This is a genomic window from Corynebacterium sp. Z-1 (assembly GCF_031844665.1).
Lineage (GTDB): Bacteria > Actinomycetota > Actinomycetes > Mycobacteriales > Mycobacteriaceae > Corynebacterium > Corynebacterium sanguinis.
The window spans coordinates 1,076,389-1,531,142 of sequence record NZ_CP134621.1; the positions used below are offsets into that span (position 1 = coordinate 1,076,389).

Genomic DNA, 454,754 nt, shown 5'->3' on the forward strand with positions numbered 1-454,754 from the left:
CAAACGGGCACTGCTGCTCGACGACAAACACGTCAACGCGCAGCTTGAACAGAGCGTGGGCTTGCAGGGCAGTCAGGTCCGCCAAGGGGGAGATCGCGATCATGGTTTCTAAGCTTAGGCGCGGGAGAGGTAGCCGGTCCTAATCTGGGTAAAGCGCACGATGGCCGAGGTCAGCGCCAGGGTGGCGAGTACGAGCAGGGGGATTGTCGGCCCGGCTAGCGGCTCGAGCCACTGCAACAGCGGGGGCAGGGCGAAGCCGATGTAGGTGCCCACGTAGTAGATTCCCAGGACGCGGCCGCGCGCGTGCAGGGGTGCGTAGGTGTCGACGTCGAGAAGCCCATCGCGCAGGCACAAGCCGTAGGCGGCGCCGAGGGCAATGGTGGCGACGGCGAAAGCGAGAAGCGACGGGTTGGCCCCGGAGAATCCGGTGATCGCCAGGCCAATTGCGGAGCAGAGCGCCCCGATGACGCCGGCGCGCGGGCCCCACTCGAAGCGCCTGCCCAGCGCCTGGAGCACCAGCGCGGTACCGAAGCCAAGCCCTGCCGCGATTCCGGGCATGAACACGCCGGTGGGGAAATAGTGGGAGACGCGCGCGGCGAGCCCGATGACCGCGGTGGTGATGGAGGCGAAGACCCACACCGCAACCGGCAGTGACGTGGCCAGGGCCTTTGCGGAGGAGCGCTCCACCGGCGCCGCGGCGGGCGCAGGTGCCGGAGTCGCGGTGTGGTGCGGCGTGTCGCCGACGAACAGGGAGACCACGATGGCGGCTAGTGACAGCGCGATGGTGACCGCGTACGTCTCCCACATCCGTGGCTGGGCGTAGGCGATGATGCCGGAAAAGATTGGGCCGAGGGCGAATCCGGAGGTGAGGAAGATGCCGGCGAGGGTCGCGCCGGGCGCGCCGCGCAGCCGGGCCGCCCACGCCGTGCCCGCGCTGACGACGAGGCCGACGCCGAGGCCGACGACGAAGCGCCCCGACAGTAGGGCGGCGGCGCTGTGGGACAGCGCCAGGCCCAAATTCCCGATCGCAGAGATGATCGTGCCAGTAATGACGATCGGGCGGCCGCCGAAACGGTCGGCAAGGATGCCACCGACCAAGAGGCACGGAAACAGGCCGGCTGCGTAGATGCCGTAGGCGCCGTTGACCAGCAGCGTCTCGAGGTTCGCGCGCTCCTTAAGCACCACGAGGACGGCCGCGAAGTGGTTCGCGGCCCATCCCGCTGTGACGAGGAAGAAGATGACGCTGAGGAAAACTTTGCGGCTGGACATGGGGACTAATGTAGTGCGCCGCGTTCGAACTCGGAGATCACGCGCGCGACATACGCTTGCGTATCGGTGGCGTTCATGATGCCGCGGACCAAAGCGAGGCCGTCGACGCCGGTGGAGGCGAGCTCGGCGGCGTCGTCGACGGTGACGTCGCCAATGGCGACCACAGGCACGAGCGATTCCGCGACCAGCGGGCGGTAGCCGTCGACACCGAGCAGTGGCCGGCCCGAGTTCTTCGTCGGGGTGGCACGAAACGGGCCGGCCCCGACGTAGTCGATGTAGTCGGCGAGGTCGTTTGCACCGCGCACGAGCTCGAGCGTCCCCGTGGTCAGCCCGATGACGGCGTCGGGGCCGAGCAGGCGCCGGGCAACGCGCACGTCGAGGTCGTCTTGGCCGAGGTGGACGCCGCTGACCCCCGCGTCGCGCAGGGCGAGGGCGACGTCGACGCGGTCGTCGATAAGCACGCGCGTGGCGGGGTTGGCGTGGTGCACCTCGCGCGCCACGTGGAGGCCGAGGTTGTAGAGGTCGCGCGCTGAGATGGGCTTGCTGCGTACCTGGATCACGCCAGCTCCGGCGCGCGCGGCGTCGCGGGCGCGGGCGACGATGTCGCGCTCGCTACCGCTGCCGGTGACGAAGTAGCAGCGCAGGTCGAGGTCGGGTTTAGGCATTGACGGGCCTCGGCTCGATCGCGCCCGTGCGCCCGTAGGCGAGGTGGCGGTGCGCCCACTCGAACGGGCCCGGGGCGCGCGTGGCCTCGAGGACGGAGGCAAAAAGCAGCGTGATCAGCCAGACCAGGAGGCCCACTCCAAGCTTGCCGGTGACGGTCGCGTCAAGGCCGAGCCCGAACCCGAAGGGCGAGACGAGGACAATAAACAGCAGCGACTGTGCGAGGTAGCCGGACATGGAGCGCTTACCCAGCGCGATCAGTGGGTAGGCCCAGCCAGGCGCGGCCTGCGCCTCGGCGGCGCGCTTTTGCATCCCGTTGGTGGCCAGCGCGAACGCGGCGAGGATGCCGGGGCCGGTGAACGGCCCCCAGGACTGGTTGAGGATCCAGAAGAACTCCTCGAGGCCCGGGTCGATCACCCCGATCGCCGCGAGACCCCACGGAAGCCCGAGCAGCAGGGTGATCGCCACGGCGACATAGACCCATTGCCGCAGAATAGCGCGATGCTTATCGACGTTCACCAGGTAACCCTCCGTCGCCCAGACGTAGCCGATGATGCTCAGCCCGGCGAGAGAAGCGACCGCGAAGGGGATCGAAGTGAGCATCAGCATCGCCGCGGAAAAGTTGGCGCTGAAGTAGTCACCCACGGTTAACAGCTCCGTGGTGGGGGCGCGCATATCGGGCAGGGCCCCGGGCTCGAAGAAGTACACAGCAAAAGCGCCGGCGGTGCCGGTAACGGCGAAAAATCCCAGCAAGATGTAGGCGATCAGGCGCAGCCACTTCGCGCTGACGGTGAACAGTAGAGCCATGAGCACGCCGATGAGCCCATAGGTGAGCATGATGTCGCCGTAGAAGATCGCGAGCATGTGGATTAGCCCCAGCGCAGCGAGGGTGCCGTAGCGGCGCAGAAGCACCCGGCGCGCGTCGCGCAGCGGGTAGTGCTTGCGGTACAGGCTGGCCACCACTAGCCCGAAGCCGAAGCCGAGCAGCGTGGAAAACATCGGCAGGCCGCGTACGTGGACGAACATCGCGGAAAACACGGCGAAGAAGGCATCCACCCCGCTCGAAGGGTCGACGCCGCCGAGGGTGTCGCCCGGCGCGCCGGCACCGGATGAGCCAGTGGTGATCCAGGCTTGGACCGAGTTGGCTGCGGCGATGCCCAGCAGGGAGACGCCGCGGGCGATGTCGGGGAGGAGCAGTCTTTGCTTCGCGGGTGTTTTGTCCATGCCCACAACCTACTCGGGTGGCTTACTCGGGGAGGTAGACCTGCGAGCCGTGTTCGCGGAAAACATGCGCCATGTGCTGCTCGCCGAGGACGGCGTCGACGGTGGGCATGCCCAGGGATTCGATGGTGTCGCCGAACTCGTCCCGGATGTCCTGGGAGATCCGCATCGAGCAGAACTTCGGACCGCACATGGAGCAGAAATGCGCGGTCTTGGCCGGTTCGGCGGGCAGGGTCTCGTCGTGGTAGGCGCGCGCGGTGTCCGGGTCGAGGGAGAGCGCGAACTGGTCCTCCCAGCGGAACTCGAAGCGGGCCTTGCTCATCGCGTCGTCCCAGTCCCGGGCGCCCGGATGCCCCTTCGCCACGTCGGCGGCGTGCGCGGCGATCTTGTAGGTGATCACGCCCGTCTTCACGTCGTCCTTGTTTGGCAGCCCGAGGTGCTCCTTCGGGGTGACGTAGCACAGCATCGCGGTGCCGCCCGCGGCGATGTTGGCCGCGCCGATCGCGGAGGTGATGTGGTCATACCCCGGAGCGATGTCGGTGACCAGGGGGCCAAGCGTGTAGAAGGGCGCCCCGCCGCACCACTCCTCTTCCTTGTCGTTGTTGATCTGGATCATGTCCAGCGGCACGTGGCCGGGGCCCTCGATCATCACCTGGACGTCGAAATCCCAGGCGCGGTGGCACAGCTCGCCGATGGTCTTTAGCTCGGCGAATTGGGCGGCGTCGTTGGCGTCGGCCACGGAGCCGGGGCGCAGGCCGTCACCGAGCGAGAAGGAGACGTCGTAGGCCGCGAAGATCTCGCAGAGCTCGTCGAAGTTCTCGTAGAGGAAGGACTCCTTGTGGTGGGCGAGGCACCAGCCGGCCATGATCGAGCCGCCGCGGGAGACGATGCCCGTGACGCGCCGGGTGGTCAGCGGCACGAACGGCAGGCGAACTCCGGCGTGGATGGTCATGTAGTCCACGCCCTGCTCGCACTGTTCGATGACGGTGTCGCGGAAGATTTCCCAGGTCAAATCCTCGGCAATGCCGCCGACCTTCTCCAGGGCCTGGTAGATGGGCACGGTGCCGATCGGGACGGGGGAGTTGCGGATGATCCACTCGCGGGTGGTGTGGATGTCGTTGCCGGTGGACAGATCCATCACGGTGTCGGCACCCCAGCGGGTTGCCCAGCGTAGCTTGTCCACCTCCTCGCGGATTGACGAGGTCACGGCGGAGTTGCCGATATTGGCGTTGATCTTGGTCAAAAACGCATTGCCGATGATCATCGGCTCGCTCTCGGGGTGGTTGACGTTGTTCGGGATGATTGCGCGGCCTGCGGCGACTTGCGAGCGCACCTTCTCTACGTCGCAGTGCTCGCGCAGGGCGACGAACTCCATCTCGGGGCTGATTTCGCCGCGGCGGGCGTAGTGCATCTGGGTCACGCGCTTGCCGGGGTGGGCGCGCAACGGGTTTCGCCTGGCTCCCCGCCACTCCTCGGAGGCGGAGCCGCGCTTGGCGGCCCGTGTGCCGTCGTCAAGCAGGTTGCGTTGGCGCCCAGTGTACTCCTCGACGTCGCCGCGCTCGGCGATCCACGTGCTGCGCAGCGCCGGTAGTCCTTCCTCGGGCTGAGCCCATGGCCCGCGGGTGCGGTAGGTCCGGAAGGGCTCGTTTGGACCGCTTGGCGAGTCATCGAGTGAGATGGCGGTTTCGGGCACTTCCAGGCCGCCTGCGCGGATCGGCGCGTAGCTGTGCTTGGGGTGGATTTCTTGCGCGTACGAATCGGTCACGAAATGGCTCCTTACTTCCTTCGCCGGTGCTAACCAGGCAGGTTCGAACGGTGCCCGCGCGGCTGCTTCGGCGCGGTCTCAGCCCCTAACCAGTGGGGCGCCCGTGTGAGGTCGTGCGCACCAACCTAGTCGTGGTGGCGCGGAAATGCTATATTGCTGTTACAGAAGTTACGCAAGAGAAAGTGTCATCACATGGTCCGCCGCCTGCTCGCCCCTCTTTTCGCCCTTATCGTCGTCATGGCGGGGGCGCCGCTCGCCCACGCGCAGGAGGACCCGAATTACATCTGGCGCACCGATCCGGTGTCCAAGGTGCTGGCCGGAAAGCCCGCGGCTGATCGCGTGCTTCACCGCGTGCCGGGGTCGTTTCACGATGCCGCCCCGATCGCCCCGGAGGCGTGGGACGCGCAGGTCAACCGCGGTAAAGCTCTGTACGGGCCGGGCACTCCGGTCTACATCAATGGCTCAGCAATGTGCACCATCGCCGCGGCCGGCTACGACGCCGCCGGCCGCATGGTCGCCGTCACCGCCGGCCACTGTGGCTCGGAGGGCCAGTCAGTGATCTCTGCCGACGCGCTCGGCGTGGGTGAATCCGGCCGCATCGCCGCGGTCAACCGCGCACTGGATTACGCCGTCATCGAGCTTTACCCCAACGCGGAGGTTAGCCGCACCTACAACGGCGTGACGGTCAACCACCTCGGCGCCGCGCCGCGCGCGTTCGGCCAGGTCGTGTGCAAGTCCGGCTACGCCTCGGCGCAGACCTGCGGCGTGACCTGGATCGACGATGGGGTCACCAACCTCAACCAGGTGTGCGCAATGCAGGGCGACTCTGGCGCGCCCCTGCTCGCCGGGGATTCCCTCGTCGGCATTATCAACGGCGGCATCATCAACGCGCCGTGCTACTCGCCGCTGCAGGGCCCGATCTTCTCCCCGACGTCCTCGGCGAGATTCGAGACGATCCTCGGCGCGATGAACAGCGGATCCGCCCCGGGCAGCGGGTTTAGGCTCCCGTAACTTCCTTCAGCACTGCCTCGTGGAGGGCCCCATTGGTCGCGACAGCGTCGCCGCCGTGCGGGCCCTCTTCGCCGCTTAACGACGTAAACGTGCCCCCAGCCTCAGTCACCAGCACCGCCAGCGCGGCCAAGTCCCACAGCGACACCTCGGGCTCCAAGGCGATGTCGACCGCGCCCTCAGCGACGAAGCAGTAGCTCAGGAAATCGCCGTAGCCACGCAGCCGCCAGGCCTTCTCGGTCAGAGCGATGAAGTTGTCGCGCAGGCCGCGCTCCTGCCAGCCCTCCAGCGAGGACATGGAGATAGAGGCGTCAGACAGCTCGGCGACCTTGGACACGTTCAGGCGCTTCAGCGCGCCCGTGCTGAAGGTGCGCCACGCCCCGGTTCCGGCGGAGGCGTACCAGCGGCGCGCCAGGGCGGGGGCGGAGATGACGCCGACGACCGGCTGGCCGTCGACAAGCAGCGCGATGAGCGTCGCCCACACGGGCACGCCGCGCACGAAGTTTTTGGTGCCGTCGATCGGGTCGATCACCCACTGGCGGCCCTCGATGACCGCCTCGCCGCCGAACTCCTCGCCGAGCACGGCGTCGGCCGGGCGCGCGGTCGCAAGCTCTGCGCGCAGCGCTTCCTCGACGGCCAGATCGGCGTCGGAGACGGGGGTCATATCGGGCTTGGATTCGACGTTTAGGTCGGCCGCTTCGAAGCGCTCGATGGTGATCCCGTCCGCGAGATCCGCGAGTTTGAGGGCGAGGGCGAGGTCGTCAGCGTAGTTAGACATGCTCAGAGAGTTTACCCGCCACCTCATCGACGATGAGCGGGTTGCCGGCCACGCACCACGCGACACCGCCGGCCTGAACCTTGATCGCGCGCCCGCCGACGGCTTCGACGAGCGCCTTGCCGGGCAGCCAGTCCCAGTCCGCCACGGAGTGCTGCAGCCAGCCGCCGATGCCGCCGGAGGCAACGGTGGCCAGGTCGACGGAACCCGCGCCCCACATGCGGATAGTGGCGGCGTCTTTAACGGCCGAGACCCAGGCCTGGCGAATCGACTCGTGACTCATCGAGCGCGGGTGCAGGTAGGTCGCCAGCGCGAGCTGGTCCAGCCCCGCGCTTTCAAGCTGTGGCAGTCGCTCGCCGTTGCGCGTCGCCACGCCGCCCGCCGCGAGCCAGGTCGTGGCAAACGCGGGTCGGTGCACCGCGCCGAGAATAAGCTCATCGGGCTCGCTGACATCGCCCGCAACGAGCGCGAGCGCGGAGCAGAAGTAGTCGGAGCCGTGGGAGAAGTTGTAGGTCCCGTCGACCGGGTCGATCACCCAGGTCCGCCCGCTTGTCGACGCCCGGGCAGCGCCCTCCTCGCCCACGACGCCATCGTCGGGGCACAGCGCCAAAAGCGCGTCGGCGACGAACTGCTCTGCGGCGCGGTCGGCGTCGGTGACCACGTCGGAGACGGAGGTTTTCTGCTGCGTGGACAGGCCGTCGTCACGCATGCGCAACGCGAGGCGGCCAGCGTGCTCGACGAGTGCCGCGGCGAGCGTGGCGTCGTCGGAATCGGCATGGGCGGAGATGAAGGCAGCAGTCATGCAGACCATTATGGCGCGTTAGCCAACCAGCTTCAGCCCGGCGATGCCGCCGACGACCATGAGTAGGAACGTGACCTTCAGGGGCGTGATCGCTTCTTGCCCCGTTGCAAAGGAGTACACAACCGCGAGCGAGGCGCCGACGCCGACCCACACCGCGTAACCGGTGCCGAGCGGGACGGTGCGCAGCGCCCAGGCCAGTCCCCCCATGGAAATCGCCAGGGCAACGAAGAAGACAACCGAGGGCACCGGGCGGGTCAGGGCCTGCGAGCGGTCCAGAGCGATTGCCCACACCGCCTCGAAAGCGCCGGAAAGGAGCAGAATGATCCATGCCATGGTGCGTACTTTCTGGCCGTCTTGTCGCGCTCCCGGGTACGGCTCCCTCGTCCGGGGCCCGCGCGAACGCGCAGGCTAGACTTACATGTTATGCAACCGGAGACCTCGACACGCATCCAGAACCTCGATTCGACGCTGACCACCATTGAAAAGGTGATCGACTTAGACGAGCTTGCGGCGCGCGCGAGGGAGCTCGAGCAGCAGGCCAACGACCCCTCGCTGTGGGACGACCCGGCGCACGCGCAGAAGGTGACCACGGAGTTGTCGAACGTGCAGGCGCGGCTGAAGAAGGTCGCGTCGCTGCGCGAGCGTATCGACGACCTTCCGGTGATGTACGAGCTCGCCGAGGAAGAGGGTGAGCCGGCACTGGTTGACGACGAGCTTTCCGCGCTGGAGGAGTCGATCGGCTCGCTCGAGGTGCAGACGATGCTCTCCGGCGAGTACGACGAGCGCGAGGCCGTGGTCAACATCCGTTCCGGCGCCGGCGGCGTCGACGCCGCGGACTGGGCGGAGATGCTGATGCGCATGTACACGCGGTGGGCGGAGAAGAACGGCCACAAGGTCGAGGTCTACGACATCTCCTACGCGGAGGAGGCCGGCATCAAGTCCGCCACTTTCGTGGTGCGCGGGGAGTACATGTACGGCCAGCTTTCGGTGGAGCAGGGTGCGCACCGGTTGGTGCGTATCTCGCCGTTTGATAACCAGGGCCGGCGGCAGACCTCGTTCGCCGAAGTCGAGGTGCTGCCGGTGGTTGAGCAGACGGACCACATCGACATTCCTGATTCCGACATCCGCGTCGACGTGTACCGCTCCTCGGGCCCCGGCGGGCAGTCGGTCAACACCACGGACTCGGCGGTGCGCATCACGCACCTGCCGACCGGAATCGTGGTCACGTGCCAGAACGAGAAGTCGCAGATCCAGAACAAGGCCTCCGCGCTGGGGGTCCTGCAGTCGAAGCTGCTTGAGCGCAAGCGCCAGGAGGAAAAGGCCGAGATGGACGCCCTCGGCGCCGGGGGTAACGCGTCCTGGGGCAACCAGATGCGTTCCTATGTGCTGCACCCCTACCAAATGGTGAAGGATTTGCGGACAAACTACGAGGTAGGCGACCCGCAGAAGGTGCTCGACGGCGACATCGACGGCTTTTTGGAGTCCGGCATCAGGTGGAGGATGGCTGAAGCCAAAGGGTAGGGTGTGACGGGTGATTACATTCACCAACGTCACCAAGGTCTACCCGACCTCGACGAGGCCCGCGCTTGACGACGTCTCCTTCACCATCGACAAAGGAGAATTCGTCTTCCTCATCGGCCCGTCCGGATCGGGAAAGTCAACGTTTCTGCAGCTGATGATCCGCGAGGAAAACGTCACCTCAGGCGATATCCGCTTCGACGATTTCCACGTCAACGCGCTCAAAGGCAAGGAGATCAACCGGCTGCGGCAGTCCATCGGCTACGTCTTCCAGGACTTCCGCCTGCTGCCCAAGCTCAACGTCTACGACAACGTGGCGTTCGCCCTGCAGGTCACGGGCAAGCCGAAGGCGGAGATTGCCAAGCTGGTGCCCGACGCGCTTGGGCTCGTCGGCCTCGACGCGAAGGCGAACCGTTACCCCCACGAGCTCTCGGGCGGTGAGCAGCAGAGGGTGGCGATCGCGCGTGCGTTCGTCGATAAGCCCCCGCTCGTGCTTGCCGACGAGCCCACGGGCAACCTTGACCCGAAAACAGCAGACGAGATCATGGCGCTTCTCACGCGCATCAACCGGCTGGGGTCCACCGTGGTGATGTCCACCCACAACGCGCGCGCCGTCAACGACCTGCGCCAGCGCGTCCTCGAACTCAACCTGGGCAAGCTGGTCCGCGACGAAAAGCACGGCGTGTACGGCGTATCGGGATCGGAGGCGCGCTAATGAACTTCAGTTTTGTGCTGCGCGAAGCGATCCGCGGGCTCGGCCGCAACCTCACCATGACCGTGGCGCTGGTGATCACCACCGCGCTGTCGCTTATGCTCGTGGGCGCGGGCATCCTGATCTCGCAGGCCACCTCCGAGACCAAGGCCCTCTACCTCGACCGCGTCGAGGTGATGATCGAATTGGACGAGGAGATTTCCGCCAACGACACCGACTGCTCCTCGCCCGCCTGCCGCGAAGTGCGTGATCGCCTGCAGGAGAGCAACGGGGTGGAGCAGGTTACCTTCCGCTCGCGCCAGCAGTCCTACGACCGATTCGTCGAACTGTTCCAGGACACCGATCCTGATCTCGTGCGCGAAACCACGCCCGACGCGCTTCCCGCGGCGTTGCACGTACGACTGACCGATCCGGCGGACACCCGCCCGGTGCAGCAGGTCGCCGACATGCCGCAGGTGACCGTCATCACCGACCAGGCCGACACCGTTCGCGAGGCCGCCGGCACGATGGACACCTTCCGCAACGTCACCTTCGTCGTCGCGGCGGCGCAGGCGGTGGCGGCACTGTTCCTGATCTCCAACATGGTGCAGCTCGCCGCATTCAATCGCCGCGAGCAGATCGGCATCATGCGCATGGTCGGCGCCTCGCGCTGGTTCACCCAGGCCCCGTTCGTCCTTGAGGCGGTGGTCTCCGTGCTGATCGGCGGGGTGATCGCCACCGTCGGCGCGTGGCTGGCAAAGCGCTTCCTCGTCGACCCGATGCTGGGCGACCTCTACGCCTCCCAGCTCATCGCGCGCGTGCCGGACTCCGCAGTCTGGGTAACCATGCCGCTTGTCACCCTCGCGGCGATGGTGCTCGGAGGTGTCGCAGCACAGGTGGCACTGCGTTCCTACGTGAGGAAGTAAACGGGTAAACTTAACCCGACTATGGCGAAGAAGAAGAAAAAATCACCCTCCGGAAACGTCGTTGCGACGAACCGGAAAGCTCGCCACGACTACACCATCCTGGATACCTGGGAGACCGGCATCGTGCTTGTGGGCACGGAGATCAAGTCGCTGCGCGACGGCAAGGCCAGCCTCGTCGAGGCCTTTGCCACCATCGACAACGGGGAAGTGTGGCTGCGCAACCTGCACATCCCCGAGTACGCGATGGGATCGTGGACGAACCACTCGCCGCGACGCACCCGCAAGCTGCTCATGCACCGTAGCGAGATCGATTCCATCGAAGGCAAGGTCCGCGACGGCAACCGCACGCTCGTGCCATTGTCCATTTACCTGAAAGAGGGCAAGGCCAAGGTGGAACTCGGGCTGGCGCAAGGTAAGCAGGATTACGACAAGCGCCAGGCGATTAAGAAGCGCACCGAGGACCGCGAGATCGCGCGCGACCTGGGCAAGAAGTTCAAGGGGATCAAGGCGTGAAGAAGGCACTTATCACAGGGGCGTCCCGCGGCATCGGCCGCGCGATTGCCCAGGAGCTCTCCACCGACCACCACATCTACGTCGGTGCTTCCCGCGATGCTGCGGCGGTCGTCGAGACGCTGCCCAGCGCCGAACCTTTCGAGGTTGACCTGCGCGACCCTGCCGCCATTTCCGCTGCCTGCGCCCGCATCGGGGAGCTTGACGTGCTTGTCCACGCCGCCGGGGTTTACCCGAAGGGGCCGTTCGATCAGCTTGACGACGCCCACTGGCGCGACGGCTTTGAGGTGAACTTCTTCGCCGCGGTCCAGCTCGTGCGCGAGCTTGTGCCCGCTTTACGACGCTCGCGTGGACTGATCATCACCATCAACTCCGGCGCCGGCTTCCACGGCGTCGACCAGGGCAGCGTGTACTGCTCGACAAAGTACGCGCTGAAAGGGTTCACCGACGTGCTGCGGTTGGAGGAGCAGGGGCGCGTGGGCGTGACCTCCCTGCACCCCGGGCCAACTGACACGGACATGATTGCCGCCGATGACCGGGTAAAGATGGACCCGGTAGACGTTGCACGCGCGGCCCGTCTGGCCGTGGACTTGAGCCCGGAAACGGTGATCGACTTCCTGCGTGTGACCCCCTTGCGCAAATCCTGAGTGAGGCGTAGGGTTAACCCTCCTACGGTTCCCGTAGTTAATGGGGTTGATTTTTGGTTTCGACTTCATTGACCAAGCCAGGGGAAGCGTGCCGGTGCAGGCTGGAGACCACCGTGAGCGTCGCAGCAAACAATAAACGCAGAGAAGACCTCTCAGCGTGACTACGCCCTCGCTGCCTAAGAGCTAGCGACTAGCGTGTCTGTCAGGCCGGGCCCGTTCCCAGCCCGGTACCTGGCATCGACTTAGGGAACTTGCCCAAGGGCCGTGCCAGTGCGGCCCGCGGGGACTTTTCACACTGGCTGGGCCCGTCAACCGGACATGTTCGCCTGATCCGGTGGGTCGAGCAGAGACGATGCGCGAACTGCGCACGGAGAAGCCCTGGCGAGGTGATGAAGGACCCGGGTTCGATTCCCGGCAGCTCCACCGGTAGCAAACCCCCTGATCGGAAATGATCGGGGGGTTTGTTCTATTTCTCCTGGTCAACAGTGTGATGGCCTTGTGGAACTTGCGCGTAGTTAGCAACTCCACACGGCACCGGTGGGGCAGCGTCCACCGCCACGCCGACATTGCGAACCCATGTCACTCTTGCGGATTTCGGGGTGGGTGAAGCGACGCGAGAGGCGGTCAAGGCGAATGCAACGGCACCTGCAAACCCGCACCAGACAGAACTAATCTCTGCTGCAACGTGCGGGGTGCGTTCACTCTAGTAGCGTACAGCGCCAAAAACGGCCGTCTGCACAATCTGATCCACGTCAGCGGCTGGGTACCGAACCGGCGCCTCGCCGTCCCGCAACGCCTCCGCTAACGCACCAGTCGCCCACTTAGCCCACTCGCCGGCCGCTCGAGCGACCTGATCTACGTCGGCGATACGGTTCACCCCGGATTCGTCGGTGAAAGCTACCTTCGACGGCTTACCGGATGCAGCGTCGGTTTCCGCCACGACAGGACGCGACCAATACGAACACGCACCGGTTGCTACCCACAGAATCTCCAATGCGACATCGCGTGGTACCGACAAGACATACCTCCAAAGTGTGTCAGTAGCGGCCGAAAAGTAGCCCAGAATTGTGTGCTGATTATTATGCCTGACGCGCTGTGGCGAGTCGCGGCAACGAAATTCGGGAAGTGGAGGCCACCTTCCCACTTACCTTTTTCCGTACTCGCCGTGCGGTGGCGTGATTGCACACCTATTCTTGAGCCTGAAACCCGCCACACCAGCGAAAAAGGACCCAACCATGCGCATTGAAGCAATCGAGATTTCCCAGCACGAAGGCGACACCCTCTACTTCCGCACCGAGCACCCGGAGACGGGTGAAGACCGCGTGGCGCAACTGCGCGAGGCCATCGAGAACGGGACTGAGTTCACCGCCGAGGACCTCCTCGGTCGTATCCAGACGATTCATCCGGACAATATCGAGACCTGGGAAAAGCGCCGCGTGGAGGACACCGCGCTTTAGTCGGAGGTAGACGACTTCCATGGCTCGGCCCAACGACGATTTCTCGCACGTTCTAAGGGTCTTGGGTCCACCGGAGGATGCAGCGTCCACCGAGATCGTCTGGGGGCAAACGGAGACTTTCCGCCCCGAGTGGTGGGTTAAAAGCTGGCCGAGTAATCTACCGCTGCCTGATTTCCTGGCCAGGGATGACCGTTTCCTTTCTGTGTCCCGGCAGCGGTTGTTCGAACTCGGGGAGTCCGTAGAGACCGAGGCTGAGGCCGTAAGCTTCTACGTTGCCGTGTGCTCGTGGGGCGCTGGGATGAGCGCGCAGCAAACACAGCGGTGTCTTCGGCCTTTACACCAGCCCGATGCGCCGGCGAAGTTACTCCAGGGTTTGAAGGCCGCAGCGCTCAACTCAGCCGATGACGCTTACTTTGAGTTCAGGAATTACAGCAGGTCCAGGATTAAACACCTGGGGCCGGCATTCTTTACCAAACTGCTCTACTTTGCCTCGGGCCGTCCTTCACCAGCGCAGAATCGTCACCCCCTGATCCTCGATCGCAGGGTCGCGGACGCGATTGGATGGGCAAACACCTCAGGATGGCTAACCGCCGAATACTCGCGCTACCTCGACATCATCAAGCAAGTTCACGGGCAGTGGCGCCCGGACTTGCCCACCGACGTTATCGAGTACACCCTTTTCCAAGCTGGACGCTCCATTCAGGCTCCCAGCATTTAGCTCCACCCTGCAATAGGCGGCGTCCCAAACAGGTGCGGGTACCGGCCTACACTCGGGCCCATGCCCGAGACAAACCCGCTATTCCAACTCTCACAGACCCCGCACACAGAACTGCCGGGGTTTGCCCGCACGTTTCGACGCGGCGAGCTGACGGTGGGCCTGAGCCTGCCGATCGAGGAAGGTGCGGAAGAAAGCCCCGAGGATTCGCTCGACAATCAAGTGCGCTTGATCCGCAAGGCGGAGGACGCCGGGTTCGCGGCCGTCTGGGTGCGCGACATCCCGCTGCGGGTGGAGACCTTCGGTGACGTCGGCCAGGTGTGGGACCCGTGGATGTACCTGTCCTACCTGGCCGCGCGGACGTCGACGATCGCGCTTGGCACAGCGGCGGTTGTCGTGCCTTTCCAGCACCCGCTGCTCATGGCTAAGCGTGCGGCAACGCTGGACAGGCTCTCGGGAGGGCGGTTCTTGTTCGGAATCGCTACGGGGGATCGGCCGGAGGAGTTTCCCGCCTTCGGCCAGGATCGCGGGACCAGGGGAGACGTGATGGCGGAGCACCTGCGCGTCTACCGCGAGGCCATGACCACCAGTTATTCGCCGATTCGGTGGTCCGGCGGGAAGATGGGTGGCGCTGATGTCGTCCCTAAACCGAGCGCGCGGGAGGTCCCGCTGTTAGCCACCGGTTCGCTCCAGCAGACAATGCAGTGGCGCGCCGAGCACACGCACGGGTGGCTGATGTACCACAAGGGCCTTGAGATGCAGAAGGTCAACGTGGACAACTGGAACGCCGCCGTCGATACGCTCGGCGGCGGGTGGAAGCCCTTCGCCGAGTCGCTGTGGCTTGACCTGCATCCGAACCCGGACGCCGAGGCGGAAGGGCACCACTTCGGCTACCGGCTGGGCCGCAACGCGCTGATTCGTTTGCTGCACAAGCAGCGCGAGATCGGGATCAGTCACGTGATGGTCAACTTCCGCATCTCGGAGCGCGATGCGGAAGAGCAGATCGACGAGTTCATTCAGTACGTGATGCCGGAAATTACCCCCGCCGACTGAATTAGAAAACACTAGTGTAGTGTAATTCTGCGTTGGGCCCGGGGGTGAGGGTTGGCTAACCTGGGCCGCCCCCTTACCATCTCCAAGGTAACCCTAACCTAAGTTTTGAGAGAGAAAGGACGCGGACCTTGTCCCGTTTCAATACCCGAACCGCCGTAGCAGCGCTCGTCGCAGCCGTTTCGCTGACCGTTGTGTCCTGCTCCGGCGCGCAGGAGCAGGCGTCTGATGCCACGGACACCACGGCGGCGCAGGCCGAGAACACGGTCACCGTCGAAGACAATTACGGCGTCAAGGAGGTCCCGAGCCCTGCGCAACGCGTCGTCGCGCTGGACAACCGCTCCTTCGAGCTCCTGGACACCTGGGGCATTGAGCCCGTCGCCGCGGCGCGCGCGCTCGTCCCGGTGACCATCCCGGGCATCGGCGACAACGACAACATCGTCGACATCGGCAACCATCGCGAGCCCAACCTCGAGGCCATCGTCGCAGCCGAGCCCGACGTCATCGTCTCCGGCCAGCGCTTCCAGACCCACGACGCCGACATTGAGAAGCTCGTCCCCGACGCCATCCTGGTCGACTTCGAGCCGCGCGACGGCGAGCCCTTCGACGCCGAGCTGATCCGCCACACCGAGTCCCTCGGCGAGATCTTCGGCAAGCAGGAGGAAGCCGCCCAGCTTGTCGACGACTTCCAAAACGCCCTCGAACGCGCCAAGGCCGCCTACGACCCCGAGCAGACCGTGATGGCTGTCAACATCTCCGGCGGCGAGATCGGCTACGTCGCGCCGGGCGTCGGCCGCACCTGGGGCCCGCTGTTCGACCTGATCGGCATGAAGCCCGCTCTCGAGGTCCAAAACGCCACCGACGACCATCAGGGCGACGACATCTCCGTCGAGGCCATCGCCTCCGCCAACCCGGACTGGATGCTCATCCTCGATCGCGACGCTGGCACGCGCGACGACGAAGGCTCCCCGGCCGCGCTGAGCGTGATCGAGGATTCTGCGCCGCTGCAAAACGCCACGGCAGTCAAGGAGGGCCAGCTCTACGTTGCGCCCGCGGACACCTACACCAACGAGTCCATCATCACCTACACCGAGATCCTCAACGACATCGCCGATCAGTTCGAGGCCGCCAAGTAATGTCCTCTGCCCCCACCGCCACCCGCCCGGCACTTCTCGACTGGAAGTTCCTGGCGGGTGCTGGTGTTGTCGTCGCCCTGCTTTTCGCCTCTTTGGCGGTGGGGCAGTACGACATCCTCGGTGCCGAGGACGGGTGGGCCATGTTCAACGCCACCCGCGTGCCGCGCACCATCGCCCTCATACTCGCCGGCGCGGCCATGGCGATGAGCGGGTTGATCATGCAGATGCTCACCCAAAACCGCTTCGTCGAACCCACCACCACCGGAACCACCGAGTGGGCTGGCCTGGGGCTCTTGGCCACAATGGTGTTCGCGCCGAACGCCTCCATCCTGGTGCGCATGATCGTGGCAGTGGCCTTCGCGTTCGTGGGCACCATGGTGTTCTTCGCCTTCCTGCGACGCGTGACGCTGCGCTCGAGCCTCATCGTGCCGATCGTCGGCATCATGCTGGGTGCGGTGGTCAGCTCCGTGTCAACCTTCTGGGCGCTGCAGACGCAACTTTTGCAGTCCTTGGGCGTGTGGTTCGCGGGCTCGTTCACCAGCGTCATTGCCGGACAGTACGAGGTCTTGTGGATCGTCCTATTCGTCGTCGCCGTGGTGTTCTTCTACGCAGATCGCCTCACCGCCGCCGGCCTGGGTGAGGACGTGGCCACCAACATCGGGCTGAACTACAACCGCATCGTGCTCGTGGGCACCTCGCTGGTGGCAATCGCCGCCGGTGTGGTCACCGTTGTGGTCGGCTACCTGCCATTTCTGGGCCTGATCGTCCCCAACATCGTTTCCATGATCCGCGGCGACGACCTGCGCTCCAACCTTCCGTGGGTGTGCCTCCTCGGCATCGGCATCGTCGCCGCCTGCGACCTCATCGGCCGCACCATCATCGCGCCGTTCGAGATGCCGGTCTCGGTGATTCTCGGTCTCGTTGGCGCGATCGTGTTCATCGCGCTGATTATCAGGCAGGCCCGCCATGGGTAGCGCGGTTCGTAACGTCGGCGCATTTCAGACGTCGAAAAGCAAGAGGCGCTATTTTGTCGCGCTCGGCGTGCTGGCTGTGCTCGCCGTGGTCTTCACCGCGGGGCTGATCGCGTGGGACAACCCCGTGGCTTTTGGTACTCGCGCGTATTGGCTGATCGCGGAGCGGCGCTTGAATGCGGTGATCGCGATGGCGGTGGTTGCTGTATGCCAAGGCGTTGCGACGGTCGCTTTCCAAACCGTGACCAACAACCGGATTCTTACCCCTTCCATCATGGGATTTGAGTCCCTCTATATCGCGATCAACACCGCCACAATTTACTTCCTCGGGGCCTCCGGCTTGCTGGCCTCGCGCACGCTCGAGACGTTCGTGCTGCAGCTCGTGCTCATGGTGGGCCTTTCCTTGGTGCTCTACTCCTGGCTGCTGACCGACAACGCCGCCAACTTGCACGCGATGCTGCTCGTCGGCATCGTCATCGGCGGGGGCCTGGGCAGTTTATCGACGTTCATGCAACGCATGCTCACGCCCAGCGAGTTCGACGTGCTCACCGCCCGGCTTTTCGGCTCCGTCAACAACGCGGACCCGGACTTTTACCCCGTGGCGATTCCGCTCGTGCTCATCGCCGTGACGTTGGTGTTGTTGAACTCCCGCCGGCTCAACGTCATCTCGCTCGGCCGCGACGTCACCGTCAACCTCGGGGTGGGATTCCGGAAAAACGCCATCTACACGCTGATCCTGGTGTCCATCCTGATGGCGGTGTCCACGGCGCTGGTCGGGCCGATGACCTTCCTCGGGTTCCTCGTGGCCACGCTTGCGTACCAGTTCACTAACACCTACGACCACCGTTATGTCTTCCCCATGGCGATCGTGGTCGGATACGTCGTGCTCACCGGGGCCTACTTCATCATGAACCACATCTTCTATGCTCAAGGCGTGGTTTCGATCATCATCGAGCTGGTGGGAGGAATCACCTTCCTGGTCGTGATCCTGAGAAAGGGACGCTTGTGATTACCCTGACCGATGTCCGCAAGGCCTACGGTGACGACGTCGCCATCGGCCCCGTCAACCTGCAAATCCCCGCAGGTGGAATCACCGCTTTGGTGGGGCCAAACGGCGCGGGCAAGTCGACTCTTCTGACAATGGTTGGAAGGCTTCTCTCGCTCGACGAGGGCACCGTGGAAATCGGTTCGATGGACGTGACGCAGACCAAGTCGAAGGACCTTGCGAAGACGATCTCGATCCTGCGCCAAGAAAACCACTTTGTCACCCGTCTCACCGTGCGCCAGCTTGTCGGCTTCGGACGCTTCCCGTACTCGCGCGGCCGGCTTACTGCGGAGGACGAGGACATTATTACCAAATACGTCGACTTTCTTGGCCTGAGCTCGCTGGAGAACCGGTATCTCGACCAGCTCTCTGGCGGCCAGCGCCAGCGTGCCTACGTCGCGATGGTGCTTTGCCAGGAGACGGATTACGTGCTTCTCGACGAGCCCCTGAACAACTTGGACATTGCCCATTCCGTTGACATGATGAAGCACCTCTACGATGCAGCGCACGAGCTGGGGCGCACGATCATCATCGTGCTGCACGACATCAATTTCGCGGCACGCTACGCCGACTTCATTTGCGCCGCCAAAGACGGGCAGATCGTGGCGTTCGGCACCCCGGCGGAAATCATGCGTGATGACCTTCTCACCGAGATCTTCAATACCGGGGTGAAAGTGATTGAAGGGCCCCACGGACCGCTCGCTACCTACCACTAAACACCCCGCTTGTGCTGGGGATTTGTGTTGTGTGTGGTGGGTTGGTTAGTGTGTTGTTCCGCTGCTTGTTGAGGTTGCTTTTGGGTTAACTTCTGGTGGCGGGTGAATTTCATGGCTGTTTGACTTTGTGTTGGGTGGTTGTGTAGATTCATTTTTCCGCGGTTGTTGTGTGGCCGTGGGTGTGTTGTGTGAGAACTCGATAGTGTGCCAATGTACTTTTTTTGTTTTTGTTTGTGGTTTGTTTTGGTGTGCATTGTGGCGTGTTCTGCCTGCGCTTTGTGGTGTGGGTGGGTGTGTGCTGGTGGTGGTGTCGTGAACCTTTGATGGCGGCGTCATCTCGTGGTGCGCATGTTGTGTGTCATGGTGTGCGGTTTGTTTGTTGAATGAATCGCGAATCACAGCTTCCTCTTTGTGGTGGGGGTTGTGGTGTTTTTGAATTGAAGGTTGTGCCAGTGCCATGTGTGCTGACCCTGCGCGTTTGTGTGTGGGGTTGGTGTGTGTGGTGTGGTTTGTTTTTGTTGGGTTTGGGCTTTTCACGAGTTCTGAATTTCTTCTTTTTGTGGAGAGTTTGATCCTGGCTCAGGATGAACGCTGGCGGCGTGCTTAACACATGCAAGTCGAACGGAAAGGCCACAGCTTGCTGTGGTACTCGAGTGGCGAACGGGTGAGTAACACGTGGGTGATCTGCCCTGTACTTCGGGATAAGCTTGGGAAACTGGGTCTAATACCGGATATGACCACTTTTTGGATGGGGTGGTGGAAAGCTTTTGCGGTATGGGATGAGCTCGCGGCCTATCAGCTTGTTGGTGGGGTAATGGCCTACCAAGGCGTCGACGGGTAGCCGGCCTGAGAGGGTGTACGGCCACATTGGGACTGAGATACGGCCCAGACTCCTACGGGAGGCAGCAGTGGGGAATATTGCACAATGGGCGCAAGCCTGATGCAGCGACGCCGCGTGGGGGATGACGGCCTTCGGGTTGTAAACTCCTTTCGCCAGGGACGAAGCGTAAGTGACGGTACCTGGATAAGAAGCACCGGCTAACTACGTGCCAGCAGCCGCGGTAATACGTAGGGTGCGAGCGTTGTCCGGAATTACTGGGCGTAAAGAGCTCGTAGGTGGTTTGTCGCGTCGTTTGTGTAAGTCCACGGCTTAACTGTGGGATGGCAGGCGATACGGGCATAACTTGAGTGCTGTAGGGGAGACTGGAATTCCTGGTGTAGCGGTGAAATGCGCAGATATCAGGAGGAACACCGATGGCGAAGGCAGGTCTCTGGGCAGTAACTGACGCTGAGGAGCGAAAGCATGGGTAGCGAACAGGATTAGATACCCTGGTAGTCCATGCCGTAAACGGTGGGCGCTAGGTGTGAGTCCCTTCCACGGGGTTCGTGCCGTAGCTAACGCATTAAGCGCCCCGCCTGGGGAGTACGGCCGCAAGGCTAAAACTCAAAGGAATTGACGGGGGCCCGCACAAGCGGCGGAGCATGTGGATTAATTCGATGCAACGCGAAGAACCTTACCTGGGCTTGACATACACCAGATCGGCGCAGAGATGCGTTTTCCCTTGTGGTTGGTGTACAGGTGGTGCATGGTTGTCGTCAGCTCGTGTCGTGAGATGTTGGGTTAAGTCCCGCAACGAGCGCAACCCTTGTCTTATGTTGCCAGCACGTGATGGTGGGGACTCATGAGAGACTGCCGGGGTTAACTCGGAGGAAGGTGGGGATGACGTCAAATCATCATGCCCCTTATGTCCAGGGCTTCACACATGCTACAATGGTCGGTACAACGCGTGTGCGACACTGTGAGGTGAAGCTAATCGCTCTAAAGCCGGTCGTAGTTCGGATTGGGGTCTGCAACTCGACCCCATGAAGTCGGAGTCGCTAGTAATCGCAGATCAGCAACGCTGCGGTGAATACGTTCCCGGGCCTTGTACACACCGCCCGTCACGTCATGAAAGTTGGTAACACCCGAAGCCAGTGGCCTAAACATGTTAGGGAGCTGTCGAAGGTGGGATCGGCGATTGGGACGAAGTCGTAACAAGGTAGCCGTACCGGAAGGTGCGGCTGGATCACCTCCTTTCTAAGGAGCTTATATTTTTTACACACCACACTTATTCTGACTGTGTTGGGGTGTGTGGTGTGGTAGTTGAGGTGCCGAGTGTGCGCCTGCTGCCGTGATGATTGGTTAATGAAATGTCCAGTTGTGGATGCACCCGTTGGGATGCGTTGTTGGTGCGTGCGTGAAGCGAACTGTTGTGCAAGCAAAAGTCTGTGGTGGTGTTGCGCGTGGGGTGGGGTGTTGTGCCTGTGCTTTGCGTGGTGTGCTGCCGGGGATGAAAGACAAAAAAGATATGTGTGTTGGTGCACTGTTGGGTGTCTGGGGCAGCATGTGTGTTGTTTCCTTGTGATCCTGGTTGTTCCTTATCTTCGTGCGTGTTTGTGTGCGGGTGTGGGGGGCTGGGGTGTGGTGTGTGAGAACTGTATAGTGGACGCGAGCATCTTTATTTTTTTGTGTGTGTGTGTGTGTGTTCTTAGTGTTTTTTAGTAAGGGCGTACGGTGGATGCCTTGGCATGCTGAGCCGATGAAGGACGTGTGAGGCTGCGTTATGCCTCGGGGAGTTGCCAACTAAGCGTTGATCCGAGGATGTCCGAATGGGGAAACCCAGCACCAGTTGTGTGGTGTTACCCGCAGGTGAATTCATAGCTTGTGTGGGGGTGTACGCGGGGAAGTGAAACATCTCAGTACCCGCAGGAGAGGAAAATAATAATGATTCTGCTAGTAGCGGCGAGCGAACGTGGATGAGGCTAAACCATGTGCGTGTGATACCTGGCAGGGGTTGCGTGTGTGGGGTTGTGGGATGTGATTGTTACCAGGGCTGTCGACTTGGTGCGTGTGTGTTGTGTGTTAGCGGAAGTCACTTGGGATGGTGCGCCGTAGTGGGTGAGAGCCCCTGTACGTGAAAACATGCAATGTGTGCGTTGATTGTGTCCCGAGTAGCAGCGGGCTCGTGGAATCTGCTGTGAATCTGCCGGGACCACCCGGTAAGCCTAAATACTCAGTGTGACCGATAGTGAATAGTACCGTGAGGGAATGGTGAAAAGTACCCCGGGAGGGGAGTGAAATAGTTCCTGAAACCGTGCGCTTACAATCCGTCAGAGCACCTCGTGTGTGTGATGGCGTGCCTTTTGAAGAATGAGCCTGCGAGTCAGCGGCATGTCGCGAGGTTAACCCGTTGTGTGGGGTAGCCGTAGCGAAAGCGAATCCTAATAAGGGTGTTGTCAGTGGCATGTCCTGGACCCGAAGCGGGGTGATCTACCCATGGCCAGTGTGAAGCAGCTGTAAGAGGTTGTGGAGGCGCGAACCCACTTAGGTTGAAAACTGAGGGGATGAGCTGTGGGTAGGGGTGAAAGGCCAATCAAACTCCGTGATAGCTGGTTCTCCCCGAAATGCATTTAGGTGCAGCGTTGCAGCAGCTTGCCGGAGGTAGAGCTACTGGTTGGTTGAGCGGGACTATCATCTTAGCAATGTCAGCCAAACTCCGAATGCCGGTTAGGTGGTCTGCAGCAGTGAGACTGTGGGGGATAAGCTTCATAGTCGAGAGGGAAACAGCCCAGATCGCCGGTTAAGGCCCCTAAGGGTGTACTAAGTGGAAAAGGATGTGGGATCGCGAAGACAGCCAGGAGGTTGGCTTAGAAGCAGCCATCCTTGAAAGAGTGCGTAATAGCTCACTGGTCGAGTGGTTTCGCGCCGACAATTCAGTGGGGCTCAAGTACACCGCCGAAGCCGCGGCATGTTCTTTGAAGAACATGGGTAGGGGAGCGTCGTGTATGGGGTGAAGCAGTACCGTAAGGGGTTGTGGACTGTACACGAGTGAGAATGCAGGCATGAGTAACGAGAGATAAGTGAGAATCTTATCCGCCGGATGACTAAGGGTTCCTGGGTCAAGTTCGTCTTCCCAGGGTGAGTCGGGTCCTAAGGCGAGGCCGACAGGCGTAGTCGATGGTTAACGGGTTGATATTCCCGTACCCGTGTATATGCGCCCAAGGGTGAATCGGTGATACTAACCACCCTGAGCACACCATATGATGATCCCTTCGGGGGTTGGTCGGTGGTGTGTGATGCGTGGGGCCTGAACCGTAGTAGCCCAGTGATGGGGTGACGCAGTGAGGTAGCCTAGCCACTTATTGGATTGTGGTGTAAGCGTGTGGCACGCCTGCGAGTGAAATGCTTGCGGGTTGTTGTGTGAGGCGTGATGCGTAGCCCCTTGTGGGGTGATGTAGGTGATCCTGTACTGCCGAGAAAAGCCTCTAGCGAGTGTGTACACGGCCCGTACCCGAAACCGACACAGGTAGTCAGGTAGAGAATACTAAGGCGGTCGGGTGAACTGTGGTTAAGGAACTCGGCAAAATACCCCCGTAACTTCGGGAGAAGGGGGACCATTACTGGTGTGCAGTCTTTGACGACTGTGGTGCTGGTGGTGGTCGCAGAGAATAGAGGGGAGCGACTGTTTATCAAAAACACAGGTCCGTGCGAAGACGTGATGTTGATGTATACGGACTGACGCCTGCCCGGTGCTGGAAGGTTAAGAGGACCTGTTAGATGGGTAACCATCGAAGCGGAGAATTTAAGCCCCAGTAAACGGCGGTGGTAACTATAACCATCCTAAGGTAGCGAAATTCCTTGTCGGGTAAGTTCCGACCTGCACGAATGGCGTAACGACTCCCCTGCTGTCTCAACCACAGGCCCGGTGAAATTGCAGTACGAGTAAAGATGCTCGTTTCGCGCGGCAGGACGAAAAGACCCCGGGACCTTCACTATAGCTTGGTATTGGTGTTCGGTGCGGTTTGTGTAGGATAGGTGGGAGACTGTGAAACCGTCACGCTAGTGGTGGTGGAGTCGTTGTTGAAATACCACTCTGACCGTAGTGGATACCTTAACCTTGGCCCATGATCTGGGTTGGGGACAGTGCCTGGTGGGTAGTTTAACTGGGGCGGTTGCCTCCCAAAGAGTAACGGAGGCGCCCAAAGGTTCCCTCAGCCTGGTTGGCAATCAGGTGTAAGAGTGTAAGTGCACAAGGGAGCTTGACTGTGAGACGTACATGTCGAACAGGGACGAAAGTCGGGACTAGTGATCCGGCACCAACGTGTGGAAGTGGTGTCGCTCAACGGATAAAAGGTACCCCGGGGATAACAGGCTGATCTTCCCCAAGAGTCCATATCGACGGGATGGTTTGGCACCTCGATGTCGGCTCGTCGCATCCTGGGGCTGGAGTAGGTCCCAAGGGTTGGGCTGTTCGCCCATTAAAGCGGCACGCGAGCTGGGTTCAGAACGTCGTGAGACAGTTCGGTCTCTATCCGCCGCGCGCGTTGAAACTTGAAGAAGGCTGTCCCTAGTACGAGAGGACCGGGACGGACGTACCTCTGGTGTGCCAGTTGTTCCGCCAGGAGCACGGCTGGTTGGCTACGTACGGAAGGGATAACCGCTGAAAGCATCTAAGCGGGAAGCCTGTTTTAAGATGAGGTTTCTTTTGAGGTTCCCCACAGACTATGGGGTTGATAGGCCGGATCTAGAAGACGGGCAACCGTTGAAGGTGACCGGTACTAATACACCAACAAAAAACACAACCAACACACCCACCAAAAAAGGTGTGTGCCCGCGTCCACTATGCAGTATCTGACACACCACAATCGTGTCACAACAACAACATAATGATTGATCCCACAAATGTGTCGGTGGTTGATGGCGGCGGGGAAACGCCCGGACCCATTCCGAACCCGGAAGCTAAGCCCGCCCGCGCTGATGGTACTGCCCCCGGGAGGGGGTGGGAGAGTAAGTTACCGCCGACCCAACAACTTAAAACAAAACAAAGCAGCCGCACCCCCCAAACAACACACAGGGGGGTGCGGCTGCTTTCTGCTTACCCCCACCCACTCCGCCACGACAGAGTCGAGTCCGCAATGCGGACACCACCCACTGCGCCACGACAGAGTCGAACGCGATCCGCGGGGCATCCAGAACAGCCCACTGCACCAGGTACCCGGCTCGCCATCTGACTCCGCCACGGCAGAGTGACCAATTTGTAGAGCCGGCCGCTAGAGCCGTGCACTCCGTATTGACATCGTCGAGTCCGCACTGCGGACTCCCCCCACTCCGCCACGGCAGAGTCGCACACAATCCGTCGGGCGCACAGATCGATGCGCCAGGAAAGGGACGCGCGAAGAATCCGCATTTCGGACCCCGCGGACACCACCAACTCCGCCACGGCAGAGTCTGGTTCGCCACGGCAGAGTTGAGTCCGCAATGCGGACTCCGCCACGGTGTCAGCGCTCTTTGAAAAGTAGCCCAAAACGCTCCTCGAAAAGTAGCCCACCCGGAAAAGATTGGATGGGTGATTTCATTGGAGGAATGGGCGCAGATCCGATACCTGCGTGGGCAGGGTCTGTCATTGAGGAAGATCGCGGCCGAAGTGGGCTGTGCGAAGAAGACGGTGGAGAAGGCTTTGGCTTCAGATTCGCCGCCTTGTTACAAGCCACGGGATGCCAAAGGAACGAGTTTCGATCCGTTTGAACCGCAGGTCAGGGAACTTCTCGCGGAAACACCGCAGCTTAATGCCAAGGTGTTGGCTCAGCGAGTGGGCTGGACAGGCTCGGATTCATGGTTTCGCAAACACGTTGCCAGGATCCGGCCTGAGTATATGCCCGCCGACCCAGTCGATACCCTTACTCACTCCCCGGGGCGTGAGATCCAATGTGATCTCACTTTTGCACCGGGTGGACTACCTGATGCTGATGGGGGCTACCGCGCGTTGCCGGTGTTGGTGATGGCAGCCTCGCATTCTCGTTTCGCTGCGGCGTGTGTGCTTCCCTCGCGCACGACTGATGACTTGATCGCCGGGATGTGGCAGTTGATAACACGTGATTTCCAAGCGGTACCAGATCGGCTCGTGTGGGATCACGAGTCCGGGATTGGCAAGGCGAAGCTGTGCGAGCCTGTTGCCGCATTCGGCGGGGCGCTGGGCTGCAGAATCGTTCAGACCCCACCGCGGGACCCGGAATCTAAAGGCATCGTCGAGCGCACCAACGGGTACATGAAGCGTTCCTTCTTCCCCGGGCGCCGGTTCAGCGACCCGGTGGATGTGCAAGCCCAACTTGATGAGTGGTTCACCACAATCGCCAACGCACGCGTTCACACCACGTTGAAGGCCACACCGGCGGACTTGTTCGCAGCTGATCAGCGAGCGATGCGCCCCTTGCCACCGTATCCGCCGGTGTTCGGTGTCAGGCCCGCGGTGCGCCTGCCGCGTAACTACTACGTCACCGTTGACACCAACCAGTACAGCGTGGATCCGACATTCATTGACCGACTAGTCACTGTGCGCAGCACGCTTGATGAAATCGCCGTGACCGGGCCACACGGTGAACCCGCCGCGGTGCACCCACGCCATTGGGGCCAGCACAAGGTCATCACCGACCCCGCCCACGCCCAAACTGCCCACGCCATGCGCCGCGACCTAGCTACGGCGGGCGAGAGATTCCAGCCAGATACCGCTGTTGACATCGCTGACCTATCCATCTACGACCACATCGCCTAACACGGCCTCAACGCCCCACAAACTTCAAGGAGAGCTCTTTCCTATGACCCGCACCAGCGCCCACGACACCGCGGCGGCAATTAGTCACCTCGCACGGGAGTTGAAAGCCCCACGCATCGACAACGTCTACTCAACCATCGCCAATCAAGCACGTAGCCAATCCTGGACATTCGAGGAGTACCTCGCCGCCGTGCTATCCGTCGAAGCGACCGCCCGCGCGGAATCCGGAGCATCATTACGCGTCAAACGCGCCGGCTTTCCGGCCGTGAAAACCATCGCCGACTTCGACTTCACCGCACAACCCAGTATTGACCGCACTGAAATCGCACGCCTTGAAACCGGGGCCTGGGTCGCCACAGCTGAAAACGTCGTCCTGCTCGGCCCACCCGGAACCGGCAAAACCCACCTCGCCACCGCACTTGGCATCACAGCAGCGCAGCAAGGCTATCGCGTCCTCTTCGACACCGCCGCCGGGTGGATAAACACCCTCACCGAAGCCCACAACACCGGCAAACTCGAAACGCTGCTGAAACGATTAAACCGCTACCACCTGCTCATCATCGACGAACTCGGCTACATTCCCGTCGAAGCTGACGCGGCGAACCTGTTTTTCCAACTCGTCTCCAGACGCTACGAACACGGCTCCATCATCGTGACCTCAAACCTAGCGTTTTCCCAATGGGCGCAATGCTTCGGCGACATCACAGTAGCCACCGCCATGGTCGACCGCATCGTCCACCACGCCAAAATCTTTCAACACCGAGGAGTAAGCCACCGCATCAAAGGACGCGAAATACCCGCACCAACAACCCCCTCACCAACCCCACATCAGGCACAATAACAACGACCACACTGGGCTACATTTCAAAGAGCGCCAGTGGGCTACATTTCGAAGAGCGCTCACACCGAGGCGTCCAACCGGGTATGGGTCGCCGATTTCACCTACGCCCGCACCGGTTCGGGCTGGGTCTATGTGGCCTTCATCGTTGACGTGTACTCGCAGCGCATCGTCGGCTGGCACGCGCAGACCTCCCGCGGAGTCGAACTGGTGCGTATCCCACGGTACCCAGCGCTGTGGGAGCGTGACCGCACCCAGCGTCCCGTTGTCCGTGGTGAGCTGACGCACCACTCGGATGCGGGCAGCAAGTCACACCGCGGTGAAATTCACTGAGAACCTGGCCCTGCAGGGCATCACCCCGTCGATCGGGAGTGTGGGTGATGCCTACGACAATGCGCTGATGGAGTCGAGCAACGGGCTGGACAAGACCGAGTGCATCGGCTCCCGGATCTTCACCGCACAGAACCTGGAGTCGATCGTCGACGTCGAACTCGCGACCATGGCGTGGGTGCAGTGGCACAACCACCACCGGCTGCATTCCACCCTGGGGATGGTCCCGCCGGCGGAGTACGAGGAGTCCTACTGGGCCAGAGAAGCTACAATTCCTGGGTCACCTGCGACGGCGGCTTACCCAATCTAACGGCGGCAACAAAGCCGTAGCGGTTCACGGCACCGCCCCAGAGTGTTGGCTGCTGGTCGAATGGCCCGCCGGAGAAGACGAACCCACCGATTACTGGTTGTCGACCCTGCCCGAGACCACCCCCATCGAGCAGTTGGTGCGCCTGGGAAAGATCCGGTGGCGGATCGAACACGACTACCGCGAACTCAAGCACGGCCTGGGACTCGACCACTTCGAGGGTCGACATTGGCTCGGCTGGCATCACCACACCACACCCGTCACCGCAGCACACCTGTTCATCACCATGAAACGACTGGCCGCCGGCCCAAAAGCACTACCGGCGGCCTGACTTTTTACACGGTGCTCACTGAACTCCAGACCGCCGTCATCCGGTTACTCGACCGCTGTCCCTACTGCCACCGCCCCAGAGACACCTAACAAAGCACTACTAGTGTCCTGCGCCGTTAATTCGTTGTAAGGATCGGGCGATGGAGTCGAGGATGTCCTCGGCCGTTTTAGTCCAGATGAACGGCTTCGGGTCCTCGTTCCACGCCCTCACCCAGTCGCGGAGGTCTTTCTCCAGTGCCTGCACGCTTCGGTGGTCGCTGCGCTGAAGGAGCTCTCGGGTCACCTCGGCAAACACCCGCTCCACCTGGTTGATCCAGGAGGAGTAGGTGGGCGTGAAGTGCATGTGGAACCGGGGGTGCTTGCCCAGCCAGGTCTGGATCGTCGGGTGTTTGTGGGTGGCGTAGTTGTCGCAGATGACGTGCACGTCCAGGCCCTCGGGGACGGTTTTGTCGATCTTGACCAGGAATTTTCTGAACTCCACCGAGCGGTGCTTGCGGTGGACCTGGGAGATCACCGTCCCATCGGCAACGTTGAGTGCGGCGAACAGACTCGTGGTGCCGTGGCGGACATAGTCGTGTGCGCGGCGCTCGGGTGTTCCCGGCATCATCGGAAAGGCCGGCTGGGACCGCTGTAGGGCTTGTACCTGGCTTTTCTCATCGAAACACAGCACGACCGCTGACTCCGGTGGGTTCAGATACAACCCGACGATGTCATAAATTTTCTCGGTGAAAAAGGGATCGTTGGAAAGCTTGAACCCCTCCTCCAGGTGGGGCTTGAGTCCGAAAGCCTTCCAGATCCGACCGACCGTGGACTTCGACAGGCCGGATTTCTCGGCCATGCTCGCCCGCGACCAATGGGTCGCATTCGCAGGGGTTGATTCCAGGGTGTCGATGATGACCTGCTCGACCCGGTCGATACCGATCGTCGCGGGCCGACCCGGCCGGGGCTCGTCGACCAGTCCGTCGAGGCGCTTGTCGATGAAGCGGGCCCGCCATTTACCCACCGTCGGCAATGAGATCCCCAACCGACGGGCGACCTCCGAGTTCGATGCCCCGGTTGCGCATTCCAGTACGATCCGGGAGCGGAGCGCGAGGTCCTGGGTGGTTTTGCGTCGCCGGACCCAGCGTTGCAGTTGGTCGCGTTCATCATCGGTCAAGGTCAGTGGGGCTAACGCCGGTCCTCGGTGTGCATACCCAATTTTACAATGATCCAGCAGCGAATTAACGGCGCAGGACACTAGGCGAGCTTCCCCCAGGGAACCAAACTCCCGGCGATCGTCTGACAGGCCGGAAGGAGTGTCCGGAAGTCGATGTTGATTCCAGTCCCGTCTGATATGACCCATACGGTGCCGCTGACGGGACAATCCATGAGTGAGTTCCTCTGGATAGCCCGGGGGTTGAGTGGGGGTAAGCGGTTCTCCGACAGATCGGACGGACTGTTCTCGCCACGGGCCCCACTGGTGACTCGCGGGGAGAAGCATCAGTGCGTGGGCTTTTCTTCGTGGTCGATGCCGGCGTGTTCCTGGCCCTTCTGGAAGTTGAGCAGGCGAAGCGCGTTCGCGACGACGATGAGGGTGGATCCCTCATGGATGAGCACGACGGCGCCGATATTAAGCCCAAGGAAGGTCGCGATGATGAGGAAAACGACGATGGCGAGGCTGGCGATGAGGTTCTGTCGGATGATCCGGCTGGCGGCCCGGCTCAGCCGGACAGCGAACGGGATGTGTCCGAGGTCGTCGCTCATCAGCGCGATGTCGCAGGTCTCTAACGCGACCGTCGACCCGGCAGCACCCATCGCAATGCCGACGTCAGCGCGGGCCATCGCGGGGGCGTCGTTGACGCCGTCGCCGATCATCGCGATCGGGCGGTATGTCTTGGCCAGGCTCGTGATGTGAATGACCTTGTCCTCGGGGAGGAGCTCTCCGATCGCCGTGTCGACGCCGACTTCCTGACCTACCGCGTCGGCGACCCGCTGATTGTCGCCGGAGATCATGACCAGATGGCCGACCCCTGTGTCCCGGAGCGCGTTGAGCACCTGGGCGGATTCGGCGCGGGAGGCGTCCATCACTCCCACGACCCCCAGGAAGCGGTCACCACGACGCACGATCATCAACGTCTGCCCAGAGTCGCGGGCTTCGGCGTAGGACTTGGCCAGCGAGGAGGGCAGTTCAAGCTGCTGTTCGTCGAACATGCGCAGGTTGCCGATTTCGACCCGCTCTCCGTCGATCGTCGCGGTGATGCCGCGGCCGGTGAGTGCCGAGAGGTCGGTGGCCACCAGCCGCCCGGTCTCGGGGACGCGGGGTGCAAGGTCGCGGACGATCGCGGCGGCGAGGGGGTGGTCGCTGAGAGATTCGACCGACACGAGTGTCGGGATCAGTTCCGATTCGGACGTGTCATCGGCGGGAACGAGCGAGGTCACTCGTGGTGTGCCCCACGTGAGGGTGCCGGTCTTGTCGAACGCTATCGCCTCTACTCGTCCGAGTGTCTCGAGCGGGGCACCGCCCTTGACGAGCACGCCGGCACGGGCGGCGCGGGCCACGCCCGCCAGGACTGCGGCTGGGGTGGCGATCGCGAGAGCGCACGGGCTCGCGGCGACGAGCACAGTCATGGCGAGGTAGAAGGCGTCGCGGAACGGCTGCGCGAACGCGAACATCGACACCAGCAGGGTGGCGATGACCCCGAGGATCACGGCGGGCACGTACCAGCGCTGGAACCGGTCGATGAACTGCTGTGTCGGGGACGCAGCCTGGTCGGCGGTGCGAACAAGCTCAACGACCTTGCTCAGTGTCGAGTCAGCGGCGGTCGCGGTGACCTCGATCTCGAGTAGGCCAGACCCGTTCACGGTGCCGGCAAACACTCGATTGGTGGCGGGGAGGGTGCCGACCGTGTGCATCGTCCGTGTGGGGTCGGACACCGGTTCCTTCTCCACGGGGATCGACTCGCCCGTGACTGCCGATTGATCAACGGCGGACATTCCGGAGATCACGAACCCGTCCGAGGGGATGCGGGAGTTCGGACGGATGACAACGATGTCTCCGACCACGAGCTCCTCCACCGGTACTTCCACGGGTTCGGTTTCGCCGCGGCGCACCAGGGCGCTGCGGGGGGCGAGCTCGGCGAGGGCCTCGATGGACTTGCTGGCACGGCTAAGGGCGTACTCTTCGAGCGCGTGGCCGAGGCTGAACAGAAACAGCAGCACCGCACCCTCCGCCCACCGGCCGATGAGAGCGGCGCCGACCGCGGCGACGAGCATGAGGAAGTCGACCTCGAACTTCCCTCGCAGCGTGGAGGAGATAGCGGTGCGGATGGTGAAGAACCCACCGAAGAAGTAGGTGGCGAGGAAGAACGCCAACGGCCATCCGACCATCGGCAGCCCCAACGCGAACTCCGCGATCATCCCACCGGTGTAAGTGACGCCGGCGGCGATCGCGAACCACAGCTCCCAGCGTGCGGAACCGTGGGCATGATCTTGGGTATGAGTGGCCGCCGATGTCGGTGGCAGGGTTGTGGGGGATCCGTTCGGGGCAGCGTAGTCGCCGGGGTCAGGGTCATGATCGTGCTCGCTCATGCCTGTAGTCTAACGGGGAAAACCCCTTATTGCAAGCTTATTGAAAATCCTTGAGGGCATCCCCTCCCGCACCCTCCGTATAGACATCGAGCGGGCCGCACCGTGTGGTGCGCAAGGCTGCGCTTAGAACCGCTCGCGCCGGCGGTTGGTGAATTTCCGGGAGTGATTCGGCTGGCTGTCGCCGTAACGGTCGTGCAACATGCGTGCACGGGCACCAGAGGATGCGGAAGTAGGAGCTTGGGCATGGGCGAGACCCTGGGTGTCATTTTCCGGGTGAGTGGTGCGGAGGGCGCCCACCGTGTCGGAATCTGTCTCTTCGTCCTGGGAGTCCCCGGTCTGCTGCGAGGATGTCGATCCGTCGGCCAGCTCGGCCTCCTCGCGGCGCACACGGCGGCGTTCCTTCAGCTCCGCCCAGATAAAATACCCCAGGCCGAGCGGGGCCATGATGCCGAAGGCGATCCACTGGAAGGCGTAGGACAGGTGCGAACCGCGGTCGAGCATGGGCACCGGGATGGCGTTGATCTCCCCGGCCTGCCCCTCGGCCAGCTGCACATAGTCCTCCGCCAGTTCCATGCCGGTCACCTCGGCGATCTGCGCGGTGTTGATGCCGTAGACCTGGCGGTAGCCCTGGTCCTCGATCGGGGGGGGACATCGGTGTCTGCTCGGTGAATCGGGCGTGGCCGACGATGGACTGCTCACCGGCTGGCGCAGTATCCATCGGTGGGACACCGCCCTCAAGCGGCGGGTTGAAACCCCGGTTGACCAGGATGACCTCACCGGAGTTCAGCTGGAAGGGAGTCAAGGCATGGAAGGCAGGGGAGGAGTCGACCGGACGGTTGCGCATCAGCACCTCATCCTCGGGCAGGTAGTGGCCCTGAAGGATCACCCGGGCCCATTCCTCCCCGGGCTCGATACTGCCCCGGGCGTCAAAGATCTCCTCGGCGGGGACGGGCTCGACCTCGAAGGCGGATTCGATCTGCTCGTTGCGCTCGACGATAGTGCTATCCCTGCTCAGCTGCCACGGCGCCAGAAAGGTAAAGGCGACGTAGGAGAAAGCGATGATGGCAAGGACACCGAACACCCAGCCGGGCCGGAGGAATGTCCGCCAGCCCTTCTTCTGCGGGGCCCGACCGTACCTGCGTTCACCTGTGCTGCTCACAGCCATGAAGTCTACTGCCCCGTCCGGTGAGAAAGTGCATCCTGTCGCCGGGTGCTCATGGGGAAAGCACTACGAGACCCGGGACCTTCCGTACGCATCCTCGTCGGCAGTGACCGTGGCCGCCTCGACGGGCTTCAGGTCAAGATGCTTGGTGCGGGCGGCCCGCAGGCCGTTGGCGATGACGATGACCTCGGCCACCTCGTGGACCAGCACGACAGCAGCCAGTCCCAGCACACCGGTGATCGCCAGCGGCAACAGGACGATGATGATCGCCAGGGACAGCACAATGTTCTGGTTGATGATCGCCCGGCCCCGGCGGGCGTGGCGCAGGGCCCGGGGGATCAGGCGCAGGTCATCGCCGGTAAACGCCACATCCGCGGACTCGATCGCCGCGTCCGAGCCTTTGGCACCCATGGCGATACCGATATCGGCTCGGGCCAGGGCGGGCGCGTCGTTGATGCCGTCACCGATCATCGCCACCGGGCCGCGGGTCCCCAGTCCGGCCACGGCGGTGGCCTTGTCCTCCGGGCGTAGCTCGGCCCGCACGTCCGTGATGCCGGCCTCCCGGGCCAGCGCAGCGGCGGTGCGGCTGTTGTCGCCGGTGAGCATGGTGACCTGGAAACCCTCATCGGTGAGCGTCCGGATGACCTCGGGGACCTCGGGGCGGAGTTCATCACGCACCCCGATCGCCCCCACGGGCTGGCCATCGCGGTGGATGACGACCACGGTCATGCCTTGTTTTTCCAGGTCCTCGACCTGACCGGCCAAGGGGCCGGGGGACAGCCAGCGGGGGCTGCCCACGGCGATCTGCGCTCCGTCAATAAGTCCGGTGATGCCCTGCCCGGCGGCTTCGTCGACCTGCTGGGCGGCCGGGGCCTGCGGTGTAGCGGCGGTAATGGCGGCAGCCAACGGGTGGGTGCTGTGAGCCTCCAGCGCCGCGGCCCAACCGAGGACATCCGCCCGGGCGGCTCCACCAGTGGTGAGCACATCTACGACGGTGGGCCGGTTGCGGGTCAGGGTGCCGGTCTTGTCCAGGGCCAGATGCCGGATACCGCCGAGGCGCTCGAAGGCGGCGCCGGACTTGATGACCACGCCGAATTTGCTGGCCGCCCCGATCGCGGAGACGACCGTGACCGGCACCGAGATCGCCAGGGCACACGGCGACGCCGCGACCAGGACGACCAGGGCACGTTCAATCCATACGCCCGGATCCCCCAGCCAGGACCCGATGACGGCGACGAGGATGGCGAGGATGAGGACACCGGGCACCAGGGGACGGGCCAGGCGGTCGGCGATCCGGGCCCGTTGGCCCTTATCGTGCTGGGCCTGTTCCACCAGGGCGACCACGGTGGTCAGGGAGTTGTCCGTCCCGCCGGCGGTGGCCTCGACCTCGAGCGCCCCGGTGGTGTTGATCGACCCGGCCAGCACCGCATCACCGGGGCCGACTTCGACGGGGATGGATTCTCCGGTGATCGCCGAAACATCCAGGCTGCTGTGCCCGGAGCGGATGATCCCGTCGGTGGCCAGGCGTTCCCCGGCAGCCAGGCGCAACACGTCCCCGGGGACCAGCTCCTCGACCGCCACACTGCGGGTCACCCCGTGGGAGATGATGGTCGCGGTGGAGGGGATGAGGGCCAGCAGGGCACGCAGGCCCGAACGCGCCTTGTCCATCGCCTTATCTTCCAGGGCCTCGGCAATCGAGTAGAGGAAGGCCAGGGCGGCGGCCTCCTCGATGAAGCCCAGCAGGACGGCACCGAGGGCGCTGATGGTCATCAGCAGCCCGATACCCAGTTTTCCCCGGGTGACCAGCCCCTTGAGGGCTCCGGGGACGAATTGGGAGGCGCCCAGCAGTAGGGCGAGCCAGAACAGGCCGGTGGCCACCAGTCCGGCCCCGGGGACGAACCACTCGAGGATCAGGCCGATGAGCAGGGACACGCCGGAAGCCACCGGGAGAAGGACGGCACGGTCACGCCACCACGGGGTGGGCTCCTCTTCGTCGGCCATCGGCACGGACGGTTCACAACCACAGGCAGACGTCATGACCGCTGGCCTCTTTCCTCATCGCAGCAACCAGCAACCGGACACTGCGGGTCCAGGCACTCGGCGTTCTCATCGACGGCCAGGGTGGTCTCCACCAGGACGGCAAGCGCCCGGGCGAGGTGGGCGCCGACGATCTCATAACGGGTGCGCCGGCCCTCCGGTTCCGCGACGACGATTCCGCAGTCACGCAGACACGCCAGGTGGTTGGAGACGTTCGAGCGCGTCAACTCCAGGTCCCGGGCCAACTGTGCTGGATAGCCAGGGGCCTGAAGCAGGGACAACAGGATTCGGGACCGGGTGGGATCGGCCATGGCGCGTCCCAGCCGGTTCATCACATCAAGACGGGAGGCAATAGTCAGCATGCACTGACCATACAGTGGGGGATGACTAGTTGGCAATTGTCTCCGCCTGCTCGTGTGACCCTTTCGCCCTGTGAAGCGGAGTGTTAGCAGACGACCTCGTTGTGTATGTGGTTATCCTGTTCGAGTTGGATGGTCGAGTGCTCGATACCGAAGTTCTGCAGGCAGGCCTGGGCGGCGTCGAGGATTCCGCAGCCGGCGTGGCCCATGTCCTCGAGGGCCAGGCGGGAGGTGGCCAGTGATTCGGTGCCAACGGTGTTCCAAGTCTGCAGGTCGCGCACGGAAGCGACCCGGGCAGGCCGAGCAGTGTTGCTTCTACGTCGCGGGCGTCGATGTTCTTCGGGGTGTGGTTCATCAGCACCGCGAGGGAGTCGACCATCAGGCGCAGTGGTCTCGGCAGCACCATCGCGGCGATGAACAACGAGGCGATGATGTCGGTGGGCAGCCGGCTGGTGAACCGGATGATCAGGACAGCGATGATCACCGCGACCGAGCCGAGCAAATCGGAGAGCACACGTAGGTAGACGCCGCGCATGTTCAGGCTCTCGTGCTGACGACGCCCGAGGATCAAGGCGGAGATTGCGTTGGCGGCCAGGCCGACCATCGCGACGATGAGCATCACGCCGGTGTCGAGGGGGACCTGTTCGCCGATCCGACCGAGCGCGCGCACGACGATCATCACCGAGATGGCGCTGACGATGGTCGCATTGATCAGCGCGGTGAACACCTCGACGCGGCGGTGGTTGTAGGTAGCGGTTGAGCGGCCGATGAGGATGGCGATCAGGGCGATCATCAGTCCCGTGAAATCCGCGAGCATGTGCATCGGATCCGACAACAGAACCAGCGAGCCAGAAATAACGCCACCGGCTACCTGGGCCAGGAAGATCGTGAACGTCAATCCCGGGGCCTTCAACGAGCCCGTCAGGCCATGACCACGACCATGGTCATGGTGGAAGGTTAACCCACATTCCGCTTTATTGAAAGACTAATGAAAAATCCAGAGCCCTTACCTGAAAATATGTGTCTCCGGGCGAGAAGATGACTCCCTGTGCTGGGTTTGCAGGAATCCCCTGGCTGGCTGCGCGGGGATCCTTTCCTAGGGCGACGTCAAGCCAGGAGCGGGCGAAACGAGCGGTAGCGGCGCCCTGAACGGCACCAATTTTTCCAACCATCGGGAGCAGACGAAGATGATCCGCCGCTACATCGCCTAGCACAGAACCCACGTCATCAACCCGCAGCTATGTAAGGTCATCAAACCAGCCAGCACCATCAAAAAGGCAAAGGTTGTCTGACGCGGTACTACTAGGGGCCTCGAAGGAGGAGTGAACCGATTCAGGTCATAGAGGGGTATTTCGGAACAGTTCAATGTCCTGTCTGATTAGGGAGATGCGTCACGTTCGTGGAACTTTCTCGTTGCCGGGCCGACAGCTCGTATGTACCTGAATTTAACTCGGGTGTCGGCAGGAACCGCGAGCCGGGAGTGAGTGAGGCTGGGTCGCAGCGCCTGCCGGAGCAGGAATCGTCGCAGTGGCGATGTGCCATCTGGACGGTTCGTCAACTGGGAAAGGCGCATTCTGTGGATCTTGTCGATGTCTCACGCTGGCAATTTGGCATCACGACTGTCTATCACTTCATATTCGTCCCCCTGACCATTGGGCTTGCCCCCCTGGTGGCCATGATGCAGACGGCCTGGCACCGGACCGGGAAGGACATGTGGTACCGCGCCACCAGGTTCTTCGGCACGCTCTTCCTGATCAACTTCGCCATGGGAGTGGTCACCGGCATCGTCCAGGAATTCCAGTTCGGTATGAACTGGAGTGAGTACTCCCGCTTCGTCGGTGACGTCTTCGGCGGGCCGCTCGCTCTCGAGGGGCTGGCCGCCTTTTTCTTCGAGTCCATCTTCTTGGGGGTCTGGATCTTCGGTTGGGAACGCGTGCCCCGCTGGATGCACCTGGCTTCGATTTGGATCGTGGCGGCCGCGACCAACGTCTCGGCCTACTTCATCATCGTGGCCAATTCCTTCATGCAGCATCCGGTAGGCGCGGCGATGAACTACGAGAACGGGCGCGCAGAACTGATCGATGTTTGGGAGCTGCTGACCAACCCGGTGGCACTGGTGGCCTTCCCGCACGCGGTGGCTGGTTCCGTGCTCGTGGCCGGTACCTTCGTCGCTGGCATCAGCGCCTGGTGGATGGTGCGGTCCCGCCGCCACGCAGCCAAGATGGACGGGAACTCCGAGGACGCCGGACAACTGTGGCGGCCGCTGCTGCGCATGGGATTGTGGGTCACATTATTGGGGATCGTATTCGTCTCGATCACCGGTGACTTGCAGGCGAAGGTGATGTTCGAGGTCCAGCCGATGAAGATGGCCTCCGCGGAGGCGCTGTGCCACACCGAGGAGGATCCGTGGTTCTCTATTTTGGCCATCAGCACGTTCAACGACTGTAACTCGGTCTCCGAGATCTTCAGTGTTCCCTGGGTCCTGTCCTTCCTGGCTGGCGGCCAGTTTGCCGGTGTGACGCTGCAGGGCGTCACGGATCTGCAGGCCCAGGCCGAGCAGCTCTACCGCCCGGGAAACTACTCGCCGAACCTGTTCGTCACCTACTGGTCCTTCCGCCTGATGATTGGCTTCATGACTGCCTCCATCCTGGTAGTCATCCTCGGCTTCTGGCTGACCCGCAGGAAGCGCACCACCGACAAGCGGTGGTTCGCCTGGCTCGGCCTCATCGCGATTCCGTTCCCCTTCCTGTCCAACTCCGCCGGCTGGATCTTCACCGAGATGGGACGCCAACCTTGGGTGGTGTACCCGAACCCCGACTTCGGGCCGGAGAACAGTCCGAATGGGGAAAATGACATCCACATGATCGTGGACTTCGGTGTGTCCAACCACTCGGTGACCACCGTTTGGATCTCCCTGATCGCCTTCACCCTGATCTATGGCGTTCTGGCCGTGGTCTGGTTCTGGCTCATGCGCCGCTTCGTGGTTGCCGGGGCGCTCGCCCCCGGTGCTTCCGAGAACATCGCTGAGGACACCTACGGTCCGGACGCCGAGGAACTGGAACCGCTGAGCTTCAGCGCCGACAGTGCTGAGAACACCGAGGGCGCCGAGGGCGTCGAGTCTACCGGCTGGAATTCCACAGCTGTCGCCACGAAACCGCGCCGGCAGCGCGGCGAGCGCACCGATGATGGGCAGGAGAGCTGACCATGGATCTGCAGACTCTGTGGTTCATCGTGATCGCCTTCTTGTTCGTGGGTTATTTCGTCCTGGAGGGCTTCGACTTCGGCGTGGGCATGCTCCTGCCGTTCCTGGGCGGTGATGACGATGAGCGCGCGCGGCGTCGCGACGCCGTGGCCACCAGCATCGGCCCGGTGTGGAACGGCAATGAGGTGTGGCTCATTGTGGCTGTAGGCGGCATGTTCGCCGCGTTCCCCGAGTGGTACGCCACATTGTTTTCCGGGCTCTATCTACCGTTGCTGCTCATCCTGATCTCCCTGATCCTGCGCGGTGTCGCGCTGGAGTGGCGCGTCAAGGTGGACACCCAGGTCTGGCGCGACCGCTGCGACATTGGGCTGGCGATCGGCAGCTGGGTGCCGGCGATTTTCTGGGGTGTGGCCTTCGCCAATATCGTCCAGGGCTTGGCGATCGATGCCAACCGGCAAATTGATTCCAGCCTGGGTGCCATGTTCGGCCTGTTCAACCCGTACGCTGTGCTGGGGGCGTTGGCCTTCGTCTTGCTGTTCATGGTGCACGGCGCCACCTTCCTGGGCATGAAGGTGCATGAACCGCTGCGCAGCCGTGCCCACTGGCTGGCCCGTCGGCTGACCATCCCCGCCGCGCTGGCCACCTTCGGCTTTGCGGCATGGACCCAGCTGGGGCACGGGGACCCGGTCCTCTGGATCGCCGTTGTTGTCCTCGCCCTGTGTGTGGTCGTCGGCTCGGTGGCCATCCTGCGCAACCGCGACGGCGTCGCATTCGCTGCCACCGCCGTGGCCGTGGCGACCCTGGTGGTGCAGATCTTCGCGACCTTGTTCCCGAACGTCCTGCCCACCTCACTGGCCGATGGGGTGTCGTTGAATATCTACAACGCCTCCAGCTCGGACTACACTTTGACCTTCCTGTCCTGGGGCGCCCTAATTCTGGTGCCGTTCGTCCTGGCATCGCAGGGTTGGACCTTCTGGTCCTTCGCCAAGCGGATCAAGGTGTGAGCCGGATGCAGGGGCCTATTGACCCTAGACTCCTCGCCCTGGTTCCGCCGGTGCGGGGCCTGATCCTGCGCACGGGCGTGCTGCAGGCGTTTATCACCGTGCTGGTGCTCGCCCGCGGCGTGCTCATCGGCTGGGTCGCCGCGCGCGTCATCCTGGACCGTGGTGCCGACTGGGAGGTGCTGACCTGGCCAGTGGTGGCCCTCTTCGCCGCCATCGCCGTCCACGGCGTCGTGGCTGCCCGCGCGCAACGCTCCTCCTCGGAGAGCGTCGGGCGGGTCGTCGACACCCTGCGTGCCAAGGCGTTGGCCGCGTTACGACGTCGCGATCCCCGCCGCGTGCAGGAGGAATCGGCCCACTGGCGCGAGGTCCTCACCGATGGCACCGAGAATTTTCGGCCCTACCTGAACGAATTCCTGCCCTCCCTGGTCGCTGCCGCGCTGGCGACTCCGGCCGCCCTGGTCGTGGTGCTGGTGGCTGACCCCGTCTCCGGGATCTTGGCGCTGGTGACAGTGCCATTGATTCCGGCCTTCATGGTGTTGATCGGTAAGCTGACCGCCGCCCATACACGACGTCGTCTGGAGGTGACTAGCGCTCTGGGCGGGCAGCTGGCGGACTTGTTGTCCGGCTCGCTGACACTGCGGGCACTGGGCGCCACCCACCAGCCGAGCAGACAGCTGCGGTCCACGGGGCGTCGCCACGAAAAGGCCACCATGTCGGTGCTGCGCCTGGCGTTCCTGTCGTCGTTTGCCCTGGAGTTCCTGGCCACCCTTGCGGTGGCGCTGGTGGCTGTGAGCATCGGGCTGCGCCTGGTGGACGGCAACATGGAGCTAACCGCAGGACTGATCGCACTGATTGTGGTGCCGGAGGTGTACAACCCGATCCGGCAGGTGGGCACGAACTTCCACGCCGCCGCCGACGGACTCACCGCCGCCGAGGAGATCCTGGAGCTGCTGGACGAAGATGAGACTCGCCCCGTGGGCCACCACGGCCGGAACTACCTGACCCACTGTGGCTCCCCCGCGGGCGTCCAGCTGACAGTCACCGACCTCAGCGTGGGCGGCCGCGACGGCACGAAGCCGGAGAACCTGAGCTTCACCGCCGAACCCGGGAAGATCACCGTCCTGTACGGCGACAACGGCTCCGGAAAGTCCACCGTGTTCCTCGCCGTCCTGGGCGCGCTGCCGGATGACCTGGTCACCGGAGAGATCACCGCCCCGCCGCCGGAACGCACGGCCTATCTGCCAGCCCGGCCGGTGCTGGTGCCCGGCAGCGTCGAGGACAACCTCGTGCTGCTGGGTGCGCAGCGCAAACCGGCCACCGAAACCGCCGGGAACCTGTGGTTCGACGTACCGTTGAAACGCCGTCTCGGCCCACAGGGCGAGGGCCTCTCGGCGGGCCAGAGCCAACGCCTGACCCTGGCCCGCACTCTGGCCCGCGGCAGCGGACCCACGCTGCACCTATTGGATGAACCCAGCGCGCACCTGAGCCCGGAGCTGGTAGATGCCCTCTCCACCGAGCTGCGCCGGCGGGTTGCGGCCGGACACACGGTGGTGCTGGCCACCCATGACGTTCGCCTGGCCGCAATCGCAGATGAGGTGGTGTACCTGTGAGAGCAGATATTCGATCACTTAACGGAATGCTCCGCCTGGCTGGGGTGCGGCACCGTGAGATTATCGCGGGCGTCGCGGCCGGCTCCATCACCCTGATCTCTGCGCTGACCCTGACCATCGTCTCCGGTTGGTTGATCACCAAGGCCTGGCAGATGCCACCGGTGATGGACCTGACGGTCGCGGTCACCGCCGTGCGGGCGCTGGGCATTTCTCGGGCGGTATTCCGTTACGTGGATCGGTTGCTCAGCCACCGCATCGCGCTGCGTGCCCTGACCACGTTGCGTTCTCGGGTCTTCGATGCGCTGGCCTTCGACCATACCGGTTCCGGGCGGGGGCATCTGTTCACCCGCGGCGACGGGCTGGTGCGCCTGGTTGCAGACACCGAACGCGTCACCGATGTCATCGTGCGCGCCGTCGTGCCCGCTGGGGTGGCGGTGGTACTCACCGTCTTTGCAGTGGCCGGGGCTACTTTGCTGCATCCCGTGGCGGGTCTGGTTCTGTCACTGGGCTTCGTGGTCACCGGAGTGCTTGCCCCCTGGCTGGCGGTGCGGGCAGCCAGGCGCTCACGTCGGATACTCGCCGAGGATAATTTCGAAGTGGCTCTGGATGAGCTGCTGGACCACCGCGTGGAGTTCGCCGCCGCCGGTCTGGAAGAGCAGCGCGAGGATCTGGCCGTCGCGGCGTCGCGATGCAGTAGCAACGCCACCGTCGCCGCCGAGAAACCCTTGGCAACGTCACAGGCGCTGATCCAGTGGTCCACCGGCCTGGCCGGGGCACTGACGGTGATCGTCGCCGCGCTGGCATACACTGGGGATCCCACTTGGCTGGGCATGGTGGTGTTGCTGCCGTTGGCGGCTTTCGAGTCCCACGCGCAGCTCTCGGAGGCCGCGATCCACGCCGACGAGGCTTCCCACAGCGCCCGCCGCCTCACCGACCTGGTCGAGGAGTCCGGTACCACTCCGACAACGGATGGTGGGGAGGTGACAGCGTGGGAGCTTGACAACTGCCATCTTAGAGCCACCGACCTACGCTGCCGTTTCGGTGACATCAGTTGGCAGGTGGATCTGCTACCCGGTGAGCGTATGGTCATCCGCGGCCCCAGCGGCTGCGGCAAGACCACGTTGCTGCAGACCCTGGGAGGCCTGGTGCCACCACGCAGTGGTTCTGCCACGCTGAGTGGGCACCCGGTCCCGGAGATCGACCAAGTCACGCTGCGAGAAACCCTGCGCGTGCACGCCGAGGACGAGTGGCTCTTTTCCACCACCATCCGGGAGAATCTCCTGGTAGCCAACCCCGATGCCAGCGACGGGGAACTCCGTGAGATCCTGCGCGCGGTGGGGCTGGCGGACTGGTTGCGGGAGACCGTCGGAGCGGGTGCTGATCCGCTGGACCTGCTGCTTGCCGACGGCGCGGGCTCCCTGTCGAGCGGTCAGCGTCGCCGTCTACTGCTGGCTCGGGCACTGTGTTCCACCGCGCCGGTGCTGCTGCTGGATGAGCCGACCGAACATATCGCGGCCACGGACGCGGCGGCGTTGCTAGACCTCCTGCTCCACCAACCGCTGCCGGGACCGCTGCCACGGCGCAGCGTCATCCTGGTCACCCACGCTAACGACACTGACTCGACAACCGGGCAGGTGGGCACGCAGACCTTCCCCGACCCGGTGCAGATCAGGACCTCACCCCCTTACCAGGACTAAAAAGATGGTCACACTCGAGACAGGAGCGACAATCAGCGATATTAAACGCAGGCTCCTTTAGTTCAGTCCGGCGTAGGAGTGCAGACCAGAGACGACCAGGTTGATGAAAAACAGATTGAAGATCATCGTGGCCAGGGCCAGGATATTGATCCACGCGGCCTTGTGATCGCGCCACCCGGCGGTGGCACGGGCATGCAGGTAGGCGGCATAGAGCACCCAGGAGATAAAGGATGCGGTCTCCTTCGGATCCCATCCCCAAAACCGGCCCCACGAGGCCTCCGCCCAGATCGCACCCAGAACAATGCCCAACCCCAGCACGGGCAACGTAATGATGGCGGACTTGTAGGCCAGGGCGTCGAGCTTTTTCGCACTCGGCAGCGGCTTGGCCACAGCACCGAAGAAGCCACGCTCTCTGCCCTTCGGCTGCCAGATACGCAGCAGGTAGAGCAGGGAAGCGATGCCCGAGACGATGCCAATCGCCGCGCCCAGGGACACAGTGGAGACATGGACGGGCAGCCAGTAGGACTGCAGGGCGGGCACGACTGGGGCGGAGTTGGAGTAGAGGCTGGTGCCACCGAAAAACAGCAGGACCAGGATCGGGACCAGCAGCCACGGCCACACGCTGCGCCACTCACGGCGCTGGATGACAATCGCTGCGGAGATGACCGCCAGGACGCAGATCATGGAGATGTACTCGTACATGTTGCCCAGCGGGAAGCGGTCGGTGGCCAGGCCGCGCAGAACCACCGACATCAGGTGGACCACTGCGCCCAACCAGGCCAGAGCCTGAGTCATGCCACCGAATTTATCGGCGGAGGCCTCCTGGGCAGCATATTGCTCATCGGTGAGCAGGGGGTCGGTGGCGTTAACGTCTCCGATTGACCTGTCAGTGAGGTCCCCAGTGCCGGTACCGGCGCCCACAGCGACATATTCGGGGTGGGCGATGTCTTCGCGTGCCCGTCGGGCGTCGATGACCCCTTGCATCTTGACGTAGAAGACCAGGGAGAGCACCAGGGCGAGCAGGTAGATCACGAAGGCGGTCTGGAAGGCGGTGTCGGAGAAGGTGGAAAGGGTCTGATTAACAGGCATCAATGGATAAAGTCCTTATGATTTAGGGGCGGGTGTTACTGACTGGGGCTTGTGACCAGAACAGGTGTGTTCTCCTCGGCCTGCTCATCGATGTCGTCTGGATCGGGCAGGCCGAGCAGTGCACGGTGGAGCTTGTCGAACTCCCCACCCCAGCCGGCGCTATCGGTGCGGGCCAGGCCACCCATCTCCACGAACGTGGAGCTCCCGTCGGCGGAAGGTCGCAGCCGGATCCAGATGGACAACCTGCTGACCAACGCGCTGCGCCACACCCCGCCCGGCGGTCAAGTCAGCATCCGCGTTGCCCGCCGAGGGGCCAACAGTGTCCTCATTGAGGTCGTCGACACCGGGGGCGGGATGACTGCGGAACAACTCGGGCACGTCTTCGAACGGTTCTACCGCGGGGACACCGCCCGCGACCGCGACCACGGCGGTTCCGGTATCGGCCTGACCATCTCCCGGGCCCTGATGGAAGCTCACGGCGGAACACTCACCGCCACCTCGCCCGGACCAGGCGAAGGCGCCGTATTCACCATCGGTCTTCCCCTACTCCCGAAGGGCACCCCCTGATGGCCAGCGACCCCCGCCCCCTGCCGGAAGGCACCCCTGGAGGGGCATGATGGCCGGGGAGTTTCCCCCACGATCCCACCGATCCAAAGGAGCGATCCGATGACCACCCCGACTCCCCCTCGGCTGCCACCGGCCTCCACCGGCTGCGGGTGCTGCGCGCCCGCTACGCTCTCCCGTCGGCGCAACACCGGACACACCTTCCCCCCTGCGAGGTGATCGGGAAGGAAGCATCATCAAGGCAGTCCGCCCTACGGCGGCTCAATGCCTCTGGGGAGCCCTGGGCCTGCGTCTGAGGCACTTCCTGGGGCAGAGGCCGAGGCTGTGCACCCGAGGAAGACCCGCACACCCGTGGCTCTTCTACCCCGTGGGCGTGTTCCGACCCCTAAGGATCAGCACGAGGACGGCAGCGATGACACCGATGAGGGCCAACCCCGCAAGAATCAGGACTATCGGATTACTGACTACGGAGGTGTCCTCCTCGGCGGTGCTCTCGGCGGCTGTGGTCTCCTCCCCAGGCCTGGCGTCGGCGCCCGTGGTGGTGGCGGCCGTTTGGGCGTCACCGGCGACGGTGAAGGTGGCCTCGCTGCGGGTGGCGTGGCCGTCGGAGGAGAGGATCTGGAAGCCGACGGTGTAGTCACCTGGCCCGCCGCTGACACCCGCAGGTAGATCAAGGGTCACCAGTCGGCCGTCGATGGTCGGCTCACCACTGAACAGGAGATCACCGGAGCCCTGGTCGGTGATGGCCACGGTGCTGAAACCCTCCTGGGGCAGCCCGGAAAACTCCAGCTCGATGCGGCGCGGAAATTCCTCGACCACTTCACCGTCCGCGGGATTGCCGCCGATCACGGAGTCATGCGCGAGGGCAACCGGGGTGGCTACGACCGTCAGGGCCCCGACCGCCACAACAGTAGCCAGCACACGACGAGGGAGCATGGGGGAGATGATCACGAAAGTCCTCCTGGACTGGGCCGGTTCTTCAACCGGATGTGAGCGACTACGACACCTGCCTGCGGGAGGTACCAAGAGAGTGGTCGGAACGGGCGGGAGGAAAGTTCCCGGCCACGCCGCCTTCACCGGGTGTTGTTCTTCCCAGGTCGGTGCCCCCTGCAGGGGGCGAACCGGAGGAAGAGACCGGTCCCTGGGCAATGTACAAGAACACCCGCAGGCCCCATTAGGGTGAACCTCACGCCCGCTTCCGAGCACACCATGAGAGCGGAGGCGGCATGGACGGCGAAATGGACACAGATGACCCACCCGGTAAATGACACCCCCACTGCCACGGATACGACCACAGGGACGACCCCCACCATCGGGAGCCGGCCTCAGGAGCGGGTACGCCCCACGTGGCCGTTGTACCTGCTCTTTTTCGCCGTCGCCGGTGCCATCGGCGGGACGGTGGCCTACAGCTTCCTCGGTGAATCCCTCGCGGCCCTGGGGATCCCCAACCCGGGCATCGCGACCACCTTCGGGTTGCCGTTTTTCCGTGCGGTCGGTTGGATGCTCGCTGCCCTGTCCGCCGGTTCTTTCCTGTTCGCTGCTTTCCTCATCTCCCCACGGTTGCCCGGCGGTGATCACGACCACCTGCACCAGGCCTCGTTGAGTGTGGACGGGCACCTGGCCTCGCGTACCGGTGCGGTCGCGGCCATCTGCTTCGGACTGATCGCGTTGTTGATGATCCCGCTGGTGCTCTCAGATGTCTCCGGCACCCCCCTGGCCCAGACACTGGGCCTGGAGACCCTGACGGTGGCCGTCGAGCAGGTGGCCATGGCCCAGGTGTGGCTGATCGTCGCCCTTATTGCCCTGGTCACCGGTTGTACGGGCCTGATGAGCCGGGCGTGGATCACCCAACCACTGTTGCTCCTCGGGTCAATCCTCATGATCATCCCCCTGGGCCTGACAGGGCATTCCTCCTCGGGCGGTAACCACGACCACGGCACCAACTCCTACCTGTGGCACCTGGTCTTCTTAGTCCTGTGGGTCGGCGGACTCATGGCCCTACTCGCCCACGGTCGTCGCCTGGGACCTGACCTGGATATTGCGCTGCGCCGCTACTCGACAATCGCCCTAGTCTCCATCATCGTCATGGCCGTGTCCGGGCTGGTCAACGCCGCCATCCGCATCGAGCTGACGGATCTGTTGACCACCCGTTACGGGTTAATCATCGTGGCCAAGACCATCGGCGTGATCATCCTCGGTGTCTTCGGGTGGATCCACCGGGCGTGGGTCATTCCGCAGGTGCAGGCCAACCCCGCTGATCGCCGCCTGTTCCGCCAGGTCGCCATCGTCGAGGTGCTTGTCATGGCGGCGGTCACCGGTATCGCCATCACCATGGGGCGCACCCCGCCGCCCCCACCGCGCATCCCGAACCTCTCGCAGATGGCCACCAAGCTCGGCTACGAGCTGTCCGAGAAGCCCACCATCCTCAACGTGTGGGGCATGTGGCGCTTTGACCTGCTGTTTGGTGCCCTCGCCCTGCTGCTGGCCGTCGGCTATCTGGCCGCTGTGTGGCGCACCCGCCAGGCAGGTCACACCTGGTCGAGTACCCCCACCGCCTGGTGGTTGGCCGGATGTGTGACCCTGCTGGTGACGATGAGCTCCGGGATCGGGCTGAATATGCCCGCGGTCTTCTCGGTGCACATGGTCGGCCACATCATCTTGTCGCTGGTCATCCCCATCTTCCTGGTGCTGGGTGCCCCGCTGACCCTGCTGATGACCGCCTTCGCCCCGGGGGCCCCGGGTAGGCCGAATATCCACGACTGGGTGCGCGCCTTCACCCGCAGCCGGTTGGTGGGGGTGATCACCCATCCGGTGGTCAACACCCTGCAGTTCCTGGTGTTCTTCTACGTCATGTACCTGTTCATCCCGCTTTATGAGCTGCTGATCTCCAAGTACGCGGGGCAGCTGATCATGAACACCGTGCTCCTGGTCTCCGGTTGCTTCTACGTCTGGGGGATGCTCGGACCCGACCCGATCCCGCGCCGGCGCCCAGCCACCGTCCGCCTGGGCTGGCTGGTTGCCTCCCTGCCCGTCCACCTGCTCGTCGGGGTCTATCTCCTGCGCCTGGACACGATCCTGGGCGAGGAGTTCTACCGCTCCCTGCTCCTGCCCTGGGAGCTCGATCTGCTCGCCGACCAACGCACCGCCGTCCTGGCCTGGGCCACAGGTGTGGTCCCACTGGCCGTCGTCGCCCTCCTGCTCATCGGCCATTGGCCGGGCACGGTCGGGAAAACCACGGGCAACGAGGAAAAGACCACCACCGGTAGCAACGCCGAGAACGAAAACCACACCACATTCCTCGGCCCCACCACGGACGGTAAGACCCCCACGTCCGACCACGGCACCCGGACAACCGACCAGCCTTAACCACCCCGGTCTCACCGCCGGCCCCTCACGGGGCCAGCGAGGAACTGGTCGCGTGACCTCCTCCCGGGCTCCCGCAGCCATGGCCCATGCCTCGACGAGGCCAGCGACAAGCCCGAGACAGGCCTTTCCCTTGGTGATCCCCCCGCCCATCACAGACACCTCCCCAACTAGGAGCCGAACTATGAAATAGATCACTAAATGGACTCCGGAGGTGACTTCGGTGGGGATGAGAAGTTAATGTCACCTCCATCAGGTAACGAAACAGTCACAATTTCGTCTCTAACGAGTACAACGGTGAGATCGAGTGTGGCGGAACAACGGACAACGACGGAAGAAGATTCATGCGACTGAAGGCTCAGCGATCAGCCGGAGGAAAACACCGCAAGATCCCCACCCCGCAAACCAAGAGCCGCGTAGCCCTGGTGGCCGTGGCCACGGGCGCGGTCTCGTCTGCGGGTCTCAGTGGTGCCGCCGTCGCCACGCTGCAGACCCAGGCTGAGGCCCCGATCTCCCCGCAGGACACTGTCGGTGGCGTGCAGTTGGCCACCAATGACACCGCGCTGCCCCCGGACACGACGGAGACGGCCCCGCAGATCCTGACGATCTCGGAGTATAAGCCGGTAACCAATATCAACGAGCAGTTGGACAAGGCGGTTGAGTACGCCGCCGAGCGCACCGAGGCCGCCCGCGCTGAGGCTGCACGTCTGGAAGCAGAACGCATTGAGGCAGAACGCCTGGCCAACGCCTCATCCGTGGTCAAACCCACTGAGGGCACCTTCACCTCCGGTTTCGGTATGCGCTGGGGCAGCCTCCACGCAGGACTAGACATCGCCAACGTCGTGGGCACCCCAATTCTTGCGGCCATGGGCGGCACCGTCATCGACTCCGGACCGGCTTCCGGTTTCGGCCAGTGGATCCGCATCCAGCACGATGACGGCTCCATTGCCGTCTACGGCCACATGGAAACCCTCGATGTCAGCGTGGGTGAGAAGGTCACCGCCGGCCAGAAGATCGCCGGCATGGGTAACCGAGGTTTCTCCACCGGTTCCCACCTGCATTTTGAGCTCTACCCGACCGGCAGCGGCGCCGTGGACCCGGCTCCCTGGTTCGCCGAGCACGGCATCACCTTCTAACCTTCCCCCCACCCGGGAGAAAACCCGGTCCTGACCCTCAGGCCAGCGCCTGTGGTCCGGATGTAAACATGCTCCCGGTCATCTCACACTCCTCCGCCGAGGGCACCGAGGAGTAGTACAGGGGATTGTGTACTCTCTACGATTATGAGCACGGTGACCGTCACTCACACCTCGGCGTTGTCCCGGGTGGGCAATGCCCTGTCCGATGACACCCGGACCGGGATCCTGTTGGCCTTGCGCCACGGGCCCGCCCGACCGTCCGTGCTGGCCCGGCAGTTGGGTGTCTCCAAACAGGTGATGTCGAATCAGTTGGCCTGTCTGCGCGGATGCGGGCTGGTGGCCTCCACCCCCCAGGGGCGCAACGTCTGGTATTCTCTGGCTGACCCCCAACTGGGTCACGCCCTCGGTGAGTTACTCGAGTTGGTGGTCACCATCGATCCGGCCTGTTGTTCGCCGGACGGTTGCACCTTCTCATGACCGCCTCGGTCCTGGAGGACTTCGTCGCCACCTTGCCGGGGCCCACGGCCTCGACACCCCTTAATTTCCACCAGAGATAGAACGGACCCCTCTTGAGCACCCCCACCACCCGCACCACCTCCACCCGGCCCTCCGGGAATTGGAGAAAAGCCCAGATCATTGTCTGGGCGTTATTGGCAATCGTCGTCATCGCCGGGATCGTCGCCTTTTTCCTCGGCCGATCCGACTCCGCTTCTGCGCCCGCCCCGGAAACCGTGGCCAGTGATGCGGGGCAGGTGGTCCGGGACAACAGTCGGGTGCTGTCCCAGGCGCCGAACGAGAAGGCCGTGCTGGTGGAGTTCCTCGACTTCGAGTGCGAGGCCTGCCGGGCGGCTTACCCCTTCGTGGAGGAACTACGTGCGGAGTACTCCGACACCGTCACCTTCGTCAACCGTTACTTCCCGCTGCCGGGTCACCGCAACTCCATGCCCGCTGCCGTGGCTGTGGAGGCTGCCGCCCAGCAGGGCCAGTACGAAGCGATGTACCAGCGGATGTTTGAGACCCAGTCTGAGTGGGGTGAGTCCGCCGAGGACAACAGTGCGGTCTTCCGCGGCTTCGCCGAGGACCTGGGTCTGGACATGGCCGCCTTTGACGCCGCTGTGGCCGATCCGGCCACCGAGGAACGGGTCCGACTCGATGTGGCTGACGGCACGGCCCTGGGTGTGCGCGGCACCCCGACCTTCTTCCTCGACGGCCAGCTCCTGACCCCGGACTCCCTGGAGCAGTTCCGGGCCGAGGTCGACGCGGCCGCCGCCGACTAACCCGAATCCATGACGCACCCAGCCACCGCCGACGACAATGAGGTTCTCGTGACCGAGCCGAACAACGACACCTTCCTGCCGGTCTTTGCCCGCCAGCGTCCTTTCGCCCTCATCCTGCTGGTCACCGGCGTGATCGGCTGGGTGGCCTCCGGCATCCTGGTGCTTGAACGCCTGGCCCTCTACGAGGACGCCGAGCATGTCACCACCTGTGACATCAACGCCCTGGTCTCCTGCGGAAAAGTGATGGGAACCTGGCAGTCCGAACTCTTCGGCTTCCCCAACCCGTTGATCGGCATCGTCGCCTTCGCCGTGGTCATCACCACCGCGATGGCCATGCTGTCGGGGGCACGCTTCGCCGACTGGTACTGGGGAGGTTTGCAGGCGGGTGTGACCGTGGGCCTGCTGTTCATCATCTGGCTGTGGTACCAGGCGCTGTTCGTCATCCATATTTTGTGCCTGTACTGCATGGTGGTGTGGGCGATGATGGTCCCGCTGTTTATCCTGCTCACAGTACGCAACCTCGCCCACGGCCTCTTCCCCGCCTCGCCTGCTGTGGTGCGGTTTGCCTCCCAGTGGGCAGGCACCCTGATCGCCGTGGTCTACGTCGCTGTGGCCGCCTCGGTGTTCCTCAGCTTCTACTCCGATTTCACTAACCTCTAACTCCCACGAGCTGTGGTTTCCTTTCCCACACCTCTACCGAAGGCCGGGTGGCCCAGGTCCCAGGAACTGGGCCACCCGTACCTGTATCAATGGATGGCTCGTGCAGCTGCCTTTGGGCAGCATTGACCAATCCCCACAACCGGACCTGGTTGTGGGTGTTTCGCTCTGATCCTGGGGTTGTGTCCAGTAAGGGATGAGGAGCTGCTGGGCTTCATCTTGGCTGAGTTCATTGATGACCTCAGGTGAAAGACGAAGATCATTTTCCAAGGCCTGGATAAGCCACGGTGGCAAGGGAGGAACCTGGGATGGCTCCAGGTGGGCATGAATCCCGCCGTAGAGCCGGCCCATCTCCTCGATGACCTCGGCCAAGGCACGGGTGTGCGGGTGGTCCGCCTGTTGTAGTTGCTTCACCCAGTGGCTCTGTCAGCGCTCTTTGAAAAGTAGCCCAAAACGCTCCTCGAAAAGTAGCCCACCCGGAAAAGATTGGATGGGTGATTTCATTGGAGGAATGGGCGCAGATCCGATACCTGCGTGGGCAGGGTCTGTCATTGAGGAAGATCGCGGCCGAAGTGGGCTGTGCGAAGAAGACGGTGGAGAAGGCTTTGGCTTCAGATTCGCCGCCTTGTTACAAGCCACGGGATGCCAAAGGAACGAGTTTCGATCCGTTTGAACCGCAGGTCAGGGAACTTCTCGCGGAAACACCGCAGCTTAATGCCAAGGTGTTGGCTCAGCGAGTGGGCTGGACAGGCTCGGATTCATGGTTTCGCAAACACGTTGCCAGGATCCGGCCTGAGTATATGCCCGCCGACCCAGTCGATACCCTTACTCACTCCCCGGGGCGTGAGATCCAATGTGATCTCACTTTTGCACCGGGTGGACTACCTGATGCTGATGGGGGCTACCGCGCGTTGCCGGTGTTGGTGATGGCAGCCTCGCATTCTCGTTTCGCTGCGGCGTGTGTGCTTCCCTCGCGCACGACTGATGACTTGATCGCCGGGATGTGGCAGTTGATAACACGTGATTTCCAAGCGGTACCAGATCGGCTCGTGTGGGATCACGAGTCCGGGATTGGCAAGGCGAAGCTGTGCGAGCCTGTTGCCGCATTCGGCGGGGCGCTGGGCTGCAGAATCGTTCAGACCCCACCGCGGGACCCGGAATCTAAAGGCATCGTCGAGCGCACCAACGGGTACATGAAGCGTTCCTTCTTCCCCGGGCGCCGGTTCAGCGACCCGGTGGATGTGCAAGCCCAACTTGATGAGTGGTTCACCACAATCGCCAACGCACGCGTTCACACCACGTTGAAGGCCACACCGGCGGACTTGTTCGCAGCTGATCAGCGAGCGATGCGCCCCTTGCCACCGTATCCGCCGGTGTTCGGTGTCAGGCCCGCGGTGCGCCTGCCGCGTAACTACTACGTCACCGTTGACACCAACCAGTACAGCGTGGATCCGACATTCATTGACCGACTAGTCACTGTGCGCAGCACGCTTGATGAAATCGCCGTGACCGGGCCACACGGTGAACCCGCCGCGGTGCACCCACGCCATTGGGGCCAGCACAAGGTCATCACCGACCCCGCCCACGCCCAAACTGCCCACGCCATGCGCCGCGACCTAGCTACGGCGGGCGAGAGATTCCAGCCAGATACCGCTGTTGACATCGCTGACCTATCCATCTACGACCACATCGCCTAACACGGCCTCAACGCCCCACAAACTTCAAGGAGAGCTCTTTCCTATGACCCGCACCAGCGCCCACGACACCGCGGCGGCAATTAGTCACCTCGCACGGGAGTTGAAAGCCCCACGCATCGACAACGTCTACTCAACCATCGCCAATCAAGCACGTAGCCAATCCTGGACATTCGAGGAGTACCTCGCCGCCGTGCTATCCGTCGAAGCGACCGCCCGCGCGGAATCCGGAGCATCATTACGCGTCAAACGCGCCGGCTTTCCGGCCGTGAAAACCATCGCCGACTTCGACTTCACCGCACAACCCAGTATTGACCGCACTGAAATCGCACGCCTTGAAACCGGGGCCTGGGTCGCCACAGCTGAAAACGTCGTCCTGCTCGGCCCACCCGGAACCGGCAAAACCCACCTCGCCACCGCACTTGGCATCACAGCAGCGCAGCAAGGCTATCGCGTCCTCTTCGACACCGCCGCCGGGTGGATAAACACCCTCACCGAAGCCCACAACACCGGCAAACTCGAAACGCTGCTGAAACGATTAAACCGCTACCACCTGCTCATCATCGACGAACTCGGCTACATTCCCGTCGAAGCTGACGCGGCGAACCTGTTTTTCCAACTCGTCTCCAGACGCTACGAACACGGCTCCATCATCGTGACCTCAAACCTAGCGTTTTCCGAATGGGCGCAATGCTTCGGCGACATCACAGTAGCCACCGCCATGGTCGACCGCATCGTCCACCACGCCAAAATCTTTCAACACCGAGGAGTAAGCCACCGCATCAAAGGACGCGAAATACCCACACCAACAACCCCCTCACCAACCCCACATCAGGCACAATAACAACGACCACACTGGGCTACATTTCAAAGAGCGCCAGTGGGCTACATTTCGAAGAGCGCTCACAGCCCGGCGATGAGGCCTAAGACGATTGTTCCACCCGAGGCGAAGCCGATGGATGACTTGATGAGACCGAACTCATGCCATTCCTTGGTTCCGCGGAGGATTCGCATAGAAATCAGTGCTATCGCGAAGCTGGCCTCCGAGGTCACGGGCTCCGTTCTCCGCAGCATGTCGTGCGTTTCCGGTGTTGTCCGGGCGATCTCGACAAGCAACGGCCGTCTGGCGGGAGTGGGAACTCTCGCAGGCATTACCTCCCAGTCATAGCGAATCGATACCCACAACTAGCAAAGTGGCCGACCCTCGTAAGGAACGGCCACTTTAGTGCGAGCTAATTAGCGGATGACTGGGTTCAGGGGTTCTTCGCCGACTCGACGGTCGGTGGTGGTGACAACCACTTCGTCCTCCTCGAGCGCCTGAGCGACGCCCTGGCGGCGGACGTTGTAGATGATGATGGACGCGATGGCCGCCAGCACCGTCACTGCCAGCAGGACCAGCAGGGAAGCCCAGTAACGTCCGTCGTAAAGCCCATCCGTTGCGCGAATGAACGCGTAGCGGGCGTAGCTCATCGGGTGCAGGTTGTGCATGAACTGCAGCGGTCCAGGGATGGTCGGCAGCGGCCAGACACCGCCGAAGACAAACAGGCCGAGAGCGAAGACGCCGATGGAGAACAGTCCACCAACCAGGCGGCCGAACAGGATGCGGAACAGCTGGAACATGGCGGCGCCGCTGGCGGCGATGAGGAGGATCACCGCACCCATCGACAGCCAGTTGTCGGGCCTCCAGCCGAGGACCACGGACAGGGCGGTGAAGATGCCCATGACCAGGAGGTTGATGCCGAAGATCATCGCCAGGGCACGCAGGACCGGACCGGCACCCGTGCGGCTCTCACTGCGGCGACCAACGACGTGCGGCAGCAGTGCGGACAGGATCGCCATGACCAGGTAGCCGAACACGAGCATGATGATGATGGAGAAGCCGCTTTCGATCGACTTCACGGTCGGGTTAGCCGGGTCCACGAGCTCCTGCGTCGGGTGCATGTTGGCTTCCTCGAAGATGATCGGGACAGCCATCTGCTGTGCGGAGCGGTCGACGTACGACACGACCGGGGCCTGGGCAGCGCCCTCGTCAAGCTTCGACTTCAGCTCGCCGGAGCCGTCCTTGAGCTGCTGGACGCCGTCGGCAAGCTGCGTGCCGCCGTCGGTAAGTTGGGTGGTGCCGTCCTTGAGACGCACGGTGCCGTCAGCGAGCTGGGTGGTGCCGTCCTTGAGGCGGCCCGTGCCCTCGAGGAGGCGATCGGTGCCGTCGCGCAGTTCGGTGGAGCCGGAGGCGAGCTGCTGGGAACCGTCGATGAGCTGGTTAACGCCGCTGATGTAGGGGGCGTCGGGGCTGTTGAGGTTGTAGCTCAGCTCGGCGGTGCCGGCGCGCAGACGGTTGAGGTCGTTGACGATGTTGGCCGGGTTCGCTGGGTCGATGCGCGATATCGCGGACTCAATCTGGGCTGCCTGGTCATTGAGGCCGAGGCTGCGCAGGGTGCCGATCACCGGAGTGACCTGGGTTACAATGCCCTGCGCCTGCTCGAGAATCGGGATCAGGGTGCCGGTCAGTTCCTGGACGCCGGCGTCGATTTGTGCGGCACCGTCGCCAAGCTGCGTCGTGCCGTCCTTGAGTGTGACAAGGCCGTCGCTGAGCTGGTACGCGCCGTCCTCGAGGCGGCGGGCGCCGTCGTTGAGTTCGCCAGCGCCACTGTTGAGCTCGGAGGCGCCGGCATCGAGCTGCACCGCACCGTCGTTCAGGTCGGTCGCGCCGCTATCGAGCTGGTTAATACCGTCGACGGCCCGTCCGGTGCCATCCTGGAGTTGGCCGAGTCCGTCGTCGATCTGGCCGGCGCCGTCTGCGGCGCGCTTGATGCCGTCGCCGAGCGAGTTAAGGCCGGTCAGGGTCTCGGTGGCGTACGTTTCCGAGATGGTGGAGGAGATCTCGGCCTGCAGCTGCGGAATCAGCGAGGAGGTGATGATCTTGCCGTTCGTGCCGCCGTAGTCGTTGTATTCCACGAGAACTTCGGACTGGCGGGGGTTGTCGGTGATCAGCGAGACCGTCCGCTCGGAGAAGTCCTCCGGGATGGTGACCACGAACAGGTAGTCGCCCTTGGTCAGGCCGAGCTGGGCCTCATCGGCGGGAAGTTCCTCAAAGTCGAGGTATTCGGTTTCCAGCAGCCCCTGGACCACCTGGTCGCCGACAACTTGGAACTCGCCGCCGTTTTCGGCGCCCTTGTCCTCGTTGACCACTGCGAGGGGAACGTTGGGGAGCGTCTTGGCGGGGTCCCACATGGACCACATGAACGTTGCTGCGAGAAGGAGCGGGATGACCAGGCACAGTACGATGACGATGCGGGCTAGGGCGCTTGCTGGTCGCCAGTCAAGGATGCGCGCTGCACGGGAGCGCTCCATCACGACGGTCTCCTCAGGGGACGGGGCCCCACCTGCGGAAATTGTGGAGGACACTAGGGACTTCCTTTCGGATCTCTTCCCGCCAAACGACGGCTCGTGTTTCGATGGGGAAACTAAGTGCTGAAATACTAACCCCTACCTAAGTGATTTTCATCATTTCCCTAGAAAATAGGTTACCCCCGTCACATATTGCCGAACTTAGAGAATCAGCAAATTATTTTTCGCGGCGCGCACTTCCGGAAGCCGGTCCTTCGCGCGCCTCAGGGTGTTCCATTGTTCTGCCGGGATGGCTGAGACAGCGTCGGAAAAAACGTCGCGCTCAGGCGTGCCCCACGCGATCGGCATCGGGGTGATCACCTGCCAGGTGCCCGCGTCGCCGGCGTTACGCTGCCCGCCAACTGCGACAACCGGGACCTTCGTGCCCACGGAGCCCTCCGTCAGTGGCACCGCCTGAACGTCGCGGCAGGTCAGCGCCCATCGTGCGGGCTGGGCTGGGTCGACCGTCGTGTTCACCAGCGCGAGCAGGGTGGTGCGGGTGCCGGGGAGGTCTGCGATGATCGCCGGGGCAAGCGGGTGGGCGTCGAAAAGCGATTGCGTGGAACCGACCGAGCGGGGAATGGCCAGGCCGACGATAAGCATCATCACGCCGAACAAAACAAGGCCCAGGCTCCCGAGCAGGCGCCACGGCGAGGCCGGGTCAACGAGCAGCCACACGGCGACCCCGCCGGCGAGACAGAGAACGAATAGCGCGATGGCGGAGATGACGAGGTAGCGCGTGTCGCGCAGCATCTCGTTATGCTTCTTTGCCCAGTCCTCGTCGACTTCAAACTGAAAACCGCTCATGCGCACTATGTTAAAGGTCGTCGGCGTCGACGAGGCGGTAGGCATAGCCTTGCTCGGCGAGGAAGCGCTGGCGGCGCATGGCGTATTCCGCGTCGAGGGTGTCGCGCGCGACGACCGTATAGAACAGTGCGCCGCCGCCGTCGGCCTTCGGGCGAAGCAGCCGCCCGAGGCGCTGCGCCTCTTCCTGGCGCGAACCGAACGTGCCGGACACCTGGATGCCGACTGCGGCCTCGGGAAGGTCGATGGAGAAATTCGCCACCTTGGACACCACGAGAGTGGAAATCTCACCGGACCGAAACGCGTCGAAGGCCTCCTCGCGCTTCTTCGTCGACGTCGTGCCGTGCACCAGCGGGGCATTTGTCCGCGCGGCGATACCTTCGAGCTGCTCGACGTAGGCACCGATGATCAGCACCTGCTCTCCCTGGTGCCGCGCAAGAAGCTTATCGACGACCGCGTCCTTGCCCCGCGACGTCGCCGCGATCCGGTAGCGCTGCTTGGTTTCGGCGGTGGCGTACGCCATCCGCTCGTCGGCGGAAAGTGAGGTGCGCACCTCAACGCACTCGGCTGTGGCGATGTAGCCGGCCATCTCGAGCTCTTTCCAGGGGGCATCGTAACGCTTCGGCCCGATCAGGGAGAACACGTCGTCCTCGCGTCCGTCCTCGCGCACGAGTGTGGCGGTGAGCCCGAGGCGGCGGCGCGACTGCAAGTCGGCGGCCATGCGAAACACCGGGGCGGGCAGCAGGTGGACCTCGTCGTAGATAATCAGGCCCCAGTCGCGCGAGTCGAACAACTCGAGCGCGCGGTACTCGCCCTTCGTTTTGCGGGTGACCACCTGGTAGGTGGCGATGGTGACCGGGCGGATCTCCTTGCGCTCGCCCGAGTACTCGCCGATTTCCTCCGGTTGAAGCGTCGTGCGGCGCAGCAGCTCGTCGCGCCACTGCCGCCCGGCGACCGTGTTCGTGACCAGGATCAGCGTGGTTGTCTTCGCCTGCGCCATCGATGCCGCGCCCACAATCGTCTTGCCGGCGCCGCACGGCAGCACCACCACACCGGAGCCTCCCTCCCAGAAGGACTCTGCGGCGTACGCCTGGTAGTCGCGCAGCTGCCAGCCGTCGTGGTTGAGCTCGATCGGGTGGGATTCGCCGTCGACGTAGCCGGCGAGGTCCTCGACCGGCCAGTTAATCTTGGTCAGTTCCTGCTTGATGCGGCCGCGCTCGGAGGGGAACACGGTGACGATGACATCGTCAATGGCTGCGCCGAACAGGCCCCAGATCGCCTTGTGGCGCGAGATCTCCGTCAAGATGGCGGGGTCGTCCGCCTCGAGCACGAGGCCGTGGGCCGGGCTGTTGACCAAGCGCACGCGGCCGTAGCGGGCCATCGTCTCGGCGACGTCGATAAGCAGCGGCTGCGGCACCGGAAAGCGGGAGAAGCGCTCGAGCGTATCAACGGCCTGTTCCGCGTCGAACCCCGCGGCGCGCGCATTCCACAACGCGAGCGGGGTGATGCGGTAGGTGTGGACGTGCTCGGGGGCGCGCTCCAGCTCAGCGAACGGGGCGAGCGCGGCGCGGGCGGCCCCCGCGTCGGGGTGGTTGACGTCGAGAAGCACCGTCCGATCAGATTGGACAATCAACGGGCCGTCTGGCTGTGCGGGCATGCGCCCACGCTATCAGGCGCGGATTGCCTGCACCCACGACCGCTTGCCGCCGTTGTACAAGATGGAGCTGCGGTAGATACGCCCTGCGAGCCAGATCGCCACCATCGTGGCCACGAGTGCGAGCGCGTAGGAACCGAGCAATTGCGCGACGGTGAAATCGCCGCCGGCGTAGGTGATCGGCGCGGTGAAGATGGAAAACGGCGGGATCCAGCTCAGCACCTGCATCCAGGTCGCGGACGTCTGCAACCAACCGAACATGGGCACGTACATCGAGCCCATCAGCAGGAACAAAATCGGTGCCTGGGTGGACTGCAGGTCCTCGGTGCGCTGCACGAGCGAGCCGGCCGCGGCGTAGAGCGCGCCGAAGAACAGCATGGCCAGGATCCACGACAGGAGCATGATCGGCAGGATGGAGTAGGAGAACTCGACGGCCTCGTCTAGCCCCGAGACCATCAGCGCCACCATGCCGGAGCCGATGATGAGCGCGGTCAGCGCCAGGCCCATCGCGACGTTGCCGAGGATCTTCCCGGCGAGAAAGTCCATCGGGCGCACGGCAGCCAGGATGAGCTCGATGACGCGCGAGGATTTTTCCGCGGTGACGCGGCTGCCGATGTTCGCAGCGAACAACACCACGGTGAACACGGTAATGATGAGAACGACGAAAGCGGTGATCAGTTTGGCAAAATCCGCCTCGGAGCGCTGCCCGTCTGGGGAGATATCCACCCCGGTTACCTCGGTGTTTGGCATCGCGGAGGCGTACTGCTCTGGGGTAAGGCCCAGCGAGCTCAGGGCCTCGGTACTTGCGTAGCGCGTCGCGATGGAACTGATTTGCCCGAGCGTGCTTATCGACGGCTCCCCGTCCTCCAACACCTCCCACCCCTGCTCGCTGGCCACGACGGCCGTATCTACGTCGCCATCACGCACGAGTTTCACTGCGTCCGCACGGCTGGACGCCTCGCTTACATCGAAGCCCGCGTCCGCGAACGCTGCTTCCGGCACCCCGACGACCGCAAGCGATACGGCCGGTTCTTCGCTGTCCTTATTTGCCTGCCAGGAGAAGAAGCCGATCATGCCGACGATGGACACGACAAGGATCGCCACCGTCACCCAGATCGACTTGGTGCGTGCGAGCACCTGGATCTCGCGGAGGGCAGTGGTAGCGATGGTTTCGGTGGGGGAATAGGTGTCTCGTGCCATTACTGCACTGCCTCCCTGAACAGGTCGGTGAGGTCAGGGACCACGCGGGTGAATTCGTGCACGTCGCCGGCGTCCATCGCGGCGCGGAGGATGCGCTGGTCGATCCCAGCTTCGGAGCCCGTGACTTCGAGCACGACCGTCTCGGCGTCCTCCTCGACGACCGTCGTGCCCGGCGGGTACCAGCCACGGGCGGACGTGCCGACGCGGTAGCGCACGGGGCCGCGGTTGCGCAGCTCGTCGACGCCTCCCTCGGCGACCATCCGGCCGTGGGCGACGATGCCGACCCGGTCGCACAAGCGTTGCACGAGGTCGAGCTGGTGGGATGAGAAGATCACGGGTACCCCGTGCCGTTTCGCGCGGTTGGTCAGCATCCGGCTCATCACGTCGACGGCCACGGGATCGAGGCCGGAAAACGGCTCATCGAGAATGAGCACGTCCGGGTCATGAATCAGGCTGGCCGCGAGCTGAACGCGTTGCTGGTTGCCTAGAGAAAGGTCGTCGAGTTTGTCGTTGGCTCGCTCGCTGAGGCCGAGTTCCTCGAGCAGAACCGTGGCGTTGTTCGTGGCCTTTTCTTTGTTTAAACCGTGCAGTTTGGCCAAAAACACCAGTTGGTCGAGAATTTTTTCTTTGCCGTAGAGCCCGCGTTCCTCGGGCATGTATCCGATGCGGCGGCGGGAGTCGTCGTCAAGCGGGCGGCCGTCGAAAAGTACTTCGCCCGAGTCGGTGGCGAGCACACCGAGCGCAATGCGCATGGTGGTTGATTTGCCGGCGCCGTTCGAGCCGACGAAACCGTAGATTTCTCCCTCGTGGACGGTCAGGCTCATGTCGTCGAGCGCCTGGTTGATGCCGAACCTCTTGCGGAGGTTGCGGATTTCTAAGGTGGGCACGCTTTTTAACTCCTCTGTGCAGCGGAAACAGCCGGGTAGGCACCTGCCACGCACCACCGTAACAGCAACTTCGGACCGCTACGGCGCCGGAGGCGTTTCGTCCACGCCGGTAATCCGCGACAGCTCGACGCGCACAACGCGTCCGGTGGACTCGTCGAGGGCGTCGATGAGCCCGGCGTTGACCGTGATCGGCGTGACGCTGCGCTGTGTGCGCTGGCCGCGCTTGTCGACGTACCCGATGGTGACCTGCCGACGCGCCCGGGCCGAGGCACGCAGGGTTTCGAGGAAGTCGCGCTCCTCGGTGTCGGGGGCTCCACCCGCCGCGCGGAGCGAACGGATGATCTCCTCGCGGCGCGCTTCGTCGAGGCCGCGCTCCCGTGGCACGGTCGAGGGGGTCGGTGCGACAAGCTGCGGGGCGTTGTGGAGCTGCAACAGCGCCTCACCGTCGTGGTCTGCGGCGGGCTGGAAACCGTGCCGGCGCAGAAGCGTTACAAGCTGGGATGCGGGCATCTGCGAAATCGCGACGGTGGGGGCGATGAGCTCCAATCCGTCAACGCGCGCCGCGGCCGAGGCAAGCAGAGCCTCGTCCTCGCAGCGCAGGTAGCTCGCTGCTGCGCCGACGCGGAGGCTGCCGTGGGTCGCGGCTGCGTCGTTGATGGCGAACAAGAGCCCCTGCGGGACCTCTCCGACGCAGTGCTTCTCCAACCAGCGCGTCAACTCCCCGCCAGTGCGCCCGGCGTTCAGGGCGCGCTGCACGGACGCGGGGGTGACCCGGTACACGCTGGCCATGCCAGGTGATTCGAGGTCGGCGAACGACTCCAACATCGCCGCCATATCCGGAGGCAAGGGGCCGGGGGCGAGGATGGTCAGATCCGCCTGGGCGATGACGTAGTCGATCTCCGCGGGCACGAGCTCACGCGTTGCCGCGGTAAGGTCCGCGCCTTCCACAACTGCGCGCCCTGGCGCGGCCGCGGTGTGTAGCGCGAGCACGCCGATCGCGTGGCCCTCTTTGACGATGCGCGTCAGCAGTGCCGGCGAGGTCCCGGAGGCCAGGATCGGGCTGTAGTGGTGCAGGTTGGCGCTCAGAGTCTCGCCATCCATCGCGCCCGCGCACAAGCGCTTGACGACGCTCAACTTCGCGAACCGAATCTCCGGTGCGCGCGAATCCTCGCCCAAAAGCTTTGTGTCGAGTTCGGTGCGCCACGGCGAGGCAAGCCAGCCGAGAATGAGCACCGCCCACTGCTCGGGTAGCGTGCTGTCGAGCCAGGTGACTCCGTCGCGGGTAGCGGCGAGGCAGTCCGCGTTGTCGATCTCGCCGCGGCCCACCAGCCCAGCGGCCTCCGCCACGGTGACGGAAAGGTCCGGGTCGAAGCCGAGTTCCTTTTCCAGCGCGGCGCGGGCGCGCACCCCGACACTGCCGTCCTTGAGCAGCTCAACCGGGGACTCGAGCAGGTGCATGATGGTGCGGCGGACCTGGCGCACGGACTCGAGCCCGGCGGCGGTGGAGGCGGCGTCGACGCGCGATTGCTCGACTGCGTTCGTCGGCGCAACCGGTTCCAGTGGGTAGGTACGCACGGGCGTGCCGCGCAGGGCTTCGCGCACCGGCCGTGGGAGCCGCACCGTGGAGGAGTTCACCCGCACGAGTAGCCCGAGTGAGAGCAGCCGCGGGACCGGCAGCGTCGGGTCGGCATCGGGGGCAGCGCCCCGTGTCGTGCCGATCGAGCCGGAGGCGGCGAGCGTGTCCAGCACCTGCCGCTCGCGGGGGCTGAGCTCTTCAAGCGCTTCGGTCAGGTTGTCGGGGGCCGGGTCGAGGATGCGCCAGCCTGCGGGAAGCGCAGAGAGGACACCGGGGGAGACACGTAACGCCTTATCGGGGCCGAAAACCAGGGCGTTGGTGCGCAGTCGCGCGAGCGGTTCTTGCGAGTCGAACGGCACGTTAACGGCATCGAGTGCAACCGGGTCGAGCTCGGCGCCGGCATCGCCGAGGGTTTCTAGCAGCGCGATGTCGGCGGCGGTGAGTCGGCGCAGGGAGCGGGCGATCGAGCCGGTCAAGGTCAATCGGGTCGCCAGTGAGGCCAGCGATGGGGGAGGGGGAAAGGCGGCGTCGGGGCGAGCGTCGAGAAGCGAGCGCAGCTGTTCATCGCTGAAGCGGGCAAGAGCCAAGTGGAGAGCGGACATATCGGGGGTGAGTTTACGTGCGTTCGGCGGGCGGACGTGAAAGAATAGACCCATGGCTTCCAACGTTGACAAGATCGGCCGCGCAAACCCGGCGTGGCCCGAGCACACTCCTGGCAATGGTCACCCGGTCACAGAGATCTCTTCCAAGCTCGCTGGCGCGTCCAGCCCGTTCGGCGATGACCTGATTCTCCCGCGTCCCTACGAGGAGACGGGCTACGTCCACCCGACGACCCGCATTAACCGCTAAGCGGTTCTCTTAACTCGGCCCCTTCCCCGTTTACGCGGGGAGGGGGTTCTTTCACGCCCCGCAGTACAGACAGAGCGGTATGCAGCAGCTAGACAAGGTGGCCGGAATCCGGTACGGTCCCGGGTGACCAATTCCGTATACATAAGGACACTCATGCTCGCTTCAGGTCTTGTCGTCGGCGCCGCCCTCGGCGCCATCATGCAGCGCGGCCGCTTCTGCGTCACCGGCATGCTGCGCGATGTCTTTCTGCAGAAAAAGGGCCGCGGACTCGTCGCCCTTTTCATCGTCATCGCCGTCCACGCCGTCGGCCTCGCCGCCTTGACGACGCTCGGCGTCATCGCACCGGACTACCGCACCTTCCAGCCCGTGGCCGTCATTACCGGCGGTTTCCTCTTCGGCATCTCCATCGTGCTCGCGGGCGGATGCGCCTCCGGCACGTGGTACCGCTCCGCCGAGGGCCTCGTCGGCTCCTGGTTCGCGCTGGTTTTCTACGCGCTGTCCGCCGCCGCGATGAAAAACGGCATGCTCTCCGGGTTCGAGGCCTGGATGAAGCAGTGGGACACCGGCTGGACAACGCTGCCGCAGACCTTCGGTGTTTCCCCCTGGTTTTTCGCCATCCCGCTCGCGCTAGCGACGGCCTGGGCCGCGCATTACTACCTGGCCAAGGACGCCGCGCGACCGAAGGTCACCTTGCAGCAACCCTGGTACAAGAAAGCGCTGCACCCCTACACCGCGGGCACGCTCATCGGCATCCTTGGTGTGATCGCGTGGCCGCTCTCCGCCGCCACCGGGCGCAACGACGGCCTCGGGATTACCACGCCGAGCGCGCACGCAGTCTCCTTCATCACCACGGGCGAGGAGAAGTTCTTGAACTGGGGCACCCTGCTGGTGATCGGCCTGTTCATCGGCGCGTTTATCGCCGCGAAGGCGTCCGGGGAATTTCGCGTGCGCGTGCCTGACGCCACCACGACCGTGCGCGCCATCGTCGGCGGGATCGGCATGGGCGTCGGTGCGGCGCTCGCCGGCGGCTGCACCGTGGGCAACGGCATGGTGCAGACCTCCCTGTTCAGCTACCAGGGGTGGGTCGCCCTCGGGTTCATCGCCCTGGGCGTCTTCGTCGGGTCCAAGATCTGGCTCAAGCCCTCGGTTGCTGCGCCGCAGGGCACCTACAGCACCGAGGACTCCATCCGGTCCGCGGAGGACGCGGTGATTGAATCCACCCCGCAGGGCGGCGGGTTCCAGGTGGCAACGGGACTGATCACCGTGCCCACAACGCAAAAACGCGCCACGAAGGCGCGTCCTATTGGGCCGGGGCGCTACAAGCTAGACACCCTCGGGGCGGTGTGCCCCTTTCCGCTGATCGAGGCCAAGGACGCCATCGCCGAGCTTGACGACGGCGAGAAGCTGGTCATCGACTTCGACTGCACGCAGGCAACCGAGTCCATCCCGCAGTGGGCCGCCGACAACGGCCACGGGATTGAGGACTTCGCTCAAAACCGTGACGCGGGATGGGAAATCACGGTGGTGAAGAACGCCGCTCGCTAGACTAGCTTGGCGATGACAGCGTTGACGTCGCCGGCGAGGACGGCGTCGATAAGCGCCTTGTTGGCGAGGTAGAAGTTGTTGTAGTTGTCGCGGTTCGCTGCGTACGCGGTGTGCAGCTCGGCCGGGACGGCGATGTTGTTCTCGTTCAGGCGGGCAACGATCGCGTGGTACAGAGCGTCAACCTGCGGCGCTGCGGCCGGAGCGGCTGCCGGGGCCGGAGCAGGTGCCGGAGCAGGTGCCGGAGCAGGCGCGGCCTGGGCGTCGCGGTTGGTCGGAGCGGAGTTCAGGCCAAGGCGAGCGGAGCAGGAAGGCCATGCGCCCCAGCCCTGGCCGGCGAGGGTGCGCTCGGCGACGATGATCTGCTGCTCGCGGGTTGCCTGGTGAGCATACGGTGCGAACTGGCCGCCACCGTAGGCGCGCCAGGTGGACGCGGAGAACTGCAGACCGCCGTAGTAGCCATTGCCGGTGTTGATGGACCAGTTGCCGCCGGCCTCGCACTGAGCCAAGCGGTCCCAATCGGAGTCCGGAGCAGCGTTGGCTGCCGGTGCGATGATACCGGTCAGTGCTGCCGCGGCAGCGGTGCCAGCGAGCGCCTTCTTAGCGAAGGATGCGTTCTGCTTAGAGTGACGTGCCATGAAGATTGTGTTTCCTCTCTTGTTAACCGCCTGCGAAGTTAGCTGTCGGGTTCTGGCGCAAGGTGCCAGGCCGCGGGTGCGGCTTCACCCCTAGGAGTGACCTCCGGCGCGTGGGTGACGCGCGTGTGGGTCCTCCGCTTCTGTCCACAATGTCAATGTTGGGGAAGAATTGATTCAGGCCGGACAGAATTCGGCGTGGCCAAAGGTATATGGTTATGCGCCCGGGTTCGGGCTTGCGGGCGACTATATCGGTTTATAACGATTGAGTCACGCGGACAGCACGGAACGGATTCACACGAGTTACATCCACTTTAGTAGATTGCGTGAGAACGCAGTTCAGGACGGTTTTCCTGGCCTATAGTGACGTGCATCACGTTAGTAGAATATTCGGAACCGGCGGCGGTTATCGCGAGTAGTACAATGGCGGTTCTCGAAAGGAAGGAAAAGGCATGCCCGTTGGAAAAGTGAAGTGGTACGACGCTGACAAGGGTTTCGGCTTCGCCTCAAACCCGGGCGATGAGGACGTGTTCGTGGGCAAGAACGTCCTACCCGAAGGCGTCGACGAGCTCGTCGCTGGCCAGCGCATCGAATTCGACTTCGCCGCTGGGCGCCGCGGCCCCCAGGCGCTGCGCGTCAAGGTCTTGGACACGCCGAAGCGGCGCCAGACGCACCGCTACAAGCCCGAGGAGCTCAACAAGCTGCTCGCCGACATGATGACGGTCCTTGAAACGCAGATCCAGCCGGCCCTCGAGGCGGGTCGCTACCCGGACCGAGCGCACGGCAAGCAGGTTGCCGAGATCCTGCGCGCTGTGGCCAAAGAGCTCGACGCTTAAGAGAACGCCACCGACCACGTCGCAATCACGGGGACTTCCTCGCCTGCGTCGTTGGTATCCACGGCCAGCGCTGAGACCTCCGCCACGACGAGCCGGGCGGAATCCTTCACCGCGGGCACCGAGGCCTGATTGGCCTGGCCGGATTGGAAGATTTGCTCCTCGTTGGCCGCTGGGTCGTCGTAAATGCTCAGCAGGCGCCAACTCGACGCCGCGAGATCCTCGGGAACGCTCACGCTCACCTCGGAGGCGGGATCGAGGTCAAACGACGGCGGCTCGCCCCCGACGCACTCCGCGTCCAGCTCGCACACCGTATAGGGAGCGACCTCGAGCTCGGTTCCGCCGTTGGACACCACCACGCGAATCTCGCCCACGGGGGCGGCGGGCTTGCTGCGCTGGTAGTCAACAATGAGGTAGAACCCGCCGACGAGCACCACCGCGGCGACGATGAGGAGAGCCAGAAGCTGCCACGCCTTGAGTTTCATGGATCTCTACCCTACGGCAGCGGGTTGAAAGCTCACCCTGTAGAGGTCCGGCCAGCGCTTGCCGGAGAGGTAGAACTCCTCGGTGCCCGGGATGTGCGCAATCCCGTTGAGCACGTTGTTCGGGTCGGGCGCGGCGTTGTTCGGCAGCGAGGAGGCGTCGATCACGGCGGTGACGTCGCCCGTGGTGGCGTCGATACGCACGATGTCGGTGGTGAGGAAGACGTTGGCGAAGATCTGGTCGCCCACGCACTCGAGTTCGTTGAGCCGCGGCACTTCCGTGCCGTTGAGGGTGACGTCGAAACGCTCGCGCTCGGCGAGGGTCTCTGGGTCCATGCGCCGCAGCTGCGAGGTGCCGTCGGAGAGGATCACCTCGCCGTCGCGGGCGCACACGCCCCAGCCCTCGCCCTCGTAGGTGGTGCGCCCCAGCTCGTCGAGCGTCTGCGCATCGCGCTTGATGGCGACACCGTCCTGCCAGGTCAGCTGCCACAGGTGGTCGTCGACGCGCGTTAACCCCTCGCCAAAAAATCCCGGGTCGATATCGCGGCTGGCCATGACTTGCCCGTCCGGGGTCGCGCGGTAGATCCGCGAGCTGCCCACCTGGCCGGTGCCGACGTACAGCGTGCCGTCGTCGGCGACCTCGAGGCCCTGGGTGAAGCTGGAGGGGTCGAAGTCATAGCGCTCTTCGACCACCGCCTTAAGCTTCTCGACGCCCTGTTCACGCGGCTGCTTTAATTCCTGCGAAGAACACGAAACCAGCGCAGGTGTCAACAACAATGCGGCAAGCGGCGCGGCGGCTTTGAGGCTTAAGCGGGGCATGCCCTTATACTAGGCCTCGTGTCTCAGTCCAGGAATCGCGCTCACCGGCGCGCTAACAGCCCTCTGCTCGGCGAGGCAGCCGTCGCGGCTGCGAGGCAGGCCCTGGAAGAAATCGCCGAGGGTGACATCGGCCCCCACATCGGCGTAGCGGCCGTGTCCCCGAACGTGGCCACCCACCGCTTCGAGGCAGACGTGCCCGGCTACCCGGGCTGGGAGTGGAACGCGGTCGTCGCCTGTGCGACCGGGGCGAGCCGTGTCACCATCAACGAAGTCGCCCTCGTCCCCGCCTCCGACGCCCTGCAGGCACCCGAGTGGGTGCCCTACTCCGATCGCCTGCGCCCCGGCGACCTCGGCCCCGGCGACGTCATGGAGCCCGCCCCGGACGACCACCGGCTGACCGACGACTCCTTTGACAAAAACGCCGTTACCTTTGTCGGGCGCGAAACCGCGAACTACCTCACGGTCAACGGGCTGGAGGAGGCGAAGCAGCGCTGGCGTACCGGCGATTTCGGGCCGACCAGCGAATTCGCCGAGCAGGCCGCGATGGCGTGTCGGACGTGCGCGTTTTACATCCCGATGGCCCCGCCTGTGGGGGAGAACTTCGGCGTGTGCGCCAACGAGTACGCCGCGGACGGGCGCCTCGTCGCCTCGAGCTACGGCTGCGGGGCACACTCGCAGACCAAGGTCGCCGCGCCCGAGCTGCTTGACTCGGCGGACGTGTACGACGACGAGCGGCCCGTCTTCTAGGCCTGGACTGCCCGGGCGCGGCGAATCTCGTTGACGGTGCGGTGGGTGGGCACACCGGCGCGGTTGATCGAGGTGCGCCCGCTGACGAGCGCGCCGTACTCGCGCCACGCGCTGACAAGCCGGGCCCCGTAGACGGGGTCGATCACCCACGTCTCCAGGCGCTTGAGCTCGTGGGCGGAGAACCCCGTGGGCGAGCGCTCGATGGAGCAGCCCAAATCCCCCAGGATGCTCAACACCCCGTCGAGCGCGATCGACGGGGTCGTGTCGGGGTGGGCGGAGACAGTGATTACTCCGTCGGCCACGGTGAGCAGGGGAGACGTGACGCACTGGACGACGCGGGAAGAGGCGTCGACAAGCAATGCTTCGTGCATGGGGAGCTCGACGAGCACGCTGCGCTGCCACCCCAGGTCCGGGCCGTAGTGGGCGGGGTGGAGGCGGTTGTCTTTGACGGGCAGCGCCTCGACGGTGATCTCCGTCGGCGCGGGGGCGAGGGGGCGCAGCGCCACCGACACCGTGGGGGAGGTGCCCTGCGAGACCTCCACCACGACGCGCCGCGTTCCGCTCAAGGTGGCCAGCCGCACCCGCAGGCGGTTCACCTCGGCCGCCGACACGCCAAGTTCGCGCAGCGCGCGGACGTAGGCGCGACCGTCGGTGACGAAGCCACCGACGATGACGAAGGTAAAGACGTGCACGATTTCGACCTTAAACTCTCTGTCATTTCGGTTTGGAATTTCCCCGCGGCGGTGTAAGGCTATGCACTGACAATTTCATCGCCGGGTCAGACCTGTGAGGCCCGTCAGACCCGTCAGACAAGGGGACAACACGTGAGCTCTAGCGGATCCACCGCCGTGACCGGCACCAGCACCGGCTGGCTTGACCGATACTTCCACATTTCCGAGCGCGGTTCGACAGTGGGTACCGAGATCCGCGGCGGCGTGGTCACCTTCTTCGCTATGGCGTACATCGTGCTGCTCAACCCGCTGATCATCGGCACGAGCCCCGACCGCGACGGCGTGGTCCTCGGCATCCCCCAGGTCGCTGCGGCCACCGCCCTGGCCGCCGGAGTGATGTCCATCCTGTTCGGCGTGGTGGCGAAGTACCCGTTCGGCATCGCAGCGGGCCTGGGCCTGAACACCCTGGTGGCGGTCACGCTCGTTGGCCAGGAGGGCCTGACCTGGCCGGAGGCCATGGGCCTGGTGGTCATCGACGGCATCATCATCTGCATCCTCGCGATCTCCGGGTTCCGTTCCGCCGTGTTCCGCGCCATCCCCGACTCGATGAAGGTGGCCATGAGCGTGGGCATCGGCATGTTCATCGCGCTCATTGGGCTTGTCGACGCCGGCTTCGTGCGCCGTGTCCCAGACGCCGCGATGACTACCGTGCCCGTCCAGCTGGGTATCGGCGGCTCGATCGCGTCGTGGCCCACCTTCGTCTTTGTCATCGGCCTGATCATCTGCGGGTTCATGGTGATCCGCAACATCCGCGGCGGGCTGTTCATCGGCATCGTGGCGACGACGATTATCGCGCTGATCGTCGAGGCGCTGACCGGCTCCGGCTCCTCGGCGGACAGCCCGCAGGGCTGGTCACTGGCCGTGCCCCAGATCCCGGAGTCCCTGGGCGGGGTGCCCGATCTGACTATCGTCGGCGACATCGACCTTGTCGGTGGCTTCGTCCACGCGGGTGTCGTCGCGGCCTCGCTGCTGGTGTTCACCCTGGTGCTGGCCAACTTCTTCGACGCGATGGGCACCATGACCGCGCTGGGCCGCCAGGCGGGCGTTGCCGACGCCGACGGTAACCTGCCGGGGATGAAGCGCGCCCTGGTCGTCGAGGGCCTCGGCGCGGTCGTCGGCGGCGCGGCCTCGGCGTCATCGAACACGGTCTACGTCGATTCCTCTGCCGGCATCGCCGACGGCGCGCGCACCGGCCTGGCCAACGTGGTCACCGGCCTTCTGTTCCTCGCCGCAATGTTCTTCACTCCGCTGTACGCGATCGTGCCCATCGAGGCCGCCGCCCCAGTACTCGTCGTCGTCGGCGCGCTGATGATGATGCAGGTGGGCCAGATTCAGTGGAACGAGTTCCACATCGCCCTGCCCGCATTTCTGACGATCGTGATCATGCCGTTTACCTTCTCCATCGCCCACGGCATTGGCGTCGGCTTCATCTCCTTTACCCTCATGGCGCTGTTTGCGGGCAAGAGCCGCGAGATCCACTGGATCATGTGGCTGATTTCCGCGCTGTTCATCGTCTTCTTTGCCCACGGCCCCGTCATGGCCGCGCTCGGCGCCTAGCATGCGCACGCGTATTGACGACCCCGCCGACGCCCGCCTTGACGACGTCCGCGACCTGAAGCACTCCGACACCCGCGGTGGCCTCGTTTACGCGGAGGGCCCGCTGATCTGCGGCCGCTTAGTGGAATCGCGCTTCCCGCTGCGCAGCGTGATCGGCTTTGGGGGACGCCTGGACAGCTTCCTCTCCGACTACGGCGGGCGCCTGCCCGAGTCGGTGGGGGTCTACGAGGTGACGCGCCCGCTTCTGGCCGAGGTCGCGGGCTACGACATGCACCGCGGGCTGATCGCGGTGGCCGAGCGCCCCGCGCCCTTGAGCGTCGCCGACGTTACCGAGGGAGCCCGCACGCTGGTGGTCCTCGAGGGCGTCGGCGACCACGAGAACATCGGCGCGATTTTCCGAAACGCCGCGGGCATGGACGTCGACGGGGTCCTCTTCGGCGCCGCGACCGCCGACCCGCTGTACCGCCGCAGCGTGCGCGTCTCCATGGGCCACGCGCTTCGCCTGCCGTTCGCGCACCTCGACGGTGCCGCAACCACCTGGCAGCGCTCGCTGGACGAGCTGCACGATACGGGGTGGCGGCTCGTGTCGCTAACCCCCGACGACGCCGCGGAGCATCTCGCCGAGGCGCTAGTCGACGCCACCGGGCGCCCCTGGGACAAAGTCGCGCTGCTCGTCGGCGGCGAGGGCCCAGGGCTGACCGAGCACGCGATGCGCGCCACCGACGTCCGCGCCCGCATCCCCATGGCCCCCGGCACGGACTCGCTCAACGTTGCGACCAGCGCCGCGATCGCCTTCTACGAGCGCCAGCGCAGCCTGCGCTAGCGGTCCGAGTGGCGGATGCGCTCCTGCACCTTCGCCGCCAGCGCCTTGGCGCGCCGGGAGAGTCCGCGCCCGATGCGCTTTGCCGCGGCCAGGGAGGCGTCGGCAAGCTCGGCGAACTCCCCGCCGTCACCTGGCTCGGCATCGGCGGCGACGTAGTCGTCGTAGCCTTTGTCCTTCTCCGCGAGGCGCGACGCGACCTCCGCGACGGTCTTGGTCCGCGGGGCGGGGGCCGCGATCTTCGGCTCGGGTCGGCCATCCACCGCGTAGCCCACGACGTTCAAGTCGGGGCCATCCGGGGAGACGTCGACGCCGATCCAGCTTGTCTGGGCCGCGGCGGCGAGTTCCTTGGGTACGAAGGGTAGCGAAATCCCGCCGATGGGCTCGGCGGTTTCGCCCGCCCAGAACGGGGCCTCGAACGGCTCGGGCAGGCCGGCGTCCTCGGCGACGACGTCGCGCGTGGCCGAAAATGCCCGGCGCAGCTCGGAACCGGCGAAGTGTGCGAACCCGGCAAAGTCCGAGTCGGTGCCCTCCACGAAAACGAACGTATCGGCGGCGGGCAAGGTCTCGCGCAGCGCAGACGCCGCCTCGGACGCGGTGGTCACGTCTTCGACGAAGGTTTGCACCACGGCCACGCCGGGGTAGCCGGCGATGTAGAACTCCGCCCGGCCCGGCTGCGAGGAGCGGTTGAGCGGGAAATCGCCGATCGCGGTGATCGGCCAGGCGGGGTTGAGCTGGGCGAGTAGCTTGCGGCCGAAACCGCGATCAGCCTTCGGCTCCCCGCTCAGCACGGCGCCGGGGTCGGGGGCGTTGACAAACCAGACTGTGACGACGCAGGGCAGCGACATGGCGGAGTAGTCCTTACTTCCGGGGGCGTTTCGTGTTCGTTCTCACTCCGAGCAGAACGTCTTCCCAGTGCGGGGTGACGGCCTTGCGCCGGCGCTGCTGGGGCTGCTCGTCGCCGTCGGGGTGGCGCAGGAAGTCGCCCTCCACCACCGGGGAATCGTCCGTCCCGGCCTCCGGCTCGAGCAGTTGCGGGGTGTCGGGCTCCACGGCCGTGAGCGAGCGAATCGGCTGCACGAAGTCGGGGTCGGTTAAGTCGGCGGCGACGGAGTTGCGTGGCTGCGTCGTGGCCTTGGCGCCCATGGCGCGCTTAAACGACCACAGCCCCTCGTTCTCGCTCAACCCCGACTTCCACCGCACGTGGACCACCCAATCGTCGCCGGGTTCGCGCGTTGCGTCCCACTCCGCGTGGCTGAGCGAATTGCCCCGCGCGGCAAACGCGGTGGCGAGGATCTCAAAGAGCGTGAGCTTGGCCGGCCCGCCCTCGCGCAGCGGGTGCGACTGCTTCGCGGCTTCGGCGACCTGGTAGCGCTCCAGCAGCACCGGGTGGGCGTAGGCCTCGATGCGGCTTTCGGCAACGCCCATTTCGTCGGCCAGTTCCTTTTGCGTCGCACCCGCGCGGATCTTCGCTTGGATCTCGCTCGGGCGCATCGACAGGGGAGTGGCGAACAGCGGGTCCGGGTCCGGCAAGGAGGGCACGCGCGGCAGCGAGTCGTAGGTCGGGGTGTCCGAAGGCTCTACCTCGGCTTCGACTACTTCAACATCGAGGGGTTCGGCGTCGTGCTCGGCAGGGCCGTGAAGCGAGTGCAGCTGCGCGCGCGCCAACTGGTAGCGCACACCGTCGGCATCGCGCATAACGAGGAACGTCTCGGTCGACTCCTCGGCGACCGCGTAGAGCTCACGCATCACAACTCCTTTATTTCTTCGACACCTTAAACCCTAACCGACGAATCCGGCCGCCACAGCAGGTTTAGCGCCCGACACCCTGCTCAAGGAGGAAATCAATCGCGCCAGTGAGCTTTTCGACATCCAAGGTGTCGATGGCGGGGAACATACCAATGCGCAGCTGGTTGCGCCCCAGCTTGCGGTAAGGCTCAGTGTCGACGACGCCGTTCGCGCGCAGCGCCTTGGCCAGCTCGGCGGCGTCGATCGCGTCGTCGAAGTCGACGGTTCCCACCACGAGGGAGCGCTTCGCCGGGTCCTTGACGTAGGGGGTGGCCAGCTCGTGATTCTCCGCCCACCCGTAGAGTGCCTCGGCGTTCGCGCTGGTGCGCTTGACCATGCCGTCGAGGCCACCGTTGTCGTTCATCCACTTCACCTGGTCGGCGAGCATGAGGAGGGTCCCCACGGCCGGGGTGTTGTAGGTCTGATTCTTGCGCGAGTTCTCCACGGCCGTCTGCAGGTCCAGGAAGGCGGGGATGAAGCGGCCCGAGGCGTGGATCGACTCGATGCGCTCGATCGCGGCGGGGCTCATCGCAGCCAGCCACAGGCCGCCGTCGGAGGCAAAGCTCTTCTGCGGCGAGAAGTAGTAGATGTCGGCTTGGGACATGTCGACCGGTAGGCCCCCGGCGCCGGAGGTGGCGTCGATAAGCACGAGCGCGTCCGTGTTGGCGGGCCGCACGACATCGATGCTCGCGCCTGTCGACGTCTCGTTGTGCGCCCAGGCGACGACGTCCGCGTCGACCCCGGAAAGCGCCTGCGGGTCGGGGGCGTCGCCCGGCTCGGCCTCGACCACGTGCGGGTCGTTCAGCCACGGGGCCTTCTTCGCAGCCTTTGCAAACTTGGAGGAAAACTCGCCGAAGCTCAAGTGCGCCGACGTGTTCTCAATCACGCCGAAGGTGGCCGCGTCCCAAAAGGCGGTTGCGCCGCCGAGGGAGAGGACAATCTCGTAGCCATCGGGGAGGCTGAAGAGCTCACTCAGACCCTCCCGAACCTCGCCCACGACGTCCTTGACCGCGAGCTGGCGGTGGGAGGTGCCGATGATGGAGGTGGCACCGCGAGTCAGCGCGTCAAGCTGGGCGGGGCGCACCTTCGACGGCCCACAGCCGAAACGGCCATCAGCTGGGAGAAGTTCGCTGGGGAGGGTGGGGTAGTTGCTCATTCGTGCCTCAATCTTTTCTGTGTGTTACGTGGTGTCGAATACTAGCACCCCGGCCACTTCACGACGCGCTCGAATTGTGCCGAGGAAGCATTTAACGCAAACCTGTCGCCCGCATCACAAGCTTTGCTAAGATTTACTGATAACGCTCCCACCGTCGCGCGTGCGGCTCGATGGGGTGCCCATCTACTCTTACGAGGAAAGGTTTGCAGTGGCTACTGAGAACAACGACAAGGTCGTGCTCCACTACCCGGGTGGCGAGTACGAGATGGAAATCAAGCGTGCCACCGAGGGAAACGACGGCTTTGAGCTGGGCAAGCTGCTCGGCGAGACCGGCCTGGTCACCTTCGACCCCGGCTACGTATCCACCGGTTCCACCGAGTCGAAGATCACCTACATCGACGGCGACGAGGGCATTCTGCGCCACCGCGGCTACGACATCGCTGATCTGGCCAACAACGCCACCTTCAACGAGGTGTCCTACCTGCTGATCAACGGTGAGCTGCCGACGACCGAGGAGCTGGACAAGTTCAACTCCGAGCTGCGCCACCACACCCTCCTGGACGAGGACTTCAAGGCCGCGTTCAACATCTTCCCGCGCAACGCCCACCCGATGGCCGTGCTGGCCTCCTCGGTGAACATCCTCTCCGCCTACTACCAGGATCAGCTTGACCCGCTGGACGAGGAGCAGCTGGACAAGGCCACCGTGCGCCTCATGGCGAAGGTGCCGATGCTCGCGGCGTACGCGTTCCGCGCGTCCAAGGGCAAGCCGTACATGTACCCGGACAATTCCCTGAACCCGCGAGAGAACTTCCTGCGCATGATGTTCGGCTACCCGACCGAGCCGTATGAGGTCGACCCTGTCCTGATCAAGGCGCTGGACAAGCTGCTCATCCTGCATGCTGACCACGAGCAGAACTGCTCCACCTCCACCGTCCGCATGATCGGCTCCGCGCAGGCGAACATGTTCGTCTCCATCGCCGGTGGCATTAACGCACTGGCTGGCCCGCTTCACGGCGGCGCTAACCAGGCCGTGCTCGAGATGCTCGAGGACATCAAGAACAACCACGACGGCGACGCCACCGACTTCATGGACCGCGTGAAGAACAAGGAAAAGGGCGTGCGCTTGATGGGCTTCGGCCACCGCGTGTACAAGAACTACGACCCGCGCGCCGCGATCGTGAAGGAGACCGCTCACGAGGTGCTCGAGCACTTCGGCGGCGACGAGCTGCTTGACCTCGCTATGAAGCTCGAGGAGATCGCTCTGAACGACGACTACTTCATCTCCCGCAAGCTCTACCCGAACGTTGACTTCTACACCGGCCTGATCTACCGCGCGATGGGCTTCCCGACGAACTTCTTCACGGTGCTCTTCGCCATCGGCCGCCTGCCGGGCTGGATCGCTCACTACCGCGAGCAGCTGGCAATGAACTCCAAGATCAACCGCCCGCGCCAGATCTACACCGGCGCCACCAAGCGCGAATTCGTACCGCGCGACCAGCGCTAGACAAGGAGCTGTCTCAACAATGGAAAAGCCCACGATTTCCCTCCCGACCGAACCGGCACCCGTCGACCTTGTTATCGAGGACCTCACCGTCGGTGAGGGCGCCGAAGCTGTTGAAGGAGGCTTCGTCCGAGTGCACTACTTGGGCGTCGACTACGAGACCGGCGAGGAGTTCGACTCCTCCTGGGACCGCGGCGAGGCCGCGGAGTTCCCGCTGGCAGGCCTCATCGAAGGCTGGCAGGAGGGCATCCCGGGCATGAAAGTCGGCGGCCGTCGCGAGCTGACCATCCCGCCGGAGAAGGCCTACGGGCCGGCCGGCGGCGGGCACCCGCTGTCCGGGCGCACGCTCGTGTTCGTCATCGATCTGCTCGACGCCAGCTAAATTTGGCACAATCGGGGTTATGCGAATTCCTGCGACAACCCTGAACAACGGAACTGAGCTTCCGCTCCTGGGCCTCGGCACCTACAAGTTGGTAGGCGCCGAGGCCGAAACCATTGTCCGCACCGCGATCGAGCTGGGCTACCGGCACATAGACACCGCGGCGCTCTACGGCAATGAAGAGGAAGTCGGCCGGGCGATCAACGATGCGATCGCGGCCGGCGACGTCACCCGCGACGAGCTGATCGTGACCACGAAGCTGTGGAACGACGACCAGGACCGCGTGGAGGAGGCCTTCGAGGAATCCTTGCGCCGTCTCGGGCTCGACTACATCGACATCTACCTCGTGCACTGGCCGTGGCCGCAGCGCGGCCTCTACGCCCAAGCCTTCGAGCGCGTCGCGCGGCTCAAGGAGGGCGGGGCGCTCAAGGCCGCCGGGGTAGCCAACTTCTACCCGGAGGTGCTCTCGGAGGTCATCGCCGCCACCGGGGTAACTCCGGTGCTCAATCAGGTTGAACTCCACGTGGGCTTTACGCAGCCCGAGTTGCGCGACTTCCACTCCAGCCATGGCATCTGCACCGAGGCGTGGGCGCCGCTGGCGCGCGGTGAGAACTTCTCCGAGCCCGAGATTGGAGCGATCGCCGACGCGCACGGCGCCACGCCGGCGCAGGTGGTGCTCGCGCACCTGATGCGGCATGGCTGCTCCGTGATCCCGAAGACGTCCAACCCGCAGCGCCTCGTGGAGAACCTCGGCGCCGTGGATGTGGCGCTGAGCGAGGCCGAGATCGCGGCGTTGGACGGGATCGCGGGAGAGAGGATGTCGGGGGATCCGCTGACGTTTCCCGGGGACGTCGATTAGCGAGCGCGGCGGGGGTAGCGGGGGGACAGTTAGTCTCCGCAGTAAAACTACCTTCTCGGGGGTAGCGGGCTGATCCAGCGAAGATTTTGATGTGCGAACTTGGCAAAAAAGCTTGGCGCTTCCGATAAATTTTGTGTGTCCAGTTATAACCAACGCATGTGAGAGCGTTAGTTTCCACACGTAGGCAGCACAGAAAGGATGGGTCAGTGTCGCAATCCCAAGGATCCACCGCATTTCCCACCCGAAGAGAACCGACTCCGGACGAGTTCGTCGCCATGCAAAACAGCGAGGAGTTCCAGGAGCTTCGGAAATCCTACCGCGGCTTCACCTTCCCGGTTTCCGTCGCCTTCTTCGTCTGGTACATCTTCTACGTCGTCGTGGCGACATTCTTCCCACAGACGATGGCACAGCCCTTCCTCGGGATGAACGTGGGCATCTGGCTGGGTATCGCCCAGTTCATCACCACGTTCATCATCACGTACGTTTACGTCAAGTACGCGAACAAAAACATTGAGCCGCGCGCGGCTCATATTCGCGAAGTAATGGAGGGCTAGGCACCATGAACACCACTTACCTGGCCCAGGAGGCCGCACAACCGCAAGGCGTGGGCAATCCGCTGCTTAACATTGCCATCTTCGCTGTCTTCATCATCGTCACGATGTTCATTGTGACCCGCGCTGGCAAGACCACCTCCGAGTCCGCGGACTTCTACACCGGTGGCGCCTCTTTTAGCGGCACGCAAAACGGCCTCGCCATCGCGGGCGACTACCTCTCGGCCGCGTCCTTCCTCGGCATCGTCGGCTCGATCGCGCTGACCGGCTACGACGGGTTCCTGTACTCGATCGGCTTCTTCGTCGCATGGCTCGTCGCCCTGCTGCTCGTCGCGGAGCCGCTGCGCAACGTGGGCCGCTTCACCATGGCCGACGTGCTGTCGTTCCGCCTGCGCCAGAAGCCCGTGCGCGTCGCGGCGGCCTTCGGCACGCTGTTCGTCTCGCTGTTCTACCTCATCGCGCAGATGGCGGGCGCAGGCTCCCTCGTCTCGGTACTGCTTGACCTGCACACCTTCTGGGCGCAGGCACTGTGCGTCTTCATCGTCGGCATCGTGATGATCGCCTACGTGCTCATCGGCGGCATGAAGGGCACCACCTACGTGCAGATGATCAAGGCCGTGCTGCTCATTAGCGGTGTCGCGATCATGACCGTGCTCGTCTTTATCGCAGTGCGCGGTGGTATGAACACCCTGTTCACCGACGCAATTGGTGCGCACGGCGCCTCGGAGTACATTCAGGAGAAGGGTTACGAGGCCACCGACATCATGGCCCCGGGCCTGAAGTACGGCGCCTCACTGACCAGCCAGATCGACTTCATCTCGCTCGGCCTGTCCTTGGTGCTCGGCACCGCCGGCCTGCCGCACGTCCTGATGCGCTTCTACACCGTGCCCACCGCTAAGGAGGCGCGCAAGTCCGTAACCTGGGCCATCGTGCTCATCGGTGCCTTCTACTTGCTCACCCTGGTGCTCGGCTACGGCGCAGCTGCGCTCGTCGGCCCGGACCGCATCCTGGCAGCCCCGGGCGGGGCGAACGCGGCGGCGCCGCTGCTCGCCTTCGAGCTCGGCGGCTCCATCTTCATGGCGCTGATCTCCGCGGTTGCCTTCGCGACGGTTCTGGCCGTCGTGGCCGGGCTGGCCATTACCGCATCCGCCTCGGTCGCCCACGACATCTACGACGCCGTGCTTCGCGACGGCACCGCCACGGAGGCCGAGCAGGTGCGGGTCTCGCGCATCACTGTGGTTGTCATCGGTGTGGTCTCCATCGTGCTGGGCATCCTGGCCATGTCCCAGAACGTCGCCTTCCTGGTCTCGCTGGCGTTCGCCATCGCGGCATCCGCCAACCTGCCGACCATCCTGTACTCGCTGTACTGGAAGCGCTTCAACACCACCGGTGCGGTCGCCTCCATGTACACCGGTCTGATTTCCGCCCTGTTGCTCATCTTCTTCTCCCCGGCGGTGTCCGGCGCCCCGTCCGCAATGTTCCCGAACGCCGACTGGTCGATCTTCCCGCTGACCAGCCCCGGCATCGTGTCCATCCCGCTGGCGTTCCTCGCCGGCATCATCGGCACCTACCTGGGCAAGCCGGACAATCTGGACGCTCTGCAGTCCGAGATGGAAGTTCGGTCGCTGACCGGCGTCGGCGTGGAGGCCCCGGTCGACCACTAATTAGACGCGCTGAGAATAAAAAATGACCCACCATATGGTGGGTCATTTTTTCATTGATTAGGGCAGGAAGGCGCGGGCCTGGTCCAACGCCTGCTGCAGGGCGGCGTTGCCTTGCGAGGACATCTCGCTTGAGCTCTGCAGGAGCTGCTCGATGGGAATGTTGGGAAGCTGCACGACCGGCGCGGCCGCCTGGCCTGGTGTCCACTGGCCCCAGTCGGCGGTGTAGACGTCGTTGATGTCGCAGACCACTCCGTCGATGGTGGTCTGCCACTTCGCCACCTGGTGGATGTTCGCGGGCGGCGTCTCCGAGAAGGAGACGCCGATCAATGTAGGTCCCCAACATGTCGACGAACGTGGGATCGGACATGTCCGGCATAGTGGCAATCAGTGTTTCCAACAGTGATCGCAGTGCCACTTCGTTGAAAGTCAGCTCGGCGGAATCGGCTGCCAGAATGCGGCGTGCTGCGGGGTGAGTGGTAGTAAGCTGGGTAAATAAATCCATTTTTAGGAGTCCTTCGTCTCGTCCGTGGTCGGAGTCCAGTCCCGCTGCAATTCGTCCGGGTCGAGCATTCCTTTGGCGATCAGGCGCTTCTTCGTGCGCGTGATGGTCGACGCGCCGACACCGAGGGTCTCGGCCATCTCAGCCTGCGACATGGTGTTGTTAGCAATCCACTGTGCCACCATGCGTTCTTGATGCGCGGTTAACTTCGGCGGTTTTCCCCTCAACCGGCCTCTCGCTTTCGCAAGCTCCAGCCCCTCCTTGGTTCTCGCGGAGATCAGATCACGCTCGAACTGGGCGATCATGGCCAGCATGTTGAACATCAACTGCCCCATCGGATCAGCAGGGTTATAGACATCGCTGCCGATTTGCAGTCGTGCACCCTTCGCAGTGATCTCCTGGGCGATCGCATGAGCATCAGGCACACTGCGGGCCAGGCGATCGAGTTTCGTCACCACGAACGAGTCACCCTCACGAAGTCGATCCAGGGCTCGCGCGAGACCTGGACGGTTGCGGTTCGTGGCGGTGTAACCGTGGTCGAGAAGAATGTTGGCCTCGTCTACTCCGAGCTGTTTCAACAGTCTGGTCTGCGCCTCGAGTTCTTGACCCCGAGTCGACACGCGGGCATAACCGATCCTCATGATTTCCCCTTATTGGTGCGCGTCATTTCCTCGCAATCCGCTCCTTTCCTACCGATTGAGGGGCGTATTACAAAATACTATACGGCACAGGTAAACGGAACGCCAGCAGGAAGGATTTATCATCGGTACTTGAGCGTGAGAGACCTACCGAATGACGCTCGGCAAACGGCAGTATCCGTGCTGGCATATCCCGCAAGCTTTTGATGATGGCAGATGGGCACGTTTGCCTCTCGGGGGGGCGACAACACTTCCTCGGAAGCAAGCGGGCTACGCCCGCGCGCTAGCCCAAAGGAGCGAAGCGACTGCGGGAGCACAACATCATTCCGCGCACCACGTTAGTGACACTCGTTAAGGTGAGGTGGTGACTTCTTCTTCTCCACAGCGCCTGGACCGGTCAGAGATTCGCCACAACCTCGACGCATTCAAACTCCACTGGCGCAGGCGCCTTGATAGCTGGACTCAGGCGGAGCAAGGCGCGATTGAGAAGAAGTACGCCCAGTCTTTCTGGTCGGACTTCCTCGCTTGTTTCGGCATCTCCGCCGCACGCATGGACCTGTTCGAGCAAGACGCCAAGCGTGCCTCGACGGGTAATACCGGCTACATCGACCTGTTCTGGCCCTCCGTGGTGATTGGCGAGGCGAAGAAACCGGGTGTCGACCTCCAGCTCGCGGTCGACCAGGCCCGCGACTACCTGCAGGGCGGGTCCGTCTCGGCCACCGAACAACCCCGCTACATCCTCGCCTCCGACTTCGAGACCTTCCGTCTCCTGCGCCTGGGTGACCCCGAGCAGCGCTTCGACGTGACCTTCCCCCTCGGTGAGGTCACCGACCACGTTGACGAGCTACGCTTCCTTGCCGGCTACGACGACACCATGACCCGCGAGGAAGAACAAGACGCCTCCATTGCCGCATCGAAGGTCATGGCGAACCTGTTCACCGCAATGGCCGGCGACGACGTCGACGAGGCCGTCGCCGATGCCGCACCAACCAACCCGGAAGAAGAAGACGAGGAAGTCCAGCGCACCTCGGTGTTTCTGACCCGCCTGCTGTTTCTCCTTTTCGGTGACGATGCCGGCCTGTGGGAGCAGGACCTGTTCTACCGCTTCGTCCACGAGCACACGACCAGCGAAAACCTGGGCGGGCAACTCGATGCCCTGTTTGACGTACTCAACACCCCCGAGACCAAGCGCAGGCGGGTGCCGGAGTCGATGGCGGCGTTCCCCTACGTCAACGGGTCCCTGTTTGACCGGGCGGGCGAGCTACGCACCACCACGTTTTTCAGCCCCGCCATGCGCGAGGCCCTTTTGGAGGCGTGCCGGTTCCATTGGACGGATATCTCCCCCGCGATCTTCGGCAGTCTTTTCCAGTTGGTGAAGTCGAAGGAAGCGCGACGCGGCGACGGGGAGCACTACACGTCGGAAAAGAACATTCTCAAGACGCTGGGGCCGCTGTTTCTCGACGAGCTACGCGCTGAAGCCGACCGTCTCATCGCAAACGTGTCCACTACCCAAGCCGCCTTACGGGCGTTTCGCGACAGTCTGGCTACCCATGCTTTTATCGATCCGGCCTGCGGGTCGGGGAACTTCCTACTGGTTGCCTACCGTGAGCTGCGGCGTATCGAGACTGACATCATCGTCGACCTGCGACGCCGCGAGGGCAACACCGATATGGCCTTGAATATCGCGTGGGAGCAGAAACTTTCGATCAGCCAGTTCTACGGCATTGAGTTGAACTGGTGGCCGGCCAAGATCGCGGAGACCGCCATGTTCTTGATCGATCATCAGGCCAACCGGGAGCTAGCCGATAAGGTGGGGCAGGCTCCGGAGCGCCTCCCCATTACGATTACCGCCCATATCCATCACGGTAACGCCCTGGCCGTGGACTGGGCGGAGCTCGTGCCCGAAGTGAGCGGACAGACCTACGTGTTCGGCAACCCGCCATTTCTTGGGGACCACACGAGAACAAAGGAGCAGTTGGAGGATCTCCAGCGCGTGTGGGGAGGGATAAAGACTTCGAGGTTGGATTTTGTGACCGGCTGGCACGCTCAAGCGTTGCGTTTCTTCCACGGGCGTGACGGTTCGTTCGCGTTCGTGACGACGAACTCAATCACCCAGGGTGACCAGACGGCACGATTGTTCGGCCCGATCTTCGACGCCGGGTGGCGGATTAAGTTCGCTCACCGTACTTTCACGTGGGACTCCGAAGCCCCCGGCAAAGCGGCTGTTCACTGTGTCATCATTGGTTTCGACCGCGGCAGGAATACGCGGCCTCACCTGTGGGATTACCCTCACGCGAAATCTGGCCCGGTAGAGCTCGTCGTAGAGCAGGCGATCAATGCCTATCTTGTGGATGGTCCCAATGTGCTAGTCACCAAGCGCTCAACCCCTTTATCTTCATCGCTTCCAGAGGTAGTTAAGGGATCTATGGCTACTGATGGTGGGTATCTCACTGTGCAGGAGAAAGAGTTTGCCAAGGTTACCCAGGATCCAGTGATGAGAAAGTACCTCCGCCCCTACATCGGCTCCGAGGAGCTCATCAACGGTAAACAACGCTGGTGTCTGTGGCTGACCGACTTGGACCCGTCTGATCTGGCGAAGTCCCCCGCTCTCCGGGAGCGTATCGAGGGAGTGCGCACATCCAGAGCGGCATCGAAGGCAGAGACAACCCGTGATTACCCGCATCACCATTTGTTTAGGCAAATCGGTCTGGTGTCGGACTGTCCTATCGTTGGTATTCCTGAAGTCAGTTCGGAGAACCGTCGCTATCTGCCGGTAGGAGAACTAGAACCTGGGGTAATCATTTCAAACAAGGTTTACGGGGCTGTTGACCCGGAGGGATTCTTGTTTGCCATAGCTTCTTCGTCGATGTTTATGGTCTGGATGAAAACCGTGGGAGGACGGTTAGAATCTCGTATCAGCTTTTCAAGCACGATCACGTGGAATAATTTCGCACTGCCCGCCCTGGGCGATGCGACCCGCCAGCGCATCATCGCTGCGGGTCAAAAGGTCCTCGCTGCGCGCGAGCTGCACCCGGAGCGGTCGCTGGCCGAGCATTACAACCCGTTGGCGATGGACCCCGCACTGGTCAAGGCGCACGAAGCGCTGGACAAGGAGGTCGACCGGGCGATGGGCGCACCGCGCAAGCTCACGAGCGAGCGGCAGCGCCAGGAGCTGCTGTTTAAGAATTATTCTTCACTAAATGGGAACTGAAGGTGAGGGGTGAATCGACTAATGCCACTCTAGTTATGTGTTGGAAACGCGGCGGTATCGTACAAGCGGATATCGAGGACGCGCTTGGTGGGTACGCAGGAGTACTCGGCCAAGGGTAAAGTGCATCCCGCTCGTTACAGGCGTTGGAGATCGTTGTCTGCGAGGATACTTGCCCACGTGCGATGTTTCTAGGGGAGAAGTTCTTATCGGCCTCGAAGTAGCCCTGCAGCTCGGCGTGCAAGGCCTCCAGGAGCTTCCACGGTTTCGAGGATGCTGTCTGGGTGCGGTAGACGGGGTCGATGTACCAGACCATCTGGGACTTGCCAGACCGATAAGGAATGCTCTAAACGGGCGCTTTGGCGGCACGTCTTAACCGTACTGCGTCTGACAGATATGCATAAGGGGTCACCAAGGTGTCCTTGCTCGCTTAGAAAACTCGACTGTCTTTTTTTGACCGGGTTCGGTTTTTAGTACCGGTCGGGCGGGTATCGGGTACTGGGTGTGCGTGTATCGGGTACCGGGGGTAGTTGGGTTGGCAGTCTGTGGTTGACGGCCCTGCGCAGTGTGTACGCGCGGGCCGCGTAACCATGGAAGGAGTTTGGTGTGGTCACCAATTACAGGTTGATCATGCTGGCGCTTGTGCAAGGCCGCTCGTGGTCGCAGATCACGTCGGATTTGGGGTGCTCGCGCAGCAGTATTGATAAGGCCAGTCGGGTGTTGCGCTCGACTGGGATGGACGAGGACACGATTACCGCGTTGTCGCCGCAGGAGCTTTCGGAGTTGTTTCCGGATAATCGCCGGCGGGATTCAGATGCGTTTGTGGAACCGGATTTCGCAGGCATCGCCGCCCGGCGCCGACGCGGTGAGCGGGTGACGTTAAAGGTGGAACACCATAAATACACCCGCCGTCAGGCTACTTCTGGCCAGCAGCATTATTCCTACCGGCAGTTCTGCGCGCTGTTTGAAAACTACGTCGATGTCAACGACCTGACTGCGCTTTTGACCCATGCCCCTGGTGAGGAGCTGTGCGTTGATTGGTCCGGGGAAACCATGGCAGTTGTTGACCCGTTGACCGGGGTGTCTGTGCAGGCGTATGTGTTTGTGGCGTCGCTGCCGCATTCGGGGCTTATCCATGCCAGTGCGTGGCCGGATATGCGGATGCGGTCGTGGCTGTGTGCCCACCGCGACGCGTTGGACTATATCGGTGGCGTGCCGGTGCGCATCGTGCCCGATAACGCCTCGACAGCAACCAACCAGATCACACGTGGTGCGACGGTGCGTGAAGTCAACGAGCGCTACCAGCAGTTCGCCGAGTTCTACGGTTGCGGGATTACCCCGGCTAGGCCGGGTAAACCCAGGGATAAGGCCCATGTGGAAAAGGCGGTCGATATCGTCCAGACCTGGGTCGCAGAAGCGTTATCGGGCCAAGAGTTCTCCACGTTCGACGCTCTCAACGCCGCTATTGCAGCACAGGTCGACTGGATCAACGACCGGGAAGGATTCCGGGGCCGCAACGCAAGCCGCAGGCAGTTGTTTGTTGAAAGCGAAGCAGAAGCATTGCGCCCGCTGCCTCAACAGCGCTGGTCGTATTCCACGTGGCGTAAATGTTAGGGACGTGCTTTTAGTAGCGCGGTTCTGACGATCGGATAGCGCGGGTATGAGCTTCGGATAGCAGCATCTGGTGGTCTGTGGTGATCTCAGGTCCACACGCAGTAATTCGGCTGCGTGTGGACCTCGAAGAGGAGACACCGTGACTGACTACCGATTGGTGATGTCACTATTGATCCAGAATCTGTCCTACCGACAGATCGAAGCCCTGGCGGGATGCTCACACACCACCATCGCCAAAGCGAAGAGAATCTGCCGGGACCAGGGCTTTACCTCCACCTCCCAGGTGGAAGACCTCACCGCGGAAGAACTCGACGCCTTGTTCACCGACGGGCGCAAGGCGCCCTCGGATGAGTTCGTCGCCTTCGACGTGGCCGCGATGGTCACCAAACGCTCGGGCAAGAAGAAGCTCCCGCTGCGCGTGTTGTGGGCCGGCTACCTCGACACGGACGGCGTCCCTGGCCAGCGGCACTACAGCTATCAGCGGTTCTGCCAGATCATCGGCGAGTACGTCGATGTCAACGACCTGACCATGCGGATCACCCACGTTCCCGGTCACACGATGCAGGTCGACTGGGCGGGCACGAAGATGGCCGTCTTTGACCCCATCACCGGGCGCAAGACCAAGGTGTCGGTATTCGTGGCCTCGTTGCCGTACTCCGGGATGGTCTTCGCCCGCGGTTATCTCGATGAGAAGTCCCCGAACTGGTTGGACGCCCACCAGCAGGCCTTCGAGTTCTTCGGCGGTATCCCGCAGGTCGTCATCCCGGACAACGCCTCCACCGCATCCAACCAGATCGCTCGTGGGGACCGGGCCCGGGACGTCAACCGCGCCTACCGGGATTTCCTCGAGCACCACCGCACCGCTGCGGTACCGACCCGTCCCGTAAAACCACAGGACAAAGGCAATGTCGAAGCCGGGGTCAAGGTCGTGACCAACTGGGTGATCGGCCGGCTCGCGGGCCAGCGATTCGCCAGCCTGGATGACCTCAATACTGCTGTGGCCGACCAGGTCACCGCGATCAACACCAGAACACCGTTCCGCGGACAGCAGATCAGCCGCAAGGATCTGTTCGATGAGTATGAGCGGCCGGAACTGCTTGGGCTGCCGGAGTCCCGCTGGCAGCCGGTGACCTGGCGGAAATCCAAGGTCAACCGTGATTACCACATCGAAATCGCCACGGTGAAGTACTCGGTGCCCCACACCTTCGCCGGACGCCACGTTGATGTGAAGAGCACCGGCGACCGTCTGACGGTCATGTGCGACGGGGACATCATCGCCACCCATACCGTCTCCCCGCGCCAGCATGTCTACGTCACCGACCCCGATCATGTCCCCGATCAGCATCAGCAGTCCTCGGACCTGTGGTCCAGGGCGTATTTCCTGCGTCAGGCCCACAAGGTCGGTCCCCACACCGTCGCCGCGATCACCAGCGTGCTCGATGCCCGCCCGATCGAAGCCCAGGGGTATCGCACCTGCCTGAACATCCTCGCCCTGGGCAAGGGCGACAACAAGGCACTGCTGGAACAGGCCTGCCGGCAACTGGTTGACGCTGATTCCCCGCGGGCGGTCAGCTACACCGCGGTCAAGCAACGCCTGGCGGCCTTGCGGGCCCAGGTCCACGCCCGGCCCACCACCACAGATGCTCCGCCGCCGCCGGCCCCACGCATCGACCCGGCCCCGGGCTCACGGGACACCCGCGGTGCGCACCTGGCTGGCCCTGAGCACTTCAGCCTCGACGCTCTACTGGGAAAGACGGATCCTGCCCACGATGAAGGAGGTCAGGCGTGATGGATCGACACCTCACCGACGCCGACATGACGTTGTTCACCCAGCTGCGGATGACCGCCTTCGGGAAAACCGTCATCGACCTGGCCAACGACCCCGCCTGCGATGAGTGGACGTTCTCGCAGAAGATCTTCCACGCCCTGGATAAGGAGATCACGGCCAGGGAGCAACGTCGGACCCAGAAACTACTCAAGGCATCCAGATCGCCAAACCCTGATGCCTGCGTAGAAGAAATCCGCTACCTTCCCGACCGCAACCTCAATCGTGAGCTAATTGCACGGCTGTCCAGCTGTCAATGGATCGATCAGACCCACAACCTGGTCATCCTGGGGAAATCCAGTGTCGGCAAGACCTACCTCGCGTTGGCGCTGCTCAACGCCGCCTGCCGGAAGTTCTACACCGCCCGGTTCTTCAGACTCGATGATCTGGCCAACCAGCTCGCGGTCATGGACCCCGCGTCGCAGAAACGGCTGGACTTCCTCACCGACCTGCACAACTGCGACCTGCTGGTCATCGATGACTTCCTGACCACGCCCATCAACCAGCACACCGCCGCGGAGCTGCTCAACATCCTCGCGGCCCGGGACGGCCGTGGCTCGACCCTGGTCACCTCCCAGTTCGAGCCGCAGGACTGGTACAAATCCCTGCATGACGCGGTGATCGCCGAATCGATCCTCAACCGGATTGTGGCAGGCGCCGAGATCCTCCCACTCGACGGGCCGAACATGCGCCGACACCTCGCCGACGCGCAATAGCCCCGCCGGCACCCGGACCAAGCACCGCTATCCGGTGCTCATCCGGGTGCTATCGGATCGTCAGAACGCTGCTACTGGAAGCACGTCCCAAACAGCGTAAAGCCAAGGCCGGGGTGAACTACCACGTCCAAGTGGAGAAGCATTTCTACTCTGTGCCGTGGAGCTTCGCCGGCAAAAGTGTCGACGTGCAGATCTTCGACGATGTCGTCGACATCTTCAGCGCGGGTGAGCATATCGCTTCCCACCGTAAAAAGCCTGGCAACATGCAGTACTCCACAGATAAAGAGCATGTGCCGGCAAAGCACCAGGACTTGGCCACGAAGTGGGATCAGGGCCGGATTGAGTCATGGGCTCAAAGTATTGGGGCCGCAACCTACGAACTCATCCGCCAGATGTTTCACGCCCACCAAGTTGAAGCCCAAGCCTACAATAGCGCCCTTGGCGTGCTGAGCCTGTCGAAGAAGTACTCCCGCAGCCTGCTTGAACAAGCCTGCCAAGACGTCCTCGACTCCCACATGGTCCCGTCGGTGCGCAAAGTCCACGACACCATCAAAGACCTCGCAACCCGCACCACCGCCACCGCCACAGGTGGTGCGCAATCACCTACATCATCTGCCGCGTCAACTAGGCCGGTGACTCGTCCCGCACCACCAGCCCAGGCGTCGCACGTACGGGGCAAAGCAGCGTTCGAGTTCAGTGAGCTTGAATTCGGTGAGCTTGAATTCGGTGAGGAGGCGTAGAAGCATCATGGCGTTAACCGATGAAGATTTCGACAAGCTCGGCTCGCTGCGCGGGATGCGCGTGTTCGCCGCGACGATCCAAGAGATCGTCAACGACCCCACGCGCGATAACGATTCCTTCGAAGACAAGATCAAAGAAGCCCTCGAAGCCCAACTCACCGCCCGCGACAACAAGGTCATCCAGACAAGGTTGCGTGAAGCGAAACTCCTTGGCTCAACCGCCGCACTCGAGCGCTTCGATGCCTATCCCGGCCGCGGTGTAACCCAAGACCGCATCGACCGGCTCGCCACCTGCGAATGGATCGACTACGGCAAAGACCTCATCATCGTGGGAGCTACCGGCACCGGTAAAAGTTTTCTCGCTCAAGCCCTGGCCGTCGCGGCGTGCCGCAAAAAGCTCACCGCCCGTTACTTCCGGCTCAACGACCTGGCCAACGATTTCGACGCTGCGGCTGAGCATCCCCAGGCCCGCAAACAACTCCTCGCTGACCTGCAAGCCCCGGCACTTGTCGTCATCGATGATTTTCTCGCCACCGATGTCTCAGCGCACGCGTTGAACCAGGTATTCAACCTGCTCGTCGAGCGTGAACATGCCTCTACCGTGATCGCCAGCCAACACGAACCCGATTACTGGTACGACGTCTTCTCAGAAGCAGCACTGGCAGACGCAGTCATGTCCAGACTCGCCAACCACGGCTCGAAACTCACCCTGACAGGAGAAGACATGCGAACCCGCGACGACATCAAACAAGAAAGGATGGCCCCTACGACACCCACACGGCTACGTCAACCCCGAAAGTCGTAACCGGGGGTAAAAACCGGGTACCGGCAACCACCAACACCCCGGTACCCGATACCGCCCTACCGGTACCGAAAAGAAACGCCCGTCATTTTTTGGGATATGGGTCGGCGGCCGCAGACGCAGGAGCCCAGGGGGATACTTCTTCGTTCAGAACAGAGTCTCCACGTTTCTTTCGGAGGCGTTCATCCAATCTCGCGAAGCTTGAGCAGCCGGTTTCCTAGAGCTTCAGGCCCAGTGTGTTTGAATACTGATATGGCTCTATGTTGGTGGTGTGAGGCGCGGGAAGCGGATTCGAAAGAGCATAAATATAAGCGCAAGGACCTGCTTCGATTAATGGGCGAGGGCGAGGGCCTGGTGTGGTTTGGAGACGACGACCTACACCGCGATCTCCAGGGAAAAGGCGCTCTCAAAAGAGATCGATACAAGATTCTGAAGTTTCAGAAATCTTTATGCAGCACATGCAATAACGCTCGTTCTCAGCCATTTGACCGCGCGTACGATAAGCTCGCGGACTACCTCACCGGTCATGATACAAGCATCTATCGCCGCGGGTCCGTACCCCTGTACCAAGTGTACGATCTTGAATCCCAGGAGGAACGGCTCAATCTCGGGAGATACTTGACTAAACATTTCGCGAGTCGAATGGCTGAGGATGGCTTAACAGTGCCAGCTCCGCTTCGTCAGTTCCTAGATGGGAGCGAGGAACTTCCTGATTGCACGATGGTGTTAGCCGCACACAATGGCTTACGGACTCTTCCTTTCGATTCGGGGATCCATTTGAGTCCCTGCTGGGGGTATGCGGACAGGGAGGATGGCTCTTTCTCCGGATGGGTGAGTGCATACTATTTGGGGTACCTAGGTGTCCGATTCGAGTGGAATAGGAGAGGTATTTCTGATTCTGAATATCAGCAGTTCTTCCGCTTTGATAATCCACTTCTGAACTACTTTGAGCATGATGAGGCTGTCAGGATCGGTGAGGTGTCAAAGCGTCCCTTATCTGCTCGGCTACTAAACCCGATACCCAGGAGACACCCGTAAATCAGCTCCTCACGATTTAGAGGGCGTTCGAAAATATCTTCATTTGGGCCCGGATTGCGAACTGGTGAATGCCGAAGAAACTAATCGGTCACGGTACTGGTGACAGGCCGGTGCTGTTGCAAACTCGGGGTGTCGATGGTGTTGCCGTGACACCCCGAGTTTGCAACAGCACCAATGACAATATACTATCAGCCTGTACGCGGTGAGCGACGGAGAGAGGAAACGATGGAAAAGATCCGCCAGGAGACCCCAGTGGTCGAGACGGCATATGGTCCGGTGCGCGGCACCGTCGAGGATTCGATATTGGCTTTCCGCGGCATTCCCTATGCCGCACCGCCAGTAGGTGACCGACGGTTCAAAGCGCCTGAGCCCCCGGAACCATGGACTGAGCCGCGAGAGGCGACGCAGTTCGGCCCGGCCTGTCCCCAGGAGTACAGCGAGCTGGAGCTTCCGGAAGGCCTGGGGCTTCCGGAAGGCTCGCCCATCTCTGAGGACTGCTTGACCCTCAACGTGTGGTCACGCTCATTGGAGGGCAATGATCCGGTGATCGTGTTCATCCATGGAGGCGGCTTCGTCGCAGGATCGGCCAGCATTCCTTGGTATGACGGTGCAGACCTCGCCCGGCGCGGGGCGACGGTGGTCTCGATCCAGTACCGTCTTGGCCCGTTCGGCTGGCTCGATCTCAGCGACCTCGGCCCCGAGTACGCACAGAGCATGAACAACGGCCTGAAGGATCAGATGGCCGCACTGCAGTGGGTCCGGCAGAACATCGCTGCCTTCGGCGGGGATCCGCGGAACGTGACGGTCTCAGGTGAATCTGCTGGCGCGATCAGCATCTCCGCACTCATGGGAGCCCCGGAGGCTGATGGACTCTATGATCGGGCCATTCTGCAAAGCGGCACCGGCACTGTAGCCTCCCGCAAGTGGGCCGCAGGCGTGGCGAAGACCTTCGCCAAGAAGGCTCGGGTGAAGAACCTGGCGGAGGTGCTCGAGCTCAGCACCGAACAGATGCTCCGGGCCGCATCGAAGCTGTACTCCTCCGAGTTCTCCGACACTGTGTTCCACCCGGTGGTCGATGGCGGGCTCATCCCCGAACTGCCGTCTGCGCGGATCGCCTCACCAGATGGCCCGAGCACACCGGTGATCATCGGGACCACACTCGACGAGGCCCGCTACTGGTACTACCAACTGCCTGTGATCCGACGACTCCCCTTGGTCTATTCGCGTCCCTGGCTGGAGGCCCTGGTCAGCGACCGCGCTGATGAGGTCATCGAGGCGTATCGGACCGAACGCCCGGATCTGACTGACTCGGAGCTGCAGCTGGCGATGATCGGCGACGTCGCGTTCCGCATGCCGGCGATCCGCATGGCCGATGCGCTCTCAGCCCGCGGCGTCGAGACCCACATGTACCTCGCGACCGTTCCGACCATAGACATGGACGGCGCTCTGGGCTCCCCGCACGCGGTGGAGCTTCCATTCGTCTTCGGCACCACCGGCGCCGCCACGACGTTCGTCGCCGACGATGCCGCCAACCGTCGCCTCTCCGAGCAGGTTCAGGATCTGTGGGTCTCCTTCGCCCAGGGGCAGACTCCGACCACCGCGGAGACAACCTGGACTCAGTACGACGAGGACACCAGGTCCACCTTAATCATGGACACTGACCTGCGCGTCGAGAGCGACCCATATCCGGCCGCCAGACAGGCGTGGGGCGAGCTGTCCTTCAACGGTGCCGAGCCCGGCTTGGAAGGCCTCAGCCCATTCCAGTACGCCGGTGTCCCGCGTGGAGGAGTTGGCAGGTTTTCGGTGGTTTGAAATGTCGGGACGGTCGGGCTGGCCAGGCCGAGGTGCACCTCCTTGGGCCGGTTCCAGGCCAGTGCTTCGTGGGGCCTGATCTCGTTGTACTCGATGCGGTACTCCTCGGCGTGCTTGGCGAGCATGACGGCGTCGTCGATCTCGTCGATGTAGAGCCGCTCGTACTTCAGCGTGCCGAACCCGCGCTCGCGTGACCCGTTCTGGCCGGGCGACTTTACCCGGGTGCGGACGTGGCTCAGCTCGGGGTGGGCGAGGATGAAGGCCTCGAACCTGAAGGACCGGAACGGGCCGCCGTTGTCGGTGACGATCGTGACGACTGGCTTGATCTCACCTGTCTCGGTGTCGATCTCGCAGAGATCTGCGAGTGGGTGGCCGAACATGGCCTCGTTGTCGGCCAGCGCGAGTTCGACGGCATCGATCGCGTCGAACTGGTTCGCGGTCGGCGAGACGTGGAACGGATGCTCGTACTTGCTCCAGTAGTCCCGACAGCCCGCCAGCCGCCAGGTGCCGCCGGTGGTGGTCTCGAACTCGCTGAAGTCCAGCTGCCAGACCTGGTTCGGCCCGGTCGGGTCGTTGGCGAACGCTGCCTTGCGTCGCTCGGCAAGCTTGCGGCGTTCGCGCTGGTAGTGCGCTGGCAGGATCAGCCCCTCGTCGCGCAGGAGCCGTAGTACGGTCGCCTCGCTGACGACGTGCCCGTCGTGGCGGACCATGGCCCAGATCTTGCGGTGGCCCCAGGCTGGGTGCTTGTTGGCGTGGAAGAGCACCCGGTCGCGAGCCGACTCGCGCGCCGGCTGCGGCCACGGTCCCTTGGTCTGGCCACCGGCCCTGGTCTTGGCCTGCCAACGTCGCCATGTCCGCTCGGGCATGTCGATGAGCTGGCAGAACCTCGCGGTCGACATGCCCGCCTCGATGCGGATCACCTCGAGGTCCTCGAAGGGCCCAACCTGCCCTCCGCTGACTTCTTCCACACTCGTAGCTCGACCGCGGCCTCACCGAGCGCCTGGGTCAGATCAGCGACCTCGGCCTCCAACTGCTGCTCCCGGGTCGACGGCCCGGACCTGCCAGCCGCCAGCGCCGTCTTCCCGGCTTCGAGGAAGTCGGCCTTCCACCGGCCGATGGACTGCTCGCTGACCTTCTCCCGCCGAGCCGCCTCGGCGATGGTCATCTCTCCGGCCAACACGTTCAGCACGATCCGAGTCTTCTGCTCAGCCGGGATCACAGGGGGTCTACCCATGTCGTGGATTCTCCTTCAGGGACTGACTAAACATCCCTGCCAGAAATCCTGACGCGCGACACGACGAGACGGGCCGGCTGTTGGCGCGACGTCGTCTGGACGAGGGCGTCAAGGGCATCGAGCGGTTCCATGCCCTGGTCGCCGACCACCTCGGTGAGGATGACGAGGCCGGGGAGGTGCTTGTCGGGATCGAGACCGACCGGGGCCCGTGGGTGCAGGCACTCCTCGCCGCCGGGTACGTGGTCTACGCCATCAACCCGTTGCAGGCGGCGCGGTACCGGGAGCGGCACGGCACCTCGGGTGCGAAGTCGGACAAGGGCGACGCCCTGGTCCTGGCCGAAATCGTGCGCACCGACCGGTCCCATCACCGCCCGGTCACCGGAGACAGCGACATCGCCGAGCAGGTCAAGGTGCTGGCCCGCTCCCACCAGTCGCTGATCTGGGCCCGCCAGCGCCAGGTCAACGTGCTGCGCTCGAACCTGCGCGAGTTCTACCCCGCTGCGCTAGCCGCGTTCGGGGCCGACCTGGACGACCGCGACGCCCTGGCGGTCCTGGCCGCAGCCCCCGGGCCGCAGGCAGCAGCGAAGCTGACACAGGCTCGAGTGCAGACCCTGTTGCGCAAAGCCGGCCGACAGCGGTACCTCGCCCGGCGGGCCGAGGAGATCGTTACCGCGTTGCGCGGTGAGCAGCTGCGCACCCGTCCCGGGATCGAGGCCGCCTACACCGCCACAACCAAGGCACTGGTTGCCGTTATCGCCGAACTGAATACGCAGGTCATCTCCCTGCAGGGGCAGGTAGAGCAGTGTTTTGGCCAGCACCCGGACGCTGAGATCTACCTCAGCCAGCCCGGGCTGGGAGCCGTCCTCGGCGCCCGGGTGCTCGCCGAGTTCGGAGACGACCCCGACCGTTACGCCGACGCCCGCGCGCGGAAGAACTACTCCGGCATGGCCCCGATCACCCGCGCTTCGGGCAGGAAGAAGGTCGTCCTGGCCCGATTCACGCGCAACCGCCGCCTCGGCGACGCTCTACTACGCCAGGCGTACTGCGCCCTGAACACCTCGCCGGGCGCCCGCGCCTACTACGACGAGCGCAAGGCCCGCGGCGCGACCCATTACCAAGCCCTACGCGCCGTCGCCAACCGCCTCGTCGGCATCCTGCACGGCTGCCTGCGGCACCACACCCTCTACGACGAGGCCAGCGCCTGGCACACTGCCGAAAAACTCGTCAAGGGCACGGACGCCGCTTGACAAGTTAGCCCCGTGGGATGTCTTGACAGTCCCGATCCAGATCGTGCTCGCGGCCCGGCCGTGGGCGAGGTACTACATGACCCCCCAGAGGGACGCGGGTGCTGTTGCAACTTGGGGCGGGAGCCAAGAAAGCTCCGTTTTTATTGTGTGATCAACGCTATGTGCCTGTGTTGTCAGGCCGTCTCGAATACCCGGCTAACAATCACTGCATCCGGATTCGGGTGACCATAGGCAAACATCGTGCCCTGCCCCTTCCGCAATGAGTGCATCGCTTCCATCCCTTTCAACGTCCGGTAGGCAGACGTTTGGTTTTTGAATGCTCCTTTCGGCCCCAGGATCCGCTTTAACCGGCCATGATCGCCTTCAATGACGTTGTTGAGGTATTTCACCCGACGATGCTCGACCGTCGATGGACAGACGCCTTCCGCCTTCAGCTCAGAGATTGCCCTGGCGAGTGAGGGGGCCTTGTCGGTGCTGATCACCCGCGGATAGCCTGCCGATTTATTCGACCGCAGCGTCTTCGCCAGGAAACGCTTCGCTGCCGCGACGTTGCGTTTTGGTGAGAGGTAGAAGTCCAGGGTCTGGCCACCTGCGGTGATTGCCCGATAGAGGTAGCACCACTTTCCCCCGACCCGGATATAGGTCTCATCCACCCGCCAGGACCTGGCCTGCCAGTCAGGAACTTGCCGATACCACCGGGTCTTCTTATCCAGCTCAGGAGCATATTTCTGGACCCAGCGGTAGATCGTGGTGTGATCGACCGGCACTCCCCGCTCGGTCATCATCTCTTCGAGGTCGCGATAGCTCACGCCGTAGCGGCAGTACCACCGCACCGCCCACAGGATGATTTCACGAGGGAACTGCCGACCGGAGAAGATGCCCATGGACCTGATTATTCCACGCCGGTCTTCCTACTGCCCCAACTTTGCAACAGCACCTGTTCGCGCGCGGGTGGAGGCGTCCGCCGGAGCCCCAGTCGTGCATCCAGAAGAAGGTGCCGATACCGTCGTTTGCGGCCCATTCGATGGTGTTGTAGTTGCCGTAGACGCCCGTGGCGTAGCCCGCGACGCTGAGCGCGGTGCAGAACGCGCGCAGGAAGGGGCGGATCTGGTTGTCGTACTGGGCGCGGGTGGGGTTGTCGTCAATCGCGATGTAGATCGGGCGCCCCGTCGGCCCGCCCGCCGCGCGGTGCAGTTCGATGGCCTGCGGGGCGTGGATCGCCGCGGAGGCCGCCCCGCCGAGCCAGTCGGCGGTCTGGGCGCGGCCGAACTGGTAGACGGACGCCGTCGCCAAGCCGTTGGCCTTGAAATCCTGGGTTTCTGTAAGGGCGACGGGCTTGCCCCTCATCCAGGTGGCGTTGGGGCGCGGCTGGGAGACGTAGCGCACCGCACCGAGGTGGCCGGCGGCCTTGACCGAGCGCCCCGAAGGCACGCCCGCAGAGTAGTCGAGCGCGGTGCCCACCACGGTGCGCTGGGCCTTAGCGACGGGGGAGAGCCCGATGGCCGCGGCGGTGGTCAGGCCCGCGGTGGCGAGGAAGCGGCGACGGTTCAGGGGCATGGAAACCTCCAGGTTCCTAACAACAACAATCACACTAATTTACTTCTGCAACATACCATCTGGGTGCTAACATTGGGCACATGATTACCAGCACGTTCTACGGAACATCCAGCGTGCACCTTACAGACGGCGAGACCAGCATCTTCGTCGACGCCTTCCTCACGCGCCCCTCGCTCGCCCGCCTCGTGGTCGGGCGGCTTCGACCCAGCGACAGTGAGATCGACGCGGCGCTGGGCAGGGGCGGCGTCGACAAGCTCGATGCTCTCTTTGTCGCGCACTCGCACTACGACCACCTCATGGACGCACCCGCCGTCGTTAAAAAGGTGGGCGGGACAATGTACGGCTCGGAGTCGACGCTGAACTACGGCAGGGGAGAGGGCCTGGCCGATTCGCAGATGGCCCTGATCGCCGACGGCGATGACATCGCGGTCGGAGCGTTCACCGTGCGCGTCATCGAGGCCCCGCACAGCCCCGGAAACATCGCTCCAGGCTTCATCCGCGACCGACTCAGCTCCCCGTGCCATACGCTGAAGTTCAAAGACGGTGGCTGTTTCGTCTTCCACTTCAGCCACCCCGAGGGCAATATATTGGTCCTGCCGAGCGCAAACTACATCCCGGGTTTTCTCGACGGGCTCAAAGCCCGGGTGGTCTACCTCGGTATCGGTGCGCTCGGCCGCCAGTCGGACGATTTTAGAAGCGAGTACTGGCGCCACACCGTCGAGCAGCTGGAGCCGGAGCTGGTCATCCCCGTCCACTGGGACCACTTCGGTCACTCACTGTCGAAGCCGCTCAAGCCGCTGCCGGTTCCGGCGGACAACGTGGCCAAGTCGCACGAGTTCCTCGCCGCCCAAGACGCAAACGTGCATTTCCCGGTGGCTTTCGAATCGGTGCGCTTGACGCCCGAGGGTGCCGTTGTTCAGTAGGGCATGTGCTCCCAGCGCACGGTAGCGCCCGGGAAGGCGCTGAAGTGCTCGACCGCGTCCTCGGCGGCGTAGCCGATGGCGTCGGCAACGTCCTGGCCGCCGGCGGTGAAGTCGATCACGCGTTGCGTCGGGCCGGGCGCGGGTGTGACCTCCTCAGCCGCCCAGCCGCCGGCCCCGTGGAACCCGTGGACGGCCATGAGGTTGTCGAAGAACCCCGCCACCGCCCGCTTCGCCGTGGCGGGGTCGGGAAACTCCAGGTGGGCGCGCAGCGTGACCAGGTCTCCCGGGCGTTTTGTGCCCCACGCCCAGTCGTAGTCGACGTGATAGGTGTCCATAGTGTGACTCCTTTGCTCTGCCACGATAAGTTTTTCAAACATGACCGAACTCGTTCATACACCCGCAGAGCTTGAAGCCGCCATCGGCCACCCCCGCACGCTCGCCCTCGTGCCCACCATGGGTGCGCTGCACGAGGGGCATCTGTCGCTGGTCCGCTCGGCACAGACAACCGGCTCACCGGTGGTGGTGAGCATTTTTGTCAACCCGCTGCAGTTCGCGCCGGGCGAAGACCTCGACGCCTACCCGCGCACGTTGGACGCCGATGTCGCGTTGCTCGAGCGCGAGGGCGTCGACGCCGTCTTCGCCCCGTCGGTTGCCACGATGTACCCGACCGGCCCGCGCACGACAATCCACCCGGGCCCGGCGGGAAAGATTCTTGAGGGTGCGTCGCGGCCGACGCACTTCGCGGGCGTGCTCACGGTCGTCGCTAAGCTGTTTGCGCTCACACGAGCCACGGACGCATTCTTCGGGGAGAAGGACTACCAGCAGCTCGTGCTCATCCGGCAGATGGTCGAAGACCTCAACATTCCCGTCGCCGTCCACGGCTGCCCGATCGTGCGCGAAGAATCCGGCCTCGCGATGTCCTCGCGCAACCGCTACCTCTCCGCCGATGAGGCCAGCACGGCCGAGATCCTCTCGCGCGCGCTCGCTACCGGCAGCTTTGAAAAAGCCCGCTTGCTTCTCGACGCCTCCCCCGACGTCGACCTAGACTACCTGGCGTTAACCACACCCAACCTGCAGGACATTCCCGCCGGTTACAGCGGCCCCGCCCGCCTGCTCGTGGCCGCGCGCGTGGGCACGACCAGGCTGATCGACAACGCCCGGGTCAGCGTCGGCTAGAAGCTGTGCTCGGCGGCGGGGAAGGAACCCTCGTGCACGGCCTGCTTGTACGCCGCCGCGGCCTGGCCGAGCTCCGCCCCGACCTGGCCGAACTGGCGCACGAACTTTGGGCGCCGGTTGCCCGCGGGCAGGTCGACCATGTCGTGCCAGACGAGCACCTGGGCGTCGGTGCCCGCGCCCGCGCCGATGCCGATGGTGGGCACCGGGCACTGCTCGGTCAGCTCGGCGGCGAGCTGCGCCGGGACCATCTCGAAGACCACCATATCGGCGCCGGCGTCCACCACGGCCTTGGTGTCCGCGCGCAGCGCCTTTGCGCCCGCGTCGCGGCCCTGGACCTTGAACCCGCCGAGGTTGTCGACCGACTGCGGGGTAAAGCCGACGTGCGCGCAGACCGCGAGACCCGCGTTTTTCAGGGCGCGGATGCGCGAGGCGACCCGCACGCCGCCCTCGAGCTTGACCATGTGCGCCCCGCTGCGGTGGATCAACTCGGTTGCGCTTTTCACGCACTGCTCGTCGCTGGCCTCGTATGTGCCGAAGGGCAGGTCGACGACGACAAGCGCGTTGCCCGCGCCGCGCACCACCGCCGCCGCGAGGTAGGCCATCTCATCGAGGGAGACTTTGTTGGTGGTGTCGTAGCCGAAGACGACGTTGGCGGCGGAGTCGCCCACCAACATGCACTCGATTCCTGCCTCGGCGAACACGCGGGAAGTGGAGTAATCGTAGGCGGTGAGCATCGCCCACGGCTCACGCCGCGCCTTTCTCTCCTTGAGATCGGAAACGCGGACCTTCTTGGTGGGGGTGAGGTAGCCAGTCATAGGGCTTCAACACTAGACTAGGAAGAGCCCAAGGATCCAGATGAAGACCATGGCGGTGCACCCCATCACGCCGGTCACCGCGGTCTGCGAGCGGTACGCCTGCTGCGGGGTCATCTTAGAGAAGTTGGTGACCACCCAGAAGTGGCTGTCGTTGGCGTGGGAGACCACGAGAGAGCCAGCGGAGATGGCCATCACTGCAAGGCCGACCTGCACGGGGGACTCCAACCCGAGGGTCGGCAGAAGCGGCGCGACGAGGCTGGACGTGGTGACCATCGCGACGGTGGCCGAGCCCTGTGCCGTCTTGAACAAAGCGGAGACGAGGAAGGGGAAGAACAGTCCGAGGCTCGCCAGCTGGGTCGCGTTGTTGGAGATGAAGTCCACCACGTCGGTCGAGGAGATGACGCGTCCGAGCACGCCGCCGGCGGCCGTGATGAGGATGATCGGGCCGACCGTGCGCAGGCCGTCCTCGACGAAGGTGTAGAAGCGGTCCATCATGTGGGTATCCGCCAGCAAGAGCACGGCGAAGAGGAAACCGATTCCGAGGGCGATCATCGGGGTGCCGGCGAACACGATCGCGCGGCCGAACCCGCCGCCGAGCCCCGCCGCGGAGGTGATGGACCCAGCCGCCATGAGCAGGATCGGCACGAGGATCGGGGCGAGGGACAACGCCGTTGACGGCAGCCGGGTGTAGGAGTTCTTCAGCTCGTTGTAGGCGGCCTCGACGTCGGTGTCTGGGACCGCTTCCGTCTCCGGGGTGTGAAGCGACGGGCCGATCCAGACGGAGTAGAAGTAGGCGGCGACCATGACAGGGATGGACACGAGCGCGCCGAGTGCCATGACGAGCAGCAGGTTGTTGTCCAAACCGAGGTTCGACGCCGACGCGAGCGGCCCGGGCGTTGGCGGGATGAACACGTGGGAAGTAAACAGGCCGGCAGACAGGGCAATGGCCATGGTGGCGGGCGAGGCGCCGGTGCGCTGCGCCAGCGCCCTGCGCACAGGGTTGAGGATCACGAACCCTGAGTCGGAGAACACCGGGATGCACACCACCCAGCCCATGAGCTGGATGGCGAGCACGGGGTGCTTTGTGCCGATCACGCGCACGATGGCGTCGGCAAGCTGAAAAGCCGCACCGGTCTTTTCCAGGATGAAGCCGATGAGCGTGCCGAAGATGACGACGAGACCGAAGGACTTGAACGTGGCCGCGAAGCCGTCCCCGATTACCGACGCGATGCCCGGGGTAAGGAGCGTACCGTCGGCGTCTTTGACGTCGAGCAGCGGAATCCCGCCGATCAGGCCGAAGACGAGCGACACAAAAAGAAGGGAGAGGAAGGGGTGGATCTTCCACTTCGAGATCATCAGGATCAAAACGACGATCGCGACGACGAAGACGCCCATCAGCGGCAAGCCAGTCATCGGTGCTCCTTAGCTTGAGGAAAGGTTTCCTCGAGCGTAGTGGGGTAAGCGCCCCAGAGAGGAATCGAACCTCCGACACCGGCTTTAGGAGAGCCGTGCTCTATCCACTGAGCTACTAGGGCAATGGCATTAGGTTACCGCACGCTCAATCTCACCCCTAAATCAACAACCAGGGGTGCAAGATAGACTTGCCAGCCTCGTTACGTGCAAGTTAAACTTGCCTCATGTCAGCCGAATCCAAGATCAAGAGAAACCGTCAACTTCTACTCCTCGCGTTCATTGCCGTTGTCGTCCTCGCCTTCATCGGAATCTTCGTCAGCGTCGCCATTCCGCTCGCCGTGGTCTACTTCGCAGTGGTGATCTTGCTTTTCTATGCCATCTTCAAATGGCTCGATGACCTCATCAAACGGCGTAGCTTCCGCGCCGAGCCGTGGCGCCCGGCCGACGAGCAGTAACCGGCATGCAGGACAATGACGCCCGCCTCGCCGTCGACATCACCGAGCTCGCCACGCGTATCGACGCCCCCACCACCGACGTCCCCGACTCCCTGAAAGACGCCGACCGGTTCGCCCGGATCGCTCGCGTCGCCACCGAGCTGGAGGCGCAGGCATTGCTGGCCGCCCACAACGACGGTGTGTCGTGGTCGCGTATCGGCAAGCATCTCGGGGTTTCACGCCAGGCCGTGCAGCAAAGGGTAGACCCGAACTACCGCGCCGCGCCTGAGCTGCCAGCCACATCCAGAATGCTTGGCCCGGTGGACCGCAACGACGAGGTGGAACAACTCAACGCCGCCGGCCTCCAGGGGTGGAAGCCCGTGAAATCCGAGCAGGGCCGCCACATCATGGTCAAGACCGATGCGAAGTGGGAGATTCAGCGCGTATCTATCGCCAGGCTTACCGCCATGCCCTCTGCCGAGGACGGTTGGGAGGCCGCAACCACGCGGTTCCCGGACTGCTTCTACGCCCGAAAAATTTAGGCGGTGAGCTCGCGGTACTTCTGCGCCACGATTTCCACGGGAGGGTTCGTGGCATGCGTGCCGTCAGAAAAGCGCACCGTGGGCACGATCCTGTTGCCGTTGTTGACGGAGGCGACCCAGTCAGACAGCTCGGCGTTCTTCGGGTCATCGACGTCGACGACGTCGTAGTCGACATCGGTGCGCTTAAGCCCGCCGAGCAGGACACGGCAGTAGGGGCACCAGCTGGTGGCGTAGACGGTTACGGGGGAGGTCATGTCAGATCCTTTCAAAGCGCTGGAAGCGGTAGCGCAGTCCGGTTGAGGAGGTGAGCCAGTCGGTGTCCGACGACATCTTGAAGTCCTCGGTCAGGCGGGGAGCGAAGACGGCGTTGCGGCCGATTGCGGCGGCGAGGTGGGCGTCGATAAGCGTGCGCTCGATGACGTCGACCTCGTCGATGGTGGCCTCGTAAAGCTGCGCGCCGCCGATGATCCAGGCGTCGGTTTCAATGTCGGGCAGGTCGCGGGAGACGAACGCGCCGTTGGACCAGGTGCCGGCCTCGCGCGAGGACACGACGTGGTTGGGGCGCCCCGGCAGTGGTCGCTTCGGCAACGCCTCCCACGTGCGCCGGCCCATGATGATCGGGTGGCCGAAGGTGATCTCCTTGAAATGCTTCAGGTCCTCCGGCAGGTGCCAGGGCATGCCGGCGCCGTCACCGATCACCCCGTCGAGGCATTGCGCCCAGATTGCGCCGAGCACTAGACCGAAACCTTCGCGGTGATCGCCGGGTGCGGGTCGTACCCAGAAACGGCGATGTCGGCAAAGGAGTACTCGAACAGGCTCGGTGCCTTGGTCAGCTCGAGCTGCGGGTACGGCCTCGGCTCGCGCGACAGCTGCTCTTTGACCTGCTCGATGTGGTTGTTGTAGATGTGGCAATCGCCTCCGGTCCAGATCAGCTCGCCGACCTTAAGTCCCGTCTGCTGGGCGAACATGTGGGTCAGCAGCGCGTACGAGGCGATGTTGAACGGCACGCCCAAAAACATGTCGGCGGAGCGCTGGTAGACCTGCATGCTTAAGGTGCCGTCGGCGACGTAGAGCTGAAACAGCAGGTGGCACGGCATGAGCGCCATCTTGTCCAGCTCGGAGACGTTCCACGCCGAGACGAGGTTGCGGCGCGACTCGGGGTCGTCGCGAAGCAGGCGCAGCGACTCGGAGATCTGGTCGATGTGGCGCCCGTCCGGGGTCGGCCACGAGCGCCACTGCACGCCGTAGACGGGGCCGAGCTCGCCGTCCTCATCCGCCCACTCGTTCCAGATGCGGATGTTGTTGTCCTGCAGCCAGGTCACGTTTGACTCGCCGCGCAGGAACCACAGCAGCTCGCCGACAACGCCCTTGAAGTAGACCTTCTTGGTGGTCAGCAGTGGAAACGCACTGGAGAGGTCGTAGCGCAGCTGGCGACCGAAAACGCTAAGCGTCCCGGTGCCCGTTCGGTCGCCCTTAGCCGAGCCGTTGTCCAGGATGTCGCGCAGCAAATTTTCATAGGGGGCGGGCACAGTCATGTGCAGTGACCTTAATGGGTTCGCTACTTGCCAGCAAGGCCATCGAAGGAGCCGTGCTGCTCGAGGTACTCGGCGCAGGCTTTGAGGATGTCCTCGGCCAGCTCAGGGCGGCAGATTAGCAGGTCGGGGATGTAGGTGTCGGCGTTGTTGTAGCGCAGCTCGGAGCCGTCGAGACGCGAGGCGTGCAACCCCGCGGCAATCGACACCCCGACGGGTGCGGCCTGGTCCCATTCGTACTGGCCGCCGGCGTGGATGTAGGCGTCGTAGTCACCCAGCAGCACGTGCATCGCCTTCGCCCCGGCGGAACCGACCCCGACGGTTTCGAAGCCGAGCTTGTCGGCGACGAACTGCGCCACCTCCGGCGGGCGGTTGCGCGACAGCGCGATGCGGCGCGACAGGGGTCCCGAGACGTGGCGCACGTCGGAGGACTTGAACACCACACCGAGGTCGGGGAGGCCGACGGCCGCGTGGGTGGGCACGCCGTTTTCCACCAGCGCGACGTGGACGGCCCAGTCCTGGCGGCCGGTGGCGAACTCCTTGGTGCCGTCGAGCGGGTCGACGATCCAGACGCGCTCCTTGTTCAGGCGCTTCGAGTTGTCGGCGGCCTCCTCGGAGAGGAAGCCGTCGTCAGGCCGGTGCTGGGCGAGCACGCGGGCGATCCAGTTCTGGGCGAGGTCGTCGCCCGCCTCGCCGAGTTCGCGGCCGCGGAGCAGCCCGACGCCGCGGATCCCCTTGAGGATCTCGCCCGTACCCTGGGCGATGAGGTTGGTCAGACGCGAGTCGGAGTGCTGGGAGTCCGGTACAGTCATGGCCCAAACATTACCCGGTTAAAGTGTTGCGCATGACTGCAAGCGTTTTGGACCGTTTCCACCCCCAGGTGGCAACGTGGTTTTCCGAGGTGTTTGCAGACCCGACCGCGGTCCAGGAGGGGGCGTGGCGCACGATCTCCGCAGGCGAGAACGCGCTGGTTGTCGCGCCGACCGGCTCCGGTAAGACGCTCGCCGCGTTTTTGTGGTCGCTTAACTCGCTGGTGGAGCGCGCGGGCCAGCAGGCGCTGCCGATCGACGGTTCGGCCCGCTCCACCCACGGCGGGGTGAAGGTGCTCTACATCTCCCCGCTCAAGGCCCTGGGCGTGGACGTGGAGAACAACCTGCGCGCCCCTCTCGGCGGCATTGCGCGCGTGGCGCAGCGCATGGGCTTGGACACCCCGGATATTTCGGTGGGCGTGCGCTCGGGTGATACCCCGCAGGCGGAGCGCAACCGGCAGGTGCGCAAGCCGCCGGACATCCTGATCACCACGCCCGAGTCGCTCTACCTCATGCTCACGTCGAAGGCCGCCGGGATCCTCACATCGGTCGACACGGTCATTGTCGACGAGATCCACGCGCTGGCGGGCACGAAGCGCGGCGTGCATCTGGCGCTCTCGCTCGAGCGTTTACGCCGCATCACGGGACCGTTCCAGCGCATCGGGCTTTCCGCCACGGTGCGCCCGTTGGAGGAGGTGGCGAACTTCCTCGGCCCGAAGACCACGATTGTCAACCCGCCGGCGGAGAAGAAGTGGTCGCTTGGCGTGCACGTTCCCGTCGAGGACTTGAGTGATCTGCCCGTGCCGGAGGAGGCGTCGACGATCGGCGAGGCCGTGGTGGATGACTTGCTGGACCCGGCGCCGGTGGGGGCGTCGAAAAGCATCTGGCCCCACATCGAGCGCGCGGTGTACGACAAGGTGATGGCGCACCGCTCGACGATCGTCTTCGTCAACTCGCGGCGCACCGCCGAGCGCCTGACCAGCCAGCTCAACGAGCTGTGGGCGGTCGAGCACGACCCTGACGCCTTGAGCCCCGCTTTACGACGCCCGCCCGCGCAGCTGATGAAATCCGTCGACACCGCGGGCCACGCGCCGACGCTGATCGCGCGAGCCCACCACGGCTCGGTGTCGAAGGAGGAGCGCCTGACCACCGAGACGATGCTGAAAGAGGGCACGCTCAAGGCCGTGATCTCGACGTCTTCGCTCGAGCTCGGTATCGACATGGGCGCGGTTGACCTGGTGATTCAGGTGGAGTCGCCGCCGTCGGTGGCTTCCGGCCTGCAGCGCGTCGGCCGGGCCGGGCACTCCGTCGGCGAAATCTCCGTCGGCGCGTTCTACCCGAAGCACCGCTCCGACCTCGTGCAAACGGCGGTGACGGTGCCGCGGATGCGCGCCGGGCTGATCGAGGAGCTGCGCACCCCGCTGTCGCCGCTCGACGTGCTGACGCAGCAGACCATCGCCGCAGTGGCGGTGGAAGACTTAGACGTCGATGAGTGGTTTGATACCGTGCGCGCCGCCTGGCCGTACCGCAACCTGTCGCGCGACGTGTTCGACGCGGTGATCGACCTGGTCGTCGGTGTCTATCCCTCGACCGACTTCGCGGAGCTCAAACCCCGCGCGATCCTCGACGGCGCGGTGCTCAAAGCCCGCCCCGGGGCGCAGCGCGTGGCGGTGACCAACGCCGGCACGATCCCGGACCGCGGCATGTTCGGAGTCTTCCTCGTCGGAAGCGAAGGCGCACCCCGGCGCGTCGGCGAGCTCGATGAGGAGATGGTCTACGAGTCCCGCGTCGGCGACGTGTTCACTTTGGGGGCTTCGAGCTGGCGCATCGAGAACATCACCCGCGACCAGGTGCAGGTCAGCCCCGCGCCCGGCCACACGGGGCGCCTGCCCTTCTGGACGGGTGACAGCCTCGGCAGGCCGTACGAGCTGGGCAAGGCGTTGGGGGAGTTTCGTCGTCAAGCGCGCTCGGGCCCCCTCGACGCCTCGCTCGATGAGTTCGCACGCCGCAATCTCATTGCCTACCTCGACGAGCAGGAGGAGGCCACGGGGATCATCCCCGACGACACCACGTTGGTGCTCGAGCGTTTTACCGACGAGCTGGGCGACTGGCGCGTGGTTTTGCACACCCCGTTTGGCAAGGGGGTTAACGCCGCGTGGGCGCTGGCCGCGGGTTGGCGCATCTCCCAGGAAACGGGCATGGACGCCCAGGCGGTCGCCGGCGACGACGGTATCGTGCTGCGCCTGCCGCAGGGTGAGAAAGAGCCGGACTCCTCCCTGTTTTCCTTCGATGCCGACGAGATCGCGGACATTGTCACCGAGCAGGTGGGCAACTCCGCCCTGTTCGCCTCGCGTTTCCGGGAATGCGCGGCGCGCGCGTTGCTCCTGCCGCGGCGCAACCCCGGCAAGCGCGCGCCCTTGTGGCAGCAGCGCCAGCGCGCAGAGCAGCTTCTCGATGTCGCTCGCAACTACCCGTCGTTTCCCATCATCTTAGAAACGGTGCGCGAGTGTCTGCAGGACGTCTACGACCTGCCTGCCCTGCGCGAGGTGATGCAGCACCTGCAGACGCGGCGCATTCGCGTCGCCGAGGTCACCACCGAGCAGCCGAGCCCGTTCGCCTCCTCGCTGCTGTTCAACTACACCGGCGCCTTCATGTACGAGGGTGACACCCCGCTGGCGGAGAAGCGCGCGGCCGCGCTCTCACTCGACCCGTCGCTGCTTGCGAAGCTGCTGGGCACCGTCGAGCTGCGCGAGCTTCTCGACGCCGACATCATCGCCGAGGTGGATGCCTCGCTGCGCCGGGTGGGCAAGGCGCAGACCTCTGAGCAGTTCGCCGACACCCTGCGCATCGTCGGCCCGGTCGCGATCGACGAGCTCTCGGAATACTCATCGGTCCCGCTGGCCTCCCTCGAGTCCTCGCTCGGCGCGCGCGTGATGCGGGTGCGCATCGGCGGTCGCAGCCACATCGCCCAGGTTCTCGACGCGCCGCTGTTGCGCGACGGCCTCGGCGTGCCGGTCCCGCCCGGGGTGGCGGCGCAGGTCGCCACGATTAACGACGCCTTAGCGCAGCTGGTCAGCAGGTGGGTGCGCACCCGCGGGCCGTTCGTGCTGCGCGAGCTTGCCGACGCCTTCGGCCTCGCGGTCGGTGCGGCCTACTCCGCGCTGGCGCCGCTGGTGGACGCGGGCAAGGTGATCGAGGGCCGCTACCGCCAGGGCGTGTCCGAGCAGGAGTACGTGGCGGTGGAGGTGCTGCGCATCATCCGTTCGCGCTCCCTGGCCGCGGCGCGCGCGCAGACCCGGCCCGTGTCCCAGTCCGCGTTTGGGCGCTTCTTGCCGAGCTGGTCGCACGTCGCGCCGGCGGGCCAGGTCGCGGCGCTGCGCGGCGCCGACGGGGTGTACACGGTATTGGAGCAACTCGCCGGGGTGCGGCTGCCCGCCTCTGCGTGGGAGTCGCACGTGCTGCCGTCGCGCGTGGGCGACTACAACCCGGTGATGCTCGACGAGCTGACCGCCTCCGGGGAGATCTCCATCGTCGGCGCGGGGAAGGCGGGCGCGCGCGACCCGTGGCTGATGCTGCTGCCCGCCGACTACGCCGGCCAGCTCATGCCGGATTCCGTCGAGCCGACGCTGTCGCTAACCCAGGCCCAGGTGCTGGAGAAAGTGCGCGGCGGGGGAGGGTTCCTGTTTACGGACCTGTTGCAGGGCACGACCGTCGAGGAGCTGCGCGAATCGATCTGGGACCTCGTGGAGGCAGGGTTCGTCGCCCCCGATTCTTTCGTCCCGATCCGGGCGCGCCTGTCCGGCGGGAAGACGGCTCACCGCGCCAAGCGGCGGCCGTCGCGCTCACGGGTGCGCACGGGCCGCACTTCCTTTGCCACGGTGACCCCACCGGACATGGTGGGCCGCTGGGCCGCCACTCCGAGCGTCGATACGGATGCGACCCGCCGCTCGGTGGCGTTCGGCGAGGCGTGGCTTGACCGCTACGGCGTGGTCACGCGCGGCAGCGTCGTCGCCGAGGACGTGCTGGGCGGCTTCGCGCTGGCGTACAAGGTGCTCTCCGGTTTCGAGGAGTCCGGCAAGGCGATGCGCGGATACCTCATCGAGGGCCTCGGCGCGTCGCAGTTCTCTACACCCGCGACGATTGACCGCCTGCGCGGGCACCAGGATTCCGACGACGTGGTGGGCTGGCCCTCGGGCACGCGCGAGCCACTGATGTACGTGCTCGCCGCCACTGACCCGGCTAACCCGTACGGTGCCGCGCTGCCGTGGCCCGCCCAGGGCCCGACGCGTTCCGCCGGCGCCATGGTTGTGCTTATCGACGGCCTCCTCGCCGCGCACATCACCCGCGGCGGCAAGACCATGACGACGTTCTTCGACCATTTCCCCGAGGGGATCGACGACCCCATGCCGCTGGTGATCTCGGCCCTGTCGCAGGCCGTTGCTGCGGGGCGGATGAAGCCGCTCAACGTGGAAAAGCTCAACGGCGAGCCCGCGTTTTCGCTGCGCGACTTCGGCGCGGCCGTCACGCACAAGGGAGCGAAGATTGGCGGGTCCACCTCCACCCCGCCCAAGCGCCGCGGCCGGACGGTGGCCGAGGCGATGGGCGAGCTGAGTTTCGACGACTAGCCGTACTCCTCGTACGGTGGCTCCGGCGGAATCCAGGACAGATCTTCTGGCTCGGGGTGGAACTCGAACACGAGACCGTACTCCTGCTCCAGCTCGCGGATGGCGTTGACGCACGCGTCGTAGTCGCCGTCGACATCGTAGGCGTCGCACAGCGTGTGGCACTGCGCATTGAACCTCGCCACCCGGGAGCGTGCCGCGTGGCTCGAAGCCGGGGTTGACCTCCACCGCGGACTGGAAGGGTTAATCTGCCCCGCCAGGATTCCGTTCGATTCGCTGGTCAGCCAGGTGCGGTTGGCAAAGATCCACAGGGTGTCACCGGTGTCGGGGTCGGGGATGTAGAAGGCCCGTCGATCGGTTTTCACGTTGTGGTGATGCTGGCATAAACAGAACAAATTTTCGGGGGTAGTTTTTCCTCCTCCGTTGAAGGGGATGCGGTGGTCTAACTGGCACTTGTCGGCGGGCGTGTGGCACCCGGGGAAAATGCGTGTGCCGTCCCTGGCGCGCACGTAGTCGGCCATCTCGGCCGTGGGGGAGTACCTGTCGACGCTTTCGGCGCGCACGTCGTCAAGGTTGGTCGTCGTTGGTGGGAAAAATTCGAGCAGATCCTCTAGAACCGCCGTGGCGTCGGCGTCGGTCCAGCCGAACCCGGGCAGGTAGGCCGAGCTGCCCGGTACGCGTGCGCCGTCGCGACCCGGGGTGAAAATGTGCAGCACGGGTGCGGGGGCTGGGTTGAGTGATCCGGTGAGTAGCTCGATGATGCTGTCGGCAAGGCCGAGCTTATGTTCCTTAGCCGTGGCGCGGATGAAGCTCCCGACAGCGGCCATGGTTGCGGTGTCGGCGGTGAGGGTCAGCGCACTGCGCTCGCCGGAGCCGGTGGAGACCGGGTGGAAGGTCGCGTTGGGCGCGGTCGATTCCTCCCGTTTCTTGCGCCGCTTCGGGTCGAAGTTCACCGAGGTGTCGATCTCTGCAATGAGTCGGCGCAGCCGGCGGGTGATGCTCCACAGGCTCGGCAGCGTCGTGCCTGCGCGCGTGAACATTGACACCAGGGCGTCGTCGAAAAGCGCGAAGGTTTCAGGCGCGGTGTCTGCGGGCAGCACGCGCAAGGTTTTGTCGATGGCGGCGAGGCGGGGGACGTCGAGAAGCTTGAGCGTGGCGTGCAGCGCGCGCAGCCGCGGCAGGTCGCGCAGGCGGCTGTAGCCGAAGATGCCGGACTCGACGAACGTTTTGCCGCGGCGTGTCAGTGCCATCAGCTCGGCGATTTCGATGTCGAGGTCGCGGTCTATGCTGTTGGCATGATCCTCGCTGTACTCGGAAAACACCAGGTACTCACCCTCGATGATGAGCTGTGGGCCTGCTGCTCGGTGGTTGTCGGGCGTTGTCGTTTCCATTGTCCCCCCTCCGTTTACCCACGATAATATAGAACAAATGTTCGACTGTCAACCGTTGAGAGAAAGATTTTTTAAAAAGTGCCCGAAGGCGATTCCGTCTACCAGTTGTCCAAGCGCCTGCAGCTCATGGCAGGGCGCGAGGTCACCCACACCAGCCTGCGCGTACCGCGGTTTGCCACCGTCGACTTCACGGGCCTGACCTGCGACCGCGTCTGGCCGCTGGGCAAGCACCTGTTCATGCAGTTCGGGCCCGAAACCCTGCACACGCACCTGAAAATGGAGGGCACGTGGTCCATCCACCGCGCGGGCACGCGCTGGCGCAAGCCCGGCCACACCGCGCGCGTGGTACTGCGCCTCGCCGACGTCAAAGGTGATATCGAGATCGTCGGCCACGAGCTTGGGCTTGTCGACGTCTTCCCGACGCGCGAATACCCCACGCGCATGAGCTACCTCGGCCCCGACATGCTGGCCGAGGACTTTGACCACGACGAGGTGGTCAGGCGCATCCTCCGCACACCCGAGATGGAGATCGGCCGGGCGCTGCTAGACCAGAAAAACGCCGCCGGCATCGGCAACGAGTACCGCGCGGAGATCTGCTTCCTCGCGGGCACGCACCCGGCGAGGAAGGTGCGTGAGGTGGACGTCGATAAGCATGTGCGGCTCGCGCGCAGGCTCATGTGGGCAAATAAAGACTCCCCAGTCCGGGTGACCACGGGGGTCAAACGGGCCGGGGAGACAAGCTACGTGTTCGGGCGCAACAACAAGCCCTGCCGCAGGTGCACCACGCTCATCCGCAAAGGGTTCCTCGGCGGCGCGGGCGACTTAGAGCGCGTTATTTGGTGGTGTCCGCGGTGCCAGCCTGCCGCTCCTTCATGGCACGGCGGATGAGGAAGCCCAGGAAGACAAGGATAAGCAGGATGAGGATGACGTAGATCACATTCGAATAGGTATCCACGTATCCGCCCACGATGTGCCAGTTGTCGCCGAGCACGAAGCCGAGGTAGATCAGGATCGCGTTCCAGATCGCGGAGCCCAGCGTCGTCCACAGGCCGAAGGTGACAAGGTTCATCCGGTCGAGGCCGGCGGGGATCGAAATCAGCGAGCGCACGCCCGGAATCAGGCGCCCGAAGAACACCGACACCTTGCCGTACTTGTCAAACCACGCGAGGGCGTTATCCACGTCGGAGGCCTTGACCAGCCACATCCAGTCCGCGATCGCGCGCAGGCGCTTCGCGCCCAGCCACGCGCCGAGGCCGTAGAGCAGATACGCGCCGGCCACCGAGCCGATCAGCGACCACACGAACACCGACACAAAGTTCAACGAACCCTGCGCCACGGTGAAGCCCGCCAAAGGCAAAACCACCTCGGAGGGGATGGGCGGGAACAGGTTCTCCGCCAGAATTGCCAGACCGACGCCCGGAGCGCCGATCACCTCCATCAAGTTGACGAGCCAGTCAATAATCGCTTGCATGCCGGACATTGTGCCTTACTCGACTGAGGTCGACCAAGTATGCACGGGCGCGCCTGCCTCCTGGTTAGCCAGGTATTGCCTGAGAACCCGCGCCAAAGCTTCACGACGCTGCCGCGTATCCGGCCGCGAGCCAGCCCCCGCCTCCGTCAGCGCGGCGAGCTGCCACGTCGCCCCGTTCTGGCGGTTGTCCACCCGGCCATGGATGATGCCGAGGTAGTCCTCGATGCAGTCCGGGGCGACGCCGAGGGCTTCGAGGCCTAGGCGGGCGTCGTCAAGCAAATGAGAGCCGACGAGCTCCACGACGTCAATGGTGCCCAGGGTGGGCCATTCCAGGCGCGCGGTTAACCCATCGCGCGCGCCGGAGATGAAGTTCGCCTCCGCGGTGGCGAAGCTCATCCGCGACCACACCGGGCGCGTCTGCTCGCCGAGGAACTTCACCAGCCCGTAGTAGAACGCGGCGTCGGCAATGATGTCCTTGACCGTCGGGCCCGCAGGCAGGAGGCGGTTTTCCACGCGGATGTGCGACAGCTCCCCGTTGGGATCGTAAATCGGGCGGTTCCAGCGCCACACCGTGCCGTTTTGCAGGTTCAGGTAGTGCAGCCCCGGGTTCTCGCCGCTCATCACGGGCTTGCCGGCCTCGACGCGGCCCTCCGGCAGCAGCGGCGAAAAGTAGCGCACGTTCTCCTCGAACAGGTCGAACACGGAGGTGATCCAGCGCTCGCCGAACCACACGCGCGGGCGCACGCCCTGGTTAATCAGCTCCTGGGTACGCGTATCAATCGCCTGCTGGAACACGGGGACGCGCGACTCGTGCCACAGCCTGCGGCCCATGAACAGCGGCGAGTTCGCCCCAATCGCCGCCTGCACACCCGCGATCGCCTGCGAGGCGTTCCACGCGTCCGCGAAGCGGTTCGGCGAAACCTGCAGGTGCAGCTGCATCGACGTGCACGTCGATTCGGTGGAGATGTCCTCGAAATCGTGCCGGTAGGACTCCATCCGGGCAACATCGATGTGGAGCAGCTCACCGCGCGACTCCATGATCGAGTGGTTCAAGCCGCGGTAGCGGTGCTCGTCGGTGATCCAGCCCGGGTCCTCCAGAAATTCCGTAGTCATCGTCGGCAGGGTGCCGATCATCGCTACACGCGTGCCCGCCTTACCCGCCGCGGCGTGCACCGCGCCGAGGCGCTGGCGCAGGTGGGACTCCAGCGCGCGCAGCCCGTCGCCGTCGATGGACTGCGGGGGCAGGTTCAGCTCCACGTTGTACGAGCCGATCTCCGACTGGTACTCGTCGCCCAAGTTAGCCAGAACCTTGTGGTTCAGCGGCGCTGGATCCATCGCGTCGTCGACCAGGTTCAGCTCGAGCTCGAGACCAATCGTGCCCTGGCTGACAAAATCCGCCTGCTGCAGGTGGCGGTCAAAAACTTCGAGCTCGTCGACAAGCCGCGCGCGGTAGACCGTGCGCTGTCTCGGCGTGTAGCGGTCGGTTGAGATTGAGTCGCCCATTTACTTCGCGTTTCGGTACCAGGAGATCAGGGAATCGGTCGAGGAGTCGCCCGTGTCCGGTTCGACCTCGCCCGACACTGCCGCGGCCAGGTCGTTGGCCTGCTGCTTGCCCAGCTCGACGCCCCACTGGTCGAAGGCGTTGATGTCCCAGATCACGGACTCGGTGAACGTGATGTGCTCGTACAGCGCAATCAGTGCACCCAGCGTGTGCGGGGTCAGCTCCTTGGCCACAATCGTGGTGGTCGGGCGGTTGCCCGGCATCACCTTGTGAGGCGCAAGCTGCTTATCGACGCCCTCCGCAACAATCTCGGACTCCGTCTTACCGAACGCCAGGACCTTCGTCTGGGCGAAGAAGTTGCCCATCAACAGGTCGTGCATCGAGCCCGACCCGTCCACGGCCGGCAGGTCCTGCTTCGGGGTGGCGAAGCCGATGAAGTCCGCCGGGATCAGCGTCGTGCCCTGGTGGATGAGCTGGTAGAAGGCGTGCTGGCCGTTGGTGCCCGGTTCGCCCCAGAAGATCTCGCCGGTGTCGTAGCCCACTGCCTCGCCGCCACGGGTGACGGACTTGCCGTTAGACTCCATCGTCAGCTGCTGCAGGTAGGCGGGGAAGCGCGCCAAGTCCTCGGAGTAGGGCAGAACCGCGTGGGTCTGTGCCCCGTGGAAGTTGCGGTACCACACGTTGAGCAGGCCCATCAGCGCCGGGATGTTCTCGCGCAGCGGTGCAGTGCGGAAGTGCTCGTCGACAGCGCGGAAGCCCTCGAGGAAGCGCATGAAGTCGAGCGGGCCGATGACGGCCATGAGCGACAGGCCAATGGCGGAGTCGACGGAGTAGCGCCCGCCCACCCAATCCCAGAACGGGAACATGTTGGCGGTGTCGATGCCGAACTCTGCGACCTTTTCCGCGTTCGTGGACACCGCGACGAAGTGCTTCGCAATGACGGAGTCGTCTCCGTCGAAATGGTCGAGCACCCAGCGCTTCGCGGCGTGCGCGTTGGAAAGGGTCTCCTGGGTGGTAAACGTCTTCGAGGCCACGATAAACAGCGTCTCTTCCGGGTTGCAGCGCTCCAGCACGCTGACCAAGTCGGCGGGATCGACGTTGGAGACGAACTCGGCGCTAATGCCCGCGGTGGCGTAGGCCCGCAGCGCCTTGGTGGCCATCGCGGGGCCCAGGTCGGAGCCGCCGATGCCGATGTTGACCACCTTCTTGATGGTGTGGCCGGTCGCGCCCTGCCACGCCCCGGAGCGCAGGGCCGAGGCGAAGTCGCGCATCCGCCCGAGCACCTCGTGGACGTCGGCGGCGGCGTCCTGGCCGTCGACACGCAGGTCCTGATCCACCGGCAGGCGCAGCGCGGTGTGCAGCACGGCGCGGTCCTCGGTGTTGTTGATGTGCACGCCCGTGAACATGTCTTCGATGCGTGTGGTCAGGGAGGCTTCGTCGGCAAGCGAAAGCAGGGCCTCGAGGATGTCGTTGTCGATCAGGTTCTTGGACAGGTCGACGTGCAGGCCAGCCGCGTCGAAGGTGTACGTGTCGGCCCGGTTGGCCTCGGCCGCGAACAGCTCGCGAAGCGAAAGGTTTTTCTCGGCATGCAGCTTCTCAAGGCGCGTCCAGGCGGCAGTGGAGGTAATCGAAGTCATGGCCTCTACGCTAGTCAAAAACGCGCGCGCGAGAAGGCATAATGGAGCGCATGAGTATCGTGAAAATCAACGCAATTTCCGTGCCCGCCTCAGGCGGGGAAGAACTCGAGCGTCGCTTCGCCGCGCGCAAGCACGCGATCGATTCGCAGCCCGGGTTCGAGGGTTTCCAGCTGCTGCGCCCGGTCAAGGGCGAGGACCGCTACTTCGTGGTCACGCGCTGGGCGGACCAGGAATCCTACGACGCATGGTGGGCCGGCGAAGGCCGCGGCGCCCACGCGGGCGGCGGCAAGCCGGTGGCAACCGGGGCGCAGCTGCTCGAGTTCGAGGTCGTGCTCGATTCGCTCGAGGACTAACTAGCCCAGCTTGCCGCGGCCGAGGCGCAGCAGGATACCCGCCAGCGCGGGGCCTTCCTCGCCGATCTCGTCGCGGAACTGGTTGATAATCGCGACCTCGCGGGTGTGCACGAGGCGCGTGCCGCCCGAGCCCATCCGGGTCTTGCCGATCGCCCGAGACACCTCGGAGCGCCGCTTCACCGCGTCGAGGATGACGCGGTCGAGCCGGTCGATCTCTTTGCGGTAGGCCTGGATCTCGGCGTCGGATAGCGGATCATCGGTCCCAGACGGCGTGCGGATGTCGAAGTCGCTCATGTGTGCCCATTATGCCACCTAGGGGGCTATGTCCCAACGTGATTGTAGGGTTAGGGGCATCATGAACACAGATCTGGTTTTGGGACTCAACCCGCAGCAAGAAGCCGCCGTGAAGCACAGCGGCGGCCCGCTGCTGATCATCGCTGGCGCCGGCTCTGGAAAGACGGCGGTACTGACCCGCAGGATTGCCTACCTGCTGCAGGAACGCGGGGTCGCGCCGTGGCAGATCCTCGCCATTACGTTTACCAACAAGGCCGCCGCCGAGATGAAGGAGCGCGTGGCCAACCTGGTGGGCCCCGAGGCGCAGCGCATGTGGGTGGCCACCTTCCACTCGGTGTGCGTGCGCATCCTGCGCCAGCAGGCGCAACTCGTCGAGGGGCTCAACACCAACTTCACCATCTACGACTCGGACGACTCGCGCCGGCTTCTGTCCATGATCGCGAAGGACCACAACCTCGATCTCAAGAAGTTCTCGGCGCGGACGTTGGCCAACGCGATCTCGAACCATAAAAACGAGCTCGTCGGCCCAGCGGAGGCCAGCGAGCGCGCGGAACGCACCCGCAACCCCTTCGACCTGACCGTCGCGCGCGTGTACGCGGACTACCAGCGCCGGCTGCGCCAGGCCAACGCGCTCGACTTCGACGACCTTATCGGGGAAGTGGTGCGCATCTTCAAGGAGCACCCCCATGTCACCGAGTACTACCGGCGTCGCTTCCGCCACGTGTTAGTCGACGAGTATCAGGACACTAACCACGCTCAGTACGAGCTCATCCACACCCTCGTCGGCAGCGGCGAGGACGCCCCGGAGCTCGCGGTCGTGGGTGATTCTGACCAGTCGATCTACGCGTTTCGCGGCGCGACGATCCGCAACATCGAGGAGTTCGAGCGCGATTACCCGAACGCCACCACGGTGATGCTGGAGCAGAACTACCGCTCCACCCAGAACATCCTCGGCGCGGCGAACGCCGTGATTGCCCAGAACCAGGGCCGGCGCCCGAAGAACCTGTGGACCTCGCACGGGGCGGGGGAGAAGATCACCGGCTACGTCGCGGACAACGAGCACGACGAGGCCCGCTTCATCGCCAGCGAAATCGACCACCTTGCCGACCAGGGCTGCCGCTACAGCGACATCGCGGTGATGTACCGCACCAACAACGCCTCGCGCGCGCTGGAGGACATCTTCATCCGCTCCGGCATCCCCTACAAGGTCGTCGGCGGCACGCGCTTTTACGAGCGCCGCGAGATCCGCGACATCGTCGCCTACATGAAGGTCCTCGACAACTCGGACGACACGGTCAGCCTGCGGCGCATCGTCAACGTGCCCAAGCGCGCGATCGGCGACAAGGCGCAGGCGATGGTGGCGCTGCACGCGCAGAACAACGGGATCAGCTTTGGCCAGGCGCTTATCGACGCCTCCACCGGCAACGTCGACATGCTCGCGGCGCGCTCACAGAACGCGATCGCGGGCTTCGTCTCGCTTCTCGACAAGCTGCGCACCGACATGGCCGAGATGACCAACGAGGTCACCGGCATGCCGGACCTGGGGGTGCTGGTCACGCGCATCCTGGAGGCCACCGGCTACCGCGCGGAGCTGGAGGCCTCCAACGATCCGCAGGACGGCGCGCGCTTGGACAACCTCAACGAGCTCGTCTCCGTGGCCCGCGAGTTCTCCTCGGAGGCCGCCAACCAAGTGGCGTACATGAGCCAGGAGGAGCTCGACAGCGTGGTAGAGGAGGGTGAGCCGATGCCCGGGTCGCTGCAGGCGTTTTTGGAGCGGGTCTCGCTCGTCGCCGACGCGGACCAGCTCCCCGACAGTGACCAGGGGGTAGTCACGCTAATGACCCTGCACACGGCGAAGGGCCTGGAATTTCCGTACGTGTTCGTCACCGGCTGGGAGGACGGGCAGTTCCCGCACCTGCGCGCGCTCGGGGACCCGGAGGAGCTGGCGGAGGAGCGTCGTCTAGCGTACGTCGGCATTACGCGCGCTCGGACCAGGCTGTATCTGACCCGCGCCGTGCTGCGGTCCTCGTGGGGATCCCCGGTGACCAACCCCGCCAGCCGCTTCCTCGCTGAGGTCCCTGAGGACCTCATCGACTGGCGCAGGGTGGAACCGGAGCGCAGCGTCACGTCAGACGCCTGGGGCACTCCTCGCCGACGCCCCGCGCCCACGAAGACGCGAGTGAACAAGAACCTCCAGCTCGCCCCAGGCGACCGGGTCAACCACGCGAAGTACGGCCTCGGCACAGTCGAATCCGTTGAGGGATCCGGCGTGCGAGAGACAGTCGTGATCGATTTCGGGTCTTCCGGCACGGTTAGGTTGATGCTCATCGGCGGCGTGCCGATGGAAAAGCTCTAGCCGGTAATTAGATGCGGATGCCCTGCTTGTTGAGCCAGACCTGCGGATCGACGGGTGTGACACCGTCCGGCCTGATCTCGAAGTGGAGGTGAGGCCCAGTGGAGCGGCCTTCGTTGCCGATTTGCGCGATCTGCTCCCCGGCGGAGACGCGCTGGCCTACCGAGACGCTGTAGTTGCGCATGTGGCCGTAGACCGAGACCTCGCCACCATCGTGCTTGATGACTACCCAGTTACCGAAGCCCTGGGCCGGGCCGGCGTTGATGACGGTGCCGTCCATTACCGCATAGATGGGCGAGCCGGAGTCGTTGGCGATGTCGATGCCCTGGTGGATGCGTCCCCCGCGGGGGCCGAAACCGGAACTCAGGCGGCCTGTCGCGGGAGTGACCACGGTGCGGCCATCAGAGGTCGCGCCCGTCTGGTAGACCACGGTGTCGGAGCCTTCGGGCGGGACGATCTGGATCGTTTCGGCGGGAAGGTTCAGGCGCTGCTCCTCGGCTCGGGGGTCAAACACAATGGAGTGGTCGCCCGCGGTGAACGTGGCACCGTTGGTGTAAATCTTGCCCACGGCTAAGGCGAGAGCGTTCGCGATCTCGATATCGCTGCTCGCGGGCACGCCGTCGAGATTGACGGTGATAGCGGAGGCGGGGACGGCGGCGGCCGACAGCGTCAGGGTCGCCGCAAGCGCGGCGAGAAGGGGGCGTTTCATGTGTTCCGGATACCTCTGGAGTCGGGGAGCGTCGAACAGGGTTAGAACTTATCGGGCTGCGGGGGCCCGGGCAATGCCACTACGTACAGTTTTGTCGAAACTGTGTTCCCGTGCCTAAAGAACCGCCTGCGTACAGCGGTGAAACGGAAGTGAAAATTGTTGCTAAAGTGATTTAGGGGCCGGGGGTGGCGTTCACTACCCCCGAAAGCATGCGCGCGCATGAAAAAACCCGCCCACAGGGGGCGGGTTAGCGGGAACTTTTACACCGTGATGCCAAGCGCGGCGAGCCACGGCACGGGATCAACAGCGTCGGCACCGTTCGGGTGCACCTCGAAGTGCAGGTGGGTTCCGGTGGAGAAGCCACGGTTGCCCATGCCCGCGATTTTCTGGCCGGCCTTCACGCGCTCGCCGACGGCGACATCGAGGGTCTCCATGTGGCCGTAAACGGTGATGGTGCCGTCGTCGTGAAGCAGGCGAATCCACTGGCCGTAACCCTGAGCTGGGCCGGAGTCGAGCACGGTGCCGTCGAGCACGGCGAGGATCGGCGTGTTGGTCACGTTCGCGATATCGATGCCAGCGTGGAACGCGCCCCAACGCGGGCCGAAGCCGGAGGTGAAAGCGCCCTCAGCAGGCTTAACGGATGACGGTGCGCGCAGCAGCTCATCAGCCTTGGCGGCGAGCTCAGAGTGCTGCACAGCCTTGTTGAGCTGATCCGAGAGGTTCTCCACCGGCTTGTACTCAGCGATCGCGAGGATTTGGGGAGCGGCGTCAGCGGAAGAAAGCTGCGTATCGACGGCATCGGCGTCGGCTGCGAGCTCAAAGTCAACGGTGGGCTCGGAGGCCTTGTCGGACTGGAGAGCTGCAGCAGCTGCGCCGGACACGCCGGCGGTGGACACGGCACCCGTTGCGACGGCGACGAGAGCGACGCGCCCCTTATTGGGGGACTGCTTACGATGCTTGCCGCCCGTGCGCGCCTTCGTGGAATTGTACATCTAGTCCTCTCTAAATTGTCCGCTTGGATCCGTACCGTGAAGGTATCGTAACCTTCTCGTTATCTACGAAGGGATACTGTAACGGTTCGGTCAAGACAAGGCAAGCCACTCGCCGGTTTTCTTTTAACCGTTACTCAGGCGAAAGCGTTACACCGGTTCCAAACCGCGCCTTAACGGGTGTTCCTTACCCGGCACTGTTTACTTCGGTGGGACAATAGCGGCAATGAGTACGAAGTCGAGCCCGCAATCAGCCCCGAACGCGACGCGGCGCCGGCGCCGCCGGCCTGAGCGCCGCCCCGCGCCCGCGCCGCGCCCAGCTGCCGCCGAGAAAGCACCTGAAACGTGGGGGCAACGACTCCGCCTGTACCTGCCCACCGCCGCCGCCCCGAGCGGCTTCATCGCGCTCGCGGTCGTCGTTCTCAGCCTCGCGGTGGTGCTCCTGTCGGGCTCTCCGCTGGCGTACCTGCCGGCGTCGATAGGCGAAATGTGGCTTGTCGGCCACGGCGCCCCCGCCCGCTTCGACGGCGTCACGCTGGGGCTCACCCCGGCGCTGGTGCCGCTCGCGATCGCGGCGCTTGTCGCGCAGCGCGTGCGCGCGGCAACCACAAAGCGCGTGAGCATCCTCGACCTCGGCGCGATCGCCGCGCTGGGCCTCGGCATCCCGTTTACGCTGACCTGCATCGCGCTGCTCATGGTCGGCGACGCCTCGAACGTGTACCCCGTTGAGCTTCCGAACATCGCCGCCGCGCTCGCCGTGCCGCTCCTGGTCCACGCGCTCGGCATCGTCGCGGGCATCAGCCCCGTGGTCTGGCGTGCGCTCGCGCGGCGCGTGGGCGTACCCGAGTTCGTTGTCGACGCGGCATTCACCGCCTCAACCATCGTGCTGCGTCTTGTGCTCGCCGCGGCGGTCGTGTTCATCGCCTTGCTTATCGCGGGCAGCGGCCGCATCGCGCAGCTTCTTGACTCCTACCCCACGCTGCCGGGCACCGGCACCGCCACCCTGATTCTGTTGAGCATTCTGTACCTACCCAACGCAGCCGTGGCCACCTTAAGCGCCCTGCTGGGCGGGAGCGTCGAGTACGCCGCGGCCTCGGCCTCACTGTTTAGCGTGGACCCGGTTGCTTTGCCCGCGTTCCCGCTCTTCGCCGCCATCCCCGGCGCCGCCGCTGTGTGGGCTCCCGTGTTGATGCTGATCCCCGCCGCGGTGCTCGCCCAGTTCTTCGCTACCCGCTCGCTGGCGATGAAGAATGTCGCAGTCGTCGCGGCCTGGGTTGGGGTGCTGCTGCTGATCACCATCCCGTACGTCGGGGGAAGTGCCGGGGCCTACGGCTACATCGGCGCCCACCCGCTCGCGCTGCCGCTTCTAGGCATGGCGTGGGTGGTCGCCGTGGGAGGGATCGTCTGGCTCGTCGGGCGCCTGCGCCGCCCAGCACAGCCGGAGCCCGAACCGGAGACCGAACCCGAACCGGAGCCGGAGCCGGAACCGGAGCCGGAACCAGAGCCGGAACCAGAGCCAGCACCCGAACCGGAGACCGAAGCAGTGGAAGAGCCGTCGACAAGCGGTGGCAGCACGAAATGGGTGCCTCCCACGGACGATGTCGAGTCCGAGGACTAAGCTGGTCGGCGTGACTGAACCATCCCAAAAATCGGTAGCCGTGCTCGTCTCGGGGTCAGGGACGCTGCTTCAGTCCATCCTCGATAACCAGGACGATTCCTACCGCGTGAGCCTGGTCGTCGCCGATACCGATTGCCCGGCGATCGAGCGCGCGGCGGCCGCCGGGGTGCGCACGGAAATCGTTGAACTTGGCCAGGATCGCGCGCAGTGGAATCGGGCGCTGCGCGATGCTGTGAGCCAAGGCGAGCCCGACATCGTCGTCTCCGCGGGGTTCATGCGCATCGTCGGTCAAGAGTTCCTTGAGCGCTTCGAGGGCCGCCTTATTAATACCCACCCCGCTCTATTGCCGTCCTTCCCGGGCGCGCACGCGGTGCGCGACGCGCTGGCGTACGGCGTCAAGGTCACCGGCACGACTGTCCACTACATCGACGCCGGCGTGGATACGGGCGAGATCATCGCCCAAAAGGCCGTCGAGGTCCGCGACGGCGAGACCGAGGCCGAACTGCACGAAAGAATCAAGGTTCAGGAGCGCGCGCTCATCGTCGACGTGCTGCGCCGCGCCCACATAGATAACGAAAACGACGGAAAGGTCAGCGTCTCATGGCACAGAACCACATCCAGATCAAGCGTGCGCTAGTCAGCGTCTACGACAAGACCGGCTTGGACGAGCTGGCCCGCGCGCTCGGTGAGGCCGGGGTAGAGATCGTCTCCACGGGGTCTACCGCCAAGCGCATCGCCGACGCCGGCGTCGCGGTCACCGAGGTCGCGGACCTCACCGGTTTTCCCGAGGTGCTGGGCGGGCGCGTGAAAACGCTGCACCCGCGCGTCCACGCGGGCATCCTCGCGGACTTGCGTGACGACGACCACGCGCGTCAGCTCACCGAGCTCGGCATCGAGCCCTTCCAGCTCGTGGTGGTTAACCTTTACCCCTTCGAGGAGACGGTCGCCTCGGGGGCGTCCTTTGACGAGTGCGTCGAGCAGATCGACATCGGCGGGCCGTCGATGGTGCGCGCCGCTGCGAAGAACCACCCCTCGGTGGCCATCGTCACCGACCCGGAGCGCTACGCCGACGTCATCGACGCCGTGCGCGGCCCCGGCTTCTCCCTGGAGCAGCGCCGCGGGCTCGCACTCGAGGCCTTCTCGCACACCGCCGACTACGACGCGGCCGTCTCCGACTGGTTCGCCGAGCAGCTCGACGGCGAGGGCGAGGGGGGCCTACGCTACGGCGAAAACCCGCACCAAGCGGCGAGCCTGATCAACGAGGGCTGGGGGCTTGCCGACGCCACCCAGCACGGTGGTAAGGAAATGAGCTACAACAACTACCAGGACGCCGACGCCGCGTGGCGCGCCGCCTGGGACCACGACCGCCCGTGCGTGGCAATCATCAAGCACGCCAACCCCTGTGGCATCGCGGTGTCCGACGAGTCGATCGCTGAAGCCCACCGGCTCGCCCACGCCTGCGACCCCGTCTCCGCGTACGGCGGCGTGATCGCCGTCAACCGTGAGGTCACCGTCGAGCTCGCCGAGTCCATCAAACCGATCTTCACCGAGGTCGTCGTCGCACCCTCCTACGAAGAGGCGGCCCTGGAGCTGCTCAAGGAGAAGAAGAACCTGCGCATCCTTGAGGTCGATCCGGAGTTCCGCGGCGAGGAGGTCAGGCAGATCTCCGGAGGCTTCCTCGTCCAAGAGCGCGACACGTTCCAAGCCGAGGGCGATAACCCCGACAACTGGCAGCTCGTGGCGGGCGAACCCGCCACCGCTGAGGTGCTCGCGGACCTCGAGTTCGCGTGGCGCTCGATCCGTTGCGTGAAGTCCAACGCGATCCTCATCGCCTCCGGCGGCGCATCAGTGGGCGTCGGAATGGGCCAGGTCAACCGCGTCGATTCCGCCAAGCTCGCGGTCGAGCGCGCCAACACGCTTGACGACGGCGTCAACCGCACCACCGGCGCGGTCGCCGCATCAGACGCGTTCTTCCCCTTCGCCGACGGCTTCGAGGTGCTCGCGGACGCCGGTGTCACCGCGGTGGTGCAGCCCGGTGGCTCCATCCGCGACGAAGAGGTCATCGTCGCGGCGAAGGAAGCCGGAGTGACGATGTACCTCACCGGCACCCGCCACTTCGCGCACTAGTCGGCTTGCAGCAAATACACGTTGTTTGCTCACTTCGCACTCAGGTAATGGTAACGTTGCTCCATTATCCGAGCTGGCAGGGAGAACGCCGATGACCTACTACAATGCCCCTGAGGATCGGAGCTGGAGTTACCCCGCGACTGTGCCGCCGAATCGAGGCGGGAATGGGGCACCCATTGCAGTAGGGGTAGTCATCGCGTTTCTCCTACTTGTGCTTGTTGGGATGCTCGCGTTTTTTGTTGGGAGGGGGCAGATGGGCTCCGAGGCGGGCTCGAGCCAGGTAGCAACAGTCGTCGAGACTCAAACTCTCCAACCCGCGTCCAATGGTGGCTCAAACCCGGGTGCCGCTGCTCCCGCGTCCCCGAAGTCAAGCTGTAGCTACTCGACTTACTGGAGTGCAACCTCTGTGACAAGTGAGGGGTTCGCGGCCAACGTTTATCTCGCAATCCTCGATGCCTGCAACAATGCGGGTGGTCCGAACGTCACGGTGGAGGCTTATAGCCCGACCACTGGGCGCACGTACGCGATGAGCTGCTCTGGCACTACAGTCGTGACGTGCCGCGGTGGCGATAACGCCGTTGTCAAGATTTCGTGAGCAAGCGATTCTTCAACGTCGCAGTAGCAGCTACAGCTCTTGCGGTTTTGAGCGGATGTAGTGCCGGGACCCTCGGTATTTCCGACATCGCTCCTACCTCCTCCCGCGATGCAAAGGCGACCGTGACTATCACTACCTTCGTAGTACCTCCTCCCGGCGAGGCATCGCCAACTACCGTCACCCCTGACCTGCGCACGCAGTTTCAAAGCGTCGCTGATTCGGTTGCGATGTACTACGGGGGGACGGTCGGTATCGCTGTGGCAGGCGGGGGCCAAGTTGTCAGCGCTGGAGATGACGCTGCCTACCCCGCCTGGTCGACGATCAAGGTTCCCATAAGCGTCGCGGCGTACCGCAGTGACCCACAGCTTGCGCGCGAGTATGCGCCGCCTGCAATCCAGGCGTCGGATAACGCGGCTGCCGAGCAGATGTGGATCAACCTCGATCCCGAGCAGGTTAATCAGGTCCTAGCCGAAGCGACAGTGGGCGTTGCCGTAAATACAGAGAAGGTTCGCCCTGAATTCTCCACGTACGGGCAGACGCTGCTTTCCACGAGCCAGGAAGCGGTTATCGCGTCCCACCTTGCGTGCTTAGCGGAAGCCGAGCCCGTGATAGCGCTGATGGGCCAGGTCAATAGTGAGCAAGCCTACGGTCTGGGACGGTTGCCCGGTGCAGCGCTCAAAGTTGGCTGGGGCCCAGACACCAGTGGCGGTTACCAGGTGCGTCAGCTCGCACGTGTTACAAGGAGTGATGGGGCCACCAGCGCAATCGCGTTGACGGTCATCCCTGCGGCAGGGGACTACGGAACTGCGCAGGCGATGGCGGATGAAGTGGCAAACGGGCTTTCGCTGCTTTTGGATTCCCTTCCAGAGGCAGACTGCTGATACTCGCGCACTAGCGCGCGGTATCAACAGGCTCGTCGAGCACCCTGGCTACCAAGTCCAGGGTGCGCATGCCGCGATTCGCTGGCAGGTCGGCGTGAAGGACGTCGAGGACGGCGTCTGCGATCATCACCGACGGCGCGGGCAGGGCGTCGTCGACAAGCGGGTAAGGCGCCTTGCCGGTGTTGTCGCGCAGCTCGATCGCGGCGAGGGTCATCTGGAAAGGCATCTCGATACGCGGGTCGTCGTCGCCGACGATTTCGGCTGCAAGGTCGCGGAAGACGTCCTCGAGCGAGCGGCGCGCATCGTGGTAGTCGTTGAACTCCTCCGAGTTCGCCACGGGCAGCTGGTACAGCCGGCCGATGTTCCAGTTCGATGACAGCAAAATGCGCGTCTCAGCGGCCACCAGTGCCCACAGCTTTAGGGCGGGGGACTCGTCCATCTCCGCGAGGTCCTGGGCGAGATCCAGCGCCGGCTGGATGGTGCCCATCAGCAGGGTCAGGAAGATTTCCGTCTTCGATGGGAAGTGGTAGTACAGCGACGCCTGGCGGATACCGACGGCATCCGCGATCTGGTGGGTCGATGTCGTAGCGAAACCCTGGACCGTGAACAGCTCGGAAGAAGCGTCAAGAATCTCGTCGCGGGCGGTCTTTCCTCTGCGACGTGGACGATTCTTGCGGGGGCGACCCACGGATCCTGACATATAACCAATTCTAACCGTAGCGGGATGGGGAATAGTAGAAGGCACCCACCCCAACGGGGGCGGGTGCCTTCACGAGTCGAGTAGACCCTACGCTGCTGTTGTCAACCGGGCCTTAGCGGCTGGTGAACGGCAGGAGAGCCATCTCGCGCGCGTTCTTCACAGCGGTAGCGACCTGGCGCTGCTGCTGCGGGGTCAGACCCGTGACGCGGCGGGAACGGATCTTGTGACGATCCGAGATGAACAGACGGAGGGTCTTGACGTCCTTGTAGTCGACCTTCTCAATGCCTTCGGCCTTGAGCGGGTTCTTCTTCGGGCGACGGGACTGCTCCATGCGCTGCTTGCGCTGGTTATTTCCACGCTTCATAGTTTTCGCTCCTCCTTACCACGAGGACTTACGGACGCCCGGAAGCTCACCGCGGTGAGCCATCTCGCGCATGCGGACACGGGACAGGCCGAACTTGCGGAGGTAGCCGCGGGGGCGCCCATCGTGCGAGTCACGGTTGCGCACGCGAGCCGGGGAAGCGTCGCGGGGCTGACGGTTGAGCTCAAACTGAGCCTCGAGACGGTCCTCATCGGACGTCTCTGCATTGCGGATGATTGCCTTGAGCTCAGCGCGACGCTCGGCGTAGCGGGCGACGATCTCCTTGCGCTTCTCGTTCTTGGCGATCTTAGACTTCTTAGCCATAAATTATCGCTCCTCGCGGAATTCGACGTGCTTGCGAACAACCGGGTCGTACTTCTTCAGCGTGATGCGATCCGGGTTGTTGCGCTTGTTCTTACGGGTCACGTAGGTGAACCCGGTGCCCGCGGTGCTCTTGAGCTTGATGATCGGGCGGATATCGTTACGTGCCATTAGATCTTCTCACCTCGTGCCCGGATGGACGCCACGACGGACTCGATGCCGTCACGGTCGATGATCTTAAGACCCTTGGTTGAAACGTTCAGGGTAATGGTACGGCCCTCGGAGGGCAGGTAGAACCGCTTCTTCTGCACGTTGGGGTTCCAACGGCGGGAGTGGCGGCGGTGCGAGTGCGAGACGGTCTTGCCGAACGACGGCTGACGTCCCGTGACCTGGCAATGTGCCGACATGGGTTGACTTCTTTCTCTTCTGCCGCCCACGCGCTGATTACCTGTGAGGGGGTGAGGTAGCAATCGGTTGACGCAGGCGTAAACGTGTACTTCGACAACAGCGAGAGTCAACTTTACAGTTTCCGGGGTTGTTTTCCTAATCGCTACCGCGCAGCGATCCGGATAGCCGGAGTGCTAGCACCGTGCGGTCGCGCGCACCGACTTTGCCCAGGATCCGGGACACGTGGTTCTTCACGGTTCCCTCCGCCAGGTGGAGCTGCGCCGCGATCTCCTGGTTGGTTTTGCCCTGCGCGATCAGTTCCGCCACGCCGCGTTCGGCGCGCGTCAAGATGGCGAGCTCGTTGGTCGGGGCTTCGTGGGCGAACCGCGCGATCCGCGGGTCGAGCACCAGCCCGCCGGCCGCCGCGTCCGCGATGGCGCGCGCGAACTGCTCCGGTGCGACGTCTTTGAGAATGTAGCCCGCGGCCCCCGCGCTCAACAGCGCCGAAACCAGCGAGGCGTCGTCGAAGGTGGTGAGCACCAGCACGGGAAATTCGGGCGCGCATTGCTTGACGACGCCCAACCCGTCGACCCCGGGCATCGCGGCGTCAGTGATGATGATGTCGACGGTGTGCTCGCGGGTGAGCGTCAGCGCTTCAGCTCCCGCGGTCGTTGCCGCGACAATGTCGATGCCGTCGATGGTGTCGGAGATCAGGCGCAAGCCGCGCAGCAGCATTTCGTGGTCGTCGATGAGCAACGCCCGAATCGGTGTTGTCTTCACCGCGCACCCCCTGCCACGGGAAAGCGCAGTGTGATACGGAACCCGCCGTCGATGCCGCCGTGCGCCTCGGAGGCGACATTGCCGCCGATTTTCTCGGCGCGCTCCTTCAGGGAGGTGATGCCAAAGCCGGGTGGTGTGTCGTTTCCCGATCCGTCGTCGGCGACGCTGACCGCGGTGTCGCTGAGCGTGATCACGGCGGTGTCCGCGCCCGCGTGGCGCACGACGTTCGTCAGCGCCTCCTGCACGAAGACCAGGGCGAGGGTGGCTACCTGCTCCGGCGGCGGGGTGCGCAGAGAGCTCTCGAGCGTGATGTCCACGCCTGTGCCCCGAAACCACTCGGCGAGCTGGCGGCACGTTGCGGTCAGGTCGCCGTCGACAAGCTCAAGTGGAGTGATTGCACGAACGGTGGTGCGCATCGCGTCGAGCGCGGCGGAAACGTGGCCGCGCAGGGTGCGCAGCTCCTCGGCGGCCGCATCGGGTTTGGTGGGCATGATGCGCCTGACTGCGTCGATGCCGTAGGCGATAATGGTCAGACGGTGCCCCAGGTTGTCGTGGAGACTGGTCGCCAAACGGTGGCGCTCCTGCGCCAGCGTGAGTTCGCGGACCCTGACATTGGCGGCGCGCAGCGCCTCCTCGCTGGCGAAAATCTGGTTCACCGTCCGCCCCAGCGCCACGCCGGCGACGGACACCACACAAGCGGCGACGAACTCGATGAGGATCTTTGCGGGATCGCTGCCGGCCTGAAGGTGAAGCGCGACGATGATGACAACGGGGATGATGGCGAAGACGCGCGAGGCGGTGTTACCGAGTGAGCGCGCAAGGGCCACGAAGCCGAGCCACAGGCCCATCACGCTGAGCGCGTTGTCACCGACCGCTAAGACGATGGTGCTCGCCGCTGCCACCGCGACGGCGGTGGCGGGGGAGGGGATGAACCGCCACAGCACCCACGCGCCGAGGAAGACGGCGAGAGACGCGCCGAGCGGGGCGAGCCGCGCCGTGGTGAGGGCAGCCGAATTCAACAGCAGCGCGACAAACAGGATGCAGAAATAGTCCAGGAAGCGCAGAAAGAACACCGAGGAAGTCTGTGCGGCGGCGGGCATGGCTCATAATCTACGTCGCCCACCCGTGACCGGGGTCATGGTGTCGGACGGTGAAAATCATGACCGTGGGCACTTTCGGGGCTCCCGTTATGCGCCGTAGCGTCACACACATGAGTACAACCGCCCTTTCTGGCGCGCGCCATGTCGGACTTGATGTCGCCCGCGGCATCGCAATTCTCGGCACCCTCGCCACCAACATCTGGATCTTTTCCGCGTCCGCCGCAGGTGAGAAGTCCCTGACCATGGAGGCGCTGTTCGGCAACGTCAACTTCACGTTGGCGCGCGAGGTTGGTTCCAACCCCAGCGTGGACGCCGTGATCAACGCTTTGCTGCACCTGATCACGGACGGCAAGTTCCTCGGACTGCTCACCATCATGTTCGGCATCGGGCTCGAGGTCCAGCGTCAGTCGGCCGAACGCCGCGGCCGACGCTGGCCCGGTGGTTATTACTGGCGCGCCGGGCTGCTCGCCGTCGAGGGTCTGATCAACTACATTTTCGTCTTCGAATTCGACGTGCTCATGGGCTACGGGCTCACGGCCCTCGCCGTCGCACCCATCCTGGCGCGTAGCGAGCGGGTGCAGAAGATCTTCATGTGGGTGGCATTAACCGTGCACGTCAGCGCGATCGTCGCCCTCGACGCCCTCCTCACTTTCTTTAGCTCCGCCATGCCAGACGGCGGGCAGGATGCACCTGAGGACACGATGCAGCTGGGTGTTCCCACCGACAACTACTGGGCAATGGTGCAGCACCGTGTGAGCCACTTCGTGGACGGCCGCCTCGAGATCCCGATCATGTTCATCATGGGCCTGGGCATATTCATCATCGGTGCGCGCCTCTACCGCGCCGGGTTGTTCGATCCCGCCCGCGCGGATCTGCGTCGCAAGGTGCTGGTTGTGGGCCTGGGCATCGGCCTGCCACTGGACTGGGGCATGCGCCTGTTTGCGACGTCCGCCGCGGCGATGACTACCCGCTACGTTACCTCCGCCATTGTCGCCTTCGGTGTCCTGGCGCTGGTCGCGGAATTCTACGTCCGCCGCGGCAACCGCCTCGGCGCGTTAGGGAAGGCCTTCGCTAACGTCGGACGCACCGCGTTGAGCTGCTACATCCTCCAAAACATCATCGCGTCGCTCGTGTTCTACGACTTTGGCCTGGGGCTTGCGCGCGTTACCTCCGGTGAGGGTCAGACGCTGCCCGTGCTCGGCATTTATGCACTGATCTGCCTCGGGTTGATGGCCGCGAGCAGCCTGTGGCTGCGCCGGTTCTCGCGAGGCCCGGTGGAGATTGTGATGCACCGGCTCGTCGACAAGCTTCAAGCAATTAGGCCAGCTCGCTCGTGACATGTAGGATATTTCGAGTTGTCCAGCGCCTGTTGGACCTTTGTTGGACCACGACCATTTTCGCACCCAACTCAGGCACGATTCGCCTAACGAATAGCCGCGCGGAACCGACCTGTAGTTCAATCCTGAGGGAGACGAATCAAGCAATGAAGAATGATATTCACCCGGATTACCATCCGGTGATCATCCAGGACGGTAACACGGGAAACAAGTTCCTGACCCGCTCCACGATGACCTCCGATCGCACCGAGCAGTGGGAAGACGGCAACGAGTACCCGCTCATCGTCGTTGACGTGACCTCCGAGTCCCACCCGTTCTGGACCGGCGCGCAGCGTCTCATGGACACTGCTGGCCGCGTTGAGAAGTTCAACCAGCGCTTCGGTGGCATGGCCCGCCGCAAGAAGAAGTCCGCGAACTAAGAACTAGAAGGTCGAAGGAATAAAAACTCACCATGGCTGTACAGAAATTCCGTAAGTCCCGCGCTAACACGCACTCGCGCCGCTCCCAGTGGAAGGCCGACAACCCCGACCTGCAGACCGTCAAGATCGACGGTCAGGAAGTGCGCATCCCGCGCCGCCTGGTCAAGGCCGCTCAGGCTGGCCTGATCGACGTCGAGCAGTTCTAAGAAAACGCTCATCCTTACTTAACCGGGTCCCCGCTTGCGGGGCCCGGTTTTGTCATTCAGGAAACGTTCAGGAAGTGTTATGCTACACGCTTTGCCCAGCGCAGAAGCGCCACAGGTGACGCGTGAACAATGTCGCACATGACAAATCCCATACCGCCCCAAGGCGTCTATCAGGTCAGCACCGCTCAGCCGCGCCCCGAGCCGCGCCGCCGCCCCGTTGTCGCGATCGCGCTCATCACGTCCCTCCTCGCCGGTGCCGGCGCGGGCTTCGCCGCCGGCACCATCTCCGGCAAGAACAACCAGGCCTACGTCAGCGACGCGCTCGACGCCAAGCCCGCCACCGACAACGCGCCCGCGCCCGAAGGCTCGGTCGAGGAGGTAGCGGCCACGGTCCTGCCCGCCGTTGTCTCGATCACGGTTGACTCCCCGCGCGGCAGCGCCGAGGGATCCGGCTCCATCATCTCCGCGGACGGGTACGTTCTGACCAACCACCACGTCATTGCGGAGGGCGCCGATGGCGCCAGGATCGCCGTCACGCTTAACGACGGCACCACGCACCCGGCCACCTACGTCGCCTCCGACGTCAACACCGACGTCGGCGTGCTCAAGATCGAGGGCGTCGACAACCTTCCCGTGATCCGCTTCGGCAACTCGGACGATCTGCGCGTGGGTCAGGAAGTCGTCGCCGTGGGCTCCCCGCTCGGCTTCTCCGCGACCGTGACCAGCGGCATCGTCTCCGCCCTCAACCGCCCCGTGCGCGCGTCACAGGGTGGCGGCGAGAGCTCGCTGATGGACGGCATCCAAACCGACGCGGCGATCAACCCCGGTAACTCCGGCGGCCCGCTTGTGGATATGAACGGCAACCTCGTGGGCATGAACTCAGTCATCGCGTCCATGGCCTCCGGGCCGCAAGGCGGCGCCGGCTCCATCGGCCTTGGTTTCGCCATCCCGGCGAACTTCGCGCAGCGCGTGGCCAAGCAGTTGATTGATACGGGCGAGGCGCGCCAGCCGATGCTCGGCGTCCAGGTCAGCATCGTCGACCAAGCGAACGGGGCGACGGTGGCCGGGGTGGAGCCAGGTAGCCCCGCTGACGCGGCCGGGATCAAGACGGGCGACGTGATCACCCGGTTGAATGATCGCCCCATCGATTCGGCTGACGCGTTGATCGCGGCCACCCGATCGCAGGACTTCGGCGAGACCGTGACCTTGGAAGTTAGCTCCGAGGGGGACCCAGATCCGAGAACAGTAGATGTGACGCTCAGTTCGGAGTAAGTTCATATCTGCACACCGCCCGTCGGGGCCTTAAAAGGATCAACAGAAGGGGAAAGCCCATGCCCAACGCAATGGACGCACTGGAGCTGCGCGAACCAGACGATGCTTTCCTCATGGCGACAGAACTAGAGGACAACGCCCCAGTCCCGCCGTGCGCGCTCGTCGTGCTAGTCTCCGACCACCGCTACGACGACCCGGCGGACGACACGCACAAGCTCGTCGGCGAGCTGCTCGCGGAGGCGGGTTTCCTCGTCGACGCCGTTGTGCGCGTCAAATCGAAGAAGTCGGACATCCGCAAGGCGATCGAGACCGGTGTGGTCGGCGGTGTCGACTTGGTCCTGACCATCGGCGGCACCGGGGTCGGCCCGCGCGATAAGACCCCGGAGGCGACACGCGCCGTGATCGACAAGATGGTTCCGGGCGTCGGCCAGGCGATTCGCTCCTCCGGCCAGACCTGCGGCGCGCTCGACGCCGCTACCTCGCGTGGGATCTGTGGCGTGTCGGGCTCGACGGTGGTGTTGAACCTGGCGGCGAGCCGCGAGGCGATCCGCGACGGCGTGTCCACCTTCCGCCCGCTTGTTGCTTACCTGATTGCGGACTTGAACAAGTACAGCGTATAAATCCAGTGCCCGCACCGCAACGAAAAAGGCGGCGCGCAAAGCGCACCGCTGATGTGGAGTACGACCGCAGCGCCGACACAGTCTCACCGCGGCCGCGTGACGACGACCAGTTTGTGGTCTTTGATGATGACGCCGCGCCCCCGCTGAGTGATCTGGAATCCCTCGAGGACGAGCGCCCGCCGCACTACGGCAGCTGAGTGGGAGGAAGCTCTGTCGGGCCCTTGCGGTCTGCAAGGAGGTCGCGAATCTCGGTGAGCAGCTCGACGTCGGTCGGGGCGGGCTCGGACTCGCTGATGCCGTGACGGCGCTTCTGTACCTCGTCGAGCTTGTTCATCGGCGCGACGATGAAGAAGTACACCACGGCGGCGATGAGCAGGAAGTTGATCACGGCGGTGAGCAGCGCGCCGAAGTTGAGGCGGGTCTCTGGGTTGCCCTCAATGAGGGTGTAGCCGAAGCCGAACTCCGCCCCGCCGAGAACGGAGATGAGCGGGTTGATGATGTTGGTTGAGAACGCTGTCACGATCGCGGTGAAGGCGGAGCCAATGACAACACCGACCGCGAGGTCGATGACGTTGCCACGCATAACAAATTCTTTAAAGCCTTTAAGCATGGGACATATCCTAGACACACAATCGATCAGGTTCCGCCCAGCACCACCGTTAACGGTGTCGCCAGCGATGCTGCGGCGACAGCAGCCGCTTGCGTGTTCGGGAGAAGAAGCATCACTGTGCCCTCTTCAGCGCCCGCGACGACGACTTTTGCGCCGGTGGCAATGGTGTGCGGCTGCGCCCCGTCCGGGGACATGGTGACCACGCTCACCGTCGCCCCGTGGTGCAGCATCGGGATGATGTCCGGCTCGGCAAGCGCGACGGGAACCAGAGAGTACGTCTCCGGGGCCTGCTCGCCGACGAGCTCGGCCGCCAGGTCCGGCCCGACCAGCCGCGTCGATGTAACCACCTCGCCGCGGGACGCGGGCGCGGCGAGGATCTGGCCTGCGGCGGCGTCGATATCCTTCAGCGCGTTGTCGGGCACAGCGTCGGCGGGAAACCGGCGCAGCTCCAGGTGTGCAGGTTCGAGCACGTCGCCGGCGGAGGCGGGCTGGGCGAAGGCCAGCACCAGCGGGTCGGCACCGCGGCTTACTACCGCGCTGGCCACGGCGGCGAGGAGCAGTACTGCGGCCAGGGCGCGCCGCAGCGCGACGCTGCGGCGGTACCCGGGCTCGCGCAGGGTCTCAAACAGGCTCGATGCGTCTTTCACACCCCTATTGGACTGCCCGCGGGCCGGAGAGGTTCCCGCCTAGAGCTCGAGGATGCCGTCTTCGGTGATCACCGCGTCGACGGGGACGTCGTGAGGGTCGTGCGGGACGGCGTCGACAAGCTCGCGCGCGTACACGACGGCGATGGTGGGTACCTCGAGGCCAGCGAGCGCGCGGTCGTAGTAGCCGGCGCCCTTGCCCAGGCGCATCCCGGAGCGGTCGACGGCGAGCGCGGGCACGATGATCGCCCTGCAGGAACGCAGCACCCGGGAGTTGAACCGCGCGCCAGCCGGTTCGGCAATCCCCAACGCGCCGGGCACCAGCGCTGCGGTGTAGGGCGCCCAAGCGAGCACCCCGTCGGCCAGCGAGATCGGGAGAAACAGCGTGCGGCACGCAGTGGCCAGCTCGGCGACGAAGCCCGCACCGCCCGGCTCCGAGGCCAGCGGGTGGTAGGCGGCGGCGTTGACGGCACCAGCGGCGAGGAGGTAGCGCACCGCGTGAGCCGAAATCGCGCGGTCGAGGTCGCGTTTGAGCTCGGGGTGGGCGCGGAGGTGCCCTCGATAAGCATGGTGCTCATCGCGCATCTCGTGCTTTGACGTCATGGGCGTATTGTCGCACAGGGCAAAGGCCTGGGTCGCTCGCAAATCACGCGTGAGGCGCGGGTATGCTTCTGATATATGCGTACAACCAGTGAACGCCCCGCGCCCGGGATCAGGACCGTTGTCGTGCCCGCGGCTGGCATGGGCACAAGGTTCCTGCCAGCGACAAAGACCGTCCCTAAGGAGCTCTTGCCCGTAGTGGACACCCCCGGCATTGAGCTCATCGCCGAGGAGGCGGCTCAGGCCGGCGCGAAGCGGCTCGCGATCATCACCGCTCCCGAAAAGCAGGAGATCATTCGCCACTTCGGTCAGTTCGAGTACCTCTGCGAGACGCTCGCCGAGCGCGGCAAGACTGCCCAGGTGGAGAAAGTCGCGCGCGCGGCCAAGCTCATCGACGCCGTCGCGGTGGTGCAGGACAAGCCGCTCGGCCTCGGGCACGCGGTGGGCTGCGCGGAATCGGCTCTTGACGCAGATGAAGACGTCGTCGCGGTCATGCTGCCCGACGACCTCGTGCTGCCGGGCGGCGTGATGGAGAAGATGGCCCAGGTGCGCGCCGAGCTTGGCGGGTCCGTGCTCTGCGCGTTCAACGTCACTCCCGACGAGGTGTTCAACTACGGCGTCTTCGACATCGAGGAAATCGACGCTGACTTCGACGGCTTCGAGGTGAAAAAGGTCCGCGGCATGGTGGAGAAGCCCGCCAAGGAAGAGGCGCCCTCCACGCTCGTTGCCACGGGCCGCTACCTGCTCGACCGCGGCATCTTCGACGCACTGCGCCGCATCACCCCCGGCAAGGGCGGGGAGCTGCAGCTTACCGACGCCATCGCGCTGATGATCGAGGAAGGCCACCCCGTCCACGTGGTCGTGCACGACGGCAAGCGCCACGACTTGGGCAACCCGGCGGGCTACATCCCCGCCAACGTCGACTTCGGCCTGCGCGACGAGAAGTACGGCCCGGCTCTCTACACCGCGATCAAGGCGATCCTGCGCGAGTACGAATCCGAAATGTAGTCTTCCACCATGAGTGCGACACCCCCGAACCCGTCCGCGGCTATGCGCAGCGTGGAGCAGCAGCTGGCGATGGTGGTCGACGCTGCGCTGATGCCGGAGCCCATCCGTGTCTCCATCACGGATGGGCTCGGCCTGATGTGCGCCGAGGAAGTCGCCGCTTCCAGCCCGCTGCCCGGGTTCGCCCAGGCGGCCGTCGACGGCTACGCGGTGCGCGCGGTCGACGTCGGCGGGGGAGTGGCGCTGGGTTCCACCACCGCCGGCAACGAGCAGCCGGTGGAACGTTCCCTGCCCGTGGTGGGCGAGGTTGCGGCCGGCTCGCAGAAGCCGCTGCGCCTGCAGCCCAAGCAGGCCGTGAAGGTGGCCACGGGTGCGCCGCTGCCCACGCTTGCCGACGCCGTCCTGCCCCTGCAGTGGAGCGACCGCGGACGCAAGCGCATGACCCCGTCGCGCCCCGTGCGCACCGGCGACTTCGTGCGCAAGGCCGGCGACGACATCCAACCCGGCGATGTTGCCGTGCGCCAGGGCTCGGTGATCGGCCCGGCGCAGATCGGCCTGCTCGCCGCCGCGGGCCGCAACAAGGTGCTGGTGTACCCGCGTCCCCGCGTCACCGTCATGGCCTACGGCCTCGAGCTCGTCGACATCGAGCGCAGCCCAGGCCTCGGCCAGGTCTACGACGTCGCCTCCTACGCGGTCGCGGCGGCAGCGATTGAGGCCGGGGCCACCGTGACCCGCGCCGGAATTATCAACGCCGAGCCGCGCAGGTTGAAGGAAACGGTCGCCCACCAGGCGTCGAGAAGCGAAATGCTCATCATCACGGGCGCTGTCGGGGGCAGCTCCGCGGCGCCGCTGCAGGAGGTGCTTCGCGAGCTCGGGGAGATCGACACCACGCGCGTGGCCATGCACCCCGGATCGGTACAGGGCTACGGGCTGGTGGGCGAGGAGCGCGTGCCCGTGTTTTTGCTGCCGACGAACGCGGTCAGCTCGCTGGTCATCTTCGAGACGCTGATCCGCCCGGCGATCCGGCAGTCTCTGGGCAAGGCGACGCCGACACGGCGCAGCGTCCAGGCGCGCTCGCTCGGGCCGATCAACTCGCTCCCCGGACGCCTCGGCCTCGTGCGCGGGCGGCTCATGCGTGACGCGGAAACAGGCGACTACCTGGTCCAGCGGCTCAGCGGCGCCGAGGGCGCGCCCGCGCACCTTCTCGCCGGCTTCGCGGAGGCCAACGCGCTGATCCGCATCCCTGACGACGTCACCGAGGTCCGCCCCGGCGACCTCGTCGACGTCGAGTTCCTGCAGCAGCGGTAGCGGGCCATGCTTGCATTTCTCGGCCTCAGCTCGGGCGGGTTCCACCCCGGGTGGCCCGAAGCGACGCCCGCGGTGTTCCTCCCCGACGGTGCCCGACTGCGGCTGCGCGAGCTGCGCGCCGGCGACGGTACCGACTGGGCGCGCTACCGCGTGGCCGACGAGCGCTGGCTCAAGCCCGTCGAGCCGACCGTGCCCACCTCATGGGCGGGCGCGCACACCCGCGGTGCTTGGCGCTCCACCTACTCCAACCTGCGCCGACTCGCCCTCGACGGGGTGGTCGTGCCCCTGGTCATCGAGCTAGACGGCCGCTTTGCCGGCCAGGTCACGCTGGGCAACATCCAGCACGGCTCCGTCTCCGAATGCTGGATCGGCTACTGGGTCCACTCGGCCTTCATGGGCCGCGGCGTGGCGACGGCCGCTTGTGCGCTCGGCACCGACCACGCCTTCGGGCGCGTCGGCATGCACCGGGTCACCGCGACCTACCTGCCCGACAACCCGGCCTCGGGCAAAGTGCTTGTGGCCAACGGCTACCGCCAAGAGGGTTACATGCGCCGCAACCTGCACATCGACGGGCAGTGGCGCGACCACCACTTCGTGGCGCTCAACGCGGACGACTACCACTCCACGGCCCTGGCCCGGTTGATCGCCGAGGGCAGGGTACGGCGTGGCTGAAAGGCACAGAGGTTTCGGGCCGATAACCTTACAACCCGACTCCATTGTTTAATCCCCGCTGCAAGAAAGGTGGCCTCCCCACATGGGCAGCCTCAGCCTCATCATCGTGCTGATCATCGTCGTCTGGGTGATCGTCCTGGCCCCGATCGTCATGGGCAACAACAAGCCGATCCGCCACTCCGGCGACGGCTATGATGCCACCCGGGTGCTGCACGCCGGCGGCAGCGAGCCGGTGGCGCAGCGCCGCCGCCCCAAGCTCTCCGCCGCCGACGTGCACCGCCACGACGACTCCGCGGTGGCCGACTACGAGGTCGTCGAGGCTGAAGCGGCGCCGCTGGCCAGTACCGGCGGCTCCACCGCGATTAGCCTGCGTGTCGACGAGCCCGAGCAGGAACACATCGACGGCGAGGTCGTCGTCGAGGAGGAGCAGCCCGCCCCCTCGGGATCCACCGCGTGGTCGGTGCTTCAGGCTGAGGCGGACGATGCGGGCGACATCGAGCAGGACCACTACGAGGTCGACGACTCCTACGCCTCCCCGGGCGACTACGGCTATGCCGACGAGCAGCTCGTTGTCGAGGACGAGGTCACGGCTGCTCCGGCAGCGGAGGACGACACCGAGCAGATCGAGGACCACTCTGAGCTCACCGCCGAGGAGATCGCGTTCGCGCAGAACCGCCGCGGCCGCGGCGGCTGGGACCCAGAGCGCGAGCACGCGGCTCGCGAGGACAGGTTCAAGCGCCGCCAGCGCACGCTGCTCGGTCTCATCGTCGCCGACGTCATCGCCGTGGTTTTCGCGTTCGTGGTCGGCGGCTGGGCCTGGGTCGTGCCGGCGATCACGGTTGCGCTGACGGTCTGGTTCATGGTGGTGCTGCGTTCCGTGGTGAAGCAGGAACGCGCCCTGCACGCGCGCCGCGTGCGCCAGCTGCGCCGCGCTCGGATGGGTGTGGTGACCTCCGCCGACTCCGCGGCGCTGCCGCGTGAGCGCCGCGTGCCCGGCGCCGTCATCGTCGAGCTTGACGACGAAAGCCCCGATTTCGCGAACCTCGACTACCACTACGCAGCACCGGCAGCCGTGAGCTACGAGTACGACGACTACCACCGCGCTAGCTAGTGAGCCGCGCGGTCCTTATCGTCGCGCTGCTCAACCTCGCCTACTTCGTCGTCGAGGTTGTCGCCGCGGCGGCGCTCGGCTCCGCGGCGTTGCTCGCCGACTCCGTCGATTTCCTGGAAGACACCGCGATCAACCTGCTGGTTTTCGTCGCGGTGGCGTGGCCGGCGGCGCGCAGGCGGGTTGCTGCGAAGGTGCTCGCCGGCCTGATCGTCCTTCCCGCCATCGCAGCACTAGTGATGGTGGTGTACAAGGTGCTCAACCCCGTGCCACCGGCCCCGGAGGGCCTCACCCTCGTTGCGGCAGGCGCGCTGGTAGTCAACGTCATCTGCGCGCTGATTTTGCTCAAGGTGCGCGGCACCGGGGTCGCTCTGGCCACCGGGGCTTGGCTCGCCGCGCGTAACGACGCCCTATCTAACGTCCTGATCATCATCGCGGGCTTGCTCACCTTCGTCTACGCCACGGCGTGGTTCGACATCGCCGTCGGTTTGATCATCGCGGTGCTCAACCTCTCGGCCGCGAAGGAGGTCTGGGAGGAGGCGGACTAGGCCTGGGCGCTGCCTTCCGGGGTGGCGTGGTCCTGGTCGACGATGACGTGCAGGACGGCGACGTGGGCGTCGTCAAGCGCGGCGAACGCGCGCTGCACGGCACCGTCGACTTCGTCGTCGCGGCTGACCGTCTCCGCCCACGCACCCATCGCCTGGGCCCAGGCGGCGAAGTCCGGGTTGGATAGCTGTGTGCCCTCCACCCGGCCCGGGAAGTGCTTCTCCTGATGAGCGCGGATCGTGCCGTACTGCTGGTTGTCCACCACCACAATCAGCATCGGAGCCTCGTAGCGCACCGCGGTGACGATCTCTTGGCCGTTCATCAGCAGCTCCCCGTCGCCCGCGAAGACCACCACGGTCCTCTCCGGCAGCGCGAGCTTCGCGGCCAAACCAGCGGCGACGGAGTAGCCCATGGAGCCCAGGCGCGGGGCAAGCATAGAGGGGAAGCGCCGCGTGGGGAAGAAGCGCTGCGGCCAGAAGCAGTGGTTACCGGCGCCGAACGCAGTGAGCGCGGTGTCGTCGAGTCGGGCCGTGACCTGTTCGAGGACGTGGTAGAAATCCACCGCGCCCTCGGGCAGGTTGGCGAAACGCTCCTCCGGGGCGGGGATGGCGGAAAACTCGGCGTGAATATTGCGGGCTTTGGCGAACCATTGAGTGGTGTCCGGCTTGGAATCTAGCGCGATCTCGTCGATCACCTGGGCAAAAGCGTGCGGGTCGGCGAGGACGTGGTGGGTCAGCGCTCCGGAGGAGCCCTTAAGTCCGGCGTCGGAGTTGACCACGATGTTGACCGCATCGAGGGACTGGCGCAGCGTGAAGTTGTCGGTGGGCTTGTCCCACAGCTTCGCGCCGATGCACAGCAGCACGTCGGCCTCCTCCAGCAACCGCGCCGTCTCCTCGTTGCGGGCGGTACCCAGCCAGCCCGCGTTGGCGGGGGAGTCGAAGTCGATGCGGTCGGTCGAGCGCATGTCGTTGACCACGGGGATGGAGTAGCGCTCGGCGAAGCTCTGCACCGCATCGCAGGCCTGCTGGGTCCAGCCCTGGCCGCCTTCGAAGATGAGCGGGGTGCGGGCGCCGCGTAGTGCTTCGGTGATGATCGCGATGTCGTGGTCCGCCACCGCGCCCTGCGCGGTGGCCATCGGCCCCGCGATCTCCCCGGTTAACTCCTCGAGCAGCACGTCCTCGGGCAGGCCGACGACGACCGGGCCGCGCCGACCCGACTGGGCGAGGTGGAACGCGTTGGCGACGACACGGCTGGCGCGCTGCGCGTCGTCGACGACGAACACGCCCTTGGTGATGTCGCCGAACCACACGTTGATGTCGAACTCTTGGAACGACTCCCGGTAGCGGTCCTTCACCGGCACGAGGCCGACGAAAAGAATGAGGGGGACCTCGTCTTGCCACGCCGTGTAGACGCCAATCTTAGCGTTCGCCGCGCCGGGGCCGCGGGTGACCATGGCCACGCCCGCGCGGCCGGTGGCCTTGCCGTGCGCCTCGGCGGCGTAGGCGGCGCCGCCCTCGTGGCGGCACACGACGGAGGCGATGGAGCTGTCGTGCATCCCGTCGAGCACCGCGAGGAAACTCTCCCCGGGGACCATAAACACGTGCGAGACGTGGTGTGCTTCAAGGGACTGTGCGATGGCCGCTCCGACATGCATGGATACCACCCTACCCCCAGATACCGGAGGAGCCCCTGCGCCAGCTACCCACCAGGTGCGTATCCACAACCCCCGTCGACTCCATTAGCGCGTACATGGTCACCGGGCCAACGAAGCTGAACCCGAGCGCCTTGAGATCCTTCGCCAGCCGCTCGGACTCGGGCGAGCGCGTGGGCACCTCGTCCATCGTTGTCGGCGCCGGGGTCGTCTCCGGCTGGTACGACCAGACGAACTCGGCGAGGTCGGTGCCGCGTTCGCGCAGGGCGACGGTGGCCCGGGCGTTGGTGATCACCGCCTCGAGTTTGCGGCGGTTGCGTATCAGGGAGGCGTCGGAAAGCAAATGCTCGATCGAGTCCATGCACGCGACGGCATCGGGGTCGAAGCCGCAGAAGGCCTCGCGCAGCGCGTCGCGCTTTTGCAGGATCAGCCGCCACGACAAGCCCACTTGGAAGCCCTCGAGGCAGACGCGCTCGAACATGCCGCGCTCGTCGGTCACGGGCATGCCCCACTCGGTGTCGTAGTAGTTGCGCAGCAACTCGTCGGCGGCGGCCCAGGGGGGGCGGGCGCGGCCGTCGTCGCCGATGATGAGTCCGTTTTCTTTGGGTTTCATACCCTGTTGGACTGTAGTTCGCGCCCGCAGGTTCCACAGGTAATCTATTCCACATGAACAGGCCCGCGGTTCGCGACTTCGCGCTTTTGGTGTTGCGTTTTGTCCTCGGCGCCGTTTTCGTCGCCCACGGTTACCGCCGCTGGTTTGAAACGGGCATGGCGCGCTCGGCGGCGCAATTCGCCGAATGGGGCGTGCCCCAGCCTAAGCTCAGCGCCTACCTCGCCGGGTCCGTCGAGCTCATCGGCGGTGCGCTGCTGATTATCGGTCTGCTGACCACGTTGGTCGCGGGTGTGTTGGCGCTGCTCGCCGCGGCGGCCGCCTACTTTGTCCACCTCGACCACGGGTTCTTCGCCGAGGCCGGCGGGGTGGAGTACCCGGTGGTGCTCGCGAGCGCGCTGTTTATCGTGGTCGTCTTCGGCGCCGGGCGCGCTAGCCTCGACGGGGTGTTAACTCGTGCTTAGCCACGACCAGGTGCGCGCCGCGCTCTCCGCCCGCGTCGACGGGGAATCGAGCGGGCTTGACGACGCCGTCGTCGACGCCCACGTCGCCGAGTGCGCCGAGTGCAGCGCCTACTACCAGCGGATTCTCTCCCTGTCGCGCAACCTGCGTTTCGCCGAGATTGGCGGCGGGATGGCGCCACCGGAAAACCTCTCCACGGTGATCCTCGCCGGTGTCGAGGGCGAGTGGCGCAAGCTGTCGCAGCGGCGCATGGTGCTGCTGACCCTGTGCCGTGTTGCGCTTGTCGCGGCGGCGCTGGTGTGGCTGGCGTGGGCAGTGATGCACCTTGTCAATGGAGGGGAGTCGGGCACGGCATCGGTGCGCCTCGGCGTGGCCACCGCGCTCGCCTACACCGCGGCGCGCCCGGCCCAGATCCCCGGCATCGCGCTGGTGGTGGGCACCATGTTTACCTTCACTCTGGGTTTTGTGGTGCGCGACGCAGTGCTCGACACCGGTTCGGGCGTGGCGCCCCACGTTCTGATCCTGCTGCCGACCCTCATCGCGCTGCTGGGTACCCTCGCCGTGGATCGCGGGCCGCAGCTGCGCCGGGCGTGGCGGTCGCTGGGTGCGGATCCGACGTAGGGTGGGTTTTCGTCGTTTGGTGGGGCGGTGAGATGTCACGGTCGAGGCGCGTCCGGCCGTGAAACCGCAGGTCGCGATCACTCTGCAACCATCGACCGTGACGTTTGGCCGGGGGAGATGTCACAGTCAAGGCGCACCCGGCGGTAAAACCGCAGGTCGCAACCACGGCAGAACCGTTGACCGTGACATCTGACCGGGTGAGATGTCACACTCAAGCCCCACCCGGCCGCAAAACCCCAGGTAGCAACCACAGCACAGCCGTTGACCGTGACATCTGACCGGGTGAGATGTCACACTCAAGCCCCACCCGGCCGCAAAACCCCAGGTCGCAACCACTGCCCAGCCGTTGACCGTGACATCTGACCGGGTGAGATGTCACACTCAAGCCCCACCCGACCGCAAAACCGCAGGTCGCAACCACAGCACAGCCGTTGACCGTGACATCTAACCGCCTGAGATGTCACACTCAAGCCCCACCCGACCGCAAAACCCCAGGTCGCACCCACCCCACAACCGTTGACCGTGACATCTGACCGGGTGAGATGTCACACTCAAGCCCCACCCGGCCGCAAAACCCCAGGTCGCAACCACAGCCCAGCCGTTGACCGTGACATCTAACCGACCGCAACACCCACCCCAGCACAACGCACAACCAAACCAAACTACCGCCAGCTCGGCAACCACATAATCAACGCGTAGTAGAAGTCCGGGATGCGGATGCCGTAGAGGATCGGCGCGAAGTAGATGAACATCCCGACCACCAGCGCCAGGTACACAATCACGGCGAGCTGGCCGGTGGTCACGGGGTATCCCGCGAGCTTGCGCACCCACTTCAGCGGCACGGCGGTGCCAAGCCGCGCCACGTAGCCGACGGCGATGGCGAGCAGCACGCAGATAAACGGCGCGAGCGCGGCAGCGTAGAAGAAGTACATCTGACGGTCGAACGCGGCCAGCCAAGGCACAAATCCGGCCGCGAAAGCGATGAGCGGCACGATGACGCGATAGTCGCTGCGCGTCAGCCACACCCACCCCGCCCACAGCAGCACCGGCACCGTCAGCCACCAGATCGCTGGAGTACCGAAGAGGAAGATCATCTCGCGGCAGGTCGTGAACCCGCAGTCAATGTCGGTCGCCGAGTAGTACAGGATCGGGCGCGCGCCGACGAGCCACGCCCATGGCTTGGAGTCCCAGGGGTGCGAGTGCCCGCTTGACGACGTCAAACTGGCGTGGAACTGCGCCACCGAGAGGTGGTAGTACAGCCAGCTCGCTACAGCGTCCGGCAGCGCTCCGAGCCAGGGCCAGTCCGAGCCGGAGATCGTCCCATCGACAGCGGCGTGGCGGTAAACGGATGTTTCGGATGCGAACCAGGCGCGCCAGGAGAAGATGTAGAGCAGCGCCGGGACCAGGACGAGGGAGGCAAGCGCGGCCGGGACGTCGCGTAGCAGCGTGCCCACGACGGGCTTGGCAACCCCGTAGCGGCGGCGCAGCCACAGGTCCCAGAAAGCGGAGAGCAGGCCGAAAAACGCGATGTAGTACAGCCCCGACCACTTCACGGACAGTGCTAAGCCCAAAAGCACGCCGGTGGCGAAGCGCCACCAGCGAAACCCAAGGCGAGGGCCGAAATTGCCCGTAATCTGCGCGTGGTGCATGCGCGCGTGGGCCTCGCGCATATCGCCGGCCAGCGTCCAGGCCGCGGCGACGATGAAAAACACCTGGAAGACGTCGAGCATGCCGAACTTCGCAGTCACCAGCAACACGCCGTCGAACACGGCAATGAGCCCGGCCACAAACCCCAACGCCGTCGATTGGGTCAGCCGGCGGCACAGCAACAGGGTGAACACCACGGTCCCGACGCCAAAGAGCGCGGGCATGATCCGCCAACCGAGTGGGGTGTAGCCGAAGAGGAACTCGCCAATGGCCAAAAGCTGCTTGCCCAGCGGCGGGTGCACGACCAGGCCGTAGGCGGGGTTCGACTCGATCCCGCCGAGCACCGGGTTGGAAAACGAGCGCACCATGTCCCACGCCTGCGGGACGTAGTGCTTCTCGTCGAAGATGGGGGTGCCGCCGGCGGTGGGCTGGGTCAGCCCGATGAGCCGGGTCAACAGCGCGAGCCCTGCCACGATAGCCAGCGCCACGGTGTCGCGCCTGGCCCACGGGATGGTTACCGGCGGGCTCGGGGCAACTCGTTTGGGGGAGATGGCCGTAGTCACCCCGGGGATATTACCCTTGGTCCCCATGAGCGAGAGCGAATCCACCGTCCCCGCCACCGGCATCGTGCTCGCGGCCACCCCACTGGGCAACATCGGCGACGCCTCGGCCCGCCTCGTCGAGGCGCTGGGCGCCGCCGACGTGATCGCGGCGGAGGACACCCGTCGCACCCGCCAGCTCGCGGCGGCGCTGGGGGTCGAGCTCGCGGCCAAGGTGGTGTCGAACTTCGACCACAACGAAAAGCTTCGCGTCGACGAGCTTATCGACGCCGCCCGCACCCGCATGGTCCTCGTCGTCACGGACGCCGGGATGCCGCTGGTCTCCGACCCTGGCCACGTGGTCGTCTCCGCCGCGCACGATGCCGGCGTGAACGTCACCTGCGTGCCGGGGCCGTCCGCGGTGACCACGGCGCTCGCGCTATCCGGGCTGAACGTGGGCCACTTCATCTTCGACGGTTTCGCACCCCGCAAGTCCGGCCCGCGCCGCGCATGGCTTGAAACGCTAAAAGACCAGCACCGCGCCGTGTGCTTCTTCGAGTCTCCGCACCGCATCGGCGCCACGCTTGCCGACGCCGCTGACGTGCTCGGGGGCGACCGGCGCGCCGCGGTGTGCCGCGAGCTGACGAAGACTTACGAGGAGGTGAAAAGGGCGTCGTTAAGCGAGCTCGCCCAGTGGGCGGCCGAGGGGCTGCGCGGCGAGATCACCGTGGTCATTGAGGGCGGCGCGCCCGCAGCGCGGAACGCAACCGACCTGGTCGATGCCGTCAGGGCGCGCGTCGATGCTGGTGAAAGGCTCAAAGACGTGGTGAAAGACATCGCGCGCGCCCACGGCGTGAAGGCTGGGGATCTGTACGACGAGGCCCTCACACAGCGCGATCTCGGTTAACGAATGTCGTCGACGTGGGGTAGCCTGCCTAGCGCCTGAGAATCGTCTCACTAGTAGCACTAAAGGAGCGACATCCATTGAGCGACAAGGACCTTGAAGCGGATTCCGCACCGTCGGCAACGAGCGAGCTCGCAGAACTGATCGACGCCGAGCACAGGGGTGAGAGTCTCTCGGCGGCCCAAGACGACACCGTTAGGTCGGCGGCAGACGACGACAACGCCCCGATTACCTGGGCGGTCGTCATCCCTATCGTGGTGGTTGTTGCGGGCATCGTCGCCTGGGGCCTGATTGGCCCCAACAGCTTCGCGGCGTTCGCCAACGAGTCGTTTAGCTGGGTCATCAGCAATCTCGGTTGGGCCTTTGTGCTGTTCGGCACCATTTTCGTCGGCTTCGTTTTGGTGATCGCCTTCTCAAAGTTCGGCTCCATCCGCCTCGGCAGGCCCGACGAGCAGCCCGAGTTCTCCACCGCGTCGTGGATTTCCATGATGTTTGCCGCTGGCATGGGCATCGGGCTCATGTTCTACGGCGCATCCGAGCCGCTGAGCATGTACCGCGACGGTGTTCCTGGACGGCCGGCCAACGAGGTGGGCACCTCCATGGCGCAGACGATGTTCCACTGGACGCTGCACCCGTGGGCACTCTATGCCGTGATCGGGCTGGCTATCGCATACTCAACCTTCCGACTCGGCCGCAAGCAGCTCCTGTCCAGCGCCTTTGTCCCGATGATCGGGCAAAAGGGCGCTGAGGGCTTCGTGGGCAAGATCATCGATGCGCTCGCCATCTTCGCCACCATCTTCGGCACGGCCTGCTCGCTCGGCCTCGGCGCGCTGCAAATCACCTCGGGGCTGCGCGCCTCCGGGTTCGTCGAATCCCCCTCGACGCAGCTGACCATCGGCATCATTTCGGTACTCACACTTGCTTTTTTGATCTCCGCAGTCTCCGGCGTCTCGCGCGGAATCCGGCTGTTGTCTAACTTCAACATGATCATCGCTGCGCTCTTGGCAGTTTTCGTCTTCGTTGTCGGGCCAACGGTCAGCATGCTGAACATGCTGCCCACCGCGATTGGTTCCTACGTGAACCAATTCTTCTCCATGGCGGCCCGCACCGCGGAAAGCGCCGACGGCGAGGCGGGGGCGTTTCTCTCTGGCTGGACCATCTTCTACTGGGCGTGGTGGATCTCATGGTCGCCCTTCGTCGGCATGTTCCTGGCGCGCATCTCGCGTGGGCGCACGATCCGCGAGTTCTGCCTCGGCGTATTGCTCGTGCCTTCGATGCTGTCGACAATCTGGTTTACCATCTTCGGCGGCTACGCCATCAAACTCGAGCAGGAGGGTAACTCGATCTACGGCTCCGGGGACCCCGAAGACCAGCTCTTTAGCCTTTTGCACAGCCTGCCCGGCGGATTCTTCATGGGCATCTTCGCCGTGATTTTGCTCGGGACGTTCTTCATCACCTCCGCCGACTCGGCCTCCACAGTGATGGCGTCGATGGCGCAGAATGGGCGCATTAATGCCAAATCATGGCTCGCCGCGGTCTTCGGCCTCGGAACCGCGGGTGTCGGTCTGATGCTGCTGGTCAACGGTGGCAGCGACGCGCTCAACTCCTTGCAGTCGGTCACCATCGTCGCGGCGACACCGTTCTTGTTCATCCTCGTCGCGCTGATGTTCGCGATTGTTAAAGATGTCTCCAATGACCCGATCTACCTCGATGCCAAGGAACAGGAGCGCTTCGCCCGGCAGCTCGCGGTGGAGCGCCGCCGCCACCGCGAGCAGCTCCAGCTAGAAGCCCGCAAACGGCAGGTAAAGTGAATCATCACCCCGGGCCGGCAGTAAGGTTGAGGCCATGACTTCTCACGACAACGTCCTCGTTTGCGTTGCCTGGCCCTATGCCAACGGCCCCCGCCACATCGGCCACGTCGCCGGTTTCGGGGTTCCCTCCGATGTTTTTGCGCGCTACCAGCGCATGACGGGCCGCAATGTGCTCATGGTCTCCGGCACCGATGAGCACGGCACCCCGCTTCTGGTCCAGGCGGACAAGGAGGGCGTGACTGTCAAGGAGCTCGCGGATCGCTACAACGCGCAGATCGTCGAGGACCTCGCGGGCCTGGGCCTGTCCTACGACTTGTTCACCCGCACCACCACTCGTAACCACTACGCCGTGGTGCAGGAGCTGTTCAAGGGGCTCTACGCCAACGGTTACATGGTCAAGGAGACCACCCGGGGCGCGATTTCCCCGTCAACGGGTCGCACCCTGCCGGATCGCTACATTGAGGGCACCTGCCCGATCTGCGGCGCGACCGACGCGCGCGGCGACCAGTGCGACACCTGCGGCAACCAGCTCGATCCGGCCGACCTGATCAACCCGGTGTCCAAGATCAACGGGGAGACCCCGGAGTTCGTCGACACCGAGCACTTCATGCTCGATTTGCCCTCGCTTCACGACGCCCTGAAGACGTGGCTTGGGACCCGCGAAGACTGGCGCCCCAACGTGCTGAAGTTCTCCCTGAACCTACTCGAGGACATGCGCCCGCGTGCGATGACCCGCGACATTGACTGGGGCATCCCGATCCCGGTCGAGGGCTGGCAGGACAACCCCTCGAAGAAGCTCTACGTGTGGTTCGACGCGGTGGTGGGCTACCTCTCCGCCTCGATCGAGTGGGCGGCGCGCTCGGGCGACCCGGATGCGTGGAAGGCGTTTTGGCAGGACCCCGCCACCGAGGGCTACTACTTCATGGGCAAGGACAACATCACCTTCCACTCGCAGATCTGGCCGGCGGAGCTGCTCGGCTACGCGGGCAAGGGCGCGACCGGCGGCAGCCCGGGTGTGCTCGGGGAGCTCAACCTGCCCACCGAGGTCGTGTCCTCGGAGTTTCTCACCATGTCCGGCTCGAAGTTCTCCTCGTCGAAGGGCGTGGTGATCTACGTCAAGGACTTCCTCGCCGAGTTTGGACCGGACCCGCTGCGCTACTTCATCGCGGTCGCCGGCCCAGAAAACAACGACACGGACTTCACCTGGGACGAGTTCGTGCGCCGGGTGAACAACGAGCTGGCCAACGGGTGGGGCAACCTGGTTAACCGCACGGTGTCCATGGCCCACAAGAACTTCGGCGAGGTGCCCGCGCCTGGCGTGCTGGAGGAATCTGACCAGCGCATCCTGGACCTGGCCGAGCGCACCTTCGTCGAGGCCGGCGCGGACTTGGGAGAGGCGAAGTTCAAGAACGCGATTACCAAGGTCATGCACGTCGTCGGAGAGGCCAACGCCTACATCGCGGAGAACGAACCGTGGAAGCTGGCGAAGGACCCGGCGCAGCGCGACCGCTTGGCCACGGTGCTGTGGACCGCGCTGCAGGTCGTCTCCGACTGCAACGCCATGCTCACCCCCTTTATCCCGCACACCGCGCAGCGCGTGCACGAGACGCTGGGTCGCGACGGGCGGTGGGCGGTGAGCCCGGTGATCGAGGAGGTCACCGACGACGCCGATGTCGAGCTCGTCGGGGCCGGCCTGCCCGACAAGGGCCAGACCTACATGACCATCACCGGCGACTACACCAAGCAGAAGGCCGTGTGGGCTCGCGTTGACGTCACCCCGGGCACGGCACTGAGCAAGCCGCAGCCGCTGATTGCCAAGCTGGATCCCGAACTCGGCGAAACCGGACCCGCGTGGGCGCCCGTCCAGTAATGCGCCCCGCGTTGCTGTTCGTCGCGGTGGCCATCGCCGCGATTAACCTGCGCGCCGGTATGGCGTCGGTAGGCGCCGTGCTTGACGACGTCCTAGCGCACTACAACGCCCCCGCCTCCATCGGCGGGGTGATCACCGCGATGCCCGGGGCACTGTTTTGCGTCTTCGGGCTCAGCGCGGTGCCGCTGGCGCGCCGGGTCGGGTTGACGCCGACGCTGCTCGCGGCCGCCATCGCAACGGCCGCGGGCCTCGCGCTGCGCCCGTTCGCTCCGATGATTTCTCTGTTTATCCTGGCTACGATCTCCGTGGCGGGCGGCATCGCGCTGGTCAACGTGATCCTGCCGGCATGGATCAACAAGTACGGCGGCGCGCACATCGTCGCGCTGACCACCATCTACTCGGCCACCGTGTCGGTTTCTGCGCCGCCGGGTACCTGGGCGTGGTGTTCGCACCCACCACCGCGCCGATCTTCTGCTGCGCACCTCCGGCCTCGGCGGCTGGTGCTTCCCGCTGGCGCTGGCACTGATCCCGGCGCGCACCCGCACGGTGATCGTCACCGCGCGGCTGTCTGGGTTTGTGCAGCCCGTCGGCTACATCCTCGCGGCCGCCGGGCCGCTGCTCGTCGGCGTTGCTCTCGCTTGTTCTCGGCGGGCTGGGCTCGCCGCCTCCCGGCGCGTCTTTATTGAGGACGAGTTAGCGGGATAAACAGGTCCGTCACCGGCGCGTCCTGGTCGTCGCCCATGGTGACGTACTCCTCGATGAGCAGTCTGTCCACGGCGTGGCCGTCCGCCTCCGTGGCCGCGGCGAACTCGTCCCACTGCGCCCCGAGATCGCTGTACGCACAGGTGACGCGCTTTACTACGGCCTCGATCTCTTCGAAGCGCTTCAAGGAGACGTGGCCGTCGCCGATGTCGTCGATAAGCGGGGCGATGAGGTCGAGATCCTCGTCGGCGATGACGAACCCGGCCGCGATATCGAACGCCTCGCCGGGTGGGCTGAAGTAGTAGGCACGCGCGGCCTGGGGCAGCACCCCGACGGATTCGGTGAATTCGTGGAGCAGCGGGTAGTAGTGGTCGAAGAACTCGCGGAGCGCGTCGGGGCCGACAGTGTCGTGGGCGACGAGCGCGGTGTGGGCCGGCAGCGTGATCTGGTTCATACCCCCGACGATACCCGTGAACTCCGCTAGAGAAACTGCTTAATGAATGCGGTGAGCTTGCCGGGCTCGTCATCCTCGAATCGCGAGTCGACCACGACGATGGGGGCGGTGTAGCGCTCCGGGGTTTGCATGACGACGAGGTCGGTGCCGTAGTCGTCGTGAAGCAGCTTCCAGGAAAAGCCGTGCTCGCGCACGAGGGCGTCGCCAAGCGCCGTGCCGTAGATGCGGGCGGTCTCCCCGCGCGGGAAGGAGCGCTTCAGGTCGGGGTCGGAGGCGAGGTACTCCGTGATCACCGCCTCGAAGGACTCCGCGATGGCCGTTGCGTCGCCGGTGATGCCGCGCGCGGCGGCCTCGAGCAGGTCGGTCTCGATCTGGGAGCGGGTCGAAGCGTCGATGTCTGCGAATGCCATAGTCTCTATCGTATGAGTAAAAAGAAGCGCCCGACGCCGGTCCCCGCGGAGCCGATCGCCGGGCTTGTCGACGCCCACACGCACCTCGCCTCCATCAAAGAACCGCTCTCCGAGCTGGTTGCGCGGGCCAAGGCGGCCGGCGTGGAGCGGATCTGCACCGTCGGCGACGGACTGGATGAGGCGGAAAGGGCACTCGCCGCCGCCCACGAGCACCCAAGCGTTGTCGCGGCGTGCGCGATCCACCCGACGCGCGCCCACGAGCTGGATAGCGCCGCGCGCACCCGCCTGACCGAGATGGCCGCGGACCCGCGCTGCGTCGCCATCGGCGAGACGGGAGTGGACGCCTACTGGATCACCCACGACCCTGACGGCACCGCCCCGCTTGAGGTGCAGGAGGAGGCGTTTCGCTTCCACATTCAGCTCGCCGTGGACACCGGCAAGTCGCTGATGATCCACAACCGCGAGGGCGACGAGGACATGCTGCGCATCCTCGCCGATTCCCCACGCCCGCGCGAGGTGATGCTGCACTGCTTCTCCTCCCCGGTCGATGTGGCGCGCGAAGCGATCGAGCGCGGGTACGTGCTGTCGTTTGCCGGAAACGTCACGTTCAAGCGCAACGACTACCTGCGCGAGGCCGCCGCGCTCGCCCCGGTGGGGCAGCTTCTGATTGAGACCGACGCGCCGTACATGACCCCGGAACCGTTTCGGGGCGCGCGCAACGAGCCGTCGCTGATCGGGCACACCGCGGCCGTGGTGGCGCAGGCGCGGGGCATCGAGCCCGCCGAGCTTGCCAACGAGGTGGGACAGACGTACAGCCGCATGTTCGGGGTCTAGCCCCCGCACGATATTGCGTATTACGGATTGTTACCGTATTGTTACAACGACTGCCAGGACACTTACCGATGTTAGGGAACACGATTTATGGCTGCCAAGCGCATTAACTCCACCACCTCCGCCACCCGCCGCGTTATCGCGGGCAGCGTCGCAGGCGCTGTCATCGTCGGCGGCGCCGCCACCGCCGCCGCAGCGGCCCAGAAGAACGTCACCGTCGACGTCAACGGCGAAGCCACCACGGTGCGCACCTACTCGGACAACGTCGAGGGCGCGCTGCAGGCGGCCGGCGTGCAGGTGGGCGCAGCCGACCTCGTCTACCCGGCGCCGTCGGACGCACTGCAGTCCGGGGCCACCGTCACGGTGCGCACCGCCAAGCCGGTCGCACTGGTGATCGACGGCGCTGAGCAGCAGCTCACGTCTACCGCCGCGACGGTCGCGGACCTGGTCAGCGAGGCCGGCATTACCGCCGCCTCGGCACTGAGCGCGCACCCGGACCAGCCGCTGACCGATGGCATGACCATCGACGTGACCACCCCGAAGATCGTCTCCATCAAGGACGGCGGCAACGTCGTCTACACCTCGGAGGCCGCCAAGACCGTCGGCGACCTGCTCGCCGCCCGCGGGATCACCTTCGACTCCAAAGACCGCCTCAACGTCCCGCTTCAGGCCCCGCTCGAGCCGAACATGCAGATCGTGCTCGACCGCGTCGACGTCTCCGAGACCTCCGAGACCGTCGAGTTCGACGCCCCGGCCCACGTGGTGGAGGACAACAACCTCCCCGCGGGTACCGAGGAGGTCCGCGAGCCGGGCGCGAAGGGTGAGAAGAAGGTGCTGCACCGTACCGTCACCGTCAACGGCGTCGTGGAGTCCTCCGGCCCGGCCGGCGAGAAGGAGATCCGCCCCGCGGTTCCCGCCACCGTCGTCCGCGGCACCAAGGCCGCCGCTGCCCCCGCTGCCCCCGCCGCCACCGCCGCGAGCGCCCCGTCGGTCGCCGGCGGCTCGGTGTGGGACCAGATCGCGCAGTGCGAGTCCGGCGGCAACTGGTCGATCAACACCGGCAACGGCTACCACGGCGGCCTGCAGTTCAACCCGGGCACCTGGGCGGCCTACGGCGGCACCCAGTACGCGCCGACCGCCGATCTGGCCACCCGCGAGCAGCAGATCGCGATCGCCGAGAAGACCCAGGCCGCCCAGGGCTGGGGCGCCTGGCCCGCCTGCACCGCGAAGCTGGGCCTGCGCTAACGGTGGTTGAGTCCCACCTCCTCGGACCCGTTGAGGTCCGCGAGCTGGCCAGCGAGCTCGGGGTGACCCCGACGAAGAAGCTCGGCCAGAACTTCGTGCACGACCCGAACACGGTTCGCCGCATCGTCGCGGCCGCGGAGCTGAGCGCCGACGACGTCGTCGTCGAGGTCGGCCCCGGGCTGGGCTCGCTTACCCTCGGGCTGATCGATTCCGTCGCCCACGTCATCGCGCTGGAGATCGACCCGCGCCTCGCGGGCCGCCTGGCGCGTACCGTCGAACAGCGCGCTGAAAGCTTCGCCGAGCGCCTCGAGGTCGTTTGCGCGGACGCGCTGCGCGTGCGCCGGGCGGACATCTCGCGCGCTCCGACGGCGCTAGTGGCCAACCTGCCGTACAACGTCTCCGTGCCCGTGCTGCTGCACCTGCTCGAGGAGTTCCCGACGATTCGCCGGGTACTGGTCATGGTGCAAAAAGAAGTCGCGGACCGCCTCGCCGCCGAGCCGGGCTCGAAGATCTACGGCGTGCCCAGCGTCAAGGCCGCCTTCTACGGGCGCGTCAGCCGCGCCGGGACGATCGGCAAAAACGTGTTCTGGCCAGCGCCGAACATCGAGTCCGGGCTGGTGCGTATCGACGTTGACCCGGACACCGATCGCAACTTGCGCTCATCCGTGTTCCCGCTTGTCGACGCCGCGTTCGCCCAGCGACGCAAGACCCTGCGTTCGACGCTGGCGGGCGTGTACGGCTCGCCCGCGGCGGCCGAGCAGGCGCTTGTCGACGCCGGCATCGACCCCGGGTTGCGCGGCGAGAAGCTCTCGGTCGACGACTTCATCCGCCTCGCCCGGGCCGGGGGCGCGCAGTGATCCTCCATTTCGTTGCCACCGCGCCCGCGAAGGTGAACCTCCACCTCGGGGTGGGGGAGGCGCGCGCCGATGGCTATCACGATCTGGTGACGGTGTTCCAATCCGTTGATCTGTGGGAGACGGTGAGGTTGAGCGTCGACACGCGAGCTCCACGGGTGACGCAGGGCTCCGTGGTCACGGGCATGACGACGTCGTTTGGCGTGAAGCGGCCGGCAGAAGACATAGACACGCCGGCCAACCTCGCGTGGCGCGCGGTCGACGCGGTGGTGGACGCCTACCGCCGCATCGACGGCGCGGTGTCGCTGCCACGGGTGAGCATTGAGGTGGAGAAGAACGTCTTCGTCGCTGGCGGCATGGCAGGCGGCTCCGCCGACGCGGCGGCCGCGCTGCTCGCCGCGAACGCGTTCGTGGGGCACTACGGCGGTACCACGCTGAGCCGCGACACCATCGTGGATCTTGCCAAGTCGCTGGGTGCCGACGTGCCGTTTTGCCTGATGGGTGGCACCGCGCTGGGCGCGGGCCGGGGTGACGAGGTGGTGGAGATGATGTCGCGCGGGTTGTACTGGTGGGTGTTTATCAACCCCAGCGTGCCGCTGCCGACGGGGGAGGCGTTTTCGCGTCTCGACGACCTGCGCCACAACGACGCCTCGGTCGTTCCGCACCTCAACACCACCACGCTGTCCCGGTGCCTGCTTACCGGGGAGCCCCGGCTGGTCGCCCGCGCGCTGCACAACGACCTGCAGCCGGTTGCCGTGGCGATGCGCCCGCAGCTTCGGGCGCTGCTTGACTTCGCGGCCGACTGCGGGCTGCGGGCGATCGTCTCCGGCTCCGGGCCGACCGTGGCGCTGCTGTGCGAAGACGAAGAAGATGCGCTGGATGCCCGCGACCGCATCGAAGCCGCCTTCGACGGCTACGAGATAGTGTGCGCGGCTGGCCCGACGACGGGCGCGCGTGAAGTTCTAGAATACTAGTGCGAAAACCTCACGGAGTCTGTCTGGGCTGGGCGATAGCGTGAGTGCTCATGAGACCAGCCGTTTACATCCCGACGCGCGAGGCGCTTCACGCGCCTGAGTTCGTCACCGTCGATTTCGAGACCGCCAACCGGCTCAGCCCCGCGTCTGCCTGCCAGGTCGCGCTGGTCAAGGTCGCGGGCGACAGGGTGGTTGACCAGCTGGTAACCTACCTGCGCCCGCCGGAGGAGTACATCCGCTTCGACTTCACCTACATCCACGGCATCGAGCGCGGCGACGTGGAGCAGGCCCCCACCTGGTACGACATTGCCGACGACGTCCATGCACTTGTCGGCGAGCTGCCCGTGTGGGCCCACAACGCCCCGTTCGACGCCGCGGTGTGGCGCGCGCTCGACGCCTACTACTTCACCGGCACGTTCCCTGCGCAGTTCTACTGCACGTGCCGCACCGCGCGCCGGCTGATCCCGGGGCTGCGCGACTACCGGCTGCCGACGGTTGCCGCCTACTGCGCCCCGACTTTCGACCTGGTCCACCACACCGCGGATTCCGACGCGTTGGCCTGCGCGCACATCGTCGGCAAGCTCCGCCGCAGCTCGTACCTGCACTCGGCGTTGAGCTAGCGGGGGTGGTCTAGACTGGTCAGCCTATGGCGAACCTGATCAACCTCGAAAACGTCTCCAAGTCCTGGGGGCTAAAGACCCTGCTGGACGGCGTGTCGCTCGGCGTGCAAACCGGCGACCGCATCGGCATCGTCGGCGTCAACGGCGGAGGCAAAACCACCCTGCTCGAGGTCCTCACCGGAATCGAGGCGCCCGACGCCGGACGCGTCTCCCACAACTCGGACCTGCGCATGGCCGTGGTGACCCAGCGCTTCGACCTAGACGAGAACCTCACCATCGGTGAGGCCGTTGTCGAACCGCTCGGTGTCGCCACCTACCAGTGGGCCTCGAACGCGAAGGTGCGCGAGGTGCTGCAAGGCACCGGGGTGGTGGAGCTCGGGCTGGACACCCCGGTGGGGCAGCTCTCGGGCGGGGAGCGCCGGCGCGTGAACCTCGCCGCCGCCCTAGTCCAAGACCTCGACCTTGTCGTGCTCGACGAGCCGACCAACCACCTTGACGTCGAGGGCGTGCAGTGGCTCGCCGAGCATCTGCTGGCCCGCAAAATCGCGGTCGTGGTGGTGACGCACGACCGCTGGTTCCTGGACACGGTGGCCACGCTCACGTGGGAAGTCCACGACGGCACCGTCGACGTCTACGCCGGCGGGTACAACGACTGGACCTTCGCGCGCGCCGAGCGGGCCCGCCAGGCCGACGCGGTCGAGCAGCGCCGCGCCAACCTCGCGCGCAAGGAGCTCGCGTGGCTGCGCCGCGGCGCCCCGGCGCGCACGTCGAAGCCGCGCTACCGTATCGAAGCGGCCGAGGCGCTGATCGCCAACGTGCCCGCCCCGCGCGACACTGTGGAGCTCATGGCGTTTTCGAAGGCGCGCCAGGGCAAGGTGGTCATCGAGCTGCACGACGCGCGCATCGAGGCGCCGGACGGACGCGTGCTGGCGGACGACCTGACGTGGCGCCTCGCGCCGGGCGAGCGCATCGGCCTCGTCGGCGTCAACGGCTCCGGCAAGACCACGCTGCTGCGCGTGCTCGCCGGCGAGTACCCGCTGGCCGCCGGCAAACGCGTCGAGGGGCAGACCACCCGCATCGGCTGGTTGCGCCAGGAGCTCGACGACCTCGACCCCACGCGCCGCGTCATCGACGCCGTAGAGGACGTTGCCACCTACATCCAGCTCGGCGGCAAGGACATCTCCGCCTCTCAGCTCGCCGAGCGGCTCGGGTTCAGCCCGAAGCGCCAGCGCACCCCGGTCGGCGACCTCTCCGGCGGCGAGCGCCGCCGCCTGCAGCTCACCCGCGTGCTGATGAGCGAGCCCAACGTGCTGCTTCTCGACGAGCCCACCAACGACCTCGACATCGACACGCTCCAGGAGCTCGAGGACCTGCTCGACGGCTGGGCCGGGACCCTGGTCGTGATCTCCCACGATCGCTACCTCATCGAGCGCATCGCCGATAGCACCTACGCGCTGTTCGGCGACGGCGAGTTGACCAACCTGCCGGGCGGGATTGAGCAGTACCTGCAGCGCCGCCAGCACGAGGAGGGCAGCAGCGGCCCACTTGACTTGGGTGGCGGCAAGGGCGGCGTCGTCAAGCAGCGCTCAATGTCCTCGCAGGAAGAGCGCGAGCTGCGCAAACAGATGAACGCGCTTGAGCGCAAGATCGCCAAGGCCGATGAGCGCGTCGGTGCGCTGGAGGCACGCATCGCCGAGCTCTCCAGTGCGGACGCGCCCGATTTCGAGCAGATCGGGCAGGTGACCAAGGAGTTGGACGACGCGCGCGAGGAGCGCGAGGCGCACGAGATGGAGTGGCTTGAGTTGGGGGAGAAGCTAGAGTCCGGCAACGAGTAACCTAGGTGCCATGATCCTGATCAACGTCATATTCCACCCCTTGGACGAGCACGTGGAGAATTTCCGCGAGCTCGTCGCCCCGTTCACGGATGCCACCCGCGCGGAGGAGGGCTGCCTGTTCTTCGACTGGTACCGCAGCGAAGAGGACCCGTCCGAGTACATCCTCGTCGAGGGTTTCAAAGATGACGCCGCCGAGGCGCACGTGAATTCGCCACACTTCAAGGCGGCACAAGAGCTCTTCCCGACGATTCTGAAGCGCACCCCGCAGATCATCAACACGCTGATCGAGGGCAAGACCGAGTGGGATGAGATGGCGGAGTTCAAAGTTGGCTAAGAACGACAATCAGAACAAGCCTCCAAAGCTGTCGAGAAAGGCTTACGAGAAGGAACTGTTGCGCCTCCAGGCGGAGCTCGTGGCGATGCAGCACTGGGTGGTCACCACCGGCGAGCGTCTGGTCATTGTCATGGAGGGCCGCGACGCGGCGGGCAAGGGTTCGGCGATCAAGCGCATCACCCAGTACCTCAACCCGCGCACCTGCCGGATTGAGGCGCTTCCCAAGCCGACGGAGCGCGAGCGCACCCAGTGGTACTTCCAGCGCTACGTCGAGCGCCTGCCCGCGGCCGGCGAGATCGTGATCTTCGACCGCTCCTGGTACAACCGCGCCGGCGTCGAGCGGGTCATGGGGTTCTGCACCTCGCAGGAGTACCGCCGCTTCCTGCACCAGGCGCCGATTTTCGAGCGTCTGCTCGTCGAGGACGGGATCATGCTGCGCAAGTACTGGTTCTCCGTTTCCGACGAGGAGCAGTACGCCCGTTTCGAGTCGCGCCGGGAGGACCCGCTGCGACGCTGGAAGCTCTCGCCGATGGATCTGGAGTCTATCAACAGGTGGGAGGACTACTCGCGGGCAAAAGACGAGATGTTCGTGCACACGGACATCCCGTCGGCGCCGTGGTACACGGTGGAATCGGACGACAAGAAGCGCTCGCGCATCAACGTCATCTCGCACCTTCTGTCAACCATCCCCTACGAGCACCTGACGATGGACCTGCCGGAGATCCCGCAGCGGCCGGAGTCGTCGAACTATACGCGCCCGCCGCGCGGGGAGTTCCGCTACGTTCCCGACGCCGCAGCCGCGCTCGAGGAGAAAAAGAAGGGCAAGAAAGCTTAACGACGCCTTCCCCGCGGGCTGGAGACCGTCTTGTCGCCCGGGATGTAAAAGCGCAGCGGAGCATCGGCATTTTTGGTGATCCCGATGCGCGGCCCCGCGACCCACTCCGGCTCCGCCTCGCGTGGTCGCAGGATAACTGGGGTGCCGTTGTCGTCTAGCGTCAGCCCGAGTGCTTGGCCCAGGTTGCCCGGCCCGCGGGCGAGGTTCTCATCCGGGATGGGTTTGCGGTCGGGGCGCTGCCGGCGCCCGAGCGCCGTGTCGCGGCCGGAGATGACCTCCCCGCCGCGCATGAGGCAGCCGTGCCCGGTTCCCTCGGGGGCGCACACGATGTTGCCGTTGAAGTGGATGCCGTAGGAGAAGTAGACGTAGAGCCTGCCGGGCGGGCCGAACATCGCCGCGTTGCGCGTCGTCTTCCCGCGGTAGGTGTGCGCCGCCGGGTCCTCGGTGCCGAGGTAGGCCTCGACCTCGGTCAGCCGGATGGCCACCCCATTGAGTTCGATGATGCAGCCGAGAAGCTGCGGCGCGACAAGGTCGGCGCTTTGGTGGAAATCGATCCCGCTCACGACGTGATCCACCGCTCGATGCGATCGAGCGCCCCGTGCTCGTCGTTGGTGCCGACGACTTCGTCGGCGATGGCTTTCAGATCCGGGTGCGCGTTGCCCATCGCCACGGCCCAGCCCGCTTCCTCGAGCATGGCGTAGTCGTTGAGATAGTCGCCGATCGCGGCGGCATCCGCAAGGGCGACACCGAGGGTTTCGGCGAGCGCGCGCAGCGCCACACCCTTGTTCACCCCCGGCGCCATCAGGTCAATCCAGTGGTGCGAACTCACGGTCGCGTTGAGCTCGGGGACGACCTCGCCCAGCCACGGCAGTGCGTCGCGCTCGGCGTCAGTTTCGACGTAGAGGGCGACCTTGACGGTGTCGTCCGGGTCGTTGGACAGGGCGTCGAGAAGCGAGCTGGCGCAAACATTGGCCAGGTAGTACTTGTCCACCTCTGCCTGGATTGCGGGTGGGGTATTAGCCGCGGTGTAGGAGATCTCGGGCTTGCACAGCACCGCATGGGCACGAAACGGGGCGGTGTCGAGAGCGGCGGCGAGGCGGTGCACGGCCCCAGGCGCGAGCGGGCTGACGGAGACGATCTCGCCCTTGTGCCACACCACTGCTCCGTTTTCCGCGATGAAGGTGTCGGGCTCGTTGCGCGAGAACATGTGCTGCAGCGTGGCCAGCTGGCGGCCCGAGGCGGGGGCGATGACGATTCCGGCGTCGAGGGCGCGGTCCAGCAACCCCCAAAACGCCTCGGGAATGGTGCCGGAGGAGTCGACGAGCGTGCCATCCATGTCCAGCGCGACGATACGGGGTGCTGTCATGACCAACTTTCATGTATCACTGGATTGCATGAACCAGCCTGTAAAAACTTCCGTGTTGCACCATACCGGAGTTATCACCCTCGACCGACCCAAAGCCCTGAACTCACTGAACCACGAGATGGTCGGCCTGATCGCCGCCGCGCTCGATCAGTGGCGTGACGACGCCTCCATTGAGCAAGTCATCATCCATTCCTCCGGCAAGCACTTCTGCGCCGGCGGCGACGTCCGCGCCGCGCGCGAAGGTGTCGTCGAAGGCCGCGCGGAGGAGGTCGATTCCTACTTCGCCGACGAGTACGAGATGAACCTCGCCATTGCCAACTACCCCAAGCCCTACATCGCGCTCGTCAACGGCGTGATCATGGGCGGCGGGCTGGGCGTGTCCGCCCACGGTTCGCACCTGGTGGTCACGGAGGACGCCTTCGCCTCGATGCCGGAGATGAATATCGGCTTTATCACCGATGTCGGCATGAGCCACAGGCTGCAGAACCTGCCGAAGCGCCCCTCCGCCGCGCTCGGCACCTTCCTCGCCCTGACCGGATACAGGCTCAGCGCCGACGACATGCTCGCCACCGGCTTGGCGACGCACAAGGTGGCCAGCCTCGACGGTCTCGTCGAGCGCATCGCGGCCGAGGGCCTGGGCGTGCTCGACGAGGTTTCCCTTCCAGCGGGCGATTCCGAGCTGGCGCGTTGGTTCGACGCAGTGGAGGGCGTGTTCGTCGGCTCGTGGCCGGAGATTTCGCAGCGGTTGGATTCGGCCCCGCCAGAGCTCGCGCAGCTCGTGGAGAAACTCACCGCGCAGGCGTCGCCGAGCGCGCTGGTTGCCGCGTCCGAGCTGATGGCGGCGAACTCATCGCTCGACCTCGCGCAGTCGCTCGAGAACGAGCGTGCCTTGGCCGCCGTGATGTGCCGCGAGCCCGATTTCGCTGAGGGCGTGCGCGCGGTGCTGCTCGACAAAACCAACGACGCGGACTTCGCCGAACCACGCGAACCCGAGCTCTACCGCAACGCGCTGCGCCATGTGGGGTAACAAACAGGGGTAAAGCCGGTCTTCAAATGTCCGAATCGCTAGGATGGGGGCGTATGCGCACCCCCGTTTGCGCACATAAATTGGCAAAACCCGTACCCGAGTAACACAAAAGGAAGCGTGCCGTGACTGCGACTTCATCGACCGAGACCCAGAACGACTGGAACCACAAGCTAACGCTCGCACAGGAGATGCTGCCGCTGATCAGCCAGCTGCACCGCGAGAACAACGCGGTGACGTCGATCTATGGTCGCCTCCTCGTCGGCGTCACTGACGTCGACATCATCAAGGCGCACCGCTACGCACGTCGCGTCGTCGAGCGCGAGCTTCCGCTGGATGAGACCCTGCCGATCCTCAAGGAGCTGGTCCAGCTCGACCTGGGCACCAGCTCCATCGACCTGGGCCGCCTGGCGAAGAACTACTCGCGCAGCGAGGGCCAGGACCTGCGTTCCTTCCTCGAGCAGGAGCTCGCCGGCGCGATCGGGGGCGAGAAGCAGACCGAGCCGCGCGACGTGGTGCTCTACGGCTTCGGCCGCATCGGCCGCCTGCTCGCGCGCATCCTGGTCGCCCGCGAGGCGACCTACGGCGGCGTGCGCCTGCGCGCGGTGGTGGTACGCAAGAAGGGCGACGACGACATTGTCAAGCGCGCCTCGCTGCTGCGCCGCGATTCCATCCACGGCCCCTTCAACGGCACCATCACCGTCGACCACGAAAAGGAAATCATCTGGGCGAACGGCACCGCCATCCAGATGATCTACTCGGACGACCCCTCCTCGATCGACTACACCGCCTACGGCATTAACGACGCCATCGTGGTCGACAACACCGGTCGCTGGCGCGACCGCGCGGGGCTGTCCCAGCACCTTCAGTCCAAGGGCGTGCAGAAGGCCCTGCTCACCGCCCCGGGCAAGGGCGATGTGCGCAACATTGTCTACGGCGTCAACCACTCCGACATCACCAACGATGAGTCGGACAACATCATCTCGGCCGCATCCTGCACGACCAACGGCATCACCCCGGTGCTGAAGGTGATCAACGACCGCTACGGCGTGCGCCACGGTCACGTGGAGACGGTCCACGCCTACACCAACGACCAGAACCTGGCTGATAACTACCACAAGGGCCCGCGCCGCGGCCGCGCCGCAGCGCTCAACATGGTGCTCACCGAAACCGGCGCCGCCAAGGCCGTGTCCAAGGCGCTGCCCGAGCTGGAGGGCAAGCTGACCGGCAACGCAATCCGCGTGCCCACGCCGGACGTGTCCATGGCCGTGCTCAACCTCGAGCTGGAAAAAGAGGTGGAAAAGGACGAGGTCAACGAGTTCCTGCGTCGCGTGTCCACCGATTCCAGCCTGCGCCAGCAGATTGATTACATCAACTCCCCGGACATCGTCTCGACGGACCTGCTCGGCTCCACGCACGCCGGTGTGGTCGACGGCCTGGCGACGATCGCCTCCGGCAACCACCTGGTGCTCTACGTCTGGTACGACAACGAGTACGGTTACTCCAACCAGGTGGTTCGCATCGTCGAGGACATCGCGGGCGTGCGCCCGGAGATCTTCCCGGCGCGCAAAGAGCCGAGCGAAATTCGCTAGCGCGTCGCGCGGCGGGTGTCGATTAGCTGATCCGCGCTGAAACGGCCCGCGCCGGCGCCGGCAAGCGCCAGGGATGCGGCGGCGATGACGCCGACGAGCTCGAAGCCGCCGTTGTCCACGAACACGCCGTTGCCCATGTGAGCGAAGAAGTAGGCACCGAGCATCTGCAGGGCCACGATCACGCCCACGATGGGCGTAAACGCGCCGGCGATGATGAGCAGGCCGCCGACAAGTTCGACGATCGCGGCGATCGCGCTGGTGACCTCAGGCAGCGGCACGCCCATGCCGGCGAACGCCTCGGCGGTGCCGGGTAGGGTCCATTCGTTGAACTTCTGCCAGCCGTGGGCGATGAGGACGACACCGAGCAGAATGCGGGCCACGAGCAAGTAAATATCTCTAAATGTTGTCATGTCGGCAATAACAACATAGCCCGCGCCGAGACGCAAAACTCAAGCGCTGCTAACTTTTCGACGCCCGCGCTTCCTCATAGAACTCCACCAGGCGCTCCGTCGCCGTGCGCCACGACCACTTCAGCGCCTCCTCGCGCGCCGCGCCCGACATGTACTCTCGCAGTTCAGGCCGCGTCAACAGCTCGATGATAGGGCGGGCCCAGCGCTCATCCGGCTCCCCAGGATCAACCAGGAACCCGGTGACGCCGTCGTCGATGACGTAGGGCAGACCGCCCGCGTGAGCGCCGACAACCGGCACGCCCGAAGCGAAGGCCTCAAGCGCCGCGAACCCCAGCGTCTCCGTCGTCGAGGGGAAGATCAGCGCGTCGCCCGAAGCGTACGCCTTGTGCAACTCGTCGCCGGAGAGGTAGCCCGTGAAGGTAACCCAGTCGCGGTCCATCGTGCGGCGCAGCTGGTCGAGCTGCGGCCCGGCGCCGATCAGCGCGAGGCGGGCGTCGGGGACCGACTTGCGCACCGCCTCCATGATGCCGAGCGTGCGCTCGGTCGACTTCTCGGCAGAAATCCGGCCGATGTAGGTGACAAGGGGGGCGTCGGGGTGGCCGTCGCTAAGCCGCGAGCGCATCTCTCGGGTGCGCTTGTCCGGGCTGAAGCTCTGCGTGTCCACTGCCTTCGGCCAGACGTCGACGTTGCCAATGCGGTACTCGGCGGCCTTGTCCAGCATTGGCGCGGAGGTGACCAGGTTGACCTGCGCCCTGCCGTGAAACTGGCGGATGCCCCACTTCGACGGCCCGGCCAGCCACCCCGCGCCGAGGCGAACCGTGTACTCGGGCACGTCGGTGTGAAAGGACCCCAGGATCGGCAGCCCCATCCGCTCGGCGACGAGCGCCGCCGCCCCGGCCAGCCACATCGGGTTGACCACGTGGACCACGTCCGGGTTGAACTCCTTGAGGCGGCGGAACACCCCCGGGGTCGGCAGACCGACCTGAATCTCCGGGTAGATCGGCCAAAAGGGGACCGAGGGCATGCGCACGACCTCGAAACCGGCGTAGCTGGCGGGCGCCTTGCCGGGGGCGAAAATGAGCACCTCGTGGCCAAGCTCTGCCAGCTGATCGAGCGTGCGGGTCACGCGGGTGACAATGCCGTCGATCTTGGGGAGGAAAACCTCCGTGAACAGGGCGATGCGCATCTACTTCTCGCCGCTGGGGACGCCCTCAGACTGGTTGCGGGTCCACAGCGAGCGCGCCGGGATCTTCGTGCGGTCCACGCGGTGCGCGTAGTGCTTGGCCACGTCCTCGACCTCCTGCAGCAGGCCCTCCTCCAGCTTTGTCGGCTTCAGGCCGAGGTCGAGGAAGGTGTCGTTCGTGACGTGCAGCTCGTTCTCGTCGGCCTCCTTGCGCGGGTTGGGCACCAGCGCGAACTCGGTGCCGGACAGGCGCGAAACCAGCTCCGCGAGCTCGCGAACGCGGTGGGTTTCCGTCATCTGGTTCAGGATCAACACCCGCTCGCCGCGCGCCGGCGGGTTCTCCAGGGCGATCTCGATGCACTTGGCCATGTCGCGGATGTGGATGAAGGCGCGGGTCTGCCCGCCCGTGCCGTGAACGGTCAGCGGGTAGCCAATCGCCGCCTGCATGAGGAAGCGGTTGAGCACGGTGCCGTAGTCGCCGTCGTAGTCGAATCGGTTAATTAGTCGCTCGTCGCGCTCGGTCTGCGGGGTGTGGGTGCCCCAGATGATGCCCTGGTGCAGGTCGGTGATGCGCAGCTCGTCGTTCTTGGCAAAGTACGCGAACAGGTTCTGGTCCAGCACCTTGGTCAGGTGGTAGACCGACCCCGGGTTGGTGGGGTAGAGAATCTGCTGTTCAACGGTGGTGCCCTCGTCGGTATCGACCTTGATGTCGAGGTAGCCCTCCGGGATCTTCATCCCGGCGGTGCCGTAGCCGTAGACACCCATCGTGCCGAGGTGGACAACGTGGATGTCCAGGCCGGATTTGACGATGGCTACGAGCAGGTTGTGCGTGGCATTGACGTTGTTGTCAATGGTGTAGCGCTTCGTGCGCGGGTTCTTCATCGAGTACGGCGCGGCGCGCTGCTCGGCGAAGTGCACTACGGCGTCCGGCTTGAACTCCTGGATGAAGTCGAACAGACCCTCGTAGTCCTGGGCGACGTCGATGTTGCGGAAGCCGATCTCCTTGCCGGATACCTCCTTCCACGCAGCAAGGCGCTCGTCGATAGACGCAATGGGGGTCAAAGACTCTGCGCCGAGCTCCTCATCGATGCGGCGCCGTGAGAGGTTGTCCACGATGATCACGTCGTGACCGAGGTCAGAGAGGTGGAGGGACGCGGGCCAGCCACAGAATCCGTCTCCGCCCAGAATCGCAATCTTCACTTTTGGCAACCTTTCTACTTCACGCATTAAGCATTAAACTGCCCGGCACGGGGCGCGGGCTTCTCGTTCACGTTACCTGTGATTCTTAAGCGTTGCTGAGTGGAAGCAGGTGAACGTCAGGTGACATTTTTCGGACGAAAAATCTAACGCAATAGTCGCATCATGTGAGTATGGTTCCTCTTATGAATTCTGACGGCGCACGCGCACCACACAACACTGATACTCCGGTCATCATCGTCGGCACGGGGCTCGCCGGCCTCGTCGCCGGCTTTGAGGCCAGCAAAGCCGGCCGCCACGTCATCTTCGTGGATCAAGAAAGCCGAGAGAACCTCGGCGGCCAGGCGTTCTGGTCCCTCGGCGGCCTGTTCATGGTCGGCTCCCCGGAGCAGAAGATGATGCGGGTCAACGACTTCGAGGACCTCGCCTGGATGGACTGGGAGAATTCAGCGGACTACGACGCGTCCGACAACGACAAGTGGCCGCGCCAGTGGGGCCGCGAGTTCGTCCGCTTCGCCGCCCACGACATGCACTCCTACCTGAAGAACTTGGGCCTGCGCGTGCTGCCGACGATCGGCTGGGCCGAGCGCGGCTCCGGCGACGCCTCCGGCCACGGCAACTCCGTGCCGCGCTTCCACGTCACCTGGGGCACCGGCCCCGAGGTTGTGCGCGTCTTCCGCGAGCCGTTGCTGGAGGCGGAGAAGCAGGGCAAGGTGGAATTCCGCTTCCGCCACCGCGTTGACGACGTCATCGTCGAATCCGGGCGCGCCGTAGGCGTGACGGGCATCGTGCTTGACGACGACCCCGCCGTGCGCGGAGCCGCCTCCAACAAGCAGGAGGGCGACGCGTTCGAGATCCGCGGCGCGGCAGTCGTCATCGCCACCGGCGGCATCGGTGGCAACCTGGATAAGGTACGCGCGATGTGGCCGGATGATCGCTGGGGCCCCTGCCCCGAGTACATGGTCACGGGCGTGCCGGCGTACGTCGACGGGCGCGGCATCGACATCGCCAAGAAAGCCGGCGCCAACCTGGTCAACACCGACCGCATGTGGCACTACCCGGAGGGCATGATCAACTGGGATCCGATCTGGCCGAACCACGGCATCCGCATCATCCCCGGCCCGTCCGCGATCTGGATGGACGCCGAGGGCAAGCGCCTGCCGACGCACCTGTTCCCGGGCTCCGACAACCTCGCCGCGCTCGCGCACATCGGCCGCACCGGCCACGGCTACTCCTGGTTCATCCTCAACCAGGCAATCGCAGATAAGGAGTTCATCTTCTCCGGTTCGGAGCAGAACCCTGACCTGACGGACAAGGAGATTAAGAAGCTGCTGGGCAAGATCGGCCCCGGCACGCCCATGGCGATCGAGGCGTTCCACAAGAACGGCGTAGACTGGGTCACCGCGGACACGGTCGAGGACCTGGTCAAGGGCATGAACGAGCTTGGCGACGTCGAGATCGACGCCGAGTTTGTCGAACGCCAGCTGCTCGAGCGCGACGCCCAGCTCTCCAACGCCTTCTCCAAGGACATCCAGGTCAACTACATCCGCATGGCGCGCCAGTTCCTCGGCGACAAGATCGTGCGTGTCCACCCGCCGCACCGCATCCTGGACGAGAAGAAGGGCCCCTTGATCGCCGTCCGCCTCCACGTGCTGACGCGCAAGACGCTCGGCGGCATCGAGACGGACCTGTCGGGCCGCGCGCTTCACGCCGACGGCTCGGTCTTCGATGGCCTCTTCGCCTGTGGTGAGGTCGCCGGCTTCGGCGGCGGCGGAATGCACGGCAAGAACGCGCTCGAGGGCACCTTCCTGGGTGGCTGCATCCACTCGGGCAAGCGCGTCGGCGAGGCGCTCGGGCGCGCCTAAGCTCCCGCGGCGTCTTCCACGACGATCGCGAGGTGGATGCTTGTCAGCTCGTGCTCGCCGGGCCCTTCCGGCAGGGCGCGCAGCTCGGCGGCGGTGGCCTCGGTCACGGGGATGATCCACCCCAGCTTCGGGTCCAGCGCCGGGTCGGCGTCAAAGCCTACCCGCACAAAGGTGACCGCCCGGCCAGCCTCCGGCACGACCCGCAGCGCCGTATCCATACCGGCGACGCGCTCGGCCACCCCTGAAGGAAGGGTGAGCACGACTAGCTTCTCGTCCGTATCGGGCGAGAGGTTCAACGTGCGCACCTCGAGCGTCGAGACGGCGAGCTCGGCAGGCGCGGCGGGGTAGTCCACCAGCGGGGTTTCGGCCACAGCACCGAACAAGGCGCGCAAAGAATCGATCAATCCCATGGCCGCAGCCTAGAGGAACTACCCTGGGCAGTCATGAACAACCTCGAGCGTGTCTTTGCCTACCCCTTCGGCAAGATTTACGACCTCTACGTTGCCAAGGTTGAGCGCAAGGGTAAAGCTGTTGACGAGCTCGACCACATTCTCACGTGGCTCACTGGCCACTCGCCCGCAAGCCTCCACGCCGCGGCTGCCAGTGGGGCGGACCTGCGGGAGTTCTTCGCCGACGCCCCAGCGCTGAACCCGCATGCTGACCTGATCACCGGCGTCGTCTGCGGGGTGCGGGTCGAGGAGATTGACGACGAGCTCATGCGCCGGATCCGGCAGATGGACAAGATCGTCGACGAGCTGGCCCGCGGCAAGAAAATCGAATCGATAACGAGGATGCCCCGAAATGACCCAGCCTGAGCACCCTGAGCATGACGTCGCAGCGCACCGTGCGGATTTGGTCATGCCCTATGGCCCAGGCGAGGTCGAAGTCGTCGCCCCGCCGCACCGCCGCGACAACCCGCTTCAGCTCCGCAACAACCGGCTTAACGCCCAGGGTTGGAAGCTGGTGGGCAAGCGGGTTGTGATGGACTTCGGCATGGATGCGATGGTCGATCGCGCAGCCGCGCTGACCTACTACGCCGTGCTGTCGCTTGCGCCGACGGTGCTGGCGCTGTATTCCATCGCGATTCTGCTGCTGCCGCGTGACCAGGAGGCAGTGGCTGAGCTGCTGGCCGAGTTCGTCTCCACGTATGTGCCGGAGGAGCTGCGTGGTGATGCGCTGGAGTTTTTGCAGTCTGTGGTGGGCAGCCCGTCGCAAAGCACTGTGGCTCTGGTGGTGTCGGTGCTGGTCTCGCTGCTTTCCGCCTCGGCGTACGTGCGCTCGTTTTCGCGCAACGCGAACGTGATCTACGGCCGTGCGGAGGGCCGCAGGCTCCCGGTGATCTGGCTGACGATGTGGCTTTTAACCATCGTGCTCGTCGCCGGCGCTGTTGTCTTGATCTTCGCGTCGCTGCTGCAAGAATCGCTGGTCACTGGGGTGCTGAGACCTCTTGCCGAGCCACTGGGACTGACCGAGACGGTGGAGTACCTCACCCAGATCTTCCTGCCGGTGTGGCGCTGGGTCCGCATCCCCGTCATGATCGCTGTCTCCGTGCTGCTTGTGGCGCTGCTGTACTACTTCGCGCCCAACGTGCGCCCGGGGCGCTTCCGGCTTCTGACCCTCGGATCTTTCTTCGCGCTGCTGGTCATCGGCGTCGTGTGGGCGCTATTCGGGCTCTACCTTTCCACGATTGGCGTGCGCAGCGCCTACGGTGCGTTCGGCATCATCCTGGCGCTGCTCGTCGTGTTGTGGGCGATGAACATCGTGCTGCTGCTGGGCCTGAAAATCGACGCCGAAGTGCTGCGCGCGAAGGAGCTGCAGATGGGCCTGGACTCGGAACACCACATCCAGGCGCAGCCGCGGGCGATGGACGCGGTGAAGTTCCGCCTCCAGCAGCAGCGCTGGGCGGATCGCTCCGCCCGGGAGATCAAAGGGCGAAACGCATAAGTGCGCACTTACGGGTAACCTCGGGTCCATGACACTGATTGATCCCCGCAAGAAGTACCCCGTTATTTCCCCGCCCGCGCAAACCCAAGACAACCCGGGCCTTGACGCGGACATGGTGCCGGTTGCCGACCGAGGCGAGGAGTCCTACACGGGCTCCGGCAAGCTCACCGGCCGCAAGGCGCTGATCACCGGCGGCGACTCCGGCATCGGAGCGGCCGTAGCTATCGCTTACGCCCGTGAGGGCGCGGACGTGGCCATCGCCTACCTGCCCGAGGAGGAGGAGGACGCGAAGGTCATCGTCGGCCTGATCGAGGACGCCGGGCGCAAGGCCGTGGCCATCCCCGGCAACCTGGAATCCCGCCAGGAATGCCTGGACACCGTGGACAAGGCCGTTTCGGGTCTCGGCGGCATCGACATCTTGGTCAACAACGCCGGGCGCCAGATCGCGCACGACCACTTCCTCGACATCTCGGAAGAGGAGTGGGACTTAACGATGAAGACCAACATCTACGCCCCCTTCTACCTAGCGCAGGCGGCCGTGCCGCACATGGAGCCGGGCAGCTCGATTATCTTCTCCAGCTCGATCCAGGCCTACGACCCCTCGGACACCCTGGTGCACTACGCGGTGACCAAGGCCGCGATGAACAACATGTCCAAGGGCATGTCCATGGCGCTTCTGGCGGACAAGGGCATCCGCGTCAACGCTGTCGCCCCGGGCCCGATCTGGACCCCGCTGCAGCCCTCGCACGGCCAGCCGATGGAGAAGCTGGTGCAGTTCGGCCAGGACTCCGAGATGGGCCGCGCTGGCCAGCCCGCCGAGCTCGCCGGTGCGTACGTGTTCCTCGCCTCCGAGGACGCCTCCTACGTCTCGGGTGAGACGCTCGCCGTGACAGGCGGAGCCCTGACCCCGTAAGTAAGCTGGTGGGCATGATTGACGCCCGTGACACCGCACTGATCATCGAAGGCGGCGGGATGCGCAACTCTTATACCGCACCCGCCATCGTTAAGTTTATTGAGAACAACGTGCAGTTCGGGTGGGTCGGCGGGGTCTCGGCGGGCTCGGTGCACACCCTCAATTACGCCTCGCGGGATGCGCAACGCGCCCGCGTGGCGTTTACCGATTTCGTGGGCCACCCCAACTTCGGGGGCCTGCGTTTTCTCGTTCGTGGCAAGGGCCTGCTCAACAGCCAGTTCATCTACGAGGACTCGGCCGAGGAACTACCCTTTGACTTCGACACCTTCCGCTCCACGCCAGAGGAGATCCACATCGAGGCCACCCGCGCCGACACGGGGGAGACGGTGGTGTGGAACCGCGCCGATTTCACCGAGGTCCAGCTCCTCAACGTCGCCACCCGCGCGTCCTCTACGCTGCCGCTGATCATGCCCGTCACCATGATCGACGGGGTGCCCTACGTTGACGGGGCGCTGGGCTCGTCTGGGGGCCTGCTCATCGACGCCGCCCAGCGCGCCGGGTACGAAAAGTTCTTGGTGCTGGCCACCCGCCCGCGCGAGTACGTCAAAGAGGTGCCGTCGCGGCCGGGCGTCGTCAAGCAGCTCTTGCGCCGCAACCCGGCGGTCGCTGATGCCGTGCTGGCGCGCCCCGAGCTCTACAACGAGGCGAAGCAGCGCATGCTCGATCTCGAGTCCGCGGGCAAGGCGGCGGTGTTCTTCCCGGAGGAGATGATGGTCGAATCGACCGAGCGCAACGTGGCTAAGCTGCGCGACAACTATGCCGCCGGTACGGCGCAGGTCGAGCGCGAGTGGGGCGCGTGGAGGGAATTTCTATCGTGATTGATGCCCGCGACACCGCGCTCGTCGTCGAGGGCGGGGGAATGCGCAATTCCTACACCGCCCCGGCGATCGTCCGCTTCATTGAGGAAAGCGTGCGCTTCGGTTGGGTCGGCGGGGTTTCCGCTGGCTCAGTGCACGCGGGCAACTACGCCTCGCTCGATGCGGAGCGCGCGAAGGCGGCTTTCACGGATTTCGCGAACCACCCGAAGTTCGGCGGGTGGCTCAAGCTAGTGCGCGGCCAGGGGTACTTCAACTCCGAGTTCATCTACGGCGACCACGAGGACCTCCTGCCCTTCGACTTCACCGCGTTCGAGGCCTCCGGAACCGAGCTGCACATTGAGGCGATGCGCTCGGACACGGGCGAGACGGTGGCGTGGACGCGCGAGGACTTCCTCGCCAGCCCGTGCCTGTTGTCGCTGGCCACCCGGGCCTCGTCGACGATTCCGACAATGATGCCCACCACGCTTATCGACGACACCCCCTACGTCGACGGCGCGCTGGGCGACTCCGGGGGCCTGCTTATCGACGCCGCCCAGCGCGCCGGGTACAACAAATTCGTCGTGCTGGGTACGCGCCCGCGCGACTACTGGAAAAACCCAATGACGCAGGTGTCGGCGGTGCGGCGCTTCTTCCGCAAGACCCCAGCTATCGCCGAGGCGCTGGAGGTGCGCTCGCAGCGCTACAACGCCTCGAAACAGAAGATCCTGGACGCTGAGCGCGACGGCCGCGCGGTCGTGCTTTTCCCGGACGACATGCGCGCGGAATCCACCGAACGCCGCCTCGAGCGCCTCAACGCGAACTACCTCGCGGGGATGGAGCAGGTCCAGCGCGAGTGGGATGGGTGGATAGAATTCCTGACCTAGCTAAGATGGACAAAACAATTAGCACGACAAACAAGGAGATTGTAAAAACGCATGACTGAGACCGAAAAGACTGCATCCGATGTCGTCATTGTGGGCGCTGCGCGCACCCCGTTTGGCAAGCTACTCGGCGGGCTGTCCGCCGAACCCGCGACCGAGCTCGGCGCGCTGGCGATCCGCGGCGCGCTGGCCGGCGCGAACGTCGCCGGCGACGCGGTCGACGCCGTGATCCTCGGCCAGGTCCTGCAGGCCGGCGCGAAGCAGAACCCCGCGAAGCAAGCGGCGCTGGCCGCGGGCATCCACCCGGCGGCGCACACCTCTTCCGTGAACAAGGTTTGCCTCTCCGGGCTCACCGCGGTGATAGACGCCGCGCGCCTTTTGCGCTCCGGTGAGGCCGACGTCGTCGTGGCGGGCGGCATGGAGTCGATGTCCAACGCCCCGCACCTGTTGCCGCGCTCGCGCCGCGGCGTGAAGTACGGCTCCTTCGAGGTGCTGGACCACGTCGAACACGACGGCTTGAGCGACGCCGGGCTGGGCATTTCCATGGGCCAGCTCACCGAGCGCTACGCGGACGTTTTCCCGGCGACGCGCGAAGAGCAGGACGCTGTCGCGGCCCTGTCGCACCAGCGCGCGCTCGCCGCGACGCGCGACGGCGTGTTCGCCGCTGAGCTCGTCGAGGCGCCGATTTCCACGGACGAGGGCATCCGCGAGGGCGTGACCGAGGAGAGCCTGGCCAAGCTGCGCCCCGTCTTCGCCGACAACGGCGGCATCACCGCGGGCAACTCCTCGCCGCTGACCGACGGCGCGGCCGCCGTCGTCCTCACCACGCGCGCACACGCCGAGAGCAACGGCTGGGCCGTGCTGGCCACGCTGCGCGCGCCTGGGCAGGTCGCGGGCCCGGACGCCTCCCTGCAGGCCCAGCCCGCTAACGCCCTGCAGGTCGCGCTCGAGCGCCAAGGCTGGGACGTCGGCTCCCTCGACCACATTGAGATCAACGAGGCGTTCGCCTCGGTCGTCGTCCACTCGGCTCGCCAGCTCGGCGTGGATTCCGGCACAGTCAACCCGCACGGCGGCGCGATCGCGCTGGGCCACCCGATCGGGGCCTCGGGCGCGCGCCTTGTTGTTCACGCAGCTCACCGCTTGGCCGCGGGCGCTGCCACGCGCGCAGGCGTCGCCCTGTGCGGTGGCGGCGGCCAGGGCGAAGCACTACTTCTGGATGCTTAAGACACCATGATCATCACTGAAACCCGAGGCCGCGTCGGCCTGATCACGCTCAACCGCCCGGAGGCGCTCAACGCGGTTAACGCCGCGACGATGGAGGAGGTCGTCGCCGCGGTGCGCGACTTCGATGCCAACGACGAGATCGGTGCGATCGTGCTCACCGGTTCCGAGAAGGCCTTCGCGGCCGGCGCCGACATCAAGGAGATGTCCTCGCGCGGGGCTACCGACATGTACACCTCCGACTGGTTCGCCGGCTGGGACGAGCTGACGCGGGCGCGCACGCCGCTGATCGCCGCGGTCAGCGGCTACGCCCTCGGCGGGGGCTGCGAGCTCGCGATGATGTGCGACTTCATCATCGCCTCGGACACCGCCAAGTTTGGCCAGCCCGAGGTCAACCTCGGCGTCACACCGGGCATGGGCGGGTCGCAGCGCCTCACCCGCGCCGTCGGCAAGGCGAAAGCGATGGAAATGTGCCTCACCGGCCGGATGATGGACGCCCACGAAGCTGAGCGCGCGGGCCTGGTCGCCCGCGTCGTCGACGCCGCCGATCTTCTCGATTCCGCCCTGGAGACCGCCGAGACCATCGCAGCGAAATCGCTGGTGGCCACCACCATGATCAAGGAGCAGATCAACGCCGTGGGGGAGACGTCGCTGTCGCAGGGCCTGCTGTTTGAGCGCCGGACGTTCCACTCGATCTTCGCGTCCAACGATCAGAAGGAGGGCATGGCGGCGTTCGTCGAGAAGCGAGAGGCGAAGTTTAGTAACTCTTAGTTCACTGAAATTAAGTAAAACGGCCCGTGGGGTGGGTGCGCGGCGGTACAGTAACCACAAAGACCGTCCAGCTTGGAGTTTCTATGCCGCCTTTGCTACCCCGTGACCACCTCGCTTCCATCCCTTACCCGCACGCCGACATCCTCGGCATCGCCGACCAGCTCAGCGCCGAGGAGCAAACCCGCCTGCACGACATCCACGAGTTCCTCCAGACCGAGATCGCTCCGGCGGTCGGGGAGTACTGGGACCGCGACGAAATGGCGTTCGACCTACTGCCGCCGCTCGCGCGCCAGGGCTTGGGCGAGATTGAGCTCAGCGGCACCTCGCGGCTTTTCCGCGGGCTGGTCTACGCAGAGCTGACGCGTTGCGACGTCTCCCTGTCCACCCTCGTGGGCATCCACAACGAGCTGGTCGTCGGCATGATCGACGCCCTCGGCTCGGACGAGCAGAAGGAGCGCTGGCTGCCCGGGTTGCGCCGCTTCGAGGCCGTCGGCTGCTTCGCGCTGACCGAGCCCGAGCACGGCTCGGACATCGCCGGGGGATTGTCCACCACCGCCACGCGCACCGACGACGGGTGGGTCATCAACGGCGCGAAGCGGTGGATCGGGGCGGGCACGTTCGCCGACTTCGCCATCATCTTCGCCCGCGACACCGTCGGCGGAGAGATCCGCGCGTTCATCGTCGAGCTCGACCGCGACGGCGTGAAGGCGACAAAGATCGAGGGCAAGATGGGCCTGCGCATCATGCAAAACGCGAACATGACCTTCACCGACGTTGTCATCCCGCACGACAACGCGGTGCCGGGGGCGCAGTCGTTCGGCAACGTCAACGACTTCCTCTGCTCCTCGCGCGCCTGGGTGGGGTGGCAGGGAGCCGGGCTGCAGCTCGGCATCTTTGACAAGGCGCGCGAGTACGCGGTCAGCCGCGAGCAGTTCGGCCGGCCGATCGCGAAGTTCCAGCTCGTCCAGGAGCCGCTCGTGCGCATCCTCGGCAACGCCACCGCCTCGCTGTCCATGATGGCGCAGGTCGCGCGGATCCAGGAGCAGGGCCGCCTAGAGATGCCGTTCGCGGCGCTGGCGAAGGCGACAACGACCCGCCTCGCCCGCGAGTCCGCGGCGCTGGGCCGCAGCATCGCCGGCGGCAACGGCATGATCACGCAGCACGGGCTGTCGAAGATGATGGCCGACGCCGAGGCAATTTTCACCTACGAGGGCACCTACGACATCAACTCACTCATTGTCGGCCGCGCCATCACCGGCGTGTCCGCATTCGTTTAACCACAAGGGGAAATAACACATGGATCTTCAAACAACGTCAGCGGTAGTTACGGGTGCGGCCTCGGGCCTGGGCCAGGCAACGGCGCGCGCGCTCGCCGAGCGCGGAGTGGCCGTGACCGGCTTCGACCTGCGCGCCGGTGAGAGCATCGAGGGGGTGCGCTACGAGGTCGTTGACGTCACCGACGCCGCCGCCGTCAGCGCCGCCGTCAAGCGCGCGGCCCAGGACGCGCCGCTGCGCGTCGCTGTCAACTGCGCGGGCATTGCCCCGTCGGCACGCATCGTCGGGCGCAAGGGCACCCACGACCCGAAGGTGTTCGCCACCACAATCAACGTCAACCTGATGGGCACGTTCCACGTGCTCACGGCCGCCGCCGAGGCGATGGCGGGCACCGAGCCCATCGACGGCGACGGCCAGCGCGGCGTTGTCATCAACACCGCCTCCGTCGCGGCCTTCGAGGGCCAGGTCGGCCAGGCCGCGTACGCCGCCTCCAAGGGCGCCGTCCACGCCCTGTCGATCACCGCCGCGCGCGACCTCGCCTCGCTCGGCGTGCGCGTCAACGCGATCGCACCGGGCATCGTGGCCACCCCCATGATGGAAGGCATCACCCCGGAGTTCCGCGCCGAGCTGGAGGCAAACGTCCAGTTCCCGCGCCGTCTCGCGCGGCCCGAGGAGTTCGCGCAGCTTGCGCTCAGCATCATCGACAACGACTACATCAACGGCCAAACCATCCGCCTCGACGGCGCGCTGCGCATGCCGCCGCGCTAATTAGGAGCCTTCTTATGAGCACAACCATCCATCATTTCATCGGCGGCGAATCCTCCGCCGGCGCATCCGGGCGCACCTCACCGGTGCTCAACCCGAACACCGGCCAGACGCAGGCCGAGGTCGTGCTCGCCAGCGTTGACGACGTCCACGCCGCGATCGCCGTCGCGCAACAGGCGCAGCCCGCATGGGCGGCGCTGAACCCGCAGCGCCGCGTGCGCGTCATCATGGAGTGGATCCGCCTGATCCACGCCAACCTCGATTCCCTGGCGCGCACCCTGTCGCTGGAGCACGGCAAGACGCTTGCCGACGCCAAGGGCGACATCCTGCGCGGCGTCGATGTGCTGGAGTTCTGCCTGGGCGCCCCGCACCAGTTCAAGGGCGAGTACTCGAGCCAGGTCGGCTCGGGCATTGACACGTTCTCGCTGCGCCAGCCGCTCGGCGTGGTCGCCGGGATCACCCCGTTCAACTTCCCGGCGATGATCCCGCTGTGGAAGGCGGGCCCGGCGCTGGCCTGTGGCAACGCCTTCGTGCTCAAGCCCTCGGAGCGCGACCCCTCCGTACCCGTGCGGCTCGCGGAGCTCTTCATCGAGGCGGGCGGGCCAGCGGGCGTGTTCAACGTCGTCCACGGCGATAAGCAGGCGGTCGACGCCCTGTTGGATTCCGACGTGATTAAGGCGGTCGGGTTCGTCGGCTCGACGCCGATTGCGAAGTACATCTACGAGCGCTGCGCCGCCACGGGCAAGCGCGCCCAGTGCTTCGGCGGGGCGAAAAACCACGCCATCGTGCTACCGGACGCCGACATCGACGCCACCGCTGACGCGCTCGTCGGCGCCGCCTACGGTTCGGCGGGCGAGCGCTGCATGGCGCTCTCCGTCGTCGTGCCTGTGGGCGAGGAGACCGCCGACCGGCTTCGCGACGCCCTCGTGGCGCGCATCCCCTCGCTCACGGTCGGCCACAGCCTCGACCCGGAGGCCGACTACGGCCCGCTGGTCAGCGCGGATTCCCTCGCGCGGGTGCGCCGGTTGATCGCCGAGGGCGAGGACCAGGGTGCCGAGCTGGTCGTCGACGGCCGCGGGATCGACACCTCGTCTTCCTCCTTCGACGGCGACGGCCTTTCAGGCGGCTTCTTCGCCGGCCCGACCCTGTTCGACCGCGTTGAGGCGTCGATGAGCATCTACACCGAGGAGATCTTCGGGCCGGTGCTGTGCATGGTGCGCGCAGACACGCTCGAGGAGGCGATCGCGTACCCGAACGACAACGCTTACGGCAATGGCGTGGCAATCTTTACCTCCCACGGCGGCGCGGCGCGCGATTTCCTCACCAACGTCAACGTCGGCATGGTGGGCATCAATGTGCCCATTCCGGTGCCGATCGCGTACCACACCTTCGGCGGCTGGAAGGCCTCCGGGTTCGGCGACTTGAACCAGCACGGCCCGGATTCGTTCCGCTTCTACACCAAGACCAAGACCGTTACCACGCGCTGGCCGGACGAGACGTCCGCCGGGCCCGAGTTCACGATTCCGGTGATGAGCTAATGACTGCAGTTGCGTTTATCGGCCTGGGAAACATGGGCGGCCCGATGGCCGCCAACCTCGCCCGCGCCGGGCACGAGGTCATCGGCTTCGACGTGGTGGATCGCCAGATCGAGGGTGTGAGCATCGCTGAGACCGCGGCGCAGGCCGCCGAGCGCGCCGAGGTTGTCATCACAAGCCTCCCCAACGGGGCGCTGGTCGCGCAGGTGGTCGACGAGCTGCTCGCGGCGGATTCCTCGCCGCGGCTGCTTATCGACGTCTCTACCATCGCCGTCGCCGAAGCTCGCGAGCTGGCGCAGCGCGTCGCCGTTGCTGGGTCGCGCTTTCTCGACGCCCCGGTCTCGGGTGGTATTGCCGGGGCGAGCGCGGGCACGCTGGCGTTTATGGTCGGCGGCGAGGCCGAGGACTTTGAGCGCGCGAAACCGCTACTGGGCGCGATGGGGTCGTCGATTACGCACTGCGGCCCCGCCGGCACGGGCCAGGCCGTCAAAGCCTGCAACAACATGATCTTGGCGGTGCACCAGATCGTGCTCAGCGAGGCCCTTGTGCTCGGCGAGCGCCTAGGTTTGGACCCGCAGGCGTTCTTCGACGTCGTATCTAACGCCACCGGAAACTCGTGGGCGCTCAGCGTCAACGCCCCAGTCCCCGGCCTTGTCGAGGGCTCTCCGGCGAACCGCGATTTCGAGCCGGGATTCGCGTCGACGCTTATGCTCAAGGACTTGGGGTTGGCGATGGAGGCAGCGCAGCAGACGGGCACAGAGACGGTGCTGGGTCGCATTGCGGCGACCCAGTACGCGCAGTTCGTTGAGGGCGGCAACGGCGGAAAAGACTTCTCCGCCATCATCAACAAGGTCAGGGACGCTTAGTCCGCAACGAGCGGCTCCATCGTGAGCTGCGGGTTTTCCTTCTCCACGAAGGCGAGCTTCCACTTGTCGCCGAACAGGGCGATGAGCTCGCCGTCGGTGCGGGTGAACACCTCCACGCCGCGCTGGCGGCCAAGCTCGGCCGCGGACTCGGCGTCGGTGCGCCGCGCGACGGAGTAGGGCACGGGCTCGGTGATGGTTTCGACGTTGTACTCGTTTTCCATCCGGGCCTGCATGACCTCGAACTGCATTGGGCCGACCGCCGCCATGACGGGGGCGGCGTCGCCGCGGGTGTCGTTGCGCAGGATCTGCACCACGCCCTCGGCGTCGAGCTGCTCGAGCGCCTTGCGGAACTGCTTGTACTTGCCCAGCGACTTCGCGCGCAGCGTGCGGAAGTGCTCCGGGGCGAACTGCGGCATCGGCGGAAACTGCACCTTGCGGCCCGCGTAGATGGTGTCACCGGGCGCCAGCGACCCGGCGTTGACCAAGCCGATGATGTCGCCCGGGAAGGCGGTGTCCACGGTGTCGCGGGTGCGGCCGAACACGGTCAGCGCGTACTTGGTGGAAAACGTGCGCCCGGACTGGGCATGGGTGACCTGCATGCCGCGGTCGAACTCGCCGGAGACGACGCGCATGAACGCTAGGGAGTCGCGGTGGTTCTTATCCATTCCGGCCTGGACCTTGAACACCACGCCGGAGAAGTCGGCGTCGAGCTCGCGCGGGTTGTCCAGCGACTCGCGCTGTGCCGGGGCGGGCGCGATGGCGCACAGGGTGTCCAGGATCTGGTGCACGCCGAAGTTGAGCATGGCGGAGGCGAAGATCACCGGCGAGGTGACGCACTGCTCGAAGAGCTCTTGGTTGTGCACGGCGCCGTCGGCGGCCAGTAGCTCCGCCTCCTCGATCGCCCTTTCCCAGGCGTCTTCCTCCTTCGCTAGGGCCTCGTCGGGGCTGTAGTGTTCCTCGGGTGCGATGGTGGAGCCGCCGGCGGTGCGGATGAAGCGGATGTACTGATCGGCCTCGCCGTCGTCGTCTATGTGGGCGAGTCCGCGGAAGTCGCCCGCCTCACCCACCGGCCAGTAGAGCGGGGTGGGCTGCAGGTCGATTTCGGTGACGATCTCGTCGATAAGCTCGAGCGGCTCTCGGCCCACGCGGTCCCACTTGTTGATCACGGTGACAATCGGCAGGCCGCGTGCCTTGCACACGCGGAAGAGCTTGAGGGTCTGCGGCTCGAGGCCCTTGGCGGCGTCGATGAGCATGACCGCGGCGTCGACGGCGGAGAGCACGCGGTAGGTGTCCTCGGAGAAGTCGGCGTGGCCGGGGGTGTCCACGAGGTTGATCACGTAGGGCTCGGGCGCGGTGGAGTTCTCGGGGAGGTACTCGAATTGGAGCGCGGACGAGGCGATGGAGATGCCGCGGTCTTTTTCCATCTCCATCCAGTCGGAGACGGTGGCCTTGCGGTTTCCCTTGCCGTGGACGGCGCCGGCCTCGGAGATGACGTGCGCGTGGAGTGCGAGCGCCTCGGTGAGGGTGGACTTGCCGGCGTCGGGGTGGGCGATTACGGCGAAGGTGCGACGGCGCGCCGCCTCGGAAAGAGTGCTCATAATTGCACCAGAATAGCCCGTGTATAGTGGAACACGATAATTGTTGACGCATCAACATCGGAGGTTTACGTGACCATCGGAATCATTCTCGGATCAACCCGCCACGGCCGCGTGGGAGAAGCGGTCGCCCACTGGGTCGATGAGGCAGCGCAGGCCCGCGAGGGCTTCGACTACGCCTTGATCGACCTAATCGATTTTCGCCTTCCGCTTTTCGACGCCGAAACGGTCCCCATGGCCGCCAACAAGAGCTACGACTCGGCCGAGGTGACGCGCTGGTCCGAGGCGATCGACGCCTGCGAGGCCTTCATCTTTGACACCCCGGAGTACAACCACTCCGTCCCGGCGGCGCTGAAAAACGCCGTCGACTCGCTGGGCTCCGAGTGGTCCGGCAAACCCGTCGCGTTCGTCGGCTACGGTGCGGTGGGCGGCGTGCGCGCGGTCGAGCACTGGCGGCAGATCACCGCGAACTTCGAGATGCCCAACGTGCGCAACCAGGTTGCGGTGTCGATCATGACTGAATTCCCCGAGGGCCGCTTCACCCCCGCGCCCTACCAGGCCGACGCACTGACCGCGGTGTTCGACGACCTCGAGGCGCTAATTACCCGCCTGCGCTAGCGCGCGTGAATCTCGTTTTGCGCCGCGGTCAGGCCCTTCTCCACGATCAGGCGCACGGCCTCCGCGGCGAGAGAGATCTGCTCGGAGATGTCGCCCTCGATGTCGGAGAGCACGTAGTCCACCACCGCGGTCCCCGCCGGCGGGCGCCCGATGCCCAGGCGCACCCGCAGGTAGTCGCGCGTGCCCAGGTGCTCAGTGAGCGATTTCAGCCCGTTGTGTCCGTTCTCGTTGCCGCCGCGCTTGAGCTTCACCGCGCCCGCGGGCAGGTCGAGCTCATCGTGGCACACGATGATGTGCTCGGCGTCGATCCCGAGCCTGCGCGCCAGCGGGGCGACGTAGTCGCCGGAGCTGTTCATGTACGTCGTCGGCTTAACGCACTTCGCGCCCTCGGGGCAGGTCAGCTCGTCGATGACCATGTAGCCCACGTTGTGGCGGGTCGCGGCGTAGCGCTGCCCCGGGTTTCCGAGGCCCACGATGAGCCATTGCACGCTTGTCGACGCCTCCCGGGCGAACAATTTCCTCACAAAATCCAACACGTCAGAAGAATATAGTGCTTAGCGCACCCGCGTCGTGTTCTCGATAGCTCCAAGCCCGTCGATCTCGACGCGGACCACGTCGCCGTCCTTCAAGTAGGACTGCGGGGTGCGCGCGTGTAGTACGCCCGCCGGGGTGCCGGTGGCGATGACGTCGCTGGGCGCGAGCGGGTACAGGTGCGAGATGAAGGAGACCAGGCGGACGGGCGAGAACACCAGATCATCGGTCGGGGCGGACTGCATGAGCTCGCCGTTGAGGTAGGTGCGCAACCGCGGGCCCGGCGTCCACTCGGTGTCGAGCCACGGGCCGAACCCCGCGGTCTTTTCCAGGGATTTTCCCTGGTGCCACTGCTGGGTGCGCTTCTGAAAGTGGCGCTGGGTGTAGTCGTTGATGATGCTGTAGCCGGCGATGCAGGCGGTGGCCTCAGCGTCGTCGACGTGGCGTGCGTGGGCACCGATGATGACGGCGAGCTCGCCCTCGAAGTCGAGCGCACCGGCGTTGAACTCCGGCACCTCGGCGTCGTCAAAAGCGCCGATCAGCGCGTCGGCGAACTTCACAAACAGGGTGGGCACGTCGGGTTGCTCGTGGCCCATCTCCTCGATGTGCGCGGCGTAGTTCAGGCCGACGCAGATGATCTTTTCGGGCCGCACCACGATGGGCGCCACCTCGAGCGGGTTAAATTCCACGTCCGGGCCGGGGCGCGTGGCGATCGCGCGCCACTCGGGGTTGCGCAGCAGCTCGCCCACGTCGGCGTAACCCTCGATGAGGGTGGCGCTGCGTAAGTCGTTGACACGCGCGGCGGCGGTGCCCGCCGCAGTCCGCACCGTGGCGAGTCTCATGAAAGGCCCTCTAACAGGTCGGCCGCGTCGGCGGCGATGATCGGCAGCTCCTCGGCTTCCTTCTTAGTAAAGGGCCGCAGCACGTAATCGGCCGGGGCCATGCGCCCGGGCGGGCGGCCGATGCCCACCGCCAGTTTGTTGTACTCGCGCGTGCCCAGCGACGCGGAGACCGACTTCAGCCCGTTGTGACCGTGGTCGCCACCGCCCACACGCAGCGAGACCTCGCCAAAGCCGAGATCCAGCTCGTCGTAGATGACGTAGATCTCGGCCGGCGAGGCCTTGTAGTACCCGGCGAGGGCCTTGACAGGCCCACCCGAGACGTTCATGTACCCGCGGGTACGTGCGAGCACCCGGCCGCCGCTGAGCTCGGCGACCTCGGTGTTCGTCTTCTTGTGCACGCTAAGACGCGCACGTTCTCTGTCGAGCAGCTCCTCTAGGACGAGCACGCCCGCGTTGTGGCGCGTGGCGGCGTACTTCGTACCAGGGTTGCCGAGCCCGACAATGAGAACAGTCACGAGTAAGAAGTTTACTCGGATGCGCCCTCGTCACCCTCGCCACCATCGGCGATTTCGACGGTGCCCTCAGCCTGGTCCTCGTCGGCGTCGGCGCCAGCCTCAGCGCCGCCAGCCTCGGCCTCAGCGGCAGCTTCCTCGAGCTCCTCGTCCTCCTGGAAGTAGGTGACGTTGACCACGAGCGCCTCCGGGTCGGAGGTGAGCTCGGCGCCGGCCGGCAGGGCAACGTCGGATGCGAAGATCTGGTCGCCGATTTCCTTGCCCTCGATGTTGACGACGATCTCGTCCGGGATGTTGAGCGCGTCGACCTCGATCTCGAGCACGTCCGTCTCCTGCAGGACGACAGCGTCGGCCACTGCCTCGCCCTCGGTGATGACCGGGACCTCGACGGTAACCTTCTCGCCGCGCTTGACGCCGAGCAGGTCGATGTGGTCGATATCGAGGGTGAGAACGTTCTGGTCAACGTGCTTGACCATGCACAGAAGCTGCTTGCCATCGACCTCGAGCTGGAGGATGGCGTTGGTGCCGTCGTTACGCACGAGGGCGGTCATCTCGATGCGGTCGACGGAGAAGTGGACGTTCTCGATACCGGATTCGTAGAGCACGCCGGGGATCTGGCCGTCGCGACGCAGGCGGCGGGATGCTCCCTTGCCGAACTCTTCGCGCTTGTTCGCCTTGACGACGGGAGGGGTAGTAGCCATGTGTATCTCCTTGAAGATATGTGACTGGCCACAGGAAAAACCTGCGACCAACAGGATAAGAAAAAGTCTTCTCGTCGAGTGATCGCAGGCAAATAAGTTAGGCAATCGCGTCGATAACGGCCCCACAATGGGGAGCCCTCGCCGAGACGGCCTTATTTTAACAGGGGCACTGGCCCGGGCAAAATGCCCTAGGCCTGGCCCTCGAACAGGGTCGTCACCGAGCCGTTTTCGAAGATCTCGCGGATCGTCTTCGCCAAAAGCGGAGCGATCGAGAGCACGGTGAGGTTATCCCAGCCCTCGGTGTTCTGCGGCAGAGTGTCGGTGGTGATGACCTCCTCGGCGCCGCACTGGCTGAGGCGCTCGCGGGCTGGACCCGAGAACACGCCGTGGGTGCAGGCGATGAGCACGGACTTCGCGCCGGCGTCTTTGAGCACGCCGACGGCGCCGGCGATGGTGCCGCCGGTATCGATCATGTCGTCCATCAGGATGCAGTCCTTGCCCTCAACCTCGCCGACGACGCGGTTGGACACGACCTTGTTGGCGGCGTCGATGTCGCGGGTCTTGTGGACGAACGCCATGGGGGCGTCGCCAAGCGTGTTGGCCCACTTCTCAGCCTGCTTCACGCGGCCGGCATCGGGGGAGACCACGCAGAGGTTGTCCAGCGAGTACTTCGACTTGATGTACTCGGTGAGGATCGGCATGGCGTGCATGTGATCGACCGGGCCGTCGAAGAAGCCCTGGATCTGGTCGGTGTGCAGGTCGACCGAGACGATGCGGTCCGCGCCGGCGGTGGCAAACAGGTCTGCGACGAGGCGCGCGGAGATCGGCTCGCGGCCGCGGTGCTTCTTGTCCTGGCGCGCGTACGGGTAAAACGGCACGATCGCGGTGATGCGCTTCGCCGAGCCGCGCTTGAGCGCGTCGATCATAATGAGCTGCTCCATCAGCCACTTGTTCAGCGGCTGGGCGTGGGACTGCATGACAAAGCAGTCGGCGCCGCGCACGGACTCCTCGAAGCGGATGAAGATCTCGCCGTTGGCGAAGTCGCGGGCCGTGGTGGGGACCAACTCGATGTCGAGCTCCTTGGCCACGGCCTCAGCGAGGTCGAGGTGGGCGCGCCCGGTAAAAACCTTGAGGTCTTTGAAGGTTTGGGTGGAGTATCCGGTCATGTGGCGATCCTTTACTTCTCTTCCTTGGCTGCCGCTGCTGCCGCTGCCGCGTCTGTCCCTGGGCGTTTCTTCTCCACCCAGCCCTCGATGTTGCGCTGACGGCCCTCCTTGATGGCCAAGGCCCCGGCGGGCACGTCGTCGGTGACAACAGTACCCGCGCCGGTGTACGCGCCGTCACCGACGGTCACCGGCGCGACGAAGGTCGTGTCGGAGCCGGCGCGCACGTTGTTGCCGATCGTGGTGTGGTGCTTGTTCACGCCGTCGTAGTTGGCGAAGACGCTCGAGCAGCCGATGTTGGAGTTGGTGCCCACGGTCGCGTCGCCAATGTAAGTCAGGTGCGGGATCTTCGAGCCGGCACCGATGACGGCGTTCTTCGACTCGACGAACCCGCCGAGCTTGCCGCCCTCGCCGAGCTCGGTGCCGGGGCGGATGTAGGTGAACGGGCCGACCTGGGCGTTGGCGCCGATGACGCTGAGCGAGCCTTGGGTGCGGGTGACCGTCGCGCCGGGGCCGACCTCCATGTCGCGCAGGGTGGTGTCCGGGCCGATCTCGGCGCCGTCGCTAATCACCGTCGATCCCCAGAGATGGGTGTTCGGGTGGATCACGACGTCCGCGCCGATCTCGACGTCCACGCCGATCCAGGTGGTGTCGGGGTCGATGATCGTCGCACCGCCGCGCATCGCGCGCTCGACGAGGCGGCGGTTGAGCTCCTTGCCGGCCGCGGCGAGCTGGACGCGGTCGTTGACACCCGCGAGCTCGCGCGGGTCGGGGGCGGTGAACGCGGTGACGGTGCGACCGTCGCCACGTGCGATGGCGAGCACGTCGGTGATGTAAAGCTCGCCCTGGGCGTTGTCGGAGGTGATGCGCGTCAGCGCGTCGCGGAGCACGGCGCCGTCGAAGGCGAACACCCCGGAGTTGACCTCGGTGACGCGCTTCTGCTCGTCGTCGGCGTCTTTCTCCTCCACGATGTCGACAACGGCGCCGCGCTCGTCGCGGATGATGCGGCCGTAGCCGGTGGGGTTGTCGAACTCGAGGGTGAGCACCGTGACGGCGGCCTGGGCGTTGACGTGGGCGTCGATAAGCTTTTGCAGCGTTGCTCCCTCGAGCAGCGGCACGTCGGCGTTGGTGACGACGACAGTGCCGTCGAAGTCGGGCAGCGTCTCTAGGCCGCACTGCACGGCGTGGCCGGTGCCGTTTTGCTCCTCCTGGACGGCCTGAAGGATCTCGATGCTCATCTGCTGCGCGATCTCGTCGACCGCGGGGGAGACCTGCTCGCGCTGGAACCCGACGACGGCGACGACGTGGCTTGGGCTGACCGCGGCGGCGGCGTGCAGCGAGTGCGACAGGAGGCTTCGCCCGCCGATCTCGTGCAGCGTTTTTTGCGTGGCCGATTTCATGCGGGTGCCCGCGCCGGCCGCAAGGACGACGACAGCACACTGATTCTGCTCAGTCATGGTTTAAAGCATAACGCTAGGCCGAGACGTCCTTGAGGTTCCACGCCCCAGCCACGCCCGCCGCGCCCAGCACGGCGAGAAAGATCAGCGCGGCCTGGGTGCCAAAGACCGCGACGGCGGAGCTGATCGCGCCCGCGACGAGCATAACCACGCCCATGATCGTGTTGGATGCGCCGGTGATCAGGGTGCGGCGCTCCCCGTCGGCCATATCCACCAGGTAGGTCTTTCGGCTGACGCGCACCGCGGTGTGCGCGAGGTTGACCGCGAAGAACCCGGCCGGCATGACAATCGCATTCACGCTTGACGACGCAAAATCAGCGCTCAGGACCAAAAGCACAATGACGATGGAGGCGACCGCTGCGGCCCAGGCCATGGTGAGCTTGGAGGACTTGTCCGACCAGATCCCGGAGATGCGGCCGCCGAGCAATGCGGCGCCGCCGGAGGCGATGACGAAGGCACCGAGGCTGGACAGGTCTGAGCCCTGCTCCTGGGCGAGCACCACGATGAACGGGGTGGACAGAGCTGTGACCAGCATCAACGAGCGGACCACGAGGAAGTTGCGCAGCTCCTTGTCCTTGGTCACTAGCTCCCAGGTGACGGCGAGCCAGTTATCGTCATCGACGGTCGTGTCGTGCTCGGCTTCTGGTTCGCGGATGCCCTGGAACACCAGCGAGGCAAAACCCCAGGTCGACGCGCCGACGAGTAGTAGTGCCGCGATCATCCAGCGGGGCACTTCGTTGGGCAGCAGCGTCAGCGCCAGGCCGATGGCGAGGGTGAACGCGCCGGACAGCGCGGTGGCGCGGCCGGTGATCAGCCCGCGCTTGCCCTTGTCGATCGTGCGCCCCTGGACGTCTTTGCCGGCGATGGAACACAGCGCGCGGAACACGCTGAGCGCGGCGAGGCACACGATGACAGCGAGGCCCAGGGCGACGCCGCTGAGAGTGGCGGCAGCGGCCGCGATGCCCACGCCGGAGAGGGCCTGGCCCCACGAGCCGAGCAGCCACACTCGCTTGCGCTTCGGCTTCGAGCTGACCCAAGGGCTCAGCGCCGCCTGCGGCAGCATCGAGCCGGACTCGCGGATCGGCACCAACAGGCCAGTGAAGAACGCGGGCACCCCGGCGACGGTAAACAGCCAGGGCAGAAGCGTTTTCGCGGCGACGATTTGGTCACCGATGCCCTGCAGGCCGTTGGCCCAGATGAACCGCGTCGCGTTGTGTTTCTGGTGTTCCACCCCGATTAGGTTACAGCTTTGGTGCGGCAATCTGAGGTGAACGATGTGCGTTGGGGTTTTCTCGTCTGCCGTCGGTTGACTGGGACATTCCACCGCCCAAGATGTCACGGTGAAGCCGACCCGGAAACCCGCGACCTGGGGTTTTACATCGTGACACCTATTGACCGTGACTTTTCACCGCCCGAGACGTCACAGTGAAGCCAATACGAAAACCAGTGACCTGGGGTTTTGCGACCCGCCACTGGTTGACCGTGACATTCCACCGCCCGAGATGTCACAGTGAAGCCGAAACGCCGACCCGCGACCTGGGGTTTCACAACCCCCCAAAACGTCGACCGTGACATCCCACCAACGCCCACCCGGGAACAGATCTGAGCGACAAAAATCAAGACACCGAAAAAACCGCCATCAACTAGCGAAAACCCCGCTAAAAAACAAAGCTTCCCCACCAGGACTCGAACCTAGAATGACGGTACCAAAAACCGTAGTGTTGCCAATTACACCATGGGGAAATATCAGGCGATAGTGTAGCGCACGCGCCCGCAAGTAAGGTATTGGGCATGGCTCGACAGCGTATGACCGGTTCGCAGCGCCGGGAGCAACTCATCGGTATCGGACGGTCCGCTTTCGCGGAGCGGGGATTCGACGGCATTTCGGTAGAGGAGATCTCCTCGCGCGCCGGGGTGTCCAAGCCCGTGGTCTACGAGCACTTCGGCGGCAAGGAGGGCTTGTACGTCGCGGTGATCGAGGAGGAGCAGGCGCGGCTGTTCAACGCGATTTTGTCCTCGATCGGCGAGGGCCGTTGGCGCGAGCGCATTGAGCGGGGCATCCTCGCCCTGCTGAGCTACGTTGAGGACCACACGGACGGCTTCGTCATCCTCGTGCACGGCCAGATGCCGGGCGGCGAGCACTCCTACTCCACGTTGCTCAACACGCTAACGGTGCAGGTGTCTCACCTGCTCGAGGAGGCGTTCCGTCACCGCGGGCTGAACCCCAAGCTCGCTCAGTTGCACGCGCAGGCGATCGTGGGCGCCGTGTCCATGACCGCTCTGTGGTGGTTGGATCAGCGCTCGCCGGATAAGTACGCTGTGGCGACCCATGTCGCGAACCTGTGCTGGAATGGGCTGGCTGGGCTGGAGGCGCAGCCGAAGATTATTCACACTGTGAAGGGAACTGAGTAACACCACTATGACCACCACCGTGCCCGCATTGGGTGGGCTGCTTACTGTTGCGCTGACGGACCCGAAGCTCAAGGGCCTGCTGAGCAATATCGGCCAGGATCATCTCCACGTCATGGGGATCGACCAGACCCGCCCGTGGGCCGCGGCCGCGTTGTCGCGCGAGCTCCCGGTGCTGTTGGTCACCGCGACGGGGCACGAGGCCGAGGATCTCACCGCGGAGTTGGCGGCGCTGATCGGACCGGAGAAGGTCGCGCATTTCCCCGCGCTGGAGACGCTGCCGCACGAGCGGCTCTCCCCGGCGGCGGATGTGGTGGGCAGGCGCTTCAAGGTCTTGCACGAGATGCCGCGGGTGATCGTCGCAGCTGCGCGCGCGGTGTGCCAGCCGGTGTTGCCGGTCATCGACCCGATCGTGATCGCCCGCGATAACGAGTTCGACTTCACGCAGCTGACGGAGTCGATCGCGCGATTCGCGTACGAGCACGTCGACATGGTGGCAAAGCGCGGTGAGTTCGCGACCCGCGGCGGCCTAATCGACGTTTTCCCAACCACCGCCGAGCACCCGGTGCGCATCGAGTTCTGGGGCGACGAGGTCACGGACATCCGCACCTTCGCGGTGGCGGATCAGCGCGGCATCGACGAGGTCGACTCCGTCGAGCTTTTCCCCGCTCGCCAGTTGCTTATCGACGACCCCGTGGCCGCACGCGCCGACGAGCTCGCCCGCGCGCACCCGCAGAACGCCACGCTCGTGCAGATGCTGACCCGGATTTCCCAGGGGCACCACGCCGACGGCATGGAGGCGCTCATCCCGGCGCTGACCGACAAGCCCTTCCAGGTGCTTCCCGAGCTGTTGCCGAAGGGGTCGATCGTGCTGGTCACGGCGCCGGAAAAAGTCCGCGCCCGCATCGAAGACCTTGAGGTCACCGACAAGGAGTTCCTCGAGGCCGGCTGGGAGGCGGCGGCGATGGGGGCGGAGGGTCCCGTCGCGGTGGAGGGGCTCGACGTCTCGGCGTCGTCGTATCGCTCCTTCGAGTCGCTGCGCGTCTCGACGCTTAAGGCGGGCAGTAGCTGGTGGACGTTCGCGCCTCCCGGCATGTTTGCCGCAGACGACACGGCGACCCTGCCGCTGGAGTTCGAACCCGCGCCCGCCCCGAAGGGCGATCCGAAGGCGATCGAGCAGCTCTTCGCCACTGTCAAGCTGCACGTGCAGAGCAACAACGGCACCGCCGCCTTCGTCGCCCCGGCCAAAGGCACGGTGGAGCGCTTCGCTGAGCGGCTGCGCGAGCACGGGATCTCGGCGCGCATCGCCTCGGACGGGCTCGAACCGGTGACCGGCCAGGTCACGCTCTACCAAGCGTTGTCGCACGCGGGTTTGGTGTTCCCGGGGCCAAACATGGTCGTTGTCACTGAGACCGATGTGACAGGTAACCGCGTAGGCGATATCGCGGGCGCGAAGCGGCGCGCCCCGCGGCGGCGCAACAGGGTCGACCCGCTCGCGCTGAGCCCCGGCGATTACGTGGTGCACGAGACCCACGGCATTGGCCGGTTTGTAAAGATGGCCGAGCGCACCGTCCACACGGGCGACGAGGACTCGCGCCGCGAGTACATCGTGCTTGAGTACCAGCCGGCGAAGCGCGGCCAGCCCAACGACCAGTTGTGGGTGCCGATGGAGTCGCTGGACTTGCTGTCAAAGTATTCCGGGGGCGAGCAGCCGTCGTTAAGCAAAATGGGCGGCTCCGACTGGAAGAGCACCAAGCGCAAGGCGCGCGCGGCGGTGCGGGAGATCGCGGCTGAGCTGGTGCAGCTTTACGCCAAGCGCCAGGCCGCGCCGGGCCACGCGTTCGCGCCGGACACGCCGTGGCAGGCGGAGATGGAGGACAACTTTCCGTTCGTGGAGACGGAGGACCAGCTCCTCGCGATCGACGCGGTTAAGGACGACATGGAGAAGCCGACGCCGATGGATCGGGTGATCGTGGGTGACGTCGGCTTCGGCAAGACCGAGGTCGCGGTGCGCGCGGCGTTCAAGGCGGTGCAGGACGGCAAGCAGGTCGCGGTGCTCGTGCCGACCACCCTTCTGGCGCAGCAGCACTATTCGACGTTCTCCACCCGCATGGACGGCTTCGGCGTGACCATCCGCGAGCTGTCGCGTTTTACCTCGGCGAAGGAATCGAAGGAGACGCTCGCTGGGCTTGCCGACGGCTCCGTTGACGTCGTCATCGGCACCCACCGCCTGCTGGCTACCGGCGTGCAGTGGAAGAACCTGGGCCTCATCGTGGTCGATGAGGAGCAGCGCTTCGGCGTCGAGCACAAGGAGCACATCAAGGCGCTAAAGTCACACGTCGACGTGCTCACCATGACGGCGACGCCAATCCCGCGCACCCTGGAGATGTCGCTGACCGGGATCCGCGAGATGACGTCGATCACGACTCCGCCGGAGGACCGCCACCCGGTGCTGACCTACGTCGGCCCGCAGGAGGATAAACAGATCGCGGCGGCGATTCGGCGCGAGCTGCTGCGCGATGGCCAGATTTTCTACATCCACAACAAGGTCGCCGACATTGAAAAGGCCGCGCGGCGCGTGCGCGAGCTTGTCCCCGAGGCGCGCGTCGTGGTGGCGCACGGCCAGATGTCGGAGCAGCTGCTCGAGCAGACGGTGCAGGGGTTCTGGAACCGCGAGTACGACGTGCTTGTGTGCACCACGATCGTGGAAACGGGCCTGGATATCGCCAACGCCAACACCCTGATCGTGGAAAACGCCCAAAACATGGGCCTGTCCCAGCTGCATCAGCTGCGCGGCCGCGTCGGTCGTTCCCGCGATCGCGCCTACGCCTACTTCCTGTATCCGAAGGACAAGACGCTGACCGAGACTTCGTACGACCGCTTGGCGACGATCGCGCAGAACAACGACCTGGGCTCCGGTATCGCGGTGGCGCAAAAGGACCTGGAGATGCGCGGCGCCGGCAACGTGCTGGGCGCGGAGCAGTCGGGGCACATCGCGGGTGTCGGCTTCGATATGTATGTCCGGCTCGTTGGGGAGGCCGTCGATACGTACAAGGCGCTGATGACGGGAGAGACGGTGGATGCCACCGACCAGGGCCCGAAGGAAATCCGCATCGATTTGCCTGTCGACGCCCACATCCCGGACACCTACGTCAACTCCGAGCGCCTGCGTCTGGAGATTTACCGCAAGCTTGCCGAGTCACGCAATGACGCCGACTTGGCGACCGTCACCGAGGAAATGGTCGACCGCTTCGGCCCGCTCCCGCGCGAGGTCGAGCACCTCGTTGCCGTAGCCCGCTTGCGCCAGCAGGCCCGTGTCGCCGGGGTGTCTGACATCTTGGTGCAGGGCTCGCGCATCAAGTTCCAGCCGGTGGAGCTGCAGGACTCGAAGCAGGTGCGGCTCAAACGCCTGTACCCGGGCGCGAACTACCGCGCCGCGGCCAAGGCGCTGCAGGTGCCGCTGCCACGCGCCGCCGCTGGTGTGAATCAGCCGACCCTGCGCGATACCGAGCTTGTGCAGTGGGTGTCCGACTTCCTTGCGGATATGTTCGGGGTGGACAAGAAGGTGGTTACTGCGAGCGAGTAAAGTGTGTGCTCACGCCCCTATAGCCCAATCGGCAGAGGCAGTCGACTTAAAATCGATTCAGTGTGGGTTCGAGTCCCACTGGGGGCACCCAACGCACAAGGCTCGAACCTTGGCCCGAGGAATCAAGGGCTGGGGTTCGGGCCTTGTCGGCGTTCTCTGCCCAGGTGAGCGCGTCGGCGTTGACCTCGGGGTCGAGCAGCATCTCGAAGGGCCGGTTGTTCTCGACGCGCAGTTCGTCGTCCTCCTCGATGTAGACCTTGGTGAAGAAGGCCTGGTTGCACAGGCGCCGGTTGGCGTCGTCGCAGCGGGCGTAGATGTCGGCGCAGTTCTCCAACAGGTTCAGGGCGTCGTCCAGGTGCGCGCGGGCGTCGGTGTACTCGCCGTGGTGGGCGTCGAGGCGGCGGTTCACCTGGTCGAGTTCTCCGGCGATGCGGTCTTGTTCCCGTTTGAGGACGGCGAGCGGGATCGCGTCGGCGTAGTGGGCCTGCATGAGCCGGTCTTGCTCGTGCTCCAGGCGGTCGCGGTTCGCGGTGAGCTGGGCGAGTTCGTCGGCTTCGGCGGACATCAGCCGGTCGAACTCGTGGTGCAGCATCCCGGCCAGAGCTTCGCGTCGGGCGGGGGTGAGTTGCACGCGCTGGTAGTAGTTCTCGATCAAGTGCTCGACGTCCTCGATGAGGATGGCCTGCCTCGTGCAGTCGGTCCGCTTGGAGTGCCGCCCTGAGCAGACGAAGTAGGGGTAGACGTTGCCGTGTCGGTTCTTCGCGTTTGACACGATGAGGCGGGACCCGCAGGCCCCGCAGTAGACGGTGCCTTTCAGGTAGTGGTCGTGCACCTGGGTTGCCTCGGATGCGCTCTTGTGCGCGGTGAGGACGGACTGCACCTGGTACCAGACCTCGGCCGGGACGAGCGGCTGGTGCGCACCCTTGTAGGCGACGCCGCGGTAGATCACGTCGCCCTTGTAGTACGGGTTCGTCAGCATTCGGTGTACCGAGGACACAGCGAGCGGTTTCGAGGGCCGCTTCGGGGTGGGAAGACTGACCAGCCCTCGCGACGTCAGCTCGTCGTGGATCTGGCTGACGGTCCAGTTCCCGGAGGCGTATGCCTTGTATGCCCACTCAATCAGCGGTGCCCGGTCGGGGTCGAGCTGCACCGTGCGAACTTCGCGGCCGAGCTCGTCGCGGGAACGGATGTTGAGGTAGCCGATCGGTGCCTTGCCGACCGTGCCGCCGGTGGCGGCTTTCTGCGTCATGCCCTTGATGACCTCGGTGGCGAGATTGCGGGAGTAGAACTCCGCGATCGTGGACATGATGCCGTGCAGCAGCATCCCGCTGGGGGTCTCGTCAATGTTCTCGGTCGCGGAGACGAGCATGACCCCGGCCTCCTGCAAGGCGAGGTGGATCGTTACGTCGTCGGCGCGGTTGCGGGCGAGCCGGTCGACCTTGTGGACGATGCAGTACGCGACACGGTTGCGCTTGACGTACTGGATCATCCGCATCAGCTCGGGCCGGTCGGCCTTGCGGGCGGACTCGCCCGCGTCGATGAACTCCTTCACGATGACCGCGCCGAGCTGTTCGGCCTTGCGGCGGTTGGCCTCGCGCTGGGCGGGAATGGAGAAGCCTTCATCGGTGCCGCCCTTCTCGGCTTGCTCCTTGGTGGAGACGCGCAGGTAGGACACCGCGAGTGCGGTGCCCTGGGGCGGTTCGATGAGACTGCGCACCGGGTCTGGAGTGCGCGCGGACGTGGTACTCATGGGGGCCTGCTCTCACGAAATCTCGGCCCTCGCGCTCGGGCTGAACGCCCGAGGGGTGCTGATCGTGAGAGGAAGCCCGAAAGCTCTAGGACTAGGCCGGAACGGCCACGTAAACGTTGCCCGCCGGAGCGGGGTTTGGGACCACAACACCACGTCGACGCGAGGCTTGCTTGTGCTCGATTCTACCCGGATGCCTGGTCGGCGACCATTGCCGGACGGTAGGTCTCCGGTATTGCGGCGGCGCGACGCTCGGCGCGCGATCGGCCGGTCTCCTGCAAGGTCAGCCGGATCAGAACCTCGGCGAGCTTGTGCAAGTCGGCGTCCTCGCGATGTACCGCGCGTACGGAGAATGAACGGTCCTCATAGCGGCGCCGGTCGGTCTTCTTGACGTAGGTGCCCATCAGTCGCGCAACTCCCCAGTGGCAGGGTCGAGGCCGGCGTAGAACTCGTCCTCGGCCTGCTTGCGGGCGGCGACGTCATCGAGGACGAACTGCACGAAGTCCTCGTCGCGGTTGGCGATGATCCGGTCCTCGACGGGCTCTGCCGGGTCCTCGCCGGGCCAGACGGTCTGCCGGGTGGGGCGGTCTCGGTCGAGGCGGGTGCCGCAGGCGGCGACCCAATCCCTGAGCCGCTGTCTGGCGTCGGCGAAGTCGCGGTGCCAGCCCAGCGGCGCGGAGGCGTTCTGCTCGCTGTCGTAGGCGGCCAGCCAGTGCAGGTGCAGGGCCGAGAGCTCCCAGACGAGCTCGGGGTGGCGGTGCCAGAACGGCGGCACCACCGATGCGGGCAGACCATATGTCGTGCGGAGCCAGTTGACCCACTTATTCAGCTCCAGCCACTCGGCCTCGGCTTCCTCGCTCGTCAGGAGGTTCCAGTTGATAGGGTGCGGCGGCTCGGGCAGCAACGACCCCTCGAACTCCTCGGGCGCCTCATCGAGGTCGGGCTCGTCACCCAGGTCCGGCGCGTCGCTGTCGTTCTCGTTCATCATGGTCACCGCCGGTCAGAGTCCGAGCGCCGGTGCGGCGTTGCGGGCCTCGCGGCGCGCCTCGGCATCGACGGACTGCCCCGCGGCTTCTCGCGTGACGGCGGGCTGGCGGCGGGTCCGCTTGACCTCGTAGCGGGTGCGGGCGAGGTCGTGGCCGAGCTTCTTCGCCACGAACTCCTCGGCTTTGACGACTTCGCCGTCCGGCGTGGTGTGGTCGTACTCGCGGACGTAGCCCTCTGCGACGAACTTGTCGCCCTTGGCGAGGCGGTCGTGCGCGCGTTCGGCGGTCTTCTTGAACGCGACGAGGTCGTGGAAGGTCGTCTCGGTCTGCGTGAACGACCCGTCCTCCTCACGGCGGTAGTGTTCCTGGCCGATCTTGACGTACAGGCGCGCGTCGCCGCGCTCGGTGTAGGTGAGCTGCGGGTCGGAGGCGATAAACCCGGAGAGGGATTCCTGCGTGTGGAGAGCCATCGGACTGTCCTCATTTCTGACATCGACGGGCGGCCCCACAGCCGGGGCCGCCCTTGTGTCAGGCAGGTGCGCCCGGCTCCTCCAGCGGACGGCGTTGCAGCAGCGCCTCGATGCCGGCCCGGTCGGCCCGCAGTTCCTTCGCATCCGGCCGGTCGAGCCAGGTCCGCATCCTCGTGACTATGGGCGGCGCGGAGCGCAGCAGCACGAGCGCAGTCCCGAACGGCAACGTCCTGATCGTGTCGGGCGGCATGATCGGGACGCGCCGGATGGAGCGTTGCGCGGAGCGGGAGCCGTGGTCTCCGACCGTGGTGGAGTCGGTCACCTCGTCGCGCTCGCCGATGAGCGTGGTCAGGTCGTGCAGGTCGCGGCTGTTGGAAGCGCCGCCGAGGATGATCTTGACGATGGAGGCGTCCCAGATCGCGCCGGCGGCGTTCTCCGACCATTTCTCCCGCGCCTGAGCGAGGCTTTGGAGTACGGGCATGGTCGTGATCCCGGTGCCGCCGCCTTCGGCCATGAGCGTGGGCAGTGACGGTAAGGGGGCGAGGTTGCCGACCTCATCGAGGGCGAGCAGCAAGGGCGGGTCGAGCCTCGCGCCGGGGCTTCCGGCGGCGATGCGGCGGGCGGCTTCCACGACGTCTTCCACGAACGCCGCCACCAACGCCGCGCTGTTGTTGGCGCCGGCGCCGGTCGCCAGCAGGTAGAGCGTTCCGCGGGCACGGAGAAAGGCTTCGGGGTCGAAGTTCTCGCCTTCGCGCGGCGACACGGCGTCGAGCACGCGCGGGTCCGCCAGGGCGGCGAGGGCGAGGGAGACGCCTTGCCAGATGGAGTCGCGGGTTCTCGGGTCGGAGTCGATCATCGCCTGTAGCGACTCCGCCCACCCGACAGCCGCTCGTGGGTTCGCTGTCAGGATCGCGACTGCGTCCGCGGCGGCGGATGGGTCGAGGGTCCACCGGAACAGTTCACCCGGTGGGCGACGGTCGAGGGCAGCGGCGTGGAGCAGGGCTTGGAGGGCGGTGCGGGTCTTGCCTTCCCAGAACCCGCCGCCTTCGACTCCGCCTGCGGACAGGCCGGTGCCGGCGGCGAGTCCGGTGGCGCGGATCATCGCGGTCAGCGGGTCCTCGCACCCGCGGATGGGTGACCATCTGAGGCCTGCGGGGATGCCTTCGGCGAGGTGCTGTGGGTCGAACACGGCGACCGGGCCGATGCGCTCGCGGGCGCGGAGAGTCGCGGTGAGGTTGTCCGGCCGGGTCGAGGTGGTGACGACTGCGCCGGGTGCGTCGAGGATGGTGTTGATGACGATGTGGGCGCCCTTCCCGGACCGGGGCGGGCCGATCAGCAGGATGCTGTCCTCCACCGATGCCCACACGCTCTTGCCGCGCGACTGGCCGATCCGGTAGCCGACGTCCTCCGGTGTCGGCTTGTGGAGCGAGGGTCGCAGGTGCCCGGCCCGGCGCAGCAGCGCGGTCTCGGAGGCGGCCTTGGTGACCTCGGTGCGGGTGGCGATACCGGGGATGCGGTAGGGGTCGTTCTTGACCTGTCGGCCGTGCTCGCGGAAGAACCGCCACCCCCAGCACCCTGCGCCAGCGGCGGCGAGGATGAGGACGGCGGCGGTGATCCAGTACGCCACGACGTTCAGACCGGGTGCGCCGAGCGCGGCCGCCGGGTCGCCGGGGTTGAGCAGCACGCCCAACCCGGCCTCGACTCCGCCGGCGGGTTGCCCGGTCCCGGTGATCCACGCGGCGACCGAGCCGGCGCCGCGGAGGATGGCGGCGAGGATCGCGGCGCCGATGAGGAGGCCGATGCCGAGGTTGCTCAGCTCGTCCCCGAGCGATCCCGTCGGCCTCGGGGTGGTCATTCGGGGTGCCCGATCGTGAGCGTCCCGGAGACGCGGCCGAGCAGGATCACCTCTCGGGTCGGGCTCACGGCGAGCTGGTCGGCGGTGAGCAGGCCGCGCATCGCGCCGTCCGGGGCGGCATCGCCGTGGGCGATGACGACGGCGATCGCCACGTCCTCGCCCGGCACGAACCCCTCGCCGTGGAGCGCCACGAGTTCGGGCGGAGCACTCGCGACCGGTGGCTCAGGTGCGGGGGCGGGTTTTGGTTCGGTGCGGCGGCGTCTGGTCGGAGTGATGATGTCGGTGAACGTGCTTCCGTCCGCTTCGCGCACCTCGACCCGCACCGGCGAGCGGCGCTGTTCGGTGAGCTGGTCGAGGACGGCGGCGAAGTCCTCTCGTCGCCACGGAGGCGCGAACGGCTCCGGCTCGAACGGCACGCCGTCGACGGTGACCGTCATGCGTCCGTCGTCGGTGATCGTGATGACCACGAGCGGGAGAACGACCGGCACAGCCTCGACCTCGTCACGGTGAACAGACGCGGGCATGATCGTGCGCTTATAGCGGGGCCGGGCCATCACGCCGCACCGCCCGCGGCGGGAACCGTCAGCGAGGCCGACGGTTCGTCATTCTCAACGGTGAACTTCCCGGTTTCTGCGATCATGCGGCTCGTGGTGTCGAAGGCGGCGAACTCGGCGGGGTGGAGTTGGTGCTGCACGACGAAGGAGCGGTCCTTGATGCGCCACAGCCCCTGCCCGGTCCCCAGGCCGGGAAGCAGCTTCTGCTCAGTGCCCGTGAGGCCGAGCGCTGTTGCGGTGGAGCCGAGCTGGTCGGCTTCCTGCCGGTAGACGATCCTGGTCTCCGCGTTCGCCAGCAGCGACGATGCGAGGGCGCGCATGGCGGAGCCCTGGTCGCCGACGTTGTCGAGGTCGGAGAGCTTGTGGAAGATCAGCATGTTCGCGATTCCGAAGTGCCGGGCGAGCCGCCACTGGGCGTCCATACGCCGCAGGAGGGACGGGTAGGCCATCAGGCGCCAGGCTTCGTCGTAGATCACCCAGCGTTGCCCGCCTGCCGGGTCGGACAGGGCCGACTCCATCCACGCCGACGAGCACGTCATCAGCACCGAGATCAAGGTGCTGTTCTCCGCGACCCGGGACAGGTCGAGGGACACCATTGGCAGGGACGGGTCGAACCTGACCGTGGACGGGCCGTCGAACAGTCCTTGGAGGTCGCCCGCGACGAGTCGGCGCAGGGCGTGGCCGACGAGCCGACCGTCTTCCGCGAGCCGTCCATCCGCGTCGTCGGCCGAGGTTGGGGTAAGGATGCGGTCGACGACCATCGGCAGGATCGGAACCTCCGCGCTCCGTACCGCGTCTTGGAGGGCGAGGTCGATCGCGGTGTGCTCCAACGGCGTCAGCGCCCGGTCCAGCACGGTCTCTGCGAGGGCGCCGATAAGGTCGCGGCGGCGGGAGGCGACCTGCATCGCCCACTCGCTGTCGGACACCGCGGATGGCCTATGGCCCTCATCGAGAGGGTTGAGGCGGTTGGAGAGGCCGTGGCCGAGGATGATTGCGCGTCCACCGACGGCTTCGGCGACGGCGGTGTGCTCGCCCTTCGGGTCGCCGGGGACGTAGACGCGTCGTCCGAACGGGAGCGAGCGCGTGTAGAGCGACTTTGCCAGGCTCGACTTGCCGGAGCCGACGATGCCGGCCAGGACGACGTTGGGGGCGGTGATGATCCCGCGCCGGTAGAGCACCCACGGGTCGTAGACGAACGACCCGCCGGAGTAGAGGTCCTGCCCGACGAAGATCCCCTCCGATCCGAGGCCGCCTTCGGCCAGGAACGGGTACTGCCCAGCCAACGTCGCACTCGTGTCCTGGTGCTTGGGGAGACGGAACCGGCCCGGCGTGCGCAACGCCGCAGGCCCCGGCTCGCCAGCGGCGGGCAGGTAGGTCGTCGCGCGCCGCTCGGCCTGCTCCGCCTCCCACAGGGCCTTCGCCTCGGCCTTCCGTGCCTTGCGGGCGGTGGTCTCGATTCGGGTCGCAGCCTGCCGGCGGTCCTTACGGGCCCGGCGTCGTTCGCCTTCGGGGCCGACGAGCACGGCCGTGTGCAGGCGGCCCTCGTCCTGCGCGGTCACAGCGCGAGCCCCCGGCCCTGCGCCGTGGCGGCACCGGGGCGTCGAGTGAACCAGTCGCCCGCGCCGCGCTCGCGGTTCGCCGCCTGGGTGTTCGCGCGTGCAGGCTGGTGTGCGACGCGCGCCGACGCCGCGGTCGACGCGGGCGCGGGAATCGGGGTGTCGATGCCGAGGAGTGCCGGGTCGGGCAGGGCGCCGTGCTCGCGCAGTAGCGAGACGTGGCCGAGGAACGGGTTGTAGGTGAGGGTGTAGACGTCTCGGGTCGCTACCTTGTCGAGGGCACCGGTCGGGGGCTCGTCGTAGACGTAGCCGTTCTCGAGCGCTGTCTGTACGGTCTCCTCGCCGTAGTCGAACCCGGCCAGGTGCTCGATCGCCGCGTCCGTGCCCTCCCGGTCGATGAGGTCCAGCACCTCGTAGGCCTCGGAGCCTTGGAGGAACACGACGCTGATCCACCGCACGCCCGCCGCCTCCCCAACGGTGGGCGCAGGGCCCTGCGGGCCGCGGTCGGCCAGCTCGGTCAGGGCGTCGGAGTTCTGCCGGGCGACGTCGGCGGTCCACTCATCGAACGGCCCCTCATACGCCGTGCCGTTGTCGGTGGCGTGTTGGTGCGCATCGCCTGCTGCGGTCAGGTAGGCGGCGAGGTCACGCAGCGCCCGCTCCGGTGAGACAGGCGCGCCGGCCCCGGTAAACAGATCCCGCCCTTGGATGCTCTGCCCGCTGTCCCGGTGCTCGATGAGGTAGGCGTAGCGCTGGTGCTGGCCCAGCGGCTCGTCCGGCCACACCGTCAGCGTGAGCGTCCCGGCCTGCACGCTCGTACGCCCCGCCCCCGCGTCTGCGGGGTCGGGTGCGGGGTGCCAGGCGATACGCCCGGAGTGCTGGGAGGCGGCGTCGAGCCGCCAGGCCACGGAGTCCAGGAGTGTGCCGGCCTGGTGCAGCTCGTCCGCGGCCGCGAGGGCCGAGGTCGCGCCGGTGGCCTGGTTCCCGGCGTCGTCGTGCGCGCGGGCACGGGGAGCGATATGGGCGGCGGCGAGCTGATCCAGTACCTGCCGCAGCGACCGGACTCCGGACAGCAGGTCACCGATCACTGGGTAGGTGTCGGCCGGGTCGGTGAACTGGCGGGTTGCGTGGGCCAGGCCCCGCAACGCGGCGGACGCCTCCGTGGCGTCCGCGACGGGGTTATCGAAGGTAGGCATGAGCGTTGTTCCTCACAGAAGCGTCGGATGGTTGGTGGGCAGGTGCGCCGGGTCAGACCGGCCGGCACAGCGGCAGCGCAGCGGCGGTGAAGGCCTGGGCTTGCTGGCCGACGAGGCGGCGGGTCTCGCAGGAGGCTTGGATCGCGGCCTGCTCGACCGCGGCGACCGCGGCGTCGAGCTCATCGACGGTCGGCGCGGAGACGGACACGAGGCCGGAGACGCGCAGGACGCCGTGCCCGGCGGTCAGGTCCGCCTCTTGCTGGAGGACGTCGTCCAGTTCGGCGCTGGTGGCGGCGTCTTCGATCTGCCCGATCTTGCGCCGCTGCGCCTGGTCGCTGATGAGTTCGGTCTTCTTCTTCCGCAGGTCCCGCGCGGCCTGATCGGCGCGCACCGGCGTGTAGTGCAGGGCGAGGGTGCGGAGGATGCCGTTGGACAGCACGAGCGGGGCAAGGAACCCTGGGTAGACCTGCGAGCGGGGCCACTCACTGATCCACAACACCGCATGGAACGCACTGTCCGACCGCAACCGATCCCACGTCTCGGTCACCGCTACCGGGCCCGCCGTCGCCAGATCCCGCCCGAGGTCGCCATGCCGTTCTAGCGCGGGAGCGGCGGCCGGGTCGTACGCCGAACGCAGGATGACGGCGACCTCGCCGGGCGTGAGCCACCCCGTCGAGGTGAGCTCCGCTGCGCGCAGCGCCGTCGTCAGCGTGGTCATCTCCTGCCGGAGCACCGCGGCGGCACCGCGCATCCCGCCACCGGAAGTCCTGATCTGCCGGCTCGCGGCCTTCATGTCCAGCGCCAGGCTGATCGTCGTGGCGTGGCGTTCCCCGGCGGGGCCGGCGCGCTCGATCAGCTCGGCGTAGGTGGTCGCGGCCCAGGACCCGTCGTCGGTGCCGTGCGTGCGCCACCACTCCGCCAACCCCGTTCCCGAGTCCGGCAGCGTCCGCTCCGACACCTGGATGCGGGCGATGCGCCCCGAACGGCAGGCCGCGGCGAGGACGCGCCCCCACCCGGAGACCCTGCGCTGCTGCTCACCGGGATCGAGGAGCACGAACGCCGGATGCGAGACGCCGAGGATCGCAGTCAGCGTCTGCGCGTGCGGGTCTTGGATCATCGCCGCCCCGGTCTCGGGGTCCTCCCATTCCCGCAACGGTGCCGCATCACCCGGAAGCGCGAGCGTCCCGGCAGGTCTCGGCTTGATGACGCGGCGCCGATAAATGAGCTGCCCCAGATACGTGCGGGCGATCCAGCGGGCCACGATGGGCACCCACTCGATCACCTTCCGCCCACCCGCGGGGATCACCGCGAGCAGTGCTGCGGTGGCCCATACCGGGGCGGTCCAGGCGAAGGCCAGGCCGCCGCCGAGGTAGAGCGAGAAGACGACTGTGAGCACGGCGATGCCGAGGACGATGAGTTGCGGCAGCGACAGGCCCAGCATGATCCCGCGCTTGGTGAGCCGGGAGAACTGCACCGCCGCCAACGGGTAGTCACTGTTCGCGTGCGTGTTCGTAGACATCGCAGGTCACCCCTTCCCGGTCGGCTTGGACGACGGCGGAGGTGGCGGGTCCGACCGGCGCCGAGGCGCGGGCGAGGACTCCGCCGAGCCGGTGGACGGCCCGGACGGCGGCGCCGAGGACGGAGCGGCCGGGGGCGGCGTCGACGGTGCGGGACGCTGCGGCGGGGTGCCTTGCGATGGTGGAACCAGCGGCGGGGATGCCTGCTCCGTGGCCGCGCCTGCCTGACTGTCGGCCGCTCCACCGACCGCATTGCCGGCCTTCGGGCCGGCGGTCGCCGCGCCCTTGACCACCGCACCGCCGACGACGACCGCAGCACCCACAGGGCCGGCGGCTGCACCAGCACCCGCAGCGCCCGCTGTCCCGGCCCCGGCACCAGCGGCGGTGCCAGCTCCCGCTCCTGCCCCTGTCGAGGAAGCGGCGGCTCCTGTGCCCGCTGTGCCGGCTCCCGCACTGGTGGGCGCCGCCGACGAGGAGGTAGGCGGCGGTGTTGGACTACCGCCTCCTCCGCCACCGTTCGAGGGTGCGCTGCCGGAGTCGGTGCTGCCGTCGAGTACCTTCTTGGCCGTGTCAGCCTTCGGCGCAGACGGCACTGGGACAGGCCGGTTCAGCGCCGACTTCGCCTCCTGCTCCGACGACATCGCGTGGTACATGTCGAACCCGACGAAGGACAGGAACTTGTACGTGATGTACGGGGCGAACGCCGCGATGAACATCAGCGCGACGCCGGCGATCGGGTCGGAGATGGATGCCAGGTCCGCCTCGATGGGGGCGGAGACCTGGCCGATGGCGACGAGGAAGATCACGACGAGGACGAGCTTGGAGAAGATGAGGGCGATGACGAAGGTCGCCCATTTGGCGAACCATCCCTTGGTCGCATCCCATGTCGCCCCGGCCAGGGCGACCGGCCCGAACACGATGGCGACCAGCAGCAGGGCTTTGCGGATGAGCAGCGAGAACCACACGATCGCCGCCGCGCTGATAGCGAGTCCGGCGAGGAAGATCGTCAGGATCGCGCCGACACCGGGAGCGGTGATGTTGATGGTGGCCAGGCCTGCGGCGAGGAGCCCGATCTGGGTCCCCATCCCTTCCATCGTGTTGCCGGTGGCCTGGACGATCCCGACCGCGAGCTGGTCGGTCACTTCCAGCAGCAACGCGGTCAGCGTGATGACCAGGAACGATCCGAGCACGCTCTTGGCGAGACCGAGGGCGGCACGGTTGAGGGCGGTCGGGTCGCGGTGGATGAGCCCGGTGATGAGCTGCAAGCAGAAGAACACGAGCATGATGAAGACAGCGACGCCGAACAGGACGTTGTAGACGCCGATGTACTCGGCGCTGGTGACGTCCACGAGGGTCGTGGTGTCGAAGACCCACCAGACCGCCTCGAACAGCCACGCGGCGGCACCGGCCATCGCTTGGGCGAGCCAGTCGAACGGGGCGGCGATCAGGGAGGCGGTGCCTTCGCCCACGGCGTCGCAGACGGAGGAGATGACTGGGACATCGCAGACGCTCACCGCAGCCACCCCCGCGGCCGGGAGTCATGTCGGGTGGTCATCACACGGCCTGCCCGACGCCCCAGAAGAAGTTGATCAGCGTCACCGCGGCACCGCAGATGATCGCCGCCCCGCAGCTCACGAGAACGCCGACCTTGCCCCTGCTCGCGAGGTGCGGGTTGGAGGAGTTGGCGCCGAAGCCCCACACGATCGCGCTGACGATGAGCGCGAGGACGGAGAGGATGAGGCCGACGGTCATGACGGCGCCGACGATGATGCGCAGTTGCTCGATGCCGGGAAGACCGGATGAGTTGGGGTCGATGTCGATCACGGGGTGCTCCTGACTATTGACGAGAAGGGGTTCTCGTCCGTCAGGTGCACCCCGCGATCCCAGCGGCGGCGGAGGTAGTCAGAGTTGGGTGCCGACGTCCAGCAGGAAGTTGAGCCACGCGACGCCGGCCCCGGCGAGAGCGGCGGCGCCGACCGCGACGAACAGACCCGTGCGAGCCTTGGTCGCCGCCTGATAGTTGCCGCTGGATGACGCGATCGCCCAGATGATGGCGCAGACGATGAGCATGAGCACGGCGGTGACGAGCACGAACATGAGCAGCGCGCCAACGATGGCGCGGAGGTCGGCGGCGCCGCCGACGCCGCCGAAGTCGGGGAACACATCCATGGTCATCGTCCTTCTCGGACGGTGATGTGCAGGTGGTCGTAGTGCCCGCCTGTGATGTCCGAGGGGTCGTGCATGCCCCCGCCGTTGTAGGGCCGCCAGCCCTCGTCGGCGCGAGCGAGCGACCAGATCTTGCCTTGCCAGATGAGATACTCGACTCCGAGGGCGGCGGCGTTGGCCTGCAGCCAGTTCGTCATCGCCCACCCCGTGTCGAGGGCGGCGCCGGTCGCGGCCGTTCCGATGGTGTTCCCGAAGGTCACATCGCACGCTCTGCCGAGCGGGTGTTCCGACGAGGTGCCGGGTCGCGGTGACCAGCAGGCCCAGCCGGAGTCGGGAAACGCGGCCCGGGTCTGTGTGAGCAGGTGCTCCATGCGGGCAGTGATCTGGCCGCCGCTCGTCGGATCGTCCCGAAGCTCGTCAGGATCGGTACCTGTGTACGGTGTTGGCGCGGCGATGTTCGGCCCCGGAGCGCAACCTGCGTTTGGTGCCGTGCTCGCGCCGGATTCAGCGGCGCCGTGGTCGGTGAGCCAGGCGTCGGAGTTCACCGGGTCGGCGTCTGCGCCGCCGGGGTGGATTTGCAGGTGCAGGTGAGGGCCGGTGGAGTGTCCCGAGGAGCCGACGTCTCCGATGCGCTGCCCGGCGGTCACGGTGTCGCCTTCTGCGACATGGATGCCGTGCGCCCACATGTGCACGTACATCGACGCGACCCGCTCGCCCCGGACGGTGTGCTCGATGACGATGACCCCGCCTCCTGCGTCGGTGTATCCGGCTCGCACGACGATGCCGTCCGCGACGGCGTAGATGGGGGTGCCGTCGGGGGCGGCGAAGTCGCTGCCTGCGTGGAAGCGGCGTTCGCCGGTGATCGGGTCGTTACGCCATCCGAACGGGCTCGTCCGCGCCCAGGTCCCCTCCGGCAGCGGGAACACGATGCGCGTCGTCTCGGGCACGACGGGCGTCTCGTCCCCGCCATCGTTGCCGGAGGACACGGGACGGGTCAGGGCGGTGAGGATCGCTTCGGCGACCGGCTGGTAGTTCTGATACCGGTCCGGGTAGGCGCTGACCTCGACGGCTTGGGCTGCTTCGCCGGGGTCGAGCTGCTGCCAGCCGGCGATGTCGAGCAGGCCCCGCGGCGATGGGTAGTTCGGGCCCGTGGGGCCACCGTAGAAGGCTCTCGCCTGGTAGCTGGGGTCCATGAGCTCCGCGACTGTGCCCCACCCGCTGACCGGGCGCATCTGAAACAGCCCGAGCGAGTCGTGATCCGAACCCTCGCCGTCGTTGGGGTACTCCGCCGACTCGGGATAGGCGCTCGTGTTGGCGAGCATCCGCAGGGTCGACTCGGTCAGCGCAGCCATCAGCGCGATCAGCACCCCTTCACGTCCGACGCCGGCTGTCTGCCCGCCGACCGTGATGATCGTCGCGGCGTGGGTGAGCTGTTGCCGGTTCAGCGTGACCGTCTCCCCGTTGCGGGTCGTCGCGGTCAGCGAGTCCGGGATCGGGCCGACCGCCAACGAGCCGGGCGTGCAGACGGCGGCGGTCGCAGGTGTTCCGCCGAGCGTGGCGACGCCCAGCAGGATCGTGGACGGCCCCAGGAGCAGCAAGGTGAGGGCGAGGAGCGCGAGCTTCTTCATCACGGCCTCGGCTCAGCGGAGAGGGTTGTCGAGCTGTGAGAGCCGCAGCACCTCACACAACCCCGACCCGGTGCCGCGACCGGGATTGGGCGGGGTGCAGACGAGGAACACAGTGAAGGAGACCGGGCGGGATGCCTCGACGGGGTCGGTGCCCCAGATGCCTTCCCGGTGCCGTGTCCCCGAGATGGTGTACGCGACCGCACCATCAGGTATCTGACCGGGGGCTGCCTGCTCGACGGCGGTCTCCCACGCCTCCGGGACGAACACCTCGTCGAGGGTCAGCCACTGCCGAGTCGCGTAGGTGCGCAGCTGCGCCCACGCATCGTTCGTCGGGATGTAGGCGCGGACGTCACCGACGAAGGCGTCGGCCTCGCTGCCGTGCGCGGCATCCGCGAGCACCTGCGCATAGTCCGATGGCATGTGCCCGGTCGTGGTGTCCCAGGTGAACAGCGCCTCAGCGACCGCTTGGGCGAACGCTTCCGGCCCAAGGTGCTGGTCCAGCGGCTCCAGCTCTGCGACCGAGGTCGGGGCCGGTGTCACGGGCGCGGCGGTGGAAGGTCGTTCGTTCGGCGTCGAGGCCGACGGGGCGGCGGGGCCGCGGACGAGGCCGTAGATGCCGACTCCGACGAGCAAGAGCAGAGCGAGGCCGCCAGCGGTGGCGGCGATCAGCAGGCGACGACGGCGACGGTCATCAGACGTGGCGGGGTCCATGAGCACGGGTCCTTCCCGGACGGCAACAACGGATGCGTGGTTGCCAGGAAGGTGCGCACCACCGCACCCGCCCCGCGGTTCAGGCGATGTGCTCGGCCCTGTCTTGCCGTGCCGCGCGTGCGGCGTCGGTGAACGCGATGGTCCCGGCGATGGTCTCCTCGAACCGTGCCCACTGTTCAGCGGTGAGGGCTGGGCCGACGTCGGCGGGGTCGTAGTGGGTCCACCATTCGGCCATGTCGTCCCAGGTGGCCAGGAACGCGGTCAGCGGGAACGGCACCGGCTCCCCGGTGTTCACCGCCGTCAGCGCGGGCCGCGCTGGCTTCTTCTCCCCGGAGGCCTTGGCTGCTTTGACGCGGGCGAGCGCGGCCTTTGCCAGCTGCTCCAACTCCGCCGCCCTCGCCTCCTGCTCCGCCGCACGCACCGCATCCGCCTCGACCCGTGCTCGTTCGCGCACCTCGACGGACTGGGCGGGATCCGCGGCGAGCTGGTTGAGCTCCGCCAGCGACAGCTCGGCATTCACGCGCAGGTGCGAGGGATAGACGCTCCCACCTGCCTTGATCCGCTCGACCTCCTCTGCCGCACGCGCCCGTACCGGTTCCGGCTGCGACTCGTCCGCGGCCAGGTCCTCCAACCGGCCGATGCGCTCCAACGTCGTATAGGACGCGCGGCCAGTCACCATCCGCGCAGCCTGAGCGCGAGCCTTGCCTTGCTCGAACTGCGGTGGTGCCAAATTGGCACCACCGTCTTCTGCGTCGTCTGCGGTCGTCTGGAACCGGGTGGCCTCCTGGCGGCGGGCGGCGTCTTCGGCGAGCAGGGTCTTGAGTTCGCGGTAGAGGGCTGCGGCTTCGAGCTGGGTGAGCGGCTTGTGCAGGACGTTCTCGTCTTGTTCGGCGAGGAGTTGCCCGAGCCGGTCGGAGATCCCGGACCGTACCCAGACGTTGACGGTCTTGATGCCCAGGAGTTTCAGCGCCGCGAGGCGCCGCGCGCCGCAGATCAGGTGCCCGTCGAGGGTGATCGTGATGGGCTGCAAGAGCCCGTTGCGGCGGATCGACTCCACCAACGGGGCAAGGTCGCCGTGGTCTTGCCGGTGCCGGCGGCCGACGATGATGGAGTCGACCGCGCGCTCCAGCTCGATGTGGCCCGCCGGCACCGTGCTCATGACTCCTCGCCCCCTGCCAGGCGCGGGGCGGCGAGCCCGGCAGTGATCACGAGGTCGTCGTCGGTGAGGAGTGCGCGCAGGGGTTGGCCGATCAGGAGCCGCACGAGCAACCCGCGCCCAGCGTTCGTATGCGCGAGGGTCGGGTCGGGGGTGCCGAGCACGATCCGCAGCAGCGCCGTCCACGACGCACCCGGCAGGTCCAGGAGGGCGCGGGCCTGCCGGTCACGGCGCAGCACCTCGAACGCCGACGCCCGCGACGGCGACCCCGCCAACCTGGTGGTGATGTACTCGACCGCAGCCCGGGCTGTCGAGGGTTCCCAGCCGACCCACGAGAGGAACGCGATCGTGTCCTCGACGGCGGCGGTGACGTTCATCGCCCGCTCCCGCACCGGACGCTCATCGTCCGGGTCCTCGTCGGGGTCGGTGAAGGGGTCGAAGCAGAACGCGGGGTGGTAGTCGGGCAGGGGGTTCTCGCGGTCGCTGAATCGTTCGGCGTCGTGGAACACCGAATACTTCGGGCGACGGGCCTGATGCACGGAGCACAGCAGTCCGTTGCCGCGTTCCTCGGCGGTGCAGGTCACCTGCACCGCCCGCGTCACCACCGCCCACGGGTCATCCGCCCGCCGCGTCGCAGTTCCCCGCATCGCCTCGAACGCCGCCGAAGCCGCCTCCCACGGGTCGAGGCCGTGCTTGCGGGCGAGAGCGGCGTACTTGTTCGCGGCGTGCTCCATCAGCGCCGCCGCCTCCGGGTCACGCTGCCACGCCCCACGCCCCGCCTGATGGAGCCGATTCAGCAGGGCGCGCAGCGCCTCGGAGTCCTCGAAACGATTCCGCCTGTCACGGTCTGATGCAGTCTGCATGGGAGCACCTCCTGACAGGCAGGTGCGCACACGCTCCCCAGCAGGCGCGCTCAGACGTTGGCTGGGGGCGTGCATGGCGGTTACCCGAGCCCGATCCCGGAGCGCGACACCCATGAGAACCGCTCCCCGCCACCACGACCGAACGCGGTCACCGGCGGCAGCTTCCGTGCCCGCTCGCTCACGAACCGCGCACCCGACCGTGCCCCGTCACGGGTCGCCCGATACGCCTGACCAGGTACCCGGCGGGCGCGGCGGGCGAGCTCGGCCTGAAAATCGATACCCCGCCCCACTATCCGCGCCGAACGCGACGCCATCAGATCAGTCGGACGCACCCACTCCACACCAGCACGCGCTCTCGTCGCCGCGTCCTTCGCCGTCGAGTCTTTGGCCAGTGACGGGTCGCGGTGCCGGGCCAGCGCCGACGCCTCGCTTTCACGCGGCGTCTCCTCAGCACGGTCATGGTCTCGCTCGTGCAGCGCCGTAGCGGTGGGCTCGACGTACGTGTGCTGGTCGTCGTTCATGGCGTCTCCTGTTCGTCACGGGTGGTGAGTTCGGGGCGTGCGAACCAGCGGCCCACGGTGGAGGGGTGCACGCCGAGGTGCCGGGCGATCGCTTTGTTCGACCAGCCCTCCTCATCTCGCAACCGCCCCGCCACCTCCCGCGCGGGCGTCTGCTCCGACCCCGGTGTGGGAATAACGGCCTGCAGCTCGGACAGACCGCTCTCCGGCGTCGGCTCGTCCTCGTCGGCGAGATGTGGCTTGGCGGCCTCGGAGGCCGGTCGGGTGAGGATGACGGTGAGGTGCGTGATCGCAAGCAGCACCAGCGGCGGCACCGCCGCCACCGACGCCGCCAGCACCCCGGGCACATCGGCATCGGCGGCGACGACGGCATGGATCGCGTTCGCCGTCACCGACACCAGCGCACCCGCAGCGAGCAGCACCCACGGATACCAAGCCGACCGCTGCCGAGCGAGCGCGACGACGGCAACGGTTGCGACGACGATGATCCCGTCCACGATCAGCGGCCACGCCCACGCCTGCCCCGCATCGATCCCGGAGCGGCGGGCAAGGTCCGCCAGAGCGGTGAAGGAGAGCCAGAACGCACCTGCAGCGATGAACACCGTCCCGGCGACCGCCGTCGCCACCGCCACCCGGCCACCCCGCGACCGCACAGGTGCCGGCGCCTGCGGGTTCATGAGAGCACCTGCCCTGCAAGACGCGGCACGCGCCGCAGATCATCGTCCCGTACCACGCTGGATGGTGCGGGTTGGACGTGGGTGGCGCGGTAGGCGGAGCGGATCGTCGTGACGACCTCCCGCGGCGGCAACCCGACCCGCTCACCCGCCGGGGCGAGCGCATCGACCATCTCCGGCAGAGACAACCCCGCCTCCGCGAGGCGGCAGGAGGCCCAGAACAGGCCACGGTTGCGTTCGCCCTCCGCGCGCATGCCCACCCAGTCGGCCAGCCGCTTCGCGTCCTCCGAACGAACAGGGCCCCGCGCCCGATGCACGACGGGCTCGGGACGCGGATCGAGGAAGTCCCGCAGCGCCGCCGCATCCACCGGGCGCGGCTCCCGGTTACCGTGCGCGGTGAGCGAGTACCCGGCCGGGCCGTGGACGGTCATGACGGCGGAGGGAGGGACGATGACGTACCCGCCGGTGCCACGGAAGTCGACACGTGCCGCGGCCGCCTGCCACGACGGCTGCGACCGGCCGGGGTCGGCCGGGTAGTAGAAATGCGCACCACCGGACGGCGTGCGCACCACCGCCACCCACCCCTCCACGAGCCCCGCCCGGCGGGCACGACCGAAGGCGTCGAACCCGTTCCCGTCCGGCTTGCGGTCCACATCCACGACATCGACCCCAGACGCGGTGCCGGTGGGGACGCCGATGTTCGCGGACGGCCAGCGATGCCACCACGCCACAACCTGCGCCAGGTCAACGCTCGCCTCATGGAACCCATGCCGGGTGAGCGGACGCTTCTCGCCCGGCACGCACGGGAACACCGGCACCCCCGCCGCCGCGAGCCGCGCGGCGGCTTGCGGAAGCGGGAGCCCGCTGAGGGAGGCAAGGACGCTGGCGACGCTCATCACAGCCCCCTCACCACGGCATCCGCCGCACGCGAGGAACGCGCTGGCTCGACCAGTGCCGGAACTGTTCGCTCCGCCCCGGCCCCTCGCGACGGGGTGGCGGACTCACGGGTCAGGCCGGGTGGGTCGCCCGTGCCGACCTGGACGGTGTCGAGGGCATCGAGGATCGCCCCGGCGGTCTTGCGGACGCGTTCACCGGTGGCCTGCACGACCTCGGCCGGGTCCTTGTCCTTGACCGTACCCGCCCACCCGGAGATATACGGGATCGTGTAGGCGGTGGTGTCCATGCCGTGCGCGGCACCGATCATCAGCGCCACCGACTCCGCCTCGACTTCACCGATCCCGCGATGCCCGGTCGCATCCGGGTTGTCGGGGCCGTGGAGCTTCACATGTGCGAGTTCGTGCGCGAGTGTCTTCACCTGCGCGGCGTCGTCCATGTTCGACCGCACCGCCACCGTGCGGTTCGTGTAGTCCGTGACACCGTTCGCGCCACGAATCTCCCGCTCATCCGAGATGCGCGTCACCGTGAACCCTTCGGCCTCCACCAAGGAGGCAAGCCCTGCCCACAGCCCGTCGGGCGCCTCGCCTTCCAGGAGCGTCGGGGCAGGGCGCTCGGGCACGGGATCACCGCTGGTCTGCGACACATCCCAGACGTAGGCGGGCTTCGCGCCGACCATCCGGGAACGCACCACCTCGCCGGGCTTCGGCTTCTCGAACCGGCCCAGCCGCCGCCACGACTCAGAATCAGCCGGATTACTCGACGCGAACCGACCCGTCACCGGCGCGAAGATCACATACCCCGCCTGACCCCGCTCCACCTGCCGACCCAGCGACTGCCACTGCTTATAGCCCGCGACATAGGACGGCTCCGGCGACGCGACACGACCCTGCTCGTAAGCATCGAGATGCTGGGCGAGGATCAGCAGCGTGTTGCGGAACGAGCGCGCCCGGAACCGAGCAGCGAACTCCAGCGCACGCTTCCAATCCTCACCCGACACAAGCAGGTCGACCGCAGCCGTCAACCGCTCATGGAGCTGTTCGAGCTTCGCGTCGCGCGTAGCCCGTGCCTCCTCGTCCGTCGCCACCTGTGACCTCCTCCCGGCAAGGCCAACGGCACAAGCCGGTGACCCCTGCGACCATTAGGTGCGCCGGGGAGATCAGGAACGAGACGGACGGAACAGAGCGTGGCGACCGCCAGGCTCCACGATGAACCCGACGTGTCTCATCCGGTTTACCTGCGGTGCGGCGTAGAGTCGAAGTCCTTCAAGTGCTCAGGGTTCACACGACGAGAAGTACGCGACATACGGCGAGTCGAGGGGGTTGACGAGTCAGCCTGCCGGTGAGTGCGGAGGGTTTGCTTGGCGTCCTTCGGGACGCCCGCTGGCGCGGTACTGCGATGGCGTGATGCCGTAGCGGCGGGAGAACCAGCGTGAGGCGACCCGGGGATCGCGCCAGCCGACTGCGCCCGCAGCACGTGCCACAGTCCAGTCAGTCTCATCAATGAGCCGGGTGAACTCTGTCAGCCGTATCTCCGTGAGGTAACGCATCGGTGGAAAGCCGGTACAGGCAACGAACAGGCGGGTTAAGTGAGTACGGGAGACGGCGACGGAACGCGCGAGGGCCGTAGTCGTCCACGACTCAGCCATGCGGTCACGCAGAAGCTGCACTGCACGTCCCACGTGTCCGGCCAAGGAGATCGACATGAGTAGCCCGCCTGCCTGGCTCAACTCAGTACCATCTGAGTTGGCGGCCGCATCCGGCGCGAGGAACGCGGGAGTCACAAGGCCTACCCAACCGGCGAACAGTTCTACGGTACGTACTGCCACCACCTCCGGTGACTTCGTGCCGTTGCCGAGTACGCTCAGCTGCCGCCAGATCGGTTCGACACGGCGCAGGGTAGACACACCAGGATGCAGAACGAGTGGGCTCCCGTCCCAGTCGTGAGGATGCACGCCAGCGCGGAGCCGCGTCTTGTCGGGAAGGAACCATGCCATCTGTTCACGCAAGAAGCGTTCATCGCTGTACACCGCCCAGAGTCGGACGTATTGCCTCGGACGCATCTGGCACCATTCACCAGCTCCTAGAGCCAAGGCCATGCCAGGCATGAGAAGGTACCGGCCCTGTGCCGTCGAGATTTCAGCTGCGCCCTCAAGAATGTGCAGGATCTTTATCTCCGCAGGAATCACTCGCCTGGTCATTGCGCTGCGGGAGATTTCGATCGCCGTCAGAAGCCGTGCGCCGCGATTGATTAACCTCGTGCCGGGGTTGTCTGGTCTCGTAGACGACCCTTCATGTGGATCGCGGTATTCGCTTGCTCTCACAGTTCTCGCGCGTTGTTCCTATGTGCGGGTGACATGGCAACAGCCGCTATCAGCGCAGGGAGTCCTTTCTTAAGACTCTATTGAATGCGGTTGATATCATTTCGTAGAAACGTCTTTTGATGCCTCTTCCTTGGTGAGGGGGTGAGGAGCCGTTGTTTGTACGTGGTTGGCAGGTCGGTTCGCTGTCGAGAGTCGCCCGGTTCTTTCCATCCAGAGGTCGAAGGGGACGGTGAGGAACGGGAGCATCGAGGCGATGATGCCGGTGGGGAGTGCCCACCAGGTCCAGCGGAAGCGGATGGCGGCGGCGACGCAGGCGAGGACGAAGGCGATCCATGCGATTCCGTGCACCCACCCCCCAGATGGTGACGGGTAGGGGGCTGCCGTGGAGGGGGTATTTGATAGCGAGGGCGGTGAGCATGCCGAGCCAGCTGATGCCTTCGATGAGCGCGGTGGTGCGGAAGGCGAGTCGGAAGAAGCGTTCGTTTCGTGAGGGCGTGTGTGTCATTGATGCTCCGCGGCGTGGTTGCGGTGGTGACAATCCATAGGTCGTGATCCTCTTAGCGCGAGGCTTAGTGGGTGTTGTCTTCGTAGGCGGAGGCGGTGCTGCCGGGTCCGTACTGTCGGAGCAGCCACCCGGTGGTGATGACGCCTGCGGCGATCACGACGGCGATGATGATCATGATGGTCGTGTAGCCGCTGTTGAACGCGATAGCGGCGGCGTCGAGCAGGCCCGGATGGTCGCTGGCGAGGTCGCGGGCGGTGGCGATGCTGTCGGCGGCTTCGGCAGGGGCGCCCTGGGGGAGGTGGATGCGGGAGGTGTAGAAGAGGGAGAGGAGGCTGCCGAGGACGGCGACGGCGATGAGGCTGCCGAACTCGTAGGACACTTCCTCGACCGAGGCTGCCATACCGGCCTTGCGTGGGGGGACGTTCCCCACGATCGCGGTCGATGCGACTGACATCGTGGCCCCCAATCCGGCGCCGGTGACGGCGAGCCCGGCCACGAATACCGGGAACGCGGTCTGCACTCCGATGAGGGTGATGATCATGCCGATTGTGGCGAGGGTGAAGCCTCCGCTGATGATGATGCGCAGCCCGAGCCTGTGCAGGAACGCGCCGCCGAGAATCCCGGTGGGCAGAGCCCCGATCGCGACAGCGGCCACGAGGAGTCCTGCTTGGAGTGGGGTGAACCCGTCGACGAGTTGGAAGCGTTGCGTGGTGACCAGTTGGATGCCGCCGATGGCGAACATTGCGGTCGCTGCGGTGATGATCCCGGCGCTGAACGCGCGGTTGCGGAACACCCCGAAGTCCAGCAGCGGATCGTTCGAGCGGAGCTGGCGTCTGGTGAACAGGACACCGCCGATGGCCGCGACGACCGTGGCGCCTGCGACGATCGCCCAGTTCTGCGGGGTGTGGGCGGCTTCTTTGATCGCGAGGACCGCGCCGGTGAGGGTGAGGAGGGCGTAGAGGGAGGAGATCGCATCCCACTTCTTCGCCCGGTCCCGGGTTCCTGCAGGGACGACGAGCGGGGTGAGGATGAGGGCTGCGATCACGACGGGGATGTTGATGAGGAACACCGACCCCCACCAGAACCGCTCCAACAGTGCACCCCCGACGATGGGTCCGAGCGCGGCGCCGACCACGGAGATGCTGCCCCAGATCGCGATCGCGATGTTCCGCTCCCGCACGTCATCGAACCCGAGCCGGATCAGCGCGAGAGTGGCGGGCATCATGCACGCCGCCCCCACCGCGAGGAGCGCACGCGCACCGATCAGGACCTCCGGTGTCGGGGAGAACGCGGCCACCAGCGACGCCGCCCCGAAGAGCGTGAGACCGACCAGGAAGAGACGGCGATGCCCGAACCGGTCACCCAAGGTTCCCGACCCCAGCAGCAGGCCCGCCATCACCAGCGGGTAGGCGTTGATGATCCACAGGCCTTGGGAGGCCGACGCGCCCAGGTCCACCGTCAGGGTGGGCAGGGCGGTGTAGAGGATCGAGTTGTCGAGCGTGATCAGCAACAGGCCGAACGCGACAGTCACCAGCAGCACCCACCGCCGCGATGACAGCGATGACGCTTGAGTGTTCACAGTGTTCATGTGCGGGGATGCCTTCTTGTGTCAGGAGTTCTTTCGATCATTGCGCCCGGCCGGTTGCCATAGATTCTTGTGTTCATCGCGCAGAGTCCGTGCTGGTGGTGTCCAGGGAGGCGGCGATGTGTTCCAGGAGCTGCACCCGCAGAGCCTGCGGGATGGGCTCCCCGGTGAGGGCTTCGTAGCTCCACAGCCCGTCGGCGGCCATCCGTGCGGTCAGCATCCGCAGCTCCTCCCGCGGATACCTGTCGTCCACGCCGGGCTGAGGGAGCGGGGTCGTCCACCGCGCGGCCACTTCCGCACAGGGTGCGAAGAGGTCACGGTGCGCGGCGCCGTCAGCCATGAACACCAGTTCCGCGCGGGTCATCGACCGGGCGACCCGCACATACGCCGCCAACCGCTCAGCACGGGTCGCCTCAGAAGCGGGTTTCCCGGCGGCTGAGACCATCTCCTTCTCCCAGTCGGCCGCCAACTGCTCATACACCCCACTCAGCAGTGCCGTCCGGCTCGGGAAGTGATACAGCAGGCCCCCCTTGGTGATGCCCGCCTGCTCGGCGACAGCGTCGATCGTCACCGCAGACAGCCCCTGCTCCTCAGCGACCCGCATCGCCGCCTCGACGATCGCAGACTTCTTACTCGGCCTCACCACCGTGCCGCCTCCTCCGTATCGACGCCGTACCTCACCAACCACTAGACTATACTAAATGGTACAGTAACCGTGTGTGGAGAGGAACGACAGCATGACGAAGTGGACGATCGGGACCGGGGCAGTCGTGACTGTGATCGGGATAGTCGCCTACATCGCGTCGGGGGCATCCAGCCTCACCGCGCTGATCCCCGCAGCCCTCGGCATCCTGCTGGTGATCGCCGGACTCATCTCCCGGAAAGAGGCGGCGCACCGGCACGCGATCCATGCGGCGCTGGCAGTCGCGCTCGTCGGCCTGGCCGGCACGCTCATGAACGTCCTCAAGCTCGGGGAGCTCCTCGGGGGCACCGCAGAGCGCCCTATAGCGGTCATCGCCAGCACCCTGACCTTCGTCGCGCTGCTGGTCTACCTGGTTCTCGGGGTGACCTCGTTCATCCGCGCACGCCGCTACCGCCGTGCCTGAAACCCGCCCCCTCGACACGCCCCACGTCGCCGGGCGGGGCGATGGTTGGCGGGCGCGGCTGTGGGAATGGGTCCGTGCCCGACCGCTCGTGTGGGCGAAGCTCTCCCTGGCCGCGAACATCCTGATCGTCGCGACCGGCGGGGCGGTCAGGCTTACCGCATCCGGGCTGGGCTGCCCGACCTGGCCGCTGTGCACCGAGGACTCCCTCTGAAGCGCCCCGGGTTTCAGTGTTCCAGTCGATGGTGGTGATGTCGCCGAGGTTGGGGGCGTCGGGCCAGTGGTGGGCGAAGACGCGGGCGACGGGCTCGTTGATCTCGGAGAACCAGATCGTGCGGGCGTCGAACACCTCCTCGACAGCGAGGTCGAGTCCGCCGTAGCCGGAGAACAGCGACCCGACCCGCAGGCGGCGGTCGCCCGGTTCGTCGCTGGCGTTCGGCATGAGGACTCCGGCAGATCGGTGATCCCCGGTCGCTGCCTCTGCGAGCGCTGACCGGGCTGGTTATCTGCCAGGTGCTCGCCGCGCCTCCCGCGCCTCCCGTGCCTCCCGTGCCTCGCTGACCGCGCCGCGCCCGGCCTCTGACGGAGCCTTCGTCTCCGCCTCCCTCAGAGCCACCACGCCTCTTGCAGATCGAGGTTGAGCCCGCCTTCGGCGGGCCGCTGCTCACCTCGTGAGCAGGCAGAGAGGGCGGGCCGGATGACGGTTTCGATGCGCGTGATGTCGGCGGGTGACGGGTATAAGTACCTGTTGCGCACTGTCGCGGCCGGCGACGGCGACCGCTCGCTCTCGACTCCGTTGACGCGCTACTACAACGCCGAGGGCACCCCGCCCGGTCGCTGGCTCGGTGCCGGGGTCGCCACACTCGGCGGCGGGCGGATCAGCGTGGGTGATCAGGTCTCCGAAGCCCAGCTCCAGCTGCTGGTCGGCATGGGTCGAGACCCGATCACCGGTGAACCGCTGGGCCGCGCGTACCCCGAATACCGAACCGTGGCCGAGCGGATCGAGGCACGTACCAGTGCGCTTGATCCCGCACTCGGGCCGGCGTCACGCGCGGAGGCGGTCGCGGCCATCGACACGGAGGAGGCCGGGCGCGGGACGCGGCGGGCGGTTGCGGGGTTCGACTTCACGTTCTCGATCCCGAAGTCCGCCAGCGTGCTCTGGGCGGTCGCGGACGCGGGGACGCAGGCGTTGATCGCGGACGCGCATCACGCTGCGGTTGCGGAGGTGGTTGCGTTCATGGAGCGGGAGGTTGCAGCCACCCGCACCGGCGCAACCGACCGCGACGGCGCGGTTGCACAGGTCGACGTCGCAGGTCTGGTCGCCACGGCGTTCGATCACTACGACAGCCGGGCGGGCGACCCGCACCTGCACACGCATGTCGTCATCAGCAACAAGGTGCAGACCGTCCTCGATGGCAAATGGCGGTCGCTGGATGGGCGGCCGATGCACGCCGCCGTGGTCGCCCTCTCCGAGCTGCACGAGGCGGTGTTCGCTGACCACCTCACTCGCTCGTTTGGCGTCTCGTGGGAGGCGCGCGACATGGGCCGCGACCGCAACCCCGCGTGGGCGATCGCCGCGGTGCCCGAGGCGATGGTGAAGGAGTTCTCCACCCGTGCCCGGCACATTGATGCCGAGACCGACCGCCTCATCGGCCAGTACGTCGACGCGCATGGGCGGCGGCCGTCGCCGGCGACGATCATGAAGCTCCGCGCCCAGGCCACCCTCTCGACCCGGCCGGAGAAGGAAGTCCGGTCGCTGGCTGACCTCACCGCCTCCTGGCGGGAACGGGCCGGGCAGGTGCTCGGGTCGGATACGACCTCGTGGGCGCGCGGCGTGACGGCAAACAAGGAGCCGTTGCTGCTGCGCGCGGACGACGTGCCGTTGGATGTGATCGACTCGCTCGGGGCAGACGTTGTGGCTGCGGTCGGTGAGAAGCGATCCACCTGGCATCGCTGAAGTGCCCCGGGTTTTGTTCCTAGGCATTTGCCTTGATTTCCATTATTTCTCGACTGGGGTGGTGTTCCCAAAATTCGGCTTCGACTTCAGCCGGGGTGCGGTAGTCCAAGCTCTGGTGGAGCCGTGATTCGTTCCACCAGTTAACCCACTCGAACGTGGCGATTTCCACGTCGACCACGTCGGCCCACGAGCGCCTATGGATCAGTTCGTTCTTGTAGGAGCCGTTGACATTCTCAGCCAAAGCATTGTCGTAGGAATCACCAACAGTGCCGGTAGACGCAGTAATTCCGTGCTCAGCCAGGCGCTCGTTGTAGACGATGCTCACATATTGTGAGCCGTGGTCTGAATGGTGAATCAAGCCCGTTGTTTCCTTGGCGCACACGATCGCCTGATTGAGCGCCTGCAGCGGCAAGGCTTCGGTGCGCATCGAATCCGACAGCGCCCACCCGACAATCCTCCGGGAGAATACATCGGTCACGAACGCGGTGTACACGAACCCTTTCCTGGTGCGCACATAAGTAATGTCCGCCACCCACAGCCGATTAGGGCCAGGAGCCCTAAACTCACGATTTACCAAGTCTGGGCGAAGATCCGGGCCCTTGGGCTTACGCGTCGTGATTGGTGCTCTGCCTTTGCCCTTGCCGGACAGACCAGCGCTGCGCATCAGCCGGGCTGTTTGCTCGCGTCCAATGTCAATGCCCTGGCGTTGCAGCACGCGCCACATCTTCCGCACGCCGTAGACGCCGTAATTTTCAGCATGAACGTCGCGAATATGCTCCACGAGAGCAGCGTCGCGAAGACTGCGGGAGCTTAAGCCCCGGGCTTTAGACTGGCGGTACCCACGCGAAGTAAGGAAGCCGCCTTCACGGTGGATGTTTAACGTCTGGCAGATGAACTCGACTGAGAAACGATTCCGATACTCATCAATGAACCGGATCATTTCCGACGTTTCGGGTCGAGTTCCGACGCGAAAAAAGCCGAAGCGGCCTTCAACAACTCGTTGGTGTCCCGCAGCTCTTGATTTTCTCGACGCAGCTTGGCGACCTCTGCCACAAGGTCCTCAGGCAACCGTTCAGTAACGCGTCCCTCACGTCGAGCGGCCTGCGTCCATTGCCTCGCTGTGTGCCACGAAACGCCCAGTTTGGGTGCCACGATCTTGCATGCTTCCTGCGTCGAAATATTCTCCGCCAGAATGCGATCTTCTACCAAGCGGACGACTCGGTCCTTCGCCTCCTGATCAAACTTCTTCGGCATGTTCGAAGATTTTCCCATCTACTCAAACGGAACAAAACCTGGGGCACTTCATCGCTGGAACCTCACTGCCGAGGCCGCGCGGCAGACGATGGCCTACCGGTTCGCGTCGACAGAGGATCGCGAAGCTATCGTCGGCCTGGTCGTAGACGCCGCCGAAGCCGCTTCGCTGCGCCTGACCCCGCCCGAGCTCGCATCCAGCCCGGCCGCGTTCCGCCGACCGGACGGCACGAGCGTGTTCCGGCCGAAGCACTCCGCGCTGTTCTCCTCCGAGGAGCTGCTGGCCGCCGAAGACCGCCTCCTCGAACGCGCCCACACCACCACCGCACCGACCGTGCCGCTGACCACCGTCGAACGGGTTACGAAGCGGCCCGACAGCAAGGGCCGGATGCTCGGTGACGACCAGGCGGCCGCACTGACGAAGATCGCGCTCTCGGGCCGGGTGGTCGATGTGCTGGTCGGCCCTGCTGGGGCGGGGAAGACCACCGCGATGTCAGCGTTGCGGCGGGCGTGGGAACGCGAGCACGGACGTGGCAGCGTGGTCGGGCTTGCGCCGTCCGCGGTCGCCGCGCAGGTCCTGGCCGATGACCTCGGCATCCAGACCGAGAACACGGCCAAGTGGCTCGACACTCACGACCGCGCCGGCGAGACGTTCCGCAAGGGTCAGCTCGTCATCGTCGACGAGGCATCGCTGGCGGGCACGCTCTCCCTTGACCGCATCACCGCCTTGGCGGCGGAGGCCGGGGCGAAGGTGCTGCTGGTCGGGGACCACGCCCAGCTTCAGTCCGTCACCGCCGGTGGCGCGTTCTCCCTCCTCGTCCACGACCGTGACGACGCCCCGGAGCTGGTCGACGTGCACCGGTTCGTCCACCCGTGGGAGAAGACCGCGTCCCTCGCGCTGCGGCATGGGCGCACCGATGTCATCGACACCTACACCGAACACGGTCGCATCCGAGGTGGTGAGACGGAGGAGATGATCGACGTCGCCTACACCGCCTGGCGCAACGACACACTCGCCGGGCGAGCCAGTGTGCTCGTGACCGCCTCGAACGAGTCCGTCCAGGCGCTCAACAACCGGGCACGCGCTGATCTGATCCTCGACGGCACCGTGAACGCCCGCCGTGAGGTCGAACTGCACGACGGAATGAGGGCTGCGGTCGGGGATACGGTCATCACTCGCCGCAACGACCGCCGCCTCCGCGCGGGACGGTCCTGGGTCCGCAACGGCGATAGGTGGACGGTCACCGAGGTCCGTGACGACGGCGCTCTCACCCTCCGCCGCGCAGGGCGCACGTGGGGCGCCTCGGTCGTGGTCCCGGCCGAGTACGCGGCCGAACACCTCGATCTCGGTTACGCCGTGACGTCATACCGGGCGCAGGGCATCACCGTGGACTCCTCGCACGTCCTGGCGGATGCGTCGATGACCAGAGAGACGTTCTATGTCGCCATGACGAGGGGGCGCGAGCAGAACATCGCCTACGTCGCCGTCGACAAGCCCGACCCCGCCCACGACGGCCCTCGCCCCGGCGACAACACCGAGGCGACAGCCCGGTCCGTGTTGTTCGGGGTGCTGCAGCACGTCGGTGCCGAGCTGTCGGCGCACGAGACGATCACTGCGGAGCAGGACACCTGGGCCTCGATCGCGCAGCTTACCGCCGAGTACGAGACCCTGGCCGCCGCCGCCCAACACGACCGCTGGGCCGCGCTCGTCCGCTCGTCTGGGCTCAGCGACGACGACGCCGAGGACGCGATCGCCTCACCCGCATTCGGAGCGCTGACTGCCGAGCTCCGTCGGGCCGAGGCCAACCAGCACGACGTCGAGACCCTGCTGCCGCGCCTCGTGCGAGCACGCGGGTTCGGGGACGCCGACGACATCGCCGCGGTCCTGCACTACCGTCTTGCCCGCGCGACCGCCAGGCCAGCGGGAGCCGGGCGTGCACGCAGAACACCACGTCTCATCGTGGGCCTCATCCCCGAAGCCACCGGCATCATGCCATCCGAGATGCGGCAAGCGCTGACCGAGCGACGCGACCTCATCGAAGCCCGGGCCGATGCTCTCCTCGACACCGCACTCACCGAGAAACACGAGTGGATCACGAAACTCGGAACCCCACCCAAGACTGCACGAGCGGCCCAGGCATGGCGGAACGCCGCGCGCACCATCGCCGCCTACCGCGACCGCTACGGCATCACCGGACCCGCACCCCTCGGAGCACCCGCCGAAGCCGAGACGCAGAAGATCGACGTCGCCCGCGCCCGTGCTGCGCTTGACCGAACCCGCTCGCTCGAAAGAGAACCGAACAGCGCACGTCAATCGCCTGCTACTACTAGGCCGGTCCGACGCTCCTTGTAGCGCCTGAACGCCAACCTACGAAGCCCGCGACCTGGTAGCGTGAAGATGTGTCCCGTACAAGGAGGCTACGAGAAGATGCCGGAAGATAACGAGGTTCTGACCGCTGATGAAGCGGCAGCGCTCTTGCGTGTCTCCACCAAGACAGTGCTCTCACTCGCCCGCGCGGGGTCGCTGCCCGGAGAGAAGGTGGGACGCGCTTGGCGCTTCGTGAGGAGCGATGTCCTTGCGTACGTCCGCGGTTCACTGCCGCAGGCAGGAGCAGAGCACAATGAGTGAGGTCGTGACGGCACTGTCCGAGATGAACAGTGTCCTAGGCGGTGACAAATGCTAGATACTTCGAACTGGCCCGAAGTTGAGCTTGACGTCCTGAAAGAAATCCAACTCGATCCAAAAAACGTTCGCCTTGAAGTGGCCGACGCGAAGGTCGAGGCCGACATCATTGAAGACCTGTTCGTCAACGAAGATGCGTTAGCGCTTGTCGAGGGCATCTGCAAGGTCGGCTATCTGACACACGAGACGCCGGTCGTCCTAAAGCGACGCGGTAAGTATGTGATGGTTGAGGGGAACCGCAGGCTCGCTGCACTCAAAGCCATCCAGAACCCGATGTTGGTCCCCGACTATCAGGCGCGAGTCGCGTCGCTGGCGGCCCTTCTGCCAGACCGCTCTGCGCTCGCGAAGGTCCGGGTCATGGTTGCACCGAACCAGACCGAAGCGGATCAGTTGATCGCGGCTATCCACACCGGGAACCTGCGGCGGGCCTGGAGTCCCAGCAGGCAGGCGGCGTTCTTCCAGGCGCAGATCGACGCGGGGAGGAAGCTCCGTGAACTTCTGACTAGGTATCCCACGATCGACGTTCGCAAATTCGTCTTTCGAGCGCACATCATCAATCTCTTCAAGTCCGTGCATTACGACGAGGCCGAGCTTCAAGACTTCCTTGCAACAAAGAAGTGGGCCAGGGGCCTATCGACGCTGGCGCGCATCTACGAGTCGAAAGAGTTCCTTGACCTGACGGGGCTTACGATGGATTCAGACGGCAACGTCACGAAGACGCTCTCGGACGAAGTCTTCAAAGATGTTGCTACGGCAATCGTTCGCGGGATGTACGACGAGAACATCAACACGCGCAGCCTGAACTCGGTCTCAAGTCCTCGCTACACGCAGCTGATGAAGGAACTGCGTCAGATCGTTGCTGACGCGGGAGAAGCAGCTCCGCCTAACCCCACAACCCCAACTACAGGGACGACTCCCGACGGAGGGAACAACCCACCGCCCGGTGGCCCCGGCGCTAAGCCGACTCCGCCCACGGGGGCACCTGGTCTCGGAGAACCTCCGAGCGCTGCGCCTGGCACCGCGGAGCCGAAGCCTCCGAGGAAGCGTCCAGCCAAGAAGAAGCTCAGGAACCTCGACCTCGGGCAGATCAAGGCTCCCGCGAGTTACCCCGAAGGGTTGAAACTGCTGCTCGGCGAACTGTCTGAGGTCGACGTGCAAAAGTTCCCTAACGCCACCTTCCTAATGATCCGGGCCGTACTGGAAAAGTCGATCAAGGCGTATGCGGAGGCAAAGTCGATCGACATCAAGGGCTCCGGGAACAACCAGAACGGCCGTGTCCAACTTGGCCACGCCCTGAACTGGCTCTTGGAACACGTCAAGGCGAACGGCCCGAAGCACCTGATCCAGGTCATCGAGGGCGTCAGGACAGGGAAGCTCGTTACGTACACGAACTCAGGCGACTCGCTCAATGCGATCAACCACAACCACCACTTCCTAGTCGATCCCGACCAAACGTTCTCAATGTGGGCCTCCATCGACTCGATCATGAGATACGTGATGAAGCCATGAGCACGAGCGCCATCGGGGTGTCCACACGACGCCCGCGAATCTCACCGCTCCGGTACCCGGGCGGAAAGTCTGCCTTGTACTCGCGCCTGCGCAAGATGATCCGCGATATGGACCTCGCAGGCTGCACCTACGTCGAGCCGTATGCGGGCGGAGTCGGCGCCGGTCTCAGTCTCCTGGTAACGGGGCAAGTCGAGCGCGTCGTCATCAACGACCTCGACCCGGCTATCCACGCATTCTGGACTACGGTTCAGTCCGAGCCCGGATGGCTGATCGAGCGAATCCACAAGGCCAAGCTTGACGTCACCGAGTGGCGGCGGCAGCGCGAAATCTATGTTGCCGCCGACACCAGCGATCTGTCACAGCTCGGATTTGCCACCTTCTATCTCAATCGCACGAACAGGTCCGGGGTGCTCAACGGCGGCCCGATCGGCGGGCTAGACCAAACGGGTAATTACAAGATCGACGCCCGCTTCAACCGGGACGGCCTTGCTGAACGTATCCGAATACTGTCGCTCTATGCAGACAACATCGTCCCGACGTCGCGCGATGGTATTGAGGTCATCGCTGAGTACGCTCCCAAGGACGATGTCTTCATCTACGCCGACCCGCCCTACTTCGAGAAGGCCGGTTCGTTGTACCTCAACGCCTTCTCTGCAACCGACCACGAAGACCTTGCGCGGGTCCTCAACTCCGTCGCAGACAGGCCGTGGATTCTTACCTATGACAACGCTCCACAGGTGGCGGAGCTCTACGCGGCGCGTCGGCGTCGAGAGTTTGAGCTCCACTACTCAGCGCATCGCGTCGGCAAAGCCACTGAGGTCGCCGTGCTCTCTGAATCCGTTCCGGAGATCGGACAGGGCTGGCCGCTCACGCCGACAACGTTGACGTAGCCAGCTCCTACGGGACGAGGGCCGCCCACCGCAGAGGAGGCGGAAGAACTATGCCTCCTCGCGCTCGGGCGGACGGATCAGCCGCACGTTTGATACGCCGCCTTGGTTGACGCAATCCTGAGCGAGGTCGTGAACACGCCAGTAGAAGTCAAGGTCGGCAGCCGCCGCGTTCACGGTGCTCTCGACAGGCATGTAGCGGTGCAACGGTGTGGAGACACCACCGTAGGAGTGGCCGAAGTTATCCACCGTGAGGATCGTCAGGGCCTCTGATCCGGTCCACTCGATCCCGACGCGCACGTCGTACTCGTCGTTGCCCGTCGCGTCGGCGGTCGTCCGGATGAGAGCCATCAGGCCTGCGACGCCGCACTCGACCGCGTCCGACTGGACCTGCGATCCCTCGAAGTACCCGTCGCTACTCATGCGGTGGCCGCCGATTGCGGCTGCGAGCGTGACTGATCCGTCGTGGTGGAGACTTGCCCATGCTTCCTTCCACTGTGATCTGTCGCCCGTTGCGGTGTTGACGGCGACCCAGCGCCGCGATCCCGGTCGTGGGTTGTGCCGGTCGACGTTTTCCAGCGGGTGCACACCTCCACGTCCGGCGTAGAACAGGGCGAGGCCTTCGGCCTTGGTCAGTACGTCGCGCGCTCCGTCGCGCGTCAGGCGGTTGTGGAGGCGAGGGACGCGCGGGTGGGCGACAGCGATCAGCCAGGCGCGTTCGCTCGTGGCGCGGCCGCCCGCGGTCTCGGCATACAGGTTGTCGAGCGCTTCGCTGGCGTGGCGGCGTTCATCGAAGCGTGCTCGGTACATCGCCTCGATCTGTCGTTCCTTCATCCATACGGTGTCGGAGTCGTTGCGCACCGGAGCGCCGAAGTAGTCGTTGCGGTAGATCAGGTGTGGCCCGTCAACGCTTGCCGGCACTTCCACGACGACAGCGCGGGCACCCTCCGTTCCGAGGCGGTGCACGTTGAGGCCGAAGACGGGCGGGGAGATAGCGGTGATCGCTGCGGAGCGCAGGGATCGCTCGTACGCTTCATCGAACTCTCCGACGTCGACTCGCTCTGTCGCGGCCTTCTGCGACTCGCGTACTCCGAACACGATGACGCCGCCGCCGCTGTTCGCCATCGCTGCAACGTCCTTGGGGAAGTCTGTTTGCGGTAGTCCCTTCGCCGGGGGCAGCTCTGACTTCCAGTCCAGGTCGGTCGTCTCCATGACTCCGCTGCTCACCGCCGCATCCAGCAGTTCGTCCGTCAGAGGTCCAGGAGCGACCCCGAGGGCGCGATGCAGAGCGGTGAAGATCATGACCCCCAGCGTAGGGATCACCTGCGACAACTGGCGGTGACGCCGACCAGTGGCTGCCTACAGCGCGCGCCCCTCCCGATGAGCGGACGGGGTGATGCCCGACTCACGCGCGAATGCCTGCCCGCCGCCACCTGCGGGCGAGTCGAGGAGGGCCGTGACGTCTGTGGCGTCGGTGATGAGGGACGCGATGCCTTCGCGCAGGAGCCGGTGCGTGCCGGAGCTGGCGGCACTGGTTACCGGGCCGGGCACGGCGCCGACCGGGCGTCCGAGCTGCGTAGCGCGGGCGGCGACGTTGAGGGAGCTGGAGCGATAGCCGGCCTCCACGACGACGGTTGCACCGGAGAGGGCACCGAGGATGCGATTGCGGGCGAGGAAACGCCACTTGGTCGGCGCGGAGCCGGGCGGCATCTCACTGGCGAGCAGGCCGAGGTCTCCGACTCGTGCCAGCAGCTCACGATTGCCGGATGGGTAGAGGCGATCCAAGCCGCCGACCATGACGGCGAGGGTCTGCCCGCCTGTGGCGAGTGCGGCTCGGTGTGCGGCGGCGTCGATGCCGTAGGCGCCGCCGGCCACGATGATCCGCTCAGCATGGGTCAGATTGGAGGCGAGTTCGCCCGTGACGTGCTCGCCGTAACTAGTGGCGGCGCGGGCTCCGGTGATCGTGACGCGATCGTTCAGCGGCGCGGTGAGGTAGGAGACAGCGCCTCGCAGCCATAGAGCGGTGGGGGCGCGGTTGCCCAGATCGTTGAGGGCGGTCGGCCACTCATCGTCGCTGGGGATGAGGATGCGCAGCCCGAGGCGGTCAGTCTCCGCGAGTGCCTGCGTGACCGTGCGGGCATCCATTCGCGGGGCGACCTTGTTGCGCCACAGCCTGGCCTCGACCGCATCGACGTTCTTCGGGAGTGCGCCGGCACCGGCTGCCAGGCGCACGGTCTCGACCGCGCCGACCGCGGCGAGGAGCCTGCCGGTCACGGCGTCGTCGGGCTCCAAGGTCGATGCCAGGGCGACCCGTGCGGAGCGTTCGTCCTTGGCGAGAGAAGTGATCGTGACCATGCCCGGCTCCCATCCGTGTGTGCCAGACAGGTGCGCGAGCGCCGCCCGAATCCCCGGGCGCACCTCTTACGAATGTCGCCGGAGCGTCGTACTCTGGAGGGGAGGCAGATTCCTCCTTGATGTGGCGTCCCTCGCGGACAGGCCCTCGGGCCACTCTCTACGCACTGTCTCGTCACCTGACCGTGCCACGAGAGGAAACGCCATGATCCGACTGCTCTGGGCGCTCAGCGCCCACGCCCGCTACTACCTGCGGCGTTACATGCCCACCAACATCGCGCTCGACGCGATCCGCACCCGCCGCGGCCTGAAGTGGGGCATCCTCGCGATGCTCCTCGCGGTCCCGTACTTCCTCGCAGCGAACTACTGCATCACGCTGATCGAGGGCGGCGGCCCGGGCTGGCTGAACCTCCTCGTGCTCCTGTTCTGCTGGAATGCGCTCAAGTTCCTCATCATGGGCCTGGTCAGTGTCATCTTGCTCGTCCGCGCCCGCGTCCAGGAGGCCGTCGAGCGTCGCCGCCCGCCGCATGAACGAGGCACAGTCCCTCAAGTACCCGATGGCGAGTGTGGCGTGATGGGCGCCGTGATCTACACCCGCAGCGCACGCCCGAACTGGGCAACCCACGCTCACCAGCGGGCCGCCTGCCAATGCCTGGCCGCCGAGCTCGGCTACGAGGTCAGCGGCGAGTTCCACGACAACGGCCGGACACGACCCGCGCTCGACCAGGCCCTCGCCACCATCCGCGACGGGCAGGCATCGGCGCTCATCGTCGCGGACCTCTACCGACTCAGCCGACCGTCTACCGAGTTCGCCCGCATCATCGAGGCGCTGGACGAGGCCGACGTGCCCCTCTACGTCGTCGGGCAAGGCCGCGTGAGCCTTCCCGCGACTCCCGAGCTCGGCATCATGCTGGCGATCGCCGAGTACGAGGCCAAGCACTCCGAGGAGGACTTCACTCTGTAACCGCCACCCGACGTCCCCGAGGGCGGATGGTCGCACCTGCTGCGGCCACCGCCCTCTTCACTGCCCCCTGACTCACCCCGAAATGCAGACCAACCTCCATCAAGGTCATCCCGCCCTCGTAGAGCCTCACAGCCTCGCACGTGTGCTCCTCAGCCAGCCCTCGCACGCGCATCGGGACGCAACGGCGGACGAGGTGCGCGGCCACCGTTCGGTGGTAGACGCCGAACCGCTCACCGAGCTGCGCTAGCGTCATGCCCTGCTCGTACAGCGCCACCAGCTCATCAACCTCGGCGGCGCTCAGAGAGGTTTGAGTCTTCCCAACTGACCGCACCACACGACCCCGCGAGTCGGTCACCGAGGGTTCGGATGGCCGTTCGCTACGCTCGTAGGCACCCCGAGACAGGCGAGAAGCCACGGTTTTCAGGGCCGGGCCAGGGTTCTCAAACTCTCTACGGAGGTGCACATTTTGTTGCGCGCGACGTATATCCCTAAGGGTGATATTGTTCGTCTATGCAGCATCTCATTCTCGGCCTCCTGCTTACCGGCCCGCTCTCGCTCTACGATGTACACAAGCGCTTCGCTAGCGGCCTCGCGCATTTCTATAGCGCAAGTTTCGGGAGCATCGAACGCGCGCTCAAGCGGCTAGTCGACGACGGCCTGGCTGCGGTGGAGCCTGATCCCGGGAACGCGCGTGGGCGCAAGCTGTATTCCATCACTCAATCGGGGCGCGCTTCCTGGTCGGAGTGGATGCACTCGCCGACCCCGTCGGGATCAGACCTCGAGCAGAGCGTGTTGGCGAAAGTCTTTCTACTTGGGCGCATCGCCGACCCTGCGGAGCGCAGCGAGATCCTTAGACTGATCCGCGAGGAGGCCGAAGCGTCCGAGAGTGCCTTGCTAGATATGGCGGAAAGTATTGATGCACAAGCGAAGACGCTTGACGCTGGCGGTGCTGAATTTTTTGCATACCATCGCGCAACCCTGGAGTACGGCCTAGCGTCGCATCGCACCATGATCGAGTGGCTGCGTCGCCTCGAGGAAGCAGAGGTTGCCTGATGTTCGGTGCAGGATCGGTTCGTTCACGACGCCTTGGGTACATAGCCGCGGCCATCGGGGCTGCGGCAGTCGCTACCATTTTTGCAACGATTGGCGATGGCGTCAGGGTGGACAACGCTGTCGGCCTGCGTCGTAGCATCGTTGATGGTGGCCATACGGTGGTGTGGGTCCTGCTAGCTGCAGGTTTTTCGATTGCTGCTGTGCGGGGGAGATGGTCAGCGCCGTCGCAAATTCTGGCGGTGGCTGCGGGTGGAACCTACCTCCTTTTCCTGATCGCCGTCTTTGTTGGGCCCTAACTTTCCGCTTAGCACACGTGTGTCACTATAGTGTGCACACATCCACGCCCGAACCATTGCGCACGAATGCCTGTGCGATTATAATGGCAGGTGTTGAAAGGGGGGCGCACATGGATGCGACACACACGGGGGTTGACCATTTCTTCCGTACACAACGACCAAACGACACGTTGGCACGCCTGGGCCAACACAAACGCGACATCGAATACGAGATCTTCTCCACCTGGGCCGAGACGGCACATGTGGTCGACGACTTCGAAGTAGAGATCACCCACATCCAGCACGCGATCGGGGAGAGCAAAGCAGCAGTCGAAAAAGCCATCTTCGCCTACCGACGCCTGATCGACCTGCCCGGGCTGCGCCAGATTCAACACACCACACGACTGTTAGACATCAAACGCCTTGCCAGCATTGATACCGCCATTGCGGAACTTGGCCCCGGCGTCGACACCGAGGTCTACGCCCACATTGACGCGTACCTAGTGGAGGTGTTTACCGCCACGAAACCCAACCAACCGTTGCTGACACCGAAAGCAATCGTGCACCGGCTTAGACGGCTCATCGCCCAGCTCGACAACACCGTGGGCTACGACGCGGCTAAACGCAAACGCCGCACCCGCCCACAAGACGCGTTCGTCATCTACGACTATGAGCTCGGTGCACGCTCCGGCACCACAATTGAGTGCGACAACACCACCCACGCCCTGATCCGGCAATACCGCACACACGTGGCACAAGAGAACAACATCACCGAAGACGAAGCAGCACGCCTGATCCTCACCGGTGAACTCACCGCACAACCCACGGTGACTATTTTCGGGTTCGCACCCCTGGGCCCCGATGGTGACATCGTCGACGGTGCATCAGTGTTTTTCCCCGGTACGGGGTGGACCGATGCTGAGGGCAGTGCTGTGGCCGAACAGTACGCCTCGCGCATCGTGGACCTTGGTGATGTTGCCGGCCACGAGATCGACGGCTATGTTCCCTCGGCCCGGATCAAAGCGTTCGCTATTGCCCGCGACGGCACCTGCGTCTGGCCGGGCTGTACCCGCGATGCACAGCACTGCCAGCTTGATCACCGCGTCCCCTACGCCGACGGGGGAAGCACAACCCCAGCGAATTTGTTCTCGTTGTGTCAGCGTCACCACAACGTGAAAACCGATCGTCGTGCCTACTACATTCCCGACCCCACCACCGGCGACATCGTGTGGCTATTTGCTGACGGCACGTATGCGTTGAGCGAGCCCGATGGGTTTATCACCACCCAGCTTGGGGCGGACAACCCCCGGTGGAACCACAGCCTCGACCAGCGACGTGTCCTGCGTGACCGCGTCGCGACGTTTCTGGCGAAAGGGCACACAATCCTCGACAACTACGACACCACCGGCAACTACAACACCTGCATCGAAGCCCTGACACGCCTCGAGCAGGAATACCGCATGACCTTCCCCCACAAACCCACCACCAACCCAGACGCTAACTCTGGTTAAGAGACCGAAGGAAAGGAACAGAATCCACCGTGGACGCGTTGACCGTCCCACTGTGATCGGTGGGGTAGAAGCGCACGACCACCTGGGCGTTGGAATCGAACTGGCGCAGCCACATTTCCGCACCCAGCATCACACCGATCGGAGAGGGGACGTCGATGTCGTGAAGCCCATGGCCCAAAAACACAGGCTTATCGTAACCGGCAACCGGCGTGGACATGAACTCCCGCGCGGCCTGCTCGAATCCGGGGATATCGCGCAACGGGCGGTTGAACGCGCGGGAGAGGTTCACCCCGCGCGACGTCTCGGCGACCTTGGCGTAGCAGCCCGTGGAGGCCTCCGCGACCAACGCGCGACCCTCGTCGGTGAGCGCTGAGTCGATATCGAGCTCCGGGTAGGCCTCGTTGAGCGCGGCGACAATGTAGAGCGCGTACGTGGTCAACCCGGCTGGCAGCGCAACAGGAGGGAACGTCGGCCCGCCGGCGATGATCAGGTTCTCGATGTAGGCGGGCGCGCCCGTGGCCACCGCCCCGCGGTAATCCAAGCCGAGCTCCTCGCTAAGCCGCGTGGCGCGGTGCGCGACGTGTAGCGCAACGCCCCCGCCCTGAGACTGCCCAACCACCGACCACTGGGGCGACAGCCCGATCTCCGGCAGCTGATGGGCAGCAGCGACCGAGTCGGCGACGTTGGCTGCGGCGACCGCACCATTGAGGTAGCTGTGGAACCCCGGCGATCCAAGCCCGGTGTAGTCCGAGGCGACGATCGCGTATCCCTCGTCCAACCAGCGGTTCAGGTACTCCGCGTCGCGGGGCGAGCGGGGGTTGAGGCTCGGGGCGCACTCGCTGCCCAGCCCCACGGTGCCGTGCGCCCACGCGATCACGGGCCAGCCACCAGCCGGTGGCGTACCGCGGGGCACGAAGATTGCCCCAGTGGACACAGCGGGCGCATCGTGCTGGTTGGTGGTGGTGTAGGCGAACCGATACTGCGCCGCCGCGCTGCCCAGCCCCACATTCGGGTCAAGCGGGGTGGTCGCGAGCAGCGTCCCGGCAGCGCCATGGGGTGCGGGGACGACCAGGCCCGAATCGTAGATCGGCGAGGCCTGGGCAACGGGCGCGCACGCGAGGGCGGCGCACAGGGTGAGGGCAATAGTCTGGGTACGCATACTATGTTTGTACCCCAAACAATCCTATGCCGAGGGCGGAAACAGGAAAAAGAGCACGGCCATGGTGATCACACCGCCGGTGGCGAAGTTCAGCCACAGAAACACCCGCCACGCCCGGTTCACATCGGCCGATGTCTCGTCGGTGACGTTGGCAAAACGCAGCGCGTTCGCGGCGTAGCCGAACCCGAGCACACCCACCACCCAACCTGGGAAGGGCAGGGCGAAGCACAGCAGGGCAGCGATGGCGTACCCGCCGCAGGCAAGCCGAGTGGTTAGCCGTGCACCGAGCCCCGTCGCAATCGAGCTCAGGCCCCCCTCGCGATCGGCGACGACGTCCTGGACGGCGCCAAGCGCGTGGCTCGCCATACCCCACAGGAAGAACGCGGCCGCAGCCAGCCAAAACCCATGGGAAACCGCGGGGTCGGCGATCGTGGCGCCGACCAGCGCCGGCACCGTGAAGTGGGCCGAGGACGTCACCGAGTCGAGGACGGGAATTTCCTTGAACCGAAACGGCGGGGCCGAGTAGACGTAGACCGCGAAGAGCGCGACCGTGAGCCAGAGCGCTGAGGCCCAGGTGCCTGCGGCGTAGAGGACGAGCGCGAAGGGGAGCGTCGTCACGCCCGCTGCGATGAGTAACGGGCGGTGCAGGCTTTTCGGCAGCACCGCGCCCTCGATCCCGCCCTTGCGCGGGTTGCGGATGTCGGACTCGTAATCGAAGACGTCGTTGATGCCGTACATCGCGATGTTGTACGGGATGAGGAAGAACACGAAGCCGACGAGCAGGAGCCAGTCGAAGCGGCTGGTGTCCAGCAGGTAGGCCAGGGCAAAGGGCACCGCGGTATTGACCCAGCTAATCGGCCGCGATGCGGCGAGGATGGCGCGGATCATGAGGCCTTCCCCGGCCACAGCGCGGTGACCACGAGGCAGACGAACACGGTGTAGAACAGGTCCTCGACGGGGATGAGGCCTAGGTAAATGCCGAGGTTGTTCGCGCCGTCGTACTCCACCAGGCCTGCGGCGACCATGAGGTTGTCAAACACGATCGTCAGCGTCAGCAGCACCGCAGCCACGATCGCGGTCACCTTGAACTGGGAGGCATACGCGTGACGACTCCCCACCCACAGCACCGCTGCCCCCAGCAGAAACGGGAGGCTGATCAACAGGTACGTCACGGGCCAACCACCTTTCGCGCGCCGGAGGTCACGTTCAGCGTGAGGTAGGTCAGGAAGAACAAAAAGATCGGCTCCTCAAGGGGCATTTCGGGCGCGAGCTCGACGCCGGTCATGAACGGGGAGTCACCGCGGAAGAAGGTGCCGGTGGCGATGCCGAGCGCGTCCCACAGCAGAAACAGCGCGACCACCGCGGCCGACAGCAGCGCGGCGCGGCGGGCGTCGGCGAAGAACGCGAGCGTGAACCGCCAGTCGCACAGCACCATGCAGACGATGCTGAGCAGCAGAAACGTCAGGTACGCGAAGGCCATTAAAACTCCTCCGGCAGGGGTCCGGGGGAGCGATCGCCGCGCAGGCGCTTGATCACGTTCTCGGCCGAGATCAGGCACATCGGCACGCCGACGCCCGGCACGGTTGTTGCGCCCGCGTAGTAGAGGTTGTCCAGCTTGGCGGAGACGTTCTTACCGCGCAGGAACGCGGACTGGCGCAGGGTGTGCGCCGGGCCGATCGAGCCGCCCGACCAGGCGTGGTAGCGCTGCGCGAAGTCGCTCGGGCCGAGGGTCCGGCGGACGCGAATGTGATTGCGCAGGTCGGGGATGTCGCACCATGCGGCGATCTGCTCGATCGCGGCGTCGGCAATCGCATCGACGGCAGCGGAGGCGCGGTCGTTGTACATGTCGCCGTGGCCGAACTCCGAAGCGGCGGGCACGGGCACGAGGACGAACAGGTTCTCGCCACCCGGCGGGGCAGTAGAAGGGTCCGTCGCAGAAGGCATGGAGACATAAATCGAGCGCGAGGAGTTCAACGGCCGCGTGGCGACGGGCCCGTCAAACACCGCGTCGAAGTCGTCATCCCAGTGCTCGCTGAAAAGGAGGTTGTGGTGGGCCAGCTGAGGCAGTTTCACGTCGGTGCCCAGCATGAGGAGCACCGTACCCAGGCCCGGATCACGAGAACCGAACCACTTTTCCGGGTAGGTGCGCTTGCCCGGCGGCAGCAGGCGCGTCTCAGTAAAGTGCAGGTCCGCGGCGGAGACGACGATGTCGGCCTCGATGGTCTCGCCGCTGGCTAGGCGAACACCGGTAGCGCGCGAGCCATCGTAGGAGATAGCGGTGACATCGGAGTTCAGACGGATTGAGACGCCGTTGTCGCGGGCGAGGGCTTCAAGCGCATCGACCACGGCGGCGAACCCGCCCTGCGGGTACTTCACCCCCTGGACCAAATCCGTGTGGCTCATCAGGTGGTACATCGACGGGGTGCGCGCCGGGTGCGAGGAAAGGAACACTGCCGGATACGTCAGGATCTGGCGCAGGCGCGTGTCGTGAAAGCGCGCGGCGACGTACTTGTCCAGCGGAACCGTCAGCAAGCGGGCGAGGTCGGCGAGCCGGCGCGAGAAAAACGGGCGCAAAGAGCTAAACGTGGTGTACAGGAAGCGCTCGACCGCCATCTCGTAGGTGTCGCGGGCAGAATCCAGGTAGTCGCCCAGGGCGGGGCCGGCGCCGGGCGAGAGGGCGTCGAAAAGCGCGATGGCCTCCTCGCGGCCCGAGATGACATCGACGGGTTCGGCGTTTTCCGGGAACAGGCGGTAGGCCGGGGTCAGCTCGACCAGATCGAGCAGGTCTTCGGTGCGCTTGCCAAACAGGCCGAAGAAGTGGTCGAAGGCGTCGGGCATCAGGTACCAGGACGGGCCGGTGTCGAAGCGGTAGCCCTCGACGGTCTCTTCGCCCGAACGACCGCCGCAGGAGTCGAGGCGCTCGACGACGCTGACGTCGTAGCCCTCGCGGCCGAGCAGGGCGGCGGTGGCGAGGCCGGCGACGCCAGCCCCGATAACGATAGCGGTGTGTTTAGTCACGGGTTCTCCTTACGGCGCGGGCGGTGACGTACATCTTGCGGTGGCGCGGGACGGACACGCGCGTGGTGGCCAGGGTCGCGGCCGGGGTGGCGTCGATGCGCTCGTTGAGCTCGCTAAACAGCGCTTCCGCGGCGGCGACGGCCCCGCGCGCCGAGGAGGGGATGAGCGGGATGGCGCGGCGGGCACGTGCGAGGTCGGCGCGGATGTCGTCGACAAGCTCGGCCTTGACCGCGTCGTCGATTCCGCGGCCGCGCAGCAGGGGGAAGTAGGTGCGGCCAAGGTCGTCCCGGTCCTCGGCGAGATCGCGCAGGAAATTTACCTTCTGAAACGCCGCGCCCAGCGCGCAGGCGCCCTCATCCAACTCGGCGCGCTGCGCGTCGGTGACGGGCTCGTCGGCCACGAACGCGGCCACGCACATCAGCCCGATGACCTCGGCGGAGCCGTAGACGTAGGCGTCGAAGTCGGCCGGGTCGTAGGTGGATTGGTTCAGGTCGCGGCGCATGGAGGCGAAGAAGGCCGTGACATGCTCCGCGGAAAAATCGCACCGGCGAGCGCTATTGGCCCAGGCGTGGAGTACCGGATCGGTATGGAAGCGTGCCGCTGGTGCGGCGAGAACCTGCGTTTCGTAGGCGTCGAGAAGCTGTGCCGCGTCCGCTCCGGCGGCCCCGTCGACAATTTCGTCGGCGATGCGCACCATCGCGTAGAGGTTGCGCACGTCAGTGCGCACGCGTGGGGCGAGAAACCGCGTGGCGAGCGAAAAACTTGTTGAGTACTGGGCAATGACCTGGGCGGCGACGCGATCGCACATCAGGTCGTAGCGGGACAAGGTACGGGACGACTCCATGCTGACAAAGCTTATACGCGCTCACACAGTCGACGCTGCGGCGGGGAGTTCTTGAATCCTTGGCGCATCGAGTGCATCCCGCGCGAGAAGCGTCGGGCGAGCTGGCGGGCGCCGCGCAGCGGGCGGGGGTCAGTCAGCAGCGTGATCTCCGGACGGAACAGAACCGTTTCGTGGGCGCGCACCGCGAAAGACATCTGGATGTCATCGTGGGAAAAGGTGTCGCTCGGGTCAATGGCGTCGCGCACGTCGAGCCACCAGGCGGCGGACAGGGTGCAGTTCGTGCCGAAAAACGGCGTGTGTCCGAGCGCGGAGCCCACGCTGTAACGGTACGCACGCAGATACAGGGCGCTGAGGAGCCGGCCGCGCCACCCTGGGAGGTCGAAGCGTGCGGCGCCGGTCATGCCGACAACGTCCTTGTTCGGGTTGCTGGCTGCCTCCTCCCATGCGTTTTTCCATTGCAGGCTGAAGGTTGGCGAGACGCGCACGTCGGCGTCGATACGCACGATGACATCGAGGCCCCGCGCCGCCGCCTCGCTGTAGCCCGCGTGGGAAGCCCACGTCACGCCTCGGCGGGGTTCGGAAACGACGACCGCGCCATAGGAACGCGCCACATCTGCTGTGTTATCCGTCGATCCGTTATCAACCACGATGACGCAGTCGAAGGGTTCGCGCTGGCGCGACACGCTGTCTAGGCAGGGGGCGAGCAGGTCCGCGTCATTGAGACAGGGGATGACGAGGCCGATACGGGGAGCGGGCACGGTGCGAGTATACGTACGCTGGTGCGCATGACGTCCAACCAGAACCCACGAGTCTCAGGCGACCGCACCATCCAATTCCTCACAGACGGCTACCTTCTTCCCTCGAACCTCCGCAAAACGGCGGGCCTCGAACCCGAATCCATGTGCCCCGTAACCACAAAACTCCTCGGACAGGACGCGACCATCGTGCGCGGTTCTGCCGGCATCGACTTGTTCTACGACGAGGATGTCATGCAGCGGGAAGGTGCCATGCCGCCCGTCATCGGCGATGCCCTCGTGGGCAAAGGCGCGGTGCACAATCTCGACGGCGAGGAGCACAAGGTGCGTAAAGCACAGATGGCGGCGATGGCTTACGAAGACGAGCGGGTCGCCGAGTTCGCGCCGCTGGTCGCGGAGGAAGTGGAGCGAGCAGTCGCTGGCTGGGAAGGCGCCCAGGGCAACGTTTTCGAGGATCTTTCCCTCGCGTTCGGTCGTGCTGCCTTCCGCTGGGCGGGCATCGATCTGCCCGCAGAAAACACCGACGAGTTAGTCGGCCGCATGATCACGCTGCTTGACAACTTCGGCACCGCCACCGGAACCCCCAGAGCATTTTGGCAGCGCCGCCAGCTCGACAACTGGGCCGAAGCGCTGATCACCGATGTCCGTGAAGGCAGGATTACCGCCCGCCCGGACTGCGTGCTCGAACACATGGCACAACTCACCGACGCCAGCGGCGAGCGTGTCGACGCCCGCACCGCCGGCATCGAGCTGCAAAACCTCACGCGCCCCACGGTCGCCGTCGGCTTCTTCGCCTCTTTCGCCGCCGTTGCGCTCGCGGAGAACCCTCAGTGGCGCACCCGCATCAACGAGTCCGAAACCGGCCGTGAAGCTTTCGCATTCGCCCAGGAAGTTCGCCGTTTCTACCCGTTCGTGCCAATGTTTCCAGCCAAGGCGACCAAAGACACGGAATTCGAGGGCTGCCCCATCCATCAGGGGCAGCGCGTCATTCTCGACTTCGTCGGCACCCTCCACTCGGCCGAGGAGTGGGATAACCCGGCGAGCTTTGATCCGGAGCGTTTCATGGCGTACGAAACCCAGTCCGAGGCGGAGACAATCAAGCCGTTCATCCCGCAGGGCGGTGCTGACGTGCGCACTGGGCATCGTTGCCCGGGGGAGAAGATCGCGGTGACGGCTCTGTCCGCAGCTGTCGAAGCTCTCGCGCGACCGGAGGTCCGTATCTCGGCGGAGGCGATCGACACCAACTACTCCATGACCGAGATCCTCGCCCGACCGAAGTCGGGCGTGCGCGTGACAGTCGCTAGCTCAAGCTAGAGACGAAATCCTGCGCGATGGCGCTCGGTTCAGCACGCTCCGGGCCGACATTGCGCAGGTTCATCTCAACGAGGTCCTCAGTGGTCAGCTGCGCGTTTACCGAGTTAATCACGTCGAGGGCGCCGTCGGGCAGTGAGCCCGCCTTGATCACCGGAACGACGTTCTGCGGGGGGATGAGGTTCTCCGGATCTTCGAGAATGACCACGTCGGCTTCCTCCCCGTTGCTCAGCAGAGCGGGGGAGGTTGTGAAGATGTTGCCAACGTTAGCGGCACCTTCGACGAGGGCCTGAACGGTCAGCGGGCCGCCACCGTCCGAGATCGGGTTGACGCTGATTTTGGCGGCATCGATTCCGTAGACATCGCTCAGGCCTGCGGGGCCGTACGGCCGCTCGGCGAACTCCGGCGGCGCTGCGATGGTGATCTGGTCGAGCTTGTCTAAATCGGCGATGGTTCCCAAGCCTCGTTCATCCGCGAGCTGCCGGGTAACGCGGTAGGCGTCCTTGGACTCGGCCGGGCTGAAATCCCCGGCTTCCAGGTCATCCGGTAAGGCCTCGGCGAGCGCCGCTTCATCGGCGGGGGTGCCGCCGTAGAACTGGGTGAGATTGCCCGAGTACTCCGGGACGACATTGATGCTGCCTTCCTGCAGTGCCCCGAGGTACACCTCGCGGGAACCGATGCCGGAGTTGACGTCGACGTCGAAACCTTCCTGGCGCAGCGCCTCGGCCCAGATCTGGCCGATGATCTCGGATTCAGGGAAGTTCGCGGTTCCAATGACAACGGTGCCCGCCTCACCGCTGACGGCGAACGGATCGTCGGAACCGCAGGCGGTGAGGGTCAAGGTGGCGACGACAATTGCGCCCGCGGCTGCAGTGAGTTTCATGTGCGCCCACCTTAATGCGATCGCGGAGCGAGGAAGCGTTGCACCCCCGCGAGGGTCAGGTCGGTTACCAGTGCCAAGGCTGTGACCAGCAGTGCTCCCGCAACCATGCGCGGGTAGTCCTGCACGGCGAGCCCGTCGATGAGGTAGCGCCCCAATCCTCCGAGGCCGATAAATGAAACCACCGTCGCCGTCGCGATGACCTGTACAACGCAGGAGCGCAACCCGCCGATGATGACGGGTGCCGCCAACGGGAGCTCAACTCGGGTCAGGATCTGGGCCTCGCTGTAACCCGCTGCTCTGGCGGAGTGCACGACCTGACGCGAAACGGAATCGAATCCGGCGACAAACCCGGCGAGGAGGGGAGCGATGGCCAGCATCACGAGGACGATCGTCGCCGGAATCAGCGGCAGCGTTGCGCCCCGCGGAAGCGAAATGGCCAACCATGTCAGCAACCCCAGGGCGGGCAGCGCACGCAAGGCGCCGGCAATGGAAAGCACGGTGTTCGCGCCGCGCCGGGAGTGACCGATCGCGATCCCCACTGGCGCCGCAACTAACAGCGCCAGAAAAACGGCGAGAGCAGAGTACCCCACGTGCTCGAGGAGACGGACGGCAAATCCGGTGTCCCCACCCCAATTCTCACGAGTCACAAGATAGTTCACTTCAGACCCGCCTTACGTGTCCACGGCATGGTGACTCTGCCGAACGCGACGAGGAGTGCGTCGACAAGCACGGCGAGGAGAATCGTCCCGATAAGCCCCGCGATGATCTGAGTGGGGAAGGACCGTTGAAACCCCTCCGTGAACAGCGTGCCCAGCGACTGGACACCGATGAGGGCGCCGACCGAAACAAGGCTGATCGTTGAAGCCGCCACGACGCGCACGCCGGCGAGCAACCCCGGGCCTGCGAGGGGAAGCTCCACTCGGAGAATCCGCCTCAGCGGGGAGTACCCGGTCGCGATCGCCGATTGGCGCACATCCGCGGGCACGGAGCCGAAGGAGTCGGTCGCCGAGCGCACCATCAGCGCAATGCCGTAGAGGGTCATGGCGACAACGACGTTGAGCGGTGAGAGCACCGAGGTGCCCAGCACAAGCGGCAACAGGACAAACATGGCCAGCGAGGGCACGACGTAAATCAGGCTCGTGGCCACGACGAGGGTTTCGCGTACGCGGCCGGCGCGATGCGCGAGCCAACCGATCGGCACCGCGATGAAAAACGCCGCGAAGATCGCGGGTAGCGCCAGCAGCAGGTGGTCGATCGCGAGAGACCCGATGCGCCCTGCGTTGGATCCGAGCCACGTCCAATTCATTTCAGAACCCCCCGCACCTTGCCGGTCGCGTCCACCACCAGGGTCTCCCCGTCGCGCTGGACGGTACGCACGTGCCAGTTCTCCGCCCCGATGAACTCGCGCACCGCCTCATTGGCCGGGTGCGCGACGATTTTTTCCGGGGTTCCCGCTTGTTCGATACGGGCGTGCTGGCCGAGGATCACGACTTCGTCACCAAGCAGGAAGGCTTCGTCGATGTCGTGGGTGACCATGAGCACGGTCGTGGCCACAGTGTCCTTCAGCGCAAGCACTTCGCGTTGCAGGCTGCGGCGGACCACGGGATCAACCGCGCCGAAAGGCTCGTCCATGATGAGGATGTCCGGACGCGTCACCATGCCACGGGCCACGCCGACGCGCTGGGCCTGGCCCCCGGAGAGTTCCGCCGGGTAGCGGCCGAACAGGGACGAGCCGAGGTTGACCAGCTCAAGCATGTCCGCGGCGCGCCGCTTCGCCTCGCCCTTGCCTGCCCCGGACAACTTCGCGATGTCGGCGACGTTATCCAGTACCGTGCGGTGGGGCATCAGGCCGGAGTGCTGCATCACATACCCGATGCTGCGTCTCAGCGTGACTGGGTCGGAATCGGCCACATCCGCTCCACGGACAAGCACTGTCCCCGAGTCGGGTTCGACCATGCGGTTGACCATGCGCAGCAGTGTTGTCTTGCCGCACCCCGAGGGCCCCACGAAGCAGGTGGTTGTTCCCGTGCCCACGGTGAAGCTGAAGTCGGCGACGGCAGGGAGGGCGTTGCCGTCGTAGGTCTTTGACACGTTGCGGAACTCGATCATGTCCGTCCTCCAGGATTATCGGGAAGCCTCAGCGGAAAAACAGCGGCAAAAGGAAAAGCATGCCGGTGCTCCAGGTCAGGTGCAGCGAAATCGAACTGTATAGCCTCCCGCCGCGGAAAGCTTCGTAGTGGGCCACGGCACCGATGACTGCGGCGGCCAGAATGAGCAGCCAGACACCCATCGCCGCGGTGACAAGGCAGTACAGCGCCAGCGACACCGCGCTAATCGACGTCGTGTGGTGCAGCAGGCCGTGCACGCGGAGCTGGCGCGGGACTGCGTCACGGTAAACGAGCTCCTCGCCGATTCCGTTGAGGATGAGAACGAGCAGGGTCGGCGCGAGCCCGCCTTTCTCCGTCGTCGCCAGCAGCTGGCCGACAGGTTCAGCGAGGGGAGGGATGCGGCTGACAATAACGGCCCCCGCAACGAAGATGGTGGCGAGGGCCGCGCCGATGGCCACCCCCCGCGCGATGTCAGCGGCTTTGCCGGGCCCGGCGAAAGCGTTGCGCGAGCCCATGAACCACCAGGTGGTGGCGTAGACGATGGCTGTCAGTACCGTTGCCGCGTAAAAGCCCGCCGATCCATCACCCGATTGGCGGGCGACGAAGAGTCCCGCGGCGCCCAGCAGGCACGGCAGGAGGAAGGTGAACTTAGGTAGTGCCATCAGTGGAAGTATAAGCTGAAGACTATGAGGACTGCTCTCGTTACAGGTGCCACCGGGTTTATCGGCCAGCGCGTCGTCCTCGAACTGGTCGAACGCGGGTGGAAGGTTCGCTGCCTGTGCCGCAGTCGCGACAAGGCCCTGACCATGGACTGGGCCCGCTACCTCGATAGCGGGGAGGTGGAGATCGTCGAGGGCGACGCGGCCGAAAGGGCCGACGTCGACCGCGCGCTCAAAGGCGTCGACTGTGCCTGGTACCTGCTGCACTCCATGTCGTCGGGCGGCGGCTTCGCCGAGGAAGAGGCGAAGATGGCGCGCCAGTTCGGCGAGGTCGCCGCGGAGCACGAGGTTGGCCGGATCGTCTACCTCGGCGGGCTCCACCCGGACAACGAGGACATGTCCGAGCACCTGAAGTCGCGCGTGCGCGTCGGCGAGGAGCTGCGCGCCGCCGGCGTGCCCACGGCGGCCCTCCAGGCGGGCGTGGTCATCGGCGACGGCTCGCTGTCGTTCGCGCTGTTGCGCCACGTTTCCGAGCGCGTGCCCACTTTTGCGGCGCCGAAGTGGATCACCAACCGCATCACCCCGATCTCCGTGCGCGACGTCGTTCACTACCTCGTCGCCGCGGCCGATCTGCCTGCTGAGGAGGACCGCGCCTTCGACATCGGCGGGCCCGACACCATGCCGTACGTGGATATGATGCAGCGCTACACCCAGGTCGTCAGCGTGCGCCGCAGGCCGTTTCTGTCGGCGCCCATCATGACCCGTCGCCTCGCGTCCTTCGGCCTGTCCGTGCTCACGCCGCTGTCGATGAAGGAGATCCTGCCGATCTTCGACTCCGTATCCTCGGACACCGTGCTCAAAGAGCGCGACTTGGAAAAGCTGGTGGGCACGCCCGAGGGCGGCAACCAGACCTTCGACGAGGCCGTCGAGATCGCCGCGCGTGGCACCCACCCCGCGCGCTACGGGCGCATCGCCAACGCGGTGCACCTCGGCGTGCTGGCCACGGCCATCGCCGGCTCGCTTCTGACTAACCCTAAGTCCGCTAACTACGCCCGGCTGAAGAAGCCCTCCTGGCAGCCCCCGGCGGCGGCGTTTCCCATCGTGTGGACCCTGCTCTACATCGACATTGCAGTGATCGCCACCACCACCATCGCCGATTCGCTGGAGGAGGGCGAGCCCCGCGCCGCGCGCAATGACGCCCTCGCGCTGGCGGGGAACCTTGTCCTCAACGCCGGCTGGAGCGGTGTATTCTTCCGTTCGCGCGCTCGCCGCTTGTCGACGCTCTGGGCAGGCGCCCTCGCAGCCTCCTCAGCAGACCTGGTGCGCCGCGCACACCGCCGCTCGCCGACGCGCGGGTTGCTGCTTGCCCCCTACCCGGTGTGGTGCGCCTTCGCGACCGTGCTGACCGGCGAAATCGCGCGCCTTAACCGTTCTTAATGTCGTCGTAGGCCGCTAAAGCCCGCAACCGCGACTGCTTGACGTCCGCCATCGGCTCGGGGTAGTCGGCGGTTTCGGGCAGCCAGCGCGAAACGTAGGAGCCGTGCGGGTCGAACTTCTCCGCCTGCGTCAGCGGGTTGAAGATGCGGAAGTACGGTGCGGCGTCGTCACCGGAGCCCGCGACCCACTGCCAGTTGAACGCGTTGGAGGCGGCGTCGGCGTCGACAAGCGTGTCCCAGAACCACTCCTCGCCGTGGCGCCAGTGGATGCCCAGGTTTTTAGTCAGCCAGGAGCCGGTGACCATGCGCACTCGGTTGTGCATGCGTCCGGTCGCCCAGAGTTCGCGCATGCCGGCGTCGACAAGCGGGATGCCCGTGCGGCCCGACTGCCACGCCGCGAGCTCTGTCAGGTGCTGGGCGTCGGGGTCCATTTCTTGGTGCGCGAATGCCGCAGCCGTGGTGCCGGGCACCGCGTTGGGTGTCCACTCCCAGTCAAAGCGGCCGAACTTCTCGCGGACGTTTTTCGTCTCCATGTCGGCCAAGTGGTAGTAGCGGTGCCAGGCGAAATCGCGCCACAGAAGCTGCCGCGCAAACGCCCACGCTCCCGCGTCGACAGCGGCGAGCCACACCTCGGCGGGGCTGATCTCGCCGAAGCGCAGGTGCGGCGACAGGCCTGAGGTAACCCCGTCGAGCGCATTGTTGTCGTAGTCGGCGCTCGCGGCGATGAACTCGGCGAGGCGTTTGTGGGCCGCGCCTTCGCCGGGGGTGTTGTGCTGCGCCAGCGATGCGGCCCACGCAGCCTCGGCAGGCGCGTCCACGGTGGCGGGGGCGACGTCGGCCGGGGTGAGGTCCGGGACGGGAAGAGGCGTGGGAGGGGCGTCGAGAAGCACACTGCGCGCGGCGTTGAAGAACGGCGTGAACACGCGGTACGGGGTGGCACGCACCTCCCAGGGCTCCGTGAGCAGGTAGCCGGGGTGCGAGACGGCGCCGGTGGCCTCCTTGACCTCGGCATCAATGTCCGTCAGGTGGTAGCGGCGGTTCCACGTCACTGTCGCGCCAAGCTCGCGCGCGAGGCGGGGGACGATCTCGCGCGGGTCGCCCGCGAGCTCAATCAACGGAGCTGGGAGGGATTCGCGCAAGGCATCGAGGCTGTGGCGCAGCCACCACGCGGCGGCCCGGCCGATGCCCCGGCCCACCGTCTCGTGGACGTAAAGCCCCACGACGGGGCCGCGCTCGGCCGCCCAGGTCAAAGCGGCGTTATCAGCCAAGCGCAGGTCGTCGCGGAACCATACAATCGTCGGGGTACTCATCGCGACAGGGCATAGAATAGCGACGGACGAGAAACGCCCAGCGGGGCCAGCCACTTCTCGCCCGTGTGAGTAAACCGGAACCCGAGCTTGAGCAGAACCCGCTGCGAGCCGAGGTTTCCCTCTGCATGGGAGGCAACGATAAAGGGGTAGTTGGAGTGCTCGATCAACGCGGACGCCGCCTCGGTGGCGATACCGCGGCCCCAGTAAGGCGCTGCCACCCAGTAGCCGAGCTCCGGGGACTCGCCGGGGCGTAGCGCAACGCAGCCGACCGGCTCACCGTCGAGCGTGATCGCGAAGGTGCCGGGCGCGGATAAGACATCACTGATGGAGCGCCGGCTTTCCTCGAGGCTTGTGTGCGCCGGCCAGCCGGCACGCGGGCCGACCTCGGGGTGCGAGGCGTGGGTGAAAAGCGCCGGGGTGTCGCTACGAGCCCAGGGGCGCAGCACCAGGCGGGGAGTAACTAACATTGCTTGCCATCCTAATGTCCGAGCTCGGGAACTAAAGAAACGAATCGGGCGTTGTACCGTGTGGATGCAAGTCCGGCCAGACCATTGTCTGAATTACTGAAAGGAAACCAGGGATAGTGAGAAGTAACAACCCTGTCTTGACCCAACTGCCCCAGGCGGGCAGCTTCGCGGGCTACGGGTCGGTACAGACCGACCGGCCCATGACGGTCGACGACGTGGTAACCAAGACGGGCATCACTCTCGCAGTGATCGTTGCGTTCGCCGTCGCGAACTTCGGAATCGCGCTGGCGGGGCGACCCGACATCTCGACCATCTTGACGTTCGTCGGCGCAATCGGCGGTTTCATCACCGTTCTCGTCCACGCCTTTGGCAAGAAATTCGGATCCCGCACCGTGACGTTGATATACGCGGCTTTCGAGGGCCTGTTCGTCGGTGGGTTCTCGTTGATCCTGTCCGGTTGGATGATCGGCGGAGCGAACGCCGGAGCGATGATTTCCCAGGCCATTCTGGGCACGGTCGGCGTGTTCCTCGGCATGCTGTTCGTTTACAAGACCGGGGCGGTGCGCGTCACCCCGCGCTTCAACCGGATCCTCACCGGCGCCATCGTCGGTGTCGCGGTGATGGCGCTCGGCAACCTGGTGCTGTTCCTGTTCACGGGACTCAGCCCGCTCCGCGACGGCGGACCGCTGGCGATCATCTTCGGCGTGGTCTGCATCATCCTCGCCGCGCTGTCGTTCCTGCAGGATTTCGACCTCGCCGATCGCCTCGTACGCACCGGAGCGCCGTCGCAAATGGCCTGGGGCGTGGCACTGGGGCTGGCAGTGACGCTGGTCTGGCTCTACACCGAGATCCTGCGTCTTTTGTCCTACGCCAACCGCAACTAGCTAGTAGTTGCTCTCGGGGTTAATCGAGATCCCGTCCACGCTCACCGTGGTGAAGCGGAGGACACCATCGATAACCTCGGGGTTGCCTAGGACAACCTGGGTACCCTCGACCCGACGGTCCGGGTTGAGCGTCACGCGGGTGCCCAAGCCGGAACCAATCCGGCCGGACCACTCGTTCCACGTGATGTTCTCGATGTAGTCGTCCTCATCCTCGCAGGAGAGAACGAGACGGTCCGGCTCGGGGCCAACATCGGTACCGCAGTTGATGTAGGTGGGTAGCTGGCTCGGGGTGGGCGTGGCGTTGGCCTGGGAGGCCTCCACAACGTTGGCGCGGGTCGCGCTAGCCGGGGTCTCGTGGCCGGAACCCGCGAGCGAATCGGGGTTTTGGCTGGTGGCGGTGTCGACCTTGTTGCCGGAGTCGACCTCGTGCGGAGGGGAGCAGGCTGCGAGGCCCAGAGCTGCCAGGGCGAAAAATCCCGCCGCTGCCTTGCGCGTGGTGGTGATGTTCACTGTGATGTCGTCCTTAAAATCTCAAGAAGTTTTCCTCTGCGACCCCGCGCGCGGGGTCGCAGCCTTGTCTGAATCGTATGGCTCGGCAGAGACGATGGTTACCGAGATCTCGCGCCCGTTCGGGGCGTTGTAGGAGCGGGTCTCACCCTCGGAAGCACCAACAACCGCGGCGCCCAGCGGGGAGTTCTCGGAGTAGGTCTCCAGGTCCTTGTTGCCGGTGGAGGCGGCGCGGGTGCCGATGAGGAAGGTTTCCTTGTCGCTCTCGTCGCCGTTGTAGAAGACGTGGACGACGGAGCCGACCTGGGCGACACCCTCGATGACGCCGGAGCGCTCGGTGGTGGCATTCGCCAGGATCTCGGAGATCTGCTTGATGCGGGCTTCTTCTTGATCCTGCTGTTCGCGTGCGGCGTCGTAGCCAGCGTTTTCCTTCAGGTCGCCTTCCTCGCGGCGCTCGTTGATCTCGGCGGCGATGACCGGGCGGTTGTCGATGAGAGCCTGCAGCTCGTTCTCGAGCTTCGCCTTCATCTCCGGGGTGATGTACTGCTTCTGGGTCTCAGCCATATATAAACCTTCCGTTACATGCTAATACTGGGCCGAATTCTATCACGGCGCGGGCGTGGGATAAGCCGCAGTGTAGGTCCTGGATGTGTCCATGTAGAAGGGGATGTTTTCCGAGCAGCCGTAGACACGCCCGGACACGGCGGGCTCGCGCACAGGAAGGTCGACGCCGACGTGGATGAGCTCGTCGCCACCTGCGGGGATGATGACTTCTCTGCGCCCCACCTCAGCGAAGTCGTAGTTGACCGCGGTGACGATGCAGTACGAGTCGATGGACGGGTCGCGGCGGGTGACGTCGATCCACAGCCGGGTGGTGGCGTCGTCGACAGCTTCCTGGGTGATAAAGCTTGCGGTGACGGGCACTGCTTGGCGCTGCAGGTAGTTACGCGCCGCCGCCGCGATTACGAGCGCCACCATGAGCAACGCCGCGATAGCCAACACTTTGCCGCCGATCCCGCGGGGCGCCCTCGCGGAATCCTGGTCGCCGTAGCGGCTTGTCGGGCGGGCAAGGTCGGTATCGGGCACAGTGGGGCATCCTCGCTAGTGGCAGTAATGACTTTTGCATCAATAGTACTAAGATGGCCTAATACTTAATACTTAGTAACTTAACCTACGACGGCTGGAGATGCTGCATGCGCCTTTTGGCAGTTCACGCCCACCCAGATGACGAGTCGTCGAAGGGGGCAGCGACGATGGCGCGCTACGCCTCCGAGGGGCACCGCGTCAAGGTTGTAACCTGCACGGACGGCAAGCGCGGCGACATTTTGAACCCAGCGATGAATCGCCCCGGCGTGCTCGAGAACATCATGGATGTGCGTCGTGAGGAAATGGCCCGCGCCGCGGCTGCGCTGGGTGTGGAGCACGAGTGGATGGGCTACGAGGATTCCGGTCTGCCCCAAGGCGACCCCCTGCCGCCCTTGCCCGAGGGCTGCTTCGCGCTCGCGGACACCACCGAGGCGACCACGTCTTTGGTTAAGGTCATCCGCGAGTTCAAGCCGCACGTGATTATCACCTACGACGAGAACGGTGGCTACCCGCACCCGGATCACCTCAAGGTGCACGAGATTTCCATGGAGGCGTGGGAGAAGGCGGGCGACCCGGGGTTCGCGCCCGAGGCCGGTGAGCCGTGGACGCCGCTAAAGCTGTACTACACACACGGCTTTATCCTGCAGCGGATGCAGCTGCTCCACGACCGCCTGATCGAGCAGGGCGCCAAGAGCCCCTACGGTTACATGATCAAGCGGTGGAAGGAAAACGAGGCGGACGTGATGAGCCGTGTCACCACTCGCATTGAGTGCGGTGAGTACTTTGGCCACCGCGCCGAGGCGCTGACCGCCCACGCCACGCAGATCGATCCCGCCGGCGCGTTCCTTGCCAGCCCGGTCGAGGACCAGCAGGCGGTCTGGCCGACCGAGGAGTTCGAGCTGGCCAAGACCCGCGTGTCCACGCACCTACCTGAGGACGACTTGTTCGCGGGCATCAGCGAGACGGAGGATAAGCAATGATCGGTACCGCCGCGCTAACCAACGCCTCGGGCTGGATCCTCGCGCAGGCTCCGCCGGAGACCCCGGTTGGGCCGGAGTTCGGCAAGGCCTCGCCGATCGGCATGCTCATCGTCGTCGCCCTCGCGGTGGTGATCTTGAGTCTCGGCTTCGCCTTCCACCGCAGGCTGTCGCGCTTTAACCGGCGTCGGCTGTTTGCGGAGCAGCACGGTATCGACCCTTTCGACCAGGAGGCAATTGACGCGGCCATGGCCGAGGCGGGCGTGCTCGACCGTCGTCGTCAGCGCTTTATCTAACCGCTCGGCTGTAGGGTGGAATCGTGACTGTGCTGTCGAGAATCCTCTACCGCCTCTACGAGGCGCGGTTGAGGCGTGACCTGCGTGGCAAGAAGCGCCCGCGGCACATCGCGGTGATGGCCGACGGCAACCGGCGCTGGGCGCGACAGGTCGGTTACACCGACGTCTCCCACGGCCACCGCGCCGGCGCAGCGAAGATCGGCGAGCTGGTGCGCTGGTCGGCCGAGATGGACATCGATGTTGTCACCATCTACCTGCTGTCCACCGAAAACCTGCAGCGCACGACCGAAGAGGTTGAGCTGCTTTTCGACATCATCTCCGACGTCGTCGCGGACTTGGCGGCGGAGGATTACTCGTGCCGCATCAAGCTTGTCGGCCACCTTGAGCTTCTGCCCCCGGAGGTAGCGGAGCGGATGCAGCGCTCGGCCGCGGCGACAAGCGCGAAGCGTGGGCTCAGCGTCAACATCGCGGTCGGCTACGGCGGGCGCCAAGAGATCGTCGACGCCGTGCGCACATTGCTTGGCGACGAGCTCGCCTCCGGAACCGCTGCCGAAGGTTTGGCGAGCCGCGTCACCGTCGACTCGATCGGGGAAAACCTCTACACTTCCGGCCAGCCGGACCCGGATTTGGTGATCCGCACCTCCGGCGAGCAGCGCCTGAGCGGGTTCCTGCTCTGGCAGGCGGCGTACTCGGAGATCTGGTTTACCGACACCTACTGGCCGGCATTTCGCAAGATCGACTTCCTGCGCGCGCTGCGCGACTACTCGCAGCGCTCGCGCCGCTTTGGCAAGTAGCTACATCTTGCGCATACGAACGCGCTGTACGGAGTGATCGGAGCCCTTACCCAGCACGAGCGAAGCGCGCACGCGGGTGGGCAGGATGTTTTCCACGAGGTTCGGGAGGTTGATCGACTGCCAGATTTCGCGGGCCTCGCGCGTCGCGGAGGCGTCGTCAAGCTCGGCGAATCGTGCGAAGTGAGCGCCAGGCTCGCGGAAGGCTGTCGTGCGCAGCTGAAGGAAGCGGTCGATGTACCAGCGCTCGATGTGCTCGGTTTTGGCGTCAACGTAGACGGAGAAGTCGAACAGGTCCGAGATCATCAGGGTCGGGCCGGTCTGCAAGACGTTGAGGCCCTCGAGGATGAGGATGTCGGGCCTGTCCACAAGCTGGTGCTCGCCGGGGATGATGTCGTAGAGCTTGTGCGAGTACACAGGTGCTTCCACCGCGGGGGCTCCGGACTTGACATCGGTGACAAAGCGCATGAGGTTGCGGCGGTCGTAGGATTCCGGGAACCCCTTGCGCTGCAGAAGGCCGCGTTCGCGCAGTGTCTTTGTGGGGTAGAGGAATCCGTCGGTGGTCACGAGGTCGACCCGGGGGTGGGACTCCCAGCGCTGTAGCAGCACCTGTAAAAGGCGAGCGGTGGTGGACTTGCCCACGGCCACCGAGCCGGCAACCCCGATGATGTAGGGCACCCGCATCGACTCGCCTAAGAACATCGCGCTGGCCGCGTTGAGCCGTTGCGCGGCCTCGACGCGCAGGTGGATGAGGCGCGAGATGGGCAGGTAGATGTCCGCCACCTCGTGCAGGTCGATGTTTTCGCCGATGCCGGAGAGCTGGGCAAGCTCGTCTTCCGTTAGCACCTGGGGCATGGCCGCGCGGCGGCGGCTCCAATCCTCGCGGCGGAAGTCCACGTACGGGCTTGAGGGGCTGGAATCAGCGGGACGCGACATGGCCACCATTGTGGCATTTGGTGCCTATACTGGCTGAAAATGGCTGTCTTTAGCGGTCAGCCCCCCGATACGAAAGGACCCGTGAAACCGTGTCTGAAGACCTCCGCTACCAGGATCTCTCCTCACTGGACCCCGAAGTCCATGAGGCCATTGTCAATGAGCTCGGGCGCCAGCGGCACACGCTGGAAATGATCGCGTCTGAGAACTTCGTGCCGCGCGCTGTGCTGCAGGCGCAGGGTTCCGTGCTGACCAACAAGTACGCCGAGGGCTACCCGGGGCGCCGCTACTACGGCGGCTGCGAGTTCGTCGACGTCGTCGAGGACCTCGCCCGCGACCGCGCGAAGGAAGTATTCGGCGCGCAGTACGCCAACGTGCAGCCCCACTCCGGCGCGCAGGCCAACGCCGCCGTGCTCATGGCGCTGGCGGAGCCGGGCGACACGATTCTGGGCCTAGACCTCGCCCACGGGGGTCACCTCACTCACGGAATGAAGATCAACTTCTCCGGCCGTCTGTACAACGTCGCCGCCTACCAGGTGGAGCCTGACACCCACCAGATTGATATGGCGAAGCTGCGCGAGCAGGCGCGCGAGGTCAAGCCGAAGGTGCTCATCGCTGGCTGGTCGGCATACCCGCGCCAGCAGGATTTCGCAGAGTTCCGCTCGATTGCCGACGAGGTCGGCGCGTACCTGTGGGTCGACATGGCGCACTTCGCGGGCCTCGTCGCCGCGGGCCTGCACCCCTCTCCCGTGCCGCACGCCCACGTCGTGTCATCCACGGTGCACAAGACACTCGGCGGCCCGCGCTCCGGGTTCATCCTCACCAACGACCTCGAGCTGCACAAGAAGCTCAACTCCGCAGTGTTCCCCGGCCAGCAGGGCGGTCCCCTGATGCACGCGGTCGCCGCGAAGGCGACGGCGTTCAAGATCGCCGGCACGCCCGAGTTCAAGGACCGCCAGCAGCGCACGCTGAACGGCGCGCACATCCTCGCCGAGAGGCTCACGCGTGACGACGCCAAGGTTGCCGGCGTCGACGTCGTCTCCGGCGGCACCGACGTCCACCTCGTCCTCGTTGATCTGCGCAACTCCGACATGGATGGCCAGCAAGCCGAGGACCTGCTCCACTCCGTGGGCATCACCGTCAACCGCAACGCAGTGCCGTTCGACCCGCGCCCGCCGAAGGTCACCTCCGGCCTGCGCATCGGAACCTCCGCGCTTGCGACCCGCGGCTTCGGCGACGAGGACTTTACCGAGGTCGCCGAGATCATCGCGGAGACCCTGATCATGGGCGATTCTGCGGACCGCGAAGCGCTGCACGCCCGCGTGGATGCTCTCGCCGAGAAGTACCCGCTCTACCCGGAGCTGGAAAGCTGGAAGATGATCTAGCGCTCGGCGGCATGGGTCGCGCGAGCGGCCCGCAGCCACTCGGGCTGATCTTTGAGCAGGGCGCTGATCTGCTCGGTGGTCAGGGGGGAATCCATGCCGTTCTTCTTCAAGGCGGTGATGCTGATCCCGAGCTTACGCGCCACTTCGGGGCGGGGATGGGGTCCGTTCAGGCGTAGCTCCGTCAGCCACTCGGGAGGATTGGCCTGCAGCTCGCGCAGGCGCGCGTGGGTGATCGCGCCCTCGCGGAACTCGTCCGGGGTGGCGGGGAGGTAGATGCCCAGTTTCGCGGCGGCGGTTGCGGGCTTCATCGCCGTGCCGGAGGGTTTAGTCGAGTCAGTCATGGGTTCGACGGTAGCATTTTGGCATGTTGCGCCTCAGTTTCGTCACCGGCACCGAGCCGGGAAAATGGTTCTCCCGCTACCGGCAGGGCACCGACCACGGTCTGCGTGAGATCGGCCACGATGACCCGTTTGCCCTGCTCGAGCAGGGGGAGTGCGACCTCGCGCTGATGCGGCTTCCGGACGCGCGTGTCGACGACCGCCACCACGTCGTCGTGCTCTACGACGAGGCGGCCGGGGTTGCGGTGCCGAAGGAATCGGTCTACGCGATTGCCGACGAGCGGCTGACGCCGGCGGACCTCGAGGGGGAGATTGAGAATTTTCGTTGGTCGCAGGGGGCGTCGATAAGCGAGCTGCGAGAGTCTCTGCGCGTGGTTGCGGCCAACGTTGGCGTGGCCTTTGCGCCAAAGCCTCTGCTCAAGATGCTTGCGAAGAAGCAGGTCGCGGTACGCGATGCTGATGGCGATGCGACGCACATTGCGCTGGTGTGGAGGCGGGAGGCGGACGGCGATCCGATCCAGGATTTCGTTGGTGTGGCGAAGGGGAGGACGCCGCGGTCCTCGCGCTCCTCCCCCCGTACAGGGGGTAGGCGCGGACGTCGTTAACCTAGAGTTTGCATAATGGTACGCATAAACAACGTTCTATGGAAAGGGTTTTAGATATGAATATTTCTCGCAAGCTTGGTGTCATCGCCGCAGCTGGTGCTCTCTCGGTGGGCCTCGTCGCCTGCGCCGACGAAGAGGGCGACATGGGCGCGGCGACGACCGTTGCAGAAACCGCGACCGAGACCAACACCATGACCGAGACGCAGGAGCCGGCTGAGGCGACCACCGCTGGCACCGAGGTCGCTGACGGCGTGCCGGTTGCTACCGCCGATGGCACCCAGGCCATGGTTCCGGCCGGCCTGGCAGAGGCCATGGACAAGTTCACCGCTCCCGAGTACGGCGGCGACGACTGGGGCGAGCCGATGAGCATCGATGAGACCGAGCAGGGCTGGGTTGCAGCCTACGCTGACGGTCACTACATCACCTGGAACGAAAACACCGGTGGCGCTCCGATCTGGGGCAAGATTGGTGAGACCTGGGCGGATGAGAACTGGGGCGAGGGTAGCGTTGGTTTCCCGACCGCAGCTGAGACCCCGATCCCGGGCGAGATGGGCTGGACCCAGGAGTTCGAGAACGGCACCATCAGCTGGGCACTCGACGAGGCCACCGGCGAGTTCGGCCCCGTCATTGAGGCCAACTAAAATTAGACTGCACCTGCACTATTGCGTAGCCATTGATTTCGCTACACAATAGTGTGCATGTCTTTCAATGATTTCACGCTCCGACCAATCCGCCCGGAGGATTACCCGCAGGTTCGGGAAATTTACGAACTGGGTTTGACGTCGGGCCACGCCAGCTACGAATCCAAGGGTCAAAGCTGGGAGGAGTTCCGGAGCAAGAAGATCATTGAGACCGTTTTCGTCGCGGTCGACTCAGAAGATGATTCCCGCGTTGTGGGCTGGGTCGCCGCGGCGAAGGCATCTACGCGCAGCGTCTTCCACGGAGTCGTGGAGGATTCGATTTACATACACCCCGACGCCCAAGGGCGCGGGGTGTCTAGCGCGCTTTTGGACAAACTTATTGAGACCTGCAAGCGCCTCGACAAATGGGCCATCCACTCGTGGATCTTCCCCGAGAACGAAGGATCCTCAAGACTGCACATGTCCCGCGGCTTTACCAAGGTGGGCACCTTCCACAACATGGCGGAGATGACCTACGGCGACATGGAGGGGCAGTGGCGCGCGACTGACGTCTACGAGCTGCTGCTGCCCACCCCCGGCGAGTCTGCTTAAGCCACCGTCTCCTTCAGCGGTTCCTGCTTCACGGGGAGCAGCAGGATCAGCGCGACCAGCGCCGCTGGGACCATGAGTAGGTAAACGGGTGTGAGCCCGTCGTTGTAGCTGGAGATCACAGCGTCGCGGACGGCGTCGGGAAGCTGGGCGACGATCTCCGGGGTGAAGCTGTTGCGGGCGGTTTCGCCGGCTTGCATCTCGCCGGGCAGGCGCTCGGCAAGGTTCTGGGTCATGTTGAGAATGAACAGCGACCCCACCAGCGAGGCGCCGAGCGCCGATCCGAGCTGGCGGAAGAAGTTGTTCGTTGCGGTTGCAGTTCCCACCATGGCGACGGGGAACGAGTTCTGCACGATCAACACTAGCACCTGCATCACCATGCCCAGGCCCGCGCCGAAGGTGAACATATAAACACCGAGCTGCGGCAGCGGCGTGGTGGGCTCGAGCTGTGAAAATAGCAGCAGGCCGAGGGCGGTGACCGCCATGCCGGCGATGGGGTAGGTCTTGTAGTGGCCGGTGCGGGCGATGATAAAGCCGACGGCTACACCGACGCCGAGTAGGCCGAGCACCATGGGCAGCATCATCAGGCCGGCCTCGGTCGGGGTCAGGGAGTGGACCATCTGCAGGTAGGTCGGCAAGTAGCCGAGCACGCCCATCATGGAAAAGCCCAGCACCACGCCGGCCGCGGTTGTCAGCACCATGTTGCGGTTGCGGAACAGCCACATCGGGATCAACGGGTTGCGCGCTCGCTTCTCGACGACCACAAACAGCGCCGAGGAGATTATCGCTGCCGCAATGAGGCCGAGGATGACGAGGGAGCCCCAGTCGTAGTCTGTGCCTCCCCATGTAGCGGTCAGGGTGATGCTCACGGTGGCGACCACCATGAGGATGGTGCCCAGCCAGTCGAAGTGCAGCCGCTCCGGCCTCGGCCCGCGCAGTCGCAGGACCACGAGGCAGACCGCCATGGCAATCAGGCCTAGCGGGATGTTGATCCACAGCCCCCAGCGCCAGCCGGGGCCGTCGGTGAACCACCCGCCGAGGACGGGCCCGAGCACGGAGGAGACTCCGAACACAGCGCCCATTGCGCCCATGTACTTGCCGCGCTGCCTGGCGGGGACGACCTCGGCGATAATCGACTGCGAGTTGACCATCATCCCGCCCGCGCCGAAGCCCTGGACGGCGCGGCCAATGATCAGGGCCGTCATGGAGTTGGCGAACCCGCCGATGATCGAGCCGACGATAAACAGCGAGATCGAACCGATGTAGAGCCACTTGCGCCCGAGGCCGTCGCCAAGCTTGCCGTTGAGCGGCATGGCGATGGTCATGGTGACCATGAACACGGAGATTACCCAGCTCATGTGGTCAACGCCGCCGAGCTCGCCGACGATGGTGGGCAGCGCGGTGCCGAAGACCATCTGGCCGAGCGAGCTCATCAGCATGGTGAGCATCAGTGCACCGAAGATGAGCCCGATGCGGGGTTGGTGCGTTTCTACCATGTCAGCTCCTTGTAGTACGCGGTGTGGATGCGCGCTGCGCGCCGCACTCCGTCGACGGCCGAGCCTGTGTCGGCGGGGAAGTGCGGGTTGGACAGGTACAGCGACAACGCGCTGCGGCACACCTCGACGACAATGTGGACCTCGACTTCGACGGGGAGGTCGGGCAACCGGCGGTCGTCGGGGAATCGCGCAAAATGCTTGTCGACGGCCCGAGCCAGCGCCGTGAGCACCGTGACGCGGCGTTTGTGGCTCGCGTGGGCCAGGGAGGGGTTATCGGAGATGACTAGGCGGCGGCGCTCTAGCAGCCCTCTGCTGACCAGCTCGGAGCGTTCTTTCATCTGCGAGACGATGAGCTCAATGAGGTTGTCGCTCTGGGTGGCCTCGATCGCGGCCAGCGCCTCGGCATCGAGCTCGAAGGGGAAGGCGCCGAGGATGGCGTCGTCTTTGGAGCTGACGTAGTTAAAGAAAGTCCGCCGCGAAATGTCCGCGGCGGCGCAAATGTCTTCAACGGTTACGGCGTCAGCGCCGTGGCGTTCGACGAGGGCGAGCGCTTCGTCGTAGATGCGGCGCAGCGTCGCCTGGCGCTTGCGCTCGCGTAAACAAGGGGGTTTAGTCACAGGGTGCAATGTTACACCCTGTGCAAAATTCCTTCTTTAGTTGCGATCGGTGTTCGCCATGGACAGCACGTCGAGGCGGCGATCCAGCTCCTCTTCGGTGAGCTTGTCACCGTCGACGAAGCCGAGGTCGATGACCGTCTCGCGGATGGTCTTGCCTTCCTTGAGCGCGGTTTTGGCCACCTTCGCGGCGTTCTCGTAGCCGATCGCCGAGTTCAGCGGGGTGACAATCGACGGCGAGGACTCAGCCAGCGTGCGCATGCGCTCGATGTTCGGCTCAATGCCGTCGACAAGCTTGGTGGCGAACTGGCGAGCCGTGTTCGCCAGCAGGCGAGAGGACTCGAGCACGTTGCGCGCCATCATCGGGATGAAAACGTTGAGCTCGAACTGGCCCTGGGTGCCAGCGAAAGCCACTCCGGCGTCGTTGCCGATGACCTGCGCGGAGACCTGGGTGGCGGTCTCACAGAGAACGGGGTTGACCTTGCCCGGCATGATAGAGGAGCCCGGCTGCAGGTCGGGCAGGTGGATCTCGCCGAAGCCGGCGAGCGGGCCGGAGCCCATTAGGCGGATGTCGTTGGAGATCTTGTACAGCGACACCGCGACCGAGCGCATTGCGCCGGAGAACTCGACGAGCGCGTCGCGGTTCGCCTGCGCCTCGAAGTGGTTCTCCGCCTCGGAGAGCTGCTCAACACCGGTCAGGGTCTTCAGCTCGGCGGTGACCCTTGCGCCGAAGTCGGCCGGGGTGTTGATGCCGGTGCCCACAGCGGTGCCGCCGATCGCGAGCTCGCCGAGACGCTCCAGCGTGGCCTCGACGCGCTGGATGCCCAGCTCAATCTGGCGTGCGTAACCGGAGAACTCCTGGCCGAGGGTGACAGGGGTGGCGTCCATCAGGTGGGTGCGGCCGGACTTGACCACCGAGTGCCACTCCTTGGCCTTCGCATCAAGCGAGTCGTGCAGCACCTTCAGGCCGGGGATGAGGTCCTCGACAGCTGCCTCCGTCGCGGCGACGTGGGTGGCCGTGGGGAAGGTGTCGTTGGAGGACTGGCCCATGTTCACGTCGTCGTTGGGGTGAACCTCAACGCCGTTGGCCTTGGCGATAGACGCGATGACCTCGTTGGTGTTCATGTTCGAGGAGGTACCCGAGCCGGTCTGGAAGACGTCGATCGGGAACTGGTCGTCGTGCTTGCCGTCGGCGATCTCCTTCGCTGCAGCGATGATCGCGTCGGCCTTCTCAGCGTCGAGGTTGCCCATGTCCTTGTTCACCTGGGCACACGCCGCCTTGAGCAGGCCGAGGGCGCGGATCTGCTGCGACTCCAGGCCGCGGAAGGAAATCGGGAAGTTCTCCACAGCGCGCTGGGTCTGTGCGCGCCACAGAGCGTCCACGGGGACCTTGACCTCGCCCATGGTGTCGTGTTCGATGCGGTACTGCTGATCAGCCATGTAAAAGCTCCTTCTTGAGGTGTGTTTATTCCGTGGGGTCAGAGTAGTCGACCACGGAGAACTCTTGCAGCTTGGAAAGCTGGTGGATCGACTCGACGTAGCGGACCGTGCCGGAGGTGCCGCGCATCACCAGCGAGCGCGTAGTCGCGCCGGTCTTGCGGTACGAGACACCGCGCAGCATGTCGCCGTTGGTCACGCCCGTCGCTGCGAAGTAGGTGTTGTCGGTGGAGACGAGGTCATCCATCAACAGCACGCGGTCTAGGTCGTGGCCGGCGGCGAGCACGCGCTCACGTTCCTCGTCGTTTTGCGGCGCGAGCTGGCCCTGGATCTCCCCGCCCAGGCACTTCAGCGCGCAGGCCGCGATGACGCCCTCCGGGGTGCCGCCGACGCCCATCATCAGGTCGATGGAGTTGGTGTCCTGGGCTGCGGAGATTGCGCCCGCGACGTCGCCGTCCATGATGAAGCGGACCTTCGCGCCGGCCTCGCGGATCTCCGCGACCAGCTTCTGGTGGCGCGGGCGGTCGAGGACGACCACGGTGACCTCGGAGGGCTTGACACCCTTTGCCGCTGCCACGGCGCGCACGTTGTCCGCCACCGAGGCGGTGATGTCGATCTTGCCGGCGGCCTCGGGGCCAACGGCGATCTTGTTCATGTAGAAGGCGTCCTTCGGGTTGTACATCGAACCGCGCTCGGCGGCAGCGATCACCGCGATGGCGTTCGGGCGGCCCTCCGCCATCAGGCGCGTGCCGTCGACGGGGTCCACCGCGAGGTCAACGTGCGCGCCTTCGCCGTTTCCGACCTTTTCGCCGTTGTACAGCATCGGGGCCTCGTCCTTTTCGCCCTCGCCGATGACGATGATCCCGTCCATGGTGACCGAGTTGATCATCTTGCGCATCGCATCGACCGCAGCGCCGTCACCCTCGTTCTTCTTGCCGCGGCCTACCCAGCGGCCCGAGGCGAGCGCGGCCGCCTCCGTCACGCGGACGAGTTCGAGGGCGAGATTTCGGTCCGGGTACACCTTGCCCGATGCGGTCTGGTCAGTCATCGAAGGCAGCCTCCTGAGCTACAAATTACGGATTAGATTTCCCCCCATTGTGTCACTTTCGGACACCCCCAGTGCGCGACGCTGCCAATTCGGGGGTGAACGGGTGGACGTGCCATACTTGGGCGCGTGGCAGGCAACGAGAAACCCCGCATTTTCCAGGACGGTCGCGACATGATGATCAACGTCGTGATCATTATCGTCGCCATGCTGGCTGTGGTCGGGTTCACCGGATTGTGTACCTTCAACCCCGGCGCGCCCGAGCAGGGCCCGGTCCAGGAGGTTGACGCCCGCTCCTTCGTCGAGCTGGAGTCGCGCGCCGTGAACTACCCGGTGCGCTACCCCGAGATGCCCGCGGGCTGGACCACCAACTCCGCGCGCCGCTCGATGATCGGCGGCGCCCCAGCGCCCGTCATCGGCTGGGTCACCCCCGGCGGCGGGTTCATCCAAATGACCCAGACCGCCGCGCCGCTTGACGACGCCGTCAGGGAGATCGACGCGGACCCGCGCGAGCTCGCGTCAACCGAGCAGGTGGGCGGCGCGCAGGTGCAGATCTACAGCTCGACAGCTGACGATGTGCGCGACGTGTGGGCGGTTGACGTCTCGGATGCGCGCCTGGTGTTTACCGGTGCGGCTACCGCTGATGAGTTCCGCGAGCTGATCGAGACCGCCGTGGGCACCACGCCGATTTCGCGCGGCTAGGAGTCGCTCGAGTTATCGGTGCGGCCGATAGCTTCTTCGACGCGGGTGGCGGCGCCGTCGAGAAGCAGCTCGCAGCGCTTCGCGAGCGCCTCGCCGCGCTCCCAGTACTTCAACGACTCGTCCAGGCTCATCTGGCCTAGCTCGAGGATCTTGACGGTTTCGACGAGCTCGTCGCGCGCCTGCTCGTAGTTCAGCGTTGCGGGGTCGGGAAAGGCGTTGTCGCCGGCCTCGCCGGTTCCGAAGGCGGTCGGGGTGGTCATGGGTTCGGTGTACTCCTTAGTTAATCTGCGGGTGAGTGAGACATCGCGGCCGCGGTGATCGAACCGTCCGCGACGCGGATGCGCAGCTGCGAGCCGGGCGGGGACTGCTCGATGGTGGTGACGACCTCGGGGCCGGAGCCGTCGCGCGGCAGGACCTGGACAACGGCGTAACCGCGCGCAAGCGTGGCGGACGGCCCGAGCGCGGAGACCTGGGAGCGCAACGCAGAGACCTTCGCCGACTCCTCGCGCAGCAGGTAGCGCACGTCGCGGCGGATCAGCGCGACGGCGCGCTGAACCTCGTCGCGGCGTTGGTTCAAGGAAGTCATCGGGTTCGCCAGGACGGGTCGGCTGCGCAGCGCCGTGATGGTGGAGCGCTCGCGTTCCACCCAGCCGCGCAGCGCGGCGTTCATCCTCGCGCGTGCCTCGTCGACGAAGAGGAACTCCTGCGCGGCGTCCGGGACCACCCGCTTCGCGGCGTCCGTTGGGGTGGCCGCGCGCAGGTCAGCGACGTTGTCAAGCACGGGGTTGTCCGGCTCGTGGCCGATCGCGGAGACCACCGGGGTGCGCGCCGCGGCGACGGCGCGCTGCAACGCTTCTTCCGAAAACGGCAGCAGGTCCTCGACGGAGCCTCCGCCGCGCGCGATGATGATGACGTCGACGGCCTCGTCCGCGTCGAGCGTGCGGAGCGCCTCGATGACCTCGGGGGTAGCGTTCGCTCCCTGCACGGCGGTGTTGATCACGCGGAACTTCACCGCGGGCCAGCGCGACTGAGCCACCGACATCACGTCGCGCTCGGCGGCGGATCCCTTGCCTGTAATCAACCCGACGGTGTTGGGAAGGTAGGGGAGTGGTTGCTTCCGGGAGGCGTCGAAAAGCCCCTCGGCGGCGAGCTGCTGACGCAGCTTCTCAATGCGCGCCAGAAGTTCGCCCTCGCCGACGTGGCGGATGTCGGTGATGTACATCGAGAACGAGCCGCGACCCGCGTAGAAGGAGGGTTTGCCTAGCACAACGACTCGGTCGCCGTCTTTCAGTGGCGTCGCGAGCGAGCGCAGCAGGGAGGTTTCGGCGGTGAGCTGCACCGAAATCTGCTCCTGGGTATCGCGCAGCGTGAGGTACGACATCTTCCACGTCGGCTTGACGTTGATCTGCGTGAGCTGGCCCTCCACCCACAGCCAGCCGAGGCGCTCAATCCACTTCTTGACCGTGGAATTGAGCCGGGCTACCGGCCACGGGTTCTCCGGCGAGCTCTTCGGTTGCGCCGACTGGGTCATGCATGCCCCCTCTCTTTTTGGGTTCGCGGTTGCGTGGGAATCTAGGTGTGAAACTACACAGTTTAGTGCCGTCTATCGTTTTAGACTTCTTTTAGATACCCTGGGTTCCATGACTGAACAGGGAAAAAACGTCCTTCTCGCCGCCCCGCGCGGTTACTGCGCCGGCGTCGACCGCGCCGTCGAGACCGTGGAGAAGGCCTTGGAGAAGTACGGCGCCCCGGTCTACGTGCGCAAGCAGATCGTGCACAACAAGTATGTTGTGGAAACACTTGAGGAGCGCGGCGTGATCTTCGTCGAGGAGACCGACGAGGTGCCCGAGGGCGCCCACTTGGTCTTCTCCGCCCACGGCATCTCCCCGGCTGTGCGCGAGTCGGCGATCCAGCGCAACCTGCTCACCCTCGACGCCACCTGCCCGCTTGTGACCAAGGTGCACAACGAGGCGAAGCGTTTCGCCCGCGACGGCTACCAGATCCTGCTGGTCGGCCACGAGGGCCACGAAGAGGTCGAGGGCACCGCTGGTGAGGCCCCCGAGGTCACCCACCTTGTCGACGGTCTTGACGGAGTCGCTTCGCTGCCGGACTTTGGCCCGGATCAGAAGTTGGTGTGGTTGTCGCAGACCACGCTGTCGGTGGACGAGACGATGGAGATCGTCAACAAGCTCTTTGAGCGCTTCCCGCACTTGGAGAACCCGCCGAGCGATGACATCTGCTACGCCACCCAGAACCGCCAGGTCGCAGTCAAGGCGATCGCGCCAAAGTGCGACCTGGTCATCGTCGTGGGATCGCAGAACTCCTCGAACTCCAAGCGCCTCGTCGAGGTTGCGCTTGAGGCGGGTGCGAAGGCGTCCTACCTGGTGGACTTCGCCCGCGAGATCGACGAGTCCTGGCTGGAAGGTGTCATGACCGTCGGCGTGACCTCGGGAGCCTCCGTGCCGGAGATTCTGGTGCGCGAGGTGCTCGAGTACCTCGACGACCGTGGCTACAGCGATATCGAGCAGGTCACCACGACGACAGAGACCATCACGTTCTCCCTGCCGCGCGACCTGCGACCCTCGCGCGTCTAGCGGCCGCGGCGACGGCCTGCGGCTTCACGCTGGGCCATGATCTCGCGCAGCTCATTGACCGTGACGGTGCGTTCGCGGGCGCGGCGTCCCTCATCGGCAACGCGCCGGTTGCTGCGCGCCACGCGGCGGCGCTCCTCCCGCTCGTGACGCGCCAAGGCCTGGTTGTAACGCTTCAGAAGGTGCAGTCGGGTAAACGCAATCAGCGCTGCGCCGAGGGTGGCCGCGAGGAGCACGGGGAAGAGTTGCAGCAGCGGGTAAGCGATCACGAGTACGTCCGTGCGCGACACCCCGGAATCACCTGAGTTAATGAACCACCCCGTTGCCACCGCGGCGACAACGAAGGTGATTGGGACTACTGCCACCGTGATGAACAGCCCGCGTGGGTTCACGAGCGTTGCCGCCGCGAGCGCACCGAGGGCGAAAAGCGTGAGGAACGGCCACGAAATCTGCCCCACGTAGATGGACAGCAACGCGCCGGTGAACAGGGCAGCGCACACGATGGCTATGGCCGAGCCCGTGGCTAGACCGTCGAATGAGGCGCGGGTGGCGCGCGAGTTCCTAGGCGACGCGTGTGACACGCTGCATTACCTTACCCGGTGTACTGAATCATTCGGGCTCCGCGGCATGCCTCGGTGTTGCGGAGACAGCGTCTACCGCATGAGATGTTGACCTCTTCGGGCTGACAACCCCCATCTCCTCGAACTTCCGGGCCGTGACCATCACCCGTGAATCCATGCTGGCGAGCGTTGAGTTAAACGCGTCGACGGCGCGTTCGAGCGACTGGCCGACGCGGTTGTAGTGCTCGGCCATCGTGCCGAGGCGCTGGTACAGCTGCGCGCCGAGGCGCTGGATCTGCCTCGCCTGCTCGGTGGCAGCCTCGTGGCGCCACCCGAGGGCGACGGTGCGTAGTAGCGCGAACAGGGTGGTGGGGGTGGCGATCACGACGTCGCGCGCGAAGGCGTACTCCAGCATCTCGGGGTCAAGGGCGAGGGCCGCGTCGAGGAAGGGGTCGGCGGGCACGAACATCACCACAAACTCCGGGGCAGGCTGGAACGCGGCGATGTAGGACTTGGCGGACAGCGTGTCCACGTGCGAGTGCAGCAGGTGGGCGTGGCGGCGCAGGTAGGCCTGCTTTTCCTCGGGGTCGTCGGTGTTGAGCGCGTCGAGGTAGGAGGAAAACGGCACTTTCGCGTCGACCACGATGTTGCGGCCAGCGGACAGGCGGATGATCATGTCGGGGCGCACGCGGGTGCCGTCGACAAGCTCGGTTGCTTGAACGTCGAAGTCGCAGTGCTCGACCATCCCGCCGAGCTCGACAACTCGCTGCAGCTGGACCTCACCCCAGCGGCCGCGTGTTTGCGGGGAGCGCAGGGCCGAGATGAGCTGGTCGGTGCGATCGGTCAGGCGCGTCGAGGTTCGGGTGATCGTCTGCACCTGGCTGGCCAGCGCCGACATTGCGACGGCGCGGTCGGCGTCCATCTCGTCGAGCTGCGTGCGCAGGCGCTCGAGCTCGTGGGAGACGGGGCGGATGTCAAGGGCCTGTTGCGGCTGCGGCGACTGCCGGCGGGCGAGTAGGTACGTTAACGCGGCGCCGAGGATGACGCCGAGGGCAAAGATGACGAGCACGGTTGCAACCTGCATGCGCCTTACTGTGCCACACGCACCCGACAACACCGAAGACGGTATCGCTTACGTGTTCGAACCCTTGTCGCGGGCAGCGAAGCGGCGGCGCAGCTCGCTCGGCTTGGCCAGTTGCAGGAGCTCGCCGCTGCTGCGCAGGACCTTCCAGCTCTGGCTGCCTTTCGGGGGTGAGACGAGCTCTTTGGCCGGCAAGGGGGTGGTTGCCCAGTCGCGGTCGCCGCGCCACTCTTTGCGCTCGTAGATGGATTCTTGTTCCTCGAGCTCCGCGATCGCGAGGCCCTCGGGGGTGGAGAAGATAAGCTGGTCTGCTTTCTTTTCTCCGGAGTGGATCTGCATCACGTCCATCATGTAGCGGAACACCACGGCGATCATCGCCGCAACCGGCACCGCGAGGAACGCGCCGACCAGACCGAACAGACCGCCACCGATGGTGACGGAGACCAGCACGATCACCGGGTGCAGGTCCATTGCCTTGGATTGGAGGACGGGGGACAACACGTTGCCCTCAAGCTGCTGGACGGCAAGCACGATCAGGAGCACGATGATGGCCTCGGTGAAGCCCAACGACACCAGCGCGATGAGCACCGCAAGGGCGCCGGCGACGACAGCGCCGACGATCGGGATGAAGCCCGCGATGAACGTAATCACGGAGAGAGTAAAGGCCATCGGCACGCCCACGAGCCAGATTCCGACGCCGATAAAGAAGGCGTCGACAAGCGAAACAATGGCCTGGGCGCGGATGAAGCCGGACAGGGTGTTCCAGGCGCGGGTGAGGAGCTCGGTGGCGTGCAGACCCGGGCGGCCGCCGGCGGTGGCGCGCAGCCAGGGCAGGAAGCGCGGGCCGTCTTTGAGGAAGAAGAAGGTCAAAACCAGCACCACCGTCAGGGTGACTATCAAGCCCGCGGCGGTGCCGATACCCGCGAAGACACCGCCCGCGATGGTGCCAGCTTGGTTTTGTAGCCATTGGGCGACCGTGTTGACCGCCTCGTTGAGGTCGTCGGGATCCATGTTGATTGGCGGGCCCTGCAGCCACAGCTGCAAGCGTTGGATGCCTTCGAATGCCTGCAGGTACAGGACTCGCGAGTGTGCCGCGATGTCCGGGGCGATGAGGAACACGAGGGTGCCGATGAGGCCGAAGAAGATGAGCAGCGAAATGAGGGCGGCCAGCGCCGACGGGAAGTGCGCGCGGCGGCGCAGGAATCCGGCAATCGGCGCGAGAACGGTGCACACGATGATCGCGAGGATCACGGGCAAAATGCCTTGCCAGAACGTGCCAATTAGCTGGCTAAGCGCGAAGAGGAAGACGCAAATGATAAGGATGCGCAGCACGGTCATGGCTGCCGATTTCAGCCAGCTATTGAGGACGACGCCTCTGTCTACTATGTCGCGGCGCTCGTCGTCGACCTTTGGCTCCGGGGCGCCGTCGCGGATCTCATCGTTTACGGGGTTGCTCACCTCACCTATCTTGCCCGACTGCGGGGTGCGCGCGCACGCGTGGGATAGGATGTGTCCCCGTGAGCCTTACTCTTGGAATCGTCGGTCTGCCCAACGTGGGCAAGTCCACCCTGTTCAATGCCCTAACGCGTAACGACGTCCTCGCGGCGAACTACCCGTTCGCCACGATAGAGCCCAACGTCGGCCTGGTCGAGCTGCCGGACGAGAGGCTGACGCGCCTGGCGGAAATCTTTTCCTCCGAACGCATTCTGCCGGCGACCGTGTCGTTCGTGGACATCGCCGGCATCGTCAAGGGCGCTTCCGAGGGCGAAGGCATGGGCAACGCGTTTCTGGCCAACATCCGCGAAGCCGACGCGATTTGCCAGGTTGTGCGCGCGTTTTCCGACGACAACGTCATCCACGTCGACGGCCGCGTCGATCCCGCCAACGATATCTCTGTGATCAACACCGAGCTCATCCTCGCGGACCTGCAGACGATTGAAAAGGCGCTGCCCCGCCTGGAGAAGGACGGGCGCAAGGACAAAGACATTGCGGCTACCGCCGCGGAGGCGAAGAAGGCCCAGGCTGTTCTGGAGGACGACCGCACGCTATTCGCGGCCGCGAAGTCCGGCGAGATTGATCTGGCGCTCGTGCGCGACCTGCACCTGATGACCGCGAAGCCCTTCCTCTACGTGTTCAACTCCGACGAGGCTGTGCTGACCGACGAGGCGCGCAAGGCAGAGCTGCGCGATTTGGTGGCCCCGGCCGAGGCTGTGTTCCTCGACGCCCAGACCGAAACCGAGCTGCTCGAGCTTGACGACGCCGACGCCGCCGAGCTCCTCGCCGCCGTGGGCCAAAACGAGCCAGGGCTGGCGACGCTGGCCAAGGCCGGCTTCGACACACTCGGCCTGCAGACCTACCTGACGGCGGGCCCGAAGGAGTCGCGTGCCTGGACCATCCGCAAGGGCGACACCGCGCCGAAGGCGGCAGGCGTGATCCACTCCGACTTCGAAAAGGGGTTCATCAAGGCCGAAATCGTCGCCTTCGAGGACTTGGACGAGCTCGGATCGATGGCCGAGGCCCGCGCGAAGGGCAAGGTGCGCATGGAGGGCAAGGACTACGTCATGGCCGACGGTGACGTGGTGGAATTTAGGACGGGGATTACGTCAGGTGGCAAGAAGTGAAGACGAGACTGGGAGCGCTGGCATGAGTGTTCTGATTCCACTGCGTAACGCTTGTGTGCCACGAGAGGATGTGCTTGAGGGCGGTCTCGCCGATAACCACTTCGCAGCACAGCTCGACAAGGTTGTACGAGACGCCGAGCACTATCCGGTTTACGGCGACGCCGAGGCATTCTTTGCTCAGACCTACCCGACCTCCGGGTTGAAGACCCTTCTCACCAAGACCTTCGGTCGTATTGCTGGGGCGAAAGGCGTGGCAGGAGAGAACGGGGTCTTGCGGCCCACTACCTCCTTCGGTGGCGGCAAGACCCACGGCCTCACAGCGGTCTACCACCTGGCCGGTGGGGCGCGACCCGCCAACATCGCAGAGTTCATCGACCCAAGCCTGCTTCCGGACGGTGCCGTTCAGGTTGCCGCGCTCGTCGGCGATGCTCTCGACCCCACCGCCGGGGTTGACACCGATGGCCACCGCACCTACACCCTGTGGGGCGAGATGGCGGCACAGATCGGTGACAACGCCTTCTCGGTGATGGCTGCCAATGACGCCGATCGCACTGCGCCGGGAACAGGCACCATCAAGGCGGCGTTCGGCGGCAGGCCAACGATCGTCATCGTGGACGAGATCGCCAAGTACCTGCGAGCGGTGTCGTCCTCGGGCAGCGAGGACGTGCGTCGCATGGCCCGAGCGATCCCGGTGTTCCTGGGGAACCTGTTCGAAGTCGCGTCTGACCCGACCAATCGGGTCTCAGTCATCATCACCCTGGCGGCCACCACCAACGCCTTCGGTGCAGAGACCACCGAGATCAGCGACCTCACCAGCGACGAGAAAGAACGGGCCGACGCGGCGAACGCCGCCTCCGTCAAGGCAGCGGAAGAGACCGGGGACGTACTGACCCGCGCCGTGCAACCGTCCGCAGTGATCCGCCCTGCCGACGACAACGAGATCGGTGAAATCCTCAAGAAACGCATCTTTGCCTCGGTCGATCAGACTGCGGCGACTGCTGCTGGTGACGCCTACCGAGACCTGTACGAGACACTCGGCAAGACCGAGCAGCTGGCGGGCGGCGCCGAACACCCTGCGACCTACGGCGAGTTGGTCACCAAGACGTACCCGTTCCACCCCGAGCTCGTTCGTGTCCTGGACAAGCGCCTGGGCAACATCACACAGTTCCAGCGAGCAAGAGGCGCGTTGAAGTTGCTGGCTGAGGTCGTGGCTCACATCTACGCGACGAACGATGACACCGCGATCATCAATGTTGGTGACATCGACTACGACAACGACCCGGTGCTGAACCACCTCACCGATGGTCTCGGACGGGCCGAATACGCCTCGGTGGCAGAGGGCGACTTCGCAGGCAAACAGTCGCACTCCGCCGCAGTCGACGCTGACATCTTCCCCGGCAAACCTGCTTACACCACCCGCGTCGCACGCACGGTGTTCACACATTCGCTTGAAATGGTGGCGACCGCAGGAGCCGGCCGCAACGACTGGGTCGTCGGCACACTCCGCCCAGGCGAAGACACCGCCATCTTCGAGAAGGCGCTCACGGAATCCGAGAAGGTATTCTGGCATCTGTCTTTCGATGGCGGGCGATGGCGCTTCAATATCGAACCGAACGTCAACGCCATCATCGAGACCGAGAAGCGCAACGTCGCCAATACCGCCGTCGCGGCGATGGTCGACACACTCATCCGCAATGCGTTCGCTAACGATGGTGGTGCCAAAGCCGTGCACTTCCCGTCGGGCCCCGCCGAGGTCCACGACGAATCGGGCCTGAGAGTCGTGGTGCTTGACTATAACGTCGTGGCCGTCACGCAGAAGGGCGCAGAACAGCCGCCCGCAGCGATCGTTGAGATGCTTGACAAAGTGGGCTCCGTCGGCAGCCCGCGGACCTACCGCAACGCTGTGGTGTTCGCGGTCCCCGACGAGGAGCAGGTCGAGGTTCTGAAGGATCGTGCCCGCGCCCTAATCGCGTCCAACAACCTCGCCAGCGACGCCGCTCGACTCGCACAGTTCAGCGACGAAGTTCGCAAGAAGGTGGAGGTCTACAACAAGGAAGCCACGCTCAACGCCCGTATCGCGGTAACCCGCTGCTACAAGCACATCTACTTTCCCTCTGGGGACAAGGCGACCGGGTACCTCCGCCACCGTGAGCTCCCGGCCCAGGCACAAGGGGACACAAAGAATGCGACCTCAGCGGTATTGAGCTTGCTCGAAGACGAGGACAAGATTCGGAGCAGTCCGTTCACCGCCTCGTACCTCCGGTCGAAGACCTGGCACGCTACAAGCTCCGCCACCACACGCTCGATCGCCGACTACTTCTGGACAGACCACACGATCCAGATCGTCCGCAACCCAAACCTGATTCGTGAAGCGATCGTCAATGGGGTGAAGAACGAGAACTGGGTCTACTACGACGCGGGCACGGGGAAGACCTACACAGCAAGCACGATGGCCGGGTTCTCGCCCGAGATGAAGCCTGACGCCGAGGTGATGACTGCTTCCGAAGCACAGTCACGAGGCCTGCTCGTTCGCAAACCCACCCAGAACGACTTACGCGCCGTCGTCACCAACGATGACCTCACCGGGGCCGAGATTCGCTCCCGCCTCGAAGCCCAATGCAGCGGCGAGCCCACCAAGACAGATGTCCTTGAACTACTCGCTACGGCCGTACAAGCCAACGACTATAAGTGGTTCGTTGTCCTCGACGCAGAGCCTGCCCCCGGCGTCCGGGCATTGTCGCCATCCGCGATCAAGGACAAAGGTCTCGACGGCCTGCGCATCCTCAGCAGAGAAGCAGCCGACGCGCAAGAGATCGAGGTGCCGACCCGCACACCGAACTCGAAGACCTTCAATGCAGCCGGCCCAGGCGGTGCAGCAATGCAGAGCCTCCTCGATCAGATTTCGGACTTCACGGTCCCGACGGTCAGCACGATGACCTTGAAGGTCACAGCGGACGAGGCGTCTGGCACCAGTGACATCGACCTCGCCGTGGCATCGCTCGGCATGCTGCAAAAGCAGCACATCACCGTTCGCGCCACGATCCGTGCCGAGTTCAAGGGAGTCAACGGCGGAGTCCAGTTCCAGGGAACCGCTGACCGTCAAGATTTCCAGTCCGCGTACAACCACGTGAAGAAGGCCATCACCGGTGCGGTCAAGGTAGCGGGCGAGGTAACCCTCGTTTTCCGCTTCACCCCGGCTCTGGACATCACGGATGCCCAGTTCGGCCAGATTCATACGGTCATCAAGAACCTCGGTATGAAGAGCACCACAATGACAGCGGAGGTCACCAAGTGAGTGCCGTCAAGCGCATCCGCCCCGCATCCCACCTCGCGCTAGTCGAAGGAGTGCGAGGGTTCCGCCTCGTTGTCACTCCAGGCCGAGGCGAGACGTTCGGCGTCACGCTTGAAGAAACCTACGGCGAGAACGGCGGCACGATCACCGCGCCGGTGACCACTGCCACACCCGTTCAGGCGGGCCGAGTGGTCGATGCCCTCTTCGTTGCGATCCGCAAGGCCGGGCATCAACCGAGCGTCCTTGCGTTCAAGCGCAAAGCACCCATCCGCCTTGGCGAGGCTGAGGGAGTCCGTCTGGCGCTCGTCCTGCTTGCGAGCCAACCCATTGCCAAGCACGAGCGAGTCCGGGCGCTCGTCGCCGGAATCAACGCCATGAGCACCGAAGAGACCTACTACTGGTACTCCAAGTGCATGGGGCTCGACGGTAACCGCGCCCGCAAAGCACTCCGAACCCTCCTCGCCGACTAAGGACACCACATGACCACTCCAAGACCACGAGTTCTCATCGAGGACTGGCTACCCGTTGCAGAACTCGGAATCGAGTCACGGCGCGAGCGCGCGGCAGCGAACGCGATCCCACCTTTGAACTCACTACATGTTTGGTGGGCGAGGCGACCATTGGTCGCGTCTGCGGCGGTGGCTCTCGCCGGCGTGATGCCGACTTGGTCTGCGGACTTGGCTACGCAGCATCCTCAGGCGCCGGAGATTCAAAGTGAGGCGGCTTATCGCGCGTGGCTGCTTCGCTTGGTGGGGATCCTGGGTGATCCCGTAGCTGGTCGTCGCAAAATCGACGCTGCGAACGCGGCCGGCGTGAAGCTGGAAGGCAACGGCTACGGCTACAAGCAGGCGTACCGAAACCCCGTCTCTCGTGCTGACATCGAGCTCCTTCACGACGTCCTCAAGCGCACCTGGGGTCAAGTGCCAAACCTCCTCGACCCTACCGCTGGCGGGGGGTCGATCCCGTTGGCAGCGAGCCGCCTGGGCCTACCAGTGATAGCTAGTGACCTCAACGGAATCGCGGCAAGTGTCCTTAAAGCGGGTGTCGAAATACCCGCGGAGCGCGGTCTGCAACTCCTCCCTGAGATTCGGAAATGGGGAGATGTCCTTGTGAAGAGGATTGAGAAGCGCCTAAGGGTGTTCTTCCCTTTTCAGGAAGGTGAGAGTATCACCGCATATATTTGGGCGAACGCCGTACCTTGCCCGCGCACTGGCCGAACTGTTCCGCTAATGACAAACAAGTGGCTTCGCAAGGCAGCCGGAAAAGAGGCTGCGGTTCGAATCGTTACGGCGGTTGACGGCGTGGAGCTCCAGGATCCGCAGTTCGAGGTACTCCTGGGCAAAAGCGTGGACCGAGCCGAAGCGGATGAGGGAACGATTGCGCGCGGCAAGGGCGTATCTCCGTACGACAAACTTGTGATCGATGGGGACTACATCAAGGAGGCTGCTCAATCGGGTGACATGAGTCAGGTCCTCTATGCGGTGGCGATTAGGAAGGCGAACGGAGAGCGCACTTTCCGGTCGCCAACACGAGCCGATCTTGACGCGATCAACGCTGCTACATCGCGACTTCGAGAGGTGGAGCACGAGTGGCAAGCAGGCGGAATCCTGCCGACAGAGGATGTCCCGGATGGATCGAAGACTTCTGAGCTCATTCGGTATGGAATCAACGCCTGGGCTGACTCGTTCACGTCACGTCAAGTGCTAGTACATGGAACCTTTGGAGAAGAATTTGCCGGTTTGATTCCTGAGGTACGGGAGGCGCTCGGGAGTAGCGCCGATGCGGTCTTGTTTGAGCTCGCATTGATGCAAGGCAAAGCTCTTAATTACAACTCGCGCATGTCCTTTTGGCACACTCCACGCCAGGTTGTCGGAAATACTTTTGATAAGCACAACTTCGCGTTCAAATGGACTTTCGCTGAGTTTGAAGGCGCCGGTGCGCTCTATGCATGGTGCTTGGATCAACTGGTCTACGCATACGGAGGTGTCGCACGCCTACTCGATGAGACCGGAGCTGCCGAGTTGGGAGCGCACGACCGACTTGAACGTGCGGTCTCGATCACTCAGGGCAGCGCAACAGACCTTCCTTTAGACGACGGGTCTGTGGTCCACATCTGCATGGACCCGCCGTATTACGACAATGTTATGTACGCGGAGCTCGCTGATTTCTTCTATGTCTGGGAGAAGAGAACCCTCGGGAGACTCGTTCCGAGCTTCTTCCCAGATGACCTGACCGACAAGGACAATGAGGCCGTCGCGAACGCTGCAAGGTTTTCCGCCATGGGCAAGCGCAAACGCGAACTGGCGGACCTAGACTACGAGACGAAGATGACGGCTATCTTCACAGAGTCGCGCCGCGTGCTGACTGACGAGGGAGTCCTCTCAGTCATGTTTACCCACAAGCGTGCCGAGGCGTGGGACACACTGGGGATGAGTCTGTTGCAGGCTGGCTTCACGATTGAGACTTCCTGGCCGGTCAACACTGAGGCTGAGCATTCACTGCATCAGGCGAACGTGAACTCGGCTGCTTCAACGATCATGCTCGTCTGCCGTAAGCGAGCCGACCGCAGTGACGATCACAAGGTCTATCTCGATGACATCGAACATGAGATTCGCCAGGCTGCACGCGAAGCCGCCACGCGGTTCCAACATGATGGCATCGAGGGTGTTGACCTTCTCCTCTCGACATACGGCCCAACGCTGTCCGTGATTTCGCAGAGCTGGCCTGTCTACTCGTCCACTCCGGATGCTGACGGGCGGGACCAGTTGCTCCGCCCCGAAGATGCCCTGGCCTTGGCGCGCGAGGAAATCGTGGACCTTCGCCGCTCCCGCCTTGTCGGTCAGGCCGCGAAGGTGGACGGCCTCACTGACTTCGTGCTCTTGGCGTGGGACACGTTCGGTGCGCGCGAGTTCCCCTTCGACACGGCACGCCTCCTGGCACTCGCAGTAGGAGGGTTGGACGTCGATGAATTGGAGCGCGCAAAGATTGTCTCGAAGGCATCTGGCAAGGTCAAGCTCTTGACCTCCAAGGAGCGACTACGTCGGGGAGCCGACTCCGAACTGCCTGGAGTGACGCCGGAAGCATCGTCGTTCGAGCACGTTATTGACGCCGTTGACACCGCGCTTTACATCGCCGAGGTGGATGGCCAGCAGGCTGCAAAGCGGTTCCTCGACCGTCATGGATATACCAACAACGCCGGGTTCACTTCCACGCTGCAAGGTTTGGCGAATGCGATCCCGCGTACCAAGGTCAAAGGCACTTGGGTGGTGCCGGAGGCCGGCCTCATCGACACCCTCTGCACTCTCTACTTCGATGATGTCGTGCTACCGGAGGCAGAGGAGATGGCCGCACCGGTAGACCCCAACGAGAACACGCTGTTCGACGTGGAGTGACATGACCTCGGACGACAGCAACGCTCTACTGCCTGGATCACCGGCGCCGCCTACTACGCCGGTGATCTCCGGGCCTTTCCCGTACGACCCAATCTCTTCACCCGACTCATTCCAGACTGTTGATGTCGCAGCGACCTATTCGCCCGACGACCGTCCGTTCGAGACGTTCTATTTGCCGCTGCTGTCCCGCGCGGTGACCTACGACAGAGCCGTGGGTTACTGGTCAGCCTCCGAGCTCCAGTACGCGGCGCAGGGCACTGCGCACTTCCTCGCGAATGGCGGAAAGATGCGCCTGATCGTTGGGGCGCAGCTTGCGCAGCGAGACGTGGATGCCGTAATCGAAGGCAAACCACTCGATGACGTAGTCGCGCAGAGGCTACTCGCCGACCCGGACCTTGCCGGGGCGCGGATCGTGCAGAGCGAGCATCTGAGCGTGCTTGCGTGGATGGTCGCCACGGACCGCCTTGAGATTCGTGTCGGTGTCCCACGGGGAGAGAACGGCGAGCTACTGACGCATAAGCAGTCGGGTCGCTACTTCCACACCAAGTACGGCATCTTCGCGGATGGCTACGGCAACCGAGTCGCCTTCAACGGATCGAACAACTCGTCGGTGACGGCCTGGGCGAGGAACCATGAGACATTCGATGCCTACCCATCCTGGAATGTGCCGATTTGGGACTATCTGGGTGTCCACAAGGTGCTCGACTTCGAGAAGCACTGGACCGACAACGCTGATGCAGGATGGGCAGTCATAGACCTGCCGTCGGCAGTGCGGGAGCACCTCATCGAGCACGCCCCCGAGACCCCGCCGCTTCCACCCGGCGGTGTTTTGCCACCTCTGGAGCCGCAGACCTCCTCCGAAGACGACACCGAGGGGTTTGATGTCGAAGCAGCATGGGACGAGCTCGTCACACTGCGCGATGCGCCGATGACATCGCCCTGGACGGGCGTCGGATCGGCATGGGCGCAGCCTCTCCCGCACCAAGCGGAGCTCATCAGCCGTGTCGTGAGCACCTACCCGCGCGGCTACCTGCTCGCCGACGAGGTTGGGCTCGGCAAGACCGTGGAAGCGGGCATGGTCCTCCGCGAACTCTTCACATCAGGCCAGGCGCAGAAGGCGCTGTTGCTTGTCCCCGCCTCCGTGATGAAGCAGTGGCAAGAGGAACTACACGAGAAGATGAACCTCGATGTTGCCCGCTTTGACAAGGGTGCGTTCGTAGATCGTCACGATGCGCCAATCCCGGTCGATCCGAACACAAATCCGTGGTCCGCGTTCCCCATCGTGCTCGCTTCGTCGCACCTTGCTCGCCGTCGCGACCGCCGGCGGCAGATACTCGACGCCGGTCCGTGGGACGTTGTCCTGGTTGACGAGGCTCATCACGCCCGGCGACGCGGCTCCAAGCCGACCGACACTCCGAACTCATTGCTGGCGCTGCTTCAAGAGATGCGCGACAAGGAGATGTGGCGGGCGCTGTACCTCGTCACCGCTACACCGATGCAGATGAACCCGCATGAAGCCTGGGACCTGATCTCCCTTCTCGGTCTCAAGGGTCGGTGGGGGGTCAGCGCCGAGGACTTCATTCGGTACTTCAAGCTGCTGGCAATCGATCCGATGTACCGGCACTGGGATCTGTTATGCGCGATGCTGGAGGACTACTTCGCCGACCCACAGGCCGAGCGGGACGCTGCCCTCGAACAGGAGATCGACGACGCACTCGGCTGGACGGGCGCGTACGTAGTCACGGCTCTAGCCGGGAACCCGCCGAGCGCAGATCTGAAGGCCAAGTTCCCGAACGAGACCTCCGAGTGGATGGACAAATGGCTCCGTCGCCACACTCCGATGCGGGATCGTGTCTTCCGCAACACCCGAAAGACCATGCGCGACTACCAGGCAGCCGGGATCATCCCTGACGACGTGGTGATCCCGTATCGCCACGTCAAGGACGAGTTTATCCCGCTACAACCGAACGAGCGACGCCTGTATGAGCGGATCGAGGAGTACATCCGCCGCCACTACAACGCTTACATGGCCGAGGCTGGCAATCAGGCGCTCGGGTTCATCATGACCGTCTATCGCCGCCGACTGACCTCCTCGTTCGAAGCGATCAAACGGTCTCTTCGCCGTCGCCTGAGTGTGTTGGAGAACGGCAAAAACCTCGCCGAGCTGCTCACCGACGACGACAACGTAGATGTCGAAGGTTCGCTGTTCGAGCCAGAGGCCTTCGACACGAGAGCCGATCGCCTCCGTGATGAAATCGCAGAGCTCAAGTCGTTCCTCCAAGACCTCGATAGCATCACGGGCGAAGACAGCAAAGCGAGCAAACTTGTTGTCGACGTGACCGAGGCTCTGAACACGTACTCCTCTGTCGTCGTTTTCACCCAGTACGCCGACACGATGGACTACGTCCGCGAGCGGCTGCTCACGGCGGGGTACCATCGCCTCGGCTGCTACTCGGGCCGAGGTGGTGAGGTCTACAACGTCGAGTCTGGAAGCTGGACCGAAGTTACGAAGTCTGAGATCAAGACAAAGTTCCGCAGTGGTGAGCTTGAAGTTCTCATCGGTACCGACTCGATGAGTGAGGGTTTGAACCTACAAACCTCGGGGCGGCTCATTAACTACGACATGCCCTGGAACCTCATGCGCGTCGAGCAACGGATCGGGCGCGTCGACCGCATCGGCGCCTCGTACAAAGACATCCGTATCAGCAACTACTTCTACGCTGACACCGTTGAGGAGCAGGTTTACAAAGGCATCGCCGAGGACTACGGCGACTTCACCGACATCGTGGGCGACGCCGCCCCAGTGCTCGCCAATATTGAGAAGGCGATCGAGCGGTTGGCGTTGACCGGCCACGCAACGACCACCGAGATCGACTCCGAAGTCGGAAAGATTCGACAGCAGGCCGAGGACATCAAGAATGAGCCTGTCGGCAACGACGACATGGGCGAACCAGGCGGCGGCGCTCGGATCAAGCAGCCGCCAACGCTGGAGGGCGGGACATCTCTGCGAGACCTGGAACGCGTACTCACCGCAAACGGCCTTACCAGTGCTGCCTTCGAGCCCGACCCTTCCCGTCCTCGGGTGTATTGGCTCAAGCCCCCGGCGGAAGCACTCTCGGCTCTGTCTTTCCAGAAAGACGATGGTGTGCGCGACATCGAGGAATACTTCGACCCGTCGCCGCTCGCATCACTGCCGGTGACGTTCGATCGTGCTACCTGGGATGAGAGCGATGACGTTGACCTGGTCTTCCTGACTTATGGGACACCTGAACTCGCGGCGCTGTTGCCCGCTGACACCGACAACGGTAGAAGCGCCTGAGCGGCGCCGATAACTCTGAGCGTCAGCGGGGTTGTTCGATGTGATTGGGCTTATCTCTCGTTTTGGTCTACAGCGTCTCTGCTGAGGTGCTCCCGTGTTGCCGTCCTGGCGCGTCAGATGGCAGGGAGGTCTGTCGGCACCAGAGCAGCGCAGAACGACGCGGCGTGCGTTGAATGGGCGTCATAGATGGAGTCAACGAGACGTGCAGAAGAGTGAGGGCAGTGAGTGGAGTTCAAGTTCAACGTCTAACGTCTGGTTGTGGACTTGCACGCCAATTGAGTACAACTTGTACAAGTTGTACGATGGTGTCATGACTTCCGTGACTTTGTCCCAGTTCCGTCGCCAGCAGAGCGACTACATTGCCGCAGCTCAGCGCGAACCCGTTGAAATCACGTCGCGTGGCGCGGGCCGCCGCGCGGTTGTCGTGTCGCCGGAATTCTACGACCGTGCGGTACGCGCACTGGAGGATCAGGCTGATATCTGCGCCGCTGCTGAAGCGCGCAACGAGAAGGGGCGCGTCTCGCACGAAGAACTCGTGCGCGAGCTCGGTCTTTGAACCTGCTAGATGTCGTACATGATCACTTATGTCCCTTCAGCAGCGAAGGCGATCCGGAAGCTCGACAGGTCGACGGCACGCCGCTTGCTGGATGCAATCGAATCGCTCGCAAGCGATCCCCGTCCTCCTGGGAGCATCCAGCTGAAAGGAGGTAGCGGTGAGTTCCGAATTCGCGTCGGAGACTACCGAGTCGTGTACGGCATCCACCACGACGAACTGGTGGTACTCGTGCTCAGGGTCGGGCACCGCCGAGAGGTTTACCGCTGAAAGGGGCTCACACTTACAGGACGCATCCAACGACGAGGGAACGGCTAGCGCGGGTTCAAAAGACCACGGCGACGTGGTGGGAGCGGTCGGCGCGGTTGTTCAGTGCGATGACGTTGCGGCACCCCTCGGGCAGGCCCTGCTGGACGTCCTCGAAGACGCGGACGGTCGATTCCCAGTCGTTGATGGCGAACATGGGCACCCAGAAAAGGTCCGGCTGTTGGGAGTCGGATATGCGGGTGACGCGGGTCGTGCCGGGGTCGGGGGCGGCAGAGAGCATGCCGCGGCAGGCTGTGGCGGAATCGATTCCGAGCAGCTCCGCGACAGCGAGCGCGATGGCAACGTTTTCCTCGAACTGCTGGTAGTCGAATTGGTCGACAAGTGCGCGCGAGGTTTCGGACTCTTCAGCGACGATCAGCGTCGCGCCGCGCGCCTGACACTTTTCGCGCAGGATGTCGACGACTTTGGGGTTGCGCTCTCCCGTGATGACGGTGCCGTCAACCGGCACGGTGGAGCACAGCGACGCGGCGATCTCCTCGAGCGTGTCGCCCATGTCCTCCTGGTGGTCGAGGCGGACGTTGGTGATGATGCAGATCGGAGAGCGCAAGATCACGTCCTGGCAGAGAGCCTGGTACTTGGGTTTGACGGCCATACACTCAAACACCGCGGCGTTGGCGCCCTTGGCCACCCACTGCTTGAGGATGTCGTACTGCTCGTTGATGTTGGGCGGGCCGACACGCTTGATCGGGTGCTCGGTGCCCTCGTGGTCGATGACGCAGGCGTAGGTTCCGGTGGTTTTGGCGATGGTGGTAAATCCTTGTGCGCGCAGCATGCCACCGATCATGCGGGTCACGGTGGACTTACCGCGGATCCCGTTGACGTGGACGTTGACGTCAAGCGTGTCCAGGGTTGCGGTGTGGCGGCTTTCGCGACGGCGAAAACCCTCCATGGCGAGGGCGGCAGAGACGCCAGTGGCGGCCAAAAAGGTCAGCATGAAGTGAACTCCGGGTTATGAGAAGGTGACATGTGTCTCGGATTTTTCGATCGTGTGATCGAGATGCCGATCGCGCGAGCGTGCACGTTCCAAGGGTAGGATATTCTGCGGGTGGCGCAGAGCCATATGCAAGGTTAGGGGCAGGTTAGGCTGCGAACAATGCACGAAAGTAGACACTTTTCACTTTTGTCCGGCGAACCCTTTCCCGCTCCTAGTAAGCCGTGCAAAAACGTATGACTGTTCGATAGGGATCCACGACTAGACCGAGCGGTTTACAAAAGAGAACCAACTGGTCTATTCTTGCGGCATGTTGTTTGGACAGTTCCCAGAACGCGTCAACGAGTACGCCGCCCGCACGACCGCGATGCTCGTCGTGGCCCTCGCCCTGGTCACGATTGCCGTCTCCTTCATTGCGCCGGGCCCCGTCACCGTCGCGCTCAGCGCGCTGCTGGCAGCAGGGTTCGCCCTGCGCGTCTATGCGGGCCCGAAGTACTCGCTGTTCGGCCAGCTCTCGGTGCGCTACCTTGCAGACGCGGTCTTCGGCACCACCCACATTGTCTCGGGAGCGCCGAAGCAGTTCGCCCAGTGCATCGGCCTCGCTTTTTCCTTGACGGCCCTAGTCTTCGCGCTCTTCGGGGAGTTCACAGTCCTGCAGATCACCTTGGCCTTGCTGGTCGTCGCGGCGTCCGCGGAAGCCTTCCTCGGCTTCTGCGCGGGCTGCTGGGCTTATCGACGCCTCCAGCGCGCCGGGGTCATCGGCCCCGATGCCTGCGAAACCTGCGCGATCTAGTCCAGGGGCACCAAGACCAGCGGCTCGGACGGGGAGTCCGCGGCCCCGCCTTCTTCGGCGGTAATCATGAACTCCGAGGCATCCCGGAAGCCCCCCACCTCGACCTGCGTGTGGTCAGTGACATCAGCGGGACCCATGGAACCCAGCGAGCGGGCGCCATCGGAGGTGCTAACCCACATCTGGTACACGGTGCCCTCTGGGGGAGGTGGCACGTTGTCGAGCTCGAGGCGGGCGACGTCTCCGCCTGGTTCAAGCGTGATCGTCAACGTCCCATCAGCCACGTCAGCGGCGTACACTTCGGCCTGCTCCTGGGTTGGGTTAAACGCAACCCACGCACCCGCGCCGACCACAATCGCCGCGGCCGCGGCGGCGCCGATCAGCCATGGGGCGCGCGAGCGTTGTGGCTTCTCGGTGGTGCGCTGGGCGACCTCGTCGAGAAGCCGCTCGCGCAACCTCTCCGGCGCCGGGGTGGCCTCAGGCACGGACATAGCAGCGAGGGTGTCGTGGTGGATCGCGAGCCAGCGGTCGAACACCGGCGAGGCCGTCGCCTCGGGCCAGCGCGCTCGCGCTTCCTCTTCACTCAGCGACGAGGTGGCCACGAGCGCGGCGATGCCCTCGATGTCTGCGGGTGCGGAGTTAGAGTCATTCATCGCCCAAGCACCTCCTTAGGCCTGCGAGCGCTTTGCGGATTCTGGATTTGACGGCACTTGTCTCAATGCCCAGCGTAGAGGCGATCTCACTGTGGGTAAAACCCTCGAAGTACGCCAGTGACAGCGCCTCCTTCTGGCGTTCTGAGATGGCCTCCATGCAGTCGCGCACGGTGCGGCGGGCCTCATTGAGTGCCGCGATGTCTTCCCCGCTGGGATGCGACTCGGGTGGGGTGCGTTGGGCGTCAAGACGCTCGCGCGCTCGTCCCGCCTCGATGCGGCGAACCGTGTCGACGGCGCGGCGATGCACCAACGACATGATCCAACCGGCGGCAGAGCCGCGCGCCGGGTCGAACGCAGCCGCGCTGTCCCACACGTTGAGCCACGCGTCGTGGGCGACATCCTCAGCCAGCGCTGGATCCCTGACGACACGCAGCGCGATGCCGTAGGCGCGCGCGGAAAAAAAGTCGTAGAGCTCGGCGAATGCGGCGCGATCGCCGGCGGCGCAGAGCTGGATTAAATCCTCGGCCACGTCATGCGCCACTCGGGGCGCTGCCTCTTTCACTTCGAAATCCTCGTGCTCATCGTGTGAGTAAGCATAAGGTCACCTTTAACTGTGCTACCCCCGCTCGGGGGTGTGGTGAAACGCGTGGGTATCCACGTTGACGCCGGCAACGAACACACACTGCAAGGCTTCCGTGGCAACACACAGCTACGGGGCGAGACACTACATCTTGAAAAGGACTCAATGCTATGAGCATCACCTCGTCTGTGCGACGCGCATCCATCTCCATCGCTGTTGCAGCCGGCGCTGCAGCACTCGGCATCGGCACCGCCGCGGCAGCCCCCGCACCTTCCCCGATTCCGCAGCCGACCCTGGGCAACGTCCAGTTCGCGGGCGCGCTCCCGGAGCAGATCGCTACTAACGGCAACGCTGCAGCCACCGCGGCGAACGCAATTGCCCTGGGCGTGTCCGTCGATGGCGGCCGCGCGGTCGCCAACGCAACCAACTTTTCCGGCCCCGCGGCCATCGCCGTCGGCCCGGCCTCTCACGCCGAGGCGTGGGGCGTGAACCCGGGCCTGGCGATCGCGGTTGCTGGCCCGAACAGCACAGTTCGCGTTTCCGGCACCGAGCCGACCCAGTGCTCCGGCGAGTGGGGCCTGGCGGGCGACTTCCAGACCCTGACGGGCTGCGTGGTCTACATGACCCCGAACGGTGCGGTTAACGTTCCGCTGGATTCCCGTCCGCTGCTGAGCTCCTCACGCTAAGAATCCCCACCCAGCTCGCGGGTGAGCCGGGCGTGGAACGAGTTTGTGAAATCGTTCATGCCCGTGATCTCCACCGTCTTGCCGTAGCGCTCGTACTTCGCTTCAATCGCGTCGAGGGCGGCGACGGTGGAGGCATCCCAAATGTGTGAGCGGGACAGATCAATCACAACACGGTCCGGATCGCTCGTGTATTCAAACGCCGTGGTCAGGTCGTTGCTTGACGCGAACAGCAACTGCCCGTCGACGAAGTAGCGGGCGGTTTCGGCGTCATATTCGCGGCGGACTGAAAAGAGGTGGGACACCCGCCGGACGAACATCACGGATGCTGTGAGAACGCCGACGATCACGCCGATGGCGAGGTTGTGCGTTGCCACGACAACCGCGACGGTGACAGCCATGACGAACGTCTCGCTGCGTGGCATCCGCCTCAGCGTTGCGGGTGAGACCGAGTGCCAGTCGAACGTGCCCACGGACACCATGATCATCACGGCGACGAGAGCCGCCATCGGGATTGTCGCGACCACATCGCTGAGCGCAACGATCAGGATGAGCAGGAAGACACCCGCAAGCAACGTCGAGATCCTCGTGCGCGCCCCGGAGACCTTGACGTTAATCATGGTCTGGCCGATCATTGCGCAGCCGCCCATACCGCCAAAGAGGCCGGAGGCGATGTTGGCCACGCCCTGTCCCCACGATTCGCGGGTCTTGTCGGAATGCGTGTCGGTGATGTCGTCGACAAGCTTGGCCGTCATGAGAGATTCCATGAGTCCGACGAGCGCGAGGCCGAGGGCGTAGGGGGCGATGATCCGAAGCGTCTCGAGTGTCAGTGTAATGTTTGGAATGAACAGCTCCGGCAGGCTGCGCGGTAGCTCTCCCTGGTCGCCGACGGCAGGCACGTTAAGGGCGAACACCAGCACAATTGCCGTGACGACGACAATGGAGACCAGCGGCGCGGGAATGGCCGTGGTCACGCGCGGCAACAGCACGAGGATGGCCAAGCCAAGGGCGACGAGCGGGTAGACGGCGAGGGGGACGTCGATAAGCTACGGCAGCTGCGCGATGAAGATGAGAATCGCCAGCGAGTTGACGAAGCCGACCATCACACTGCGCGGAATGAAGCGCGTCAACTTAGCCACACCCAGTGCGGCAAGCACCATTTGAAAAAGGCCGCCGAGCAAAACGGTGGCGACCAAGTAATCCATGCCGTACTCGCGCGCCACCGGCGCGACGACGAGCGCAATCGCCCCGGTCGCCGCCGAAATCATCGCGGGCCGCCCGCCGACAACCGCGATGGTGATGGCCATGATCACCGACGAATACAGGCCAACCTTCGGGTCCACTCCGGCGATGATGGAAAAGGAGATCGCTTCGGGAATCAGCGCGAGCGCGACTACCAGCCCGGCAAGCGCCTCGCGCAGCAGCGTGCGTGGATTGCGCACGGCTTCGCGTATCGACGCCTGCCCGCGGTAGCGGACGCGGTCATCGGGTGGTCGCCGTGCTGAGCGGGGGATTCGTCATCGGATTTCCTGGATCGGTCTGGCGGCTGCGGACTACCCAACTTTAACTGCGGCCTCGCTGGTTTCGATAAACGAAGGCGCTCCATGCCCGTGCAGCCACCCTGGACCCGACGGAGATCCGTGTCGGCGAACATCCTCGTCGCGCCCGAGCACTAGCGTTACTGCACATCGACAGCGAGCGGTTCCCTGACTCGGGGCGGGCCGATGGGGCAACGATGGATCGGATTGCCACCACATCGACTCTGGGTCAACGGTGAGGGTCACCCACTTGCCCACGAGTGGTCCCCACTGTGCGGAGTCATCATGGTACTCGCTGTGTTCTCCGAGAAAGAGCTGATCCGTCGTTCGAGTAACCGAACCCCCGCCAGATTGCATCGCGGCGATTGGGTCGGCGCGTCGAGCTGCAGGACGTAGTAGACGTTCGGAGCCGGCTCGCCGTTCATGACCTCCGTGGTAGAAAGCGCGAGCACCGTTCCCGTGAACTGGGTACCCGCCGGGGTTGCCGCGGCAGCAGGCGGCTGCGTCGGTGCGACACCGAGCGAGGCGAGGCCGGAGCGGTCGGTGGAGTCTTTCCTCTGGATCTCGTACTGATCTCCCTCAAGGCCCCGGGTCGTTACTTCCCTGCCCGTGGGGACAACTGTGGTGCCCTCCGGGGCGTAGAGCTTCGAGGTGCTCATCGGCTGCACGGATTGGCCCACAGTCTCCCACAGGCCCTGGCCGCTGTTTGAGGCGTAGACCCAGGAACGGGGCCCGCCCACACCGGCCGCGCCGTGCACGAGGTAGGAGGAGCCCAGCAAGGGTGTCACACCGGTTAGCGAGGTAGCGAGGTACACGCGGCTGAATGCGGGGCGTTGACCGTGACCACCATGTCCGGCTCGTTGTCGCCGCTAGCTTCCACGATGGCGCAGGAGTGCGTCCCGTCGGGCGCGAAGCGGGAGCTGGGGTCCGCAGAGTACGGCCCTAGAGAATCCAAGATCCCGGAAAACGCTGACCCTCGAGCGCTCAGGTTTTCCGTCTCCGACGGGCTCCGGGGTCGGCGCGGCCGCGTTCGACGCTCCGTTGGCGAGGTCGTCGGGGTGAGGCACGTGGGTGGTTATGGTAACCGTCCCGCGCTACGATGTCGCGCCAGCGCACCCGGTGAGAACAACGCAGAAAGCGGTGACGGTGGCGGCTGCAGTGGTGCGCCTCATGAGCTCTACGTCCTTTTGCTGATCCAGATATCTATGTCTGCGGTGACGGCTGTCGTGCCCGCGTCGTCGACAAGCGTACATGCGACGGTGACCAACTGCCCGCCACTGTCGCGGGTGATTGTGGAGAAGTCGGGCCACTGTGCCGCAGCCGTGACGGTCAGGCCCCCGGTGGACTTCGCCGGGTAATCCGCGTGCATGCCGCGGGGGATCCAGCGGTGCGTCGGCGGCACGGTGGCCTCCGCCAATAGACCCATCGCGGCCTCGGCACCGTTGAGCGCGGCAATCGCATGGAACGTGCCGATGTGGTTATTCACGCCCCACCACTTCGGAATGCGGACCGTGCAGTGGCTGCCCGGGACGAGCTCCTGGATACGGGGCAGCACCGTCCGGAAGTACGGTGCCTTGAGTGCGTAGAAGGCCGAAAACAACCCGCGTTTGACGGGAGAAGCCGAGACCTTTTCCCACATTTCAGCAATCTGGTTCGGTGCGGCGGCGCGCGCGGTGAAAGTCATGGGGGACATGCTAGCAGCCGGAAACCATCGGCAACGAGGAAAACAGAAGCAGAATTGCCAGGAAGCCCACATTTTTTCGCGATACGTTGGTGATGTCGATATCCGAAAAAAGCGATCCCACCGAGGTGTCACGGATGTCACGGATGTCACGGATGTCGCCAGGATTCAACGAAAGGAATGGAAAATGTTTTCCGGGAAATGTGCTGTGACGGCCGCCATCGCTTCTGCTGCCGTACTCGGGTATGCGGCGGTGAAAGGGAACCGCGAGAAGGAGCAAGAAGTGAAGCAGGCGCGCAAGGAGGCGTCGGTGCCGTGAAGTGCGGCCGCAGCCGAGCTCGCGATCGACGAAAGTGCTGTGGGAACGGTGCAAGATTCCGCGGTTCTCGAGACAGAGAAGATCATCTCCGCGCCGAACGGATCCAAGACACTGCTCGTCACCTACGGCGCCCGCAACGCGCACGGCAGCCCGATCAAGGTAACCGGACTCGTGACATTCCCCGAGGGGGAGGCGCCGGAAGGAGGCTGGCCCGTGCTGAGCTACGCCCACGGCACCACGGGCATCACCAAGGAGGCGCCGCCCTCGACTGCGATCGGCACCCACCCCGACCACGAGGCGTTTACCCTGGTCGTCGATTCCTACCTGCAGGCGTGGCTGGACAAGGGCTTCGCCGTGATCCAGCCGGATTATGAGGGCCTGGGCACCTCCGGCAAGGGCACCTACATGGACCGCCACTCGCTGGCCTCGTCGGTCAACCAGATGGTTCGTGCCACCCGCGCAGAGTACGGCTTCGCCGATTCCTGGTACAACACCGGGTGGAGCCAGGGAGGGTTTGCAGCCGTCGCCGCTGCCTCGGCGGACGATGTCGCCACGGGCTTGGAAAAGACGCTGGCGATCGCGCCGGGCGACACTTTTGTACCCTCGACCAAGGTTCCCGGGGTTGCGGCGAAGGCGATGGTTGCCACGATCGACGAGAAGAACCTCGCCTACGCGTCCTACGCGATCAAGGGGGCGATGAACTTCAACAAGGGAATCAAAGCCGATGATTTCCTGAGCAAGAAGGGCAAAGAGGTCATGGACTACGCCTCACGCGTCTGCCTGACCACCTTCAAGGAAGAAAACAAGGTCACCGGCAAGGAGATTGTGAACGACGAGCCGAAGCTCACGGCTTTGCTGGAGCACTTCGCGTCCAATTCCATGGCGAACATGCACCCGACCACCTCGATCTACATCTTCAGCAGTGAGGACGACGAGATCATCACCTTTAGCCAGATCAGCGCCGCGGCGAAGAAGCTCCAGGCCAATGAGGGCACCGACGTCACCTTCGAGGTGCGCACCGGTGAGGGCCACCGCGACATGGTGCGTCGCGCTCTGGAGGATCAGACGCCGTTCGTTCCCGAGCTGCAGTAGTCAAACGTGCAGTCCACCTCGCCCGAGAACATCCTGCTGCGCCTTGCCCGCGAGCACGAGCAGCAGGTTGTGCAGATCTACGCGGAGTTAGCTCACCGGGGTTTCCCGCTGCAGCATCAACGCCCGCACGTGACGGTGACGTTTGCGCACATTATGCAGACCAGGGTCGTCGGGGAGGCGGCGGTAGCGCTGCCGCCGCTGTTGCCCGCGCGTCTTGAGCGGGCGGGGACCGTCATTTTCGGGACGAAGAGAAAGCAGACGGTTGCCTGGCTCCTCGAGGCGCCCGATGCGCTTGACGACGCCGCTCGGCGCCTCAGCGCAATGAACCCCGACGGGCGTGGCCCGCGCTGGATCCCGCACCTGACGATGGGTCTGCGCCTGCCGAAAGCGATGGTGCCCGCCTACGTTGAGGCGCTCGCGGAGGTGACGAATCCGCACCTGCGCTCGCTGACCGTCGAGGTAGCGGCGTTTTATCAGCCGCGGCTCGGGGCGGAACTCGTGCTCTAAAATGGGCCGCGTGACTTCCCGCTATCGCGTCGACCTGCCAAACGACGACTGGTTTATCGGCGAAACCCCCGACGGATACGACTTCATCGTCGCCCGCCGCGGGGCGTTCGACACCTTTCGCCCCAACATCGGCGCCACGACGATTCCTGTCGCGGCGGGCACCGCGTTGTCCACCGTGATGGAGCAGTCGGCGCACGCGACGCGCGAGAAATCCCACAACTTTCGCGTCACCGACGGTCCTGATGACGCTGGGCGCCAGACCCTGAGCTTCAGCGTCGCCGCCTCTTTCGGGGAGCTTGAGCTTACCCAGCACCAGGCGTTCTACGCCGTCGCAGGCGACGAGGGTGAGGATCGCGTCTTGTGCGTGGTCATGTCCGCGGCCTCGCGCGACGCGGGGGAGCTCGTCGGCGATTTCAACGCTTTTTTGGGTTCCCTGCGCTTCGACGATGCGTAAAGGCGGAAACTTCGGGGAGGTGGCTACCACAGTCGCCGTCATCGGCGCCGGCCAGGCGGGCCTGTCCGCTACCTTTCACCTGGCCCGCCGCGGCATCGACCACGTCACGGTCGACGCCTCGCCCAGCCCCGGTGGCGCGTGGCTGCAGCGCTGGGACACGCTCACGGTGAGCAGGCTCAACGGCATCTTCGGCTTGCCGCTTTTCGACGCCCCCACCCTCGACCCGAAGGAGAAAGCCTCGACAGCGGTGCCCGCGTACTTCGCTGACTTCGAGCGCAGCATGGGCCTGAACATCGCGCGGCCGGTGCGCGTGCTCACCGTGCGAAAAAGCGGCCAGGCGTTCCTCGTGGACACCACCGCAGGGCGCATCCGCGCGCGCGGTGTGATTAACGCCACCGGTACCTGGGAGAACCCGCTGCGCACTGATTACCCTGGTCAGGGCGAATTTCAGGGGCGCCAGATCCACACCCGAGACTACGCCGGTCCGGAGGAGTTCGCCTCGAAGCGCGTTGCCGTGGTCGGTGCGGGAATTTCCGACCTGCAGCACCTCGAGGAAATCTCGCGGGTCGCCGAAACCAGGTGGTACACCCGGCGCCAGCCCCAGTTCACGCGAGGTTTCGACGGCCGCGTCGTGGAGGCGCGCGTGGCCGAAAGCGTCGCCCGCGGCGAGCCGGGGCACTCCGTGGTGTCGTACACCGGCATAGCTAAGGATGCCCCTTACGTCATCGCCGCTCGCGAGCGCGGTGTGCTCACGCGCCGGGAGATGTTTCGCAGTGTCGCGCCGGACGGGGTGATCGAGGCGGATGGGTCAAAAACCGCGTGTGACGCGATTGTCTGGGCAACCGGCTTCCGGCCGTCGCTAAGCCATCTCGCTGGGCTCGGCGTCGTCAACGAGCGAGGGGGAGTGGCGGTCGACGGCACGCAGGTCGCTGCTGAGCCGATGCTGCACCTGATAGGTTTCGGGCCGTCGCAGTCGACGGTCGGGGCGAACCGCGCGGGGCGGGTGGCGGTGGTGAAACTGAAGCGCGCGCTTGGCAAAAAGTAACCAGACAGTAACGTGCAGTACATGAAAAGGTTACTAATGCGTGCTGTTATTGGCAGGTAGATTTCCGCCGACTTGAAGGTTGTTGATGATGCGCAAGACCCTGACCGCTGCTGCTGTCGCGCTGAGCCTGACCGTGACCCCCGTTGCCAACGCCCAGATGAGCTCGAGCCCCTCGGGCTCCTCCATAGCCCCGGGCTCCTCCGCCCCCGACACCGGCGCCGTGTCCGGCCCGATCTTCCGCGCCGTCACCGGCATCGGCGCGGACGAAAAGAGCGTCAACTTCTCCTGGCGCTCCACCTACACCGGTGATGAGGTTGTGCGCATCCACCCGGTGTCCAACCCGGATGCGGTCATCGAGGTGGCAGGGCGCGAAGCCGATTACGGCGCCATCGCGTACCTGTCCCGCTTCGCCGAGGTGTCCGACCTGACCCCGGGGGAGACGTACTCCTACCAGATCGGTTCCGACGCCGGCGGCTTCAGCGCGCCGGAGAGCTTCACCATCGACGACGGCGACGATTCCTGGAAGTTCGTCGCCGTGACCGACGCCCAGATCGGAGTCAATCTCAAGGTCGCCGAGCAGGGCGCGACGTGGCGCACGACCGCGGGCAACGCAGCAGCGGCCAACCCCGATGCATCGCTGTTTGTCAGCCTGGGCGACCAGGTCGAGGGCTGGGGCGACCTGATCGGAGGCAGCGGGCAGTACAACGAGTTTTTCTCGGCACCGCAGCTGCGCAACTACCGCTTCGCGGCGATTGAGGGCAACCACGAGACCTACCCCTCCGACCTGGCCTCCCGCCACTTCAAGGAGCACTGGAACCTGCCCAACGAGCAGGGCGAAACCTCCAACTACTTCTTCGAGCAGAACAACGCCCTGTTCATCGCGCTGAACTCCAACCGCAAGGACGACGCCGGCCTGGCAGAGCAGGCCCAGTTCGTGCGCGACACCGTTGCCGCGCACGGCGGCGACAAGGACTGGGTTATCGTGCTCAACCACTTCGCCTTCCACTCCCACGGCGGGCGCTACACGGATCCGGACATCGTGCGCATGCGCGAGACCCTCAGCCCGGTCTTCAGCGAGGTCGGCGTGGATCTTGTCCTCAACGGCCACGACCACATGTACAACCGCTCGCACCTGATGAACGGGCTCACCCCCCGCGTCCCGGAGGCACTGGCGGCACCGGGCGACGTGTTGCAGAAGGAAGACGGCGAGGTGCTCTACCTCACCTTCAGCACCGCCGGCGGCGGCAAGTTCTACGACTTCGAGGGCAACGACGGAAACGAGTACCCCGGGATGACCCTCGAGCAGTCCCGCGCGGCCGGGTTGAACCAGCCGACGATCGCCCTGTGGAACCAAGATTACACCCCCGACTACGCGGCGGTCGAGGTCGAGGGGGACACGCTCCGCGTGCGCAGCATCAACTCGTTTGACGGCACGGTTGTCGACGACGTCACATTGACGCCCGCGAACTAGTCCCGTCGGGCCGCGCCGCCACGGGCGATCTCACGGGCCCGCCTTTCGCCGGGCAGCTCGGTGTCCGCGCCGGCCACGACGATGTTGCCGTACGCGCGCCCATGGAGCATGTCCGGGGTGGACACCACCCCGACGTGCGCGAACACCTCGGACATTCCGGCGAGCTCCGCGCTCGAATGCGGCAGCCCCGGCAGGTCTCCGAGGTTGGCGACGTAGAGACCGCCGGGAGCGAGGGCGGCCCGGGCCGCCCGAAAGAACTCCACCGTGGTCAGCGGGCGAGGGGTTGCCGGGCCGGAGAAGACGTCTCGAACGATGACGTCCTGCGAGCCCGGGGCTAGCGCGTGGGTATAGGCGCGGGCCTCGGCGACGACAATCGTGGCGCGGGGTTCGAAAGCCCAGCGCACCAGCTTGGCCAGGGCTGCGTCGACCTCCACGGCGGTATGGCTGCCTCCCCAGCGCTGCTGGAAGTGCGAGGCCAGGACGCAGGCGGCACCGCCGAGGTGGGTGCTGGTAAACGGGGCGTCGTAACGCATCAGCCCCGCGATCCACTCCATGTAGTCGTACTCGAGCACCTCGGCTGCGCCGAGCACGACGTAGGAGGAAGGAACGTCATTGACCTCGAGCGTGTAGCCGCCGTCACGCAGCGGATCCTCGCTGATGCGCGCTGTGCCCGTGTCGATGCGGTAGGTGCCCGCGATGCGCTTCTTCGGCGCGCGCGGCTTACGTGCCACAGCTCGATAGGCGCAGGTGCCGCGCAATTGTCGTGGCATCAACGGGCGCAGTGATCCTCATTGTGGGACATCCGCCTTTCTGAGCTGGTTGGCGTGGGGGCCGGGATGGTGATCAGGCTAGTGCGCCCTGAAGCTTGCTTGTTGGATCGGCGCAGGGGATCAGGGAAAGGCGGTTCGCTTTCTGGGAAATTGCTGTCAGCGCGCGCACGGGTGGCCCCATTATGCAAAGATCATGTTCATGACCGCGACCTACCCTTACATTTCCTTCCACGGCAACGCCGCGGAGATGTTCGCCTACTATCACTCCATCTTCGGCGGTGAGCTCGAGGTTCTCACCTACGGCGACCAGCTCGACAACGGCGCCGAATTTCCCTTTCCGGCCCCGCGCGAAGCTGTCGCACACGGCAAGCTCACCGGAACGTTCAACCTCACCGGAGGCGATGACCTCTCCGACAACTCCGGAAAGCTCAACCGCGGGGACTGCTCCTTCGTCTACGAAGCAGACAGCGTCGAGGATGGCACCCGCATCATTGAGGCGCTGACGGGCAACGGCGGCCGCGTGACCATGCCCTTCGAGCGCGCCCCGTGGGGCGACTACTACGGGCAGTGCGAGGACGCCTACGGCATGGTCTGGCACATCTCCGCTACCGCTTAGGGGCGCGGTTCCGGGCCCGACCACGACTCGGTGCGGGCGAACGCAGTGCCGATGACCGCGCCGAGGAGAATGACGGCCGCGGGCAGCAGCAAAGAGGTGCCCATCGCTGCGGATAGGGAATCGTGGCGAGCGACCTGGGCGCCCATGAGCGCGGCGACGGCGGCAGACCCGATCACGGCCCCCACCTGGCGCATCGTGTTGTAGACCGAGGAACCGGCACCAGCGAGCTGCGGGTCAAGGTTGCGCGTTGCAATCATCGACAGCGGCCCCCACATCATCGCGTTGCCCAGGCCCGTCACTACCGAGATGGCGAGCATCCAACGCGGGTCGGTCTCTGTGGTGGTGACCAGCGCCATGAGCACCACAGAAATTCCGATCAGGGCCATCCCGGATATGGCGAACGGCTTCGGCGGCAGCGTGTTGGTGAGCTTGCCGACGTACGGCGATAGCGCGCCGGAGATCACCCCTGCGGGCAGCACCAGGAGCGCGGCCTGGGTTGGGCTGTATCCGACACCCTGCTGGACGTGGATCATCCACGGGATGGCGTAGGTGGCCACGGTAGCGCCGACGGCAAAGATCGCGAGGACCGAAATCGCGTAGTTGCGGTCGTTGAAGAGCACCGGCGGGACGAGGGGGTCGCTTTTCGTGCGCTTTTGCCAGGCGGCGAAGCCTACAAGGAGGGCGAGCCCGACCGCGATGAGGAGCCACGACCAGGAGATGCGCTGGATTTCCTGAATGCCGAAGATGAGGCAGAACATGCCCACGGCGCTAATGATTACCCCGGTCCAGTCGAGGCTGCGGGCCGTGTTCTCGAGCACCGGGACAAAGCGCCACGCTAGGGCGAGTCCGACCACGCCCACGGGGACGTTGACGAAGAAGATCCACGCCCAGCCGGCGGCGTCGACAAGCAAGCCGCCCACGAGCGGGCCGGTGATCGTGGCAACGCCGGCGGTCGCGCCCCACACGCCCATCGCGCCGCCGCGCTCGCGGGGGGAGAACGTGCGGATCATCACACTCATCGTCTGCGGGGTGGCGATAGCCCCACCGAGTCCCTGGAACGTGCGCGCGACGATGAGCGTCTCAATGTTCCCCGCTAGGGCGCAGGCCAGGGAGGAGATCGTGAATAGGGCGAAGCCCCCGATGTAGAGCCTTCGGGGGCCGAAACGATCACCGAGGCGGCCCGTGATCAACAGCGGTACCGCATACGCGAGAAGGTAGGCGCTGTTGACCCAGATGACCTGGTTGTAACCGGCGCCGAACGCGTCGGTGATCGCTGGGATCGCGACCGAGACGATGGTGGAGTCGACCAGGATCATGAAGAACCCGATCATCATGGTCCACAGCGCCGGCCACGGAGAGGTTTTGCTGGGCACGGCGCTTACTCTACGCCCGGTGGATTACTGGGCCCTAGATCTGCAGCCCAGGCACTGCGTTGCGCAGCAGATCGAGGATCTGTGGCAGGAAGCCACCGACAGCCGCCGCGATTCCGGCGATGATGGTGACAAACAGGGCCAGCGCGCCGAAGGAGGAACCGCCGTTCGGGGTGTTCTCAGCGGCCCCTTCAACGGTAACGGGCACGGTGACGTCGGTGCCGGCGTCGGTGGTGATGCGCAGGGTGTAAACGCCGGCAAATTCCTTCGGGATGCCGAAGGTCAGGCTCGCCTTACCGGCCTCGTTGTAGTCGGCGGGGCCGAAGTCGTAGTCGATATCGGAGGTGTACTTCAGGTCCCCGAGCTCGATGGTGACCGTCTTGGCTGTCTCGCCCAAGGTGTAGATCAAGGAGGACAGGTCAATCGTCGCGGCTTCGCCGGCGACGAGCGGGGTGGCGATGTGGACGCCGACGTTCGACTGGCCGGTGCGCGGTGCGGGAGCGTCGCCGCCGCCGAGGTAGGACGTCAGGTACTCGGTGAACGCCTGGATGTCGATGTAGCCGAGCTGCGCCAGCGGGGTGCCCTGGGCCAGCGCGGTGAAGCTGTCGCCGCCGTTGAGCAAGAAGGTGGAGCCTGCGACGACGTAGTCCTTGGCCGGGTCGAGCGGCTGGCCGTCGATAAGCACGCTCGTGATGCGATCGCCGTCCGCGCGGGTCGGGTCGTAGGTGTAGGAGACGTTGTCGGACACGCCCAGGGAAAGCATGGGGCGGGAACCTTCAGCGCCCTTTTTCCACTGCTGCTCCAGGGCGGCCTTGAAATCCGCGCCCTTCAGCGTGGTGTAGGTGATCTCGTTGCCGAAGGGCTGGACCTTGAACGCGTCCTCGTAGGTGACCTCTCCTTCAAGCAGGTCATCGCGCACGCCACCCGCGTTCATCACAGCAAGATCAGGCTTCACCGGCGAGTTGTTGGACACGCCCCACATAGCGACGTTCGCCAGCAGGTTGTTGAGCTGAGACTCGACGCCACGGTTGGAGCCGGGAGCGGCATCCTTGTTCGCGCCACGGTACAGCGAGTTGCTCAAGGTGCCGATGACCTTGCTGCCCTCTTCTTCCGCCTGCGCGTTGGCTGCGTCGATGACCTCCTGAATCTCGGAGTTCGGGGTGTCGCACGCGATGATGGCGTCAGCGCGCAGCAGCTCCTTCTTCTCGACCGTGAGGGTATCGGTGTCCTTGTCGTAGGCGAAGTCGACGTTGGCCAGGCCCTGCGAGTACTGGCCCGCCTGGAAGATGATGGGGGAAGTGCCTTGCGGATCGATGAACTGGTGGGTGTGGCCCATGAACACAGCGTCGACGTTGTCCGACCACGCGCTGGGATCGATGTTGCCCTCGTGCGGCAGGGCGATGACGACATCGGCCTCGCCGGAGGCGGTGAGTGCGTCCGCGCGCGTGTTGATGGCGTCGACCGGGTTCGCCCAGGTGATGCCCTGGATGTCGGCCGGGCTAACCAGGTTGGGCATGTCGTCGGTGACGGAGCCGATGAACGCTACCTTGACGCCGTCGAGATCCATGATCTCGTAGTCCTTGACGCCGGTTGAGCGATCCAGGCCGTTAGCGCCCTCAGCGAGGTAGGTCCACTCCGCATTCGGCACAATGCGCTGGGTCAGGTCGTCCGCGCCCTTGTCGAACTCGTGGTTGCCCACCGCGGAAACATCGAGGCCCATGAGGTTCATGATGTCGATCGTCGGCTCGTCGTCCAGAATCATCGAGGCAAACGGGGATGCGCCGACGAGGTCGCCGGAGGAGGTGAACGCGTGGGCACGGTCGCCAGCGGCGCGGTCGATGGCGCACTTCAGCGCGACGGCGCCGGGGACCTTGTCGCGCGACTCGAGGTCCTGGTTCCAGCGGCCGTGGAAGTCGGTGATGTTGGAGATGGTGAAGTGCCCGGTCTGTGCAACCGGTGCGGCTGGTTCAGTCGGCTCTGCGGAGGCGAGGGGCAGGCCGGCGAGCGCGAGGGCGCTGACCGACACAGTGGCGAGGGAAGTGGTCACGGAGCGAAACCGCATGGGGACAGGTCCTTTCACAAAGCGCATGCAGGAAGTTATGCGATGATCACCATAGGGTTCCAAGGTGGATCGCAGGTGCCGGCTTGTTGAACAATTGGTTAAGCTTCCCGCGCCCACATGCGGGTATCTTGGCAACCATGAGCTACCTTGATTCGGATTACCTCGGGGGCCTGTCGTCACTGACCGGAAGCGCGCCCGCTTTCGACACCGCCAACCTGCCCGACGACCCCTTCGAGCTTTTTGCCCAATGGTTCGAAGCAGCAGTCGCCGCGGGCTGTGACGACGTGCGCGCCGCGACGGTGGCGACGGTTGACGAAAACGGCGTCCCCGACGCGCGCGTGATGAACCTCATGGAGCTCAGTGACACCGGCTTCTGCTTCGGCACCGGCGCGGACTCCACGAAAGTGGAGCAACTCAGCGACAGCCCCGTCGCGGCGCTGAACTTCTGGTGGCAGCCGATGAACCGCGCGGTGCGCGTCCGCGGAGCCGCGCGTCTCGACGGCTCATCGGATGAGCACTTCAGCATCCTGCGCGTCGAACCGGTGCGCTTGGAGTTTTTCCAAGCAGTTGACGCACGCAACGCCACCCGCGTCGAGTACAGCTACGAGGCCAGCGGGTGGGTCGCCACGGTGCTCGACCACTAAGTGCGGGTTGGCGTTGGTGGGGGCGTCGATAAGCGGCTAGTTCGTGGCTTGCTCGAGCAGCGAATCCTCGAGGGCTTGCTCCGCGACGGGCGCGGCCGGCTGCTCCTCGACGGTCACGACCTCAGGGGCCTGAATCGCGGGCTTATCGACGCCAAAATACGTGTCCAGGCCCTTGACGTTGAACTGGGTGGAGTTGTAGCGGCTGTTGTCGGACGTGTTCCACTGCGAGATCACGATGTCCATATTTGCCAGGGTTGAGCCCGGCACGATGTAGGCGCCATAGGGCTGGGAGAAGTTGAGCGGTGTTTGCTCGTTGGTCCAGCTGCCGTGGCGCGCGACCACCGCCACGGGCACCGAGTTCCAATCCTGGGCAAGCGTGTCGGAGACGCGGACCTCGATCTGCAACGTCTGCTCGTTGAACATTGCCAGCACCCAGTGGCCGTCGATGAAGCGCAGGTTCATCTCACCGGCCTGGACCCCGCTCAAGATCGGCGCGCCGCTTGTCGACCACGAGCCCGTCGCGGGGTTGAAGACCTCCCATGCCGAGCGGTCGGCGATGTTGTCGAGCGTGAAACGGGACAGGTAGACGGGGTGGTCGCGCTTGAATGACGACGACACCACGTAGATGTAGCCGTCCTGGCCGCGCTCCCAGGAAATCAAGTCACCCATGCCGCTGAGGTAGGTCGTCGGCGTTGTGCCGAGGCTCGCCCACGTGCGCCCGTTGTCCGTTGACTTCCAAATTTCCGTGTGCAGCACGTTGCCGATGCCGCGGTTCCACATGCCCTGCATGTACAGCGTGCCGTCGATGTTAATCAGGTCGGAGGGAATGAGCGTGAGGCCGTCGACGTGCGGGTAGTCCAGCAACTGCTCGACTTTATCGCCGGCGTTGAGCGGGCGGATGATCTCGATGATCCCGTTGACTAGCTGCGCGACCACACCCACCGGGCTCATCCACTCGCCGCGCAGGCCGGTCTCACGGAAGGAATCGCCGAAGATGAGCGCGAAGGTGCCGTTGTCTAGCGGGGCCATGATGCCGAGGTCGCCGGAGCGGAATCCCACCAGGTCAGAGATGCCGGGGCCAAGAATGTCACCCATGATCTGCACGATGAACTCTCCGGGCATGACCACAGGGGTGCCCGGCTCGGTGTGGTTGAGATCAGGCGCGGTCGGGCGCGTGCCACTTGAGCTCAGCGAACTTTGTGCAGTCGCCGGGGATGACGCGAGATTGAAAAGCGTCGTTGCGCTGAGAGCAGCGGTGGTGACGAGGGCTAGGGTGCGGGAGGTGATGCGCATGGGACTTCGGGGACTCGCTTCGGTAATTCGGTTCGGGAACGCTGGGGACTATACCGGTCTGGGGGGTGCGCTGGGGAGCTTGTTGGTGGTGCGGGTTTTCTTGAGGTCTAGCACCTATACCTCAGCGCGCCCGAACAAAACCCGAACTACCGACGGTGCCGCCCACCCTTGGAAGCGTCTTGCTGCTCGCGGCGGATGCGCATCTTCTCCACCTCCGTGAGGTAGGCGGCCGACGACGCCCGAAAGCTCGTCGTAGGCGTGAAGTCAATCGAAGCCGGACCCGCCACGGGGCGAGATCGACGAGCCGGCGCAGCGATATCTTCCGGGTCGATCGCAGCGTCACGTTCCACAACCACCGACCACGTTCCGTCGGGGAACGTGACCAAGTTCCAGTCGCGCTCGGGTTCCGGCGCCGGCACAGTTAACGCTGGTACGGGGGCCGGCTCCGTGGCCGGTTCGGAAACGTCGAGGCCAACCATCGCGTCGATGATGTGGGCGCGGGCGTAGGAGGTGGGGGCGTCGATAAGCGACGCTAATGCGGCGTTGTCGGCATCAGAGACGGTGCCCAGTACGCGCCCGTCGAGGGTGATCACGACGGCGTCGCCGACAATCGACAGACCAACCAGCCATTGGCCGGGGGAGCGCGCAGCCAGCTCGGCGGCGGTGAACTCGCCGGTCGAGGTGTCGACGGCGATCATGTCGCCGGGGCCGAGAACGACCGCGCCCGCGGGGGCATTGTTGCGGGGCACGCACATCTGTGGCGGGGGCAGGTACACCTGCACATCGCACCGACCTCGCTCAGAATCAAAGCGGGCCCCCGCGATGGTGCTCGGCACGAAGCCGGACGCGTGGACGCGTTCGATGGCGGGGAAGCGGCTGCGCACAGCCGCAGCGATGGCACCGATCACGTGCTCGCCCGCGCGCACTCGCCAGCCGCGGGTCAGCGGGTCCGGCTCAAGTCGAACCTCGAGGTAGGTGGTGCCGAACGTGCTGGTCACGTCGCTGAAAAGCAGCGCCTGGACCAAGTGGTCGACGTCAATCTCTTCTGCTGCCCCCCACGCCGAGGGCGCGAGGGGGTAGACAGTCGGGCCGCTCACGTAACTAGTGCTCAGCGGCGTCCGCGTCAGCCTTGGTGGCGTGGAAGGTGCCGTGCTTGTGCTCAGGAGCAGCGTAGATGGAGTACAGCTTCGCGGGCTCGTCGCCCTCGTTGACGAAGTTGTGCCACTTGCCGGCCGGCACGAAGATGGCGAAGTCGTCGTGGACCGTCTCGTCGAGCTCGAGCGCGGTCTCGCTCGTGCCGATCATCGCGCGCAGGGAGCCAGCCTCGAGGCGAAGGAACTGATCGTGGTCGTCGTGGATCTCAGCGCCGATCTCGCCACCGGCAGGAATGGTCATAACGGTGAGCTGCAGGTGCTCGCCGGTCCAGAGGGTGTCACGGAAGGCGTCGTTGTCGACCGTGGCCTTCTCAATGTCTACTGCGTAGGGCTTCGGGCCGTGATCTCCAGTGCCGTGAGACATACTAATCTCTCCTTACATACCGAGTACGTTTACACCTTCGACGATACCCCTTATTCGGCCTCGGGTTTGGCTAACTTGAGAACCTTCGCAGGTACACCCCGGTAAGCGAGTCGGGGTTCGCGGCGACAGCGCTCGGGGTGCCGTGGGCGACGATGCGGCCGCCAGCGGAGCCCGCGCCCGGGCCGAGGTCAATGATGTAGTCGGCGCGCGCAATCACGGCGGGGTTGTGCTCGATGACGATGACGGTCGCGCCGGCGTCGACAAGCCGGTCGAAGAGGTCAACCAGCGCGGCCGAGTCGGCGACGTGCAGCCCTGTGGTCGGCTCGTCGAGAACGAACATCGTCGCCTTGTCCGACAGATGGCTCGCGAGTTTCAGGCGCTGGCGCTCGCCGCCGGACAGGGTGGTCAGCGGCTGGCCGAGCGTGAGGTAGCCCAGGCCCACGTCGACGAGGTGGCCGGCGATGCGCGCGGCTGCCGGGACCTTGTTCTCGGTGAAGAACTCCGCGGCACGCACGGCGGGCATGTCCAGCACCTCGGCGATGTTGAGCCCGCCGAAGGTGTGCACGAGCACGGCGTCGTCGAAGCGCTTGCCCTCGCACACGTCGCACGTGATGTCGACGCCCTGCATCATGCCCAGGTCGACGTAGACGACGCCGGCCCCCTTGCAGTTGGCGCAGGCGCCTTCGGAATTCGGCGAAAATAGGGCGGGTTTCACCCCGTTGTGCTTGGCAAACGCCTTGCGGATCGGGTCCAGCGCGCCGGTGTAGGTCGCGGGATTCGATCGGCGCGAGCCGCTAATCGAAGCCTGGTCCACCCACACGGCGGAATCATCAAGCGGGATCGCGCGCACGAGCGAGGACTTGCCGGAACCCGCCACGCCGGTGATCACGGTCAGCGTCCCGCGCGGGATGTTGGTGTCCACACCCACCAGGTTGTTCTCGCTCGCGCCGCGGATCTCGAGTGTGCCGTCGCCCGCCCGGCACTCCGCGTCCGGCTTGAGCCGGTAGCGCTTGTGCAGGTGGCGGCCGGTGATGGTGTCAGAGCACTTGAGCGTATCGACGCCCCCCTCAAACACCACCTCTCCACCCGCGGCACCCGCCCCGGGGCCCAGCTCGACGACGTGGTCGGCGATCTCGATAGTCTGCGGCTTGTGTTCAACCACGAGCACTGTGTTGCCCTTGTCGCGCAGCTGCAGAAGCAAGGTGTTCATCCGCTCGATGTCGTCGGGGTGCAGCCCGGCGGTGGGCTCGTCGAAGACGTAGGTCACATCCGTTAGCGCGGAGCCGAGGTGGCGGATCATTTTTATGCGCTGCGCCTCGCCGCCGGACAGCGTCGACGTCGGGCGGTCGAGGGTGATGTAGCCGAGCCCGATGGTGACGAAGTGGGCCAGCGTTTCGCGTATCGCGGAGGTAAGCGGAGCCGCGGAGGCGTCGTCAAGCTGAGCGAACCATGCGGCGAGGTCGGCGACTTCCATCGCGCACAGCTCAGCGATGTTCTTGCCGCGGATGCGCGACTCACGTGCGTGGTCGGCAAGACGCGTGCCACCGCAGGCGGGGCACGGCGCGGTGGTGACGGCGCGCTCGACGAACTCGCGCATCGCCTTTTGCATTCCCTCCTTTTCCTTGGTCAGCAGGGACTTGCTCAGCTTCGGTATCAACCCCTCGTAGGTGGTGTTGATGCCCAGGAAGTCCACCTTGCGCGGCTCGGCGTACAACAAAGTGTGCAGCTGCTCGTCGGTGAATTCGCCGACGGGCCGGTCGGTGGGGAAGAAGCCGGAGTCCGAGAAGTGACGCAGCTGCCACGACCCGGGCTTGTACCCGGGCACCGTCACCGCGCCCTCATCGAGCGATTTCTGCTTGTCGACGACCTCGTCAACGTCCAGGACCGAAGCACGCCCCGTGCCTTCGCAGTCGGGGCACATTCCGCCGGTGCGCTTGTAATCTTTGAGGACCTTTTTGTTGCCGCGGGCGTCGGTAAGCACGCCCCCGGCGCTGACGGAGGGGACGTTGAAGGAGTAGGCGCCGGGGCCGCCCGCGTTGGGTTGCGCGATGCGGGAGAACAGCACGCGCAGCATGGCGGTCGCGTCGGTCGCGGTTCCGACGGTGGAGCGCGCGTTCGTGCCGAGCTGGTTTTGATCTACGATGATCGCCGTGGTCAGACCCTCGAGGCGGTCGACGTCGGGGCGCGCCATCGACGGCATGAAGCCTTGGATAAATGTGGAGTAGGTCTCGTTGATCAGCCGGCGCGATTCGGCGGCGATGGTGTCGAAGACCAGCGAGGACTTGCCGGAGCCGGATACGCCCGCGAACACGGTCAGGCGCCGTTTCGGGATGTCGAGGGAGACGTTTTTGAGGTTATTCTCGTGCGCCCCGACGACGCGGATGAACTCGTAGTAGTCCGCCGCGCGCGTGTCACTCATCGGCTCGGCTTGGCAGGCAGCATCTTCTTCACCAGCGTGACGACGCCGGCGACGAGAAGACCCGTGATCAGGCCGACGATGAGGGAGACGCCTGTGTCAACGAACCAGCCTGCGACGCCGCCACCGACGGCTTCCTGGCCGGAGACGATGATGTCGTGCAGCCAGTGCAGGCCGAACACCTCGTCGAGACCGCGGATAATGAGGTGGCCGCCGACCCACAGCATGGCGACCGTGCCGATTATGCCGATCGCGCTGAGCACGTACGGCATGGCCTGAACCAGCGCGCGGCCGAAGCCCACAGCATTGCCGCGGCGGATCATGCCGAGGCCGATGTCGTCGATCTTGACCAGCAGGGCCACCGCGCCGTAGACCGCGAGGGTAATAAAGATGCCCACTGAGGCGAGGACCACCGCCTCCATCCAGATCGGCTCGTCCTTGACCTCGTCGAGGGCGATAATCATGATCTCGGCCGAGAGGATCAGGTCCGTGCGGATTGCGCCCGAGACCAGGGCGTCTTCGTCCTTTTCGTCCTTCTCGGTGCCCTGGGCGTTCTCGTGGGTGTCGTGTGAGGAGAAGAACTTGTGCAGGATCTTCTCCGCGCCCTCGAAGCAGAGGTAGGCGCCGCCGATCATGAGGATCGGCACCAGCGCCCACGGGGCGATGGCGTTGAGCAGCAGTGCGATCGGGAGGATGAAGAGCAGCTTGTTGCGGAACGAGCCCTTCGCAATGCGCCAGATCATCGGCAGCTCGCGCGCCGGGGTGACGTCGCGCACGTACTGCGGGGTCACTGCGGCGTCGTCGATCACCACTCCGGCGGCCTTGGCGGAGGTCTTGGCGGTCATTGCGGCGACATCGTCGGCGGATGAGGCGGCGGTGCGGGCGATCAGGGCGACGTCGTCAAGCAGCGCGAGTAGGCCACCGGCCATGGTGTGCCCCTTTCAGGTAAGGGTGAGAGCGTTAGACATGGAAATCTTAGTGCACCGCATAGCGCCGTGCGGTGGGTAAGGTGTGGTCATGTCTGATCTAGTGACATCCACGGCGCGTGTCGCCACGGAAAGGCCCGCACGCTACGCGAAACAACTGGCCAGCCACCTCGGCCGGAAAATCGAGACTGCCTTCGACCCGGATACCGGCCGCGGCCAGCTCATTTTCCCACCGCGCGACGGCGTCCCGGTGGGCACCTGCGACATGTTGTGCGGGGACAACGTGCTGGTGCTTGCCATGGAGGCGCCGTCTGAGAATATCGACCAGGCTGAGGAGATTGTCGGCAAGCACCTCGAGCGCTTTGGAGAAACTGATGGGCTTGTAGTGACGTGGGTGCGCACGGGGGAGGGAAAGCGGGGGTGAACGGGGGGTAAACTTCGTGGAGCGCGCCGCCTGTCACCAGCGAAAATGCAGAAACTTTGCAGAGAAAATCTAACTTTGTATTAAAAATCCAATTTTTGTGATGAAATATTCGCAATTCGCTTGCGGGTGATCTGGAGTACATGGTGCACCTGGAGAACTCGGTGGAGCGAAGCGTTGTGCAGTCGGTCGAAGATAAAGGAGATTCGCTTTGCGATTTAAGAAAGTAACCTCCGTGGCAGCAGCCAGCGCACTCGCGCTCGGCCTCGCTGCCTGCGGTTCAGAATCGGGCTCCGGCTCAAACAACGCTCAGGGTGGCGGCGGTGACAACTACGTCCTCGCTAACGGCAGCGAGCCACAGAACCCGCTGATTCCGGGCAACACCAACGAGACCGGCGGCGGCCGCATCGTGGAAAACATCTTCTCCGGCCTCGTGTATTACGACGGGGAAGGCAACGCGCATAACGAGCTCGCTGAATCCATCGATCTTGAGGGGGACAAGACCTACCGCGTAACGCTCAAGGACGACATCAAGTGGTCCGACGGCTCCCCGGTCACCGCCGAAGATTTTGTTAAGGCGTGGAACTACACCGTCGAGAACGCCCTTCTGAGCGCTTACTTCTTCGAGCCAATCCTGGGCTACGAAGAGGGCAAGGCCGAGATGGAGGGCCTCGAGGTCGTCGACGACAAGACGTTCACCATCGAGCTGAACCAGCCGGAAGCCGACTTCGTCTCCCGACTGGGCTACTCCGCCTACTACCCGATGCACCCGAGCGCGTACGACAACATCGACGCCTACGGTGAAAACCCGATCTCCAACGGACCCTACAAGCTGGCCGAGTGGAACCACAACCAAGACGCCACGATCGTCCCGAACGAGGAGTACACCGGTGATCGCGCCGCGCAGAACGACGGTGTGAACTTTGTGTTTTACGCTCAGCAGGACGCGGCCTACGCCGACCTGCTCGCCGGCAACCTGGATGTGCTCGACGCCGTTCCGGACTCCGCCTTCGCCACCTTCCAGGACGAGCTCAGTGAGCGTGCTGTGAACCAGCCTGCTGCTGTGTTCCAGTCCTTCACCATTCCGGAGAAGCTTGAGCACTTCTCCGGCGAGGAGGGCAAGCTGCGCCGCGCCGCGCTGTCGCGCGCGATCAACCGTGAGGAGATCACCGACACGATCTTCCAGGGCACGCGCACTCCGGCGACCGACTTCACCTCCCCTGTGATCCCGGGCCACTCCGACAGCCTGGATGGCTCCGAGGTGCTCACCTACGACCCGGAGGAGGCGAAGCGCCTGTGGGCTGAGGCGGACGCGATCTCGCCGTTTAACGGCCAGTTCAGCATCTCCTACAACGCTGACGGAGGCCACCAGGCCTGGGTCGACGCCGTGGCCAACTCGATCCGCAACACGCTTGGCATCGACGCGGTGGGCAACGCCTACCCGGACTTCAAGTCCCTGCGCGACGACGTGACCAACCGCACTATCACCGGCGCGTTCCGTACCGGCTGGCAGGCCGACTACCCCTCGCTGGGCAACTTCCTCGGCCCGCTGTACGGCACCGGCGCTGGCTCCAACGACGGTGACTACTCCAACGCGAAGTTCGACCAGTTGCTCAAGGATGCTGCCAACTCCGGCGACATTGAGAGCGCAACCCCGATCTACAACGAGGCGCAGGAAATTCTTCTGGAAGATCTCCCGGCGATCCCCCTGTGGTACTCCAACGTGACAGGCGGATCCTCCGAGAACGTCGACAATGTGACCTTCTCCTGGAAGTCCCAGCCGGTCTACCACGAGATCACTAAGCAGTAACACCCCAGTGATAGCCCACCACCCCGCTTGCGCTCGGCTTGCGGGGTGGTGGCATTTCGCCGTTTTATAGTATTCACCTACCCGCAAATTTCATCTTCAAGACAAGGAGGGCCCGCGAGAAATGCTGCGATATATTGGGCGACGCCTTCTCCAGATGATCCCGGTGTTCTTCGGCGCGACGCTGCTGCTGTACGCGCTGGTGTTTTTGATGCCCGGTGATCCAGTTCAGGCCCTCGGCGGCGACCGCGGCCTGACCGAGGCGGCGCGCGCACGCATTGAGGCCGAGTACAACCTCGACCAACCGTTCATTGTGCAATACCTGCTCTACATCAAGGGCATTTTCACCGGCGACTTCGGCACGACGTTTTCGGGCCAGCCCGTGTCCTCAGTGATGGCCAACGCTTTCCCGGTGACCATCAAGCTCGCACTCATGGCGCTCGTCTTCGAGGCCGTGTTTGGCATCATTTTCGGCGTCATCGCGGGTGTGCGCCGCGGCGGCATCTTCGACTCCACGATCCTGCTCGTGTCCCTGTTCGTCATCGCCGTCCCGTCCTTCGTGATCGGCTTCGTCCTGCAGTACGTCGTGGGCGTGCAGTGGCAGCTGCTGCCTGTAACGGTGGGCCGCAACGAATCGTTTACCGCGCTATTGATGCCGGCGGTGGTGCTTGGTGCCTTGTCGTTTGCCTACGTGATCAGGCTGACGCGCCAGTCAGTCAGCGAAAACCTGCGCGCGGATTATGTGCGCACCGCCCGGGCCAAGGGCTTGAGCAACGGCCAGGTGATGAACCGCCACGTGTTGCGCAACTCCCTCATTCCGGTGGTCACTTTCCTGGGTGCCGACCTCGGCGCGCTGATGGGTGGCGCGATTGTCACGGAGGGCATCTTCGGGATCAACGGCGTGGGTGGCACCATCTACCAGGCGATTATCAAGGGCGAGCCCGCGACCGTGGTGTCGTTTACTACAGTGCTGGTGATCGTCTACATCATCGCCAACCTCATTGTCGATCTCCTCTACGCCGTTTTAGACCCAAGGATCCGCTATGCATAAGCCAAAGCTTGTCGACGCCCGCCTGCGCCGCGGGCAGGAATACTTCATCGCGGACACCGACGAGACCGGGCTCGGTGCCGTCGATGCGGTGCCAGATGACTCCGCCCCGTCGAGCCAGTGGGGTGAAGCCTGGCGCTACCTGCGCCGCCGCCCGCTGTTTTGGGTCTCCGCCCTCTTGATTCTTGTGGCGCTGGCCATGGCACTTGTCCCGAGCCTTTTCACCAGTGTCGACCCGCGCGAATGCATGCTGTCGCGCTCGCTGGGCGGGCCGGAGGCGGGCCACCCGTTCGGTTTCGACCGTCAGGGTTGTGACATCTACTCCCGCACCATCTACGGTGCCCGCGCGTCGGTGACCGTGGGCGTGCTCACCACCCTCATTGTCACGCTCGTCGGTTCACTAGTGGGCGCGATCGCCGGTTTCTACGGCGGGATCTGGGATACGATCCTTTCGCGCATCACCGACATCTTCTTCGCGGTTCCGCTCGTGCTCGCCGCGATTGTCGTGATGTCGATGTTCCAAGACCGCCGCTCCATCTGGATGGTTGTCCTTGCGCTCGCCATGTTCGGCTGGACGCAAATCGCCCGCATCACCCGCGGAGCGGTGCTGGGCGTCAAAAACGACGAGTTCGTCACCGCGGCGCGTGCCCTGGGAGCCTCGGACGTGCGGATCATCTCATCGCACATCATGCCGAACGCGGCCGCGCCGATCATCGTTTATGCCACGGTGGCGCTGGGCACGTTCATCGTCGCTGAAGCCACGCTGTCGTTTTTGGGCATTGGCTTGCCGACGACCGTGGTGTCGTGGGGCGGCGACATTTCGGCGGCGCAGGCGTCGCTACGTACTCAGCCCATGGTGCTGTTCTACCCGGCTATTGCTCTCGCTCTGACAGTGCTGAGCTTCATCATGATGGGTGACGCCGTGCGCGACGCCCTTGACCCGAAGGCGAGGACCCGATGAGTTCCACGGTGACACCGACCGAGCAACCGTTGTTGGACATCAGTGGGCTCAAGATCGCCTTCGAGTCCTCGACCGGCACCGTCGAGGCCGTCCGCGATTTCGATCTGACGATCTACCCGGGCCAGTCCGTGGCGATCGTTGGCGAGTCGGGCTCTGGCAAGTCGACTGCGGCGATGTCGATTCTGGGCCTTTTGCCGGGAACCGGCGAGGTCACGGCTGGCTCCATCACGTTCGACGGCAACGAGCTCGCCGGCCTCGACGAAAAGGGCTGGCAGGAGGTGCGCGGCCGCCAGATCGGTCTGGTGCCGCAGGACCCGATGAGCAACCTCAACCCGGTGTGGCGCATTGGCACCCAAGTTGAGGAGTCCCTGCGCGCCAACAACGTCGTCGAGGGATCGAAGCGCCACGAGCGCGTTGTCGAGCTGCTCGAGGAAGCTGGTCTACCTGATGCGGAACGCCGTGCGAAGCAGTACCCGCACGAGTTCTCCGGTGGCATGCGCCAGCGCGCCCTGATCGCGATCGGTCTTGCGTCGCGGCCGAAGCTGCTCATCGCCGACGAGCCGACTTCCGCGCTCGACGTGACCGTGCAGAAAAAGATTCTGGACCACCTCAAGGGTCTCACCCAGGAGCTGGGCACGGCACTGTTGTTCATCACGCACGATCTGGGCCTTGCCGCGGAGCGCGCCGATTTTCTCGTGGTGATGCACCGCGGCCGCATCGTGGAAAAGGGCCCGAGCCTGCAGATTCTGCGCAACCCGCAGCACGCCTACACGCAGCGGCTGGTCAAGGCGGCGCCGTCCTTGGCGTCGGCACGCATCCAGTCCGCGAAGGCTAAGGGCTTGCACACCTCGGAGGCGCTGACCAGCGGGAAGAGCAGCGATGAGGTTGTCGTCGCGGTGAAAAACCTGGTCAAGGAGTTCGACGTTCGTGGTGCGCGCGGGGACAAGAAGCTGCTGCGCGCGGTCGATGATGTCTCCTTCAACCTGCGCCGCGGTTCCACGCTGGCGCTGGTGGGCGAGTCCGGTTCGGGCAAATCCACTGTTGCCAACATGGTGCTCTCTCTGCTCGAGCCCACGAGTGGCTCGGTGGAGTTCGAGGGCCGCGACGTGTCGTCGCTGAAGGGCAACGAGCTTTTCGCGATGCGACGCAAGATGCAGGTGGTGTTCCAAAACCCGTACGGTTCGCTCGACCCGATGTATTCGATCTACCGATGCATTGAGGAGCCACTCAAGTTGCACAAGGTGGGCAACCGCAAGCAGCGCGAGGAGCGCGTCGCCGAGCTGCTCGACATGGTTCAGATGCCGCGCTCCGCGATGCGCCGCTACCCGAACGAGCTTTCGGGCGGTCAGCGCCAGCGCATCGCGATCGCGCGTGCGCTCGCGCTTGGGCCCGAGGTCATTGTGCTCGACGAGGCGGTCTCCGCGCTCGACGTGCTCGTCCAAAACCAAATCCTGCAACTGCTGACCAGCCTGCAGGACGAGCTGGGGTTGAGCTACCTGTTCATCACCCACGACCTGGCGGTGGTGCGGCAAACCGCCGACGATGTTGTGGTCATGCGCCAGGGTGCCGTGGTGGAGCAGGGCACCGCGGATACGATCTTCGACCACCCGGTCGACGACTACACCAAAAACCTCATCGATTCCGTGCCTGGTCTCGGTATCGAGCTGGGCACAGGGGAGAACCTGGGCATCGAGGTGAAGTAGGGCGCGGACGACCTCAGCGCATTCTTGACCTGGTTTTGGCAGGTTGGGCGCGCTGAGATTTTCGAAATCGGCCGGGGCTCCAAGCGCCGTGGGTGTCTCAGGGCGGCGCCCACACCCCCGCCGACCCAGTTCCTGCATCCGCGCGACATCTAGTACAGTAACTCCCACAACCGCATACACACGGGTGCTCCCTTCATCACTGCGAGGGGGCTGAGACGCGGCGGCGCGATGACCGCTGCGAACCGTCGAACCTGATCCGGGTAATGCCGGCGAAAGGAAGAAGAGTTTTACATGGTCAGTACTTCACGTGCATCCTCGCGCCTTCAGTGGCGCGTCATCGATATTGTTACCGCGGCCGTGCTCGGCGTGGCATGCGGCCTCATTTTCTGGGTGTGGAACACCGTCGGTTACGCGGGTTTTACCGCGATGGACGCGCTCACCCCGGGCCTCGGGGGGTTGTTCAACGGCGTCTGGTTCCTCGGCGGTATCATTGGCGGGCTGGTGATTCGCAAGCCGGGGGCGGCGATTTTTGTGGAGGTGCTCGCCGCGTGCGTGTCGGCGGTGCTGGGCAGCCAGTGGGGCATTGAAACCATCTACTCAGGTCTCGCCCAGGGCATCGGTGCCGAGCTCGTCTTCGCCGCATTCGCTTACCGACGCTTCTCCCTGACCACATCCGTGCTCGCCGGCGTTGGTGCCGGCATCGGCGCGTTCCTGCTTGAGTTGTTTACCGCCGCCAACCTCGCGATGAGCCTGTCGTTCAACCTGATCTACCTCCTGTGCACCGCCATTTCCGGAGCTCTGCTTGCCGGGGTGCTCGGGTGGATGCTGGTGCGCGCCCTCGCGCAGACCGGGGCACTGGATCGCTTCGGCCCTGGCCGGGAACGTTTCGCGACGCCGGCGTCGTAACGCAATGGCCGCGATTCTCGCGCGCGAGCTGGGCTACAAGCACGCGACACGCGCCGAGCCCGCGTTTGCGGGCGTGGACCTGACAGTCGAGCGAGGCGAGCGGATCCTGATCTCCGGCAATTCGGGCTCAGGCAAGTCGACGCTGCTGGCCGTGATCGCCGGTCTCGCAGCCGATGGCGATGACGGCCACTCCATGGGGTCGGTCACGGTCGACGGGACCGTGGGCATGGTCATGCAGGATCCGGAGTCGCAGACGATTTTGTCTCGCGTCGGTGACGACGTCGCCTTCGGCGCTGAAAACATCGCGGTGCCCGTCGCGCAAATCTGGCCCCGCGTGCGCTGGGCGCTTGATGCGGTGGGCCTCGACGTGGAGCTCGATCACAGCACGGCGCGGCTTTCGGGAGGGCAGAAGCAACGCCTCGCGCTGGCGGGGGTGTTGGCGATGGGCGCGGATATCATCATCCTCGATGAGCCGACCGCGAACCTGGACCCGAAGGGCCGCGACGAGATTATTCGCGCTGTCGATAAGGTCTGCGCGCAAACAGGCGCAACGCTGGTGGTCGTGGAGCATCGCCCGGCGCCGTGGAGTGCCGTGGTGGAGACCTACTACCGTCTTGATGAAGCGGGGCTGCACCGCATCGGTGAGTCCGAGCTCGCCCCCACCCCGCAGCTACCGCCAGCGAAAACGATCCCTGAGGGATGTGCCACGGCGGTGCGCGCCAGCGGGCTGCGCACCCGGTTTGGCCCGCGGCACGACCTGGCGATTGCACAGGGCTACTCCACGGTGATCACGGGTGAAAACGGCACAGGCAAGACCACCCTGGCGCTGGCCCTGGCGGGTTTGACGGCACCACGTGAGGGGACAGTGGCCTACAGCGAGGACATCGCGCAGGGGCTGACAAAACCCTCCCACACGTGGTCGTCGACGCACTTGTCGCAGCGAATCGGCTACGTCTTTCAGGAACCTGAGCATCAGTTTGTCACACCCACGGTGCGCCGTGAAATGGCACTGACCGGCGCGCCGGCGCAGCGCGTCGATACGCTGCTTGCGCGCCTGCGCCTCGAGCACCTCGTCGACGCCAACCCGTTTACCCTATCGGGCGGCGAGAAGCGCCGGCTGTCGGTGGCGACGGCGCTGGTCAACGCACCGCGGCTGGTGTTTTTGGACGAGCCGACCTTCGGCCAGGACGACACGACGTTCGCCGAGCTCGTCGCTCTTATCCGGGAACTGACCGAGGAGGGCATCACCGTGGTGTCGATCACCCACGATGAGGCATTCATGGCTTCGCTCGGTGACGCCGTGCTCGCGCTCGAGGCGGTGGCGCGGTGAACGTGCTCAAAACCGTCAACCCGGTGACCCGCATTCTCGCACTGGCCCTTCTCACCACGCCGCTGATGCTCACCCTCGACGTCGTCTCCGCCGCGGTGACGGTCGCGCTCACGGTCGCCGCTGCGCCGTTTTGCGGGGTTTCCTGGCCCAGGCTGCTCCGCCGCGCCTGGCCGCTGCTTCTCATCGCGCCGATCGCCGGGATTCCCATGGCGCTGTACGGCCGCAGCGGGGGAGAGGTGTACTTCTCCTGGGGGCTGATCAACGTCACGGAGCTGTCGCTGAGCTTGGCGCTCGCGGCGGGCGTGAGGGTGCTGGCGGTGGCGCTGCCCGTGGTCGTGCTGTCCGCCGAGGTGGACCCAACCGACCTCGGCGACGGCCTGGCGCAGGTGCTCAGACTCCCGGAGCGCTTCGTCATCGGCGCAGTCGCCGCGCTGCGCATGCTCACGCTGCTGCGCGAGGACCTCGACGCGATGCGGATGTCGCGCCGGGCGCGCGGCGTCGCCGACACCGGCCGCATCCGCCACCTGTTCTCGCTGGCCTTCGGCGTGCTGGTCATGTCACTGCGCCGCGCCGGCAAGCTCGCCACGGCGATGGAGGCTCGCGGCTTTGGCTCCGGTCCGCGCACGCACGCGCGCGTATCGACGCTTAACGCACGCGACGGCCTCGTCATGGCGGCCTGTCTCGGTGCGGCGCTGCTCAGCCTCGCGATCGCGTGGTACACGGGGCACCTTCGCCCCGTGTGGGCGGTGTCGATTTCGTGACACGCTACACGCTGCTCATCGACGGCCCTTCCGGCGCCGGGAAGACCACCCTCGCCGTACTGATCGGCGAGCGTCTTGGCATCAGGGTCGTGCACCTCGACGACTTTTACCCCGGCTGGGGCGGCCTGGCTGAGGGTGCGCGCATGGTCGCCGACGACGTGCTGCACCCAACCAGGCCGGGTTACTGGCGGTGGGACTGGCAGCGCCAGACGTGCGGCGAGTGGGTGCCGCTCAACCCGGGCGAGGACCTCATCGTCGAGGGTGTCGGTGCGGTAACGGGTGCGTCGCTATGCGCCGCGCGCAGGCTGGGGGATGTGGACACGCTGCGTATTGTGGCAGACGACGCGACGAGGAAGGCCCGCGCGCTCTCACGCGACGAGGATTTCGCCCAGTACTGGGACATGTGGGCAGCCCAGGAAGAAGCTCTGGAGAAGCCGCCTGTCGATGTCACTGTGTGGGTGGACTAAATCGCCGGTGTAAGTTCGACGTTATCGGCCCACGTCAGGTCCATGCCAAGAGTGCGCAACCACTGCATGGCGTCGTCGTCGTGGCGCGTGATGCCCTCGACAGCGTTGAGCGTGACGTCGATAGCTTTCTCGGCTTCCTCGGCCGTGATCAAGCCCGCGGAGGTCGCGGCGGCGAGCTCGTCGATATCGAGCACGTCAATCGGGTTACCGGTTAGCGAGACCAGGTCCACGTAGAGGTCGCGGGTGGCCCACACCGCGCCGTCGACGGCGATGTGGGCCACGTCGAAGTAGAAGTCCTGCTCGCGCTCCGAGCCCTCGCGAAAGTGGAAGATGTTGGCGCGCAGCCCGAGATCGGGCAGCAGCCAGCTTTCCAGGTAGCCGAACTCAGGGTGATTCGCGCCGCGCGCCATGTACAGGCCGAATTCGGTGACCTTGAACGTGTCCACCTCGCGCAGAAATCCCTTCGGGTCCGTGTTCGTCTTGGATGCGATATCGAAGGTCTCCTGCTTCACCGGGTGGAGGTCGGCGCTCATGATCTACCTCACATGGAAACTAGCTGCGGTCGGGGCGAAAGCGCAGACGTTGGTGGAGGTGCGGACACTTCCTCCGACGACTGCGAGAACCCGGCCTGAACCTGTATCGGCGGTCCCGGACAGGGTGGCCGGTCCTAACGGGTTTATTCCGTTGTTCACCAGTGGTGTTACACCGGTGCGCAGGGTGTCGAGGTTGATCCAGTATGCGTTTAACAGCCCCTGGTCCGTGGCGGCCGGAGGGGTGCCCAGCGCGGTGAAGACGAACGCGGCCTGTCCCGGGCCGGCTCCGGGGGTCGGAATCTCCGCGGGGCCGGGCACCGCGATGGCGGAGGCGGTCGAGTGGAGTCCTTCGCCGATGCAGTCCAGCGACACCGTCGGCCAGATGAACTGGGCAAACGTCGGCGCGTCAGAGGGCAGCGGCGGTCCGCCGATCTCGCCGGTGCCCGCGAAGAAGGACACGGCCGCGCGCAGGGCGTCCGCGGCCTCGGCGGGGACAAACGGCTGGCTGGCGAACTCGTTGACCTTCGCCACCGCGAGCGGGGTGGGGCGGCCGAGGTCGTCGATGTAGCGCGAGGCGTCGGGCAGCGCGGACATCTCGGCCGCCTGGGCGGCGGGCGCGGCGAACGTGGCGGTCAGGGCCAGCAGCGCGGCGGCTGCGGCGGACGCGTGGCGGTGGCGGCGTCGAGAAGCGAAAGCGGGGGCAGGCACAGCGCGGGTCCTTTTGTGAGGGAATTTAATAAAAGGGAAATTTACTCTAATCACAATAATCACATCATGGCGGTAGTCAAGTGGTAAGAATGCATTGAATAGGCAATGCGAGTAGGGTTTGAGGGGTTCTTTACCCCTATTTCTAAAGGAGCACCGGCTCAGTGTCGCATCCTGAATTCCGCAACGTCGCTATCGTCGCGCACGTTGACCACGGCAAGACCACCCTAGTCAACGCGATGTTGGAGCAGTCCGGCGTCTTCGCCGACCACGGTGAACACGGAGATCGGGTGATGGATTCCGGCGAGCTCGAGTCCGAGCGCGGAATCACGATTTTGGCCAAAAATACCTCCATCCGCCGCGCGGGCGCGGGCAAGGACGGGCGCGACCTCGTCATCAACGTCATCGATACCCCGGGCCACGCCGACTTCGGTGGCGAGGTCGAGCGCGGCCTGTCCATGGTCGACGGCGTCGTGCTGCTTATCGACGCCTCCGAGGGGCCGCTGCCCCAGACCCGCTTCGTCCTGGGCAAGGCCCTGGAGGCGAAAAAGCCCGTCATCATCTGCGTGAACAAGACGGACCGCCCCGACGCGCGTATCGACGAGGTCGTCGACGAAGCCCAGGACCTCCTGCTCGAGCTCGGCGCTGGCTTGGAAGATCCCGACGCCGCCGATGCCGCCGAGAACCTGCTTGAGCTGCCCGTGCTCTACACCTCGGGTCGCGCAGGCCGCGCCTCGCTGAACAACCCGGGCAACGGCGAGCTGCCCGACAACGACGACCTGCAGCCGCTTTTCGACGTCATCTACGACACCCTGCCCGAGCCCTCGGCGGACATCGACGCGCCGTTCCAGGCGCAGGTGACCAACCTGGACTCTTCGTCCTTCCTCGGCCGTATCGCGCTGATCCGCGTCTACGCCGGCTCGGTGAAGAAGGGCCAAACCGTGGCCTGGGTGCACTACGACGCCGACGGCAACCAGCACGTCAAGAACGTCAAGATCGCCGAGCTGCTGATCACCCAGGGCCTCGAGCGCATCCCGGCGACCGGCGAGGTCGTCGCGGGCGACATCGCCGCTGTGTCCGGCATCGACGAGATCATGATCGGCGACACCCTGACCGACCCCGAGAACGTCGTCCCGCTGCCGCGCATCAAGGTCGACGACCCGGCTATCTCCATGACCATCGGCGTGAACACCTCCCCGCTGGCTGGCCGCGGCGGCGGCGACAAGCTCACCGCCCGGATGGTCAAGGCGCGCCTGGACCAGGAACTGATCGGTAACGTCTCCATCCGCGTCCTGCCCACCGAGCGCCCCGACGCGTGGGAGGTGCAGGGCCGCGGTGAGATGGCGCTGACCGTGCTCATCGAGACCATGCGTCGCGAGGGCTTCGAGCTGACCGTGGGCAAGCCGCAGGTGGTGACGAAGGAGATCGACGGCAAGGTCCACGAGCCCTTCGACCACGTGATCATCGACACTCCCACCGAGTACCAGGGCGCGGTGACCCAGCTTATGGCGAACCGCAAGGGCCAGATGACGGGCATGTCCAACACCGGTTCCGGCGACTGGGTCCGCATGGAGTTCGATATCCCGTCCCGCGGCCTGATCGGCTTCCGCACCACCTTCCTGACCGAAACCCGCGGTGCGGGAATCGCCAACTCCTACTCCATCGAGCACCGCCCGTGGGCCGGCGAGATCAAGGGCCGCCCGACCGGCTCGCTGGTCGCCGACCGCTCTGGCCAGGTCACCGCGTACGCGCTGATGCAGTTGGCCGACCGCGGCGACTTCTTCGTCGAGCCGGGTGCAGAGGCTTACGAGGGCATGGTCGTCGGCGCCAACTCGCGCGACGAGGATATGGACATCAACATCACCAAGGAAAAGAAGCTGACAAACATGCGCTCCGCCACCGCGGACGCGACGGTCACCTTGGCCAAGGCGCGTACCCTGTCGCTGGATGAGGCGATTGAGTTCTGTGACGATGACGAGTGCGTCGAGGTTGCCCCGAACGCGATGCGCGTGCGCAAGATCATCCTCAACGCCACCGAGCGTGGGCGCGCGCGCTCGCGCGCGAAGCAGTTGAATAAGTAGGTCGACCTCGCTTAAAGGTTTGGCTCGCGTGCAGTTCTTCTCAACGCCCCGTCTCACCGCGGTGGCCGGCGCCGCGCTGCTGGCGCTGGCGCTGCCCGCCTGCGCCGCGGACCCGGGCCCGCCGCCGCTGGTGCAGCAGGAGGAACTGGATCGGCTCGACCAGTCGGCCACGACCACAACGACGCCCACGGAAGCGCGCCCGGAACGCACCGAGATCCAGGTCGGCGCGGAACCGCTGCGCGGCGGGCTCAACCCGCATTTGCTTTCCGACGACTCCTCGGTCGTGCAATTCATCGGTGATCTGGCGCTGCCCAGCGCCTACCTCGACGGCGCGCTAAACAATGACGTGGTCGTTGGCGCCGCGGTGCGCGCGACCTCGCCGGCGGCGATGACGGTGCGCTACGTGATCAACCCGGAGGCGCAGTGGTCTGACGGGACGCCGCTGACCGGCGCCGACTTCGCGTACCTGTGGCGAGGCATGTCCACCACCGCCGGTGCGATCGATCCGGCGGGCTACCTCGCGGTTTCTAACGTGCGCGTGTCCGGGCCCGCCGGCAAGACCGTTGACGTGGACTTTTCCACGCGCGTGGAGGACTGGCAGTCGCTGTTCAACTACCTTTTGCCCTCGCACCTGCTTGCCGCCGACGCGTCCGACTTCGCTACCGCGGCACACGACGGGTTGCCCGCGTCCGGCGGGCGGTTCATGCTGCAGTCGGTTGATCGGGGCCGCGGGACAATCACGCTCAACCGCAACGACAGGTTCTGGGGTGACAACCCCGCGCGCGTCGACGTGCTCACCATCAACGCCGTGCGCGACACGACCCAGATCGCCGACCAGCTGCGCTCCGGCCAGCTCGGCTTCGTGGACAAAATCCCAGAAGAGACCACGCGCGAGGTCTTCGAGCTCATCCCCGGCACCCAAACCCGGCTTGTCGACGGCCCACGCACCCTCGGCCTGACCCTGTCCACCACCTCGCCGCTTCTGTCCAGCGAGGACGCGCGCAAAGAGCTGCGCTCGCTTGTCGACGTCCCCCTGCTCGCGCGCCTGGCCGCTGGGCGCTCCTCCGAGCTCGTCGTCGCCGACCACGAGCTGCCGACAGACGAAGGACCGACCGTGCTGCCGGCGCGCGTGAGCGAAAACCGTTCGCTGCGCATCGCCGCCGACGCTGCCGACCCGGAGGCCTCTGCCGCCGCCCGCTCCTTGGCGGACCTGCTGGTCCAACGTGGGGTTCAGGCGCGGGTGGTGTCCACCGACACCTTGAGCGTCGTGTCCACCGGCCTGCCCTCGGGCTCGGTTGACGTGTTCGTCCACTGGGAACCCGCCGCCGCGAACCTTAACGACGCCGCAAGCCGTGTCGCCTGCCCGCCGCAGGACTACCGCTCCGGCAACCTCGCAGGGCTGTGCAGCCCGGAGACCGACGAGCTGGCAGGAGACATCCTCGCTGGCGCTTACACGCTGGCGGACGCGCGCGACAAGGTCGACGAGGTGCTCACGGGCCAGGCCGTGTGGGTGCCTCTGCTGCACGAGCGGCGGATCATCGTCCTCGGCAGCGGCATCGTGGGCACCGACCCCGAGGTGATGCTGCGGGAGGACGGCTTGTCCAGTGCAGCAGGCTGGCGCGTCGGCCCGACCGGTGCGGCGCCGGCGCAGGAGCCTGAATAGGGGCCGGTGTAGGCTGGCCGCACACGTGGCTTTTCACAACTGTGTTCCCACACTCGAGCTCGAGCACCCTTGCCGTGTCTGAGCGCTTCGTAGCATTGCTGACACAGCATTGAAGTGCGAGGAGAGGAACCCAGCAATGTTTTACAAGTCGGACGTCCGCGCGACGTTGATGGCCTACGACCCGACGGCGACGCCCGAGCACGTGGACTCGCTCTACCAGCAGATAGCAACCGAGTGGGAGGGGCAGTGGAACAGCCTGCTCAATAGGGCGGTCGACGATTACCACGAGCAGACGGGGCTCTGGCCGGACGGCGTGCAGAGGGGGGAAGTTCGTGGACCAGGCGAAGCAGCTGGCGACCGATCTGGTGATGGGGGCGTATCTGGAACCGATGACGCAGGAGATCGTGCAGCGGCTGTTGGACAATGACGAGGAGGACAACCCGCACCTGAAGGCACTCCAGGACCCGGAGGGGTGGTGGAAGGCCTTTTCGGACCTCGTTCCGAGCCGGGACGCGACGGACATGATGAAGGAGCTGTGGATCGACGAACCGATTCGCTTCCAGGTACTGGCGGAGAGACTGTTCGAGAGGAGGCGGAATCTGGGTCTCGAATTACCCAACGGCCCGCAGCACAGAGATTATCAGCCGATCATGGAACAGATTCAGCAGGCAGTTCGTCGAACGAAAGCACGAGACCGGGCACGCGAGCAGGCTCTAAACTCGCGCTAGCATCCTTAACCCGCACGCAAGCCTATTACGCTGGTGTCAACGCTTGACGAAACACTAAAAGGAGTTCACCCATGGCGCAGCGTGACTTGGCAGGCTACAGGGTAGTGGCGGTGCACGCCCACCCGGACGACGAGGCGATTTCCACGGGAGGCGCCCTCGCTGACCTCGCCTCCCGCGGTGCGGACGTCCTCGTTGTCACTTGCACCCTCGGCGAGGAGGGCGAAGTTATCGGAGACACCTACCGCTACCTCGTGGCCGATCAAGCCGACCAGCTTGGCGGATTCCGCATCGGCGAGCTCGCCAGGGCGTGCGAGATCCTGGGGGTGCGCCAGCAGTTCTTAGGCGGCGCTGGCCGCTACCGCGACAGCGGCATGGCGGGCGCGTTGTCGAGCGAGCACCCGCGGGCCTTCGTCAACTCTGGCGATGCCGCGGTGGCTGATCTCGCCGACATCTTCACCGCGGAGCGACCACACCTTGTGCTCACCTACGGCCCCGATGGTGGCTACGGCCACCCGGATCACATCCGCGCCCACGAGATCACCCACGCCGCCGCCGAGCGCGTCGGGGGCGTGGGGCGCATCCTGTGGGTCGTGCGGTTGCGCGAGGAGCTCGAGGCGAACCTGCCCACGACGGTGCCGCACGGGTGGACGGCGGCCGCGCCGGGCGAGCTCGATGCGGTCGATGCCTGCGACACGTGGGTGGATCTAAACGACCTCGTCTACACCGCCAAGGTTGAGGCGATGCGGGCGCACGCGACTCAGGTGTGGATCGGGGACGGGTACGCCTCCGTGACCAACCCGCACTCCGCCGTCGCGGCCGGCCCGGTCACCGCCTACGCGCTCTCCAACCTCACCGCCCAGGCTGTGCTGCGCCGCGAGCACTATAAATTCGGCGCCTACACCCCGATTGAGCACAGGGCGGGTCTGCTCAGCGGGCTGGACAAGTGAGCGAGACAGTCGTCCGCGACAACTTCAGCCGCGGCGAGGCGGTGTGGGGGATTGTCTGGCTGTGCATCGGCGCGGCCGTCTCAGTCCTGCTCGAGGTAGTCTACCTCGGCGCGACGGTTTTCGGGGTGCCGTTGCCGATGAGCATCGTCGTCGCGTTCCTGTTTAACGCGGTGCTGACGAGGACGGCGTTGCTGTGGGCGTCGATACGCGCGATTGCTCTTATCCCGCTGGCGGTGTGGGTGGGGGTCTTCCTGATTTTGCTGGCGGTGCTACCCGCGAGCGGAACAATGTTGGTGCCTAATAATATTCTCACTGTTGTCCTGATGTTTGCCGGACTGGCCGGAGGCGTGTGGCCCGTTTTGAAACGGTAGTGACATAATGACGGGCATGACTTACATCATTGCTCAGCCGTGTGTCGACGTGCTGGACCGCTCCTGCGTGGAGGAGTGCCCCGTCGACTGCATCTACGAAGGCAAGCGCATGCTCTACATCCACCCGGACGAGTGCGTCGACTGCGGCGCCTGCGAGCCCGCCTGCCCGGTGGAAGCCATCTTCTACGAAGACGACACCCCCGAGGAGTGGGCCGACTACTACGACGCTAACGTCGCGTTCTTCGACGACCTCGGCTCCCCGGGCGGCGCCATGAAGCTTGGCCCCCAGGACTTCGACCACCCGTTTGTCGCCGCACTGCCGCCCCAGAACCAGTAATAATATGCCGCGCACACCGCTGGGCTCGAAGCTGCCCGATTTCCCGTGGGACACGATTGCCGACGTCAAGGAGCGCGCCGCAGCGCATCCTGACGGCATCGTGGACCTGTCCGTGGGCACGCCCGTCGACCCGGTAAGCCCGTCGATCCAGCTCGCGCTCGCCGAAAACGCCGCCGAGCCCGGCTACCCGCAGACCGTCGGCACCCCCGAGCTGCGCCAGGCGATTGTCGACGCCCTAACGCGCCGCTACAACGCAGCCGGCCTCGGGCCCGACTCGGTGCTGCCGGTGGTGGGCACCAAAGAAGCCATCGCGTGGCTGCCCACGACACTGGGATTTAGCGAGTCAACCGTAGCGATCCCCGAGGTCGCGTACCCGACCTACGAGGTCGGAGCGCTCATCGCGGGTTGCCGCGTGGTGCGCGCGGATTCGCCCGAGGACGCCGCAGGCGCCGAGCTGGTGTTCATTAACTCCCCGTCGAACCCGTCGGGTCAGGTGCGCAGCATCGACGAGCTGCGCGCGTGGGTGCAGTACGCCCGCGACACGCACGCGATCATCGCCTCCGACGAGTGCTACCTGGGCTTGGCCTGGTCCGCCGAGCCGGTGTCTCTGCTCGACCCGCGCGTCACCGACGGCGACAACACCAACCTGATCGCGATCCACTCGCTGTCGAAGACGTCCAACCTCGCCTCCTACCGCGCGGGTTTCCTCGCCGGCGACGAGGCGCTCATCCAAGAGCTGCTGCTCGCGCGCAAGCACGCCGGCCTGATGGTGCCCGGCCCCATCCAGCACGCGATGATCGCCGCGCTTGTCGACGACGAGCACGAGCAGCTCCAGCGCCTCATCTACGCCAAGCGCCGCGCGGTGCTTAGCGACGCCCTGACCAACGCCGGGTTCAGCATCGACCACTCCGAGGCCGGGCTCTACCTCTGGGCGCGGCGCGAAGGCGCGACCTCGCGCGACAGCCTCGACTGGCTAGCGCAGCGCGGTATTCTGGCCGCCCCCGGCGACTTCTACGGCCCGGCGGGGGCCAACCACGTGCGCGTCGCCCTGACCGCCACAGACGAGCGGATCGCCGCTGCCGCGTCGCGTTTGGTGTCCTAGATGCCCAGCACCGCGGTACGCCTGCGCGCGGGCATCAGGGAGTTTGTGAAGTTCGGGCTCGTCGGCGGCTCCGGCCTCGCCGTGAACCTGGTCGCGTTCTACGTGTTCAAGAAGACGCTCGAGCTGGGTTTCGGCATTCACGAGGCCGACGCGTTTCTCAACCTCTTTGGCACGCGCTTTAACATCCGCTACTACCACGTGCTCTCCACGGCCGCGTTCGTGGTGGCCAACATTTGGAACTACCAGCTCAACCGTTCGTGGACGTTCAAGCACATCCCGAAGCGCAACTGGTTCGCCGGGTTCTTCCCGTTTTTGACCACGGGCGCGCTCGCGTTTGTCGTCTCGCTGACGTTCATGACGCTGCTAATGAACCCGACCTCGCCGATCGCGCTGCCGGATCACATTTTCGACGACTCCACCGGCCTGCGCACCAAGTCGTACTGGGCGCAGGCCATCTCGACGCTCATCGCGATGCCGGTGAACTTCCTGGTGAACAAGTACTGGGCGTTTCGCAAGCCGAAAATCGCCGGCATCTAAGAGCTGGGCTCTAGTTGTTGTCGTGGAGCTCGGTGTTGAGCTCGACACCCTTCGCCCGCAGCGCCTCGACGGCGCCGGTCAGGGAGTTGCGGCGGAACAGGATGCCGCTCTTGCCGGAAAGCTCAATCGCCTTGATCTCGGCGCCGTCGGTGTAGCCGTACGCCGACGCGACGTCGCCGGTGACCTTTACAAGGGTGCCCGCGGTGACGTAGAGGCCGGCCTCGACGATGCAGTCGTCGCCAAGCGAGATGCCCACGCCGGCGTTCGCGCCGAGCAGGCAGCGCTGGCCGAGGGTGATCGTTTCCTTGCCGCCGCCAGACAGGGTGCCCATGATGGAGGCGCCGCCGCCGATGTCGGTGCCGTCGCCCACGGTCACGCCCGCGGAGATGCGGCCCTCGACCATGGAGGCGCCGAGCGTGCCGGCGTTGAAGTTGACGAAGCCCTCGTGCATGACGGTCGTGCCCTCGGCCAGGTGGGCGCCGAGGCGGACGCGGTCGGCGTCACCGATGCGCACGCCGGACGGTACGACGTAGTCGACCATGCGGGGGAACTTATCCACGGAGAGAACGACGACGGGGCCCTTCGCCGCGAGGCGGGAGCGGGTGAGCTGGAAGTCGGAGCCTTCGCAGGGGCCGTAGTTGGTCCACACGACGTTGGCCAGCAGGCCGAAGACACCGTCCATGTTCGCGCCGTGGGGAGCGACAAGGCGGTGGGACAGCAGGTGCAGGCGCAGGTAGACGTCGTAAGCGTCGACGGCGGGCTCGGAGATGTCGGCGATCGAGGTCTCAACCTGGACGCGCGCCACGCCGCGGTCCTCGTCAGCGCCTACCAGGTGGGCGAAACGTGCGTCCGACTCGTCGATACGCACCGTGCCGGTGTTCTCCACCGGCTCGCCCAGCTTGGGGGCGGGGTACCAAACATCGAGAACGGTTCCGTTGTGGGTGACGGTGGCGATGCCACGGGCGCGCGCAGACACAGTGGTGGAGTTAGTCATGCATGACACCTTAGATCATGGTGTGTGCCAAACCCGTCAGGCCCGTCGGGTGAGTGCGGAGATGCCAACGAGCACCGCGGAAAGGGCAAGCACGGCGAGGATCTGGTTGCGCGCGGAGGCGTCGAAAAGCATCAGTGCGACGATGCCGACGAGCGCAACGAGCGTCACGGGTGCGAGCCAGCTGGGCGCGCGGGCGATGTCGTCGCCACTGAGGCGGTCGCGCAGCCGCATGTAGCTCAGGGAGATCATGACCCAGATGACGATGAGGCAGCCGCCGACCGCGGTCATCAGGAAGGTGAGCAGCCCCGGCGGGTTCCACCACTGCAGGCCGACGGAGAGGAAGGCGAAGAACACTGAGACCAGCACCGAGTTAATCGGCACGCCCTGGTCGTTGGTGCGGCGCAGCCATGCGGGAGCGTCGCCGTCGAGGGCCTGCTGGTATGCCATGCGCGAGGTGCCGTAAATCTGCGCGTTGAATGCGGAGAGCAGCGCCAGCACGATTACGGCCTCCATGAAGCCGACGGCGCCGGGGATGTTCGCCAGGGCGAGGACCTGGGTGAAGGGGGATTCGGCGGCGGACTGGGCGTCGTCGATACGCGAGTACGGCAGCAGTAAAATGATGATGACGACCGAGCCGATGTAGAACAGGCCGATGCGCCAAATGATCGAGGTGACCGCCTTCTTCACGGCAGCCGCCGGGTTCTTCGACTCGGCCGCGGCGATGGTGACCACCTCGATGCCGCCGAACGCGAAGGCGACGGCGAGCAGGCCCGCGGCGATGCCGGCGATGCCATTCGGCGCGAACCCGGACTCGGCAATGTTGTCGAAGCCGACGAAGTTTGTGCCGGGCAACAGGCCGAGGAACAGTGCCGTGCCGATGATCAGGAAGCCGACGATGACGACGATTTTGATCATCGCGAACCAGTACTCAAACTCGCCGAAGCCCCTGACCTGGGCGAGGTTGATCGCGGTGAAGATCAGCACGGTGACTAAGGCGGGGACCCACTGCGGAACGCCGAACCACTGCGACATGATCGCTGCCGCGCCCGTGATTTCCGCGCCGCCGACCATGATCAGTAGGAACCAGTACAGCCAACCGAGCAGGAAGCCGGCCCAGTTGCCAAACGCCAATCTGCCGTAGGTGGCGAAGGAACCAGGGGAGGGATGCGCCGCCGCCATCTCGCCGAGCATGCGCATGACCGCCACGACGATCGCGCCGGCGACGATGTAGGCAAGCAGGATCGCGGGGCCGGCCGCGTTGATGCCCGCGCCGACGCCCAGGAACAGTCCGGCGCCGACGGCCATGCCCAGGCCCATCAGCGTCAGGTGGCGGGGCTTCAACCCGGTGCCCAGCGCGGGGTTGCTGGTAGAGGCGGGGGTGTGTTTAGTGCTCAAGGTGGGTCCTCTCGGTGTGCAGCGCGGTGCGCTGTTTGAACGTGTCAGTGTGTGTCCAGACCAGCCCGGCGATGGTGACGACGCCGACGACGACCACCACCGCGAACATCTGGAAGCGGCCCTCCGCGGTGGTGAGCATCAGTGCGACGATGCCGGCGGCAAGCGCGATGGTGGCCCACGGCAGCACGCGCGGCGCCCACATGCGCACGTGCGTGATCTCGCCGGATGCCACTAGGCGCGGGTGGAGGCGCAGGAAGGAAAACGCGATGGCGAACCACAAAACGATCAGGCAGCCGCCGACCGCGTTGAGCAGAAACGGCAGCAGACCCGGCGGGTTCCAGTACTGCAGGGCCACGGCGACGAAGCCGAAGAACACCGACAACACGACGGCGCGCATGGGCACGCCGCGCGAGTCTGTGGCCTGGAAGAACACGGGGGCGTCGCAGCGGTGTGCGAGGTTGTGCAGGAAACGCGAGGAGCCGTAGATCTGCGTGTTGCAGGCCGAGAGCAGCGCGACGACGATCACCGCCTCCATGATTCCGACGGCGCCGGGGATGTTCGCCAGCTGCAACACGGCGGTAAAGGGCGACTCGGCGGCGACGTCCGCGCCACCGATCTCGGAGTAGGGCAGCAGCAGGGTGATCAGGACGACGGAGCCAATGTAGAAGACACCGATGCGCCACATAATCGAGCGGATCGCGGAGTGGACGGCGACCTCCGGGTCCTCGGACTCCGCCGCGGCGATGGTGACCATCTCGATGCCGCCGAAGGCGAACGCCACGGCGAGCAGGGCAGTGGCAACACCGCCGAAGCCGTTGGGCATGAACCCGACCTCGGCGATGTTGTCGAAGCCGACGAATCCGCTTGCGGGCAACAGGCCTAGCCACAGTGCGACGCCGAGGGCGAGGAAGGCGATAATCACCGCGACCTTGATCAGGGCGAACCAGAACTCGAACTCGCCGAACTTGCGCACCGCCGCGAAGTTAATCACGGTGAAGAACACGATGGCGACCAAGGCGGGGATCCACGGGGAGACGCCGAACCAGCCGGCGACGATCCGGGACGCGCCGGTGATTTCCACCGCCATGATCATGATCATCATGAACCAGTACAGCCAGCCGACGGCGAAGCCGGCCCACGCGCCGAAGGCCTGCTCGGCGTAGGTGGAAAACGTGCCCGACGACGGTCGCGCCGCGACCATTTCGGCGAGCATCTGCATGATGCACACGGTGATGGCACCGGCAATCATATAAGCAATGACTACGGCTGGTCCGGCGGCTTGAATACCGACACCGGTGCCTAGGAACAACCCGGCGCCGATCGCCGAGCCGAGGCCCATCATGGTCAGATGACGGGTTTTCAACCCGCGACGCAACCCGGTGGAGGCACCTGGGTCGCGCGGGGCCGCCGGTTCGGGCGGCGAAATGGTGTGGGACATGCGCTTTAGAATAAACCGGGCGTCGGTGAATTGAGAGCGCAGGGGGTGGGTTTTTCGTGGTGTGGGTTTGGGGTGTCTTCTGCGGTGGGATGTCTGGGTCGTTGGGTTGCGGGGTGTGAAAGCCCTGGTCGGGGATCGGTGGGTTGGGTTGACCGTGACATCTTGGGTGGTGGAATGTCACGGTGAGGCGGCTGTGCGGTGTAAAACCGCAGGTCGGGGTTCGTTGGGTTGGGTTGACTGTGACATCTTGGGTGGTGGAATGTCACGGTGAGGCGGCTGTGCGGTGTAAAACCGCAGGTCGGGGTTCGTTGGGTTGGGTTGACTGTGACATCTTGGGTGGTGGAATGTCACGGTGAGGCGGCTGTGCGGTGTAAAACCGCAGGTCGGGGTTAGTTGGGTTGGCTTGACTGTGACATCTTGGGTGGTGGAATGTCACGGTGAGGCGGCTGTGCGGTGTAAAACCGCAGGTCGGGGTTCGTTGGGTTGGCTTGACTGTGACATCTTGGGTGGTGGAATGTCACGGTGAGGCGGCTGCGCGGTGTAAAACCGCAGGTCGGGGTTCGTTGGGTTGGCTTGACTGTGACATCTTGGGTGGTGGAATGTCACGGTGAGGCGGCTGCGCGGTGTAAAACCCCAGGTCGCGCATCGTTGGGTCGGGTTGACTGTGACATCTAACCCGGTGAAATGTCACGGTGAAGCGGCTGCGCGGTGTAAAACCCCAGGTCGGGGTTCGTTGGGTTGGCTTGACTGTGACATCTAACCCGGTGAAATGTCACGGTGAACCGGCTGCGCGGTGTAAAACCCCAGGTTGGCAGTGCCGGGATCGGGTTGACCGTGACATCCCGGCCACCGAAATGTCTCGGTGAACCACCGGCAGAACCTAAAAACCCAGGTCGGCCGCCCCGACAACCGCCTGATCGTGACTTCCCACCTACCGCAATGTCACGGTCAACCGACAAAACGCGAAACCCCACTACCGCGGCCGGAGCACGGGGCACGCCGAGTTCGGCTCGTTGGTAATGCTGATGTCGCTTTGCCCCGCGATGGCCCCGGCGGAGATCATCGCCCCGGAGCGCGAATCCACGATGGTGGTTGTCGGCTCGAGCATGACGTTGACGCCGATTTCGCAGCGATCGCCCAAATCGACACCGATCACCCCGGCTGCGGGTCGCAGCACGCAGTCGCGGCCGACGCGCAGCGGGGTGCGGTTGTGACGCTGCGCCGACGTCGCGATCAGCGCCGAGGACAGCCCGACATTGGTGCCTTCCCCCACGACGACCGCGGAGGACAGCCGGCCCTCAATCCGGGCGCGCCCCAGCGACCCCGAGTTGTAGGACACGTAGCCTTCGCGCATCACGGAGGTGCCCGGCGCGAGGTAGGCGCCGAGGCGGACGCGCTCGGCCTCTGCGATGGACACTCCGGACGGCACGACGTAGTCGACCATCCTCGGCAGGCGCTCGATGCCGTAGACGTGGATCTGCCCGCGCGAGCGTAGGGAGGTGCGCACGTGCTCGAAGTTGTCGCTCAAGCACGGACCCTTGTTTGTCCACACCACCGGCACGAGGTGCTCCAGGCAGTCGGTCATGTTCAACTCCAGGGGCTTGACCAGCCGGTGGGAGAGCAGGTGCAGGCGCAGGTAGACGTCGTGGGCGTCGACGGGTGGCTCGGATAGGTTCGCGATGACGGTGCGCACCGGCACCAGCTCAACGAGCCGGTCGCGGTCCATGCCGACGATGGAGAGGAATCGGTCGGACAGTTCTCGCGCCCCGACTCGAGTGGTGCCGGTGGTGAGGGCGTCGATAAGCGAAGCGTCTGTGATGAGTCGAGGGGAGGGGTACCACGTGTCCAGGGTTGTCCCGTCCATGGCGATGTTGGCGATTCCCGTCGCTTCGGCTCCCAGCGGCATGTGTCACATCATAAACGTAGGATTGCCGTGTGGCTTTACTGAATCTCTTCGCTGATCCCGTTGATCTGACCGCGGCTTTGATCGACATCGAGTCGCCCTCGCACCACGAGCGCGACATCGCGGACGCGATCGAGGCCGCCCTGCGCGAGCTCGAGGGGGTCGAGGTGATCCGCCGGGGGAACACGGTCGTCGCGAGGACCCACCACGGCTTGCCGCAGCGCGTCGTGCTCGCCGGCCACGTCGATACCGTCCCCCTGGCAGGCAATACCCCGCACCGCCTGGAGGACGGGGTGCTGCACGGTTGCGGGTCGGTGGACATGAAGTCGGGCCTGGCCTGCTACCTGGGAGCTTTCGCCCGCTTATCGACGCCCCACGCCAGCGCTTTCGATCTGACACTGATCGCCTACGAGGGAGAGGAGGTCTCCAGCGAACACAACGGCCTGTACCACCTGGAGCGCGACCGCCCCGAGCTGCTCGCCGGCGACTTGGCGCTGCTCGGCGAGCCCTCCGGCGCGATCATCGAGGCCGGCTGCCAGGGCACGATCCGCGTGTTCGTGCGTGCCCACGGCACGCGTGCCCACTCGGCGCGAAGCTGGCTGGGCGACAACGCCGCGCACAAGCTCGCGGGCGTGCTCACGCGCGTGGCGGGTTACGAGCCGCGCAGCGTCACCATCGCGGGCTGCGAGTACCGCGAGGGGCTCAACGTCGTGGGGCTCGAGGGGTTCGTGGCGACGAACACGATCCCGGATTTCGCCCAGCTGACCATCAACTTCCGCTACGCGCCAGACCGCAGTGTCGATGACGCCAAGGCGCACCTCGTCGAGGCGCTGCAGTTGGAAGAAGGCCTGGAGCTGGTGTGGGACGACATCGCCCCGGCGGCGCTGCCGGGGCTTGACGACCCGGTGGCGCGCGACCTGATCAAGGCCGTGGGCGGAAACGTGCGGGCGAAGTTCGGATGGACGGATGTGGCGCGGTTCTCTACCCTTGGAACTCCGGCCGTAAACTTCGGGCCGGGCGACCCCGGTTTCGCTCACAAGGTGGACGAGCAGTGCCCGACCGAGCAGATTTACACCGTCGCCCGCACGCTCGAGGCCTACCTCGCGGCCCGGCCCGCCCACTAAGCGGCAAACTTTTCACATACTTTCTTCACCGACCAACGAGAGGGAAACGTGGCGCCCCACATCACCCCGAAGCCCGAGCGCAACCGTAAACTGCGCGGGCCGATCATGCTGCGCAGCGACGAGCAGCAGCAGTCCACCCACGACCAGCGCCTGCTGGAGTCCCAGGGCAGCAGCGACCACGACTGGAAGCACGCCGACCCGTGGCGCGTGATGCGCATCCAGTCGGAGTTCGTCGCCGGTTTCGACGCCCTGTCCGAGCTGCCGAAGGCCGTGACCGTGTTCGGCTCCGCCCGCCTCGGCGAGGGCACCGCCGAGTATGAGCAGGCCCGCGAAGTGGGCAAGGCGCTGGTGGATGCGGGCTACGCCGTGATCACCGGCGGCGGGCCGGGGCTGATGGAGGGTCCGAACCGCGGCGCGCACGAGGCGGGCGGCCTCTCCGTCGGTCTGGGCATCGAGCTGCCGTTCGAGCAGGGCCTCAACGACTGGGTCGATCTGGGCTTGAACTTCCGGTACTTCTTCGCACGCAAGACCATGTTTTTGAAGTACTCCCAGGCGTTTATCACCCTGCCGGGCGGCTACGGCACCCTCGACGAGGTCTTCGAGGTGCTGTGCATGGTGCAAACCGGCAAGGTGACCAACTTTCCGATCGTGCTCATGGGCGTCGACTTCTGGAGCGGCCTGGTCGACTGGATTCGCGGCCAGCAGCTTGCCCGCGGCCTCATCTCCGAGGGTGACGACCAGCTGTTCCTGGTCACCGACTCAGTCGACGAGGCCGTGGCCTACATCGTCGAGGCGCACAAGGTGATGACGGACCAGCGCCTGAAAGACACCGAGTAGAACGTGGCCGCCGAGCTCGCGCGGGTGATGGCGATCATCAACCGCACCCCGGATTCCTTCTACGACAAGGGCGCAACCTTCCACCTGGAGAAGGCGCTTGAGCGTGCCGACGCCGTCATCGCCGACGGAGCCTCCATCGTCGACGTCGGCGGGGTCAAGGCGGGACCGGGTGAGCAGGTCTCCGTGGCAGAAGAGATCGACCGGGTCGTGCCGCTCATCGCGGCGGTGCGCGAGCGCCACCGCGACGTGGGCATTTCGGTGGACACGTGGCGCGCCCCCGTCGCCGAGGCCGCGGCCGAGGCCGGCGCGGACCTGATCAACGACACGTGGGCGGGTTGGGACCCCGAGCTCGTCGAGGCCGCCGGGGCGCTGCGGATCGGCTACGTCTGCTCGCACACGGGCGGGGCAACGCCGCGCACGAGGCCGCACCGCGTGCATTACGACGACGTTGTCCATGACGTCGTCACGCAAACAGTCGGCCTGGCCGAGCGCGCGGCATCGCTCGGGGTGCCCGAAGACAAGGTCTTTATCGACCCGGCGCACGACTTCGGCAAGAACACGTTCCACGGGCTCGAGATCCTGCGCCGCGTCGATGAGCTCGTGGCCACGGGGTGGCCGGTGCTCATGGCGCTGTCCAACAAGGACTTCGTCGGAGAGACCGTCGACCGCCCAGTCGGCGGGCGCGTCGCGGGCACGCTCGCGGCTACCGCCTGGGCCGCGGCGCGGGGAGTGGCCGCCTTCCGCGTCCACGAGGTGCGCGACACCGTCGACGTGATCCGCATGACCGCGGCGATCGGCGGCGATGCCCCGCCGCTGAACACGGTGCGGGGCCTAGCGTGAGGGTCAGCGTCGTCATCCCAGCGCTCAACGAGCAAGACACCGTGGCGCACGTCGTCGCCGCGTGCCTGGCCTCGCAGGCGCACGAAGTCGTCGTCGTCGACTCCGACTCCACCGACGCCACCGCCAACCGGGCCCGCGAGGCCGGGGCGCGGGTAATCAACTGGGCCGATGTGTACCCGCAGCTCCCACCGCGCCCGGGCAAGGGCGAGGCGCTGTGGCGCGGGGTGAAGGCAGCCTCCGGGGACGTGGTGGTGTTCATCGATGCCGACGTCACCTCGGTGGAAGCTAGATGGGTAGACACGCTCGCCGCTCCTTTCGTTGATGCGGGGATCCACTTGGTTAAAGCGTCGTACAGGCGCGACCTCGGCGCCGCGGCTGGCGGTGGCGGGCGGGTTACCGAGCTCACCGCTAAGCCTCTGCTGCGCGCGCTGTTCCCCGAGCTCGCCGATATCACCCAGCCCCTGGCAGGCGAGTACGCGATCCGCCGCGACACCGCGCTCGAGCTGCCGTTCGTCGACGGCTACGGGGTGGAAGCGGGCTTGCTTCTCGACGTCGCCGCGACGCACGGCCGCGAAGCGATCAGCCAGGTGGAGCTCGGCGCGCGCCAGCACCGCAACCGCCCCTTGACCGAGCTCGGCCCGATGGCGGACGTGGTGGCCGCGACCATCCTTCAGCGCGCCGGGGTCGCGTCTGCGGGAGTGGGGCAACGATCACCGTGGGCGAGCGTTAGGATGTGACCCATGCTGTCCTGGATCCTGCTCATGCTCATCGTCGCCATCGTTTGCCTGATTGGCGTGATGGCCAGCGTGTATCTCTTCGGCCGGGGCGAGGCGCTGCCGCCTCTGGCGGAGACCACCGACGTGATCGAGCACAACCGCCGCGCGGTCGAGCAGGGCGACATGAACGCGGTGCAGCTCGAGGTCGTGCACCGCGGCTACAAAATGGACCAGGTTGATGCCCTTCTGACCCAGCTCGCTGACCTGCGCCGACTGACACCCGACAGCGAAATTCGCGCTGCCACCGCCAAGAACGGCGTAGGATCGGGTGAAACGCCTGCGTGAGAAGGAGTAAAACCCAATGGCAGCAATGAAACCCCGCACCGGCAACGGTCCCATGGAAGCAGTGGTGGAAAGCCGCAAGATTGTCATGCGCATCCCGTCTGACGGCGGTGGTCGCCTCGTGGTGGAGTTGAACGCCGAGGAAGCGTCCGAGCTTGGCGCCCTGTTGCTCCAGGCGGCGGGGGAGTAAGCTCCACTGCCGTGCTTCGTCGCGGGCGGGGGTAAGATCTGCCCATGCTCTCTGACATTGTCGACGTTCTCGCAGACCCCATCGACGGCACCCGCCTTGCCGGCGCCGAAGATTTCACCCGGCTCGTTTCCGAGTCGGGTCATTCTTACGATGTGGCCAAGCAGGGCTATGTCACGCTGAGCCCCGGCGCCGGGCTCAACCACGAGGGCGACAGCCTGGAGATGGTGATATCCCGCGAGGTGTTCCTCTCCCAGGGCCACTTCGCCCCCTTCGTCGAGGCCGTCACCGAACGCGTCTCCCACGCCCTTGAGGCCACCCAGGCCGCGGAGCCGGTCGTGCTCGAGGTCGGCGCGGGCACCGGCTACTACCTCGCGCACACCCTCGACAGCATCGCCGGCGTGCGTGGCGTCGGCCTCGACATTTCTGTGCCCGCGGCGAAGCGCCTGGCCAAGGCCCACCCGCGGGTCGGTGCGGTCGTTGCGGATGTCTGGGAAGGGCTGCCGCTTCTCGACGCCTCCATCAACGCCATCACCGTCATCTTCGCGCCCCGCAACCCAGCGGAGTTCGCCCGCGTGCTCGCCCCGGAGGGCGAGGTCATCGTGATGATCCCGGGCAGCGGCCACCTCGACGAGCTGCGCGCCCCGCTGGGCATCCTCGGCGTGGAGGAAGGCAAGCTGGAGCGCCTCATCGAGCAGGCGGAGGGCCACCTCGAGCTCATCGGTGAGCCGGAGGTGCTGGACTACCCCATGCGCCTCGACCGCGACTCGATCGCCGCGCAGGTGGGCATGAGCCCCTCGGCGCGCCACATTGAGCCCGCGACGCTCGCCGAGCGCCTACGCACCTTGCCGCATCACCTCAACGTGACGGCGCGCGGCATCATCGTGCGGATGCGCAAGGCTTAAAGCGCCTTAGCGAGACGCGCTGCGGTACCACTCGTTGAGCACCAGCGCCGCACCGTCGGTGGTGATGCGGATGTCTGCGGTGCCGCCGTTCGGCCAAAAGCGCGAGGACATTGCCACTGCGCCGCCGCCGGCGAACACCTCGATGGTGGAGCTGTCGACCAGGATCGTGATGTTGTCCTCGTCGTCGTCGCCAAGCGGCGCGGATGCCGCCGCACCGTCGAGGCGGTCGAGGCTGATCTCGTCGCCAGAGTGGGTGATCACGGCCGCGACGTTTCCTTCGCCGTCAATGATCTCGGCTGTGACCGAGCCGGTCTCGCCGACCGGGATCTCGCACAGGCCCGTCCACATCCGGGCGCGCTCCGTCTCGGCCACGGCGTCGGGAAGCCCGCGCGGCGGGGTCTGGTACAGCGCCCCGCCCTGCAGGGTCAACCGGCGCGGGATGCTCAGGGTGGTGGCCCAGCCCTCGGTCTCCCAGTTCGGCTCGGCGGTCGCGTCGCCGCCGCGGCCGGTGTCCGTCATCACCCCGAAGATGTAGGCGTGGCTGAGCCGCTCGTCTTCGGCGACGCTGCCCGGGGTGTAGTTCGTGCTGCGCGGACGGGTGAAATCGTGGCCAAAGTCGATGTGGCGGGCCTCCTTGGCCACGGTGAACACCGCGCCCTGTAGGGTGCCCACGATGTAGCCGGTGGTGTCCTTGCCGCGGCGCTCGAGGGTGAACATCAGCACGTCGTAGATCTGCGCGTCGACCTCGTCGCGCAGCCGGATGATGCGCGGGGCGACCAAGTGCTCGGCGTCCGGGTCGAACCCGGGGTCGCCGTCGAACTCGAGCGGGCCGATCACCCCCCAGGAAGTGCGGTCCTCGGAGCTGAGCACGACGGGTACGGGGGCCTCGGGCTCGCCCGTCGACGCCAGCATCAGCCACCCGGACTGACCCTTGTCGCGGTCGTCCGCTTCCTCCCAGTTCGGCACCACGCAGGGGGAGCGGAAGCGAGTGTAGCCGCCCTCGTCGGACAGGACGTCGCCAAGCCGGCGAATGCCCGGGTCAACCTGGTAGTCCTCGTCGACGTCGTCGCAGAGCGCATCGAGGTCGTCGGCACGCGAAATCTGGACCGACATGCCGGCCTCGGTGACGGAGGTGAAGTAGAAATCGGCGCCCTCGCTGTGCGCGACGACGGAGCCTGCGCGCACGCCGGTCTCCCCGCCGAACGGCGCGACCGCGTCGTTGCACTCCACCCAGTCGAAGGCGGAGCCCTCCGAGACGCTGTGGCCCCAGCGGCTTGGCGCGTCCGGGTCCGTCCGGTACTGGAAGAACATGTGCCAGATGTCCTTGCCGTCGCGCAGGATACCGGCGGCGGCGTCCAAGATGCCGCGCTCGACGGTGACGTGCAGTTCAGGTCGGTAAACGCTCATTGAAGTCCCTTTAGATCAAGCTGTAGTAGATGTTGACGGTCTGGCGGGCGATGGTGTCCCAGGTGAAATCGGCGCGCACGCGCTCTAGGCCAGCGGCACCCATGCGCTGCGCGGTGTCCGGATCGGCGGCAATCACGTTGACGGCCTCGGCGATGCCGCGCTCGAAGGCCTCCGGCTCGTCCGCGTCGTAGTCCACAAGCGTGCCGGTCTCACCGTCCACGACAACCTCGGGGATGCCGCCGACGCACGAGGCCACCACCGCGGTGTTGCACGCCATGGCCTCGAGGTTGACGATGCCGAGCGGCTCGTAGATCGACGGGCAGACGAACACGTCAGCCGTGGCGTAGACCTCGCGGATCTTCTCCGCCGGGAGCATGTCCTGGACCCAAATGATGCCATCGCGCTGCTGCTGCAGCTCCTCGACCAGCGCCTTGGTCTCCGCGGCGATCTCCGGGGTATCCGGCGCGCCCGCGCACAGGATCAGCTGGATGTCCTCGTCAAAGTGGGCGGCGGCCTTGAGCAGGTGAGGCACGCCCTTCTGGCGCGTGATGCGGCCGACGAACGCGACGACGGGGCGGGAGGTATCCACCCCGAGCTCCTCGGCAATGGTGGCGTCGCCGGGGTACCAGGTGGCGGTATCAATTCCGTTGAGGACGACGTGCACCTTGGAGTCGTCGATACGCGGATAGGCGTTGAGGATGGATTTCTTCATCCCGGAGGACACGGCGATGACGGCGTCGGCGTACTCGAAGGCGTTCTTCTCCGACCAAGAGGAGACGTCGTAGCCGCCGCCGAGCTGCTCTCGCTTCCACGGCCGATCCGGCTCCAGCGAGTGCGCCGTGGCCACGTGGGGGATGTCGTAGAGCAGGCCGGTGAGGTGGCCGCCCATGCCCGCGTACCAGGTGTGCGAGTGCGCGACCTGCAGGTTCGAGGCGGCATCGGCGATGCGCAGCCCGGTCGACAGCGTCTTGATCGCACCGTTGGCGTCGGCCAGCTGCGGGTCGACGCCGTGGACGTGGACGTTCTCGCCGACGCGCGGCTCACCCATGCAGTGCACGTCAACCTCCACGCCGTCGATCTCGCGCATGAACCGCGTTAGTTCAGTGACGTGGACGCCGGCACCGCCGTATACCTCCGGCGGGTACTCCCGAGTCATCATTCCCACTCTCATGCCCGCCGAGCTTAGTGACGAAAATTCCCGCCTGCAGAAACCTCTAACGAACCAGCGTCGTATCGGCTGCAGGATGGCTGGGGTTTTAATAGGCTAAGGAACTGTGAAGACACAACCGAGAGTTCTTGCCATCGTTCTTGCGGGAGGCGAGGGGAAGCGCCTGTTTCCCCTGACCGCCGACCGCGCAAAACCTGCGGTCCCCTTTGCCGGGAACTACCGCCTGATCGATTTCGTGTTGTCGAACTTGGTCAACGCCGGTTACATGCGCATCGCGGTGCTTACGCAGTACAAGTCGCACTCTCTGGACCGGCACGTTGCGACCGCGTGGAACGTCTCCGGGCCGACCCCGCAGTACATCGCCTCGGTGCCCGCGCAGCAGCGCCGCGGTAAGCGCTGGTTCTCCGGCTCCGCGGACGCGATCGTGCAGTCGCTGAACCTGATTTATGACGACAAGCCGGACTACGTGCTGGTCTTTGGCGCGGACCACGTCTACCGCATGGACCCCTCGCAGATGGTGGAAAACCACATCGCCTCCGGTAAGGACGCGACCGTCGCCGGCATCCGCGTGCCGCGCCACGAGGCCACCGCGTTTGGCTGCATCCACGCCGACGAGGACGGCACGATTACGGAGTTCCTGGAGAAACCGGCCGACCCGCCGGGCACCCCGGACGACCCGGACGTGACGTTCGCCTCGATGGGCAACTACGTGTTTTCCACCGAGCCGCTGATCAAGGCCCTGCTTGAGGACGAGCAGAACGATGACTCGGACCATGACATGGGCGGCGACATCATCCCTCACTTCGTCAACAAGGGCCAGGCCAACGTCTACGACTTCTCCGGCAATGAGGTGCCGGGTGCAACCGATCGCGACAAGGGCTACTGGCGCGACGTCGGCACCATCGACTCGTTCTACGAGGCGCACATGGACCTAATCTCCTCGCACCCGATCTTCAACCTCTACAACAAGGCGTGGCCGATCCACTCCACGGAGGAAGGCAACCTGCCGCCGGCCAAGTTCGTCCTCGGCGGGATCTCGCAGGAGTCGATTGTCGCATCCGGGTCGATCATCTCGGGCGCGATGGTGCGCAACTCGGTCGTCTCCACCGACGTGCTCGTCGAGGAGGGCGCCACGGTGGAGGGCTCGGTGCTGCTGCCGGGCGTGCGCGTGGGCAAGGGCGCGGTGGTGCGCCGCGCCATCTTGGACAAGAACGTCTACGTCTCCGACGGCGAGATCATCGGCGTGGACCTCGAGCGCGACCGCGGCCGCTTCACCGTTTCCGACAGCGGAGTGGTTGTCGTCGGCAAGAACGAAGTGATTTAGCGCTTCGTCACGAGCGTCAGGCCGCTATCGAGCGGCAGCCGCGTGACGACGGCCCCCTCCGACGCCGCGAGCCCGTCCACGTCGTCCTCGGCGGCGCGGGCGGCCTCCGTCGCGCGGTCGCGGCGAGTGGCGTCGGTGAGGGTGCCGTCGAGAAGCGAGCCAGCGAGAACGAGGGTGCCGCCGGGGGCGAGCAGCGGCCACGCGGATTTGATGACCGTGCTGAGTTCGGTCGGCTCGACGTCCGCGTACACCAGCTGGTAGGAAGCGGGGGCAAGCCGGCTCATGACGTCGAGCGGGCGCGCGGTGAGGAACCGCCCGCGCGAGGCGGCGAACCCGCCGAGGCGGAAGGCCTCCTTGGCGCTGGCCTGGTGCGTGGCCTCCGGGTCAATGCAGGTCACCGTGGCCTTTTGCGGCAGGCCGCGCAGAATGTAGAGCCCCACCACGCCCGCCGCGGGGGTCACCGCCACCGCGCCGTGGGCCGAGGTGGTCGCGGCGGCCAGCGTGGACAACAGCGAGCCGACGGCGGGCGAGGGAAGTGCGAGGTTGTTCTCCTCGGCCTCGGTGCGCGCGGCGTCGAAACCCTGCGCGAACTGCTCGACGGCATCGGCTGCGCCCGCGACGGGGCGGGAGGCGATGTAGGTGTTCATGGTCGTAAACGCTGTGTCAGTCACGGTCACAATCCTAGGCAACTGCGCGGTCGGGGTGAGTCGTTAGCCAATTGTTACCTACTTTCAGGTATTTCGAAGGCTCTTTTCTGGCTTTCGAGATCAACGCGTGCGAACATATATCCATGGATACGCTGCACGACGCTCCCGACACGCTCACCGGCACCGCCGCCTTCGACGCGGGTGCGGGAGAGATGCCGTCGTGGGCGGAGCTGGTGGCCGAGCACGCGAACAGCGTCTACCGTCTCGCGTTTCGCCTCTCCGGTAACCAGCACGACGCGGAGGACTTAACGCAGGAGACGTTCATGCGCGTCTTCCGCAGCCTCGAGAGCTACCAGCCGGGCACGTTTGAGGGCTGGCTGCACCGGATTACCACGAACCTTTTTCTGGACATGGTGCGCCACCGCGCGAAGATCCGCATGGAGGCCCTGCCGGAAGACTACGAGCGCGTCCCCGGCACCGACATGACGCCCGAGCAGGCCTACTCGGTGTCCAACCTCGACCCGGCCCTGCAGACCGCGCTCGATGAGCTCGGACCCGACTTCCGCGTCGCGGTCGTGCTGTGCGACGTCGTCGGGATGACGTACGAGGAAATCGCCGACACCCTCGGCGTGAAGATGGGCACCGTGCGCTCGCGCATCCACCGCGGGCGCTCGCATCTGCGGCGCAGCCTGGAGGCCCAGGCGGCAATCGACGAGTCCGCAAAGGACTTGATCCGCGCCCGCTAGGCTAAATCCGTGCGGCGCGCCCACTGGCAAAATCGCGCGCACATGCGTTGAATGGGGCGTGAATAGGTATACACGCCACAGACAAGAACCGACAGGCGAAGGAGCAGCCCATGGCGATGAACTTGCCCGGCCCTGCGCCGCGGAGGAGGAAGGGGTTTTCCTCCACGGAGCACTTAAGCCCCGAGGCCGTGGCCGCTTTCGCGGACCAGGAGCTTTCGAAAAGCGCGCTCCACCGAGCGCGGGTGCACGTTGTTCTGTGCGAGGAGTGCCGTGCCGAGGTCAACCACCAGCGCGCCGCGGCTGAGCACCTGCGCTGCTGCAACGCGGACGACTCCGTGCGGGCACCCCGATCGCTGGTGCAGAAGCTGGCCGAAATGCCCGAGAATAGCCGATACGAGCAGCCCCGCGGCCCGCGCCCGGTGACGGAGCTCGTGGAGGTCGCCTACCGTGCGCTGAGGGGACGCGGCGGCGGGGGTAAGCTGTAAGCCGTGTTCTCCAGCATCGGATGGGGCGAGATCTTTTTCATTCTCGTCATCGGATTAATCATCATCGGCCCTGAGCGGCTGCCCGGGCTGATCGAGGACGTGCGCGCAGCCATCTACGCTGCGAAAAAGGCGATCAACAACGCGAAAAAGGAGCTCGACGGCGAGCTCGAGGGGTTCGAGGAGTTCCGTCAGCCGCTCAACACCGTGACCCAGTACGCCGCGATGGGCCCGCGCCGCGCGATGGCGAAGGTGCTTTTCGACGGCGACGAGCGCTTCTTCGACGAATTTGACCCCCGCAAGCAGCTCGAAGATACCCCCGCCACCCCGGCCCAGCCGGCGAACCCGGGCCCGCGCCCGAAGCCGGCCGGATCAACCCGGGTGGACGACCCGGAGAAGCGCGGCGGCAGCTTCTCCTGGGCTGACATCACTTAAAGCCCGGTTGTTTAGCGCGGGTTGACGCCCAGCCCCTTGCCCACGAGCGAGGTGCGGCGCGTCTTGAGCTTGGCGGCAATCTCAGCGATCGCGCGCGCGGCGGGGGAATCCGGGTTAGAGATGACCACGGGGGTGCCCTCGTCGCCGTGCTGTCGCAGCTGCGGGTCGAGCGGTACGGAGCCGAGCAGCGCGACGTTGTCGGTGTCCGTCAGCGCGCTGAGGCGCTCGGCGACCTGCTCGCCGCCGCCCTCGCCGAAGACGTTGAGCACGGTGCCGTCGTCAAGCACCATGCCCGACATGTTTTCCACCACGCCCGCGATCTTCTGGCCCGTCTGCTGGGAGATCGTGCCGGCGCGCTCGGCGACCTCCGCGGCGGCGGCCTGCGGGGTGGTCACGATGAGAAGCTCCGCGTTGGGCACGAGCTGGGCCACGGTGATCGCGACATCGCCGGTGCCCGGCGGCAGGTCCATGAACAGCACGTCGAGGTCGCCCCAGTAGACGTCACTTAAGAACTGCTGGATCGCGCGGGTGAGCATCGGCCCGCGCCACACGATTGGCGCGTTGCCCTCGACGAACTGCCCCACGGAGATGTGGCGCACGTCGTGGGCAATCGGGGGCATGATCATCTCGTCGACGACCGTGGGCGAGATGCCGGTCGAGCCCATCAGCCGCGGCACGGAGTGGCCGTAGATGTCGGCGTCGAGGATGCCCACGGTTAATCCCTGCGCGGCGAGGGAGGTTGCGAGGTTGACCGTGACAGAGGATTTGCCCACCCCGCCCTTGCCAGAGGCGACGGCGAAGACGCGGGTGAGCGATTCCGGGTCTGCGAAGGGGATCGTCGGCGTGGTCTGCTCGCCGCGCAGCTTGAGGCTTAAGGCACGGCGCTGCTCGTCGCTCATCGTGTGCATGTGAACGTCCACACTGCCCACACCGTCGAGCTCCTCGAGCACGGCGCGGGTGTTCGAGGCGATGGTGTCACGCATGGGGCAGGCAGCGATGGTCAAATAGATGCCGACGGAGACGTCCGCGCCGTCGATGGCGATGGATTCGACCATGTCGAGATCGGTAATGGGCTTACCGATCTCGGGGTCATCCACACGCGAGAGCGCTTCGCGGACTTGGTCGTGGGAAAGTGAGGTAGCCATTTGCTAGCAAGTATAGGCAGTCGAGCCCACAGGCTTATCGACGCCCTCCCAGCACGCCCCGGAATCTTACGTACAATGGGTTCCATGACAACTTCGCATTCCTATTCGAACCAGAATTCCGCTACTGCCCGCCAGCGCCCCGTCGGTTGGCCGGTCGGCTCCTTCGAAACCTACGAGCAGGCGCAGCACGCGGTCGACGGCCTGTCCGACCGCGAATTCCAGGTGGAGGACCTCTCGATTGTCGGCGTAGACCTCATGCAGGTCGAAAACGTCACCGGCCGCTTGACGTGGCCGCGTGTTCTCGGCGCCGGCGCCCTATCCGGTGCATGGATAGGTATCTTTATCGGCCTTATCTTCGCTATCTTCGCGCTGCCGGGCACCGGCTGGAGCATCTTCCTGTGGTCGATCCTCATCGGCGCGATCTTCGGGGTCATCTTCGCCGCCGTCGGTTACGCGTTCACGGGCGGCAAGCGCGACTTCTCGTCCATGACCACGATTGTCGCTGGGCGTTACGACGTTCTGTGTAATCCCAACTCCGCACCTCGGGCGCGCGATCTGATCGCCGAGATGAAGATCGGCACCGTACCCACGGGGGAGGCCCAGTAAAACGCCGGCGGCGGGTACGATAACCCGCATGCCACGCTCTGCACGGACGTACACCACTTCAGCGGTGGCGGTAGCTCTAGGCACCGCCGCCGCTTTCGCTATGACAGCGTGCTCACCGTCTGCGGGGGGTCAACGCAGCGATGACTTCGTCATCGCCGTCGCCCCGGACTCGGTCGAGCAGGCCATCTTGGGGGAGATCTACCGGGTGTTGCTCGAATCCGTCGGGCACCCCGCTGCGGTGGAAGTGGTCGACGAGGCCGCGACCGATCCCGCCGTTGACCTCGTGCGGTCCGGTCAGGCGGACATGGCCATCGCGTGCACCGGGACGTTGCTGTCTCAGATCGACCCCCAGCTTGCCGAGGAGGCGGCGGCGGATATCGCTCACGACGACGTCGCGGGCGACTTCAACGACGACACTATCTCCGAGACAATCTATGAGTACGCCGTGGGATCCTTCCCGGGCGACGTGATGACAGTCGATCCCTCACCGGCCCAAGCGTGTGCCCCGGAGGGCGAAAAGCCGGGGGAGGGGCCGCTGCCAACGAATGTGATCCCCGTGTTCAACAAGACAGAGCTCAACCGAGGCCAGGTCAACCGCCTGAACTTTGTCAATCGCGTGCTCAGCACAGAAGACCTCAACGCGATGATCGAGGAGGTCGAAAGGGGCGAAACGGTGCGCAATGTCGTGGCCGAGTGGATGCTCCAGCGTACGAAAATCACCGTGGACACCCAATCCGAAGACGAGGGTGACACAGGCGAGTCCGACAACGTCATCGAGCAGCCACCGATGTAAAACCCGAAGAAACTTCGGCCGCGCCCCCTTTTACTCCTTGTCGGAGGCGAGGGGGCGCGGCCGAAGTTGCGCGCGGGAAGTAGTCGGGCTTAGTCGGCGAAGGCTTCGTCGATGAGCTGCTTTTCTTCCTGCTGGTGCACCTTGGCAACGCCGGTGGCGGTGGTGGACTGGGAGCGGCGCGAGACGCGGACCATTTCCGGCATGTCGGCCACGAAGTTGCGCAGGTGCTCGTTGTAGAACGGCCACGGTCCCTGGTTGGCCGGCTCATCCTGGACGAAACGGATCTGCTGAGCGTTCGGGTAGTTGGCAAACGCATCGGAAAGGCGGTTGAACGGGATCGGGTGCAGCATCTCGATGCGGATGATCGCCACGTCGTCGCGCTTGTCCTTCTGGCGGCGCTTGTCAAGCTCCCAGTAGATTTTTCCGGAGCACAGCAAGATGGTCTTCACCTTGGAGTGGTCGGCGCCCTCGACCTTCTTATTGCCGCGGGCAACGAAGAAGGGGTCGTCGATGACGGACTGGAAGCGGTTGACCTCGATGAAGTCGGCCGGCTGAGACACGGCCGCCTTGTTGCGCAGCATGGACTTCGGTGTGAACACAATCAGCGGGCGCTTCATGTTGCCGAGTGCCTGGCGGCGCAACAGGTGGAAGTGATTGGCCGGGGTGGACGGCTGGGCAATGGTCATCGAGCCCTCGGCGACGAGCTGCAGGAAACGCTCGATGCGCGCGGAGGAGTGGTCCGGGCCCTGGCCCTCGTAGCCGTGGGGCAGAAGCGAAATCAGGCTCGAGAGCTGACCCCACTTGGTCTCACCTGAGGAGATGTACTCGTCGATGATGGTCTGACCACCGTTAGCGAAGTCGCCGAACTGCGCCTCCCACGCCACCACGGCGTCAGAATTGCCCACCGTGTAGCCGTACTCGAAGCCAAGGCCGGCGAACTCGGTGAGCGCCGAGTTGTAGACGCCGAAACGGCCGCCGTTGTCGGACTCCATCGCGCTGTGGTCGAGCGGGTTGAAGCTCTCGCCCGTCTCCGGGTCGTAGAGCACCGCGTGGCGCTGGGTAAACGTGCCGCGCTGGGAATCCTCGCCGGCGAGGCGGACGAACTTGCCCTCCTCGGCGAGCGAGCCGAAGGCGAGAAGTTCGCCCCAGCCCCAGTCGATGTCGCCCTCGGTGAGCGAGGCGCCGCGCTTCTTCAAAACGGAGTTCAGCCGCTTGTTCGGCGTGAAGTCCTCCGGCAGGTTGGCGTAAGCCTCGGCGAGCCGCGCGAAAGTCTCCTCGGTGATGTTGGTGTCCAGCCCGCGGGTCAGGCTCTGCGCCTCCGTGATGCCGGTCTGCTCGCTCGGCTTGCCCTCGTTCGCCTTGACATCGGAGAAGACCGAGTCAAGCTGGTCGTGGAAGTCCTGGGCGGCGATCTCGGCCTCGTCGGCGGTGATGTCGCCGCGGCCGATGAGATCGTTGGTGTAGCGGGTGCGCACCGACGGGTGGGACTGGATCGCGTCGTACATCCGCGGCTGGGTCACCGTCGGGTCGTCGGCCTCGTTGTGGCCGCGCAGGCGGTAGCAGATCAGGTCGATGAAGACATCCTTGCCAAACTCGCGGCGGTACTCCGTGGCCAGCTGGGCGACCCAGGCGGCAGCCTCGGGGTCATCGCCGTTGACGTGGAAAACCGGGCAGTCGAAGCCCTTGGCCAGGTCGGTGGCGTAGTAGGTGGAGCGGCCCGAATCAGGAGTGGTGGTAAACCCGATCTGGTTGTTGACCACGATGTGGACGGTGCCGCCGACGGAGTAGCCGGGCAGGTTGGACAGGTTCAGCGTCTCCTGCACCACACCCAGGCCGGCGAAGGATGCGTCGCCGTGCAGCATCAGCGGCACGATCGGGTGATCGGTGCGGCCGTGGCTGTGGCGCAGAAGGTCGTCCTTCGCGCGCGCGATACCCACCATGACCGGGTCGACGGCCTCGAGGTGGGAAGGGTTGGCGGCCAGGGAGACCTTGATCTCGCCGTCGCCGAACATCTGGATGTGCTCGCCCTCGAACCCGAGGTGGTACTTCACATCGCCCGAGCCGCCCTGTTGCGCCGACTGCATGTTGCCCTCAAACTCGTTGAAGATCGTCGAGACCGGCTTGCCGACGATGTTGAACAGCACGTTGAGGCGGCCGCGGTGCGGCATGCCGATGACAACCTCTTCGAGGCCCTGGCCCGCGGCGGTGTCGATCACGGCGTCCATCAGCGGGATCAGCGTCTCCGCACCCTCGAGCGAGAAGCGCTTCTGGCCCAGGTACTTGGTCTGCAGGAAGTTCTCGAAGGCCTCGGCGGCGTTGAGCTTCTGCAGAATGTACTTCTGCTCCGCGCTGGTCGGCTTGGGCATGCCCGCCTCGATGCGGTCACGCAGCCATTCGCGCTCGTCGCGGTCGAGGATGTGGGTGTACTCGGCGCCCACGTGCAGGGTGTAGGCGGCGCGCAGGCGCGAAAGCACCTCACGCAGCGTCATCGTCTCCTTGCCGCCGAAGCCGCCGACGTGGAAGGTGCGGTCTAGGTCCCACAGGGTCAGGCCGTGGGTTTCCATCTCCAGGTCGCGGGAGTCCGGCTTGGGCAGGCCGGGCTGCTCCCAGCGCAGCGGGTTGGTGTCCGCGATGAGGTGGCCGCGGGAGCGGTACGCCTCGATGAGCTGCATGACGCGGGTGTCCTTGTTGACGCCCGAGTTGGGCAGGTCCTGGGCCCAGCGCAGCGGCGAGTAGGGGATACCCATCGCGTGGAAGATGTCGTCCCAGAAAGCGTCGTCGATAAGCAGCTGCGAAATCGTGCGCAGGAATTCGCCCGACTCCGCGCCCTGAACCACCCGATGGTCGTAGGTGGAGGTCAGCGTCACGAGCTTGCCCACGCCGAGCTCGGCGAGGCGGTCCTCGGAAGCGCCGGCGAACTCTGCCGGGTAGTCCATCGCGCCGACACCGACGATGGTGCCGATACCCGTGGTCAGGCGGGGAATGGAGTGGCGGGTGCCGATGCCGCCCGGGTTGGTCAGCTGGATGGTCACACCCGAGAAGTCGTCCATGGTGAGCTTGTTGTCTCGAGCGCGGTTGACGATGTCTTCGTAACCGTCGACGAACTTATCGAAGCTGAGCTTCTCGCACTCCTTGATGGCGGCGACGACGAGCGCGCGGCTGCCGTCCTTTTGCGGCAGGTCGATAGCCAGGCCCAAGTTGATGTGCTCCGGCTGGACCACGAAGGGCTTGTTGTCTTTGACCTTGTAGTTGACGTTCATGCCCGGGTGGAGCTGGGCGGCCTTCACAATGGCGTAGCCGATGATGTGGGTAAAGGAGATCTTGCCGCCGCGGGTGCGCTTGAGGTGGTCGTTGACCAGCGCGCGGTTTTCAAACATGAGCTTGACCGGCATGTCCCTCACGGACGTTGCCGTCGGCAGCGACAAGGACTCGTCCATGTTCTTGGCAATGGCCTTGTAAATGCCCTTGAGCTGGCGCTCGCCCGGCTCGACGCTAACGTCCGCGATCTTCTGCAGCGGGGACTGCTTCGGCTTCGGAAGAACCTTGGAGCGCTTCGAGGCAGCTTCGGCAGCGGCCTGATCCACCTTGGTTTGGCGGCCGTCCTGGCTCGGTGCGCCGGTGGTTCTGGCCACCTTCGGGTCCGTCTTTTCGCGAGACTCTTTCGCGTCGCCGGCCTTCGCGGGACTCGGCGCGGGGGAGACGTTTTTGGCACCGCCTGCGGTCTGCGGTGCCCCGTTACGCTCGAAGAGTTCTCGCCATTCCGGGTCCACGGAGCTGGGGTTCTCCCGATACTGCTGGTACATTTCGTCGACCAGCCAGTCATTTTGCCCGAAAGTACTGTCGCTGCTCACGGCAGGTTCTCGCCTCTCTTCATTGTTTGATTGCGGTAACTTTTATCGACTCTAATTAAATGCCCCGGCGAGGGTTAACTCGCACCCCTTTAGCGGTGGATTGCCCACATGCGGGCATAGTGCCCACCGGTGCTAAGGAGTTCATCGTGGGTACCGTCTTCTATGATACGTCCTTCGTTGATAACGAGTATTCGGTCCGCTCGGCGCGCCGTCGCAAGGCGGTGCGCGACGATGACCGACGTGCGCCCCACGGTGGTGTGCTCGGCGGCGTCGAGCACGGCGCGTTCGGTGGCGGGGTCGAGGGTGGCGGTGGCTTCGTCGAGAAGAACGACGTCGGGGTGGAGCATTTCCGCGCGCGCCAGCGCGATGATCTGGCGCTGCCCGGAACTCAAGCCGCGGCCCCGCTCGCCAACGAGGTGGTTGAACCCACCGGGGATGGAAGCGATGATGTCGAGCGCGCCGATGCGCTCGACCGCGGCCTCGATCTCGGCTTCGGTGGCGTCGTTGACCCCGTAGGCGATGTTGTCGGCGACGGTGCCCGGAAACAGGTACGACTCCTGCGGAACCTGGGCCAGCGCTCGGCGCCATTCGCTCAGAGGAAAGCTCGCAATATCGCTTGACGACGCCCGCACCACGCCCCGGGTCGGGTCATAGAAGCGGGCCAGGAGCTTGACCACCGTCGACTTGCCGGCCCCGGTAGGTCCGACGAGCGCAACGGTGCGACCCGGCTTGAGGGTGAGGTTGACACCGGAAAGCACCGTGGTGGGCTCGGGCGCCTGCGGGTTGTAGGAGAAGCTGACGTTGTCGAAGCTTAACGGTCCGCGGGCGGCGGAGGCGGCGCCTGCGCTCGTCCCGGTGTCGGGCACGGTGGTGCGCGTGTCCAGCAGATCGGTGATGCGGCTGAAGCTCACCGTGGCCTGCTGCCAGGCGTCGAAGGTCTGCCCGAGCTGCTGGATCGGACCGTAGAGCTGGCCGAGGTACATGGTGAACGCGACGAGCACGCCGACGGAGAGCTCCCCGCTTTCCACCCGGCCGGCGCCGTAGCCGACGATCACGGCCGTCATCACCTGGGAGATCGCCTGCATGCCCGGGAAGTACAGGGCCAGCAGGTTGACCGACCTCATGCGGTAGCGGCGGTAGGTTTCGGATTCTGCGGCGAAGTCGGCTTCCGCGCCCGTCTCGGCGAGGTGCATCTGGGAGATGCGGATTCCGCCGATGAGCTCGGCGAACTCGCCGTTGACCAGCGAGACCTGGGCGCGCGCGGCGTGGTAATAACGCTTGGACAGGATGCGAAAGACCACGGTGGCGGCAACGATGACGGGCACCGCGAGCAGCGCGATGAGTGTGAGCCGGCCGTCGGTGGCCACCAGCATCACGGTCACGCCGATCAGCGTGCCCACCGCAACGATTGCCTGGGCGAGCCCGGTCTGCAAAAACGACGACAGTGTGTCGATGTCGGTGGTCATGCGCGTCATGATCCGCCCCGAGAGATGGCGTTCGAAGTAGCTCAAACCAAGCTGCTGCAGGTGCGCGTAGCTGCGCAACCGCAGGCCGTAAAGCAGGCGCTCACCCGAGCGCGAGCTCAGCACCGTCATCAGCACCTCGGCGGCCCAGGCGATGGCGACCACGCCGAGAGCCAGCGCGCCGACAGTCCACAGGGCGTCGGTGTCGCCCGGCGTGATGCCGCGGTCGATGGCCGCGCGGATCAGGGTGGGCAGGGCGAGGTCCGCCAGCACGCCGATGACGAGCAGGATCACGGTCGCCGCGATCAGCCAGCGCACGGCCTTGAACAGGTCCGCGACCTTGAAGGTGGACGTGGGTTCGCGCAGCTCCGCGACCTTGGTGTCGGCGAGGTTGGGCTGTTCGGTTGCGCGGGGCAGGGCGTCGACACGCGCGAGCAGCTCCTCGCTGGCGGCGATGGAGCTACCGGGGCCGCTGGTGTTGAAGTGCTCGCGGTACCCGTGGTCGACCTGCGGCCACAGTTCATCGTGAGACGGTTGCGTCCGTCTCGGGGCAGGGGCGTCTGGCGCGGGGTCCATCAGCGCGCGATAGGCGTCGAGGGCGACGATCTCCTCGCGGGGCCCGTCGGCGATGACGCGGCCGCGATCCATGATGACGACCCGGTCGGCATGGTCGACGGTGGACTGGCGGTGCGCCACCGCGATCATGGTCACCCCGCGCAGGTGCGTGCGCAGGTTGTTCAGGATGGCCGCCTCGTTGTCGGCGTCGATGGCGCTGGTGGCGTCGTCGAGCACCATCACGGCCGGGCGCGACAGCAGCGCGCGGGCCAGGGCGATGCGTTGGCGCTGGCCGCCGGAAAGCGTCAGGCCACGCTCGCCAACGAGTGTGTCGTAACCCTCGGGCAGGTTGTCGATGAACTGGTCGGCGCGCGCGAGCCGCGCGGCCTCGCGGACCTCGGCGTCGGTGGCCCCGGTGCCCATTGCGATGTTGTCGTGGATCGACGAGGAGAACAAGAAAGCCTCGTCGAACACGCAGGTGACCTTCGAGCGGATTGCCTCCAGGGTCATGCTGTCGTAGTTGGTGGGCGTCAGGGAGGCGTCGAGAAGCGAGACGCTGCCGGCGTCAGGGGTGTAGAACCCGCCGGCGAGCTGTACCGCCATGGACTTGCCCGCGCCGGCGGGGCCGATAACCGCGATGGTTTCACCGGGGGCCGCGGTCAGCGTCAACCCATCCAGCACCTGGTGGCCGCCGGTGGCGAAGTGAACGTCGTCGAAGCGGATGCCGACGCTTCCGGGCGGAGCTGGCTGGGGGGCTGCGGGATCGTCGCGCTCGGTGCGCAGAGTCAGAACCTGGTTGAGGCGATCGACCGAGCTCAAGCCCATCTGCAGGCGCACGTACTGGTTGGTCAGCATCGACAGCAACGACGACATCGAGGTCAGGTACGCGCTGAAAGCCACGAAGGCGCCAATCGTGATCGCCCCACTGACCGCAATCAGGCCGCCGGCGACGATCGTGATCACCAGGGCAATCTTCGGCAACTGGGAGAGCAGCGGCTGGAAGCGCGCCGTGAGTTTCGCCGCCCGCATCTTCACCGCGTACAGGTAGCGGCCCAGCTCGTCGAGGCGATCGATTTCGCGGTCTTCGCGCCCGAAGGCCTTGACCACCCGCACGCCGGAGACGGTCTGCTCGACGTGGCTGGCCAGATCCGCCGCGGTTTGCTGGTTGACCCAGGTCGCGGCGTAGAGCGCCGTGCGCGAACGGTTGGCCTCCCACAGGATCAGCGGCATCAGCGCCAACGACAGCAGCGTCAAGCGCACGTCCATGGTCAGCATGACAACGATCGTGGCCAGAAGCTGCAGAGCGCGGGTCACGAACATGGGCGCGGACCCGAGCACCATGTGGAACTGGTTGAGGTCCGTGATCGAACGCGACACGATCTGGCCGGTGACAATGTCATCTTGTCCCGGCCCGTCGAGGCGGTGCAGGGTTTTCAGCAGGCCGACGCGCACCCAGTGCTGGGAGTTCGTCGCCAAAAGCCCCGAGGACCAGCGGCGCATCCAGCTAAGGGCGTAGGTTAGCAGCGCGAGACCCACCATCGACCACGCGATCTCCCTGATCGAGCCCTGGGCCGCACCCGTGGCGACGTCGATCGCGCGACCCGTCAGCGCGGGCAGGGCGACCTGGGCGAAGGCAGCCAAAAACGCTGTGCCGAAGGCGAGGTAGGCGGCCGCCTTGTTTTCGCGGACGACGCGGCGCAGCAGCGACGCCTCGCGCGGCCTAGCCACGGTTGCGTCGAGCGCGGGTGCGCTTGTTATCGCCGGTGTCGCTCGTGTTGTCGGAATCGGACTTCTGGCCGCCGACCGCGCCCGCGATGAAGCTCAAGAAGGCGCGCGGGTTTTTCGCGCGCTTGACCATCTCTTGCTCCTCCGCGGACGCCTCGGCGGGCAGCTCCTGGGCAAACCGCGGCGGCAGCGGGCCGAGGGAGGCCGAGACATTGTCGCTGACGACGGTGGCGAGCTTGCGGTTGGCGATAGTACCCGCCACCGCGCCGATGCCCAGCGGCAAGAACTTGCCCAGCCAGGTGCGTCGCAGCCGTTTCGTCACCGAGCGCAACGCGGTGCGGGTGAGGATGTTGTTGGCCTCCACCAGCGTCGGCCCGGAAAAGCGCGAGAGCATGTTGGTGCGGGTGAATTTGCCGCCGCTGCCGAGGACGGAATCGACCACGGCGAGGCCCTGGGTGCCGGTGAGGGTGACCAATACGACGGCGCGGCGGCGCTCCGGGTCGTCGATGTCGATGCCGCGCAAGTAGGCGCTGGCCACGGTGTAGAACGCGGCGATGTCCAAGAAGACGACCGACTCGCCGGCGATGGCGGCGGCGCCGGTGATCAGCCCGATGCCGGGAACAGCGGCGGCGAGTCCGGCGCCCGCGCCGGTGCCGGAGACAGTGGTGCGGAAGTGGCGGTCCATCTTCGCCTGCACTTCGGCGGGGGAGGCGTCTGGGTTTTGGCGGCGCAGCCAGTTGACGTGGGCCTTGATGCTGCCCGACTGCAGGTGAACGGCCTTGTCCACCACGGCAATGAAGCTCTTGCCGATGCGGCCGGCCTCATCCTCCAAGGTCTTTGAGTCGGAGTTGAAAGCGTCGGTGATGACTTCCTTCACCTGGGCGTCGTCGACGGAGCCGGTGCTGTTATTGCGAGGGGAGTCCGAGCGCCCGCCAATCATTGTGTTCTCCTTGGTTAAGTCAATTAAACTCGCCCCAGTTCAAAAGATTGGGCGCACATGTACCGTCCAGCGCGCTGATACGCGCAATCATTCCCACGGTAACCCTTTTGTGAGAATCGCATGGAAGCATTGCTGTGCACAAGTATCGGTTGAATGGCAAGGAGGCCCGAGTGTCACAACCCGAGGTACGCACCACATCAGGTGTGGTACGCGGCGTTGTCGACCCGATGACGGGGGCGCGAACGTGGCGGGGCGTGCCGTTCGGCGATTCCACCGCCGGCGCCCAGCGTTTCCGCGCCCCGCGGCCGGCGCCGGAGTGGGAGGGCGTGCGCGACGCGTCCGTGTTCGCGCCGCCTGCGATGCAGACCACGTTCAGCTTCAAAGACAGCGTGATCGGCTCCGAGGACTGCCTCTCTCTCGACATTGTGCGCCCTGATACCGACGACGTCTTGCCGGTGGTGGTGTACTTCCACGGCGGTACGTTTATCACCGGTTCGTCGCACGAAAAGGTGCTGCAGGGGCACTTCTTGAGCCAGGCGACGGATGTGGTGTACGTCTCGGTCAATTTCCGGCTCGGCGTTCTCGGGTACTTGGACATGCGCTCGGTGGGAGGCGATTGCGTCGCCAACCCGGCGATCCACGACCAGGTGCTGGCGCTTCGCTGGGTGCACGAGAACATCGCCGCGTTCGGCGGCGACCCGGACGCGGTGACGCTGATGGGGGAGTCGGCTGGCGGGGCTGCGGTGCTGCACCTGATGTGTGCCCCGGCGGCGCGCGGGCTGTTTCATCGGGCGATCGCGCAGTCGCCGCCGTCGGCAAGCGTGCACTCGCGCGTCCAGGCCGCGATGTGGGTGCGCAGGCTTATCGACGGCCTCTCCATGCCCCGGACCACAACCCTGTCCGACCTGCGCGACGTCGACGCCGCTGAGCTCGTGCGCGTGGGCCGCTCAATGATGCTCACCGGCAAGGAGGTCGTGCAGTTCAACACGGCGTTCATGCCCACGGTCGACAACGCGACGCTGCCGGCACACCCCATCGACATGTTCGAGGACGGCCAACAGGCCGCGGTTCCGCTGATCATCGGAACGAACTCGGACGAGGCGAGTTTCGCCAAAGCGATGTACCAGACAACAAAATCGCGCCAGCGCGCCGCGCGCCGGGCATTGGAGGCGTTCGATGCGGACAACGCGCACCTCGTAATGGAGGCGTACGGGTACGCGGGCGGGCGCGCGGAGTTCGCGGACCTGATCGCTGACGCTGTGTTCTGGGCCCCGTCGGTGATGCTGGCCACGGCGCACCGGCGGCTGGCGTCGACGTGGATGTACCGCTTCGAGTACGCCTCGGCGACGATGCGCAGGCTGGGTCTGGGTGCGATGCACTCGGCGGACCTGGTCGCTGTGTTCGGGGACCCGCACTCCACCCGCATGTCCAAGTTGGACCGATTCGGCTCCCGCGAGGCGTTCGCCGAGGTCAGCCGAACCATGCAACGGCATTGGGGGAGTTTCTTCCACACCGGCCGGCCGGGCGAGGAATGGCCGGAGTATGGATTCCGGCGCGACGATATCCCCGGGCGTGCGACCGCGGTCTTCGGTGCCGAGAGATTCGTCGAATACGACCCGAAGAGCTCGAAGCGCCTGGCCTGGGAGGACTTCGATATGCGCGAGTGGGGCAACAACCGCGGGGAGCTGATGGAGTCGCTGGCAGAGTTCTTCGGGTTCGACTTGCCGGACACTGACGACGAGTAGAGCGCGAGGTGCGCGCGCCCGGCTATTCGGGGCTAGGCTGGGGCCGTCATGAGGACACTCTTCAGCCACCCACTTGGAAGGAATGGTTCGCCGTGAGCTTTTTCGAGGATATCGCCGCCGCCCTTGACCGTGACGGCATTGAATCCCGCGTGCACGATGAGACCATGTTCGTGCCCATTACTGCCGAAGTGGAAATCCAGTTCGTGGAGATCGACCCGCACCTGCCTGCGGCGAACGTCTACATTGCTGCGGCCGACGTCGACGAGGACGACGACGAGTTCGAGGCCGTTTTGGTCTCGGTCGTGTTCTCAGTCGAGGACGCGGTGGCAACGGTTGCGGAACACGTGGCGACGGACCAGGTAGTGACCGTGCTGCGCGACCTTCACGAGGCCACCGATGAGCGCATCAGTGATCTGGAGTTCTTCCCGGACCCGGTGAATACCCAGCTCATGCGCGCGGAGGTCGGGGACAGTGCTGAACTGCAGGTCCTCGTTGAGGTTGTCGACGGGGAGCCGTGCGCCACCGTGACGTTCGTGGCCCTGTCGGATAACTACGACGATTTGATGGACGGCGCCATCGGTGAGCTGTGGGAGTCGGATGGGGATGCGGAGCTGACGGACGAGGATCGCTCGCGCTTGTTTGAAACCATCCACGCGGAGGCCGTTTCCGAGTCGGAGGTTCTTGCACTGGGCAAGTTCACCGATTTCGATCGCCTCTTTGACGTCCTCTCCCTCGCAGCCGACCAGGCGGAGGAGTGGGAGTCGCATTTACTGCCCGTGGAGGACGGGTTTGACGAGCCGGAGGTCTACGACATCTTCGGCCGCGATGGGCTCGACGAGGAAATCGACGGTGCCGACGACGGTGCCGACGACGTTGCTGGCTCCGATGACTTGGACGAGTTCGACGACGATGACGACGATGAAGACTTCGACGATGATTTTGACGAAGATGAAGATGACGCGGTAGATGCGGATGACACGCGCATCCCGAACGCCACTGCCGCAGTGGCGCCGGATGCGTCGGACGCGGCCTCGGCGCGCCGCGTCCATAAAACCGACATTGACCCGAACACGCAGGTTCCGGTCACCGACGAGGTATAGGGGGCGTCCTACGCGGCCGTCATCCCGTCGAACATCGACGGGGGTGAGGACACGGGCGTGAAGTGGGCGTCGACAAGCCAGACGTAGGTGACCGCCTTGGGCGAGGCGATCTCGTGCACCGCGGCTGCGTAGTCCTCGGTGACTAGTGAGCGGATCCACGCCTCTGCCAGGTGGGGATCAACAATCGCGCCTGAGGTGTCAGTGAAGCGGACCTCGATGAGGTAGGCGGGCACGTGTGGCTCGCCCCACCCTTGTATCCGGGCACGTGCACGTGGCCCAACGCGGCGACGTGTGACCGCCGCTGCAAGAAGCGGGCCGCCGCGGTGGGCGGGGAGGTTTTTCACCGGCGGGCGCCACGCCGCCGTCGGCCGGGCGAGCGAGCGCGGATGGTGGATGATGCTGTGCAGGTCGTCGATGGCGAGCGGGTGGCGCGACGAAATGTCTGATGCAATTTGGGACGGGGTGGATGCGATGTAATCAATGTGCTGTGTCATGGCACTGAAGTTAGATCAACGGTGCGACACGGCTTTCGTGCCGTTAGAACATGTGGGCGAATCCTTGCCGGGGCCGGTCGCCTGAGGTCTAGCAGCTATACCTCAGCGCCCGAGATCCTTGCGCGATGGCCCCGGTCTCACCGCAATGAATCCGTCGACGCCCACTAGCCCGACCTCCATGAATTACACCGGAGACGGAAACGGGCTAGCCTGACACCGATATGTCTGAACATCTCACACCCGTGCCGAAGATCCCGCGCACAATCTGGGTTCTCACCGCAGCGGCGTTCATCATTGCCCTTGGCTACGGCTTCATCGCCCCGATCCTGCCGCAGTTCACGGCCAGTTTCGGTGTTTCGATGGTAGCCGCGGGCGCGGTGGTGTCGGTTTTCGCCGCCGCTCGGCTCATCGGCGCACCGGGCGCGGGCATCTTGGTGGACAAGGTGGGGTCGCGACCCGTCTACATCACCGGACTACTGATCGTCGCCGTCGCGACGTTCCTCGTCGCTTTCGCACAGGCGTACTGGCATGTTTTCGTGCTGCGGTTTATCGCCGGGTTCGGGTCGACCATGTTTACCCTCTCCGCGCAGGCGCTGATTGTGCGCGTCGCGCCACCGATGATCCGCGGCCGGGCCAGTGCCGTTTACGCCTCGGCGTTTCTGTTGGGCAACATCATTGGCCCGGTTATCGGGGCGCTTTTGGCGTCGTTAGGTTTCCGCATTCCCTTCGCCGTTTACGGCATCGGCGTGGGCGCGGCCGCCATCATGGTGTGGATCCTCACTTCGACACCCAGGGGGCGCGTCGTCCTGCCGCCGAAGCTGCCGCCGATGCGGTTGAGCGAAGCCATTAGTCTGCCCACGTACCAAAGCCTGCTCACCTCTGGTTTTGCCAACGGCTGGGCGAACTTCGGTGCCCGGGTTTCGGTGCTGCCCCTGTTCGCGGCCAGCGTGTTCGCCAACGGTTCGGCCGCGGCGGGTCTGGCGCTCACGGCCTTTGCCCTGGGCACCGCGGTCACCCTGCAGTTCTCGGGCAGGCTTGCCGACGCCGTCGGCCGCAAACCCCTCATCATCGCGGGCCTCGCCGCCACGACTGTGTTCACCGGCTCTCTCGGCCTGGCCACGCACGTGTGGTCGCTGCTGCTCCTGTCGGTCCTCGCGGGAGTGGGCGGCGGGTTAATGAACCCGGCGCAGCAGGCCACGCTGGCGGACCTGATCGGCAACGAGCGCTCCGGTGGCAAGGCGCTTTCCACGTTCCAGATGACGATGGATGCGGGCCAGATTTGCGCCCCTATTGTCGTCGGCATGCTCGCGGAGGTCTATGGTTTTGGCGTCGCCTTCGCCTCGTGCGGGGCGCTGACGCTGGCGTCGCTGATTGTGTGGCTGCTGCGTGGACAAGAGACCCGAAAGGAGCTGGCATGAAGCGCGTCGTGTTAGATTGCGACCCCGGAATCGACGACACTTGTGCGCTGATCTACCTGGCGGCCTTGCACCACGAGGGCAGTGTGGAGCTGGAGGCTGTGACCACCACGTCCGGCAACGTCGAGGCCACCCAATGCGCGGTTAACGCCGCGTGGGTGCTAGCCCAGTGTGGCCTGCGCACGATCTCGCTCGCGGCAGGCATGGCTAATCCGCTGGTCCTGCCGCTGACCACCACACCGGAGACCCACGGTGAGACCGGCCTGGGCTACGTGTCCGCGCCCGCGCGCCACGTCGAAACCGACTGGGACATGTTGTGGTGCGACGCCATCGAGCGCGGCACGGACGATTTGCACCTGGTGGTCACAGGCCCCTTGACCAACCTCGCCGCTTTCCGGCGCCTGCACCCCTCGCATTTCGCCCAGCTCAAGCACATCACCGTGATGGGCGGGGCGATTGACTACCCAGGCAACACCACCGACACCGCCGAGTGGAACTTCTGGGTGGATCCTCACGCCGCCAGCGAGGTGTTCGCGCACACCGCGGTCCCCATCACCCTGTGTTCGCTGGGCGTAACGGAGCGCATGGTGCTCACTCCGGAGACGCTCGCCACCGCGATCGACGCGCTCGGCCCGGCCCCGATAGCGCGCGACCTCGGCGAGATCCTGCGCTTTTACTTCGAGTTTCACGAGCTGGAAAACCTGGGCTATGTCGCCCAGGTCCACGACCTGCTCACCGCCATGGTCGCGCTCGGCACGGTGCTTTTCGACGCCCCTTCGACCACAATCTCGGTTCACAGCGACGACGATGACCAGCGTGGAACGAGCACGATTGTTAGCGGGAAAGCCAACGCGTGCGTCGTCGCACGCGCCGATGTCGACGCAGCTCATCGCGAGTTTGTGCGGGCCTGCGGAGTGCACGCGAGGTTCTTCGGCGGCAGCGCTGATCTCGACGCCACGCGCCATGCCCGCGCAGAGGACTAACCATCCCGGCCCGCCAGCCGTGTGGGCTTTTGCGGTAAGAATGGCAGTATGACTACTTACACAACTAACGTCGAGGTCGATGTCCGCAACGTGGACGAGGCGGCCGCAACCGTCAACACTTCTTCCGCCGCCGCTTTCGTCTTTGAGCAGCTTATTCAGCGCGCCGGAACCTCCGGGGCGATTAGCGCCGCCGGGGACGCCACCGGCGACACCTTCCCGGTGAAGGTGGAGGCGGCCAACGTCAACGATGCCGACGATCGGCTGAACGACACCTTCCGTCCCCGCCTGGTCGACGGGGTTGATTACGCGATTTCCTGGACCCTGCCGCGCACCGCCACCGGCGGGTTCTTCGACTAGTTCTTCTGCCGCTTAGGCCTGCACACCCGCCGCCGCGAGTGCTTTTCGGGCGGCGGGTTCTGCAGCTGCGCGGTCCGCGGCAACCAGCCCGATGCGGGTGCGTCGGTCAAGGATGTCGTCCACGCTTATCGCGCCCTCGTGGGTGACCGCGTACGAGAGTTCCGCCCTGGTGATGTCAAGACCCGCGATGCGCTCCGTGGCGTTGGCGAGGGCGCAGGCGGCGAGCACGTTGCACGCCTCTGCGCCGTAGCGTTCGACCAGCGAGCGGGGCGGCATAGTCGCTACTGCGCTTGCCGTGGCGATGTTGCCTGAGCTGCGCGGCGAGCGTTCGAGGGAGGCGCCGACGAGGGCGATGCTCTTCGTCGAGCATGGCGCCGGATTGCAGCTGAGGTGGGTGCTGACGGAGTCGTCGTCAAGCAGCTCGTCGATGGTTTGCTCGGCCATCAGCCGGTACTCGGTGAGCTTGCCGCCGGTGACGGTAACAACGCCGTCGTTGTTCAGGATCAGGTGCTCGCGCGACAAGTCAGCGGTGCTGCCGACATCGGAGGCCGAGCGCAGCTGCGCCAGCGAGCACAGCCCGGCGAAGGCGCCGAGGACGTCGTCGGTGGTCAGGGTCGTCTCAAGCCCCTGGTTGACCACGTCCAAGATCCACTGCACGTCGGACTCGGGCGCCTCGGTCACGTCGGCGAGCTGCGCCTTTTCGTCGGTCAGGCCGATGTAGCAGCGCCCGAGCTGGTTCGGCAGGATGAAGCAGAAGCGGTTGATGGAACCGGGCACCGCCACAGTCAGCGCGCCGGTGGGGTTGCCCACCTTTTCGGCGTCCACCACGATGTGGGTGCCGCGGCTGGGGGTGACGGTGACGTCGCTTTCGATGTCGCCGGCCCACACGCCCGTGGCGTTGACGACTCCGGCCGCGGACACCTCGCGGGTGCGATCGTTCAAGGTCAAGGTGACAGTCTTGAAACCGTCCGTGCGTCCCGGCGCCACCCGGGCGCGTGCATGGGTGAGCACGTCCGCCCCGTAGCCGGCGGCGGTGCGGGCTAGGGCGGTGACGAGACGCAACACGCTTGTCGAAGGCGACGGGATCAGTTTCTACCGCGCTTCTCACGTTCGTATCGAGATGGACATGGAGATGAACTGCTACGCCGACGGCTATCTGATGGCCCCGCTGCCAATCGAGCTGGAGATCGTCCCGGGCGCCGGCCGCTACCTCGTCCCGCGCCCGTATAACCGGGGGCGGTTAGCGCGGCAGCGGGGCAGCGGCCGCCTGGGCGGCGACAACGCCGTTGGTGCGGCCGTTGCCCTGGGGAGCGTAGCGCCCCTGATCGGTGTGGCTGGCCACACCGTGGCCGCCATCGCTGGTGGCCTTCTTCTTCGACCCACCGCTGGTGATGGAGCGCACGAGGCTGCCAGCCAGCGCCGGGTAACGCACCTGGGCGTACGTCATGACCCGGTTGTTCACCGCGCCGGTCAGCTGCTGGACGGCGTTGGGCTTTGGTGCTGCACTCATGGGGGCCTCCTTCGAGATAGATATTGCTCCGAGTTTAGAGCACTATCCCGGCCTAGTTGGCCACGCCGATCGATTGGGCCCGACCCCTGGAAAGTAGACACAGGGGATTTAATCAGGAAGCAGACTTGAGCATAACAGGGCAACGCTCCTCGAACACCGCTGGAGCGAGATATCTGCACCAGGAATGCCGACGAGTCGTGTTGTAACGGGTACACCAGCGGAAAACATCCCGGCGACAGACAAGCTGACTGGAAAATACCTTCGCGTCCTGGAGGACCTCACGCTTCAATGCGGCGTTGAAGGACTCCGCCAAGGCGTTGTCAGCACTGCTACCGATCCCGCCCATCGACTGCCGGATCCCCAGCTGCGTACACGTCTCCTGGAACGCGTGCGAGGTGTACACGGCAGGTTCAACCGGTGGTTGCAACACCGGCCTGTTTCAGGGATTGTAGTGCTTCACCGAAGACTTCGGCGGGGGTCTTCCAGCCGAGGGTCTTGCGGGGTCTGTTGTTGAGGGTGTGGGCCACCGCTTCGAGGTCGTCTGCGCTCCAGCGGGACAGGTCGGTGCCCTTGGGGAAGTACTGACGTAGCAGGCCGTTGGTGTTCTCGTTGGTGGGCCGTTGCCACGGGGAGTGCGGATCAGCGAAGAACACCTTGGTGCCAGTCTCAAGAGTGAACGCGGCATGTCCTGATAGTTCCTTGCCGCGGTCCCAGGTGATCGTCTTGCGTAACTGCTGGGGCAGGGTCGTGATCGCAGCGGCCAGAGCCGCGTTCATCGCGACTGCACCGTAGCCGCCCAGCGCGGGGCCGTTCTTGACCGGAGGGTGCTCGCCCCAGCCGTCGAGGCGGGGCAAGCGGACCAGGATCGTCGCGCGGCTGCGACGCTCGACCAAGGTCCCGATCGCAGAGCGGCCGGTCCCGATGACCAGGTCACCTTCCCAGTGTCCTGGAACAGCGCGATCAGCGGCTTCTGCGGGGCGTTGGCTGATCACGACCTCGGCGCCGACATGACCGCCGGGTTTGTTCCGGGAACGCTCACGGGGCTGTCGCAACGCCCTGCCCGTTCGCAGGCAAGCCACCAGCTCACGCTTCAGCGCGCCGCGGCCTTCGATGAACAACGCCTGGTAGATCGCCTCATGACTGATACGCATTGACTCATCATCAGGGAAATCCAGCTTCAAGCGGTGACTGATCTGCTCCGGGCTCCAACTGGTGGCCCACCGTCGATCTTGCCGACGAGGCTTGTTCAACCCCTTCCACGTCGGCGTGACCGGCCCTTCCACCGGCGTCCCGTCCGGGCCAGTGACCTTCCCAGAGAGTCTGTCCTGGACATAGTCGCGAAGCCGCAGGTTGGCCACCAGCTTCACGGTCTTGGGTCGTTTCGCGGCCTCTTGGGCTTTCCATTGGGCCACCGTGGCGCGATACTCCAGCTTCCCGCTGCGGGTAGCAGCGTTGCGGCGCAACTCCCGACTGATCGTGCCCGGATCCCGCCCAAGGGTACGCGCGATCGACCGGACACCGCGTCCCTGAGCACGCAAGATCGCGATCTCCTCTCGCTCCTCGAAACTGAGATAACGACCAGTTGGCTCCGTCAACGTCAGCGGTGGCATACCGCCAGCGTGACGGAACCACCGTGATCCGACCGGCACCGACACCCCCACCGCCAGCGCTGCCTCCGCTGTCGTGACCCCGGCCGCGATCAGGCGCCAGAATTGTCGCTGCACCGCCCTCGATGGCTGCGGTCTGCCCGGAGAGCGCATTGCTGGCCGCAACGCCCGGTCCGCGCGCCACTGCCGCCGCATCCCCTCCGGGCCCTCGCTGGTCTTCATGCTCCAGTCCTTGGTCGCCATCCTTGAACACCTTTCTCACCTCAAGGTGTTGCGACGACCAGTTGAATCCGCCCACACTGCCGTGGTCCGAGTGAAAAACAGCGTTTTCCAGGCTCCCACGCTGGCCCTTCGCCATCACCACGGCGTCCTGAACCAGGGAAGTGCGCATGTGGTCGGCGATCGCGAAGCCGGCCAGCCGGCGGGAATAACAGTCGATGACGGTGGCGAGGTACATATTCGACCCGTCGGCAATCGGCAGGTAGGTGATGTCACCGACGTAGACCCGGTTCGGTGCCGGGGCGGTGAACTTCCTTCCCACGAGATCGGGGAACACCGGCTTCTTTCCCTCGGACACCGTGGTGGTTACCTTGCGTTTCTTCGAGTAGCCGAACAGCTTCAGCGAGCGCATGATCCGTGCGATCTTCTTGTGATTGACCGGGGCTGTAGTCGAGTTGTCGTTGAGTTCGGCTGTGATGCGTTTGGCGCCGTAGCAACCGCGTTCTTTTGTGAACACGGTCTTGACCCGGGCGCCGAGTACCGCGTCGCTGAGCAGGCGCTTCTTTCTGGTGGTGGAGGTCTTCTTCCACTTGTAATACGAGGACCGGTTGAGTTTCAGGACCTCGCATAACCGCTTAACCGAATGGCTGCTTTTGGCGTCATCAACAAACCGGAAGCGGATCACCAGTTCGTCTCTTCCGCAAAATATTTCGCGGCCTTGCGCAGAATATCGCGTTCCTCCCGGAGTCTGCGTACTTCTCGTTCCAGCTGGCGGATGCGTTCCGCTTCGGTCACCACGGTCGGTGTGTCAGAGCTGGAGGAAGAATCCGAGCTGCTGGTGCGGGCTCCGGTGCCGTATTTGCGGACCCAGATCTGGAGGGTGTTGCGGTTGACGCCGAGTTCGGTGGCGAGGGCGTTGATCGATACGCCGGGGGAGTTCTCGTAGAGGGCGACCGCGTCGCGGCGGAACTCCTCGGTGTAGGTCTTGATCGGCATGGTGGCAGGTTACCTTTCCTCCCCGGCAGGGTGCCGGGTTGTCGGGTGTCTACCAAACAGGGGTCAGGTCCATTCCAACACCTTACGCAACGTCGCAGCGGAGGCGTCGAAGCGCTCGAATTCTTCCTCGTTCAGGCGTAGCTCGACAACGTTGCGCACGCCCTGGCGATTGATGATGGTCGGGGTGCCAATGTAGACATCCTCGCGGGCGTACTCGCCCTGCAACAGCGTCGATACGGGCAGGGCCACATCCTCGTTGCGCAGGATCGCCCGGGTAATGCGCGCGAGCGCGGATCCGATGCCGTAGGAAGTGTTGCCCTTAGCGCGGATGATGTCGTAGGCAGCGTCGCGGGTTGCGCGGAACATCTCCTCAATGTCTTCGTGAATGTACGGGTTCTTCTCCGCCTCCTTGTCCACGATGCGCGGGATTTGTACTCCCGCAATGGTTCCGGAGGACAGCACCGGCAACTCGGAATCCCCGTGCTCGCCGATGACGTAGGCGTGCACAGCCGAGGCAGCAATGCCGAAGCGTTTGCCAAGGTTGTGGCGCCAGCGCGCGGTGTCGAGCACCGTGCCGGAGCCGATGACCTGGTTCGACGGAAGCCCCGTCTGTTTCCAGGTGACGTAGGTGAGGATGTCCACCGGGTTCGCGGCCACCAAGTAAATGCCGTTGAAACCGTTGCCCATCACCTGAAGGTTAATGGACTCGAAGATCTGGACATTGCGCGCCACAAGGTCGAGGCGAGTCTCGCCCTCGCGCTGTGCCACACCCGCGCAGTTGACCACGATTGCGGCATCCCGGCAGTCGACATAGGAGCCCACCGTGACTTGGATGTTATGGCCGGAGAAGGGCACGGAGTGGGAGAGATCCTCCACCTGCGCCCACGTCATATCCTCGTTGAGATCGATGATGGCGAGGTGGTCAGTCAGCCCCTGGTTAAGCAGAGCGTAGGCGTAGGCGATGCCGACAGCGCCAGCACCGATGAGGACGATTTTGGTTCCTTGGGTGACGTGGGTCGAAGTCATTGGCGTGGTCTTTCGTACTCGCCGAATAAACAAAATTGTACGTGTATTCAGAGTAGCAGCTCAGAAATCAAAGGGCTCGCAGAAAGAAACAGCATTCGAAGGATGAAGTACCGTTTGATTAGTGAAGTGGCAGAGGGTGGGACAATTGCGGGGGTGAGTAAAACAATCGAGCGCACGGGTCGTAAACGATGAACGACAGTCATATGATTGAGGGATTCAGCTACGACACGAAAGCGGGCACCCAATGTCATTTTTGTTCGGGATGGAGAGATCAAACCACGACTTCACCTCGCCGGAATCCTTAGGAAAGAATATTTTCACAAACGCATTTCCACTAGCGATGGTTCAGTACATGTCGATTGTCGAAGGTATGGATATCCCGGTAATCCGGGCTTCGGCCAGTGTGAATGGCGGTGTCTCTACCGGACATTTCATGACCCCGTGGTCGGAAATAATCGACTGTGATCCGAAAAAAGCGATGTTCAATTTTGAGACAGTCTTCAGCGGATACAATCGCTACACGCACAATGGTGCAAACAAGTCGGACGTGGTGGTTTCGCTAGGTCAGGACCATCGTCGTCCATTTGAAATAAAACTTGTCGTAGTGCCGACTTCCTCGACGGCAAAACGGAACCGTGAGAATCAATCATGTGAGATTGTTACCCGTCCATCGACCGTCGAACAGATTGCATATTCGATAGCCAATTCTTTCGGTGTCGGGCGGAGGCTAGAGATGCTCGACATCATTAATGCCGCCCTCGGTCATCCCCATGACTATGAATGGGGAAATGCAGCGTTCATGTCGCAGAAAGTGGACGAGTTCAAAACTGCCGCCGAAAACCTGGTTCGATTTGGTATTGACGTACAAACCCCTCTGGTGATTACCGCTGTTTGGCGTACGAAGGGGCAGGCACCTGAGTTGGATGACCATGCCTTTGATGCATTTGTCTGGACAGACTTGGCTTTCTTACAGCTTTACATAGACGCTGCAAAACCCGGACGAAATATTGGTTCGGTTTCACGCCCGTCGAGGTCACTAATGTGGTTGGTATCGTGCCTATACGAGTTTGCAGCCCAAGGAACATTTAATTTCTCCCGTACCATTGCGACGATGAGCTTTGGCTTTCAGTCAGACAAGGCTGGGGCTTTCGCGGGGAATGCTCCCTTGAAACACCTCCGTTCAACCGAATTTCTATACCCTAGACTTACCCGGTACTCAGTTGATGGAATCATCTCGACCGATGCACTGGATGAGTTGCTCCCCGAACGTAGATTGGATCAGGCTATTGCGCTGCAGCACGTTATGAGCATTGCGGAGAAGCGCGGATATGAAAAGGCCTTGAAATCCTTCAATCGCGATACTGTTTTGAACCAAAAGGTAGTAGCCGAAGATCAGGGTTCGAAAAAGGTTAACCCCTGGAACCAAATTGAACCCGGTCACCGAGGTTGAAACCCGTTTTCGTTCTTTTCAGCAAACGGTTTGGTAGAGGCCTGAGCCGGATCATGTAGACCAGGTGCCTGGGTTCAACTTAACGGGGTCAGCTCGCTTTTCCTCAAGAAAAACTAGGAAACATTGAGTAGGTATTGAAGTACGAATCTGGGCAGATCTCTGCGGAACTTGAAGAAGGCAAGTGCGCCTTCGGCGCGTTAACGGGAACGCTGCGAGTGGGTTGTAGGAATTTGGTTCATGATTTTATGGGGGAACCATTGACGCTGTACCTCCAACGGTGAGTCTAACTGAAAATCACGGTGTATGTGTTTAGCTGCATTTCTGCTTTCCTTGTGCTCGGAACACGTAGTGGTTCAATTGGCGGCTGACCCAGGTGACGAAAGTGCGCGAGCGATCGATCGGCCGATAAATGCTCCCAACTCTACGGGCACTGCATTACCAATCATTTGCTCGACGGCTGTTCGTGAACCCACCCATTGAAAATTCCGCGGAAATGTCTGGATTAACGAGCGCTCAGCCGTTGACAATGGGCGCGCCGAATGAATTGGTCCTGCATCTCCTGAATGCCCTGGGTATCCGGTGGGTATAGGACGGTTCACCCCTCGAATTGTTGGTGATGGTTCATCCACGGAAAAGACTCCGCGCCGCGCATAACTCCGGGGATGCCGATAGTAGAAGTCAATTTCAAGAGGGGTGCCCAGGGTTTCGGAAAAATACTCCCTAACCGTGGTTTGATGTTCCGATTGATCAAAAATCAATGCATCAAAAATTGTCTCGGTTAGCTTTTCGGAAGGGGTACCTACCGTGATTAAGCGCTTTCTGGTTTGGGGTACGCCAACGCGACTGCTATCGATTACGAGGTAGCGTACAAAGTAGCCAGCTCTCTCAAAAGTTGAGACCGCAGACTTGAAGGCTGCAGCATGTTTCGCCCGCGCGACGTTTTCCATCACGAAAAATGGGGGCATAAAATGAGCAACTATATTCGCATACTTTTCCGTCAAGTCTGCGCGGGCACCCTCTCTACGCTTCCCGGCTGACGAAAAATCCTGGCACGGAGGGCCCCCTATGAGGGCTGGTGTTTGATCGGTCGAAGCGAAGAACTGGCCGAGGGTTTCAATCGTGAGGCTGATATCCGAAAGATCCAACAGGTAAGCTTCGTGCCCCATGTTGGCCTTATATGTATCTACCGCACACGACCAATTGTCAAAACCTGCCAGGATGTCAAATCCGGAACGCTGGAATCCTAATGATAGGCCGCCACAACCTGAAAAGAGGTCGACAACCTGAGGTAAAGCTGGATCGGCAGGTGGTATTCCTTCGAGACGAGTTTCACCCTGGGTGTTGCGGACTCCGTAGAATCTGTATATTTCTTCCTTCGCCCATACATACGAACCACCAATCGTTGCAGTAGGTTCGGGAACTTGGCCGCGCGCTCTCATGGTTTTGACCGTGGCCGGGCGAACGCCTAGGCCCTTAGCGAGTAGGGAAGTGTTGAATAATCCCGTCGCTGGATCCGGGGCAACGGAGGCATCAAATGAGCGCGTGAATGGCATGGACATAAGATAGCATGGGGGTCTCTAAAACGTTAACGATGGCGCCAATTTGGGGCCCCAGTTGGAACCCTGGCGAATCGCGCGCTGCCTTATCATTGGGTGATTTTGCCAACATGGCGATCTTCATTCGGGCATTTAGTAACTTTCCCGGTAATAGGTAACGACCGCTGAGTCTTTCGGATCCATAGGGCGATTCTTGGCGTGAATGGGCAATGTGTTCCACGGTCGGTTATTCGGTAAGATCTGAAAGACTTCATGTCGCCACCGCCGAATAGTAATACCGGCGCGTCTCGCGTAAGGTGGGGCAACAATGAGCACTTCCGAAAACGCTACCGGCAGCGAGTTTGAGCCGGACATGAAACTGTCGGAAAATCAGGACACCCCGCAGGTTGTCGCAGCATCTGAAAATGAGGCTGCAACAGACACCAGGGATGCGGGAGATTCTGAGGACACCGGCGCTTCGGCCGCAGCCGAAGCCACCGTAACTGAGAACGCAGACGCCGCAGAAGCGCCTGCACACGCCACCGAGACCGAGATGGTCTCCGAGCCTGAGGCGGGGGATAAGCCCCAGGCCGACGACACTCCCAAGGCTGATGAGCCTCAATCCGAGGAGCCCGAGAATGGGTTCGAGAAGCTGGATCTGCCCGATTCCGTTATCGCAGCGGTGAAGAAGGTCGGCTACGAGCAGCCGTCTCCGATTCAGGCGCAGACGATTCCGCTTCTCATGCAAGGCCGCGACGTCGTGGGGTTGGCCCAGACCGGAACCGGTAAGACCGCCGCGTTCGCGCTGCCGGTTCTTAGCCAGATCGATCCTTCGCTGCGCCACCCGCAGGCGCTCGTCCTTGCGCCGACGCGCGAGCTTGCCCTGCAGGTCGCCGACTCCTTCCAGTCGTTTGCCGACCACTTGGGCAAGATTCAGGTTCTGCCGATCTACGGTGGCCAGGCCTACGGTATCCAGCTCTCCGGTCTGCGCCGTGGTGCGCAGATCATCGTCGGCACGCCGGGCCGTGTCATTGACCACCTGGAGAAGGGGTCGCTCGACATCTCCAACCTGCGCTTCCTCGTCCTCGATGAGGCCGATGAAATGCTCAACATGGGCTTCCAGGAAGACGTTGAGCGCATCCTGGAGGACACGCCGAACACCAAGCAGGTCGCACTATTCTCCGCGACGATGCCCAATGGCATCCGCAAGATCTCCAAGCAGTACCTCAACGATCCGGCCGAGGTCACGGTGAAGTCCGAGACCCGCACCAACACCAACATCACGCAGCGCTACCTGTTTACTGCGCACCGCAACAAGCTCGACGCGATCACCCGCATCCTCGAGGTCACCGAGTTCGAGGCGATGATCGTGTTCGTGCGCACCAAGCACGAGACCGAGGAACTCGCTGAGAAACTGCGTGCCCGCGGCTTCTCCGCCGCCGCGATTAACGGCGACATTGCGCAGCAGCAGCGTGAGCGCACCGTCGACCAGCTTCGCGACGGCCGCCTCGACATCTTGGTTGCCACCGACGTTGCCGCCCGCGGCCTCGACGTTGAGCGCATCTCCCACGTGTTCAACTACGACATCCCGAACGACACGGAAAGCTACGTGCACCGCATCGGCCGCACCGGCCGCGCGGGCCGCACCGGCGAGGCCATCCTCTTCGTCACCCCCCGCGAGCGCCGTATGCTGCGTTCCATCGAGCGCGTGACCAACGCGACGATCGAGGAGATGGAGCTGCCGACCGTTGACGAAGTCAACGAGAGTCGCAAGTTGAAGTTCATGGACTCCATCACCGAGTCGCTGGAGTCGAAGGACCAGGACGTTTTCAAGGCGATGGTGCGTGAGTACTCCAACACGAACAACATCCCGATGGATGACATCGCGGCGGCACTGGCAGCACAGGCGAATGCCGCGGGCGAGTTCCTGATGAAGGAACCGCCGAAGGACAAGCGCGACCGCCGCGACCGCGACGGCTGGGACCGCGACGATCGACGCGACCGTGATCGCGGCGGGCGCCGGGATCGGTTTGACCGCGGCGATAGGGGTGACCGTGGCGGGCGCGGGCGCCAGAATGACAGTGAGAACTTCGATACGTACAGGTTGGATGTCGGCAAGCGCCAGCACGTTCGCCCGGGTGCCATCGTCGGTGCTCTTGCCAATGAGGGCGGGCTGAACTCGCGCGACTTCGGCCGCATCACCATCGGCGGCGACTTCACGCTGGTGGAGCTGCCGAAGAATCTCGACTCGTCCGTGCTGGATCGCCTGTCGGACACCAGGATTTCCGGCCAGTTAATCAACATCCAGCGCGACAAGGGTGGCGCGGCGCGCAGCTTCGGCGGTGACCGGGGCGGCCGTGGTGGCTTCCGCGGGCGTGGCCGTGATCGTGATCGTGATGATCGCGGTGGGCGCGGCGGCTTCGGTGGCCGTGGCGGTCGCGACCGGGACTGGCGCGACTAGTTCGCTGGCTTCTGACGGCTGAATGGGCACCGACACTACTTCGGTAGTGTCGGTGCTTTTTGTTTGGGGGTGGTGTTTCGCCGGGTCAGATGTCACGGTCAGGCTGGGTGGGGTTGTTGTAAGCTGGGGTTTTGTTCTTTGGCGCCGGTTGACTGTGACATTCCACCGCGTCAGATGTCACGGTGAAGCCGAGTCGGGTTGCGGCGACCTGGGGTTTTGCATGCGGTTGCCGGTTGACCGTGACATTTCACTGGGTCAGATGTCACGGTGAAGCCGTACCGGCCACATCCGACCTGGGCTTTTGCGATGGGTTGCAGCTTGACCGTGACATTCGACCGCGTCAGATGTCACGGTGAAGCCGAGTCGGGCTGCGGCGACCTGGGGTTTTGCACGCTGGTGCCGGTTGACTGTGACATTTCACCGCGTCAGATGTCACGGTGAAGCCGAGTCGGGTTGCGGCGACCTGGGGTTTTGCATGCGGTTGCCGGTTGACCGTGACATTTCACCGGGTCAGATGTCGCGGTGAAGCCGTACCGGCCACATCCGACCTGGGCTTTTGAGGCCCCCAAAAAACCGAACCCCTACAAACACACAAAAAGCGGCAGCCCGACCAACCGGGCTGCCGCTGCGGTGAAACCTTTACGCGAAGATAGTCGACGGGAGGTACATCAGGATCAGGGTGATGATCACCAGCAGGTTGAAGATGCCCGCGCCGGCAGTGGCCTTTGCCTTCGCGCCCTCGAAGTTGGAGGTGTAGTCGCTCTGGTCGGCCTCGGCCGGGTCGAGCGCGTTGAGGGTGCCCATCATCTTGCGCTGCTGCGGGATGACCATGAAGAACAGGATGCCCCAGGCGATCAGCGCGAGGATGATGGCGGTGTGCAGGAAGTAGTTCGTCTTGTAGACATCCCAGCCGAAGATCAGTACCACGGCGCCGAGCAGCGGGACGAGCGCGGAGAGCATGCCGTAGGTGGACGTGAGGCGCTGCAAAACGCTGGCGCGGCCCACTGACTCCTGGGCACCGGAACGGGCTTCCGCAGCTTGGCGGGGGAACATGGAGGCGGCAACCATGACGGGGCCGAGCAGCAGGATTGCGGCGGCTACGTGCAGCAGAACGAAGACAGTATTCATGTGCTCCACCTTACAGGTAGGGTCGGCCAATTAGCCCGGTGAGACCCGCGCATGCGCGCCGCGCCGCGCGCAGGTCCGGGTGGGGCATCGCTAGCGAGTACTCCCGGGCGACGGCGACGAGCCGGCGGGCGTAGACACAGCGGGAACGGATGGCGGGTGGCAGCCATTCGCTGGGGAGCTGGTCGGACTTGGACCGGTTCGCCTCGGCGGATGTGACCACGAGGTTTCGCGGATCGTTGGCAAAGGCGATGCGCGTGGGGCCGGGCCAGGCGTGTGCGCCGGCGTCCCACGCCGCGGCGAGGGGGTAGAGATGGTCAATCTCGACATCAGCGGGTTCCAAGGGGGCGCCCGTGTAGGGGTCCGTGATGGGGCTGGAGACCCACTGGCTATGCGGGGAGTCGCACGAGACGGCGCCGAACGCCTCGGCCATCAGGGTGTCACGGGTGTCGCATCCGTCGGCGACGGGGGCCCAGCCGGGGCCGAAGGCGTCTCGCTCATAGCCCAGCACCGTGGTGCGCTGGGCGGGGGAGGTGTTGGTGGGGGCGTCGATAAGCGAGCGCGGGGTGGGGAACGGAATGACGGCGAGGGTGAGGGCGATGAGGGCAGCGAGGTAGTAGCGCACACCCTCTTAGACTTAGGCGCCGGCGCCGCGGTTCCGCTCGAGGGCTTGGTCGAAGCTGGCCTCCGGGTTGCGCATCGCGTAGTCATTGACCCGCATCGCCGTATCAAACTCCTCGGCCACGCCGGGCCGGGTACGGGTGGTGGCGGACACGGCGACCATCACCGCGGTGGCGAGGACGACTCCGGGCACGATCTCGTAAATCTCGGTGATGGGCGAGTCGACGGAACCCCACATGAACACCGTGACCGCCCCGGTGATCATGCCGGCAATCGCGCCCTGGGAGGTCAGGCCTTTCCAGTACAGCGAGGCGATGACGACGGGGCCGAACGCGGCGCCGAAACCTGCCCACGCGAACCCGACAAGGCCGAGGATGGTGTCCGAGGGGTTGGCGGCCAGGGCAATGGCGACGAGCGCGATGAGCACGACCATGGCGCGCGAGAGCAGGAGCAGACGCTCGCCGGCCAGCTGACGTTTGCCAAGCACGCGGTAGAGGTCCTCGATCAGCGCCGAAGAGGTGATCAGAAGTTGCGAGGACATCGTCGACATGATCGCGGCGAGCACGGCGGTGAGGACGATGCCGGCCACCAAGGGATGGAACAGGACGCGGGTCATGTCGAGGAAGATGGTCTCTCCGTTGGGGTCGGTGACCTGCGCGCCTGTCTGTGTGAAGAAGACAGTGGCGACGAGCGCGGTGAAGATCGCGCCGATGTAGCACAACGTGACCCACAAGGTGCCGGTGCGGCGAGCCGAGGCCGCCTCAGCCGGGGAGCGCAGTGCCATGAATCGGGTGATGATGTGCGGCTGGCCCATGTAACCGAGCCCCCACGCGAGATTGCTGATGATCGTCACCGCAGACACGCCGGCAAACAGGTTGAAGTAGGTGGGATTCGCCTCCGGGAATGGCCCGTAGGGGTTCGCAGCGGCAAAGGAGAAGATCTCGCTGGGGGTATCCAGGGCAAACAGGGCGATGATCGGCACGGTGAGTAGGGCGAGGAACATCAGCATGCCCTGCACCACGTCCGTGTAGGAAACGGCCAAGAAACCGCCGATGAAGGTGTAGATGACGGTCACGGCACCGATGATGAGCATTCCCGTGAGGTATTCGCCGCCGAACGTCGACTCGAAGTATTTGCCACCGGCGACCATGCCGGAAGAGACGTAGAAGGTGAAGAAGAAGATGATGATGATTGCGGCCGTGATGCGCAGCACGCGCGAGGAATCTCGGGTGCGGTTTTCGAAGAAGCTCGGCAGAGTGATCGAGTTTCCCGCGACCTCTGAGTATGAGCGCAGGCGGGGTGCGACCCACTTCCAGTTTGCCCAGGTGCCGATCAGCAGGCCGATGACGATCCACAGCTCACTGAAGCCCGCGACGAACAGCGCGCCGGGCAGGCCCATCAGCAGCCACCCCGACATGTCGGATGCCCCGGCCGAGATCGCGGCGACGAAGGGTGGCAAACCGCGTCCGCCAAGGACGTAGTCGTCATACTTCTTTGTCCTGCGCCACGAGTAGTAGCCGATGGCCAGCATCGCGGCGAAGTACAGCACGATGGCAAGAATCATCCACGCGTTGTCCACGTTGTCCTGCTCCTTGGTTTTTTCAACGGGTCGAAAGTTTCACACAGCGTATCGTGTCCCGCACGCGTGGTATAAGGGAGGTTATGCCTGAATTCCTCCTCCACGGACTCTGGTTGCCCGAGTCCGGTCTCAACCTGTGGGTTGAGCAGGTGGAGGGACACCGGATTGTGCTTCCGTCCCAGGTTCCTGTGGGCACGTTCCCGCCCGTTGTTGAAAAGCTTGTCGACGACTCCAGGTTCCGTCACCGACGCCGCGTGCGCCTGCAAACCCCGCGCGGAAAGCACGTGGAGCTTCGCGTGCCGACGGCCGCGTTCGCCCCGGCTGAGACTGTCTCTTTCCTCGCGACGCTGATGTTCGTGGACTCTGATTCCCCCGCGGCGACGGCGTCCCAGCGCGCTGCGATCGCCCCGGATCTTCAGTGGTTGATCCGCATGTATGTCGGTCTGCACCGGTTCGTGCGCGCCGGGCGGGTGAGCATCCACGTGCCGTATCGCGACGGGCAGTGGTACGCCGAGTGGCAGCTGGGCACGGGGGTGGAAGAGCGTGGCTGGCTCGCCGAGATGGTCGCCGCGGCCCCCGGGGTGCTGGCGGTGAACAACCCGAGCTTGGACGAGGACCTCGCCCACACGCTCGTGCACTGGATCGCTACCGCACAGCTCGAGGGCTTGAACGAGAACACCCGGCCCTACCCGTGGCACGATTTCGTGCACTCGCTGCTCACCGCGTCCCCGTTGCGCCGCGGCGGGGCGGAGCTGACACGCAAGCTCAGCGATTGGAATGGTTCGATCACCGCAGTCAACCTGCAGCTGGTGTTCATCGTGGGGCAGCCCGCCGACGCCGACGAGGCCGCCGACACCAACGATGGCAGTGAGGCCGCGCAGTGGCCCGTGCGGGTGCAGGTCCGCTCCGGCACCGATTCGCCGCGGCCAGTGCGCCTGCACGACTACGACGCCGCCACCGCCCAGACCCTGCGCCAGGCTCTGAACCGGGCGGTGGAGGTCAGCGACTTGGTCGATCCTGTTCAACACCCGCGCCGCGCCGGGTCCGCGTTAGCCTCGCCCGAGATGGAGGGGGATTGGGATGCGTACCTGACCACCGATGAGATTGTGCGTTTCGTGCGGTTGGACGCGGTGAAGCTGCGCATGAGCGGATTTGCGGTGATGCTGCCTCGCGCGTGGTCGACAGCGGAAACCACCGCCAAGCTCAACGTCGCCGCTGAAGCCAACCCGCATGACTCATCCACGGTCACCCACTTGGGCTTTGACACTCTCGTTTCTTACGACTGGAAAATCTCCGTCGGGGACATCGAGCTTGACGATGCTGAAATGGCGCAGTTGATCAACTCCAAATCCGGGCTGGTCAAGCTGCGCGGGCAGTGGGTGCTTGCCGACGGCAACGCTCTGGCCCGCACGCAGCGCTACATGGAAAAGCTCGCCGAAAGCTCGCTGACACGCGCCGAGCGCGAGGCTGAGGCCGCACGGACCCGGGCAGCGCTGGCCGAGGCCAATGGTGCCGGCGATGCCGCCGAGCTGGCGGCAGAGGCAGAGCGCTTGCGCGAGCGCTACGAGCAGATCAAGGCCTCCGACAACACTGAGGGTGCGGTCACCGCCGCTGAGCTGCGCGACCTTGCCCTGGAATCCGCCGCGGCCGACGATGAGGCGCCGGTGGAGTTTTCCGGCTCGCCGTGGTTTACCTCGCTGGTGGCGGGCACGCAGCGGCCCGCCCCGGAGCGCGTGGACATCCCCGGGTGGGTCAACGCTGAGCTGCGGGAGTACCAGCGCCGCGGGGTTGACTGGCTGTACTTCATGTCGCGCTCCAACTTGGGCGCCGTGCTGGCCGATGACATGGGGCTGGGGAAAACACTGCAGCTGCTGACCCTGATCGCCGTGGAACGCGAGCGGGGCGAGCGCACCGGCCCGACACTCGTGGTCGCACCGACCTCCGTGGTGGGAAACTGGGCGCGCGAAGCCAAACGCTTCGTTCCCAAATTGAAGGTCGTTGTGCACCATGGCACGCAGCGCCTCAGCGGAGATGAGCTGTTCGGAGAGATCGATGCCGCGGACGTGGTGATTACCTCCTACGGGGTGGCCGGGCGCGATATGAAGGACCTCTCGCGTATTGAGTTCGACCACGTTGTGTTGGATGAGGCCCAGGCGATCAAGAACGCGGGCACGAGGGCGTCGAGAAGCGTGCGCGCGATCCCGGCGAGGCACCGCATCGCGCTGACGGGCACGCCGATCGAGAACAAGCTCTCTGAGCTGCGCAGCCTGCTCGACTTTGTCAACCCCGGCATGTTGGGCAGCCAGACCTTTTTCCGCAACCACTTTGCCAAGGTCATCGAGTCGCGCCGCGACGTCGAGCTCGCCGAGGAGATGAGCGAGCGCCTGCGGCGGCTGACCACCCCGTTCATCCTCCGCCGGCTCAAGACCGACCCCGCGATTATCGACGACCTGCCGGAGAAAAACGAGCACATTGTCACCGTGGACATGACGCCCGAGCAGGCGGCGCTCTACACCGCGCTGGTGCGCGATGCCCAGGCCGAGCTCGAAGAGCGCGAGGGCATGGCGCGCAAGGGCATGGTGCTGGCCACCATCACCCGCATCAAGCAGATCTGCAACCACCCCGCGCACTTCCTCGGTGACGGCTCTGCGGTCACGCTGAAGGGAAAGCACCGCTCCGGCAAGGTGGCCATGCTTATGGAGCTGCTCGGCGAGGCGATCAACTCCGAGCAGCGCGTGCTCATCTTCACCCAGTACAAGGCATTCGGCGCGCTGCTGCAGCCGTACCTGGCGGAGCGTCTCGGCGAGCCGGTGCCGTTCTTGCACGGCGGGGTGAGCAAGGACGCGCGCGACGCGATGGTGGACAGCTTCCAATCCGTGGGCGGACCGCGCGCGATGCTGCTTTCCCTGAAGGCCGGAGGTACCGGGCTCAACCTCACCGCAGCCTCGGTGGTCATCCACCTCGACAGGTGGTGGAACCCGGCCGTGGAGAACCAGGCGACCGACCGCGCGTACCGCATCGGCCAGGACAAAAACGTCACCGTGTACAAGATGATCACCCGCGGCACGCTGGAGGAATCCATCCAGGATGTGCTCGACGGCAAGATGCACCTGGCGGGTACCGTCGTGGGCGAGGGAGAGGGCTGGATCACCGAGCTCGACACCGAGGACCTAGCGCGGCTGATGAGCTACCGAGCGGAGGAGGGCTGACATGGCGCAGCACAACAGGCCGAGAGAAGACAACGTCATCTACGCCAACTTCGGGGCGCGCCGGCGGGTGACTAGCCCGGAGGAGGCGGGTGCCGTGCAGCCTCCGCTGCAGCGCGCCCCGTCGTTCTCGCCCGCGGCGATGCGCGTGTTCAACGCCGCGGTGCGCCAAACCGATCCGGCGCGCACCAAGCGCGGCCAGCAGTATGCCGCTGGCGAGCACGTGCTCGACGTCACCGTGCGCTCCGGGGGCTTTGACGGGGTTGTCGCGGGGAGCCAGAACGACCCGTTTAGCGTCAGCATCCAGCTGCCGCGCCGTGCCCCGACCGACGTCCAGGACGCACTGGACATCATGGCGCGGCGTGCCAACTCGGTGACCAGGGCACGAGCGGGAGAGTTCGACGACGACGTGCTCGACATCTTGCTCGCCCCCGACCCCGCCAGCGTCCGCTTCTTCTGCACCTGCCCGGACCCCGCGGCGGTGTGCAAGCACGCCGTGGCCGTCGCGCAGAAAGCCGCCGAGCTTATCGACGCCTCCCCCGAGGTCATCTTCTCGCTGCGCAACTTGAACCTGGCCACCTTCGAGCAGGGGGTGCGCAACCGCGCCGTTTCGGTAGCGAAGGAGAACTCGGAGGAAGGCTCGGAGTACTTCTGGGACGGCCGCGAGATGCCGAGGCTGCCGGAGCCGAAGCTCGCGCCGATGATCGAGGACTCCGACATCGATATGCTGCACCGCGCGATGCAGTCGGTGTCCTTTACCAACATCGATCAGCTGCGCGCTGTGGCCGACATCGAAGACCTGTACGAGGAGTTGACCAGGCAGTGAAGCCGTGATGTCGGGCGCGTTTGCTACAAACAATGCCATGAAACCTCTGACCTTCATTCACACCTCGGACCTGCAGTTAGGCATGACGCGCAAGTTCTTGCCGCCGGAAGCGCAATCGCGTTTCGACGACGCCCGCTTGCGCGCCGTGCACCGCCTCGGCGAGCTCGCCACAGAGCGCGGCGCCGAGTTCATCGTCGTCGCCGGTGACGTCTTCGAACACAACGCCTTGGAAAAGCGCACCCTCGGCCGGGCGCTCGAGGCGCTTGATAACCTGCCCGTTCCTGTGTACCTTTTGCCCGGCAACCACGACCCGCTGGTGGCGGACTCGATTTTTAGCCGCACGCACGATCTCGCAGGGGTCACGATGCTCGATTCCACCGATGTTGTCGAGGTACGCGAGGGCGTCGAGATCGTCGGCGCGCCGCTGAAGGCCAAGTACGCCTCCGAGGACCTGTGCGCCGCAGCGCTTGCGCCGCTTGCGCCGACCGAGGCGCTGCGCGTGCTCGTCGGGCACGGGCAGACGCAGTCGCGCACCGGCGAGGTGGCCCCCGACACCATCGACCTGGACAACCTCGAGACTAAGCTTGCCGACGGCACCATCGACTACGTGGCCCTGGGCGACACGCACTCAACTCGCTCGCTGGGTGACTCCGGTAGCGTCTGGTACTCCGGCTCGCCGGAGACGACCGATTTCCACGACCTGACCCCGGGCGTTGCCGGCGGCGAGGTCGACTCCGGCAACGCGCTGGTGGTGCAGCTGTCCAAGGGGCACGCGGACGTGGAGAAAGTACCGGTGGGCGCGTGGGTGTTCCACGCCCTGCACTTCGAGGTCGGTGGTGGGGTGGACGTCGATAAGCTTTTGGCTCAGCTGCGCGCGTACCCGGACAAGGAGCGCACGGTGATTAAGTACGCCATCGTGGGCACGCTCGGGCTGGAGGATACGCGGCGGCTGGAGGAGGGGTTGGCCGAGCTTGAGCCGGTGTTTGCCTCTCTGCGTGAGCGCACCCGCCTGATGGATCTGCACCTCGAGCCCGGTGCCGACGAGCTGGCGAACCTGCCGCTCGGAGGCTTCGCGGCCAATGCCATGGGCGAGCTGGCCACGGCTGCGACCGGGGGAGACGCCACCGCCCGCGACGCGGTCAACCTGCTGTTCCGTCTGGCGAAGGAGGCCTAGGAGTCATGAAGATCCACTCCATTTCGCTGCGCAACGTCCGCGCCGTGGAACACCTCGAGCTTGACGACATCCCGGACACCGGCGTGATGCTGCTGCACGGCGACAACGAGGCGGGTAAATCCACCGTGCTCGACGCCATTGACGCCGTGCTCAACTTCAAGCACTCCACCTCAGACAGCAGGGTCAAGGTCTTAGCGCCTGCCGGAAAAGACGTTGGGCCGGAGATCACGCTTCGCGCCACGGTGGGCCCATACACGTTCAGCGTGCGCAAGGTGTTCCTGCGCAAGAAGCGCTCGGAGTTGACCATTACCGCGCCGAAGCGCGAGCAGTTCACGGGCCGGGAGGCCGACGACAAGCTCGAGGCCATCTTGGACGAGCACCTGGACAAAACCCTGGCGGCGACGCTGTTTCTGCGCCAGGGCGAGCTGGACCCGGGCATCGCCGCCGCCGGCATTCCCTCGATCACCCGCGCCTTGGACACCGGTGAGGCAGGCAGTGACGAGGCCGCGCCTGGGACCGAGGACACTGCGCTGATGCAGCGCATTGAGGCGGAGTACCTGCGCTTTTTCACCGCGAAGGGCCGCAAAAACGCCGCGTACGCCGACCTGGAGAAGCGTGTTGAATCCGCGAGCGCGTCCGTCGCCGAGCTCGACGCGGAGGTTGCCAGGCTCTCCGGTTTCGTCGACGAGGTCGCGCGCAAGGAGACGGAGATTGCGAGGATTTCCGCTGAGCTGCCCGAGGCCGTTGAACAGGAGGCAACCCGCGCGGAAGAGGCCGCTGCCGCCAAGGCACTGGCGGACAAGGCGGAGGCGGCGCAGCAGGCGAAGGACCGCGCCGAGATCGACCTCGAGCGCGCCACCGAGGACATCGCCGCGCGCGCCGCCGCCCGCTCGCGTGTCGACGCCCTCACCGCCGAGGCCGCCGAGCTCTCGGCCTCACTGGTTACGGCGCGCGAGGCAGCAGAGGGCGAACAGGCGCGCGTGGTGGAACTGACCGGGGCGCGCGATCGCGCGAAGGAGCGCCTCGCCCAGGCCCGCGCGGACGTCAAGGACGCCGAGGCTGCGCGCCAGCAGGTGCGTGGCCGCATCCGGGCCGCCGAGCTCGGCGAAATCATCGCCCGACTGGACGCCGCCGACAAAGAACTGGCGGATCTGCGCGCCGCGCAGCCCGAAAAGCCCGCCACGGACGCTGACGTGCGCGCAGTGGAAAAGGCGCGAGAGGAGCTTGGCCTGCAGCGCAGGCTTCGCGACACCGCGTCGGCCAAGCTCGAGATCACCGCCCCAGAGGGTTCTGTTTTAAGCGTTGACGGCGATGTTGTGGATTTCGACGGTACTGCGACCGTCGGTGTCCACCACGGCACGCGGGTCGGCATCGGCGACGTCGACGTAGTCTACCGCGGTGCCCAGGGCACGGAGCAGGCCGCCGAGGCGGTGGAGAGCGCGCAGCGGGAGCTGAGCGAGCTACTCGACGCCCACGGTTGCGACGACATCGATGCCCTACGCAGCCTGCGCGACACCCACGCGGAACTTGCTGGAGAGTTGACGATGGCGCAGCGCCGCCGCGAAGACGTCCTCGGCGCGCGCGACGCGGAGGAGCTGCGGGCCGAGCACGCCCGGCTTGCTGCGCTGGTAGAGGGGGATGCCGTTGTTGGGGAGCTCGGTGAGGACGAGGCGGAGGCAGCCTTAAGCGCAGCGCAGCGCGAGTTGGACGAGGCAAGCGATGCGCTCGAGCTGGCCGAGGGTGCGCTGCGTCCCTGGGCGGAGCGTAAGGAGGCGACCGCGCTCGCTGTGTTGGAGGAGCGCGCCGAGGCGAAGACCGCGGAGAAAGATGCGGCGGTGGCGAGCTTGGCCGCGGCGGAGGAGAAGACTCCGACCGAGCAGCTTGAGACTGCGCGCGAGCGGGCAGCCGTTGCGCTGGACGCGGCGAAGAACCAGGCACAAGTACTTGCCGCCGAGCTCAAGCGCGCAGACCCGGAGTTGGCCGCCGACCTTCTGGAAGGCGCCCAGGTCAAGGTGCGCAATCTGCGCAACCGGCTGGGGGAGGCGGAGCGCAGGGTTGCGGAGCTATCAGGGCGTATCGAGCAGGCCGCCGGCGTGGCGGAGCAGGCGGATCGGGCCGCCTCCGCGCTCGAGGCAGCCGAATCGGAGTTGGACACAACTACGCGCCGGGCGGAGGCCGCGCAGCTGTTGCGCGAGACGATGCTGCGCCACCGCGACGAGGCCCGCGCCCGTTACGCCGCACCCTTTGCGGAGACGCTCAACCGCTACGCCACGCGGGTTTTCGGCCCGGATGTCGAGTTCACCCTGGGCGAGTCGCTGGAGATCCAGGCCCGCACGTTGCACGGCGCAACCGTGGCGCTCGACCAGCTTTCCGGGGGCGCGAAAGAGCAGCTTGCCCTGCTGGTGCGTTTCGCCATTGCGGAGCTCGCCGGAACGGGCCAAGCAGGTAAAAGCCCCGTGCCGGTGATTGTCGACGATGCCTTGGGGGCGACGGACCCAACGCGCTTGGAGCTGATGAACTCCCTGTTCAACCAGGTGGGGCGCGAGTCGCAGGTGTTTGTACTGACGTGCTTCCCGCAGCGCTTTGACCGCGTGTGCGTTGCCAAGGTGGCGTCGATTAGCGAACTTAAGCAGGTGGGGGAGTAGCGGTTGGCTCGGTTGCGGTGTTTGGTGTGTTTCGTGGCCGGGATGTCACGGTCAGGGGGTTCTCGGCGTGTCCGAACTGGGGTTTTGTGTCCCGCTGCCCGTTGACCGTGACATTTGACCGGCTGAGATGTCACGGTGAAGCCGATCCCGGCACCGCCGAACTGGGGTTTTGCACCCCGGACCCCGTTGATCGTGACATTGCACCGGTCAAGATGTCACGGTGAAGTGGTTTGCTGGGTGGCTGACCTGCGGTTTTGTACCCCGCTGCCCGTTGACTGTGACATTTAACCGGCTGAGATGTCACGGTGAAGCCGATCCCGGCACCGCCGAACTGGGGTTTTGCACCCCGGACCCCGTTGACCGTGACATTGCACCGGTCAAGATGTCACGGTGAAGTGGTTTGCCGGGTGGCCGACCTGCGGTTTTGTACCCCGCTGCCCGTTGACTGTGACATTTAACCGGCTGAGATGTCACGGTGAAGCCGATCCCGGCACCGCCGAACTGGGGTTTTGCACCCCGGACCCCGTTGACCGTGACATTGCACCGGTCAAGATGTCACGGTGAAGCGGTTTACAACACCCCCGACCTGCGGTTTTACCCCCGGTAACCACGTCGACCGTGACATCCCACCCCAAGGAAACCCCCCAAGCACGACCGGCCTAAGCCTTGATGCCGGAGCCCTCGATCACGATGGTGATCTTGTTGGACACCAGCACACCGCCGGACTTTAGCGGTGCCTGGAAGTCCACACCGAAGTCGGTGCGGTCGATTGTGGTGCTGGCCTCGAAGCCTAGGCGCTCGTTGCCGAAGGGGTCCGTCTCCACGCCGAAGGTCTCCACGGTGAGGGTGACCGGCTTGGTGGTGGACTTGATGGTCAGGTTGCCCTCGACGGTGCCGTTGCCGTTCTCGTCGACGTTGAAGGCGGTGGACTCGAAGGTCATCTCCGGGTACTTCTCAACGTCGAAGAAGTCCTCGCCGTGCACGTGTGCGTCGCGGTCGGAGTTGCCGGTGTCGATCGAGGCGGTCTTGATGGTCGCGGTCGCCTTCGGGTTCTCCCCGTCGACAGTGAGCTGCGCGGTGAACTCGGGGAAGTTGCCGCGGACCTTGGTCACCATTGCGTGGCGGGCGACGAAGCCGATCTCGGTATGGTCGGGGTCGAGGTTCCAGGTTCCAGTGAGGTGAGACATTGTAAAACTCCTTCAAGCTGTTGACGTGTTAACAACAGCAAATATAGCACTTTTATGTGACGTGTCAACTTAAAGGTGAATAAAAACCTTTCCCGCAGGTCAGGGCGGGAGTAGGCGAAAGTAGATAAAAGGGGTGATCTTCTTTGAAGGAGTTGACGCACAAGGTAACCTCAGTGTTATGGCTGAACAACCGCGCTGGCTCAACGATGGTGAACAGGAACTGTGGCGACTCATGCTCGCCGCATCCCGAAAGGTCGACCGCGTCATCGACGAGACCCTTCAAGCAGGGTCGAACCTTTCGTCCTCCGAGTTCGCCGTCCTCGTGTCCCTGTCCGAGGCAGAGGGCAAAGAGCTGCGCCTGCGCGATCTCTGCGCCGTTCTGGATTGGGACCGCTCGCGCACCTCGCACCAGGTCACCCGCATGCAGCGCCGTGGACTGATCACCAAGTGCAAGTCGCCTGGCGACGCCCGCGGGGTGTTAGTCAAGCTCACCGACGACGGCCTGACCCGCGTCACCCACGCCGCACCCGACCACGTCGAAAGCGTGCGCCGCATCATCTTCGACCACCTCGAGCCCGAGGACATCGCCGCTTTACGACGCTTCTTCGGCGGCATCATGGAAGTCGACAACGTCCCCGGCATCCCGAAGTGCTCGGAGATCAACAAGTTCGACTAAAGAATCAGGGTCGAAATCAGGGTAAACCCCGTTGTCGGGAAACCTGTTCCCCCGTTGAATGGGAAGTGTCAGAAGGTTACAACCACACCAACGGGAAAGGAACCCACACCATGTCGACCACCAACAACACCAGCCCCCGCAAGCGCCTCACCCGCTCGATCACCGACCGGTGGATCGCCGGCGTCTGTGGTGGAGTGGCCAACTACTTCAACATCGACCCGGTGCTCGTTCGCATCATCTTTATCGTTCTAATCCTCGCTGGCATCCTGCCGGGCGTGCTGCTCTACATCGCCGCTTGGATCATCATGCCCGAGGGGATCTAGCTCATCCACCGCCAGCGCGAAGCGGACCGCGCCGACAATCTGGTGCATCGCAACAGCGGCGTCTTTCCACACGTAAAACGCGTTGGCGAACGGGTGCGTGAGTGAGTCGTAGACTTTGACGGTCGCGTGCACGCCGACGTCGACAAGCGAGCGAGCGAACGTCACCGCCTCGTCGCGCAGCGGGTCGAACCCCGCGGCCGCGATGTAGGCGGGCGCAACCCGGGCGAGGAGCTCGGGCGGCGCCAGCGACGGCGAGACCTCCCAGTTCGTCAGGTCGTCGGACGCGCTGGTGTACAGCTCGCGGTAGTACTCCAGCTGCTTGCGCGTCAGGTAGGTGCCCGTGTCGAACTCGCGTTGCGACGGCGTGTCCAACGTGGCCAAATTCGTCGAGGGGACGATGAGCACCTGGAGCGTCGGCTGGCTTTCGCCGCGGGCGGCCCTGCGCAAACAAAGCGCCGCGCTGAGTGTCGCGCCGGCGGAATCCCCAGCGAACGCGACGCGGGCGGGATCGATACCGTCGACCTCGCCGGCCAAGACCGCGCTCGTCACCGCATCGCTGGCGTCGAGCCCGGCCGGGAACTCGTGCTCTGGGGCGAGCGGATAATCCACCGAGATCACCGCCACGTCGCCGTACGCGCACAGGAAGCGGCACGTGTTGTCGTGGGATTCCAAAGAACCCGTGGCCCAGCCGCCGCCGTGGAAATACACCACCGCCGGAAGCTCACCCGTGGCGTGGGCGGGGCGGTAGTGGCGCACCGGGGTCGAAGCGATGTGCGCGTCCCACACTTCGCCCACTGGAATCGGTGGCCCGGCCGCCAGAGTCGCCTGCGATTCGATTTCCTGCCGCGCCTGCTCGACGTCGAGATCCGCAGTGTCCCTCGCTATCACGGACAGCGCCAGCGCCGAGGCTCTGACATCGGGCGCGAGGGCAAACCCGTCGCGCGACGTCTGCCGCCCAAGCAGGCGCAATGCGGCGTTAGGAACTGCCCGCAGGGCCGCCGCCGCGGCACGGGAAACATTTCGTGGGGGAAACATAAATCCCAAGTGTAACCACGCGCGCGGGGTCACGATGGGTGATTCGCTCACCGCGCGCACCGGGTGATAACCTCTAGTGCGCGCTAAAGAAGTGCACGTCTTCGTAGCTCAGTGGATTAGAGCATCGGTTTCCGGTACCGAAGGTCGCAGGTTCGAATCCTGTCGGGGACACGATTGCGACTATCTGTGGCATCACCTTTGCCGGCTCCCTCAGTACCTCCTGGTGAGCACGCAGTGCCCCGCTCGATTCTTCCCATGGTTCGTGGCCACAACCCGCAGGCAACGGCCAGAGGATTTAACCGAAAGTCCCGCGCTGCATTTGTATGGTGGGGGCATGACCACAGTACTTTTTGTTCTCACCGCAGCAGATCATTGGACGCTTAACGACGCCTCGCAGCACCCCACCGGCTTTTGGGCTGAGGAGTTCACCACCCCGTACGGTGTTTTCCGGGACGCGGGTTGGGACCTCTCGGTGGCAACCCCCGGTGGACGTAAACCCGTCGCCGACCCCGCCAGCCTCAATGACGAGCAGGAGGCGATTCTCGCCGAGCTGGCTCCAGTCATGGACAACCCAGCCGCACTTGAAGATGTCGACCCGGACGGCTTCGACGTAGTGTTCTACCCGGGCGGGCACGGCCCGATGGAGGACTTGGCGGTCAACGAGGCGTCGTCACGTATCCTGGCGAACAGGCTCGAGCAGGACCGGCCCCTGGCGCTGTTGTGCCACGCGCCGGCGGCTATCGCGGCCACGGCTGACGCGAGCGGGAAATCGCCGTTTACCGGCCGGAAGATGACCGGATTCTCCAACGCCGAGGAGAGTGCCGGTGGCCTCGCAAGCAAGGCCACGTGGCTGCTCGAGGACAAGCTCATCGAGCTCGGCGTGGATTACAGCGCGGCTGAACCGTTTAGCCCCAACGTCGTCTCCGACGGTAACCTCCACACCGGGCAGAACCCGGCGTCGTCGAAGGAGCTGGCAGAAACGATCCTCGAAAGCATCTAGCGCGCCTCGAAGTATCCCGGCGCGTCTGTCGCCTCCGTGCGGCCGGTGCGCAGGTAGTCGGCGACGATACCGTCGACTACCTTGTTGCCGAACCTGCCTAATGCGTGGACTGGATGCGAATGCGTCCGAGGGAAATCCGAGCTCCGGATGTGTCCCCGTAGCCCATGCTCGTGACGAAACACCAGCTCTGCGCGCCCGTAGTGTTGACCGCGCAGGTCCCCGCGGAGCCCAACGCCCTAGGACATGCGGTTTAGTGGAGATAAGTAGCCGTTGCGTTTTTCAGATCCTTAGGTCGCAGACGAAGCGGGACTGCACCCATGGCGATAATGTCGGGCACCTGAATTAGACTGTTTCCCCATGACGCCAGCTGACCTCGCAACCGCCATCAGGCAGGCCACCACGACCGTTCTCACCGACCACGACCTCGACGCGACTGTCGTGCCCGAAACCGTGACGGTGGAGCGTCCGCGCAACCCCGAACACGGCGATTACGCCACTAACATCGCCCTGCAGGTGGCGAAACGCGCCGGCACCAACCCCCGCGAGCTCGCGGGCTGGCTTGTCGACGCCCTCGCCACCGACCCGGCTATCGCCAGCGCCGACGTTGCAGGCCCCGGTTTTATCAACCTGCGCCTCGCGGCGGACGCGCAGGGCAAGCTCGTCGCCGACATCTTGGAGGCGGGCCAGGACTATGGCCGCTGCCACATCTACGCCGGCGAGAAAGTCAACCTGGAGTTCGTTTCCGCGAACCCGACCGGGCCGATCCACCTGGGCGGTACCCGCTGGGCGGCGGTGGGCGACTCCCTCGGCCGCGTTCTCGAGGCCGCCGGTGCAGACGTCACCCGCGAGTACTACTTCAACGACCACGGTGGCCAGATCGACCGCTTTGCCCGTTCGCTCGTCGCCGCGGCCAAGGGCGAGCCCACGCCGGAGGACGGGTACGGTGGCGCGTACATTTCCGAGATCGCTGCTGGGGTCGTTGACAAGCACGAAGGCGCGCTGGAGGGCACGGACGCCGAGGTCCAGGAAACCTTCCGCGCGGCGGGCGTGGATATGATGTTTGCCCACATCAAGCGCTCGTTGAGGGATTTTGGCGTCGAGTTCGACGTGTACTTCCACGAAAACTCGCTGTTCGAATCTGGCGCCGTGGATAAGGCGGTGGCCACGCTCAAGGACAACGGCAACCTATACGAAAGCGACGGTGCGTGGTGGCTGCGCTCGACCGACTTCGGCGACGACAAGGACCGCGTGGTGATCAAGTCTGACGGCGACGCCGCCTACATCGCCGGCGACATTGCCTACGTGGCCGACAAGTTCGATCGCGGCCACACACTGGCCATTTACATGCTCGGCGCGGACCACCACGGCTACATCGCCCGGTTGCGCGCGGCGGCGCAGGCCCTCGGCTACGACGCGGACGCAGTGGAAGTGCTCATCGGCCAGATGGTCAACCTTGTACGAAACGACAAGCCTGTGAAAATGTCCAAGCGCGCCGGCACGATCATCACCCTCGAAGACCTCGTCGACGCCATCGGAGTCGACGGTGCACGCTATTCTCTGGCCCGCTCCTCGGTAGACCAGACCCTCGATATCGATCTGGACCTGTGGACGAGGCAGTCCTCGGACAACCCCGTCTACTACGTTCAGTACGGCCACGCGCGGTTGTGTTCGATCGCGCGTCGCGCCTCTGAGGCGGGCGTGAGCGTCGCCGACCCTGACCTGGGGCTTTTGACGCACGAGAAGGAAGGTGATCTGATCCGCACTCTCGGCGAGTACCCGGCGGTGGTCCAAGCCGCGGCCGAGCTGCGCGAGCCGCACCGCGTGGCCCGCTACGTCGAGGAACTGGCGAGCTCGTTCCACAAGTTCTACGACGCCCGCCAGATCCTGCCCAAGGCCGGCGAGGACGCCGAGCCGATCCACGAAGCGCGCCTCGCACTGGCCATGGCCACACGCCAGGTCCTGGCCAACGCCCTTGACCTGCTCGGCGTCAGCGCACCGGAGCGGATGTAAATGGATTTCAACGACCTTCCTGCCCACGTGTGGCCGCGCTCTGTGGCGCGGCAGGAAGACGGCGTTGTCACCATCGCCGGGGTGCCGCTTCCCGAGATCGCCGAGGAGTACGGAACGCCCGTGATGGTTGTCGACGAGGACGACTTCCGGTCCCGCTGCCGCGACATGGCGGCCGCGTTCGGCGCGCCAGAAAACGTCCACTACGCCTCCAAGGCATTTTTGACCCGCATGATCGCGCGCTGGGTGGACGAGGAGGGGCTGGCACTCGACGTCGCCTCCGAAAACGAGCTGCGCATCGCGCTGGCCGCCAACTTCCCGCCCGAGCGCATTACGGTGCACGGCAACAACAAGTCGGAATCCTTCCTCACCCTTTGCGCCGAGGCCGGGGTTGGCCACGTCGTGATCGACTCGCACCAGGAACTCGCCGAGCTCAACGACGTCTGTGGGCGGCTCGGCACAAACCAAGAGGTTTTCGTGCGTGTCAAGCCCGGTGTGGACGCGCATACGCACGAGTTCGTCGCCACCAGCCACGAGGACCAGAAATTCGGCCTGTCGCTGGCCTCGGGCTCCGCGCACAAGGCGGCCGTCGACGCCATCGCTGCGGCCAACCTCACGCTTGCGGGTCTGCACTGCCACGTCGGCTCCCAGGTGTTCGACGCAGAGGGCTTCAAGCTCGCCGCCGAGCGCGTGCTGGGCCTGTACGCGACCATCTACCGGGAGAACAACGTCGCGCTGGACTACCTCGATCTCGGCGGCGGTTACGGCATTGCCTACGTGGACGACGAGCAGCCTCTCGACGTCACCGGCGTCGCCCGCGACCTGCTCTCCAGCGTCGACCAGGTAGCCGCGGAGCTGGGGATCCCCGCCCCGACGGTGGTTGTCGAGCCCGGCCGCGCGATCGCGGGCCCGTCGACAGTGACCGTGTACCGCGCGGGCACGATCAAAGATGTGCACACCTCGCACACCACCACGCGGCGCTACATTGCCGTCGACGGCGGGATGAGCGACAACATCCGCCCCGCCCTGTACGACTCCGCCTACGATGGCCGGGTGGTCAACCGCTTCGTCGACGCCCCCGAGACCGCGACCCGCCTGGTTGGCTCGCACTGCGAGTCGGGCGACATCTTAATTAACGACGAAATGTGGCCCGAGGACATCGCCACCGGCGACCTGATCGCGCTGGCCGCGACCGGCGCCTACTGCTATTCCATGAGCTCGAACTACAACGCGTTTGGCCGCCCGGCCGTCGTGGCGGTGCGCGCCGGCCACACCAAGCCGATGCTCAAGCGCGAGACGGTCGAGGACTTGCTCGCGCGGGAGTACGAGGGATTGTCCTACACGTTATAGACAAAGCGGTACACTTGGGCCGCAGACCATTGCTACACGACGAAGGATTTTCGAAGGACTATGACTGTATCGAGCGCTGAGAGCCGCAACGGAAACTACCCAGGCAAGGGCATCGGCGAGCCGGTCGGTGTCGCCATCTTGGGCAAGGGCACCGTCGGCACCGAGGTGCTCCGACTCCTCGCCGAATTCTCCGACAACCTTGAGCACCGCATCGGCGGCCCGATTGAGGTGCGCGGCGTCGCGGTATCCAACCTGGATAAACACAAGGACGCCCCTGAGGTCGACGGGATTTACCTCACCGACAACGCCCGCGAGCTGATCGACCGCGACGATGTCGACGTCGTCGTGGAGCTCATTGGCGGCATCGAGTACCCGCGCGAGCTCGTGCTCGAGGCTTTGAAGAACGGCAAGTCCGTCGTGACCGCCAACAAGGCGCTCGTCGCGGCGCACGCCGACGAGCTTTCCGACGCCGCCAACGCCGCCGGTGTCGACCTCTACTACGAGGCGGCCGTCGCCGCCGCGATCCCCGTCGTCGGCATGCTGCGCCGCTCGCTCGCAGGCGACCAGGTCCAGCGCATCTCCGGCATTGTCAACGGCACGACCAACTTCATCCTCGACGCCATGGCCACCAGCGGGATGAGCTACGAGGACGCGCTCGCCGAGGCAACCCGCCTGGGCTACGCGGAGGCCGACCCCACCGCTGACGTCGAAGGCCACGACGCCGCGTCGAAAGCCGCGATCTTGGCATCGATGGGCTTCCACACCCGCGTGACCTACGACGACGTCTACTGCGAGGGGATCACGAAAATCACCGCCGAAGACATCGCGGCGGCCAAGCAGTCGAACGAGACGATCAAGCTGCTCGCGATCTGCGAGCGCCTGCTTGACGACACCGGCAACACCGTTGGCGTCAACGCCCGCGTCCATCCGACGCTCGTGGCCAACGACCACCCGCTGGCGAGCGTCGATAAGTCGTACAACGCGATCTTCGTCGAGGCGGAGGCCGCGGGCCGGCTGATGTTCTACGGCAACGGCGCCGGCGGCGCGCCGACCGCCTCCGCCGTGCTCGGCGACCTGGTCGGCGCCGCGCGCAACAAGGTCCACGGCGGACGCGCCCCCGCCGAGAACCCCTACGCCAACTACGAGGTCGTCGGCTTCGGCGAGGTGCACTCGCGCTACCACATCAACATGACCGTCAACGACCGCGTCGGCGTGCTTGCCGACCTCGCGCGCATGTTCTCCCAGGCAGGGATCTCGCTCTCCGCCGTGCGCCAGGAGGAATCCGACGACGGCGCGCACCTGATCGTGGTCACCCACGCCGCGCAGGAGCGCACGCTGAGCGAGATTGTCGACGCCCTGACCAACCACGCCGACGTCCAAGCCATCAACTCCGTCATCCGCCTCGACGCCTAACCCAAGAAAGTCCCCATGCCCACCGCTCTTCCCGTCGGCCTCAAGGCCACCGTCACCGTGCCCGGATCCTCCGCAAACCTGGGGCCGGGCTTTGACACGCTCGGCATCGCTCTGGGCATCTACGACACCGTCGAGGTGGAAACCATCGCCTTCGGGCTCGAGATCGAGATCTTCGGCGAGGGCGCCGACGATCTGCCGCGCGACTCCTCCCACTTGGTGGTCAAGGCCATTAACTCCGGGTTCGAGGCAGCCGGCGTCGAGGCGCCGGGCCTGCGCGTGGTGTGCCACAACGAGATCCCGCAGTCGCGCGGGCTGGGCTCGTCCGCATCGGCCGCCGTCGCCGGCGTCGTTGCCGCCAACGCCCTGGCCGGAGACCCGCTCGACAGCGCGGCGGTAGTGCAGCTGTCCTCGGCGTTCGAGGGCCACCCCGACAACGCCGCCGCCTCGGTTCTCGGCGGCGCCGTGGTGTCGTGGACCGACGTTCCCGTCGACGGGGTGACCGACACGACCTACCGCGCGGTGGGCGTGGGGGTGCATCCGTCGATACGCGCGACTGCCTTCGTGCCGGACTTCCACGCCTCCACCGACGCGGTGCGCCAGGTGCTGCCGAGCCACGTGACGCATACCGACGCCCGCTTCAACGTCTCACGCACCGCCGTGATGACGGTGGCGATCCAGCACCACCCCGAACTTCTGTGGGAGGGAACGCGCGACCGCCTGCACCAGCCGTACCGCGCCGACGTGCTGCCGGTCACCGCGGAATGGGTCAACCACCTGCGCAACCGCGGTTTCGCCGCCTACCTGTCGGGGGCGGGGCCCACGGCGATGGTGCTGAGCACAGAGCCAATCCCGGAGAAGATCCTTGACGGCGCGCGCGAGGCCGGTCTGCGTGTAGTCGACCTGGAGATCGCTGGGCCGGCAAGCGCCACGCTGAGCCGGGTGTAGGGTTTCCCCCTTCGCCGTAAACCCGGACGCAGACAACTTGCCCTGGGTTTACGCGGAAACGGCCTATGTTGACCCACCCGGGTTTAGGCGTGAGGGTTTCGGTTTCCCGGCCCGGGCAGCGCGATGATGTCGAAGCGGTCGTTCGCCAAGTGCTTGCGCAGGTCCTTCTTGTCAAACTTGCCCACCGACGTCTTGTCAATGGAGGACACGAACGTCCAGTATTCCGGGGCCATCCACCTCGGTAAGAGCTTCGACAGCTGCTTGCGCAGCCGCGCCGCGGTCTCGGCGGTGGGCGCGGCGTCGGAAACGAGCACCGTGATCGCCAGGGGCCGCTCGCCCCACTGCGGGTCCGGGTAGCCAATCACGGCGCACTCGATGACCTCGTCGGCCTCCATGATCAGGTTTTCCACTTGCGCCGAATAAATCCACTCGCCACCGGAGCGGATGACGTCGCGGGCGCGGTCGTAGAGCGTCATAAAGCCGTCGCTGGTCACCGTGCCCACGTCGCCGGTGCGCAGCCACCCGTCGGCGGTAAACGCCTCGCGGGCGTCGGTGACCTGTTCGCCGCGGAACTCGCCGGCGATCTCCCCGGCGTCCTGGGTGGGGGAGCGGTAGTAGGAGGCCGCGACCATGTTGCCGCGCACCTGGATCTCACCTTGGGAGCGGTCCGTCGACGACATCACCTTGCCGTCGTTAACCACCCGGTATTCCAGCCACGGGGCGAAGCGGCCCTGGGAGACGCGGAAGGCGTAGCGGGCCTCACCGGACACGCCCGACGGCGGGCGCGCCACCGTGCCCACCGTGGAGGTCTCCGTCATACCCCAGACGTGGATGACGTCGACGCCGTAGCGCTCCTCCCACACCTTGATCAGCGCCGGCGGCGCGGGGGAGCCGCCCACGAAGATCTCGGTCAGGCTCATGCGCTCCGGTGGGTTTGAGGAGTAGTGGATGATCAGTTGGATCCACAGGGTGGGCACGCCGTGCGCGACGCGCGGGTGCGTCGCAGCGATCAGAGCCGCGAGCGTTGGGGCAGAGACGTCCGAATCGGGCAGCACCAGCGGGGTGCCCACGAGGAAGGCGGCAAACGGAACGCCCCAGCTCATCACGTGGTAGATGGGGATGCCGCACAAAAACGTCTCGCCGTGGGTGATCGCCATCGAATCGGTGGCGCGCAGCCCCATTGCCTCCAGCCAGATGGAGCGGTGGGAATAGGCCACGCCCTTGGGAGCGCCCGTCGTCGCGGTGGAGTAGACCAGCGCTGCGGCGGTGTTTTCTGGCAACTCGGGCCAGTCGTAGACGGTAGAGCGGCCGTCGAGAAGCGACTCGTAGTTGTGCACGTCGATGCCCTCGGGCAGTGCCGCGGCGAGCGAGGCGGGGAACTCGGTACCGGTGAAGCACACCGCGGTCACGAGCGGGCATAGCTCGAGCACGCGGCCGAGCTTGTCCGCAAGGCGCGGGTCGGCGACGATGACCTGGGCCTCGGAGTGGTTGATCACGTACGCGATTTGGTCCTCAACAAGCTGGATATTCACCGGGGTGAACACGGCGCCTTTCGACGCCACCGCGAACATCACCTCAAGGTGCTCAGCGCAGTTGTACAGCAACGTGGCCACGCGTTCGTCGCCTGTGATCCCGAGGTCGTCGTGAAGCGCGTGCGCGAAAGCCGCGGCGCGGGCGCCGATCGCCGCGAACGAGGATTCCTCTGCCTCCCCGGAACGCCACGTGGTAACGCGGGTGGTTGAGTGAATCGTCTGCCCGTAGGTGAGAATCCGGGCGACGGAAAACGGCACCTCCTGCATGGTGGAAAGCATGATCACTACTCTAGCGCGGCCGAAAGAGGGGCTGAATCCCTCTCGTGTCGCGCCGATGGGTTACAATCAGCGTCAAGATCGCCGCGGCATCTGCGGGCACACTCGTTTCACTTAATTGACGGGTACACGGTCTTCCCCACGTACACTTCGCCTTCTTCATTCGTGCGAGTACACCGTTTCGCGCTATCAAAGCCGACGTAGGGGCAAACACGGGCTACACCTTTTTAGAGAAAACGCGCAGCCCGCGTGAGATAAGCACAGATCAAACTGCACACGAAAGCTTCACAGCCCGCGCAGATTGTGCGCAGGCCCGGCACGGTGGCTCTTCTACGGGCGCTGCTGCCGTGCACGAAGCGACGAAAGGACATTCGTGACCGACACGGGCAATGCTGCACACGGCGCTACGCAAGGCAATGACCACCAAGACCTGGCGACAATGAAGCTCCCTGAGCTGCGCAAGCTGGCCGCAGAGAAGGGTCTGAAGGGCATTTCCGCTTTGCGCAAGGGCGACCTGATCCAGGCTATCACCACCGGTGAGGTGCCGAAGCGGGCTTCAGCGGCGGCGCCGGAGGAGCCGGCCGAGGCTGCCGCCCCCCGCCGCCGCGCGACCCGACGGGCCGGCGGTGCAGCCGAGGCCGATAACGCAGGCGCTGACAACTCGGGCGCTAACAACGCCGACAACTCCGGTTCCGAGGACGAGCGCCGCGGCCAGGACAACTCCTCGCAGGACAACTCCTCGCAGGACGAGCAGCGCTACGAGTCGCGATCTGCGGCGCGCCGGGCACGTCGCAACCGCGCCCGTAACAGCGGTGGCGAGGGGTCGAACGAGGGCTCCCACGACAACGAAGACGGCAACAACGCGCAGGACGATAACCGCGACAACCACCGCAACCACGACGGGGACAACCGCGACAACCGGGATGATCGCGGCGACAACCGCGACAGCCGCGATAGCCGCAACAACAACCGCAACCACGGCAACGACGACCGCAACCGGGACAACCAGTCCAACGACGACGGCAACCGCCGCGGTCGCCGCAACCGTCGCAACCGCAACCGCAACGGCCGCGACGACAACAGGGACAACCGGGATAACAACCGCAACAACAACCAGGACTTCAACCCTGAGGACCTGCAGGAAGTTGCCGGCATCGTCGACGTAGTGGACAATAACACCGCCTTTGTTCGCACCACCGGTTACCGCGCCAGCCAGGCGGACGTGTTCATCCACAACAAGCTGGTGCGCCAGAACGGCCTGCGCTCCGGTGACGCGGTGATTGGCCAGGTCCGTGCCAACGGCCAGAGCCACTCCCACGGCAACGGACGCAACCGCCAGCGCTACAACCAGCTTGTGCGCGTCGATTCCGTCAACGCCATGAGCCCGGAGAACGCGAAGCAGCGCAAGGAGTTCCACAAGCTCACCCCGCTGTACCCGAACCAGCGCCTGCGTTTAGAGACGGAGCCGAACATCCTGACCACGCGCGTGATCGACCTGGTCATGCCGCTGGGTAAGGGCCAGCGCGCGCTGATCGTCTCCCCGCCGAAGGCCGGCAAGACGACGATCATGCAGAACATCGCGAACGCGATTGCCACGAACAACCCGGAGTGCTACCTCATGGTCGTGCTTGTCGACGAGCGCCCCGAGGAAGTCACCGACATGCAGCGCTCGGTTAAGGGCGAGGTCATTTCCTCGACGTTCGACCGCCCGCCGTCAGAGCACACCGCCGTCGCTGAGCTGGCCATCGAGCGCGCCAAGCGCCTGGTGGAGATGGGCCAAGACGTCGTCGTCCTGCTCGACTCGATCACCCGCCTCGGCCGCGCGTACAACAACTCCTCGCCGGCGTCGGGCCGCATCCTGTCCGGTGGTGTCGACTCCAATGCGCTGTACCCGCCGAAGCGTTTCCTGGGTGCCGCGCGCAATATCGAGGAGGGCGGCTCGCTGACGATCATCGCCACGGCGATGGTGGAGACGGGTTCCGCCGGTGACACCGTGATCTTTGAGGAGTTCAAGGGCACGGGCAATGCCGAGCTCAAGCTCGATCGCAAGATCGCAGAGCGCCGCGTCTTCCCGGCTGTGGACGTCAACCCTTCCGGCACCCGCAAGGACGAGCTCCTGCTGGCACCGGAGGAGGCGCGCATCATGCACAAGCTGCGCCGCATCCTCTCCGCGCTCGACCCGCAGCAGTCCATCGACATGCTGATCAAGCAGCTGAAGAAGACGAAGTCCAACGGCGAGTTCCTCATGGGTGTCGCGCAGTCGGCGCCGATGGCGGCTGACCAGAACGAGGAGGAATACCTCTGATGGCGGGCGAAGTTTCCATTGTCGACGATTATGTCTCCGAGTACGAGGGCATCCAAGCCCAGATGGGCGACCCGGATGTCGCGGGCGACCAGGAGCAGTTCCGCAAGCTGTCGAAGCGCTACGCGGAGCTGCAGCCGATCATCAACGTTTACAACGAGCTGAGCGAGGCGCGGGAGAACTTCGAGGCCGCCAGCGAGATGGCGAGCGAGGACAAGGAGTTCGCCGAGGAGGCGGAGCGCCTTGAGGGCGACATCGCGCGCCTCGAGGAGGAGCTCGCTGACCTTCTCGCGCCGCGCGATGAGCACGACGGTGACGACATCATCATGGAGATCAAGGCCGGCGCGGGCGGCGAAGAGGCCGCCCTGTTCGCCGGTGATCTGGCCCGCATGTACCAGAAGTACTGCGAGAAGCACGGCCTGAGCTGGGAGGTCCTGGACCTCGCCGAGTCGGACCTGGGTGGCGCCAAGGACATGACCGTGGCCGTCAAGTCCAAGACGCCGTCGCGTGATGGCGCGTGGTCGAAGCTGAAGTTCGAGGGCGGCGTGCACCGCGTGCAGCGCATCCCAGTGACCGAGTCCCAGGGCCGCATCCAGACCTCGGCTGCCGGCGTCTACGTCTTCCCCGAGGCGGAGGAAGTGGCCTCTGTCGACATCGACGAGAAGGATTTGCGTGTCGACGTCTACCGTTCCTCCGGCAAGGGCGGCCAGGGTGTCAACACCACCGACTCGGCCGTGCGCATCACGCACCTACCGACGAATATCGTGGTGACCTGCCAGAACGAGCGCTCGCAGATTCAGAACCGCGCCCGTGCGATGCAGGTCCTGCAGGCCCGTCTCGACCAGCTCGAGCGCGAGAAGGCGGACGCGGAGGCGGCCGAAGGGCGCGCCAGCCAGGTGCGCACGATGGACCGCTCCGAGCGCATCCGCACTTACAACTGGCCGGAGAACCGCATCTCGGATCACCGCATCAACTACAAGGCCAACAACCTCGACTCCGTGCTCGACGGCAACATGGACGAGCTCATCGCCGCGCTGCAGAAGCACGAGCGCCAGGAGCGCCTTGAGGCAGAGTAAGACGCGCGAGCTCGTTGCCCGAGGTGCGCACATGCTGCGCGCCGCGGGGGTGGACACGCCCGAGGTCGACGCGCGCCTGCTCGCCGCATGGCTTCTCGACGTCGCCCCGCTCGCCGTGAACTCCACCGAGCCGGCGCCCAATTTTCAGGTGAGATTCGCCGAGGCAATTAGGCGGCGGGCCGCGCGCGAGCCGCTGCAGCACATCACTGGCCGCGCCCCGTTCGGCCCGCTCGAGCTCGCGGTCGGGCCCGGGGTGTTCATCCCGCGCCCGGAAACCGAAATCCTCGCGGACTGGGCGGTGCGCCGTCTGACCGGGGCGAGCGCGCCTGTCGTTGTTGACCTCGGCACCGGCTCCGGCGCGCTCGCTATCTACATCGCGCACGCGCGTGACGACGCCCGCGTGACTGCAGTCGAGGCGTCGGCGACGGCGCGTCGATACGCGCGCGCGAACGCTGAGCGGCTCGGCGTCAACGTAGACGTCGTGGCGGGGGACATGACCGACCCCGCGCTGCTGTCCGAGCTTGAGGGCAGGGTTGACCTGGTGGTCTCGAACCCGCCGTATGTGCCGCACGGCCCAGATGTCGGCGCCGAGGTCCACCACGACCCCTACGAGGCGGTGTTTTCCGGAGCCGACGGGATGGACGCGATCCGCGGGCTCGTGCCGGTTGCGGCGCGCCTCCTCGCCCCAGGCGGGGCGCTTGGCATCGAACACGACGACACGACCTCGCAGCTCGTCCAAGATGTCCTCGCAGCTAGCGGAGCATTTAGCGATGTCGAGCCCCTCGACGACCTCACCGGGCGGGCTAGGTTTGTCACCGCGAGTAAAGTGAAGCGTTAAACGCGACCATTTACGAAGGAGCACTATGGCAAGCCAGACCTACGACTGCCTCACCCCGGCGGGGCGTACCGACGGGATCAAGGCGGCGGTAGACGCCATCCGCGCGGGCCAGTGCGTGGTCATGCCGACGGACACGGTCTACGGCATCGGCTGCGACGCCTTCAACAACGACGCGGTGGCCAAACTGCTGGCCACGAAGCGCCGCGGGCCCGATATGCCGGTGCCCGTCCTTGTTGGCTCCTGGTCCACGATTCAGGGGCTGGTGCGCGAGTTCACCGACACCGCGCAAACGCTGGTGGAGGCGTTCTGGCCGGGCGGGCTGTCCATCGTCGTGCCCGAGGCCCCGTCGCTGCCTTGGAACCTCGGCGATACCCGAGGCACCGTCCTTCTGCGCATGCCGAACCAGCCGTTGGCGATCGAGCTTTTGCGCGAGGTCGGGCCGATGGGCGTGTCCTCGGCCAATCTCACCGGCAACGTGCCGCCCGTGACCACGTCTGCCGCGCGGCAGCAGTTCGGCAACGCCGTGCCCGTCTACCTCGACGGCGGGCGAGCGACGGTGGGGGAGCCATCGACAATTATCGACATCTCAGGGCCCAGCCCGGTGATCCTGCGCAACGGAGCGATCAGCGCCGAGCGCATCGGTGAAGTCTTAAACCTTGACCCGGAGAGCCTCCGGAGGACATAAGTGGGCGGCGCCGGAGTGCCGCTACGCGAGCTGGGTCTAGTCCTGCTCGTCGCCGCGGCAATAACGTACCTTGCGACGGGAGTCGTGCGCTCCGTTCTCGTGCGCACGGGCCGAATCGCCGAGATCCGCACCCGTGACGTGCACACGCAGCCCACGCCGTCGCTCGGTGGGCTAGCAATGTTCACCGGGTTCGTCTCCGCGGTGTTCCTCGCCCAGCAGCTCCCCGCGCTGACCCGCGGCTTCGCGCCCGTCACGCCCGAGATGACGGCGGTGCTCGCCGGCGCGTTCGCCATCGTCGTCGTCGGGCTTGTCGACGACCTTTACGAGCTCGGCGCGGCAACCAAGTTCCTTGGGCAGTGCTTCGCGGCGGTGCTGATGAGCTTTCTGGGGCTGACGTTTACGGTCTTTTTCGTCCCCTTCGGCTCCGGCACCACCTTCATCCTTGACCAGGTCCAGGGGATGATGGTGGCCTCGCTGTTTACCGTCGTGCTGGTCAACGCCGTGAACTTTGTCGACGGCATCGACGGCCTTGCCGCGGGCCTGGGCATGATCGCCGGCGGCGCGATCCTGCTGTACTCGCTGACCATCCTGCACGACCAGGGCGGCGCCGTGTCGGCCTACCCGCCGGCGATCATCTGCGCCGGCCTCGTCGGGATCTGCGCGGGGTTCCTACCGCACAACTTCGAGCCCGCGCGCATCTTCATGGGGGATTCCGGCGCCATGCTCATCGGATTGCTGCTGGCGGCGGCCTCTATTTCCGCGTCGGGTAAGATCAACCTCTCGCTCTACGGCGCCGCCGACTTCATCGCGCTGATCAGCCCCGTGATGGTGGTGCTGGCCGCGGTGGCGCTTCCCGTCATCGACCTGGTCTGGGCGGTGATCCGCCGCGTGGCCAAGGGGCAAAGCCCCACGACTGCCGACGCCGGCCACATCCACCATCGGCTTTTAGCGCTCGGCCACACGCACAGGCGCACCGTGCTCGTGCTGTACGCCTGGGTCAGCGCGGTCGCGTTTGGCGCCGTTAGCTTTTCCATCGCGCCAGCCGGGATCGCGCTGGCGATGACGGTTGTGGCCGTCGTCGGCGCCGCCGCGCTGACCGCGGTGCCGTTGATGCGGGGGCGCCGCAGCGCGGCTAGCGTGACGCGCTAAAAACCTCATCGACCGGGGTGGAGCCGTCGTTGAACTCCACCGTTCGCGACCCTGCTGGCGGGTTGGCGACGGCGGCCGCAATCGCGTGAGCGACGTTGGCGCGGCTCACCTCGGACCCCTCGGACGCGTCGGCGTCGATCTGTGCGGTGGCGGGGGCGTCGATAAGCTTGCTCGGTCGCAGGAGGGTATAGCTCACCCCGGATGCGGCTAGGTGGGCATCGGCTTCGGTCTTCGCCTGGGCGTAGGGGTAGAAGCTGTGGTCCTCGGGCACGCCGTGGTCCTCGCCCGCGCCGAAGTAGGAGACCATCACGATATGGCCGACACCCGCCTCGCGCGCGGCATCGATAGCGCGAATCGCCGCGTCGCGGTCGACCGCCCAGGTCCGCTGCGGGTTGCCGCCACCAGCGCCAGCGGCCCACACGAGCGTGTCGACGCCCGAGCTGCGCATCAACTCCGCCATCGCGTCCGCGCTCTGGCCCTCGACGTCGAAGACGACCGGCTGCGCCCCGGCCTGCTCGATATCCGCGGAGTGCTCCGGGTTGCGGATAATCCCGGCAACCTTAAAACCGCGCTTCACGAGCTGCGGGATGGCAAGGCGTGCAACCTTGCCGTGTGCGCCAATGATCGCGACGGTGGAATGGTTAGCTGCTTTGTTAGTCATATGTCCTCCTATAACGAGTATGTTCTGTCTCCCACCCTAACCACACCGCGCGCGGGCGGGTTGCAGGATTGGCCCAGCCGGGCGGTAGGCTAAACGCCCGTGAGCACCAATTCTGAGCACTCCGCCTCCCAGCCGCTCAACGTTGAGGACGTGAGCGATATCGACGACCCCCGCCGCCCGCTAACCCGGGCCCTGCGCCTTGGCGCGTGGGCGCTCGTCGCGCTGACCGTGCTGTCGCTGATGGCGTGGGGTGGGGTCTACGGGCTGCAGGGGATCTGGGGCGTGCTGATGGGCGCGGCCGTGGGAGGCGGGTTCGTCCTGCTGACCGCACTGTCTGTTCTCGCGACCTCCGGGACCTCGCCGACCAACACAATGGCCGTGGTGCTCGGCGGCTGGCTGCTCAAGATGGTTGTGCTTATCCTCGTGCTGCTATTCATCCGCGAGCTGACCTTCTACAACCACCTCGCATTTGGCGTGACGACGATCGCCGCGCTCGTGATCGTCCTGGCCGCCGAGGCGTGGGGTGTCATCACCACCCGGGTCAGCTACGTCGGCTAGTGTGATCTAGCGCTTAACCCACCCCCTGTGATGCAAATTACAAGGCGCGCTACGCTGGGTAAACGGGCCACGCGCTCGGGTGCTGGGCACACGTGTATCTCCGCTCGAGAACCCACACCCCCCGTTGACGGCCAAAAAGTTGTTGACCTGTTAGGCTAACCGCTGGGTTTACTTGAGGTATCCGCGTGCGCACCTGTGTGTTGGCGGGGATTTCACTTCAAGGCTCCCCCTGTCCCGCGGTCGCTGATGTGCGACGGAGTCCGCCGCGGAGACAGTCTTCTTGAAGACGTCCATCGCACCGCATTTCAACCGTTATGCGGCCCGAGAACGGGAGAGAACGCTGAGCGTTACAACTTTGGCCGAGGGCTTTAAGGGGTCATTCCACGCGCCCTCACTTGGTCCAGAATTTTTCCCGGGGCAAACGTACGGCCACATCATTGGCGAAGACTTCGCTAATGGTTGGTTCGCACTGGATCGCATCATGATCGTCCGCCTTGTAGTGGCGGCAATCCTGGTGCTTCTCTTTGTTATTGCTTTCAGGAAGCCTCAGCTGGTTCCTAAAGGCTTGCAGAACGTCGCAGAGATGGGTGTGGACTTCGTCCGCATCAACATCGCTGAAGACACGCTGGGGAAGAAGGATGGCAAGCGGTTCCTTCCGGTGCTGGCAACCATCTTTTTCACGATCTTGTTCATGAACGCGGCAACGATCATCCCGGGGCTCAACATCTCGCCTAACGCACGTATCGGCATGCCGATCGTCCTGGCGGCTGTGGCCTACATCGCGATGATCTACGCAGGCGTGCAGCGCTACGGCGCGAAGTACTTCAAGCACTCGCTCGTGATTCCGAACCTGCCTCCTGCGCTCCACCTCTTGGTGGTGCCAATCGAGTTCTTCTCGACGTTCGTTCTGCGTCCGGTCACACTGGCACTTCGCCTTATGGCGAACTTCCTGGCAGGCCACATAATTCTCGTCCTTCTGTACTCGGCTACCAACTTCTTCTTCTGGCAGCTGAACGCATGGACGGCCGTGAGTGGCCTGACGCTTATCGCAGCTTTGCTGTTCACCCTGTACGAGTTGATTATCATCTTCCTGCAGGCGTACATCTTTGCTCTTTTGACCGCGGTGTACATCGAGCTGTCGCTGCACGCTGATTCGCACTAGCAAAGCGCGAACCTACAGGCCAAACTGAATAACCCCACTCCATTGTCACTCGCTCGCACACCGCTTGAGAAAACCCGGCGTGCAGGCACCAAGAAAGGGAACGACTTTCACATGAACGAGACCACCACCACCTTCGACGGCCTTCAGTCCATCGGCTACGGTATCGCCACCATCGGCCCGGGCATCGGCATCGGCATGCTCGTCGGCAAGACCGTCGAAGGCATGGCTCGCCAGCCCGAGATGGCCGGCCAGCTGCGTACCACCATGTTCCTGGGTATCGCCTTCGTCGAGGCTCTCGCCCTCATCGGCCTCGTTGCCGGCTTCCTGTTCTAAAAGAACGCGAATTCACATCCCGTACACCTTTTAGATCAGGAGCAACCTATGACAAACGTCACCATTTATAACGTGGCTGCAGAAGGTGCTCTTCCGCTCGAGACCGAGCCGTCCATCCTTCTGCCTCCCATGTACGACGTGGTTTGGTCGTTGGTCGTCTTCGTCGTTGTCTTCTTACTCTTCTGGAAGTTCGTTCTTCCGAAGTTCCAGGAAGTGCTGGCGGAGCGCGAAGATCGAATCAAGGGCGGCATCGAGCGTGCTCAGGTCGCCCAGGCTGAAGCCAAGGCTGCCCTGGAGAAGAACAACGCAGAGCTCGCCGAGGCACGCGCCGAGGCCGCTGAAATCCGCGAAGCTGCCCGCGCAAAGGGCAAGGAGATTGAGGCGGAGGCTCGCGTCAACGCCGAAGCCGAATCCCGCCGCATTGTTGAGGCGGGGGAGAAGCAGCTGCAAGCTTCCCGTGAGCAGGTCATCTCCGAGCTGCGGAACGAAATGGGCCAGAACTCCATCACTCTTGCCGAGCGGTTGCTGGGCACTGAGCTGTCCGAGTCGACCCGCCGTTCCTCCACGATCGACGACTTCCTGGCCCAGCTCGACAACGTTTCCACGAGGAAGTAGGCGAGATGAAGGCAGCTAGTCGCGAAGCACAAGAGCAGGTACAGGGTCAGCTGGAAGAGCTGATCCGCAACTCCGACGATTCCGTCGCCGCCGCCGCTCAGATCGGAACAGAGCTGTTTCTCGTCGTAGACCAGCTTGACCGCGAGCGCGCGCTGCGTGTCGCTGTTGCGGATCAGTCCCTCGACGCATCCCAGCGCGAAGGCATCATGAACGCCGTACTCGGCAGCAAGGTTGCCGAGCCGACGAAGAAGGTGCTCAGCGAAGCGGCCAAGAGCGAATGGTCCACCCCGCGCGAACTGCGCGAAGGGCTGATCAACCTTGGGCGCCGGGCGCTGCTGATGGGGGCCGAGGAGCAGGGCCAGCTTGAACAGGTCGAAAACGAGCTGTTTGGACTGTCCGTGCTCTTGGAGGACGAAAAGCAGCTGGCCCAGTTGCTGTCTGACCGCACCGCAACCGCGGACAAGAAGCGCGGGCTGCTGGCTAGCGTGATTTACGGCAAGGTGACTATGTTCACCGAAGCCCTGGCCTTGCAGGTCATCGGGCGGCCCGAGAGCAACCCGATTGACGATCTCGCAGGCGTGGCCACCCAGGTGGCGCAACTGCGCGGCAAGACGGCGGCTCGGGTCACCTCCGCTGAGGAGCTTTCTGACTCCCAGCGCGAGACGCTCGCTGGCAAGCTTGAGCAGATTTACGGCCGTGAGATCGCCATCCACTCTGAGGTGGATCCCAGCCTCCTCGGCGGAATGGTGATCCGAGTCGGCGACGAGGTTATTGACGGCTCCACGCGTGGCAAGATCGCGCGCATGCGGGCAGACCTCGCCGCCACGACGGCTTACTAGAAAATACAATGCTGGAACAATCTACCGAGAGCAGGAAGAACATGGCGGAGCTGACGATCTCCTCCGATGAGATCCGTAGCGCGATAGCGAACTACACCTCGAGCTACTCTGCGGAGGCCTCCCGTGAGGAGGTCGGCGTAGTTACTTCGGCGGCAGACGGTATTGCCCAGGTTTCTGGGCTGCCGGGCTGCATGACGAATGAGCTGCTCGAGTTCCCAGGCGGAGTCATCGGTGTTGCGCAGAACCTTGAGACCGACTCCATTGGTGTCGTGGTCTTGGGTAACTTTGAGACGCTTACCGAAGGCGACGAAGTCAAGAGGACCGGAGAGGTCCTGTCCATCCCGGTCGGGGAAGATTTCCTTGGCCGCGTAATCAACCCACTGGGCCAGCCGATCGACGGCCTTGGCCCGATCGAGGCCTCCGAGGAGCGCGCACTTGAGCTCCAGGCCGCGGGCGTTCTCGACCGCCAGCCGGTCGAGGAGCCGATGGCTACCGGCATGAAGGCCATCGACGCGATGACCCCGATCGGCCGCGGACAGCGCCAGCTGATCATTGGCGACCGCAAGACCGGCAAGACCGCGGTCTGCATCGACACCATCTTGAACCAGAAAGCTTTCTGGGAGACCGGTGACCCGTCAAAGCAGGTGCGCTGCATCTACGTCGCAATCGGCCAGAAGGGTTCGACCATTGCCGGCGTGCGCCGCACCCTTGAGGAGCACGGCGCGCTGGAGTACACCACGATCGTCGCCGCACCGGCGTCCGATTCCGCCGGCTTCAAGTGGCTGGCACCGTTCTCCGCCGCTGCCCTGGGTCAGCACTGGATGTACCAGGGCAAGCACGTCCTGGTCATTTACGATGACCTGACCAAGCAGGCCGAGGCCTACCGCGCGATTTCGCTGCTGCTGCGCCGCCCGCCGGGCCGCGAGGCTTACCCGGGTGACGTGTTCTACCTGCACTCCCGCCTGTTGGAGCGCGCCGCGAAGCTTAACGACGAGCTCGGTGCCGGTTCCCTGACCGCCCTGCCGATCATTGAGACGAAGGCGAACGACGTGTCCGCGTTCATTCCGACCAACGTCATCTCGATCACCGACGGCCAGGTCTTCCTGCAGTCCGACCTGTTCAACCAGGGTGTCCGCCCCGCTATCGACGTCGGTATCTCCGTGTCCCGCGTCGGTGGCGCCGCGCAGACCAAGGGCATGAAGAAGGTCGCCGGCTCCCTGCGTCTTGACCTCGCCGCATACCGCGACCTTGAGGCCTTCGCCGCATTCGCCTCCGACCTGGACTCCGCCTCCAAGCGTCAGCTTGAGCGCGGCCAGCGCCTCGTCGAGCTGCTCAAGCAGCAGGAGAACGCGCCGCAGTCCGTGGAGTTCCAGATCATCTCGATCTGGCTCGCCAACGAGGGCGTCTTCGACGTCGTTCCCGTCGCAGACGTTCGCCGCTACGAGGCTGAGCTCCACGAGCACATCCGCGCTACCGCACCCGAGGTCTACGAGCAGATCGCCGGGGGTGCAGCCCTCGACGACACCTCGAAGGAGACCCTCCTGCGCGTCAATGAGGACTTCGCCCGTGGCTTCCAGACCTCCGAGGGCGAGCGCATTGTGCGCGAGCCGGAGGCGGAGCCGCTTGAAGCCGGTGAGGTTAAGAAGCACCAGCTCAACGTCAACCGCTCCAAGTAGTCAACCACTTGGATCACTTCTACTTACAGGAAGGGAGGAGTACACACCATGGCAACACTTCGCGAATTGCGTGACCGCATCCGGTCCGTCAACTCAACGAAGAAGATCACCAAGGCCCAGGAACTGATCGCGACGTCGCAGATCACCAAGGCCCAGCAGCGAGTCGAAGCGGCAAAGCCGTACGCCGACGAGCTGCTACAGGTCATGGAGCGCCTCGCAGCCGCGAGCTCCCTCGACCACCCCATGCTCCACGAGCGTGAGAACGGTCGAGTCGCGGCGATCCTCGTGGTCACCTCCGACCGCGGTATGGCTGGCGGTTACAACCACAACGTGCTGAAGAAGGCAACCGAGCTTGAGCGCATGCTAGAAGAAGCCGGCTATGAGGTTGTTCGCTTCGTCGCCGGCGGCAAGGGCGTGACGCACTACAAGTTCCGTGACCAGAAGATCGGTGGCGCGTGGACCGGTTGGTCCCAGAAGCCGTCGTGGGAGGCAACGCACGACGTGCGGAGCCACCTCATTGACGGGTTCCTCGCCGGTTCCGAAGGCACGGTCGAGTGGCGCGAGGGCGTCAACGCGGCGGAAGGCGAGCGCGTGCCTGGTTTCGACCAGGTCCACGTCGTCTACACCGAGTTCGTCTCCATGCTTAGCCAGGAGGCCCGCGTGCACCAGCTGTTGCCGATCGAGCCCGTGCTTGAGGAATTCAATTACGAGCAGGACGGCATGCTGTCGAGCTCCGGCGAAGTCGGGCCCGACATGGAGTTCGAGCCGGACCCGGACACGTTGATGGACAAGCTGCTTCCGGCATACGTGTCGCGGACGCTCTACTCTATGTTCTTGGAGGCGTCCGCTTCGGAGTCGGCTTCTCGCCGCACGGCGATGAAGAACGCAACCGACAACGCGACGGAACTGGCTAACAACCTGTCCCGTGAGGCTAACCAAGCCCGTCAGGCACAAATCACCCAGGAAATCACCGAGATTATCGGCGGCGCGGGTGCGCTGGCCGATAGTGGAGAAAGTGACTAAATCATGACAACTGCTCTGTCCCAAGACGGACGCGATGAGCCGACGGGCGAGGCCGAGAACCAGGCTGTAGCCCGCGAGGCCGCTAGCACTCCGAACCCGGCGGGTTCTGAGAACGGCCGCATCGTTCGCGTCATCGGCGCGGTCGTCGACGTGGAGTTCCCGCGCGGCGAGCTGCCCGAGCTGTACAACGCACTGCACACCGAGATCGAACTCGGCGAGCTGTCCCGCACCCTGACCCTCGAGGTCGCTCAGTTCCTAGGCGACAACCTCGTGCGCGCCATCGCCATGGCACCGACGGACGGCCTCGTCCGCGGCGCTCAGGTGAAGGACTCCGGCAACCCGATCTCCGTGCCCGTGGGAGACCAGGTCAAGGGCCACGTGTTCAACGCCCTCGGCGAGTGCCTCGACGACCCGTCCGTGGGCGTCGACGGCGAGCGCTGGGGCATCCACCGCGACCCGCCCGCCTTCAAGGACCTTGAGGGCAAGACCGAGATCCTCGAGACCGGCATCAAGGTCATCGACCTTCTCACCCCGTACGTCAAGGGCGGCAAGATCGGCCTCTTCGGCGGCGCCGGCGTGGGCAAGACGGTTCTCATCCAGGAGATGATTACCCGTATCGCCCGCGAGTTCTCCGGTACGTCGGTCTTCGCCGGCGTCGGTGAGCGTACCCGTGAGGGCACCGACCTCTTCCTCGAGATGGAGGACATGGGCGTTCTTCCCGATACCGCCCTTGTCTTCGGCCAGATGGATGAGCCGCCCGGGGTCCGTATGCGCGTGGCTCTGTCCGGCCTGACCATGGCGGAGTATTTCCGCGATGTGCAGAACCAGGACGTGCTGCTGTTCATCGACAACATCTTCCGCTTCACCCAGGCTGGCTCCGAGGTGTCGACCCTTCTGGGCCGCATGCCCTCCGCCGTGGGCTACCAGCCCACCCTGGCTGATGAGATGGGTGTGCTCCAGGAGCGCATTACCTCGACCAAGGGCCGCTCGATTACCTCTCTGCAGGCCGTCTACGTGCCTGCCGACGACTACACCGACCCGGCCCCGGCGACCACCTTCGCCCACCTGGATGCAACGACCGAGCTGTCGCGTTCCATCGCCTCGAAGGGTATTTACCCCGCGGTGGACCCGCTGACGTCGACGTCGCGCATCCTAGAGCCGGGCATCGTCGGCGAGCGCCACTACGCGGTCGCCCAGAAGGTGATCGGCATCCTGCAGAAGAACAAGGAGCTGCAGGACATCATCGCCATCCTCGGTATGGACGAGCTCTCCGAAGAGGACAAGCTCACCGTCATGCGCGCACGTAAGATCCAGCGCTTCCTCGGCCAGAACTTCTTCGTCGCGAAGAAGTTCACCGGCGACGAGGGTTCCTACGTGCCGCTCGAGGAGACCATCGAGGCGTTCGATCGCCTCGCCGAGGGCGAGTTCGACGCCTACCCGGAGCAGGCGTTCTCGAACCTGGGTGGTCTGGACGACGTCGAGGCTGCGTACAAGAAGCTGCAGGAGAAGTAGGAGGGCCGCCATGGCAGACATCACCGTGCAACTGGTCTCGGTTGACCGCATGATCTGGACCGGTGAGGCCAGCATCGTCACCGCGCAGACCACCGAGGGTGAGATCGGCATTCTGCCGGGCCACGAACCGATCCTCGGTCAGCTTAAGGACAACGGCGTTGTCACGATCAACCCGGTCGACGGCGAGCGCATCGTCGCTGCCGTCCAGGGAGGCTTCCTCTCAGTGGTTGGCAACAAGGTCACCGTCTTGGCGGACTGGGCGACTCTCGCGAGCGAGGTTGACTCCTCGGAAGCAGAGTTGAACGCGAACCAGGACGACGACGAGCTGAGCAAGTGGCGCGGCCAGGCAGAACTTGCCGCCGTGCGACGCGCAGGCCGCTAACTCCTCGCGCGCTTCACTTCACGCGAAGCACAAAAGCAGCAACTCCAGTTTCACTCGGGGGTTGCTGCTTTTTTCATGTTCAAGGCCTAGATCTTTCGGACAATTCCGCTTACACGGGTTTGCGGATACAATGGCAAAAAGTGGCTTTCGTGGCCTTGTTTTCACAGCTAGGAGTAGTTTTATGGAGCTAATCGGCGGCGTCATTGCGGCAGCGGGGTTCATCGTGCTGCTGGCGGCGCTGTGGCGGTTGGTCTCCTTTCGCAACACCGGCTCCCAGGGCCTGCTGCGCAACCTGCCCGCGGACGGGGTGCACGGCTGGCGCCACGGGGTATATCGCTACAACGACGAGTGTCTGCGCTTTTATAAGCTTCGCTCCCTAACCTTTAGCAGCGACGTCGCTTTGGATCGGCGAATGACCGAAGTAGACGGTTTCCGAGAGCTGTCCGAGCTGGAACGAGAGATCATGCCCGACATTGACAAGGTGCTGATCCTTTCCACTCCGGACGGCTCTTTTGAGTTTGCGGGCGATCGCCGCGCGAGGATGGCGCTGGTGTCGTGGTTGGAATCCGCCCCTCACGTGCGCCAGATGCGCCGCGCGGTGAAGATGCCCGCCGGGCGCCCGAGCGGCGGGCGCGCCTCCCGGTCCTGACCGCGATCGAGCGCAGCAGCGCTTGTACTGTAGAGGCCATGCGCCTCGTCATTGCTCAGTGTTCCGTGGACTACGTTGGCCGCCTCGACGCCCATCTGCCGTCCGCGAAGCGCCTCATCATGGTCAAAGCGGACGGTTCCGTCTCGGTGCACGCCGACGACCGCGCCTACAAGCCACTGAACTGGATGACCCCGCCCTGCACCTTAAAGGAAGAGGCGGTCATCGATATCGACGGCGAAGATACCGGCGAGCAGCTCTGGATCGTGGAAAACGGCAAGGGCGAGCAGCTGCGCATCAGCATCGAGGAGGTGCTCAGCGAGACGGCGGTGGAGCTCGGTGAGGACCCAGGCCTGGTCAAAGACGGGGTGGAGTCGCACCTCCAGGAGCTGCTGGCGGAGCACATTGACACCCTCGGCGCGGACTACCGCCTGATCCGGCGCGAGTTCCCCACGGCGATTGGGCCGGTGGACATCCTCGCACGCGACCCCAACGGGCACACCGTGGCCGTGGAGGTCAAGCGCCGCGGCGGAATCGACGGGGTGGAGCAGCTCACCCGCTACGTCGAACTGCTCAACCGCGACGAGCTGCTCGCGCCGGTGCGCGGGGTGTTCGCGGCCCAGGAAATCAAGCCCCAGGCGCGCACGCTGGCTGAGGACAGGGGCTTTCGCTGTCTCGTGCTGGACTACGACGAGCTGCGCGGCATCGAGTCCACCGAGCTGCGCCTGTTCTAGGAAGAAGGGGAAGTCTCATGCCACGGCGAAACCGCCGCCACAACACCACCCCGGCTTACGTCTTGCCGCGGGACGGCTCCACGTTCATCGGGACGCAGCACGTCGAGGGCCCGCGCTGGAGCAACGGAGAGATCTACTGCGTGCGCCAGATCGGGTCGCAGGCCGCCACCAAGTTTTACGTCTGCCCGGGCTGCAACCAGAACATCCCGCCGGGTGTTGCGCACGTGGTGGCGTGGCCGCGGGAAACGGGGCGTGGGGCCGACGAGCGTCGGCACTGGCATAGGCATTGCTGGGAACGTCGCTAAGCTGGGCGGCATGATCGCAGCTTTCTCGGTCGCCCCGACGACCACCGATAACCCTTCCGCGGAGATGGCCGGGGCCGTGGCCCGCGCCGTGCGCGTCGTGCGCGAGTCCGGGCTCCCGCACGAAACGACGGCGATGTTCACCACCATTGAGGGCGAGTGGGACGAGGTCATGGACGTGATCAAACGCGCGACACAGGCGGTCGAGGCCGTCACCCCGCGCGTGTCCCTGGTGATCAAGGCGGATATCCGCCCGGGCCACACCAACATGCTGAAAACGAAGATGCAATCGCTGAACAAGCACTTGGAGGAGAATTCATGACCGGACCGCAGTACCAGGCAGGCGCCGTTGACTTAAGCGCGCTGAAGCAGACCGCCGAGCCCGCCGCCAGCGAAGGCGGGGCGTTCGAGCCGGTTATCACCGCAACCGAGGCGAACATCGAGAACGACGTGCTGCGCGCGTCGGCGAAGGTCCCGGTGATCGTTCACGTTGGCACGCAGCGCTCGCCCGATTCGGTGTCGCTCAAGGCCGCGCTCGAGGACCTCGCTCGCGGGCAGCGCGCCTTCCGCGTCGCCTACGTTGACGCCGACGCGACCCCTGCCGTGGCGCAGATGTTCGGGGTGCGCGTGCTGCCCACGGTCGTCGCGATCGCGGCGGGCCGGCCGGTGACCAGCTTCGAGGGCAACCAGCCCGACGGGCAGCTGCGGCAGTGGGTCGACGCGCTCGTGTCCAACGTGGGCAGCCAGCTCCAGGGCCTCGGCGAGGAGGCCGGCGAGCAGCCGGCGCACGACCCGCGCCTCGACGCCGCCACCGAGGCGCTCAACCGCAACGACTTTGACACCGCAACAAAGCTTTACGACGAGCTGCTTGCCGACGACCCGAAGAACGCCGACATCAAGCAGGCGCGCGCCACGATTGGCGTGCTGCGCCGGCTCGCGACCCGGGGCAACGACCCAGTGGCGGAGGCAGACGCGGATGCGGGGGACGTCGATAAGCAGCTTGCGGCGGCCGATGCTGAGGTGGCCGCGGGCGCGCCCAAGAAGGCCTTTGCGCGGTTGCTGCCGCTGGTCAAGGCGCACCCGGAGGCGAAGGAGCGGCTGCTCGAGCTGTTTGGCCTGTTCGAGGCCAGCGACCCGCGCGTGATCGAAGCGCGCACAAAGCTCGCCTCGGCGCTGTTCTAAGCTAGCGGACCAGCTTGTACAGCTGGACGCTCATCGCGGGCAGGTGCAGGGTGACCGACTGGGCGAAGTTGTCCCACTCGATCGCCTCCGTTGTCACGGTGTCCAGCAGCGGGTTGCCCGCGCCGCCGTAGATTGCGTCGTCAGTGTTGATCACCAGGTCCCAGTTGCCGGCCTCGGGCAGGCCGAGGCGGTAGTTTGAGTGTGACGCGCCGGAGAGGTTGACCACCGCGAGCAGGGGCTGGCCGTCGACGCCCCAGCGGATGTAGGCCAGCACGTTGTGCTCGTGGTCGTCGCCCTTGACCCACTGAAAGCCCAGCGGCGTATTGTCCTGGCTGAACAGCGCCGGGGTGTCGCGGTAGACGAGGTTGAGGTCGCGCACCAGGCGCTCAATGCCGCGGTGGTAGTCGTGCGACCACTCGCCGTTGACGTTGTCCCAGTTGATCGAGTTGGCCTCATCCCACTCCGTGGTCTGGCCCCAGTTGCAGCCCATGAACATCAGCTGCTTGCCGGGGTGGGAGTACATGTAGCCAAACATGGCGCGCAGCCCCGCGGCCTTGTTCCAATCGTCGCCGGGCATGCGCGTCCACAAGGAGCCCTTGCCGTGGACGACCTCGTCGTGGGAGAACGGCAGCACGTAGCGCTCGGAGAACGCGTAGACCAGCGAGAACGTGATCTCGTTGTGGTGGTAGTAGCGGTGGATGGGGTCCAGGGAGAAATACTCCAGGGTGTCGTTCATCCAGCCCATGTTCCACTTCAGGGAGAACCCGAGGCCGTCGGCCGCGGTCTGGGCCGTCACGCCCGGCCACGCCGTGGATTCCTCGGCGATGGTGACCACGCCCGGGTGGGTGCGGTGCACGGTGGCGTTGGTTTCCTGCAGGAACTTCACCGCGTCCCAGTTCTCGCGCCCACCCTGGCTGTTGGGCAGCCACTCGCCGTCGGTGCGGGAGTAGTCGAGGTAGAGCATGGAGGCGACGGCGTCGACACGCAGCCCGTCGAGGTGGAACTCCTCGCACCAGTACAGGGCGTTGGCCACGAGGAAGTTGCGCACCTCGTTGCGGCCGAAGTCGAAGACGTAGGTGCCCCAGTCTTTTTGCTCGCCGCGGCGCCAGTCCGGGTGCTCGTACAGGGCGGTGCCGTCGAAGCGACCAAGCGCCCAGGCGTCCTTGGGGAAGTGCGCGGGCACCCAGTCGACGAATACGCCGATGTTGTTGGCGTGGAGCTCGTCGACAAGCGCGCGGAACTCATCAGGCGTGCCCCAGCGCGCGGTCGGGGCGTAGTAGCCGGTGACCTGGTAGCCCCAGGAGCCACCGAAGGGGTGCTCCGCCACGGGCAGGAACTCGACGTGGGTGAAGCCGTTCTCGACGAGGTAGGGGACCAGCTCTTCGCGCATGGTGTTGTAGTTCGCGCCCTGCTTCCAGGAGCCGATGTGGCACTCGTAGACGCTCATCGGCGCGTTGGTGGCGTCGATGCCCACGCGCCGCTGCATCCAGTCGCCGTCTTTCCACTCGTAGGTGCTGTCCGCGGCGACGACCGAGACGGTTTCCGGCGGGGCGAGCGTCTGGCGGGCCATGGGGTCGGCCTTGTCCACGCGCACGCCGTCGATGGTCTGCACAGCGAACTTGTACTGCGCGCCGGCCTCGATGCCGGGGATGAAGATCTCCCACACGCCCGTCGAGCCGAGGCTGCGCATCGGGTACTGGTTGGGGTTCCAGGCGCAGAAGTCGCCGACGACGGCGACGCCCTTCGCGTTCGGTGCCCACACGGCGAAGGAGGTGCCGCGGACCTCGCCGAGGCTGGTTTGGTAGGTGCGCAGGTTCGCGCCGAGGACTTCCCAGAGGCGCTCGTGGCGGCCCTCGTTGATCAGGTGGAGGTCGAACGAGCCCAGGGTGGGCAGGAAGTAGTAGCCGTCGGCGATGATCACCTGGTTGCCGAACGGGTAATGGATGCGCAGGCGGTAGTCGGGCGCGTGGTCGTCGTCAAGCCCGATGACCCAGATGTCGTCGCCGATAGGCTCCATCTCGAGGTGCTCGTTGTGGATGAGCACCTCGACCTTTTCCGCCCCGAGCTGGCGGGTGCGGATGACCGAGCCCTCCGACGTCGCGTGCCAGCCGTAAAAGTCGTGCGGGGCGTGGTGCTTGCACTCAAGCAGGCGCGCGCGGTCCGCGGCGGGGATCAGAAGCTGGAGGTTGCTCGCCATAATCGTCCTTGCGTGGTGGGAAGTGATCGTTTATCCGTTATCCGACGCTACCGAATCTCGACCTCGGTAGCGGGTTACGGCCGGTAGTCGTGGTCCGAGATGCTGCGGAACGCGAGCTGCTCGCGTTTCGACGCCTCCACGACCGGCAGCCGGAAAATGTGGGCGACGTTGGCCTGCGGGGTCAGCCGCACGAAGTTGTCGGTGCTCCACGTGTAGCGCTCGCCGCTGACCAGGTCGTCGACGGTGAAACTCTCACCGGGGGCGAGGCCGAACGCCTCGGCGTCGATGTGGACCATGCCCTCCTGGGTGGCGAAAGGATCGAGGTTGACCACGACCAAAATCGCGTTGCCGCTGATCGCGTCGACCTTGGAGTACGCCATGATCTGCTCGTTGTAGGCCTTGTGGAAATGCAGCTGTCGCAGCTGCTGCAGCGCCGGGTTGTCGCGGCGCAGGCGGTTGAGCAGCGTCAGGTAGGGTTCGAGCGACTCGCCGCGGGCGAGCGCGGCCGCGAAATCGCGCGGGCGCAGCTCGTACTTCTCCGAGTTGAGGTACTCCTCGGAGCCAGCCGTGACAGGCTCGTGCTCGTAGAGCTCGTAGCCGGAGTAGACGCCCCACAGCGGGCTCAGCGTCGCCGCGAGCGTGGCGCGGATGGCAAAGGCTGCCTGCCCACCGGTTTGCAGGGACTCGTGCAGGATGTCGGGGGTGTTGACGAACAGGTTGGGGCGCGAGACGTCGGCGACGTCGATAAGCATCTGCGCGAAGTCTTCCAGCTCAGCCTTCGAGGTCTTCCACGTGAAGTGGGTGTACGACTGGGAGAACCCGACCTTGGACAGGCCGAACATGCGCGGCGGGCGGGTGAACGCCTCGGCGAGGAAGATGACCTCGGGATGGGTTTCGCGCACTTCCGAGATGAGCCAGTGCCAGAAGTTGACCGGCTTGGTGTGCGGGTTGTCCACGCGGAACGTGGTCACACCGAGCTCGACCCAGTACATGATCACGCGGTAGATCTCCGCGTAGAGCACGTGCGGGTCGTTGTCGAAGTTGATCGGGTAGATGTCCTGGTATTTCTTCGGCGGGTTCTCGGCGTAGGCGATGGTGCCATCGGCAAGCACCGTGAAAAACTCGGGGTGCTCGCTGGCCCAGGGGTGGTCGGGGGCGGCCTGCAGCGCAAAGTCGAGGGCGACCTCAAGGCCCAGCTCGCGGGCGTGATCCATCATGGCCAGGAACTCGGATTCGCCACCGAGCTCCGGGTGGAACGCGTCGTGGCCGCCGTCGGCGGAACCGACCGCCCACGGCGAGCCCACGTCACTTTCCTCAGGCGTCAGAGTGTTGTTGCGGCCTTTGCGGTTGACCTCACCGATCGGGTGGATCGGGGGAAAGTAGACGGTGTCAAAACCCATCGCCGCCACGCGATCGAGCGCAGCCGAGGTGGTTTCCCACGTGCCGTGCACGGGTTTGCCCTCGGCGTCGACGCCGCCCGTGGAGCGGGGGAAGAGCTCGTACCAGGAATTGACCAGCGCAGCACGGCGCTCGACGTGAACATCGCAGATCGGCCCGCGGGTGACCTGCTCGCGCAGCGGGAACTCGTCGAGAATCTCGCGCACCTCGGCGCTGAATCCCTCCTCAATGCGGGTCGCCAGGGGGAGGGTGTCGTCGGCAAGCGTCGTCGCTACGGCCTCGAGAACCTCCCGGTCGCCGTCCGGGGATTGGGCTGCGGCGCGGGTGAACAGGTCGATGCCGTGGGCAATGTCGTTGGACAGCTCCGCGGCGGATTGCCCGGCGGCGAGCTTCTTCGACACGGCGTTGCGCCACGTCGACATGGGGTCGCTCCATGCGTCGACGCGGAAGCGCCAGATACCCTGCACATCCGGAACGAACACTGCGTGGACATAGTCGGGGCGGTAAACCTCCTGCTGCATGAGGATGGAATACTGCTCCCCGCTTGGCGACGTCAGCTCCAACGTGGCCGCAACCGCGTCGTGCCCTTCACGCCACACCAGCGCCGAGACCGGGACGACCTCGCCGACTACCGCCTTCGACGGCAGGGTGCGCCCGGAGACCTGGGGGCGAACGTCGTCGATTCCAAAACGGCCGAAAGACGTGATACTGCCAGTGTGGCCAGAGCGTCCGGTCATGGTCATGCGGTTTACCCACCTCGAGACTTCGTGTGTGCCAATGGCTTTCACTTTTCAACAGTAGCCACTGCCACGGTGACGTGCCGGGCGAGGATGCGGTGCCACCGGAGGGGCGATCGTTCGTTTTGAGTCCAGGGCTTGGGGTCGGGGGTGCAGGAGGTTGAGGGTGTACTCATCGCCGCCTGCGGCCGGGGTTGCTCCTGTCACTGTCTGCCGCGGGTGTGGCTCCGGGTGGGATGTCACGGTGGAGCCAATCTTGCCGGACCCGACCTGGGGTTTTGCCGTCCGCGGCGGGTTGACTGTGACATTTCACCGGCTGGGATGTCACGGTGGAGCCAATCTTGCCGGACCCGACCTGGGGTTTTGCCGTCCGCGGCGGGTTGACTGTGACATTTCACCGGCTGGGATGTCACGGTGGAGCCAATCTTGCCGGACCCGACCTGGGGTTTTGCCGTCCGCGGCGGGTTGACTGTGACATTTCGCCGCCTGGGATGTCACGGTGGAGCCAATCTTGCCGGACCCGACCTGGGGTTTTGCCGTCCGCGGCGGGTTGACTGTGACGTTTCACCGCCTGAAATGTCACGGTCAACCAGCGACGAGAAACCCTCCACAGAAAAACCCGACAAAAGCGCCAAACCCCGACCGCTCTGCCGGGTCACAAGAAAAGATCAATTCACTTGATAACGCGATGAGCCCTTTTAGTCCACAATGGAATGCGTGAGTGATCGTGCAAATGAACCGGAGACCGACCCCGACCTGCTCATCGACTTTCAGGGCGTGGAGTTCGCCCGCGGCGGGGCCACGTTAGTAGGCCCCATCGACTGGCAGGTCGAGCTCGACGAGCGCTGGGTTGTCATCGGGCCCAACGGCGCGGGCAAGACCACCTTGATCCGCATGGCGTCGGCCCAGGAATTCCCGTCAGCGGGTACGGCGTTTGTGGTCGGGGAGCAGCTCGGCCGCACCGACATGCGCGACCTGCGCGCCCAGATCGGCGTGACATCCTCGGCGGTGGCGCAGCGCGTTCCGGCGGAGGAGAAGGTCGGAGACCTCGTCGTTTCCGCCGGCTACGCGATTTTGGGCCGGTGGCGCGAAGAGTACGACGAGATGGACTATGACCAGGCGCTCGAGGTGCTCGAGCAGGTCGGTGCGATGCATTTGATCGACCGCACCTGGGGCACGCTATCCGACGGCGAACGCAAGCGGGTGCTGATCGCGCGCGCGATCATGACGAACCCGGAGCTGCTGATCATGGACGAGCCGGCCGCCGGGATGGACCTGGGCGGGCGTGAGGACCTCGTCGCCTATCTCGACGATCTCGCGATGGACCCCGACGCGCCGGCGATCGTGATGATTACCCACCACGTCGAGGAAATCCCGCCGGGCTTTACGCACGCCATGCTTCTCGACGAGGGGGAGGTCGTCGCGCAGGGGCTTATCGACGACGTGCTGACCTCCGAAAACGTGAGCCGGGCCTACCACCAGCCGATCGAGGTGACCTCGCGTGACGGCCGGTACACGGCGCGGCGCACCAGCCGCGGGGGAACGCATCGCGCCAAGTAGGATGCCGGGAAGGAGGTGATGTGCTGTGGTCAGTGTCAATGACGCGCGCCTCGCCAGCACGGTCATCCTGACCCGCGACGGGGCTAGTGGCCTCGAGGTGTGGGTGTTTGAGCGCGTGATGTCCATGCCCAATTACCCGGGCATGACCGTGTTTCCCGGCGGCGGGGTGGACAGCCGCGACTTCCCGTCGCGAGCGGGGGCGGAAGATTTGTTGCAGGGCCGCTCCGCCGAGTCGCTGGGCCGTCAGCTGCAGGTCAGCGCTGAAACTGCGCACGCGCTGCTGTTTTCAGCCGTGCGGGAGCTGTTCGAGGAAACGGGCACGCTGTTGGCCGTCGACAAGCACGGTGCTCTGCCTGTCGACGCGCGCCCCTTCCACAGCCAGCGTCTGCGCCTGGAATCTCACGAGTTGTCGCTGACGGACGTTCTGCGCGACAACCAGTTTCGCGTTCCCGTAGACCTTGTCGCGCCGTACGCGCGCTGGGTCGGCCGTTCCGAACGCGGTACGAAGTTCGACACGTTCACGTGGCTGGCTCAGTTGCCCGAGGGCCAGGAACCAGATGGCGCGACCGAGGAAGCCGACGACGCGAACTGGTTTCCGCCGGGCCTGCTTCTCGATGGCTGGCGCGCCGGGCTCGTGCGCTTCGCCCCGTCGACGTGGGCGCAGATCCTCGACCTGTCCAACTTTGACACCTCCCAGTCCCTGTGGGAGGCGGCGAAAGGCGCGGACATGACGCCGATTACCGACGACGCGATCAGCAACCCGCGGTACGCGGAATTTTTCACACTGCGCCCGGAAGACCGCATCGGGAGACCCTTTGAGCTTTAACCTGACCGAGGTCGCTTTTCTTGCCGCCCACGCGGACGAGATCGATGAGATCGCCGCCGAGGTCGCACTGACCAAGGCATCGGTGTTCGGGGACCGTGCCCTGCTCGCATCGCGCTTCGGCGACAACGCACGCGCCGTGATGGAGCTGATCGGCGCACGCCGGTCGGCCGCCGGCAAGCTACCCGCGGGCTGGCTGACGGACCTTGACGCGGCCCAGCAGGCAACACCGGCGCCGGTGGCGAACGTGCGCGCGCAACGCATCGCGGACAGCGGGGCTCGTGTGGTTCACGACGTGACCTGCTCCGTGGGCACCGAAGCACCGGCCTTCGCGGGAATGGACTGGCTCGGTTCGGACATCGACCCCGTGCGCCTGTCGATGGCGCGCTACAACCTCGGCGCAGGTGCGTGGCTCGCGCGGGCGGACGCTCTGGCGCCCGTCGCCCGCGGCGCGGTCATCGTCGCCGACCCAGCCAGGCGCGCCGGGGGCCGCAGAATCACCGACCCCGCGCAGCTCGTGCCCCCGCTGCCGGAGTTGCTGGACGTCTACCAGGGGTCCGAGATGGCGGTCAAGTGCGCGCCGGGTATCGACTACTCCGCCTGGGAGGGTCTGGTGAGCGTGGTTTCCGTCGACGGGGCCGTGAAAGAGGCGTGCCTGTACACGCCTGGGCTCGCGGGCGGGCACACGCGCGAGGCAGTTGTGTTGCGCAGCGATGGGTTCAGCGAGACCGTGACCTCGGGTGAATCCGATGACGTGCCGGTGGGCGCGCCGGGAGCCTTCGTCATCGAGCCGGACGGGGCGATCATCCGCGCCGGTCTGGTGCGCCACTGGGGTGCGCGCTACGGGTTGCGGATGCTCGATGAGCACATCGCGTTCCTGAGCGGGGATCGTATCCCTCCCGGATACAGCGGTTTCCGGGTGCTCGACGCGGTGCCGGTGCGCCAGCTTAAGGCCGCACTGTCCGGCTACGGCGCCGGCGGGGTAGAAATCCTCGTGCGAGGCGTCGACGTTGACCCCGACCAGCTGCGCGGCCGACTCAAGCTCAAGGGTGGCCGGCAGATGGGGGTCGTGATTGCGCGCGTGGGCAAGAGCGCGGTGGCGTACGTGTGCGAGGCACGCCAGTGGGGGCAGCGGCCTTCCGCCTAAACCCAGACGGGTCAACATGGATGTGTTCCACCGAAACTCGGCCTATGTTGATGCGTCTGAGTTTCGGGTGAAGCGTCACCGGAGCGTCGATAAGCTAGGCGCATGGCATACTTCGACCACGCCGCGACCACGCCGATGCGCCAGTGCGCCATTGATGCCTGGGTTGAATACTCTGCCCAGCTCAACCCCGGCGGGCAATACCGTTCGGGGCGCGAGGCGTCCGCGGTGCTGGCGCAGGCGCGCGAGGACATCGCCGAAGCGCTCGGGGCCGACCCCGTCGAGGTGGTTTTCACCGGCTCGGGCACCGAGGCCAACAACATCGCGGTACGCGGGCTCTTTCGGGCCTGCGCCAACGAGCGCATCGTCGCCAGCCCCATCGAGCACCCGGCGGTGTTGGAGACGGTCAAGTCCCTCGCCGTGACTGAAGGTGCCAAGGCGCAGTGGCTGCCAGTGAATACGGCGGGCGTTGTCAACGACCTCGGGGCCCTCGACGCCCCGGCGGCGGTGGCGGCGCTGATGTGGGCGAACAACGAAACGGGTGCGATCCAGCCGGTGGCGCAGGCAGTGGCGCGAGCGGCGTCCGCGGGCACGCCGCTGCACGTCGACGCGGTCCAGGTCGTGGGGAAACAGCCTGTGGATTTCCATGAGCTCGGCATGACAACGCTCGCCGCCAGCGCCCACAAGTTCGGCGGGCCGCGGGGCATGGGCATTCTGCTGGCCCGCCGCTCGCCGGCGCCCGCTGCCACGCTCACCGGCGGCGGTCAGGAGCGGGGGTTGCGCCCTGGCACAGTCGATGTGGCCTCGGCAGTCGCGACGGCCGTGGCGCTGCGGGAGGCTGTGGCTGAGATGGAGTCAGAGCGGGTACGGGAGGCGTCGTTACGCGATGAGCTCGTGCGCGGGGTGCTGGCGGCGGTACCCGACGCGCGGCTGACCACGACGTCTGCGGTGCTCGATAGTCACGCGCATTTCCTGTTCCCGGGCGCGAACGGGGACGCGTTGATCATGCTTCTCGACGCCCGCGGGATCGAGGCGTCGACGGGGTCGGCGTGCGCGGCGGGTGTCAACCGCGCCAGCCACGTGCTCGAGGCGATGGGGGTGCCGCCGGTTGATGCGGCGGGGGCGCTGCGGTTGAGCCTCGGCAGGACCACGACGGCGTACGACGTGGAAAAGGTGGTGCGCGAGATAGCGAATGTGGTTGAGCGGGCGCGTGTGGCTGGTGCGCTCTGATGTTTTAATTGTTGTTCGCGTGTCATGTGGTACTTGTGTGGTTGAACTCCGGTATGGTGCGGGACATGCACGCTTCCCGCAGACTCACGCCCGTCCTTGCTGCGCTCACCGCGGCCGCACTGACCGTGGTGCTCGCCGTCGCCGTCCCGTTTAGCCCAACGATGCGTACCGGCGCCAGCGCGCAGAACATCCCCGGCGTCGTCCAGGGCGTCGACGTCGCGGGCCACCAACGCCCCGGCGGCGAGCCCATCGACTGGCGCAGCGTCGCCGGCCCGGGCGGCCAGCAGTTCGCCTTTGTCAAAGCCACCGAAGGAAACGGCTGGAAAAACGAGTTCTACGACGAGGACGCCAACGCCGCGGCCGCAGCCGGACTGAAGGTCGGCGCGTACCACTACGCCCGCCCCGCCGAGGACCCGATAGCCCAGGCGAAGCATTTCGCCGACGTGATCAGCAAGGGCCCGGCCCTTAGCCTGCCCCCGGTGCTTGACCTCGAGGTCGACGAGGGACTGTCGCCAACCGCGCTGGCCGCGTGGACGGGCACCTTCCTCACCGAGCTCGAGCGCTCCACTGGCACGAAGCCGATGATTTACACCTACCGTTACTTCTGGTACGAGCGCATGAACGACACCTCTGCATTTACCGGCTACCCGTTGTGGCTCGCCGCGTACCAAAACCAGGCGCCGCGCCCCGTCGGCGGCTGGGACAAAATCTCATTTTGGCAGCGCTCCGATTCCGGCCGCGTCCCCGGCGTGAGCACTCCGGTCGACCTCAACGTGTTCAACGGTTCCGGCTCCGACCTCGGCGCGTTCTCCGCGGGCAACTACAGCGCCGGCGGGGGAGTCCTCGAGTCCTTCCAGGTTCCCGAATCCGGCGAGCTTGAGGTCCTGGGCCAGGACAACACTGCCCTGGTGGTGTCCATCCTGGGCCTGGCCACGGGAATCCTGAACCAGCCGCAGATCGCGGACGCCGCCGCGCAGTTCGGGTTCAACCCGGACGACGCCTCGAATATCGCCTCTGCGGTCCAGGGATTGGCTGCGGAGGGCAAGCTGCCCGTCGGTGACCTGCGCGCGATGATGGTCGGCGACTACTCCGTAGGCGACCTGCTCATTTTGCTCAACAACGCGCAGAAGTAGCGCACGGCCCTACAGCCCCAATGCCCGGAGCACCTCGGTGGTGCATCCGGGCAATTGTGTGTGCGGCACCCCGGAGATCTCCACAACGCGCCCGAGCCGCGCGGACGACGCCGGAACCACCGAGTCGGCGTCCGAAACCAGCGAGACGATGTCCACTCCGCGCGGCACAACTGGCTCGCCGACGTCCTCGAGTTCGGTAAAGGATTGTCCGAGAATGGGCCCGACTAGCCAGTCGGGGCGGTACCAGGCGCGGTGGTCGGTGCCGCGCCACGCGGCGCCCAGGCCCACCAGGGTGCTCACGCGCTGCCGCACGCGCTCGTCGTCAAGCGAGCGAAGGGCGATAAGACCCCCGCTGGAGTGGCCGACGATGTCGACCCGCGTGACTGTATCGGGCAGCTCCAGGACGGTTCGGGCGACATCCTCAGCCGAGTTGTCGATCGCACCCGTTCCCCGGGCACCGTGAGTCGGCGCGATCATGTCCACGCCGCGCTCGCCAACGCCTACCTGGTGTCCAACCTCGTGTACCAGGAGTACCCGTCGGTCGGGTCGTTCTACCCCGTCCCCGTGGCGGCGAGCGTGGATGCGCACCAGTTCACGTCCATGAAATCTCCGCCGAAGGACCACGGCCGTGAGGTGGGCGCCCTGGTGACGTTGTCCGCGGCGCCGATGCGCGACGCGGTGGCGTACGTTCCGCCCGCCTACTGGAGAAACCACGACCTGCCCGTGCTCGTGATCACGGCGGGCAGCCCGGGCAGCCCGATGGACTGGTTTACCAAGGGCGATGCCGCCCAGTCGCTGGATGATTTCCAGTCCCGGCACAACGGGGAGGCTCCCGTGGTGGTCAGCGTCGATGCCACGGGGTCAGAAACGGGTAACCCCGCGTGCTCTGACGGCCCGGAGCACAAGGTACTCACTTATATCTCCACACAGGTTCCGGAGATGATCAAGGCGAACTTCGACGTCAACGACGACCAGTCTAGGTGGACGGTCGGGGGGTTGAGCTACGGCGGGACCTGCGCGATGCAGGTGATCACCAACCACCCCGAGGCGTACGGCTCGGTTCTGGACTTCTCCGGTGAAGCTGAGCCGAACGTGGGCAGCCACGCAGAGACGGTGCAGGAGATCTTCGGCGGCAGCGAGGAGGCGTTCCAGAAAGTCAACGCGGCCACGCTGTTGGACAAGGCACGCGGCACCTCTTACTACGATGGGATCGTGGGGCGCTTCGTCGCCGGCGAGGATGACGAGATGTCGACCGCCGCATTGTCGCACCTCAACGACCTTGCCCGCGCCGCGGGCATGGACACCACCTACGACACGGTGCCCGGCTCACACAGCTACCAGGTGTGGCGCGTGGCGTTTCGGGACAACCTCGACTTCGTCGCCGAAAGGGGTGGGTTGAAATGAAAAGGGTAAGAACTCTCGCGGCCAGGGTCCCGGCGAGCCTGTCCATGCTCGTTGTCATGTGGGCTCTCTTCGCCGTGTTCGGTTCCCGCGGCCGCGACGTCCTCGGCTACGGGTTGGCGGGGGAGGAGCACATCGCCTCCCTGCTCACCGCGGGGCTGACCAGTTCACACGTTGCCGGGATGGTGTACTCGTCTCTCGCGGTGCTGGTCTTCGCGGTACCCGCCGAGGTCCTGCTGACCACGCGGTGCTTCGCCGTGGCGGCGATTGCGTCGCACGCCGTGGCGGTGCCGACGGGCGCGGTCGCGGCCATCATCGTCGAGCGGGCGGGCTTTAACCAGTGGGGTGGAGACTTGGTCAGCGAAACTTATCTCTCGCCCGCTGCGTGGATCTTCGGCTCGCTCGCGTTCACCACCTCGTCGATGGGGGTGATGTGGCGCCGGCGCGTGCGCCTGGTACTCATCGCTCTGACAGCCACGCTTGTGCTTTACGACGGCTCCCTCAACGCAGTAGTCGCTTTCAGCGCGGTCCTGATCGGCTGCGTGGCGGGGCACCTAGTTATCGGCGCTGAGATCGACCGCCGGCGTGCCTCGGTTCGTGAATCTCGCATACTCGTCGCCGTGCTTTTTGCGGCGGTGTCGTTGGGGCCGGTGCTCGTTGCTTTCAACCCCGCGGCCCACGGGCCGTTTGCGGACGTCAGCCAACTGATGTGGGAACCCGCCGTGGCCGCCCACGAGGTCCTCCTGCGCTGCGTCGACGCGAACTCCGCGACCTGCCAGGAAGCGCTGCAGATCAACCAGCAAAGCGGCCTCGGGCCGCTCCTGCTCAACATCGCCCCGCTGGTCGCCTCGCTTGTGGTGGCGCTCGGGCTTCGCCGTGGCCGCTGCCTCGCCTGGATCTTCGCCGTGGTCAGCACCCTGGTCAGCCTCGCTGTGATCCTCGTGCAGCTGGTCGGGTGGGTCGACTCCTTCCTGCTGGCGTTTAACGTCGCACTCGTGGTCCTGCCGTGGCTAGTCGTGCTCGCGGTGTTGATCGTGACGCGGTCGCGTTTCGGCGTGCGCTCGCAGTGGCGCCCTGCGCTGGTTGGAACCTTGGCGGCGCTCGCTGTGTGCGCGTCGATCTGGGTTGTGGGCGCGATGGCCAATCCCGGGTTCGTGGAAAGGGCGTCGTTACGCGATGTGCTCCTGGAAACACCGCTGCGCTTCATGCCGCCGGTCATCGCGATGTTCTGGCCGCCCTACGTGATTCCGCAGAGCGCGTTGTCGTGGTTGCTCTACGAGTGGGTCGGAATTGCCTTTTGGGCCGCGGCGATCTACTTCCTGCACCGCGCGCTGACGTCGGTGCCGTCGCAGGCGGCCGAGAGCGAGCGCGGCCACGCCAAGGAAATCCTGATGCGCGGCACCGGCGACCACCTCGCGTGGATGGGCCTGTGGGAGGGCAACAGGTACTTCTTCGCCGACCGCGGGACCGGGTACGTGGCCTACCGCATCTCCAACAACGTCGCCGTCATCCTGGGCGAGCCGGTGTTCACGGAGGGCTCGACCCGTGACGACGTCGCCGACGCGTTCGAGGCCTACGCCGCGGAGCAGGGGTGGCGCGTGGCCTGGTACTCGGTGTCGGAAGATTTCGCGCGCGCCGGTTTCCGCACGATTCACGTCGCGGAAGAGTCGCTGCTGTACGCGGACAACCTGGAGTTCAAGGGCAAGAAGTTCCAGAACATCCGCACCGCCCGCAACCGCGCCGGCAAGGAGGGGGTGAGCGCGCTGTGGTCGAGCTGGGCGCAGCTCGACGTGGAGACCCGCGAGAAGGTTGTCGCCCTGTCCGAGCAGTGGATGTCGGACAAGGCGCTGCCGGAGATGGGCTTTACCCTCGGCAGCGTTGACGAGCTCTCCGTCGACGGCACGATGCTGCTCCTCGCGCTCGGCGACGACGGCCGCCTGCACGGCGTGACCAGCTGGCTTCCCGTGTACGAGGGCGGCGAGCACGTCGGCTACACCCTGGACTTCATGCGCCGCGGCCCGGCAGGGTTCCGCCCCACCATCGAGTTCCTCCTGGCCGAGGCTGCCCAGGTCGCTAGCGACGAGGGGCTGCAGTGGGTGTCGCTCTCCGGCGCCCCGCTGGCGCGCACGGGCGAGCCCGAGTCCGTGCTCGAGGTCATCCTGGACAAGGCCGGGGCGAGCATCGAGCCGCTCTACGGCTTCCGCTCCCTTGCGGCGTCGAAGTACAAGTTCCACCCGACGCACTCCGGCTGGTACCTCGCCTACGACGACGAGCTCGCACTCGGCTCCATCGCGCTGGCGGTGGTCAACTGCTACCTGCCCACGATGCGCGCCAGCGACTATGCCGGGGTGGTCAAGGAGTTCCTGGCGAGTCGGGGAGCGGATCGTGCCGCGGATCGTGCCGCGGAGAAGTCGCCAGCGCCCGCGTCCACCGCTCACCCTTAAAGTGCGCCGGCACCGCGCCCTTGAGCAGGTCACGTGTCAGTTCCGGCGAGGCCTCGAGCGGCTCGTTGCTGCCTATGAGCACGATGTTTCCGTAGCGCCGCCCCTTTAGCATCGGGGGGTCGGCGATCGCGGCGATGTGCGGCCAGACCTCGGCCATGCCCGCGAGCTCCTCTTTCGCCTCCGTTAGGTCGGCGTGCGAGCCGCAGTTGGCAACGTAGATACCGCGCTCGCTTAACGACGCCCGCGCCGCCGAAAAGAACTCCACCGTGGTCAGCTGCCGCGGCGTGGTGGCCGAGGAAAACACGTCGCGGATGATCACGTCGCGCGTGGCCGGTTTGAACCCGTCCGTTTCCTCCCGCGCGTCGCCGACGCGGATCTTGACGGCCGGGGCGCGGGGGACGTCGAAAAGCTCGCGGGCTAAAACGGCCAACTCGCTGTCGATCTCGACGACGGTGTTGCGGCTGCCGGGCCAGGCGTGCGCGAAGTAGCGGGGCAGGGAGCAGCCCGCCCCGCCGAGGTGGGTCAGCCTCGGCTTGTCCCAGCGCTTGACCGAATCCAGGAAGTCCGCGATCCAGCGCATGTACTCGAAATCAAGCCGCTCCGGCTCGCCCGGCACGATCGACGAGCTGGGAACGCCGTTGACCAGCAGCGTGAGCGAGCCGTCGTGCTCGTGGATCACCTCGGCGACGCCGCTGTCGATCTCGTAACTCTCGCTTTTTGGGGACATGCCTCGCGAGGGTACACTGCCGCTCATGCGGGTCTTGGCAGCGATGAGTGGCGGCGTCGATAGTTCGGTGGCGGCTGCCCGGCTTGTCGACGCCGGACACGACGTCGTCGGCGTCCACCTCGCTCTGTCGCGCGACCCCCAGGCTACCCGCGAATCCGCGCGCGGCTGCTGCTCGCTGGAGGATTCCGCCGACGCGCGCCGGGTCTGCGACAAGCTGGGCATCCCGTTTTACGTGTGGGACTTTTCCGACCGCTTCAAGGCCGACGTGATTGACAACTTCGTCTGGTCCTACGAAAACGGCGAAACCCCCAACCCGTGCCTGCGCTGCAACGAGAAGATCAAGTTCGCCGCCCTGCTCGACCGGGCGCTCGCGCTGGGCTTCGACGCCGTGGCCACGGGCCACTACGCCATCGTCGACGACGAGGGCAATTTACGACGCTCCGTCGACCCGCTCAAGGACCAGTCCTACGTCCTCGGCGTGCTCACCCGCGCCGAGCTCGACCGCTGCGTCTTCCCCGTCGGCGATACCGAAAAGCCCCAGATCCGCGAGGAGGCCAAGCGCCACGGGTTTTCAACGGCCTCGAAGCCTGATTCCTACGACATCTGCTTCATCCCGGACGGCAACACGCAGGCGTTCCTGGGCCGCTCGATCGGCATGCGCCCCGGGATGGTGGTCGACGTTGACGGCACGCAGCTGAAGGAACACGACGGCGCGTTCCAGTACACCATCGGTCAGCGCCGCGGGCTCAACTTACGCGTTCCAGCGGCCGACGGCCAGCCTCGCTACGTCACCGACATCGACGCCGCCACCGGCGTGGTCACCGTCGGCCCGCGCGAGGCGCTGCAGGTGCGCGAGATCCGCGCCGATCGGCTCAAGGTCCTGCATCCGTCGATGCACGGCGAGTTCGAGGCCAACGTGCAGATCCGCGCCCACGGCGGGGTCGTCGGCTGCACCGCGCGTGTCGAGGGCAACGAGATGGCACTTGAGCTGCACTCGCCGCTCGAGGGCGTGGCGCGCGGCCAGGCTGCGGTTTTGTACCTGCCCGACCCCGACGGCTTGGGTGATGTGGTGCTCGGCTCCGGGACGATCTGCGCGACGGCGTAATCATGACTGCATTTGGCCTAGGAGAGTTGCCCGGCACTGACCTAGTTAAGGCCGCCGAGATCGTGGTGGGGGAGAGCCCCACGCCGCACATCCCGCAACTGCCGGACCGCGGCCTGGGCTCCGACCTCATTGGGCGCACTGCCGCGCTGTTAGACATCCCGATCGACCGCGGGCCGCGCTCGTGGCGCGTGGCCACCCAGCACCGCGCCGCCAAGGACCAGATGGCCCGCGACCTCGACGTTCTCGAGGAGGTCTGGGCGGGCCAGGTCAGCGAGGTCAAGGTCCAGCTCGTCGGCCCGTGGACGCTCGCCGCGCGCATCGAAATGGCCAATGGGCACCGGATGATCACGGACCCCGGGGCGCTGCGCGATGTGACGGATGCGCTGCGTGAGGCTATCGGGGCGCATCGGGCGGACGTCGAGAAGCGGTTTGGCGCGCGCACGATCCTGCAGCTCGACGAGCCCGCGCTCCCCGACGTCATGCAGGGGCGGCTGCCGGGCGCGACCGACTTCGAAACCATCCGTGCGGTGCCCGAGCCGCATGAGCGCCTTTCGCTTTTCGACGCCCACCTGCTGCACACCACCGCGCTCGTTGACGCCGACTGGCTGACGGTCGATGTTGCGGCGCTCGACGCTGCGGGGAAGGACCGGGTGGCGGCGCTTCTTGAGAACGGGACGCGGCTCGCGATCGCGCCGGAGGAACCGAAGCGAGTGTTGCGGTTCCTCGATGAGCTGCAGATCGACCCGGCTGCGGTGGGCCTCGACGTGTGGGCGCGGCCGGCTGGGACGCTTAGCGATGCAGCGGCAAACTACCGCGAGGCGCGCGAGATGTGGGAGGGGCTGCGCTGATTCGGGGTCTGCGTAGTTTGGCGGGGTTCATTCGTTGCGCGGTTGGTTTGTTGGGTAGGGCGCTTGCGTCCGCGTAGTTTGGACTGCGCAATTTGGCGCGGGGGTGGTTGTAAAGTCCCAGGTCGCGAGTTGCCCCGATCCGTAAATTGCGCAGTACAAACCGCGCAGTCGCCCAGACGAGCCGACCAGCCCCGTCCGCGCAGTATGGACTGCGCAATTTAGCGAACCGCGCCCACAAAGTCCCTGGTCGCGGGTCGCTCCGATCCGTAAACTGCGCAGTACAAACCGCGCAGTCACCCAGACGAGCAGACCAGCTCCGGTCCGCAAACCGAGCAGTACAATCCGCGCAGACCCCAACCCAGCCGGACCCGCCCCCTAACCCTCCATCGGCCAGCTCAGCGTCACCCCGGACGCATCGCGCCCGCGGGACTCAAAGTACGTCTTCAGCTCGCTGTTGGACGTGTAGTACTGCACGGCCTGGTACTCCATGAGCTCGCCGAAGGACATTTTGGCAAGCTCGGGCCACATGCGTACCTGCTTCCAGGCGATGCGGGCGGCGGCGGTGGCGTCGGAGGTGGCTTCGTGGGCGTTGTCGAGGCGCACGCCGTAGAACTCGCTGAGCGCACCGAGGTTGCGCTTGCCTTTGCGGTAGCGGTCTTTGGCTCGGTCGATCACGAGCGGGTCGTACACGGGGCCGTCGACGGTAAAAGTGCCGGTCAGGTGCCGCAGCACAGTCAGGTCGTAGGGAGCGTTGAACACCACGAGGGTGAGCCCGTCCTCCCAGCCTTTGCGGATCGCGGCGACCGTTTCGTCGAGCACCTCGTCGTGCGGGCGGCCCTCGGCGCGCGCCTTTTCGGTGGTGATGCCGTGGACGGCAGCTGCTTCTTCCGGGATCTCCACGCCCGGGTCGGCGAGTTCCTCCGAGGACGTGACGGTGGGGCCGTCGATACGCACGAGCGCGGAGGTGACGATGCGTGCCTCGCCTGGGTTGGCCGAGGTTGTCTCCAGGTCAAAGGAGAGCATGCGGGATGCGTCGAACGATGCCATGCCACTAACTCTAGACTGGTGCACTGTGAGCGACATTTCCGCAGACCTGCACCGCCAGTGGGACGACCTTGCCAGCCAGGTGCGTCACCACCGCGACCTGTACTACAACGGCCAGCCGGTGATTTCCGACGCTGAATTCGACAAGCTGTTCAACAATCTCGTCGCCTTCGAGGAGGCCCACCCGGAGCTGGCCGTGCCGGAGTCGCCGACCAAGGAAGTCGGCGCTCCCGTCTCCAGCGCGTTTGCCGACGTCACTCACCTCGAACGCATGATGAGCCTGGATAACGTGTTCTCCGCGGAGGAGCTCGCCGACTGGCTGGCCAAGACGCCGGGGCCGTACCTGACGGAGCTGAAAATCGACGGGTTGTCGATCGACTTGGTTTACGAAAACGGCGAGCTGGTTCGCGCCGCCACGCGTGGCGACGGCCGCGTCGGCGAGGACATCACCGCCAACGCCAAAGTCATCCCCGATATCCCGCACACCCTCACTGGAGACTTCCCCGAACTGCTAGAAGTCCGCGGCGAGGTGTTCATCCGCCCCGAGGACTTCCCCGAGCTTAACGAGCAGCGCATCGCCGAGGGTGGCAAGCCGTTCGCCAACCCGCGCAACACCGCCGCGGGCGGGCTGCGCCAGAAAAACCCCGAGGACGTGAAAAAGCGTAAGCTGCGCATGATCTGCCACGGCATCGGCGCGCGCGAGGGCTTTGCCCCGCAGACCCAGTTCGAGGCCTACGAAAAGCTCGCCGAGTGGGGCCTTCCGGTCTCCGAGTACACGCGCCGGGCCGAGACGGCCGAGCAGGTTCAGGAGTCAGTGAACTACTGGGCCGAGCATCGCCACGACGCGATCCACGAGATGGACGGGGTGGTGATCAAGGTGGACTCCGTCGCTACGCAGCGTTCTCTGGGCGCGACCTCGCGCGCGCCGCGCTGGGCGATCGCGTACAAGTACCCGCCGGAGGAGGTGACCACGAAGCTCCTCGACATCGAGGTCTCGGTTGGGCGCACCGGCCGCGCCACCCCGTTCGCGGTGCTGGAGCCGGTGCTCGTCTCCGGCTCCACGGTGTCACTGGCGACGCTGCACAACCAGCACGAGGTCAAGCGCAAGGGTGTGCTCATCGGCGACACGGTCGTGATCCGCAAGGCCGGCGAGATCATCCCCGAGGTGCTGGGCCCAGTTGCGGACCTACGCGACGGCAGCGAGCGCGAGTTCATCTACCCGAAGGACTGCCCGGCGTGCGGCACGGAGCTCGCCCCGGCGAAGGAGGGCGACGCGGACTGGCGCTGCCCGAACACGCGCTCCTGCCCGGCGCAGCTGTCGCAGCGGCTCAAGTACCTGGCGTCCCGCGGTGCCTTCGACATCGAGGCGCTCGGGGAGAAGGGCGCCCAGGACCTCATCGCCTCGGGCGTCCTCGTCGACGAGGGCGACCTGTTCGACCTCACCGAGGAGGACTTGAAGAAGTCCAGCGCGTACACCACCAAGGCGGGCAACGTCAACGCCGCAGGTAAGAAGCTGCTGGCCAACCTAGACACCGCGCGCGAGCGGGAGCTGTGGCGCGTGCTCGTCGCCCTGTCGATCCGCCACGTCGGGCCGACCGCAGCCCGCGCGCTCGCCGCGCGCTACACCTCCATGCAGGCGCTTATCGACGCCCCCATCACCGACCTCGCCGACACCGACGGCGTGGGCCTGGTCATCGCGCGATCCTTCAAGGACTGGTTCGAGGAGCAGTGGCACCGCGACATCGTAGACAAGTGGGCCAAAGCCGGTGTGCGGATGGTCGACGACACCACCGACGCCGCTCCGCAGACCCTCGAGGGGCTTACCGTCGTGGTGACGGGAACCCTGGAGAACTTCTCGCGCGATGAAGCCAAGGAGGCGATTTTGGCCCGCGGCGGCAAGGCGGCTGGCTCCGTGTCGAAGAAGACGAGCTACGTTGTCGTTGGCGAGAACGCCGGCTCGAAGGAGGACAAGGCCCGCGAGCTGGGCGTGCCGATCCTCAACGAGGCGCAGTTTGAGCAGTTGCTTGCAACCGGCTCGCCTGCGTAGCGACGCACTTGCTCACGGCAATTCCGACAGCTACGGCTGCGAGCAGCGACAATACCGGCCACACCCAAAACGGCACGGCCTCGTGCCAATCGATGGCCCGGGAGAGCAGCAGGACAACGGCCACGGTAATCACGGGGCCGATCAGGCCGCTGAACGACAGTTCGGGCCGGCGCCACGCGCGGACGGCTTCGATGGCCAGCGCTACAGCGCACACGGCGAGGAGTAGGTAGCTAATCATTGCTGCTGTGTCCCTTCGAGGTCTTCGAGTAGGTCCACGGCGAGCTCGTCGACCCACATGCTGCTGGTGTTAGCGACGAACACGGCGGCTTCGTGGTCCGGGGACCACACGAGCATGGTCCTGAAGCCACCGGTCCCGCCGTTGTGGAAGGTGTACTCGGTCCCGCCGATCTCCCGGTGGCTCCACCCGTACTCCGGGCGGCCGTGGTCGGCGACCCACTGGGCGTATTTCGCCATATCCGCCGGGGTGGAGCGGATCGCGCCCGCCGGGGCCCAGCCGTCCATGTCCCAGGGCTCGGCCGGGCGGCCGCTCAAGCCGAGTCCGCGCGAGCTGTCCTCGCCTGAACCGGAAGTCGCCAGGTGCGTCTCCGTCATGCCGGCGGGCTCGAAGATCGCGGTGCGCAACAGCTCTTCGTAGCTCATGTCCGCGTTGCGGGCGAGCAGCTGCCCGAGCAGGGCGTGGCCGTAGTTGGAGTAGTTGCGCTCGCCGCGGTCATGAAGCTCGGCTTCAGCGGCGTAGGAGAGGATGTCGTCGGCGGTCGCGTCGCGGTAGGGGTTGGCGTTGGTCAGCGCCACGGCCACGCGGTTGCTGAGTAGCTCGGACGGCGCGGAGCTCAACCCGGCGGTGTGGTTGGCCAGCTCTTCCATGGTGACGTCGGCGATCGGGGTGCCGGGGACGTCGATAAGCTCGCCGACTGTTGTTGCGAGGGTGATATCGCCGCGCTCAATCTGCTGGCGCAGAAGCTCGGCGTTGAAGGTTTTGGTGATGGAGCCGATCTCAAATTCGGTGTGCTCGTCGGCGCCGAGACCGCCGAAGCGCACACCGCCGTTGCCGAGGTAGAACGCGGCGAGCTCGTGGTGCCCGGGGTCGGCGTGGGTGCGCAGGGCGTCGGAAACGGACGCGTCTCCGGTGGTTTCTTCTCCCAAGGTGATCGGGCGGGGCCCGAGGAGAATCATCACAGCCAGCGTGACAATCGCGGCGAGGCCACCAGCGGCCACAGACGACGGCTTCATCAGTGGGCCTCGCACGCTGTGATGATCGCCATCAGTGGCACGACGCGGGCGGGGGGAATGGCGAAGCTGCCGTCGTGCTTGGTTACCCAGCCTGCGGCCTGGAGCGCGCTCAAGTGGTGGTAGGCGGTGCCGGGGGAGCTGGCGATGTGCTCCTCGACGAGCTCGGTCACCGTGGCCGGGGAGGTCAGGAGGCGACGCATGATCTCTCCGCGAAGCGGGTTGGCGAGGGCGGACAGGCGGGAAATCTCTTCCTCCCACTCGCTGTCGGTAACCCAGTGGGTCGGGCGCGTCCACTCGTACTCGTAGTGGCGGCCTCCCGTATCCACGACGCCGCCGAAGGTGACGGCGCCGTCGACGAGGTCCGTGTTGGCCTTGAGGGAGTCGATAAGAGCGAGGGCTGCGGGCTGCGGGTTTTCGGGTTCTAGTCGGGCTTCGAGTGCGGCAACGCGCCGCTCGAGGTCGGCGGTGTGCTCGGTGATCGCGGTTTCCATAAGTTTAGAATGGCAGAATTATGGACTGCTGGCAACGTGTCTATTCCGCGGCCGCCCTGGGCGCGAGCACGAGCGTCGCTACCAGGAGCGTCACGCAACTGGCACCAGCGATAACCCAGTAATCCACGGGACTAGGGCCCGTGGGGAACGCGATGAGGTTCAACGCGGTAAGCGGAACGGCGTGGGCAACAACGGCCGGCCACGCCGACCCGTACCGGTGGGAGACGGCGCTCAGAAAAAGGCCCAAGGGGAAAAGGGTGAGCGTCGACGTTATCGCCGCGTCTGCGGGCAGCGTCCCCTGAGCCACCATGGTGGCGTGGAGCGGAATGTGCCAGATCACCCACAAGCACGAGATGGCCGAGGCGAAACCCCAAAAACCGAGGCTGGAAAGACAAGAGTGGAGGAAACCGCGCCACGCGGCTTCCTCCCCAAGCGTGCTCAGGGAAAAGATCAGGGCGTAAGGGACGATGAGCAGTATCGCCTGCAGATAGAAACCGCTGGGCTGGGGTTCGCCGATTCCGCCGAGCATCACGCTGCCCGCCGCAATGGCGTAGGCGATGAGCAAAGCGCACACGGCAACGAGGCTCCCTACCAGCGCTGTGCGCCACGACGTGCGCAGTCGGAACCAGGTGGACAACCCGCGTTTACGAAAGGCGAGAAGGACCGCAGCCGCGACGAGAGCGGGGATCCACCGCGCGACAATGACAAACCAGTTGGGAATGACGGCATCGAACAGCAAAAACACTGCGCACACCGCCGTGATGGCGATAAGGACGGCGACGGCAAAGACCGCGGCCATGGAGTAGTTGGCGCTCTTTGGGGGCTGCACGGGTGAAGCGTAACAATTTCTTCACCGACGCGCTGGGGATCAGCTACCGTAGCATCGCGCCGATGATGTGGCCCAAGTCCCGGATTTGCGTGACCTCGGAGGCGAGGAAGTCGGGGCCACCAACGCGTCCGACGACGAGCACCAGGTCCGTGCCGGCCAGGGGCGTGATCGCCAGTGTGGTGTCCAGCAGCCACCACGACTCCGGCACCCAGGTGTCGGAGTCGCGCTGCAAGATCCGCGCCGTGGTGACGTCGACGAGCGTGGGCTTGGAACCGTCGTCACCCGGCGCCGCCTGGGAGGCCGCGACGCGCTCCAGCCCCTCGGACGTGTCGCGCAGCACCACCGCCCACGACGACGTCATGGCCTGCGGCATCACGCTGACCAGCTCGTGGGCTGCGGCGGTGACGTCGCCCGTGGTGTCGGCGATTCGGGCGAGCATCTGGATCTGGCCGCGGCGATCCACCGTGCCCGTGAACGGGCGAATCGAGTCGACCTCCGCGCCCTCGATTGAGCTGGCTGCGGTGATGAGGGCGTCGACAAGCGTGCCCGTAGGCAGCTCGACGACGATGTCATCGGTGACTACCCCCGCGCGATCCATCTGAACGATGTCCACGGATCGAATGTCGGCATCGATCATGCCGAAAGCCTCGGCAAGCTCGCCGAGGCTGCCCGGGACGTCCGGCAGGTGGACGCGGATGAGGTAAGACATAACACAAGTTATATCACCGCGCCCAAACACCGCCCCCAACCGGAGTGTCTGGGCCGTGACGTAAGATGAGGTCGTTTTCATCTCCAAGGTTAGGAAAGACATTGTCCGAAATTTCCAGAGACGAGGTCTCGCGCATCGCGCGTCTGGCCCGCATCGCGCTGAGCGATGAGGAGCTCGACCAGATCGCGCCGCAGCTCGACCACATCGTCGACGCCGTGTCCAAGGTGCGCCAAGTCGACACCGAAGGCGTGACGCCGATGAGCCACCCGCACTCCATCGACGTCGGGATGCGCGAGGACGTGGAGAAAAAGACGCTGACCCAAGCGCAGGCGCTGGACCAAGCCCCTGCCGTGGAGGAAGAGCGCTTCGTGGTGCCGCAGATTCTGGGAGAAGGGGACTAACCATGACCAACTACGTCATTCCCGCCGACGGGCTCATCGCTCTGCCCGCGCACGAGCTCGCCGCCAAGATCCAGGCCGGCGAGGTGACCTCGCGCGAGGTCACCCAGGCGTTTGCGGACCGCATCGCGGAGACCGACGCGGAGTTGGGCGCGTTCCTCCACGTCAGCGCAGACGCCGCGCTCGCCGCCGCCGACGCCGTCGACGCCCAGGTCGAAGCCGGTCAAGCCCCCGCCTCCGCGCTGGCCGGCGTGCCGTTGGCGCTGAAAGACCTGCTGGTGACCACCGATGCGCCGACCACCGCAGCATCCAAGCTGCTGGAAGGCTACATCAGCCCCTATGACGCGACCGTGGTAACCAAGCTGCGCGAAGCTGGCATCCCGATCATCGGAAAAACCAACTTGGACGAGTTCGCGATGGGCTCCTCCGGTGAGAACTCCGCCTACTACCCGACGAAGAACCCGCACGACATCACCCGCGTGCCCGGCGGCTCCGGCTCCGGCACCGCGGCCGCGCTGGCTGCCGGGCAGGCGCCGCTGGGCATCGGCACGGACACGGGCGGCTCGATCCGCCAGCCCGCGTCCCTGACCGGCACCGTTGGCGCCAAGCCGACCTACGGCGGGGTGTCGCGCTACGGCGTGATCGCCAACGCCTCCTCGCTCGACCAGGTCGGCCCCTGCGCCAATAACGTGCTCGACACGGCGCTGCTGCACGAGATCATCGCCGGCCACGACGAGTTCGACGCCACCTCCGTCGACCGCGCGGTCCCGCCCGTGGTCGCTGCAGCGCGCGAGGGCGCCTCGGGCGATCTCAGCGGTGTGAAAATCGGCCGCGTCAAGCAGTTCGCCCGCCCCGGCACCCAGGACGGCGTCAACGAGGTCGTCGACGCCGCGTTCGCCCAGCTCGAACGCCAGGGCGCGGAGATCGTCGAGGTCGACTGCCCCAACTTCGACAACGTCATCGGCGCCTACTACCTGATCCAGACCTCCGAGGTGTCGTCGAACCTCGCGCGTTTCGACGGCATGCGCTACGGCCAGCGCCGCGGCGACGACGGCTCCCGCTCGGCCGAGGAGGTCATGGCGCTGACCCGCGGCGAGGGCTTCGGCGACGAGGTCAAGCGCCGCATCATCCTGGGCACATACGCCCTGTCGGTGGGTTACTACGACGCCTACTACCTGCAGGCGCAGCGCGTGCGCACACTCGTTGCCCGCGACTTCGCCCGTGCCTTCGACAGCGTCGACGTCATCGCCGGCCCGTCCGTGCCCACCACGGCGTTCAAGCTCGGCGACAAGGTCGACGACCCGCTGGCCATGTACAACTTCGACCTGTTCACGCTGCCGCTGAACCTCGCTGGCCTGCCCGGCATGTCCGTGCCCGCGGGCACCGCCCCGGATACGAACCTGCCCGTCGGCCTGCAGATCATCGCCCCAGCCTTCGAGGACGACAAGATGTATCGCGTCGGTGCAGCCTTTGAAGCCGGACGCCGCTAGCTCGCCAGTCTCTGCGCTTGCGGCGCTTGCCACGGGCTACCTCCTGATCATGGTCGATCAGGGGATCATGCCCGTACTCACACCGCACCTGCCCTTCGGCGTCGGCGCGGCGGTGTGGCTGACCAGCGTCTACCTCATCTGCACCGTGGTGCCCATGCCGGTTGCGGGCCGCCTCGGCGACCGCTTCGGTCAACGCCGCATCTTCATCGCCGGCATCGCGCTCTACCTCGGCGCGCTGTTGCTCGCCGCCGCGTCGTGGTCCCTGGCCTCGCTCGTCGCGGCCCGCGCGCTCCAAGGCCTCGGCTGCGCGGCATTTTTGCCCCAAGCCTTCGGCATGATTAACCGGTTCGTGCCTAACGACCGGCGCGGCAGAGTCTTCGCGGTGTGGGGCGTCGTCGGCTCCGTCGGCTCACTGCTCGGACCCATCCTCGGTGGCATCCTCGTCGGCGCCGGCTGGCGCACAGCCTTCGCCGCCCAGGCCGCAATCGCGCTGGTCGGCCTCGTCTTGGCGCTTAAGTTTCTGCCCCAGCTGCCGGTCTCGCCCGCGCGTATCGACGCCCTGTCCACCGCCCTCTCCCTCGCCGGACTCGGCGCACTGGTCTACGGTATCCAGTTCCTGGCCTGGGCCCCGGCGTTCATTGGCGCGGCCCTGCTCGCAGTGTTCTTAGCTATCCAGGCGCGCGGGGGAGACGACGCGCTGGTGCCGGTGCGACTGTTTTCGGACGGCAACTTCGCGGCGGGCACGTTCGGCATTGCCACGATGGGTTTCGCCGTGGCTTCGATGTTCATCCCTGTGATGTATTGGCTGCAGGGCGTGGCCGGGGTGGCGTCGACAAGCGCTGGCCTGCTCACGGCGCCGATGTCGCTGCTCGCGATGGCGCTGACTCCGTATGCCGGCGAGCTCAGTGATCGGGTGAGCCCGCGCGTGCTGTCGGCGGTGGGGTTCGGGTTTATGGCCGCGGGTTTGGGGCTCGCGTGGTGGGTGATGCACACGGGCGCGCCTGCACTGCTCTTCGCCGCGGTGACGTCGCTGCTCGGCGTGGGCAGCGCGTTTGTGTGGGCGCCGAACGCGACAACCACCATGCGGTTCGTGCCCGATCAGGCGGCAGGTGCCGCATCGGGGCTGTACAACACTGTGCGCCAGGTCGGGTCCGTGCTGGGCGTGGCGCTGGTGGGGGCAGTGCTCGCCGGCGGCGATGTTTCCTCTACCGCGGCCCCCGCGATCGTGTTGCCGCTGACGGCTATGCTGTTGGGGCTTGTCAGCACGGCATTCCTGCGCAGGGACGTGACCGCCAAAACCCGCTAGGGTATACACCATGCGACTTGCCACACTCACATCAGGTGGAGACTGCCCGGGGCTCAACGCGGTGATCCGCGGAATTGTCCGTACCGCCAGCTCTCAGTACGGCTCCACCGTGGTCGGGTACCTAGATGGTTGGGTCGGCCTCATCGAGGACCGCCGGATCGACCTTTACGACGACGCGTTCATCGACTCGATCCTGCTGCGTGGCGGTACGATCCTGGGCACTGGCCGCCTCCACCCGGACAAGTTCAAGGCGGGACTGGACACGATCAAGCGCAATCTTGACGACGCCGGCGTCGATGCCCTGATCGCCATCGGCGGGGAGGGCACCCTCAAGGGCGCGAAGTGGCTCTCCGACAACGGCATCCCGGTCGTCGGCGTGCCCAAGACCATTGACAATGACGTCGCGGCGACCGACTACACCTTTGGCTTCGATACCGCAGTCAGCGTGGCCACTGACGCCATCGACCGCCTGCACACCACCGCGGAGTCGCACAACCGCATTCTCATCGTCGAGGTTATGGGCCGCCATGTCGGGTGGATCGCGCTGCACGCAGGCATGGCCGGCGGGGCGCACTACACCGTGATCCCGGAGCAGCCCTTCGACATCGCGGAGATTTGCAAGGCGATGGAGCGGCGATTCCAGATGGGGGAGAAGTACGGCATCATCGTCGTCGCCGAGGGCGCGGTGCCCAAGGAGGGCACGATGGACGCGGGCCTGGGCGAGGAGGACGAGTTCGGCCACAAAACGTTCAACGGCATGGGCCAGATCATTGCCGACGAGATCAAATCGCGCTTGGGCTACGACGTTCGCACCACCGTCCTTGGGCACATCCAGCGCGGCGGCACGCCAACCGCCTACGACCGCGTGCTGGCCACACGTTACGGCGTCAACGCCGCGCGCGCTGTTCACGAGGGCAAATTTGACACCTGCGTCGCGCTGCACGGCGAGAACATTGAGCTGGTGCCGCTCGAAAGCGCGGTGGCGCACCTGAAGCAGGTGCCGGAGGGCCGCTACCGTACGGCCCAGACCATGTTTGGGTAGTTCCAGCTGTTGGGACTAGCATCCCATGTCATGGACAGCTCACAGGATCTCCGCGCCGATCGCTCCGCCTACATCGCTGCGCTCGGCTTCCCGCTGCTCGTCATCGCGGGCGGCGCGCTCGGCTACTTCGCCCCGGCGGTGATCGAGCCGATCTCTGGGTGGACAACCTGGCTGCTCGGCATCGTCATGTTCGGCATGGGCCTGACCCTGCGCCCGGTTGACTTCGCCCTCGTCGCGCGCCGCCCCTTGCCCGTGCTGATCGGCGTAATCGCGCAGTTCGTCATCATGCCCGCGCTCGCGGTGGCTGTGACCTTCCTGCTCGGCCTGCCGAAGGAGATCGCGGCGGGCGTGATTCTGGTCGGCTGTGCGCCCGGCGGCACCTCATCGAACGTCGTTAGCTATCTTGCGCGTGGCGACGTCGCCCTGTCCGTCACCATGACCTCGGTGTCGACGCTGCTGGCCCCGCTGATCACCCCGGTGCTGACCCTGTGGCTGGCGGGGCAGTACATGCCGGTCAGCGCCTCATCGATGGCGCTGACCATTCTGAAGATGGTGTTCGTGCCCGTCGTTCTGGGCTTGGTGCTGCGGACGGTGGCTCCGAAGGTGGTGGAGGCTATCCTGCCGGTGCTGCCGTGGATCTCCGTCGTTGCAATTTCGACGATTGTGGCGATCGTGGTCTTCGGCTCCCGCGACAAGATCGTCGAGGCGGGCCTGATCGTGCTCGCGGCCGTGGTGATTCACAATATGGCCGGGCTGGTGCTGGGCTACCTTACCGGCAAGCTCACCCGCCAACCCGAACCCGTCAGCCGCACCATGGCCATCGAGGTGGGGATGCAGAACTCCGGTCTCGCCGCCACCTTGGCCGCGACCTACCTCAGCCCGCTCGCGGCGCTGCCCGGGGCGGTGTTCTCGGTGTGGCACAACCTTTCCGGCGCCATCGCCGTGCTCATCGCCCGCCGCGTGGACGAGCGCGCCGCACGTAAACTTTAAAAGCATGACCTCGACACCGAACCCGCGCGAGGCGGTGACCATGCACAACCGCTTCATCAGCTTGGAAGCGCTCTCTGCCGCCCACGCCGCAGACCTGCGCGCCGCCGTGGGGGACTTGGGCACAACCTGGTACGTCGATCACGTCCCTGCGCCCGACGGGGTGGATGCGCAGATCGAGTTCCTTACCGGCAGCGACAACTACGTGCCGTGGGCAGTGCTTCGCGACGGCCACGCCATCGGTGTGACCTGCTTCTACAACATCGACCAGCGCAACCGGCACTGCGAGCTCGGCTACACCTGGATCTCCCGGGACGCTCAGGGCGGCTTGGTCAACCCCGCGCTCAAGCTGCTGGTTCTCACCCGCGTCTTTGAAGAGCTCGGTTTCATGCGCGCGGAGTTTCGCTGCCACTCGATGAACATCCAGTCGCGGCGCTCACTGGAAAAGCTCGGAGCCAAGCACGAGGGCACTTTACGACGCCACCGAGTAATGAACAACGGCACCGTGCGCGACTCGTGCATCTACTCCATCCTCGACTACGAGTGGCCAGCGGTGAAGTGCGGGCTGGAGGCGCGGCTGTCGCGGGGGTGACGCCCGTGTGTCCTTTTCGGGTCAGCATTGCGGTCTTAGGTTAACGTGCGGTGAACTGGGTTTGAGGTCGTGGTCTGCCCGGGGGACGTGTCTCGGTATGTCCCTTTCGAGTCTGCATTGCGGACTCTGGTTAACGTGCGATGAACGCCAGTGCCCAGCCCCGATCCATGCCCACACTGCGAAGCAGCCGGTTTCTCCCCTTCGAGTCTGCACTGCGGACTCTGGTTAACACGCGGTGAACGTCGCTCGGGTCGGGGCTCACCCCGCGAAGTCGTCCGCCTCTCCTTCCCGAGTCCGCACTGCGGACTTTCGTAAACGTGCGCTGAACGGCGCTCGAGGCCCTTGTCCGCCTTGCGGAGTAGCCTCACCCACCGGTCAGCCTCTCCCTTTCGACTCCACATTGCGGACTCCGGTTAACGAGCGGTTAACGTGTCCACCGCCGCCATGGAAACCAACCCGCGGCTGCAAAGACTAAAACCCCCGACCATCAAAGACGCCGCGCCACCGCACCCCACCTACGCCCTCCATTGCCGTCGCGCTGAGCGCGGCGAACTAGACTGTCACCCATGACTGCCTACGACCTGATGGATTTTGACGACGTCCTGGAGAAGTACGACCCCGTGATGGGTTTGGAGGTGCACGTCGAGCTGGCGACGGAGACGAAAATGTTCTCCACCTCGTCCGCGCATTTCGGGGCGGCGCCGAATAGCAATATCGACCCGGTCTCGCTCGGCCTGCCGGGTGCGCTGCCTGTCGTCAACGCCAAGGGCGTGGAGTGGGCCATCAAGATCGGCCTGGCGCTGAACTGCACGATCGCCGAGAGTTCGCGGTTCGCGCGAAAGAACTACTTCTACCCGGATCAGCCGAAGAACTACCAGATCTCGCAGTACGACGAGCCCATCGCCTACGACGGCTACCTCGATGTGCTGCTTGACGACGGCACCGAGTGGCGCGTCGAGATCGAGCGCGCGCATATGGAGGAAGACACCGGCAAGCTCACCCACCTCGGGTCGGCTTCCGGCCGCATCACGGGTGCCACCGCCTCGCTGGTCGACTGCAACCGCGCGGGAATACCGCTGATCGAGATCGTGACCAAGCCGATCATCGGCGCCGGCGAGCGCGCCCCCGAGGTAGCCAAGGCCTACGTAAGCGCACTGCGTGAGTTGGTCAAGGCCCTCGGCGTGTCCGACGCGCGCATGGATCAGGGCTCCATGCGTTGCGACGCCAACGTGTCGCTGCGGCCCATCGGCCAGGAGAAGTTCGGCACCCGCACCGAGACGAAGAACATCAACTCGCTGAAGTCCGTCGAGCAGGCCGTGCGCTTCGAGATGCAGCGCCAGGCCCAGGTGCTCGACAGCGGTGGGGAGATTGTCCAGGAAACGCGCCACTACCAGGAGAAGGACGGCTCCACCTCCAAGGGCCGCCCCAAGGAAGAGGCCTCCGACTACCGCTACTTCAATGATCCCGACCTGCCCCCGGTGATCGCCAAGCCGGAGTGGGTCGACGAGATCCGCGCGACTCTGCCGGAGCTGCCGTGGGTGCGACGCGCTCGCATCCAGGAGGAGTGGCAGCTGCCGGAGAAGGAGTTCCGCGACCTCGTCAACGCCGGCGCGCTGGACCTGGTCGTCGATACCGTCGAGGCGGGAACCACCCCCGACGAAGCGCGCGCGTGGTGGGTGTCCTACATCATGGCCAAGGCCAACGAGCAGGGCAAAGACCTTGACACGATTGGCGTGAGCCCGGCGGATGTCGCGCGCGTCGTTGCGCTGGTGAAGGAAGGCAAGCTGACCACGAAGCTTGCGCGCCAGGCCATCGACGGCGTGATTGCGGGCGAGGGCAGCGTTGATGAGGTCGTCGAGAAGCGAGGGCTAGAAGTTGTTCGCGACGATTCCGCGATCGAGAAGGCCGTCGACGAGGCGCTGGCGGCCAACCCCGACATCGTGGAAAAGTACCGCGCCGGCAACAAGAAGGTTACCGGCGCGATCGTGGGTGCCGTGATGAAGGCGACCCAGGGCAAGGCGGATCCGGGCCAGGTTAACCGGCTGATCGCCCAGAAGCTGGGCTAGTCGCCCTGCCCGGCCTTATCGGCCGGGCGCACGGCGGGGAAGCTGCCGGTCTTGTACACCTCGTCGTAGGCCCTCCAATCGATGGGGGCGTCGGTGGTCGGCTCGGGCGCGCCTTCGTATTCCTTGGACTCAGGGTCAAGGGCGGGGGTCTCCTCCAGCGAGAACTCACTCGCAGGATCGGCATCCAGAGTTGCCGCGACCTCTTCCTGCACCGACTGCCACAGCGTGTTCTCCTCAACGTGCGACTGAGCGGCGAGCTCTTCCACCTCCGCGCGCTGGTTGTCAGTGAGGTCGCGCTCGGTCGGGTCCAGCGCCTTCTCTGCTAGGGCGGCGAGGCGCTCGCGGCGCTGCGTCTCGTTCTTGATTAGCGTGCGGTCCCTGAACCACACGAAGACCATCACCGCGATAAGCACCATGCCGAGGTAGCCCAAGATGGGGTAGACCCAGCCGAGCAGGTCCGCGAAGCCGATGAAGGACAGGGCGAAGCCGATCAGCACCACGGCGAAGTAGATCGGGCGGAAGCGGCTGTGGTTCGTGGCGGACATCCGTCGCGCCATGGCGTAGAACATGCCGACGGCGGTGTTGTAAATCATCAGGTAGATCACCAGCGCGACCACCACGCCGACGGCCGGGTGCATGTTGTCAAACACCATCAGCAGTGGCAGGTCTGCACCGAAGACGTCCTCAATGTTGGCGAAGATGATAAACGCCAAGATCACCTGCAGCGTGGAAAAAATGATGCCGCCAATCAGTCCGCCGATGCCCGCCTCGCGCGGGTTGAGCTGCGAGCCCGCAATGACCAGGATCATGGAGACCGCGACGATGGTGCACATGGCGGCGTAGTTCAGAGCGGACAGCAGCCAGTTGTTGCCCACACCCGAGGCGGGTGCGTTCTGCATCGCGAGCTCGTTGATCGCGGAGAAGTTATCGGGCATGTTGAGGATGGTCACAACCAGCGCGCCGAGAACGGCGAGGATGAGAAACGGCGTGATCGACGAGATCACGTTGGTCAACCGGTCGATGTCGAGGAACCCGGAGGCGAGGAGCGCAACGGTCATGATTGCCGCGCCGGCCCACGTCGGAAAGCCAAACTGCTGCTCCAGGTTGGAGCCCGCGCCCGCGACCATGACGAAGCCGATGGCGAACAGGGTGATCATCGTGGAGACATCCATGAACCGCGCGACCACGGGGTGGGAGACCGACTTGAACACGGCGCTGTGGTCGTCGGCCAGGAAGTAAGAGCCGAGCTGGAAGAGTGTCGTGCCCACAAGCACGATGACCAAGCCGGCCACGATCGTGCCGACGATTCCCCAGTAGCCGAACGCGAGGAAATACTGGATTGTTTCCTGTCCGGACGCAAATCCCGCGCCAACGAGGAGGCCGACGAACGCGAGCGCGACCTTGACTGCTCTTCTCATGAAGTTTCAAAACCTGCTTTATGAATTAAAAGGGGCACATTACAACCCGTATATGCTAGCAAAGGCCCCGGACAGCTGCTCGCGAAGCGCTAGAGCTGGAAGGGTTCCGGGTTTTTGACTTCCTCGCCCTCGCGCACCGGGCGGGGCGCGGTAACCCCCTCGGCGTAGGGGGAGCCGCCAAAGCGGTTGCGGTCGTGCTGCTCCACCAGCCAGCCGAGCTCGGGGCCGAGCGGGACCACGCCGGTGGGGTTCACCTCGGCGTGCGTGATGTAGTAATGCTGCTTGATCTCGGTGAAGTCGGTGGTGTCACCGAACCCGGGAAGCTGGAACAACTCCTGGAGGTAGCCGCGCAGGTTGGGCATCTCCGCGATCTTGGTGCGCGACGCCTTGAAGTGGCCGTAGTAGACGGGGTCGAAGCGCACGAGGGTGGGGTAGAGGTAGATGTCAGCCAGCGTGATCTGGTTGCCCACGAGGTAGCGTTGCTGGCCTAAGCGTTCTTCCAGCCAGTCCATGTTCTCCCACAGCTCGTAGTAGGCCTCCTCGTAGGCGTCTTGCGAGGCCGCGAACCCGCAGCGGTAGACGCCGTTGTTGACGTACTTATATACCCGGTTGGACACCTGGTCGATCTCCTCGCGCAGCGCTTCCGGGTAGAGGTCGGGCGCGCCCTCGCGGTGGAACTCTGTCCACTCGTTGTTGAAGTCGACGGGGATCTGCTTAAACCAGTTGGTAACCACCTTGTTCGTGCCAACCTCCACGATGGCGGGCACGGTGATGCCCTTCGGGTAGTCGGGAAAGCGGTTCTCGTAGGCCTCCTTGAGCTTGTGCAGGCCCGTGACCGGGTCCTTCTCGCCCAGGTCGACATCGAAAACCCACGAGTCCGCGTCGTGGGTCGGCCCGGCCAGCCCGAGCGAGATGGCGTCTTCAAGCCCGAGCAGGCGGCGCGCGATGATCGTGCGGTGGGCCCAGGGGCAGGCTCGCGCGGCCATGAGGCGGTAGCGGCCGGATTCGACGGGCCAGAGCTCGCCCTTTCCGGCATGCTGCTTATCGACGTCCGCGACAATGCGGTCCTCGATATAGGTCGTGTCGCGCTCGAAGGCGCCGTCGGTCGAGGCGTTCTGGGGTGCGTTTGTCCACTGTGACTTATCCATAAACCCAGTCTCCCCGAAATAAAGTGATTGATCAACAAAACTTGACGGTGGCGCGCCGATTCCGCTTCGGCGCAAACCACACCCTCTGGCCTAGGTTTTTAACTTATGACGAACAACAACTTCCACGACGTCACGCCCGACGACTTCAATGGTTTCGAAGACGTCCCCACCTACGCCGAAGGCGGCTCCACCTCGCGGATCCGCCCAGCCAACACCAGCGACATCTACCAGCGCACCGGCAAGGCAGCACCGACGGAGGTGTTCCCCTCATCCATAAGCCAGCCGACCGAGATGATCGAGCCGGACTACGCGGCAATGCCCGCGCCCGTCGCGGAGCCCGCCTACATTGAGCCGGCCTACGTCGAAGAACCCGTCGCCACCGCGGTCGACGCACGCCGCGGCACAATCGACCTCGGGCTTCTGCTCCTGCGTTTTGTACTCGGCGGCTACCTGATCTTCTCCGCCATCCAGACGTTCTTCCAGCTCGGCGCCTCCCAGGGCATCGCTGGCCTGGAAGCGCAGTTCGGCGCCTACGCCTACGGCAACGCGCTTGCCGTCATCGTTCCTACCCTGGAGCTCGCCGCGGGCGTGTTCATCGTTCTAGGCCTGCTCAGCCCCGTCGCCTCGATGGTGGCGATCGCCGTCACCGGCTTTATGGCCGCCCACACCGCGGCCAACACCGGGACGGGGTTCAACCCCGTAGCGTGGGGAGCTGACGTGTGGCTCGCCGTGATCCTGCTCGGCGTCGCCCTCGCGCACCAGTTCACCGGGCCCGGCTTCTACGCTGTAGACTCAGGACGCGGCTGGGCGCGCCGCCCGCTCGCCTCGTCCTGGATTTTCGCCGCTCTCGGCATCGCCGCCGCCGCGCTGATGTGGTGGTTCGGCACCGGCATCAACCCGTTCGCCTAGCTCAGGCACACCGCGTAGCGCCGCCGCCCACGCGGCCAGCAGCGCTATGCCGAGCCAGACGTAGTCGGAGACCAGGATTTTCGCCCACAGGGGCAGCTCGTGTACCGCGATTGCGTCGCCGAACCACCACTTCGGCGGCACCCCGATGACGGTGACCGTGAACACCGCCACCACGGCGGTGAGGAACACGGGCCACTTCAAAACGGTGGCGCAGCGCCACCACGCCACGGGCAAAATCAACGCCAGCCAGACCCAGTGGTGCGACCACGACACCGGCGAGATCAGCAGCATGATCACGGCGTTGGCCAGGGCGGCGTCGATAAGCATGCCGCGGCGAATGAGCGCGACCATGAGCCACCCGCCGAGCACGACCGTGGCCACGCTCAGGCCCGCCCAGATTAGGTTGGATGACAACCCGTGCGCGGCGAGCGATTCTCCGCTGGGGTAGAAGCGCATCACCATGCCCTTGAGTGAGCTGTTGGACTGATACGTCGTATCCACCCCGAATTCCGAGGTCGTGCCCATGCTCAGCAGGGTCGCGCCGAAGAACTCGCGTGTCGCGTCCCAGCGCACGAGGGCGGCGACCACCGTGGCAATCAGGCCCGAGGCGCCGGCGACGAGGATCGCGCGCACATCGCGGCGCAGGAGGAAGAACAGCAGCATGGCCAGCGGCGTGATCTTGATCGCCGCGGCGATGCCAATCAGCGAGCCCTGCGGCAGCCAGCGCTTGCGCGGCACCACGTCGAGCACGACGAGCGTCATGATGACCACGTTGATCTGGGCGTACATGGCGTTTAAGCGCATAGGTTCGATGCACACGCCGAACGCCCAGGCCACGGCAACCAGCGCGATGAACTGGCGGGTGCCAAGGCGGCCGCGGGTGACTGCGCAAAGCACAAAGTACACGCAAAGCAGCAGGGCAGCCGCGGAAATCGCGATGACGACGTTGCCCAAGGCGTCGTCGGAAAGCCAGCTGGCCATCGCCAGCGGGGTGAGCACGAGCGCGCCGAACGGCGGGTAAATGAACGGCAGCGCCACGTCGGCGGCGTACATCGGCTCGGAGTACACCGGACGGCCCTCGAGGAAGGCGCGGGCGCCCTCCCGGTAGATGATCACGTCGACCGGAAAATCGGTCGCGCGCATCAGGATGACCGTCGCCGCGACGCCGACCACCGCGGCGAGGGCCGTGACAAAAGTGAGCAGGTGGGATTTCACCCAGGCTAGCCTAGTCCACCTGTCGGACAGCGCCCTTGTCGGCGGAGGTTGCCATCTTGGCGTAGGCGCGCAGCGCCTTGGTCACCTCGCGGGTGCGGTTCGGCGTCCACGGGCGCTCGGACGCCTCCATCTTCGCGCGGCGCTCGGCGATGACCTCCTCATCGACGTCCAGACGGATCTCGCGGTTGGACACCGAGATGCTGATGGTGTCGCCGTTTTCCACAAGGCCGATCAAGCCACCGTGCGCGGCCTCCGGGGAGATGTGCCCGATGGACAGCCCCGAGGTGCCGCCAGAGAAGCGACCGTCCGTGATCAGGGCGCACTTCGTGCCCAGACCCGCGCCCTTGAGGAAGGACGTCGGGTGCAGCATCTCCTGCATGCCCGGACCACCCGCGGGGCCCTCGTAACGGATGACGATGACCTCGCCCTCCTGGACCTCGCGGTTGAGGATGACGGAGACCGCCTGCTCCTGGGAATCGAGAACGCGGGCGGGGCCACTGAATTCCCACAGGCCCTCCTCGACGCCCGCGGTCTTTAGGATCGCGCCGTCGGGGGCGATGTTGCCGCGCAGGACGACGAGGCCGCCGTCGGAGGTGAAGCTGTGCTCGACGTCGTGGATCACGCCATTGGCGGAGTCCGTGTCCAGCGACTCCCAGCGCGCAGACTGCGAAAACGCCTCGGTGGTGCGCTTGCCGCCGGGCGCGGCGTGGTAGAGCTCGATGGCCTCGGGCAGGGGGGACTCGGCGCGGATGTCCCAGTCCGCCAGCCACTCGTCCAGCGAGGGGTAGGCCACGGTGTGAACGTTCTTGTTCAGCAGCCCGGCCCGGTTGAGCTCGCCGAGGATCGCGGGGATGCCGCCGGCGCGGTGAACGTCCTCGACGTGCGCCTCGCCGTTCGGGGCGACCTTGGACAAGCAGGGGATTGAGTGGGAGAGCTCGTCGATGTCGTGGAGGCTGAAGTCCACCTCGCCCTCCTGGGCGGCGGCGAGGATGTGCAAGATGGTGTTTGTCGAGCCGCCCATAGCCATGTCCAGCGCCATCGCGTTGCGGAACGCGTCGACGGTGGCAACCGAGCGCGGCAGTACCGACTCGTCGCCCTCGCGGTAGTAGCGGTCGCACAGCTTCACAATGGCCTCGCCGGCCTTCTCAAACAGGGCGCGGCGCGCCGTGTGGGTGGCCAGCGTGGTGCCATTGCCCGGCAGAGACAAACCGAGGGCCTCGGTGAGGCAGTTCATCGAGTTCGCGGTGAACATGCCGGAGCACGAACCACAGGTCGGACAGGCCGCGTTGGCGATCGACTCGAGCTCGGAGTCGGAGACGGCGTCGTTGGCGGACAGGGAGATCGCGTCGATCAGGTCGGACTTCGGCTTGGTCACGCCGCCGACCGAGAACGCCTTGCCGGCCTCCATCGGCCCGCCGGAGACGAACACGGCCGGGATGTTTAAGCGCATCGCGGCGTTGAGCATGCCGGGGGTGATCTTGTCGCAGTTGGAGATGCACACCATCGCGTCGACGGTGTGGGCGTTGATCATGTACTCGACGGAGTCGGAGATGATCTCGCGCGAGGGCAGGGAGTACAGCATGCCGGAGTGGCCCATCGCGATGCCGTCGTCGACCGCGATGGTGTTGAACTCCTTAGGCACGCCACCGGCAGCGCGGACGGCCTCGGCGACGATGTCACCGACGTTTTTCAGGTGAACGTGGCCGGGGACGAACTGGGTGTAGGAGTTTACGATGGCCACGATCGGCTTGCCGAATTCCTTCTCGCCGGTGCCGGTCGCGCGCCACAGGGCGCGTGCGCCGGCGGCCTGCCGGCCGACGGTGGTAACTCGTGAGCGTAGGGGGATCACAGCTTTTTACTCCTTTGTGGTGTCGGGCCGGGGGCCCGGTGTGGTCGGGTGATCGCGCAGGTACTCGTCATACTCCTCGCGGCTGAGAAGTACCTTGCGGCCTTCGCGGTCGATGACCTCGTACTTGCCGTCGGCGGCCTCCGCGGAGGCGGTGATGACATCCTGGATGCGACCCCCGGAAGCCAGAGCAAGCTCGGGTATAGAGTTAAACGTTACACCGGGCATCGGATATTCCTTGCCGCTCGTTGTGGTGGCCAGCGCCCTGGCGCCCTTGAACGCGATACCGGATAGGTCCTCCCACGCGATCGTGGCGTTGGGGCGCACCGGGTACTTCACCGCGATGCCCGAGCCGTCCACCTTCGTCGCGGATCCAAAGACCCAGACGAGGTACGCGGCCGGGATGATCAGCAGCCAGCCGAGAATCAGCGGGGCCCAGGCAATCCCGATCAGCGCAATGCCCGTCATCAGCGCGATGGCGAGCACGTGTTCTCGGGAGGGGCGGAAAACCTGGGGCGAATCAGTCATGGGTACATGCTAGCCAAGTGGGTTTCCGGCCTCGGCAGGGGGAGCTTCGCTAATCGACGCCCCTTCCGTCACGCCCGGGGCTGGCGGCTGCGTGGGCTCGCCCTGGGTACTGGTTTCTGCGGGCGACGGAGTCGGAGTCCGAGGCGCCGTCGGCTGTGCCGTGCTGGGTGCCGGAGCCGGCGGCTGTGTCGGCGTCTGGGTCGGCGCGGGGGCGGGCGCCTGGGCTGGCGTGGTCTCGACCGGCTCCTCAGCCTCCGAGGTGGGGTTCTCCGGTGGCGGGGCGAGCCAGCCGCTGCCGGTGCCTTCCCCGTCGGGGTCGATTGTCAGGCCGCGGATGATCAAAAGGACGATGAAGGCGCCGATGAGGAGGGCCGTCGACAAGCGCAGTGCCCCGCCGAACGCCATGCGCGGCATGGCCTTTTCGTCGTCGGTGAGCACGTCGGTCGCCGGGTCCTCGTCAGGATCGGCGGGGGTGAGGTCGTCGTGGTCGCTGCGCTGGGTGCTCAGTGGGCTGACCGGGGGCATGTACTCGGTGGGTGGGTAGCGGTCAACACTGTTGAACTGCTCGGTGTGGTCCACGACGTGGTCGAGGCGAGTGCCCTCGATGGTGGTGGCTGAGCCGTACTCCTCCCAGAACTCGTTGAGAACCGACAGGCGGATCGCGCGCTCGACCATCCACTGCGCCAACGGCTCAACGCGCACGATGAAGCGCATGTCCAGCGTCCACGGCATACCCACAGTGGCAGGAGGGTTGACGTCCACGGCGGGGTGCACCGTGAGGTCGTCGAGAAGCTTGGGGCGAATATCCGCCCGGTTCAGCGCGCGGCGGGCGGCCGATTCCGAGCGCGCGACGGCCTCGTCGGCGCTGGTCGAGCCGAGCAGCGGGACCGGGATGACGACCACCGCGGAGGCCCAGTAGTTGGATTGGTTGATGCAGATGCGCGCGGTCGAGTTGGGGATGCTGATCGTCGATTGCTCCATCGTGCGGATCTGGGTCGCGCGCATCGTGATCTGGATGACGTTGCCGGAGACCTCGATCCCGTTGCCTTCAAAGGTGACGAAGTCGCCCACACCGTACTGCTTTTCCGTCAGGATGAAAAACCCGGCGAGGAAGTCGGCGATGATGTTCTGCGCGCCGAAACCGATTGCGGCCGAGACCACGGTCGCCGGGATCGCTGCGCCGGCGAGCGAGAACCCGACCTCTTGCAGGAAGAAGACCAGGATGAGGAAGAACGCGATCGCCTGCGCGATATAGATGCCCACACCGGCGATGGCCAGCTGGCTTTTCGCCTCGTCGTTATCCGCTTGGGCGTCGGCGCGTCGTTCAGCGACCCGGTTGGCGAAGCGGCCCGCGCGGGGCACAAGCATCGCGAGGATAATCAGCAGTGCGAGGTTGATTCCGGTGTTGGCGACCCAGCGCCAGGCTTCTTCGGCGATGTAGGCGTACGGCATAGTGCTTTCTTACAGTAGCGCCAAATGACTACCTGTTGAGTATTAAAAACCGTAGCGCTGTGTATGATGTGGTCATGATCAATTCGCGACTAGTAGTAATCATTGCCGGTGCGGCGCTTGCCGTAGCGGTCTGATCTTCTGCTTCAGTCCCTCAAACAAGCGCCCTCGACAGCACCGAAGTGCTGGACCGAGGGCATTCGTTTTTGGTCTTTTTGCTTTTACCTCCCCCTCCACCCGCTTAAAAACACAAGGAGCTATCTCCCGTGGCAGCTTCCAAAAAGCCCTCACCCAAGGCCCGCAAACCCGAAGAGGTCTCGCCGGAGCGTATGACCGGCGCGGACGCTGTCGTCCGCAGCCTGGAAGCGCTGGGCACTGACATCGTCTTCGGCTTGCCGGGCGGCGCCGTCCTTCCTTTGTACGAGTCCCTGTTTGCCGCCGAGAAGCTGCGCCACGTCCTCGTGCGCCACGAGCAAGGAGCAGGCCACGCCGCGACGGGTTACGCCCAGGCTTCCGGCAAGGTCGGCGTGTGCATCGCCACCTCAGGTCCCGGTGCGACCAACCTGGTCACCGCGATTGCCGACGCTTACCTTGACTCCGTCCCGATCCTGGCGATTACCGGCCAGGTCGGCTCGCCGCTCATTGGCACCGACGCTTTCCAGGAGGCGGATATTCGCGGCATCACCATGCCGATTACCAAGCACAACGTGATGGTGCGCAGCGCCGACGAGATCCCGGCGGCGATCGCGGAGGCGCACCACATCGCCTCGACGGGCCGTCCGGGCCCGGTGCTGGTGGACATTCCGAAGGACGTCCAGAACGAGGAGTTCGACTTCTCCTGGCCGCCGGTTCTGGATCTGCCCGGCTACAAGCCGAACACCAAGCCGCACTCCCGCCAGATCGTCCAGGCCGCGCGCATGATCGCCCAGGCCGAGCGCCCGGTGCTCTACATCGGCGGCGGCGTGCTCAAGGCGGAGGCCCACGAGGAGCTGCTCGCGTTTGCCAACGAGACCGGCGTTCCCGTGGTGACCACGCTGATGGCGCTCGGCGTCTTCCCGCAGTCCCACCCGCTGTACATGGGCATGCCGGGCATGCACGGCTCCGTCCCCGCGGTCGGCGCCCTGCAGGAGTCCGACTTGCTCATCGCCATTGGTACGCGTTTCGACGACCGCGTCACCGGCGACACCGACACCTTCGCCCCTGAGGCGAAGACGATCCACGCCGACATCGACCCCGCCGAGGTGGGCAAGATCCGCGAGGTCGACGTCCCGATCGTCGGTGACGCGAAGCGAGTCCTGTCGCAGCTGACCGACGCGTTCAAGGACGGCAAGGCGTCCACGCCGAAGATCGGCGCCTGGATTGAGCGTCTTAACGAGCTCAAGGAGCGCTTCCCGCGCGGCTACGACCCGCAGTCGGACGGCTCCCTGTCGCCGCAGTACGTCATTGAGACCCTCTCGGCTGAGGTTGGCCCGGACGCGATCTACGTCGCTGGCGTTGGCCAGCACCAGATGTGGTCGGCGCAGTTCATTGACTTCGAAAAGCCGCGCACCTGGCTGAACTCGGGTGGTCTGGGCACGATGGGCTACGCCATCCCGGCGGCCCTTGGCGCGAAGGCCGGAGCTCCGGACAAGGAGGTCTGGGCGATTGACGGCGACGGCTGCTTCCAGATGACCAACCAGGAAATCACCACAGCTGCGATGGAGGGCTTCCCGTTCAAGGTCGCCCTGATCAACAACGGCAACCTGGGCATGGTCCGCCAGTGGCAGACGCTGTTCTACGGGGGCCACTACTCGCACACGAAGCTCGGCGGCGAGGTCTACGTCCCGGACTTTGTCAAGCTCTCCGACGCGCTCGGCGCGGAAGCAATCCGCGTGACCACGGAGGAGGAGGTTCTCCCGGCGATTAAGCGCGCGCGCGAAATCAACGACCGCCCCGTGGTCATCGAGTTCATCGTGGGCGAGGACGCGCAGGTGTGGCCGATGATCTCGGCGGGTTCGTCCAACTCCGATATCCAGTACGCGATGAACATCCGCCCGTTCTTCGACCTCGAGGAGTCCGCGGGCGAGGCGCCCGAAGACATCGACGATGTCGTTGAGATCGAGACTGAGAAGGGAAACTGACATGAACAAAGATGAGACAAACCGCCACATCCTCTCCGTCCTCGTCCTTGACCTCGACGGCATCATCACCCGCGTTACGGCCCTGTTCACCCGCCGCGGCTACAACCTGGTCTCCCTGGTCTCCGCCAACACGGAGACCGAGGGTGTCAACCGGCTAACCATCGTCGTCGACGCCAGCGAGTACCACATCGAGCAGATCACCAAGCAGCTTCACAAGCTCATCCAGGTGCTCAAGGTCACGCGGCTTGACGACGCCAACACCATCGCGCGATCTCTCCTTTTGGTGAAAGTCAACGCCGACAACTCGAACCGCCCGCAGGTTGTCGATGCGGCGAACATCTTCCGCGCCCGCGTCGTCGACGTGGCCCCGGAGTCCGTCGTGATTGAGGCGACGGGCACGCCCTCGAAGCTCCGCGCGTTCTTGGACGTGATGGAGACCTTCGGGATCCGCGAGCTGGTCAGCTCGGGGCAGGTCGCGCTCAACCGCGGCCCGAGGGCAATGGGCACCTCGAAGTAGCACGGTCTACTCTCGGAACCAACGCCCACTGTGGCATAATTTGAAACAACCGTCTCACATACTAAGAAAGGTACGTGGTTTCCTCCATGGCAATCGAAGTCTTCTACGACAAGGACGCCGACCTCTCGCTCATCCAGGGCAAGAAGGTCGCCGTGATCGGCTACGGCTCGCAGGGGCACGCTCACGCTCAGAACCTCCGCGAGTCCGGTGTGGAGGTCGTTATCGGCCTGCGCGACGGCTCTAAGTCCGCCGAGAAAGCGAAAGAGGCTGGCTTCGAGGTCAAGTCCAATGCCGAGGCAGCCAAGTGGGCTGACGTGATCATGCTTCTCGCCCCGGACACCTCCCAGGCTGAGATCTTCAAGAACGACATCGAGCCGAACCTTAACGACGGAGACGCACTGTTCTTCGGCCACGGCCTGAACATCCACTTCAAGCTCATCGAGCCGGCCGACAACATCACCGTCGCCATGGTCGCTCCGAAGGGCCCGGGCCACCTGGTTCGCCGCACCTTCGCCGACGGCAAGGGCGTCCCCGCCCTGATCGCCGTCGAGCAGGACCCGTCCGGCATCGGCCACGCACTCGCCCTGTCCTACGCGGCAGCAATCGGTGGCGCGCGCGCTGGCGTCATCCCGACCACCTTCGAGGCTGAGACCGTCACCGACCTCTTCGGCGAGCAGGCTGTTCTCTGCGGCGGCCTCGAGCAGCTCATCATGAACGGCTTCGACGTCCTCACCGAGGCTGGCTACGAGCCTGAGATGGCTTACTTCGAGTGCCTCCACGAGATCAAGCTCATCGTCGACCTCATCTACGAAGGCGGCATTGCCAACATGAACTACTCGGTGTCCGACACCGCTGAGTTCGGCGGCTACCTCTCCGGCCCGCGCGTCGTCGACGAAGGCTCGAAGGAGCGCATGCGCGAGGTTCTCAAGGACATCCAGTCCGGCGAGTTCACCCGCCGCCTCGTCGCCAACGTCGAGAACGGCAACACCGAGCTCGAGGGCCTGCGCGAGAAGATCTCCCAGCACCCGATCGAGAAGACCGGTGCCGAGCTGCGCGACATGATGAGCTGGGTCAAGAACCCGCTCACCGACACCGCTCAGTAAGAATTGCTGCACATACCCGTCGCCCTTCGTGGGTGGCGGGTTTTGTCGTTGGTGGGGGTGTGGGGGTTCCCGGGTGGAGTCCGCAATACGGAGTGGTCACTCTGCCGCTGCGGAGTTTGTAGAGTAGTCACTCTGGCGCTGCGGAGTTTGTAGAGTCCGCAATGCGGAGTCGGGACGACCGTGAAGTTGAGCGTCGGCAAGCAAGGCTGCGTGTGGAGTCCGCAATGCGGAGTTGGGGTGGGGTTTGATTGAGTGTTGGTTAGCGGGGGCCGGGTGGAGTCCGCAATGCAGAGTGCGCGGAATCCGTCAACACCCAGGTGGCTTTCTGTGCAGTGTTTTCACAGTTTGCCTTTGCTGCTGCGGAGTCCGCAATGCGGACTGGCCACTCTGCCGCTGCAGAGTCCGCAATGCGGAGTCGGGGCGACCGTGAAGTTGAGCGTCGGCAAGCAAGGCTGCCGGCAGAGTTCGCAATGCGGACTCACATCCGCGCAAATCGCGCCCACCTCACGCGCCCACAACAAAACCCCGCGCCCTGCGCGAGCAGGATGCGGGGTCGAGTTCTACGGGCCGGGGTGGCCACGGCTAGAAACTAGTTGGTGGGAGCTGCGCTCTCGACGGCGTCGCCAGCGTTTTCGGCTGCGCCCTCAGCGGCGTTGCCAGCGCTCTCGGCCGGGTTAGCCGGCTCGGACTCGCCGCTGACCACTGCGGTCTCGGTGACGTTTTCGGTCTCGGTCGCAACAACCGAGGTGGAGGTCTCGCCGGTGGTGGCGGCCTCGTCGTCGTTGTTGGCGAACAGCGACCAGAGCAGCCAGCCGATGAGCAGCAGGGCGAGCAGGCCCAGCAGCCACTTCCACCAGCCGCCGCCCTCGTTAGCGGTCACGGCCGTGGAGCCGGCGGTGGCGCTAGTGGTAGCAGGGGTGGTGGTCTTCTCGACACGGGTAACGTCAGCGTTCGCGACGGCATCCTTGTCCAGGTTACGGGGGTTCTTCGGATCCGGGGTGGGGTTCTGGTTAGTCATGAAAATGTCCTTTCGTCTAAAGCGATTTATCGTGCCCGCTAGGGCAACCGTCCGACCGCGATCTTACAGTTGGATAACTGTCCGCCCGCAGTGGGTTGCCTAACTAGGTTAACAAAATCTTAAGCACCTATGCGCTTACGGTTGTGTAACGAAGCCGCAACAGGCAGTATTCGCCCTACTCCGGATAGGTTTCCTGGACAAAGTGCTATTTTCAATAGCTTGTCATTTACCGTGTTTTCCAGCTAGAGTGTGTCGCATGAGCCACACACACGAGCATTCGCCAGCACACGCGCCGCGTCGCGCTCTGCTGACGGCGCTCGCGATCACCGCGACAGTGTTCTTCGTTGAGTTTGTCGGCGGCTACCTCTCCGGCTCCATGGCTCTGATGGCGGATTCGATGCACATGCTCTCGGATTCGGCGGGCCTGATGATCGCGGTCATCGGCACACTGATCAGCCAGCGCGCCTCCACCGCCGTGGCCACGTACGGCTTCGCCCGCGCCGAGGTTCTCACAGCGCTCGTCAACGCGGTCTCCGTCATCGCCGTGACGGTGTGGATCGTCGTCGAGGCGCTGTCGCGATTGCGCGACCCAGCCCCGATTCACACGCGCACGATGATGCTCGTCGCACTGATCGGCCTCGTCGCCAACGCCGCCTCAGCCGTCGTCCTGCACCGCCACAAAGAGGGATCGATCAACGTCCGCGGCGCCTTCCTGCACGTCATCGTCGACCTGCTCGGCTCCGTCGCAGTCCTCGCAGCAGGCGCCGTGATCGCGCTCACCGGGTTCACCCCGGCCGATGCGATCGCCTCGCTACTCATTGCCGTGCTTGTTGTGCCGCGCGCCTTGCAGCTGCTCCTCCAATCGCTACGCGTCCTTTTGGAACAAGCCCCGCGCGGCTTCGCGACGCAGCGCATCGAGCCCACCCTGCGAAGCATCGACGGCGTCATTGATGTCCACGACGTTCACGTCTGGTCCCTCGGCGGCTCCGACGTCGTGGTCACGGCCCACCTCGTCGCGCACGAAGACGCGCCCCGCGGCCCGCTTCTCGACGCCGCCCAGCAGCGCCTCACCGACCTCGGCGTCGACCACCCGACAATCCAGGTGGAGCTGCCAGGCCACACCGATCACGAGCGCGCGTGCGGCGCCTCGCTTGGCAGGTAGAGCTGTCCCTTTTGTCTTAGAGTGTGGGGCATGGGCTTTACCACGCCGAGCTACTCGCTGTCCGACCTTTTCGCACGCGTTCACCGCGGCGAGCTTCAGTTGCCCGATTTCCAGCGCGAATACACTTGGGACGTCGACCGCGTCCGCACCCTCGTCACCTCTGTCCTGCGCGGCTACCCGATCGGGTCGCTGCTCGCCCTCGACACCCGCAACGTCGCCCCGCGCTTCAAATCGCGCCCGCTCGACGGCGCCCCGCAAGCCCAGGTCCAGCCGGGGCTTTTGCTTCTCGACGGTCAGCAGCGCCTGACGTCGCTCTTCCACGCTTTCAGCGGCGACGGTGTCGTACCCACCGTCGGCTTTCTAGGAAACCGCATCTCGAGGCGCTTCTTCGTTGACATCCGCCGCGCCGTCTCCGCGCAACCGCTGCCGGTGGAGGCCGTCTTCGCCGTGGATACTAACGGCGACGTCCGCTCCCACTTCGGCCCGGCGATTAGCGGCGGGCTCAACACCCGCGAGGGCATGCTAAAGCACGGCGTAATCCCCGTTTCAGCCCTGCTTGACGACGGCGCCAACTCACTGCTGTTCGACATCGCGGCCACCACGATGGACAAGCAGATGCGTGAGGCCGCCGCGGCGTTTCAGTCGCGCGTGGTCAGCCAACTGCCCGCTTACGACATTCCCATGGTGCGCATTGACCGCGACACCTCGCTCGTGGGCATCGGGCAGATCTTCGCCCATGCCAATTCGGCGGGTGTGCAGATGGACGTCTTTGAGCTGCTCACGGCGACGTACGCACTCCAGGACCCGGAGTTTGTGTTGGCGGAGCATTGGGCGGGCGTCGAGAAGCAACTGCGTGAACACCCCGCACTGGCCCACATCGGTCGAATCGAGTATCTGCGTGCGATGTCACTGTTGATCACTGGGCGGCGTGGCCCCGCCCGCGGGCACCGCGGCGACATCCTCAGCATCGACCTCGAGGGCTACCTCGCCCACGCCGACGAGGTCGCTGCCGGTTTCGCGGCCGCGGCCGAGTTCCTCGCCGAGCGCAGGATGCTCACCACCGACCAGGTCCCGTACACCGCGCAGCTGGTCACCCTCGCCGTCCTGCTCGCGCGGCTGGCGGATCGCCCCGGGGTGCTAGACAACGAGCAGTCGCGCGACCGCCTCAACCGCTGGTTCTGGTCGGGCGTGTTCGGTGAACTTTACGGCGCGCATTCGCCCATCATCCGCGCCGGGGCGGATGTCGACGAAGTCACGCCCTGGGTGATGGGGGAGACAGACACCACCCCGCGCACCGTCGAGGACGCGCGCTGCACTCGCGCGCGCATCGTCTCCGCGGGGCCCGATTCCGGCGTCTACCGCGGCCTGTTTGCGCTGCTCATGGCCCGCGACGCGCGTGATTGGCGCACCGGCCAAGCCTTCGAATGCGACACCATGGAGCGGCTCGAGCCCACCTTCGAACTGGTCTTTCCGCGCGGGGTGTGTGACACCCGCGGGGTCGATCCGCAGTTCGCGGAGTCGGTGGTCAACCGCACGCCGATGGGTGTGCGCACCCGCATTTTCATCGAGGGCAACGAGCCGAAGCGCTACCTGCCGAGGCTGCAGTCAAAGTGCCTGATGGAGGACGCCGAGTTCGACGCGATGCTCGCCGCCCACGAGATCAATCCGCGGACGCTGTTCGCGTCGGACGTCGATACGTTCATGCGCGAGCGCCTTGATCGCCTGGCCACGATCATCGAGCACGCGATGGGCAAGCCGGTGGACGAAAGCTAGCGCCGCCTCCTTCCATGAACCGCCCCACCATTGTTGCCCCTTTCATCGCCGCCGCGTTGGCGCTAAGCGCCTGCTCGTCCGGGCCTGCGGCATCGCCGCTTGACGACGCCCGCACGCAGAACCAGGCCCGCCACGTCGCCGAGCGCTTCGCGCCGCACCCGGTTGTCCTCGACGACCCGTACGGGTTCGAGACCTCCCGGCTGTTCTTCCCGGCCTCGGAGACGGTCGTGGTCACCGACTCCACCCCGCAGGCCCAGCTGCGCGGCTCATCGATCGCGGTGACGGCGCACGCACCGCTTCTGGTCTACGCCCCTGAGCGCCACGGTAAGGTGGTAGAGGAGATTCAGCGCCTCGGGGCCCACACGGTGCTCACCATCGGCGACGTCGCCCTCGCTCCCGCCAGCGGGCAGGTCACAGTCCAGCGCGACCCCGGCGGGCTCGAGGCGCTGCACACGATGACGAGCCTGGCGTTCGATGTCCGTGACATCGTGGACACAACCGACGCGCGCGAGAGCGTCATCGCGGTCGCGTCGCTGGCCGGCAACCCGCCGGTGTGGTTGCGCACCCGCGACGCCCCGGCGACGAAACAGGGCGCGGAGGCTGCGCCTTTTCCGCTGCAGTCGCGCCGGGACGCCGACATGGCGCCACTGGTCGTAGCCACGCCGGAGAGTCCGCTGCCTGCGGTGAGCAACGCGCGCAGTTTCGGCGCCCGCGTCGCGGTTGTCGACGAGCCCGACCCGCGGCAGTCGCGCGAGACCCTTTTCGCGCTTGCGGGGCTCGCGGACGAGCCGCTGGTGGCGCTGGGGCCCGAGTTCGGCACGGAGCAGGAGCTCCCGCGGCGCATCATGCAGGCCGAAGAATATTATTAATTACGCGGTGTTTCGTCGCACGGCCGGGGAGGTTACGATAAACAACGTCCTATTAGCTCCCGCCATCAAAACCCAGGAGATCATCGCAGTGTCCAAACCAGTCGTGCTCATCGCTGACAAGCTTGCCCCTTCCACCGTCGACGCGCTCGGAGATGGGGTTGAGGTCCGCTGGGTGGATGGCCCCAACCGCGCCGAGCTGCTCGCCGCGGTGCCCGAGGCGGACGCGCTTCTCGTGCGTTCCGCCACCACCGTCGACCGCGAGGTGATCGAGGCTGCCCCGCAGCTGAAGATCATCGGTCGCGCAGGCGTTGGCCTGGACAACGTCGACATCGACGCCGCCACCGAGCGCGGCGTGATGGTCGCGAACGCCCCGACCTCGAATATTCACTCCGCCTGCGAGCACGCAATCGCGCTGCTGCTGGCCACCGCCCGCCAGATCCCGGCCGCGGACAAGACGCTGCGCGACGCAGAGTGGAAGCGCTCCGCGTTCAAGGGCGTGGAGGTTTTCGGCAAGACCATCGGCATCGTCGGTTTCGGCCACATCGGCCAGCTGTTCGCTCAGCGCCTCGCCGCGTTCGAGACCACCATCATCGCCTACGACCCGTACGCCAACCCGGCCCGCGCGGCGCAGCTCGGCGTCGAGCTCGTGGAGCTCGAAGAGCTCATGGCGAAGGCGGACTTTGTCACCATCCACCTTCCCAAGACGAAGGAAACCGCGGGCATGTTCAACGCGGACCTGTTGGCGAAGGCCAAGCAGGGCCAGGTCATCATCAACGCCGCTCGCGGCGGGCTTGTCGACGAGCAGGCGCTTGCCGACGCCATCGTGTCCGGCCGCATCCGCGGCGCCGGCTTCGATGTGTACTCCTCCGAGCCGTGCACCGACTCGCCCCTGTTCGCTCTGGACCAGGTCGTGGTCACCCCGCACCTCGGCGCATCCACCGAGGAAGCCCAGGACCGCGCCGGCACCGATGTGGCCGATTCCGTGCTCAAGGCGCTGCGCGGCGAGTTCGTCGCCGACGCTGTCAACATCACCGGCGGCCGCGTCGGCGAGGAGGTCTCCTCCTGGCTCGACCTCTCGCGCAAGCTGGGCCTGATCGCCGGCAAGCTTCTCGACGCCGCCCCGGTCTCCCTGCACGTCACCGCTCGCGGCGAGCTGTCCACCGAGGACGTCGACACGCTCGGCCTGTCCGCCGTGCGCGGGCTGTTCTCCGGTATCGTCTCTGAGCCGGTGACCTTCGTGAACGCCCCGACGATCGCGGAGTCGCGCGGTCTGGAGTACACCGTGGACACCGCGAGTGAGGCCCGCAGCCACCGCAGCGCGCTCGAGGTGCAGGTCGCCTCGGCCTCCGGCGAGGTCGCGACCGTCACCGGCGCGCTGACCGGTCTGGAGCGCGTGGAGAAGATCGTCAACATCAACGGCCGCGGCGTGGACATGCGCGCCGAGGGCCGCAACCTGTTCCTGCGCTACACCGACGCCCCGGGCGCGCTGGGCAAGGTGGGCAGCACCCTGGGCGAGGCCGGCATCAACATCGAGGCCGCCGCCCTGACCCAGGCCGCGAAGGGCGATGGCGCCGTGCTCATCCTGCGCGTGGAGCGCGAGGTGCCGGAGGAGCTCGAGGCGGCTATCGCATCCTCCATCGACGCAAGCTCCATCCAGATCGACCTGAGCTAGCCGCTTGTAGTTTTCCCAATTTTCACCTCCCGATTCGGTCTTCGTGAGATGATCTGTCTCACACCGATCACCGAGGAAGGGAGAGTGGGATGAGCGTAAAAGTCAACGGGCTGCGCGAGAGGCCGGACGCGGACAGGCTTGAGATCTCAACGACGCCCGACGGGCGCGAGCACGTCGTTGGGGTTCGGCCGAAAAAGGCCATCGGAACTGTCGAGCGCGTCGTCATCGCCATCGCGGCCGTCATCGCGGCGCTGGGCTGGGCGGTGCTCGCGCTCAACCGCGATGAGGAGATCAGCTCGGTATGGCTCGTGCTCGCCGCGATTGGCTCCTACATCATCGGCTACACGCTCTACGCGCGCCTGATCGAGTACAACGTGGTCAAGCCGCGCAACAACCGCGCGACCCCAGCCGAGTACATCGACGACGGCAAGGACTTCGTCCCCACCGACCGGCGCGTGCTGTTTGGCCACCACTTCGCCGCCATCGCCGGCGCTGGCGCGCTCGTCGGGCCCGTCATGGCCGCCCAGATGGGGTATCTGCCGGGCACGCTGTGGATCATCATCGGCGTCGTGTTCGCGGGTGCTGTGCAGGACTACCTGGTGCTGTGGGTCTCCACGCGCCGGCGCGGCCGCTCGCTGGGGCAGATGATCAGCGACGAGGTCGGCCGCGTCGGTGGCGCCGCCGGCATCTTCGCCACGATGGTGATCATGGTCATCATCATTGCGGTGCTCGCCTTGATCGTGGTCAACGCCCTGGCCGATTCGCCGTGGGGCGTGTTCTCCATCGCCATGACCATCCCGATCGCGCTGTTCATGGGCTGCTATACCCGCTTTATCCGCCCGGGCCGAGTCGCCGAGGTCTCCGCCATCGGCGTGATCCTGCTCCTGGCCGCCATCATCGGCGGGGGCTACGTCGCCGACACCGCCTGGGGTGCGGAGGTGTTCACCCTGTCGAAGACGGCGCTGGCGTTCGCGCTGATCACCTACGGCATCGTCGCGGCGATCCTGCCCGTGTGGCTGCTCCTCGCCCCGCGCGATTACCTGTCGACGTTTATGAAGGTCGGCGTCGTCGCCCTGCTCGCGGTGGCGATCATCATCGACCGCCCGTTGATCCAGATGCCGGCGATTACCTCGTTCGCCATCGAGGGCAACGGGCCGGTGTTCGCCGGGTCGCTGTTCCCGTTTTTGTTCATCACCATCGCCTGCGGCGCGCTGTCGGGGGCGCGATCCTGGTCATGGGCGTGACCGACCCGCTCGGCGGCATCAACGTGCTGTTCCCGCTGTTCGGCATCGCCAACCAGCTCCTCGCCGCGATCGCTCTGACCCTGGTCACCGTCGTGCTGGTGAAGAAGGGGATGTACAAGTGGGTGTGGATACCGGTTGTCCCGCTCGTGTTCGACCTCGTGGTTACGCTGACCGCGAGCTGGCAGAAGATCTTCCACTCCAACCCGGCGATTGGCTACTTCGCGCAGAACGCGCGCTTCCGTGACGCGAAGGCTCAAGGGCTGACCGAGTTTGGCAGCGCGAAGTCACCCGAGGCGATCGACGCGGTGATCCGCAACACCTACATCCAGGGCGCGCTGTCCATTCTGTTCGCCTCCCTGGTCGTCATCGTGGTGATCACCGCGCTCGTGGCCGTCGTCAAGGCTCTGCGAGCGCAATCGGCGGGGTCGCGCGTGCCCACGAGCGAGGAGCCGGACCACCCGTCGACGCGGTTCATCCCGCGCGGCATGGCTGCCAGCGCCGAGGAGAAGCGCGTTGCCGAGGAGCTGGGGCTCACGCTCGCCTCGAGTGGGGGTGCTCACTAGATGGTGCTCAAAGTGATCAACGGGGTGACCTGGTACATCAAGGAGCTCATGGGCGATAACGACTACGCCAAGTACTGCGCGCACCTCGCCGCGCACCACCCGGGTGCCGAGCCGCCGACGGAGAAGGAGTACTGGAAGCAGCGCTGGGCGCGCGAGTCCGCAAACCCCGGTAGCCGGTGCTGCTAGGCTAAACCGGTCACACTGTGAACGCTGTGTAAGCAGTAAGGAAGGACTCCCACAACATGAAAATTGCGGTGATCGCTGGCGACGGAATCGGCACCGAAGTCATGGCCGAAGGCCTGAAAGTGCTGCGCGCGGTACGCGACGATGTCGAGACCACCGAGTACGACCTCGGCGCCCGCCGCTACCTGCGCAACGGGGAGCTCCTGACCGACGTGGACCTGGACAGCTTGCGCGCGCACGACGCGATCCTGCTCGGCGCGATCGGCGACCCGGCCCGCGTGCCCGCCGGTGTGCTGGAGCGCGGCCTGCTGCTGCCGCTGCGCTTCTCCTTGGACCACTTCGTCAACCTGCGCCCGTCGCGGCTCTACCCGACGGCGGTCAGCCCCCTGGCCAACCCGGGCGACATCGACTTCGTTGTCGTGCGCGAGGGCACCGAGAGCCTGTATGCCGGCAACGGTGGCGTGCTGCGCGCCAACACCCCGCACGAGGTGGCGTGCGAGGTCTCGCAGAACACCCGCTTCGGCGTCGAGCGCGTGGTGCGCTACGCCTTCGAGCTGGCCATGCAGCGCCGCAAGCACCTCACGCTGGTCCACAAGACCAACGTCCTGGTTAATGCCGGCGGGCTGTGGCAGAAGACGGTTGACGCCGTCGCCGCCGAGTACCCGGAGGTCACGGTCGACTACAACCACATCGACGCCACCACGATCTACATGGTCACCGACCCGCAGCGTTATGACGTCATCGTCACCGACAACCTCTTCGGCGACATCATCACAGACCTCGCCGGCGCGGTTACCGGCGGCGTCGGTCAGGCGT

At 65.3% G+C, this 454,754-nt stretch carries 424 protein-coding genes, 3 tRNA genes, 3 rRNA genes, 1 other RNA gene, 13 pseudogenes and 4 riboswitches (2 of these 448 only partly in view); of the genes and pseudogenes, 244 read left to right on the plus strand and 200 right to left on the minus strand.

Features of this window, described 5'->3' with window-relative positions; translation table 11 throughout:
- From RIU96_RS05280 to thiC, 5 genes are all read right to left on the minus strand, one after another.
- Positions 1–103 carry the beginning of a GNAT family N-acetyltransferase gene (locus RIU96_RS05280; protein WP_144741557.1) on the minus strand. The gene continues 329 nt to the left of window position 1, outside the view, so only the first 103 of its 432 coding nucleotides appear in the window; its start codon is at positions 101–103; its stop codon lies beyond the left edge, outside the window.
- A gap of 11 nt (positions 104–114) precedes the next feature.
- Complete coding sequence (locus RIU96_RS05285) at positions 115–1,269, minus strand: MFS transporter (RefSeq protein WP_136652376.1); 1,155 nt, start codon at positions 1,267–1,269, stop codon at positions 115–117.
- Between the two features lie 5 nt (positions 1,270–1,274).
- Positions 1,275–1,934 carry a thiamine phosphate synthase gene (locus RIU96_RS05290; RefSeq protein WP_136652375.1) on the minus strand — a complete coding sequence of 220 codons (660 nt, stop codon included), beginning with the start codon at positions 1,932–1,934 and terminating at the stop codon, positions 1,275–1,277.
- Positions 1,927–3,156: a DUF418 domain-containing protein gene (locus tag RIU96_RS05295; protein ID WP_144741554.1), complete on the minus strand. Its 1,230-nt coding sequence runs from the start codon at positions 3,154–3,156 to the stop codon at positions 1,927–1,929. The genes RIU96_RS05290 and RIU96_RS05295 overlap by 8 nt, the downstream gene beginning before the upstream one ends.
- Positions 3,157–3,178: 22 nt before the next feature.
- On the minus strand, positions 3,179–4,918 hold the full coding sequence (thiC, locus tag RIU96_RS05300; protein ID WP_144317295.1) for a phosphomethylpyrimidine synthase ThiC: 1,740 nt from the start codon (positions 4,916–4,918) through the stop codon (positions 3,179–3,181).
- Positions 4,917–5,033: riboswitch (TPP riboswitch) on the minus strand. (Overlaps the previous gene by 2 nt.)
- Before the next feature lie 77 nt (positions 5,034–5,110).
- Between thiC and RIU96_RS05305 the strand changes: the two genes are divergently transcribed.
- The gene (locus tag RIU96_RS05305; RefSeq protein ID WP_259810307.1) at positions 5,111–5,929 is read left to right on the plus strand and encodes a S1 family peptidase; all 819 of its coding nucleotides are present in this window, start codon (positions 5,111–5,113) and stop codon (positions 5,927–5,929) included.
- Here the strand turns inward: RIU96_RS05305 and hisN are convergent.
- From hisN to RIU96_RS05320, 3 genes are read right to left on the minus strand one after another with little or no spacing between them, the layout of a single operon-like run.
- Positions 5,916–6,704, minus strand: coding sequence for a histidinol-phosphatase (hisN, locus tag RIU96_RS05310; protein ID WP_144317293.1), 789 nt, complete (start codon positions 6,702–6,704; stop codon positions 5,916–5,918). The two genes, RIU96_RS05305 and hisN, sit on opposite strands and share 14 nt — an antisense overlap.
- A complete protein-coding gene (locus RIU96_RS05315) occupies positions 6,697–7,512 on the minus strand; it encodes an inositol monophosphatase family protein (RefSeq protein ID WP_144317292.1) in 816 nt (271 codons plus the stop codon). The genes hisN and RIU96_RS05315 overlap by 8 nt, the downstream gene beginning before the upstream one ends.
- 9 nt (positions 7,513–7,521) lie before the next feature.
- Positions 7,522–7,836, minus strand: coding sequence for a DMT family transporter (locus RIU96_RS05320; RefSeq protein ID WP_259813000.1), 315 nt, complete (start codon positions 7,834–7,836; stop codon positions 7,522–7,524).
- A gap of 11 nt (positions 7,837–7,847) precedes the next feature.
- Positions 7,848–7,916, minus strand: a riboswitch (guanidine-III (ykkC-III) riboswitch).
- Between the two features lie 10 nt (positions 7,917–7,926).
- Between RIU96_RS05320 and prfB the strand changes: the two genes are divergently transcribed.
- From prfB to RIU96_RS05385, 13 genes are all read left to right on the plus strand, one after another.
- Positions 7,927–9,024, plus strand: coding sequence for a peptide chain release factor 2 (gene prfB, locus RIU96_RS05325; protein WP_259916642.1), 1,098 nt, complete (start codon positions 7,927–7,929; stop codon positions 9,022–9,024).
- Between the two features lie 10 nt (positions 9,025–9,034).
- Complete coding sequence (gene ftsE, locus RIU96_RS05330; protein ID WP_311205164.1) at positions 9,035–9,736, plus strand: cell division ATP-binding protein FtsE; 702 nt, start codon at positions 9,035–9,037, stop codon at positions 9,734–9,736.
- The gene (gene ftsX / locus RIU96_RS05335) at positions 9,736–10,638 is read left to right on the plus strand and encodes a permease-like cell division protein FtsX (RefSeq protein WP_006841191.1); all 903 of its coding nucleotides are present in this window, start codon (positions 9,736–9,738) and stop codon (positions 10,636–10,638) included. The genes ftsE and ftsX overlap by 1 nt, the downstream gene beginning before the upstream one ends.
- Positions 10,639–10,659: 21 nt before the next feature.
- Positions 10,660–11,151 (plus strand): SsrA-binding protein SmpB, encoded by a 492-nt coding sequence (gene smpB, locus RIU96_RS05340; RefSeq protein ID WP_311205165.1) that lies wholly within the window; start codon positions 10,660–10,662, stop codon positions 11,149–11,151.
- Positions 11,148–11,795: an SDR family NAD(P)-dependent oxidoreductase gene (locus RIU96_RS05345; protein WP_311205166.1), complete on the plus strand. Its 648-nt coding sequence runs from the start codon at positions 11,148–11,150 to the stop codon at positions 11,793–11,795. Before smpB ends, RIU96_RS05345 begins: the two co-directional genes overlap by 4 nt.
- A 42-nt stretch (positions 11,796–11,837) precedes the next feature.
- Positions 11,838–12,221: a transfer-messenger RNA gene (ssrA, locus tag RIU96_RS05350) on the plus strand.
- Positions 12,222–13,030: 809 nt separating this feature from the next.
- Positions 13,031–13,252 (plus strand): flagellar biosynthesis anti-sigma factor FlgM, encoded by a 222-nt coding sequence (locus RIU96_RS05355; RefSeq protein ID WP_259791535.1) that lies wholly within the window; start codon positions 13,031–13,033, stop codon positions 13,250–13,252.
- A gap of 19 nt (positions 13,253–13,271) precedes the next feature.
- The gene (locus RIU96_RS05360) at positions 13,272–13,970 is read left to right on the plus strand and encodes an 8-oxoguanine DNA glycosylase OGG fold protein (protein WP_259823908.1); all 699 of its coding nucleotides are present in this window, start codon (positions 13,272–13,274) and stop codon (positions 13,968–13,970) included.
- A gap of 60 nt (positions 13,971–14,030) precedes the next feature.
- Entirely contained in the window at positions 14,031–15,020 is a 990-nt protein-coding gene (locus RIU96_RS05365) for an LLM class oxidoreductase (RefSeq protein ID WP_144317287.1), read from the plus strand.
- Between the two features lie 128 nt (positions 15,021–15,148).
- On the plus strand, positions 15,149–16,153 hold the full coding sequence (locus RIU96_RS05370) for a siderophore ABC transporter substrate-binding protein (RefSeq protein ID WP_288726014.1): 1,005 nt from the start codon (positions 15,149–15,151) through the stop codon (positions 16,151–16,153).
- Positions 16,153–17,127, plus strand: coding sequence for an ABC transporter permease (locus tag RIU96_RS05375; protein ID WP_211346238.1), 975 nt, complete (start codon positions 16,153–16,155; stop codon positions 17,125–17,127). The genes RIU96_RS05370 and RIU96_RS05375 overlap by 1 nt, the downstream gene beginning before the upstream one ends.
- The gene (locus tag RIU96_RS05380; RefSeq protein ID WP_259926902.1) at positions 17,120–18,133 is read left to right on the plus strand and encodes an iron chelate uptake ABC transporter family permease subunit; all 1,014 of its coding nucleotides are present in this window, start codon (positions 17,120–17,122) and stop codon (positions 18,131–18,133) included. The genes RIU96_RS05375 and RIU96_RS05380 overlap by 8 nt, the downstream gene beginning before the upstream one ends.
- Entirely contained in the window at positions 18,130–18,885 is a 756-nt protein-coding gene (locus RIU96_RS05385) for an iron ABC transporter ATP-binding protein (RefSeq protein ID WP_144317285.1), read from the plus strand. The genes RIU96_RS05380 and RIU96_RS05385 overlap by 4 nt, the downstream gene beginning before the upstream one ends.
- 45 nt (positions 18,886–18,930) lie before the next feature.
- Here RIU96_RS05385 and RIU96_RS05390 read toward each other — a convergent pair whose 3' ends face one another.
- The gene (locus RIU96_RS05390; protein WP_311205167.1) at positions 18,931–19,344 is read right to left on the minus strand and encodes a hypothetical protein; all 414 of its coding nucleotides are present in this window, start codon (positions 19,342–19,344) and stop codon (positions 18,931–18,933) included.
- Between the two features lie 97 nt (positions 19,345–19,441).
- Between RIU96_RS05390 and RIU96_RS05395 the strand changes: the two genes are divergently transcribed.
- The 8 genes and pseudogenes from RIU96_RS05395 to RIU96_RS05425 form a co-directional block, all read left to right on the plus strand.
- Positions 19,442–20,962, plus strand: a 16S ribosomal RNA gene (locus RIU96_RS05395).
- A gap of 454 nt (positions 20,963–21,416) precedes the next feature.
- Positions 21,417–24,507 (plus strand): 23S ribosomal RNA (locus RIU96_RS05400).
- Positions 24,508–24,611: 104 nt separating this feature from the next.
- Positions 24,612–24,729: ribosomal RNA gene (gene rrf / locus RIU96_RS05405) — 5S ribosomal RNA — on the plus strand.
- Together the 16S, 23S and 5S rRNA genes form the textbook arrangement of a ribosomal RNA operon.
- A 542-nt stretch (positions 24,730–25,271) precedes the next feature.
- Entirely contained in the window at positions 25,272–26,474 is a 1,203-nt protein-coding gene (istA, locus tag RIU96_RS05410) for an IS21 family transposase (protein WP_311205168.1), read from the plus strand.
- Between the two features lie 43 nt (positions 26,475–26,517).
- Positions 26,518–27,315 carry an IS21-like element helper ATPase IstB gene (istB, locus tag RIU96_RS05415; RefSeq protein ID WP_259822917.1) on the plus strand — a complete coding sequence of 266 codons (798 nt, stop codon included), beginning with the start codon at positions 26,518–26,520 and terminating at the stop codon, positions 27,313–27,315.
- Between the two features lie 36 nt (positions 27,316–27,351).
- Positions 27,352–27,645: a DDE-type integrase/transposase/recombinase gene (locus RIU96_RS11960; RefSeq protein ID WP_144317284.1), complete on the plus strand. Its 294-nt coding sequence runs from the start codon at positions 27,352–27,354 to the stop codon at positions 27,643–27,645.
- 67 nt (positions 27,646–27,712) lie between these two features.
- The gene (locus RIU96_RS11965) at positions 27,713–27,952 is read left to right on the plus strand and encodes an integrase core domain-containing protein (protein WP_396136764.1); all 240 of its coding nucleotides are present in this window, start codon (positions 27,713–27,715) and stop codon (positions 27,950–27,952) included.
- Positions 27,897–28,280, plus strand: a pseudogene (locus tag RIU96_RS05425) (transposase); the annotation flags it as partial. The gene RIU96_RS11965 and the pseudogene RIU96_RS05425, both read left to right, overlap by 56 nt.
- Positions 28,281–28,379: 99 nt before the next feature.
- On the opposite strand, the gene RIU96_RS05430 reads toward RIU96_RS05425, so the two are convergent.
- The 6 genes and pseudogenes from RIU96_RS05430 to RIU96_RS05455 form a co-directional block, all read right to left on the minus strand.
- Complete coding sequence (locus RIU96_RS05430; protein ID WP_311205180.1) at positions 28,380–29,477, minus strand: IS630 family transposase; 1,098 nt, start codon at positions 29,475–29,477, stop codon at positions 28,380–28,382.
- Positions 29,478–29,758: 281 nt separating this feature from the next.
- Positions 29,759–31,846: a heavy metal translocating P-type ATPase gene (locus RIU96_RS05435; RefSeq protein ID WP_311205169.1), complete on the minus strand. Its 2,088-nt coding sequence runs from the start codon at positions 31,844–31,846 to the stop codon at positions 29,759–29,761.
- A gap of 123 nt (positions 31,847–31,969) precedes the next feature.
- A pseudogene (locus tag RIU96_RS05440) lies at positions 31,970–33,011 on the minus strand (SURF1 family protein).
- A gap of 63 nt (positions 33,012–33,074) precedes the next feature.
- Positions 33,075–35,045 (minus strand): heavy metal translocating P-type ATPase, encoded by a 1,971-nt coding sequence (locus tag RIU96_RS05445; RefSeq protein ID WP_259896881.1) that lies wholly within the window; start codon positions 35,043–35,045, stop codon positions 33,075–33,077.
- Positions 35,042–35,407, minus strand: coding sequence for a Cd(II)/Pb(II)-sensing metalloregulatory transcriptional regulator CmtR (locus RIU96_RS05450; RefSeq protein ID WP_006841228.1), 366 nt, complete (start codon positions 35,405–35,407; stop codon positions 35,042–35,044). Before RIU96_RS05450 ends, RIU96_RS05445 begins: the two co-directional genes overlap by 4 nt.
- 25 nt (positions 35,408–35,432) lie before the next feature.
- Complete coding sequence (locus RIU96_RS05455; protein ID WP_311197003.1) at positions 35,433–36,302, minus strand: cation diffusion facilitator family transporter; 870 nt, start codon at positions 36,300–36,302, stop codon at positions 35,433–35,435.
- Positions 36,303–36,980: 678 nt separating this feature from the next.
- On the opposite strand from RIU96_RS05455, the gene RIU96_RS05460 reads away from it, so the two are divergent.
- The 4 genes from RIU96_RS05460 to cydC are packed head-to-tail and all read left to right on the plus strand — an operon-like array spanning position 36,981 to position 42,917.
- The gene (locus RIU96_RS05460; RefSeq protein ID WP_006841226.1) at positions 36,981–38,606 is read left to right on the plus strand and encodes a cytochrome ubiquinol oxidase subunit I; all 1,626 of its coding nucleotides are present in this window, start codon (positions 36,981–36,983) and stop codon (positions 38,604–38,606) included.
- Between the two features lie 2 nt (positions 38,607–38,608).
- A complete protein-coding gene (gene cydB / locus RIU96_RS05465; protein WP_136652913.1) occupies positions 38,609–39,610 on the plus strand; it encodes a cytochrome d ubiquinol oxidase subunit II in 1,002 nt (333 codons plus the stop codon).
- A 5-nt stretch (positions 39,611–39,615) separates the two neighbouring features.
- Positions 39,616–41,220, plus strand: a complete 1,605-nt coding sequence (locus tag RIU96_RS05470; protein WP_144317281.1) for an ABC transporter ATP-binding protein/permease — start codon at positions 39,616–39,618, stop codon at positions 41,218–41,220.
- 26 nt (positions 41,221–41,246) lie between these two features.
- Complete coding sequence (gene cydC, locus RIU96_RS05475; RefSeq protein ID WP_006841223.1) at positions 41,247–42,917, plus strand: thiol reductant ABC exporter subunit CydC; 1,671 nt, start codon at positions 41,247–41,249, stop codon at positions 42,915–42,917.
- Positions 42,918–42,974: 57 nt separating this feature from the next.
- Here the strand turns inward: cydC and ccsB are convergent, their stop codons facing one another.
- Positions 42,975–44,006 carry a c-type cytochrome biogenesis protein CcsB gene (gene ccsB / locus RIU96_RS05480; protein ID WP_006841222.1) on the minus strand — a complete coding sequence of 344 codons (1,032 nt, stop codon included), beginning with the start codon at positions 44,004–44,006 and terminating at the stop codon, positions 42,975–42,977.
- A gap of 35 nt (positions 44,007–44,041) precedes the next feature.
- Positions 44,042–44,248: a hypothetical protein gene (locus RIU96_RS05485; protein WP_311203428.1), complete on the minus strand. Its 207-nt coding sequence runs from the start codon at positions 44,246–44,248 to the stop codon at positions 44,042–44,044.
- Between RIU96_RS05485 and RIU96_RS05490 the strand changes: the two genes are divergently transcribed.
- Positions 44,241–44,573, plus strand: coding sequence for a sensor histidine kinase (locus RIU96_RS05490; protein WP_375542965.1), 333 nt, complete (start codon positions 44,241–44,243; stop codon positions 44,571–44,573). The two genes, RIU96_RS05485 and RIU96_RS05490, sit on opposite strands and share 8 nt — an antisense overlap.
- Positions 44,574–44,930: 357 nt before the next feature.
- Here the strand turns inward: RIU96_RS05490 and RIU96_RS05495 are convergent, their stop codons facing one another.
- The gene (locus RIU96_RS05495) at positions 44,931–45,506 is read right to left on the minus strand and encodes a copper resistance CopC family protein (RefSeq protein ID WP_311205170.1); all 576 of its coding nucleotides are present in this window, start codon (positions 45,504–45,506) and stop codon (positions 44,931–44,933) included.
- A gap of 273 nt (positions 45,507–45,779) precedes the next feature.
- Here RIU96_RS05495 and RIU96_RS05500 point away from each other — a divergent pair, with 273 nt between their 5' ends.
- The 7 genes from RIU96_RS05500 (at position 45,780) to istB (RIU96_RS05530) (ending at position 53,541) form a co-directional block, all read left to right on the plus strand.
- Complete coding sequence (locus RIU96_RS05500) at positions 45,780–47,936, plus strand: bifunctional copper resistance protein CopD/cytochrome c oxidase assembly protein (RefSeq protein WP_144317280.1); 2,157 nt, start codon at positions 45,780–45,782, stop codon at positions 47,934–47,936.
- 341 nt (positions 47,937–48,277) lie between these two features.
- Complete coding sequence (locus RIU96_RS05505; RefSeq protein ID WP_144317279.1) at positions 48,278–49,069, plus strand: M23 family metallopeptidase; 792 nt, start codon at positions 48,278–48,280, stop codon at positions 49,067–49,069.
- 144 nt (positions 49,070–49,213) lie between these two features.
- Entirely contained in the window at positions 49,214–49,546 is a 333-nt protein-coding gene (locus RIU96_RS05510) for an ArsR/SmtB family transcription factor (RefSeq protein WP_144317278.1), read from the plus strand.
- Between the two features lie 92 nt (positions 49,547–49,638).
- On the plus strand, positions 49,639–50,346 hold the full coding sequence (locus tag RIU96_RS05515; RefSeq protein WP_144317277.1) for a DsbA family protein: 708 nt from the start codon (positions 49,639–49,641) through the stop codon (positions 50,344–50,346).
- 9 nt (positions 50,347–50,355) lie between these two features.
- The gene (locus tag RIU96_RS05520; protein ID WP_144317276.1) at positions 50,356–51,006 is read left to right on the plus strand and encodes a vitamin K epoxide reductase family protein; all 651 of its coding nucleotides are present in this window, start codon (positions 50,356–50,358) and stop codon (positions 51,004–51,006) included.
- 491 nt (positions 51,007–51,497) lie between these two features.
- Positions 51,498–52,700: an IS21 family transposase gene (gene istA, locus RIU96_RS05525; RefSeq protein WP_311205168.1), complete on the plus strand. Its 1,203-nt coding sequence runs from the start codon at positions 51,498–51,500 to the stop codon at positions 52,698–52,700.
- A 43-nt stretch (positions 52,701–52,743) separates the two neighbouring features.
- Entirely contained in the window at positions 52,744–53,541 is a 798-nt protein-coding gene (gene istB / locus RIU96_RS05530) for an IS21-like element helper ATPase IstB (protein WP_311205171.1), read from the plus strand.
- A 392-nt stretch (positions 53,542–53,933) separates the two neighbouring features.
- Here istB (RIU96_RS05530) and RIU96_RS05535 read toward each other — a convergent pair whose 3' ends face one another.
- From RIU96_RS05535 to RIU96_RS05560, 6 genes are all read right to left on the minus strand, one after another.
- On the minus strand, positions 53,934–56,102 hold the full coding sequence (locus tag RIU96_RS05535; RefSeq protein WP_259809835.1) for a YhgE/Pip domain-containing protein: 2,169 nt from the start codon (positions 56,100–56,102) through the stop codon (positions 53,934–53,936).
- 144 nt (positions 56,103–56,246) lie between these two features.
- Positions 56,247–56,891, minus strand: coding sequence for a DUF3239 domain-containing protein (locus tag RIU96_RS05540; protein WP_144317270.1), 645 nt, complete (start codon positions 56,889–56,891; stop codon positions 56,247–56,249).
- 10 nt (positions 56,892–56,901) lie between these two features.
- Positions 56,902–58,545 (minus strand): DNA repair helicase XPB, encoded by a 1,644-nt coding sequence (locus RIU96_RS05545; protein ID WP_259809834.1) that lies wholly within the window; start codon positions 58,543–58,545, stop codon positions 56,902–56,904.
- A gap of 12 nt (positions 58,546–58,557) precedes the next feature.
- Positions 58,558–59,742 carry an ABC transporter permease gene (locus RIU96_RS05550; protein WP_144779761.1) on the minus strand — a complete coding sequence of 395 codons (1,185 nt, stop codon included), beginning with the start codon at positions 59,740–59,742 and terminating at the stop codon, positions 58,558–58,560.
- On the minus strand, positions 59,742–60,629 hold the full coding sequence (locus RIU96_RS05555) for an ABC transporter ATP-binding protein (RefSeq protein WP_144779763.1): 888 nt from the start codon (positions 60,627–60,629) through the stop codon (positions 59,742–59,744). The genes RIU96_RS05550 and RIU96_RS05555 overlap by 1 nt, the downstream gene beginning before the upstream one ends.
- Positions 60,630–60,707: 78 nt before the next feature.
- Entirely contained in the window at positions 60,708–62,861 is a 2,154-nt protein-coding gene (locus tag RIU96_RS05560) for a helicase-associated domain-containing protein (protein ID WP_259809833.1), read from the minus strand.
- Here RIU96_RS05560 and RIU96_RS05565 point away from each other — a divergent pair.
- Both RIU96_RS05565 and RIU96_RS05570 read left to right on the plus strand, forming a co-directional pair.
- Entirely contained in the window at positions 62,860–63,054 is a 195-nt protein-coding gene (locus RIU96_RS05565) for a hypothetical protein (RefSeq protein ID WP_006841130.1), read from the plus strand. The genes RIU96_RS05560 and RIU96_RS05565 overlap by 2 nt on opposite strands.
- A gap of 153 nt (positions 63,055–63,207) precedes the next feature.
- Positions 63,208–64,599: a YeeE/YedE thiosulfate transporter family protein gene (locus RIU96_RS05570; RefSeq protein WP_136649166.1), complete on the plus strand. Its 1,392-nt coding sequence runs from the start codon at positions 63,208–63,210 to the stop codon at positions 64,597–64,599.
- On the opposite strand, the gene RIU96_RS05575 is transcribed toward RIU96_RS05570, so the two are convergent.
- The gene (locus RIU96_RS05575) at positions 64,596–65,234 is read right to left on the minus strand and encodes a resuscitation-promoting factor Rpf1 domain-containing protein (protein ID WP_136649165.1); all 639 of its coding nucleotides are present in this window, start codon (positions 65,232–65,234) and stop codon (positions 64,596–64,598) included. The two genes, RIU96_RS05570 and RIU96_RS05575, sit on opposite strands and share 4 nt — an antisense overlap.
- 11 nt (positions 65,235–65,245) lie before the next feature.
- Positions 65,246–65,440: riboswitch (cyclic di-AMP (ydaO/yuaA leader) on the minus strand.
- Positions 65,441–65,683: 243 nt separating this feature from the next.
- Between RIU96_RS05575 and RIU96_RS05580 the strand changes: the two genes are divergently transcribed.
- Positions 65,684–66,067, plus strand: a complete 384-nt coding sequence (locus RIU96_RS05580; protein WP_136649164.1) for a cold-shock protein — start codon at positions 65,684–65,686, stop codon at positions 66,065–66,067.
- On the opposite strand, the gene RIU96_RS05585 is transcribed toward RIU96_RS05580, so the two are convergent.
- Positions 66,064–66,549, minus strand: a complete 486-nt coding sequence (locus RIU96_RS05585) for a DUF2771 domain-containing protein (RefSeq protein WP_136649163.1) — start codon at positions 66,547–66,549, stop codon at positions 66,064–66,066. The genes RIU96_RS05580 and RIU96_RS05585 overlap by 4 nt on opposite strands.
- 6 nt (positions 66,550–66,555) lie before the next feature.
- Complete coding sequence (locus RIU96_RS05590) at positions 66,556–67,365, minus strand: glutaminyl-peptide cyclotransferase (RefSeq protein ID WP_136649162.1); 810 nt, start codon at positions 67,363–67,365, stop codon at positions 66,556–66,558.
- 18 nt (positions 67,366–67,383) lie between these two features.
- Between RIU96_RS05590 and RIU96_RS05595 the strand changes: the two genes are divergently transcribed.
- A complete protein-coding gene (locus RIU96_RS05595; protein WP_136649161.1) occupies positions 67,384–68,112 on the plus strand; it encodes a DUF3027 domain-containing protein in 729 nt (242 codons plus the stop codon).
- Here the strand turns inward: RIU96_RS05595 and RIU96_RS05600 are convergent.
- Positions 68,109–68,804: a hypothetical protein gene (locus RIU96_RS05600; RefSeq protein ID WP_136649160.1), complete on the minus strand. Its 696-nt coding sequence runs from the start codon at positions 68,802–68,804 to the stop codon at positions 68,109–68,111. The two genes, RIU96_RS05595 and RIU96_RS05600, sit on opposite strands and share 4 nt — an antisense overlap.
- A gap of 132 nt (positions 68,805–68,936) precedes the next feature.
- Between RIU96_RS05600 and RIU96_RS05605 the strand changes: the two genes are divergently transcribed.
- Both RIU96_RS05605 and RIU96_RS05610 read left to right on the plus strand, forming a co-directional pair.
- Positions 68,937–70,400, plus strand: coding sequence for an NCS2 family permease (locus RIU96_RS05605; protein ID WP_259793372.1), 1,464 nt, complete (start codon positions 68,937–68,939; stop codon positions 70,398–70,400).
- A 1-nt stretch (position 70,401) separates the two neighbouring features.
- Positions 70,402–71,223: a TrmH family RNA methyltransferase gene (locus RIU96_RS05610; protein ID WP_136649158.1), complete on the plus strand. Its 822-nt coding sequence runs from the start codon at positions 70,402–70,404 to the stop codon at positions 71,221–71,223.
- On the opposite strand, the gene RIU96_RS05615 is transcribed toward RIU96_RS05610, so the two are convergent.
- From RIU96_RS05615 to serC, 3 genes are all read right to left on the minus strand, one after another.
- Positions 71,220–72,068, minus strand: coding sequence for a DUF6928 family protein (locus RIU96_RS05615; RefSeq protein WP_136649157.1), 849 nt, complete (start codon positions 72,066–72,068; stop codon positions 71,220–71,222). The genes RIU96_RS05610 and RIU96_RS05615 overlap by 4 nt on opposite strands.
- A gap of 13 nt (positions 72,069–72,081) precedes the next feature.
- A complete protein-coding gene (gene sepH / locus RIU96_RS05620; RefSeq protein WP_136649156.1) occupies positions 72,082–72,969 on the minus strand; it encodes a septation protein SepH in 888 nt (295 codons plus the stop codon).
- 64 nt (positions 72,970–73,033) lie between these two features.
- Positions 73,034–74,164 carry a phosphoserine transaminase gene (serC, locus tag RIU96_RS05625; RefSeq protein ID WP_181730056.1) on the minus strand — a complete coding sequence of 377 codons (1,131 nt, stop codon included), beginning with the start codon at positions 74,162–74,164 and terminating at the stop codon, positions 73,034–73,036.
- Positions 74,165–74,372: 208 nt separating this feature from the next.
- On the opposite strand from serC, the gene RIU96_RS05630 reads away from it, so the two are divergent.
- From RIU96_RS05630 to RIU96_RS05650, 5 genes are all read left to right on the plus strand, one after another.
- Positions 74,373–75,668, plus strand: coding sequence for a citrate synthase (locus tag RIU96_RS05630; RefSeq protein ID WP_136649154.1), 1,296 nt, complete (start codon positions 74,373–74,375; stop codon positions 75,666–75,668).
- A 19-nt stretch (positions 75,669–75,687) separates the two neighbouring features.
- Complete coding sequence (locus RIU96_RS05635; protein WP_136649153.1) at positions 75,688–76,047, plus strand: FKBP-type peptidyl-prolyl cis-trans isomerase; 360 nt, start codon at positions 75,688–75,690, stop codon at positions 76,045–76,047.
- A gap of 19 nt (positions 76,048–76,066) precedes the next feature.
- Entirely contained in the window at positions 76,067–76,903 is an 837-nt protein-coding gene (locus RIU96_RS05640) for an aldo/keto reductase (protein ID WP_136649152.1), read from the plus strand.
- 275 nt (positions 76,904–77,178) lie between these two features.
- The gene (locus tag RIU96_RS05645; RefSeq protein ID WP_136649151.1) at positions 77,179–77,457 is read left to right on the plus strand and encodes a DUF485 domain-containing protein; all 279 of its coding nucleotides are present in this window, start codon (positions 77,179–77,181) and stop codon (positions 77,455–77,457) included.
- Positions 77,458–77,462: 5 nt separating this feature from the next.
- Positions 77,463–79,118, plus strand: coding sequence for a monocarboxylic acid transporter (locus RIU96_RS05650; protein WP_144779769.1), 1,656 nt, complete (start codon positions 77,463–77,465; stop codon positions 79,116–79,118).
- Between the two features lie 57 nt (positions 79,119–79,175).
- Here the strand turns inward: RIU96_RS05650 and RIU96_RS05655 are convergent, their stop codons facing one another.
- Positions 79,176–79,445, minus strand: a complete 270-nt coding sequence (locus RIU96_RS05655; RefSeq protein ID WP_311205172.1) for a hypothetical protein — start codon at positions 79,443–79,445, stop codon at positions 79,176–79,178.
- 177 nt (positions 79,446–79,622) lie between these two features.
- Positions 79,623–80,258, minus strand: coding sequence for a recombinase family protein (locus RIU96_RS05660; protein ID WP_144773819.1), 636 nt, complete (start codon positions 80,256–80,258; stop codon positions 79,623–79,625).
- A gap of 361 nt (positions 80,259–80,619) precedes the next feature.
- On the opposite strand from RIU96_RS05660, the gene RIU96_RS05665 reads away from it, so the two are divergent.
- Positions 80,620–83,466 (plus strand): DNA methyltransferase, encoded by a 2,847-nt coding sequence (locus tag RIU96_RS05665; protein ID WP_144773821.1) that lies wholly within the window; start codon positions 80,620–80,622, stop codon positions 83,464–83,466.
- On the opposite strand, the gene RIU96_RS05670 is transcribed toward RIU96_RS05665, so the two are convergent.
- The gene (locus RIU96_RS05670) at positions 83,435–83,806 is read right to left on the minus strand and encodes a replication initiation protein (protein WP_261371559.1); all 372 of its coding nucleotides are present in this window, start codon (positions 83,804–83,806) and stop codon (positions 83,435–83,437) included. The genes RIU96_RS05665 and RIU96_RS05670 overlap by 32 nt on opposite strands.
- Positions 83,807–84,069: 263 nt before the next feature.
- Here RIU96_RS05670 and istA (RIU96_RS05675) point away from each other — a divergent pair, with 263 nt between their 5' ends.
- The 6 genes from istA (RIU96_RS05675) (at position 84,070) to RIU96_RS05700 (ending at position 92,010) form a co-directional block, all read left to right on the plus strand.
- On the plus strand, positions 84,070–85,077 hold the full coding sequence (istA, locus tag RIU96_RS05675) for an IS21 family transposase (protein ID WP_311205072.1): 1,008 nt from the start codon (positions 84,070–84,072) through the stop codon (positions 85,075–85,077).
- A 139-nt stretch (positions 85,078–85,216) separates the two neighbouring features.
- Positions 85,217–86,866 carry an IS21 family transposase gene (gene istA, locus RIU96_RS05680; RefSeq protein ID WP_311205071.1) on the plus strand — a complete coding sequence of 550 codons (1,650 nt, stop codon included), beginning with the start codon at positions 85,217–85,219 and terminating at the stop codon, positions 86,864–86,866.
- The gene (locus RIU96_RS05685) at positions 86,866–87,618 is read left to right on the plus strand and encodes an ATP-binding protein (protein WP_201740600.1); all 753 of its coding nucleotides are present in this window, start codon (positions 86,866–86,868) and stop codon (positions 87,616–87,618) included. The genes istA (RIU96_RS05680) and RIU96_RS05685 overlap by 1 nt, the downstream gene beginning before the upstream one ends.
- 74 nt (positions 87,619–87,692) lie before the next feature.
- Complete coding sequence (locus tag RIU96_RS05690; protein ID WP_396136765.1) at positions 87,693–88,358, plus strand: Mu transposase domain-containing protein; 666 nt, start codon at positions 87,693–87,695, stop codon at positions 88,356–88,358.
- A gap of 7 nt (positions 88,359–88,365) precedes the next feature.
- Positions 88,366–89,163 carry an ATP-binding protein gene (locus RIU96_RS05695; RefSeq protein WP_311205085.1) on the plus strand — a complete coding sequence of 266 codons (798 nt, stop codon included), beginning with the start codon at positions 88,366–88,368 and terminating at the stop codon, positions 89,161–89,163.
- 1,260 nt (positions 89,164–90,423) lie between these two features.
- On the plus strand, positions 90,424–92,010 hold the full coding sequence (locus tag RIU96_RS05700) for a carboxylesterase/lipase family protein (protein ID WP_277246267.1): 1,587 nt from the start codon (positions 90,424–90,426) through the stop codon (positions 92,008–92,010).
- A gap of 104 nt (positions 92,011–92,114) precedes the next feature.
- On the opposite strand, the pseudogene RIU96_RS05705 reads toward RIU96_RS05700, so the two are convergent.
- Positions 92,115–92,909 (minus strand): annotated as a pseudogene (locus RIU96_RS05705) (IS3 family transposase); the annotation flags it as partial.
- A 17-nt stretch (positions 92,910–92,926) separates the two neighbouring features.
- Positions 92,927–93,244, minus strand: coding sequence for a transposase (locus RIU96_RS05710; RefSeq protein WP_277246266.1), 318 nt, complete (start codon positions 93,242–93,244; stop codon positions 92,927–92,929).
- A 32-nt stretch (positions 93,245–93,276) separates the two neighbouring features.
- Here RIU96_RS05710 and RIU96_RS05715 point away from each other — a divergent pair, with 32 nt between their 5' ends.
- On the plus strand, positions 93,277–94,491 hold the full coding sequence (locus tag RIU96_RS05715) for an IS110 family RNA-guided transposase (RefSeq protein WP_277246268.1): 1,215 nt from the start codon (positions 93,277–93,279) through the stop codon (positions 94,489–94,491).
- Between the two features lie 173 nt (positions 94,492–94,664).
- Here RIU96_RS05715 and RIU96_RS05720 read toward each other — a convergent pair whose 3' ends face one another.
- Together RIU96_RS05720 and RIU96_RS05725 are read right to left on the minus strand one after the other, a co-directional pair.
- Entirely contained in the window at positions 94,665–95,375 is a 711-nt protein-coding gene (locus RIU96_RS05720; RefSeq protein ID WP_011069225.1) for an IS6-like element IS1628 family transposase, read from the minus strand.
- Positions 95,341–96,048, minus strand: coding sequence for a DUF1906 domain-containing protein (locus RIU96_RS05725; protein WP_311205173.1), 708 nt, complete (start codon positions 96,046–96,048; stop codon positions 95,341–95,343). The genes RIU96_RS05720 and RIU96_RS05725 overlap by 35 nt, the downstream gene beginning before the upstream one ends.
- Positions 96,049–96,128: 80 nt before the next feature.
- On the opposite strand from RIU96_RS05725, the gene RIU96_RS05730 reads away from it, so the two are divergent.
- Positions 96,129–96,971, plus strand: coding sequence for an MBL fold metallo-hydrolase (locus tag RIU96_RS05730; protein WP_136649148.1), 843 nt, complete (start codon positions 96,129–96,131; stop codon positions 96,969–96,971).
- On the opposite strand, the gene RIU96_RS05735 is transcribed toward RIU96_RS05730, so the two are convergent.
- Complete coding sequence (locus tag RIU96_RS05735) at positions 96,965–97,306, minus strand: hypothetical protein (protein ID WP_246062710.1); 342 nt, start codon at positions 97,304–97,306, stop codon at positions 96,965–96,967. The two genes, RIU96_RS05730 and RIU96_RS05735, sit on opposite strands and share 7 nt — an antisense overlap.
- Positions 97,307–97,346: 40 nt before the next feature.
- Here RIU96_RS05735 and panC point away from each other — a divergent pair, with 40 nt between their 5' ends.
- Positions 97,347–98,147: a pantoate--beta-alanine ligase gene (gene panC, locus RIU96_RS05740; protein ID WP_259809830.1), complete on the plus strand. Its 801-nt coding sequence runs from the start codon at positions 97,347–97,349 to the stop codon at positions 98,145–98,147.
- On the opposite strand, the gene panB is transcribed toward panC, so the two are convergent.
- From panB to RIU96_RS05755, 3 genes are all read right to left on the minus strand, one after another.
- The gene (gene panB, locus RIU96_RS05745; RefSeq protein WP_259809829.1) at positions 98,144–98,962 is read right to left on the minus strand and encodes a 3-methyl-2-oxobutanoate hydroxymethyltransferase; all 819 of its coding nucleotides are present in this window, start codon (positions 98,960–98,962) and stop codon (positions 98,144–98,146) included. The two genes, panC and panB, sit on opposite strands and share 4 nt — an antisense overlap.
- A 12-nt stretch (positions 98,963–98,974) precedes the next feature.
- The gene (locus RIU96_RS05750; protein ID WP_259809828.1) at positions 98,975–100,375 is read right to left on the minus strand and encodes a GntP family permease; all 1,401 of its coding nucleotides are present in this window, start codon (positions 100,373–100,375) and stop codon (positions 98,975–98,977) included.
- Positions 100,376–100,424: 49 nt separating this feature from the next.
- A tRNA-Arg gene (locus RIU96_RS05755) sits at positions 100,425–100,497 on the minus strand.
- A 102-nt stretch (positions 100,498–100,599) separates the two neighbouring features.
- Here RIU96_RS05755 and RIU96_RS05760 point away from each other — a divergent pair.
- Both RIU96_RS05760 and RIU96_RS05765 read left to right on the plus strand, forming a co-directional pair.
- A complete protein-coding gene (locus RIU96_RS05760; protein ID WP_259809826.1) occupies positions 100,600–100,830 on the plus strand; it encodes a hypothetical protein in 231 nt (76 codons plus the stop codon).
- Positions 100,831–100,835: 5 nt separating this feature from the next.
- Positions 100,836–101,351 carry a hypothetical protein gene (locus tag RIU96_RS05765; RefSeq protein ID WP_259809822.1) on the plus strand — a complete coding sequence of 172 codons (516 nt, stop codon included), beginning with the start codon at positions 100,836–100,838 and terminating at the stop codon, positions 101,349–101,351.
- Here RIU96_RS05765 and RIU96_RS05770 read toward each other — a convergent pair.
- The 4 genes from RIU96_RS05770 to RIU96_RS05785 are packed head-to-tail and all read right to left on the minus strand — an operon-like array spanning position 101,348 to position 103,695.
- Positions 101,348–101,605 (minus strand): mycoredoxin, encoded by a 258-nt coding sequence (locus RIU96_RS05770; protein WP_259809821.1) that lies wholly within the window; start codon positions 101,603–101,605, stop codon positions 101,348–101,350. The two genes, RIU96_RS05765 and RIU96_RS05770, sit on opposite strands and share 4 nt — an antisense overlap.
- Position 101,606: 1 nt before the next feature.
- A complete protein-coding gene (locus tag RIU96_RS05775) occupies positions 101,607–102,086 on the minus strand; it encodes a dihydrofolate reductase (RefSeq protein WP_259809816.1) in 480 nt (159 codons plus the stop codon).
- On the minus strand, positions 102,086–102,886 hold the full coding sequence (locus RIU96_RS05780; protein WP_259789676.1) for a thymidylate synthase: 801 nt from the start codon (positions 102,884–102,886) through the stop codon (positions 102,086–102,088). Before RIU96_RS05780 ends, RIU96_RS05775 begins: the two co-directional genes overlap by 1 nt.
- A 23-nt stretch (positions 102,887–102,909) precedes the next feature.
- Positions 102,910–103,695 (minus strand): 3'(2'),5'-bisphosphate nucleotidase CysQ, encoded by a 786-nt coding sequence (locus tag RIU96_RS05785; protein WP_311205174.1) that lies wholly within the window; start codon positions 103,693–103,695, stop codon positions 102,910–102,912.
- Between the two features lie 32 nt (positions 103,696–103,727).
- Between RIU96_RS05785 and RIU96_RS05790 the strand changes: the two genes are divergently transcribed.
- A complete protein-coding gene (locus tag RIU96_RS05790; RefSeq protein ID WP_311205175.1) occupies positions 103,728–108,317 on the plus strand; it encodes an Lhr family ATP-dependent helicase in 4,590 nt (1,529 codons plus the stop codon).
- Here the strand turns inward: RIU96_RS05790 and RIU96_RS05795 are convergent.
- Positions 108,314–109,705 carry an HNH endonuclease signature motif containing protein gene (locus RIU96_RS05795; protein ID WP_259787878.1) on the minus strand — a complete coding sequence of 464 codons (1,392 nt, stop codon included), beginning with the start codon at positions 109,703–109,705 and terminating at the stop codon, positions 108,314–108,316. The two genes, RIU96_RS05790 and RIU96_RS05795, sit on opposite strands and share 4 nt — an antisense overlap.
- Before the next feature lie 78 nt (positions 109,706–109,783).
- Between RIU96_RS05795 and RIU96_RS05800 the strand changes: the two genes are divergently transcribed.
- Positions 109,784–110,593 carry a DNA-formamidopyrimidine glycosylase family protein gene (locus tag RIU96_RS05800; protein ID WP_259787877.1) on the plus strand — a complete coding sequence of 270 codons (810 nt, stop codon included), beginning with the start codon at positions 109,784–109,786 and terminating at the stop codon, positions 110,591–110,593.
- Here the strand turns inward: RIU96_RS05800 and RIU96_RS05805 are convergent.
- From RIU96_RS05805 to pgi, 3 genes are read right to left on the minus strand one after another with little or no spacing between them, the layout of a single operon-like run.
- The gene (locus RIU96_RS05805) at positions 110,538–111,176 is read right to left on the minus strand and encodes a DedA family protein (protein WP_259789682.1); all 639 of its coding nucleotides are present in this window, start codon (positions 111,174–111,176) and stop codon (positions 110,538–110,540) included. The two genes, RIU96_RS05800 and RIU96_RS05805, sit on opposite strands and share 56 nt — an antisense overlap.
- Positions 111,177–111,191: 15 nt before the next feature.
- Positions 111,192–112,679 (minus strand): glutamate-cysteine ligase family protein, encoded by a 1,488-nt coding sequence (locus RIU96_RS05810; RefSeq protein WP_144823157.1) that lies wholly within the window; start codon positions 112,677–112,679, stop codon positions 111,192–111,194.
- Positions 112,680–114,314, minus strand: a complete 1,635-nt coding sequence (pgi, locus tag RIU96_RS05815; RefSeq protein WP_136649135.1) for a glucose-6-phosphate isomerase — start codon at positions 114,312–114,314, stop codon at positions 112,680–112,682.
- A gap of 50 nt (positions 114,315–114,364) precedes the next feature.
- Between pgi and RIU96_RS05820 the strand changes: the two genes are divergently transcribed.
- On the plus strand, positions 114,365–114,667 hold the full coding sequence (locus RIU96_RS05820; RefSeq protein ID WP_136649134.1) for an antibiotic biosynthesis monooxygenase family protein: 303 nt from the start codon (positions 114,365–114,367) through the stop codon (positions 114,665–114,667).
- Here RIU96_RS05820 and RIU96_RS05825 read toward each other — a convergent pair whose 3' ends face one another.
- The gene (locus RIU96_RS05825; protein ID WP_136649133.1) at positions 114,668–114,961 is read right to left on the minus strand and encodes a chorismate mutase; all 294 of its coding nucleotides are present in this window, start codon (positions 114,959–114,961) and stop codon (positions 114,668–114,670) included.
- Between the two features lie 61 nt (positions 114,962–115,022).
- Between RIU96_RS05825 and pcrA the strand changes: the two genes are divergently transcribed.
- On the plus strand, positions 115,023–117,317 hold the full coding sequence (gene pcrA, locus RIU96_RS05830; RefSeq protein WP_136649132.1) for a DNA helicase PcrA: 2,295 nt from the start codon (positions 115,023–115,025) through the stop codon (positions 117,315–117,317).
- Positions 117,318–117,324: 7 nt separating this feature from the next.
- Here pcrA and RIU96_RS05835 read toward each other — a convergent pair whose 3' ends face one another.
- The gene (locus RIU96_RS05835) at positions 117,325–118,023 is read right to left on the minus strand and encodes a M23 family metallopeptidase (RefSeq protein ID WP_136649131.1); all 699 of its coding nucleotides are present in this window, start codon (positions 118,021–118,023) and stop codon (positions 117,325–117,327) included.
- Between the two features lie 260 nt (positions 118,024–118,283).
- A complete protein-coding gene (locus tag RIU96_RS05840; RefSeq protein WP_136649130.1) occupies positions 118,284–119,015 on the minus strand; it encodes a M23 family metallopeptidase in 732 nt (243 codons plus the stop codon).
- A 223-nt stretch (positions 119,016–119,238) separates the two neighbouring features.
- On the opposite strand from RIU96_RS05840, the gene RIU96_RS05845 reads away from it, so the two are divergent.
- From RIU96_RS05845 to RIU96_RS05860, 4 genes are all read left to right on the plus strand, one after another.
- Positions 119,239–120,630, plus strand: a complete 1,392-nt coding sequence (locus RIU96_RS05845) for a cell division protein PerM (protein ID WP_181729839.1) — start codon at positions 119,239–119,241, stop codon at positions 120,628–120,630.
- Positions 120,611–121,267, plus strand: a complete 657-nt coding sequence (gene purN / locus RIU96_RS05850) for a phosphoribosylglycinamide formyltransferase (RefSeq protein ID WP_311205176.1) — start codon at positions 120,611–120,613, stop codon at positions 121,265–121,267. The genes RIU96_RS05845 and purN overlap by 20 nt, the downstream gene beginning before the upstream one ends.
- Positions 121,231–122,757: a bifunctional phosphoribosylaminoimidazolecarboxamide formyltransferase/IMP cyclohydrolase gene (gene purH, locus RIU96_RS05855; RefSeq protein ID WP_136649128.1), complete on the plus strand. Its 1,527-nt coding sequence runs from the start codon at positions 121,231–121,233 to the stop codon at positions 122,755–122,757. The genes purN and purH overlap by 37 nt, the downstream gene beginning before the upstream one ends.
- A gap of 717 nt (positions 122,758–123,474) precedes the next feature.
- The gene (locus tag RIU96_RS05860) at positions 123,475–124,233 is read left to right on the plus strand and encodes a serine hydrolase (RefSeq protein WP_259823857.1); all 759 of its coding nucleotides are present in this window, start codon (positions 123,475–123,477) and stop codon (positions 124,231–124,233) included.
- Between the two features lie 10 nt (positions 124,234–124,243).
- Here RIU96_RS05860 and RIU96_RS05865 read toward each other — a convergent pair whose 3' ends face one another.
- The 7 genes from RIU96_RS05865 to RIU96_RS05895 all read right to left on the minus strand — a co-directional run bounded on the left by RIU96_RS05865 (position 124,244) and on the right by RIU96_RS05895 (position 127,882).
- Complete coding sequence (locus RIU96_RS05865) at positions 124,244–124,933, minus strand: TetR/AcrR family transcriptional regulator (protein ID WP_311205177.1); 690 nt, start codon at positions 124,931–124,933, stop codon at positions 124,244–124,246.
- A 112-nt stretch (positions 124,934–125,045) separates the two neighbouring features.
- Complete coding sequence (gene rpsR / locus RIU96_RS05870) at positions 125,046–125,297, minus strand: 30S ribosomal protein S18 (protein WP_006841074.1); 252 nt, start codon at positions 125,295–125,297, stop codon at positions 125,046–125,048.
- 15 nt (positions 125,298–125,312) lie between these two features.
- Positions 125,313–125,618, minus strand: a complete 306-nt coding sequence (gene rpsN / locus RIU96_RS05875; RefSeq protein ID WP_259823859.1) for a 30S ribosomal protein S14 — start codon at positions 125,616–125,618, stop codon at positions 125,313–125,315.
- Positions 125,619–125,621: 3 nt separating this feature from the next.
- The gene (gene rpmG / locus RIU96_RS05880; RefSeq protein WP_006841072.1) at positions 125,622–125,786 is read right to left on the minus strand and encodes a 50S ribosomal protein L33; all 165 of its coding nucleotides are present in this window, start codon (positions 125,784–125,786) and stop codon (positions 125,622–125,624) included.
- Positions 125,786–126,022 carry a 50S ribosomal protein L28 gene (gene rpmB / locus RIU96_RS05885; protein WP_136649933.1) on the minus strand — a complete coding sequence of 79 codons (237 nt, stop codon included), beginning with the start codon at positions 126,020–126,022 and terminating at the stop codon, positions 125,786–125,788. Before rpmB ends, rpmG begins: the two co-directional genes overlap by 1 nt.
- A gap of 136 nt (positions 126,023–126,158) precedes the next feature.
- Positions 126,159–126,782: a response regulator gene (locus RIU96_RS05890; RefSeq protein WP_259823861.1), complete on the minus strand. Its 624-nt coding sequence runs from the start codon at positions 126,780–126,782 to the stop codon at positions 126,159–126,161.
- Entirely contained in the window at positions 126,779–127,882 is a 1,104-nt protein-coding gene (locus RIU96_RS05895) for a sensor histidine kinase (protein ID WP_144317239.1), read from the minus strand. Before RIU96_RS05895 ends, RIU96_RS05890 begins: the two co-directional genes overlap by 4 nt.
- Positions 127,883–127,992: 110 nt before the next feature.
- Between RIU96_RS05895 and RIU96_RS05900 the strand changes: the two genes are divergently transcribed.
- The 6 genes from RIU96_RS05900 (at position 127,993) to RIU96_RS05925 (ending at position 131,933) form a co-directional block, all read left to right on the plus strand.
- Positions 127,993–129,219 (plus strand): DUF418 domain-containing protein, encoded by a 1,227-nt coding sequence (locus RIU96_RS05900; protein WP_259822275.1) that lies wholly within the window; start codon positions 127,993–127,995, stop codon positions 129,217–129,219.
- A gap of 146 nt (positions 129,220–129,365) precedes the next feature.
- Positions 129,366–129,638 (plus strand): type B 50S ribosomal protein L31, encoded by a 273-nt coding sequence (locus RIU96_RS05905; protein ID WP_006841067.1) that lies wholly within the window; start codon positions 129,366–129,368, stop codon positions 129,636–129,638.
- 32 nt (positions 129,639–129,670) lie between these two features.
- Positions 129,671–129,844 (plus strand): 50S ribosomal protein L32, encoded by a 174-nt coding sequence (gene rpmF, locus RIU96_RS05910; protein ID WP_006841066.1) that lies wholly within the window; start codon positions 129,671–129,673, stop codon positions 129,842–129,844.
- Between the two features lie 138 nt (positions 129,845–129,982).
- On the plus strand, positions 129,983–131,116 hold the full coding sequence (locus RIU96_RS05915; RefSeq protein WP_309485251.1) for a S1C family serine protease: 1,134 nt from the start codon (positions 129,983–129,985) through the stop codon (positions 131,114–131,116).
- A 59-nt stretch (positions 131,117–131,175) separates the two neighbouring features.
- Entirely contained in the window at positions 131,176–131,736 is a 561-nt protein-coding gene (locus RIU96_RS05920; protein WP_144741434.1) for a MogA/MoaB family molybdenum cofactor biosynthesis protein, read from the plus strand.
- Positions 131,737–131,741: 5 nt separating this feature from the next.
- The gene (locus tag RIU96_RS05925) at positions 131,742–131,933 is read left to right on the plus strand and encodes a hypothetical protein (RefSeq protein ID WP_144823151.1); all 192 of its coding nucleotides are present in this window, start codon (positions 131,742–131,744) and stop codon (positions 131,931–131,933) included.
- On the opposite strand, the gene mscL is transcribed toward RIU96_RS05925, so the two are convergent.
- Genes mscL through RIU96_RS05940 form a run of 3 tightly spaced genes read right to left on the minus strand, consistent with a single transcriptional unit; the run spans position 131,921 to position 133,593 of the window.
- On the minus strand, positions 131,921–132,346 hold the full coding sequence (gene mscL, locus RIU96_RS05930) for a large conductance mechanosensitive channel protein MscL (protein WP_259807108.1): 426 nt from the start codon (positions 132,344–132,346) through the stop codon (positions 131,921–131,923). The genes RIU96_RS05925 and mscL overlap by 13 nt on opposite strands.
- A 26-nt stretch (positions 132,347–132,372) precedes the next feature.
- Positions 132,373–132,993 (minus strand): SAF domain-containing protein, encoded by a 621-nt coding sequence (locus tag RIU96_RS05935; protein ID WP_144741425.1) that lies wholly within the window; start codon positions 132,991–132,993, stop codon positions 132,373–132,375.
- 39 nt (positions 132,994–133,032) lie between these two features.
- Entirely contained in the window at positions 133,033–133,593 is a 561-nt protein-coding gene (locus RIU96_RS05940) for a 5-formyltetrahydrofolate cyclo-ligase (protein ID WP_258562659.1), read from the minus strand.
- Positions 133,594–133,668: 75 nt separating this feature from the next.
- On the opposite strand from RIU96_RS05940, the gene RIU96_RS05945 reads away from it, so the two are divergent.
- The 5 genes from RIU96_RS05945 (at position 133,669) to RIU96_RS05965 (ending at position 138,231) form a co-directional block, all read left to right on the plus strand.
- The gene (locus tag RIU96_RS05945; RefSeq protein WP_144823145.1) at positions 133,669–134,598 is read left to right on the plus strand and encodes a UTP--glucose-1-phosphate uridylyltransferase; all 930 of its coding nucleotides are present in this window, start codon (positions 133,669–133,671) and stop codon (positions 134,596–134,598) included.
- Positions 134,599–134,640: 42 nt separating this feature from the next.
- On the plus strand, positions 134,641–135,903 hold the full coding sequence (glp, locus tag RIU96_RS05950) for a molybdotransferase-like divisome protein Glp (RefSeq protein ID WP_144823174.1): 1,263 nt from the start codon (positions 134,641–134,643) through the stop codon (positions 135,901–135,903).
- Between the two features lie 6 nt (positions 135,904–135,909).
- Positions 135,910–136,575 (plus strand): GNAT family N-acetyltransferase, encoded by a 666-nt coding sequence (locus RIU96_RS05955; protein WP_136649942.1) that lies wholly within the window; start codon positions 135,910–135,912, stop codon positions 136,573–136,575.
- An 82-nt stretch (positions 136,576–136,657) separates the two neighbouring features.
- Positions 136,658–137,686, plus strand: a complete 1,029-nt coding sequence (gene glpR, locus RIU96_RS05960; protein WP_144741416.1) for a divisome protein SepX/GlpR — start codon at positions 136,658–136,660, stop codon at positions 137,684–137,686.
- Positions 137,686–138,231 (plus strand): cation efflux transmembrane domain-containing protein, encoded by a 546-nt coding sequence (locus RIU96_RS05965; protein WP_144741413.1) that lies wholly within the window; start codon positions 137,686–137,688, stop codon positions 138,229–138,231. The genes glpR and RIU96_RS05965 overlap by 1 nt, the downstream gene beginning before the upstream one ends.
- On the opposite strand, the gene RIU96_RS05970 is transcribed toward RIU96_RS05965, so the two are convergent.
- Both RIU96_RS05970 and RIU96_RS05975 read right to left on the minus strand, forming a co-directional pair.
- Positions 138,228–139,883, minus strand: a complete 1,656-nt coding sequence (locus RIU96_RS05970; RefSeq protein ID WP_144741410.1) for a thiamine pyrophosphate-dependent enzyme — start codon at positions 139,881–139,883, stop codon at positions 138,228–138,230. The two genes, RIU96_RS05965 and RIU96_RS05970, sit on opposite strands and share 4 nt — an antisense overlap.
- A 10-nt stretch (positions 139,884–139,893) precedes the next feature.
- On the minus strand, positions 139,894–140,493 hold the full coding sequence (locus RIU96_RS05975; protein ID WP_144773547.1) for a DNA-3-methyladenine glycosylase I: 600 nt from the start codon (positions 140,491–140,493) through the stop codon (positions 139,894–139,896).
- A 53-nt stretch (positions 140,494–140,546) separates the two neighbouring features.
- On the opposite strand from RIU96_RS05975, the gene RIU96_RS05980 reads away from it, so the two are divergent.
- Together RIU96_RS05980 and RIU96_RS05985 are read left to right on the plus strand one after the other, a co-directional pair.
- Positions 140,547–140,954, plus strand: a complete 408-nt coding sequence (locus RIU96_RS05980; RefSeq protein ID WP_006841050.1) for a DoxX family protein — start codon at positions 140,547–140,549, stop codon at positions 140,952–140,954.
- Positions 140,947–141,573, plus strand: a complete 627-nt coding sequence (locus RIU96_RS05985; protein WP_144317231.1) for a zf-HC2 domain-containing protein — start codon at positions 140,947–140,949, stop codon at positions 141,571–141,573. The genes RIU96_RS05980 and RIU96_RS05985 overlap by 8 nt, the downstream gene beginning before the upstream one ends.
- Positions 141,574–142,235: 662 nt before the next feature.
- On the opposite strand, the gene RIU96_RS05990 is transcribed toward RIU96_RS05985, so the two are convergent.
- On the minus strand, positions 142,236–143,810 hold the full coding sequence (locus RIU96_RS05990; protein WP_259823868.1) for a protein O-mannosyltransferase: 1,575 nt from the start codon (positions 143,808–143,810) through the stop codon (positions 142,236–142,238).
- Between RIU96_RS05990 and rsmI the strand changes: the two genes are divergently transcribed.
- The 4 genes from rsmI to RIU96_RS06010 all read left to right on the plus strand — a co-directional run bounded on the left by rsmI (position 143,809) and on the right by RIU96_RS06010 (position 149,030).
- Positions 143,809–144,666 (plus strand): 16S rRNA (cytidine(1402)-2'-O)-methyltransferase, encoded by an 858-nt coding sequence (gene rsmI, locus RIU96_RS05995; protein WP_136649948.1) that lies wholly within the window; start codon positions 143,809–143,811, stop codon positions 144,664–144,666. The genes RIU96_RS05990 and rsmI overlap by 2 nt on opposite strands.
- Positions 144,667–144,743: 77 nt before the next feature.
- Positions 144,744–146,474: a BCCT family transporter gene (locus tag RIU96_RS06000; protein ID WP_144773367.1), complete on the plus strand. Its 1,731-nt coding sequence runs from the start codon at positions 144,744–144,746 to the stop codon at positions 146,472–146,474.
- Positions 146,475–146,508: 34 nt separating this feature from the next.
- A complete protein-coding gene (gene metG, locus RIU96_RS06005) occupies positions 146,509–148,344 on the plus strand; it encodes a methionine--tRNA ligase (protein ID WP_144317227.1) in 1,836 nt (611 codons plus the stop codon).
- Positions 148,344–149,030 (plus strand): MFS transporter, encoded by a 687-nt coding sequence (locus tag RIU96_RS06010; RefSeq protein ID WP_246062707.1) that lies wholly within the window; start codon positions 148,344–148,346, stop codon positions 149,028–149,030. Before metG ends, RIU96_RS06010 begins: the two co-directional genes overlap by 1 nt.
- On the opposite strand, the gene RIU96_RS06015 is transcribed toward RIU96_RS06010, so the two are convergent.
- On the minus strand, positions 149,024–149,500 hold the full coding sequence (locus tag RIU96_RS06015) for a hypothetical protein (protein ID WP_144317226.1): 477 nt from the start codon (positions 149,498–149,500) through the stop codon (positions 149,024–149,026). The genes RIU96_RS06010 and RIU96_RS06015 overlap by 7 nt on opposite strands.
- A gap of 26 nt (positions 149,501–149,526) precedes the next feature.
- Positions 149,527–149,910, minus strand: a complete 384-nt coding sequence (locus RIU96_RS06020; protein WP_136649952.1) for a DUF3806 domain-containing protein — start codon at positions 149,908–149,910, stop codon at positions 149,527–149,529.
- 12 nt (positions 149,911–149,922) lie between these two features.
- On the opposite strand from RIU96_RS06020, the gene RIU96_RS06025 reads away from it, so the two are divergent.
- The 8 genes from RIU96_RS06025 to ppk2 all read left to right on the plus strand — a co-directional run bounded on the left by RIU96_RS06025 (position 149,923) and on the right by ppk2 (position 157,438).
- A complete protein-coding gene (locus RIU96_RS06025; RefSeq protein WP_144317225.1) occupies positions 149,923–150,744 on the plus strand; it encodes a TatD family hydrolase in 822 nt (273 codons plus the stop codon).
- 87 nt (positions 150,745–150,831) lie between these two features.
- Positions 150,832–151,986 carry a resuscitation-promoting factor gene (locus tag RIU96_RS06030; protein WP_144779298.1) on the plus strand — a complete coding sequence of 385 codons (1,155 nt, stop codon included), beginning with the start codon at positions 150,832–150,834 and terminating at the stop codon, positions 151,984–151,986.
- A 2-nt stretch (positions 151,987–151,988) separates the two neighbouring features.
- Positions 151,989–152,843: a 16S rRNA (adenine(1518)-N(6)/adenine(1519)-N(6))-dimethyltransferase RsmA gene (gene rsmA, locus RIU96_RS06035; RefSeq protein ID WP_136649955.1), complete on the plus strand. Its 855-nt coding sequence runs from the start codon at positions 151,989–151,991 to the stop codon at positions 152,841–152,843.
- A complete protein-coding gene (locus tag RIU96_RS06040) occupies positions 152,840–153,814 on the plus strand; it encodes a 4-(cytidine 5'-diphospho)-2-C-methyl-D-erythritol kinase (RefSeq protein ID WP_144317223.1) in 975 nt (324 codons plus the stop codon). The genes rsmA and RIU96_RS06040 overlap by 4 nt, the downstream gene beginning before the upstream one ends.
- 50 nt (positions 153,815–153,864) lie before the next feature.
- Positions 153,865–154,434 (plus strand): exonuclease domain-containing protein, encoded by a 570-nt coding sequence (locus RIU96_RS06045; protein WP_136649957.1) that lies wholly within the window; start codon positions 153,865–153,867, stop codon positions 154,432–154,434.
- A 26-nt stretch (positions 154,435–154,460) separates the two neighbouring features.
- Positions 154,461–156,269 carry an ABC-F family ATP-binding cassette domain-containing protein gene (locus tag RIU96_RS06050; RefSeq protein WP_144317222.1) on the plus strand — a complete coding sequence of 603 codons (1,809 nt, stop codon included), beginning with the start codon at positions 154,461–154,463 and terminating at the stop codon, positions 156,267–156,269.
- A 10-nt stretch (positions 156,270–156,279) separates the two neighbouring features.
- Positions 156,280–156,603: a putative quinol monooxygenase gene (locus tag RIU96_RS06055; protein ID WP_136649959.1), complete on the plus strand. Its 324-nt coding sequence runs from the start codon at positions 156,280–156,282 to the stop codon at positions 156,601–156,603.
- Positions 156,575–157,438: a polyphosphate kinase 2 gene (gene ppk2 / locus RIU96_RS06060; protein WP_144823141.1), complete on the plus strand. Its 864-nt coding sequence runs from the start codon at positions 156,575–156,577 to the stop codon at positions 157,436–157,438. The genes RIU96_RS06055 and ppk2 overlap by 29 nt, the downstream gene beginning before the upstream one ends.
- Here the strand turns inward: ppk2 and RIU96_RS06065 are convergent.
- Complete coding sequence (locus tag RIU96_RS06065; protein WP_246062705.1) at positions 157,435–158,001, minus strand: DNA-3-methyladenine glycosylase; 567 nt, start codon at positions 157,999–158,001, stop codon at positions 157,435–157,437. The genes ppk2 and RIU96_RS06065 overlap by 4 nt on opposite strands.
- A complete protein-coding gene (locus tag RIU96_RS06070; protein WP_136649962.1) occupies positions 157,998–158,804 on the minus strand; it encodes a Cof-type HAD-IIB family hydrolase in 807 nt (268 codons plus the stop codon). Before RIU96_RS06070 ends, RIU96_RS06065 begins: the two co-directional genes overlap by 4 nt.
- A 28-nt stretch (positions 158,805–158,832) precedes the next feature.
- Here RIU96_RS06070 and RIU96_RS06075 point away from each other — a divergent pair, with 28 nt between their 5' ends.
- Positions 158,833–159,831 (plus strand): 3-hydroxyisobutyryl-CoA hydrolase, encoded by a 999-nt coding sequence (locus tag RIU96_RS06075; RefSeq protein ID WP_144317219.1) that lies wholly within the window; start codon positions 158,833–158,835, stop codon positions 159,829–159,831.
- A gap of 122 nt (positions 159,832–159,953) precedes the next feature.
- Positions 159,954–161,420 carry a glyceraldehyde-3-phosphate dehydrogenase gene (locus RIU96_RS06080; RefSeq protein WP_144317218.1) on the plus strand — a complete coding sequence of 489 codons (1,467 nt, stop codon included), beginning with the start codon at positions 159,954–159,956 and terminating at the stop codon, positions 161,418–161,420.
- Here RIU96_RS06080 and RIU96_RS06085 read toward each other — a convergent pair.
- The 3 genes from RIU96_RS06085 to RIU96_RS06095 are packed head-to-tail and all read right to left on the minus strand — an operon-like array spanning position 161,417 to position 164,213.
- Positions 161,417–161,830, minus strand: a complete 414-nt coding sequence (locus RIU96_RS06085; RefSeq protein ID WP_144317217.1) for a DoxX family protein — start codon at positions 161,828–161,830, stop codon at positions 161,417–161,419. The two genes, RIU96_RS06080 and RIU96_RS06085, sit on opposite strands and share 4 nt — an antisense overlap.
- A gap of 49 nt (positions 161,831–161,879) precedes the next feature.
- On the minus strand, positions 161,880–163,016 hold the full coding sequence (locus RIU96_RS06090; RefSeq protein ID WP_144317216.1) for a glycosyltransferase family 4 protein: 1,137 nt from the start codon (positions 163,014–163,016) through the stop codon (positions 161,880–161,882).
- Entirely contained in the window at positions 163,017–164,213 is a 1,197-nt protein-coding gene (locus tag RIU96_RS06095; protein WP_136649966.1) for an NAD-dependent epimerase/dehydratase family protein, read from the minus strand.
- Positions 164,214–164,395: 182 nt separating this feature from the next.
- Here RIU96_RS06095 and RIU96_RS06100 point away from each other — a divergent pair, with 182 nt between their 5' ends.
- A complete protein-coding gene (locus tag RIU96_RS06100; RefSeq protein WP_136649967.1) occupies positions 164,396–166,075 on the plus strand; it encodes an FAD-binding dehydrogenase in 1,680 nt (559 codons plus the stop codon).
- On the opposite strand, the gene RIU96_RS06105 is transcribed toward RIU96_RS06100, so the two are convergent.
- Positions 166,072–166,485 (minus strand): hypothetical protein, encoded by a 414-nt coding sequence (locus RIU96_RS06105; protein ID WP_136649968.1) that lies wholly within the window; start codon positions 166,483–166,485, stop codon positions 166,072–166,074. The two genes, RIU96_RS06100 and RIU96_RS06105, sit on opposite strands and share 4 nt — an antisense overlap.
- Before the next feature lie 33 nt (positions 166,486–166,518).
- Between RIU96_RS06105 and RIU96_RS06110 the strand changes: the two genes are divergently transcribed.
- The 11 genes from RIU96_RS06110 to mmsB all read left to right on the plus strand — a co-directional run bounded on the left by RIU96_RS06110 (position 166,519) and on the right by mmsB (position 177,103).
- Positions 166,519–166,890 (plus strand): DUF2200 domain-containing protein, encoded by a 372-nt coding sequence (locus RIU96_RS06110; RefSeq protein WP_136649969.1) that lies wholly within the window; start codon positions 166,519–166,521, stop codon positions 166,888–166,890.
- Positions 166,877–168,019 carry a YihY/virulence factor BrkB family protein gene (locus tag RIU96_RS06115; RefSeq protein ID WP_144741383.1) on the plus strand — a complete coding sequence of 381 codons (1,143 nt, stop codon included), beginning with the start codon at positions 166,877–166,879 and terminating at the stop codon, positions 168,017–168,019. The genes RIU96_RS06110 and RIU96_RS06115 overlap by 14 nt, the downstream gene beginning before the upstream one ends.
- 28 nt (positions 168,020–168,047) lie before the next feature.
- Positions 168,048–168,932: an SDR family oxidoreductase gene (locus RIU96_RS06120; RefSeq protein WP_311204774.1), complete on the plus strand. Its 885-nt coding sequence runs from the start codon at positions 168,048–168,050 to the stop codon at positions 168,930–168,932.
- 14 nt (positions 168,933–168,946) lie between these two features.
- Complete coding sequence (locus tag RIU96_RS06125; RefSeq protein WP_144317213.1) at positions 168,947–169,810, plus strand: patatin-like phospholipase family protein; 864 nt, start codon at positions 168,947–168,949, stop codon at positions 169,808–169,810.
- Positions 169,807–170,673: a patatin-like phospholipase family protein gene (locus RIU96_RS06130; RefSeq protein ID WP_259789725.1), complete on the plus strand. Its 867-nt coding sequence runs from the start codon at positions 169,807–169,809 to the stop codon at positions 170,671–170,673. The genes RIU96_RS06125 and RIU96_RS06130 overlap by 4 nt, the downstream gene beginning before the upstream one ends.
- Before the next feature lie 51 nt (positions 170,674–170,724).
- Entirely contained in the window at positions 170,725–171,894 is a 1,170-nt protein-coding gene (locus RIU96_RS06135; RefSeq protein ID WP_144690242.1) for an acetyl-CoA C-acyltransferase, read from the plus strand.
- A gap of 6 nt (positions 171,895–171,900) precedes the next feature.
- A complete protein-coding gene (locus tag RIU96_RS06140) occupies positions 171,901–172,662 on the plus strand; it encodes an enoyl-CoA hydratase (RefSeq protein WP_144317210.1) in 762 nt (253 codons plus the stop codon).
- A gap of 83 nt (positions 172,663–172,745) precedes the next feature.
- Complete coding sequence (locus RIU96_RS06145) at positions 172,746–173,939, plus strand: acyl-CoA dehydrogenase family protein (protein WP_259898183.1); 1,194 nt, start codon at positions 172,746–172,748, stop codon at positions 173,937–173,939.
- Positions 173,940–173,958: 19 nt separating this feature from the next.
- Positions 173,959–174,705, plus strand: a complete 747-nt coding sequence (locus RIU96_RS06150; RefSeq protein WP_311204775.1) for an SDR family NAD(P)-dependent oxidoreductase — start codon at positions 173,959–173,961, stop codon at positions 174,703–174,705.
- A 14-nt stretch (positions 174,706–174,719) separates the two neighbouring features.
- Positions 174,720–176,240, plus strand: coding sequence for a CoA-acylating methylmalonate-semialdehyde dehydrogenase (locus tag RIU96_RS06155; protein ID WP_144690236.1), 1,521 nt, complete (start codon positions 174,720–174,722; stop codon positions 176,238–176,240).
- Positions 176,240–177,103, plus strand: a complete 864-nt coding sequence (gene mmsB, locus RIU96_RS06160; protein WP_311204776.1) for a 3-hydroxyisobutyrate dehydrogenase — start codon at positions 176,240–176,242, stop codon at positions 177,101–177,103. Before RIU96_RS06155 ends, mmsB begins: the two co-directional genes overlap by 1 nt.
- Here the strand turns inward: mmsB and RIU96_RS06165 are convergent.
- On the minus strand, positions 177,100–178,701 hold the full coding sequence (locus tag RIU96_RS06165; RefSeq protein ID WP_311204777.1) for a peptide chain release factor 3: 1,602 nt from the start codon (positions 178,699–178,701) through the stop codon (positions 177,100–177,102). The genes mmsB and RIU96_RS06165 overlap by 4 nt on opposite strands.
- A gap of 69 nt (positions 178,702–178,770) precedes the next feature.
- Between RIU96_RS06165 and RIU96_RS06170 the strand changes: the two genes are divergently transcribed.
- A complete protein-coding gene (locus tag RIU96_RS06170; RefSeq protein WP_144317205.1) occupies positions 178,771–179,316 on the plus strand; it encodes an NADPH-dependent FMN reductase in 546 nt (181 codons plus the stop codon).
- Here RIU96_RS06170 and pth (RIU96_RS06175) read toward each other — a convergent pair.
- From pth (RIU96_RS06175) to RIU96_RS06205, 7 genes are all read right to left on the minus strand, one after another.
- On the minus strand, positions 179,313–179,849 hold the full coding sequence (pth, locus tag RIU96_RS06175) for an aminoacyl-tRNA hydrolase (protein WP_375543118.1): 537 nt from the start codon (positions 179,847–179,849) through the stop codon (positions 179,313–179,315). The two genes, RIU96_RS06170 and pth (RIU96_RS06175), sit on opposite strands and share 4 nt — an antisense overlap.
- Before the next feature lie 21 nt (positions 179,850–179,870).
- Complete coding sequence (locus RIU96_RS06180; RefSeq protein WP_136649982.1) at positions 179,871–180,689, minus strand: fumarylacetoacetate hydrolase family protein; 819 nt, start codon at positions 180,687–180,689, stop codon at positions 179,871–179,873.
- Positions 180,686–181,204, minus strand: coding sequence for an aminoacyl-tRNA hydrolase (pth, locus tag RIU96_RS06185; protein ID WP_136649983.1), 519 nt, complete (start codon positions 181,202–181,204; stop codon positions 180,686–180,688). The genes RIU96_RS06180 and pth (RIU96_RS06185) overlap by 4 nt, the downstream gene beginning before the upstream one ends.
- Before the next feature lie 11 nt (positions 181,205–181,215).
- A complete protein-coding gene (locus RIU96_RS06190; protein ID WP_144317204.1) occupies positions 181,216–181,902 on the minus strand; it encodes a 50S ribosomal protein L25/general stress protein Ctc in 687 nt (228 codons plus the stop codon).
- A 188-nt stretch (positions 181,903–182,090) separates the two neighbouring features.
- Positions 182,091–183,068, minus strand: a complete 978-nt coding sequence (locus RIU96_RS06195; protein WP_136649985.1) for a ribose-phosphate diphosphokinase — start codon at positions 183,066–183,068, stop codon at positions 182,091–182,093.
- An 11-nt stretch (positions 183,069–183,079) separates the two neighbouring features.
- Positions 183,080–184,522 carry a bifunctional UDP-N-acetylglucosamine diphosphorylase/glucosamine-1-phosphate N-acetyltransferase GlmU gene (gene glmU, locus RIU96_RS06200; RefSeq protein ID WP_144773361.1) on the minus strand — a complete coding sequence of 481 codons (1,443 nt, stop codon included), beginning with the start codon at positions 184,520–184,522 and terminating at the stop codon, positions 183,080–183,082.
- A 16-nt stretch (positions 184,523–184,538) separates the two neighbouring features.
- Positions 184,539–185,753 (minus strand): MFS transporter, encoded by a 1,215-nt coding sequence (locus RIU96_RS06205; protein ID WP_144773359.1) that lies wholly within the window; start codon positions 185,751–185,753, stop codon positions 184,539–184,541.
- Positions 185,754–186,313: 560 nt separating this feature from the next.
- Here RIU96_RS06205 and RIU96_RS06210 point away from each other — a divergent pair.
- From RIU96_RS06210 to RIU96_RS06220, 3 genes are all read left to right on the plus strand, one after another.
- Positions 186,314–186,934 (plus strand): TetR/AcrR family transcriptional regulator, encoded by a 621-nt coding sequence (locus tag RIU96_RS06210; RefSeq protein WP_170228600.1) that lies wholly within the window; start codon positions 186,314–186,316, stop codon positions 186,932–186,934.
- Between the two features lie 7 nt (positions 186,935–186,941).
- A complete protein-coding gene (mfd, locus tag RIU96_RS06215; protein WP_311204778.1) occupies positions 186,942–190,517 on the plus strand; it encodes a transcription-repair coupling factor in 3,576 nt (1,191 codons plus the stop codon).
- Positions 190,518–190,530: 13 nt separating this feature from the next.
- Positions 190,531–190,604, plus strand: a tRNA-Leu gene (locus RIU96_RS06220).
- On the opposite strand, the gene RIU96_RS11970 is transcribed toward RIU96_RS06220, so the two are convergent.
- The 24 genes and pseudogenes from RIU96_RS11970 to RIU96_RS06340 form a co-directional block, all read right to left on the minus strand.
- Positions 190,564–192,267 (minus strand): recombinase family protein, encoded by a 1,704-nt coding sequence (locus tag RIU96_RS11970; RefSeq protein WP_144318553.1) that lies wholly within the window; start codon positions 192,265–192,267, stop codon positions 190,564–190,566. The two genes, RIU96_RS06220 and RIU96_RS11970, sit on opposite strands and share 41 nt — an antisense overlap.
- 182 nt (positions 192,268–192,449) lie before the next feature.
- The gene (locus RIU96_RS06235; protein WP_144317201.1) at positions 192,450–192,668 is read right to left on the minus strand and encodes a hypothetical protein; all 219 of its coding nucleotides are present in this window, start codon (positions 192,666–192,668) and stop codon (positions 192,450–192,452) included.
- Positions 192,668–193,252: a hypothetical protein gene (locus RIU96_RS06240; protein WP_211346259.1), complete on the minus strand. Its 585-nt coding sequence runs from the start codon at positions 193,250–193,252 to the stop codon at positions 192,668–192,670. The genes RIU96_RS06235 and RIU96_RS06240 overlap by 1 nt, the downstream gene beginning before the upstream one ends.
- A gap of 12 nt (positions 193,253–193,264) precedes the next feature.
- Positions 193,265–193,720 (minus strand): single-stranded DNA-binding protein, encoded by a 456-nt coding sequence (locus RIU96_RS06245; protein WP_259804123.1) that lies wholly within the window; start codon positions 193,718–193,720, stop codon positions 193,265–193,267.
- 58 nt (positions 193,721–193,778) lie between these two features.
- Entirely contained in the window at positions 193,779–195,575 is a 1,797-nt protein-coding gene (locus RIU96_RS06250) for a type IV secretory system conjugative DNA transfer family protein (RefSeq protein ID WP_144317199.1), read from the minus strand.
- Positions 195,572–196,129, minus strand: a complete 558-nt coding sequence (locus RIU96_RS06255) for a hypothetical protein (RefSeq protein ID WP_222422287.1) — start codon at positions 196,127–196,129, stop codon at positions 195,572–195,574. Before RIU96_RS06255 ends, RIU96_RS06250 begins: the two co-directional genes overlap by 4 nt.
- Complete coding sequence (locus RIU96_RS06260; protein WP_259804122.1) at positions 196,129–197,688, minus strand: putative type IV secretion/conjugal transfer ATPase; 1,560 nt, start codon at positions 197,686–197,688, stop codon at positions 196,129–196,131. The genes RIU96_RS06255 and RIU96_RS06260 overlap by 1 nt, the downstream gene beginning before the upstream one ends.
- Positions 197,685–198,878 (minus strand): hypothetical protein, encoded by a 1,194-nt coding sequence (locus RIU96_RS06265; protein ID WP_211346237.1) that lies wholly within the window; start codon positions 198,876–198,878, stop codon positions 197,685–197,687. The genes RIU96_RS06260 and RIU96_RS06265 overlap by 4 nt, the downstream gene beginning before the upstream one ends.
- A gap of 52 nt (positions 198,879–198,930) precedes the next feature.
- Positions 198,931–200,397, minus strand: a complete 1,467-nt coding sequence (locus RIU96_RS06270; protein ID WP_144317196.1) for an SCO6880 family protein — start codon at positions 200,395–200,397, stop codon at positions 198,931–198,933.
- A gap of 6 nt (positions 200,398–200,403) precedes the next feature.
- On the minus strand, positions 200,404–201,909 hold the full coding sequence (locus RIU96_RS06275; protein WP_144317195.1) for a TrbL/VirB6 family protein: 1,506 nt from the start codon (positions 201,907–201,909) through the stop codon (positions 200,404–200,406).
- 40 nt (positions 201,910–201,949) lie between these two features.
- A complete protein-coding gene (locus RIU96_RS06280; RefSeq protein ID WP_062764860.1) occupies positions 201,950–202,219 on the minus strand; it encodes a DUF6112 family protein in 270 nt (89 codons plus the stop codon).
- A gap of 78 nt (positions 202,220–202,297) precedes the next feature.
- Positions 202,298–202,564 (minus strand): DUF6112 family protein, encoded by a 267-nt coding sequence (locus RIU96_RS06285; RefSeq protein WP_144317194.1) that lies wholly within the window; start codon positions 202,562–202,564, stop codon positions 202,298–202,300.
- A 2-nt stretch (positions 202,565–202,566) separates the two neighbouring features.
- A complete protein-coding gene (locus tag RIU96_RS06290) occupies positions 202,567–204,189 on the minus strand; it encodes a VldE C-terminal domain-containing protein (RefSeq protein WP_211346236.1) in 1,623 nt (540 codons plus the stop codon).
- A gap of 12 nt (positions 204,190–204,201) precedes the next feature.
- Positions 204,202–204,900, minus strand: a complete 699-nt coding sequence (locus RIU96_RS06295) for a hypothetical protein (protein WP_144317192.1) — start codon at positions 204,898–204,900, stop codon at positions 204,202–204,204.
- Positions 204,901–204,979: 79 nt separating this feature from the next.
- Entirely contained in the window at positions 204,980–206,059 is a 1,080-nt protein-coding gene (locus tag RIU96_RS06300) for a ParB N-terminal domain-containing protein (RefSeq protein ID WP_144317191.1), read from the minus strand.
- The gene (locus tag RIU96_RS06305; protein WP_144317190.1) at positions 206,056–206,919 is read right to left on the minus strand and encodes a hypothetical protein; all 864 of its coding nucleotides are present in this window, start codon (positions 206,917–206,919) and stop codon (positions 206,056–206,058) included. The genes RIU96_RS06300 and RIU96_RS06305 overlap by 4 nt, the downstream gene beginning before the upstream one ends.
- A gap of 80 nt (positions 206,920–206,999) precedes the next feature.
- Entirely contained in the window at positions 207,000–207,440 is a 441-nt protein-coding gene (locus RIU96_RS06310; protein ID WP_144317189.1) for a hypothetical protein, read from the minus strand.
- Positions 207,437–208,114 carry a DUF2637 domain-containing protein gene (locus tag RIU96_RS06315; protein ID WP_186366106.1) on the minus strand — a complete coding sequence of 226 codons (678 nt, stop codon included), beginning with the start codon at positions 208,112–208,114 and terminating at the stop codon, positions 207,437–207,439. Before RIU96_RS06315 ends, RIU96_RS06310 begins: the two co-directional genes overlap by 4 nt.
- Entirely contained in the window at positions 208,111–209,007 is an 897-nt protein-coding gene (locus tag RIU96_RS06320; protein ID WP_144317188.1) for a bifunctional DNA primase/polymerase, read from the minus strand. The genes RIU96_RS06315 and RIU96_RS06320 overlap by 4 nt, the downstream gene beginning before the upstream one ends.
- Positions 209,007–210,092 carry an ArdC-like ssDNA-binding domain-containing protein gene (locus tag RIU96_RS06325; RefSeq protein ID WP_311204780.1) on the minus strand — a complete coding sequence of 362 codons (1,086 nt, stop codon included), beginning with the start codon at positions 210,090–210,092 and terminating at the stop codon, positions 209,007–209,009. The genes RIU96_RS06320 and RIU96_RS06325 overlap by 1 nt, the downstream gene beginning before the upstream one ends.
- 243 nt (positions 210,093–210,335) lie before the next feature.
- On the minus strand, positions 210,336–211,205 hold the full coding sequence (locus RIU96_RS11975; protein ID WP_144317186.1) for an AraC family transcriptional regulator: 870 nt from the start codon (positions 211,203–211,205) through the stop codon (positions 210,336–210,338).
- A 219-nt stretch (positions 211,206–211,424) separates the two neighbouring features.
- Positions 211,425–211,688 (minus strand): annotated as a pseudogene (locus tag RIU96_RS06330) (DUF3817 domain-containing protein); the annotation flags it as partial.
- Between the two features lie 209 nt (positions 211,689–211,897).
- The gene (locus RIU96_RS06335) at positions 211,898–213,421 is read right to left on the minus strand and encodes an MFS transporter (RefSeq protein ID WP_144317184.1); all 1,524 of its coding nucleotides are present in this window, start codon (positions 213,419–213,421) and stop codon (positions 211,898–211,900) included.
- A gap of 73 nt (positions 213,422–213,494) precedes the next feature.
- On the minus strand, positions 213,495–214,061 hold the full coding sequence (locus RIU96_RS06340; RefSeq protein WP_280559908.1) for a TetR/AcrR family transcriptional regulator: 567 nt from the start codon (positions 214,059–214,061) through the stop codon (positions 213,495–213,497).
- Between the two features lie 94 nt (positions 214,062–214,155).
- On the opposite strand from RIU96_RS06340, the gene RIU96_RS06345 reads away from it, so the two are divergent.
- Both RIU96_RS06345 and RIU96_RS06350 read left to right on the plus strand, forming a co-directional pair.
- Positions 214,156–214,524, plus strand: coding sequence for a hypothetical protein (locus RIU96_RS06345; RefSeq protein WP_144317182.1), 369 nt, complete (start codon positions 214,156–214,158; stop codon positions 214,522–214,524).
- A 58-nt stretch (positions 214,525–214,582) separates the two neighbouring features.
- A pseudogene (locus tag RIU96_RS06350) lies at positions 214,583–214,729 on the plus strand (COX15/CtaA family protein); the annotation flags it as partial.
- A 39-nt stretch (positions 214,730–214,768) separates the two neighbouring features.
- Here the strand turns inward: RIU96_RS06350 and RIU96_RS06355 are convergent.
- A pseudogene (locus tag RIU96_RS06355) lies at positions 214,769–214,963 on the minus strand (DNA cytosine methyltransferase); the annotation flags it as partial.
- Positions 214,964–215,218: 255 nt separating this feature from the next.
- Here RIU96_RS06355 and mobF point away from each other — a divergent pair.
- Entirely contained in the window at positions 215,219–216,478 is a 1,260-nt protein-coding gene (gene mobF, locus RIU96_RS06360; protein WP_311204781.1) for a MobF family relaxase, read from the plus strand.
- Between the two features lie 19 nt (positions 216,479–216,497).
- Here mobF and RIU96_RS06365 read toward each other — a convergent pair.
- A protein-coding gene (locus tag RIU96_RS06365; RefSeq protein WP_144741768.1) for an IS3 family transposase occupies positions 216,498–217,732 on the minus strand; the annotation gives its coding sequence in 2 pieces (ribosomal slippage) (positions 216,498–217,444 and positions 217,444–217,732; 1,236 coding nt in all).
- On the opposite strand from RIU96_RS06365, the gene RIU96_RS06370 reads away from it, so the two are divergent.
- The 4 genes from RIU96_RS06370 (at position 217,731) to RIU96_RS06385 (ending at position 222,811) form a co-directional block, all read left to right on the plus strand.
- Positions 217,731–220,082 carry an AAA family ATPase gene (locus tag RIU96_RS06370; RefSeq protein ID WP_311204782.1) on the plus strand — a complete coding sequence of 784 codons (2,352 nt, stop codon included), beginning with the start codon at positions 217,731–217,733 and terminating at the stop codon, positions 220,080–220,082. The two genes, RIU96_RS06365 and RIU96_RS06370, sit on opposite strands and share 2 nt — an antisense overlap.
- Positions 220,083–220,157: 75 nt before the next feature.
- Positions 220,158–220,358, plus strand: coding sequence for a helix-turn-helix domain-containing protein (locus RIU96_RS06375; RefSeq protein ID WP_144317180.1), 201 nt, complete (start codon positions 220,158–220,160; stop codon positions 220,356–220,358).
- Between the two features lie 48 nt (positions 220,359–220,406).
- Positions 220,407–221,921, plus strand: a complete 1,515-nt coding sequence (locus tag RIU96_RS06380; RefSeq protein ID WP_144317179.1) for a ParB/RepB/Spo0J family partition protein — start codon at positions 220,407–220,409, stop codon at positions 221,919–221,921.
- Positions 221,918–222,811 (plus strand): DNA adenine methylase, encoded by an 894-nt coding sequence (locus tag RIU96_RS06385; protein ID WP_144317178.1) that lies wholly within the window; start codon positions 221,918–221,920, stop codon positions 222,809–222,811. Before RIU96_RS06380 ends, RIU96_RS06385 begins: the two co-directional genes overlap by 4 nt.
- A 48-nt stretch (positions 222,812–222,859) precedes the next feature.
- Here RIU96_RS06385 and RIU96_RS06390 read toward each other — a convergent pair whose 3' ends face one another.
- Together RIU96_RS06390 and RIU96_RS06395 are read right to left on the minus strand one after the other, a co-directional pair.
- Complete coding sequence (locus RIU96_RS06390; RefSeq protein WP_144317177.1) at positions 222,860–224,110, minus strand: AlbA family DNA-binding domain-containing protein; 1,251 nt, start codon at positions 224,108–224,110, stop codon at positions 222,860–222,862.
- A gap of 57 nt (positions 224,111–224,167) precedes the next feature.
- Positions 224,168–225,163, minus strand: coding sequence for a DNA-processing protein DprA (locus tag RIU96_RS06395; RefSeq protein WP_144317176.1), 996 nt, complete (start codon positions 225,161–225,163; stop codon positions 224,168–224,170).
- A 202-nt stretch (positions 225,164–225,365) separates the two neighbouring features.
- Between RIU96_RS06395 and RIU96_RS06400 the strand changes: the two genes are divergently transcribed.
- On the plus strand, positions 225,366–226,124 hold the full coding sequence (locus RIU96_RS06400; protein WP_275702903.1) for a recombinase family protein: 759 nt from the start codon (positions 225,366–225,368) through the stop codon (positions 226,122–226,124).
- Here RIU96_RS06400 and RIU96_RS06405 read toward each other — a convergent pair.
- A complete protein-coding gene (locus RIU96_RS06405) occupies positions 226,114–226,398 on the minus strand; it encodes a hypothetical protein (RefSeq protein WP_311204783.1) in 285 nt (94 codons plus the stop codon). The genes RIU96_RS06400 and RIU96_RS06405 overlap by 11 nt on opposite strands.
- Positions 226,399–226,634: 236 nt before the next feature.
- Here RIU96_RS06405 and RIU96_RS06410 point away from each other — a divergent pair, with 236 nt between their 5' ends.
- Complete coding sequence (locus RIU96_RS06410; RefSeq protein ID WP_144317171.1) at positions 226,635–227,177, plus strand: PadR family transcriptional regulator; 543 nt, start codon at positions 226,635–226,637, stop codon at positions 227,175–227,177.
- A 406-nt stretch (positions 227,178–227,583) separates the two neighbouring features.
- Entirely contained in the window at positions 227,584–228,963 is a 1,380-nt protein-coding gene (locus tag RIU96_RS06415; protein WP_311204784.1) for an HNH endonuclease signature motif containing protein, read from the plus strand.
- On the opposite strand, the gene RIU96_RS06420 is transcribed toward RIU96_RS06415, so the two are convergent.
- The 7 genes from RIU96_RS06420 to RIU96_RS06450 are packed head-to-tail and all read right to left on the minus strand — an operon-like array spanning position 228,950 to position 234,742.
- The gene (locus RIU96_RS06420) at positions 228,950–230,122 is read right to left on the minus strand and encodes a lipase family protein (RefSeq protein ID WP_144317169.1); all 1,173 of its coding nucleotides are present in this window, start codon (positions 230,120–230,122) and stop codon (positions 228,950–228,952) included. The two genes, RIU96_RS06415 and RIU96_RS06420, sit on opposite strands and share 14 nt — an antisense overlap.
- Positions 230,123–230,146: 24 nt before the next feature.
- Positions 230,147–231,010, minus strand: a complete 864-nt coding sequence (locus RIU96_RS06425) for a prenyltransferase (protein ID WP_144317168.1) — start codon at positions 231,008–231,010, stop codon at positions 230,147–230,149.
- Complete coding sequence (locus RIU96_RS06430; RefSeq protein WP_136651011.1) at positions 231,007–231,294, minus strand: lycopene cyclase domain-containing protein; 288 nt, start codon at positions 231,292–231,294, stop codon at positions 231,007–231,009. Before RIU96_RS06430 ends, RIU96_RS06425 begins: the two co-directional genes overlap by 4 nt.
- The gene (locus RIU96_RS06435) at positions 231,291–231,602 is read right to left on the minus strand and encodes a lycopene cyclase domain-containing protein (protein WP_136651012.1); all 312 of its coding nucleotides are present in this window, start codon (positions 231,600–231,602) and stop codon (positions 231,291–231,293) included. Before RIU96_RS06435 ends, RIU96_RS06430 begins: the two co-directional genes overlap by 4 nt.
- Positions 231,602–233,140 (minus strand): phytoene desaturase family protein, encoded by a 1,539-nt coding sequence (crtI, locus tag RIU96_RS06440; protein WP_144317167.1) that lies wholly within the window; start codon positions 233,138–233,140, stop codon positions 231,602–231,604. The genes RIU96_RS06435 and crtI overlap by 1 nt, the downstream gene beginning before the upstream one ends.
- Positions 233,133–233,984: a phytoene/squalene synthase family protein gene (locus RIU96_RS06445; protein ID WP_136651014.1), complete on the minus strand. Its 852-nt coding sequence runs from the start codon at positions 233,982–233,984 to the stop codon at positions 233,133–233,135. The genes crtI and RIU96_RS06445 overlap by 8 nt, the downstream gene beginning before the upstream one ends.
- A gap of 11 nt (positions 233,985–233,995) precedes the next feature.
- The gene (locus tag RIU96_RS06450; RefSeq protein ID WP_136651015.1) at positions 233,996–234,742 is read right to left on the minus strand and encodes a glycosyltransferase family 2 protein; all 747 of its coding nucleotides are present in this window, start codon (positions 234,740–234,742) and stop codon (positions 233,996–233,998) included.
- A 27-nt stretch (positions 234,743–234,769) separates the two neighbouring features.
- Between RIU96_RS06450 and RIU96_RS06455 the strand changes: the two genes are divergently transcribed.
- Entirely contained in the window at positions 234,770–236,053 is a 1,284-nt protein-coding gene (locus RIU96_RS06455) for a cytochrome P450 (protein ID WP_136651016.1), read from the plus strand.
- On the opposite strand, the gene RIU96_RS06460 is transcribed toward RIU96_RS06455, so the two are convergent.
- From RIU96_RS06460 to RIU96_RS06480, 5 genes are read right to left on the minus strand one after another with little or no spacing between them, the layout of a single operon-like run.
- Positions 236,040–236,933 (minus strand): ABC transporter substrate-binding protein, encoded by an 894-nt coding sequence (locus tag RIU96_RS06460; protein ID WP_136651017.1) that lies wholly within the window; start codon positions 236,931–236,933, stop codon positions 236,040–236,042. The two genes, RIU96_RS06455 and RIU96_RS06460, sit on opposite strands and share 14 nt — an antisense overlap.
- 11 nt (positions 236,934–236,944) lie before the next feature.
- Entirely contained in the window at positions 236,945–237,580 is a 636-nt protein-coding gene (locus RIU96_RS06465) for an ABC transporter permease (RefSeq protein WP_246062699.1), read from the minus strand.
- Between the two features lie 8 nt (positions 237,581–237,588).
- Positions 237,589–238,239, minus strand: a complete 651-nt coding sequence (locus RIU96_RS06470; protein WP_136651019.1) for an ABC transporter permease — start codon at positions 238,237–238,239, stop codon at positions 237,589–237,591.
- Positions 238,236–239,042 carry an ABC transporter ATP-binding protein gene (locus RIU96_RS06475; RefSeq protein WP_136651020.1) on the minus strand — a complete coding sequence of 269 codons (807 nt, stop codon included), beginning with the start codon at positions 239,040–239,042 and terminating at the stop codon, positions 238,236–238,238. The genes RIU96_RS06470 and RIU96_RS06475 overlap by 4 nt, the downstream gene beginning before the upstream one ends.
- A 28-nt stretch (positions 239,043–239,070) precedes the next feature.
- Positions 239,071–239,703 (minus strand): CPBP family glutamic-type intramembrane protease, encoded by a 633-nt coding sequence (locus RIU96_RS06480; RefSeq protein WP_136651021.1) that lies wholly within the window; start codon positions 239,701–239,703, stop codon positions 239,071–239,073.
- Positions 239,704–239,727: 24 nt separating this feature from the next.
- Here RIU96_RS06480 and RIU96_RS06485 point away from each other — a divergent pair, with 24 nt between their 5' ends.
- Entirely contained in the window at positions 239,728–241,137 is a 1,410-nt protein-coding gene (locus RIU96_RS06485; protein ID WP_136651022.1) for an SDR family NAD(P)-dependent oxidoreductase, read from the plus strand.
- On the opposite strand, the gene RIU96_RS06490 is transcribed toward RIU96_RS06485, so the two are convergent.
- Complete coding sequence (locus tag RIU96_RS06490; protein WP_144689639.1) at positions 241,124–242,446, minus strand: cryptochrome/photolyase family protein; 1,323 nt, start codon at positions 242,444–242,446, stop codon at positions 241,124–241,126. The genes RIU96_RS06485 and RIU96_RS06490 overlap by 14 nt on opposite strands.
- A complete protein-coding gene (locus RIU96_RS06495) occupies positions 242,443–242,913 on the minus strand; it encodes a GNAT family N-acetyltransferase (RefSeq protein WP_144318549.1) in 471 nt (156 codons plus the stop codon). The genes RIU96_RS06490 and RIU96_RS06495 overlap by 4 nt, the downstream gene beginning before the upstream one ends.
- A 116-nt stretch (positions 242,914–243,029) precedes the next feature.
- Here RIU96_RS06495 and RIU96_RS06500 point away from each other — a divergent pair, with 116 nt between their 5' ends.
- Complete coding sequence (locus tag RIU96_RS06500; RefSeq protein ID WP_136651025.1) at positions 243,030–243,797, plus strand: Bax inhibitor-1/YccA family protein; 768 nt, start codon at positions 243,030–243,032, stop codon at positions 243,795–243,797.
- On the opposite strand, the gene RIU96_RS06505 is transcribed toward RIU96_RS06500, so the two are convergent.
- The 3 genes from RIU96_RS06505 to RIU96_RS06515 are packed head-to-tail and all read right to left on the minus strand — an operon-like array spanning position 243,798 to position 245,390.
- Positions 243,798–244,307 carry a hypothetical protein gene (locus RIU96_RS06505; RefSeq protein ID WP_136651026.1) on the minus strand — a complete coding sequence of 170 codons (510 nt, stop codon included), beginning with the start codon at positions 244,305–244,307 and terminating at the stop codon, positions 243,798–243,800. It abuts the gene before it with no gap.
- Positions 244,308–244,328: 21 nt separating this feature from the next.
- On the minus strand, positions 244,329–244,868 hold the full coding sequence (gene greA, locus RIU96_RS06510; RefSeq protein WP_136651027.1) for a transcription elongation factor GreA: 540 nt from the start codon (positions 244,866–244,868) through the stop codon (positions 244,329–244,331).
- Between the two features lie 42 nt (positions 244,869–244,910).
- On the minus strand, positions 244,911–245,390 hold the full coding sequence (locus RIU96_RS06515; RefSeq protein ID WP_246062698.1) for a DUF4307 domain-containing protein: 480 nt from the start codon (positions 245,388–245,390) through the stop codon (positions 244,911–244,913).
- 107 nt (positions 245,391–245,497) lie between these two features.
- Here RIU96_RS06515 and mca point away from each other — a divergent pair, with 107 nt between their 5' ends.
- From mca to RIU96_RS06530, 3 genes are read left to right on the plus strand one after another with little or no spacing between them, the layout of a single operon-like run.
- Positions 245,498–246,370, plus strand: a complete 873-nt coding sequence (mca, locus tag RIU96_RS06520; RefSeq protein ID WP_136651028.1) for a mycothiol conjugate amidase Mca — start codon at positions 245,498–245,500, stop codon at positions 246,368–246,370.
- Positions 246,367–246,663, plus strand: a complete 297-nt coding sequence (locus RIU96_RS06525; RefSeq protein ID WP_181729338.1) for a hypothetical protein — start codon at positions 246,367–246,369, stop codon at positions 246,661–246,663. Before mca ends, RIU96_RS06525 begins: the two co-directional genes overlap by 4 nt.
- A gap of 23 nt (positions 246,664–246,686) precedes the next feature.
- Positions 246,687–247,457: an isoprenyl transferase gene (locus RIU96_RS06530; RefSeq protein WP_136651029.1), complete on the plus strand. Its 771-nt coding sequence runs from the start codon at positions 246,687–246,689 to the stop codon at positions 247,455–247,457.
- Here the strand turns inward: RIU96_RS06530 and coaA are convergent, their stop codons facing one another.
- Positions 247,458–248,390, minus strand: coding sequence for a type I pantothenate kinase (gene coaA, locus RIU96_RS06535; RefSeq protein ID WP_144318548.1), 933 nt, complete (start codon positions 248,388–248,390; stop codon positions 247,458–247,460).
- A gap of 89 nt (positions 248,391–248,479) precedes the next feature.
- Here coaA and glyA point away from each other — a divergent pair, with 89 nt between their 5' ends.
- On the plus strand, positions 248,480–249,772 hold the full coding sequence (gene glyA / locus RIU96_RS06540; protein WP_144318547.1) for a serine hydroxymethyltransferase: 1,293 nt from the start codon (positions 248,480–248,482) through the stop codon (positions 249,770–249,772).
- On the opposite strand, the gene RIU96_RS06545 is transcribed toward glyA, so the two are convergent.
- Positions 249,769–250,113 carry a DUF5997 family protein gene (locus tag RIU96_RS06545; RefSeq protein WP_144318546.1) on the minus strand — a complete coding sequence of 115 codons (345 nt, stop codon included), beginning with the start codon at positions 250,111–250,113 and terminating at the stop codon, positions 249,769–249,771. The two genes, glyA and RIU96_RS06545, sit on opposite strands and share 4 nt — an antisense overlap.
- A gap of 23 nt (positions 250,114–250,136) precedes the next feature.
- Between RIU96_RS06545 and RIU96_RS06550 the strand changes: the two genes are divergently transcribed.
- From RIU96_RS06550 to RIU96_RS06560, 3 genes are read left to right on the plus strand one after another with little or no spacing between them, the layout of a single operon-like run.
- Positions 250,137–250,715 carry a LysR family transcriptional regulator substrate-binding protein gene (locus RIU96_RS06550; protein ID WP_144318545.1) on the plus strand — a complete coding sequence of 193 codons (579 nt, stop codon included), beginning with the start codon at positions 250,137–250,139 and terminating at the stop codon, positions 250,713–250,715.
- A gap of 56 nt (positions 250,716–250,771) precedes the next feature.
- Positions 250,772–251,356: an LGFP repeat-containing protein gene (locus RIU96_RS06555; protein WP_259809548.1), complete on the plus strand. Its 585-nt coding sequence runs from the start codon at positions 250,772–250,774 to the stop codon at positions 251,354–251,356.
- Positions 251,357–251,413: 57 nt separating this feature from the next.
- Positions 251,414–251,947: a GNAT family N-acetyltransferase gene (locus RIU96_RS06560; protein WP_136651035.1), complete on the plus strand. Its 534-nt coding sequence runs from the start codon at positions 251,414–251,416 to the stop codon at positions 251,945–251,947.
- Here RIU96_RS06560 and RIU96_RS06565 read toward each other — a convergent pair.
- From RIU96_RS06565 to glpX, 4 genes are read right to left on the minus strand one after another with little or no spacing between them, the layout of a single operon-like run.
- The gene (locus RIU96_RS06565) at positions 251,944–253,440 is read right to left on the minus strand and encodes an MDR family MFS transporter (protein ID WP_311204785.1); all 1,497 of its coding nucleotides are present in this window, start codon (positions 253,438–253,440) and stop codon (positions 251,944–251,946) included. The genes RIU96_RS06560 and RIU96_RS06565 overlap by 4 nt on opposite strands.
- A complete protein-coding gene (locus tag RIU96_RS06570) occupies positions 253,434–254,057 on the minus strand; it encodes a TetR/AcrR family transcriptional regulator (protein WP_259916867.1) in 624 nt (207 codons plus the stop codon). The genes RIU96_RS06565 and RIU96_RS06570 overlap by 7 nt, the downstream gene beginning before the upstream one ends.
- A gap of 36 nt (positions 254,058–254,093) precedes the next feature.
- Positions 254,094–255,494 (minus strand): class II fumarate hydratase, encoded by a 1,401-nt coding sequence (locus tag RIU96_RS06575; protein ID WP_144742075.1) that lies wholly within the window; start codon positions 255,492–255,494, stop codon positions 254,094–254,096.
- 25 nt (positions 255,495–255,519) lie between these two features.
- Positions 255,520–256,539, minus strand: a complete 1,020-nt coding sequence (gene glpX / locus RIU96_RS06580; protein WP_136651039.1) for a class II fructose-bisphosphatase — start codon at positions 256,537–256,539, stop codon at positions 255,520–255,522.
- 126 nt (positions 256,540–256,665) lie between these two features.
- Between glpX and RIU96_RS06585 the strand changes: the two genes are divergently transcribed.
- On the plus strand, positions 256,666–257,238 hold the full coding sequence (locus tag RIU96_RS06585) for a DUF4245 domain-containing protein (RefSeq protein WP_136651040.1): 573 nt from the start codon (positions 256,666–256,668) through the stop codon (positions 257,236–257,238).
- Here RIU96_RS06585 and RIU96_RS06590 read toward each other — a convergent pair.
- The gene (locus tag RIU96_RS06590; RefSeq protein ID WP_136651041.1) at positions 257,235–257,498 is read right to left on the minus strand and encodes an exodeoxyribonuclease VII small subunit; all 264 of its coding nucleotides are present in this window, start codon (positions 257,496–257,498) and stop codon (positions 257,235–257,237) included. The two genes, RIU96_RS06585 and RIU96_RS06590, sit on opposite strands and share 4 nt — an antisense overlap.
- A gap of 20 nt (positions 257,499–257,518) precedes the next feature.
- Positions 257,519–258,769 (minus strand): exodeoxyribonuclease VII large subunit, encoded by a 1,251-nt coding sequence (gene xseA / locus RIU96_RS06595; RefSeq protein ID WP_136651042.1) that lies wholly within the window; start codon positions 258,767–258,769, stop codon positions 257,519–257,521.
- A 109-nt stretch (positions 258,770–258,878) separates the two neighbouring features.
- Between xseA and RIU96_RS06600 the strand changes: the two genes are divergently transcribed.
- The gene (locus RIU96_RS06600; RefSeq protein WP_259809549.1) at positions 258,879–259,832 is read left to right on the plus strand and encodes a 4-hydroxy-3-methylbut-2-enyl diphosphate reductase; all 954 of its coding nucleotides are present in this window, start codon (positions 258,879–258,881) and stop codon (positions 259,830–259,832) included.
- On the opposite strand, the gene RIU96_RS06605 is transcribed toward RIU96_RS06600, so the two are convergent.
- The 3 genes from RIU96_RS06605 to RIU96_RS06615 are packed head-to-tail and all read right to left on the minus strand — an operon-like array spanning position 259,829 to position 262,928.
- On the minus strand, positions 259,829–260,410 hold the full coding sequence (locus RIU96_RS06605) for a DUF6542 domain-containing protein (RefSeq protein ID WP_136651044.1): 582 nt from the start codon (positions 260,408–260,410) through the stop codon (positions 259,829–259,831). The two genes, RIU96_RS06600 and RIU96_RS06605, sit on opposite strands and share 4 nt — an antisense overlap.
- Positions 260,411–260,438: 28 nt before the next feature.
- Positions 260,439–261,473, minus strand: a complete 1,035-nt coding sequence (locus tag RIU96_RS06610; RefSeq protein ID WP_144742070.1) for a DNA recombination protein RmuC — start codon at positions 261,471–261,473, stop codon at positions 260,439–260,441.
- A gap of 48 nt (positions 261,474–261,521) precedes the next feature.
- Positions 261,522–262,928: an AI-2E family transporter gene (locus RIU96_RS06615; protein ID WP_375543110.1), complete on the minus strand. Its 1,407-nt coding sequence runs from the start codon at positions 262,926–262,928 to the stop codon at positions 261,522–261,524.
- Positions 262,929–262,987: 59 nt separating this feature from the next.
- Here RIU96_RS06615 and ychF point away from each other — a divergent pair, with 59 nt between their 5' ends.
- The 8 genes and pseudogenes from ychF to RIU96_RS06650 all read left to right on the plus strand — a co-directional run bounded on the left by ychF (position 262,988) and on the right by RIU96_RS06650 (position 274,917).
- Positions 262,988–264,091: a redox-regulated ATPase YchF gene (gene ychF, locus RIU96_RS06620; protein WP_259792958.1), complete on the plus strand. Its 1,104-nt coding sequence runs from the start codon at positions 262,988–262,990 to the stop codon at positions 264,089–264,091.
- Between the two features lie 22 nt (positions 264,092–264,113).
- Positions 264,114–267,386, plus strand: coding sequence for an ATP-binding protein (locus RIU96_RS06625; protein ID WP_259787954.1), 3,273 nt, complete (start codon positions 264,114–264,116; stop codon positions 267,384–267,386).
- The gene (locus tag RIU96_RS06630; RefSeq protein WP_181730196.1) at positions 267,383–267,853 is read left to right on the plus strand and encodes a DUF7680 family protein; all 471 of its coding nucleotides are present in this window, start codon (positions 267,383–267,385) and stop codon (positions 267,851–267,853) included. Before RIU96_RS06625 ends, RIU96_RS06630 begins: the two co-directional genes overlap by 4 nt.
- 9 nt (positions 267,854–267,862) lie before the next feature.
- A pseudogene (locus tag RIU96_RS11980) lies at positions 267,863–268,072 on the plus strand (DUF1156 domain-containing protein); the annotation flags it as partial.
- Between the two features lie 123 nt (positions 268,073–268,195).
- A complete protein-coding gene (locus tag RIU96_RS06635) occupies positions 268,196–270,775 on the plus strand; it encodes a DUF1156 domain-containing protein (protein WP_311204786.1) in 2,580 nt (859 codons plus the stop codon).
- Between the two features lies 1 nt (position 270,776).
- A complete protein-coding gene (locus tag RIU96_RS06640; RefSeq protein WP_259787952.1) occupies positions 270,777–274,094 on the plus strand; it encodes a DEAD/DEAH box helicase in 3,318 nt (1,105 codons plus the stop codon).
- A 310-nt stretch (positions 274,095–274,404) separates the two neighbouring features.
- Positions 274,405–274,650, plus strand: coding sequence for a type II toxin-antitoxin system Phd/YefM family antitoxin (locus RIU96_RS06645; RefSeq protein WP_040422990.1), 246 nt, complete (start codon positions 274,405–274,407; stop codon positions 274,648–274,650).
- 18 nt (positions 274,651–274,668) lie between these two features.
- Complete coding sequence (locus RIU96_RS06650) at positions 274,669–274,917, plus strand: type II toxin-antitoxin system RelE family toxin (RefSeq protein WP_311199434.1); 249 nt, start codon at positions 274,669–274,671, stop codon at positions 274,915–274,917.
- Positions 274,918–274,972: 55 nt separating this feature from the next.
- Here the strand turns inward: RIU96_RS06650 and pgsB are convergent, their stop codons facing one another.
- Positions 274,973–275,908, minus strand: coding sequence for a poly-gamma-glutamate synthase PgsB (gene pgsB, locus RIU96_RS06655; protein WP_311204787.1), 936 nt, complete (start codon positions 275,906–275,908; stop codon positions 274,973–274,975).
- Positions 275,909–276,215: 307 nt separating this feature from the next.
- Between pgsB and RIU96_RS06660 the strand changes: the two genes are divergently transcribed.
- On the plus strand, positions 276,216–276,698 hold the full coding sequence (locus RIU96_RS06660) for a DUF4395 domain-containing protein (RefSeq protein WP_259813556.1): 483 nt from the start codon (positions 276,216–276,218) through the stop codon (positions 276,696–276,698).
- Here RIU96_RS06660 and RIU96_RS06665 read toward each other — a convergent pair.
- Together RIU96_RS06665 and RIU96_RS06670 are read right to left on the minus strand one after the other, a co-directional pair.
- A complete protein-coding gene (locus RIU96_RS06665) occupies positions 276,695–277,348 on the minus strand; it encodes an anti-sigma factor (protein WP_259813558.1) in 654 nt (217 codons plus the stop codon). The genes RIU96_RS06660 and RIU96_RS06665 overlap by 4 nt on opposite strands.
- Positions 277,341–277,910 carry a sigma-70 family RNA polymerase sigma factor gene (locus RIU96_RS06670; protein WP_259813560.1) on the minus strand — a complete coding sequence of 190 codons (570 nt, stop codon included), beginning with the start codon at positions 277,908–277,910 and terminating at the stop codon, positions 277,341–277,343. The genes RIU96_RS06665 and RIU96_RS06670 overlap by 8 nt, the downstream gene beginning before the upstream one ends.
- Before the next feature lie 188 nt (positions 277,911–278,098).
- Between RIU96_RS06670 and RIU96_RS06675 the strand changes: the two genes are divergently transcribed.
- Positions 278,099–278,614 (plus strand): DUF6764 family protein, encoded by a 516-nt coding sequence (locus RIU96_RS06675; protein WP_144823093.1) that lies wholly within the window; start codon positions 278,099–278,101, stop codon positions 278,612–278,614.
- Here the strand turns inward: RIU96_RS06675 and RIU96_RS06680 are convergent.
- From RIU96_RS06680 to RIU96_RS06695, 4 genes and pseudogenes are all read right to left on the minus strand, one after another.
- Positions 278,611–280,125, minus strand: a pseudogene (locus RIU96_RS06680) (SulP family inorganic anion transporter). The gene RIU96_RS06675 and the pseudogene RIU96_RS06680 sit on opposite strands and share 4 nt — an antisense overlap.
- Positions 280,126–280,391: 266 nt before the next feature.
- Entirely contained in the window at positions 280,392–280,937 is a 546-nt protein-coding gene (locus tag RIU96_RS06685) for a hypothetical protein (protein ID WP_311204788.1), read from the minus strand.
- A 5-nt stretch (positions 280,938–280,942) separates the two neighbouring features.
- The gene (locus tag RIU96_RS06690; RefSeq protein WP_153257542.1) at positions 280,943–281,104 is read right to left on the minus strand and encodes a hypothetical protein; all 162 of its coding nucleotides are present in this window, start codon (positions 281,102–281,104) and stop codon (positions 280,943–280,945) included.
- Positions 281,105–281,326: 222 nt separating this feature from the next.
- Positions 281,327–281,833: a hotdog fold domain-containing protein gene (locus RIU96_RS06695; protein WP_311204789.1), complete on the minus strand. Its 507-nt coding sequence runs from the start codon at positions 281,831–281,833 to the stop codon at positions 281,327–281,329.
- A gap of 7 nt (positions 281,834–281,840) precedes the next feature.
- Here RIU96_RS06695 and RIU96_RS06700 point away from each other — a divergent pair, with 7 nt between their 5' ends.
- The 6 genes from RIU96_RS06700 (at position 281,841) to RIU96_RS06725 (ending at position 286,718) form a co-directional block, all read left to right on the plus strand.
- Positions 281,841–282,149 carry a hypothetical protein gene (locus tag RIU96_RS06700; protein ID WP_144778895.1) on the plus strand — a complete coding sequence of 103 codons (309 nt, stop codon included), beginning with the start codon at positions 281,841–281,843 and terminating at the stop codon, positions 282,147–282,149.
- A gap of 48 nt (positions 282,150–282,197) precedes the next feature.
- Positions 282,198–283,241: a lipase family protein gene (locus tag RIU96_RS06705; protein ID WP_311204790.1), complete on the plus strand. Its 1,044-nt coding sequence runs from the start codon at positions 282,198–282,200 to the stop codon at positions 283,239–283,241.
- A 6-nt stretch (positions 283,242–283,247) separates the two neighbouring features.
- Entirely contained in the window at positions 283,248–283,748 is a 501-nt protein-coding gene (locus RIU96_RS06710) for a hypothetical protein (protein WP_006840742.1), read from the plus strand.
- A 10-nt stretch (positions 283,749–283,758) separates the two neighbouring features.
- Positions 283,759–284,202, plus strand: a complete 444-nt coding sequence (locus RIU96_RS06715) for a hypothetical protein (protein WP_311204791.1) — start codon at positions 283,759–283,761, stop codon at positions 284,200–284,202.
- Between the two features lie 19 nt (positions 284,203–284,221).
- Entirely contained in the window at positions 284,222–285,247 is a 1,026-nt protein-coding gene (locus RIU96_RS06720) for a flavin-containing monooxygenase (RefSeq protein WP_311204792.1), read from the plus strand.
- Between the two features lie 85 nt (positions 285,248–285,332).
- Entirely contained in the window at positions 285,333–286,718 is a 1,386-nt protein-coding gene (locus tag RIU96_RS06725) for a purple acid phosphatase family protein (RefSeq protein WP_311204793.1), read from the plus strand.
- Here the strand turns inward: RIU96_RS06725 and RIU96_RS06730 are convergent.
- On the minus strand, positions 286,715–287,488 hold the full coding sequence (locus RIU96_RS06730) for a spermidine synthase (protein ID WP_261369755.1): 774 nt from the start codon (positions 287,486–287,488) through the stop codon (positions 286,715–286,717). The genes RIU96_RS06725 and RIU96_RS06730 overlap by 4 nt on opposite strands.
- A gap of 199 nt (positions 287,489–287,687) precedes the next feature.
- On the opposite strand from RIU96_RS06730, the gene RIU96_RS06735 reads away from it, so the two are divergent.
- Positions 287,688–288,104, plus strand: coding sequence for a VOC family protein (locus tag RIU96_RS06735; RefSeq protein ID WP_259794526.1), 417 nt, complete (start codon positions 287,688–287,690; stop codon positions 288,102–288,104).
- Here the strand turns inward: RIU96_RS06735 and RIU96_RS06740 are convergent.
- Positions 288,101–289,477 carry a DHA2 family efflux MFS transporter permease subunit gene (locus tag RIU96_RS06740; protein WP_311204794.1) on the minus strand — a complete coding sequence of 459 codons (1,377 nt, stop codon included), beginning with the start codon at positions 289,475–289,477 and terminating at the stop codon, positions 288,101–288,103. The two genes, RIU96_RS06735 and RIU96_RS06740, sit on opposite strands and share 4 nt — an antisense overlap.
- Before the next feature lie 34 nt (positions 289,478–289,511).
- Positions 289,512–291,521, minus strand: a complete 2,010-nt coding sequence (locus RIU96_RS06745) for a bifunctional metallophosphatase/5'-nucleotidase (RefSeq protein ID WP_186365395.1) — start codon at positions 291,519–291,521, stop codon at positions 289,512–289,514.
- Between the two features lie 152 nt (positions 291,522–291,673).
- On the opposite strand from RIU96_RS06745, the gene RIU96_RS06750 reads away from it, so the two are divergent.
- On the plus strand, positions 291,674–292,180 hold the full coding sequence (locus RIU96_RS06750; RefSeq protein ID WP_186365394.1) for a pyridoxamine 5'-phosphate oxidase family protein: 507 nt from the start codon (positions 291,674–291,676) through the stop codon (positions 292,178–292,180).
- A 36-nt stretch (positions 292,181–292,216) separates the two neighbouring features.
- Here RIU96_RS06750 and RIU96_RS06755 read toward each other — a convergent pair whose 3' ends face one another.
- The 5 genes from RIU96_RS06755 to RIU96_RS06775 form a co-directional block, all read right to left on the minus strand.
- Positions 292,217–293,278 carry a DUF4185 domain-containing protein gene (locus RIU96_RS06755; RefSeq protein WP_144823126.1) on the minus strand — a complete coding sequence of 354 codons (1,062 nt, stop codon included), beginning with the start codon at positions 293,276–293,278 and terminating at the stop codon, positions 292,217–292,219.
- 341 nt (positions 293,279–293,619) lie between these two features.
- The gene (locus RIU96_RS06760; protein ID WP_144823078.1) at positions 293,620–294,570 is read right to left on the minus strand and encodes a hypothetical protein; all 951 of its coding nucleotides are present in this window, start codon (positions 294,568–294,570) and stop codon (positions 293,620–293,622) included.
- Between the two features lie 4 nt (positions 294,571–294,574).
- Entirely contained in the window at positions 294,575–294,991 is a 417-nt protein-coding gene (locus RIU96_RS06765) for a cupin domain-containing protein (RefSeq protein WP_144823076.1), read from the minus strand.
- A gap of 70 nt (positions 294,992–295,061) precedes the next feature.
- Positions 295,062–297,410: an ATP-binding cassette domain-containing protein gene (locus tag RIU96_RS06770; RefSeq protein WP_259898332.1), complete on the minus strand. Its 2,349-nt coding sequence runs from the start codon at positions 297,408–297,410 to the stop codon at positions 295,062–295,064.
- Positions 297,407–298,336, minus strand: a complete 930-nt coding sequence (locus RIU96_RS06775) for a DUF808 domain-containing protein (protein WP_259801204.1) — start codon at positions 298,334–298,336, stop codon at positions 297,407–297,409. The genes RIU96_RS06770 and RIU96_RS06775 overlap by 4 nt, the downstream gene beginning before the upstream one ends.
- A gap of 88 nt (positions 298,337–298,424) precedes the next feature.
- Between RIU96_RS06775 and RIU96_RS06780 the strand changes: the two genes are divergently transcribed.
- From RIU96_RS06780 to RIU96_RS06820, 9 genes are all read left to right on the plus strand, one after another.
- A complete protein-coding gene (locus RIU96_RS06780; RefSeq protein ID WP_144318478.1) occupies positions 298,425–298,757 on the plus strand; it encodes a DUF2218 domain-containing protein in 333 nt (110 codons plus the stop codon).
- A 232-nt stretch (positions 298,758–298,989) separates the two neighbouring features.
- Positions 298,990–300,564 carry a peptide ABC transporter substrate-binding protein gene (locus RIU96_RS06785; protein WP_375544592.1) on the plus strand — a complete coding sequence of 525 codons (1,575 nt, stop codon included), beginning with the start codon at positions 298,990–298,992 and terminating at the stop codon, positions 300,562–300,564.
- Between the two features lie 121 nt (positions 300,565–300,685).
- Positions 300,686–301,612 carry an ABC transporter permease gene (locus RIU96_RS06790; protein WP_144741864.1) on the plus strand — a complete coding sequence of 309 codons (927 nt, stop codon included), beginning with the start codon at positions 300,686–300,688 and terminating at the stop codon, positions 301,610–301,612.
- Complete coding sequence (locus RIU96_RS06795) at positions 301,605–302,570, plus strand: ABC transporter permease (RefSeq protein ID WP_144318475.1); 966 nt, start codon at positions 301,605–301,607, stop codon at positions 302,568–302,570. The genes RIU96_RS06790 and RIU96_RS06795 overlap by 8 nt, the downstream gene beginning before the upstream one ends.
- On the plus strand, positions 302,567–304,273 hold the full coding sequence (locus RIU96_RS06800; RefSeq protein WP_311204795.1) for a dipeptide ABC transporter ATP-binding protein: 1,707 nt from the start codon (positions 302,567–302,569) through the stop codon (positions 304,271–304,273). Before RIU96_RS06795 ends, RIU96_RS06800 begins: the two co-directional genes overlap by 4 nt.
- Before the next feature lie 170 nt (positions 304,274–304,443).
- Positions 304,444–304,568, plus strand: a riboswitch (TPP riboswitch).
- Positions 304,565–305,179, plus strand: a complete 615-nt coding sequence (locus RIU96_RS06805; protein ID WP_144778871.1) for an ECF transporter S component — start codon at positions 304,565–304,567, stop codon at positions 305,177–305,179. It overlaps the preceding riboswitch by 4 nt.
- A 4-nt stretch (positions 305,180–305,183) precedes the next feature.
- Positions 305,184–306,509 carry an ABC transporter ATP-binding protein gene (locus RIU96_RS06810; protein ID WP_311204796.1) on the plus strand — a complete coding sequence of 442 codons (1,326 nt, stop codon included), beginning with the start codon at positions 305,184–305,186 and terminating at the stop codon, positions 306,507–306,509.
- Complete coding sequence (locus tag RIU96_RS06815) at positions 306,506–307,270, plus strand: energy-coupling factor transporter transmembrane component T family protein (protein WP_144318471.1); 765 nt, start codon at positions 306,506–306,508, stop codon at positions 307,268–307,270. The genes RIU96_RS06810 and RIU96_RS06815 overlap by 4 nt, the downstream gene beginning before the upstream one ends.
- The gene (locus RIU96_RS06820) at positions 307,267–307,737 is read left to right on the plus strand and encodes a nucleoside/nucleotide kinase family protein (RefSeq protein WP_259792990.1); all 471 of its coding nucleotides are present in this window, start codon (positions 307,267–307,269) and stop codon (positions 307,735–307,737) included. Before RIU96_RS06815 ends, RIU96_RS06820 begins: the two co-directional genes overlap by 4 nt.
- Here RIU96_RS06820 and RIU96_RS06825 read toward each other — a convergent pair.
- Entirely contained in the window at positions 307,734–308,270 is a 537-nt protein-coding gene (locus RIU96_RS06825; protein WP_144318469.1) for a ribonuclease FAU-1 family protein, read from the minus strand. The genes RIU96_RS06820 and RIU96_RS06825 overlap by 4 nt on opposite strands.
- A gap of 3 nt (positions 308,271–308,273) precedes the next feature.
- Positions 308,274–308,978, minus strand: a complete 705-nt coding sequence (locus RIU96_RS06830; protein WP_144741873.1) for an Rv1157c family protein — start codon at positions 308,976–308,978, stop codon at positions 308,274–308,276.
- 161 nt (positions 308,979–309,139) lie between these two features.
- Between RIU96_RS06830 and typA the strand changes: the two genes are divergently transcribed.
- The 8 genes from typA (at position 309,140) to RIU96_RS06870 (ending at position 316,741) form a co-directional block, all read left to right on the plus strand.
- Entirely contained in the window at positions 309,140–311,056 is a 1,917-nt protein-coding gene (gene typA / locus RIU96_RS06835; protein WP_311204797.1) for a translational GTPase TypA, read from the plus strand.
- 28 nt (positions 311,057–311,084) lie between these two features.
- Positions 311,085–312,719: an ABC transporter family substrate-binding protein gene (locus RIU96_RS06840; protein WP_136652725.1), complete on the plus strand. Its 1,635-nt coding sequence runs from the start codon at positions 311,085–311,087 to the stop codon at positions 312,717–312,719.
- Between the two features lie 332 nt (positions 312,720–313,051).
- Positions 313,052–313,447: a hypothetical protein gene (locus tag RIU96_RS06845; RefSeq protein ID WP_136652726.1), complete on the plus strand. Its 396-nt coding sequence runs from the start codon at positions 313,052–313,054 to the stop codon at positions 313,445–313,447.
- Between the two features lie 71 nt (positions 313,448–313,518).
- Entirely contained in the window at positions 313,519–314,394 is an 876-nt protein-coding gene (mshB, locus tag RIU96_RS06850; protein WP_136652727.1) for an N-acetyl-1-D-myo-inositol-2-amino-2-deoxy-alpha-D-glucopyranoside deacetylase, read from the plus strand.
- On the plus strand, positions 314,391–314,765 hold the full coding sequence (locus RIU96_RS06855) for a hypothetical protein (RefSeq protein ID WP_136652728.1): 375 nt from the start codon (positions 314,391–314,393) through the stop codon (positions 314,763–314,765). Before mshB ends, RIU96_RS06855 begins: the two co-directional genes overlap by 4 nt.
- A gap of 16 nt (positions 314,766–314,781) precedes the next feature.
- Positions 314,782–315,102, plus strand: coding sequence for a ferredoxin (fdxA, locus tag RIU96_RS06860; RefSeq protein WP_136652729.1), 321 nt, complete (start codon positions 314,782–314,784; stop codon positions 315,100–315,102).
- Between the two features lie 4 nt (positions 315,103–315,106).
- Positions 315,107–316,204 (plus strand): succinyldiaminopimelate transaminase, encoded by a 1,098-nt coding sequence (dapC, locus tag RIU96_RS06865; protein ID WP_259787566.1) that lies wholly within the window; start codon positions 315,107–315,109, stop codon positions 316,202–316,204.
- The gene (locus RIU96_RS06870; RefSeq protein WP_144778866.1) at positions 316,205–316,741 is read left to right on the plus strand and encodes a GtrA family protein; all 537 of its coding nucleotides are present in this window, start codon (positions 316,205–316,207) and stop codon (positions 316,739–316,741) included.
- A gap of 10 nt (positions 316,742–316,751) precedes the next feature.
- Here RIU96_RS06870 and dapD read toward each other — a convergent pair whose 3' ends face one another.
- The 4 genes from dapD to RIU96_RS06890 all read right to left on the minus strand — a co-directional run bounded on the left by dapD (position 316,752) and on the right by RIU96_RS06890 (position 322,474).
- On the minus strand, positions 316,752–317,735 hold the full coding sequence (gene dapD, locus RIU96_RS06875; protein ID WP_311204798.1) for a 2,3,4,5-tetrahydropyridine-2,6-dicarboxylate N-succinyltransferase: 984 nt from the start codon (positions 317,733–317,735) through the stop codon (positions 316,752–316,754).
- Positions 317,736–317,771: 36 nt separating this feature from the next.
- Positions 317,772–319,130, minus strand: a complete 1,359-nt coding sequence (locus RIU96_RS06880; RefSeq protein ID WP_144689696.1) for an amino acid permease — start codon at positions 319,128–319,130, stop codon at positions 317,772–317,774.
- Entirely contained in the window at positions 319,120–320,568 is a 1,449-nt protein-coding gene (locus RIU96_RS06885; RefSeq protein ID WP_258562508.1) for an amino acid permease, read from the minus strand. The genes RIU96_RS06880 and RIU96_RS06885 overlap by 11 nt, the downstream gene beginning before the upstream one ends.
- 973 nt (positions 320,569–321,541) lie before the next feature.
- Positions 321,542–322,474 (minus strand): 2,3,4,5-tetrahydropyridine-2,6-dicarboxylate N-succinyltransferase, encoded by a 933-nt coding sequence (locus RIU96_RS06890; protein WP_170228677.1) that lies wholly within the window; start codon positions 322,472–322,474, stop codon positions 321,542–321,544.
- Positions 322,475–322,503: 29 nt separating this feature from the next.
- Between RIU96_RS06890 and dapE the strand changes: the two genes are divergently transcribed.
- The 7 genes from dapE to RIU96_RS06925 are packed head-to-tail and all read left to right on the plus strand — an operon-like array spanning position 322,504 to position 327,422.
- Positions 322,504–323,595 carry a succinyl-diaminopimelate desuccinylase gene (gene dapE / locus RIU96_RS06895; protein WP_136651833.1) on the plus strand — a complete coding sequence of 364 codons (1,092 nt, stop codon included), beginning with the start codon at positions 322,504–322,506 and terminating at the stop codon, positions 323,593–323,595.
- A gap of 48 nt (positions 323,596–323,643) precedes the next feature.
- Positions 323,644–324,432 (plus strand): LOG family protein, encoded by a 789-nt coding sequence (locus RIU96_RS06900; protein ID WP_186309877.1) that lies wholly within the window; start codon positions 323,644–323,646, stop codon positions 324,430–324,432.
- Between the two features lie 27 nt (positions 324,433–324,459).
- Complete coding sequence (folP, locus tag RIU96_RS06905) at positions 324,460–325,272, plus strand: dihydropteroate synthase (RefSeq protein WP_144318659.1); 813 nt, start codon at positions 324,460–324,462, stop codon at positions 325,270–325,272.
- Positions 325,269–326,009, plus strand: a complete 741-nt coding sequence (locus RIU96_RS06910) for a glucosyl-3-phosphoglycerate synthase (protein WP_144778862.1) — start codon at positions 325,269–325,271, stop codon at positions 326,007–326,009. Before folP ends, RIU96_RS06910 begins: the two co-directional genes overlap by 4 nt.
- 3 nt (positions 326,010–326,012) lie before the next feature.
- Entirely contained in the window at positions 326,013–326,333 is a 321-nt protein-coding gene (locus RIU96_RS06915; RefSeq protein WP_136651835.1) for a cell division protein DivIVA, read from the plus strand.
- Positions 326,334–326,349: 16 nt separating this feature from the next.
- On the plus strand, positions 326,350–326,520 hold the full coding sequence (locus RIU96_RS06920; protein ID WP_136651836.1) for a DUF3117 domain-containing protein: 171 nt from the start codon (positions 326,350–326,352) through the stop codon (positions 326,518–326,520).
- Between the two features lie 44 nt (positions 326,521–326,564).
- Entirely contained in the window at positions 326,565–327,422 is an 858-nt protein-coding gene (locus RIU96_RS06925) for a methyltransferase domain-containing protein (protein WP_136651837.1), read from the plus strand.
- Between the two features lie 6 nt (positions 327,423–327,428).
- Here RIU96_RS06925 and RIU96_RS06930 read toward each other — a convergent pair whose 3' ends face one another.
- Together RIU96_RS06930 and glgA are read right to left on the minus strand one after the other, a co-directional pair.
- The gene (locus RIU96_RS06930; protein ID WP_136651838.1) at positions 327,429–328,829 is read right to left on the minus strand and encodes a GH32 C-terminal domain-containing protein; all 1,401 of its coding nucleotides are present in this window, start codon (positions 328,827–328,829) and stop codon (positions 327,429–327,431) included.
- Positions 328,830–328,839: 10 nt separating this feature from the next.
- Positions 328,840–330,000, minus strand: coding sequence for a glycogen synthase (gene glgA / locus RIU96_RS06935; RefSeq protein ID WP_311204799.1), 1,161 nt, complete (start codon positions 329,998–330,000; stop codon positions 328,840–328,842).
- A 103-nt stretch (positions 330,001–330,103) separates the two neighbouring features.
- Between glgA and glgC the strand changes: the two genes are divergently transcribed.
- On the plus strand, positions 330,104–331,321 hold the full coding sequence (glgC, locus tag RIU96_RS06940) for a glucose-1-phosphate adenylyltransferase (RefSeq protein WP_311204800.1): 1,218 nt from the start codon (positions 330,104–330,106) through the stop codon (positions 331,319–331,321).
- On the opposite strand, the gene RIU96_RS06945 is transcribed toward glgC, so the two are convergent.
- Positions 331,318–331,992, minus strand: coding sequence for an O-methyltransferase (locus tag RIU96_RS06945; RefSeq protein WP_181729319.1), 675 nt, complete (start codon positions 331,990–331,992; stop codon positions 331,318–331,320). The two genes, glgC and RIU96_RS06945, sit on opposite strands and share 4 nt — an antisense overlap.
- Before the next feature lie 119 nt (positions 331,993–332,111).
- Between RIU96_RS06945 and sigE the strand changes: the two genes are divergently transcribed.
- From sigE to tatB, 3 genes are all read left to right on the plus strand, one after another.
- Positions 332,112–332,714 (plus strand): RNA polymerase sigma factor SigE, encoded by a 603-nt coding sequence (sigE, locus tag RIU96_RS06950; RefSeq protein ID WP_136651842.1) that lies wholly within the window; start codon positions 332,112–332,114, stop codon positions 332,712–332,714.
- Between the two features lie 110 nt (positions 332,715–332,824).
- The gene (locus RIU96_RS06955) at positions 332,825–333,199 is read left to right on the plus strand and encodes a hypothetical protein (protein ID WP_281281333.1); all 375 of its coding nucleotides are present in this window, start codon (positions 332,825–332,827) and stop codon (positions 333,197–333,199) included.
- Positions 333,200–333,202: 3 nt separating this feature from the next.
- Positions 333,203–333,631: a Sec-independent protein translocase protein TatB gene (tatB, locus tag RIU96_RS06960; protein WP_144318454.1), complete on the plus strand. Its 429-nt coding sequence runs from the start codon at positions 333,203–333,205 to the stop codon at positions 333,629–333,631.
- An 11-nt stretch (positions 333,632–333,642) separates the two neighbouring features.
- Here tatB and RIU96_RS06965 read toward each other — a convergent pair whose 3' ends face one another.
- A complete protein-coding gene (locus tag RIU96_RS06965; protein WP_311204801.1) occupies positions 333,643–334,776 on the minus strand; it encodes an Mrp/NBP35 family ATP-binding protein in 1,134 nt (377 codons plus the stop codon).
- An 84-nt stretch (positions 334,777–334,860) separates the two neighbouring features.
- Here RIU96_RS06965 and RIU96_RS06970 point away from each other — a divergent pair, with 84 nt between their 5' ends.
- Together RIU96_RS06970 and RIU96_RS06975 are read left to right on the plus strand one after the other, a co-directional pair.
- A complete protein-coding gene (locus RIU96_RS06970; protein ID WP_311204802.1) occupies positions 334,861–335,382 on the plus strand; it encodes a YflT domain-containing protein in 522 nt (173 codons plus the stop codon).
- A gap of 28 nt (positions 335,383–335,410) precedes the next feature.
- Entirely contained in the window at positions 335,411–336,175 is a 765-nt protein-coding gene (locus RIU96_RS06975) for a hypothetical protein (protein ID WP_311204803.1), read from the plus strand.
- 89 nt (positions 336,176–336,264) lie between these two features.
- Here the strand turns inward: RIU96_RS06975 and RIU96_RS06980 are convergent, their stop codons facing one another.
- The 3 genes from RIU96_RS06980 to RIU96_RS06990 all read right to left on the minus strand — a co-directional run bounded on the left by RIU96_RS06980 (position 336,265) and on the right by RIU96_RS06990 (position 344,709).
- Complete coding sequence (locus RIU96_RS06980; RefSeq protein WP_311204804.1) at positions 336,265–340,026, minus strand: multifunctional oxoglutarate decarboxylase/oxoglutarate dehydrogenase thiamine pyrophosphate-binding subunit/dihydrolipoyllysine-residue succinyltransferase subunit; 3,762 nt, start codon at positions 340,024–340,026, stop codon at positions 336,265–336,267.
- Between the two features lie 89 nt (positions 340,027–340,115).
- Positions 340,116–343,772: an ABC transporter ATP-binding protein gene (locus tag RIU96_RS06985; protein WP_144741732.1), complete on the minus strand. Its 3,657-nt coding sequence runs from the start codon at positions 343,770–343,772 to the stop codon at positions 340,116–340,118.
- Entirely contained in the window at positions 343,765–344,709 is a 945-nt protein-coding gene (locus tag RIU96_RS06990; RefSeq protein ID WP_144741734.1) for a hypothetical protein, read from the minus strand. Before RIU96_RS06990 ends, RIU96_RS06985 begins: the two co-directional genes overlap by 8 nt.
- A 170-nt stretch (positions 344,710–344,879) precedes the next feature.
- Between RIU96_RS06990 and RIU96_RS06995 the strand changes: the two genes are divergently transcribed.
- Both RIU96_RS06995 and RIU96_RS07000 read left to right on the plus strand, forming a co-directional pair.
- A complete protein-coding gene (locus RIU96_RS06995) occupies positions 344,880–346,454 on the plus strand; it encodes a carboxylesterase/lipase family protein (protein ID WP_144741736.1) in 1,575 nt (524 codons plus the stop codon).
- A gap of 92 nt (positions 346,455–346,546) precedes the next feature.
- A pseudogene (locus RIU96_RS07000) lies at positions 346,547–347,392 on the plus strand (DNA primase); the annotation flags it as partial.
- A gap of 170 nt (positions 347,393–347,562) precedes the next feature.
- Here RIU96_RS07000 and RIU96_RS07005 read toward each other — a convergent pair.
- Entirely contained in the window at positions 347,563–348,048 is a 486-nt protein-coding gene (locus RIU96_RS07005; RefSeq protein WP_006840684.1) for a hypothetical protein, read from the minus strand.
- A gap of 221 nt (positions 348,049–348,269) precedes the next feature.
- Here RIU96_RS07005 and RIU96_RS07010 point away from each other — a divergent pair, with 221 nt between their 5' ends.
- From RIU96_RS07010 to RIU96_RS07020, 3 genes are read left to right on the plus strand one after another with little or no spacing between them, the layout of a single operon-like run.
- Complete coding sequence (locus RIU96_RS07010; RefSeq protein WP_144778849.1) at positions 348,270–349,466, plus strand: MFS transporter; 1,197 nt, start codon at positions 348,270–348,272, stop codon at positions 349,464–349,466.
- Positions 349,463–350,446 (plus strand): nucleoside hydrolase, encoded by a 984-nt coding sequence (locus tag RIU96_RS07015; protein WP_144823550.1) that lies wholly within the window; start codon positions 349,463–349,465, stop codon positions 350,444–350,446. Before RIU96_RS07010 ends, RIU96_RS07015 begins: the two co-directional genes overlap by 4 nt.
- Positions 350,447–350,494: 48 nt before the next feature.
- Positions 350,495–350,803: a hypothetical protein gene (locus tag RIU96_RS07020; protein ID WP_136651853.1), complete on the plus strand. Its 309-nt coding sequence runs from the start codon at positions 350,495–350,497 to the stop codon at positions 350,801–350,803.
- Between the two features lie 12 nt (positions 350,804–350,815).
- On the opposite strand, the gene RIU96_RS07025 is transcribed toward RIU96_RS07020, so the two are convergent.
- From RIU96_RS07025 to RIU96_RS07050, 6 genes and pseudogenes are all read right to left on the minus strand, one after another.
- On the minus strand, positions 350,816–351,868 hold the full coding sequence (locus RIU96_RS07025) for an FAD-dependent oxidoreductase (protein WP_311204805.1): 1,053 nt from the start codon (positions 351,866–351,868) through the stop codon (positions 350,816–350,818).
- 175 nt (positions 351,869–352,043) lie between these two features.
- The gene (locus RIU96_RS07030; protein WP_311204806.1) at positions 352,044–352,313 is read right to left on the minus strand and encodes a hypothetical protein; all 270 of its coding nucleotides are present in this window, start codon (positions 352,311–352,313) and stop codon (positions 352,044–352,046) included.
- A 112-nt stretch (positions 352,314–352,425) separates the two neighbouring features.
- Positions 352,426–352,719: pseudogene (locus RIU96_RS07035) on the minus strand (integrase core domain-containing protein); the annotation flags it as partial.
- A gap of 4 nt (positions 352,720–352,723) precedes the next feature.
- A complete protein-coding gene (locus RIU96_RS07040; RefSeq protein WP_311205181.1) occupies positions 352,724–354,142 on the minus strand; it encodes an IS30 family transposase in 1,419 nt (472 codons plus the stop codon).
- 73 nt (positions 354,143–354,215) lie between these two features.
- Positions 354,216–355,135: pseudogene (locus RIU96_RS07045) on the minus strand (IS3 family transposase); the annotation flags it as partial.
- 63 nt (positions 355,136–355,198) lie between these two features.
- Positions 355,199–356,161 (minus strand): L-lactate dehydrogenase, encoded by a 963-nt coding sequence (locus tag RIU96_RS07050; RefSeq protein WP_311204807.1) that lies wholly within the window; start codon positions 356,159–356,161, stop codon positions 355,199–355,201.
- A 244-nt stretch (positions 356,162–356,405) separates the two neighbouring features.
- Between RIU96_RS07050 and RIU96_RS07055 the strand changes: the two genes are divergently transcribed.
- Positions 356,406–357,611, plus strand: coding sequence for a HindVP family restriction endonuclease (locus RIU96_RS07055; RefSeq protein WP_259807578.1), 1,206 nt, complete (start codon positions 356,406–356,408; stop codon positions 357,609–357,611).
- A 353-nt stretch (positions 357,612–357,964) separates the two neighbouring features.
- On the opposite strand, the gene RIU96_RS07060 is transcribed toward RIU96_RS07055, so the two are convergent.
- Positions 357,965–359,050, minus strand: a complete 1,086-nt coding sequence (locus RIU96_RS07060; RefSeq protein WP_259916481.1) for a DNA cytosine methyltransferase — start codon at positions 359,048–359,050, stop codon at positions 357,965–357,967.
- A 424-nt stretch (positions 359,051–359,474) separates the two neighbouring features.
- On the opposite strand from RIU96_RS07060, the gene RIU96_RS07065 reads away from it, so the two are divergent.
- Positions 359,475–361,607, plus strand: a complete 2,133-nt coding sequence (locus tag RIU96_RS07065; RefSeq protein WP_259807589.1) for a DEAD/DEAH box helicase — start codon at positions 359,475–359,477, stop codon at positions 361,605–361,607.
- Between the two features lie 639 nt (positions 361,608–362,246).
- On the opposite strand, the gene RIU96_RS07070 is transcribed toward RIU96_RS07065, so the two are convergent.
- The 3 genes from RIU96_RS07070 to putP are packed head-to-tail and all read right to left on the minus strand — an operon-like array spanning position 362,247 to position 364,917.
- The gene (locus tag RIU96_RS07070; RefSeq protein ID WP_136653603.1) at positions 362,247–362,735 is read right to left on the minus strand and encodes a DUF2269 domain-containing protein; all 489 of its coding nucleotides are present in this window, start codon (positions 362,733–362,735) and stop codon (positions 362,247–362,249) included.
- 10 nt (positions 362,736–362,745) lie between these two features.
- Positions 362,746–363,357, minus strand: coding sequence for a GmrSD restriction endonuclease domain-containing protein (locus RIU96_RS07075; RefSeq protein ID WP_311204808.1), 612 nt, complete (start codon positions 363,355–363,357; stop codon positions 362,746–362,748).
- A gap of 12 nt (positions 363,358–363,369) precedes the next feature.
- A complete protein-coding gene (gene putP, locus RIU96_RS07080) occupies positions 363,370–364,917 on the minus strand; it encodes a sodium/proline symporter PutP (protein ID WP_301717489.1) in 1,548 nt (515 codons plus the stop codon).
- Between the two features lie 98 nt (positions 364,918–365,015).
- Between putP and RIU96_RS07085 the strand changes: the two genes are divergently transcribed.
- Genes RIU96_RS07085 through RIU96_RS07100 form a run of 4 tightly spaced genes read left to right on the plus strand, consistent with a single transcriptional unit; the run spans position 365,016 to position 372,783 of the window.
- Positions 365,016–368,141: a DEAD/DEAH box helicase gene (locus RIU96_RS07085; RefSeq protein ID WP_311204809.1), complete on the plus strand. Its 3,126-nt coding sequence runs from the start codon at positions 365,016–365,018 to the stop codon at positions 368,139–368,141.
- Between the two features lies 1 nt (position 368,142).
- Positions 368,143–368,964 carry a hypothetical protein gene (locus RIU96_RS07090; RefSeq protein WP_311204810.1) on the plus strand — a complete coding sequence of 274 codons (822 nt, stop codon included), beginning with the start codon at positions 368,143–368,145 and terminating at the stop codon, positions 368,962–368,964.
- 37 nt (positions 368,965–369,001) lie between these two features.
- Positions 369,002–370,138 carry a metallophosphoesterase family protein gene (locus RIU96_RS07095; protein WP_259787548.1) on the plus strand — a complete coding sequence of 379 codons (1,137 nt, stop codon included), beginning with the start codon at positions 369,002–369,004 and terminating at the stop codon, positions 370,136–370,138.
- 5 nt (positions 370,139–370,143) lie between these two features.
- Positions 370,144–372,783: an AAA family ATPase gene (locus tag RIU96_RS07100; RefSeq protein ID WP_311204811.1), complete on the plus strand. Its 2,640-nt coding sequence runs from the start codon at positions 370,144–370,146 to the stop codon at positions 372,781–372,783.
- A gap of 659 nt (positions 372,784–373,442) precedes the next feature.
- Here RIU96_RS07100 and RIU96_RS07105 read toward each other — a convergent pair.
- The gene (locus RIU96_RS07105) at positions 373,443–373,970 is read right to left on the minus strand and encodes a YceI family protein (protein ID WP_136653591.1); all 528 of its coding nucleotides are present in this window, start codon (positions 373,968–373,970) and stop codon (positions 373,443–373,445) included.
- A gap of 232 nt (positions 373,971–374,202) precedes the next feature.
- On the opposite strand from RIU96_RS07105, the pseudogene RIU96_RS11985 reads away from it, so the two are divergent.
- A pseudogene (locus RIU96_RS11985) lies at positions 374,203–374,460 on the plus strand (MarR family winged helix-turn-helix transcriptional regulator); the annotation flags it as partial.
- On the opposite strand, the gene RIU96_RS11990 reads toward RIU96_RS11985, so the two are convergent.
- Positions 374,449–374,538: a hypothetical protein gene (locus RIU96_RS11990; protein WP_374058498.1), complete on the minus strand. Its 90-nt coding sequence runs from the start codon at positions 374,536–374,538 to the stop codon at positions 374,449–374,451. The pseudogene RIU96_RS11985 and the gene RIU96_RS11990 overlap by 12 nt on opposite strands.
- A 218-nt stretch (positions 374,539–374,756) precedes the next feature.
- Here RIU96_RS11990 and RIU96_RS07115 point away from each other — a divergent pair, with 218 nt between their 5' ends.
- Positions 374,757–374,969, plus strand: coding sequence for a PspC domain-containing protein (locus tag RIU96_RS07115; RefSeq protein ID WP_136653587.1), 213 nt, complete (start codon positions 374,757–374,759; stop codon positions 374,967–374,969).
- Here RIU96_RS07115 and RIU96_RS07120 read toward each other — a convergent pair.
- Entirely contained in the window at positions 374,895–376,004 is a 1,110-nt protein-coding gene (locus RIU96_RS07120; protein ID WP_311204812.1) for an alpha/beta hydrolase, read from the minus strand. The genes RIU96_RS07115 and RIU96_RS07120 overlap by 75 nt on opposite strands.
- A 97-nt stretch (positions 376,005–376,101) precedes the next feature.
- On the opposite strand from RIU96_RS07120, the gene RIU96_RS07125 reads away from it, so the two are divergent.
- The 6 genes from RIU96_RS07125 to thrB all read left to right on the plus strand — a co-directional run bounded on the left by RIU96_RS07125 (position 376,102) and on the right by thrB (position 382,719).
- A tRNA-Arg gene (locus RIU96_RS07125) sits at positions 376,102–376,175 on the plus strand.
- 163 nt (positions 376,176–376,338) lie between these two features.
- Entirely contained in the window at positions 376,339–377,004 is a 666-nt protein-coding gene (locus RIU96_RS07130) for a type 1 glutamine amidotransferase domain-containing protein (RefSeq protein ID WP_311204813.1), read from the plus strand.
- A gap of 357 nt (positions 377,005–377,361) precedes the next feature.
- A complete protein-coding gene (gene argS, locus RIU96_RS07135) occupies positions 377,362–379,014 on the plus strand; it encodes an arginine--tRNA ligase (protein ID WP_144778827.1) in 1,653 nt (550 codons plus the stop codon).
- Positions 379,015–380,361 carry a diaminopimelate decarboxylase gene (gene lysA / locus RIU96_RS07140; RefSeq protein WP_144778825.1) on the plus strand — a complete coding sequence of 449 codons (1,347 nt, stop codon included), beginning with the start codon at positions 379,015–379,017 and terminating at the stop codon, positions 380,359–380,361.
- Between the two features lie 60 nt (positions 380,362–380,421).
- The gene (locus RIU96_RS07145) at positions 380,422–381,774 is read left to right on the plus strand and encodes a homoserine dehydrogenase (RefSeq protein WP_311204814.1); all 1,353 of its coding nucleotides are present in this window, start codon (positions 380,422–380,424) and stop codon (positions 381,772–381,774) included.
- A 15-nt stretch (positions 381,775–381,789) separates the two neighbouring features.
- Positions 381,790–382,719 carry a homoserine kinase gene (thrB, locus tag RIU96_RS07150; RefSeq protein WP_311204815.1) on the plus strand — a complete coding sequence of 310 codons (930 nt, stop codon included), beginning with the start codon at positions 381,790–381,792 and terminating at the stop codon, positions 382,717–382,719.
- Between the two features lie 83 nt (positions 382,720–382,802).
- Here the strand turns inward: thrB and RIU96_RS07155 are convergent, their stop codons facing one another.
- A complete protein-coding gene (locus RIU96_RS07155; protein WP_136652584.1) occupies positions 382,803–384,530 on the minus strand; it encodes a long-chain fatty-acid--CoA ligase in 1,728 nt (575 codons plus the stop codon).
- Positions 384,531–384,966: 436 nt separating this feature from the next.
- Between RIU96_RS07155 and rho the strand changes: the two genes are divergently transcribed.
- The 5 genes from rho to RIU96_RS07180 are packed head-to-tail and all read left to right on the plus strand — an operon-like array spanning position 384,967 to position 390,577.
- On the plus strand, positions 384,967–386,832 hold the full coding sequence (gene rho, locus RIU96_RS07160; protein WP_375543334.1) for a transcription termination factor Rho: 1,866 nt from the start codon (positions 384,967–384,969) through the stop codon (positions 386,830–386,832).
- Positions 386,832–387,905, plus strand: coding sequence for a peptide chain release factor 1 (gene prfA, locus RIU96_RS07165; RefSeq protein WP_136652582.1), 1,074 nt, complete (start codon positions 386,832–386,834; stop codon positions 387,903–387,905). The genes rho and prfA overlap by 1 nt, the downstream gene beginning before the upstream one ends.
- Positions 387,892–388,743, plus strand: a complete 852-nt coding sequence (prmC, locus tag RIU96_RS07170; protein ID WP_144318424.1) for a peptide chain release factor N(5)-glutamine methyltransferase — start codon at positions 387,892–387,894, stop codon at positions 388,741–388,743. Before prfA ends, prmC begins: the two co-directional genes overlap by 14 nt.
- 25 nt (positions 388,744–388,768) lie before the next feature.
- Positions 388,769–389,428 carry an L-threonylcarbamoyladenylate synthase gene (locus RIU96_RS07175; protein WP_144318423.1) on the plus strand — a complete coding sequence of 220 codons (660 nt, stop codon included), beginning with the start codon at positions 388,769–388,771 and terminating at the stop codon, positions 389,426–389,428.
- A complete protein-coding gene (locus RIU96_RS07180; protein WP_259790446.1) occupies positions 389,429–390,577 on the plus strand; it encodes an MraY family glycosyltransferase in 1,149 nt (382 codons plus the stop codon). It begins immediately after the preceding gene.
- Here RIU96_RS07180 and RIU96_RS07185 read toward each other — a convergent pair.
- The gene (locus RIU96_RS07185) at positions 390,561–391,238 is read right to left on the minus strand and encodes an NAD(P)H-binding protein (protein WP_144318421.1); all 678 of its coding nucleotides are present in this window, start codon (positions 391,236–391,238) and stop codon (positions 390,561–390,563) included. The genes RIU96_RS07180 and RIU96_RS07185 overlap by 17 nt on opposite strands.
- 99 nt (positions 391,239–391,337) lie before the next feature.
- On the opposite strand from RIU96_RS07185, the gene RIU96_RS07190 reads away from it, so the two are divergent.
- The 14 genes from RIU96_RS07190 to RIU96_RS07255 all read left to right on the plus strand — a co-directional run bounded on the left by RIU96_RS07190 (position 391,338) and on the right by RIU96_RS07255 (position 402,202).
- The gene (locus tag RIU96_RS07190; RefSeq protein WP_144318420.1) at positions 391,338–391,796 is read left to right on the plus strand and encodes a Cg1360 family ATP-synthase-associated protein; all 459 of its coding nucleotides are present in this window, start codon (positions 391,338–391,340) and stop codon (positions 391,794–391,796) included.
- A gap of 355 nt (positions 391,797–392,151) precedes the next feature.
- Complete coding sequence (atpB, locus tag RIU96_RS07195) at positions 392,152–392,958, plus strand: F0F1 ATP synthase subunit A (protein WP_144318655.1); 807 nt, start codon at positions 392,152–392,154, stop codon at positions 392,956–392,958.
- A gap of 111 nt (positions 392,959–393,069) precedes the next feature.
- Positions 393,070–393,291 carry an ATP synthase F0 subunit C gene (locus RIU96_RS07200; RefSeq protein WP_006840802.1) on the plus strand — a complete coding sequence of 74 codons (222 nt, stop codon included), beginning with the start codon at positions 393,070–393,072 and terminating at the stop codon, positions 393,289–393,291.
- Between the two features lie 48 nt (positions 393,292–393,339).
- Positions 393,340–393,906: a F0F1 ATP synthase subunit B gene (locus RIU96_RS07205; RefSeq protein WP_144318419.1), complete on the plus strand. Its 567-nt coding sequence runs from the start codon at positions 393,340–393,342 to the stop codon at positions 393,904–393,906.
- Positions 393,907–393,911: 5 nt separating this feature from the next.
- Positions 393,912–394,745 (plus strand): F0F1 ATP synthase subunit delta, encoded by an 834-nt coding sequence (locus tag RIU96_RS07210; RefSeq protein WP_144318418.1) that lies wholly within the window; start codon positions 393,912–393,914, stop codon positions 394,743–394,745.
- 8 nt (positions 394,746–394,753) lie between these two features.
- Positions 394,754–396,421, plus strand: coding sequence for a F0F1 ATP synthase subunit alpha (atpA, locus tag RIU96_RS07215; RefSeq protein WP_144742123.1), 1,668 nt, complete (start codon positions 394,754–394,756; stop codon positions 396,419–396,421).
- Between the two features lie 48 nt (positions 396,422–396,469).
- Entirely contained in the window at positions 396,470–397,444 is a 975-nt protein-coding gene (locus RIU96_RS07220) for a F0F1 ATP synthase subunit gamma (RefSeq protein ID WP_144318416.1), read from the plus strand.
- Between the two features lie 3 nt (positions 397,445–397,447).
- Positions 397,448–398,956: a F0F1 ATP synthase subunit beta gene (atpD, locus tag RIU96_RS07225; protein WP_220184675.1), complete on the plus strand. Its 1,509-nt coding sequence runs from the start codon at positions 397,448–397,450 to the stop codon at positions 398,954–398,956.
- 10 nt (positions 398,957–398,966) lie between these two features.
- On the plus strand, positions 398,967–399,338 hold the full coding sequence (locus RIU96_RS07230; protein ID WP_144318415.1) for a F0F1 ATP synthase subunit epsilon: 372 nt from the start codon (positions 398,967–398,969) through the stop codon (positions 399,336–399,338).
- Between the two features lie 181 nt (positions 399,339–399,519).
- Positions 399,520–399,987: a DUF2550 domain-containing protein gene (locus RIU96_RS07235; protein WP_170228673.1), complete on the plus strand. Its 468-nt coding sequence runs from the start codon at positions 399,520–399,522 to the stop codon at positions 399,985–399,987.
- Between the two features lie 38 nt (positions 399,988–400,025).
- Complete coding sequence (gene nucS / locus RIU96_RS07240) at positions 400,026–400,718, plus strand: endonuclease NucS (RefSeq protein WP_144318413.1); 693 nt, start codon at positions 400,026–400,028, stop codon at positions 400,716–400,718.
- A 17-nt stretch (positions 400,719–400,735) separates the two neighbouring features.
- The gene (locus RIU96_RS07245; RefSeq protein WP_144318412.1) at positions 400,736–401,023 is read left to right on the plus strand and encodes an Rv1322 family protein; all 288 of its coding nucleotides are present in this window, start codon (positions 400,736–400,738) and stop codon (positions 401,021–401,023) included.
- A gap of 10 nt (positions 401,024–401,033) precedes the next feature.
- Positions 401,034–401,342, plus strand: a complete 309-nt coding sequence (locus RIU96_RS07250; protein ID WP_144318411.1) for a thiamine-binding protein — start codon at positions 401,034–401,036, stop codon at positions 401,340–401,342.
- Complete coding sequence (locus RIU96_RS07255) at positions 401,339–402,202, plus strand: tetratricopeptide repeat protein (protein ID WP_144318410.1); 864 nt, start codon at positions 401,339–401,341, stop codon at positions 402,200–402,202. The genes RIU96_RS07250 and RIU96_RS07255 overlap by 4 nt, the downstream gene beginning before the upstream one ends.
- Before the next feature lies 1 nt (position 402,203).
- Here RIU96_RS07255 and glgB read toward each other — a convergent pair whose 3' ends face one another.
- Positions 402,204–404,399, minus strand: coding sequence for a 1,4-alpha-glucan branching protein GlgB (gene glgB / locus RIU96_RS07260; protein ID WP_311204816.1), 2,196 nt, complete (start codon positions 404,397–404,399; stop codon positions 402,204–402,206).
- Positions 404,400–404,473: 74 nt separating this feature from the next.
- A complete protein-coding gene (locus RIU96_RS07265; protein WP_311204817.1) occupies positions 404,474–406,540 on the minus strand; it encodes a maltotransferase domain-containing protein in 2,067 nt (688 codons plus the stop codon).
- Between the two features lie 702 nt (positions 406,541–407,242).
- On the opposite strand from RIU96_RS07265, the gene RIU96_RS07270 reads away from it, so the two are divergent.
- From RIU96_RS07270 to RIU96_RS07290, 5 genes are all read left to right on the plus strand, one after another.
- Positions 407,243–408,094: an ABC transporter ATP-binding protein gene (locus RIU96_RS07270; RefSeq protein ID WP_311204818.1), complete on the plus strand. Its 852-nt coding sequence runs from the start codon at positions 407,243–407,245 to the stop codon at positions 408,092–408,094.
- Between the two features lie 25 nt (positions 408,095–408,119).
- Positions 408,120–408,920 (plus strand): NUDIX hydrolase, encoded by an 801-nt coding sequence (locus RIU96_RS07275; protein WP_136653579.1) that lies wholly within the window; start codon positions 408,120–408,122, stop codon positions 408,918–408,920.
- Complete coding sequence (locus RIU96_RS07280; RefSeq protein ID WP_136653577.1) at positions 408,910–410,064, plus strand: THUMP-like domain-containing protein; 1,155 nt, start codon at positions 408,910–408,912, stop codon at positions 410,062–410,064. The genes RIU96_RS07275 and RIU96_RS07280 overlap by 11 nt, the downstream gene beginning before the upstream one ends.
- Positions 410,065–410,166: 102 nt before the next feature.
- Positions 410,167–411,291: a cysteine desulfurase family protein gene (locus tag RIU96_RS07285; RefSeq protein ID WP_136653575.1), complete on the plus strand. Its 1,125-nt coding sequence runs from the start codon at positions 410,167–410,169 to the stop codon at positions 411,289–411,291.
- Positions 411,292–411,356: 65 nt separating this feature from the next.
- Entirely contained in the window at positions 411,357–412,424 is a 1,068-nt protein-coding gene (locus RIU96_RS07290) for a glycoside hydrolase family 25 protein (protein ID WP_144742023.1), read from the plus strand.
- A gap of 9 nt (positions 412,425–412,433) precedes the next feature.
- Here RIU96_RS07290 and RIU96_RS07295 read toward each other — a convergent pair whose 3' ends face one another.
- Positions 412,434–412,901, minus strand: coding sequence for an alpha/beta hydrolase (locus RIU96_RS07295; RefSeq protein WP_258562550.1), 468 nt, complete (start codon positions 412,899–412,901; stop codon positions 412,434–412,436).
- Between RIU96_RS07295 and RIU96_RS07300 the strand changes: the two genes are divergently transcribed.
- Together RIU96_RS07300 and RIU96_RS07305 are read left to right on the plus strand one after the other, a co-directional pair.
- Positions 412,884–413,828 (plus strand): alpha/beta hydrolase, encoded by a 945-nt coding sequence (locus tag RIU96_RS07300; RefSeq protein WP_259792858.1) that lies wholly within the window; start codon positions 412,884–412,886, stop codon positions 413,826–413,828. The genes RIU96_RS07295 and RIU96_RS07300 overlap by 18 nt on opposite strands.
- The gene (locus RIU96_RS07305) at positions 413,825–416,269 is read left to right on the plus strand and encodes an MprF family protein (protein WP_301717251.1); all 2,445 of its coding nucleotides are present in this window, start codon (positions 413,825–413,827) and stop codon (positions 416,267–416,269) included. Before RIU96_RS07300 ends, RIU96_RS07305 begins: the two co-directional genes overlap by 4 nt.
- Here RIU96_RS07305 and RIU96_RS07310 read toward each other — a convergent pair.
- Complete coding sequence (locus RIU96_RS07310; RefSeq protein WP_186309894.1) at positions 416,178–416,996, minus strand: spermidine synthase; 819 nt, start codon at positions 416,994–416,996, stop codon at positions 416,178–416,180. The genes RIU96_RS07305 and RIU96_RS07310 overlap by 92 nt on opposite strands.
- A gap of 25 nt (positions 416,997–417,021) precedes the next feature.
- Between RIU96_RS07310 and mnmA the strand changes: the two genes are divergently transcribed.
- A complete protein-coding gene (mnmA, locus tag RIU96_RS07315; RefSeq protein WP_259790421.1) occupies positions 417,022–418,101 on the plus strand; it encodes a tRNA 2-thiouridine(34) synthase MnmA in 1,080 nt (359 codons plus the stop codon).
- A 2-nt stretch (positions 418,102–418,103) separates the two neighbouring features.
- Complete coding sequence (locus RIU96_RS07320; RefSeq protein ID WP_136653563.1) at positions 418,104–418,949, plus strand: uroporphyrinogen decarboxylase/cobalamine-independent methonine synthase family protein; 846 nt, start codon at positions 418,104–418,106, stop codon at positions 418,947–418,949.
- A gap of 375 nt (positions 418,950–419,324) precedes the next feature.
- Here RIU96_RS07320 and RIU96_RS07325 read toward each other — a convergent pair whose 3' ends face one another.
- Positions 419,325–419,996, minus strand: a complete 672-nt coding sequence (locus RIU96_RS07325; protein ID WP_259790418.1) for a 3'-5' exonuclease — start codon at positions 419,994–419,996, stop codon at positions 419,325–419,327.
- Between the two features lie 25 nt (positions 419,997–420,021).
- Here RIU96_RS07325 and ligA point away from each other — a divergent pair, with 25 nt between their 5' ends.
- Positions 420,022–422,040, plus strand: a complete 2,019-nt coding sequence (gene ligA / locus RIU96_RS07330) for an NAD-dependent DNA ligase LigA (protein ID WP_136653559.1) — start codon at positions 420,022–420,024, stop codon at positions 422,038–422,040.
- Here ligA and RIU96_RS07335 read toward each other — a convergent pair.
- Genes RIU96_RS07335 through RIU96_RS07355 form a run of 5 tightly spaced genes read right to left on the minus strand, consistent with a single transcriptional unit; the run spans position 421,991 to position 425,320 of the window.
- Positions 421,991–422,278, minus strand: coding sequence for a hypothetical protein (locus RIU96_RS07335; RefSeq protein ID WP_144742035.1), 288 nt, complete (start codon positions 422,276–422,278; stop codon positions 421,991–421,993). The genes ligA and RIU96_RS07335 overlap by 50 nt on opposite strands.
- A complete protein-coding gene (locus tag RIU96_RS07340; protein ID WP_136653557.1) occupies positions 422,275–423,291 on the minus strand; it encodes a serine hydrolase domain-containing protein in 1,017 nt (338 codons plus the stop codon). Before RIU96_RS07340 ends, RIU96_RS07335 begins: the two co-directional genes overlap by 4 nt.
- A complete protein-coding gene (locus tag RIU96_RS07345) occupies positions 423,291–423,782 on the minus strand; it encodes a winged helix-turn-helix domain-containing protein (RefSeq protein ID WP_136653556.1) in 492 nt (163 codons plus the stop codon). Before RIU96_RS07345 ends, RIU96_RS07340 begins: the two co-directional genes overlap by 1 nt.
- Positions 423,783–423,822: 40 nt before the next feature.
- On the minus strand, positions 423,823–424,611 hold the full coding sequence (locus RIU96_RS07350; protein WP_144778813.1) for a CPBP family intramembrane glutamic endopeptidase: 789 nt from the start codon (positions 424,609–424,611) through the stop codon (positions 423,823–423,825).
- Between the two features lie 43 nt (positions 424,612–424,654).
- Positions 424,655–425,320, minus strand: coding sequence for an ACT domain-containing protein (locus RIU96_RS07355; protein ID WP_136653552.1), 666 nt, complete (start codon positions 425,318–425,320; stop codon positions 424,655–424,657).
- Between the two features lie 101 nt (positions 425,321–425,421).
- Here RIU96_RS07355 and gatC point away from each other — a divergent pair, with 101 nt between their 5' ends.
- The 7 genes from gatC to gatB all read left to right on the plus strand — a co-directional run bounded on the left by gatC (position 425,422) and on the right by gatB (position 433,201).
- Positions 425,422–425,721 (plus strand): Asp-tRNA(Asn)/Glu-tRNA(Gln) amidotransferase subunit GatC, encoded by a 300-nt coding sequence (gatC, locus tag RIU96_RS07360; protein ID WP_144778811.1) that lies wholly within the window; start codon positions 425,422–425,424, stop codon positions 425,719–425,721.
- 2 nt (positions 425,722–425,723) lie between these two features.
- Positions 425,724–427,208, plus strand: a complete 1,485-nt coding sequence (gene gatA / locus RIU96_RS07365; protein ID WP_259790402.1) for an Asp-tRNA(Asn)/Glu-tRNA(Gln) amidotransferase subunit GatA — start codon at positions 425,724–425,726, stop codon at positions 427,206–427,208.
- Positions 427,180–428,514 (plus strand): MFS transporter, encoded by a 1,335-nt coding sequence (locus RIU96_RS07370; protein ID WP_259790399.1) that lies wholly within the window; start codon positions 427,180–427,182, stop codon positions 428,512–428,514. Before gatA ends, RIU96_RS07370 begins: the two co-directional genes overlap by 29 nt.
- A 10-nt stretch (positions 428,515–428,524) precedes the next feature.
- Entirely contained in the window at positions 428,525–429,556 is a 1,032-nt protein-coding gene (locus tag RIU96_RS07375) for a 6-phosphofructokinase (protein ID WP_136653546.1), read from the plus strand.
- 30 nt (positions 429,557–429,586) lie between these two features.
- Complete coding sequence (locus tag RIU96_RS07380) at positions 429,587–430,546, plus strand: bile acid:sodium symporter family protein (protein ID WP_311204819.1); 960 nt, start codon at positions 429,587–429,589, stop codon at positions 430,544–430,546.
- Positions 430,547–430,550: 4 nt separating this feature from the next.
- The gene (locus tag RIU96_RS07385) at positions 430,551–431,135 is read left to right on the plus strand and encodes a GNAT family N-acetyltransferase (RefSeq protein ID WP_136653542.1); all 585 of its coding nucleotides are present in this window, start codon (positions 430,551–430,553) and stop codon (positions 431,133–431,135) included.
- 566 nt (positions 431,136–431,701) lie between these two features.
- Entirely contained in the window at positions 431,702–433,201 is a 1,500-nt protein-coding gene (gatB, locus tag RIU96_RS07390; RefSeq protein ID WP_311204820.1) for an Asp-tRNA(Asn)/Glu-tRNA(Gln) amidotransferase subunit GatB, read from the plus strand.
- On the opposite strand, the gene RIU96_RS07395 is transcribed toward gatB, so the two are convergent.
- Together RIU96_RS07395 and RIU96_RS07400 are read right to left on the minus strand one after the other, a co-directional pair.
- Positions 433,198–434,619, minus strand: a complete 1,422-nt coding sequence (locus RIU96_RS07395) for a YkvI family membrane protein (RefSeq protein ID WP_136653538.1) — start codon at positions 434,617–434,619, stop codon at positions 433,198–433,200. The genes gatB and RIU96_RS07395 overlap by 4 nt on opposite strands.
- Positions 434,620–434,708: 89 nt before the next feature.
- On the minus strand, positions 434,709–435,767 hold the full coding sequence (locus tag RIU96_RS07400; protein ID WP_311204821.1) for a glutathione S-transferase family protein: 1,059 nt from the start codon (positions 435,765–435,767) through the stop codon (positions 434,709–434,711).
- 105 nt (positions 435,768–435,872) lie between these two features.
- Here RIU96_RS07400 and RIU96_RS07405 point away from each other — a divergent pair, with 105 nt between their 5' ends.
- On the plus strand, positions 435,873–436,676 hold the full coding sequence (locus RIU96_RS07405) for a DoxX family protein (RefSeq protein ID WP_144318382.1): 804 nt from the start codon (positions 435,873–435,875) through the stop codon (positions 436,674–436,676).
- Here the strand turns inward: RIU96_RS07405 and RIU96_RS07410 are convergent.
- From RIU96_RS07410 to RIU96_RS07425, 4 genes are read right to left on the minus strand one after another with little or no spacing between them, the layout of a single operon-like run.
- Positions 436,560–437,891 carry a glycosyltransferase family 87 protein gene (locus RIU96_RS07410; RefSeq protein ID WP_136653532.1) on the minus strand — a complete coding sequence of 444 codons (1,332 nt, stop codon included), beginning with the start codon at positions 437,889–437,891 and terminating at the stop codon, positions 436,560–436,562. The genes RIU96_RS07405 and RIU96_RS07410 overlap by 117 nt on opposite strands.
- Before the next feature lie 10 nt (positions 437,892–437,901).
- Positions 437,902–439,740, minus strand: coding sequence for a dihydroxy-acid dehydratase (ilvD, locus tag RIU96_RS07415; RefSeq protein ID WP_311204822.1), 1,839 nt, complete (start codon positions 439,738–439,740; stop codon positions 437,902–437,904).
- A 6-nt stretch (positions 439,741–439,746) separates the two neighbouring features.
- Positions 439,747–440,265, minus strand: a complete 519-nt coding sequence (locus RIU96_RS07420; RefSeq protein ID WP_136653528.1) for a PH domain-containing protein — start codon at positions 440,263–440,265, stop codon at positions 439,747–439,749.
- Between the two features lie 9 nt (positions 440,266–440,274).
- On the minus strand, positions 440,275–441,717 hold the full coding sequence (locus RIU96_RS07425; RefSeq protein ID WP_144778805.1) for a mechanosensitive ion channel family protein: 1,443 nt from the start codon (positions 441,715–441,717) through the stop codon (positions 440,275–440,277).
- A 263-nt stretch (positions 441,718–441,980) separates the two neighbouring features.
- Between RIU96_RS07425 and RIU96_RS07430 the strand changes: the two genes are divergently transcribed.
- From RIU96_RS07430 to ilvC, 3 genes are all read left to right on the plus strand, one after another.
- A complete protein-coding gene (locus RIU96_RS07430) occupies positions 441,981–443,834 on the plus strand; it encodes an acetolactate synthase large subunit (protein WP_144742062.1) in 1,854 nt (617 codons plus the stop codon).
- 1 nt (position 443,835) lies between these two features.
- Complete coding sequence (ilvN, locus tag RIU96_RS07435) at positions 443,836–444,351, plus strand: acetolactate synthase small subunit (protein ID WP_259812657.1); 516 nt, start codon at positions 443,836–443,838, stop codon at positions 444,349–444,351.
- Between the two features lie 86 nt (positions 444,352–444,437).
- Complete coding sequence (ilvC, locus tag RIU96_RS07440; protein ID WP_311204823.1) at positions 444,438–445,454, plus strand: ketol-acid reductoisomerase; 1,017 nt, start codon at positions 444,438–444,440, stop codon at positions 445,452–445,454.
- A gap of 589 nt (positions 445,455–446,043) precedes the next feature.
- Here ilvC and RIU96_RS07445 read toward each other — a convergent pair.
- Positions 446,044–446,472, minus strand: a complete 429-nt coding sequence (locus tag RIU96_RS07445) for a hypothetical protein (RefSeq protein ID WP_144690036.1) — start codon at positions 446,470–446,472, stop codon at positions 446,044–446,046.
- A 256-nt stretch (positions 446,473–446,728) separates the two neighbouring features.
- Between RIU96_RS07445 and RIU96_RS07450 the strand changes: the two genes are divergently transcribed.
- The 7 genes and pseudogenes from RIU96_RS07450 to RIU96_RS07480 form a co-directional block, all read left to right on the plus strand.
- Positions 446,729–447,634 (plus strand): cation diffusion facilitator family transporter, encoded by a 906-nt coding sequence (locus tag RIU96_RS07450; RefSeq protein WP_311204824.1) that lies wholly within the window; start codon positions 446,729–446,731, stop codon positions 447,632–447,634.
- Between the two features lie 30 nt (positions 447,635–447,664).
- The gene (locus RIU96_RS07455) at positions 447,665–449,407 is read left to right on the plus strand and encodes a GmrSD restriction endonuclease domain-containing protein (protein ID WP_311204825.1); all 1,743 of its coding nucleotides are present in this window, start codon (positions 447,665–447,667) and stop codon (positions 449,405–449,407) included.
- A gap of 14 nt (positions 449,408–449,421) precedes the next feature.
- Positions 449,422–450,276, plus strand: coding sequence for a hypothetical protein (locus RIU96_RS07460; protein ID WP_181729499.1), 855 nt, complete (start codon positions 449,422–449,424; stop codon positions 450,274–450,276).
- Positions 450,277–450,364: 88 nt separating this feature from the next.
- A complete protein-coding gene (gene serA, locus RIU96_RS07465; RefSeq protein WP_181729498.1) occupies positions 450,365–451,948 on the plus strand; it encodes a phosphoglycerate dehydrogenase in 1,584 nt (527 codons plus the stop codon).
- Positions 451,949–452,037: 89 nt separating this feature from the next.
- Positions 452,038–453,755 (plus strand): annotated as a pseudogene (locus RIU96_RS07470) (carbon starvation protein A).
- Entirely contained in the window at positions 453,756–453,941 is a 186-nt protein-coding gene (locus tag RIU96_RS07475) for a YbdD/YjiX family protein (RefSeq protein ID WP_136653505.1), read from the plus strand.
- 56 nt (positions 453,942–453,997) lie between these two features.
- Positions 453,998–454,754: the 5' portion of a 3-isopropylmalate dehydrogenase gene (locus RIU96_RS07480; RefSeq protein ID WP_144741943.1), read on the plus strand. It continues 260 nt past the right edge of the window; the window shows 757 of its 1,017 coding nt (coding positions 1–757); its start codon is at positions 453,998–454,000; the stop codon falls past the right edge of the window.

Excerpts from the sequence above, each read along its gene's own strand:
- RIU96_RS05285 (WP_136652376.1), bottom strand. The coding sequence starts at position 1,269 with ATGTCCAGCCGCAAAGTTTTCCTCAGCGTCATCTTCTTCCTCGTCACA.
- RIU96_RS05290 (WP_136652375.1), bottom strand. The coding sequence starts at position 1,934 with ATGCCTAAACCCGACCTCGACCTGCGCTGCTACTTCGTCACCGGCAGC.
- RIU96_RS05295 (WP_144741554.1), bottom strand. The coding sequence starts at position 3,156 with ATGGACAAAACACCCGCGAAGCAAAGACTGCTCCTCCCCGACATCGCC.
- RIU96_RS05305 (WP_259810307.1), top strand. The coding sequence starts at position 5,111 with ATGGTCCGCCGCCTGCTCGCCCCTCTTTTCGCCCTTATCGTCGTCATG.
- hisN (WP_144317293.1), bottom strand. The coding sequence starts at position 6,704 with ATGTCTAACTACGCTGACGACCTCGCCCTCGCCCTCAAACTCGCGGAT.
- RIU96_RS05315 (WP_144317292.1), bottom strand. The coding sequence starts at position 7,512 with ATGGTCTGCATGACTGCTGCCTTCATCTCCGCCCATGCCGATTCCGAC.
- RIU96_RS05320 (WP_259813000.1), bottom strand. The coding sequence starts at position 7,836 with ATGGCATGGATCATTCTGCTCCTTTCCGGCGCTTTCGAGGCGGTGTGG.
- prfB (WP_259916642.1), top strand. The coding sequence starts at position 7,927 with ATGCAACCGGAGACCTCGACACGCATCCAGAACCTCGATTCGACGCTG.
- ftsX (WP_006841191.1), top strand. The coding sequence starts at position 9,736 with ATGAACTTCAGTTTTGTGCTGCGCGAAGCGATCCGCGGGCTCGGCCGC.
- smpB (WP_311205165.1), top strand. The coding sequence starts at position 10,660 with ATGGCGAAGAAGAAGAAAAAATCACCCTCCGGAAACGTCGTTGCGACG.
- RIU96_RS05355 (WP_259791535.1), top strand. The coding sequence starts at position 13,031 with ATGCGCATTGAAGCAATCGAGATTTCCCAGCACGAAGGCGACACCCTC.
- RIU96_RS05360 (WP_259823908.1), top strand. The coding sequence starts at position 13,272 with ATGGCTCGGCCCAACGACGATTTCTCGCACGTTCTAAGGGTCTTGGGT.
- RIU96_RS05365 (WP_144317287.1), top strand. The coding sequence starts at position 14,031 with ATGCCCGAGACAAACCCGCTATTCCAACTCTCACAGACCCCGCACACA.
- RIU96_RS05375 (WP_211346238.1), top strand. The coding sequence starts at position 16,153 with ATGTCCTCTGCCCCCACCGCCACCCGCCCGGCACTTCTCGACTGGAAG.
- RIU96_RS05380 (WP_259926902.1), top strand. The coding sequence starts at position 17,120 with ATGGGTAGCGCGGTTCGTAACGTCGGCGCATTTCAGACGTCGAAAAGC.
- RIU96_RS05390 (WP_311205167.1), bottom strand. The coding sequence starts at position 19,344 with ATGGCACTGGCACAACCTTCAATTCAAAAACACCACAACCCCCACCAC.
- istB (WP_259822917.1), top strand. The coding sequence starts at position 26,518 with ATGACCCGCACCAGCGCCCACGACACCGCGGCGGCAATTAGTCACCTC.
- RIU96_RS11965 (WP_396136764.1), top strand. The coding sequence starts at position 27,713 with ATGGAGTCGAGCAACGGGCTGGACAAGACCGAGTGCATCGGCTCCCGG.
- RIU96_RS05435 (WP_311205169.1), bottom strand. The coding sequence starts at position 31,846 with ATGAGCGAGCACGATCATGACCCTGACCCCGGCGACTACGCTGCCCCG.
- RIU96_RS05445 (WP_259896881.1), bottom strand. The coding sequence starts at position 35,045 with ATGACGTCTGCCTGTGGTTGTGAACCGTCCGTGCCGATGGCCGACGAA.
- RIU96_RS05450 (WP_006841228.1), bottom strand. The coding sequence starts at position 35,407 with ATGCTGACTATTGCCTCCCGTCTTGATGTGATGAACCGGCTGGGACGC.
- cydB (WP_136652913.1), top strand. The coding sequence starts at position 38,609 with ATGGATCTGCAGACTCTGTGGTTCATCGTGATCGCCTTCTTGTTCGTG.
- RIU96_RS05470 (WP_144317281.1), top strand. The coding sequence starts at position 39,616 with ATGCAGGGGCCTATTGACCCTAGACTCCTCGCCCTGGTTCCGCCGGTG.
- cydC (WP_006841223.1), top strand. The coding sequence starts at position 41,247 with ATGCTCCGCCTGGCTGGGGTGCGGCACCGTGAGATTATCGCGGGCGTC.
- ccsB (WP_006841222.1), bottom strand. The coding sequence starts at position 44,006 with ATGCCTGTTAATCAGACCCTTTCCACCTTCTCCGACACCGCCTTCCAG.
- RIU96_RS05490 (WP_375542965.1), top strand. The coding sequence starts at position 44,241 with ATGGACAACCTGCTGACCAACGCGCTGCGCCACACCCCGCCCGGCGGT.
- RIU96_RS05495 (WP_311205170.1), bottom strand. The coding sequence starts at position 45,506 with ATGCTCCCTCGTCGTGTGCTGGCTACTGTTGTGGCGGTCGGGGCCCTG.
- RIU96_RS05500 (WP_144317280.1), top strand. The coding sequence starts at position 45,780 with ATGAGAGCGGAGGCGGCATGGACGGCGAAATGGACACAGATGACCCAC.
- RIU96_RS05505 (WP_144317279.1), top strand. The coding sequence starts at position 48,278 with ATGCGACTGAAGGCTCAGCGATCAGCCGGAGGAAAACACCGCAAGATC.
- RIU96_RS05510 (WP_144317278.1), top strand. The coding sequence starts at position 49,214 with ATGAGCACGGTGACCGTCACTCACACCTCGGCGTTGTCCCGGGTGGGC.
- RIU96_RS05520 (WP_144317276.1), top strand. The coding sequence starts at position 50,356 with ATGACGCACCCAGCCACCGCCGACGACAATGAGGTTCTCGTGACCGAG.
- istB (WP_311205171.1), top strand. The coding sequence starts at position 52,744 with ATGACCCGCACCAGCGCCCACGACACCGCGGCGGCAATTAGTCACCTC.
- RIU96_RS05540 (WP_144317270.1), bottom strand. The coding sequence starts at position 56,891 with ATGAGCGGTTTTCAGTTTGAAGTCGACGAGGACTGGGCAAAGAAGCAT.
- RIU96_RS05545 (WP_259809834.1), bottom strand. The coding sequence starts at position 58,545 with ATGCCCGCACAGCCAGACGGCCCGTTGATTGTCCAATCTGATCGGACG.
- RIU96_RS05550 (WP_144779761.1), bottom strand. The coding sequence starts at position 59,742 with ATGGCACGAGACACCTATTCCCCCACCGAAACCATCGCTACCACTGCC.
- RIU96_RS05565 (WP_006841130.1), top strand. The coding sequence starts at position 62,860 with ATGGCTTCCAACGTTGACAAGATCGGCCGCGCAAACCCGGCGTGGCCC.
- RIU96_RS05560 (WP_259809833.1), bottom strand. The coding sequence starts at position 62,861 with ATGGGTCTATTCTTTCACGTCCGCCCGCCGAACGCACGTAAACTCACC.
- RIU96_RS05570 (WP_136649166.1), top strand. The coding sequence starts at position 63,208 with ATGCTCGCTTCAGGTCTTGTCGTCGGCGCCGCCCTCGGCGCCATCATG.
- RIU96_RS05575 (WP_136649165.1), bottom strand. The coding sequence starts at position 65,234 with ATGGCACGTCACTCTAAGCAGAACGCATCCTTCGCTAAGAAGGCGCTC.
- RIU96_RS05580 (WP_136649164.1), top strand. The coding sequence starts at position 65,684 with ATGCCCGTTGGAAAAGTGAAGTGGTACGACGCTGACAAGGGTTTCGGC.
- RIU96_RS05585 (WP_136649163.1), bottom strand. The coding sequence starts at position 66,549 with ATGAAACTCAAGGCGTGGCAGCTTCTGGCTCTCCTCATCGTCGCCGCG.
- RIU96_RS05590 (WP_136649162.1), bottom strand. The coding sequence starts at position 67,365 with ATGCCCCGCTTAAGCCTCAAAGCCGCCGCGCCGCTTGCCGCATTGTTG.
- RIU96_RS05610 (WP_136649158.1), top strand. The coding sequence starts at position 70,402 with ATGCGCACGCGTATTGACGACCCCGCCGACGCCCGCCTTGACGACGTC.
- RIU96_RS05615 (WP_136649157.1), bottom strand. The coding sequence starts at position 72,068 with ATGTCGCTGCCCTGCGTCGTCACAGTCTGGTTTGTCAACGCCCCCGAC.
- sepH (WP_136649156.1), bottom strand. The coding sequence starts at position 72,969 with ATGCGTGAGCTCTACGCGGTCGCCGAGGAGTCGACCGAGACGTTCCTC.
- serC (WP_181730056.1), bottom strand. The coding sequence starts at position 74,164 with ATGAGCAACTACCCCACCCTCCCCAGCGAACTTCTCCCAGCTGATGGC.
- RIU96_RS05635 (WP_136649153.1), top strand. The coding sequence starts at position 75,688 with ATGGAAAAGCCCACGATTTCCCTCCCGACCGAACCGGCACCCGTCGAC.
- RIU96_RS05640 (WP_136649152.1), top strand. The coding sequence starts at position 76,067 with ATGCGAATTCCTGCGACAACCCTGAACAACGGAACTGAGCTTCCGCTC.
- RIU96_RS05645 (WP_136649151.1), top strand. The coding sequence starts at position 77,179 with ATGCAAAACAGCGAGGAGTTCCAGGAGCTTCGGAAATCCTACCGCGGC.
- RIU96_RS05650 (WP_144779769.1), top strand. The coding sequence starts at position 77,463 with ATGAACACCACTTACCTGGCCCAGGAGGCCGCACAACCGCAAGGCGTG.
- RIU96_RS05660 (WP_144773819.1), bottom strand. The coding sequence starts at position 80,258 with ATGAGGATCGGTTATGCCCGCGTGTCGACTCGGGGTCAAGAACTCGAG.
- RIU96_RS05685 (WP_201740600.1), top strand. The coding sequence starts at position 86,866 with ATGGATCGACACCTCACCGACGCCGACATGACGTTGTTCACCCAGCTG.
- RIU96_RS05695 (WP_311205085.1), top strand. The coding sequence starts at position 88,366 with ATGGCGTTAACCGATGAAGATTTCGACAAGCTCGGCTCGCTGCGCGGG.
- RIU96_RS05700 (WP_277246267.1), top strand. The coding sequence starts at position 90,424 with ATGGAAAAGATCCGCCAGGAGACCCCAGTGGTCGAGACGGCATATGGT.
- RIU96_RS05710 (WP_277246266.1), bottom strand. The coding sequence starts at position 93,244 with ATGGGTAGACCCCCTGTGATCCCGGCTGAGCAGAAGACTCGGATCGTG.
- RIU96_RS05720 (WP_011069225.1), bottom strand. The coding sequence starts at position 95,375 with ATGGGCATCTTCTCCGGTCGGCAGTTCCCTCGTGAAATCATCCTGTGG.
- RIU96_RS05725 (WP_311205173.1), bottom strand. The coding sequence starts at position 96,048 with ATGCCCCTGAACCGTCGCCGCTTCCTCGCCACCGCGGGCCTGACCACC.
- RIU96_RS05730 (WP_136649148.1), top strand. The coding sequence starts at position 96,129 with ATGATTACCAGCACGTTCTACGGAACATCCAGCGTGCACCTTACAGAC.
- RIU96_RS05735 (WP_246062710.1), bottom strand. The coding sequence starts at position 97,306 with ATGGACACCTATCACGTCGACTACGACTGGGCGTGGGGCACAAAACGC.
- panC (WP_259809830.1), top strand. The coding sequence starts at position 97,347 with ATGACCGAACTCGTTCATACACCCGCAGAGCTTGAAGCCGCCATCGGC.
- panB (WP_259809829.1), bottom strand. The coding sequence starts at position 98,962 with ATGACTGGCTACCTCACCCCCACCAAGAAGGTCCGCGTTTCCGATCTC.
- RIU96_RS05750 (WP_259809828.1), bottom strand. The coding sequence starts at position 100,375 with ATGACTGGCTTGCCGCTGATGGGCGTCTTCGTCGTCGCGATCGTCGTT.
- RIU96_RS05760 (WP_259809826.1), top strand. The coding sequence starts at position 100,600 with ATGTCAGCCGAATCCAAGATCAAGAGAAACCGTCAACTTCTACTCCTC.
- RIU96_RS05765 (WP_259809822.1), top strand. The coding sequence starts at position 100,836 with ATGCAGGACAATGACGCCCGCCTCGCCGTCGACATCACCGAGCTCGCC.
- RIU96_RS05770 (WP_259809821.1), bottom strand. The coding sequence starts at position 101,605 with ATGACCTCCCCCGTAACCGTCTACGCCACCAGCTGGTGCCCCTACTGC.
- RIU96_RS05780 (WP_259789676.1), bottom strand. The coding sequence starts at position 102,886 with ATGACTGTGCCCGCCCCCTATGAAAATTTGCTGCGCGACATCCTGGAC.
- RIU96_RS05785 (WP_311205174.1), bottom strand. The coding sequence starts at position 103,695 with ATGACTGTACCGGACTCCCAGCACTCCGACTCGCGTCTGACCAACCTC.
- RIU96_RS05790 (WP_311205175.1), top strand. The coding sequence starts at position 103,728 with ATGACTGCAAGCGTTTTGGACCGTTTCCACCCCCAGGTGGCAACGTGG.
- RIU96_RS05795 (WP_259787878.1), bottom strand. The coding sequence starts at position 109,705 with ATGGAAACGACAACGCCCGACAACCACCGAGCAGCAGGCCCACAGCTC.
- RIU96_RS05805 (WP_259789682.1), bottom strand. The coding sequence starts at position 111,176 with ATGCAAGCGATTATTGACTGGCTCGTCAACTTGATGGAGGTGATCGGC.
- RIU96_RS05810 (WP_144823157.1), bottom strand. The coding sequence starts at position 112,679 with ATGGGCGACTCAATCTCAACCGACCGCTACACGCCGAGACAGCGCACG.
- pgi (WP_136649135.1), bottom strand. The coding sequence starts at position 114,314 with ATGACTTCGATTACCTCCACTGCCGCCTGGACGCGCCTTGAGAAGCTG.
- RIU96_RS05820 (WP_136649134.1), top strand. The coding sequence starts at position 114,365 with ATGAGTATCGTGAAAATCAACGCAATTTCCGTGCCCGCCTCAGGCGGG.
- RIU96_RS05825 (WP_136649133.1), bottom strand. The coding sequence starts at position 114,961 with ATGAGCGACTTCGACATCCGCACGCCGTCTGGGACCGATGATCCGCTA.
- pcrA (WP_136649132.1), top strand. The coding sequence starts at position 115,023 with ATGAACACAGATCTGGTTTTGGGACTCAACCCGCAGCAAGAAGCCGCC.
- RIU96_RS05835 (WP_136649131.1), bottom strand. The coding sequence starts at position 118,023 with ATGAAACGCCCCCTTCTCGCCGCGCTTGCGGCGACCCTGACGCTGTCG.
- RIU96_RS05840 (WP_136649130.1), bottom strand. The coding sequence starts at position 119,015 with ATGTACAATTCCACGAAGGCGCGCACGGGCGGCAAGCATCGTAAGCAG.
- RIU96_RS05845 (WP_181729839.1), top strand. The coding sequence starts at position 119,239 with ATGAGTACGAAGTCGAGCCCGCAATCAGCCCCGAACGCGACGCGGCGC.
- purN (WP_311205176.1), top strand. The coding sequence starts at position 120,611 with ATGTCGAGTCCGAGGACTAAGCTGGTCGGCGTGACTGAACCATCCCAA.
- purH (WP_136649128.1), top strand. The coding sequence starts at position 121,231 with ATGGCACAGAACCACATCCAGATCAAGCGTGCGCTAGTCAGCGTCTAC.
- RIU96_RS05865 (WP_311205177.1), bottom strand. The coding sequence starts at position 124,933 with ATGTCAGGATCCGTGGGTCGCCCCCGCAAGAATCGTCCACGTCGCAGA.
- rpsR (WP_006841074.1), bottom strand. The coding sequence starts at position 125,297 with ATGAAGCGTGGAAATAACCAGCGCAAGCAGCGCATGGAGCAGTCCCGT.
- rpsN (WP_259823859.1), bottom strand. The coding sequence starts at position 125,618 with ATGGCTAAGAAGTCTAAGATCGCCAAGAACGAGAAGCGCAAGGAGATC.
- rpmG (WP_006841072.1), bottom strand. The coding sequence starts at position 125,786 with ATGGCACGTAACGATATCCGCCCGATCATCAAGCTCAAGAGCACCGCG.
- rpmB (WP_136649933.1), bottom strand. The coding sequence starts at position 126,022 with ATGTCGGCACATTGCCAGGTCACGGGACGTCAGCCGTCGTTCGGCAAG.
- RIU96_RS05895 (WP_144317239.1), bottom strand. The coding sequence starts at position 127,882 with ATGCCCGCCGCCGCACAGACTTCCTCGGTGTTCTTTCTGCGCTTCCTG.
- RIU96_RS05900 (WP_259822275.1), top strand. The coding sequence starts at position 127,993 with ATGAGTACAACCGCCCTTTCTGGCGCGCGCCATGTCGGACTTGATGTC.
- RIU96_RS05905 (WP_006841067.1), top strand. The coding sequence starts at position 129,366 with ATGAAGAATGATATTCACCCGGATTACCATCCGGTGATCATCCAGGAC.
- rpmF (WP_006841066.1), top strand. The coding sequence starts at position 129,671 with ATGGCTGTACAGAAATTCCGTAAGTCCCGCGCTAACACGCACTCGCGC.
- RIU96_RS05915 (WP_309485251.1), top strand. The coding sequence starts at position 129,983 with ATGACAAATCCCATACCGCCCCAAGGCGTCTATCAGGTCAGCACCGCT.
- RIU96_RS05920 (WP_144741434.1), top strand. The coding sequence starts at position 131,176 with ATGCCCAACGCAATGGACGCACTGGAGCTGCGCGAACCAGACGATGCT.
- mscL (WP_259807108.1), bottom strand. The coding sequence starts at position 132,346 with ATGCTTAAAGGCTTTAAAGAATTTGTTATGCGTGGCAACGTCATCGAC.
- RIU96_RS05940 (WP_258562659.1), bottom strand. The coding sequence starts at position 133,593 with ATGACGTCAAAGCACGAGATGCGCGATGAGCACCATGCTTATCGAGGG.
- RIU96_RS05945 (WP_144823145.1), top strand. The coding sequence starts at position 133,669 with ATGCGTACAACCAGTGAACGCCCCGCGCCCGGGATCAGGACCGTTGTC.
- glp (WP_144823174.1), top strand. The coding sequence starts at position 134,641 with ATGCGCAGCGTGGAGCAGCAGCTGGCGATGGTGGTCGACGCTGCGCTG.
- RIU96_RS05955 (WP_136649942.1), top strand. The coding sequence starts at position 135,910 with ATGCTTGCATTTCTCGGCCTCAGCTCGGGCGGGTTCCACCCCGGGTGG.
- glpR (WP_144741416.1), top strand. The coding sequence starts at position 136,658 with ATGGGCAGCCTCAGCCTCATCATCGTGCTGATCATCGTCGTCTGGGTG.
- RIU96_RS05970 (WP_144741410.1), bottom strand. The coding sequence starts at position 139,883 with ATGCATGTCGGAGCGGCCATCGCACAGTCCCTTGAAGCACACCACGTC.
- RIU96_RS05975 (WP_144773547.1), bottom strand. The coding sequence starts at position 140,493 with ATGAAACCCAAAGAAAACGGACTCATCATCGGCGACGACGGCCGCGCC.
- RIU96_RS05980 (WP_006841050.1), top strand. The coding sequence starts at position 140,547 with ATGAACAGGCCCGCGGTTCGCGACTTCGCGCTTTTGGTGTTGCGTTTT.
- rsmI (WP_136649948.1), top strand. The coding sequence starts at position 143,809 with ATGAGCGAGAGCGAATCCACCGTCCCCGCCACCGGCATCGTGCTCGCG.
- RIU96_RS05990 (WP_259823868.1), bottom strand. The coding sequence starts at position 143,810 with ATGGGGACCAAGGGTAATATCCCCGGGGTGACTACGGCCATCTCCCCC.
- metG (WP_144317227.1), top strand. The coding sequence starts at position 146,509 with ATGACTTCTCACGACAACGTCCTCGTTTGCGTTGCCTGGCCCTATGCC.
- RIU96_RS06010 (WP_246062707.1), top strand. The coding sequence starts at position 148,344 with ATGCGCCCCGCGTTGCTGTTCGTCGCGGTGGCCATCGCCGCGATTAAC.
- RIU96_RS06015 (WP_144317226.1), bottom strand. The coding sequence starts at position 149,500 with ATGAACCAGATCACGCTGCCGGCCCACACCGCGCTCGTCGCCCACGAC.
- RIU96_RS06020 (WP_136649952.1), bottom strand. The coding sequence starts at position 149,910 with ATGGCATTCGCAGACATCGACGCTTCGACCCGCTCCCAGATCGAGACC.
- RIU96_RS06025 (WP_144317225.1), top strand. The coding sequence starts at position 149,923 with ATGAGTAAAAAGAAGCGCCCGACGCCGGTCCCCGCGGAGCCGATCGCC.
- RIU96_RS06030 (WP_144779298.1), top strand. The coding sequence starts at position 150,832 with ATGGCTGCCAAGCGCATTAACTCCACCACCTCCGCCACCCGCCGCGTT.
- RIU96_RS06045 (WP_136649957.1), top strand. The coding sequence starts at position 153,865 with ATGAGACCAGCCGTTTACATCCCGACGCGCGAGGCGCTTCACGCGCCT.
- RIU96_RS06050 (WP_144317222.1), top strand. The coding sequence starts at position 154,461 with ATGGCGAACCTGATCAACCTCGAAAACGTCTCCAAGTCCTGGGGGCTA.
- RIU96_RS06055 (WP_136649959.1), top strand. The coding sequence starts at position 156,280 with ATGATCCTGATCAACGTCATATTCCACCCCTTGGACGAGCACGTGGAG.
- ppk2 (WP_144823141.1), top strand. The coding sequence starts at position 156,575 with ATGAGATGGCGGAGTTCAAAGTTGGCTAAGAACGACAATCAGAACAAG.
- RIU96_RS06070 (WP_136649962.1), bottom strand. The coding sequence starts at position 158,804 with ATGACAGCACCCCGTATCGTCGCGCTGGACATGGATGGCACGCTCGTC.
- RIU96_RS06075 (WP_144317219.1), top strand. The coding sequence starts at position 158,833 with ATGAACCAGCCTGTAAAAACTTCCGTGTTGCACCATACCGGAGTTATC.
- RIU96_RS06085 (WP_144317217.1), bottom strand. The coding sequence starts at position 161,830 with ATGACAACATTTAGAGATATTTACTTGCTCGTGGCCCGCATTCTGCTC.
- RIU96_RS06090 (WP_144317216.1), bottom strand. The coding sequence starts at position 163,016 with ATGCGCATCGCCCTGTTCACGGAGGTTTTCCTCCCCAAGATCGACGGC.
- RIU96_RS06100 (WP_136649967.1), top strand. The coding sequence starts at position 164,396 with ATGAATTCTGACGGCGCACGCGCACCACACAACACTGATACTCCGGTC.
- RIU96_RS06105 (WP_136649968.1), bottom strand. The coding sequence starts at position 166,485 with ATGGGATTGATCGATTCTTTGCGCGCCTTGTTCGGTGCTGTGGCCGAA.
- RIU96_RS06110 (WP_136649969.1), top strand. The coding sequence starts at position 166,519 with ATGAACAACCTCGAGCGTGTCTTTGCCTACCCCTTCGGCAAGATTTAC.
- RIU96_RS06115 (WP_144741383.1), top strand. The coding sequence starts at position 166,877 with ATGACCCAGCCTGAGCACCCTGAGCATGACGTCGCAGCGCACCGTGCG.
- RIU96_RS06120 (WP_311204774.1), top strand. The coding sequence starts at position 168,048 with ATGACACTGATTGATCCCCGCAAGAAGTACCCCGTTATTTCCCCGCCC.
- RIU96_RS06125 (WP_144317213.1), top strand. The coding sequence starts at position 168,947 with ATGATTGACGCCCGTGACACCGCACTGATCATCGAAGGCGGCGGGATG.
- RIU96_RS06135 (WP_144690242.1), top strand. The coding sequence starts at position 170,725 with ATGACTGAGACCGAAAAGACTGCATCCGATGTCGTCATTGTGGGCGCT.
- RIU96_RS06140 (WP_144317210.1), top strand. The coding sequence starts at position 171,901 with ATGATCATCACTGAAACCCGAGGCCGCGTCGGCCTGATCACGCTCAAC.
- RIU96_RS06145 (WP_259898183.1), top strand. The coding sequence starts at position 172,746 with ATGCCGCCTTTGCTACCCCGTGACCACCTCGCTTCCATCCCTTACCCG.
- RIU96_RS06150 (WP_311204775.1), top strand. The coding sequence starts at position 173,959 with ATGGATCTTCAAACAACGTCAGCGGTAGTTACGGGTGCGGCCTCGGGC.
- RIU96_RS06155 (WP_144690236.1), top strand. The coding sequence starts at position 174,720 with ATGAGCACAACCATCCATCATTTCATCGGCGGCGAATCCTCCGCCGGC.
- mmsB (WP_311204776.1), top strand. The coding sequence starts at position 176,240 with ATGACTGCAGTTGCGTTTATCGGCCTGGGAAACATGGGCGGCCCGATG.
- RIU96_RS06165 (WP_311204777.1), bottom strand. The coding sequence starts at position 178,701 with ATGAGCACTCTTTCCGAGGCGGCGCGCCGTCGCACCTTCGCCGTAATC.
- RIU96_RS06180 (WP_136649982.1), bottom strand. The coding sequence starts at position 180,689 with ATGAGACTCGCCACGGTGCGGACTGCGGCGGGCACCGCCGCCGCGCGT.
- RIU96_RS06190 (WP_144317204.1), bottom strand. The coding sequence starts at position 181,902 with ATGGCTACTACCCCTCCCGTCGTCAAGGCGAACAAGCGCGAAGAGTTC.
- RIU96_RS06195 (WP_136649985.1), bottom strand. The coding sequence starts at position 183,068 with ATGACCGGATACTCCACCCAAACCTTCAAAGACCTCAAGGTTTTTACC.
- glmU (WP_144773361.1), bottom strand. The coding sequence starts at position 184,522 with ATGACTGAGCAGAATCAGTGTGCTGTCGTCGTCCTTGCGGCCGGCGCG.
- RIU96_RS06210 (WP_170228600.1), top strand. The coding sequence starts at position 186,314 with ATGGCTCGACAGCGTATGACCGGTTCGCAGCGCCGGGAGCAACTCATC.
- mfd (WP_311204778.1), top strand. The coding sequence starts at position 186,942 with ATGACCACCACCGTGCCCGCATTGGGTGGGCTGCTTACTGTTGCGCTG.
- RIU96_RS11970 (WP_144318553.1), bottom strand. The coding sequence starts at position 192,267 with ATGAGTACCACGTCCGCGCGCACTCCAGACCCGGTGCGCAGTCTCATC.
- RIU96_RS06235 (WP_144317201.1), bottom strand. The coding sequence starts at position 192,668 with ATGGGCACCTACGTCAAGAAGACCGACCGGCGCCGCTATGAGGACCGT.
- RIU96_RS06240 (WP_211346259.1), bottom strand. The coding sequence starts at position 193,252 with ATGATGAACGAGAACGACAGCGACGCGCCGGACCTGGGTGACGAGCCC.
- RIU96_RS06245 (WP_259804123.1), bottom strand. The coding sequence starts at position 193,720 with ATGGCTCTCCACACGCAGGAATCCCTCTCCGGGTTTATCGCCTCCGAC.
- RIU96_RS06250 (WP_144317199.1), bottom strand. The coding sequence starts at position 195,575 with ATGACCACCCCGAGGCCGACGGGATCGCTCGGGGACGAGCTGAGCAAC.
- RIU96_RS06255 (WP_222422287.1), bottom strand. The coding sequence starts at position 196,129 with ATGGCCCGGCCCCGCTATAAGCGCACGATCATGCCCGCGTCTGTTCAC.
- RIU96_RS06265 (WP_211346237.1), bottom strand. The coding sequence starts at position 198,878 with ATGCCTACCTTCGATAACCCCGTCGCGGACGCCACGGAGGCGTCCGCC.
- RIU96_RS06270 (WP_144317196.1), bottom strand. The coding sequence starts at position 200,397 with ATGTCTACGAACACGCACGCGAACAGTGACTACCCGTTGGCGGCGGTG.
- RIU96_RS06285 (WP_144317194.1), bottom strand. The coding sequence starts at position 202,564 with ATGGATGTGTTCCCCGACTTCGGCGGCGTCGGCGGCGCCGCCGACCTC.
- RIU96_RS06290 (WP_211346236.1), bottom strand. The coding sequence starts at position 204,189 with ATGAAGAAGCTCGCGCTCCTCGCCCTCACCTTGCTGCTCCTGGGGCCG.
- RIU96_RS06295 (WP_144317192.1), bottom strand. The coding sequence starts at position 204,900 with ATGGACCCCGCCACGTCTGATGACCGTCGCCGTCGTCGCCTGCTGATC.
- RIU96_RS06300 (WP_144317191.1), bottom strand. The coding sequence starts at position 206,059 with ATGAGCACGGTGCCGGCGGGCCACATCGAGCTGGAGCGCGCGGTCGAC.
- RIU96_RS06305 (WP_144317190.1), bottom strand. The coding sequence starts at position 206,919 with ATGCAGACTGCATCAGACCGTGACAGGCGGAATCGTTTCGAGGACTCC.
- RIU96_RS06310 (WP_144317189.1), bottom strand. The coding sequence starts at position 207,440 with ATGAACGACGACCAGCACACGTACGTCGAGCCCACCGCTACGGCGCTG.
- RIU96_RS06315 (WP_186366106.1), bottom strand. The coding sequence starts at position 208,114 with ATGAACCCGCAGGCGCCGGCACCTGTGCGGTCGCGGGGTGGCCGGGTG.
- RIU96_RS06320 (WP_144317188.1), bottom strand. The coding sequence starts at position 209,007 with ATGAGCGTCGCCAGCGTCCTTGCCTCCCTCAGCGGGCTCCCGCTTCCG.
- RIU96_RS11975 (WP_144317186.1), bottom strand. The coding sequence starts at position 211,205 with ATGACCAGGCGAGTGATTCCTGCGGAGATAAAGATCCTGCACATTCTT.
- RIU96_RS06335 (WP_144317184.1), bottom strand. The coding sequence starts at position 213,421 with ATGAACACTGTGAACACTCAAGCGTCATCGCTGTCATCGCGGCGGTGG.
- RIU96_RS06345 (WP_144317182.1), top strand. The coding sequence starts at position 214,156 with ATGACGAAGTGGACGATCGGGACCGGGGCAGTCGTGACTGTGATCGGG.
- mobF (WP_311204781.1), top strand. The coding sequence starts at position 215,219 with ATGACGGTTTCGATGCGCGTGATGTCGGCGGGTGACGGGTATAAGTAC.
- RIU96_RS06370 (WP_311204782.1), top strand. The coding sequence starts at position 217,731 with ATGTTCGAAGATTTTCCCATCTACTCAAACGGAACAAAACCTGGGGCA.
- RIU96_RS06375 (WP_144317180.1), top strand. The coding sequence starts at position 220,158 with ATGCCGGAAGATAACGAGGTTCTGACCGCTGATGAAGCGGCAGCGCTC.
- RIU96_RS06380 (WP_144317179.1), top strand. The coding sequence starts at position 220,407 with ATGCTAGATACTTCGAACTGGCCCGAAGTTGAGCTTGACGTCCTGAAA.
- RIU96_RS06385 (WP_144317178.1), top strand. The coding sequence starts at position 221,918 with ATGAGCACGAGCGCCATCGGGGTGTCCACACGACGCCCGCGAATCTCA.
- RIU96_RS06390 (WP_144317177.1), bottom strand. The coding sequence starts at position 224,110 with ATGATCTTCACCGCTCTGCATCGCGCCCTCGGGGTCGCTCCTGGACCT.
- RIU96_RS06395 (WP_144317176.1), bottom strand. The coding sequence starts at position 225,163 with ATGGTCACGATCACTTCTCTCGCCAAGGACGAACGCTCCGCACGGGTC.
- RIU96_RS06400 (WP_275702903.1), top strand. The coding sequence starts at position 225,366 with ATGATCCGACTGCTCTGGGCGCTCAGCGCCCACGCCCGCTACTACCTG.
- RIU96_RS06410 (WP_144317171.1), top strand. The coding sequence starts at position 226,635 with ATGCAGCATCTCATTCTCGGCCTCCTGCTTACCGGCCCGCTCTCGCTC.
- RIU96_RS06415 (WP_311204784.1), top strand. The coding sequence starts at position 227,584 with ATGGATGCGACACACACGGGGGTTGACCATTTCTTCCGTACACAACGA.
- RIU96_RS06420 (WP_144317169.1), bottom strand. The coding sequence starts at position 230,122 with ATGCGTACCCAGACTATTGCCCTCACCCTGTGCGCCGCCCTCGCGTGC.
- RIU96_RS06425 (WP_144317168.1), bottom strand. The coding sequence starts at position 231,010 with ATGATCCGCGCCATCCTCGCCGCATCGCGGCCGATTAGCTGGGTCAAT.
- RIU96_RS06435 (WP_136651012.1), bottom strand. The coding sequence starts at position 231,602 with ATGGCCTTCGCGTACCTGACGTTTCTGCTGCTCAGCATCGTCTGCATG.
- RIU96_RS06445 (WP_136651014.1), bottom strand. The coding sequence starts at position 233,984 with ATGGAGTCGTCCCGTACCTTGTCCCGCTACGACCTGATGTGCGATCGC.
- RIU96_RS06455 (WP_136651016.1), top strand. The coding sequence starts at position 234,770 with ATGACGTCCAACCAGAACCCACGAGTCTCAGGCGACCGCACCATCCAA.
- RIU96_RS06460 (WP_136651017.1), bottom strand. The coding sequence starts at position 236,933 with ATGAAACTCACTGCAGCCGCGGGCGCAATTGTCGTCGCCACCTTGACC.
- RIU96_RS06470 (WP_136651019.1), bottom strand. The coding sequence starts at position 238,239 with ATGAATTGGACGTGGCTCGGATCCAACGCAGGGCGCATCGGGTCTCTC.
- RIU96_RS06475 (WP_136651020.1), bottom strand. The coding sequence starts at position 239,042 with ATGATCGAGTTCCGCAACGTGTCAAAGACCTACGACGGCAACGCCCTC.
- RIU96_RS06480 (WP_136651021.1), bottom strand. The coding sequence starts at position 239,703 with ATGGCACTACCTAAGTTCACCTTCCTCCTGCCGTGCCTGCTGGGCGCC.
- RIU96_RS06485 (WP_136651022.1), top strand. The coding sequence starts at position 239,728 with ATGAGGACTGCTCTCGTTACAGGTGCCACCGGGTTTATCGGCCAGCGC.
- RIU96_RS06490 (WP_144689639.1), bottom strand. The coding sequence starts at position 242,446 with ATGAGTACCCCGACGATTGTATGGTTCCGCGACGACCTGCGCTTGGCT.
- RIU96_RS06495 (WP_144318549.1), bottom strand. The coding sequence starts at position 242,913 with ATGTTAGTTACTCCCCGCCTGGTGCTGCGCCCCTGGGCTCGTAGCGAC.
- greA (WP_136651027.1), bottom strand. The coding sequence starts at position 244,868 with ATGGCTGAGACCCAGAAGCAGTACATCACCCCGGAGATGAAGGCGAAG.
- mca (WP_136651028.1), top strand. The coding sequence starts at position 245,498 with ATGCGCCTTTTGGCAGTTCACGCCCACCCAGATGACGAGTCGTCGAAG.
- RIU96_RS06525 (WP_181729338.1), top strand. The coding sequence starts at position 246,367 with ATGATCGGTACCGCCGCGCTAACCAACGCCTCGGGCTGGATCCTCGCG.
- coaA (WP_144318548.1), bottom strand. The coding sequence starts at position 248,390 with ATGTCGCGTCCCGCTGATTCCAGCCCCTCAAGCCCGTACGTGGACTTC.
- RIU96_RS06545 (WP_144318546.1), bottom strand. The coding sequence starts at position 250,113 with ATGACTGACTCGACTAAACCCTCCGGCACGGCGATGAAGCCCGCAACC.
- RIU96_RS06550 (WP_144318545.1), top strand. The coding sequence starts at position 250,137 with ATGTTGCGCCTCAGTTTCGTCACCGGCACCGAGCCGGGAAAATGGTTC.
- RIU96_RS06555 (WP_259809548.1), top strand. The coding sequence starts at position 250,772 with ATGAATATTTCTCGCAAGCTTGGTGTCATCGCCGCAGCTGGTGCTCTC.
- RIU96_RS06560 (WP_136651035.1), top strand. The coding sequence starts at position 251,414 with ATGTCTTTCAATGATTTCACGCTCCGACCAATCCGCCCGGAGGATTAC.
- RIU96_RS06565 (WP_311204785.1), bottom strand. The coding sequence starts at position 253,440 with ATGGTAGAAACGCACCAACCCCGCATCGGGCTCATCTTCGGTGCACTG.
- RIU96_RS06575 (WP_144742075.1), bottom strand. The coding sequence starts at position 255,494 with ATGGCTGATCAGCAGTACCGCATCGAACACGACACCATGGGCGAGGTC.
- glpX (WP_136651039.1), bottom strand. The coding sequence starts at position 256,539 with ATGACTGACCAGACCGCATCGGGCAAGGTGTACCCGGACCGAAATCTC.
- RIU96_RS06590 (WP_136651041.1), bottom strand. The coding sequence starts at position 257,498 with ATGACCACCCCGACCGCCTTCGGAACCGGCGAGGCCGGCGACAACGCC.
- xseA (WP_136651042.1), bottom strand. The coding sequence starts at position 258,769 with ATGACCCAGTCGGCGCAACCGAAGAGCTCGCCGGAGAACCCGTGGCCG.
- RIU96_RS06600 (WP_259809549.1), top strand. The coding sequence starts at position 258,879 with ATGACTGAACAGGGAAAAAACGTCCTTCTCGCCGCCCCGCGCGGTTAC.
- RIU96_RS06610 (WP_144742070.1), bottom strand. The coding sequence starts at position 261,473 with ATGCAGGTTGCAACCGTGCTCGTCATCTTTGCCCTCGGCGTCATCCTC.
- RIU96_RS06625 (WP_259787954.1), top strand. The coding sequence starts at position 264,114 with ATGAGTGTTCTGATTCCACTGCGTAACGCTTGTGTGCCACGAGAGGAT.
- RIU96_RS06640 (WP_259787952.1), top strand. The coding sequence starts at position 270,777 with ATGACCTCGGACGACAGCAACGCTCTACTGCCTGGATCACCGGCGCCG.
- RIU96_RS06645 (WP_040422990.1), top strand. The coding sequence starts at position 274,405 with ATGACTTCCGTGACTTTGTCCCAGTTCCGTCGCCAGCAGAGCGACTAC.
- RIU96_RS06650 (WP_311199434.1), top strand. The coding sequence starts at position 274,669 with ATGATCACTTATGTCCCTTCAGCAGCGAAGGCGATCCGGAAGCTCGAC.
- pgsB (WP_311204787.1), bottom strand. The coding sequence starts at position 275,908 with ATGCTGACCTTTTTGGCCGCCACTGGCGTCTCTGCCGCCCTCGCCATG.
- RIU96_RS06660 (WP_259813556.1), top strand. The coding sequence starts at position 276,216 with ATGTTGTTTGGACAGTTCCCAGAACGCGTCAACGAGTACGCCGCCCGC.
- RIU96_RS06665 (WP_259813558.1), bottom strand. The coding sequence starts at position 277,348 with ATGAATGACTCTAACTCCGCACCCGCAGACATCGAGGGCATCGCCGCG.
- RIU96_RS06675 (WP_144823093.1), top strand. The coding sequence starts at position 278,099 with ATGAGCATCACCTCGTCTGTGCGACGCGCATCCATCTCCATCGCTGTT.
- RIU96_RS06695 (WP_311204789.1), bottom strand. The coding sequence starts at position 281,833 with ATGACTTTCACCGCGCGCGCCGCCGCACCGAACCAGATTGCTGAAATG.
- RIU96_RS06700 (WP_144778895.1), top strand. The coding sequence starts at position 281,841 with ATGCTAGCAGCCGGAAACCATCGGCAACGAGGAAAACAGAAGCAGAAT.
- RIU96_RS06725 (WP_311204793.1), top strand. The coding sequence starts at position 285,333 with ATGATGCGCAAGACCCTGACCGCTGCTGCTGTCGCGCTGAGCCTGACC.
- RIU96_RS06730 (WP_261369755.1), bottom strand. The coding sequence starts at position 287,488 with ATGCCACGACAATTGCGCGGCACCTGCGCCTATCGAGCTGTGGCACGT.
- RIU96_RS06735 (WP_259794526.1), top strand. The coding sequence starts at position 287,688 with ATGACCGCGACCTACCCTTACATTTCCTTCCACGGCAACGCCGCGGAG.
- RIU96_RS06750 (WP_186365394.1), top strand. The coding sequence starts at position 291,674 with ATGAGCTACCTTGATTCGGATTACCTCGGGGGCCTGTCGTCACTGACC.
- RIU96_RS06765 (WP_144823076.1), bottom strand. The coding sequence starts at position 294,991 with ATGTCTCACGGCACTGGAGATCACGGCCCGAAGCCCTACGCAGTAGAC.
- RIU96_RS06770 (WP_259898332.1), bottom strand. The coding sequence starts at position 297,410 with ATGAGTGACACGCGCGCGGCGGACTACTACGAGTTCATCCGCGTCGTC.
- RIU96_RS06775 (WP_259801204.1), bottom strand. The coding sequence starts at position 298,336 with ATGGCCGGTGGCCTACTCGCGCTGCTTGACGACGTCGCCCTGATCGCC.
- RIU96_RS06780 (WP_144318478.1), top strand. The coding sequence starts at position 298,425 with ATGTCTGATCTAGTGACATCCACGGCGCGTGTCGCCACGGAAAGGCCC.
- RIU96_RS06790 (WP_144741864.1), top strand. The coding sequence starts at position 300,686 with ATGCTGCGATATATTGGGCGACGCCTTCTCCAGATGATCCCGGTGTTC.
- RIU96_RS06795 (WP_144318475.1), top strand. The coding sequence starts at position 301,605 with ATGCATAAGCCAAAGCTTGTCGACGCCCGCCTGCGCCGCGGGCAGGAA.
- RIU96_RS06800 (WP_311204795.1), top strand. The coding sequence starts at position 302,567 with ATGAGTTCCACGGTGACACCGACCGAGCAACCGTTGTTGGACATCAGT.
- RIU96_RS06805 (WP_144778871.1), top strand. The coding sequence starts at position 304,565 with ATGGTCAGTACTTCACGTGCATCCTCGCGCCTTCAGTGGCGCGTCATC.
- RIU96_RS06810 (WP_311204796.1), top strand. The coding sequence starts at position 305,184 with ATGGCCGCGATTCTCGCGCGCGAGCTGGGCTACAAGCACGCGACACGC.
- RIU96_RS06825 (WP_144318469.1), bottom strand. The coding sequence starts at position 308,270 with ATGAGCGCCGACCTCCACCCGGTGAAGCAGGAGACCTTCGATATCGCA.
- mshB (WP_136652727.1), top strand. The coding sequence starts at position 313,519 with ATGGCGCAGCGTGACTTGGCAGGCTACAGGGTAGTGGCGGTGCACGCC.
- fdxA (WP_136652729.1), top strand. The coding sequence starts at position 314,782 with ATGACTTACATCATTGCTCAGCCGTGTGTCGACGTGCTGGACCGCTCC.
- dapC (WP_259787566.1), top strand. The coding sequence starts at position 315,107 with ATGCCGCGCACACCGCTGGGCTCGAAGCTGCCCGATTTCCCGTGGGAC.
- RIU96_RS06870 (WP_144778866.1), top strand. The coding sequence starts at position 316,205 with ATGCCCAGCACCGCGGTACGCCTGCGCGCGGGCATCAGGGAGTTTGTG.
- dapD (WP_311204798.1), bottom strand. The coding sequence starts at position 317,735 with ATGACTAACTCCACCACTGTGTCTGCGCGCGCCCGTGGCATCGCCACC.
- RIU96_RS06885 (WP_258562508.1), bottom strand. The coding sequence starts at position 320,568 with ATGTCCCACACCATTTCGCCGCCCGAACCGGCGGCCCCGCGCGACCCA.
- RIU96_RS06890 (WP_170228677.1), bottom strand. The coding sequence starts at position 322,474 with ATGCCGCTGGGAGCCGAAGCGACGGGAATCGCCAACATCGCCATGGAC.
- folP (WP_144318659.1), top strand. The coding sequence starts at position 324,460 with ATGGCGATCATCAACCGCACCCCGGATTCCTTCTACGACAAGGGCGCA.
- RIU96_RS06915 (WP_136651835.1), top strand. The coding sequence starts at position 326,013 with ATGCTGTCCTGGATCCTGCTCATGCTCATCGTCGCCATCGTTTGCCTG.
- RIU96_RS06920 (WP_136651836.1), top strand. The coding sequence starts at position 326,350 with ATGGCAGCAATGAAACCCCGCACCGGCAACGGTCCCATGGAAGCAGTG.
- RIU96_RS06925 (WP_136651837.1), top strand. The coding sequence starts at position 326,565 with ATGCTCTCTGACATTGTCGACGTTCTCGCAGACCCCATCGACGGCACC.
- RIU96_RS06930 (WP_136651838.1), bottom strand. The coding sequence starts at position 328,829 with ATGAGCGTTTACCGACCTGAACTGCACGTCACCGTCGAGCGCGGCATC.
- glgA (WP_311204799.1), bottom strand. The coding sequence starts at position 330,000 with ATGAGAGTGGGAATGATGACTCGGGAGTACCCGCCGGAGGTATACGGC.
- sigE (WP_136651842.1), top strand. The coding sequence starts at position 332,112 with ATGGATACGCTGCACGACGCTCCCGACACGCTCACCGGCACCGCCGCC.
- RIU96_RS06955 (WP_281281333.1), top strand. The coding sequence starts at position 332,825 with ATGGCGATGAACTTGCCCGGCCCTGCGCCGCGGAGGAGGAAGGGGTTT.
- RIU96_RS06965 (WP_311204801.1), bottom strand. The coding sequence starts at position 334,776 with ATGGCTACCTCACTTTCCCACGACCAAGTCCGCGAAGCGCTCTCGCGT.
- RIU96_RS06970 (WP_311204802.1), top strand. The coding sequence starts at position 334,861 with ATGACAACTTCGCATTCCTATTCGAACCAGAATTCCGCTACTGCCCGC.
- RIU96_RS06975 (WP_311204803.1), top strand. The coding sequence starts at position 335,411 with ATGCCACGCTCTGCACGGACGTACACCACTTCAGCGGTGGCGGTAGCT.
- RIU96_RS06990 (WP_144741734.1), bottom strand. The coding sequence starts at position 344,709 with ATGATTGGCGGGCGCTCGGACTCCCCTCGCAATAACAGCACCGGCTCC.
- RIU96_RS07005 (WP_006840684.1), bottom strand. The coding sequence starts at position 348,048 with ATGACACAGCACATTGATTACATCGCATCCACCCCGTCCCAAATTGCA.
- RIU96_RS07010 (WP_144778849.1), top strand. The coding sequence starts at position 348,270 with ATGTCTGAACATCTCACACCCGTGCCGAAGATCCCGCGCACAATCTGG.
- RIU96_RS07015 (WP_144823550.1), top strand. The coding sequence starts at position 349,463 with ATGAAGCGCGTCGTGTTAGATTGCGACCCCGGAATCGACGACACTTGT.
- RIU96_RS07020 (WP_136651853.1), top strand. The coding sequence starts at position 350,495 with ATGACTACTTACACAACTAACGTCGAGGTCGATGTCCGCAACGTGGAC.
- RIU96_RS07030 (WP_311204806.1), bottom strand. The coding sequence starts at position 352,313 with ATGAGTGCAGCACCAAAGCCCAACGCCGTCCAGCAGCTGACCGGCGCG.
- RIU96_RS07040 (WP_311205181.1), bottom strand. The coding sequence starts at position 354,142 with ATGAAGACCAGCGAGGGCCCGGAGGGGATGCGGCGGCAGTGGCGCGCG.
- RIU96_RS07050 (WP_311204807.1), bottom strand. The coding sequence starts at position 356,161 with ATGACTTCGACCCACGTCACCCAAGGAACCAAAATCGTCCTCATCGGT.
- RIU96_RS07055 (WP_259807578.1), top strand. The coding sequence starts at position 356,406 with ATGTCATTTTTGTTCGGGATGGAGAGATCAAACCACGACTTCACCTCG.
- RIU96_RS07060 (WP_259916481.1), bottom strand. The coding sequence starts at position 359,050 with ATGAGAGCGCGCGGCCAAGTTCCCGAACCTACTGCAACGATTGGTGGT.
- RIU96_RS07065 (WP_259807589.1), top strand. The coding sequence starts at position 359,475 with ATGAGCACTTCCGAAAACGCTACCGGCAGCGAGTTTGAGCCGGACATG.
- RIU96_RS07070 (WP_136653603.1), bottom strand. The coding sequence starts at position 362,735 with ATGAATACTGTCTTCGTTCTGCTGCACGTAGCCGCCGCAATCCTGCTG.
- putP (WP_301717489.1), bottom strand. The coding sequence starts at position 364,917 with ATGATTCTTGCCATCGTGCTGTACTTCGCCGCGATGCTGGCCATCGGC.
- RIU96_RS07085 (WP_311204809.1), top strand. The coding sequence starts at position 365,016 with ATGCCTGAATTCCTCCTCCACGGACTCTGGTTGCCCGAGTCCGGTCTC.
- RIU96_RS07090 (WP_311204810.1), top strand. The coding sequence starts at position 368,143 with ATGGCGCAGCACAACAGGCCGAGAGAAGACAACGTCATCTACGCCAAC.
- RIU96_RS07095 (WP_259787548.1), top strand. The coding sequence starts at position 369,002 with ATGAAACCTCTGACCTTCATTCACACCTCGGACCTGCAGTTAGGCATG.
- RIU96_RS07100 (WP_311204811.1), top strand. The coding sequence starts at position 370,144 with ATGAAGATCCACTCCATTTCGCTGCGCAACGTCCGCGCCGTGGAACAC.
- RIU96_RS07105 (WP_136653591.1), bottom strand. The coding sequence starts at position 373,970 with ATGTCTCACCTCACTGGAACCTGGAACCTCGACCCCGACCATACCGAG.
- RIU96_RS07115 (WP_136653587.1), top strand. The coding sequence starts at position 374,757 with ATGTCGACCACCAACAACACCAGCCCCCGCAAGCGCCTCACCCGCTCG.
- RIU96_RS07120 (WP_311204812.1), bottom strand. The coding sequence starts at position 376,004 with ATGTTTCCCCCACGAAATGTTTCCCGTGCCGCGGCGGCGGCCCTGCGG.
- RIU96_RS07130 (WP_311204813.1), top strand. The coding sequence starts at position 376,339 with ATGACCACAGTACTTTTTGTTCTCACCGCAGCAGATCATTGGACGCTT.
- argS (WP_144778827.1), top strand. The coding sequence starts at position 377,362 with ATGACGCCAGCTGACCTCGCAACCGCCATCAGGCAGGCCACCACGACC.
- lysA (WP_144778825.1), top strand. The coding sequence starts at position 379,015 with ATGGATTTCAACGACCTTCCTGCCCACGTGTGGCCGCGCTCTGTGGCG.
- RIU96_RS07145 (WP_311204814.1), top strand. The coding sequence starts at position 380,422 with ATGACTGTATCGAGCGCTGAGAGCCGCAACGGAAACTACCCAGGCAAG.
- thrB (WP_311204815.1), top strand. The coding sequence starts at position 381,790 with ATGCCCACCGCTCTTCCCGTCGGCCTCAAGGCCACCGTCACCGTGCCC.
- RIU96_RS07155 (WP_136652584.1), bottom strand. The coding sequence starts at position 384,530 with ATGCTTTCCACCATGCAGGAGGTGCCGTTTTCCGTCGCCCGGATTCTC.
- rho (WP_375543334.1), top strand. The coding sequence starts at position 384,967 with ATGAAGCTCCCTGAGCTGCGCAAGCTGGCCGCAGAGAAGGGTCTGAAG.
- prfA (WP_136652582.1), top strand. The coding sequence starts at position 386,832 with ATGGCGGGCGAAGTTTCCATTGTCGACGATTATGTCTCCGAGTACGAG.
- RIU96_RS07175 (WP_144318423.1), top strand. The coding sequence starts at position 388,769 with ATGGCAAGCCAGACCTACGACTGCCTCACCCCGGCGGGGCGTACCGAC.
- RIU96_RS07185 (WP_144318421.1), bottom strand. The coding sequence starts at position 391,238 with ATGACTAACAAAGCAGCTAACCATTCCACCGTCGCGATCATTGGCGCA.
- RIU96_RS07200 (WP_006840802.1), top strand. The coding sequence starts at position 393,070 with ATGAACGAGACCACCACCACCTTCGACGGCCTTCAGTCCATCGGCTAC.
- RIU96_RS07205 (WP_144318419.1), top strand. The coding sequence starts at position 393,340 with ATGACAAACGTCACCATTTATAACGTGGCTGCAGAAGGTGCTCTTCCG.
- RIU96_RS07210 (WP_144318418.1), top strand. The coding sequence starts at position 393,912 with ATGAAGGCAGCTAGTCGCGAAGCACAAGAGCAGGTACAGGGTCAGCTG.
- atpA (WP_144742123.1), top strand. The coding sequence starts at position 394,754 with ATGCTGGAACAATCTACCGAGAGCAGGAAGAACATGGCGGAGCTGACG.
- RIU96_RS07220 (WP_144318416.1), top strand. The coding sequence starts at position 396,470 with ATGGCAACACTTCGCGAATTGCGTGACCGCATCCGGTCCGTCAACTCA.
- atpD (WP_220184675.1), top strand. The coding sequence starts at position 397,448 with ATGACAACTGCTCTGTCCCAAGACGGACGCGATGAGCCGACGGGCGAG.
- RIU96_RS07230 (WP_144318415.1), top strand. The coding sequence starts at position 398,967 with ATGGCAGACATCACCGTGCAACTGGTCTCGGTTGACCGCATGATCTGG.
- RIU96_RS07235 (WP_170228673.1), top strand. The coding sequence starts at position 399,520 with ATGGAGCTAATCGGCGGCGTCATTGCGGCAGCGGGGTTCATCGTGCTG.
- nucS (WP_144318413.1), top strand. The coding sequence starts at position 400,026 with ATGCGCCTCGTCATTGCTCAGTGTTCCGTGGACTACGTTGGCCGCCTC.
- RIU96_RS07245 (WP_144318412.1), top strand. The coding sequence starts at position 400,736 with ATGCCACGGCGAAACCGCCGCCACAACACCACCCCGGCTTACGTCTTG.
- RIU96_RS07250 (WP_144318411.1), top strand. The coding sequence starts at position 401,034 with ATGATCGCAGCTTTCTCGGTCGCCCCGACGACCACCGATAACCCTTCC.
- RIU96_RS07255 (WP_144318410.1), top strand. The coding sequence starts at position 401,339 with ATGACCGGACCGCAGTACCAGGCAGGCGCCGTTGACTTAAGCGCGCTG.
- glgB (WP_311204816.1), bottom strand. The coding sequence starts at position 404,399 with ATGGCGAGCAACCTCCAGCTTCTGATCCCCGCCGCGGACCGCGCGCGC.
- RIU96_RS07265 (WP_311204817.1), bottom strand. The coding sequence starts at position 406,540 with ATGACCATGACCGGACGCTCTGGCCACACTGGCAGTATCACGTCTTTC.
- RIU96_RS07270 (WP_311204818.1), top strand. The coding sequence starts at position 407,243 with ATGGAATGCGTGAGTGATCGTGCAAATGAACCGGAGACCGACCCCGAC.
- RIU96_RS07285 (WP_136653575.1), top strand. The coding sequence starts at position 410,167 with ATGGCATACTTCGACCACGCCGCGACCACGCCGATGCGCCAGTGCGCC.
- RIU96_RS07290 (WP_144742023.1), top strand. The coding sequence starts at position 411,357 with ATGCACGCTTCCCGCAGACTCACGCCCGTCCTTGCTGCGCTCACCGCG.
- RIU96_RS07295 (WP_258562550.1), bottom strand. The coding sequence starts at position 412,901 with ATGATCGCGCCGACTCACGGTGCCCGGGGAACGGGTGCGATCGACAAC.
- RIU96_RS07305 (WP_301717251.1), top strand. The coding sequence starts at position 413,825 with ATGAAAAGGGTAAGAACTCTCGCGGCCAGGGTCCCGGCGAGCCTGTCC.
- RIU96_RS07310 (WP_186309894.1), bottom strand. The coding sequence starts at position 416,996 with ATGTCCCCAAAAAGCGAGAGTTACGAGATCGACAGCGGCGTCGCCGAG.
- mnmA (WP_259790421.1), top strand. The coding sequence starts at position 417,022 with ATGCGGGTCTTGGCAGCGATGAGTGGCGGCGTCGATAGTTCGGTGGCG.
- RIU96_RS07320 (WP_136653563.1), top strand. The coding sequence starts at position 418,104 with ATGACTGCATTTGGCCTAGGAGAGTTGCCCGGCACTGACCTAGTTAAG.
- RIU96_RS07325 (WP_259790418.1), bottom strand. The coding sequence starts at position 419,996 with ATGGCATCGTTCGACGCATCCCGCATGCTCTCCTTTGACCTGGAGACA.
- RIU96_RS07335 (WP_144742035.1), bottom strand. The coding sequence starts at position 422,278 with ATGATTAGCTACCTACTCCTCGCCGTGTGCGCTGTAGCGCTGGCCATC.
- RIU96_RS07340 (WP_136653557.1), bottom strand. The coding sequence starts at position 423,291 with ATGAAGCCGTCGTCTGTGGCCGCTGGTGGCCTCGCCGCGATTGTCACG.
- RIU96_RS07345 (WP_136653556.1), bottom strand. The coding sequence starts at position 423,782 with ATGGAAACCGCGATCACCGAGCACACCGCCGACCTCGAGCGGCGCGTT.
- RIU96_RS07355 (WP_136653552.1), bottom strand. The coding sequence starts at position 425,320 with ATGTCTTACCTCATCCGCGTCCACCTGCCGGACGTCCCGGGCAGCCTC.
- gatA (WP_259790402.1), top strand. The coding sequence starts at position 425,724 with ATGACCAACTACGTCATTCCCGCCGACGGGCTCATCGCTCTGCCCGCG.
- RIU96_RS07375 (WP_136653546.1), top strand. The coding sequence starts at position 428,525 with ATGCGACTTGCCACACTCACATCAGGTGGAGACTGCCCGGGGCTCAAC.
- RIU96_RS07380 (WP_311204819.1), top strand. The coding sequence starts at position 429,587 with ATGGACAGCTCACAGGATCTCCGCGCCGATCGCTCCGCCTACATCGCT.
- RIU96_RS07385 (WP_136653542.1), top strand. The coding sequence starts at position 430,551 with ATGACCTCGACACCGAACCCGCGCGAGGCGGTGACCATGCACAACCGC.
- gatB (WP_311204820.1), top strand. The coding sequence starts at position 431,702 with ATGACTGCCTACGACCTGATGGATTTTGACGACGTCCTGGAGAAGTAC.
- RIU96_RS07395 (WP_136653538.1), bottom strand. The coding sequence starts at position 434,619 with ATGAGAAGAGCAGTCAAGGTCGCGCTCGCGTTCGTCGGCCTCCTCGTT.
- RIU96_RS07400 (WP_311204821.1), bottom strand. The coding sequence starts at position 435,767 with ATGGATAAGTCACAGTGGACAAACGCACCCCAGAACGCCTCGACCGAC.
- RIU96_RS07405 (WP_144318382.1), top strand. The coding sequence starts at position 435,873 with ATGACGAACAACAACTTCCACGACGTCACGCCCGACGACTTCAATGGT.
- RIU96_RS07420 (WP_136653528.1), bottom strand. The coding sequence starts at position 440,265 with ATGACTGATTCGCCCCAGGTTTTCCGCCCCTCCCGAGAACACGTGCTC.
- RIU96_RS07425 (WP_144778805.1), bottom strand. The coding sequence starts at position 441,717 with ATGCCGTACGCCTACATCGCCGAAGAAGCCTGGCGCTGGGTCGCCAAC.
- ilvN (WP_259812657.1), top strand. The coding sequence starts at position 443,836 with ATGAACAAAGATGAGACAAACCGCCACATCCTCTCCGTCCTCGTCCTT.
- ilvC (WP_311204823.1), top strand. The coding sequence starts at position 444,438 with ATGGCAATCGAAGTCTTCTACGACAAGGACGCCGACCTCTCGCTCATC.
- RIU96_RS07445 (WP_144690036.1), bottom strand. The coding sequence starts at position 446,472 with ATGACTAACCAGAACCCCACCCCGGATCCGAAGAACCCCCGTAACCTG.
- RIU96_RS07450 (WP_311204824.1), top strand. The coding sequence starts at position 446,729 with ATGAGCCACACACACGAGCATTCGCCAGCACACGCGCCGCGTCGCGCT.
- RIU96_RS07455 (WP_311204825.1), top strand. The coding sequence starts at position 447,665 with ATGGGCTTTACCACGCCGAGCTACTCGCTGTCCGACCTTTTCGCACGC.
- RIU96_RS07460 (WP_181729499.1), top strand. The coding sequence starts at position 449,422 with ATGAACCGCCCCACCATTGTTGCCCCTTTCATCGCCGCCGCGTTGGCG.
- RIU96_RS07475 (WP_136653505.1), top strand. The coding sequence starts at position 453,756 with ATGGTGCTCAAAGTGATCAACGGGGTGACCTGGTACATCAAGGAGCTC.